Source organism: Halovenus carboxidivorans, from assembly GCF_009831575.1.
GTDB classification, from domain to species: Archaea; Halobacteriota; Halobacteria; order Halobacteriales; family Haloarculaceae; genus Halovenus; species Halovenus carboxidivorans.
Window position 1 is genome coordinate 563,695 of sequence record NZ_WUUT01000001.1, and the last position, 445,740, is coordinate 1,009,434.

At 64.4% G+C, this 445,740-nt stretch carries 459 protein-coding genes, 7 tRNA genes and 3 pseudogenes (2 of these 469 cut by a window edge); 235 read left to right on the forward strand and 234 right to left on the reverse strand.

Going from position 1 to position 445,740, the window contains the following annotated elements; translation table 11 throughout:
• From GRX03_RS02760 to GRX03_RS02775, 4 genes are all read right to left on the reverse strand, one after another.
• A protein-coding gene (locus GRX03_RS02760; protein WP_159762653.1) for a complex I subunit 1/NuoH family protein crosses the window boundary here: on the reverse strand, window positions 1–952 show its 5' portion. 101 nt of this gene lie to the left of the window's left edge; 952 of the gene's 1,053 nt are visible here — the first part of the coding sequence; its start codon is at window positions 950–952; its stop codon lies off the left edge, out of view.
• The gene (locus GRX03_RS02765; RefSeq protein WP_159762654.1) at window positions 949–2,628 is read right to left on the reverse strand and encodes an NADH-quinone oxidoreductase subunit D; all 1,680 of its coding nucleotides are present in this window, start codon (window positions 2,626–2,628) and stop codon (window positions 949–951) included. Before GRX03_RS02765 ends, GRX03_RS02760 begins: the two co-directional genes overlap by 4 nt.
• Complete coding sequence (locus GRX03_RS02770; protein WP_368278058.1) at window positions 2,625–3,260, reverse strand: NADH-quinone oxidoreductase subunit B; 636 nt, start codon at window positions 3,258–3,260, stop codon at window positions 2,625–2,627. The genes GRX03_RS02765 and GRX03_RS02770 overlap by 4 nt, the downstream gene beginning before the upstream one ends.
• Window positions 3,261–3,337: 77 nt before the next feature.
• On the reverse strand, window positions 3,338–3,742 hold the full coding sequence (locus GRX03_RS02775) for an NADH-quinone oxidoreductase subunit A (RefSeq protein ID WP_159762656.1): 405 nt from the start codon (window positions 3,740–3,742) through the stop codon (window positions 3,338–3,340).
• 246 nt (window positions 3,743–3,988) lie between these two features.
• Here GRX03_RS02775 and GRX03_RS02780 point away from each other — a divergent pair, with 246 nt between their 5' ends.
• Together GRX03_RS02780 and GRX03_RS02785 are read left to right on the forward strand one after the other, a co-directional pair.
• Window positions 3,989–4,336 (forward strand): hypothetical protein, encoded by a 348-nt coding sequence (locus GRX03_RS02780; protein ID WP_368277907.1) that lies wholly within the window; start codon window positions 3,989–3,991, stop codon window positions 4,334–4,336.
• Between the two features lie 108 nt (window positions 4,337–4,444).
• Entirely contained in the window at window positions 4,445–4,774 is a 330-nt protein-coding gene (locus tag GRX03_RS02785) for a hypothetical protein (protein WP_159762657.1), read from the forward strand.
• Here the strand turns inward: GRX03_RS02785 and GRX03_RS02790 are convergent.
• Window positions 4,771–5,184 carry a CBS domain-containing protein gene (locus GRX03_RS02790; protein ID WP_159762658.1) on the reverse strand — a complete coding sequence of 138 codons (414 nt, stop codon included), beginning with the start codon at window positions 5,182–5,184 and terminating at the stop codon, window positions 4,771–4,773. The two genes, GRX03_RS02785 and GRX03_RS02790, sit on opposite strands and share 4 nt — an antisense overlap.
• 274 nt (window positions 5,185–5,458) lie before the next feature.
• Between GRX03_RS02790 and GRX03_RS02795 the strand changes: the two genes are divergently transcribed.
• The 3 genes from GRX03_RS02795 to GRX03_RS02805 are packed head-to-tail and all read left to right on the forward strand — an operon-like array spanning window position 5,459 to window position 7,970.
• Window positions 5,459–5,650, forward strand: coding sequence for a hypothetical protein (locus GRX03_RS02795; protein ID WP_159762659.1), 192 nt, complete (start codon window positions 5,459–5,461; stop codon window positions 5,648–5,650).
• A 49-nt stretch (window positions 5,651–5,699) separates the two neighbouring features.
• Window positions 5,700–6,959, forward strand: coding sequence for a Glu-tRNA(Gln) amidotransferase subunit GatD (gene gatD / locus GRX03_RS02800; RefSeq protein ID WP_159762660.1), 1,260 nt, complete (start codon window positions 5,700–5,702; stop codon window positions 6,957–6,959).
• A 45-nt stretch (window positions 6,960–7,004) separates the two neighbouring features.
• Entirely contained in the window at window positions 7,005–7,970 is a 966-nt protein-coding gene (locus GRX03_RS02805) for an mRNA 3'-end processing factor (RefSeq protein WP_201289161.1), read from the forward strand.
• 3 nt (window positions 7,971–7,973) lie between these two features.
• On the opposite strand, the gene GRX03_RS02810 is transcribed toward GRX03_RS02805, so the two are convergent.
• Entirely contained in the window at window positions 7,974–8,666 is a 693-nt protein-coding gene (locus tag GRX03_RS02810) for an HAD family hydrolase (RefSeq protein ID WP_159762661.1), read from the reverse strand.
• Window positions 8,667–8,839: 173 nt separating this feature from the next.
• Between GRX03_RS02810 and GRX03_RS02815 the strand changes: the two genes are divergently transcribed.
• Window positions 8,840–9,517: an MBL fold metallo-hydrolase gene (locus GRX03_RS02815; protein WP_159762662.1), complete on the forward strand. Its 678-nt coding sequence runs from the start codon at window positions 8,840–8,842 to the stop codon at window positions 9,515–9,517.
• 116 nt (window positions 9,518–9,633) lie between these two features.
• A complete protein-coding gene (locus GRX03_RS02820; RefSeq protein WP_159762663.1) occupies window positions 9,634–10,854 on the forward strand; it encodes an acyl-CoA dehydrogenase family protein in 1,221 nt (406 codons plus the stop codon).
• Here the strand turns inward: GRX03_RS02820 and GRX03_RS02825 are convergent, their stop codons facing one another.
• Window positions 10,855–11,958 (reverse strand): carbon-nitrogen hydrolase family protein, encoded by a 1,104-nt coding sequence (locus tag GRX03_RS02825; protein WP_159762664.1) that lies wholly within the window; start codon window positions 11,956–11,958, stop codon window positions 10,855–10,857.
• Window positions 11,959–12,220: 262 nt separating this feature from the next.
• Here GRX03_RS02825 and GRX03_RS02830 point away from each other — a divergent pair, with 262 nt between their 5' ends.
• Window positions 12,221–12,655 (forward strand): hypothetical protein, encoded by a 435-nt coding sequence (locus tag GRX03_RS02830; protein WP_159762665.1) that lies wholly within the window; start codon window positions 12,221–12,223, stop codon window positions 12,653–12,655.
• A 126-nt stretch (window positions 12,656–12,781) separates the two neighbouring features.
• Here GRX03_RS02830 and GRX03_RS02835 read toward each other — a convergent pair whose 3' ends face one another.
• On the reverse strand, window positions 12,782–13,453 hold the full coding sequence (locus GRX03_RS02835) for a hypothetical protein (protein WP_159762666.1): 672 nt from the start codon (window positions 13,451–13,453) through the stop codon (window positions 12,782–12,784).
• 320 nt (window positions 13,454–13,773) lie between these two features.
• Here GRX03_RS02835 and GRX03_RS16695 point away from each other — a divergent pair, with 320 nt between their 5' ends.
• From GRX03_RS16695 to GRX03_RS02850, 3 genes are all read left to right on the forward strand, one after another.
• The gene (locus GRX03_RS16695; protein ID WP_159762667.1) at window positions 13,774–14,622 is read left to right on the forward strand and encodes a phosphatase PAP2 family protein; all 849 of its coding nucleotides are present in this window, start codon (window positions 13,774–13,776) and stop codon (window positions 14,620–14,622) included.
• A 113-nt stretch (window positions 14,623–14,735) separates the two neighbouring features.
• Window positions 14,736–15,128 (forward strand): DUF7475 family protein, encoded by a 393-nt coding sequence (locus GRX03_RS02845; protein ID WP_159762668.1) that lies wholly within the window; start codon window positions 14,736–14,738, stop codon window positions 15,126–15,128.
• A 153-nt stretch (window positions 15,129–15,281) separates the two neighbouring features.
• Window positions 15,282–15,836, forward strand: a complete 555-nt coding sequence (locus GRX03_RS02850; RefSeq protein ID WP_159762669.1) for a phosphatase PAP2 family protein — start codon at window positions 15,282–15,284, stop codon at window positions 15,834–15,836.
• 355 nt (window positions 15,837–16,191) lie between these two features.
• On the opposite strand, the gene GRX03_RS02855 is transcribed toward GRX03_RS02850, so the two are convergent.
• The 3 genes from GRX03_RS02855 to GRX03_RS02865 all read right to left on the reverse strand — a co-directional run bounded on the left by GRX03_RS02855 (window position 16,192) and on the right by GRX03_RS02865 (window position 18,851).
• Window positions 16,192–16,617, reverse strand: coding sequence for an ion transporter (locus GRX03_RS02855; protein ID WP_159762670.1), 426 nt, complete (start codon window positions 16,615–16,617; stop codon window positions 16,192–16,194).
• A gap of 415 nt (window positions 16,618–17,032) precedes the next feature.
• Window positions 17,033–17,896 carry a CheF family chemotaxis protein gene (locus tag GRX03_RS02860; RefSeq protein ID WP_159762671.1) on the reverse strand — a complete coding sequence of 288 codons (864 nt, stop codon included), beginning with the start codon at window positions 17,894–17,896 and terminating at the stop codon, window positions 17,033–17,035.
• Window positions 17,897–17,981: 85 nt separating this feature from the next.
• Window positions 17,982–18,851, reverse strand: a complete 870-nt coding sequence (locus tag GRX03_RS02865) for a CheF family chemotaxis protein (protein ID WP_159762672.1) — start codon at window positions 18,849–18,851, stop codon at window positions 17,982–17,984.
• Window positions 18,852–19,029: 178 nt separating this feature from the next.
• On the opposite strand from GRX03_RS02865, the gene GRX03_RS02870 reads away from it, so the two are divergent.
• From GRX03_RS02870 to GRX03_RS17005, 3 genes are read left to right on the forward strand one after another with little or no spacing between them, the layout of a single operon-like run.
• Entirely contained in the window at window positions 19,030–19,317 is a 288-nt protein-coding gene (locus GRX03_RS02870; protein ID WP_159762673.1) for a zinc ribbon domain-containing protein, read from the forward strand.
• Between the two features lie 55 nt (window positions 19,318–19,372).
• Window positions 19,373–20,653: a tRNA pseudouridine(54/55) synthase Pus10 gene (locus GRX03_RS02875; protein WP_159762674.1), complete on the forward strand. Its 1,281-nt coding sequence runs from the start codon at window positions 19,373–19,375 to the stop codon at window positions 20,651–20,653.
• Between the two features lie 48 nt (window positions 20,654–20,701).
• A complete protein-coding gene (locus GRX03_RS17005) occupies window positions 20,702–22,774 on the forward strand; it encodes a PKD domain-containing protein (RefSeq protein ID WP_159762675.1) in 2,073 nt (690 codons plus the stop codon).
• On the opposite strand, the gene GRX03_RS02885 is transcribed toward GRX03_RS17005, so the two are convergent.
• The 7 genes from GRX03_RS02885 to GRX03_RS02915 all read right to left on the reverse strand — a co-directional run bounded on the left by GRX03_RS02885 (window position 22,768) and on the right by GRX03_RS02915 (window position 28,069).
• The gene (locus GRX03_RS02885) at window positions 22,768–23,208 is read right to left on the reverse strand and encodes a GIY-YIG nuclease family protein (protein WP_159762676.1); all 441 of its coding nucleotides are present in this window, start codon (window positions 23,206–23,208) and stop codon (window positions 22,768–22,770) included. The genes GRX03_RS17005 and GRX03_RS02885 overlap by 7 nt on opposite strands.
• Window positions 23,209–23,256: 48 nt before the next feature.
• On the reverse strand, window positions 23,257–24,099 hold the full coding sequence (gene pstB / locus GRX03_RS02890) for a phosphate ABC transporter ATP-binding protein PstB (RefSeq protein ID WP_159762677.1): 843 nt from the start codon (window positions 24,097–24,099) through the stop codon (window positions 23,257–23,259).
• A gap of 275 nt (window positions 24,100–24,374) precedes the next feature.
• Window positions 24,375–25,034, reverse strand: coding sequence for a phosphate ABC transporter permease (locus tag GRX03_RS02895; RefSeq protein ID WP_159762678.1), 660 nt, complete (start codon window positions 25,032–25,034; stop codon window positions 24,375–24,377).
• Between the two features lie 50 nt (window positions 25,035–25,084).
• Complete coding sequence (locus GRX03_RS02900) at window positions 25,085–25,993, reverse strand: DNA replication complex subunit Gins51 (protein WP_159762679.1); 909 nt, start codon at window positions 25,991–25,993, stop codon at window positions 25,085–25,087.
• Between the two features lie 13 nt (window positions 25,994–26,006).
• Window positions 26,007–27,179 carry a DNA primase small subunit PriS gene (gene priS / locus GRX03_RS02905; protein WP_368277908.1) on the reverse strand — a complete coding sequence of 391 codons (1,173 nt, stop codon included), beginning with the start codon at window positions 27,177–27,179 and terminating at the stop codon, window positions 26,007–26,009.
• Between the two features lie 47 nt (window positions 27,180–27,226).
• Window positions 27,227–27,709, reverse strand: coding sequence for a GNAT family N-acetyltransferase (locus GRX03_RS02910; protein WP_368277909.1), 483 nt, complete (start codon window positions 27,707–27,709; stop codon window positions 27,227–27,229).
• A 168-nt stretch (window positions 27,710–27,877) separates the two neighbouring features.
• Window positions 27,878–28,069 carry a hypothetical protein gene (locus GRX03_RS02915; RefSeq protein ID WP_159762680.1) on the reverse strand — a complete coding sequence of 64 codons (192 nt, stop codon included), beginning with the start codon at window positions 28,067–28,069 and terminating at the stop codon, window positions 27,878–27,880.
• A 96-nt stretch (window positions 28,070–28,165) separates the two neighbouring features.
• Here GRX03_RS02915 and GRX03_RS02920 point away from each other — a divergent pair, with 96 nt between their 5' ends.
• From GRX03_RS02920 to GRX03_RS02935, 4 genes are all read left to right on the forward strand, one after another.
• Window positions 28,166–28,576: an archease gene (locus tag GRX03_RS02920; RefSeq protein ID WP_159762681.1), complete on the forward strand. Its 411-nt coding sequence runs from the start codon at window positions 28,166–28,168 to the stop codon at window positions 28,574–28,576.
• A 104-nt stretch (window positions 28,577–28,680) separates the two neighbouring features.
• A complete protein-coding gene (locus tag GRX03_RS02925; protein WP_159762682.1) occupies window positions 28,681–28,920 on the forward strand; it encodes a DUF7533 family protein in 240 nt (79 codons plus the stop codon).
• A gap of 179 nt (window positions 28,921–29,099) precedes the next feature.
• Window positions 29,100–29,327: a hypothetical protein gene (locus tag GRX03_RS02930; RefSeq protein WP_159762683.1), complete on the forward strand. Its 228-nt coding sequence runs from the start codon at window positions 29,100–29,102 to the stop codon at window positions 29,325–29,327.
• A 108-nt stretch (window positions 29,328–29,435) separates the two neighbouring features.
• Window positions 29,436–29,888, forward strand: coding sequence for a DUF5788 family protein (locus tag GRX03_RS02935; protein WP_368278060.1), 453 nt, complete (start codon window positions 29,436–29,438; stop codon window positions 29,886–29,888).
• Between the two features lies 1 nt (window position 29,889).
• Here GRX03_RS02935 and GRX03_RS02940 read toward each other — a convergent pair whose 3' ends face one another.
• The gene (locus tag GRX03_RS02940; protein WP_159762684.1) at window positions 29,890–30,549 is read right to left on the reverse strand and encodes an alpha/beta hydrolase; all 660 of its coding nucleotides are present in this window, start codon (window positions 30,547–30,549) and stop codon (window positions 29,890–29,892) included.
• An 84-nt stretch (window positions 30,550–30,633) separates the two neighbouring features.
• On the reverse strand, window positions 30,634–31,053 hold the full coding sequence (locus GRX03_RS02945; RefSeq protein ID WP_159762685.1) for a hypothetical protein: 420 nt from the start codon (window positions 31,051–31,053) through the stop codon (window positions 30,634–30,636).
• An 88-nt stretch (window positions 31,054–31,141) separates the two neighbouring features.
• Here GRX03_RS02945 and GRX03_RS02950 point away from each other — a divergent pair, with 88 nt between their 5' ends.
• From GRX03_RS02950 to GRX03_RS02960, 3 genes are read left to right on the forward strand one after another with little or no spacing between them, the layout of a single operon-like run.
• Window positions 31,142–31,696, forward strand: a complete 555-nt coding sequence (locus GRX03_RS02950; protein WP_159762686.1) for a DUF1684 domain-containing protein — start codon at window positions 31,142–31,144, stop codon at window positions 31,694–31,696.
• 55 nt (window positions 31,697–31,751) lie between these two features.
• Window positions 31,752–32,237, forward strand: a complete 486-nt coding sequence (locus GRX03_RS02955) for a GNAT family N-acetyltransferase (RefSeq protein WP_159762687.1) — start codon at window positions 31,752–31,754, stop codon at window positions 32,235–32,237.
• A 60-nt stretch (window positions 32,238–32,297) separates the two neighbouring features.
• Entirely contained in the window at window positions 32,298–34,190 is a 1,893-nt protein-coding gene (locus GRX03_RS02960) for a hybrid sensor histidine kinase/response regulator (RefSeq protein WP_159762688.1), read from the forward strand.
• Window positions 34,191–34,193: 3 nt separating this feature from the next.
• Here GRX03_RS02960 and tgtA read toward each other — a convergent pair whose 3' ends face one another.
• Genes tgtA through polX form a run of 4 tightly spaced genes read right to left on the reverse strand, consistent with a single transcriptional unit; the run spans window position 34,194 to window position 38,398 of the window.
• The gene (tgtA, locus tag GRX03_RS02965; RefSeq protein ID WP_159762689.1) at window positions 34,194–35,654 is read right to left on the reverse strand and encodes a tRNA guanosine(15) transglycosylase TgtA; all 1,461 of its coding nucleotides are present in this window, start codon (window positions 35,652–35,654) and stop codon (window positions 34,194–34,196) included.
• A gap of 31 nt (window positions 35,655–35,685) precedes the next feature.
• Window positions 35,686–36,168: a DUF5797 family protein gene (locus tag GRX03_RS02970; RefSeq protein ID WP_159762690.1), complete on the reverse strand. Its 483-nt coding sequence runs from the start codon at window positions 36,166–36,168 to the stop codon at window positions 35,686–35,688.
• A gap of 32 nt (window positions 36,169–36,200) precedes the next feature.
• Window positions 36,201–36,659, reverse strand: coding sequence for a Mut7-C RNAse domain-containing protein (locus tag GRX03_RS02975; RefSeq protein WP_159762691.1), 459 nt, complete (start codon window positions 36,657–36,659; stop codon window positions 36,201–36,203).
• Window positions 36,659–38,398 carry a DNA polymerase/3'-5' exonuclease PolX gene (gene polX, locus GRX03_RS02980; protein WP_159762692.1) on the reverse strand — a complete coding sequence of 580 codons (1,740 nt, stop codon included), beginning with the start codon at window positions 38,396–38,398 and terminating at the stop codon, window positions 36,659–36,661. The genes GRX03_RS02975 and polX overlap by 1 nt, the downstream gene beginning before the upstream one ends.
• 83 nt (window positions 38,399–38,481) lie before the next feature.
• Here polX and GRX03_RS02985 point away from each other — a divergent pair, with 83 nt between their 5' ends.
• Window positions 38,482–38,670 carry a heavy-metal-associated domain-containing protein gene (locus GRX03_RS02985; protein ID WP_159762693.1) on the forward strand — a complete coding sequence of 63 codons (189 nt, stop codon included), beginning with the start codon at window positions 38,482–38,484 and terminating at the stop codon, window positions 38,668–38,670.
• Between the two features lie 98 nt (window positions 38,671–38,768).
• Complete coding sequence (locus GRX03_RS02990; protein WP_201289162.1) at window positions 38,769–39,572, forward strand: enoyl-CoA hydratase/isomerase family protein; 804 nt, start codon at window positions 38,769–38,771, stop codon at window positions 39,570–39,572.
• A gap of 1 nt (window position 39,573) precedes the next feature.
• On the opposite strand, the gene GRX03_RS02995 is transcribed toward GRX03_RS02990, so the two are convergent.
• Complete coding sequence (locus GRX03_RS02995; RefSeq protein WP_159762694.1) at window positions 39,574–39,795, reverse strand: hypothetical protein; 222 nt, start codon at window positions 39,793–39,795, stop codon at window positions 39,574–39,576.
• A gap of 177 nt (window positions 39,796–39,972) precedes the next feature.
• On the reverse strand, window positions 39,973–40,434 hold the full coding sequence (locus GRX03_RS03000; RefSeq protein ID WP_159762695.1) for a DUF7523 family protein: 462 nt from the start codon (window positions 40,432–40,434) through the stop codon (window positions 39,973–39,975).
• 72 nt (window positions 40,435–40,506) lie between these two features.
• On the opposite strand from GRX03_RS03000, the gene GRX03_RS03005 reads away from it, so the two are divergent.
• The 5 genes from GRX03_RS03005 (at window position 40,507) to GRX03_RS03025 (ending at window position 47,241) form a co-directional block, all read left to right on the forward strand.
• The gene (locus tag GRX03_RS03005; protein WP_159762696.1) at window positions 40,507–41,400 is read left to right on the forward strand and encodes a CbiX/SirB N-terminal domain-containing protein; all 894 of its coding nucleotides are present in this window, start codon (window positions 40,507–40,509) and stop codon (window positions 41,398–41,400) included.
• 66 nt (window positions 41,401–41,466) lie between these two features.
• Window positions 41,467–42,528, forward strand: a complete 1,062-nt coding sequence (locus GRX03_RS03010; protein WP_159762697.1) for a DR2241 family protein — start codon at window positions 41,467–41,469, stop codon at window positions 42,526–42,528.
• 37 nt (window positions 42,529–42,565) lie between these two features.
• A complete protein-coding gene (locus GRX03_RS03015; protein WP_159762698.1) occupies window positions 42,566–44,068 on the forward strand; it encodes an amidohydrolase in 1,503 nt (500 codons plus the stop codon).
• A gap of 86 nt (window positions 44,069–44,154) precedes the next feature.
• Window positions 44,155–46,311, forward strand: coding sequence for a sensor histidine kinase (locus GRX03_RS03020; protein ID WP_159762699.1), 2,157 nt, complete (start codon window positions 44,155–44,157; stop codon window positions 46,309–46,311).
• A 447-nt stretch (window positions 46,312–46,758) separates the two neighbouring features.
• Window positions 46,759–47,241: a hypothetical protein gene (locus GRX03_RS03025; RefSeq protein WP_159762700.1), complete on the forward strand. Its 483-nt coding sequence runs from the start codon at window positions 46,759–46,761 to the stop codon at window positions 47,239–47,241.
• 100 nt (window positions 47,242–47,341) lie between these two features.
• On the opposite strand, the gene GRX03_RS03030 is transcribed toward GRX03_RS03025, so the two are convergent.
• Together GRX03_RS03030 and GRX03_RS03035 are read right to left on the reverse strand one after the other, a co-directional pair.
• Window positions 47,342–48,097, reverse strand: a complete 756-nt coding sequence (locus GRX03_RS03030) for an MBL fold metallo-hydrolase (protein WP_159762701.1) — start codon at window positions 48,095–48,097, stop codon at window positions 47,342–47,344.
• A 49-nt stretch (window positions 48,098–48,146) separates the two neighbouring features.
• Window positions 48,147–48,974: a hypothetical protein gene (locus tag GRX03_RS03035; protein ID WP_159762702.1), complete on the reverse strand. Its 828-nt coding sequence runs from the start codon at window positions 48,972–48,974 to the stop codon at window positions 48,147–48,149.
• A 135-nt stretch (window positions 48,975–49,109) separates the two neighbouring features.
• On the opposite strand from GRX03_RS03035, the gene GRX03_RS03040 reads away from it, so the two are divergent.
• The 4 genes from GRX03_RS03040 (at window position 49,110) to GRX03_RS03055 (ending at window position 52,115) form a co-directional block, all read left to right on the forward strand.
• Window positions 49,110–49,499 carry a CopG family ribbon-helix-helix protein gene (locus GRX03_RS03040; protein WP_159762703.1) on the forward strand — a complete coding sequence of 130 codons (390 nt, stop codon included), beginning with the start codon at window positions 49,110–49,112 and terminating at the stop codon, window positions 49,497–49,499.
• A gap of 588 nt (window positions 49,500–50,087) precedes the next feature.
• A complete protein-coding gene (locus GRX03_RS03045) occupies window positions 50,088–50,483 on the forward strand; it encodes an ArsR/SmtB family transcription factor (RefSeq protein WP_159762704.1) in 396 nt (131 codons plus the stop codon).
• Window positions 50,476–51,666, forward strand: a complete 1,191-nt coding sequence (locus GRX03_RS03050) for an arsenic resistance protein (RefSeq protein WP_159762705.1) — start codon at window positions 50,476–50,478, stop codon at window positions 51,664–51,666. Before GRX03_RS03045 ends, GRX03_RS03050 begins: the two co-directional genes overlap by 8 nt.
• Before the next feature lie 2 nt (window positions 51,667–51,668).
• Complete coding sequence (locus GRX03_RS03055; RefSeq protein WP_159762706.1) at window positions 51,669–52,115, forward strand: low molecular weight phosphatase family protein; 447 nt, start codon at window positions 51,669–51,671, stop codon at window positions 52,113–52,115.
• A gap of 6 nt (window positions 52,116–52,121) precedes the next feature.
• Here GRX03_RS03055 and GRX03_RS03060 read toward each other — a convergent pair whose 3' ends face one another.
• On the reverse strand, window positions 52,122–53,894 hold the full coding sequence (locus GRX03_RS03060) for an excinuclease ABC subunit C (RefSeq protein WP_159762707.1): 1,773 nt from the start codon (window positions 53,892–53,894) through the stop codon (window positions 52,122–52,124).
• Window positions 53,895–53,932: 38 nt separating this feature from the next.
• A complete protein-coding gene (locus tag GRX03_RS03065) occupies window positions 53,933–54,559 on the reverse strand; it encodes a hypothetical protein (RefSeq protein WP_159762708.1) in 627 nt (208 codons plus the stop codon).
• A gap of 132 nt (window positions 54,560–54,691) precedes the next feature.
• Here GRX03_RS03065 and GRX03_RS03070 point away from each other — a divergent pair, with 132 nt between their 5' ends.
• Window positions 54,692–54,964: a hypothetical protein gene (locus tag GRX03_RS03070; RefSeq protein ID WP_159762709.1), complete on the forward strand. Its 273-nt coding sequence runs from the start codon at window positions 54,692–54,694 to the stop codon at window positions 54,962–54,964.
• 1 nt (window position 54,965) lies between these two features.
• Here GRX03_RS03070 and ligA read toward each other — a convergent pair whose 3' ends face one another.
• The 5 genes from ligA to rimI all read right to left on the reverse strand — a co-directional run bounded on the left by ligA (window position 54,966) and on the right by rimI (window position 60,377).
• On the reverse strand, window positions 54,966–57,038 hold the full coding sequence (ligA, locus tag GRX03_RS03075; protein ID WP_159762710.1) for an NAD-dependent DNA ligase LigA: 2,073 nt from the start codon (window positions 57,036–57,038) through the stop codon (window positions 54,966–54,968).
• A 206-nt stretch (window positions 57,039–57,244) separates the two neighbouring features.
• The gene (locus tag GRX03_RS16850; protein ID WP_267902754.1) at window positions 57,245–57,379 is read right to left on the reverse strand and encodes a hypothetical protein; all 135 of its coding nucleotides are present in this window, start codon (window positions 57,377–57,379) and stop codon (window positions 57,245–57,247) included.
• Window positions 57,380–57,459: 80 nt separating this feature from the next.
• Entirely contained in the window at window positions 57,460–58,563 is a 1,104-nt protein-coding gene (locus GRX03_RS03080; RefSeq protein WP_368277910.1) for an alanine--glyoxylate aminotransferase family protein, read from the reverse strand.
• 67 nt (window positions 58,564–58,630) lie between these two features.
• Window positions 58,631–59,854, reverse strand: coding sequence for an MFS transporter (locus tag GRX03_RS03085; protein ID WP_368277912.1), 1,224 nt, complete (start codon window positions 59,852–59,854; stop codon window positions 58,631–58,633).
• Between the two features lie 52 nt (window positions 59,855–59,906).
• Entirely contained in the window at window positions 59,907–60,377 is a 471-nt protein-coding gene (gene rimI, locus GRX03_RS03090; RefSeq protein WP_368277914.1) for a ribosomal protein S18-alanine N-acetyltransferase, read from the reverse strand.
• 92 nt (window positions 60,378–60,469) lie between these two features.
• On the opposite strand from rimI, the gene GRX03_RS03095 reads away from it, so the two are divergent.
• From GRX03_RS03095 to GRX03_RS03110, 4 genes are all read left to right on the forward strand, one after another.
• Window positions 60,470–60,889 carry a hypothetical protein gene (locus GRX03_RS03095; RefSeq protein ID WP_159762711.1) on the forward strand — a complete coding sequence of 140 codons (420 nt, stop codon included), beginning with the start codon at window positions 60,470–60,472 and terminating at the stop codon, window positions 60,887–60,889.
• A gap of 52 nt (window positions 60,890–60,941) precedes the next feature.
• Window positions 60,942–63,917, forward strand: coding sequence for a PAS domain S-box protein (locus tag GRX03_RS03100; RefSeq protein WP_159762712.1), 2,976 nt, complete (start codon window positions 60,942–60,944; stop codon window positions 63,915–63,917).
• A 45-nt stretch (window positions 63,918–63,962) separates the two neighbouring features.
• Window positions 63,963–65,729, forward strand: coding sequence for an arginine--tRNA ligase (gene argS, locus GRX03_RS03105; RefSeq protein WP_159762713.1), 1,767 nt, complete (start codon window positions 63,963–63,965; stop codon window positions 65,727–65,729).
• Window positions 65,730–65,988: 259 nt separating this feature from the next.
• Window positions 65,989–66,483: a hypothetical protein gene (locus tag GRX03_RS03110; RefSeq protein ID WP_201289163.1), complete on the forward strand. Its 495-nt coding sequence runs from the start codon at window positions 65,989–65,991 to the stop codon at window positions 66,481–66,483.
• Between the two features lie 251 nt (window positions 66,484–66,734).
• On the opposite strand, the gene GRX03_RS03115 is transcribed toward GRX03_RS03110, so the two are convergent.
• Window positions 66,735–67,541: a MinD/ParA family ATP-binding protein gene (locus tag GRX03_RS03115; protein ID WP_159762714.1), complete on the reverse strand. Its 807-nt coding sequence runs from the start codon at window positions 67,539–67,541 to the stop codon at window positions 66,735–66,737.
• Between the two features lie 142 nt (window positions 67,542–67,683).
• Here GRX03_RS03115 and prf1 point away from each other — a divergent pair, with 142 nt between their 5' ends.
• Both prf1 and GRX03_RS03125 read left to right on the forward strand, forming a co-directional pair.
• Complete coding sequence (gene prf1 / locus GRX03_RS03120; protein WP_159762715.1) at window positions 67,684–68,931, forward strand: peptide chain release factor aRF-1; 1,248 nt, start codon at window positions 67,684–67,686, stop codon at window positions 68,929–68,931.
• Between the two features lie 67 nt (window positions 68,932–68,998).
• Window positions 68,999–69,670 carry an SdpI family protein gene (locus GRX03_RS03125; RefSeq protein ID WP_159762716.1) on the forward strand — a complete coding sequence of 224 codons (672 nt, stop codon included), beginning with the start codon at window positions 68,999–69,001 and terminating at the stop codon, window positions 69,668–69,670.
• Here the strand turns inward: GRX03_RS03125 and GRX03_RS03130 are convergent, their stop codons facing one another.
• Complete coding sequence (locus GRX03_RS03130) at window positions 69,671–70,060, reverse strand: DUF6276 family protein (protein ID WP_159762717.1); 390 nt, start codon at window positions 70,058–70,060, stop codon at window positions 69,671–69,673. It abuts the gene before it with no gap.
• Between the two features lie 104 nt (window positions 70,061–70,164).
• Here GRX03_RS03130 and GRX03_RS03135 point away from each other — a divergent pair, with 104 nt between their 5' ends.
• Window positions 70,165–71,085 carry a hypothetical protein gene (locus tag GRX03_RS03135; RefSeq protein WP_159762718.1) on the forward strand — a complete coding sequence of 307 codons (921 nt, stop codon included), beginning with the start codon at window positions 70,165–70,167 and terminating at the stop codon, window positions 71,083–71,085.
• Window positions 71,086–71,098: 13 nt separating this feature from the next.
• Here the strand turns inward: GRX03_RS03135 and deoC are convergent, their stop codons facing one another.
• Complete coding sequence (gene deoC / locus GRX03_RS03140; protein ID WP_159762719.1) at window positions 71,099–71,731, reverse strand: deoxyribose-phosphate aldolase; 633 nt, start codon at window positions 71,729–71,731, stop codon at window positions 71,099–71,101.
• Between the two features lie 82 nt (window positions 71,732–71,813).
• Between deoC and GRX03_RS03145 the strand changes: the two genes are divergently transcribed.
• Window positions 71,814–72,668: a DUF63 family protein gene (locus GRX03_RS03145; RefSeq protein WP_159762720.1), complete on the forward strand. Its 855-nt coding sequence runs from the start codon at window positions 71,814–71,816 to the stop codon at window positions 72,666–72,668.
• A 20-nt stretch (window positions 72,669–72,688) separates the two neighbouring features.
• On the opposite strand, the gene GRX03_RS03150 is transcribed toward GRX03_RS03145, so the two are convergent.
• Window positions 72,689–73,903 carry a PQQ-dependent sugar dehydrogenase gene (locus tag GRX03_RS03150; protein WP_201289164.1) on the reverse strand — a complete coding sequence of 405 codons (1,215 nt, stop codon included), beginning with the start codon at window positions 73,901–73,903 and terminating at the stop codon, window positions 72,689–72,691.
• A 76-nt stretch (window positions 73,904–73,979) separates the two neighbouring features.
• Between GRX03_RS03150 and GRX03_RS03155 the strand changes: the two genes are divergently transcribed.
• Window positions 73,980–74,714, forward strand: a complete 735-nt coding sequence (locus tag GRX03_RS03155; protein WP_159762722.1) for a hypothetical protein — start codon at window positions 73,980–73,982, stop codon at window positions 74,712–74,714.
• On the opposite strand, the gene GRX03_RS03160 is transcribed toward GRX03_RS03155, so the two are convergent.
• Genes GRX03_RS03160 through GRX03_RS17010 form a run of 3 tightly spaced genes read right to left on the reverse strand, consistent with a single transcriptional unit; the run spans window position 74,711 to window position 77,948 of the window.
• Window positions 74,711–75,823 (reverse strand): OBG GTPase family GTP-binding protein, encoded by a 1,113-nt coding sequence (locus GRX03_RS03160; RefSeq protein ID WP_159762723.1) that lies wholly within the window; start codon window positions 75,821–75,823, stop codon window positions 74,711–74,713. The two genes, GRX03_RS03155 and GRX03_RS03160, sit on opposite strands and share 4 nt — an antisense overlap.
• Before the next feature lie 50 nt (window positions 75,824–75,873).
• The gene (locus GRX03_RS03165; protein WP_159762724.1) at window positions 75,874–76,482 is read right to left on the reverse strand and encodes a peptide-methionine (S)-S-oxide reductase MsrA; all 609 of its coding nucleotides are present in this window, start codon (window positions 76,480–76,482) and stop codon (window positions 75,874–75,876) included.
• Window positions 76,479–77,948, reverse strand: a complete 1,470-nt coding sequence (locus tag GRX03_RS17010) for an ATP-binding protein (protein ID WP_159762725.1) — start codon at window positions 77,946–77,948, stop codon at window positions 76,479–76,481. Before GRX03_RS17010 ends, GRX03_RS03165 begins: the two co-directional genes overlap by 4 nt.
• A 209-nt stretch (window positions 77,949–78,157) precedes the next feature.
• On the opposite strand from GRX03_RS17010, the gene GRX03_RS03175 reads away from it, so the two are divergent.
• A complete protein-coding gene (locus GRX03_RS03175; RefSeq protein ID WP_159762726.1) occupies window positions 78,158–79,150 on the forward strand; it encodes a ComEC/Rec2 family competence protein in 993 nt (330 codons plus the stop codon).
• A gap of 138 nt (window positions 79,151–79,288) precedes the next feature.
• Here the strand turns inward: GRX03_RS03175 and GRX03_RS03180 are convergent, their stop codons facing one another.
• Window positions 79,289–79,549: a hypothetical protein gene (locus GRX03_RS03180; RefSeq protein WP_159762727.1), complete on the reverse strand. Its 261-nt coding sequence runs from the start codon at window positions 79,547–79,549 to the stop codon at window positions 79,289–79,291.
• A 138-nt stretch (window positions 79,550–79,687) separates the two neighbouring features.
• Here GRX03_RS03180 and GRX03_RS03185 point away from each other — a divergent pair, with 138 nt between their 5' ends.
• From GRX03_RS03185 to GRX03_RS03205, 5 genes are all read left to right on the forward strand, one after another.
• Window positions 79,688–80,626: a winged helix-turn-helix domain-containing protein gene (locus GRX03_RS03185; RefSeq protein WP_159762728.1), complete on the forward strand. Its 939-nt coding sequence runs from the start codon at window positions 79,688–79,690 to the stop codon at window positions 80,624–80,626.
• 80 nt (window positions 80,627–80,706) lie between these two features.
• Window positions 80,707–81,492 (forward strand): 23S rRNA (uridine(2552)-2'-O)-methyltransferase, encoded by a 786-nt coding sequence (locus GRX03_RS03190; RefSeq protein ID WP_159762729.1) that lies wholly within the window; start codon window positions 80,707–80,709, stop codon window positions 81,490–81,492.
• A gap of 130 nt (window positions 81,493–81,622) precedes the next feature.
• Window positions 81,623–82,546 (forward strand): DMT family transporter, encoded by a 924-nt coding sequence (locus GRX03_RS03195; protein ID WP_368277920.1) that lies wholly within the window; start codon window positions 81,623–81,625, stop codon window positions 82,544–82,546.
• A gap of 123 nt (window positions 82,547–82,669) precedes the next feature.
• Window positions 82,670–83,362: a metal-dependent transcriptional regulator gene (locus tag GRX03_RS03200; protein WP_159762730.1), complete on the forward strand. Its 693-nt coding sequence runs from the start codon at window positions 82,670–82,672 to the stop codon at window positions 83,360–83,362.
• Between the two features lie 3 nt (window positions 83,363–83,365).
• On the forward strand, window positions 83,366–83,953 hold the full coding sequence (locus GRX03_RS03205; protein ID WP_159762731.1) for an AsnC family transcriptional regulator: 588 nt from the start codon (window positions 83,366–83,368) through the stop codon (window positions 83,951–83,953).
• On the opposite strand, the gene GRX03_RS03210 is transcribed toward GRX03_RS03205, so the two are convergent.
• Entirely contained in the window at window positions 83,950–85,056 is a 1,107-nt protein-coding gene (locus tag GRX03_RS03210) for an AI-2E family transporter (RefSeq protein WP_233739773.1), read from the reverse strand. The two genes, GRX03_RS03205 and GRX03_RS03210, sit on opposite strands and share 4 nt — an antisense overlap.
• Window positions 85,057–85,232: 176 nt before the next feature.
• Here GRX03_RS03210 and GRX03_RS03215 point away from each other — a divergent pair, with 176 nt between their 5' ends.
• Window positions 85,233–85,427 carry a 30S ribosomal protein S17e gene (locus tag GRX03_RS03215; protein ID WP_159762732.1) on the forward strand — a complete coding sequence of 65 codons (195 nt, stop codon included), beginning with the start codon at window positions 85,233–85,235 and terminating at the stop codon, window positions 85,425–85,427.
• Window positions 85,428–85,536: 109 nt separating this feature from the next.
• Here the strand turns inward: GRX03_RS03215 and purD are convergent, their stop codons facing one another.
• Window positions 85,537–86,856: a phosphoribosylamine--glycine ligase gene (gene purD, locus GRX03_RS03220; protein WP_159762733.1), complete on the reverse strand. Its 1,320-nt coding sequence runs from the start codon at window positions 86,854–86,856 to the stop codon at window positions 85,537–85,539.
• An 84-nt stretch (window positions 86,857–86,940) separates the two neighbouring features.
• The gene (locus GRX03_RS03225) at window positions 86,941–87,666 is read right to left on the reverse strand and encodes a nucleoside phosphorylase (RefSeq protein ID WP_159762734.1); all 726 of its coding nucleotides are present in this window, start codon (window positions 87,664–87,666) and stop codon (window positions 86,941–86,943) included.
• Window positions 87,667–87,780: 114 nt separating this feature from the next.
• On the opposite strand from GRX03_RS03225, the gene GRX03_RS03230 reads away from it, so the two are divergent.
• On the forward strand, window positions 87,781–88,563 hold the full coding sequence (locus GRX03_RS03230) for a VOC family protein (RefSeq protein WP_159762735.1): 783 nt from the start codon (window positions 87,781–87,783) through the stop codon (window positions 88,561–88,563).
• Here GRX03_RS03230 and GRX03_RS03235 read toward each other — a convergent pair.
• From GRX03_RS03235 to GRX03_RS03250, 4 genes are all read right to left on the reverse strand, one after another.
• Window positions 88,560–89,570 (reverse strand): histone deacetylase family protein, encoded by a 1,011-nt coding sequence (locus GRX03_RS03235; protein ID WP_159762736.1) that lies wholly within the window; start codon window positions 89,568–89,570, stop codon window positions 88,560–88,562. The genes GRX03_RS03230 and GRX03_RS03235 overlap by 4 nt on opposite strands.
• Window positions 89,567–90,007 (reverse strand): histone, encoded by a 441-nt coding sequence (locus tag GRX03_RS16955; RefSeq protein WP_159762737.1) that lies wholly within the window; start codon window positions 90,005–90,007, stop codon window positions 89,567–89,569. Before GRX03_RS16955 ends, GRX03_RS03235 begins: the two co-directional genes overlap by 4 nt.
• Window positions 90,008–90,069: 62 nt before the next feature.
• Entirely contained in the window at window positions 90,070–91,503 is a 1,434-nt protein-coding gene (locus tag GRX03_RS03245) for a single-stranded DNA binding protein (protein WP_159762738.1), read from the reverse strand.
• A 145-nt stretch (window positions 91,504–91,648) separates the two neighbouring features.
• Window positions 91,649–92,269 carry a DUF7504 family protein gene (locus GRX03_RS03250; RefSeq protein ID WP_159762739.1) on the reverse strand — a complete coding sequence of 207 codons (621 nt, stop codon included), beginning with the start codon at window positions 92,267–92,269 and terminating at the stop codon, window positions 91,649–91,651.
• A 175-nt stretch (window positions 92,270–92,444) separates the two neighbouring features.
• On the opposite strand from GRX03_RS03250, the gene GRX03_RS03255 reads away from it, so the two are divergent.
• A tRNA-Arg gene (locus GRX03_RS03255) sits at window positions 92,445–92,517 on the forward strand.
• Window positions 92,518–92,932: 415 nt separating this feature from the next.
• Window positions 92,933–93,292 (forward strand): hypothetical protein, encoded by a 360-nt coding sequence (locus tag GRX03_RS03260; RefSeq protein WP_201289165.1) that lies wholly within the window; start codon window positions 92,933–92,935, stop codon window positions 93,290–93,292.
• Between the two features lie 44 nt (window positions 93,293–93,336).
• Here the strand turns inward: GRX03_RS03260 and kdgK1 are convergent, their stop codons facing one another.
• On the reverse strand, window positions 93,337–94,278 hold the full coding sequence (kdgK1, locus tag GRX03_RS03265) for a bifunctional 2-dehydro-3-deoxygluconokinase/2-dehydro-3-deoxygalactonokinase (protein ID WP_159762740.1): 942 nt from the start codon (window positions 94,276–94,278) through the stop codon (window positions 93,337–93,339).
• A gap of 256 nt (window positions 94,279–94,534) precedes the next feature.
• Here kdgK1 and GRX03_RS03270 point away from each other — a divergent pair, with 256 nt between their 5' ends.
• Both GRX03_RS03270 and GRX03_RS03275 read left to right on the forward strand, forming a co-directional pair.
• Window positions 94,535–95,704, forward strand: a complete 1,170-nt coding sequence (locus GRX03_RS03270; protein WP_159762741.1) for a tubulin/FtsZ family protein — start codon at window positions 94,535–94,537, stop codon at window positions 95,702–95,704.
• 3 nt (window positions 95,705–95,707) lie between these two features.
• On the forward strand, window positions 95,708–97,114 hold the full coding sequence (locus GRX03_RS03275) for a cell division protein FtsZ (RefSeq protein WP_159762742.1): 1,407 nt from the start codon (window positions 95,708–95,710) through the stop codon (window positions 97,112–97,114).
• A 22-nt stretch (window positions 97,115–97,136) separates the two neighbouring features.
• Here the strand turns inward: GRX03_RS03275 and GRX03_RS03280 are convergent, their stop codons facing one another.
• A complete protein-coding gene (locus tag GRX03_RS03280) occupies window positions 97,137–98,249 on the reverse strand; it encodes a hypothetical protein (RefSeq protein WP_159762743.1) in 1,113 nt (370 codons plus the stop codon).
• Between the two features lie 2 nt (window positions 98,250–98,251).
• Window positions 98,252–99,787 (reverse strand): glycerol kinase GlpK, encoded by a 1,536-nt coding sequence (gene glpK, locus GRX03_RS03285; protein ID WP_159762744.1) that lies wholly within the window; start codon window positions 99,785–99,787, stop codon window positions 98,252–98,254.
• Window positions 99,788–100,194: 407 nt separating this feature from the next.
• Between glpK (GRX03_RS03285) and glpA the strand changes: the two genes are divergently transcribed.
• The 3 genes from glpA to GRX03_RS03300 are packed head-to-tail and all read left to right on the forward strand — an operon-like array spanning window position 100,195 to window position 104,574.
• Window positions 100,195–101,925: an anaerobic glycerol-3-phosphate dehydrogenase subunit GlpA gene (gene glpA, locus GRX03_RS03290; protein WP_159762745.1), complete on the forward strand. Its 1,731-nt coding sequence runs from the start codon at window positions 100,195–100,197 to the stop codon at window positions 101,923–101,925.
• On the forward strand, window positions 101,915–103,186 hold the full coding sequence (gene glpB, locus GRX03_RS03295; RefSeq protein WP_159762746.1) for a glycerol-3-phosphate dehydrogenase subunit GlpB: 1,272 nt from the start codon (window positions 101,915–101,917) through the stop codon (window positions 103,184–103,186). The genes glpA and glpB overlap by 11 nt, the downstream gene beginning before the upstream one ends.
• Window positions 103,183–104,574 (forward strand): anaerobic glycerol-3-phosphate dehydrogenase subunit C, encoded by a 1,392-nt coding sequence (locus GRX03_RS03300; RefSeq protein WP_159762747.1) that lies wholly within the window; start codon window positions 103,183–103,185, stop codon window positions 104,572–104,574. The genes glpB and GRX03_RS03300 overlap by 4 nt, the downstream gene beginning before the upstream one ends.
• On the opposite strand, the gene glpK (GRX03_RS03305) is transcribed toward GRX03_RS03300, so the two are convergent.
• From glpK (GRX03_RS03305) to GRX03_RS03315, 3 genes are read right to left on the reverse strand one after another with little or no spacing between them, the layout of a single operon-like run.
• The gene (glpK, locus tag GRX03_RS03305) at window positions 104,571–106,088 is read right to left on the reverse strand and encodes a glycerol kinase GlpK (RefSeq protein ID WP_159762748.1); all 1,518 of its coding nucleotides are present in this window, start codon (window positions 106,086–106,088) and stop codon (window positions 104,571–104,573) included. The genes GRX03_RS03300 and glpK (GRX03_RS03305) overlap by 4 nt on opposite strands.
• A gap of 45 nt (window positions 106,089–106,133) precedes the next feature.
• The gene (locus GRX03_RS03310) at window positions 106,134–106,595 is read right to left on the reverse strand and encodes a peptidylprolyl isomerase (protein ID WP_368277926.1); all 462 of its coding nucleotides are present in this window, start codon (window positions 106,593–106,595) and stop codon (window positions 106,134–106,136) included.
• A gap of 52 nt (window positions 106,596–106,647) precedes the next feature.
• A complete protein-coding gene (locus tag GRX03_RS03315) occupies window positions 106,648–107,820 on the reverse strand; it encodes a Cdc6/Cdc18 family protein (RefSeq protein WP_159762749.1) in 1,173 nt (390 codons plus the stop codon).
• A 235-nt stretch (window positions 107,821–108,055) separates the two neighbouring features.
• On the opposite strand from GRX03_RS03315, the gene GRX03_RS03320 reads away from it, so the two are divergent.
• Window positions 108,056–108,319 (forward strand): hypothetical protein, encoded by a 264-nt coding sequence (locus GRX03_RS03320; protein ID WP_159762750.1) that lies wholly within the window; start codon window positions 108,056–108,058, stop codon window positions 108,317–108,319.
• Here GRX03_RS03320 and GRX03_RS03325 read toward each other — a convergent pair whose 3' ends face one another.
• Window positions 108,320–109,396, reverse strand: a complete 1,077-nt coding sequence (locus GRX03_RS03325) for a hybrid sensor histidine kinase/response regulator (RefSeq protein WP_159762751.1) — start codon at window positions 109,394–109,396, stop codon at window positions 108,320–108,322. It lies immediately after the preceding gene.
• A gap of 34 nt (window positions 109,397–109,430) precedes the next feature.
• Window positions 109,431–109,874 (reverse strand): response regulator, encoded by a 444-nt coding sequence (locus GRX03_RS03330; protein ID WP_368277927.1) that lies wholly within the window; start codon window positions 109,872–109,874, stop codon window positions 109,431–109,433.
• A gap of 101 nt (window positions 109,875–109,975) precedes the next feature.
• Between GRX03_RS03330 and GRX03_RS03335 the strand changes: the two genes are divergently transcribed.
• Window positions 109,976–111,442, forward strand: coding sequence for a sensor histidine kinase (locus GRX03_RS03335; protein WP_159762752.1), 1,467 nt, complete (start codon window positions 109,976–109,978; stop codon window positions 111,440–111,442).
• 15 nt (window positions 111,443–111,457) lie between these two features.
• Here GRX03_RS03335 and GRX03_RS03340 read toward each other — a convergent pair whose 3' ends face one another.
• From GRX03_RS03340 to GRX03_RS03355, 4 genes are all read right to left on the reverse strand, one after another.
• The gene (locus tag GRX03_RS03340) at window positions 111,458–112,969 is read right to left on the reverse strand and encodes an MATE family efflux transporter (protein WP_368277930.1); all 1,512 of its coding nucleotides are present in this window, start codon (window positions 112,967–112,969) and stop codon (window positions 111,458–111,460) included.
• Window positions 112,966–113,598 (reverse strand): TetR/AcrR family transcriptional regulator, encoded by a 633-nt coding sequence (locus tag GRX03_RS03345; protein WP_159762753.1) that lies wholly within the window; start codon window positions 113,596–113,598, stop codon window positions 112,966–112,968. Before GRX03_RS03345 ends, GRX03_RS03340 begins: the two co-directional genes overlap by 4 nt.
• A gap of 46 nt (window positions 113,599–113,644) precedes the next feature.
• The gene (locus GRX03_RS03350) at window positions 113,645–114,919 is read right to left on the reverse strand and encodes an MFS transporter (RefSeq protein WP_159762754.1); all 1,275 of its coding nucleotides are present in this window, start codon (window positions 114,917–114,919) and stop codon (window positions 113,645–113,647) included.
• A gap of 74 nt (window positions 114,920–114,993) precedes the next feature.
• A complete protein-coding gene (locus tag GRX03_RS03355; RefSeq protein ID WP_233739774.1) occupies window positions 114,994–116,523 on the reverse strand; it encodes an MATE family efflux transporter in 1,530 nt (509 codons plus the stop codon).
• 82 nt (window positions 116,524–116,605) lie between these two features.
• Here GRX03_RS03355 and GRX03_RS03360 point away from each other — a divergent pair, with 82 nt between their 5' ends.
• Complete coding sequence (locus GRX03_RS03360; protein WP_159762755.1) at window positions 116,606–116,995, forward strand: hypothetical protein; 390 nt, start codon at window positions 116,606–116,608, stop codon at window positions 116,993–116,995.
• Between the two features lie 37 nt (window positions 116,996–117,032).
• On the opposite strand, the gene GRX03_RS03365 is transcribed toward GRX03_RS03360, so the two are convergent.
• Entirely contained in the window at window positions 117,033–117,248 is a 216-nt protein-coding gene (locus GRX03_RS03365) for a glycine zipper 2TM domain-containing protein (RefSeq protein WP_159762756.1), read from the reverse strand.
• A gap of 85 nt (window positions 117,249–117,333) precedes the next feature.
• Between GRX03_RS03365 and GRX03_RS03370 the strand changes: the two genes are divergently transcribed.
• Window positions 117,334–118,350, forward strand: a complete 1,017-nt coding sequence (locus tag GRX03_RS03370; protein ID WP_159762757.1) for a hypothetical protein — start codon at window positions 117,334–117,336, stop codon at window positions 118,348–118,350.
• 1 nt (window position 118,351) lies between these two features.
• On the opposite strand, the gene GRX03_RS03375 is transcribed toward GRX03_RS03370, so the two are convergent.
• From GRX03_RS03375 to GRX03_RS03385, 3 genes are all read right to left on the reverse strand, one after another.
• Complete coding sequence (locus tag GRX03_RS03375; RefSeq protein ID WP_159762758.1) at window positions 118,352–118,597, reverse strand: hypothetical protein; 246 nt, start codon at window positions 118,595–118,597, stop codon at window positions 118,352–118,354.
• Window positions 118,598–118,643: 46 nt separating this feature from the next.
• Window positions 118,644–120,239: an HVO_2922 family protein gene (locus GRX03_RS03380; protein ID WP_159762759.1), complete on the reverse strand. Its 1,596-nt coding sequence runs from the start codon at window positions 120,237–120,239 to the stop codon at window positions 118,644–118,646.
• Between the two features lie 87 nt (window positions 120,240–120,326).
• Window positions 120,327–121,478, reverse strand: coding sequence for an NAD-binding protein (locus tag GRX03_RS03385; protein WP_159762760.1), 1,152 nt, complete (start codon window positions 121,476–121,478; stop codon window positions 120,327–120,329).
• 100 nt (window positions 121,479–121,578) lie between these two features.
• On the opposite strand from GRX03_RS03385, the pseudogene GRX03_RS17120 reads away from it, so the two are divergent.
• Window positions 121,579–121,725 (forward strand): annotated as a pseudogene (locus GRX03_RS17120) (tripartite tricarboxylate transporter permease); the annotation flags it as partial.
• Between the two features lie 846 nt (window positions 121,726–122,571).
• On the opposite strand, the gene GRX03_RS17015 reads toward GRX03_RS17120, so the two are convergent.
• A complete protein-coding gene (locus GRX03_RS17015) occupies window positions 122,572–123,093 on the reverse strand; it encodes an SWIM zinc finger family protein (protein WP_159762762.1) in 522 nt (173 codons plus the stop codon).
• 181 nt (window positions 123,094–123,274) lie between these two features.
• Window positions 123,275–123,619, reverse strand: a complete 345-nt coding sequence (locus GRX03_RS03400) for a hypothetical protein (RefSeq protein WP_159762763.1) — start codon at window positions 123,617–123,619, stop codon at window positions 123,275–123,277.
• 572 nt (window positions 123,620–124,191) lie between these two features.
• Here GRX03_RS03400 and GRX03_RS03405 point away from each other — a divergent pair.
• Window positions 124,192–125,625 carry a hypothetical protein gene (locus GRX03_RS03405; RefSeq protein WP_159762764.1) on the forward strand — a complete coding sequence of 478 codons (1,434 nt, stop codon included), beginning with the start codon at window positions 124,192–124,194 and terminating at the stop codon, window positions 125,623–125,625.
• A gap of 84 nt (window positions 125,626–125,709) precedes the next feature.
• Here the strand turns inward: GRX03_RS03405 and GRX03_RS03410 are convergent, their stop codons facing one another.
• Entirely contained in the window at window positions 125,710–126,297 is a 588-nt protein-coding gene (locus GRX03_RS03410; protein WP_159763185.1) for a PH domain-containing protein, read from the reverse strand.
• 100 nt (window positions 126,298–126,397) lie between these two features.
• Between GRX03_RS03410 and GRX03_RS03415 the strand changes: the two genes are divergently transcribed.
• Window positions 126,398–127,069: a hypothetical protein gene (locus GRX03_RS03415; protein ID WP_159762765.1), complete on the forward strand. Its 672-nt coding sequence runs from the start codon at window positions 126,398–126,400 to the stop codon at window positions 127,067–127,069.
• A 428-nt stretch (window positions 127,070–127,497) separates the two neighbouring features.
• On the opposite strand, the gene GRX03_RS03420 is transcribed toward GRX03_RS03415, so the two are convergent.
• The 3 genes from GRX03_RS03420 to GRX03_RS03430 all read right to left on the reverse strand — a co-directional run bounded on the left by GRX03_RS03420 (window position 127,498) and on the right by GRX03_RS03430 (window position 131,201).
• A complete protein-coding gene (locus GRX03_RS03420) occupies window positions 127,498–128,694 on the reverse strand; it encodes a hypothetical protein (RefSeq protein ID WP_159762766.1) in 1,197 nt (398 codons plus the stop codon).
• 1 nt (window position 128,695) lies between these two features.
• Window positions 128,696–129,355, reverse strand: a complete 660-nt coding sequence (locus tag GRX03_RS03425; RefSeq protein ID WP_159762767.1) for a hypothetical protein — start codon at window positions 129,353–129,355, stop codon at window positions 128,696–128,698.
• An 814-nt stretch (window positions 129,356–130,169) separates the two neighbouring features.
• On the reverse strand, window positions 130,170–131,201 hold the full coding sequence (locus GRX03_RS03430) for a tyrosine-type recombinase/integrase (protein WP_159762768.1): 1,032 nt from the start codon (window positions 131,199–131,201) through the stop codon (window positions 130,170–130,172).
• A 56-nt stretch (window positions 131,202–131,257) separates the two neighbouring features.
• Between GRX03_RS03430 and GRX03_RS03435 the strand changes: the two are divergent.
• A pseudogene (locus GRX03_RS03435) lies at window positions 131,258–132,379 on the forward strand (tripartite tricarboxylate transporter permease); the annotation flags it as partial.
• On the opposite strand, the gene GRX03_RS03440 reads toward GRX03_RS03435, so the two are convergent.
• Complete coding sequence (locus GRX03_RS03440) at window positions 132,376–132,837, reverse strand: hypothetical protein (RefSeq protein ID WP_159762769.1); 462 nt, start codon at window positions 132,835–132,837, stop codon at window positions 132,376–132,378. The pseudogene GRX03_RS03435 and the gene GRX03_RS03440 overlap by 4 nt on opposite strands.
• 169 nt (window positions 132,838–133,006) lie before the next feature.
• On the opposite strand from GRX03_RS03440, the gene GRX03_RS03445 reads away from it, so the two are divergent.
• Both GRX03_RS03445 and hisH read left to right on the forward strand, forming a co-directional pair.
• Entirely contained in the window at window positions 133,007–133,609 is a 603-nt protein-coding gene (locus tag GRX03_RS03445) for a uracil-DNA glycosylase (protein WP_159762770.1), read from the forward strand.
• Window positions 133,610–133,672: 63 nt separating this feature from the next.
• Window positions 133,673–134,368, forward strand: coding sequence for an imidazole glycerol phosphate synthase subunit HisH (gene hisH, locus GRX03_RS03450; RefSeq protein WP_159762771.1), 696 nt, complete (start codon window positions 133,673–133,675; stop codon window positions 134,366–134,368).
• On the opposite strand, the gene GRX03_RS03455 is transcribed toward hisH, so the two are convergent.
• Complete coding sequence (locus GRX03_RS03455) at window positions 134,369–135,577, reverse strand: TrkA C-terminal domain-containing protein (RefSeq protein WP_159762772.1); 1,209 nt, start codon at window positions 135,575–135,577, stop codon at window positions 134,369–134,371. It abuts the gene before it with no gap.
• Window positions 135,574–136,803 carry a TrkA C-terminal domain-containing protein gene (locus tag GRX03_RS03460; protein WP_159762773.1) on the reverse strand — a complete coding sequence of 410 codons (1,230 nt, stop codon included), beginning with the start codon at window positions 136,801–136,803 and terminating at the stop codon, window positions 135,574–135,576. The genes GRX03_RS03455 and GRX03_RS03460 overlap by 4 nt, the downstream gene beginning before the upstream one ends.
• Before the next feature lie 126 nt (window positions 136,804–136,929).
• Between GRX03_RS03460 and GRX03_RS03465 the strand changes: the two genes are divergently transcribed.
• From GRX03_RS03465 to artA, 3 genes are all read left to right on the forward strand, one after another.
• Window positions 136,930–138,168 carry a carboxypeptidase-like regulatory domain-containing protein gene (locus tag GRX03_RS03465; RefSeq protein ID WP_159762774.1) on the forward strand — a complete coding sequence of 413 codons (1,239 nt, stop codon included), beginning with the start codon at window positions 136,930–136,932 and terminating at the stop codon, window positions 138,166–138,168.
• Between the two features lie 347 nt (window positions 138,169–138,515).
• Complete coding sequence (locus GRX03_RS03470) at window positions 138,516–141,830, forward strand: DUF7827 domain-containing protein (RefSeq protein WP_159762775.1); 3,315 nt, start codon at window positions 138,516–138,518, stop codon at window positions 141,828–141,830.
• A 148-nt stretch (window positions 141,831–141,978) separates the two neighbouring features.
• A complete protein-coding gene (gene artA, locus GRX03_RS03475; protein WP_159762776.1) occupies window positions 141,979–142,992 on the forward strand; it encodes an archaeosortase A in 1,014 nt (337 codons plus the stop codon).
• Here the strand turns inward: artA and dph5 are convergent.
• Window positions 142,989–143,738 (reverse strand): diphthine synthase, encoded by a 750-nt coding sequence (gene dph5, locus GRX03_RS03480; RefSeq protein WP_159762777.1) that lies wholly within the window; start codon window positions 143,736–143,738, stop codon window positions 142,989–142,991. The two genes, artA and dph5, sit on opposite strands and share 4 nt — an antisense overlap.
• 188 nt (window positions 143,739–143,926) lie before the next feature.
• Between dph5 and gcvT the strand changes: the two genes are divergently transcribed.
• From gcvT to GRX03_RS17105, 3 genes are all read left to right on the forward strand, one after another.
• Window positions 143,927–145,000 carry a glycine cleavage system aminomethyltransferase GcvT gene (gcvT, locus tag GRX03_RS03485; protein ID WP_159762778.1) on the forward strand — a complete coding sequence of 358 codons (1,074 nt, stop codon included), beginning with the start codon at window positions 143,927–143,929 and terminating at the stop codon, window positions 144,998–145,000.
• A complete protein-coding gene (gcvH, locus tag GRX03_RS03490) occupies window positions 144,997–145,380 on the forward strand; it encodes a glycine cleavage system protein GcvH (RefSeq protein ID WP_159762779.1) in 384 nt (127 codons plus the stop codon). Before gcvT ends, gcvH begins: the two co-directional genes overlap by 4 nt.
• Before the next feature lie 433 nt (window positions 145,381–145,813).
• Window positions 145,814–145,942: a hypothetical protein gene (locus GRX03_RS17105; protein ID WP_394351722.1), complete on the forward strand. Its 129-nt coding sequence runs from the start codon at window positions 145,814–145,816 to the stop codon at window positions 145,940–145,942.
• A 4-nt stretch (window positions 145,943–145,946) separates the two neighbouring features.
• On the opposite strand, the gene GRX03_RS03500 is transcribed toward GRX03_RS17105, so the two are convergent.
• The 3 genes from GRX03_RS03500 to GRX03_RS03505 form a co-directional block, all read right to left on the reverse strand.
• Window positions 145,947–147,620 carry an aldehyde ferredoxin oxidoreductase family protein gene (locus GRX03_RS03500; protein WP_159762780.1) on the reverse strand — a complete coding sequence of 558 codons (1,674 nt, stop codon included), beginning with the start codon at window positions 147,618–147,620 and terminating at the stop codon, window positions 145,947–145,949.
• 52 nt (window positions 147,621–147,672) lie between these two features.
• Window positions 147,673–147,798, reverse strand: coding sequence for a hypothetical protein (locus GRX03_RS16870; RefSeq protein ID WP_267902755.1), 126 nt, complete (start codon window positions 147,796–147,798; stop codon window positions 147,673–147,675).
• A gap of 92 nt (window positions 147,799–147,890) precedes the next feature.
• Window positions 147,891–148,463, reverse strand: coding sequence for a hypothetical protein (locus tag GRX03_RS03505; protein WP_159762781.1), 573 nt, complete (start codon window positions 148,461–148,463; stop codon window positions 147,891–147,893).
• 181 nt (window positions 148,464–148,644) lie between these two features.
• Between GRX03_RS03505 and GRX03_RS03510 the strand changes: the two genes are divergently transcribed.
• Entirely contained in the window at window positions 148,645–149,235 is a 591-nt protein-coding gene (locus GRX03_RS03510) for a 50S ribosomal protein L15e (protein ID WP_159762782.1), read from the forward strand.
• A 9-nt stretch (window positions 149,236–149,244) separates the two neighbouring features.
• Here the strand turns inward: GRX03_RS03510 and GRX03_RS03515 are convergent, their stop codons facing one another.
• Window positions 149,245–149,475: an Rdx family protein gene (locus tag GRX03_RS03515; RefSeq protein WP_159762783.1), complete on the reverse strand. Its 231-nt coding sequence runs from the start codon at window positions 149,473–149,475 to the stop codon at window positions 149,245–149,247.
• Between the two features lie 66 nt (window positions 149,476–149,541).
• Window positions 149,542–150,228, reverse strand: a complete 687-nt coding sequence (locus GRX03_RS03520; protein WP_159762784.1) for a type 1 glutamine amidotransferase domain-containing protein — start codon at window positions 150,226–150,228, stop codon at window positions 149,542–149,544.
• Between the two features lie 175 nt (window positions 150,229–150,403).
• On the opposite strand from GRX03_RS03520, the pseudogene GRX03_RS16720 reads away from it, so the two are divergent.
• Window positions 150,404–150,777, forward strand: a pseudogene (locus GRX03_RS16720) (ATP-binding cassette domain-containing protein); the annotation flags it as partial.
• Between the two features lie 38 nt (window positions 150,778–150,815).
• Complete coding sequence (locus GRX03_RS03530) at window positions 150,816–152,291, forward strand: HTTM domain-containing protein (RefSeq protein ID WP_159762785.1); 1,476 nt, start codon at window positions 150,816–150,818, stop codon at window positions 152,289–152,291.
• Here the strand turns inward: GRX03_RS03530 and GRX03_RS03535 are convergent.
• The 6 genes from GRX03_RS03535 to GRX03_RS03560 form a co-directional block, all read right to left on the reverse strand.
• A complete protein-coding gene (locus GRX03_RS03535; RefSeq protein ID WP_159762786.1) occupies window positions 152,288–153,595 on the reverse strand; it encodes an RNB domain-containing ribonuclease in 1,308 nt (435 codons plus the stop codon). The two genes, GRX03_RS03530 and GRX03_RS03535, sit on opposite strands and share 4 nt — an antisense overlap.
• Window positions 153,596–153,650: 55 nt before the next feature.
• Entirely contained in the window at window positions 153,651–153,983 is a 333-nt protein-coding gene (locus tag GRX03_RS03540) for a hypothetical protein (protein ID WP_159762787.1), read from the reverse strand.
• Between the two features lie 90 nt (window positions 153,984–154,073).
• The gene (locus GRX03_RS03545; RefSeq protein ID WP_159762788.1) at window positions 154,074–155,309 is read right to left on the reverse strand and encodes a Coenzyme F420 hydrogenase/dehydrogenase, beta subunit C-terminal domain; all 1,236 of its coding nucleotides are present in this window, start codon (window positions 155,307–155,309) and stop codon (window positions 154,074–154,076) included.
• On the reverse strand, window positions 155,309–157,696 hold the full coding sequence (locus GRX03_RS03550; protein WP_159762789.1) for a rhodanese-like domain-containing protein: 2,388 nt from the start codon (window positions 157,694–157,696) through the stop codon (window positions 155,309–155,311). Before GRX03_RS03550 ends, GRX03_RS03545 begins: the two co-directional genes overlap by 1 nt.
• A gap of 347 nt (window positions 157,697–158,043) precedes the next feature.
• Window positions 158,044–159,579, reverse strand: coding sequence for a (R)-citramalate synthase (locus tag GRX03_RS03555; RefSeq protein WP_368277936.1), 1,536 nt, complete (start codon window positions 159,577–159,579; stop codon window positions 158,044–158,046).
• A gap of 161 nt (window positions 159,580–159,740) precedes the next feature.
• The gene (locus GRX03_RS03560; protein ID WP_159762790.1) at window positions 159,741–160,151 is read right to left on the reverse strand and encodes a DUF192 domain-containing protein; all 411 of its coding nucleotides are present in this window, start codon (window positions 160,149–160,151) and stop codon (window positions 159,741–159,743) included.
• Between the two features lie 106 nt (window positions 160,152–160,257).
• Here GRX03_RS03560 and GRX03_RS03565 point away from each other — a divergent pair, with 106 nt between their 5' ends.
• Entirely contained in the window at window positions 160,258–161,580 is a 1,323-nt protein-coding gene (locus GRX03_RS03565; protein WP_159762791.1) for a sodium:calcium antiporter, read from the forward strand.
• Between the two features lie 45 nt (window positions 161,581–161,625).
• On the opposite strand, the gene GRX03_RS03570 is transcribed toward GRX03_RS03565, so the two are convergent.
• Entirely contained in the window at window positions 161,626–162,423 is a 798-nt protein-coding gene (locus GRX03_RS03570) for an enoyl-CoA hydratase/isomerase family protein (RefSeq protein WP_159762792.1), read from the reverse strand.
• A gap of 207 nt (window positions 162,424–162,630) precedes the next feature.
• On the opposite strand from GRX03_RS03570, the gene GRX03_RS03575 reads away from it, so the two are divergent.
• From GRX03_RS03575 to GRX03_RS03585, 3 genes are all read left to right on the forward strand, one after another.
• Window positions 162,631–163,152: a hypothetical protein gene (locus GRX03_RS03575; protein ID WP_159762793.1), complete on the forward strand. Its 522-nt coding sequence runs from the start codon at window positions 162,631–162,633 to the stop codon at window positions 163,150–163,152.
• 255 nt (window positions 163,153–163,407) lie between these two features.
• Window positions 163,408–164,271 (forward strand): GAF domain-containing protein, encoded by an 864-nt coding sequence (locus GRX03_RS03580; RefSeq protein ID WP_159762794.1) that lies wholly within the window; start codon window positions 163,408–163,410, stop codon window positions 164,269–164,271.
• A 76-nt stretch (window positions 164,272–164,347) separates the two neighbouring features.
• Window positions 164,348–164,902: a DUF7097 family protein gene (locus tag GRX03_RS03585; protein ID WP_159762795.1), complete on the forward strand. Its 555-nt coding sequence runs from the start codon at window positions 164,348–164,350 to the stop codon at window positions 164,900–164,902.
• A 1-nt stretch (window position 164,903) separates the two neighbouring features.
• Here GRX03_RS03585 and GRX03_RS03590 read toward each other — a convergent pair whose 3' ends face one another.
• Window positions 164,904–165,680, reverse strand: a complete 777-nt coding sequence (locus GRX03_RS03590) for a plastocyanin/azurin family copper-binding protein (RefSeq protein WP_201289166.1) — start codon at window positions 165,678–165,680, stop codon at window positions 164,904–164,906.
• Between the two features lie 258 nt (window positions 165,681–165,938).
• Between GRX03_RS03590 and GRX03_RS03595 the strand changes: the two genes are divergently transcribed.
• Together GRX03_RS03595 and GRX03_RS03600 are read left to right on the forward strand one after the other, a co-directional pair.
• Window positions 165,939–166,352 carry an SRPBCC family protein gene (locus tag GRX03_RS03595; protein WP_159762796.1) on the forward strand — a complete coding sequence of 138 codons (414 nt, stop codon included), beginning with the start codon at window positions 165,939–165,941 and terminating at the stop codon, window positions 166,350–166,352.
• Between the two features lie 70 nt (window positions 166,353–166,422).
• Window positions 166,423–166,632, forward strand: coding sequence for a zinc-ribbon domain-containing protein (locus GRX03_RS03600; RefSeq protein WP_159762797.1), 210 nt, complete (start codon window positions 166,423–166,425; stop codon window positions 166,630–166,632).
• A gap of 2 nt (window positions 166,633–166,634) precedes the next feature.
• Here the strand turns inward: GRX03_RS03600 and GRX03_RS03605 are convergent, their stop codons facing one another.
• On the reverse strand, window positions 166,635–166,817 hold the full coding sequence (locus GRX03_RS03605; protein WP_159762798.1) for a hypothetical protein: 183 nt from the start codon (window positions 166,815–166,817) through the stop codon (window positions 166,635–166,637).
• 101 nt (window positions 166,818–166,918) lie between these two features.
• On the opposite strand from GRX03_RS03605, the gene GRX03_RS03610 reads away from it, so the two are divergent.
• Complete coding sequence (locus tag GRX03_RS03610) at window positions 166,919–167,236, forward strand: hypothetical protein (RefSeq protein WP_159762799.1); 318 nt, start codon at window positions 166,919–166,921, stop codon at window positions 167,234–167,236.
• 4 nt (window positions 167,237–167,240) lie between these two features.
• Here the strand turns inward: GRX03_RS03610 and GRX03_RS03615 are convergent, their stop codons facing one another.
• Entirely contained in the window at window positions 167,241–168,437 is a 1,197-nt protein-coding gene (locus GRX03_RS03615; protein ID WP_159762800.1) for a GTP-binding protein, read from the reverse strand.
• Between the two features lie 87 nt (window positions 168,438–168,524).
• Here GRX03_RS03615 and GRX03_RS03620 point away from each other — a divergent pair, with 87 nt between their 5' ends.
• The 3 genes from GRX03_RS03620 (at window position 168,525) to GRX03_RS03630 (ending at window position 171,917) form a co-directional block, all read left to right on the forward strand.
• Window positions 168,525–168,821 (forward strand): hypothetical protein, encoded by a 297-nt coding sequence (locus GRX03_RS03620; protein WP_159762801.1) that lies wholly within the window; start codon window positions 168,525–168,527, stop codon window positions 168,819–168,821.
• Window positions 168,821–169,771 carry an ArsA family ATPase gene (locus tag GRX03_RS03625; RefSeq protein ID WP_159762802.1) on the forward strand — a complete coding sequence of 317 codons (951 nt, stop codon included), beginning with the start codon at window positions 168,821–168,823 and terminating at the stop codon, window positions 169,769–169,771. The genes GRX03_RS03620 and GRX03_RS03625 overlap by 1 nt, the downstream gene beginning before the upstream one ends.
• Window positions 169,772–170,036: 265 nt before the next feature.
• The gene (locus GRX03_RS03630; RefSeq protein WP_159762803.1) at window positions 170,037–171,917 is read left to right on the forward strand and encodes a carbon starvation CstA family protein; all 1,881 of its coding nucleotides are present in this window, start codon (window positions 170,037–170,039) and stop codon (window positions 171,915–171,917) included.
• Between the two features lie 26 nt (window positions 171,918–171,943).
• Here GRX03_RS03630 and GRX03_RS03635 read toward each other — a convergent pair whose 3' ends face one another.
• Window positions 171,944–172,549: a hypothetical protein gene (locus GRX03_RS03635; RefSeq protein ID WP_159762804.1), complete on the reverse strand. Its 606-nt coding sequence runs from the start codon at window positions 172,547–172,549 to the stop codon at window positions 171,944–171,946.
• A gap of 160 nt (window positions 172,550–172,709) precedes the next feature.
• On the opposite strand from GRX03_RS03635, the gene GRX03_RS03640 reads away from it, so the two are divergent.
• From GRX03_RS03640 to GRX03_RS03665, 6 genes are all read left to right on the forward strand, one after another.
• Window positions 172,710–172,901 (forward strand): hypothetical protein, encoded by a 192-nt coding sequence (locus GRX03_RS03640; protein WP_368277941.1) that lies wholly within the window; start codon window positions 172,710–172,712, stop codon window positions 172,899–172,901.
• A gap of 49 nt (window positions 172,902–172,950) precedes the next feature.
• Window positions 172,951–173,463: an inosine/xanthosine triphosphatase gene (gene yjjX, locus GRX03_RS03645; protein WP_159762806.1), complete on the forward strand. Its 513-nt coding sequence runs from the start codon at window positions 172,951–172,953 to the stop codon at window positions 173,461–173,463.
• 76 nt (window positions 173,464–173,539) lie between these two features.
• Complete coding sequence (ggt, locus tag GRX03_RS03650) at window positions 173,540–175,180, forward strand: gamma-glutamyltransferase (protein ID WP_159762807.1); 1,641 nt, start codon at window positions 173,540–173,542, stop codon at window positions 175,178–175,180.
• Between the two features lie 77 nt (window positions 175,181–175,257).
• Window positions 175,258–175,416 (forward strand): hypothetical protein, encoded by a 159-nt coding sequence (locus tag GRX03_RS03655; protein ID WP_159762808.1) that lies wholly within the window; start codon window positions 175,258–175,260, stop codon window positions 175,414–175,416.
• 81 nt (window positions 175,417–175,497) lie between these two features.
• Entirely contained in the window at window positions 175,498–176,046 is a 549-nt protein-coding gene (locus tag GRX03_RS03660; protein WP_159762809.1) for a GMP synthase subunit A, read from the forward strand.
• A gap of 44 nt (window positions 176,047–176,090) precedes the next feature.
• A complete protein-coding gene (locus tag GRX03_RS03665; RefSeq protein WP_159762810.1) occupies window positions 176,091–176,789 on the forward strand; it encodes a hypothetical protein in 699 nt (232 codons plus the stop codon).
• Window positions 176,790–176,794: 5 nt separating this feature from the next.
• On the opposite strand, the gene GRX03_RS03670 is transcribed toward GRX03_RS03665, so the two are convergent.
• The 3 genes from GRX03_RS03670 to GRX03_RS03680 form a co-directional block, all read right to left on the reverse strand.
• Complete coding sequence (locus tag GRX03_RS03670; protein ID WP_201289167.1) at window positions 176,795–177,229, reverse strand: universal stress protein; 435 nt, start codon at window positions 177,227–177,229, stop codon at window positions 176,795–176,797.
• Between the two features lie 272 nt (window positions 177,230–177,501).
• A tRNA-Ser gene (locus GRX03_RS03675) sits at window positions 177,502–177,586 on the reverse strand.
• 47 nt (window positions 177,587–177,633) lie between these two features.
• Entirely contained in the window at window positions 177,634–178,317 is a 684-nt protein-coding gene (locus GRX03_RS03680; RefSeq protein ID WP_159762811.1) for a hypothetical protein, read from the reverse strand.
• 259 nt (window positions 178,318–178,576) lie between these two features.
• On the opposite strand from GRX03_RS03680, the gene GRX03_RS03685 reads away from it, so the two are divergent.
• The 8 genes from GRX03_RS03685 (at window position 178,577) to GRX03_RS03720 (ending at window position 185,842) form a co-directional block, all read left to right on the forward strand.
• Window positions 178,577–180,862 (forward strand): type II/IV secretion system ATPase subunit, encoded by a 2,286-nt coding sequence (locus GRX03_RS03685; RefSeq protein WP_159762812.1) that lies wholly within the window; start codon window positions 178,577–178,579, stop codon window positions 180,860–180,862.
• On the forward strand, window positions 180,862–182,757 hold the full coding sequence (locus GRX03_RS03690; RefSeq protein ID WP_159762813.1) for a type II secretion system F family protein: 1,896 nt from the start codon (window positions 180,862–180,864) through the stop codon (window positions 182,755–182,757). The genes GRX03_RS03685 and GRX03_RS03690 overlap by 1 nt, the downstream gene beginning before the upstream one ends.
• Window positions 182,757–183,470, forward strand: a complete 714-nt coding sequence (locus GRX03_RS03695) for a DUF7289 family protein (protein WP_233739776.1) — start codon at window positions 182,757–182,759, stop codon at window positions 183,468–183,470. Before GRX03_RS03690 ends, GRX03_RS03695 begins: the two co-directional genes overlap by 1 nt.
• A complete protein-coding gene (locus GRX03_RS03700) occupies window positions 183,463–183,924 on the forward strand; it encodes a DUF7266 family protein (protein ID WP_159762815.1) in 462 nt (153 codons plus the stop codon). Before GRX03_RS03695 ends, GRX03_RS03700 begins: the two co-directional genes overlap by 8 nt.
• Complete coding sequence (locus GRX03_RS03705; protein WP_159762816.1) at window positions 183,921–184,592, forward strand: DUF7263 family protein; 672 nt, start codon at window positions 183,921–183,923, stop codon at window positions 184,590–184,592. The genes GRX03_RS03700 and GRX03_RS03705 overlap by 4 nt, the downstream gene beginning before the upstream one ends.
• The gene (locus GRX03_RS03710) at window positions 184,585–184,995 is read left to right on the forward strand and encodes a DUF7262 family protein (protein ID WP_159762817.1); all 411 of its coding nucleotides are present in this window, start codon (window positions 184,585–184,587) and stop codon (window positions 184,993–184,995) included. Before GRX03_RS03705 ends, GRX03_RS03710 begins: the two co-directional genes overlap by 8 nt.
• The gene (locus tag GRX03_RS03715) at window positions 184,992–185,522 is read left to right on the forward strand and encodes a DUF7261 family protein (RefSeq protein WP_233739777.1); all 531 of its coding nucleotides are present in this window, start codon (window positions 184,992–184,994) and stop codon (window positions 185,520–185,522) included. The genes GRX03_RS03710 and GRX03_RS03715 overlap by 4 nt, the downstream gene beginning before the upstream one ends.
• A gap of 89 nt (window positions 185,523–185,611) precedes the next feature.
• Window positions 185,612–185,842 (forward strand): helix-turn-helix domain-containing protein, encoded by a 231-nt coding sequence (locus GRX03_RS03720; RefSeq protein WP_159762818.1) that lies wholly within the window; start codon window positions 185,612–185,614, stop codon window positions 185,840–185,842.
• A gap of 1 nt (window position 185,843) precedes the next feature.
• Here the strand turns inward: GRX03_RS03720 and GRX03_RS03725 are convergent, their stop codons facing one another.
• Together GRX03_RS03725 and GRX03_RS03730 are read right to left on the reverse strand one after the other, a co-directional pair.
• A complete protein-coding gene (locus GRX03_RS03725) occupies window positions 185,844–186,386 on the reverse strand; it encodes a hypothetical protein (protein WP_159762819.1) in 543 nt (180 codons plus the stop codon).
• Complete coding sequence (locus GRX03_RS03730) at window positions 186,383–187,147, reverse strand: nucleotide-binding protein (protein ID WP_159762820.1); 765 nt, start codon at window positions 187,145–187,147, stop codon at window positions 186,383–186,385. Before GRX03_RS03730 ends, GRX03_RS03725 begins: the two co-directional genes overlap by 4 nt.
• Window positions 187,148–188,260: 1,113 nt before the next feature.
• Here GRX03_RS03730 and GRX03_RS03735 point away from each other — a divergent pair.
• The 4 genes from GRX03_RS03735 to ftsZ all read left to right on the forward strand — a co-directional run bounded on the left by GRX03_RS03735 (window position 188,261) and on the right by ftsZ (window position 190,720).
• Window positions 188,261–188,334, forward strand: a tRNA-Tyr gene (locus GRX03_RS03735).
• 128 nt (window positions 188,335–188,462) lie between these two features.
• Window positions 188,463–189,086, forward strand: coding sequence for a double zinc ribbon domain-containing protein (locus GRX03_RS03740; protein WP_159762821.1), 624 nt, complete (start codon window positions 188,463–188,465; stop codon window positions 189,084–189,086).
• A gap of 231 nt (window positions 189,087–189,317) precedes the next feature.
• Complete coding sequence (locus GRX03_RS03745) at window positions 189,318–189,530, forward strand: ribbon-helix-helix domain-containing protein (protein WP_159762822.1); 213 nt, start codon at window positions 189,318–189,320, stop codon at window positions 189,528–189,530.
• 2 nt (window positions 189,531–189,532) lie between these two features.
• The gene (ftsZ, locus tag GRX03_RS03750) at window positions 189,533–190,720 is read left to right on the forward strand and encodes a cell division protein FtsZ (RefSeq protein ID WP_159762823.1); all 1,188 of its coding nucleotides are present in this window, start codon (window positions 189,533–189,535) and stop codon (window positions 190,718–190,720) included.
• 159 nt (window positions 190,721–190,879) lie between these two features.
• On the opposite strand, the gene ncsA is transcribed toward ftsZ, so the two are convergent.
• Complete coding sequence (ncsA, locus tag GRX03_RS03755; protein ID WP_159762824.1) at window positions 190,880–191,860, reverse strand: tRNA 2-thiolation protein NcsA; 981 nt, start codon at window positions 191,858–191,860, stop codon at window positions 190,880–190,882.
• Between the two features lie 88 nt (window positions 191,861–191,948).
• Here ncsA and GRX03_RS03760 point away from each other — a divergent pair, with 88 nt between their 5' ends.
• Window positions 191,949–192,602, forward strand: a complete 654-nt coding sequence (locus GRX03_RS03760; RefSeq protein WP_159762825.1) for a DUF7095 family protein — start codon at window positions 191,949–191,951, stop codon at window positions 192,600–192,602.
• Here the strand turns inward: GRX03_RS03760 and GRX03_RS03765 are convergent.
• Together GRX03_RS03765 and GRX03_RS03770 are read right to left on the reverse strand one after the other, a co-directional pair.
• Entirely contained in the window at window positions 192,599–193,387 is a 789-nt protein-coding gene (locus GRX03_RS03765; RefSeq protein ID WP_368277944.1) for a class I SAM-dependent methyltransferase, read from the reverse strand. The two genes, GRX03_RS03760 and GRX03_RS03765, sit on opposite strands and share 4 nt — an antisense overlap.
• 33 nt (window positions 193,388–193,420) lie before the next feature.
• The gene (locus GRX03_RS03770) at window positions 193,421–193,939 is read right to left on the reverse strand and encodes a winged helix-turn-helix domain-containing protein (RefSeq protein ID WP_201289168.1); all 519 of its coding nucleotides are present in this window, start codon (window positions 193,937–193,939) and stop codon (window positions 193,421–193,423) included.
• 168 nt (window positions 193,940–194,107) lie between these two features.
• Between GRX03_RS03770 and GRX03_RS03775 the strand changes: the two genes are divergently transcribed.
• Complete coding sequence (locus GRX03_RS03775; RefSeq protein WP_159762826.1) at window positions 194,108–196,003, forward strand: S9 family peptidase; 1,896 nt, start codon at window positions 194,108–194,110, stop codon at window positions 196,001–196,003.
• Window positions 196,004–196,036: 33 nt separating this feature from the next.
• On the opposite strand, the gene GRX03_RS03780 is transcribed toward GRX03_RS03775, so the two are convergent.
• The 3 genes from GRX03_RS03780 to GRX03_RS03790 form a co-directional block, all read right to left on the reverse strand.
• Window positions 196,037–196,546, reverse strand: coding sequence for a phosphate-starvation-inducible PsiE family protein (locus GRX03_RS03780; protein WP_159762827.1), 510 nt, complete (start codon window positions 196,544–196,546; stop codon window positions 196,037–196,039).
• Between the two features lie 132 nt (window positions 196,547–196,678).
• Window positions 196,679–197,506, reverse strand: coding sequence for a deoxyribonuclease IV (locus tag GRX03_RS03785; protein ID WP_159762828.1), 828 nt, complete (start codon window positions 197,504–197,506; stop codon window positions 196,679–196,681).
• 47 nt (window positions 197,507–197,553) lie between these two features.
• The gene (locus GRX03_RS03790) at window positions 197,554–198,369 is read right to left on the reverse strand and encodes a lipoate--protein ligase family protein (RefSeq protein ID WP_159762829.1); all 816 of its coding nucleotides are present in this window, start codon (window positions 198,367–198,369) and stop codon (window positions 197,554–197,556) included.
• Window positions 198,370–198,458: 89 nt separating this feature from the next.
• Between GRX03_RS03790 and GRX03_RS03795 the strand changes: the two genes are divergently transcribed.
• The 3 genes from GRX03_RS03795 (at window position 198,459) to GRX03_RS03805 (ending at window position 200,141) form a co-directional block, all read left to right on the forward strand.
• A complete protein-coding gene (locus GRX03_RS03795; protein ID WP_159762830.1) occupies window positions 198,459–198,857 on the forward strand; it encodes an acyl-CoA thioesterase in 399 nt (132 codons plus the stop codon).
• Window positions 198,858–198,921: 64 nt separating this feature from the next.
• Window positions 198,922–199,104 (forward strand): hypothetical protein, encoded by a 183-nt coding sequence (locus tag GRX03_RS03800; protein ID WP_159762831.1) that lies wholly within the window; start codon window positions 198,922–198,924, stop codon window positions 199,102–199,104.
• Between the two features lie 65 nt (window positions 199,105–199,169).
• Complete coding sequence (locus GRX03_RS03805; protein ID WP_159762832.1) at window positions 199,170–200,141, forward strand: LLM class flavin-dependent oxidoreductase; 972 nt, start codon at window positions 199,170–199,172, stop codon at window positions 200,139–200,141.
• 127 nt (window positions 200,142–200,268) lie between these two features.
• Here the strand turns inward: GRX03_RS03805 and GRX03_RS03810 are convergent, their stop codons facing one another.
• The gene (locus tag GRX03_RS03810; protein ID WP_159762833.1) at window positions 200,269–200,673 is read right to left on the reverse strand and encodes a hypothetical protein; all 405 of its coding nucleotides are present in this window, start codon (window positions 200,671–200,673) and stop codon (window positions 200,269–200,271) included.
• A 77-nt stretch (window positions 200,674–200,750) separates the two neighbouring features.
• Window positions 200,751–201,107, reverse strand: coding sequence for an RNA polymerase Rpb4 family protein (locus GRX03_RS03815; protein WP_159762834.1), 357 nt, complete (start codon window positions 201,105–201,107; stop codon window positions 200,751–200,753).
• Window positions 201,108–201,292: 185 nt separating this feature from the next.
• Here GRX03_RS03815 and GRX03_RS03820 point away from each other — a divergent pair, with 185 nt between their 5' ends.
• The gene (locus GRX03_RS03820; RefSeq protein WP_159762835.1) at window positions 201,293–201,763 is read left to right on the forward strand and encodes a cupin domain-containing protein; all 471 of its coding nucleotides are present in this window, start codon (window positions 201,293–201,295) and stop codon (window positions 201,761–201,763) included.
• A gap of 1 nt (window position 201,764) precedes the next feature.
• On the opposite strand, the gene GRX03_RS03825 is transcribed toward GRX03_RS03820, so the two are convergent.
• A complete protein-coding gene (locus GRX03_RS03825) occupies window positions 201,765–202,247 on the reverse strand; it encodes an acyl-CoA thioesterase (RefSeq protein WP_159762836.1) in 483 nt (160 codons plus the stop codon).
• 31 nt (window positions 202,248–202,278) lie between these two features.
• Entirely contained in the window at window positions 202,279–202,668 is a 390-nt protein-coding gene (locus GRX03_RS03830; RefSeq protein ID WP_159762837.1) for a DUF7522 family protein, read from the reverse strand.
• Between the two features lie 85 nt (window positions 202,669–202,753).
• Here GRX03_RS03830 and GRX03_RS03835 point away from each other — a divergent pair, with 85 nt between their 5' ends.
• On the forward strand, window positions 202,754–203,539 hold the full coding sequence (locus GRX03_RS03835) for an alpha/beta fold hydrolase (protein WP_368277946.1): 786 nt from the start codon (window positions 202,754–202,756) through the stop codon (window positions 203,537–203,539).
• A 64-nt stretch (window positions 203,540–203,603) separates the two neighbouring features.
• The gene (locus GRX03_RS03840; protein ID WP_159762838.1) at window positions 203,604–204,317 is read left to right on the forward strand and encodes a type 1 glutamine amidotransferase; all 714 of its coding nucleotides are present in this window, start codon (window positions 203,604–203,606) and stop codon (window positions 204,315–204,317) included.
• 9 nt (window positions 204,318–204,326) lie between these two features.
• On the opposite strand, the gene GRX03_RS03845 is transcribed toward GRX03_RS03840, so the two are convergent.
• The 3 genes from GRX03_RS03845 to GRX03_RS03855 all read right to left on the reverse strand — a co-directional run bounded on the left by GRX03_RS03845 (window position 204,327) and on the right by GRX03_RS03855 (window position 208,482).
• Complete coding sequence (locus GRX03_RS03845) at window positions 204,327–205,337, reverse strand: TIGR04024 family LLM class F420-dependent oxidoreductase (protein WP_159762839.1); 1,011 nt, start codon at window positions 205,335–205,337, stop codon at window positions 204,327–204,329.
• 75 nt (window positions 205,338–205,412) lie between these two features.
• Window positions 205,413–207,632 carry an IGHMBP2 family helicase gene (locus tag GRX03_RS03850; RefSeq protein WP_159762840.1) on the reverse strand — a complete coding sequence of 740 codons (2,220 nt, stop codon included), beginning with the start codon at window positions 207,630–207,632 and terminating at the stop codon, window positions 205,413–205,415.
• Between the two features lie 52 nt (window positions 207,633–207,684).
• Entirely contained in the window at window positions 207,685–208,482 is a 798-nt protein-coding gene (locus GRX03_RS03855; protein ID WP_159762841.1) for an RIO1 family regulatory kinase/ATPase domain-containing protein, read from the reverse strand.
• A gap of 370 nt (window positions 208,483–208,852) precedes the next feature.
• On the opposite strand from GRX03_RS03855, the gene GRX03_RS03860 reads away from it, so the two are divergent.
• From GRX03_RS03860 to GRX03_RS03870, 3 genes are all read left to right on the forward strand, one after another.
• Window positions 208,853–209,425 (forward strand): response regulator, encoded by a 573-nt coding sequence (locus tag GRX03_RS03860; RefSeq protein WP_159762842.1) that lies wholly within the window; start codon window positions 208,853–208,855, stop codon window positions 209,423–209,425.
• Between the two features lie 85 nt (window positions 209,426–209,510).
• On the forward strand, window positions 209,511–210,497 hold the full coding sequence (locus GRX03_RS03865) for a hypothetical protein (RefSeq protein ID WP_159762843.1): 987 nt from the start codon (window positions 209,511–209,513) through the stop codon (window positions 210,495–210,497).
• A 15-nt stretch (window positions 210,498–210,512) separates the two neighbouring features.
• On the forward strand, window positions 210,513–211,349 hold the full coding sequence (locus tag GRX03_RS03870; protein ID WP_159762844.1) for a hypothetical protein: 837 nt from the start codon (window positions 210,513–210,515) through the stop codon (window positions 211,347–211,349).
• A gap of 1 nt (window position 211,350) precedes the next feature.
• On the opposite strand, the gene GRX03_RS03875 is transcribed toward GRX03_RS03870, so the two are convergent.
• The 3 genes from GRX03_RS03875 to GRX03_RS03885 all read right to left on the reverse strand — a co-directional run bounded on the left by GRX03_RS03875 (window position 211,351) and on the right by GRX03_RS03885 (window position 213,854).
• On the reverse strand, window positions 211,351–211,953 hold the full coding sequence (locus GRX03_RS03875) for a DUF7344 domain-containing protein (RefSeq protein WP_159762845.1): 603 nt from the start codon (window positions 211,951–211,953) through the stop codon (window positions 211,351–211,353).
• A gap of 600 nt (window positions 211,954–212,553) precedes the next feature.
• Entirely contained in the window at window positions 212,554–213,096 is a 543-nt protein-coding gene (locus GRX03_RS03880; protein WP_159762846.1) for a hypothetical protein, read from the reverse strand.
• A 71-nt stretch (window positions 213,097–213,167) separates the two neighbouring features.
• Complete coding sequence (locus GRX03_RS03885) at window positions 213,168–213,854, reverse strand: hypothetical protein (RefSeq protein ID WP_159762847.1); 687 nt, start codon at window positions 213,852–213,854, stop codon at window positions 213,168–213,170.
• A 691-nt stretch (window positions 213,855–214,545) separates the two neighbouring features.
• On the opposite strand from GRX03_RS03885, the gene GRX03_RS03890 reads away from it, so the two are divergent.
• The 3 genes from GRX03_RS03890 (at window position 214,546) to GRX03_RS03900 (ending at window position 217,659) form a co-directional block, all read left to right on the forward strand.
• Window positions 214,546–215,268 (forward strand): hypothetical protein, encoded by a 723-nt coding sequence (locus GRX03_RS03890; RefSeq protein WP_159762848.1) that lies wholly within the window; start codon window positions 214,546–214,548, stop codon window positions 215,266–215,268.
• A 66-nt stretch (window positions 215,269–215,334) separates the two neighbouring features.
• Entirely contained in the window at window positions 215,335–216,456 is a 1,122-nt protein-coding gene (locus tag GRX03_RS03895; protein ID WP_159762849.1) for a signal peptidase I, read from the forward strand.
• A gap of 42 nt (window positions 216,457–216,498) precedes the next feature.
• A complete protein-coding gene (locus GRX03_RS03900) occupies window positions 216,499–217,659 on the forward strand; it encodes a DUF5305 domain-containing protein (protein WP_159762850.1) in 1,161 nt (386 codons plus the stop codon).
• Window positions 217,660–217,662: 3 nt separating this feature from the next.
• On the opposite strand, the gene GRX03_RS03905 is transcribed toward GRX03_RS03900, so the two are convergent.
• Window positions 217,663–218,349 (reverse strand): protein sorting system archaetidylserine synthase, encoded by a 687-nt coding sequence (locus tag GRX03_RS03905; RefSeq protein ID WP_159762851.1) that lies wholly within the window; start codon window positions 218,347–218,349, stop codon window positions 217,663–217,665.
• An 88-nt stretch (window positions 218,350–218,437) separates the two neighbouring features.
• On the opposite strand from GRX03_RS03905, the gene GRX03_RS03910 reads away from it, so the two are divergent.
• From GRX03_RS03910 to GRX03_RS03930, 5 genes are read left to right on the forward strand one after another with little or no spacing between them, the layout of a single operon-like run.
• The gene (locus tag GRX03_RS03910; protein WP_159762852.1) at window positions 218,438–219,760 is read left to right on the forward strand and encodes a glycerate kinase type-2 family protein; all 1,323 of its coding nucleotides are present in this window, start codon (window positions 218,438–218,440) and stop codon (window positions 219,758–219,760) included.
• 52 nt (window positions 219,761–219,812) lie between these two features.
• Entirely contained in the window at window positions 219,813–219,992 is a 180-nt protein-coding gene (locus GRX03_RS03915; protein ID WP_159762853.1) for a DUF1918 domain-containing protein, read from the forward strand.
• Between the two features lie 6 nt (window positions 219,993–219,998).
• Entirely contained in the window at window positions 219,999–220,430 is a 432-nt protein-coding gene (locus GRX03_RS03920) for an RNA-binding protein (protein WP_159762854.1), read from the forward strand.
• Window positions 220,430–221,125: an RNase P subunit p30 family protein gene (locus GRX03_RS03925; RefSeq protein ID WP_159762855.1), complete on the forward strand. Its 696-nt coding sequence runs from the start codon at window positions 220,430–220,432 to the stop codon at window positions 221,123–221,125. The genes GRX03_RS03920 and GRX03_RS03925 overlap by 1 nt, the downstream gene beginning before the upstream one ends.
• 58 nt (window positions 221,126–221,183) lie before the next feature.
• Complete coding sequence (locus GRX03_RS03930; RefSeq protein ID WP_159762856.1) at window positions 221,184–222,269, forward strand: glutamate--cysteine ligase; 1,086 nt, start codon at window positions 221,184–221,186, stop codon at window positions 222,267–222,269.
• On the opposite strand, the gene GRX03_RS03935 is transcribed toward GRX03_RS03930, so the two are convergent.
• The 3 genes from GRX03_RS03935 to GRX03_RS03945 all read right to left on the reverse strand — a co-directional run bounded on the left by GRX03_RS03935 (window position 222,261) and on the right by GRX03_RS03945 (window position 226,006).
• Window positions 222,261–223,163, reverse strand: coding sequence for a GAF domain-containing protein (locus tag GRX03_RS03935; protein ID WP_159762857.1), 903 nt, complete (start codon window positions 223,161–223,163; stop codon window positions 222,261–222,263). The genes GRX03_RS03930 and GRX03_RS03935 overlap by 9 nt on opposite strands.
• A 55-nt stretch (window positions 223,164–223,218) precedes the next feature.
• The gene (gene uvrB, locus GRX03_RS03940; RefSeq protein ID WP_159762858.1) at window positions 223,219–225,270 is read right to left on the reverse strand and encodes an excinuclease ABC subunit UvrB; all 2,052 of its coding nucleotides are present in this window, start codon (window positions 225,268–225,270) and stop codon (window positions 223,219–223,221) included.
• Window positions 225,271–225,340: 70 nt separating this feature from the next.
• Window positions 225,341–226,006 (reverse strand): hypothetical protein, encoded by a 666-nt coding sequence (locus GRX03_RS03945; protein ID WP_159762859.1) that lies wholly within the window; start codon window positions 226,004–226,006, stop codon window positions 225,341–225,343.
• Between the two features lie 117 nt (window positions 226,007–226,123).
• Between GRX03_RS03945 and GRX03_RS03950 the strand changes: the two genes are divergently transcribed.
• Both GRX03_RS03950 and GRX03_RS03955 read left to right on the forward strand, forming a co-directional pair.
• Window positions 226,124–226,936, forward strand: a complete 813-nt coding sequence (locus GRX03_RS03950; protein WP_201289169.1) for an alpha/beta fold hydrolase — start codon at window positions 226,124–226,126, stop codon at window positions 226,934–226,936.
• 54 nt (window positions 226,937–226,990) lie between these two features.
• Complete coding sequence (locus tag GRX03_RS03955) at window positions 226,991–227,377, forward strand: hypothetical protein (protein ID WP_159762860.1); 387 nt, start codon at window positions 226,991–226,993, stop codon at window positions 227,375–227,377.
• Here GRX03_RS03955 and GRX03_RS03960 read toward each other — a convergent pair.
• Window positions 227,374–228,351 carry a transcription initiation factor IIB gene (locus GRX03_RS03960; protein ID WP_159762861.1) on the reverse strand — a complete coding sequence of 326 codons (978 nt, stop codon included), beginning with the start codon at window positions 228,349–228,351 and terminating at the stop codon, window positions 227,374–227,376. The two genes, GRX03_RS03955 and GRX03_RS03960, sit on opposite strands and share 4 nt — an antisense overlap.
• Before the next feature lie 344 nt (window positions 228,352–228,695).
• Here GRX03_RS03960 and phnD point away from each other — a divergent pair, with 344 nt between their 5' ends.
• From phnD to GRX03_RS03980, 4 genes are all read left to right on the forward strand, one after another.
• The gene (gene phnD / locus GRX03_RS03965) at window positions 228,696–229,664 is read left to right on the forward strand and encodes a phosphate/phosphite/phosphonate ABC transporter substrate-binding protein (protein WP_159762862.1); all 969 of its coding nucleotides are present in this window, start codon (window positions 228,696–228,698) and stop codon (window positions 229,662–229,664) included.
• A gap of 6 nt (window positions 229,665–229,670) precedes the next feature.
• Window positions 229,671–230,522 carry a phosphonate ABC transporter ATP-binding protein gene (locus tag GRX03_RS03970; protein WP_159762863.1) on the forward strand — a complete coding sequence of 284 codons (852 nt, stop codon included), beginning with the start codon at window positions 229,671–229,673 and terminating at the stop codon, window positions 230,520–230,522.
• Window positions 230,519–231,541 (forward strand): phosphonate ABC transporter, permease protein PhnE, encoded by a 1,023-nt coding sequence (gene phnE / locus GRX03_RS03975; RefSeq protein WP_159762864.1) that lies wholly within the window; start codon window positions 230,519–230,521, stop codon window positions 231,539–231,541. The genes GRX03_RS03970 and phnE overlap by 4 nt, the downstream gene beginning before the upstream one ends.
• Before the next feature lie 105 nt (window positions 231,542–231,646).
• Window positions 231,647–231,823 (forward strand): hypothetical protein, encoded by a 177-nt coding sequence (locus GRX03_RS03980; protein ID WP_159762865.1) that lies wholly within the window; start codon window positions 231,647–231,649, stop codon window positions 231,821–231,823.
• Here the strand turns inward: GRX03_RS03980 and GRX03_RS03985 are convergent.
• A complete protein-coding gene (locus tag GRX03_RS03985; RefSeq protein ID WP_159762866.1) occupies window positions 231,820–232,629 on the reverse strand; it encodes an inositol monophosphatase family protein in 810 nt (269 codons plus the stop codon). The genes GRX03_RS03980 and GRX03_RS03985 overlap by 4 nt on opposite strands.
• An 88-nt stretch (window positions 232,630–232,717) precedes the next feature.
• On the opposite strand from GRX03_RS03985, the gene gatC reads away from it, so the two are divergent.
• The 3 genes from gatC to GRX03_RS04000 all read left to right on the forward strand — a co-directional run bounded on the left by gatC (window position 232,718) and on the right by GRX03_RS04000 (window position 234,737).
• Window positions 232,718–232,996, forward strand: a complete 279-nt coding sequence (gatC, locus tag GRX03_RS03990) for an Asp-tRNA(Asn)/Glu-tRNA(Gln) amidotransferase subunit GatC (protein ID WP_159762867.1) — start codon at window positions 232,718–232,720, stop codon at window positions 232,994–232,996.
• A 2-nt stretch (window positions 232,997–232,998) separates the two neighbouring features.
• Window positions 232,999–234,276, forward strand: a complete 1,278-nt coding sequence (gene gatA, locus GRX03_RS03995) for an Asp-tRNA(Asn)/Glu-tRNA(Gln) amidotransferase subunit GatA (protein ID WP_159762868.1) — start codon at window positions 232,999–233,001, stop codon at window positions 234,274–234,276.
• An 86-nt stretch (window positions 234,277–234,362) separates the two neighbouring features.
• Window positions 234,363–234,737, forward strand: a complete 375-nt coding sequence (locus tag GRX03_RS04000; protein WP_159762869.1) for a hypothetical protein — start codon at window positions 234,363–234,365, stop codon at window positions 234,735–234,737.
• A gap of 11 nt (window positions 234,738–234,748) precedes the next feature.
• On the opposite strand, the gene GRX03_RS04005 is transcribed toward GRX03_RS04000, so the two are convergent.
• Complete coding sequence (locus tag GRX03_RS04005) at window positions 234,749–235,576, reverse strand: hypothetical protein (RefSeq protein WP_159762870.1); 828 nt, start codon at window positions 235,574–235,576, stop codon at window positions 234,749–234,751.
• A gap of 161 nt (window positions 235,577–235,737) precedes the next feature.
• Between GRX03_RS04005 and GRX03_RS04010 the strand changes: the two genes are divergently transcribed.
• Together GRX03_RS04010 and thrC are read left to right on the forward strand one after the other, a co-directional pair.
• Window positions 235,738–238,197: a heavy metal translocating P-type ATPase gene (locus GRX03_RS04010; RefSeq protein ID WP_368277950.1), complete on the forward strand. Its 2,460-nt coding sequence runs from the start codon at window positions 235,738–235,740 to the stop codon at window positions 238,195–238,197.
• A gap of 49 nt (window positions 238,198–238,246) precedes the next feature.
• Entirely contained in the window at window positions 238,247–239,398 is a 1,152-nt protein-coding gene (thrC, locus tag GRX03_RS04015) for a threonine synthase (protein WP_159762871.1), read from the forward strand.
• Here the strand turns inward: thrC and GRX03_RS04020 are convergent, their stop codons facing one another.
• Entirely contained in the window at window positions 239,399–240,043 is a 645-nt protein-coding gene (locus GRX03_RS04020; RefSeq protein ID WP_159762872.1) for a metal-dependent hydrolase, read from the reverse strand. It lies immediately after the preceding gene.
• Window positions 240,044–240,146: 103 nt separating this feature from the next.
• Here GRX03_RS04020 and GRX03_RS04025 point away from each other — a divergent pair, with 103 nt between their 5' ends.
• Complete coding sequence (locus GRX03_RS04025; protein ID WP_159762873.1) at window positions 240,147–240,452, forward strand: PRC-barrel domain-containing protein; 306 nt, start codon at window positions 240,147–240,149, stop codon at window positions 240,450–240,452.
• Here the strand turns inward: GRX03_RS04025 and GRX03_RS04030 are convergent, their stop codons facing one another.
• Complete coding sequence (locus GRX03_RS04030) at window positions 240,453–241,904, reverse strand: DHH family phosphoesterase (protein ID WP_159762874.1); 1,452 nt, start codon at window positions 241,902–241,904, stop codon at window positions 240,453–240,455.
• Between the two features lie 296 nt (window positions 241,905–242,200).
• On the opposite strand from GRX03_RS04030, the gene GRX03_RS04035 reads away from it, so the two are divergent.
• Entirely contained in the window at window positions 242,201–242,983 is a 783-nt protein-coding gene (locus GRX03_RS04035) for a hypothetical protein (RefSeq protein WP_159762875.1), read from the forward strand.
• Window positions 242,984–243,031: 48 nt separating this feature from the next.
• Window positions 243,032–243,105, forward strand: a tRNA-Lys gene (locus GRX03_RS04040).
• A gap of 234 nt (window positions 243,106–243,339) precedes the next feature.
• Here the strand turns inward: GRX03_RS04040 and GRX03_RS04045 are convergent.
• Both GRX03_RS04045 and GRX03_RS04050 read right to left on the reverse strand, forming a co-directional pair.
• Window positions 243,340–243,567 (reverse strand): hypothetical protein, encoded by a 228-nt coding sequence (locus GRX03_RS04045; RefSeq protein ID WP_159762876.1) that lies wholly within the window; start codon window positions 243,565–243,567, stop codon window positions 243,340–243,342.
• 135 nt (window positions 243,568–243,702) lie between these two features.
• A complete protein-coding gene (locus GRX03_RS04050) occupies window positions 243,703–244,410 on the reverse strand; it encodes a hypothetical protein (protein ID WP_159762877.1) in 708 nt (235 codons plus the stop codon).
• A gap of 141 nt (window positions 244,411–244,551) precedes the next feature.
• On the opposite strand from GRX03_RS04050, the gene GRX03_RS04055 reads away from it, so the two are divergent.
• Window positions 244,552–245,412, forward strand: a complete 861-nt coding sequence (locus tag GRX03_RS04055) for a UbiA family prenyltransferase (protein ID WP_159762878.1) — start codon at window positions 244,552–244,554, stop codon at window positions 245,410–245,412.
• Window positions 245,413–245,459: 47 nt separating this feature from the next.
• A complete protein-coding gene (locus GRX03_RS04060; protein ID WP_159762879.1) occupies window positions 245,460–246,620 on the forward strand; it encodes a PrsW family intramembrane metalloprotease in 1,161 nt (386 codons plus the stop codon).
• A gap of 21 nt (window positions 246,621–246,641) precedes the next feature.
• Here GRX03_RS04060 and GRX03_RS04065 read toward each other — a convergent pair whose 3' ends face one another.
• From GRX03_RS04065 to GRX03_RS04075, 3 genes are all read right to left on the reverse strand, one after another.
• On the reverse strand, window positions 246,642–247,142 hold the full coding sequence (locus GRX03_RS04065; RefSeq protein WP_159762880.1) for a hypothetical protein: 501 nt from the start codon (window positions 247,140–247,142) through the stop codon (window positions 246,642–246,644).
• 42 nt (window positions 247,143–247,184) lie between these two features.
• Window positions 247,185–247,946 (reverse strand): hypothetical protein, encoded by a 762-nt coding sequence (locus tag GRX03_RS04070; RefSeq protein ID WP_159762881.1) that lies wholly within the window; start codon window positions 247,944–247,946, stop codon window positions 247,185–247,187.
• A 73-nt stretch (window positions 247,947–248,019) separates the two neighbouring features.
• A complete protein-coding gene (locus tag GRX03_RS04075; protein ID WP_159762882.1) occupies window positions 248,020–248,397 on the reverse strand; it encodes a DUF5820 family protein in 378 nt (125 codons plus the stop codon).
• Window positions 248,398–248,810: 413 nt separating this feature from the next.
• On the opposite strand from GRX03_RS04075, the gene GRX03_RS04080 reads away from it, so the two are divergent.
• The 7 genes from GRX03_RS04080 to GRX03_RS04110 are packed head-to-tail and all read left to right on the forward strand — an operon-like array spanning window position 248,811 to window position 257,432.
• Window positions 248,811–250,880: a PrkA family serine protein kinase gene (locus tag GRX03_RS04080; RefSeq protein ID WP_159762883.1), complete on the forward strand. Its 2,070-nt coding sequence runs from the start codon at window positions 248,811–248,813 to the stop codon at window positions 250,878–250,880.
• Window positions 250,880–253,159, forward strand: coding sequence for a PrkA family serine protein kinase (locus tag GRX03_RS04085; protein ID WP_159762884.1), 2,280 nt, complete (start codon window positions 250,880–250,882; stop codon window positions 253,157–253,159). The genes GRX03_RS04080 and GRX03_RS04085 overlap by 1 nt, the downstream gene beginning before the upstream one ends.
• A gap of 13 nt (window positions 253,160–253,172) precedes the next feature.
• Window positions 253,173–254,495 carry a YeaH/YhbH family protein gene (locus tag GRX03_RS04090; RefSeq protein WP_159762885.1) on the forward strand — a complete coding sequence of 441 codons (1,323 nt, stop codon included), beginning with the start codon at window positions 253,173–253,175 and terminating at the stop codon, window positions 254,493–254,495.
• Complete coding sequence (locus GRX03_RS04095) at window positions 254,488–256,509, forward strand: SpoVR family protein (protein WP_394351724.1); 2,022 nt, start codon at window positions 254,488–254,490, stop codon at window positions 256,507–256,509. Before GRX03_RS04090 ends, GRX03_RS04095 begins: the two co-directional genes overlap by 8 nt.
• 39 nt (window positions 256,510–256,548) lie before the next feature.
• On the forward strand, window positions 256,549–256,929 hold the full coding sequence (locus GRX03_RS04100) for a secondary thiamine-phosphate synthase enzyme YjbQ (protein ID WP_159762886.1): 381 nt from the start codon (window positions 256,549–256,551) through the stop codon (window positions 256,927–256,929).
• Between the two features lie 47 nt (window positions 256,930–256,976).
• Entirely contained in the window at window positions 256,977–257,177 is a 201-nt protein-coding gene (locus GRX03_RS04105) for a hypothetical protein (protein ID WP_159762887.1), read from the forward strand.
• 57 nt (window positions 257,178–257,234) lie between these two features.
• On the forward strand, window positions 257,235–257,432 hold the full coding sequence (locus GRX03_RS04110) for a hypothetical protein (protein WP_159762888.1): 198 nt from the start codon (window positions 257,235–257,237) through the stop codon (window positions 257,430–257,432).
• Here the strand turns inward: GRX03_RS04110 and GRX03_RS04115 are convergent, their stop codons facing one another.
• Together GRX03_RS04115 and GRX03_RS04120 are read right to left on the reverse strand one after the other, a co-directional pair.
• The gene (locus tag GRX03_RS04115; RefSeq protein WP_159762889.1) at window positions 257,433–258,494 is read right to left on the reverse strand and encodes a phosphotransacetylase family protein; all 1,062 of its coding nucleotides are present in this window, start codon (window positions 258,492–258,494) and stop codon (window positions 257,433–257,435) included.
• Window positions 258,491–260,587: an acetate--CoA ligase family protein gene (locus GRX03_RS04120; protein ID WP_159762890.1), complete on the reverse strand. Its 2,097-nt coding sequence runs from the start codon at window positions 260,585–260,587 to the stop codon at window positions 258,491–258,493. The genes GRX03_RS04115 and GRX03_RS04120 overlap by 4 nt, the downstream gene beginning before the upstream one ends.
• Before the next feature lie 143 nt (window positions 260,588–260,730).
• Between GRX03_RS04120 and GRX03_RS04125 the strand changes: the two genes are divergently transcribed.
• Window positions 260,731–261,669, forward strand: a complete 939-nt coding sequence (locus tag GRX03_RS04125; protein ID WP_159762891.1) for an SDR family NAD(P)-dependent oxidoreductase — start codon at window positions 260,731–260,733, stop codon at window positions 261,667–261,669.
• Window positions 261,670–261,723: 54 nt separating this feature from the next.
• Here the strand turns inward: GRX03_RS04125 and GRX03_RS04130 are convergent, their stop codons facing one another.
• Window positions 261,724–264,339: an MMPL family transporter gene (locus tag GRX03_RS04130; RefSeq protein ID WP_159763193.1), complete on the reverse strand. Its 2,616-nt coding sequence runs from the start codon at window positions 264,337–264,339 to the stop codon at window positions 261,724–261,726.
• Window positions 264,340–264,613: 274 nt separating this feature from the next.
• Between GRX03_RS04130 and GRX03_RS04135 the strand changes: the two genes are divergently transcribed.
• The gene (locus GRX03_RS04135; protein ID WP_368277955.1) at window positions 264,614–265,495 is read left to right on the forward strand and encodes an alpha/beta fold hydrolase; all 882 of its coding nucleotides are present in this window, start codon (window positions 264,614–264,616) and stop codon (window positions 265,493–265,495) included.
• A 10-nt stretch (window positions 265,496–265,505) separates the two neighbouring features.
• Here GRX03_RS04135 and GRX03_RS04140 read toward each other — a convergent pair whose 3' ends face one another.
• Window positions 265,506–265,679, reverse strand: coding sequence for a hypothetical protein (locus GRX03_RS04140; RefSeq protein ID WP_159762893.1), 174 nt, complete (start codon window positions 265,677–265,679; stop codon window positions 265,506–265,508).
• A gap of 160 nt (window positions 265,680–265,839) precedes the next feature.
• Window positions 265,840–266,211 (reverse strand): thioredoxin family protein, encoded by a 372-nt coding sequence (locus tag GRX03_RS04145; RefSeq protein ID WP_159762894.1) that lies wholly within the window; start codon window positions 266,209–266,211, stop codon window positions 265,840–265,842.
• Between the two features lie 79 nt (window positions 266,212–266,290).
• On the opposite strand from GRX03_RS04145, the gene GRX03_RS04150 reads away from it, so the two are divergent.
• The gene (locus GRX03_RS04150) at window positions 266,291–266,767 is read left to right on the forward strand and encodes a hypothetical protein (RefSeq protein WP_159762895.1); all 477 of its coding nucleotides are present in this window, start codon (window positions 266,291–266,293) and stop codon (window positions 266,765–266,767) included.
• A gap of 19 nt (window positions 266,768–266,786) precedes the next feature.
• Here the strand turns inward: GRX03_RS04150 and GRX03_RS04155 are convergent, their stop codons facing one another.
• Window positions 266,787–266,987, reverse strand: coding sequence for a hypothetical protein (locus tag GRX03_RS04155; protein WP_159762896.1), 201 nt, complete (start codon window positions 266,985–266,987; stop codon window positions 266,787–266,789).
• A gap of 120 nt (window positions 266,988–267,107) precedes the next feature.
• Window positions 267,108–267,344: an amphi-Trp domain-containing protein gene (locus tag GRX03_RS04160; protein WP_159762897.1), complete on the reverse strand. Its 237-nt coding sequence runs from the start codon at window positions 267,342–267,344 to the stop codon at window positions 267,108–267,110.
• A gap of 135 nt (window positions 267,345–267,479) precedes the next feature.
• Here GRX03_RS04160 and GRX03_RS04165 point away from each other — a divergent pair, with 135 nt between their 5' ends.
• The gene (locus GRX03_RS04165) at window positions 267,480–267,866 is read left to right on the forward strand and encodes an ACT domain-containing protein (RefSeq protein ID WP_159762898.1); all 387 of its coding nucleotides are present in this window, start codon (window positions 267,480–267,482) and stop codon (window positions 267,864–267,866) included.
• A 143-nt stretch (window positions 267,867–268,009) separates the two neighbouring features.
• On the opposite strand, the gene GRX03_RS04170 is transcribed toward GRX03_RS04165, so the two are convergent.
• Genes GRX03_RS04170 through GRX03_RS04180 form a run of 3 tightly spaced genes read right to left on the reverse strand, consistent with a single transcriptional unit; the run spans window position 268,010 to window position 271,056 of the window.
• Window positions 268,010–270,100, reverse strand: a complete 2,091-nt coding sequence (locus tag GRX03_RS04170; protein WP_159762899.1) for a type B DNA-directed DNA polymerase — start codon at window positions 270,098–270,100, stop codon at window positions 268,010–268,012.
• Window positions 270,084–270,359: a hypothetical protein gene (locus tag GRX03_RS04175; protein ID WP_201289170.1), complete on the reverse strand. Its 276-nt coding sequence runs from the start codon at window positions 270,357–270,359 to the stop codon at window positions 270,084–270,086. The genes GRX03_RS04170 and GRX03_RS04175 overlap by 17 nt, the downstream gene beginning before the upstream one ends.
• Window positions 270,346–271,056 (reverse strand): hypothetical protein, encoded by a 711-nt coding sequence (locus GRX03_RS04180; protein WP_159762900.1) that lies wholly within the window; start codon window positions 271,054–271,056, stop codon window positions 270,346–270,348. Before GRX03_RS04180 ends, GRX03_RS04175 begins: the two co-directional genes overlap by 14 nt.
• 204 nt (window positions 271,057–271,260) lie before the next feature.
• On the opposite strand from GRX03_RS04180, the gene GRX03_RS04185 reads away from it, so the two are divergent.
• Complete coding sequence (locus tag GRX03_RS04185) at window positions 271,261–272,262, forward strand: Cdc6/Cdc18 family protein (protein WP_159762901.1); 1,002 nt, start codon at window positions 271,261–271,263, stop codon at window positions 272,260–272,262.
• 69 nt (window positions 272,263–272,331) lie between these two features.
• Here the strand turns inward: GRX03_RS04185 and GRX03_RS04190 are convergent, their stop codons facing one another.
• From GRX03_RS04190 to GRX03_RS04200, 3 genes are all read right to left on the reverse strand, one after another.
• A complete protein-coding gene (locus GRX03_RS04190; protein WP_159762902.1) occupies window positions 272,332–273,174 on the reverse strand; it encodes a CPBP family intramembrane glutamic endopeptidase in 843 nt (280 codons plus the stop codon).
• Between the two features lie 213 nt (window positions 273,175–273,387).
• Window positions 273,388–273,460, reverse strand: a tRNA-Gln gene (locus GRX03_RS04195).
• Between the two features lie 97 nt (window positions 273,461–273,557).
• The gene (locus GRX03_RS04200; RefSeq protein WP_159762903.1) at window positions 273,558–273,809 is read right to left on the reverse strand and encodes an MTH865 family protein; all 252 of its coding nucleotides are present in this window, start codon (window positions 273,807–273,809) and stop codon (window positions 273,558–273,560) included.
• A gap of 185 nt (window positions 273,810–273,994) precedes the next feature.
• Between GRX03_RS04200 and GRX03_RS04205 the strand changes: the two genes are divergently transcribed.
• Window positions 273,995–276,556, forward strand: coding sequence for a DUF7282 domain-containing protein (locus tag GRX03_RS04205; protein ID WP_159762904.1), 2,562 nt, complete (start codon window positions 273,995–273,997; stop codon window positions 276,554–276,556).
• 5 nt (window positions 276,557–276,561) lie between these two features.
• On the opposite strand, the gene GRX03_RS04210 is transcribed toward GRX03_RS04205, so the two are convergent.
• The 4 genes from GRX03_RS04210 to GRX03_RS04225 all read right to left on the reverse strand — a co-directional run bounded on the left by GRX03_RS04210 (window position 276,562) and on the right by GRX03_RS04225 (window position 280,037).
• Window positions 276,562–277,254, reverse strand: a complete 693-nt coding sequence (locus GRX03_RS04210) for an SDR family NAD(P)-dependent oxidoreductase (RefSeq protein WP_159762905.1) — start codon at window positions 277,252–277,254, stop codon at window positions 276,562–276,564.
• Window positions 277,255–277,350: 96 nt separating this feature from the next.
• Window positions 277,351–278,001 (reverse strand): class I SAM-dependent methyltransferase, encoded by a 651-nt coding sequence (locus tag GRX03_RS04215; RefSeq protein WP_394351725.1) that lies wholly within the window; start codon window positions 277,999–278,001, stop codon window positions 277,351–277,353.
• Window positions 278,002–278,043: 42 nt separating this feature from the next.
• Window positions 278,044–279,318 (reverse strand): ABC transporter permease, encoded by a 1,275-nt coding sequence (locus GRX03_RS04220; protein WP_159762906.1) that lies wholly within the window; start codon window positions 279,316–279,318, stop codon window positions 278,044–278,046.
• The gene (locus tag GRX03_RS04225; protein WP_159762907.1) at window positions 279,315–280,037 is read right to left on the reverse strand and encodes an ABC transporter ATP-binding protein; all 723 of its coding nucleotides are present in this window, start codon (window positions 280,035–280,037) and stop codon (window positions 279,315–279,317) included. The genes GRX03_RS04220 and GRX03_RS04225 overlap by 4 nt, the downstream gene beginning before the upstream one ends.
• Before the next feature lie 80 nt (window positions 280,038–280,117).
• Between GRX03_RS04225 and GRX03_RS04230 the strand changes: the two genes are divergently transcribed.
• Entirely contained in the window at window positions 280,118–281,779 is a 1,662-nt protein-coding gene (locus GRX03_RS04230) for a LolA family protein (RefSeq protein WP_159762908.1), read from the forward strand.
• Between the two features lie 79 nt (window positions 281,780–281,858).
• On the opposite strand, the gene thiD is transcribed toward GRX03_RS04230, so the two are convergent.
• The 6 genes from thiD to phoU all read right to left on the reverse strand — a co-directional run bounded on the left by thiD (window position 281,859) and on the right by phoU (window position 289,651).
• A complete protein-coding gene (gene thiD, locus GRX03_RS04235) occupies window positions 281,859–283,205 on the reverse strand; it encodes a bifunctional hydroxymethylpyrimidine kinase/phosphomethylpyrimidine kinase (protein ID WP_159762909.1) in 1,347 nt (448 codons plus the stop codon).
• 42 nt (window positions 283,206–283,247) lie between these two features.
• Entirely contained in the window at window positions 283,248–285,728 is a 2,481-nt protein-coding gene (locus tag GRX03_RS04240; protein WP_159762910.1) for a type II secretion system F family protein, read from the reverse strand.
• The gene (locus GRX03_RS04245) at window positions 285,725–287,368 is read right to left on the reverse strand and encodes a type II/IV secretion system ATPase subunit (protein WP_159762911.1); all 1,644 of its coding nucleotides are present in this window, start codon (window positions 287,366–287,368) and stop codon (window positions 285,725–285,727) included. Before GRX03_RS04245 ends, GRX03_RS04240 begins: the two co-directional genes overlap by 4 nt.
• A gap of 84 nt (window positions 287,369–287,452) precedes the next feature.
• A complete protein-coding gene (locus GRX03_RS04250) occupies window positions 287,453–287,977 on the reverse strand; it encodes a DUF7549 family protein (protein ID WP_159762912.1) in 525 nt (174 codons plus the stop codon).
• Window positions 287,978–288,015: 38 nt separating this feature from the next.
• Complete coding sequence (locus GRX03_RS04255) at window positions 288,016–288,777, reverse strand: histidine kinase (protein ID WP_159762913.1); 762 nt, start codon at window positions 288,775–288,777, stop codon at window positions 288,016–288,018.
• Window positions 288,778–288,976: 199 nt separating this feature from the next.
• The gene (gene phoU / locus GRX03_RS04260; protein WP_159762914.1) at window positions 288,977–289,651 is read right to left on the reverse strand and encodes a phosphate signaling complex protein PhoU; all 675 of its coding nucleotides are present in this window, start codon (window positions 289,649–289,651) and stop codon (window positions 288,977–288,979) included.
• 139 nt (window positions 289,652–289,790) lie between these two features.
• Here phoU and GRX03_RS04265 point away from each other — a divergent pair, with 139 nt between their 5' ends.
• Complete coding sequence (locus tag GRX03_RS04265; RefSeq protein WP_159762915.1) at window positions 289,791–290,282, forward strand: hypothetical protein; 492 nt, start codon at window positions 289,791–289,793, stop codon at window positions 290,280–290,282.
• On the opposite strand, the gene GRX03_RS04270 is transcribed toward GRX03_RS04265, so the two are convergent.
• From GRX03_RS04270 to GRX03_RS04280, 3 genes are all read right to left on the reverse strand, one after another.
• Window positions 290,283–290,765, reverse strand: a complete 483-nt coding sequence (locus GRX03_RS04270) for an SRPBCC family protein (protein ID WP_159762916.1) — start codon at window positions 290,763–290,765, stop codon at window positions 290,283–290,285.
• Between the two features lie 39 nt (window positions 290,766–290,804).
• Window positions 290,805–292,061, reverse strand: coding sequence for a Glu/Leu/Phe/Val family dehydrogenase (locus GRX03_RS04275; RefSeq protein WP_159762917.1), 1,257 nt, complete (start codon window positions 292,059–292,061; stop codon window positions 290,805–290,807).
• Window positions 292,062–292,141: 80 nt separating this feature from the next.
• Window positions 292,142–292,996, reverse strand: coding sequence for an HpcH/HpaI aldolase/citrate lyase family protein (locus GRX03_RS04280; protein ID WP_159762918.1), 855 nt, complete (start codon window positions 292,994–292,996; stop codon window positions 292,142–292,144).
• Between the two features lie 78 nt (window positions 292,997–293,074).
• On the opposite strand from GRX03_RS04280, the gene GRX03_RS04285 reads away from it, so the two are divergent.
• The 3 genes from GRX03_RS04285 to GRX03_RS04295 all read left to right on the forward strand — a co-directional run bounded on the left by GRX03_RS04285 (window position 293,075) and on the right by GRX03_RS04295 (window position 295,762).
• On the forward strand, window positions 293,075–294,244 hold the full coding sequence (locus tag GRX03_RS04285; RefSeq protein WP_159762919.1) for a hypothetical protein: 1,170 nt from the start codon (window positions 293,075–293,077) through the stop codon (window positions 294,242–294,244).
• 42 nt (window positions 294,245–294,286) lie between these two features.
• Window positions 294,287–294,733 (forward strand): MaoC family dehydratase, encoded by a 447-nt coding sequence (locus tag GRX03_RS04290; protein ID WP_159762920.1) that lies wholly within the window; start codon window positions 294,287–294,289, stop codon window positions 294,731–294,733.
• A 66-nt stretch (window positions 294,734–294,799) separates the two neighbouring features.
• On the forward strand, window positions 294,800–295,762 hold the full coding sequence (locus GRX03_RS04295) for a hypothetical protein (RefSeq protein WP_159762921.1): 963 nt from the start codon (window positions 294,800–294,802) through the stop codon (window positions 295,760–295,762).
• Here the strand turns inward: GRX03_RS04295 and GRX03_RS04300 are convergent.
• Window positions 295,756–296,598, reverse strand: coding sequence for a class 1 fructose-bisphosphatase (locus GRX03_RS04300; protein ID WP_159762922.1), 843 nt, complete (start codon window positions 296,596–296,598; stop codon window positions 295,756–295,758). The genes GRX03_RS04295 and GRX03_RS04300 overlap by 7 nt on opposite strands.
• A gap of 2 nt (window positions 296,599–296,600) precedes the next feature.
• Window positions 296,601–297,398 carry a class I fructose-bisphosphate aldolase gene (locus GRX03_RS04305; RefSeq protein ID WP_159762923.1) on the reverse strand — a complete coding sequence of 266 codons (798 nt, stop codon included), beginning with the start codon at window positions 297,396–297,398 and terminating at the stop codon, window positions 296,601–296,603.
• A gap of 102 nt (window positions 297,399–297,500) precedes the next feature.
• Here GRX03_RS04305 and GRX03_RS04310 point away from each other — a divergent pair, with 102 nt between their 5' ends.
• Window positions 297,501–298,361: a 3-hydroxyacyl-CoA dehydrogenase family protein gene (locus tag GRX03_RS04310; protein ID WP_159762924.1), complete on the forward strand. Its 861-nt coding sequence runs from the start codon at window positions 297,501–297,503 to the stop codon at window positions 298,359–298,361.
• Window positions 298,362–298,366: 5 nt separating this feature from the next.
• Here the strand turns inward: GRX03_RS04310 and ppsA are convergent, their stop codons facing one another.
• Together ppsA and GRX03_RS04320 are read right to left on the reverse strand one after the other, a co-directional pair.
• Complete coding sequence (gene ppsA / locus GRX03_RS04315) at window positions 298,367–300,637, reverse strand: phosphoenolpyruvate synthase (protein ID WP_159762925.1); 2,271 nt, start codon at window positions 300,635–300,637, stop codon at window positions 298,367–298,369.
• Window positions 300,638–300,745: 108 nt separating this feature from the next.
• Window positions 300,746–301,639 (reverse strand): PhzF family phenazine biosynthesis protein, encoded by an 894-nt coding sequence (locus GRX03_RS04320; RefSeq protein WP_159762926.1) that lies wholly within the window; start codon window positions 301,637–301,639, stop codon window positions 300,746–300,748.
• A gap of 117 nt (window positions 301,640–301,756) precedes the next feature.
• Between GRX03_RS04320 and GRX03_RS04325 the strand changes: the two genes are divergently transcribed.
• Window positions 301,757–302,563: a GIDE domain-containing protein gene (locus GRX03_RS04325; protein WP_159762927.1), complete on the forward strand. Its 807-nt coding sequence runs from the start codon at window positions 301,757–301,759 to the stop codon at window positions 302,561–302,563.
• Window positions 302,564–302,701: 138 nt separating this feature from the next.
• Here GRX03_RS04325 and alaS read toward each other — a convergent pair whose 3' ends face one another.
• The 6 genes from alaS to GRX03_RS04355 all read right to left on the reverse strand — a co-directional run bounded on the left by alaS (window position 302,702) and on the right by GRX03_RS04355 (window position 309,408).
• Complete coding sequence (gene alaS, locus GRX03_RS04330) at window positions 302,702–305,479, reverse strand: alanine--tRNA ligase (RefSeq protein WP_159762928.1); 2,778 nt, start codon at window positions 305,477–305,479, stop codon at window positions 302,702–302,704.
• 90 nt (window positions 305,480–305,569) lie between these two features.
• A complete protein-coding gene (locus GRX03_RS04335; RefSeq protein ID WP_159762929.1) occupies window positions 305,570–306,016 on the reverse strand; it encodes a nucleoside deaminase in 447 nt (148 codons plus the stop codon).
• Window position 306,017: 1 nt separating this feature from the next.
• The gene (locus GRX03_RS04340) at window positions 306,018–306,992 is read right to left on the reverse strand and encodes a replication factor C small subunit (protein ID WP_159762930.1); all 975 of its coding nucleotides are present in this window, start codon (window positions 306,990–306,992) and stop codon (window positions 306,018–306,020) included.
• A gap of 82 nt (window positions 306,993–307,074) precedes the next feature.
• Window positions 307,075–307,764: a DUF7530 family protein gene (locus GRX03_RS04345; protein ID WP_159762931.1), complete on the reverse strand. Its 690-nt coding sequence runs from the start codon at window positions 307,762–307,764 to the stop codon at window positions 307,075–307,077.
• The gene (locus GRX03_RS04350; protein ID WP_159762932.1) at window positions 307,761–308,651 is read right to left on the reverse strand and encodes an NAD(P)H-binding protein; all 891 of its coding nucleotides are present in this window, start codon (window positions 308,649–308,651) and stop codon (window positions 307,761–307,763) included. Before GRX03_RS04350 ends, GRX03_RS04345 begins: the two co-directional genes overlap by 4 nt.
• Window positions 308,652–308,706: 55 nt before the next feature.
• A complete protein-coding gene (locus GRX03_RS04355; RefSeq protein ID WP_159762933.1) occupies window positions 308,707–309,408 on the reverse strand; it encodes an endonuclease III domain-containing protein in 702 nt (233 codons plus the stop codon).
• Between the two features lie 142 nt (window positions 309,409–309,550).
• On the opposite strand from GRX03_RS04355, the gene GRX03_RS04360 reads away from it, so the two are divergent.
• Window positions 309,551–310,204 carry a hypothetical protein gene (locus GRX03_RS04360; RefSeq protein ID WP_159762934.1) on the forward strand — a complete coding sequence of 218 codons (654 nt, stop codon included), beginning with the start codon at window positions 309,551–309,553 and terminating at the stop codon, window positions 310,202–310,204.
• Here the strand turns inward: GRX03_RS04360 and GRX03_RS04365 are convergent, their stop codons facing one another.
• Window positions 310,205–311,308 carry an aminotransferase class V-fold PLP-dependent enzyme gene (locus GRX03_RS04365; RefSeq protein WP_159762935.1) on the reverse strand — a complete coding sequence of 368 codons (1,104 nt, stop codon included), beginning with the start codon at window positions 311,306–311,308 and terminating at the stop codon, window positions 310,205–310,207.
• A gap of 155 nt (window positions 311,309–311,463) precedes the next feature.
• On the opposite strand from GRX03_RS04365, the gene GRX03_RS04370 reads away from it, so the two are divergent.
• A complete protein-coding gene (locus GRX03_RS04370) occupies window positions 311,464–312,537 on the forward strand; it encodes a tubulin/FtsZ family protein (protein WP_159762936.1) in 1,074 nt (357 codons plus the stop codon).
• A 10-nt stretch (window positions 312,538–312,547) separates the two neighbouring features.
• Here the strand turns inward: GRX03_RS04370 and GRX03_RS04375 are convergent, their stop codons facing one another.
• Together GRX03_RS04375 and GRX03_RS04380 are read right to left on the reverse strand one after the other, a co-directional pair.
• Entirely contained in the window at window positions 312,548–313,894 is a 1,347-nt protein-coding gene (locus GRX03_RS04375; protein WP_159762937.1) for an alkaline phosphatase family protein, read from the reverse strand.
• Between the two features lie 80 nt (window positions 313,895–313,974).
• The gene (locus GRX03_RS04380; RefSeq protein WP_159762938.1) at window positions 313,975–314,127 is read right to left on the reverse strand and encodes a hypothetical protein; all 153 of its coding nucleotides are present in this window, start codon (window positions 314,125–314,127) and stop codon (window positions 313,975–313,977) included.
• A gap of 180 nt (window positions 314,128–314,307) precedes the next feature.
• Between GRX03_RS04380 and GRX03_RS04385 the strand changes: the two genes are divergently transcribed.
• A complete protein-coding gene (locus GRX03_RS04385; RefSeq protein ID WP_159762939.1) occupies window positions 314,308–314,505 on the forward strand; it encodes a hypothetical protein in 198 nt (65 codons plus the stop codon).
• Window positions 314,506–314,538: 33 nt separating this feature from the next.
• On the opposite strand, the gene GRX03_RS04390 is transcribed toward GRX03_RS04385, so the two are convergent.
• Window positions 314,539–315,255 (reverse strand): SDR family NAD(P)-dependent oxidoreductase, encoded by a 717-nt coding sequence (locus tag GRX03_RS04390; RefSeq protein WP_159762940.1) that lies wholly within the window; start codon window positions 315,253–315,255, stop codon window positions 314,539–314,541.
• A 58-nt stretch (window positions 315,256–315,313) separates the two neighbouring features.
• The gene (locus GRX03_RS04395; protein ID WP_159762941.1) at window positions 315,314–316,351 is read right to left on the reverse strand and encodes a PAS domain-containing sensor histidine kinase; all 1,038 of its coding nucleotides are present in this window, start codon (window positions 316,349–316,351) and stop codon (window positions 315,314–315,316) included.
• A 229-nt stretch (window positions 316,352–316,580) separates the two neighbouring features.
• On the opposite strand from GRX03_RS04395, the gene GRX03_RS04400 reads away from it, so the two are divergent.
• Window positions 316,581–317,489: a haloalkane dehalogenase gene (locus GRX03_RS04400; protein WP_159762942.1), complete on the forward strand. Its 909-nt coding sequence runs from the start codon at window positions 316,581–316,583 to the stop codon at window positions 317,487–317,489.
• A 62-nt stretch (window positions 317,490–317,551) separates the two neighbouring features.
• Window positions 317,552–318,604: a M42 family metallopeptidase gene (locus tag GRX03_RS04405; RefSeq protein WP_159762943.1), complete on the forward strand. Its 1,053-nt coding sequence runs from the start codon at window positions 317,552–317,554 to the stop codon at window positions 318,602–318,604.
• Window positions 318,605–318,618: 14 nt separating this feature from the next.
• Here the strand turns inward: GRX03_RS04405 and GRX03_RS04410 are convergent, their stop codons facing one another.
• From GRX03_RS04410 to GRX03_RS04420, 3 genes are all read right to left on the reverse strand, one after another.
• On the reverse strand, window positions 318,619–319,776 hold the full coding sequence (locus tag GRX03_RS04410; protein WP_159762944.1) for a multicopper oxidase domain-containing protein: 1,158 nt from the start codon (window positions 319,774–319,776) through the stop codon (window positions 318,619–318,621).
• A gap of 186 nt (window positions 319,777–319,962) precedes the next feature.
• Window positions 319,963–320,451, reverse strand: coding sequence for a cupin domain-containing protein (locus GRX03_RS04415; protein WP_159762945.1), 489 nt, complete (start codon window positions 320,449–320,451; stop codon window positions 319,963–319,965).
• A gap of 115 nt (window positions 320,452–320,566) precedes the next feature.
• Window positions 320,567–321,100, reverse strand: a complete 534-nt coding sequence (locus GRX03_RS04420) for an inorganic diphosphatase (RefSeq protein ID WP_159762946.1) — start codon at window positions 321,098–321,100, stop codon at window positions 320,567–320,569.
• Window positions 321,101–321,319: 219 nt separating this feature from the next.
• Here GRX03_RS04420 and GRX03_RS04425 point away from each other — a divergent pair, with 219 nt between their 5' ends.
• Window positions 321,320–321,679, forward strand: a complete 360-nt coding sequence (locus GRX03_RS04425; protein WP_159762947.1) for a PadR family transcriptional regulator — start codon at window positions 321,320–321,322, stop codon at window positions 321,677–321,679.
• Here the strand turns inward: GRX03_RS04425 and GRX03_RS04430 are convergent.
• Both GRX03_RS04430 and rnhA read right to left on the reverse strand, forming a co-directional pair.
• A complete protein-coding gene (locus GRX03_RS04430) occupies window positions 321,663–322,268 on the reverse strand; it encodes a DUF7108 family protein (RefSeq protein WP_233739778.1) in 606 nt (201 codons plus the stop codon). The two genes, GRX03_RS04425 and GRX03_RS04430, sit on opposite strands and share 17 nt — an antisense overlap.
• Window positions 322,261–322,854, reverse strand: a complete 594-nt coding sequence (gene rnhA / locus GRX03_RS04435; RefSeq protein WP_159762948.1) for a ribonuclease HI — start codon at window positions 322,852–322,854, stop codon at window positions 322,261–322,263. The genes GRX03_RS04430 and rnhA overlap by 8 nt, the downstream gene beginning before the upstream one ends.
• A 159-nt stretch (window positions 322,855–323,013) precedes the next feature.
• On the opposite strand from rnhA, the gene GRX03_RS04440 reads away from it, so the two are divergent.
• A complete protein-coding gene (locus GRX03_RS04440; protein ID WP_159762949.1) occupies window positions 323,014–323,979 on the forward strand; it encodes a transcription initiation factor IIB in 966 nt (321 codons plus the stop codon).
• A gap of 154 nt (window positions 323,980–324,133) precedes the next feature.
• Complete coding sequence (gene nreA, locus GRX03_RS04445) at window positions 324,134–325,390, forward strand: DNA repair protein NreA (RefSeq protein ID WP_159762950.1); 1,257 nt, start codon at window positions 324,134–324,136, stop codon at window positions 325,388–325,390.
• Between the two features lie 69 nt (window positions 325,391–325,459).
• On the opposite strand, the gene GRX03_RS04450 is transcribed toward nreA, so the two are convergent.
• Window positions 325,460–326,719, reverse strand: a complete 1,260-nt coding sequence (locus GRX03_RS04450; protein WP_159762951.1) for a DNA double-strand break repair nuclease NurA — start codon at window positions 326,717–326,719, stop codon at window positions 325,460–325,462.
• A 33-nt stretch (window positions 326,720–326,752) separates the two neighbouring features.
• Complete coding sequence (locus tag GRX03_RS04455) at window positions 326,753–327,352, reverse strand: DUF7547 family protein (protein WP_159762952.1); 600 nt, start codon at window positions 327,350–327,352, stop codon at window positions 326,753–326,755.
• Window positions 327,353–327,479: 127 nt separating this feature from the next.
• Between GRX03_RS04455 and GRX03_RS04460 the strand changes: the two genes are divergently transcribed.
• Window positions 327,480–327,644, forward strand: a complete 165-nt coding sequence (locus GRX03_RS04460; protein WP_159762953.1) for a hypothetical protein — start codon at window positions 327,480–327,482, stop codon at window positions 327,642–327,644.
• A gap of 161 nt (window positions 327,645–327,805) precedes the next feature.
• Here GRX03_RS04460 and dpsA read toward each other — a convergent pair whose 3' ends face one another.
• Window positions 327,806–328,351 (reverse strand): DNA starvation/stationary phase protection protein DpsA, encoded by a 546-nt coding sequence (gene dpsA / locus GRX03_RS04465; protein WP_159762954.1) that lies wholly within the window; start codon window positions 328,349–328,351, stop codon window positions 327,806–327,808.
• A 220-nt stretch (window positions 328,352–328,571) separates the two neighbouring features.
• Here dpsA and GRX03_RS04470 point away from each other — a divergent pair, with 220 nt between their 5' ends.
• From GRX03_RS04470 to GRX03_RS04480, 3 genes are all read left to right on the forward strand, one after another.
• Window positions 328,572–328,892 carry a thiamine-binding protein gene (locus GRX03_RS04470; protein ID WP_159762955.1) on the forward strand — a complete coding sequence of 107 codons (321 nt, stop codon included), beginning with the start codon at window positions 328,572–328,574 and terminating at the stop codon, window positions 328,890–328,892.
• Window positions 328,893–328,938: 46 nt separating this feature from the next.
• Window positions 328,939–329,886 (forward strand): DMT family transporter, encoded by a 948-nt coding sequence (locus tag GRX03_RS04475; protein WP_159763196.1) that lies wholly within the window; start codon window positions 328,939–328,941, stop codon window positions 329,884–329,886.
• 65 nt (window positions 329,887–329,951) lie between these two features.
• Window positions 329,952–331,202: a methyl-accepting chemotaxis protein gene (locus tag GRX03_RS04480; protein WP_159762956.1), complete on the forward strand. Its 1,251-nt coding sequence runs from the start codon at window positions 329,952–329,954 to the stop codon at window positions 331,200–331,202.
• 4 nt (window positions 331,203–331,206) lie between these two features.
• Here GRX03_RS04480 and GRX03_RS04485 read toward each other — a convergent pair whose 3' ends face one another.
• The gene (locus GRX03_RS04485) at window positions 331,207–331,452 is read right to left on the reverse strand and encodes a glutathione S-transferase N-terminal domain-containing protein (protein ID WP_368277967.1); all 246 of its coding nucleotides are present in this window, start codon (window positions 331,450–331,452) and stop codon (window positions 331,207–331,209) included.
• Between the two features lie 116 nt (window positions 331,453–331,568).
• Between GRX03_RS04485 and GRX03_RS16495 the strand changes: the two genes are divergently transcribed.
• Together GRX03_RS16495 and GRX03_RS04490 are read left to right on the forward strand one after the other, a co-directional pair.
• Window positions 331,569–331,706, forward strand: coding sequence for a hypothetical protein (locus GRX03_RS16495; RefSeq protein WP_201289171.1), 138 nt, complete (start codon window positions 331,569–331,571; stop codon window positions 331,704–331,706).
• A 41-nt stretch (window positions 331,707–331,747) separates the two neighbouring features.
• Window positions 331,748–331,918, forward strand: a complete 171-nt coding sequence (locus tag GRX03_RS04490; RefSeq protein WP_159762957.1) for a hypothetical protein — start codon at window positions 331,748–331,750, stop codon at window positions 331,916–331,918.
• 6 nt (window positions 331,919–331,924) lie between these two features.
• Here GRX03_RS04490 and GRX03_RS04495 read toward each other — a convergent pair whose 3' ends face one another.
• Window positions 331,925–332,206, reverse strand: a complete 282-nt coding sequence (locus tag GRX03_RS04495) for a DUF7111 family protein (protein WP_159762958.1) — start codon at window positions 332,204–332,206, stop codon at window positions 331,925–331,927.
• 90 nt (window positions 332,207–332,296) lie between these two features.
• Between GRX03_RS04495 and GRX03_RS04500 the strand changes: the two genes are divergently transcribed.
• From GRX03_RS04500 to GRX03_RS04520, 5 genes are all read left to right on the forward strand, one after another.
• The gene (locus tag GRX03_RS04500) at window positions 332,297–332,992 is read left to right on the forward strand and encodes a hypothetical protein (protein ID WP_159762959.1); all 696 of its coding nucleotides are present in this window, start codon (window positions 332,297–332,299) and stop codon (window positions 332,990–332,992) included.
• Entirely contained in the window at window positions 332,989–333,267 is a 279-nt protein-coding gene (locus tag GRX03_RS04505; RefSeq protein ID WP_159762960.1) for a PadR family transcriptional regulator, read from the forward strand. Before GRX03_RS04500 ends, GRX03_RS04505 begins: the two co-directional genes overlap by 4 nt.
• A 92-nt stretch (window positions 333,268–333,359) precedes the next feature.
• Complete coding sequence (locus GRX03_RS04510) at window positions 333,360–333,803, forward strand: DUF5793 family protein (RefSeq protein ID WP_159762961.1); 444 nt, start codon at window positions 333,360–333,362, stop codon at window positions 333,801–333,803.
• 51 nt (window positions 333,804–333,854) lie between these two features.
• On the forward strand, window positions 333,855–334,463 hold the full coding sequence (locus GRX03_RS04515; RefSeq protein WP_368277970.1) for an undecaprenyl diphosphate synthase family protein: 609 nt from the start codon (window positions 333,855–333,857) through the stop codon (window positions 334,461–334,463).
• A gap of 43 nt (window positions 334,464–334,506) precedes the next feature.
• Window positions 334,507–335,007 (forward strand): pyridoxamine 5'-phosphate oxidase family protein, encoded by a 501-nt coding sequence (locus GRX03_RS04520; protein WP_159762962.1) that lies wholly within the window; start codon window positions 334,507–334,509, stop codon window positions 335,005–335,007.
• A gap of 20 nt (window positions 335,008–335,027) precedes the next feature.
• Here the strand turns inward: GRX03_RS04520 and uppS are convergent, their stop codons facing one another.
• Window positions 335,028–335,924 carry a polyprenyl diphosphate synthase gene (uppS, locus tag GRX03_RS04525; RefSeq protein WP_159762963.1) on the reverse strand — a complete coding sequence of 299 codons (897 nt, stop codon included), beginning with the start codon at window positions 335,922–335,924 and terminating at the stop codon, window positions 335,028–335,030.
• A 93-nt stretch (window positions 335,925–336,017) separates the two neighbouring features.
• On the opposite strand from uppS, the gene GRX03_RS04530 reads away from it, so the two are divergent.
• The 8 genes from GRX03_RS04530 to GRX03_RS04565 all read left to right on the forward strand — a co-directional run bounded on the left by GRX03_RS04530 (window position 336,018) and on the right by GRX03_RS04565 (window position 343,177).
• Window positions 336,018–336,212: a cold-shock protein gene (locus GRX03_RS04530; protein WP_159762964.1), complete on the forward strand. Its 195-nt coding sequence runs from the start codon at window positions 336,018–336,020 to the stop codon at window positions 336,210–336,212.
• Window positions 336,213–336,346: 134 nt separating this feature from the next.
• On the forward strand, window positions 336,347–336,784 hold the full coding sequence (locus GRX03_RS04535) for a DUF5778 family protein (RefSeq protein ID WP_159762965.1): 438 nt from the start codon (window positions 336,347–336,349) through the stop codon (window positions 336,782–336,784).
• A 51-nt stretch (window positions 336,785–336,835) separates the two neighbouring features.
• Window positions 336,836–337,477, forward strand: a complete 642-nt coding sequence (locus GRX03_RS04540; RefSeq protein WP_159762966.1) for a precorrin-2 dehydrogenase/sirohydrochlorin ferrochelatase family protein — start codon at window positions 336,836–336,838, stop codon at window positions 337,475–337,477.
• Window positions 337,474–338,847, forward strand: a complete 1,374-nt coding sequence (hemA, locus tag GRX03_RS04545) for a glutamyl-tRNA reductase (protein ID WP_159762967.1) — start codon at window positions 337,474–337,476, stop codon at window positions 338,845–338,847. Before GRX03_RS04540 ends, hemA begins: the two co-directional genes overlap by 4 nt.
• A 38-nt stretch (window positions 338,848–338,885) precedes the next feature.
• Complete coding sequence (locus GRX03_RS04550; protein ID WP_159762968.1) at window positions 338,886–339,164, forward strand: 4a-hydroxytetrahydrobiopterin dehydratase; 279 nt, start codon at window positions 338,886–338,888, stop codon at window positions 339,162–339,164.
• A gap of 117 nt (window positions 339,165–339,281) precedes the next feature.
• A complete protein-coding gene (locus GRX03_RS04555; RefSeq protein ID WP_159762969.1) occupies window positions 339,282–340,034 on the forward strand; it encodes an ABC transporter ATP-binding protein in 753 nt (250 codons plus the stop codon).
• Complete coding sequence (locus GRX03_RS04560) at window positions 340,035–342,407, forward strand: CPBP family intramembrane glutamic endopeptidase (protein ID WP_159762970.1); 2,373 nt, start codon at window positions 340,035–340,037, stop codon at window positions 342,405–342,407.
• A gap of 41 nt (window positions 342,408–342,448) precedes the next feature.
• Window positions 342,449–343,177: a hypothetical protein gene (locus tag GRX03_RS04565; protein WP_368277974.1), complete on the forward strand. Its 729-nt coding sequence runs from the start codon at window positions 342,449–342,451 to the stop codon at window positions 343,175–343,177.
• Between the two features lie 11 nt (window positions 343,178–343,188).
• Here GRX03_RS04565 and larC read toward each other — a convergent pair whose 3' ends face one another.
• Window positions 343,189–344,496, reverse strand: a complete 1,308-nt coding sequence (gene larC, locus GRX03_RS04570) for a nickel pincer cofactor biosynthesis protein LarC (RefSeq protein ID WP_159762971.1) — start codon at window positions 344,494–344,496, stop codon at window positions 343,189–343,191.
• 50 nt (window positions 344,497–344,546) lie between these two features.
• Window positions 344,547–344,972 (reverse strand): universal stress protein, encoded by a 426-nt coding sequence (locus tag GRX03_RS04575; RefSeq protein WP_159762972.1) that lies wholly within the window; start codon window positions 344,970–344,972, stop codon window positions 344,547–344,549.
• A gap of 142 nt (window positions 344,973–345,114) precedes the next feature.
• On the opposite strand from GRX03_RS04575, the gene GRX03_RS04580 reads away from it, so the two are divergent.
• The 3 genes from GRX03_RS04580 (at window position 345,115) to GRX03_RS04590 (ending at window position 350,676) form a co-directional block, all read left to right on the forward strand.
• The gene (locus tag GRX03_RS04580) at window positions 345,115–347,337 is read left to right on the forward strand and encodes a CDC48 family AAA ATPase (RefSeq protein ID WP_159762973.1); all 2,223 of its coding nucleotides are present in this window, start codon (window positions 345,115–345,117) and stop codon (window positions 347,335–347,337) included.
• An 828-nt stretch (window positions 347,338–348,165) separates the two neighbouring features.
• Entirely contained in the window at window positions 348,166–349,779 is a 1,614-nt protein-coding gene (gene purH / locus GRX03_RS04585) for a bifunctional phosphoribosylaminoimidazolecarboxamide formyltransferase/IMP cyclohydrolase (protein WP_159762974.1), read from the forward strand.
• Window positions 349,780–349,827: 48 nt separating this feature from the next.
• Window positions 349,828–350,676, forward strand: a complete 849-nt coding sequence (locus GRX03_RS04590) for a phosphatase PAP2 family protein (protein ID WP_159762975.1) — start codon at window positions 349,828–349,830, stop codon at window positions 350,674–350,676.
• 5 nt (window positions 350,677–350,681) lie between these two features.
• On the opposite strand, the gene GRX03_RS04595 is transcribed toward GRX03_RS04590, so the two are convergent.
• The 3 genes from GRX03_RS04595 to thiC form a co-directional block, all read right to left on the reverse strand.
• Complete coding sequence (locus tag GRX03_RS04595) at window positions 350,682–351,608, reverse strand: ribonucleotide-diphosphate reductase subunit beta (protein ID WP_159762976.1); 927 nt, start codon at window positions 351,606–351,608, stop codon at window positions 350,682–350,684.
• Between the two features lie 65 nt (window positions 351,609–351,673).
• Window positions 351,674–352,714 (reverse strand): NAD(P)/FAD-dependent oxidoreductase, encoded by a 1,041-nt coding sequence (locus GRX03_RS04600; RefSeq protein WP_159762977.1) that lies wholly within the window; start codon window positions 352,712–352,714, stop codon window positions 351,674–351,676.
• A gap of 100 nt (window positions 352,715–352,814) precedes the next feature.
• Complete coding sequence (thiC, locus tag GRX03_RS04605; RefSeq protein ID WP_159762978.1) at window positions 352,815–354,251, reverse strand: phosphomethylpyrimidine synthase ThiC; 1,437 nt, start codon at window positions 354,249–354,251, stop codon at window positions 352,815–352,817.
• Window positions 354,252–354,337: 86 nt separating this feature from the next.
• On the opposite strand from thiC, the gene GRX03_RS04610 reads away from it, so the two are divergent.
• Window positions 354,338–355,273 (forward strand): alpha/beta hydrolase, encoded by a 936-nt coding sequence (locus GRX03_RS04610; RefSeq protein ID WP_159762979.1) that lies wholly within the window; start codon window positions 354,338–354,340, stop codon window positions 355,271–355,273.
• On the opposite strand, the gene GRX03_RS04615 is transcribed toward GRX03_RS04610, so the two are convergent.
• The 7 genes from GRX03_RS04615 to GRX03_RS04645 form a co-directional block, all read right to left on the reverse strand.
• The gene (locus GRX03_RS04615) at window positions 355,274–356,002 is read right to left on the reverse strand and encodes an SDR family NAD(P)-dependent oxidoreductase (RefSeq protein WP_159762980.1); all 729 of its coding nucleotides are present in this window, start codon (window positions 356,000–356,002) and stop codon (window positions 355,274–355,276) included. It abuts the gene before it with no gap.
• A 70-nt stretch (window positions 356,003–356,072) separates the two neighbouring features.
• Window positions 356,073–356,900, reverse strand: coding sequence for a hydroxyethylthiazole kinase (thiM, locus tag GRX03_RS04620; protein WP_159762981.1), 828 nt, complete (start codon window positions 356,898–356,900; stop codon window positions 356,073–356,075).
• Window positions 356,897–357,562, reverse strand: coding sequence for a thiamine phosphate synthase (gene thiE, locus GRX03_RS04625; protein ID WP_159762982.1), 666 nt, complete (start codon window positions 357,560–357,562; stop codon window positions 356,897–356,899). The genes thiM and thiE overlap by 4 nt, the downstream gene beginning before the upstream one ends.
• Window positions 357,563–357,614: 52 nt before the next feature.
• A complete protein-coding gene (locus GRX03_RS04630) occupies window positions 357,615–358,205 on the reverse strand; it encodes a riboflavin synthase (RefSeq protein WP_159762983.1) in 591 nt (196 codons plus the stop codon).
• Between the two features lie 45 nt (window positions 358,206–358,250).
• Window positions 358,251–360,095, reverse strand: coding sequence for a UvrD-helicase domain-containing protein (locus GRX03_RS04635; protein WP_159762984.1), 1,845 nt, complete (start codon window positions 360,093–360,095; stop codon window positions 358,251–358,253).
• Between the two features lie 50 nt (window positions 360,096–360,145).
• The gene (locus GRX03_RS04640; protein ID WP_159762985.1) at window positions 360,146–360,442 is read right to left on the reverse strand and encodes a DUF7521 family protein; all 297 of its coding nucleotides are present in this window, start codon (window positions 360,440–360,442) and stop codon (window positions 360,146–360,148) included.
• A gap of 47 nt (window positions 360,443–360,489) precedes the next feature.
• Window positions 360,490–360,837 (reverse strand): winged helix-turn-helix domain-containing protein, encoded by a 348-nt coding sequence (locus GRX03_RS04645; protein ID WP_368277977.1) that lies wholly within the window; start codon window positions 360,835–360,837, stop codon window positions 360,490–360,492.
• Between the two features lie 103 nt (window positions 360,838–360,940).
• Here GRX03_RS04645 and GRX03_RS04650 point away from each other — a divergent pair, with 103 nt between their 5' ends.
• Window positions 360,941–361,384, forward strand: a complete 444-nt coding sequence (locus tag GRX03_RS04650) for a hypothetical protein (protein ID WP_159762986.1) — start codon at window positions 360,941–360,943, stop codon at window positions 361,382–361,384.
• 63 nt (window positions 361,385–361,447) lie between these two features.
• Here the strand turns inward: GRX03_RS04650 and GRX03_RS16500 are convergent, their stop codons facing one another.
• The 6 genes from GRX03_RS16500 to GRX03_RS04675 form a co-directional block, all read right to left on the reverse strand.
• Window positions 361,448–361,624, reverse strand: a complete 177-nt coding sequence (locus GRX03_RS16500) for an HVO_0416 family zinc finger protein (RefSeq protein WP_201289172.1) — start codon at window positions 361,622–361,624, stop codon at window positions 361,448–361,450.
• A gap of 111 nt (window positions 361,625–361,735) precedes the next feature.
• Complete coding sequence (locus tag GRX03_RS04655) at window positions 361,736–362,254, reverse strand: hypothetical protein (RefSeq protein WP_368277980.1); 519 nt, start codon at window positions 362,252–362,254, stop codon at window positions 361,736–361,738.
• Between the two features lie 48 nt (window positions 362,255–362,302).
• Window positions 362,303–362,623 carry a transcription factor S gene (locus GRX03_RS04660; protein ID WP_159762987.1) on the reverse strand — a complete coding sequence of 107 codons (321 nt, stop codon included), beginning with the start codon at window positions 362,621–362,623 and terminating at the stop codon, window positions 362,303–362,305.
• 45 nt (window positions 362,624–362,668) lie between these two features.
• Complete coding sequence (locus GRX03_RS04665) at window positions 362,669–363,373, reverse strand: hypothetical protein (RefSeq protein WP_368277981.1); 705 nt, start codon at window positions 363,371–363,373, stop codon at window positions 362,669–362,671.
• Window positions 363,370–364,260, reverse strand: coding sequence for a hypothetical protein (locus tag GRX03_RS04670; protein WP_159762988.1), 891 nt, complete (start codon window positions 364,258–364,260; stop codon window positions 363,370–363,372). The genes GRX03_RS04665 and GRX03_RS04670 overlap by 4 nt, the downstream gene beginning before the upstream one ends.
• A gap of 66 nt (window positions 364,261–364,326) precedes the next feature.
• A complete protein-coding gene (locus GRX03_RS04675; protein ID WP_159762989.1) occupies window positions 364,327–365,172 on the reverse strand; it encodes an RAD55 family ATPase in 846 nt (281 codons plus the stop codon).
• A gap of 95 nt (window positions 365,173–365,267) precedes the next feature.
• On the opposite strand from GRX03_RS04675, the gene GRX03_RS04680 reads away from it, so the two are divergent.
• The gene (locus GRX03_RS04680) at window positions 365,268–366,926 is read left to right on the forward strand and encodes a uracil-xanthine permease family protein (RefSeq protein WP_159762990.1); all 1,659 of its coding nucleotides are present in this window, start codon (window positions 365,268–365,270) and stop codon (window positions 366,924–366,926) included.
• On the opposite strand, the gene GRX03_RS04685 is transcribed toward GRX03_RS04680, so the two are convergent.
• Window positions 366,927–367,895 carry a beta-ribofuranosylaminobenzene 5'-phosphate synthase family protein gene (locus tag GRX03_RS04685; RefSeq protein WP_159762991.1) on the reverse strand — a complete coding sequence of 323 codons (969 nt, stop codon included), beginning with the start codon at window positions 367,893–367,895 and terminating at the stop codon, window positions 366,927–366,929.
• 129 nt (window positions 367,896–368,024) lie between these two features.
• On the opposite strand from GRX03_RS04685, the gene GRX03_RS04690 reads away from it, so the two are divergent.
• Genes GRX03_RS04690 through GRX03_RS04700 form a run of 3 tightly spaced genes read left to right on the forward strand, consistent with a single transcriptional unit; the run spans window position 368,025 to window position 370,830 of the window.
• Window positions 368,025–369,269 (forward strand): aminotransferase class V-fold PLP-dependent enzyme, encoded by a 1,245-nt coding sequence (locus tag GRX03_RS04690; protein ID WP_159762992.1) that lies wholly within the window; start codon window positions 368,025–368,027, stop codon window positions 369,267–369,269.
• Between the two features lie 41 nt (window positions 369,270–369,310).
• Window positions 369,311–369,826, forward strand: a complete 516-nt coding sequence (locus GRX03_RS04695) for a hypothetical protein (protein WP_159762993.1) — start codon at window positions 369,311–369,313, stop codon at window positions 369,824–369,826.
• A 56-nt stretch (window positions 369,827–369,882) separates the two neighbouring features.
• The gene (locus tag GRX03_RS04700) at window positions 369,883–370,830 is read left to right on the forward strand and encodes an AEC family transporter (protein ID WP_368277983.1); all 948 of its coding nucleotides are present in this window, start codon (window positions 369,883–369,885) and stop codon (window positions 370,828–370,830) included.
• Here GRX03_RS04700 and GRX03_RS04705 read toward each other — a convergent pair whose 3' ends face one another.
• Complete coding sequence (locus GRX03_RS04705) at window positions 370,831–371,604, reverse strand: enoyl-CoA hydratase/isomerase family protein (RefSeq protein WP_159762994.1); 774 nt, start codon at window positions 371,602–371,604, stop codon at window positions 370,831–370,833. It abuts the gene before it with no gap.
• A gap of 107 nt (window positions 371,605–371,711) precedes the next feature.
• Here GRX03_RS04705 and GRX03_RS04710 point away from each other — a divergent pair, with 107 nt between their 5' ends.
• Both GRX03_RS04710 and GRX03_RS04715 read left to right on the forward strand, forming a co-directional pair.
• Window positions 371,712–372,713 (forward strand): aldo/keto reductase, encoded by a 1,002-nt coding sequence (locus tag GRX03_RS04710; RefSeq protein ID WP_159762995.1) that lies wholly within the window; start codon window positions 371,712–371,714, stop codon window positions 372,711–372,713.
• Window positions 372,714–372,718: 5 nt separating this feature from the next.
• Complete coding sequence (locus tag GRX03_RS04715; RefSeq protein WP_368278065.1) at window positions 372,719–373,762, forward strand: dipeptide epimerase; 1,044 nt, start codon at window positions 372,719–372,721, stop codon at window positions 373,760–373,762.
• 36 nt (window positions 373,763–373,798) lie between these two features.
• Here GRX03_RS04715 and GRX03_RS04720 read toward each other — a convergent pair whose 3' ends face one another.
• The 4 genes from GRX03_RS04720 to trmB all read right to left on the reverse strand — a co-directional run bounded on the left by GRX03_RS04720 (window position 373,799) and on the right by trmB (window position 377,695).
• Complete coding sequence (locus GRX03_RS04720; protein ID WP_159762997.1) at window positions 373,799–374,722, reverse strand: aldo/keto reductase; 924 nt, start codon at window positions 374,720–374,722, stop codon at window positions 373,799–373,801.
• A gap of 261 nt (window positions 374,723–374,983) precedes the next feature.
• Window positions 374,984–375,661, reverse strand: coding sequence for a DUF7504 family protein (locus GRX03_RS04725; RefSeq protein WP_159762998.1), 678 nt, complete (start codon window positions 375,659–375,661; stop codon window positions 374,984–374,986).
• Window positions 375,658–376,566, reverse strand: a complete 909-nt coding sequence (locus GRX03_RS04730) for a GAF domain-containing protein (protein ID WP_159762999.1) — start codon at window positions 376,564–376,566, stop codon at window positions 375,658–375,660. The genes GRX03_RS04725 and GRX03_RS04730 overlap by 4 nt, the downstream gene beginning before the upstream one ends.
• A gap of 76 nt (window positions 376,567–376,642) precedes the next feature.
• The gene (gene trmB / locus GRX03_RS04735) at window positions 376,643–377,695 is read right to left on the reverse strand and encodes an HTH-type sugar sensing transcriptional regulator TrmB (protein ID WP_159763000.1); all 1,053 of its coding nucleotides are present in this window, start codon (window positions 377,693–377,695) and stop codon (window positions 376,643–376,645) included.
• A gap of 92 nt (window positions 377,696–377,787) precedes the next feature.
• Here trmB and GRX03_RS04740 point away from each other — a divergent pair, with 92 nt between their 5' ends.
• Both GRX03_RS04740 and infB read left to right on the forward strand, forming a co-directional pair.
• Window positions 377,788–378,243, forward strand: coding sequence for a hypothetical protein (locus tag GRX03_RS04740; protein WP_159763001.1), 456 nt, complete (start codon window positions 377,788–377,790; stop codon window positions 378,241–378,243).
• Window positions 378,244–378,336: 93 nt separating this feature from the next.
• Window positions 378,337–380,145, forward strand: a complete 1,809-nt coding sequence (infB, locus tag GRX03_RS04745) for a translation initiation factor IF-2 (protein ID WP_159763002.1) — start codon at window positions 378,337–378,339, stop codon at window positions 380,143–380,145.
• Between the two features lie 28 nt (window positions 380,146–380,173).
• Here infB and GRX03_RS04750 read toward each other — a convergent pair whose 3' ends face one another.
• On the reverse strand, window positions 380,174–380,902 hold the full coding sequence (locus GRX03_RS04750; protein ID WP_159763003.1) for a hypothetical protein: 729 nt from the start codon (window positions 380,900–380,902) through the stop codon (window positions 380,174–380,176).
• A gap of 123 nt (window positions 380,903–381,025) precedes the next feature.
• On the opposite strand from GRX03_RS04750, the gene GRX03_RS04755 reads away from it, so the two are divergent.
• Complete coding sequence (locus tag GRX03_RS04755; protein WP_159763004.1) at window positions 381,026–381,703, forward strand: HAD family hydrolase; 678 nt, start codon at window positions 381,026–381,028, stop codon at window positions 381,701–381,703.
• Between the two features lie 229 nt (window positions 381,704–381,932).
• On the opposite strand, the gene GRX03_RS04760 is transcribed toward GRX03_RS04755, so the two are convergent.
• Window positions 381,933–382,169 (reverse strand): HVO_2901 family zinc finger protein, encoded by a 237-nt coding sequence (locus tag GRX03_RS04760; protein ID WP_159763005.1) that lies wholly within the window; start codon window positions 382,167–382,169, stop codon window positions 381,933–381,935.
• A gap of 559 nt (window positions 382,170–382,728) precedes the next feature.
• Between GRX03_RS04760 and GRX03_RS04765 the strand changes: the two genes are divergently transcribed.
• The 3 genes from GRX03_RS04765 to GRX03_RS04775 all read left to right on the forward strand — a co-directional run bounded on the left by GRX03_RS04765 (window position 382,729) and on the right by GRX03_RS04775 (window position 386,610).
• Window positions 382,729–384,435 (forward strand): nitrite/sulfite reductase, encoded by a 1,707-nt coding sequence (locus GRX03_RS04765; protein WP_159763006.1) that lies wholly within the window; start codon window positions 382,729–382,731, stop codon window positions 384,433–384,435.
• A complete protein-coding gene (locus GRX03_RS04770) occupies window positions 384,425–386,110 on the forward strand; it encodes a Coenzyme F420 hydrogenase/dehydrogenase, beta subunit C-terminal domain (protein ID WP_159763007.1) in 1,686 nt (561 codons plus the stop codon). The genes GRX03_RS04765 and GRX03_RS04770 overlap by 11 nt, the downstream gene beginning before the upstream one ends.
• 71 nt (window positions 386,111–386,181) lie before the next feature.
• On the forward strand, window positions 386,182–386,610 hold the full coding sequence (locus GRX03_RS04775; protein ID WP_368277986.1) for a hypothetical protein: 429 nt from the start codon (window positions 386,182–386,184) through the stop codon (window positions 386,608–386,610).
• On the opposite strand, the gene GRX03_RS04780 is transcribed toward GRX03_RS04775, so the two are convergent.
• Window positions 386,598–386,807 carry a ribbon-helix-helix domain-containing protein gene (locus tag GRX03_RS04780; RefSeq protein ID WP_159763008.1) on the reverse strand — a complete coding sequence of 70 codons (210 nt, stop codon included), beginning with the start codon at window positions 386,805–386,807 and terminating at the stop codon, window positions 386,598–386,600. The two genes, GRX03_RS04775 and GRX03_RS04780, sit on opposite strands and share 13 nt — an antisense overlap.
• A gap of 88 nt (window positions 386,808–386,895) precedes the next feature.
• On the opposite strand from GRX03_RS04780, the gene GRX03_RS04785 reads away from it, so the two are divergent.
• The gene (locus tag GRX03_RS04785) at window positions 386,896–388,074 is read left to right on the forward strand and encodes an anion permease (RefSeq protein ID WP_368277988.1); all 1,179 of its coding nucleotides are present in this window, start codon (window positions 386,896–386,898) and stop codon (window positions 388,072–388,074) included.
• Here the strand turns inward: GRX03_RS04785 and cheB are convergent.
• The 7 genes from cheB to GRX03_RS04820 are packed head-to-tail and all read right to left on the reverse strand — an operon-like array spanning window position 388,069 to window position 395,775.
• Window positions 388,069–389,160, reverse strand: a complete 1,092-nt coding sequence (gene cheB, locus GRX03_RS04790; RefSeq protein WP_159763009.1) for a chemotaxis-specific protein-glutamate methyltransferase CheB — start codon at window positions 389,158–389,160, stop codon at window positions 388,069–388,071. The genes GRX03_RS04785 and cheB overlap by 6 nt on opposite strands.
• 47 nt (window positions 389,161–389,207) lie before the next feature.
• Window positions 389,208–390,338: a sensor histidine kinase gene (locus GRX03_RS04795; protein WP_159763010.1), complete on the reverse strand. Its 1,131-nt coding sequence runs from the start codon at window positions 390,336–390,338 to the stop codon at window positions 389,208–389,210.
• Window positions 390,339–390,382: 44 nt separating this feature from the next.
• Window positions 390,383–390,952, reverse strand: a complete 570-nt coding sequence (locus GRX03_RS04800) for a response regulator (RefSeq protein WP_159763011.1) — start codon at window positions 390,950–390,952, stop codon at window positions 390,383–390,385.
• Window positions 390,949–392,019 (reverse strand): PAS domain S-box protein, encoded by a 1,071-nt coding sequence (locus tag GRX03_RS04805; RefSeq protein ID WP_159763012.1) that lies wholly within the window; start codon window positions 392,017–392,019, stop codon window positions 390,949–390,951. Before GRX03_RS04805 ends, GRX03_RS04800 begins: the two co-directional genes overlap by 4 nt.
• A gap of 43 nt (window positions 392,020–392,062) precedes the next feature.
• The gene (locus tag GRX03_RS04810) at window positions 392,063–392,809 is read right to left on the reverse strand and encodes a metallophosphoesterase (RefSeq protein ID WP_159763013.1); all 747 of its coding nucleotides are present in this window, start codon (window positions 392,807–392,809) and stop codon (window positions 392,063–392,065) included.
• Window positions 392,810–394,504, reverse strand: coding sequence for a hypothetical protein (locus tag GRX03_RS04815; protein WP_159763014.1), 1,695 nt, complete (start codon window positions 394,502–394,504; stop codon window positions 392,810–392,812). It lies immediately after the preceding gene.
• Window positions 394,501–395,775 carry a Single-stranded DNA binding protein gene (locus GRX03_RS04820; RefSeq protein ID WP_159763015.1) on the reverse strand — a complete coding sequence of 425 codons (1,275 nt, stop codon included), beginning with the start codon at window positions 395,773–395,775 and terminating at the stop codon, window positions 394,501–394,503. The genes GRX03_RS04815 and GRX03_RS04820 overlap by 4 nt, the downstream gene beginning before the upstream one ends.
• Before the next feature lie 100 nt (window positions 395,776–395,875).
• Between GRX03_RS04820 and GRX03_RS04825 the strand changes: the two genes are divergently transcribed.
• The 8 genes from GRX03_RS04825 (at window position 395,876) to glmS (ending at window position 404,799) form a co-directional block, all read left to right on the forward strand.
• Window positions 395,876–396,883 carry a DUF2249 domain-containing protein gene (locus GRX03_RS04825; protein ID WP_159763016.1) on the forward strand — a complete coding sequence of 336 codons (1,008 nt, stop codon included), beginning with the start codon at window positions 395,876–395,878 and terminating at the stop codon, window positions 396,881–396,883.
• 145 nt (window positions 396,884–397,028) lie between these two features.
• Window positions 397,029–397,961: an ABC transporter ATP-binding protein gene (locus GRX03_RS04830; protein ID WP_368277993.1), complete on the forward strand. Its 933-nt coding sequence runs from the start codon at window positions 397,029–397,031 to the stop codon at window positions 397,959–397,961.
• Window positions 397,958–398,794: an ABC transporter permease subunit gene (locus GRX03_RS04835; RefSeq protein WP_159763017.1), complete on the forward strand. Its 837-nt coding sequence runs from the start codon at window positions 397,958–397,960 to the stop codon at window positions 398,792–398,794. The genes GRX03_RS04830 and GRX03_RS04835 overlap by 4 nt, the downstream gene beginning before the upstream one ends.
• Before the next feature lie 53 nt (window positions 398,795–398,847).
• Window positions 398,848–399,699 (forward strand): hypothetical protein, encoded by an 852-nt coding sequence (locus tag GRX03_RS04840; RefSeq protein ID WP_159763018.1) that lies wholly within the window; start codon window positions 398,848–398,850, stop codon window positions 399,697–399,699.
• 45 nt (window positions 399,700–399,744) lie between these two features.
• Entirely contained in the window at window positions 399,745–400,524 is a 780-nt protein-coding gene (locus GRX03_RS04845) for an MOSC domain-containing protein (RefSeq protein ID WP_159763019.1), read from the forward strand.
• A 61-nt stretch (window positions 400,525–400,585) separates the two neighbouring features.
• Window positions 400,586–401,653 carry a phosphotransferase family protein gene (locus GRX03_RS04850; protein WP_159763020.1) on the forward strand — a complete coding sequence of 356 codons (1,068 nt, stop codon included), beginning with the start codon at window positions 400,586–400,588 and terminating at the stop codon, window positions 401,651–401,653.
• Window positions 401,654–401,779: 126 nt separating this feature from the next.
• Window positions 401,780–402,973 (forward strand): bifunctional sugar-1-phosphate nucleotidylyltransferase/acetyltransferase, encoded by a 1,194-nt coding sequence (glmU, locus tag GRX03_RS04855; RefSeq protein ID WP_159763021.1) that lies wholly within the window; start codon window positions 401,780–401,782, stop codon window positions 402,971–402,973.
• Complete coding sequence (gene glmS, locus GRX03_RS04860; protein ID WP_159763022.1) at window positions 402,973–404,799, forward strand: glutamine--fructose-6-phosphate transaminase (isomerizing); 1,827 nt, start codon at window positions 402,973–402,975, stop codon at window positions 404,797–404,799. The genes glmU and glmS overlap by 1 nt, the downstream gene beginning before the upstream one ends.
• Before the next feature lie 7 nt (window positions 404,800–404,806).
• Here the strand turns inward: glmS and GRX03_RS04865 are convergent, their stop codons facing one another.
• The gene (locus tag GRX03_RS04865) at window positions 404,807–405,097 is read right to left on the reverse strand and encodes a 50S ribosomal protein L21e (RefSeq protein WP_159763023.1); all 291 of its coding nucleotides are present in this window, start codon (window positions 405,095–405,097) and stop codon (window positions 404,807–404,809) included.
• Window positions 405,098–405,200: 103 nt separating this feature from the next.
• Between GRX03_RS04865 and GRX03_RS04870 the strand changes: the two genes are divergently transcribed.
• From GRX03_RS04870 to GRX03_RS04905, 8 genes are all read left to right on the forward strand, one after another.
• Window positions 405,201–405,272 (forward strand) — tRNA-Ala (locus tag GRX03_RS04870).
• A gap of 290 nt (window positions 405,273–405,562) precedes the next feature.
• Complete coding sequence (locus GRX03_RS04875; protein WP_159763024.1) at window positions 405,563–405,868, forward strand: hypothetical protein; 306 nt, start codon at window positions 405,563–405,565, stop codon at window positions 405,866–405,868.
• Between the two features lie 85 nt (window positions 405,869–405,953).
• Window positions 405,954–406,325, forward strand: a complete 372-nt coding sequence (locus GRX03_RS04880) for a hypothetical protein (protein ID WP_159763025.1) — start codon at window positions 405,954–405,956, stop codon at window positions 406,323–406,325.
• 301 nt (window positions 406,326–406,626) lie between these two features.
• Window positions 406,627–407,094, forward strand: coding sequence for a hypothetical protein (locus GRX03_RS04885; RefSeq protein WP_159763026.1), 468 nt, complete (start codon window positions 406,627–406,629; stop codon window positions 407,092–407,094).
• Between the two features lie 163 nt (window positions 407,095–407,257).
• The gene (locus tag GRX03_RS04890) at window positions 407,258–407,776 is read left to right on the forward strand and encodes a hypothetical protein (RefSeq protein WP_159763027.1); all 519 of its coding nucleotides are present in this window, start codon (window positions 407,258–407,260) and stop codon (window positions 407,774–407,776) included.
• Window positions 407,777–408,120: 344 nt separating this feature from the next.
• On the forward strand, window positions 408,121–409,569 hold the full coding sequence (locus GRX03_RS04895) for a PAS domain-containing protein (RefSeq protein WP_159763028.1): 1,449 nt from the start codon (window positions 408,121–408,123) through the stop codon (window positions 409,567–409,569).
• Between the two features lie 105 nt (window positions 409,570–409,674).
• Window positions 409,675–410,949 carry an adenosylhomocysteinase gene (locus tag GRX03_RS04900; RefSeq protein WP_159763029.1) on the forward strand — a complete coding sequence of 425 codons (1,275 nt, stop codon included), beginning with the start codon at window positions 409,675–409,677 and terminating at the stop codon, window positions 410,947–410,949.
• 56 nt (window positions 410,950–411,005) lie between these two features.
• The gene (locus tag GRX03_RS04905; protein WP_159763030.1) at window positions 411,006–411,245 is read left to right on the forward strand and encodes a glutaredoxin family protein; all 240 of its coding nucleotides are present in this window, start codon (window positions 411,006–411,008) and stop codon (window positions 411,243–411,245) included.
• Here GRX03_RS04905 and GRX03_RS04910 read toward each other — a convergent pair.
• Window positions 411,236–411,670 (reverse strand): cupin domain-containing protein, encoded by a 435-nt coding sequence (locus tag GRX03_RS04910; RefSeq protein WP_159763031.1) that lies wholly within the window; start codon window positions 411,668–411,670, stop codon window positions 411,236–411,238. The genes GRX03_RS04905 and GRX03_RS04910 overlap by 10 nt on opposite strands.
• Window positions 411,671–411,759: 89 nt before the next feature.
• On the opposite strand from GRX03_RS04910, the gene GRX03_RS04915 reads away from it, so the two are divergent.
• Entirely contained in the window at window positions 411,760–412,638 is an 879-nt protein-coding gene (locus GRX03_RS04915; RefSeq protein ID WP_159763032.1) for a hypothetical protein, read from the forward strand.
• Window positions 412,639–412,641: 3 nt separating this feature from the next.
• On the opposite strand, the gene GRX03_RS04920 is transcribed toward GRX03_RS04915, so the two are convergent.
• The gene (locus tag GRX03_RS04920) at window positions 412,642–414,774 is read right to left on the reverse strand and encodes a CDC48 family AAA ATPase (RefSeq protein WP_159763033.1); all 2,133 of its coding nucleotides are present in this window, start codon (window positions 414,772–414,774) and stop codon (window positions 412,642–412,644) included.
• A gap of 86 nt (window positions 414,775–414,860) precedes the next feature.
• Here GRX03_RS04920 and GRX03_RS16875 point away from each other — a divergent pair, with 86 nt between their 5' ends.
• Complete coding sequence (locus GRX03_RS16875; RefSeq protein WP_267902756.1) at window positions 414,861–414,995, forward strand: DUF7128 family protein; 135 nt, start codon at window positions 414,861–414,863, stop codon at window positions 414,993–414,995.
• Here the strand turns inward: GRX03_RS16875 and GRX03_RS04925 are convergent, their stop codons facing one another.
• A complete protein-coding gene (locus GRX03_RS04925; RefSeq protein WP_159763034.1) occupies window positions 414,996–415,421 on the reverse strand; it encodes a DUF5796 family protein in 426 nt (141 codons plus the stop codon). It abuts the gene before it with no gap.
• Window positions 415,422–415,548: 127 nt separating this feature from the next.
• Between GRX03_RS04925 and GRX03_RS04930 the strand changes: the two genes are divergently transcribed.
• The 3 genes from GRX03_RS04930 to GRX03_RS04940 all read left to right on the forward strand — a co-directional run bounded on the left by GRX03_RS04930 (window position 415,549) and on the right by GRX03_RS04940 (window position 416,954).
• Window positions 415,549–416,400 (forward strand): shikimate kinase, encoded by an 852-nt coding sequence (locus tag GRX03_RS04930; protein WP_159763035.1) that lies wholly within the window; start codon window positions 415,549–415,551, stop codon window positions 416,398–416,400.
• On the forward strand, window positions 416,393–416,707 hold the full coding sequence (locus tag GRX03_RS04935) for a chorismate mutase (RefSeq protein ID WP_159763036.1): 315 nt from the start codon (window positions 416,393–416,395) through the stop codon (window positions 416,705–416,707). Before GRX03_RS04930 ends, GRX03_RS04935 begins: the two co-directional genes overlap by 8 nt.
• A gap of 106 nt (window positions 416,708–416,813) precedes the next feature.
• Window positions 416,814–416,954, forward strand: a complete 141-nt coding sequence (locus tag GRX03_RS04940) for a rubrerythrin-like domain-containing protein (RefSeq protein WP_159763037.1) — start codon at window positions 416,814–416,816, stop codon at window positions 416,952–416,954.
• Window positions 416,955–417,085: 131 nt separating this feature from the next.
• On the opposite strand, the gene GRX03_RS04945 is transcribed toward GRX03_RS04940, so the two are convergent.
• From GRX03_RS04945 to GRX03_RS04955, 3 genes are all read right to left on the reverse strand, one after another.
• Window positions 417,086–419,125 carry a DEAD/DEAH box helicase gene (locus tag GRX03_RS04945; protein ID WP_368278000.1) on the reverse strand — a complete coding sequence of 680 codons (2,040 nt, stop codon included), beginning with the start codon at window positions 419,123–419,125 and terminating at the stop codon, window positions 417,086–417,088.
• 58 nt (window positions 419,126–419,183) lie between these two features.
• Window positions 419,184–419,561: a cupin domain-containing protein gene (locus GRX03_RS04950; protein ID WP_159763038.1), complete on the reverse strand. Its 378-nt coding sequence runs from the start codon at window positions 419,559–419,561 to the stop codon at window positions 419,184–419,186.
• A gap of 81 nt (window positions 419,562–419,642) precedes the next feature.
• Window positions 419,643–420,911 (reverse strand): MFS transporter, encoded by a 1,269-nt coding sequence (locus tag GRX03_RS04955; RefSeq protein WP_159763039.1) that lies wholly within the window; start codon window positions 420,909–420,911, stop codon window positions 419,643–419,645.
• A gap of 151 nt (window positions 420,912–421,062) precedes the next feature.
• Between GRX03_RS04955 and GRX03_RS04960 the strand changes: the two genes are divergently transcribed.
• Window positions 421,063–422,397, forward strand: a complete 1,335-nt coding sequence (locus GRX03_RS04960) for an outer membrane protein assembly factor BamB family protein (protein ID WP_159763040.1) — start codon at window positions 421,063–421,065, stop codon at window positions 422,395–422,397.
• Here the strand turns inward: GRX03_RS04960 and GRX03_RS04965 are convergent.
• Window positions 422,394–424,238, reverse strand: coding sequence for a S9 family peptidase (locus tag GRX03_RS04965; protein WP_368278003.1), 1,845 nt, complete (start codon window positions 424,236–424,238; stop codon window positions 422,394–422,396). The genes GRX03_RS04960 and GRX03_RS04965 overlap by 4 nt on opposite strands.
• A 95-nt stretch (window positions 424,239–424,333) precedes the next feature.
• Between GRX03_RS04965 and GRX03_RS16505 the strand changes: the two genes are divergently transcribed.
• Complete coding sequence (locus GRX03_RS16505) at window positions 424,334–424,474, forward strand: DUF7557 family protein (protein WP_201289173.1); 141 nt, start codon at window positions 424,334–424,336, stop codon at window positions 424,472–424,474.
• A gap of 21 nt (window positions 424,475–424,495) precedes the next feature.
• Here the strand turns inward: GRX03_RS16505 and GRX03_RS04970 are convergent, their stop codons facing one another.
• The 4 genes from GRX03_RS04970 to cyaB form a co-directional block, all read right to left on the reverse strand.
• Entirely contained in the window at window positions 424,496–425,680 is a 1,185-nt protein-coding gene (locus GRX03_RS04970; protein WP_159763042.1) for a tRNA sulfurtransferase, read from the reverse strand.
• Window positions 425,681–425,730: 50 nt separating this feature from the next.
• Window positions 425,731–426,108 (reverse strand): CBS domain-containing protein, encoded by a 378-nt coding sequence (locus GRX03_RS04975; RefSeq protein WP_159763043.1) that lies wholly within the window; start codon window positions 426,106–426,108, stop codon window positions 425,731–425,733.
• Window positions 426,109–426,177: 69 nt separating this feature from the next.
• Window positions 426,178–427,380 carry a methionine adenosyltransferase gene (locus tag GRX03_RS04980; RefSeq protein WP_159763044.1) on the reverse strand — a complete coding sequence of 401 codons (1,203 nt, stop codon included), beginning with the start codon at window positions 427,378–427,380 and terminating at the stop codon, window positions 426,178–426,180.
• A 75-nt stretch (window positions 427,381–427,455) separates the two neighbouring features.
• Window positions 427,456–428,019, reverse strand: coding sequence for a class IV adenylate cyclase (gene cyaB, locus GRX03_RS04985; RefSeq protein WP_159763045.1), 564 nt, complete (start codon window positions 428,017–428,019; stop codon window positions 427,456–427,458).
• A 344-nt stretch (window positions 428,020–428,363) separates the two neighbouring features.
• On the opposite strand from cyaB, the gene GRX03_RS04990 reads away from it, so the two are divergent.
• Window positions 428,364–429,302, forward strand: a complete 939-nt coding sequence (locus GRX03_RS04990; protein WP_159763046.1) for an FKBP-type peptidyl-prolyl cis-trans isomerase — start codon at window positions 428,364–428,366, stop codon at window positions 429,300–429,302.
• A 41-nt stretch (window positions 429,303–429,343) separates the two neighbouring features.
• On the opposite strand, the gene GRX03_RS04995 is transcribed toward GRX03_RS04990, so the two are convergent.
• Together GRX03_RS04995 and GRX03_RS05000 are read right to left on the reverse strand one after the other, a co-directional pair.
• The gene (locus tag GRX03_RS04995) at window positions 429,344–429,967 is read right to left on the reverse strand and encodes a fibrillarin-like rRNA/tRNA 2'-O-methyltransferase (protein WP_159763047.1); all 624 of its coding nucleotides are present in this window, start codon (window positions 429,965–429,967) and stop codon (window positions 429,344–429,346) included.
• Window positions 429,964–430,809 carry an NOP5/NOP56 family protein gene (locus GRX03_RS05000; RefSeq protein WP_159763048.1) on the reverse strand — a complete coding sequence of 282 codons (846 nt, stop codon included), beginning with the start codon at window positions 430,807–430,809 and terminating at the stop codon, window positions 429,964–429,966. The genes GRX03_RS04995 and GRX03_RS05000 overlap by 4 nt, the downstream gene beginning before the upstream one ends.
• Window positions 430,810–430,974: 165 nt before the next feature.
• On the opposite strand from GRX03_RS05000, the gene GRX03_RS05005 reads away from it, so the two are divergent.
• From GRX03_RS05005 to GRX03_RS05020, 4 genes are read left to right on the forward strand one after another with little or no spacing between them, the layout of a single operon-like run.
• Window positions 430,975–433,020 carry an AMP-dependent synthetase/ligase gene (locus tag GRX03_RS05005; protein WP_159763049.1) on the forward strand — a complete coding sequence of 682 codons (2,046 nt, stop codon included), beginning with the start codon at window positions 430,975–430,977 and terminating at the stop codon, window positions 433,018–433,020.
• Between the two features lie 42 nt (window positions 433,021–433,062).
• A complete protein-coding gene (locus GRX03_RS05010) occupies window positions 433,063–433,611 on the forward strand; it encodes a hypothetical protein (protein ID WP_159763050.1) in 549 nt (182 codons plus the stop codon).
• Window positions 433,612–433,648: 37 nt separating this feature from the next.
• On the forward strand, window positions 433,649–434,125 hold the full coding sequence (gene moaC, locus GRX03_RS05015; protein ID WP_159763051.1) for a cyclic pyranopterin monophosphate synthase MoaC: 477 nt from the start codon (window positions 433,649–433,651) through the stop codon (window positions 434,123–434,125).
• Window positions 434,126–434,174: 49 nt separating this feature from the next.
• The gene (locus tag GRX03_RS05020) at window positions 434,175–435,008 is read left to right on the forward strand and encodes a molybdopterin synthase (protein WP_159763052.1); all 834 of its coding nucleotides are present in this window, start codon (window positions 434,175–434,177) and stop codon (window positions 435,006–435,008) included.
• 185 nt (window positions 435,009–435,193) lie between these two features.
• Here GRX03_RS05020 and GRX03_RS05025 read toward each other — a convergent pair whose 3' ends face one another.
• The 4 genes from GRX03_RS05025 to GRX03_RS05040 all read right to left on the reverse strand — a co-directional run bounded on the left by GRX03_RS05025 (window position 435,194) and on the right by GRX03_RS05040 (window position 441,629).
• On the reverse strand, window positions 435,194–436,126 hold the full coding sequence (locus tag GRX03_RS05025; RefSeq protein ID WP_159763053.1) for a TorD/DmsD family molecular chaperone: 933 nt from the start codon (window positions 436,124–436,126) through the stop codon (window positions 435,194–435,196).
• Between the two features lie 10 nt (window positions 436,127–436,136).
• Entirely contained in the window at window positions 436,137–437,345 is a 1,209-nt protein-coding gene (locus GRX03_RS05030) for a 4Fe-4S dicluster domain-containing protein (protein ID WP_159763054.1), read from the reverse strand.
• 2 nt (window positions 437,346–437,347) lie between these two features.
• Entirely contained in the window at window positions 437,348–440,920 is a 3,573-nt protein-coding gene (locus tag GRX03_RS05035; protein ID WP_159763055.1) for a molybdopterin-dependent oxidoreductase, read from the reverse strand.
• 277 nt (window positions 440,921–441,197) lie between these two features.
• Window positions 441,198–441,629, reverse strand: coding sequence for a universal stress protein (locus GRX03_RS05040; RefSeq protein WP_159763056.1), 432 nt, complete (start codon window positions 441,627–441,629; stop codon window positions 441,198–441,200).
• Window positions 441,630–441,748: 119 nt separating this feature from the next.
• Between GRX03_RS05040 and GRX03_RS05045 the strand changes: the two genes are divergently transcribed.
• Entirely contained in the window at window positions 441,749–442,366 is a 618-nt protein-coding gene (locus tag GRX03_RS05045) for a universal stress protein (protein ID WP_159763057.1), read from the forward strand.
• A 77-nt stretch (window positions 442,367–442,443) separates the two neighbouring features.
• Complete coding sequence (locus tag GRX03_RS16725; protein ID WP_159763058.1) at window positions 442,444–443,301, forward strand: universal stress protein; 858 nt, start codon at window positions 442,444–442,446, stop codon at window positions 443,299–443,301.
• A gap of 57 nt (window positions 443,302–443,358) precedes the next feature.
• Here GRX03_RS16725 and GRX03_RS05055 read toward each other — a convergent pair whose 3' ends face one another.
• Together GRX03_RS05055 and GRX03_RS05060 are read right to left on the reverse strand one after the other, a co-directional pair.
• The gene (locus GRX03_RS05055) at window positions 443,359–443,505 is read right to left on the reverse strand and encodes a hypothetical protein (RefSeq protein ID WP_159763059.1); all 147 of its coding nucleotides are present in this window, start codon (window positions 443,503–443,505) and stop codon (window positions 443,359–443,361) included.
• Window positions 443,506–443,582: 77 nt separating this feature from the next.
• Window positions 443,583–443,657 (reverse strand) — tRNA-Glu (locus GRX03_RS05060).
• Between the two features lie 134 nt (window positions 443,658–443,791).
• On the opposite strand from GRX03_RS05060, the gene GRX03_RS05065 reads away from it, so the two are divergent.
• Window positions 443,792–444,562, forward strand: a complete 771-nt coding sequence (locus tag GRX03_RS05065) for an SIMPL domain-containing protein (protein WP_159763060.1) — start codon at window positions 443,792–443,794, stop codon at window positions 444,560–444,562.
• 40 nt (window positions 444,563–444,602) lie between these two features.
• Here the strand turns inward: GRX03_RS05065 and GRX03_RS05070 are convergent, their stop codons facing one another.
• Window positions 444,603–445,740: the 3' portion of a 3-hydroxyacyl-CoA dehydrogenase/enoyl-CoA hydratase family protein gene (locus GRX03_RS05070; protein ID WP_159763061.1), read on the reverse strand. 833 nt of this gene lie beyond the right edge of the window; only the last 1,138 of its 1,971 coding nucleotides appear in the window; the start codon falls outside the window, past its right edge — the gene reads right to left on this strand; it ends in the stop codon at window positions 444,603–444,605.

Here is a 445,740-nt window from a genome sequence, read left to right on the forward strand (position 1 = left end):
GGACCCGCGGCAGCGCCGACCGCAGCCACTGCGTGAACAGGAACACGCCCCAGATCTTGATCAAAAACCAGATGAATCCGGGGACGACGCTCAGCGCAGCGATCGGTGCGGCCGGGCCGCCGAGGAAGATGGTCGCGATCAGCGCGCCGCCGAGGAAGATGTGGACGAACTCGCCGAGATACAGCAACACGAAGTACACCGACGAGTACTCGGTCTGGAAGCCGGCGACGATCTCGGTCGGCGCTTCGGGAATGTCGAACGGGTTCCGCCCCACCTCTGCAACGTTCGCGACCAGAAAGAGCACGAACGCGAAGGGGTTCACGAGGCCGAACCACGCCGGAATTCCGATCGGCCCCAGCGCGAGGGTCTCCTGCTGGGCGGCGACGATCTCGCTCATCTGCAGCGACCCGGCGAACAGCACGACCGACAGCCCCGTCAGGATCAGCGGGATCTCGTAGGCGAGATTCTGCGCGACGGCGCGCAGCCCGCCCAGAAACGAGTACTTGTTGTTCGAGGAGTAGCCGGCCATCACCAGGCTGACCGAAGCGATCGACGCGACCGCGAACGCGAAGATCAGCCCGACCGACGGGTCCGCGAGATGGATGCCGCTCCCCATCGGGATGACCGCGAAGCCCAAAAGCGCCGAGAAGACCATGATGATCGGCGCGATGTCCCACGCCGGACGGTCGACGCCTTCGGGAACGATCAGTTCCTTCGAGAGGAGCCGAACCGCGTCGGGCAGGATGTGGCCCAGCCCGAGCGGCCCGAGCTTGTTGATCGCGATCCGGTCGGTGAACGCCGCCGTGATCTTTCGCTTGGCCCACGGCCCTGCGAGCGCCGCGTTCGCGAGCATGATCGTTCCGATCAGCGCGGCACCGAGAAACGCGCCGATGACCGTCCCGACCACCCCGTCGATTCCGAGCAGGCCGCTGATGGTGTCGGGCAGCGTCATCGGTCCACCTCCCCGAGGACGATATCCAGGCTGCCGAGCGCGGCGACCATATCGGGCACGTACTCGCCTTCGGCCATGACCTCCAACGACTGGAGGTTGCAGAACGCCGGGCTGCGGATCTTGAACCGCGCCGGCTTGTCCGTCCCGTCGGAGCGGATGTAGATGCCGAGTTCGCCTTTCGCGGCCTCGACGGCCCTGTAGATCTCCGTGTCGGGCTCGGGTTTGAGCGTCCGGGGGACGTTGGCCTGGATCTCGCGTTCGTCCTCCGGCCAGTCTTCGAGCACGTCGACACACTGCTCGATGATCCGGGCGGACTCGCGCATCTCCTCGAGACGGACCAGCGCCCGCGAGAAGTTGTCGCAGCCGTCGTCGGTGATGACGTTCCAGTCCAGTTCGTCGTAGTAGCCGTACGGGTCGTCCCGGCGCAGGTCGTAGTCGATGCCGGAGGCCCGCGCGACCGGCCCCGTACAGCCGTAGCTTTTGGCCTCCTCCGGCGGGAGAATCCCCGTATCCATCACGCGCATCTGGAACAGTTCGTTCGAGGACAGGAGATTGTGATACTCTTCCAGCCGTTCGGGGATGTACTCACAGAAGTCCCGGACCTTCTCGAAGTACTCGTCTCGCGGCTCCGGCAGGTCCCACGCCGTCCCGCCGAGACGGAGGTAGTTGAACATGAGCCGCTGGCCGGTCAGATCTTCGAGCAGGTTCTGGACCTTCTCGCGGTCGGTGACGGCGTACATGAAAATCGCCGTGAAGTCGCCGTAGATGTCGAGCGCGAAGGTCCCGACAGCGAGCAGGTGCGCGGCGATCCGGCACATCTCCGCGGACATCGTCCGCAGCACCTGCGCGTACTCGGGCACCTCGATGTCGGCCATCTCCTCGGCCGTGCGAGCGTACGCCCACTCGTTGAGGATCCCCGCCGAGATGTAGTCCCACCGGTCGGGGTAGGGCATGATCTGGTGACGGTAGGTCGACTGCTGGCACATCTGCTCCTCACACCGGTGCAGATAGCCGATATCGGGGTCGACATCGACGACCTGCTCGCCGTCGAGCACCGTCTTCAGGTGGAGGACGCCGTGGGTCGCCGGGTGGTGCGGACCGATGTTGACGAACATCGTATCGGAGTCGCCCGGCACCTGTGTCCGCTCCTCGACGGGATTGGCGTGTTCACGCAGCGGGACGATCTGTGGCTTCTTCTGGTTGTAATCCAGCCCGAGCGGGTGGCCCTGCCAGGTCTCGGGCAGTAAAATCCGGCGCAGGTCCGGGTGGTCGTCGTACTCGATGCCGACCAGATCGTAGGCCTCTCGCTCGTGCCAGTTCGCGGTGTCGTAGACGCCCGTTGCGCTCTGGCTCAGCGGCGCGTCCGACGGGGTCGGCACGACGACCGACAGTTCCTGTGTCGGGTCTTTGTACTTCTTGAGGTGGTAGATCGACTCGTATCGGTCCTGGTACTGCTGTGCAGTGACACAGGAACAGTGATCGAACCCGGCCTCTCGTTTCAGCGTCGCCAGCACCGTCTCGACCTCGTCCGGTCGGACGACGAACGCCGTGGCGTTTTCGTGTTGCTCGCGGTCGATGACGTGCTCGCCGAGCAGACCGGCGAGTTCGTCGTAATCGAGGGTTCCGTCCGGGTTCTCGCCGGGATCGAGATCTGGAGTGGGTTCCTGCAGGCTCATGGTGACTCGGCCCAGTTGTACCGCATCACGAGATCCTCCTCGTCGATCTCGCTCGCGAGTTCGTCGACGAGTTCGTCGCGGTCGAGATCGCCGAACTGTTCGAGTTCGTAGGGCTTGACCGTCACGGGGGCGCTCTCGCCGTGGCGGATCTGTTCCTGGAGTTTGAGGACGCCGTAGACCAGCGCCTCCGGCCGGGGCGGACAGCCCGGCACGTGGATGTCGACCGGGATGATCTCCTCGACGCCCTTGATGACGTTGTACCCCTCCTGGAACGGGCCACCGGAGATGGTACACGATCCCATCGAGACGACGAACTTCGGCTCGGGCATCTGGTCGTAGACGCGTTTCATCCGCGGGCCGAACTTCGAGACGATCGTTCCCGGGACGATGATCACGTCGGCCTGTCGGGGCGAGGCTCGGGGGACGCCGGCCCCGAACCGGTCGAGGTCGTGTTTCGTCGCGTAGGTGTGCATCATCTCGATGCTACAGCAGGCGATTCCGAACAGGAGCATGAACATCGAGTTCCCCCGAACCCAGTTCATGAACTGGTCGAACTTGGTGAGAATAAAGGGCGTGCTCCCGAAGGCCTGCCGGAGCTTCGAGTTGAACCGCTCGTCTGCGCCCGATCCCATCCGGTCCGCCTGCGTCGATTGTCCGTTCGACTGTGCCTGCTCCAGCGTGTCGTGAAGTTGTTGTTCCTTGCTCATAGTTACTCTACCCGCTGGCGTTCGGCTCGCGCGCTGCGAACCCATTCGACTGCGCCGTTGCGCCACGCCCACGCGAGTCCGACGACGAGCAGCCCGATAAACACCGCCATCGGCGCGAAGGCCTGCGCGAATCCGACCTCCTCGACCGCGCCATCGAAGATGACCGTCCACGGGACGATGAACGCGGTTTCGATGTCGAAGATGACGAACAGCAGCGCGACCATGTAGTACTGGATGTTGAACTTGACCTGGCGGCTGCTCCCCGTCGGCACCTCGCCGCTCTCGTAGGTGGCGCGTTTCCCCTGTTCGGGCACGCTCGGCCGAATCAGCCACGAGATGAACATCATCGACAACGGAATCACCACTGCGACGACGGCGAGCGCCCCGATCGCGATCCAATCACTCATTCGAGTCTCTGTTGGGGGTTTGCAGCGGGCGCACATAAGGGTTCAGTGTTTCTCTTTTCTGCCCGCCAGCTGTCGCCTATTTCCCGGTGAATAACCATGATTATTCACTCTGAACGGGAATTCTGGCAGAACCTGTCGGTTCGCAGATTCCGGCCCGGCGGTGAACGTCGGCTCGGTCTCGACGGGCGGCTCTGTCGGTTCGCTGGGACCGACGCCATTTTCACAGCCCCACCCCTACTGTTCGGCGTGACCGCGGTCGACGACTGGGAACGACGCCTGGCCGAAGCCGGGACGCTCACCCCCGACACAGTCGATCGTATTATGCAGTTACACGGCGACCGCGGCGACAAGGCAATCGAGGCGGTCTCCGAGAAGCGCGTCAAGGAGTACCGGGATTTCACCGTCGTCGTCGGCCGCGCCGACGAGTACGTAGTCGAAGACGACGGCTGCACCTGCAAGGACGCCGAGTACAACCTCGACCCGGACGACCCCGAACAGCTCTGCTGGCACGCCATCGCCGTCAGAATCGCCCGCGCCATCGACGAGACCGACGAACACGATATGTGGTACTCCGACGTTCGGGAGTTTCTCTGAGAGACACCGCGTATCGGCCCCCGACGCGTCGGTACCACTCCCAACGACGCGCCCCCGTAACCGCCCGAAACGGGGCCGCTTATACACATCCGGCCCATAGCTTCCGATATGGCTGTCGAACAGGCCGACGGGGACCACGACGGACCGGTCTGCCCGGAGTGCGGCGAGCGGACGGTCCGCGGGAGTGACAAGTGCTTCAACTGCGGCGCTGCCGTGGACTCCGACGAGGCCATCTCGCTGGCGATGTGGGAGTACGGCGGCGGCCTCGTCGCGGCGTTCGGCTTCTTCCTGACGCCACTCCTGACCGCGCTGCCGGCCATGTACTGCGCCTACCGCATCTACGACCGGAAACCGATGTCCTCCTACGGCATCCTCGCCGTCATCGTCGGGACGATCGTCTTCTGGATCGTTCTGCCGACGGTGATCCTCCCCGGCTAATCGGTCGCGAACACGCTGATGATCTCCCCCAGTTCGGGGGTGACCTGCTCGACCAGATCCGTCGTCGTCACGACCCCGACGTACTCCCCGCCGTCGGTGACGACCAACTTCTTGACACCGTGTTCGCTCATCAGCTCCGCCCCCTCCTGTAGCTGTGCTTCGACTGGAACGGTAATGACGGGACTGCTTTTGAGTTCCGCGATTGCCGTCGTCTCGGGATCGCGGCCGTTCTTCACCGCGCGCACGATGTCCGTGTCGGTGATGATTCCGTCCGGCGTCCCGCGAACGAGGACCGACCCGATGCGTTCCTCACAGAGAATCCTCGCGGCTTCGGTCACTGCGGTCGTCCCCTCGGCCTCCCGAACCGGCGTCGACATCGCCGCTCGCACGTCGATATCTTCCCACTCCATGAACGTTCAATTTGACTGACGATATATAGCCGTTTCCACGATTTCCACCCGAGGCGGGAAATCCGCTACGACCGTTCGCTGGCTTGCGGCAGAGTTCGAAATACCAGAGCAAATATTAGGAATTAGGATACGTATATCCAAAACTATTTTGTATCCTTGGTGACTTCGAACAGATATGGCGCGAAATACTGACCAAAGTTGGCTCGCCCCGCACACCGAGTACGTCCGTAGTCGTCGCGAACCCGACGAAGAAGACGAGGAGACGACCTGACCGATGTATACGCACGAACAGCAGGCCACCGACAGATCGCTCGACGAACAGCCGGAGTTCGAACTCGAATGTCTGTTCGACGATATGCAGGAGCCGACGGAACTCACGATCTTCACGCCGGAGGGCGAGGCGACGGCCTCGGAGTGGATCACCGTCGACCGACACAGCGCGGTCCCGGTGACGGAGATTCGCTGAGCGGTCCGGAACGGATGGTTTCAAGTCCGGCCGGCGGATACTCCGGGGTATGAACGAAGGCGACAGGGTTCACGTCGAACGCGGCGGTCAGGAGTTCGAGGGCGTGTTGCTCCCCTCCTCGACGCCCGAGCAGTTGGTCGTGAAACTGGAAAGCGGGTACAACGTCGGTATCGACCGCGAGGACGCTACCGTCGACGTGCTCGAATCTGACGTGTACGACATCGAGAGCGCTCAGGACGAGGACGGCCAGTCGAGCATCGAGTTCGAGGAGGGACTGCCGACGATTTCGCTCATCTCGACCGGCGGGACCATCGCCTCGACGGTCGATTACCGGACTGGAGCGGTCACCGCGCAGTTCGACGCCGAGGACGTGCTCCGGGCCGTTCCGGATCTGGCCGGGCGAGCGAACTACCGCGGCCGCGTCGTCGCGAACATCCTCTCGGAGAACATGACGCCGGAGGTCTGGCAGGATCTCGCCCACGCGATCTACGAGGAGATCGAAGCCGGTGCCGACGGTGTCGTCGTGATGCACGGGACGGACACGATGCAGTTCTCCGCCAGCGCCGTGGCGTTCATGCTGGACACGCCGGTCCCGATCGTCTTCACCGGGAGCCAGCGCTCGGCGGACCGACCCTCCTCCGATAACGTGATGAACGCCGTCTGTGCCGTCGAGGCCGCGAAAAGCGACTGTGCCGAGGTGCTCGTCTGCATGCACGCCAGCCAGTCCGACGACCGCTGTGCCCTCCACCGGGGGACGCGCGCCCGCAAGAACCACACGTCCCGCCGCGACGCCTTCGAGACGGTCGGCCGCCGCCCGCTCGGAACCGTCGAGTACGCGACTGGCGACGGCGACACCGACGTGTCGTTCCGCCGGGAGTACCAGCGCCGCGGCGAGGCCGACCTCGATATCGCGGCCGACCTCGAAACCGACGTGGAACTGGTCAAGTTCACCCCCGGAACCGGTCCGGCGATGCTCGACGCCGTCGCCGACAGCGAGGGGATCATTATCGAGGGGACCGGCCTCGGTCACGTCAACACCGACTGGATCGGCCACATCGAGGAGTTGATCGACGCCGGCACCGATGTCGTCATGACCAGCCAGTGTCTCGACGGCCGCGTCTGTGACCGCGTCTACGACACCGGCCGGGATCTGCTCGACGCCGGCGTGATCGAAGGAGAGGACATGCTGCCCGGTACCGCGAAGGTCAAACTGATGTGGGCGCTGGCCAACACCGAGTCCACCGCCGAGACGATGCGGACACCGATCGCCGGCGAGATCACCGACCGCTCGGTCTCCGAGGCCGAGTGACCGCCCTGCGAACGATCTTTTAGGCCGAGTCGCTTACGCCGTGCTGTGACAGTCCGGTACCGCGACGGCATCGAGATCGAACTCTCCGACGGGACTCGCGTCGTCTGCGATGCGGATCAGCCGGACGGCGACGTGGCCGTCGTCTCTCACGCCCACGGTGACCACCTCCCCGAGGGCGAGACGACGGCGGTCTGCTCGGAACTCACCGCGGCCCTCGGCACCGCCCGCAGGGACGAACCGCTGCACAGAACGACCGACGACCGCGTCGATCTGGTCCCGGCGGGCCACGTCGCGGGATCGCGTGCGGCGATCATCACCGACCCCGACGGCACGCGGTACTGTTACACCGGGGACGTCTGCACGCGCTCGCGGTTCTACCTCGACGGGTTCGAGGTGCCGGACGTGGACGTGTTGATCACCGAAGCGACCTACGGCGAACCCGAGTACGTCTTTCCCGACCACGACGAACTGGTCGCCGAGATTCACGGGTGGCTCACCGACACCGACCGGCCGGTCATTCTGCTGGGATACGCTCTCGGCCGCGCACAGAAACTCCAGTTACTCGCAGAGCGCGCCGGTCGCACCGTCTACACGACCGACGCGGTAAAACGGGTCAACGGACCCATCGAGGACGCCCTCGGGGTTGAGTTCCCCGCACAGTCGTTCACCGACGACGTCGAGTTGACCGCCGAGGACGCCCTCGTCCTCCCGATGACCAGCGGCCGCCTCGACTGGATCCAGGACCTCGCCGCCGATCTGGACGCGCCGGTGGCGGGCTTCTCGGGCTGGGCGGTCGACTCGTCGTTCAAGTTCCGCGGCGACTACGACGTGACCTTCGCGCTGTCGGATCACTGTGACTTCGCGGAACTCTGTGGACTGGTCGAGGCTGCCGATCCCGACCAGATCTACACACAGCACGGCTCCGGTGACACCCTCGCTGACTATCTCACCAGCGAAGGGTACGACGCGCAGACGATCAAGCAGAATCAGACCTCTCTCGGGGAGTTTTGAGGCTCACTCCGCCATCCCGACCAGCGTCAGGATCTCCCGCAGTTCGTCGACGTGGTAATCGACCGCCGGGCCGTCCTCGGCACCGAAGGCAACCGTCGTCATCCCGAGCGCGTCCGCGCCTTTCATATCGTTCTCGTACCGATCGCCGATCATCACCGCCTGCTCGCCCTCGACGCCGGCCTTTTCGAGGGCGGTCTCGAACATCCGCCGATCGGGCTTTTTGTAGCCGACCGCCTCGGAACTCGTGTATGAGTCGAAATACTCCCGGACGCCGAAGGTTTCGAGCAACCGCTCGCCCTCCTCGTCGTCCACGTCGCTGATCACGCCGAGGTGGAACTCCCCCTCGGAGAGTCGTCGGATCGTCTCGACCGCCCCGTCGTGCGGTTCGGCGTGTTCGTCGTGGATCTGCTGAAAGAGCGGCTCCCAGTCGGCGTCCTCGACGCTTCCCGAGAGAATCTCGTCGATTGCGACCCGATATCCCTCCCGCGCGGTCCGGTACTCGGTGCCCTCGCCGCCCCGGAAGTACTCCCCGAGCGTCTCTCGCCACGTCTCCAGCGCCTCCGCCGGCGGTAACGGCGACTGATACTCCGCCAGCAGCGAATTCACGAAGTCTCTGTGCCCCGACTGGATGCTCTCCAGTCTGACGATCACGCCGCCGATATCCCAGAAAATCGCGTCCGGATCGATTGCTGCCATGCGCGTGGATTCTCGATGGCCGGATATGAAGCTACCGCCCTCCGTGACGGTCTCCGTTCCCCCCCGCGCGGGGCGCGAACGCGACGACACACCCGGCGGCCGCAGTCCCGGCCCCGACCCGGACTGCAACCCGGCTGACGTGCTTTTAATTACCGAGTGTACGTATCGCTGTCATGGAGATCACCACCGGCGTCCACGCCGTTGCCCAGACGATCGAACGAGAGAACCGGACGACGACGGTCCATCCGGCCGCCGTCGAGACCCCGAAAGGAGTTCTCCTGATCGACACCGGTTTCGCGGGACTTTCCGATCAGATCGAGGCGAACCTCGACGACGCGGGCTTCGACTGGGACGACGTTCGCGGCGTCGTCCTGACACACCAGGACGGCGACCACGCCGGATCGCTCTCGACGGTCGTCGACCGAACCGACGCCGTCGTGTACGCCCACGAGCGCTGCGCACCGTACGTCGACGGACGCGAAGAGCCGATCAAATCTCCTGACGGCGAGCGATACCCGCCGGAACCGGTCGACGTCGAACTCGTCGACGGGGTCCGGTACCGGACTGCGGCCGGGCCGATGGATGTCGTATTTACGCCCGGACACGCCCCCGGACACATCTCTCTGCACTTCCCCGAGCAGGGACTGTTGCTGGCCGGCGACGCGCTGACCGCCGCAGACGGCCGCCTTCAGGGACCGAACGAGCAGTACACGCCGGACGTGGAGCGAGCGCTCGCCTCCGTGGACGCGCTCGCGACGCTGGATGTCGACCGCGTTCTGTGCTATCACGGCGGATTCGTGGAGGAGGGGACCGAGCGAATTGCCGAAATCGCGGCGGGTCGAGACTCCTGAAGAGACGCGTTGCTACTATCTGGGGCGGTCGGGTGCTCCATCTCCGTTAAATACCACCCTCTATTACGGGGCATTCTATTTTACATTGTACACGCTAAAGTCGAATAGACACACCGATGTTCGAGTTCAACGACTCCGAGAAGGCGGAAGAGCTGGCCGAGCGCGCCGAGGCGCTGATGGAGGAGGTTGTCATTCCCAAAGAGCGCGAGTTAGAGGGGGGAACGACCGTCTCCGCGGGGACGATTTCCGAACTGCAGGCCAAGGCCAAGGAGTACGGCGTCTACGCGCCACAGATCGACGAGGAGTACGGCGGGATGGGCTACGACTTCAACGACTGTCTCCCGACGTTCGAGCAGGCGGGTCGGAGCCTGCTCGGCCCGCCGGCGATGCGCGTCGACGCCCCCGACGAGGGGAACATGCACCTGCTCGAACTCCACGGCACCGAACTCCAGAAAGAGGAGTACCTCCGGCCGCTGGTCGAGGGGGAGATCCACTCCGGCTTCTCGATGACCGAACCGATGCAGGGTGCCGGCTCGGACCCGAAGATGATCCAGACCACCGCCGAGAAGGACGGCGACGAGTGGGTGATCAACGGCCACAAGTGGTGGACCTCCAACGGCATCCGCGCGGACGTGTTGCTCGTGCTCGCCCGGACGGACCCGGACGGCCACCCCTACGATAGCTGTACGGTCTTCGTCGTGCCCGCCGAGGCCGACGGCGTCGAAATCGTCCGCAACGTCCCCCACCTCGGCAGCGAGATGACCGGCACCGGCCACGCCGAGATCAAGTACGACGACGTGCGCGTCTCCGAGGAGAACGTCCTCGGCGAGGTCGGCGAAGGGTTCACCCACGTCCAGGAGCGCCTCGGTCCCGCCCGACTCACCCACTGTATGCGCTTCTCGGGGATGGCCGAGCGCGCGCTGACGATCACCCGGAGCTATCTCGAAGAGCGCGAGGCCTTCGGCAGCAAGATCGCCGACAAGCAGAACGCTCGTTTCGAGATTGCGCGCCGAGAGGCGGAGGTCAACGCCGCCCGGTCGCTGGTCCGACACACTGCCGACAAGATCGCCGCCGGCGAACAGGCCCGAATCGGCGTCTCGATGAGCAAAGTCTACGCCGCCCAGGCCACTCAGGACGCCATCGACACCGCTTTGCAGTATCTCGGCGGCAACGGTATCGGCAAGGATCTGCCCGTCTCGGACTTCTACGAGGCGATTCGGCCGTTCCGGATCGTCGACGGGGCAGACGAGGTCCACCTCCGGACCGTCGCCCGCGAGGCGTTCGACGAGCACACCGACCCCGACGAACTCGACCCGATCACGCGGTTCGGGGAGTGATCACTGCCGCCCCGCGACGGCCTCGGCGATCTCCTCGACGGCTTCGATAGCCACGTCGTGTTCCTCCGCGAGGCGCTGGGCTGTCGCGGCGGAGAGTCCCCCGTCCCCCCGACCCTGCGCCGTGTCGCCTCTCTGCTGTGCCGGTTCCAGCGTCTCGTCGCTGATCGACAGCGAGACGGCGTCCCACCGGGTGTAGTGGCCCATCGCGTCGAAATACGCCTTCGTCGCGCGGCGCTCGTCGCGCTCGAACTCCGCGGTGAGCAGTCCCTCCTCGTCGATCAGCGGCCCGGCCTCGACGATGCCGGCCGGGTTGATCAGCATGCTTCCGCCGGCGGCGACGTTGAACCCCAGTTCCTCCTCGCTGAACCCCTCGGGCACGTCCTCGCTCATGTACGCCGAGCAGGCCGCGACGAACGACTGGGTCTCGAAGGCGTACTCGCGCATCGCCGGGTAGATATCACACGTGTCGACGGCCTCGGCCGTCTCCGCGCGACTCTTGTCGCCGGGATGGCCGTGCTGTTCCCAGAAGCCCGGCCAGACGGCGGCGTGGATCTCCTCGCCCATCGCCGTCAGCGCCGCCTTCGACAGCGTCATGTGGTTCTCGAAGCAGATCAGCCCCCCCAGTTGTCCGATGTCGGTCTCGTAGGTCTCCAGACTCGACGGGTCACCGCGACCCCAGATGGCCCGCTCCTCGTGTGTCGGCATCAGTTTCCGGTGTCGACCCAGGAGGTCGCCGTCCCGACCGAAGTAAAATATCGAGTTGTAGATGGTCTCGCTGCCGCCACGGTCGCTCAGTTCGTTCGTCCCCAACGCGACGTGGAGGTCGGCCTCGGCGGCGGCCGCGCCCAGGATCTCGACGGCCTCGTCCTCGACGTGCAGGCTGTTTTTCTGCAGGTCGACCATCAGATCCGTCCAGCGGGGAATGGAGACGCTGCCCCGCCAGTAGGGGTATCCCGGGAAGTACGTCTCCGGAAAGACCAGCAGGTCGACCCCCTCCGCTCCCGCCTGTTCGATGTACCGGCAGGTCTTATCCAGCGTGGCCTCCTTGTCGTGGTAGACCGGTTCGATCTGTGCCGCCCCGAGCGTGAACGATTCGGCTGGCATGCCTGTCACATCGTGGCACCCTCACTTAACAGTGGACCCGGTTTCGACGTGCAGGTGGTATTCGATACGGGTGACCGAGGCGTGGCTCGCTTTCCAGCACACCGCCAGAACTGCTGTCCGAGATGGCCAGCGCGTACCCGGCCGCTTGCTTGGTTCGTTCACTACCTTCGTGTTTCCAATCAGTACGGCGGCGGGTCGCAGACAGTACTCTCCTGTGGAGTTGTTACATAAGTTTCATACTTTCGGGCGTGAAATATTGGCTATGTCAGGTATGCCGCCTGTCGTAACCCGCATTTTGACGGTCGTCTTCCCCCTCCTGTCGGTCTTTGCTTTTGCGGCCATGATCGGTATGGCGTGGGTGGTCTTCAGAGATGCCCAGGAGCGCGGTGTCTCCGAGGCTGTTGCGACAGTATGGGGATCCGGAGTCGCGCTTCTGACCCCACTCGTAGCGCCGCTGTATCTCGTACTCGTGGTTCGCTCCCACACCCGAGCGACGGCGGTCACGAACCGCGAGCGCTGGCTTCTCTGGTTCTCTTTCAGTTTCGCCTTCTCGTTTGCTTTCACAGTCACGATTACCCCTCCGGATCCGTTTACGCAGGCTCTCGCTCTCCTCGTCGTATTGCCGCTGGTGGCCGTCGGAACGTACGTCGGGTTGGTACAAACTGGCTCTCGGACCTCCTCCGAGAAACTGACCTAACGAGTAGTCGGCAGGTCCACAGGCGGAGCAGGCCGAGCGCCTCGGGGCTTGACCCCGAGGCAGTTCACCTCTCTGGACCTACCCGCTGAGCCCGATAGCAACATAATCGTGAACAGGCGTCTCAGTTTACCGCAGAAGGCTGAGGCCGTATCGGCTAATTTCCTCGACAGCTGACCTACGAGGACCAAGAAAGTCGATAACGATCGTCTCGTTCTGCTCGGTGCTCCGAGTGCTGGCTCTGAGGGGCCCAAATGTGACCAGTTCCTGCTCACTCGGACCGTAGAGGGTTGCCTCGACCGTGTGATTGCTCAATAGCGCTGCCGTTTCGCCTTCGACATCTCGAATGCGGGTCGACAGCGCGACCGGCCCAACTTGGTCCACAATCCCAATATGCTCAATCACCTCGTATCCGGAGAGCGCATTGGTATCGACCGCACCATTCAGTAGTCGCGAGCCGTCGATGTTGTCAGCAACAATCCCGAACGGTTCTATCTGGCTGGTTGCATCGCCGTCAGTTGAACTGTCGTCGGCTGAACCCTCTGACCGGGATGTCCACCAACCGACACCACCAGCACCAAGAGCGGCGACAGAGCCGACTCCGAGAGTGAGCAGTGTCCGTCGGGCGATGCCCCGGTCGTTCTCGCCCGGTGGATCGGCTGCTGTCAACCCCTCAGCATCGTCTTCGACACGTGAATCAGCAAGAGCATCGAGCGACTGACCGCAGTTTAGACACTTCCGGTCACTAACTGTGTCGCGGTGGCAATGTGGACACTGATCTGAGCTATCTTCACGCGTCATAGGCTAAGACAGCCTCCGAGCAACAGCGTGCAGCGCAATCGAGACCAACCTGTACGGCTGGATTGGAACGATTGGCTGCAAGTTGACCCTCGGTCGTGAGACCGCCTGCCGAGGTGTCCCGCTGCCGCATGGGTCCACATATGACCTTGGGAATATATACGTTCACCTCACGTTTCTCGTACTGAAAATCCGGGGTAAACGACCACCGCTAACTCTCAGCCGTCCGGGCCGACCCAGAGGGAGTTGTCGGCGTCCTGGCCGAACGTCGACGGGGAGTAACAAGGATTTTGATTCGTCGACACAATGAGTAACTGGTCATAGTGGTAGTACCGCCAGTAGTCGTCGTCGCCAGTGTTTTCGTCGTCGTCGTCGCTGCGCTTCTGGTCGCGACGCTGGTTCTCTGTGTGGGGTCCGCGCGACTTCGGGAGCTGAGTACCAGCCCGAAACTGTTGAGGAGTCGGGTTCGAGCAGTGTCACCGTACGCTGGTTTGCTCGCAGCGGTGTTCGGCGCGAGGATGGTCTTCAGAGAGCAGTTCTGGGCGCTTTCGGAGGCGATTGGGTACCAGATGACGGGGGTATTTTACGCAATCGAAGGCGACCTCGCCGCACAAGTACAGACGTTGATTCCGGATATCGCAGCCCCGTATTTCGCGTCTGTCTATATGTTCGGCTACGCGCTTGTTGTCATCGCCCCGCTCGTACTGTACCTGTTTGCCGACTCGCTTCGGCATCTCAAGACGGTACTTCTCGCGTACACGATCAACTACGCTGTTGCGACTGTCCTCTATACGCTCGTTATCGCACGCGGTCCTCGAATCGCCTCGTCGAGCACTCAGGGCATCATTCAGGAGTTCTTTCCGTATTTCACACTGCTAACAGGACAGGTCAACTCCCCGAGAAACGTCTTCCCCTCCCTGCACACGTCCTTGGCAGTGACAGTGCTCGTTGTTGCCGTCCTCACGCGGAACGAGTTCCCCCGATGGCTTTCGCTCACTACGGTCCTCACGACGAGTATCGTCGTGTCGACGGTGTATCTCGGCATTCACTGGTTCATCGATCTCGCCGCCGGCGTCTGCCTCGCTGTCGCGTCCGTGTGGCTTGCCCACCAGCTGAACGGCCGCGCAGGGAGTCAGCGACAGGACGAAACGATCAGCACCGCAACCGAGTAGCCGGTGCCCGCCGCTCAGAACTCGCGAACTGCGGGGTGAGAGGGCTCGTATCTCGGGCAACGCCCAACATAGTTTGGTGTGTGGTATATGAATACACGAGATGTATTGGTAGTATGTCAACAACGAAGCAGCAGGGGCTATCGCTACACGTCGGGTCATTGGGCGTACTACACTGGGTCGGCATCGTCGCGGCGTTGGCCAGCGCAGCCATCCACTTCTTACTCGGCGTCCGGTTTCTTCCGACCGGACTGGGAATCAGTTTCATCCTCGCAGGCTTCGGCTTCGTCGGGGCCGTTGCGCTCGTCCTCCTCGACATTCGTCGTCGTGTGGTGTACGCCCTCGGCCTGCCGTTTACCCTCGGACAAATCGTGTTGTGGTACTTGGTTAATTTCACCGGCGGTAGCAAATCCTTCCCGGGCGATATCGGAACGCTCGGAGCCATCGATAAGATTGCACAACTCGCCCTCGTCGTCGTGCTAATTGCACTGCTGTGGGACGAATCGTAGTGACTACCGGTCCTGATTGGTGCTGTACAGAGTTATCCGTTCGGAGAGCGCCGGGTTCTCGTTCGTGCGGGGTCCTGACGAGACGCACGCACGGACACTGAGTAGCCGGTGTAGTCAACGGGAATAAGTCCGCACACGCAGTATCAACGGGAGATGGATAGAACCTTCTCCGGCGCGTTGGAGTTCGTCACGTGGCTCGATCACCAAGTCGTCGAGTTTGTCCTATCGCTGCGACATCCACTGCTGACGAAACTGATGACCTCGGTGACAGGTCTCGGCTCTGCTACCGCTGCGCTCGCGTTCTTGGCTGTGTGTTACCTCGCGGATTGGGAAGAGGAGCTGTACACCAGTGCGCTCGCTTTTGCAATCACCGGTGTCGTCGTTGGGACGATGATGACAACCGTCCAACGACCGTTTCCGCCCGAACCGGTCTGCATGACGGGTGACGCGGGCACTGTCGCCACGTCGTTTCCATCGGGGCATGCAGCTGCGGTAACCGTCTACGCGATGACGGCTCGCGACTCGTCGGTGCTCCCGTTCGGTGCCGTGTCCGCTCTGGCTGGACTGATCGCCGTCTCACGAATCTACCTTGGAACTCACTACTTTTCGGACACAGTCGCTGGGATTGTGATCGGGATCGGAGCGTTCTACACGGCAGCACGATTGCGGCAGCGCATACCGGCAACTCAGTTGTCAGAAGACCAGTGAGCCTGCTACTGAACGACGGGTGCCCGGCGGCCTGATTCTCTAGGGCTCCGACACCAGCGAACAACCGAGGCGCTCTCCAACCCGAGGAAAACGACATCCCCGGCGTCGTTGGAACTCCCTGCCCGTGACGAGCGTCACCGGGGCTGTTACACACAGGACACACACTGGTTGATGCCACTGTGGCTGTTGAACTGACCGGTGAGCCGGTCTCCTGATCGCTATCGCAGCTTGACTGGTGTGCAAGAGAGACGCCGTGTGTCTCGCACGACAGTCCAGGTGAGTAAGTGGTAGAACGACTCACTCCACGTGGCGTACTCCTGTCGTCTAGCCGGAACGCGTACCGCCGACCGTCAACTCACTCGGTTTCCTCGTCCGTCTCCTGTTCTGACTTCTCCGAGCACAGCCGCGTTTTTTGCAGGCCTTTGGGTATCTTAATCGCCTTTTGTATATATTTGATATACTTGAGGCTCTTGACCGATTTGAGGGCTTTTCCGACAGCACCGAGCAGTCGTAGCGAACTGAAAAACGGGACGATGAGTACGATATCGAGCCAATAATCGCGAAGAAACTGCCTGTAATCGTCGGTTATGATGTATTTCACGACCAGCTCGAACACGTAGTACGTGATAATGGTAACTTCGACGTACCGGAGGGTCTGCTCCGATAGTACGGGTGAGACAAGTGACGAGTACAAATACACGACCAACAGCAACAGAAACACCGGTGCCAAGCGTTTCAGTTTGCTGTCTATTTTCACCCAGATACCGTTGGCACTACTCATAGTTTTTCCGGCAGTAGTCCGGATCCAATCCTCGGATCGAGTAATCCTGCAAATGTGGACGTCGTGTCGGGTGGCGCCTATGTGAGCACAAGGTGTATTCAAAGACGAATTGAACGGTGAGCGCAATGACATTTATGGGCCGTATGAGAGGATACCCCTCCCCGACACTCATTCGATCCCAAGCCAAGCTTTCGGGTGTTAGGCCATCGTTTAGGGGGTCAACCGAACAGTCCCGGGCAGTTTCACGTCTCGCTGGTCGCCGTGTTCCCTGAGTTGAGCGGTTAGATCAGCCCCAAGCAGCTACGCTCTCGTGGGAGACTCGCGCCGCCTCCCTGCGGAGTCCAGACAAAATTTGGGTTCTGCCGGGGACCGCAGTGGCCGGTTCACTCCTCGCCGGAACGCGGAGAACACGCGCTCACTGCTCGCCCATCGCCTCGCCCGCGACCTTCCGGCCCTGGGGGGTCAGCGAGACTTCCTTGCGCTCGCGGACGACCCGGATCACGTCGAGTTCGATCAGTTCGTCGTAGATCTCCTCGACCCGTTCGACGTCGATGCCGACGAAGTCGCTGATCGCGAACGGCGAAACGCCGGAGTACAGCGCCATCACGACCCGTTGTTCCGTCGCGGTGAGATCGAGATCCGCCCGGTTTCGCTCCGCGCCTTCCTCCAGCAGTTGCTTGAGCACGGAGATGTGGTACTGCCGGCCGGAGAGGTACGTCTCGACGCTGGTCCCTTCCTCGTCGGTGTGTTCGACCTCGATCACGCCGCGTTCCTCGCCGGCGACCTCGCGTTCGTCGACCTCCATCTCGCCGATGTCGTCGCGCTCGATGATGAACTTCTGGCCGTCTTCGAGCACCATCCGCACGGTGTCTTTGGTCACCTTCAGCCGGCCGCGCTGCCACTCGCTTGCCTTGACGACCCCGCCGACGATCGCCGGGTGTTTGACGTAGATGACGGCCTCGTCGAGAATCGCACGGAAGAAGTTCGTCCGAAAGCCCTCGAAATCCGCCGTCGTGATGAGCAACACGTCGTCGCCGATGTCCAACGCGGTGTAGTACGACTCCGAGGCCGCGTTCCGGTTGACATCGACCCGCTCGTCGAGCACGTCGATCTCCTCCAGGGGCACCGAGATCTTCGAGTCCGTGACGATCATCAACCGCTGGTTCGTCAGGACGATCCGGCAGTTTTCCCACTCGGCGTCGGTCAACTCCCGACCCCCCTTGATCGCGTGGAGATACTTGCCCTGCGTGTCCTCGATTTTCTTTTCCGTGTTACTCATGACGGCAGTGCTGTTGTCGTGGGTACGGCACAGGGGCAATTATAGGTTATGTCCGGTTATCAGGGATTTCGCGCACAGCGAGGCATTACTGTTCGTTCATCGCCTCGCTCGCCAGGTTGCGGCCCTTCGCGTTCAGCGTCACCTCGGTCCGCTCCCGGACCTTGTCGACCGCGCCGGCGTCGAGCAGTTTCTGGTAAATCTCCTCGACTTCCTCGACGTCGGTCCCGACGAAATCCGCCATCTCGAACGGCGAGACGCCGGAGTACAGCGCCATCAACACCTGATTCTCCAGGTCGTCGAGTTCGTATTCGTCCTGGCGGCGGTCGATCGTGTTCCGCAACAGCGTAGCGAGCGCCCGCGGGTGCCACTCGACGCCCGAAAAGTGTGTCTCGACGCTGCGGTCGTTCTCGTCGGTGTGTTCCACCTTGACGACTTCCCGTTGTTCCCCGGCGACCTGCTCGGTCGCGGTTTCGACCGTCCCGACGTCGTCAATCGAGAACGTGACGGTCTCGTTGTCCGGAAGCCCGAGGACGATGTCGTCGTCGTTCAGCCGGAACCGGGCTTTCGACCACGACGCCTCCTCCTGGACGACCCCGCCGACGATGGCGGGATACTTCACCAGGATCACCTCGTCGTGTAGCGCCGCTCGACAGTACTCGGACTCGAAGTCGTCCAGTTCCTGCGTGTCGACGAGAATGACGTTGTTGCCGATCCGGAGCGCGGTCGCACCGGGGGCGTCCATCCCGTCGGGGATCAGATCCTCGTCTTCCTTGGGGACGAGAATCTTCGCGTGGGGAATCGCCTGCTTGTTGGCGTTCGTCGACAGCACGAGCCGTTCGCTCGTGATGACGATCCGACAGGACCGCCACTGGGCGTCCGGTAACGGTTCGCCGTCCTTGACGGCGTAGAGATAATCGCCCTGCGTGTCGACGAGTTTCTGTTCCCCTTCGCTCATGCGGTGTCTTCTGACGATAGCTAACGCGTCCACCTACATAACTCTCAACATCTCACAAAGCCTGTCTCGGAGGATTCACTCCCCGCGGAGAGCTCCACCCTCTCTCGCTCTCTTACACGTGGTCCAAGCCAGTTGCATTTTTCTGAGTGCGTGACCTACGTTTACTTGAGGTGATACCATGGTCACCAGCCCGTGGATGCTCGCCACCACGGTCGGATTGATCGCGGTCCATGGAGTTCTCGCCTACTACGTGTATCGGCTTCAAACGAGGCTCTCGCCGGATCGATTCGAGGGCACTGATCCGGATGAGCTGGTCCAGCCGGACGAGGGAGTCGCCGTCTGCCCCGAGTGTGGGGCCGCCAACGAACTCGGATACCGCTTCTGCCGGTCCTGCGTGGGTCCCCTCCCGGGTGCAGTGACGTTCCAGCGCGACTCCAGCAACCCGCTCGGCCGCTTCACGCAGTGACGCCGCTCCGGAGTGCTCCGAAACTGAGTTACGGACCGGGGCCAACCCTCGGGTAATGGACGTTCTTTCGCTTGCACGCCGCGCGCTGGAGACGGGACCGCTCTGTGATCCCTGTCTCGGCCGGCTTGTCGCCGACCGGAGTTTCGGGCTGACGAACCGCCAGCGGGGCCGCGGGCTCCGCACCGCCGTCGCGCTGGCCGAGGACGACGATTTCGAGGCCGGCGAGGACTGCTGGGTCTGTGAAAACGAGTGCGAACGGTACGACTGGTGGGCCAGACAGGCCGCGAGCGCCGTCCGCGGCTACCGGTTCGAGAGCTACCAGATCGGCACCCGAGTGCCGCCGCTGCTCGAAGAGAACGACCGACTGCTCCGCGAGGACGTGGGTCTCGACCCCGAGGCCGGCGAACTGCTCAAAAGCGAGTTCAACCGCGAGGTCGGCAAACGCTTCGGCGACCAGACCGGGGCCGAGGTCGATTTCGGCCGGCCCGACGTGCTCGTCCTCTGTGATCTCGCCACCGAAGAGGTCGAGGTACAGGTCAACTCCGCGTTCGTCTACGGCCGGTACCGCAAGCTCGAACGCGATATTCCCCAGACAGAGTGGCCCTGCCGGGAGTGCAACGGCACCGGTATCAACCGCGACGAACAGTGCTCGGGCTGTGACGGGACCGGCTATCGCTACGACGAGAGCGTCGAACAGCTCACCGTCCCGCCCGTCGAGGACGCGATGAACGGCGAGGACGGCACCTTCCACGGCGCGGGCCGAGAAGACGTGGACGCGAAGATGCTCGGCACCGGCCGGCCGTTCGTGATCGAGATCGACGAACCCCGAAAGCGGGATGTCGACACCGACGCGCTGGAGGAACAGATCAACGAGTTCGCTGATGGCAAGGTCGAAGTCGAGGGGCTTCGGCTTGCGACCCACGGGATGGTCGAACGGGTCAAGGAACACGACGCGAGCAAGACCTACCGGATGAACGTGGAGTTTGCCGCTCCGGTCGAGCAGGCGGAGTTCGAGAGCGCGCTGGAGGCGCTCGACGGCGCGACAATCGAGCAGGACACGCCACAGCGCGTCTCCCACCGCCGCGCCGCGAAGACCCGCGTCCGCGAGGTTTACGATATCTCCGGCGAACTCGACAGCGAGACGACCGCCACCGTCGAGGTCCACGGCGAGGGCGGACTGTACGTGAAAGAACTCGTCAGCAGTGACGAGGGCCGTACCGAACCGAGCCTCGCGGGCGAACTCGGCGTCGACGCGGAGGTGACGGCGCTGGACGTGCTCCGGGTCGAGGGCGAGGAGGAATCGTTCGAACACCCCGAGTTCTTCCGCGAGGAGTAACTCCCCGGCGGCCATTACACCTATCTTACTCGGTGTGTGAGTGTGGCTGTGCGCAGTCGAGTTCTCCACGGCGCCGTCGTCGTTTTCGCACTCGCCGGATTGCTGACAGTCGGCGTCGGCGGCGCGGCCGCCTCACACGGGGACGATATCGAGGAGACAGAGATTGTCGAGGTACAGACGGTTTCTGACGACCCCGAGCAGGGGGTCGTCCGCGTCGAACTGCAGTATCACATCGGCTCGGAGGTGCTGGGTCTGCGGACCGGACTCCGGAACTCGGAGTACGAGGTCACCGGCGTGGACGGGTTCGAGGCCATCGACGAGGGGAGATACGAGTGGGACGGACAGACGACCGACCCCACGATCGACGTTCGGGTCCCGATCAACGAGACCTCGTCTGGCGCCTACGACTACGTCGACGCAGGCGAGTGGCTGATCACCGACCGTCCGGTGCTGACCAGACTGGGCTGGCGTCCATCGCTGGAAGCCGAGGGCGAGATCGAAGTCCGCCAACCCACGGCCGCGGGAGAGGAAGGAGTTGCGGCCGATGGGATGGTCTACCTCGGCGGGTACGAACGTTACAGTTTCAGCGCCGCCGGCGAACAGTTCGATCTCGTGATCTCCGAGGCGGCCGATCCGGCGTGGTCGCCCGCGGAGATCGGTGCTCGACTGGTCACCGCCTCCCGGCGGTTCGATGTCGGCGCCAGATCCGACCGACTGACGGTCTTCGCCGTGACCGATCCGCTCCGACGCGGCGGACTCGCAACCGGAACGAACGCCGCGGTCTGGGTCCACGAGGCGGGACTGACGGCCCCGCAGACGACGCTGTTTCACGAGTACGTCCACAGCAGACAGGCCTACAACCGCACCGACGCCGTCGAGTGGACAATCGAGGGTAGCGCCGACTACTTCGGTGCGCTGCTCGCCCTGAAGAACGGCAGTATCGAGTACCACCGCTTCTATCGCCTGCTCGACCGCGGCAACAGCTACGACGACGTGGTTCTCGCCGACGCCGACACCTGGGAGGGCACCGCCGCGCACTACGAACTCGGCTCGCTCGTTCTCGCCGCGATGGACGAGCGTCTCAGGGCGGCGGGCGCGAGTTACGCCGCCGTCCTCCGGGCGAAAAACGAGGCCGACGGCCAGATCACCGGCAACAGGTTCGCGTCGCTGGCCGCCGAGTTCGACAGCGGGATGGACGCCTTCTTCGACCGCTACGTCCGGTCGAGGCCCCCGGAGATCTCCGTCCCCGACCCGACGGTCTACGACGGGCCGAACGACGGGGCGGCACTCGACGTTCGCGTTCCGGAGTTCGATCTCGACCCGGGCGAGAGGGAACCCGTGACAGTCACACTCGCGAACACCGGCACGGAGACCAGCCTCGCCCCGCAGATTTCAGTCAATACCTCCGGGAACGTCACCGTCGAACTCATCGACTCCGACGGCTCCGTCGTCACCGACACCGACGAGGGCTGGGTGTTCGACCACCTCCCGGCGGGTGAGGCCTACGATCTCACGTTCACCGTCGAGGCCAACCGCACCGATGGCGAACAGATCGCCGTCTCCGCGGGCGACCTGAGCAATCAGCGGGCGGCGACCAGCGTGACGCTGGACTCCAGCGACCCCCTCGGCGTGACACTCTCCCTCCCGGCCGAGGCGACCGCGGGCGAGCAGATCAACGCCACGGCGACGACGACGCCCGAGGAGGCGTCGATCACCCGCTACTCGTTCAGCGTCACCGGTCCCGGTACGCAGGTGACCGCCGACAGTTCCGGACAGGCGGCGACGTTCACTCCCGAGGAGGCCGGCACGTACACCGTCTCCGTCACGGCGACTGCCGCCGACGGCCGAACCGCAACGACCGAGGAGACCGTCGACGTGTCGCCGGTCCCGTCGGACGATACCAGCGAGGAGACGGACGACACCGACGGGAGCGACGGCGATGGTACAGACGGAGACAGCACCGGGGAGGGCGAGACGACCGACGGCGACGATACCAGTTCGTCCGACGGAACCGACGCACCCGATCAGGGGGGGTCCGACGGCTTCGGTGACGGCTTCGGTCCGGCCGTCGGCGTCGGGGCTCTCCTCGCGTTGTCGCTTCTCGCTCGCCGCGCTCACTGACTGACCTGCGTCTCGCCGTCCAGCGGTCCGTGTGCGTTCTCGACCGCGTCGAGCAACTCCGCTCTCGACGGCGCGACGAACAGGTGGGTCTGACAGTCACAGTCCGAGCAACCGAATCCAGCCATCGCCGGTCTCTCAAGCGCCGCGGCGACGGCACACTCACCGTCGACACCGCTGGTTCGGACCACGCTGTCGAGACGGCTCCGTTCGTGGCCGAGCAGGTAGTCGATGTGCCAGTGTCGCGTCTCCCGGCGGCCGTCGGCGAGTTCGCGGTGGCGCTCGATCCGCGAGAAGCCGCCGCTACCGAGCGCGCTGCCGACGTAACCGTACCAGCCTGCCTCGAAGCCCTGGCGTCCGAGAGCACCGACCTCCACCTCGACCGGTTCGGTCAGTTCGATACAGAGCGTGTAGGTACCGCCAGCCTGGTCGCTCATCACCGGCAGTTCCGGACAGACTCACTTAGCGCTGACGAGGGCGGCGAATCAGCCGAACTTCCCGGTGATGTAATCCTCGACGCGCTGGTGTTCGGGGTTCTCGAAAATCTTCTGGGTGTGGTCGTACTCGACCAGTTCGCCGCCGGTCAGGAAGACGGCGGTCATGTCCGAGATTCGGGCGGCCTGCTGCATGTTGTGGGTGACGACGACGACGGTGTAATCCTTGGCGAGGTCTTCGATCAGATCCTCGATTTTCGAGGTGGCGACCGGATCGAGCGCCGAGGCCGGCTCGTCCATCAGGATCACCTCCGGGTCGGGGGCAATCGCGCGAGCGATACAGAGTCGCTGTTGCTGACCGCCCGACAGGTCAAGTCCGGAGGTGTGTAGCTGATCTTTGACCTCGTCCCACAGCGCCGCGCGCCGCAGGGCGTCTTCGACCTGCTCGTCGAGATTTTCGACCTTGTCCTGGACGCGCAGGCCGTACGCGACGTTGTCGTAGATGCTCTTCGGGAAGGGGTTGGGTTCCTGAAAGACCATCCCGACTGTCCGCCGAAGCGCGACCGGGTCGACGTCCTCGTCGTAGAGGTTCTTGCCCCGGAAGTACAGATTACCCTCGACTCGCGCGCTGGTGATCAGGTCGTTCATCCGGTTGACACACCGCAGAAACGTCGATTTCCCACAGCCCGAGGGCCCGATCAGCGCGGTCACCTGCTGCTCGGGAATCGGGAGGTTGATGTCGTTAAGCGCCTGCTCGTCGCCGTAGAACACGTCCAGATTCTCCGCCTCGATGATCGTCTCGCCGAGCGACTCCACCCCGGTATCTTCCGGCACCGTCGTCTGTGGCTGTCTGATCGATTCGCCTGTCTCCGTGGTTTCGTTCTGGAAGCTCATAGTTCAGGGTTGCCCGTGCTCGACCGTGGTTCCCGACCGCTGTGGCGCCGACGGTCTGGCCCCCGTGGCAGTCGTCGAACCACACAGCAGGTCGAAACGCCGGACCGGCCGCGAGCGGACGGTCGATGGCCGTGCAGAGCCACTGGCGTGGTATCTGCACGTGTTTCCATTATCACTCCCTACCAGTGAGTCACATAAATACCGTGCTATTAATCATATAGAGCACCCGGGAGGGGAATATAGACATATATAGGAACTGTCGACGACCCGACTGGTTAGCTTCCCGAGACCTCCTCGTCACCGCGGTTTCTGAGCTGTCGGGCCCCGGGGAGGCGAGCGACGATGCTGGTCACCCAGCCGAGTTTGAACAGGCCGAACTGCGAGAGCACGCCGAGAGCGAACAGGCCGAGAAAGACCGGTGCCATCGGCTCGAAGATCAGCGGGTCGACCGTCAGTTCGCTCTGTGCCGTCCGCAGCCCGCTGATCGTGAGTTGTCGCGAGACCAACGCTGCGCCCATCGCGGAGGTGATGAAGACCATCATCGTCTTCGTCAGGAACGAGCCGAGCACCGCGGCGGCCAGTCCGACGCCGAGTGCCGTGCCGACGGCCGCGATGGTCCCCGTGTTTCCGAGCGCCGGTGCGATAGCGATCATGCCGAAGTACGCACCGACGACGAAACTGATCGCGGCGACGGCCAGCGATAGGAGGAGATAGGTCACCAGCACCCCTCCGATTGCACCGACCGGAATCGCCACCAGCGACGCCAGCGCCCCTTCCAGACCGACGACACCGCCGATTGTCGGTGCGATCAGATAGCCGGCCCCCGCGCCGACTGCGGCGCCGAGCAGTCCGACACCGTACACCGAGAGTACGGCGCCGAAAAACAACAGTATGGCCCCGCCTACGACGAACGCGATGTCGAGTAGTTCTACCATACTCCCTGTTCCAAACGAGGCGGAAAAACCTTTGTGTCTCTCGGGGTCGCCTACAACTGTTCGGCGGCGTCGCGTTCGATCAACAGCGAGGCGTTGGTCTCGGGCAGTGTCACGATGTCGTCCCGTTCGAGGTCGTAATCCCGCTCGTCCACGCCGACGAAGGTTCCGACGTCGTCGGTGATTCTGACCGTCTGTCGCTCGACGCTCGGCTGTGACGTGTCGGCGGGGCCGGAAGCGGGTTCGCCGCTCTCCTCCACTGTCGGCTGTCCCCCGTCGTTTCTGAGCGCGTCTCCAGTCCGTGCGGGCGACGCCGGTTCGGGGCCGGAACTGTCCGGCTGACCGCCGCTCTGCGGGCCGCCGCTGTCGACCGTCCGTGGCTCCGTCGGTGGCTGGTCACCGCTGGTCGACGGGTGGTCTGGCTCCGGCCCGCTGCCGCTCGTCGACTGTGGCTCTGTCGGCCCCGAGACCCCCCCAGGACTCGGGTCGGCGTCCTCTCCGGCGCCCATCAGATCGGCGGCCGAGACGTCCGGCTCCGGCGCCGCTGTCTTCTCGGCTGTCTCGCTCGCCGGCTCCTCCCCGTCGAGCACCGCCAGCACGTGCTGCCGGTTCGATTTGATGTCTTCGACCAGCGTCTCGAACAGCCGCTGTTCTTCTTTGGTCATCCCGTCGGCCTCGGCCGGCAGGTCCGCCGCCGCGAAGGAGGCGGCTTTGACGATTTTCCCGACCCGTTTCTCGTAGATGGCCTCGACGGTCTGCTCCGCGGTCTTGATCTCGTCGGTGAGTTGGCTGACCTCGGGCGAGTCGAACGGGTCGTCGGCGCGCTCGGCCGCGCGGTCGCGCTCGGTCTGTAGCTGCTGGATGAACTCCCCGGCGTCCGCGTAGAAGCTCTCGCGTAGCTGTTGGAGCTTGTCGGTCTGGCGCTCGCGGTCGCGCGCGGCCTGTAGTTCCTCCAGGTTCATGCCTGCCCTCGGTTCATTCTTCACCCTTCTCGGCGCGTCCCCGTGTCATCAGGAACACGCCGACGTACTCCGGAACGGTATGCACTCCCTCCTCCAGTGTAAAACTATCGCCTCCCAACTCGACGGTCCCGCCGTCGGTCACCTCGACGGTGATCTCGTGGTTCGTGAACGTCTCCGGGACGGCGTCGACCAGGGGATCGAAGTCGTCGATCTCCTCGCGCGGGACGCGACGGACGGCGAGTCCGCTCCCGCCGTGGAGGCTGCCCGGCAGACGGATCAGCCGGTTCGTGTCCGTCGACACCGGCTCGTCGATCTGGGCGTTCTCCTCGGCGACGACTTCGGTGGCGAACTGTCTGGCGAGTTGTGCGAACACGGCGTGTGCCGAGAGGTTTCCGCGCTCGATCTCGACGAACCGCTCCTGTGTGAGATTGTACGCGGCCTGGGCACGCCCCTCCCCGATCCCGTCGTACTCCTGAAGCCGTTCGAGTGCCTCCTCCTCGGGGAGATCCCGGACCTCGGACAGCACCGAGACGAGTTTGTCGTGGATCCGTCCGCCCCAACCGCCCTCGGTGGGGAGATAGCGGTTCTCCGCCGGCGTCTTCCGGCCGAGTCCGGCGACGGTCTCCTCCTCGACGAGTTCGTCGAACTCCAGGCCGATCCCGCGGACGTAATCGACGATTTCCCGGCGCGCGTCGCTGTCGAGACGCTGGATCCCTTCGTCCCGGACGTGAACGTGATACCCACGGCTCCCGGAGAAGACGATCTGCATCTCCTCGAAGCCGAAATCCCGCTCTAGAAAGTCGAGCAGACGGAACAGGGCGTCCTTACAGTCCGCGAGCATCTCCGCGTAGCTGTCTTCCGGCGTCGTCGAGGGGAGATGATCGGCGTCGAGATCGAAGATCAGACCCGAGCGCCGCCAGCCCTTCTCGTTCATCGTCGTCGCGCCGGGGTTGTCGTAGCGGCCGGCCGAGAAGTAGACGTGTTTCGGACGTTCGCGGGCCAGGAAGTCCTCGAGCGCGCCGAGGTCGATCATGGCGTTGTGCCGGCTGTAGGTCTCTCCCGGCCCCTCGGTCCAGGGGACGTACCCCCACTCGCGCTCGTTTGCCCCCGGCGGCGGATCGATCGACTGGTTGCGGTAGTGGTCTCCGAACCGGCCGCGGAGGTACGCCTGTGTCCGCTCGTGCACGCACACCACTTGCCCGAGTACTCAAATAGGCGTTGCGCTTGGCGCAGTCACCGCGACAGCAGGTTCGCTAGCCGCTCGCGGATTCCGTCCTCGTCGCCGAGTTTCAGGTAGAAGGCGTCCCCGCCGTCCTCGTAGTAGTTGTCGATCCGGCGCTTGACGCGGAAGCCGAGCGAGCGGTAGAAATCCAGCGCGTCTCGGTTCGTCGTGCGCGCGTGACAGGTAACCGTTCCGTACTCGTCGGCGACGTTCGCGACGAGTCGTTTCCCAAAGCCCTGTCCGCGATACTCCTCGGCGACCGCGAGAAAGAGAATGTAGCCGTCCCGCCGCACCGCCGCGAACCCGACCAGTCGGTCGTTCGCCCGGTCAACGTACAGATAGACAGTCGAGCGCTGATAGGCGCTCTCGAAAAAATTTCGCCGCTGTCTCAGCACCCCTTCGTTTCTCCGAATCCGCTCTTTGAGTTGCCAGGCTGCGTCGACGTGATCGTCACTACCCGGCCCCACGACATGTCGCTGGACGTTGACGCTCACTACCGCGTACTATGTGGTGGGGGAATAATAATTCTGCTGAGTGGGAGGCCGACCGCAGGGAGGCCTCGACGACGCGAACGGGGAGGAACGACCCGCGAGTGGGTCAATCGAGCGAAAGACCTCTCCGAGTGCGTGAGCAGAGGACGACCCCACGCCGTAGTCAGCCTCTCACCCCGAGCGGAACAGCCAGAGCCGAGCGCCGAGATAGACGATCACCAGCCCCAGCGTCAACGCGGCAGCCGTCTGGCCGCTCCGTACCGCCACGGTCAGCGCGAGAAGGTTGAGTCCGATGCCGGCGACGTAGACCCACCGTAACAGCCCGTCCGACACCGGCAGCGATCCGCCCGTCTCCTCAGCCATAGATGGACCAGCTCATACCCTCCGTTCGACTCGGGTAGCAAAAGTCTCTCCGTTCAAACAGAACCCATTAGCCCGTCGGCGACCGAACTCCGGGCGATGGGATACGAGCTTCGCGCCCACACCGCCGATGTCGCCGTCGAGGCGACCGGCGAGAGCCTCGGCGCGGCCTTCGGCGCGACCGCCGACGGCATGGCCGCCGCGATGGCCGAGGAATGGCCCGACGGCGGAACCCGCTACGATCTGACCGTCCGCGCGGAGCGTCCCGAGGCGCTGCTGTTCGATTACCTCGACGAACTGATCTACGAGCGGGACGTGCGCTCCGTGTTGCCGGTCGACAACCAGGGCCGGGTCACCAGTGACGGCGACGGGTGGCGGTTCGAGGGGAGCTATCGCGGCATCGACCTCGCGGACGTGACCGCCCGCGATCTGAAAGCGATCACCTACTCGGAGATGCAAATCGAGGAGCGGGCCGACGACTGGCGGATCTACGTCGTCTTCGACGTTTGAACACCACGTGCGCCCTGTCCTCCCGTGCCGTGGTCAGCCACGGGCACCTATCCGACCAGACGCAACCACGCGGCTTTTGTCCGTACCGACGGTAGGAGAGACCGATGTCCCAGGGAATCCTGGACCTCCTCGGCTCGATGGCGACGCTCGTGTTCGCGATTCCGCTCGCACTCGCCGGCGCGGAACTACTCGTCCGCGGTGACCTTCCCGTCGGTGTCGGGCTGATTAGCGTCGCCGCCGCGATGTTAGTCGTCGACCGGTACGTCACGACGCCTGGCGACATCCCGGCCGCGGTCGCCTCCAAAGTCGCCGAAACGGTCGCAGAACCTCCCGAGGAAGAGTAACGCCGCCCTCGGAGCGCTCAGCCGGAGACCGGCGTGAGAACGCTTTGCCCCCCGTCTATCACTCACTCCGTTGGCCTACGTTGTGATACCTATGCCAACAGCCGCCACAACCACTCAATGGCACTCGTTGCCGACAAATGCCAACAACTCTTTATTCGTACGCCTGCAAGAGAGCGGTGATGTCACTCATCCAGACCTGCCTTCCTGTCGGATCCGGTCGCGGGAAGCGACCGCTCCGCCAGCGACGGAAGGCAGTGCTCACCTGTCCCCGCTGTGCCCACACGAGTCCCTCCGACGGTGACTGGATCAGGACCGACTGTCCGCGCGGAACCGAGATCCGCTGTCCGGACTGCGAGTGCGTGCTCACGGTTCGACCGGCGTTCGACGACAGCGATACACCGAAGTAGACCAGTCACGAACACTGTATCGTGAGCGAGGACCCACGACCCCGGGAACACGCTACCGACAGCGACGGCGTCGCTCTCACCGACGGCGGTGACCCCGACGGCGACCCGATCCGGGAGTTCGAGCGCAAACAACTGCTCGAACGGATCGAACGCGAGAGCGCCACCGTCGGCGCGTCGATTCCGGAGGAGATCACCGTTCAGGGCAACGAGATCGATCTCCAGGAGTTCGTCTTCGAGATCCGCCGTCGGGACACCATCCCGCAGGGCGAGCGCGAGCGGGTCGAACGAGCGAAGAAGAATCTGCGACGCGAGCGACTACAGCGCAAACAGCGCATCGAAGACGGCGAGATCACCTACGAGGAGGGCGACCGACTCGCCGAGGCGATTATCGGGATCGACCGCGCGCTGAACGAACTCGAATCGCTCGGCCCGGTCGACATCGAGGCCGAGGCCCAGGCCCAGGAGGCCGCCGACCGCAAGCGATGGATGAGTTTTCTCAGAAAGGCGCTCGGTCACGCCGACGACGACAGCGGTCACGGGGTCTCCGGCCGCGGACGCTGACTTACTCGACGAGAGACTCGACCATCCCGCCGACGTATTCGAGTTCGTCCCGGTTGACTCCGTGGCCCATCCCCTCGTAGATCCGGGTCTCGATGTCCCCGTTCAGGTTTTCGAGCACCGTCGCAGTCGTGTGGACGCGCTCCTCGGGGATGTGCGGGTCCACGTCGCTACAGCCGAGAAAGCCCGGTGTCCCGTCGAGGTCACCCTCGTACTCGTCGGTATCGATCGTCTCGCCGATCAGCCCGCCGCTGAACCCGACCACGCCGCCGTAGCGGGTCGGGTTCCGGGCGACGAACTCCGTCGCGAGACAGGCCCCCTGCGAGAACCCCAGGACGATGACCTGCTCCGTGTCGATCCCGGCCTCGTTGGCGCGGTCGATCGCCGCCTGGATGGCGTCGAGCCCGGAACTCCGTCCGGGTTCGTTGCGCTCGACCGGCGCCGTGAAGGGGTTCGGATACCAGGTGTTGCCGGCCGCCTGCGGGGCCAACAGCGCCAGCCCCTCCCGGTGAAACTCCAGTCCGGTCTGTGCGATGCTTCGGGCGGTCGCCCCCCGACCGTGCAGCAGAATCGCCGCCGCCGAGGCGTCGGCGAGATCCGTCCCCGCCGCGACGAGTTGCTGGTCGCCGTGTGGGTCGTCCTGATTGCGGTGTGGATTACGCATTCGTTGCTTCAATACGGTCGCCGGCCGGATAAGTGCCGCCGCGACGGTCCCCCAACCAGGTAACCCTCCCGCCACCACGGCAGGTCAGGCCTTCCCGACCGCGGTCAGAAGCGAGAGAAAGAGCAGCATCGGGATCTGACAGAACAGCACGGCGACGAGCAGGAGATCGAACGACAGCCCCATCTCGAACCGAAAGACGACCTCGGGAACGAGCCACCAGGCAGTCGCCGCGAGCAGAAACGACAGCGCGACGACCGCCGAGGGCACATCGGTCGGGGCGGTCAGAAACTGGTTGTACCGGTTGACGCCCTCCCGGGCGACGACCAACCCCGTGAGCACGACGAGGGCGACAGTACCCAGTACGGCGACGGCGACGACGTCGATCGGCGCGAGTCGCGCTCGGATCTCGGACAGCACACCCCGGTTGAACACCAGAAACGGCGGCAGCGAGAAGAACAGGTACAGTGTGGTGAACACCACGATATCTCCGTACTGTCGGTTCATGCCACTCTTTGATGCGAACTGATGATGTATGTTTTGGCTGCCAATCTCGATCCACTGCACTGATACCGCCGAGACCCCTACGGTCGGTATGACCGACACTCTGCCGACCGACGACTGGGCCGACCGTCTCCGGGAGAACCGCGAGGAGAAAGACCGGTTCTTCTCGGAGCACCCGCAGTCACCGATCCCCCCGGAGCGACGGGAGGGGTTCGACGGGCTGGCGTACTTCGATCCCGATCCCGAGTACCGCGTCGAGGCGACCGTCACCGTCTTCGAGGATCCCGACGAGATCGACTTCGAGACCTCCGACGGCCGGACGATCACCTACCGCCGACCGTTCCGCTTCAGTTTCGAGATCGACGGCGACAGCTACGAACTCAGCGGCTACCGCCAGGAACCCAGCGACCCGATCTTCGTCCCGTTCCGGGACAAGACGACCGGCCAGCAGAGCTACAAGGACGGCCGGTACATGGAACTCGAACCCGAGGAGGAGCTATCCGACGGGATGACTATCGAGATCGATTTCAACCTCGCGTACTCGCCGTTTTGCGCCTACAGCGAGACGTTCTCGTGTCCGCTCCCGCCCGAGGAAAACTGGCTCGACACCACCATCCCCGCGGGCGAGCGAACGCCCCCGCTGTGATCGCCCCGTGAGATGGGAACCGGTCGTGTCCAACGTGCTCGACGGGTGGACGTAGATGGACGGAGTCCGACTCCGCTCGGCAGAACCCGCCGACGCTTCGACCGTCCTCGCTATCAAGCAGGCGGCGATCGACGGCATCGACAGCCCCGCCTACACCGACGCACAGATCGCGGCGTGGCGGCCGGACGACGACGTGACCGCCGACTTTCGCCGGGCGATCCGGAGCGACCGCTTCGAGACGCTGCTCGCCGAGATCGACGGCGTCGCGGCCGGCTACGCCGTACTCAACGCCGAACGCGACCGGATCGATGCGGTGTTTGTCCGCCCCGAGTTCGCCGGAGGAGGGGTCGCCTCGTCGCTTGTCTCACAGCTCGAATCCCGAGCCCGCGTTCGGGGGGCCACGGCGCTCACACTCGTCTCCTCGCTCAATGCGGGGCCGTTCTACGAGTCGCTGCAGTACCGCGAGTCCGGCCGACAGACCCGATCCATCGACGGCACCGAGGTCGAGTTTGCGGTCATGCGGAAGAGCCTCGACGGCTGAGCCGTCCCGACGCTTCACCCAAAGATTCAGAAGCTCTCTCCCCGTTGTGCCTGTCATCCGATGACCGACCGCTCCTTCGATCCGCTGTCCGTCCTGTACGTCGGGGGAGACGAACGCGACGCCGAACGCCTGGCGAGGGGGCTCGAAGCGGCCGTCCCGGCGTTCGATGTCACGACCGTCCAATCCGGGGACGAGGCCGTCGAGTACGTCCGAACCACCCACGTCAACTGTGTCGTCTCGCGCCAGCAGTTGCCGGGATCGGACGACGGGATCGCACTACAGCAGACGCTCACCGATCAGGGGATCTGGCTGCCGTTCGTACTCGTCCCGGACGAATCGGTCGATGTCGCCGCCCGCGCTGTCGAAGCCGGTGTCGACCGCTACTGCGTGTGGACGACCGTCGAGGAGACGGTCGACTCGCTCGCTTCTGTCATCGAGGACGCCGTGGCGGAGTCGCCACCCCAGGTCGATCTCCTCGACCGGATGAACGACGCCTTCGTCGCCGTCGACGACCGCTGGCGGTTCACCTACCTCAACAGCCGGGGACACGAGATTCTCACCGAGGCACTGGAGGACGATCCGTCAATCTCGGAGATTCGGGGGCGCTCGCTCTGGGAGACCGCTCCCGGAATCGTCGGCACCTCCTTCGAGGAGCACTGCCGTGCAGCGATGGAGAGCCAGCGCCAGCGGTCGTTCGAGAGCTACTACGACCGGATCGACCGCTGGTTCGACGTGCGCCTGTTCCCCTCTCCGGCGGGTCTGTCGATCTACTTCTACGAGATCACCGACCGCCGCGAGTACGAACAGACCCTCGAACACCGCGAAGAGGTGTTGCGGCAGATCTACCGCATCATCGCGGATACAGACTGCACCTTCGAGGCGAAAGTCGAACGGCTTCTCGACCTCGGCCGCGCGGAACTGGGCATGGAATACGGCACCCTCTCGCGGGTCGAGGGGACGGAGTACACGCTGTCGGTTGTCGCCGGCCCGGACCACGACGTGATCGCCCCCGGCGGGACCGTCGACCTCGCGGAGACGAACTGCGAACGCGTCGTCGAGACCGAGTCACACCTCGCGCTACCCAGCGTCGCCGAGGACGCCCCGGAACTCACGGACAGACTCGTCTACGAACTCGGTGTCGAGAGCTATCTGGGCGCTCCGATCTTCGTGGACGAGGAGGTCGACGGCACCTTCTGTTTCTACGACTTCGAGCCGCGCTCGGAGCCGTTCTCGCAGTGGGAACTGACTCTCGTCGACCTCATGGGCAGTTGGGTCAGCTACGAGCGGGCGCGCGAACGACAGCGGGTCGCTCTCGAACGCGAGCGCGACCGCCTCGACGCCGTCGCCGGGACGCTCTCGCACGACCTCCGAAACCCGCTGACGACCGCGAACCTCCGGCTCGAACTCGTCGCCGAGGAGTGCAACAGCGAGCATCTGGCCGAACTCGAAACGGCGCTGGAACGGATCGACACCCTCGTCGACGACGTGCTCTCGATGGCGCGACTGGGGCCCGACGCACTCGATCTGACGACGGTCCAACTCGACGTACTCGCGAACCGGGCCTGGGAGACCGCGGGCGCGCCTGAGGGCACGCTCCGGACCGCGGACGGACTCGGGACGGTCGTCGCCGACGAGGGGGCACTCCAACAACTGCTCGAAAACCTGTTCGCGAACGCGGTCGAACACGGCGCTCCCGAGGACGGTGATCTCCTCGTCCGGGTCGGCCCGCTGGACGAAGGGGCGGGGTTCTACGTCGCGGACAACGGTCCCGGTATCCCGGCGGACGAACGGGAGGAGATCTTCGAGCGGGGCTACTCCACTCGGTCGGACGGAACCGGGTTCGGTCTCGCAATCGTCGGCCGGATCGTCGACGCCCACGACGCCGAAATATCCGTCACCGAGGCCGAAACCGGCGGCGCACGCTTCGAGATCAGCGGTCTCCCGAGCCGGTAGCGTTTACTCCCCACCGAGCAGGCGGATCGAAACGTCCCCCGGGAGGCTGGCTAACACGTCTTCGGGCCAGCCGTCGTGGACGACGGTGATCGCGGTATCGGGGTTGGCCGCCGCGAGTCGGTTGACGCCGCGAACGGCGGCCGCGTAGGCGGGCCGCTCCAGGCTGTCCGGCCGTGCTGCGGTGAGCGGATACACGTCCGACAGCGCCGGCGGCACCGGTCCGAACGGCGCGACGAGCCGCCAGCCGTCCTCGCCCGGCGACCCGACGCTCAGCCGCAGTCGGTCGGGCGCATCGAGGCGGCCGAGGCGTTCGTGGTGGCGTCGCACCTCCGGGCGGCGGGCGCTCTCGCCGGAGACGTAGAAGAACGCGTCTTTCGCGACCGGGTCGGTCCGACGGAGCTGGTCGGCGTAGTGTAACAGCGTCCGGTAGCCGTCGAGCATCGCGGGGTGGCCGCGCGCCCGCGCGTCGACGAGTTCGAGCAGGTTGCCGCCGCGGATCGCCTGTCTGACCCGCCGTATCTCTCCGAAACTCACGGCGAGGTTGTGCTCGGCCAGCAGCCGGTGACGCTCCGTCTCCCCGGCCTGTCGCAGTTCCTCGGGCGTGTGCGACAGACAGACCGAACACTCGCAGGGGAAGTGTTCGAGTTCGTCGAGATGCTCCGTCCCGCGGACGGTGAGATAGCGCCCGTCGCGGGCGTACAGCGCGTAAGCGGCGGAGTCGAACAGATCACAGCCCATCGCGGCCGCGAGCGCGAACATCATCGGGTGGCCCGCGCCGAACAGGTGGACCGGCGCGTCCTCGCCGAGGCCGCGCTTGGCCGCCGCGACGACGTGAACCAGGTCGTCGAAGCGGTACTCGTTCATCAGCGGCACCATCGCTCCGATGGGGAACAGATCGAGGTCGGTTCCGTACGCTTCCCGGGCGGCCCGCTGGCGGATATCGAGATGTGTCGACCCCTGGATCGGCGCGGTGACGAGCATCTCCCCGGTGTCGACGGTCTCGGCCAGTTCGATGCGTTCCTGTGTGGTTCGCTGCTCCTCGGCGGCCTGCTCGCGAGGGACATCCGGCGGCGTCGGAATGTCGATCGGCGTGCCGATATCCGAGCCGATCTCGCGCTGGAACTCCAGGATCTCCTCGGTCGTCACGTCGATTTCGCCGTACTCCGAGAGCTGAAAGGATCCGGAGTCGGTCATAATCGCCCCGGAGAAATCGAGCAGGTCGTGCAGTCCGCCCTCGAGGGCCGGTTCGCGGAGTTCGTCGCTGCCGTGCAGGACGTAGCTGTTCGTGATCAGGATCTCCGCGCCGAACTGCGATTCGAGTTCGGCCGGCGGCACCGTCTGCACGTGGGGGTTGACCACCGGCAACAGCGCCGGCGTCTGGATCGTCGTTCCCGCTCGCGGCACCTCCAGGCGGCCGAGCCGTCCCGCCGCGTCGTACTGCTCGACCTCGAATAGCTCGCTCATCGATGCTCCCCGTCGCGTGTTCGCTCGCTCATTAGTTCTCACCCGTTTCGATTACGATCCGTTCGCGTTCGATTGCCAGCCGGAACGTCGGGACCGTCTCGCGGACGCGCTCGACTAACCCCTTGTCCGTGAGTGTGTGCAGCGCAGATCGCACGTCGTCGACGCTCGGCTCTGCTCCGGTGGCTTCAACGTCGTGAAGCGTCGCGACGACACTCTGTGGCTCGTCGTCCGGTCCCGGGAGGACGCCGACGATACGGCGCTGTAGCTCCGTCCCGGCGACCGAGCGCTCCCCGGTCCCGCCGTCGCCGTCCCCGACCAGTTCCTCGGCCTCGGGCGTCGCACAGATCATCGAGTTCTCGTCGCGGTAGTAGTACTCCCCAAGTTCGGATTCGAGATACTGATGGACCTCGCTGCCGCCTGCGAGCCCCCACCGCTCCTGTAGCTCCGCGTTTTTGGTGGGCTGGAGTTCGACGATATCGGCGAGCCGCTCTCTTGCCTCCTCGGAGAGACTCATTACCCCCTATACTCGACAGTCTCTAAAGCCCGTTATGGATTCGAGTCGGCCGAGCCGACGACCTCGGTCACCCGATCCCAGTGGCTCCCCTTCCAGAAGTACTGCTCACAGTCCCGACACTGCCAGATCTCCTCGATTCCGTCCGGCGCGTGTCCGGGGCGGGACTCGTCCTCACCGAGCGCTCGTACTCGCCCGTTGCAGACACTACAGCGTTCCGGCTGGTCGGGCAGTTCGATTCGGAACCCCTGTTCGTGCAACTCCGCGAGTTGGTCCTCGATCTCGCGCGAACTGAGGAGGGCGGCACCGTCGGTCCGTTCGGCCAGTTCCTGGTCCCGGGTCACCAGCGTCCGGCCCTCCGATTCCGCGAGCGCGGCGAGCGCGTCGTCGGCCTCGATTCCCTCCTCCTGTGCGTACAGCGTGTCGTATCCACACATCCGCAGGTAGGTGGCGAGTTTGCCGAGCATCACGTCGAGCAGCAGTCGCCGGCTCATCACTGGACGAACGCCTGGATCTCCTCGGCTGGCCGGGTGTTGAGCACGTCCTCGGCTTCGGCCCAGCCGCGCCGGGCGGTGTGAGCGCCGTATCTGATGTACTCGAAGCTCGACGGCTCGTGTGCGTCGGTGTCGATGACGACCGTCGCGCCGGCGTCGAGCGCCTGCTTCACCGCCCGTCCGGGGAGATCCAGCCGACCGGGGGTCGAGTTGATCTCCAGTGCCGTGCCGTGTTCGGCCGCGACCGCCGCCAGTCGCTCGACGTCCAGATCCAGCCCCGCGCGCTGGTTGAGCCGCCGGCCGGAGGGATGGCCGAGAACGTCGACCTCGGGGTGTCTGGCGGCCTCGGCGAGTCGTTCGGTTCCCTCTCCGTCGAGACCGCTGTGCGGCGAGGCGACGACGAGATCCAGCGCTTCGAGCACGTCGTCTCCGACCGAGATGCCGCCGTCGGCCTCGATATTCGCCTCGACACCCGCGAAGACCTCGATCTCCGCCTCCGCGGCGACCGCCTCGATCCGCTCGATCTGCTCGTAGAGTTCGTCGTCGTCCAGCCCGACGCCGCTCAGGATGCCCGGTCCGCTCGCGTGGTCGGTCACGGCGATGTACTCGTGGCCGAACTCCGCTGCGGCGTCGACCAGTTCCGTGATCGAGTTCCCGCCGTCGGACCACTCGCTGTGCATGTGGAGGTCGCCGCGTAGCTGTGACTGCTCCAGCAGATCGGGGAGATCGCCGGCGGCCGCTCGCTCGACCTCCCCGCGGTCCTCCCGGAGTTCCGGCGGGACCCACTCCATCCCCAGTGCGTCGTACATCCCCTCCTCGTCGACTCCGGCGACTCGCTCGCCGACCCGCTGGCCGCTGTCCGGATCCGCTACCTCGGAGATGTCGAAGACCCCGTACTCGTTGACCTTCTGGTCGCGATCTAACGCCCGGTTGCGAACGGCGACGTTGTGCTGTTTGCTCCCGGTGAAGTACTGCAGCGCCGCGCCGAACTCCTCGTCGTCGACGACGCGCAGATCGACGCGTACGCCTTCCGTCCGCAGGCTCGCCTTCGAGGTTCCGGCCTCGATCACCGTGTCGGCGATGTCGAGGCTCTGAAACGCCTCGATGACCGCTTCCGGTTGGTCGCTGCCGACCAGCACGTCTACGTCGCCGACGGTCGGCTTCCACCGGCGGATCGAGCCCGCGAGTTCACAGCGCTCGACGGCCTCGGTTTCGAGCAGCGCATCACGCACGCGCTCGCCGCGCGGCCGCGCCCGATCGAGCAACTGCCGCTCGTGAGCGGTCCGCGCGAAATCGATGCCGTCGAGAATGTTCTGTTCGGTCTTCGGGCCGAATCCCGGCACCTCTTGGATCTCGCCCGCCCGGGCCGCCGACTCCAGATCGTCCAGCGTCTGAACCCCAAGTTCCTCGTAGAGCGTGCCGACGGTCTTCGGCCCGACGCCCTCGACGCGGGTCAGCGCGTCCATCTCGACCGGCATCTCCGCCTGTAGCTCCGTCAACTCCTCGATCTCTCCGGTCTCGACGTACTCGACGATCTTCGCCGAGATTGCGTCCCCGACGCCGTCGATCTCGGCCACCGCCTCCTTCCCGTCCGCGGCGAGATCCGCGATGTCCTCCGGGTAGTCGCGGACGTTCTCCGCCGCGCGACGGTACGTCCGAGGTTTGTAGGACACGTCCTGGGCTTCGAGCAGATCGGCGAAGGTTTCGAGGCGCCTGGCGACCTCGTCGTTACGGCTCATACCCTCCTTCGGGTCGGCAGGAAAATAAAACGTCTCGCCTCGCAATCACAACGGCCTTTTGCCCACCCGCGTTAGGTCCGAACATGGAACTGACAGTCACCGGTATGTCCTGTGACGGCTGTGAACAGAACGTCGAACAGGCTGTCTCCGAACTCGACGGCGTCACCGCCGTCGAGGCGGACCATGAGGGCGACCGCGTCGTGATCGACGGCGAGGTCTCGGACGCCGACGTTCGGGCGGCTATCGAAGACGCCGGTTACGAACCCGCCTGACGCCCAGATCCTCCGAACCCTTCTTTTCGAGACCGGACGGGCCGCGCCGACTCCCCCGTCCCCATAGCTCTAAGGGCGTGTCCGTCGCAGTCGAGAACATGGACACCTCGACAGAGATGGACAACGGACTCGCTCGTATCGACCGCGACGGCTACCGCGGCGAGGTCGTGATCCAGCGTCCCGAGAAGCGAAACGCGATGAACGAGGACCTGCTTCGTGATCTCCTGCAGGCGTTTCGCACCCTCGACGAGGACGACGAGATCCGCGCGGTGATCCTCCGCGGCGAGGGACCAGTGCTGAGCGCGGGGATGGACCTGGAGATGATGCGGGGACTCGCCGGGGAGTCGACCGACGAGTCGGTCACCGACTCGCTGTTCCCGGACGTGCTCGCGGCCATCGAGGACTGTTCGGTGCCGACCATCGCGGCGATTCACGGCGCGGCACCCGCCGGAGCCTTCGAGTTGACCCTGCCCTTCGACTTTCGGATCATCGACAGCGAGGCCAACTACGGCGTCGTCGAAGTGAAACTCGGCACGTTCCCCCACGGCGGCGCGACCCAGCGACTCCCCCGGCTGGTCGGCCTGGCGAAAGCCAAAGAGATCGTTCTCACCGGCGAGTACGTCGACCCGGCGGAGGCGGCGGAGGCCGGCCTAGTTCGGGAAGTCGTCGACCCCGGCGAGGTCGTCGACACGGCCCGGGAACTGGCCGAGGATCTCGCCGCGAACGGTCCGATCGGGATGCGGATGGCCAAGCGGGCGCTCAACGCCGCCGCCGAGATGCCTCTGGAGGAAGGGCTGGCATTCGAGCGCGCGCTGGCGAAGGAGACCTACCGGACGGACGACTACCGCGAGGGCGTCGAAGCACGCTTAGAGGGCCGCGAACCCGAGTTCCGAAACGAGTGATCTACGCTCTCGGAAGTCGATCATCGGCCGTGAGTGTCGGCTCCCGGGTACAGGCCTCATCGGTCGCTCGCAGGGCCGTCACGACCGCTTCGGCCCGCTCGTCTTCTGTTTCGAGATCCAGTTCCTCCAGGGCGGCCTCCAGCCGCGCGACCGCACACTGCAGTTGATACTCCGGTTCTGCCGGGGGCCGCTGTCGACTGTCCGGCGCTGGCTGCTCTGACATACCCTCACATTCGTACTTGATATCCGTTGTTATGTACTTGCTACTTGGTAGCGCGAGCCATCTCAGTTCCATCCAAACGGAGATGGACCCTTCTCGTTTGGTATCGCGATATGTGGTTTATTGCCCCACATAGCTCCAAACCGTTACACGAGGCTCGTACAGCTCTTCTACCGGAAATCAGGCCGAACAGACAGATTCGATGAACCGGAGCGCATCTGGGCCGTCGCGACGCTCGACGACGACGAGCATCGTCTCCGAACCGTAGCCGGCACCGAGCACTTCGATATCGGCCGTCTCGCACCGCCCGAGCACCCGCCGGAACAGCCCGATAGAGACCGATCCGGTGACGAGCACCGCCGTCAGCGATCCCTCGCCGGGGGCGAATCCCGTCTCCCCGACCGTCAGCAGTCCCTCATCGCCGCGGCCGAGGCCGGTCTCCATCGTGACCCGAACGTCGCCGTGTTCGTCGCCGCTGTCGAGTTCCTCCCCGTACCGCCGGAGCGCGGCCGCGACGGCCTCCTCCTCGCCCACGTCGAGAAATCGGGCCGCCGCCGAGTAGTTGAGCACGCCCGCCGCCAGCGCGTCGTGAACGAAGGGGTGGTCGCGTGCCGCTTCCCGGGCGCGTTCTGCGAGTGTCATGTCCGTGGCAACCGCCGCGAACGGCTTAACCCATTCGCAGGCCCTAAGCCGCTCTCGCCCCAACTGCTGTCTATGTCAACCGCCCTCGTCATCGCGGCTCACGGCTCACACAAAAATCCCGGCTCCAGCACGCCCGCCTTCGAGCACGCCGACCGCATCCGCGAAACGGGTGCCTTCGACGAAGTCCGAGAGACGTTCTGGAAGGAGGAACCCTCCTTTCGCGAGGTGTTGCGGACCGTCGACGCCGACGAGGTGTACGTCGTCCCGCTGTTCATCAGCGAGGGCTACTTCACCGAGGAGGTCATCCCACGAGAGCTTCGCCTGGAGGGCTGGAAACCGGAACTGTGGGACTCCGACGGAACGAGCGCCGATACTGCCGTGTTGACGGCAGCCGACACCGGCCAGACCGTCCATTACTGTGGTCCCGTCGGGACTCACGACGCGATGAGCGACGTGATCATCCAGCGCGCGAAATCCGTCACGGACGACCCGTCCGTCGGCGAGGGGTTCGGGCTGGCCGTGGTCGGCCACGGCACCCGCCGAAACGAAAACTCCGCGAAGGCAATCGAGTACCACGCCGACCGCATCCGGGCGACCGACCGCTTCGACGAGGTGCAGGCGCTGTTCATGGACGAAGACCCCGAAATCGACGACGTGACCGAGTACGTCGAGACAGAGAATATCGTCGTCGTCCCGCTGTTCATCTCCGACGGCTTTCACACGCAGGAAGACATTCCGGAGGACATGGGATTGACCGACGACTACCGGACCGGCTACGACGTTCCCGAGACGGTCGACGGCCACGACATCTGGTACTCCGGGGCCGTCGGCACCGAACCGCTGCTTGCCGACGTGGTCCTCGAACGCGCCGACGACGCCGGTGCCGAACTCGACGGAGCCCACGCGCAGATCCGCGAGCGCACCGAGACCACGGCGGACGAACCGCCGACTGCCGGTCTCCGCTGACCGGACAGCCCCGTACTGTTCACCGGAATCGGCCCCCTTTTCCGCGCTCACACCCTCGATTCCTGTATGACTGCATACGTCGACGCGCTCGTCGAGACCGCCCCAGACGGGGTCTCTTTCGACGGCCTCACCGTCGAGTTCGACGGCGCCTACACCTACCGTACCCCCGAGGTGGAGTTGACGGGGCTGTCCGAACCGGAACTCCGGGAACTCGCGACCGGATCGCCCCACGTCACGAACTGGTACTTCTGGCACGCCGTCGCCCCGCAGAAGGACGACCGGTGGGCGTTTCTCCGCTGGCTGGAAGGCGACGATCCGGTCCCCGAGCGGTACGACCGCCTCGAAGCCGGCCGCTCGACCGAGTGGGGACAGCTCCACATCACCGTTCGCCTCGACGGGGACGGAGACCGTCGCTACCGGCTCTCTCACGTCGACGACGCCGGAGCCGACGCACTGGAGCGGTACGACGACCCGCTCGACGCCCGCGAGCTAGCGACGTACGCCGACGACGGGGACTACCGGCCGCTGAAGACCGCGCCGACGCTCCGCACCGGCTGGGTGTTTCCGGATCTCGGCCCCGAGGAACTGATCGAGACGGTCGATTTCTTCTATCCGGCGACGATCACGAACTGGCACCAGGAGCGACGCGGCGAGTTGGACGTGAGCCACTGGCGGGAGACGATGGCGCGACAGACCGGCATGTACGGCGTCATCGAGACCTGGGACCGCGGCGAGGGACACGAACACGTCGAGTGGGTCGCAGAGAGCTGTTGTCGTGACTCGCAGTGTCTCAAACGCCGGGTCTGGCAGTACGACGACGAGACCGACCTGGGGACGCCCGGCGGCGACGGTCCGTTCCCCTGTCGCGAGCCCTGCTCGCTGGTCGTCACTGCGGCCCGGCGGTTCACCAAACTCGACGCCGAGCAGGCTCAGACCTACGAGTTCGAGTTGACGCCGAGCGAGAAAGAACAGCTAGAGGCGCTCGTCGACGCCGTCGCCGACGGCGAGGTCGACGGCGTCCGTGACGCGGATCTGAGCGACGGGGCCAACCGCTTTCGCGCCCGCTTTCTCCGCGCCCGGCGGTTCGACGACGAGGGCAACCTCTCGGGTCAACCGACCGAGAAGTAGGGCAAACGATTAACGGCCTCGGCGAGGCAGTAGAGGTATGACAGAGGCCGCAGATCTCGTCTTGCGAAACGGTCGCGTCCGGACGCTGGCCGGCGACGCCGCCGAGGCCGTCGCCGCCAGGGACGGACGGATCGTCAGCGTCGGCCGGACCAGCGAACTCGACTTTCTCGTCGGCGTCGAGACGACCGTCGTCGACCTCGACGGTCGGGTCGTGCTTCCCGGCTTCGTGGACGCTCACACGCACATGGACCTGCTCGGCAAACAGCAGGTCGAGGCCGACCTCTCCGGTGCCACCTCTCCCGACGAGTGCCTCGACAGGCTGGCCGACAGACGCGCGGAGACCGACGGCTGGGTCCTCGGATTCGGCTACGACGAGAGTCGCTGGGACGGCGGCTATCTGACCCGCGACCACCTCGACGACGTGAGCACCGACCGCCCCGTGGTCGCCTACCGGGAAGACCTTCATCTCGCCTCGGTCAACAGCGTCGTTCTCGACCGTCTCGGAGAGGAGTTCCCCGACGAGTACGTCGAGACGGAGTCAGGGACCGCGACTGGAGTGCTCCGCGAGGACGCCCTCTCGGTGCTGCGCGAGGCAATCGATCCCGGCCCCGAACGGATCCGCGAGTATCTCCTGACGGCCCAGGAGTACGCCCACCGGCACGGCGTCACGAGCGTCCACGATATCGTCCGCGACCCGGCGGTCGCACGCACGTACCGCGAACTCGACCGGACGGGCGAGCTTACGGTTCGTGTCCGTCTCAACTACCTGGCCGAAAACCTCGACGCCGTCCGGGAGGCCGGGCTGGTCACCAACCACGGCACCGAGCACCTCCGGACCGGTGCGATCAAGGCCTTCGCCGACGGGAGTTTCGGGAGCCGGACTGCCCGCCTCTCGGAGCCGTACGCCGACGGAGAGGGCCGCGGCGAGTGGACGACGCCGCCGGAGGAACTCGCGGCGCTGGTCGAGCGGGTCGACGACGCCGACATGCAGGCGATGATCCACGCCATCGGTGACGAGGCGGTCGATGCGGTCGTCGACGCCTACGCCGAGGCGGACAGGCGGCGCCACCGAATCGAACACGCCGAACTGCTCTCGGAGGAATCGATCCGGACCGCCGCCGAGGAGGGCGTCGTCGTCTCGGCACAGCCGAACTTCCTGAAGTGGGCCCGAGACGACGGCCTGTACGACAAGCGACTGGGCGAGCAGCGCCGACGCCGGAGCAACCCCTTCGGTCGACTCCGCGAGGCGGACGTGCCGCTGGCGTTCGGCAGCGACTGTATGCCGATGGACCCCCTGTTCGGCATCGCACAGGCCACGACCGCTCCCGAGAAGCGCCAGCGACTCGATACGACCGAGGCCGTCCGGGCGTACACGCTCGGCGGCGCATACGCCGGCTTCGCCGAGGATCGGCTCGGCAGTATCGAACCCGAAAAGTACGCCGACTTCGTCGTCCTCGACGGCTCGCCTTGGGAGTACACCGATCCTGCCGAAATCGCCGTCGAGATGACTGTCGTCGGCGGTACTATCGTCTCCGAATAGCGCGGCGACTGCCGACTACCGACGGAATCAATCCTGATATCGATTGTCCGTGGTTTCTTGTATCATGAGGCGTACATTGTCCGTGTATGCTCGAGCCGTTGGTCCTCGCGTACGTCGGTGACGGGAAACGCGGGCTCGACATCATCCGCGCCCTCGATCAGCGACTCCACCGTCCCGTCCACCTCCTGACGACGATGCCGGAGGCGACAGACAGCGTCGTCGATAGCTCCTTTCTGGACGCGGTCGTCTGCGGACTGATCGAGAGCAGCGACCTCCAGCAGGTCGTCGACGCCGTCGCCGACGAGAACCCCGACATCCCGGTGTTCGATCTGAGCGGCTCGATCGCCGCCGTCCCCGAATCGGTCGACCTCCACCAGATCTATCCGGGCGAGAGCCGCGCCGAAGCGGCCGACGAACTGGTCGGAGCGGTGCTGAGCGGTACCGGTCGGGACCGGAAGCGGGTCCCCCGAACGCTCGGCCAGTACGTCGCTCTCGACAACAGTTGGGTCGTGACCGACTGGGACCCGCGCCTCGAATCCTGGACCGGCCGTTCTCCCGACGACGCGGTCGGTGAGTCCCTCTGGGAGCTGTTTCCCGAGTGGGACGGCTCCGACCTCCACGAGGTCTGTCGGGCCGTCCGGGAGAACGGGGACCCGACGACCACGGAGATCTATCACGAACCGGCGGATGCGTGGCTCGATCTTCGGGTCGTCGCGCTCGAAAGCGGCGGCATCGAGTGTTTTCTCCGCGATATCTCCGATTACAAGCAGACCGAGCAGTTCGACGGCCCGACCGAGCGTTTCGAGGACACCCTCGAACGGATCACGGACGCGTTCTTCGCGCTGGACAACGAGGATCGCTTCGTGCTGTTGAACAGCCGTGCCGAGGAGGTGCTCGATGTCGAGGAGTCCGAGGTGACCGGCGTCCGGTTCTGGGACGCCTTCCCGGCGGCCATCTCCACGAGCTTTTACAGCAAGTTCAACGAGGCGATGCAGAGCCAGGAGCCGACCAGTTTCGAGGAGTACTACCGGCCCCGCGACCGCTGGTTCGAGGTCAACGCCTACCCTTCCGACGACGGGCTGTCGGTGTTTCTCCGCGATGTCACCGAACAGGTCCAACTCCAGCAGAAACTGGAGTCGCTTCACGACGTGACCCGCGAACTCATCGTCGCGGAGTCAGACACCGACATCGCGGAGGGAACCGTCGAGGCGACCGAGGAGATCCTGGACTTTCAGCTGGCGGCCGTCTGGCGGTACAACGACGCGACCGACAAGTTAGATCCGCTAGCGTGGTCCGAACAGATCGACGACCGCGTCGATGAGATGTCGCCGCTGGACCGCGACAGCGAGTTCATCTGGGAGGTCTACGAGACCGGCGAATCCCGACAGCTCGGGTTCGTCCCCGCGACGACCTCGACCTCACACCACCCCGGAAAGGTCACCTCCGAACTGCTCGTCCCCGTCGGCGAGTACGGCGTTATCGGCGCGTACTCCGACCAGCGCGACGCCTTCGACGAGACCGATGTCGAACTGTTTCGGCTCCTTTCGAGCACGGTCGAGTCCGCGTTCGCACGGACGCTGCGCGAACGCCAACTCGCACAGCGCAACGAGCGACTCAACGACTTCGCGAGCGTCGTCAGCCACGACCTGCGCAACCCGCTGAACATCGCCTCGGCACACGCGGAACTCGCGCGCGATGCCGAGGACCCCCAGCCACACATCGAGAAGATCGACACCTCACTCGGTCGGATGGAGGATCTGATCGAGGATCTGCTCGCTCGCGCCCGCGGAGATCAGGATCTCGACCGCGAACCGGTCTCGCTGTCGACCATCGCCGGGGAAGCCTGGGAGAGCGTCGACACGGCCGAGGCGACACTCGACATCCGCGGGGACGGACAGTTCGACGCCGACCCGGATCGGCTCCGACAACTGTTCGAGAACCTGATCCGCAACAGCATCGATCACGGACGCGAAGACGTGACCGTCAGGATCGGCGTTACCGAGGACGGCTTTTTCGTCGCCGACGACGGGCCGGGCGTGCCACCCGACGACCGCGAGGAAATCTTCGAGCAGGGCGTGACTCGCTCCGAGGAGGGGACGGGCTACGGGCTCGCAATCGTCACGGATATTGTCGACGGCCACGGCTGGTCGATTTCCGTCGCGGATAGCTGGGCCAACGGCGCTCGGTTCGAGATCAGCGGGGTTCGCTCGCTGTCGGATGTCGCGGAAGCCCAGACGGGCTGACCTGCCTTGCGCCGCTTGTCCCCTGCCCCCGGCTCGCTCTCGTTTAAGTAATAAACAGCTGAGCGATATATCGAATCGCCGCGTCCGGTCGCTACGGTACCCCACGGGGCTGACAGTCGCCGCCCGTCTCGACTGACAACCGCTACCGTAGAACCCGGAGACAGCGTCGGGGACTCTTCGCGTACACACCTCGAACCATTCGATTTCTCACACCGTTCGACAACCGCGCGCGACCACCCAGCAGAATGTATCCGCCTCCGTCGATTCTCGTGCAACCGACTCGCCAGCCCTGCAACTCCAGCGTGCCCGGAGCGTCAACAGACAGGCCGCCCGTTTCGATGTGGACTCACTCGCCCCTTCACCAGGCGTGCGTTCGAGCCGCGGGTGAATATTTTGATGGTGAGATCCACAAAAATCATGATCTTCAGGCGAGAACTGTAGTCAGATGTGCAATCAGGCATCACAGTCGGCACCTTCACGAAAACCCTCCTCATCTTGACAGTGCTCACTGGGTCGGTGACCATCGTCGGCATCGAGGTCCTCCAGTGGAACGCGGATACGGTCGAGTACAGCATAGAGACGTTATCTCAGTCGTGTGACCCGCAGTCCGACTCCCGCTACGTACTGGAGTACAGCAATCTCTCCGCAACAGACCAGGAGATATTCCGGTCGGCACTCCGGGCAGACGACGTGTACACGACACGAACCCCTCCCGACGATTTCCTCGTTCAGACCGACACCACGGAGGACAATTACGTCCGGTACGACTCCGAGTGCTACCGATTGACAGCCCAATCTAGGCGTGAAAATCCCCTGTTCGAGGCGTTCCTTCTTCGAACGGTTGGAGGGGTCCTCACTGGCGTATTTACAGTCGCCGCTGTGATCGGTCTCGCCTGGACGACGATACGACGACGTGGCGATGATCCGTAATAGCTCCCCGATCTCTCGTGATTGTGAACATCGTGCCGGCTTTGGTTGAGTCCCTTCGTCAGCGTGCCACAGCACAGTCCGTGACCTCACGTCTGCCGCGTCACTCGATAGTGATCTCCTCGCCGTCTTCGGGGACCTGAACGTCCGGGACCGTCGACCGGAGTTCCTCGCGGGTGAGCAGACAGTGGTTGATCGCCTCCATGTGATCGACGATGACGGTCGCGTCGGTGGCCTCCCGGACGGCAGCGATATCTTCGGTCCCCATCGTGATCGGTTCGTGGCCGACGAACTGCGCCGCGCCGCCGTTGAGAACGACCGTCTCCGGATCGAACTCGTCGAGAGTCTGTTCGACCGGGTCGTACCAGACTGTGTCGCCGGCGAGATACAGCGACTGCTCGCCCTCGAAGACGAATCCGGAGACCGGTCCCATCATCTCACCCAACTCGCCGTGACCGTGCCGGCCCGGAGTCCGGTGGATGGTAATCCCCCCGAAGCTACGCTCGTCGTCGACGGGCCGGACATCCGTAAAGCCCTCTTCGACGAACGCCTCCTCGTCGGCAGGCTGGCAAAACAGCGGTACGTCAGCGTCGAGTTGCTCTCTCGCCGGTTCGTCGAAGTGATCGTCGTGACGGTGTGTGACGAGTACCGCGTCGTGTGAGAGGTCGACGTCGGGCATCGGTACCATCGGATTCCGGCGGTCGTTTTCGACTTCGAGGGCGTCCGGAACGCCGGGTTTGTCGCCTATCGACGGCGCACTCCCCTCCGCTGCGAACATCGGGTCGACGAGAAACGTCGTGTCGTCGATGGTGAGAACGAGGGTGGCGTTACGAACGAGTTGCAGGCTGTCGCGTGACATACCACATGATCGTGGGGGGCCATTGTGGAACTTACGCTCGCCGCCTGTCTCAGAGCAGTCCGGTAACGAATCCGACGCCCATGAGACAGAGCACCGCCGCGGAGAAGGCCGGCAGATAGGGGGTGTATCGCTCGATCCGTCGCTCGTACCGGCGGTAGCCAGCGATCAGGGCGACGGTCAGCCCGACGATTCCGACGATCACCGCGCCGGCGTAGGCGAGCATCAGACCGAGACAGTGTTCGGAGCCGGCACACAGCGCGATGATCTCGAACTCCTCCTCGTGGGCGAACCCGAGTACGAAAGCGGCCCAGGTGAGTCCGAGTAGCCCCCGGTCGGCACCCTCGCTGAGCCGTCCGTGCGAGTGCTCGTCGTCTCGGTGAGGGTGGCTGTCCGCTCCGTTCGAGTGGTCTCCATGTCGACGTGAGCGACCGTCCGTTTCGTGTGAGTGCCCGTCGTCTCCGTGTGAACGTCCGCTCTCGCCGTGATCGTGGGTGTCGTTCTCGTGGGGGTGGTCGTGTCCTCCACCGTGGCTGTGTCCGTGGCGGTACTCCCGGACGCCGAGGGCGACGAGGAAGAGGCCTGCCACGATACTGACCGGCCCGCCGATCCTGACCGTGCCAGCCAGCGTGATCGGTTCGTTGATCGCCGTCAGTCCGGCGAACTCCTTCGCATAGAAGAACACGCCCACCATCGCGATGCTACTGATCAGATGGCCGATACCGATGATGAGACCCGCCGTGATCCCGTACAGCCACTTGCGCTGCCGGTCGAGAGCGTAGGAGGCGGCAATCGGCCAGCCGTGTCCGGGTTCGATCCCGTGCACGCCGCCCAGGAGGACCGCACCGATTACCACCCCTCCGGCGTCTGCGTGGAACATCTCTGTTTTCCAATCCTCGTTCGAGTGAATAACCGTTGTTAATACAGGTACGGGGGAGTCGTCATACGAGGTCGTCGGGTCGCCCGGTTTATTTCGACACGCAGAGCTTTGTATCTCTGTACTCAAAGGCTGGTTATGCGTACGAGCTTCAACATTCCGGACGAACTCGTCGCGGAGTTCGATCAGGTCTGGCAGGAGGAAGACCTCGCCAACCGATCCCGGGCCGTCCGTGAGGCGATGCAGGAGTACATCGAGACGCACTCCGAACTCGAATCGCTGACGGAGGACGTCACCGCCATCATCGCGTTCGATTACCGTCACCACGAGGTGATCGCCGACCTCCACGCCGTCCAGCACGAGTACCAGGACGTCATTCTCAGCACGAGCCACGCACACCAGGGCGAGTGGTGTCTCGAATCGGTGTTCTGCCAGGGCTCGGGCGAACGGGTCCGTGATCTGAGCTATCAGCTCCGGGATTTCGACGGCGTCCACCGCGTCAAGAGCATGGTTATCCGCGACCAGTGACCAGCTGGCTGCCCCCTCTCTGTCTTGGATCGGTTAATTGAATTCTGATTAAATTCTAATTCTGTGGTACTCTCGTATGCAGGGACACGTGGGTTTACCCGGGGCCAGTGTGGGCGAAAATGCAAAACTATTAGTTGAACAATCTCTCAACTTATTGTACGGACTATGATTCGACCGCTTCAGGCCATCAGGGCTCTGTTCGAGGCTCTCGACGAGCACAGTTCGGACCGAACTGCCCGGACGGACATCTACGCGGACACTCGGACGGACGGCGGCGTCTATTCGATTACCAGTACGCAGTCTAGCGAGACCACATATGGCGTGGGCGCAACGCCTGAGGGATCGACGCGACCGGGAACCACGACTGTCGAGACGACAAACCCGAATGCGCCGCCTTACGATTCAACCCCGACAGACGACTGATCCCTTGGATCCAAGCGCCACAACCTGCGTGTACTTTTGATTTTTCTCAACTAACTGTAGTTGGCGCCACGCTGAATAGCTGTCTTAGCTGTTCAGAACGAGTTAGTCACGAATAGGGTAGCGCAGTCGAAGATTTTAATTGAAGTAGAATTCAATTATTGTCTGATGGCACAAACAACGGAACGACTTCGACGCTATCTCGACGACGAACTCGATGACTGCCGCAGCGAGGATGTCAAACGCCGTCTCGACGAACTCGCAACGCTCGCAACGCTCACTGACGAACAGATCGAAACCGAACTCGGTGTGCTCTCCGCGCTGGCGAACGAGACCCGATACACGCTGGTCCGCGTGCTCGTCGCCGCCGGTGAGGAACTCTGTGTCTGCGAACTCAACGCCGTCGTCGACGTGACTGAGAGCGGCCTCAGCCACGCGCTCTCGGAGTTGGTCGACGCCGGACTGGTCGACGGGCGCAAGGACGGCCGCTGGAAGAAGTACCGCGCGACCAACCGTGCCGTGGCACTTCTCACCGTCCTCGACGGGAGCGTGACCGATGAGTAACGCACACGACCACGGCCCGAACTGCGAGTGTGAGAGCTGTGGCGATCCGCGGTCGATGGACGTTCTGGACAAGTATCTCACCGTCTGGATCTTCGCCGCGATGGCCCTCGGCGTCGGTCTCGGCTTCGCCGCCCCGTCGGTCACCGAACCGATTCAGGACTTCCATCTGGTCGAAATCGGGCTCGTGGCGATGATGTACCCGCCGCTGGCGAAGGCCGACTACTCGCGGCTGCCCACCGTCTTCAGCAACTGGCGGGTCCTCGGGCTGAGCCTCGTCCAGAACTGGCTGATCGGTCCGACGCTGATGTTCGGTCTCGCCGTCTTCTTCTTCAGCGGCCTCGTTCCCGGCCTCCCCGCCCGTCCCGAGTACTTCCTGGGGCTGGTGTTCATCGGGATGGCTCGGTGTATCGCGATGGTGCTGGTCTGGAACGAACTCGCGGAGGGATCGACGGAGTACGTCACCGGACTCGTCGCCTTCAACAGCCTCTTCCAGATTCTCACCTACGGCGTCTACGTCTGGTTTTTCGCCCTGTTCCTCCCGCCGCTTCTGGGCATGGAGACGCTGGTCGCCGGCATCGAGACCTTCGACGTGGCGCCGGGACAGGTCCTCGAAGCGATCGCTATCTTCCTCGGGATCCCGTTCGCGGCGGGCGTCCTCTCGCGGTACGTCCTCCCGTTCGTCGTGGGAATCTACTCGCAGTACGTGGGGACCGACAGGGACGGCGGCGAGTGGTACGAGGAGACGTTCCTGCCGGCGATCGATCCCCTGACGCTGGTCGCGCTGCTGTTCACGGTCGTCGTGATGTTCGCCACTCAGGGCGAGAACATCGTCGCCGCACCCGCCGACGTGCTGCTCATTGCCGTCCCGCTGACCGTCTACTTCGTCGTGATGTTCCTCGTCTCCTTCGGTATGGGCCGGAGCATCGGGGCGGACTACTCGACGACCACCGCGATCGGCTTCACCGCCGCCTCGAACAACTTCGAACTCGCAATCGCCGTCTCGGTGGCGGTCTTCGGCGTCGGCTCCGGCGTCGCGTTCGCGACCGTCGTCGGCCCGCTCATCGAGGTCCCCGTGTTGCTCGCGCTAGTCAACGTCGCGCTGTACTTCCAGCGCCGCTTCGACTGGGGCGGGTTCGACACCGGCAGCCTCACCTCCTCGGCCTCCGAACCTACCGACGATTAACCATGTCATCCACAACAGACTCGACAGACACGATTCGCATCGCCTTCATGTGCGTCCAGAACGCCGGTCGCTCGCAGATGTCGACCGCCTTCGCGGAGCGCGAACGCGACCGACGCGGCCTCGGTGACAGCGTCGAAATTCTCACCGGCGGCACCGACCCGGCCGACAGCGTCCACGACGAGGTAGTGGCCGTGATGGACGAGATCGGAATCGACATCTCCGAACGCCAGCCCCGAGAGATCACGCTCGACGAACTGCGCTCCTGTGAGTACGTCGCGACCATGGGCTGTTCGACCCTCGATGTCGGGGACGTCGGTGACGACGTCGACGTTCGCGACTGGGCGCTGGACGATCCGGACGGACAGGACCTCGACCGGGTCCGCGAGATCCGCGACGAGATCGAGGCGCGTGTCACCGCACTGTTCGACGAACTCGCCGAGTCAGACTGACGCCGACTACAGCTGTCGGCTGATTCGCTCTGCGGTCTGCTCGCCGATGCCGTCGATCTCCTGTAGTTCTGCGGCGGTCGCCGCTCGAACGCCGTCGACACTGCCGAACCGGCCGAGGAGCCGTTTCCGGGTCTCGGGGCCGACGCCGTCGATTTCGTCCAGGGCCGTCGATACCTCGTCCCGCAGCGTCTCGTGGTACTGCACGGCGAAGCGGTGGGCCTCGTCGCGCACCCGCTGGAGCAGTTTGAGTTTTTCGTCGCCGCTGTCCCAGTCGTACTCTCCCTCCGGAGTGACGACGATCTCTTCGGCTTTCGCGAGCGCGACCGCGGGCACGTCCCACCCGACGGCATCGAGCGCCTCGCGGGCCGCGTCGAGTTGTCCCTCACCGCCGTCGATCAACAGCAGGTCCGGATCCGGTCGGTCGTCTCGACCTTCGACCGCCCGCCTCGCGCGCCACTCGACCAGACGGCGGGTGTTCGCGTAGTCGTCGTTGGTCTCGGTCAGTTTCTTCCGGCGGTAGTCGCTCTTCTCGGCGGCGCCGTCGACGAAACAGACGTTGCTCCCGACGACGTCCCGGCCCCGGGCGTGGCTGACGTCGAACCCCTCGATTCGGTCGGCGCGGTCGAGACCGAGCGCCGCGGCCAGCCCCGTCGTCCCGTCGCGTTCGCGCTCGTCGCGGCGGGCGTTTTTCATCGCCAGATCGATCAGCGTCGCTTCCCGGCCCGCGCCCGGAACGGACAACTCGACTCCGGCGTCGGCCAGCCAGGCGTCCAACCCGTCGCCGACGGGCTGTTCGGGACAGAGCAGTCGGTCCGGTAGCTCGGTACCGGCGTAGTACTGCGGGATGAAGGCACCGAGCACCGCTCCCGGATCGGAGGCGTCGGGTAACTCCACGGCGGACTCGGTGGGTTCGTCGCTATCGGGGACCGCCAGCGTGTGCTGTTCGCGGTCGACCAACTGCCCGTCTTCGGCCCGCAGCAGCGCGACGGTCGGCTCCCGGCCCGCCAGCGAGACGCCCAGCACGTCGGTCCGTCGGCGCTGGCTGTCGGCCTGTGTGACCGCTTCACCCCCGGTCTCCCGAAACTGCTCGACGGCATCGAGCATGTCTCGGAGATTCGCCGCCCGCTCGAAGCGCTCGTCCTGTGCCGCCCGTTCCATCTCCCGTCTGAGCGGCTCCGTCAACACCCCCGTCTCGCCGTTGAAAAACCGCTCGACCGACGCCACGTCGTCGAGATATCCCTCCCGGCTGATCTCGCCGGTACAGGGGGCCGAGCAGAGGCCGATGTCGTAATCCAGACAGGGCCGATCACGGTTCGCGAACTTGTGATCCGAGCAGCCCCGAAGCCCGTAGATGTCCCGGAGCGCCTTGCAGACGGTCTCGACGGTTCCCTTGTCGGTGAACGGGCCGAAGACAGTCGATCCGCCCTCCGGATCCCGGGTGATCCGCAGTCGGGGGTAGTCGTGGTCGGTCAGCGCGACCAGCGGGTAGGACTTGTCGTCTTTCAGCCGCACGTTGTACCGCGGCCGGTGACGCTTGATCAGGTTCGCCTCAAGCAGCAGCGCTTGGGATTCGGTGTCGGTGACGGCGATATCGATCTCCCCCGCCCGGGCGACCATCTGGCGGATCCGCTCGCTTCTCGGGTCGGCGTACGACCGGACGCGGTCCCGGAGTTCGACGGCCTTGCCGACGTACAGCACGCGGTCGCCGTCGAGAAACTGGTAGACGCCGGGCTCCGCCGGCAGCGCACTGGCGCGCTCGCGGAGGGTCGCTTCGTCCATCACCCGACGCTTGGGGCTCGGTGGCTTTTGATCCGTCGTTAGAAGATGTCCTCGGGTAGCATCGACGCGAGTCTGCCGGAGTCGCCCGCCTGCTCGTCGATGAGAATCGCCTCTTCGAGCGCCGTCACCGCGAGATCGGGGTCGTCCGGACGGGGGACGTGCAGATCCTCGCCGTCGCCCGCGACGGAGATCACCAGCGTCGGCGTCCGCAGCAGCCAGTAGACCGCGAAGATGGCGACGGCGACGAGCAGTCCGAGCGCGCCGAAGGTCCGCATCAGTTCGTCGAGCTGTGAGAAGAGGTTCAACATCCCCTGTGCAGTGCCGGCGAGTCCGCTGGCACCCGTCCCCTGGAGCGACTGCGCGTCGAATCTGATGCCGCCGATGAAGCTCCCGAAGTCGACGAACACGCCAGCCAGTACGAGGAGCGCGCTGTAGACCCCGTAGCGGATACTCTTCGCGGCGAGGCCCGTCGGCCCGATTGCGCTGGTCGTGACGCCGGTCACGTTCGGGCGCTCGACCTGCTCGAAGTTCTCGCCGTCCATCTCCGGCGTGAACGTCAGCACGCGGTGGCTCGTGACGACAACTCGCGCGTTGTCGATGTCGACGATCTCCTCGACCGACTCGCTCTCGTAGAGGAGATCCTCGACCTTCGATTGCCACCCCATACTGACTCGTACACGCCCCCCTGATATGAGTCCGACGGCCGATTATCGCTGCTGAGAAAGCCCCTCGGACACGTCAGTCATCGAGCCGACCGATCCCGGAGCATACAACACCGCCCGCGGCCAAGCGAGGGTATGACCGACGACGAAGCGGTCCGCGTCTGGCTGGTCGAGCGCAGCTACGGCAGCGACGAGGATCTCGTCACGCTCGTCTTCGCGACGACCGACGGCCGGTACCAGCTCAAAAAACAGCTCTCTCACAACATGCTGTACGGCAAGACCATCACCGCGGCGCGGGAGGAACCGCCGGAGAACCTCGACGAGGTGAAAGACGCCGAGACTCGCGAGCGGTACGCGAGCGAGGCCTCCCGCATGGCCGAGGAACACGACCCGGACGAGGCGGTCTGAGTCAGCGTTCGACGCCGCGGTCGTCGAGCAGGTCGTACAACTCCGTTTCCGTGAGCGTCGGCACCCCTTCGGCGTCGGCGTCGTCGCGTTTGGTCTGTCCCGGATTCTCCCCGACGACGAGATAATCCGTGTTTCCGGAGACGCTCCCGGTCGCGTTTCCGCCGTGGCTCTCGACGAGATCCTGTGCCTCGCTTCTGGTCATCTCGTCGAGCGAGCCGGTGAACACGAAGGTCTCGCCGTCGAGAGCGTCGCCCCGTTCGATCTCCGTCTCCTGGGGTTCGACGTGTTCGAGCAGGCGGTCGAGCGCCGCCGCGGTCTCCTCGTTCTCGAAGAAGGCGCGGATCGACGCGGCGACCTTTGGCCCGACATCCGGGACTGTCTGTAGCTGCTCGGCGCTGGCCTCCCGGACCGCCTCGAACCGCTCGAACTCGGCGGCGAGCGCGCGGGCGGTCGTCTGACCCACGTCGGGGATGCCCAGCGCCGTCAGGAACTCGGCCAGCGGCGGCTCGCGGGTGTCGTCGATCTCGGCCAGCAGGTTCTCTGCGCTCCGCTCGCCCCAGCCTTCCAGCTCGGCCAGCTCCTCGACGGTGAGTTCGTACAGATCCGCCGGCTCCTCGACCAGTCCCGCCGAGATCAACTGCTCGACGCGCTGGCCGCCCAGTCCCTCGATGTCGAGGGCGTCTCGCGTCGCGTAGTGCTCGATTGCCTGCTCGCGTTGAGCCGGACAGCCGAATCCGGCCGGACAGAACGCGAGCGGGCCGTCACGCTGGACCTCGGAGCCGCATTCGGGACAGCGATCGGGGAACTCGAAGTGGCCGTCGTCGCCGTCGAGTACCTCGCTCACGTCCGGGATCACGTCGCCTGCGCGCTCGACGCGGACCGTGTCACCGATCCCGACGCCGAGTCGAGCGATCTCCTCGGGGTTGTGCAGACTCGCTCGCGAGACGGTCACGCCGCCGACATCGACGGGATCGAGCAGTGCGACGGGGGTGAGCCGACCGGTCCGGCCGACCTGGACGATGATGTCCCGAACGGTAGTCTCGCCGCTTCTCGCCGGGAACTTGTAGGCGAAGGCCCACCGCGGTGCACGGGCGGTCGCCCCCAGGCGCTCGCAGGCGTCGCGGTCGTCGACCGAGATGACCGTGCCGTCGATATCGAAGTCGAGGTCGTCGCGCTCGGCGAGCATCTCGTCGCGGTAGCTGATCGCCCCCTCGATGTCGTCGACGAGTTCGACCCGGTCGGTGACGCGCAACCCCCACTCGGGCAGTCGGTCGTAGATCTCGCTCGTCCGGTCGAACGTGGCCGTCGAGTCGATCACGTCGAAGAAATACACCGTCAACGGCCGCTCGGCCACCACGCGTGGATCGAGCTGTCGGAGCGTGCCCGCCGCGGCGTTTCTGGGGTTGGCGAACGGCTCTTTGCCCGCCTCGACGCGCTCGCGGTTGTGCTGTTGGAACGCCTCCCGGGGCATGAGCGCCTCTCCGCGGACCGCCAGGAAGTCGGGATACTCCCCGCGGAGCCGTTCGGGCACGGCGGGAATCGTCCGTACCTGTTCGGTCACGTCGTCGCCGCGCTCGCCGTCGCCGCGGGTCGCCGCGCGCTGGTAGATCCCGTCCTCGTAGACGATTTCGACGGAGAGCCCGTCGAATTTCGGCTCGCAGAAGTACTCGATCTCTCCGTTCCAGTCGGCGAGATCCGACCGGACCCGCTCGTCGAACTCCCGGACGTCCTCGGCGTCGCCGCTCTGATCGAGCGAGCGCATCACGTCGACGTGTTCGACCGTTTCGAGTTCGTCCAGCGGCTCGGCCCCGACCCGCTGGGTCGGACTTCCCTCCGTGTCGAGATCGAACTCCGTTTCGAGCGCGAGCAAACGCTCGAACAGCGCGTCGTAGCGTCGGTCCCCGATCACCGGATCAGCCTCGACGTAGTAGCGGTAATCGTGGTACCGGATCGCCTCGCGGAGGGTCTGGGCCTGCTCGCGGGCCGCGCTCTCATCGAGTTGTTCGACTGGCTCGAACTCCGTGTCCGGATCGCGGACGTACTGGTTGTCCGTCGGGTCCTGCTCGCGCTCCATCGACAGGGACGTGGGACGGGCCGGTAAAATGTCCGGCGGGATCGCGCGGCCGCGGCGACTGCACAGTCGGGGCCGACTGGACTCACGACTGTGCGACCGAACGTTTCTGTGCCGCACACCCGCCCCCTCGAAAGCCGGGGCGAAGAAAGGATACATTCGGACGACCGGCCAGGAACTGGCCGAACTCTCCCCCAGCCCGTGTGGTCTTACTCCGACTCTTCGTCGTCACCTCCGTCGGTAACGAGTTCCGTCTCCGCGCTACTCTCCTCGTTCAGGAACTCCGGCTCCGCGTCGGACTGTTCCTCCGTGTGCTCGTCTCGGTATGAGAACCCATGACACATGGTTCAAGATAACATTGGTCTGTCTCTTCTTGAAAGTTTCGTTGGAAGGATAGATGTACTGGACGGCGTCAGTTGCGTGTTCAGAGGCCAGCGACGTCTTCGATGGCGTCGGTCAGTTCCTCGATGCTCTCGACGGTGTGCTCGCCCATGTGGCCGATCCGGAAGCTCTCCTCGCTAATCGACCCGTACCCGCTGGAGAAGACCATGTCGTACTCCTCGGAGACCTGCTCGACGGTTTCCGCGACGTCGATCTCTCGGGTGTTCTCGACACAGGTGACCGTCTGTGACTCGTAGCCCTCCTCGGGGAACAGCCCGAAGTGCTCGCGTGCCCACTCACGGGTGTACTCGGCCATCTCCTGGTGGCGCTCGTGGCGGGCCTGATGGCCCTCTTCGAGCATGTGCTTCATCTGTTTGCGGTAGGCGAGCATGATCGGAATCGCGGGCGTCGAGTGGGTCTGGCCCTTGCGGTCGTAGTAGTCCAGACACCGCTGGAATCCGCCGTACCACGACGCCGAGTCCTTCTGTAGTTCCCGCTCGTAGGCATCGTCGCTGACGGTACAGACCGCGAGTCCCGGGGGCATCGCGAAGGCCTTCTGCGTCGAGGTGAAGATGGCGTCGATGTTGTGGCCTTCGATGTCGATGAAGTCGCCGCCGAGACAGGAGATGGCGTCGACGATGAAGTAGGTGTCCGGGTAATCGCCGAGCAGATCCCCGATCTCCTCGATCGGGTTGCGGACCCCGGTCGATGTCTCGTTCATCACCGCGCCGACGGCGTCGTAGTCGTTTTCTTCGAGCGCGTCGCGGATGTCCTCGGGTTTGACCGCCTCGCCCCAGTCGTACTCGATCCGGTCGACGGCCTTGCCGAGTCGCTCGGCGACGTTGGCCTGTCGCTCGCTGAACGCGCCGCTGGTCGGGACGAGCATCTTCTCTTCGACGAGGTTCAGCGTCGTCGCCTCCCAGAACTCCGTCCCGGACGCCGTGAGGATGATGACCTCCTGGTCGGTGTCCAGAAACTCCTTGGTGTCCTCGACGATGGTCGTGTAGAGGTCGGTCATCCGGTCCATCCGGTGGCCGAACATCGGTTCGGCCATCGCGTCGATCACGTCCTCGCGGACCTCGGTCGGCCCCGGCAGATACAGCGTCTTGTTCGGGTACTCGCCCGTATATTCCTGTTTTTTTGTCACGGAAACCACCTGCTCGTGTGGGCTATGCTGGGAGGGCGGGGGGTATGGGAGTTTTGGTCCGCCAGCGTCACCGCGTCAGGTCCTGCCCGCGCAGGCCGGACGCCGGCAGATCGAGACCTAACAGGAACGGGACGGCGACGACGGCGATCACCACCTCCGCGAGTCCGACCGCGAGGAAGGCGGCCTCGAAACTCACCCGTCCCGCGACCGTCGCGCCGCCGACGATACCGGTCAGAAAGCCGAGGCTACCGAAGACGTTGAATCCCCCCATCGCGACGCCGCGCTCGTCTCCGCTCGCGAGGTCGGTGACGAGTGCCATCGTCGCCGGCGCGACCAGCGCGCCCGTCACGCCGACCAGCACCATCGCGACCCCGGCGGTCGGCACCGTCGGCGCGTAGAAGACGCCCACGATCGTGAGCCCGTAGGCGAGCGATCCCGCCGCGACGGGCAGGACGCGCCCGATTCGGTCGGAGAGTCGCCCGAAGGGGTACTGAAGCAGTGCGAACGGGACGAAAAACGCCCCGAGAAGGAGTCCGGTCCCCCCGGGGTCGAGACCGAGTTCGGACTGGAAGTAGACCGTCCCCACGAGCGCGAAAAAGCCGGCGGTGAGCCGGTCGACGAAGCCGAAGGCGAAGGGGACCGCGAGCGACCGGCGACGCCACAGCGTCTCGACGGCCGCGCGTAGCCGGCGACTCCGGCCGGACGTGCGGTCGGAGGCGACCGTCGCGAGTCCGCCCACAGCGAACAGGACCGCCGCGGCGACGTACAGCGGCACGAACGGCCCGAGTCCGTACAGTTGGCCGCCGACTGGCGACCCGACCGCGGTCCCGAGGCCGATTGCCAGTCCCGCGGCCCCCATATTCCGGCCGTGGCCGCCGTCGAGATCCATCAGCGTCGTGATCGCCAGCGAGAACGCCCCGATGGTCGCCACGCCCTGGAGAAACCGGACGACGAGAACGACCTCGTACGGGACGGTGACGACCCGGGGAGCGACGGCGAGACTGAGGTAGCCGACGCCGCCGAGTATCGCTCCGGCAGCGACCAGCGGCGTCCGCCGTCCCGTCGCGTCGCTGAGTGCGCCCCACAGTCCGGCACAGAGGACGAACCCGGCGAACTCGGCGGTCAGAAACCACTTCCCGGCGCTCAGGATCGCCCCGACATCGCCGTTCCAGCCCGCGGGACTGGCGTCCAGCGCGACGACCAGATCCGGAATGCCGGGGTAGAGTAACACCTGTGCGAACAGGACCGCGAAAACGACTGCCCCGAGGACTGCCCGGTCAGTGTCGGACACGGTCGCGGCTACGGCCCACAGTATCAAGCACCTAACGGTCGATTCCCGTCGCTCAGCCGCAGGGCCGGACGAACAGCAGTCCGTCCTCGCCGTCGTTGTAGTAGCCCTCGATGGTACGGCGGTACTCGAAGCCGTGGGCGCGGTATAGCTCGATTGCCCGGTCGTTGCTCGCCCTGACTTCGAGTTTGATCGCGTGGACCTGCTCGGTTTCGAGGAGGTTGATCGCCCGCCTGAGGAGCGCCGTCCCGACCCCCTCCCCGCGGGCCTCCTGACGGACGGCGATATCCTTGACGTGTCCCAGCGGGATCCCCTGGTTCGAGACGGTGTCGGCGACGACGTAGCCGAGCACCGACTCTCCCGCCGCGACGAAAAAGCCGGGATTTCCCAGATACTGCTCGAAGGCGCTGAACGGCCACGGCTGGGCGAACGAGTCGGTCTCGATCCGGTACACTTCGAGGAGGTCGGCACGCGCGGCTGGTCGGACGTTGACTCCCGCTCGTCCCGGCGGTGATGCCGTCGTCACACCGCTGTCTACGCTTTCCCACCGTATATGTGTGATGGCGGCCTCGCTTCTCGAACAGAAACTGTTTCGCACGCGGAGCCGTATCGTCACACATGGCCGAGTTCAACCTTCACGCTCGTCTGGACAGCGAAGCCGTCTCCGACCCGATGGAGGTCTACGGGCGATACACCGACACCGACGGCGTCGAGGTCGCCGAGACGGACGACATCGACGACGACTCCGACCCGGATGTGCTGACGCCGACGCAGTTTCTCGAAATCGAGGGCGTCGAGACCTTCGCCGACATCTACACCGACCTCGCAGACGACCCCGCGGTCGTCAACCTCTCGCTGCGCGGCCCGACCGCGGAGAGATTTCCGATTCCCGTCCAACACCACGCGCTCCAGCAGATCGGCGATCCGACGCTGTACGAGTTTCATGCCCTCGACGGCCAGATCACGCTCGTGATCGCCGAGAGCGAACTCGAACTGAACCAGGTTCACAACCAGGTGCCGCCCGGTTCGCTCGGGTGATCCCCGCCCGATCCGGCCAAAGGTAATTGTGTCGTCTCCTGTAACTGCCTGTATGTCCGCGGAGTCAGGGGGAATCTCCGTTCTCTGCGTCGAGTCCGAACCGGACCGAGCGGACCGGACCGTTCGACTGCTCGAAGCCGCCGACGACCGACTGACAGTTACCGCCGTCTGCTCGGCCCAGAGCGCGCTCGAATATCTCGACGCCGACGGGATCGACTGCGTTCTGAGCGCGTACGCCCTCCCTGAGATCGACGGTCTGCAGTTTCTTCAGACCGTCCGTGCGGAGTATCCGAACCTGCCTTTCATTCTGTACACGACCGCCGCCTCGGAGGACATCGTCAGCGCCGCCGTGTCCGCAGATGTCTCCGATCACCTCGACCGACCGCAGCAACCCGACGGCTACCAGAACCTCGCGGCCCGGATCAGGGCGGTCGTCGAGCGCGAACGTGTCCGGCGCGGCGCGGCCTCCGATCACGAACAGGCAAAGCGCGTCCTCGAAGCCTCTCCCGACGGCATTCTGGTCAGCGTCGAGCGCGAACTCGTCTACGCCAACCCGGCCGCCGCCGACCTGTTCGGCGCCGCCGAGTCCGACCTGCTCGGCGCCGACCCCGTCTCGCTGACCGACACCGACCCCGTGATCTGGGAGCCGAAACGGGCCCAGGCCGACGACGAGTTGCTGACCCGTCACCGGAGTTCGTTCCCGACGCTCGACGGCGGTCGCGTCGACACCGAACTGACGACGAACACCATCGAGTGGCAGTCCGGGACGGGGATCGTTGCCGTCCTGCGTGACGTAACCGAATCGGCCGATACCGAGCGAAACGTCGACCAAACTCGCACCTACCTGGAGGGGATCGTCAACAGCGTCTCCGCGCTCATCTCGCTGAAAGATACCGAGGGGCGGTACCTCCTGATGAACCGCCGCTGTCGCGAACTGCTCGGTATCGACGAGTCGACGAACGTCGTGGGCATGACCGACGACCAACTGTTCGACGAGCAACTCGCCGACAAACTCTCCGTCGACGAGAGCGATCTGTTCGAGACCGGCGAAACGAGCGAGTCCGAAGTGACGGTCCCGACGACGGAGGGCGAGCGGACGTTGCTGATCCGCAAGACCCCGCTGTTCGACGACGGCGATCCGTACGCCATCTGTGCCGTCGCGACGGATATCACGACCCAGAAGAACCGACAGCACGCGCTCACCGAGCGGGTCAAGGAACTGTCGGCGGTCCACCGCGTCGTCGACATGTTCAACGCCGAACGCGAGAGGAACGAGGATCTGCTGTCGGAGTTCATCACCGGTCTCCCCGAGTCCTTCCAGTACCCGTCCCGGACCGACGCCCGGATCACGTACGGCGACCGGACTGTAACGACCGGAGAGTTCGACCCCGACTGCCCGGTGATCGACGCCGTCGGCCGAACCCAGAAGGGCCCGGATCTTTACCTCGAAGTTGCCTGTCGGCCGCCGGACGGCGAATCCGACCCGTTCCTCGCCGAGGAGCGCAGCCTCCTCGATACGCTGGCGAGCGTCATCGCCGGCTATCTCGAACGGCGGTCGTACATCGAAGAACTCCAGCGGTACGAGACGACGCTTCGCGCACTCGGTGATCCGGTCTACGCGCTCGACGCGGACGGCCGATTTACCTTCGTCAACGACGCCCTGCTCGACCGGACCGGCTACGACAAGTCGGAGATCCTCGGTGAGCACGCGTCGCTTTTGCTCACGGAGGAGGGCGTCGAGCGGGGCAGCGCGGTAATCCGGGACCTGCTGGACTCCCCGGAGGAGACACAGACCGCGAAGTGGGAGATGGAGCTGAAAACGGCCGACGGAGAACGGATCCCAGCAGAGAACCACGTCGCTTTGCTCCCGTTCGGTGAGGACGGCTTCCGCGGGACTGCCGGCGTCATCCGCGATATCACCGACCGGACCGAACGCGAGCGAGAGCTCCGGCGTCGAAAGGATCTGCTCGTCCGCACCGAACGGATGGCCGACGTCGGCGGGTGGGAGCTCGATCTCGAAGCCGGACAGATCTACTGGACGGAGGGCGCGCGGCTGATCCACGACGTCTCCGAGGAGTTCGAGCCGACGCCCGACAAGGCAATCGAGTTCTTCCACCCCGAGGACCGAGAGCGCATCAACCGGGCGGTCGCCCGGTGTCGGGAGACCGGTGAACCGTTCGACGCCGAGGTCCGCCTGATCACCGCCGAGGGCCGAGAACGGCTGATTCACATCCGCGGCGAGGCCGTCAGCGAGAACGGAACCGAGACCGTCCGGGGGACGCTGCAGGACATCACCGAACTCCGGGAGAACGAACAGCAACTCACCGTCCTCAACCGCGTTCTCCGGCACAACCTGCGCAACAGCCTCAACGTCGTGACCGCGAACGCCGAACTGCTCGTCGACCAGCTCCAGCAGTTCCGCTCCGCCGTCGACGAGCCGAACGAACCGACCGAGGCGGCGCTACGAGAGGCGGTCTCTGCGTTCCCATTCGCGGAAGCGCTCGACAACCTCGAACAGATCGAGACGAAGGCGTGGGAACTGCTCGCAATCGCCGACAAGTCCCGCGAACTCGGCGAGGTCATCGGACAGATCGACCACACGGGGCGGCTCGACATCGGGGACCTGCTGTCCTCGCTCGTCCAGGAGTACCGCCAGCAGTACCCGGAGGCGACGATCAACCTCGACGCCGCCTCGGTGTCGGTCGAGGCCAGCGCGGAGTCGGTCTCGCTGGCGCTGGAAGAACTGCTCGAAAACGCCCTGAAACACGCCGGCTCGGCTCCGGTCGTCGACATCGCCGTCCGCCAACCCTCCGAGAGTCGCGTCGAGATCACGATCAAAGACGACGGGCCGGGTATCCCCGACATCGAACGGCAGGCCCTCGAAGAGGGTGAGGAGACGGCGCTGAAACACTCCAGCGGATTCGGCCTGTGGACGGTCAACTGGCTGCTCGGTCGCCTCGGTGGGGCCGTCGCACTCGACGAGACCGAGCCGGGGACGCTCGTCCGGGTCGAACTCCCGGCCGCCTGAGACCGAACCCGACATTCATAAACCGCGCGGCGGAGTAGCGGAGGTATGTTCCTTGCGATGCGTGCAGAGGTCGAGGAGGCGCTCACTGCGGCCCTCGACCGACTCGGATACCCCACCGACGATCTCGGTATCGAGGAGCCGCCGGAGGATCTCGACGCCGTTCTCGCTTCGAGCGTCGCCTTCCGGCTGGCGAGCGAGGCCGCCACTCCACCCCCGGCGGTCGCCGACGAACTGGCCGACGCGATCGACGCAGGCCCACAGGAGTACATCGGCCGGGTCGAAACCCGCGGCCCCTATCTCAACTTCTGGCCCAGCGAGCGGTACTTCGCGGAGACGCTCGCGGAGGCACAGAGCGGGGAGTTCGGTACGCTCCCGGACCGCGAGACGAGCGTCGTCGTCGAGCACACGAGTGCGAACCCGACGGGGCCGGTCCACGTCGGCCGCGCCCGCAACCCGATCATCGGTGACGCGCTCGCCCGGGTGCTCGAGTACGCCGGCTACGACGTGGAACGCCACTACTACGTCAACGACGCCGGCCGACAGATCGCCGTCTTCACGTGGGCGTACGACTTCTTCGACGAGGCAGATCTGCCCGAGCCCGAACGCGAGTCTCCGGAGTACGAGATGGTGCGGTACTACCGCGCGGCCAACACCTACCTCGAAGAGGAAGCCGACGAGGAGTCGGTCGAGGCCGCCGAAGCCGAGATCCAGTCGATCATGCAGGGGCTGGAGGAAGGCGACGAGTCGGCATACGACCGCGTCGGCGAGGTGGTCGATACTGTCCTCGGCGGGATGCGGGACACGCTCGAACGCCTCCCCGCCGAGTTCGACGAGTTCGTCAAGGAGACGCGGTTCATGCGCGACGGCTCGACCGACGAGATCATCGACCGCCTGAAGAACACGGAGTACGCCGTCTACGAGGACGACGCCTGGCAACTCGATCTGCCGGAGATCGACAAGAACCTCGTCTTCGTCCGGGAAGACGGTACCTCGCTCTACACGACGCGGGACCTGGCCCACCACGAGTGGAAGTTCGACAACTTCGACGAGGCCGTGACGGTGCTCGGCGAGGACCACGAACTGCAGGCCCGACAGCTCCGCTCTGCGCTGGAGATTCTCGGTAACGACACCGACCGCCTGGGGACTGTCCACTACTCGTGGGTCACGCTGCCCGAGGGCGGGATGAGCACCCGCGAGGGAACCGGGATCGATCTGGACGACCTGCTGGACGAGGCCATCGACCGCGCCCGCCAGGAGGTCGAGGACCGCCTCGAAGACCGCATCCGCGACGACGACCTCTCCGAGGAGGACATCGACCGTATCGCACACCAGGTCGGCATCGGCGCGGTCCGCTACGACATCGTCTCGAAACAGCCGACGAAAGGCATCACCTTCGAGTGGGAGCGGGCCCTCGATTTCGAGGCCCAGAGCGCCCCCTACGTCCAGTACGTCCACGCTCGTGCGTCGGGAATCATCGCCGAGGCTCATGACGAAAACGCGGTCGATCCCGACGGACTCGACATCGACGTCGACGCGAGCGACCTCGACACCGACGCCGAACGGACGCTCCTCCGAGAGATCGCCCGTTTCCCCGCGGTGATCGAGGAGGCGGCGGAGGATCTCCAACCACACGTCGTCGCCACCTACACGCGGGATCTGGCCGAAGCGTTCAACACCTTCTACCGGGAGTGTCCGGTGCTCGATGCCGACGACGAAACGCGAGACGCTCGCCTCGCGCTGGTCGTCGCCGCCCGTCACGCCGTCGGGAACGCGTTGGACGCCGTCGGCGTACAGGCACCCGATTCCATGTAACCCATCTTTTTCCCGCTCGGGTCGCCGAAGGCGACCGCTCGCGGCAAAAACATGGGTGAAAAAGGCTCGACCTCGACCTGCGGTCTCGGTCGAGGGAACCGCGCTCGCTGCGCTCGCGCGGAGAGGAAAGATAAGGCGAGTCAGTCACTAACAAAGACCACGGACGATAGGTACCTCACTGCACCCGTTCATTGAGTGTCGAGGCGAAGACGGCTGGGAGTATATTGAGTCAGATATCACGCATCCCGGTGGCTATGCAATGATGGCCTGCCTCTTCGGCTGGCGGAACTACTGCAATTACGAACCAATCGCTGGGGAACGGGGGCTACCGAAGGATATTAGCGACGAACTCAGCCAGCTACTGGGAGATCCGCCCACCTGCAGTTGGATCGGACTCTGGGAGATCGAGCGAATCGACTGGGGTGAAACGGCAAACGAAATAGACTCCCGAACGAGTTTTTACGATTCCGACGGTAACTACGTGAAGAAAGCCGCCGGATTTTCGCTACCCGTGAGCAACGAAGACGAGGGTTATATGAACCGTGTCCGCGGTGGCGACGAAGTGACGGTGACATTAACTGATGACTACTTTGGATTCGAAGCCGGTGATGAGGTAACGTTAGTGAGAGAACTGCGGGACCGCGAATATGCGAGGTCTGATGGATGGAGACGGATTTTCAACGAGATGAGAGAATTGGCTGACGAGTACGGTGGAGAGGGGAATGTTCGGTTGGTTGCAGTGGCTATGGGGTAACCAGTTGTCACTGGCTGTCTGTCTGTTGAATGCACGATCCAACTCTTGCGTCGCGGCTGGTGACAAGCGGTGTACCGACGGTTATTTCACCAAGTCGGGCAGGACCAATGAGGTCAGAAACTCGCTCTAGTCGGCATTCGCCGAGCGAAGCGAGGCGATTCTCCGGACGCGCCGACGGCGCGTCCGGCCTTTTTCACCCATGTTTTTGCGTCGAGCGGTGCGCTTTGCGCACCCGAGACGGAAAAAGATGGTTAGCCGAAGATCCCGCCGAAGACGCCGCCGTCCTCCTCCTCTTCGTCCTCGTCCTCGTCGTCGAGAAACCACTGGCTGTCGAAGACGCGTTCGAGGTCCGCCGCGGTCGCGCCCTCGAAAAAGACCTGTTCGAGCGAGCCCGCGAGTTGGCGGTAGGCGTCTGCCGGATCGCTGTCGGGGGCGTTTTCAAGAAGGGGTTCCTCCTTCGTGGCGTCGATGTCGTCGGGGATCACGCCGAGCAGCGGCACGTCGAACTCGTCTGCGATCTCCTGGACGTAGGTGTCGCGGTTGACCCGGGTGATGATCGCGCCGATCACTTCGCCGTCGACGCGTTCGGTGAGGTCCGCGGTCTTGATGGTGTCGTTGACCGCGACGTCGTCCGGCGTCGTCACCAGCAACACCCCGTCGGCGAGGCCGAGCGGGACGGTCGTCTCGTGGCTCAGCCCCGCACCCGTATCGACCAGCACCACGTCGAAGGTGTTTTTCAGCGTGTTGATCACTTTCCGGAGTTTCGCCGGGTCGGCCTCAGCGAAGGCTTCGAGGCTCTGCTCGCCCGGCACGACAGTCATCCCCATCTGCGCGTCGGTCAGCGCCGCGCTGACGGTCTCTTCGCTCGCGAGCACCTCGTGGATACTCGTCTCGTACTCGAGGCCGAGCATGTTGCCGAGGTTCGCCATCCCCAGATCAGCGTCGACGACGACGGTGTCGTAGCCGTTCTCCTCGAGTGCTGCCGCGATGTTGATCGCTGTGGTGGTCTTCCCGACGCCTCCCTTCCCACCGGCGACCGTGCAGACGTACCCCGCCATTCTTGATATGTAGCATCTGTACTCGCCACGATATAAAGCCATTCGTCTCTCCTGAGAGGTTCGACGGGCGGCGCGAGCGTCCGGTCCGGAGCCGACGTGGCAGGTCAACAGGTACTTACAGCAGACCGGCCAAATACAGCCAATGAGCGAGTCCGAGCACGAGCAGACGGACAAACAAAAATACGAGTTCCAGAAGGTAATCGAGGAACTCAAGGATTATCGCGGCTCCGGGACGCAACTCGTCACGATTTACGTTCCGGAGGAACGGCAGATCAGCGACGTCGTCGCCCACGTTACCCAGGAACACTCCGAGGCGAGCAACATCAAGTCCAAGGAGACCCGAACGAACGTCCAGGACGCTCTCAAAAGCATCAAAGACCGGCTGAAATACTACGGCAACACCCCGCCGGAAAACGGGATGGTGCTGTTCTCCGGGGCCGTCGACTCCGGCGGCGGACAGACCGAGATGATCACCCGCGTACTGGAGAGTCCGCCCCAGCCAATCGAATCCTTCCGGTATCACTGCGACGCGGAGTTTCTGACCGAACCGTTAGAGGAGATGATGGGCGACAAGGGCCTGTTCGGACTGATCGTCCTGGACCGCCGCGAGGCGAACGTCGGCTGGCTCCGCGGTAAACGCGTCGAACCGGTCAAATCCGCCACCTCACTCGTCCCGGGCAAGCAGCGCAAAGGTGGTCAGTCCGCCCAGCGATTCGCCCGCCTCCGTCTCGAAGCCATCGACAACTTCTATCAGGAAGTCGCCGGCATGGCGAACGACCTGTTCGTCGACCAGCGCCACGAGATGGACGGCGTCCTCGTCGGCGGTCCCTCACCGACCAAAGACGAGTTCCTCGACGGCGACTATCTCCACCACGAACTCCAGGATATGGTCCTCGGGAAGTTCGACGTGGCCTACACCGACGAGTCGGGGCTGTACGACCTCGTCGACGCCGCAGACGAGGTGCTCGCAGAACACGAGGTCCTGGAGGACAAGCAGACGATGGAGGAGTTCTTCGAGCAACTCCACGACGGCAACAAGGCGACCTACGGGTTCGGGCCGACCCGTGAGAACCTGATGATGGGTGCCGTCGAGACGCTGCTGATCAGCGAGGACCTCCGGAAGGATGTCGTCGCATACGAGTGTCCCAACGGTCACGACGAGTACGAGTTCATCGACCGGACCGAGGAGACGCCGACCCACGAGTGTTCCCGCTGTGGCGAGACCGTCGAGGAGGGCGAACGCGAGGACGCCATCGACCACCTGATGGAGTTGGCCGACCAGCGCGGCAGCGAGACGATGTTCATCTCGACGGACTTCGAGAAGGGCGAACAGCTACTGACCGCCTTCGGCGGCGTCGCGGGACTGCTGCGGTACTCGACGGGCGTCTGATCGGCGCGACTTCTCTCGTAGAAACGCGGGACGTATTTTCAAGCCGGATGCTCGTGTAGTCTCTCCTATGAGGCTAACAACCCGCTCCAGGTTCGGGCTGGCAGCCGGATTCCTCGCCCTCGGCGCACTCGCAGGCCTGGCCGCCGCGCCGGAGCTCCCCGCGGAGATGGTCACACACTGGGACGGAGCCGGCAATCCGAACGGTACGATGTCGAAACCCGCGGCGCTGGCGTTCGTCCCCGCACTCGGTTCGGGCCTGCTGGCGCTGTTCGCCGTCCTTCCGCGAATCGACCCGCTCGGCGAGAATATCGAGTCGTTCCGTCGGCACTACGACTGGTTCGTCGTCGTGCTCTCGGCGTATCTGTCCGCTCTCCACGCCGGTATCGTCGCCTTCAATCTCGGCTACGAGTTCGATTTCGTCCTGCTCGTCCTCGCCGGAATCGCCGCGCTGTACTATTACATCGGCATTTTGCTCGGCCGCGCCGAGCGCAACTGGTTCGTCGGCATCCGGACGCCGTGGACGCTGAGCAGCGACGAGGTCTGGGAACGGACACACGACCTCGGCGGGACGCTGTTCAAACTCACCGCCCTCGCCACCCTCGCGGGGTTGGCTCTCGGTGACGTGGCGATCTACGTCATGATCGGAGCGACGGTGCTCACGAGCGCGACGACGCTCGTCTACTCGTATTACTGTTACCGACGGCTCGACGCCAACGGGGACGTCGCCGCCGGGACGTAGCTACAGCAACTGCTCGAGTTGTCGTCGCCGCCCCGACAGGTCGAGATCGGTGTCGATGTCTGGATCGCGTGCCAGCCGATCCAGCGCGAGCAGCGGATCGGTTCCCGCCCGCTCGACCGCATCGAGGAGTTCTGTAATCTCCGTTCGGTACAGCGCCAGGTTCTCCAGCAGACCGAGCAACAGCGCCAGCGGAACGGCCGCCTCGGGGCTGGAGGGGAAGGCGTCGCTCACGCGCCCGAAATCGGGCTCGCCCGTCGCCGTCGTCGCCGGCTGAATCGCCAGACAGCGCGTACACAGCGCCACGACCGATTCCTCGCCGGGCAGATAGGCGTCGTACTCCGTGGGGACCGCAAACTGAACAGTGCCCGCCGAACACTCCTGACACTCCATACCGCAGGTTCGGCGGGCGTGTACAAAGTCCCGGTGGTCCCCCGGCTCAAACACGTATTTGACTCTCCGGCGGCTGTTTATATACAGGCGAAGAATTCCGAAATATGCGACAACTCACACGACGACGGGCGATCCTCGGTGCCGTCGGCACCGGGGCCGTCGCGCTCGCGGGCTGTGTCAGCGGCGACGGCGACGGTCCCGAGAACAACTCGACCGACCAGAACGGCGATCGAGCCTCCCCCGCGGCGGATCTGGAGGCGTCGATCACGCGTGTCGACAGCAACTGCGCCGGCATGGGTCCCGGCGAGACGACGGTCTTTCTGGACGGCCAGACGTACGTCGTGCAGGGAACGATTCCCTCTCCGGACCCGTGCCACGAGCCAGTGCTCGATGCGCACAGTTTCGAGGCGGGGACGCTCTCGCTGACGGTCGATGTCGAACCGACAGACGACGGTCCCTGCGCGGACTGTGCTGGGGAGGTCGTCTACGAGGCGACTGCTTCCGGCGTCGATCCGGAGCAGGTCGAGACCGTCTCCGTCACGCACTCGGGCGGCAAGACACACGATACCTCGGCGGCGGAGATTCCCGAGGGCCCGCCCGAACTGATCGAGGCGAAGATCACCGAGACGGACGCCCGGACGCGCGGGGGCGAGGAGGACGGTTCCGCCGAGATCAGCGAGTTCGACGACAGCGGCGAGACGGGTACCCTCACGATCACCGGTACGATTCCGACGGAGCATCCCCACCACGAGGCGGTGCTCAAGACGGCCAGCGTTCAGGCTGGAACGCTCAACGTGGCCGTCGGCGTCAAATCGACCCTCGGTGACGACCGGATGGGAACCATGCCGCTCGGTGTCGTCGAGTACACCGCCGTCGCCGAGATCGCCAGCCCTGACGGCATCGACAGCGTCCAGATCAGCCACCCGAACGCGAGCTACGGTGTCGGCTGGGCGAGCGACAGCGGTTCAGCGAGTTCGGGACGTGGCGGCGGAGCGAGCGACGGCGGATCGGACGACTCTCAGTAGCGTCGCCGACTGCTCAGCGCTGATCGAGATACTCTCTGACGATCACGTCCCCGCTCGACGCGCCGATGCGCTCGGCTCCGGCGTCGAACAACTCCGAGGCGAACGCCCACGATCCGACGCCGCCGCTGGCTTTGACCGGTGCGAACTCGGCCAGCAGTTCCACGTCAGCGACCGTCGCCCCACCGTCCGCGAACCCGGTTGCGGTCTTGAGAAAATCGACATCGGCCGCTGCGGCCTCCCTGGCCAGTGTTTCGAGCGTTTCCTCGTCGAACAGCGACGTTTCGAGGATGACCTTCACCGGAATCGGAACCGCGGCGACGATTTCGGCGACCTCGTCGTGAAATCTCTCTGTGTCCCCGCTGGCGTGGCCGAGGTTCGGAACGATGTCGATCTCACCCGCCCCGGCCTGCCAGGCCTCTGTCGCCTCGGTACACTTCGTCGAGACCGTGTGCTGGCCGTGTGGAAAGCCGATCACGGTTGCGACCTCGGTCTCGGGGGCGTACTCCGTCGCCTCCTCGACGTAACACGGCGGCACGCAGGCGCGCATTCCGTACTCCTCGGCCGTATCGAGAACGTTTCGGACGTCCTCCCACGTCGTTTCCGGGCCGAGTACGGTGTGTTCGATCCGCGATGGGATATCGTCCATACGCCAGTTCGACGGGCTCAGCGGTTAAAAATACCGCACGTTACCGGAACTGTTTTGAGTGCAGGGGTATCACTGCTCCGACATGGCAGCGCCATTCAGCGAGTTCGTCGTCCCCGGACCGATCCAGTCGGCGGCGCTGGTGATCGGTGCGGGTACGATCGTCGTGCTGTTGTACGCGCTTCGGCCACCGCTCACGCAGCGAACCGTCCTCTCGTTTATCCCCTGGATGATCAGCGGGAGTATCCTGCACGTCTTCTGGCAACTGGGCTACATGCTCCAGCGCCAACTGTATCCCGAACCGGTCGCACCGCTGTTCTCCGCGCCCGCGGTCTACCTGACCACCTTCATCGCCCTCGGTGCGGTCTGGGTGGTCTCGGCGACTATCGTCCCCAGTTACGACCGAAGCGACAGGATCGCGACCTACATCTTCACTATCGGAGTCGGCGTGTTGCTCCCGCTTCTCGGCCTCGTCCTCTGGCAGGGGCTGGACGAACGGCTCGCACCGATGGACCCGATCTGGCCGGTGCTCGGGTTGGTCCTCTCTCTCGTCTTGACCGTCCTCATCTACATCGCAATCGGCGCGTGGCGAACCTACGTCATCGCACAGACGAAGTACGTCGGCGCGTTCGTGCTGTTCGCACACGTCTTCGACGGCGTGACGACGGCAATCGGTGTCGACGTGCTCGGGGCGGGCGAGCGTTCGGCCGTTCCGGCCGCTATTCTCGAGTTCGCGGCGGGACTGCCGGTCGCCGATACGCTCGGAACCGGGTGGCTGTTCGTGCTGGTGAAGATCACGCTGGCGTCGGCCATCGTCGTCACATTCGCGGACTACGTCGAGGACGAGCCCTCACAGGCGAATCTCCTGCTCACGATCATCGCCATCGTCGGGATGGGGCCGGCGGTCAACAACTTCTTCCTGTTTCTGCTCTCGCCGTAACCGGCGGGTTCGAGCCTGTCTCACGCCGGGTGTACCCGAACGAGCGGCGCGTCCTGGCTGTCGACGACCACGTACAGATGACCGGTGTCCGGCGCGACGGCCACGTCGCGAATCCGCCAGCCGTTGCCATCGAGCATCGGTTCGCGCTCTCTGAGTGTCGGGCTGTCAGCGGCGGGATTCTCGATAGTGAGGTGGCCGAGATACTGCCCGGCGAGGTTGCCGACGAACAGGTCACCCTGCCATTCGGGGAAGGCATCGCCGTCGTAGATGGCCATTCCGGCCGGCGGAAACCGGGCCACGCCGCAGGCCCAGGTGTACGCCGGCGGTGTCGTCCCGTCGCCCGGCTGGGGGTCGGGTGCGACGGGCTCTTCGGTGCCGTATTTACAGCCCGCGTCGACGATCGGCCAGCCGTAGTTGTTGCCCCCCCGGAGGCGGTTGATCTCGTCGCCGGCGTTCTCGCCGTGTTCGCTCAGCCACAGCTCCCCGGTTTCAGGGTGGCGATCCAGTCCCTGCGGGTTGCGGTGGCCGTAGGTGAAAATCGAGTCCACCGCGTCGTCTCGTTCGACGAAGGGGTTGTCCGCGGGGACGGAGCCGTCCGGTTCGAGCCGCAACGTCGCCCCGAGTTCGTTCGTCAGATCCTGTGCGACGTGGTCCGGGCCGAAGTTTTTGAACTGCCGGTCGCCGACGGTCACGTAGACCTTCCCGTCGGAGCCGAACGTGACTCGGGACCCGTAGTGTGCCTGCGAGTCGACGTACGGCCTGGCCACGTGGATCTGCTCGAACTCCCCGAACGACGGCCCGTCGAGGTCGAGTCGGCCCCTGCCCAGGTGGGTGGCAGTGTCGCCCTCGTCGTTCGTGTCAGCGTAGGTCAGATAGACCCACGGCTCCGCCGGGAACTCGGGGTGGACGGCCACGTCGAGCAGTCCGCCCTGGCCGGCCGCCAGCACGTCCGGGGTGCCTCCCAGTTCCGTCGTCGTTCCTGCTCCGCGGTCGACGAGTAACAGTCGCCCGGGGAGTTCGGTGACCAGCAGCTGCTCGGTATCGGGGACGAACGCGAGCCCCCAGGGGGCGTCGAGCCCGGAAACGACCGCGGAGACCTCGAACGCCCCGTCGGGGTCGACCTCGTCGACTGGTGCCGGCCCGTCGTCGCCGCTACAGCCGGCCACCGCGAGCGCGCCCGCGGCCGCGACCGTCTGCAACAGCGAGCGTCGGTCGAGCGTCGGCGTCGGTGTCACGCCTCCCGATAGGGACTGGCGGCGCAAGACCGTTGCGGGGCTGTCTTTATTCCGTTCGGACCGATAGGTCCAGGCGATGCCCTCAGTTCGGCGCCTCGGCGGGCTGGTCGTGGTCGCGTTCTTCGTCGCGATGACGGCGCTGCGCCCCGTGTTCCGCAACCCCGCTATCGCCAACACGAGCCTCGGCGAACTGTTCCAGTGGCCGCAGGTTCTTCTGTATCTCCCGCTGCTCGCGCTGGGGGCGGTTCTGTTCGTGCTCGCCGCGCTGTCGGTTCTCCGCGGCGACGGGCTTCCCACCGGCTCCCGCGAGACGTTCGATCCGGATTCCGCGGGCGACCCCGCCGATCAGCCGGACGACGAACAGGGGTTCTGGGCGGCCGAACGCGAGAAAGAGAGCGTCTGGGAGGAGACGACCACAGAGTCGGCGGCCCGACAGGAAGGGCCGTCCGAGCGGTATCGGGACCACCCGGCGGTCCCGAACGACCGATCCGGAGCGGACGAGCAACCCCTTCGGGGGATCGAAGCGGAGGAACCCGACGCGCGACTGAGCGAGCACCTCGACCACCTCAAAACCGAACTGGCCGACGACGATACCGTGCGCGAGGCCCTCGATACGCTCGAAACCGTCGTCGAGGAGACCGAGGCCGGCCACGAGATCCCGCCGCGGTGCCCCCGGGAGGGCTGTGGTGCCGTCTGGTCGGGACGGACGGTACTCGGCTTCGGGACAGACCGCTACGAGGTGCTCGACGACGGCGAGGAGATCGTCTGTCTCGACTGCGAGTCCGTCTACAGGCCGCAGTCGGAGGACTAGTTCGTCGTCAGAATCCGGAGTACGTCCTCGTCGGCGAGTTCGTGATCCAGGCCGACCTGCTGTTCGTCGTGTTTGGCGCTGGGACCGCTGACGCGGGCGAAGCGGAACCGGTTCTCGAACTCCCCGCCCAGTTTCTCACAGGCGTCCTCGACGGTCGCGCCCTCGAACAGGATGAGCGGCTCCTCGTAGTCGACGCCGCGGCCCGGCTTGTCCATGTAGATTCGGATCAACCCGAGCTCTGACCAGAGCCGTTCGCGCAGCGCGTCGAGGCCTTTCTCCTTCTCGGCGCTGATGAAGACGGCGTCGTCGGGGTCGATATCGCGCTCGCGGAGTTCTTCGTTGACCGTCTCGGCGTAGGAGGGCTCGATCAGATCGACCTTGTTGACGGTCACCAGCGAGGGGAGATAGACGCGGTTGTCACGGATGCCGTCGATCAGCCGATCCAGATCGACCTGCTCGCCGATGGTCACGTCGGCGTTGGTGTAGCCGTGCTCGCGGAGGATGTCCGAAATCGTGCGCTCGTCGAGGTCGAGATCCACGCTCGCGTTGATCGAGATGCCGTCTTTGGCCTTCTTGCGGACGGTCACGCGGGGTGGCTCCTCATCGAGCCGAATCCCGTTTTTGTACAGTTCCTCGCTGAGGCGGTCGTACTGCTGGATCTCGAACGCCGAGAGCACGAAGACGACCAGATCCGCGGTCCGAACGACAGAGAGCACCTCTTGCCCGTCGCCGCGGCCGCTGGCGGCCCCCTCGATCAGCCCCGGCACGTCGAGCATCTGGATATTAGCCCCGCGGTACTGCAACATCCCGGGGTTGACATCGAGCGTGGTGAACTCGTAGGAGCCGGTTTCGCTGTCGGCGTTAGTCAGGGCGTTGAGGAGGGTCGATTTGCCGACGCTGGGAAACCCGACCAGCGCGACGGTCGCGTCGCCGTGTTTCTCGACCGCGTAGCCGGGGCCGCCGCCGGAGGAGGACTGCTGGCGCTCGAGCTTTTCCTTTTTCTCCGCGAGTTTGGCCTTCAGTCGCCCGATGTGTGCCTCGGTCGACTTGTTGTACGGCGTCTCGCGGATCTCCTGCTCGATCTCCTCGATCTCCTCTTCGAGCCCCATTATCCCTGTGTCTGCCGTCGATACGCAAAAGCGCTTTCGTCCGCACCGACCTACCGGTTGCGGGCGTTCAGAAACGGCACCGAGACCTCCTTGCCCGTCACGTGGGCGTTGAGTTTCGCCGCCGCCGGGGACTCCCGAATCCCCGTCTCGTCGTAGACCGTCTCGAACTGTTCGAGCAGCGCCGCGTGGCTCCGGAGGGTGTACTTCTGGTGGTACCCCTCCGCGGGGTAGAACTGATCGAGCGGTTCAATCCGCGTCTCGACGCGCTCGCGAGGGTGGTCGCTCCCCTCGATGTGCTCGATCACGGCCCCGCGCTGGTCGTCGCCCTCGGTGAGCACGAGGTTCTGGTACTGGCGTTTCGCGGTCTGACGGCGCGGATCGTGTTCCCGGAAGGCGACTTCGAGCAGGTCCCGATAGCTCGTCTGCTCGGGGTCGAACTCGATCTGCACGACCTCGGTGTGGTCGCCGAGGGCGCGGTAGGTCGGGTCGGCTCTGCTCCCGCCCGCGTATCCGACCCGGGTTCGGACGACGCCGTCGCGCGCACCGAAGGTCGCGTCGGGACCCCAGAAACAGCCCAGTCCGAACGTCGCCGTCTCCGTCTCGTTCGGGTCGGGCGCCGAGCGGTCGTACTCCCGGAGGACAGTCGGTGTCACCGTCATTGTACCACCAGCAGATGTTGTCCCGACCCGACGCCCGTCCGCAGAACGTATTCGAGAGCTGTCCCGTCCCGTTCGATCCGGCCGTTGCCGTCGGAGAGTTGCCGGCGGCCGAGCGGGCCGGTCGCCGACCCGACGACGGCGGTGATCGGCCGACCGGCGAACTCCTCGACCGGACAGTCCAACAGCGTCTCGGCGCGGTCGTTCGCTTCGAGGATCTGTCCGTCCGCCGCGAGCATGACCAAGCCGACCGGCGCGGCGTCGAAGATGGTCTCGTAGCGGTCCCCCGCCCGCGGGACCTGCGGTTCGTCGGGGTCGTCGTCGCTCGACTCCCCCTGCGGGAGCGTCAGCGTCACCCGCGTTCCGCCGTCCGTCTCGATATCCAGGTCGCCGCGGTGGCTCATCGCGACCCAGTAGACCGACCACAGTCCCAGACCGCTGCCGTGGACGAGTTGCGTCTCAGTCCCGGTCTGGAGCACGTCGCGCTCGGCGTCCGGAAGCCCCGGACCGTCGTCGGCTATCGTTATCACGGCGGATTCACCTCGCTCCCGCAGTGTGATCTCCGCGGTCGGGCTCTCACCGGCGTACTCCCCGACGTTCTCGACGAGTTCCCAGAGTGCGGTCTCGACGCTCGGATACGCCGGGACGACGAGTCGATCCGGCGCGTCGACCGTAACCGAGAGGTCGGGGTAGTTCTCCCCGGCCTGCTCGACGATATCACCGACGACGGCGACCAGATCCGTCGGCCGGCGGTCGTACTCGGTGTTGATGCTCTTGCCCAGTTGGCGGGCCGTTTCGCTCATCCCGATCAGTTCGTCGGCGGACTCGACGATCCGCTCACACTCGGTGCAGTCGTCGTGTTGCTCGGCGTGCAGCCGGGCGTTCGCCCGGATCACCGTCAGTTCGTTTCGGATGTTGTGCCGCAGGACTCTGTCGAGGACGTTGACCAGGCTGGTCTGTCGGGCGAGTTGTTCGCGCTGGTGTTCGTGTTCGAGTTCGTGTTCGAGCAGTCGACTGACCAGTTCGGCAAACATCGTCTCGGCGTCCGAGAACGGATCGTTCCGGGCGTCGGCCGCGACGAAACAGACCGTCCCGTACGCCTCGTCGTTGACCGTCAGCGTCGTCCCGTGATAGCAGTCGAACTTGTCGGCCTCGACGCCGGTTTGCTGGTTTGGAATATCGTGCAGCGCCAGCGGTGACCCCCGCTCTAGGGTGTGCCGGCAGTAGGTGCCGCTGAGATTCGCCTTCATGCCGGCGGGGGCGAGCCCGTCGGCGTCGTCCGTGCTGACGACTGTCTCCCAGTGATCTGTCTCGGCGTCGATCCGCGTGAGAAACCCGCTGTCGACATCGAGATAGGACTTCCCCAGTTCCAGGGCGTCTTTCGCCTTGTCCTCGAACGGCGCGTCGCGCTTCATGATCTCGTAGAGGCGGTGGCGCGCTTCGTCCGCGCTCCGGATGGCCTGACTCACCGTCGATCACCTCCGGTAGTAGCAGAGTACCGCTCCGACGTAGCAGGGTTTCTCTTACCGACCCGCACTCGCGGGTGAACCCGAGGTACGTAATCCATCGGTCCCAGTTGGACGGCCCCGCCATTGGCTCTTTTGATCGGTGTGAGTCCGCCGACAGCTCTGGGTGGGACGGCCGTAACGGTCATACTCGCTCGAAATCACGTCACCGTATGCGCCGCCGCATTCTCGTCGTCTCGCTGGCAGGAGCGCTCGTTATCGCGGGCTGTGCCGCGCCGGCGACGACCGCACCCGACCCGCCACCCGGCGACCTCGAAATCCACCATATCGACGTCGGCCAGGGCGACGCGACCCTGCTAATCGGGCCAGAGGGCGAGACGATGCTGATCGACACCGGTCGGTACGGCGACAACGGTACCACCGTCCTCGACTATCTCGACGAGCAGAACGTCGACCCGATCGATCATCTCGTCACGACACACCCTCACGCCGATCACATCGGGGGTCACGAGGCGGTCATCGGGACGTACGAATCCCGCCGGGAGGGCATCGGTGTCGCATACGGTCCCGGTACGACACACACGACAAACACCTACAAAGAGTATCGCACCGCAATCGAGCGCCACGACGTGCAACACCGTACAGTCCGCGACGGCGATTCGATCCCGTTCGGTTCGGGCGTCACCGTCACGGTGTTGCACCCTCCCGACGAAGGGGTCTCCGCGAGCCTGAACGACGCCAGCCTCACGCTTCTGATCGAGTTCGGCGAGACGGAGTATCTGACGACCGGAGACGGGGAGGAAGCCGCAGAATCCCGGCTCGTCCGGAGCCACGGCGACACGCTGGAGGCCGATGTCTACCAGGCCGGTCACCACGGCTCCTACACCTCGTCGAGCGAGGCGCTCGTCGACCAGATCGACCCCGAGGTTGCGGTCGTTTCGAGCGCCGGAGCCAGCCCGCACGGTCACCCCCACGACAGCACGCTCAGGCGGTTCGATGAGTACGGGATCGAAACCTACTGGACGGGCGCACACGGCGATACCGTCATCACGACCGACGGTCGCGAGGCGAGCGTGACCGTCGAGCGCGACGGACCGACCGATCCGGTCGAACTGCTCGCGCGGAAACCCATCGGCGGCAGCGCGAAACAGATCGGTCCGACGGTCGGAGGTGCCGCCCCCAATCCGGACTCCGTCGTTCCGTGACGGTCACTCCGTCAGTTCGCCGCTCCGAACACGTCTGGTGGATTCCGGCAGACATCGGCGGATGTCCAGTCGTCGGCTCCAAAAACACGGTCGTCCGCTCGAAAGCGACCACGAGACTCGCCGTCTACTGCTGTCCAGCTATCGGGACTGCGGGCGGCGGTCTGTGCCCGAATCGACTCGTGGGGTCTGGCGTCGCTCAGCTACGAGTGCCCGGCCGACGAAATAGGCCTTCCTGAGTACGACCGCAGATACGCCGCCGAGGACGTACACGGCGACCAGCCGAGAGGCGAGAACTGACAGCGTGATCAGCAGAAAGATCCCGACGAACGCGATCGACCCCCCGACCGTCCGTCTCGTGGTGTGTGAATGCTTCGTGAGTTCCGGCGTTGGCTGTCTCATTGTATCTGTACAGAGGAGTCGGACCCACTAAAGGGTAATCTGAATGATATTTCTGTAAGATTTCTTTCCGAAGCGATCTTCTGTATCTGTATTGAGAGATTCGGAGCTTTAGGTGCCCCCAGGCGCATAGGTAGGTGTATGTCAGACGACGCTGACGGAGACGAGATTCTGACGCCCGACGAGGCGTTCGCTCGACTCGGCAACGAGACGCGGGTCGAGATACTCCGGTGTCTCGGGGAGGCGGGGCGACCGCTGCAGTTCTCGGAACTGCACGCCAGGACGGACGTACAGGATTCGGGACAGTTCAACTACCACCTCAGGAAACTCGTCGGACAGTTCGTGCACAAGACCGAGGAGGGGTACATGCTCAGTCGGATGGGCCGGCGGGTCGTCGAGGCGGTGCTGTCGGGCGCGGTGACCGACACGCCGTCGCTCGAACGAACTCAGGTGGACGAGCCCTGCGAGTACTGCGGCGCGCCGATCGAGGTGACGTGGACCGAAGGGAGCGTGCGGATGTTCTGCACGGAGTGTCCGGGTCAGTTCGGCCGCGCCTTCGACGGGGGGACGGGGACCGACGCCGAGGTGGGCTATCTGGGTCGGCTTCCGCTCCCGGCGGCGGGCGTCCAGGATCGAACCCCGGCCGAACTTCTCCACGCGGCCCGAATCGCCGGCACTCTCGAAGTCTACGCCCTCTCGGCGGGGGTCTGTCCGCGCTGCTCCGGCACCGTCGAGCGGGATATCTCGGTCTGTAAGGATCACGATGTCGACGGTGGCCTCTGTGAGAACTGTCAGAGCCGTCACGCCGTCGGGGTCAGTTTCCAGTGCACGAACTGTATCTACAAGGCCGGCGGCGGCCCCGGACTCGGCGTGATCACCGACACGGCGCTGCTGGCCTTCCTGATCGATCACGGCTACAACCCGATCGCCGGCGAGTCGATGACCGAGGTCAACCGGGTCCACCAGAAATACGACGAGGAGATCATCTCACTCGATCCGCTCCGGGTCGAACTCACGTTCCACCTCGACGACGACTCGCTTTCGCTCACACTCGACGAGCAGTTGCGCGTACTCGAGTGACCGCGCACCGTGAGGAAGCACTGTCCGGTGGCGGTGGACGCTTCGCTACGCTTACCAGTCTCGGCCGTCTGTTCGTAGCTATGAGCGACAAGGACATGTACTACAACAAGGCCAAACAGCAGGGCTATCGCGCCCGCTCGGCCTACAAACTCCAGCAACTCGACGAGACGGCCGGCCTGCTCGGTGACGGTGACACCGTCGTCGACCTCGGGGCCGCACCCGGCGGCTGGATGCAGGTCGCCGCCGAGCGCGTCGGCCCGACCGGAACCGTCGTCGGTGTCGACCGCCAGAATATCTCCGATCTCGACGACCCGGAGGCGACCGTCGAGTACGTCCGCGGGGACATCACCGAAGACTGGACGCGCGAGGAGATCCGCTCCGTCGTCGGCGCGGACGACGACCGACCGGTCGATGTCGTCGTCTCCGACATGGCGCCGAACATGAGCGGGGAGTACGATCTGGACCACGCGCGGTCGGTCCACCTCGCCCGGCAGGCGTTCGACGTGGCTACCGAACTGCTCGGTCCCGGCGGCGACCTCGCCGTGAAGGTCTTCGACGGCCGCGATCTGGCCGACCTCGAAGCCGACATCGACGAGGAGTTCGAGTACGTCCGCCAGATCCGCCCCGACGCGTCCCGGGACTCCTCCTCCGAGCTGTATCTCGTCGCGAAGAACTTCCTCACCGCCCCGGTTCGGCCGGGTGACACGCTGGAGGTCGAGATCACCGATACCGGCGAGGAAGGCGACGGAATCGCCCGCGTCGACGGCTTTACGCTGTTCGTCCCCGACGCCGAGGAAGGGCAGTCCTACCGTGTTACGGTCGACGACGTGAAACCGCGCTTCGGCTTCGCCGAAATTGTCGAGTGACGCGGGCCCCGCGGACGCCGAGCGTTCTGTTCTCCGTATCTCGCCGCCCGAATGGGGAGGGGGTCCTCCGTCCTGAGACGAGACGGAATCGCCTCATTGATTGGCGGCGACGAGAATGTCCAGTTAGCACGTGAAATACAGAAACGCAGTCCTGTTCGTCGTTCTCGCGGCGGCCTGGGGGAGCGCCTTCACCGCGATTCGCGCGGGCCTCGAGTTCTTCCCGCCGGTGTTGTTCGCCGCGCTCCGCTACGACCTGGCCGGTGTGATTATGCTCGGATACGCCGTCTACGCGACCGACCGCTGGCGGCCCCGAGACCGCTCGGAATGGCTCGTCGTCGCGGTCGGTGGGGTCTTCCTGATCGCCGCCTACCACGCCTTCCTGTTCGTCGGTGAGCAGGGGACGACCAGCGCGGCGGCGGCGGTCGTGGTCAGCCTCTCGCCGGTGTTGACGACCGGGTTCGCTCGTGCGCTGTTGCCCGACGAGCGACTCACGACGCTCGGTCTGCTCGGCCTGGCAATCGGCTTCGTCGGCGTCGTCGTCCTGACCGATCCGGATCCCGACAACCTGGCGACGACTCGGACGGTCTCGCTCGGACTGGTCTTTCTCGCCACGCTCTCGTTTGCCTTCGGCAGCGTGCTGACCCGGCGGATCGAGGACGACCTCCCCATCGAGACCATGGAGGCGTGGTCGATGTGTCTCGGCGCGCTGTTGATGCACGGACTCAGCCTCAGGCTGGGTGAGCGACTCGCCAGCGCGGAGTGGACCGCCGAGGGGATGATCGCGCTCGGCTATCTGAGTCTCGTCGCCAGCGCCGCGGGCTTTCTGATCTACTTCGACCTGCTGGATCGGCTGGGCCCCATCGAGATCAATCTCGTCTCGTACGCGGCCCCCTTTGCGGCGGCGGTCACCGGCGTCGTCTTTCTCGCGGAGACGCCCACCGCGGCCACCGCGGCGGGATTCGCGCTGATCTGCTGTGGCTTCGCATTGATCAAACGCGAGGCGATACAGGAGGAACTGCAATCCGTTCGGGGCCGCGGCGTCTCCGGCGACTGACCGGGCAGTTCTGGTCCCGATTTTCCGCTTTCGGCCCTGCTGGGCCTTCGTTTCCCGCTCTGAGCGGGGTGGCTCTCCCGGACAGTCGGCATACTTATACGCGGTTCCCTGCTAGATCCGGATATGTTGAGCGCGAAGATGGAGGACTATCTGAAGGCGATCTACGAGATCAAACAGCGGGAGGGGGAGCCGGTCTCGACATCCAGCATCGCCGACCTGCTCGACGTGACGCCGCCGACGGCGACCAGCATGATGGAGAAACTCGAACAGCGCGAACTGGTCGAACGCGAGAAGTACAAGGGCGTCGAACTCACCCGAGAGGGCGAAACTGTCGCGCTGGAAGTCCTCCGTCACCACCGCCTGCTCGAAACCTACCTGGCCGAACAGTTGGGCTACGACTGGGCGACCGTCCACGAGGAGGCAGACACGCTCGAACACCACATCAGCGAGGAGTTCGAGGAACGGGTCGCGGACGTGCTGGACGACCCGGAGGTCGACCCCCACGGCGATCCGATCCCGAACGACGCGCTCGAACCGGTCGCAGAGGACGACGACCGCCGACTCAGCAACCACGGGGAAGGCGAACGCCTCGTCGTCACCCGCGTCCGTGACCGTGACCCGGAAGAACTCGATTACCTCCAGGAGGCGGGGCTCACCCCCGGCACCGTCGTGCTGATCGAGGAAGTCGCTCCCATCGGGCTGATGAAGCTCCGACTCGACGACGACGGCACTGTCTCGCTGCCGGACTCGATCACCGAGGCGATCCGAGTGCGGCCGCCGGGTGAGACCGTCGAACCGGCCTCGGCCACGGAGTAATCCATGCGAGATATCGACGAGACCGACGAGGAGATACTCACGCTCCTGCTCGAAGACAGCCGCAGACCCTACAGCGAAATCGCGGATGCCGTCGGGCTGTCCGCCCCGGCGGTCTCGGACCGCGTCGACCGCCTCCGCGAGGTCGGTCTGATCGAGAAGTTCACGGTCGAACTCGACCGCAGTCTGCTCCGTAGCGGCCACTCGTTACTTCTAACCCTCGAAGGCACTCCGGGGAGCGGCCCGTCTCTCGCCGAGACGCTCGAAGCCGACGACCGGACCGAGCACGTCTTCAGGACCGTCGACGACACCGTCGTCTGCACGCTCGTCGGCGACGAGAGCGACGTCGAGGCGCTGGTCGATGCCCTCGACGAGGAGCGGATCCGCGAGTACGACATCCAACTGCTCGGCGGGAGTTCGTGGCAGCCGACCGTCCGGGACTCGACGCTCGCGCCGGAGTGTGTCGAGTGTGGCAACACCGTCACCAGCGAGGGCGAGCGCGAACGGATCGACGGCGAGTTGTATCACTTCTGCTGTTCGTCGTGTGCGGCGAGTTTCCGGGAGCGCTACGAGGAGTTACAGGACGGCGTCTAGTCGTTCGGGCTCTCCGAGGCGGGTTCTGAGGGTGGCTCGGAGCGACCGGCCTCCGGCATCTCGGGTTCGTCGTCGACGCTGGTCTGCGGGGTCGAACCCTCGACGGTCTCGGTTTTCTTCTCTTTGAGCGTCTCCAGCGTCGCGACCAGTACGCCGATGACGATCGGGCCGACGAACAGGCCGACGAAGCCGAGCGTGTAGATCCCGCCGAAGACGCTGACGAGAATGATACCCGGGTTGAGCCGTGCGGACTTGTCGATGACGAGCGGGCGGGCGTAGTAATCGATCAGGCTAACGACAGTCAGGCCGTAGACGAACAGAAACACTGCCGGAATCGTCTCGCCCAGAACGAACAGATACACCGCCGCGGGCGCCCAGACGAGAAAGGCCCCGATCAGCGGGAGGAAGGCGAGAATCGCCATCACGACGGTCCAGAAGAGCGGATTGGAGATACCGGCCAGCCAGAGACCGACGCCGGCGACGATCGACTGGACCAGCGCCGCGAAGGAGTGGCCCATCACCGCCCCCCACATCGTCTTGTTCACCTTCTCGAACAGGCGTTCGGTGTCGGCGTCGGGGAGCGGGCTGAGTTCTCTCAGCCAGGCGACGAACTCCTCGCCGTCCCGGAGCAGATAAAAGACCAGAAAGAGGACCATCGCGATCCCGAACGTGAACTCCAGTGTCGTCGAGAGGACGCCGGTGATCCCGCCGAAAAACACGTCGACGAGCCGTTCGGACAGCCCCGAAATCGAGGAGACCAGATCGACGTTCTGGCCGGTCAGTTCCTGGATTCGCCGTTCCAGTCTGGGTAGCTCGATGAACGAGTCCCCGCTGGCCGCCTGCCGGAGGTCATCGGTGAAGGCGTAGGCGACGTAGGCAATCGGAACGATGATCGCGACGAGCGCCGCGGCGATGAGCGTGATTGCCGACGCGAACGACCCGATGACGGGTTCGAGTCGCCGATGTGCGGGGTACAGGACGTACGCGAGGACAATCGACAACAGCACGTACTGGAGCACCGGTCGCACGATGACGAGCGCGAGCGCTGCGATAACTGCGAGCAACACGAACAACGCCCGCTCGTTGTCTCGCATCGCCTCCATACGCTAGCCAACTCGTGAGTGTCCGGCGTCCGTTCGTCGGTCTGGACAGCACGTCATAACTCTATTTTTCTCTTCGAAGTCGAGCCCAATATAACGGTCGGACTGTTGCAGACCGAGCAATGCTCCCGAGAGAAGTCGAATGATATTAAAGGGAGACCACGTTAGCAACGACAACGATGGCGATCAAACCTGCATACGTCAAAAAGACGGGTCGGACGCTGATGGAGCAGTATCCCGACGCGTTCGGACCGGACTTCGAGCACAACAAAGAGGTCGTGATGGAACTCACGAACATCGAATCCAAGGGGGTCCGAAACCGGATCGCGGGCTACGTGACCCGCAAGATGGCTGCGCCGCAGGAAGCGAACTGAGTCTTTTGATCTGCGGTCGCTGACTGTGACCGACGAGTCGCTTCTGTTTTCTGGATGCTCGGTATTCTGTCTCAGCACCGCGTACCGCTCAAAATAGCGCGACGGGCGATTACTCCCCGCGGAGGTCGGCCATGTGATCGATCCGCTGCTGAACGAGGTCGGGTTTGCCGATGTCGTGGCGCACTCGGAGGCCGTCCTCGCCCGCCTCCCGGATCGCCGCGTCGGCGATCTCCTCGGCATCGGTGATCGACTCTGCGACGCCGACGACGGCGAACGACCGCGAGGTGGTCGTGTAGATGCCGTCGTCCCGCTCGTCGACGCTGGCGTAGTACAGCAGCGCGTCGCCGTCGCCGTGTTCCGCCGCGATCCGTGCCACGTCGTCGTCGTCGATGGCGACCTTCGTACCGGCTTCGGGGTCGGTCGGGTAGCCGTCGGGGACGGCGTACTTACAGACCGTCGCTCGCGGCGAGAAGGACAACTGCGGCAGCGACTCCTCCTCCCGAGCGGCCACCAGCACGTCGAGGAAGTTCGTGTTCAGCACCGGCAGCGTGTTCATCGCCTCCGGATCCCCGAAGCGGGCGTTGAACTCGACGACCTTGATCCCCTCGGTCGTGAGCATGAACTGGCCGTAGAGCACGCCCTTGTACCCATCCAGCGCGTCGACGGTCGCTCGGAGCACGTCGACGGCCTCGTTGTACTCGGCCTCGGACATGAACGGCAGTTCCAGCGAGGCGTCGCTGTAGGCCCCCATTCCACCGGTGTTTGGCCCCTCGTCGCCCTCGTAGGCACGCTTGTGGTCCTGCACCGCCGGCGTGACCCGCAGTTGGCCGTTGGCGACGAAGGCCTGGATCGTAAACTCCTCGCCGACCAGCCGTTCTTCGAGGACGATCCGGTCGTACTCGGAGTCGCGAATGTACTCCTTGGCTTCTTCGGCTGTCACCTGATCGCCGATGACGCGGACACCCTTCCCGCCGGTCAGCCCCGCCGGCTTCACTGCCAGGTCGCCGTCGTACTCGTCGATGTACTCGCAGGCGGCCTCCGTGTCCTCGAAGGTCTCGAAGTCGGGGCAGCCCGGGATGTCGTGTTTCCGCATGAACCGCCGCTGGAAGGCCTTGTCCGTCTCGATGCGGGCTTCGCTCTCCTGGGGTCCGAACGCGTAGACGCCCGCCTCGTCGAGCGCGTCGGCGACGCCGGCCTGGAGCGGGGCCTCCGGCCCGATCACCGCGAGTGTCGCTCCAACCTCCTCGGCGTAACTCCGAACGGCCGTCGGGTTCGTCGTCTCCAGCGTCTCGAATCCCGCAGCGAGCCGAGCGATTCCTGGGTTTCGGTTCCCCGCGCAGGCGTAGAGTGCGGCGTCGGTGTCGGCGAGCGCACGCGCAATCGCGTGCTCGCGGCCACCGCCCCCGACCAACAGCACTGTCTCGTCCATACACGTAGGCCCGACCGAACCGAGTGTAAAGCTTCCGCTTGCCGTCATCGTTCGGCCGCGAGAACCCTGCTCGGTGGCTGTCCGTTACAGCCGCCGCGTCGCCTCCAGTGAGATCTCGATCGCCCGCTCGACGTTGTTTTTCGCCTTCGCGGGCAGTTCGTCGTCCTCCGTCTCACCTTTCTGTGTCCCCTCGACGAGATTCCCGTCGACGGTACAGATCGCCCCAGCGCGCATCCCCTTCCGGCGGGCGATGGTGAACAGCGCCGCGGCCTCCATCTCGACGGCCAGCAGCCCCGCGTCCTCCCACTCGGAGACGTACTCCTCGGTCTCGGCGTAGAAGGCGTCGTCCGTCGCAATCGGGCCGACGTGGACCGGTGCATCCCGATCCTCGGACACCTCGACCAGCGCGGTGAGTACGTCGTAGTCGGGGACGGCCGGGACTGTCGCGTCCTCGTAGCGTTTCGTCGTCCCCTCGTCTTTGGCCGCGCCCGTGGCGACGATCATATCTCCGATCTCGATTCCGGACTGCAGCGCGCCCGTCGTCCCGACGCGGAGGACCGTCTCGACGCCGACGGCCTCCAGTTCCTCGGCCGCAATCGCCGCCGAGGGCGAGCCGATCCCGGTCGAACAGATCGTCAGCTCTCGGCCCTCGTAGGTCGCGTTGACGAGTTTGTACTCGCGGTTGCTCGCGACGACCGTGTGATCGTCGCAGTGGTTCGCGATCCGGTCGACCCGGCCGGGATCGCCGGGGACCAGCGCGATATCCGTGAGGTCTCCCTCCTCGACGAGCAGGTGTGGCTGTTTTGCCATGCCTGTTCGTTTCGGGCCACGGTACTAAAAGAAACGAAGGCTCTCCGGCGACGACCGTGGCGGGCCACTCCGAGTGAATAGGTCTTTTTCCCTGGCGTTCGAAGACCAGCCTGTATGAACGGGATACTCGATCACACGATGATGCGCGTCGCGGACCTGGAGGAATCGATCGACTGGTACCAGACGAACCTCGAATACGAGGAGAAAGACCGCTACGAGGGCGACGGTTTCACCATCGTGTATCTCGGCCCCGAAGAGATGCACGAGGACGGCGCACTGCTCGAACTCACCCACAACGAGGGCGAAGACGACCTCGAACTCGGTGACGCCTGGGGGCACATCGCGGTCCGCGTCGAGGATGTCGAGGAGGCGTACTACGAACTGATGGACAACGGCGTCGAGGACTACCGCCCGCCCGAGGAGAACCCGGGCTACGCCTTCGTCAAAGACCCCGACGGCCACGAGATCGAAATCGTCGAGCGCGACCACGGTGCCCGATGGAGCATCGATCACACGATGATCCGCGTCGAGGACGCCGACGAGGCGCTCGGCTACTGGACGCGCAAGTTCGAGTACGACGAGGTCGGCCGCTGGGAGGCCGATACGTTCGCCAACTACTTCGTCGAACCGTCGGACGCGCCACAGGAGGCGATGAGCCTCGAACTGACCTACAACTACGACGGTCGTAGCTACACGATGGGCGACGCCTGGGGCCACGTCTGCGTCCGGATCGACGATCTGCAGGAGGACTGGGAGCAACTGATGACCCGCGAGTCGGCCGACTATCGAGATCCCGAGTCGTGTGACAACCTCTACGCGTTCACGAAAGACCAGGACGGCCACGAGATCGAACTGATCGAACGCGACCTCTCCGCCGACTCGCTGTTCCCGTTCTAGAGGCCCGGGAACTCCTCTGTTTTCACCGCGTCGATCACGTCGCGAGCGCCCTCGCTGACCGGTTCGTCGGGTTCGATCGGCTGGTAGCCGTCGAACACCTCGTGGACCTTCCGGACGCTGTCCGAGAGCGTATCGAGTCCGTACCCGCCCTCGAGGACGAATCCGAGCGCGGCGTCGGCGTCGTCCGCGATCTCCCGGACGGCCGCCGCGAGACAGCCAAAGCCCTCGGTGGAGACACGCATCCGCGAGATCGGATCGTGCTCGTGTGGATCGAAGCCGGCGCTTATGAGGAACAGATCGGGATCGAACGCTTCGACGGCGGGGCCGATGACCTCAGAGAGCGCGGCGAGATACGCCGCGGTGGTCGTCCCTGGCGCGAACGGCAGGTTCATGGTCGTTCCCTCCCCTGCCCCGGTTCCGGTCTCCTCGACGTCCCCAGTTCCCGGATAGAGCCCGTCTTCGTGGATCGAGGCGTAGAAGACGTTTCCCTGGTCGTAGAAGATATCCTGCGTGCCGTTCCCGTGGTGGACGTCCCAGTCGAAGATTGCGACACGGTCCGCCTCGCCGCTGTCGATCACCGACTGCGCTGCGATGGCGACGTTGTTGAAAAAACAAAACCCCATGGCGTCGTCTTCCTCTGCGTGGTGTCCGGGCGGGCGGCCGATTGAAAACGGCGTCTGCCGGCCGTCCGACCCCGACAGTGCCGCCTCGGCGGCCCACTCCGCGAGGCCGGCGCTCGCCAGCGCGGCCTCCCAGGTCCCCTCGCTCACGACGGTATCGGCGTCCCAGTTCCCGCCGCCGGAGTCACAGAACGTTTCGATGGAGTCGATGTACTCGCCGTCGTGGGCTGCGCGGATCCGTTCGCGCTCGCTGGGGTCGGCCTCGACGTATTCGACGCTGTGGGCGTCGGCGAGCCCCCGGCGGATCGCCCGCAGTCGGTCGGGGCTTTCGGGATGGCGCACGCCGGTTTCGTGGTCGAGACAGGTGTCGCTGTAGCCAAATTTCATTCAAAGTACTGCTTGAGTTCGAAGTAAGCTTCGACATCCTCCGACTTGATAGTTCGCCTCCCGGCGTGTCTGGCGAGAAACGCCGCGGCGGCGGCGATATCCTCCGCGTACGCCTCCAGTTGTGCCGCCAGGACGATCCGAGCGTCCATCGACACCCGGTACCGGTCGTCGATGTCCAACCGCGCGACCCGGTCGACCGGCGCAATCGGCAGGTCTAACTCCGCCTTGTCCGGCACCGACTCCGCGCCGAAATCGCTGACCATCAGCGTCTTCCGGCCGTCTTCGTCGGCCAGACGGGCGGCGTCTGCCGCCCGGTCTGCCCCCTCCCGCTGGATCTCCCGTGCCAGCGTCTCACCGGCTTCGGCACTCACACGAAGTCCGTCTGCGTGACGGCGAATTACGTCGTCGACTGGTGCGACCGGTAACTCGACGCTCATACGCCACAACGGGGCTGTCCGCATCTTAAACGTTCCGAACGGCCTGCTCGTCGCGTCAGGGCCTATAGAATCTCGTCGGCGTCTAAGGTCTCACCGTCGAGCGTCCCTCGCGCGGTCACTTCTTCCCCCAACTGGAGGTGGCTGTTCGTCTCGACTTTCATCGTCTCCGTCCCGTCGTCGAGTACGACGGGATTGCCCGTCTGCACGACGGTTCCGGTGAACTCCGTGGTGCCGCCACCGCCGGAACTCGTCTGTTCGTCCGAACTGCTCGGGCGTTCACCGTCGGCGAACTCGTCCAGCCCCGCGCTGTCACCGCCGTCGGAGACCGCCCCCGACCGATTACCGGAACCGCTCTCCTCTCCTGCAGACGGACCGCCGGCGTCGATCGTCGCGCCTTCGAGCACGACGACGGTCGACCCCCAGCCAGCGGAGGCTTCGAGGTCGTCCTGCCAGCCGTCTTGAATCTCTACGTCGGCGAGAAACAGTTCGTCACCCGGGCCGATGTCCAGGTCCGCCTTCTCTCCCCACAGGGCAACCCGGATATCGCCCGTGTCGTCCTGCACGCGAACGTTGCGGACCTGGCCCTCCGATCCGTCGTCGCGGTCGAACGTCCGTTTCGGATCCGTCGAGCGAACGACTCCCGCGATGTCGATCGTCGCGTCGAGTTCCGCCGACTCGATTGGCGTCGCGTCCGGCTCGAAGGCGACCTCCTCGTCGATCTCGTCGATCTCTCCGCGATCCCCGACGTGGAGTTCGAGCGACCCCTCCCGCTCGCGGACGTAGCCGTCGATGATCTCGACGGCGGTGCCGGACTCCAGTTGCTCGGCGCGGTCGGCGCGGTCGTCCCACAGCGTCACCCGGATTCGCCCGGTCTCGTCGCCGAGGGTGAGATTCGAGACTCTCCCCTCCGAGCCGTCGTCGCGGCTGAACGTCCGGACCTCCTCGGTCCCGAGCACCAGCCCCCGCACGGTCACGTCGGACTGTCCGAGCGTCAGCGAGTCGATGGTGGAGTCCTCGCCCGGCGAGACGTCGATCTCGACCTCGTCGTCGGGTTCGGCCTCGTCGACGCTGACCTCGAGGCCGTTGTAGCCGTCTTTCGGTCGGCCCTTGATCCGGAGCACGTCGCCGACATCGAGTTCGCCGTCGGAGATAGCCGCGGCTTTCTCGTCCCAGAAGGCCAGTCGGACCGTCCCGGTCTCGTCCGCCGCTTCGACGTTGATGACGCGGCCGTCCTCGTCCTCCTCGTCGCGCTCGAAGGTCCGCAGTTCACCGATCGAGAGCACCTTTGCGAGGAACTTCACCTCGTCCATCGCGGGTTCGATATCCGAGATCGTCTCGACCTCGTTGTCGGCGATCTCGTGCGCGATGATCATCGCGGCGGTCTCCTCGTCGGCCAACCCCTCCATCTGCTCGACTTTCTGCTCGACGGCCTCCCGGAACCGTTCCTCCGAGACGTCGGCATCCAGATCCGCGTAGATCTCCTCGATCGCTCCCATTACTGTCAGAACAACACGGCTGGTCGCCGCTTAAGCGTTGTCGTTGATCGATTCCGCCGCCCGATACACCTGCCTGTGGTCCCGTCCTGTCGGCTCATCGTGACTGTGGGTGGTCCCCCTTCGGTATATAAATCTGCGGGCGGGGCTACTGCTGGACGGTGACCGAGCCGTCGTCGTCGACTTCGATCACGGCGTCGAACAACCCTTTCAGCGTGGCGAGCGTCTGCGGGTCGTGTGCGTCCGGATCGAGGTGGAAATGTCCGATCCCGCCGACGGTCTTGACCCGTCCGGTGACGACGTGCAGAAACCGGAAGGCCCGCTGGAGGTCGGCGTACTGCAGCAGCGAGGTGATCCCGTCGAAACAGACTGCAATCTGCTCGTCGTCGTCGGCGGCGGTCGCCATCCCCGAGAGCAACTCGCTCAGTTCGATCCCGATCCCGGTGAGATCGGAGGGGTTCTCGACGGTCTTGACGGCCCAGGAGGGGTCGTCGATGTCTGTGTCGGCTTGGCCGATAGAGACGATGCCGCCCCGGACCGGCGAGACGCTGGCGTGAGCGAGCCAGTTTTCGACCCACTCCTCTGGGGTGTCGGTGTAGGTGACGGCCAGAATGTTGGTTTCGCTGGGCGCAGACTGGGTGAGCAGGTCGAGACAGACGTCACTTCCCTGCCCGCCGAGAGACGGAGCCAACAGCAACACGTTCGAAACTCCGGACAGCTCCGAGAGATCCGGCCGATCTTCCTCCGCTGTCCCTGCCCGCTCAGACATACCATACCATCTGTGTCGGTCGCCTAAAAGAATGCTGATTGTTTCCCTTCCATTTACCGGCCGAACGAACGGCCGAGGAGTATCTTGTGGCCGCTGCGGTCGTCGCCTTCTGACCCCGCCACTTCCCACCCCGAACCGTAACCCCTATCAGTACCTCCCCGCTACGTGGAGATGAGTCCTGATAGGGTAGTGGACTATCCTCTTGGCTTGCGGAGCCAGGGACCGGAGTTCAAATCTCCGTCAGGACGCTTTTCCAAACACTACGACGACGAGCGCAGCGAGTCGTCTGTGTTTGGTAAACGCCCGCCACGGAGATTTGAGCAGGGAACGGGAGATGAACGAGCACCGCGAGTGAATGGGAGTGACCGAGTTCAAATCTCCGTCAGGACGTGAACGCCGCAGCGACCGCTACGCAGTAGCGGTCGCAAGAAGTGAACGTCCTGACTTGCCCTGCGCTCACCCCGTTCGCGCAGGACTCCGTCAGGACGCTTTTCCAAACACCACGACGACGAGCGTAGCAGATACCATCTGGGATCAATCAACACAACCCCCGAGTACCGGGCGCAGACGGCCGGAAAACCCATCGTGGCCGTCCGGATCTCTCCAGTTGGCGAGCGATCATGTGGGGGTGGCTTTTTACAGTTCGCGGTCTAGCAAGCGAGTATGGAAGGGGAACTCGATTCGCGGTCGCTTTCGGGTCGGATCGTACTGCTCTGTCTCGTCGATCTCGAACAGGAGCAGTCGACGCCTGCACACACCGGCGAGGTCGTCCGCGAGTCCCGTGATCTGCTCGATTCGGTCGAGCGTGATCTCGTGGATTCGCTCTCCGAGGCGGCGGTCAACCGGGCGCTCAACCGCCTGGAGGCCGACGGTCTCGTCGAGATGTCCTCGCCCGCCGGAACGAGTCCGACCGGCAAGGGACGACCGAAGTACACGCTGGCGGTCGATCCGGCGGAGGTCGTCGAACCGCTGGCAGACGACAGTGAGGTCGCACCGTTAGCGGAGCAGGTCCAGACCGTCTGAACCACTCGCGGCGGGGACGGTGCGTCTGTCACTGGCGTCGATTCTCAGCGCTGTATCTCCGCTGTTTTCTCCTCGAGCACAGCCTCGACATCCGACTGCGTCACGACGGCGGCGTCACCAGCGATTGTTCGCTTCAGCGCCGCCGTCGCGGCTCCGTACGCGAGGCTCCGCGCCACGGACGCGCCGCTGAGAGCCCGGGAGAGATAGCCACCGACGAACGCGTCCCCGGTCCCGACTGGATCGACGGTCTCGGCTGACACGGCCGACTGCTCGACGGTCTCCTCCCGAGTGCGGGCGAGTGCGCCGTCCGGACCTCGGGTCAACACGACAGTCTCGCAGTCGAACCGCTCGCGAAGCCGCATCGCGAGCGCCTCTGGTTCCCCCTCGTACCCGAGCACCGACCGGACGTCGCGTTCGGGCGCGAAAAGCAGGTCCACCGCGGGCAGTAGCTCCTCGTACGCTCGTTTCGCTTCCGCGGCCGTCCAGAGTTTCTCCCTGTAGTTGAGATCGAACGCCGTCAGCGTCTCCGTTCCGAGCAGCGACTCCGTCGTCTCGAACAGCCGTTCGGACAGTGCGGGAGTGATTCCCGTGGTCAAAAAACACTCCGCTCGCTCGATAGCGTCGGTGTCCAGTTCCTCCGGTCGCGCGGTCTGGATCGGAGTGTTCTCGCGGTCGTACACGACCCTGCTCGCGCGTGGGCGCGCGCCCCGTTCGAGGTAATACGTCCCCTGTCTCCCCTCCTCGGCCCAGACGATCCGCGGGTCGGTTCCGTGTTTCCGCAGTGCCGTCTGGACGCGGCGGCCGAGCGGCGAGTCCGGGAGTTTCGACAGCCAGGCCGTCTCCAACCCCAGTCGCGCGCCCGCGACGGCGACGTTGCTCTCCGCGCCCCCGACGCGACAGCGTAGCTCACCCGCCGTTTCGAGGCGTTCGCCCGCCGGCGGCGACAGCCTGAGCATCGCCTCGCCGAACGTGACCAGCTCAACCATCTCCATCCCCCCGCTCCGCACCGTCGTGGTGTCGACTCTGGTACATATCCAGAGTACCACGGAAGCACAGATAAATGCCGAGGGCCCGTTCAGGTTCGTCCGTGGGATTCTCTCAGTATCAGTAACCATAGCGCCAGACGCACATTCAAATACGTGGACAACGTGTCCTCACCCAGATGGGGCCGCGAGGGATGGCCGAAAGATACACACGCTGTCCCCGATTACCAGCAGTAGACCATCTGAACCTCCAAAAGCTATGAAACTCGCAACAATCGGTGTCGGCAATGCCGGGACCAAAATACTCGATCGGATGCTCGAATTCGAAGAAGAGACTGGCCGCAATCTCTGTCGGCACGCGCTCGCGATCAACACGGCGCGGACGGACCTCGCGAAACCTGATTATATCCCCGAGAACCGCCGTGTTCTGATCGGTGACACCCACCAGGAGTCGAAAGGCCACGGTGTCGGTGGCGACGTAGACGTCGGCGCAGATGTCGCACAGACGGATATCGAGGAGATCAGACGTGCGTTCGACGACGTCGAAATTCACGATGTCGACGCCTTGCTCGTCTCTGCCGGCCTCGGTGGGGGCACCGGCAGCGGGGCCGGGCCGGTCGTCATCGACGAACTCCAGAAGATGTACGACGAACCGGTGTACGGCCTCGGTGTCCTGCCGGGGGAGTACGAGGGCGGCCGACCGGCGCTGAACGCCGCCCGGTCGCTGCAGTCGTTCGTCACGAAGGTGGACAACTTCATCGCGTTCGACAACGACGCCTGGCGCGCTCGCGATCAGACCATCGAGGAGGGCTACGACGAGATGAACCAGGAGCTTGCGACCCGCATCGTCACGCTGCTCGCGGCGGGTGAGCAGGACGAGACCGACATCGCCGAGAACGCGATGGACTCCAGTGACATCATGCGCACGCTGGATACCGGCGGTGTCTCCTCGATCGGTTACGCAGCCAGCGCGCTCGACGGGCAGGAAGGGCTGCTCAACAAGTTCCGTAACGGCGAGAACGTAGAGGGCGACGCCAGCGACGCCGCGAAGATCAAGGGACTGGTCCGTCGGGCGGTCAACTCCCGACTGACACTCCCTTGTGAGGTGTCGAGCGCCGACCGCGCGCTGATCGTCCTCTCCGGGCCGCCGGAGCACTTCGCCCGGAAGGGCGTCGAGAGCGCCCGACAGTGGCTCGAACAGGAAGCCGATACCGTCGAGGTGCTCGCGGGCGACGACCCGCGCCAGAACGCGACGCAGTTGGCCGCCGTCGTCCTGCTGTCGAACGTCACCGACACGCCGCGGATCGACGAGATCCAGGATCAGGCGGTCGACGCCCAGAACAAGATCCAGGCACAGGAGGAGGTTCGAGACGAGGAGATTGCCGAGTTGATCACCGACGACGACGACGAACTCGACCCCGTTGTCTAACACATGAAATTCGCACTCGTCGGTGTCGGTGGTGCCGGTGGCCGGATCGTCGACGCCCTCCGGAAGGTCGAGCAAAACAGCGACCGCGCCTTCTCCAACGAGCAGACGCTTCTGTTCGACACGACACAGTCGGCCTTCGAGGCCTACGATCACGTCCCTGCCGACCGTCACGTCCTCATCGGCGACACCCACCCCGACATCAGGGGAACGGGCCTCGACGGCGATATCGAACTCGGTGCCGAGGTCGCCGAGGAGGACACCGACGAGATCTACCGCGAGTTCGACAAACTCGCGACCCACTCCGTCCACGCGACGCTTCTGGTCGCGGGTCTCGGCGGCGGCACCGGCGGCGGCGTCGGTCCCGTGATCCTCGAAGGCCTGCAGTCGATCACCGACAACCCGGTCTACGTGCTCGGTATCCTCCCCGCCGATATCGAGGGCGACCAGCAGGCGTACAACGCCGCTCGGTCGCTGCAGTCCTACGTCGATCTCGCTGACAACGTGATCCTGTTCGACAACGAGGAGTGGGCCGACGACGGTGGCGACCTCGACGCACAGTACCCCCAACTCAACATCGAACTCGTCACGCGGATCATCGCCGTCCTCGGCGTCGGCGAACTCGAAGACGCCCCGATTGCCGAGACGATGCTCGACCCCAGCGATACGATGAAAGCGCTCGACTCCGGCGGCGTCTCCTCGCTGGGATACGCGACGACCGAACTCGACCGTCCCGACTCCCTGCTCGGCAAACTGCTCGCAATGTTGCGGTCGAATGACACGGAGCAGGAGATCACCGACGCGGCGAAGATCAAAGACCTGATTCAGGCGACCGTCGACTCGAAGCTCACGCTGCCGTGTTCGGTCGACAGCGCCGAACGAGCGATGCTCTCGCTTTCGGGTCCGCCAGATGTCTGTTCGCGGAAAGGGTTCGAGACGGGCCGGTACTGGCTCGAAAAGGAGACTGACACCGTCCAGATCTGGGCGGGCGACGAGCCACACGACGCCTCGCTGATCGCCGCCTCCGTGCTGCTGTCGAACGTCACCGATGTCCCGCGGATCGACGAGATCCAAAGGCGTGCGGTCGCGTACAAGCGCGAGCACGTCGAGGACTCCGACGCGAGCGACGAACTGTCCGCGGAGACTGTCGACCCCTCCGAAACGGCCGAGCAACAGACTGACAGCCCGGACGACGCCGCAACGCGGGCCGGTGAACCCGCGGACGACGACGGCGAGGAGACACCGTCGCCGACGCCCGACGGCGACTCTGCGGAGGCCTCGGGTGGCGGCGATACGGCGAAGACCACGGCTGACGGCGACTCTGCGGAGCCATCGGCTGACGGCGAGCGAGCCGTCGGCTCGGACACGGAGTCCAGAGTCGGCACGGAGGAGCGCATTCAGGATTCCGAGTAAAATACGACGGCGGAGAATCGAGTTAGATGTAGCCCGCATTCGGGAGCACTCCGAACACGGAGAGGACCGCGATGATCAGCATCGCGATCGCAATCGCCATCGCCGGTGGATCGACGTGGGTGCCCGAGTGCGAGTAGAAGATCCGCTGGGTTAACTCACCGAGCAGACCGCTGATGGCACCGAAGAGGCCGGCCGCGAGCAGCGGAATCAGATCGCTCCCGACCTCGGGCGCGACGACGGCCGCCCCGACGGCACCGATCAGGGTGATGTGATGCGTCACCGGGATCTTCTCGACGCCGAGATTCAAAAAGAGCAGGCTGATCGCCGAGATGCCGTACCCGAGGAAGAAACTCCCCGTCTGGAGGTAGATGTACCCGGCGAGAATCCCGGCGACGACGCCGATCGTCGCGACCCCCGACCACTTGTACTGGTGGGGGAGCCACGGCTCCGTCGCGAGTCGCCCCTCGTGTTCCGGCGGCACCGCACCACCGTCGGTGACGGCCTCCGGATGCGGGTCCTCGTTCTCGAACGGCGACATGTCGAGCGGGCTCGATCCGTTCGGCCTGCCCACGAGCGGGTAGCCGAAGACGGGTCGGGCGATCAGCGCCGTGGCGACGACAGACAGCGCGATGAAGTCCGTGGGCGTCCGGATTCCGATGACGTTGACGAACAGTCCGCTTCCGAATCGTCTGATCAACATCCCGAGGAGACCGAACACCGCGCCCACAGCGAGAATGTCAGGTTTGGTCCCGAACGCGTACAGGATGTTCTTGCCGAAGTGATAGTCCCAGTCTTCGGGTTCCATCTCGGGGTATTTCTTGCCGGCGTACGCCGAGGCCGCGACACCACCGGCGAAGGCGATGTGTGGCCCGACTACCGGGCCGAACCCGATTGTGCCGGTGACTCCCGCCGCGAAATCCCCCTGCGGGACCGCCGTTACCTGGTTCGTCAGCACCGACTGGAGGATGTTGAGTCCCTCCCCGAGGAACACGACGAAGCCGGTGAAGATAAACGCCGGCAGCGCACCGATCGCCGCGCCGAACGCCCCCCCGGCGAGCGCGGTGAGCACGAGGATCCCGAACCGCTCCCACGGCATCTCAACGACCGGAACGGTGAGTATAACCCCCCCGAACATCGTCACTCACCCTCGTCTTCCGCCCAGTTGAGCGAGCGTTCGACGGCGTCTTTCCAGCGGTCGTACTTCTCGTCGACCTCTTGGCGGTTGCGCTCCGCCTGGAAGTCCTCGTCGACGTGCCAGTTCTGTCTGAGGCTGTCGAGATCCTCCCAGTAACCGACCGCGAGTCCGGCGGCGTACGCCGATCCGAGTGCGGTCGTCTCGTCGACCTCCGGGCGAACGATCTCGGTCTGGAGAATGTCCGCCTGCAACTGACAGAGGAAGTTGTTCTTGACCGCGCCGCCGTCGACGCGGAGACTGGTGGTCTCGACGCCCGAGTCCGCCTCCATCGCCTCCGCGACGTCTCGGGTCTGGTACGCGATCGCTTCGAGGGTGGCCCGAACGAGGTGCTCCTTCCGGGTGCCCCGAGTCATCCCGACAATCGTCCCGCGGGCGCGGCCGTCCCAGTGCGGCGCGCCAAGCCCGGTGAAGGCGGGGACGAAGTAGACGCCGTCGGTCGAATCGACCGAACGAGCGAGACCGGCGGTCTCGGCGGCGTCGCTGATCAGTTCCAGGTCTTCGAGCCACTCGATGGCCGCGCCGGTGATGAAGATCGACCCCTCCAGCGCGTACTGGACGGGTTCGCCGGACAGTTGGAATCCGATCGTCGTCAACAGCCCGTGATCCGAGGCGACGGCCTCGTTGCCGGTGTTCATCAGGTAGAACGACCCCGTCCCGTAGGTGTTTTTCGCGTCGCCGGCGTCGAAACAGGTCTGGCCGAACAGGGCGGCCTGTTGGTCGCCGAGCGCACCGGCGACCGGGATCTCGGCGCCGAGAAAGCCCCCCGCGTCGGTGTAGCCGTAGGTGTTCTCGTCCGAAGAAGGCCGTACCTCGGGGAGCATCGCCCGCGGAATCTCGAACTCCTCGAGCAGTTCGTCGTCCCACTCCAGATCACGGACGTTGTACAGCATCGTCCGCGAGGCGTTCGAGACGTCCGTGATGTGGTTGCCGGTCAGGTTGTAGATGAGCCACGTGTCGATAGTTCCCATGAGCAACTCGCCGTTGCGGGCGCGGTCTTCGAGCGCGTCTCCGCCCCGGTCGGTGCCGACGGGGTCGGCGTTTTCGAGCAGCCACTCGGCTTTCGTCGCCGAGAAGTACGCGTCCGCCTCCAGCCCGGTCTTCTCGCGGATCCACTCGACTTTATCCGCCTCCTGTAGCTCCTCGACGCGGTCGGTCGTCCGGCGGTCCTGCCAGACGATGGCGTTGTGGATCGGCTCACCGGTCTCCGCGTCCCAGACGACCGTCGTCTCGCGCTGGTTCGTGATCCCGAGCGCTTCCAACTGCTCCGCGTCGAGTCCCGCCTCGTTGAGTCCTTCCAGTACGACCTCTTTCGTGTTCTGCCAGATCTCCCCCGCGTCGTGTTCGACCCAGCCTGGCTCCGGGTATATCTGTTCGTGTTTCGTGTAGGCGTTTGCCACGACCTGGCCACCGTGGTCGAATACCATGAACCTGGTACCGGTGGTCCCCTGGTCGATTGCGCCAACGTATGTGTCTGACATCGTGTTCCCTCCAAGAGGTGGACGCTGAACGCTTTCCACCCTATTGACACTCATCAGAAGGAACCGTAATAAATGCTATTGATGGTTCGGTACAGCCAGTAAAGTATAACCGTCCGGCAGTCTCCGCTCGATGTCTACCGAGCGTTCCGCCAAAGCCGGCTACGGGACGACAGGTGGCGCGTCGCGGGCCGCCGCCGGAGTGAGTCGCCCCCTCGGACGTATCGTGTCACATGTCCACAAGTCTTATTATTTTGACGAACATATTCGCAGTAGGCACACCGGCAGCACCCCTGCCCGTCGTGTGCTCGCCCGCGAGCGCCGGGCGCTCGGTACCGGGTGAGATTATTTTATCGATGCTGTATACCTGTCGATAAGATAAAGTGGGTCGCCTCCCAACACGGTTGCAGATGCCATCTACACCACACGTTGTCGTCATCGGCGGCGGGTCGACCGGGGCGGGGATCGCTCGTGACCTGTCGATGCGGGGGGTGGAGGTGACACTGCTCGAGCAGGGGAACCTCACACACGGGACGACCGGCCGGATGCACGGCCTGTTACACAGCGGGGGGCGATACGCGGTCGCGGACCAGGCCAGCGCCGAGGAGTGTATCGAGGAGAACCGTGTCCTCCGGGACATCGCCAGCCACTGCGTCGAGATGACCGGCGGGCTGTTCGTCAAGCGGCCCGAGGACTCGGAGGAGTACTTCCAGGAGAAACTGGCGGGCTGTCGGGAGTGTGGGATTCCGGCCGAGGTCATCTCCGCCGAGGAGGCCCGGTCGATGGAACCACACCTCGCCGCGGACATCGAGAAGGCGATCACAGTTCCGGACGGCGCGGTCGATCCGTTCCGGCTGGTCGTCGCGAACGCCGCCAGCGCGCAGGAACATGGTGCACGGATCGAGACCCACTCGACCGTGACGGATCTTCTCGTCGAGGACGAGGAGGTCGTCGGCGTCGAAGTCGAGCACGCCTCCGGGCCGGGCAAGCGCGTCCACGGCACCGAGGGCGGACGCGAGGAGATCCGGGCGGATTACGTCGTCAACGCGACGGGCGCGTGGGCGGGTCGCATCGGCGAGATGGCCGGCGTCGACATCGAGGTCAGACCATCCAAGGGCGTCATGACGATTATGAACGTCCGCCAAGTCGATACCGTCATCAACCGGTGCAAACCGAAAGGCGACGCCGACATCGTCGTCCCACACGAGACGACGGCGATTCTCGGCACGACCGACGAGGAGGTCGACGACCCCGAGGACTACCCCGAGGAGCAGTGGGAGGTCGACATGATGATCGACACGCTGAAAGAGTTGGTTCCGATGCTCGAAAAAGCCCGCACAATCCGTTCGTTCTGGGGCGTCCGCCCGCTGTACGAACCGCCGGATGTCGGCAGCGAGGATCCGACCGACATCACCCGGGATTACTTCCTGCTCGATCACGCCGAGCGGGACGGACTCGACGGGATGACCAGCATCGTCGGCGGAAAGTTCACGACCTACCGGATGATGGGCGAGGAGATCAGCGATCACGTCTGCGAGAAGTTCGGCATCGACGCCGACTGCCGGACCGACGAGGTGCCGCTTCCGGGCAGCGAGGAGTTCTCGGTGCTCCGGGATTACATGGACGAGTTCGGTCTTCGCTCGCCGATCGGCCGCCGCAGCGTCGAACGACTCGGCTCGCGGGCCGAGGAGGTGCTGGATACGGACGAACCCAATCCCGTCGTCTGTGGCTGTGAGGGCGTCACCCGCGCGGAGGTCCAGGACGCTATCGAGGGGGCTGGCTCGGACCTCAACGCCGTCCGAATCCGAACCCGCGCCTCGATGGGGAACTGCCAGGGCGGTTTCTGCTGTCACCGACTGGCGAACGAACTCTCCCGAGAGTACGACGAGGTGACTACCCGGGCAGCCTGGGACGAACTCCTCCAGGAGCGCTGGAAGGGTCAGCGTCACGCGCTGTGGGGCGAACAGCTCTCACAGGCCATGCTGAACTACGCCATGCAGGCGGCCACCCAGAACCGCGACAGCGACCCCGCCGACGGCGACGACATCGAGTTCGCCGCCTTCGACGGCGGGAGGGAAGCGCCCGACCCGAGCGCCGACGAGGCCGGCGTCGCGACCGACGGAGGAGAAGATGGCCATTGAGTCGGACGTACTGGTGATCGGCGGCGGCCTGGCCGGACTCACGAGCGCGCTCGCCGCCGCTCGGGCGGGAGCCGACACCCGGCTGGTCTCCTACAAACAGAGCACGCTCCGGAACGCTTCGGGCCTCATCGACGTTCTCGGCTACACCTCCGACGGTGAGGGACCGCTTGCCGACCCCTACGCGGCGATCCCTGATCTCCCCGAGGAACACCCGTACCGCACCGTCGGCGTCGATACCGTCCGGACGGCGATGTCTGCCTTCGACGACGCAGTGCCGAGCTATCGGGGCGGCCACACCGACCGGAACGCCCTCGTCCCGACTCACGGGGGGACGGTCAAGCCGACGGCCCGGTATCCCGACAGCGCCGCCGATGGGCTGGCAAGCGACGACCGCGACGTGGCGCTGGTCGGTCTCGAATCCATGACGGACTTCGACGCACGGCGGGCGGCGGCCCACCTCGAAGCCGCCGGCGTGCCCTTCGACGTGCGCGGAATCACGGTTCGATTCCCCGGCGACCTCCGGCCCGACGCCAAGGTGACCCGGTACGCGAAACTCCTCGATGCCGACGAGGAGGTCTCCGTCAGGGGGCGACGGCGGCCGGCGCGGGCGGCCCTGGCCGAGCGCGTCAACCCCGAACTGCGCGGCGAACCGCGGGTCGGCTTTCCGGCGATTCTCGGGGACGACGAGGCGACGGCCGTCCGCGAAGAACTGAGCGAGCGCCTCGGTGCGGCGGTGTTCGAGGTGCCGATGGGACCCCCCTCGCTGCCCGGCTTGCGACTCGAAGACCGCCTGTTCGCGGCCCTCTCCGAGGCCGGCGCGAGCATCGAGACGGGCAACCCGGTCACGGAGTTCGACGGCGAGGACCGGATCGAACAGGTATATATCGAGAAAAACGGCGCGAAGATTCCCAACAGCGCCGAGCAGTACGTCCTCGCGACGGGCGGGCTGGTCGGGAAAGGCGTCGAATCCGACCGCGAGGGCGTCTACGAACCGATCTTCGACTGTCACGTCGCCCACCCCGAAGACCGGTACGACTGGTTCGATACCGACGTCTTCGGTGACCACGAGTTCGCCGGCTTCGGGGTTCGGACCGACGAGCAGTTGCGACCGCTCGACGCCGGCGGTACCGTCGAGTTCGAGAACCTCCGGGCGGCCGGCTCAGTACTGGGCGGCTACGACTTCGCCGCCGAGAAATCCGGCAGCGGCGTCTCGATTGCAACGGGCTACGACGCGGGCACCAACGCGGCATCAGAATCATGAGCGACGCAGACTCTCCACCGACAGACGCACCGAGCGACGACAGTTTCGAACCCGTCGAGCCGAACACCGGCGAGGAGTTCGAACCCGTCGATGTCTTCCCCGACTCCGAGGACTTCGACCTGCGACCCGGCGCGGACTCCTGTTATAAGTGCTCGACATGTGATACGAACTGCCCGGTGGCGGAGGTCGACGACGAGTTCCCCGGGCCGAAGTTCCAGGGGCCCGAACAGTGGCGGCTGAAACAGACCGACGACGACCACACCGTCGACGACTCGATCATGGACTGCTCGAACTGTATGCGGTGTGATAACGCCTGTCCGTCGGGAGTCCCGCTCTCGCAGATGCACAACACCGCACGCGGGGAGTACGTCAGCCAGGAGATGTCGAAAACCTCAGTCGAGTACTGGCGCAACCGCATCCTCTCGAACTACCGCACGTCGGCGTGGCTGGCGAGCAAACTCCCCCGGGTCGCGAACTTCGCGATGAACTTCGGGCCGGCCCGCTGGCTCATGGAGAAGACGATGGGCGTCACCAAGGAGCGGGAGTTTCCGGAGTTCGCCCGGCAGACCTTCCGGGAGTGGTGGGCCAGCGAGGGCGGTGCCGCCGGGTCGAGAGAGCGCGCCCGCGAGCGCCGCGAGCGCCGCGGCGACCCGGTCGACGCCGACAAGAAAATCGCGTACTTCCACGGCTGTTACTCCAACTACAACACGCCCGAGGTCGCGAAGGCGCTGGTCCGCGTCTACGAACACTTCGGCTACGAGATCGTCGTCCCCGACCAGAAGTGCTCGGGCACGCCGATGTTCGCCAACGGGATGCTCGCGGACGCGCGGCGTCACGCCGAGGTCAACATCTCCTCGATGGCCGATCTGATCGAGGAGGGCTACGACGCCATCGCCTCCTGTACCTCCTGCTCGATGGCTCTGCGCCAGGAGTACCCCGAACTGTTCGACATCGAGGGCGTCGACGACGTTGCCGCACACACCTTCGAGTCCGTCGAGTACCTGCGGATTCACGAGGACCTGAAGGGGGCGGTGCAGGCGGCGGAGATCGACGACGACCTGGCCGAGGAGTTCGCCTACCACGCGCCGTGTCACGCCCGCAACCAGGGGCTGGACCGCCAGGCGGTCGAGCTATTCGGTGATCTCGACGGCGTCGGGATCGAAGATGTCGGTGACTCCTGCTCGGGCATCTCCGGCACGTACGGCTGGAAGGCGGAGAAATACGAGAAGTCCATGCAGATCGGCGAGGAGATGTTCGAGCACATGGAGGCGGCCGACGGCGAGGTCGGCATGACCGAGTGTCCGACCTGTGCGATGCAGATGGAACACGGGACGGGCTACGAGATCCGTCACCCGATGGAACTGCTCGAAGCGGCCCTGGTCGATTAGCGGTCCGCCCACTCCCGGCACTGCTCGACGGCGTCGAGCCACCGCTCGTACTCTCGGTCGATCACGTCGGTTTCGCCGTCGGGGTCGAACTGCGCGCCCAGTTCCCACTCCGGAAGGTCTTCGGGCGAGTCCCAGTAGCCGACACAGAGCCCGGCAGCGTAGGCCGCCCCGAGCGCCGTCGTCGCGTCGACGGCCGGGCGTCGAAGCTCTCTCTGCAACAGATCGGCCTGCAACTGACAGAAGAAATCGTTCTTGACGACGCCGCCGTCGACGTGAATCGGCTCGGTCTCCCAGTCCGTCTCCGCGGCCATCGCCTCGATCAGCTGTCGGGTCTGGTAGCCGACCGCTTCGAGGGTCGCCCGGACGAGTTCTCCGCGGTCGGTCCCTCTGGTCAGCCCGTGGATGGTGCCCCGCGCTCGCGGCTCCCAGTACGGCGTTCCCAGTCCGTCGAACGCGGGGACGAGTGAGACGCCCCCGCTCGATTCCGCCGCGCTGGCGAGAGATTCGATCTCGACGGGGCTGTCGACCAGCCCGACGGAATCGAGCCAGTCGATCGCGCCGCCGGTCGTCGGTGCCGCCCCTTCGAGGGCGTACTGTACGGGCCCGTCGCCCAACTGGAACCCGACCGTCGTCAACAGCCCTCGCTCGGAGCCGATCGGCTCCGGGCCGGTGTTCATCAGCGCGAACGTCCCGGTGCCGTACGTGGCCTTGAGATCACCGGGGTCGAAACAGGCCTGACCGAGCAGGGCGGCCTGCTGATCGGCGATCACGCCCGCGACCGGGAGCTCGGTCTCGAAGACGCCGGCCTCGTCGGTCCGGCCGTACACCGCGGAAGAGGGGTTCACTTCCGGCAGCATCGGTCGCGGGACGCCGAACTCGGCGAGCAGTTCGTCGTCCCAGGCCAACTCGTGGATGTCGAACAGCATCGTCCGCGAGGCGTTCGAGACGTCAGTGGCGTGGACGCCCGTGAGCTTGTAGACGAGCCAGGAGTCGACCGTCCCGAAGCACAGCTCTCCGTTCCGCGCACGAGCCCGAAGATCTCCCCTCCCGGAGGTGCTGACGCCGTCGAGCAGCCACTCGAGTTTCGGTGCCGAAAAAAAGGCGTCCGCCGCCAGTCCGGTCCGCTCTCGGATCCACTCCACGTCCTCCGACCGGAGGTCGTCGAATCGGTCGCTGTTTCGCCGATCCGACCACACGACGGCGTTGTGTACCGGTTCGCCGCTCGCCCGCTCCCACAGTACCGTCGTTTCGCGCTGGTTTGTCACCCCGAGACCGGCGAGCTGTGACGGCTCGATCCCGCCGCGGTCCAGCCCGTTTGCGATCACACTCTGGGTGTTCTCCCAGACCTCTCGGGGGTCGTGTTCCAGTCGCCCCGGGGCCGGAACGATCTGCTCGTGGCGCTCGTAGGCGCTCGCTTGGACCTCCCCGCTCTCGCCGAAGACGAGAAACCGTGTCCCCATCGTCCCCTGATCGATCGCCCCGACGTACGTCTGTTCCTGTCGATCAGAGGCCATTTCGCTCTAGAGTACAGTTGCCTCGCTGATAAGCATACCTCCGGCTCACTCGGCTTCGAGCACGGAGAACTCGAACACCAGGCTCCGTCCGGCCAACTCGTGGTTGAAATCGACCTCCACGGCCGTCTCGGAGACCGCTGTCACGTCGCCGTGCAGCCCGTTTTCCGCCTCGACGTGCAGTCCGACCGCCGGGGCCTGACCGACCATCCGCTCGAAGCTCTCCGGGTCGTACTCTCGGACGCGCTCGGGGTCGTACTCGCCGTAGGCCTCCTCCGGCGGTACCGTGACCGTCGCCTCGTCGCCCGCGGTCAGTCCCCTGACAGCCGAATCCAGTCCCTCGATCACCTCCTGGTTGCCGACGACGAACGAGAGGGGTCCGAACTCCCGGCCCTCGGTTTCCAGCCCGTGTTCGACGGCCACGGATCTCTGGGAGGTCGCAAACACGGCTCCGCTCTCGAAACGGCCGACGTATTCGAGGCGGACGCGGTCCCCGGGTCGGATACTCACGGCTGTGTTTCGACTTCCGAGCAGGTATGCGCTTCGGGTCGGTGGGCGCGGCTCAGTCCCGCAGGTCGTAGAGCCGTCTGAACGCCGTCGGCGGAAACCGCAGTTCGATCCGGCTGGGCGGACGCCCCTTCCCTCTGGAATCCCCCTGGACGCGTTCGACGATACCGATCTCGGCCATCTCGTAGAGGAACCGCTTGACCGTGCCGGAGGTGAGGTCGACGTTCGGGGAGTCGCTGATCGCGTCGGTCGTGACGGTGACCGACCGCCGCTGGCGGTCGTCGAGTTCGACCAGTTCCCGGAGCACGAGCTGTTTGTTCTCCGGCAGCGAGAGGATCCGGCCGAGCGAGACTGACGGCTGGGGAATCTCCTCGTAGGCGGTTTCGAGGTCGGCCTCGGTCACCTGGGTCCGACCCGCCCGGCTCGCCCGATCCGCGGCGATAAACAGCGCGGTGAGCGCGTCGTAGGCGTTGCCGTCGGCCCAGTCGGCGATCTGGCGGGCGAGGTCGTGACGAAGCGCCTGCTGGCTCAGACCCGCCGACGCCCGGGTCATCACCACGTCGACCAGAATCTGTGGCTGGTAGGCGTCGATCCGGATCGACCGCGCGGTGTACTCGGACAGCGGGACCGTCTCTGGCTCTCCACGGCCGACGGCCAGCCAACTCGTGTTGTTCGGCAGGCCGGCGAAGAGGTCGATCAACTCGGACAGATCGACCGTGTTCGGCTCGTCGACGTGATCGACCGCGACGACGACGCCCGTCTCCGTCTGGTCGAGTTCGGTCTGAAGCCGCTCGCGGATCCGTTCGGTGCTGATCCCGTGAGCCGGGACGGGATCGTCGGTCAGCGCGTCGAGCACGGCGTGATAGAACTCGAATCCGGTCTGTGTCTCCCGCAGGTCGACGTAGACGAACCCCGGCGAAGAGGGGGATCTGACGCGCGTGCTCGTGTGGATCACCGACCGCTGTTCCGCCGAGAAGCGATCGAGCCGCGAGAACAGCGCTGTCACGACGGCGGATTTGCCGGCACCGGCTGGCCCGTACGCGTAGGCGTTCGGCGGTAACCTGCCGTCGAAGACCGGATCGAGATGATCGAGCAATCGCTCGAAGACGGGCCCTCGATTCGACGGCTCGTCGACGTGAGCAACCGGTGATAGCGTCTCGTAATCCCGGATCAGCACCGGGCCGTCGTCACGCCGCTGGCGGCGTCGGATTCGCGCGTCGATATCCATGTGCGATCTACGGACGTAATCTATGTTGCTTTCGGCCTCATAAAAAGCGTCGGATTGGCCATATCTGGCCGTCTGCTTGCGGTTTCGTACCAGTTCCTACCGGAGAATCGCCGTCGGGGGTGTCGTCTCTGTCCGACAGATCACGGTCCGCCGCCGTTCCACGACCGGCGAACTGGGTTCGCGGCACAGAAACGCTGCGGGTCGAGTTAACTGGTTCCGAATTCGAACGGTACGCATGACTCGGGAGCACTCGACCGACCCGCAGCCGTTCACTCGCCGCCTGCTCAGAGTCGTCGTCTCGATTGTCGTCCTCGCGCCGGTCTCCGTGTTCGTCGGCTACGGGGGCGGGCTCCTGTTGACCGCCAGCGCAGCGCTCGGCGGGCCGGACCCGACGACCGACGACGGCGACCCGCTCCGCGAGCGGCTGTTGGCCTGGCCGGACCGGAATCGGGAGGTCATGCGGACCAACGGCCGGGCGGACCTCCCGCTGTCCCCGTAGCTACGCCGCCGGGAGTCTGATCGTGAACTCCGTCCCGCGGGGCTCGTTCGCCGCGGCCGTGATCGAGCCGCCGTAACTCTCGATCATCGTCTGGACGAAATACAGGCCGAACCCGCCGCTGTCGCCCGTTCCGCCGCCCTGCCAGGAGAACAGTTCGCCCCGCTCGTCGTCCGGGATTCCGGGGCCGTTGTCCGCGATAGACACTGTCACCGTCTCCCCGGACTGTTCGGCGTCGACCGTGATCCGGGGCTGATCGGTGTCGTTGTGCTCGACGGCGTTGGTGAGCAGGTTGTGAAACACCTCGGGGAGCATCTCGTTGGCACGGACCGAGAGACCGAACGGGATCGACGTCTCGATGCGCACGTCTTCGCCCATCTGCTCGACGGTCTCCACCTGACCCTCGACGACCGTCGAGAGGTCGACCGCCTCCAGATCCTGCTGCTCGCCGTGGGTGATCCCCTCGATCATCACCTGGATCTTCTCGGTCAGATCCGTGATGTTTTCGCTCCAGTCGATGATCGTCTCCGCGCGCTCGCGCTGCTCGCCGTCTAACTCCGGTTCGAGCAGGTGGGCGTTTCGCTTGATCACCTCGATCCCGTTGTTCACGTCGTGACGGAGGATGCTGCTGAAGAACCCGAGCTGTTCGGTCCGCCGGCGTAGCTCCTGTTCCTGACGCTCGCGCTCGACGGCGTACCGCAACGAACGCCACAGCGTCTCCGCGTCGAGGTCACCTTTCGGGAGGTAATCCTGCGCGCCCTGCTGGATCGCTTCGATTGCCGTCTCGCTGTCGTCGAGCCCCGTCAGGACGATGATCGCGGTCGTCTCGACGGTTTCGTCGACCCGTTCGAGCGTCTCGATACCCGTCGTCTCCGGGAGTCCCAGATCCAGGAAGACGAGTTCGTAGCTGCCCGATTCCAGCGCCGTCTCCGCCTCGGTGAGACTCTCGACGTGGGTCACCGCCACCTCCTCGCCGAGCGGGTGCGTCGACCCGTCCCGGAGGTGGTGCTCGACGAGTTTGGCGTCGCCCGGATTGTCCTCGACGAGTAACACCGCGAGCGGTTCGTCTCCCGCCGTCATCGTTCCCCCTCCGTTCGTGTGTGCAGTGTCGCCCTCATTTCGGTGGCATCTTGACGACCTCGAACCAGAAGTTCTCGAGGTGTCCGATGATCTCGACGAAGCCGTCGAAATCCACCGGCTTCGTCAGGTACGCGTTCGCACTCAGTTCGTACGAGCGGACGACGTCCTCTTCGGCTTCCGAACTGGTCAGGACCACGACGGGAATCCGGCTGAGTTCCGGATCGGCCTCCATATCTTCCATCACCTGCCTGCCGTCCTTTTTCGGCATGTTCAGGTCCAGCAAGAGGAGATCCGGCATCGGCGTGTCGGCGTACTCACCCTCGCTTTTGAGAAACTTCATCGCCTCTACCCCGTCGTTGACGACGTGGAGATTGTTGAGCAAGTCGCCCTGATCGAGGGCCTTCCTCGTCAACTTCACGTCGCCCGGATTGTCCTCCGCGAGCAGGATTTCGATCGGTTCGCGTTCTTGTGAGCCCACTGTGATTCCCTGAATCTGGTAGGTAGTACTGGAATTTAAGTGTTCCCGCCGGATCCCACCGCCCGCCACCGTTTTATGCGTGCAACGGCACCTCTCTGTGGATGTCACTCGACAAGCGACGGTACGCCGTTCTGTTGGCCGGACTCGGTGCTTTGCTGGCGGTGTTTCCGCTGCTCGATGTCTACGCCGACTGGGCGGAGCAAGGTGAACCGCTGTGGCTCACGCTCGCGGAGAACAGTCTCCCGCTTCTCCTGACGGCGGTGCTCGTCGCCGGGAGCGTCTGGCTGTACTACAACCGTGAAGAGATCTACCTCGCGATGATTCTCCGGTGGGGAGTCGTCGGCCTGATCGGAATTCTCCTCATCTTCGCGTGGGTGCTCGGTCTCCAGTCGTTTCAGGAGCAGTTCAAACCGGTGGTCCTCGGGACCCACACCGCCATCGGCGGGGCAATCGCCGGCGGTACCATCGGCTACGCGATGGCGCGCAACCGCGAGTCCCGCGAGCAAATCGAGGCCGAACGCGACCGCTGGTCGGCGCTGTTCGAGAACGATCCCAACGGCGTCGTCGACCTGGCGTTCGAGAGCGGCGAACCGGTGATCGCGGCCGCGAACGAGCGGTTCGTCGACCTCTTCGACGCCGCGGATCCGTCCGGGCGTTCGCTTCTCTCGGTCGTCGATCACGGTTCTTCGGAGGCCGACCGGATCACCGACTCGATTCGCCGCGGCGAGCGATACAGCACCGAACTGACGGTGACGACCGGAGAGCAACGCCTGTATCTCACGACGCAGATCGTCCCCTACGGCGAGGACAGCGAACCGACGGCGTTTGCCATCTACAGCGATATCACGGACCTGCGGGAGACACAGGAGCAACTCCAGCGCCAGATGGACCAACTCGAAGCCTCGAACGAGCGACTCCAGCAGTTCGCTTACATCGCCTCACACGACCTGCAGGAACCGCTCCGGATGGTGTCGAGTTACATGAGCCTGCTCGAAAGCGAGTACCGCGACGAACTCGACGAGGAGGCCAAGGAGTACATCGACTTCGCGGCCAACGGCGCCACCCGGATGCAGGACATGATCGACGCGCTGCTCGAGTACTCTCGGGTTCGAACCGAGGGCGAGGAGTTCACCGAGACGGACGCGACGGCGGTGCTCGAAGAGACGATCCAGAGTCTCGAACTCCAGATCGACGAGGCGGGCGCGACGGTCGCCTACGACGACCTCCCGACGGTCGAGGCCGACCGGAGCCAACTCGGCCAGCTGTTCCAGAACCTGATCGCCAACGCAATCGACCACGGCGACGGGCCGACGATCACCGTCGAAAGCGAGCGCCGCGACGGCAGCGTGGTCTTCTCCGTCGCCGACGACGGTCCGGGCATCCCCGAGTCCCAGCAGGAGACGATCTTCGAGCTGTTCAAACAGGGCGACCGCGAGAGCGACGGCACCGGGATGGGGCTGGCTATCTGTGACCGCATCGTCTCCAGACACGGCGGCGAGATCTGGGTCGAATCCGAAGACGGCGAGGGCGCGACGTTTTACTTCTCGATTCCACAGGACCGGGCGTGAGCCGTCTCGCCCGGATCAGTCGTCCGCAGGCGCGGCCTCGGGGCGGTACGCCTGGCTGATCGACTTCCACTTGTCGGTGCGAAAGCGCCAGTAGTTGATCGCCGCCGGCACCGCCGTCTCCGCGAGGAAGGCGAGATACAGCCCCCACAGCCCGAGCGCGGGGATCGAGATTGCCGGCGTACTCGCCCCGACCAGCGGCAGCGTCTTCGCGCCGACGGAGAGGCCGGCCGCGCCGAGGTACGCGAGTGGGATGGAGACGCAGAACATCCCGAGGAACTGGCTGACGAAGGTCACGCGCGTGTCGCCGCTCGCGTCCAGCGGTCCCGCGGCGGCACCCGCGACCCCCTGGAAGACGATCGAGAAACTCGCGGCGTAGACGAGATTGATCGCGATCGGAATCTCCGGGCTCGTGGGATCGCTCGCGAACAGCACGACGATCTGCTCGGCAAACAGCGCCACGAGAATCGCCGAGACGGCGTAGGTCGCCGCCGAGAAGCGGATGATATCGCGACCGTACGACTCGGCTTCGGCCTCGTCGTTCTGGCCCAGCGCCTGCCCGACGAGACTGGAGGAGGCGAGGCCGAACCCCCAGCCGGGGGTGTTCATGACGCCCCAGATCCGACGGGCGATCACCCACCCCGCGACGGTGTTCTCCCCGAAGATGTCGAGGATTCCGAGCATCGGGAACTGGAAGGTCGTCCAGACGAGGTTCCGCAGGCCGACGGGGGTCCCGATCGTGACCAGATCACGGACCATTTCGGGCTCGGCCCACCGCCCGACGGGCGAGATCCGGACGGGGAAGGCACCGATGACCGGCAGTCTGCCGAAGACGAGCCCGACCGCGAAGGCCGCCGTGATGACGACGTTCGAGAGGACGGTACCGAGCGCGGCGCCGGCGACGCCCCAGCCCAGCCCGAAGATGAACACGGCGTTGAGCAGGATGTTCGCGACCGCGCCGCTGCCTCGTAGTTGCATCGCCGTGTAGGCGTCGTCGGCACCGACCAGCGTTCGACTCCCGACCAGGTTCAGCGCGGCGAACGGGATTCCCAGGCCGACGATCCGGAGATAGGTCGTCCCCGCCGCAATCGCGCCCTCGTTTCCGCTGAGTACCGAGATGAACGGCTCCGGGAAGAGATAGAAGACCGTGGCCAGCGGCACTGTCAGCACGACTGCAAGCAGGGCGCTGGATCGCACCGCCCGCCCGAGTTCGGTCCAGGACTCCGCGCCGTAGCGCTGTGAGACCATGGCGATGGTTCCGCCGGCGACGCCGCCGCCGACGGCGAACGCGAGCCCCCAGAACGGACTCGCGAAGCCGACGCCCGCCACTGCGGTGGTGCCGACGGCGACGCCGACCATCGCCACGTCGACGGCGTTTTTCGACATCCGGGCGATGCCGGTGACGACGCGCGGCCACGCCAGTTCGGTCGTCTTGATCGCCCGGTCGCGGTCGATCAGTCCCAGTCTGGCCAGTCCCAGCCCTATCCACAGGATCGTCCGCTGGACCGGATTGGGGATTCGCGAACTCACTCGTCTCTGTCCAGATCCGCGAGCACTGCATCGAGGTCGGGGAGTTCGACCCCCTCTTCGAGAATCGGTCCGACGATCTGTGTCAGCGCCTGTTCGACGACCGTCCGCGTGTAGGTCTCGTTGGCCTCGCCGAGGGTGATCTGGCGGGTCCGGGCACCGTCGAGCGTCGCCACGAGCAACGCGGCCGTCCGCTCGGGATCGACCTCCTCGAAGACGCCGCTGTCGATCCCCTCGGTGATGATCTCCGCGGCCGTGGACCTGAGAATCTCGTCGCTTCGCTCCAGTTGCTCGCGGATCCGGTCGTTGAACGGCCCCTGCGAGCGCATCTCCAGAAGCGCCAGGTGAAACTGCTCGCGGCCGCTGTCCTCGGGGGTGAACACGAACCGCGCGACGAACTCGACGAGCCGTTCGGTCGGCGGCCGACCGTCCCGACAGGCCATCCGCTGCTCGTAATCCGAGAGGAGATCGTCCAGAAACGCGACCAGCAGGTCCTCCTTGGTGTCGTAGTGATAGTGCAGCAGCGACTTGCTCTTCTCGCTCTCGTCGGCGATGTCCTGCATCGTCAACTCGGCGTAGCCGTGCTCGCGCAGGGCCTGATCGACCGCCTCCATGATCTCGTCGTCGCTCATTGACTGACTAGTCAGTCAGCCACGGCAAAATGCGTTTCGAGACCGCTCAGTCGCTCGCCTCCGCCACGCTGTTCGGCGTCCTGACCTCCTCGACCTGTGTCGCGACGAGCACCGTCCCGACGGCGGCCAGCGTCGCCGCGATCGTGAAGGGGACGTGAAAGCCGAACCTGACCAGAAAGCCGGACATCAGCGGGCCCGCCGCGACGCCGAAACCGAACGCCATCGTCAGCACGGACAGCGTCGTCCCCGAACTCCGGTTGCCGGCGATGTCTCCGGCCAGCGCCAGCGCCGGCGCGAAGACCATCGCCCCGGCGACGCCCTGCATGAAGCGAGCGCCGAACATGAGCCAGGAGTTGAAGATCACGCCCTGTGCGGCGGTCGTCGGCACGAGCAGCGCCATCCCGACCACGATGAACCGTCGTCGGCCGTAGAAATCGGTCGCTCGGCCGATGGGCGCTTGCAGCAGAATCTGCGCCAGCACGAACGCCGCGAACTGCAGGCCGAACATCGTCGCTCCCTGGTCGAGGCGCTGGTTGACGATATCGCCCAGCGTGGCGAAGACGGCGATGCCGGCCGCCATGAAAAACGAGATCACACCGAGCGTGAACACTGGATCGAGGACGTGTTTTCCCGTCGGATCGAGCACCGCGATGCCGCCCGACTGCTCCTCCTCCTCGGCGGAATCGATCTCCGGGTCGCTGATGAGCACGGCGACGAGGGCAAACGCCACTGTCGCGGTGAACGCCGCGAAGTAGAAGGCGGCGTCGAAGCCGCTGAGCCGCAGCGTCCGGCCGGCGAGAGTCAGGCTGTACGGCCCGGAGTCGATGACTCCGCCGGCCGCGATTGGCCCGACGCCGAACCCGACCAGTCGGAACGTGTTGTACGTCCCCATGTTGCCGCCGCGGTTGGTCTCCGTCGCGAGGTCGTTGACGAGCGCGACGGTCGTGGGGATGATCAGCGCGCCTGCGATCCCCTGTAGCGTGCGCAGGCCGATCAGCTGCCAGTAGGCCGTGACGAAGGAGTACGCCAAACTGGCGGCGATCAGGATCGTCAGCCCGAGCAGCACGAAGACCTTCCGGCGGCCGGTCCGGTCGGAGAGCCGTCCGGTCACCGGCTGGAGCGGGCTGTTGACGAGACCGAACAGCGCGAGGACGACACCGGTCAGCGCGACCTCTGTCAGGCCGAACGTCGTGCCGCCGACGAAATCGCTGGCGATAAACAGCGGTAACACGACGATCAGAAAGGAGTTTCCGACGGATTCGGACATCCGCGCCAGCGCGAGCGCGATCACCTGCGGGTTGACACCGAACAGCGTCTTCATCGGCTCTGCGACACCTCTCTCCGTCTCATTGCCGGACAGTACGGCATCGACCCCTTAGATAGTTCTGATTGTGCTCAGTCGTCGTCCTCCCGTTCGGCGGCTGAGCCGGCGTCGACGCCGATTTCGTCGCCGGTCCCGACGGGTTCCTCGGGCAGTTCCCGCTCGGGTCCGCTCTGGTCGATGACGCTTTCGGTCCACCGGCCCAGCCGGAACCAGCCGACGGCGACCAGAAAGGTCAGCGAGGCACCGACCGCGAAGGCCAGCCAGATGCCGTCGACCCCGACTCCGAGTCCCTGGAACGCGAGCGCCGTTCCCGGGACGGTGATCGTCGAGAACGCGAGCGCGATTGCAATCGGGACCCGAAAGATCCAGCGGGCCAGGAAGGACAGCGCCATCGCGACTTTCGTCTGCCCCGCTCCGCGGAAGCCGCCCTGGATCACCATCGTCCCACCGAAAAACGCCCAGAAGGGTGCGACGATGTACAGGAACCGCCTCCCCTCGGCGATCACCGCCGGGTCATCGACGAAGACCCCCATCATCGCCTCCGGAAACAGCACGCAGAGTCCACCCGCGGCGAACAGCAGCCCCATCGTCCCACCGACCCCGACCCAGGTCACCCGGGCGGCCCGGTCGGGCGTCTCCGCGCCGAGGTTCTGGCCGACGCCGGTCGCCGTCGCCTGTCCGACCGCGCCGGCGACCGACCACGAGACGGACATCAGACGGATCCCGATCCCATACGCGGCGACGGCGGCGGTCCCGAACGGCGTGACGAACGCGGCCATCGTCACGGCGGCGAAACTCCGCGCCCAGCCGTCGACCGTCGCTGGATACCCCACGTCGACCAGTTTTTTCAGCAGTGTGGGATCGGGAGCGAGGTCCCGAACCCGCAGGCGGACCCCGAACCCGCCCCGCAGGAGAATCGCGACGCCCGTCCCCGCGGCCAGCGCCCGCGAGAGAAACGTCGCCCACGCCGCGCCGCGGGTCCCCATCGCCGGCATCGGCCCCCAACCGAGGATGAACACCGGATCGATGACGACGTTCAGCCCCGCCGAGATAACCACCAGCCACATCGCAGTCTTCGTGTCGCCGGCCCCCTGCAGGGCGGCCCGGAACGCGAAAAACAGGAAGGTCAGTGGAAGCGCGAAGAAGATCACCTCGATGTACGCCAGCGACTCGGTGAAGACCGCGCCCTCCGCGCCGATCAGGGTCAGCAGTTCACGCCTGAAGGCCCACCCGAGCGCGGCGAGTGTGAGCGAGACGCCGAGTGTCAGAAGGATCGTCTGGGCGACGACACGGTCGGCCTGGCGGTCGTCGCCCGCACCGACGTACTGTGAGACAAGCGCAATCGTCGCCGCGGTGACGCCCATCGCCGTCGAGACGAACAGCCAGGTGAGCGGAAACATCAGCGATACCGCGGCGACGGCGTCGGAACTCACGCGCCCGACCCAGAACATATCCGCCAGGTTGTACACTGTCTGGAGGAGGTTCCCCAGCACGAGCGGCCAGGCGAGTGTGAGCAGTTTCGGGGCGATGGCCCCGCTCGTCATGTCGACCCCCTTGCGCTCGGTCCCTACCACTCCCTGTACTTGGCGGTCGGTTTTCATCAAAGCGACGCTCCTCGTGACGAGTATGCTGTCAACGCAGGGGAAACACAACGTATTTTGTACGAACAGACGAGGAGTCGGTATGCGCGCATCCCTTCGCTACGCCGTCGCACTGGTCGTCGGTACCGCGGTCACGCTCGGCGTCGCGGCCGTGCATACCGACCTCACGATTCTGGCTGGAACCGTCGTCATCTACGCGCTCACCGCTGCGGTGTGGCTCCGATACCCGTCGCTGTTGCGGCTGGACCTGAACAGATCCGGCAGTCCCAACATCGCGCTGGGCGGTATATCCGGCGGCGCGTCGTTCGGCGCGCTCACGCTCGGTCAGGCCTTCGGCGATCCGTTCCACCTCGGCGCGGCGGTGCTGGGCTTCGGGCTGATCCAGTTCGGGGTCGTCACCGGCGTCTGGGCGGTCGACGCAGGCGAAATCGACCTCCCCGAGTCGGGAGGCGAGGAGCGCACTCGGCAGTAACTCGGGTCGGCGTCGACCGCTCCGGCAAGTCCCGTTTCTACGCCTCGTCCTCGTCGCCGCGCACCTCCTCGAACCAGCCGCCGGCCGAGAACCGCTTCTCGGCGACGACGGCACCGAGCAACGCGCCGGTCGCGCCGCCCGTGCTCGCCGGACTCCGGCCGAACAGCCCGCCGAGTGCCGCTCCGACTGCCGCGCCGACCGCGGCGTACCGTGCTCGTAACAGCGCTCGCTTGAGTCGTGATTTCGTGTCCATCGTCCCGCATACTTCTCGGAGACTCTATAAAACGGTTTGCCACGGCGGCCGCAATACTCTCAGTAGTCGGGTTCGAAGGGGGCGTATGCGACGCCGGCAGGTGTTGGGCGCGAGTGCAGCAGGTATCGGTGCGGCAATCACGGGCTGTCTGGGGCTGGCTCCGGGCGACGAGCATCCGCTCGCCGGTCGGACGCAGACGGTCCGGGTCGACGCGCGAAGCGAGAGCCCACACGACCTGACTGCGATTGCCGAAGCGGCACTCTCCTTCTGGGAGGACAACAGCGAACAGTACGCCGGGTTTCCGGTCGATTTCGAGGTTATCGACGACGGAGAGCCCGACGTACTCGTCGCCTACCGGGACGATCCGACCGGTTGTGAGGGTGTTCCGAACTACAGCGATCAGGTGCTCGGCTGTGCGCCGGTGCTCCAGGCTGGCTACGCTCCCGGGCGCCCGATCACTGGGCGGGTCGTCGCCGGTGGCCGTCCGCCCGGCGCGATCCGGATCACGACGGAGCACGAACTCGGGCACATGCTCGGACTGGAACACGACGACGAGCCAGCGCGTATCATGTCGAACCGTCCCGAGGACCGCATCCCCGAGTACGCCCGCCGGATCGACATTCTCGATGCAGTCCGGACGGTCAACGACGAAACCGAGCGGATCATGCCTGTGCTTAGCCACGGCATCTCGCTGTACAACGACGGCGAAGACGAGGCCGCCGCGCTCGCGTTAGACAGTGCCGGAGCAGATCTATCGACGCTCGTCGAGCGCGTCGATACCGCCATTGCCGATGTCGACACACTGGAAGCCAACGTCGACGTAGAGACGGTCGCGTTCGGTGACCTTCGGGAGTTACTCGACCAGTTGCGCCGTCGACTCGCGGCCGCCGAGGGGCTGTCGACGGCGCTGGCCGCGAGCGCTCGCGCCGACGGCACCGCACGGGAGTCCCAGCGCGAGCGGGCAATCGAATACGCAGACGAGTTCAACAGTATCCCGCGGATTCAACTCCGCGAGGTCGCTGTCGCTCTCGGGTTGGTCCAGGCGACGACGACCGACGAACCGGTCGTCGAGTTCGACGGCGAGACGCCGACCGAGCCGTAAGCTACCCGCGGTAGCGGAAGGAGACGACCGTGTTGATCTCGCCGCTGGCGGTCGATTCGGTCGTCACGTTGAACCCGAGCACGTCTTCCTCAGCGAGGGTCTCGTAGGTGAGTTCTCGAAGCACCTCGCCGCTGGCCTCCGGATCGCGGATGGAAATCCGGAGTTTGTCCCTGTTCGTGGTCACGTCGTCGACCTCGTACCCCTCGCTCTCGATTGCATCACGCATCTCCGTTGTGATCTCGTCCATACGTGCTGTTGGCCTGTGGGGTATAAAAAACACGACGACAGCGGCGTTACTCGGCGTCGGTCACGTCGGCGTTCGGGGCGTTTCGCTTGACGCTGTTGATCCCGTCCTCTGCGCCGCCGCGGTCCGAATACCCCTGGCCGCTGTCGGCGAGGATCCGGCCGTTGCGGTGGCGGAGCCGCCAGCGCCACTTCCCGTCGGCGTCCTCGTAGATCTCGAAGGCCGCGCTCCCGACATCGAGCACGTGCGCCTCGGGAGCGTACTCGATCATCCGGTCGACGGCGTCCTCTGCCCCGCTCTTCGATGCGTACCCCTCCCCGCCGTCGGCGATGATGTTGCCGTTCTGGTGGGTCAACCGCCAGCGGTACTCCCCGGCGTTGTCCTCGTAGACCTCGAACTCTGCGTCGTCGCCGTCGACGTTGCGCTGGACGCTGTCGATCCCCTGGCGGGCCTTCTGTCGGGAGGCGTAGCCCTGCCCGCTGTCGGCGAGGATGTTGCCGTTCCTGTGCAGGAGCCGCCAGCGGTACTTGCCCCCCTTGTCCTGAAATAGCTCGAAAGCGGCGGGATCGATCCGCAGGTAATCCGCCGACTGGACGTAGCCGCGGACCCGCTCGATTCCGTCGTCACGGCTGTTCGGACTGCTGTACCCCTCGCCGCAGTCGGCGAGAATGTTGCCGTTGTCGTGGCGGAGTCGCCAGCGGTGCTCGCCACCCTCGTCCTCGTAGGTCTCGAACTCCGCCTCGCTGGGTGCCTCCTCGACGAACTCGGGGGCGTCTTCGCCCTCGACGGCGTCGTCGACCTCCTCGACCTCGACGTCCGCGTCGAGTTTGTCGAGATCGACGACAGAGGCCCCGAAGGCATCCCGCCGAACGGAACTGATTCCCCGCTGTGCGCCCTGTCGTGACGAGTAGCCCTGTGCGCTGTCAGCGATGATGTTGCGGTTCTGGTGGCGGAGCCGCCAGCGGTGTTTCCCGCCGCGGTCGGTGTACAGCTCGAACTGCGACTGGCTGGCCTCGATCTGTTCGAGTTCGGCCGCCAGTCGTGCCCGCTCGCTGGCCTCGTTGGCCGCGCGCTCGGCCTCCTCCCGTGCGCGTTCGGCTTCGGCCTCGGCCTCCCGTGCACGCTGTTCGGCCTGCTCGATGGCGGCGTCTCGCTCGGCCTCGGCCGTCGCCGCGCGGTCTTCGGCGGCCATCTGCTCCTCCCGCGGGCTGGTCACCAGCGGGACGAAGACACTGCCGAGTACGATTCCGAAGATGCCCAGCCCGTAGACACCGATGATCAACACCTCGTTGTTCGCGAAACTGGCGCTCCAGTTCCCCGCCTGAAAGGCGAGGAAGAACCAGCCGACGCCGACGACTGCAATCGCGCCGCCGAGATAGGAGAGGATCGTCGCCCCCCGCTTCAGCGGCAGCCTGATGATCGGGCCGATCAACAGCAGGATGAGACCCAGCGCGGCGACCGCGATTCCGACGCCGCGAATCGGCTCGCCCGGTGAGTTGCTCAGCATCACGAGCGCGATGCCGACGAACCCGGCGAGTACCCCCAGCACGAACACCCAGTAGCCGTACGCTTCGTCGCCCGTCGACGGAACACCGATTCTGTTCTGGTACGCGTCGACCAATGGGTTGCTATCGTTCGTTCCCATACCCCATCCCTCTCGGGGAGTTGTTATTAGTGTTCTTGCAAAATTATATAAAGTCCCTACAAATTCGCCCGAGGCCGCTCGGTCGTCTCACTCGAACTGCTCGATCAGTTCGGCTCCGCCGTCGTCTCTGAGCGCGGACTGGCCGAGCAGTTGGCCGCCGATCATCGCGGGACTGAGCACGGTGTCCGCGCCGGCCCGACGGAGTTTCTGGATGTTCTCCCGGGCGGTCGCGGCGGCGATAATTCTGGTATTCGGACTGAGCTCCCGTGCGGTCAGGATTGCGAACGCGTCCTCGGCGTCGTTTTCCGTCGCGACAATCACCGCGCGTGCTTGCTCGATGTTCGCGTCGTGTAACGGCTGTTCGTCGCTGGGATTGCCGCTGATGACGTTGATATCGCGGTTGCGATACCGCGCCACCCTGTCCGTATCGTCGGTGACGATGACGAACTCCTCGGTGCCGAGTTCTTCGATGAGCGGTTCCGTCAGATCGCCGTAGCCGAGAATCACGATGTGGTTCTCGAGCAAGTCGTACTCTGTCTCTGTCATGGTTCCGAGTGCGTGTGCAAACCGCGCCTCGATTGCCGGTCCGAGCACGGATCCGAGCGCCACTGCGAAACTCGCCGTCCCCAGGACCACCACCGACAGCGAGAACACCCGGGCCTGCTGGCTGGCCGGCGTCACGTCGCCGTAACCGACCGTGCTCGCGGTGACGACCGTGTAGTAGAAGGCGTCGAGAACTGTCTCGACCTGTCCGAACTCCTCGCGGAGCGCGTAGGTGCCGACGGTGCCGTAGCCGAGCGTCCCGGACAGCGCGATCAGGGCCGCGATCTGCGTGTTCGACAGCGCCGCCCGTTGGTCGAACTGCCGGTAGTTGGCGCCGAGCACAGGCATCGAAAGTATCGAGAGAACGACGAGCGGTAGGGAGTACGACGTGGCCTGAATCAGCCCCTGCACGGCCGTAATCGGCAACAGCAGCATCGTCGCGTACCAGCCGACCCGGTGGCGGTGTCGCAGTGACCACGTACTCAGCAGCATCAAAAACCCGGTCAGCGCACCGGTAAACCCGGCGGCCGCCTGAGCGACCTCGGGGATGTACGGTGCGAGCGGACCGCCGAAGGTCACTCCCACCGCGATGTTCGTCAGTCCGGTCGCAAGCGAGAGCACCGCCACCAGAAGCGGGGCGATAATGGCCGCCCGAAGCCCGTAAATCTGGCTTACCGACCGTTCGGACCCTCCCATACTGATCCAGAGACGAGGCGCGCAGTAAACCTTACCGTCTCGCGGTGCCCCTCGATCCCGTCCGCGGATTTAAACCCGAAGCGGGGACCATCCCTCCGCGATGGTCGAGTTCGTGTTCGAGCCGTCGACGACGATTCCGGTGCTCTGCTGGCTGTTCGCCGGCGCCGCACTCGGCACGCTCAGCGGTCTCACACCCGGGTTGCACGCGAATAACTTCGCGCTGCTGCTCGCGGGCTTTGCGTTGTCTGGTGATTTTGCTATCAGCCGAGTGCTGTTACTTCGACCACCACCTCGGGGCCGTCACGTCTCCCGATTTACCCCAACAAGTTCACTTGGCAAAAAAGTGGGTGATGGTTCACCGTGTAGACTGGTAGTTCACCGTGATACAGTGGTTCAACAGTAAGGGAATATGTGGCGAGTCGTCGGGTTCGGACCCTCCGCTGCCGTCAGTCGCGTGGCGACGTGACGGCAGCGGTCGGGCCACGAACACCGACAGACTCGTTGTGATATACCGTAATCGGTAGAGATTCAAGGTAATGATTGCACTTTTGTAGAAGTGGGTGGATCTTTCAGCTACACAGACCTATTCAACTATCACTGCTCGACCCACGTTGTGATTCTTGACCTCGTCCCCTCTGTCTTTCTCGTATCTCGTGTCCGTTCGGGCACGACCCGTCTTTTAATTCAACACCACACTCGTGACAATATTGGAACCCTCTGCTTGGTTGAGGCGGTTGTTGACTGCGGTCTCTCGGTTTCTTTTGCAACTCGTGGCCGTTAGGACACCAGCCATCTTCTAACTTGGCCCCACATGTGTCACAATACTGAATATCCCTTTGTGGTTGGGAAATGCGTCTCTCTAACTCACGCTGTTTATCTGTGATAACGAGGTACCAGATAACACCTAATGAAAATATCCCAAATATTAGGGTAACAGAAAACCAAAATACACCACTTCTTCCGTTATCTGATGCAAGACTTCCAGCCGCTGTCGCTGTAAATAGCCATATTAGTAATACTACAATTGTGAACCACAGTATCATATCTTCACGTATCTCGGAGATCAATTAAATTTTATGTCGATTTACAGGACTCAACTATCAATTTCTGCTGGCCTCTGGAATCCCTCCCTCGCACACGGCCAACACGGTGGATCATCAGGACCCATTGATTCGAGACAACTACAGTCGTCAGGTCGTTGATTGCTGTCTTCCCCGTCTTCTCCGTCGCTACCCTTGGGGTTGACCACCGAAGACCCACCATCACTGGCGATCCTTCGAGGGCCTTCGACGTGTTCGCCAAGCAACGGGTCGACAGCGTCGTCGTTCACCCAGTTCGGGATCGCTCGCTCGCCAGTGGCGAAGGCAACACGTCGAACGTGCTTACAGACTTCGTCGTCGTCCAGATTGTGTTGGGAGTCAGGACAAGTACAGCGGCCTTTCTCGGCGTCCACACGATACTCTGATCCGCTTTCAGTGGTGACTGAGTAGATCCCACCGTCAAGCGAGAGAACGGTCATGCACTCCGTCAGTGCCCGCACATCTCGTTTCTCAAGTTCGGTACTGCTGTCGTTCGTGACGGAAGATTCACTTTCCGCCGACTCGAAAGCACTCATGGGTTGCCTCAACCCGTTGCGTCCCTGTTGGCGCAGGGGCGCTTTTCCGCAGCGCAATACGCAACGAGTTACTACATTCTACGACAGCCACCCACTTATAGATTGGTGGTTCGTATCAAACTACGTAAGTACAACTATCTGGTTGTCGGATAGCAGTACGAGAGTTGAATTACCAGAAAATTTATGACTTTAGTTGCGCGTCGACAGTGAGGGATTTCACGGTGTGAGTCTCGGCGTCTGCGCGGATTTTGAAGTGGATGAATCCCTCTCCGTCACCCTCGAAGGTGATCGGTTCCCGTTCGAGCATGACGGTACTCGTCTCTCCGTCACTCAGCACCTCGAACACCTCCGCCTGAAACAACAGCGACGACAGCGGGAGTGATCCGACTTCGAGCAGATCCCCACTATGATCGGTGACAGTGTCGCTATCAGTCTCTACTGCGCGGGCGTTGTTGATGATGTGCTGTACTCCGTTGTCAGTTGGCCGCTCAAGTCGTGCCATTCCTTCGGTGGTTGCGTTCGACATTGCGATTAGACAAACGAGTAGGAGGCACTTAATACCTATCAGAATACAGGTATTATATACCCCAAACTCAAACAATACAGTCGTAAGAGGGCGTCTACCCCCGATCCGTCTCGATTAGCGACAGGGGACCGACTATGTCAGAAATGGGAGGGGATCGGCGTATCGAGATTTACCGCAACTTTTCCAGGCGAAAAAGGGGGCACAGAGCACTCGGTGTCTGTCGACAGGGTAGGACGCAGGCCCCACGGTCAAAGATGCGAGAGTTGTCACGGCTGGACCCGCACACTCTCATTCTGAGAATTTTCTCAGTCAGCATCCAACGGAATCATTTCTTTCATATAATAAATATAATATATCCGACACTTTAAGAGGCTGGAGATACAATGTATAGATAGGCGGAGATTCGCCTGATTGCATGCAATCTGATGATACTGATCTTCAAGATTTAGAGCCGATAGACCCCGAAAACCTGCCGACACACGCTACTGTGCTACAATGCGGTAGAGTGCTGACTGACGAGGGTATTATTGGACGACTGGACAGCGACGAGGTCCCCGAGGTGAAATCAACCGATGAGCAGCCTTAGCCCCCACAGCCCGAACACAGAGACAGACTGTACCGTCGAGATCAACGGCACCCGCATCCCTGTCGCTGATGTCGACATCCACATTCGCAACGAAGGCCCGATGGATATGGGGTATTACGCCGAGGGACAGTTTGCTTCACCATACGAGGGTGAAGACTACCTGCAAGCGTTCAACATTGAGGACGAAAATTCCCCGATGGATGTCTGTTACATCCGTATCTATCGTGATGATCTCGATGGGTACGTCCCTGCCTTCCGTGGCCTCGTAACAGGTGTCGGGAACGCTGGTGGTGACACCCCCGAATCCATCTGGAAGTTCCGTGCTCGTGGCCCTGCCTTTTTCCTCGACAAGATTCCTGTTGCAGAGAACTTCTCGGGTCCTGGCGTTCGAGCAATCGCGGAGCTAATCGTAGAACAATTGAACGAGGATGTACCTCTCTCAGTCAGTCTCAACGACTCCTTTACCCGACCAACCGAGGAGGCTGTCTCGGAGGTTCAAGACACCGACGACAGTGACGGTTCATTCGAGGTTTCAAACCTCAGCCCTGGTACTGGCCTCCTCGAACGACAGGCCGAACTACTCGACGGGGCACGATCCTTCCTCAGCGACGACGATGACGAAGACTCAACACTCGTCGCGGACAACAACGACGGCGGTGGTGGCATCCTCGTACAGCCAGTTATTCAAGGCTCAAAGCTGTTCCAGTTCATCGAGGACGAACAGAACAACGTCTCCCGAAAAACCTTCACACGGAACCGTCACACGCTCGCTGATGTCGTCTCGTGGATTACCGAGACGAAAGATCTGTTTCTGTACTTCGCACCGCGTCACGACCGTGTGAAGTTACAGGTGTTCCCCCAACAGGAGTTGGGCACCCACGACGCACACTACCTCGGTGGGGAGGTAAACGTCGTCGACAACAACGCACTGTCAGAGGTGAATCCGATCAACACGCTGACCCTGAACGCGAAAGCCGCGAACACACTGGGGTCCGTCGGTGGCTTCGAGGTGCAGGCCCCAGACGACGAGTTCGTCCAAGTTACCGCCCGTCACGGGCCACTGTACAGGCGTGCTGGTGAGACGGCATTACACGACACTGTCTTTACCGAATCAAGTGCAAACACCAAAGACGAAGCCGAGAAAGAAGTGCGAAAACGGCTGTACAATCGGATCACCAACGCCACCGAAGGCGATATGACGACGCTACTCTATCACCCGATTACGCCACACGACTCGATCACTGCACTCCCAACGTGTCGGAGTACGCCTGCCACCGATACAGAACCAATCACATACAACGTGACCCGTGTCCACCATCAGATCCGTGCCAGCGGTATATCAAAAACACGGCTGAACGTCGGTGTTGGCGTCGAAAACGGAGACATCGAGATCGTCAACAGCACGTACAAGGAAAAGTGAGACTGGGAAGTACCGTGAGGCGAGGTAGGGCAACGGACCCGTCGGTCGGGTCAGGGAGGACAACAGCCTCAGTTGATGAATAACTTATATCTGATCCAGCAACTCCGATTTCTTTTGTTCAAGCTCCTCTTCAGTTATGACACCGTCTTCATGTAGATCTCGCAGGCGTTCAAGTTTGGAGAGCGGGTCCTGCTCGGGGTTGTTTTCTGCGGCGTCACTACTCGGGTGGGCCATCTCTCGGATGAACTGTGCCATCTTTTGACGTTCCTCCTCGTTGATCTTTTCTGCGCCGAATTTGTAGGTATTCGGTGTTGCACGAAGCGTTATCGTTTTCTTCACAACACCACCGCGATACTCAACACCAGAAATGTTGTTGTACGGAACTGTGATCTCATTATCTCGACTCAGGGCCTTCCAAACCCTGAACACGACCCGTCTGTCGGTCGCAGCGGTTAGCACGTTCTTCGCTGTCCCCTTCTCAACATCGTCATCAGGAGCACGGATGTCCAAACCTGTTCCATTCGCGAGGAAGTGGACCTTTTCGTCTTGATCAAGTACATGATCTATTTTCGCTACGTTTGCCTCGGTAACGTATTCGTTTTGTGGTGAACAATTGAGGTCTGCATTTTCGATCATCGGGTCATCGTCTCCACTACTGCCGAACAGTCCCATGAGGGAGTATCTCAATCTCTTTGATAAAAAATGCACCTGACCTTTGACGGATTCAATGCATCGTGGACGGCTATTTCTCACCCGCTGTTAGCCAAGATGAATGGCGAGACTTGATAAACTTCGGTTAGTTACTAAACCTATGCTCGGAGGAACGGCTCTCAAATTTCTTGTCTCTGTCTCTGCTGGATTTTTTGGTGGCTTGTTTTCTGCTATTGGTATTTACGTAATCCGACAGAAAAGACGTGCTGATAGACTTCGACAAGCCATCTGTACAGAGATCAAAAGATCGACACCAGTTGGTGCGTTTGCTGTGGCAATAATGGGTGCAGAGTCATTGCAAACCCCGATTATTGAGGCTAATCTTGATAAACTGTACTTGCTGAATAGCGATGAGATTGCGATGGTAACACGGTATCACACACAGATGGCAAAAGTACGTGCGTACAACAGGCGTGAAAGCGAAGACGGTAGAGTGAGTATCTCTAAACAATTAGCTGAGAATACCAGCGAGATTGCGGGTAACACGACAGAGTTGTTGGAATCCAATATTTGGAAACGGCCAAAGCCGATAGCCAAGCTAAGAGGAGAGATAACCAGATTGCGTGGAGAATCCGAAAGTAAGGGAGGTTCGATAACTGACGAGGAAAAAGATCAAAAACTCGAAAAACTACGAGAGAAAGTAGATAGGATGGAAGCGTCAGGGAAGTTGCGCCGTATGCGATTAGAAGATATGGATGTCAAGGATATGTTGGATGATCGTTACGAGGAATAAATAAGTCAACGCGTTTGTCGCCCCCAGAGCGGTTATGATTCGTTTCCTGTGTGCCCGTCCTCTGGATCGAACCGACTGCCCCTCACGTCCAGTCGAAAGGAGATGCGGCCACCCTCACGGCCTACACGTGGACGTATGACATTCGCTCTCGTAGGGCTACGGATTCTTCCATACACCTCCCCTGCATGGCGTATCTCGACAACCGTTTGATCGTGTGTCAGAAACTCCAGTAATTCTTCGTCCTGAAGTTGGTGAATTGTCTGGATAGCCGCAAACTCTGTGCTGTCTCGGTCTTCAACTTCGTACTCACGTTTCATTGCTGGATGTTTCGCATGGACGGGTGTGGTCGGTCGCTCTGTGCAGATACGTTGGTTCCTTCGTAGGAATGGGCCTTGAGTACGTTGGGCAACTCCTGACGGTCAGAATAGTTAGCTTGGGAAGTCCTGACTGCTTGCGATCCCGTCAGTTACCGATGCCCACCGAACCGCCGCAGCCTGTAAGTCGATCTGGGTCTGTTCGTCCCCGAGGCTCTGCTGACCCTCACGAATCCGTCTAAACACCCAGTATGGGCGTTGATGAAGCAGGTAGGCCAGCGCCCTCGTGTTTAACTCAAACCCCTCTTTGTCGTTGTAATGCAAGTTTTCAATCAATTGCTCGTCATCCACATCGTCGTACTTCGGTGGCTCAGTGTGGACAACGACGGCGTCACTGTCTGTGTCGTCGCCAACGGAGTGGTCCTCGTGGCGAGCAAACTGACAGTGCTCTACGAACGCATCGACTGCTGGCTCGAAGTACCCAGCAGTCAGTTCGTCGTCGGGGTCGTCCACATAGATCAGCCAATGTAGATGTGGCGTTGCGGCTGAATCCGTCCCCGACACAACCCACACGTAGGACCAACTGAAATCCCGCAACTGCTGATACAGCTTTTCGTACACCTTGCGAATTGGCTGATGCAATTGATAATCCACAGTCGTCGGGTATCGCCACCGTCGTTTGCCGTCGCTGTGCTGGACTGACTGAGACTCAACAGTTGGGCCATAGTTATCACCGCTGTCCCTGTGCTCGGGGTCGGGGGCGTCTCCAATTGGCCGTGGTCGGAACGATAGCAGCGCAGTGCTCGGGTCGTCGTAGTGCTCGGTCAGTAACTCTCGTTCACCATCAAGATACCTGCCGTGCTGCTTCGCGGTCTTCTCGACCTTGCTGGTTCTGTCATCTCTGTCGTGGGTAGCTACTTCGTAGACGTAATAGGCTGTAGCGGCCCGCTCAACAGTCATTGGGCGGGGGTTGGGGCACTCGTCGGCTGCCATCGTGGAACGGTCCATCAGGTCGCTAAATGCGTCTGTGACGGTGTCTGTGTCGGCTAACGGATCGTATCGCTCTGGGCAGTCACCGCAGCCACACTCTACTAACGGCCTTGGCAGGGTGTCGATCTTTCGCCACGGTGGTGCAATTCGCTGCTGACCCCGTTGTTCGTGGTCGATGTTCTCAGGATCGGCTGGCTCACTGGCCAGCAGGTCATCGAAGGCATCTGTCTGCGGCTCGTAGTCAGATTGAGACTCAACAGTTACGCCATAGTCAGCACCGTCGGAACCAGCACCCCCTTCGTCGTCAGTCGCTTCGACCATGTTAGTCGCCGCTCACCCCGTTCATGTCGGCACTGTCGACCTGCTTGCCTCTGCTCGGCATCTCGACGTTACCCGTGTCACCGACCTCCTCGGGGTCAGGTTCACCGCTGTATTCCTCGAAGACTTCGGATAGCACAGCCTCAGCCTCATCAGTGTGCGAGAAACTGGCGTGTAACTGGTGGTGCTCGTGGACTGCCAGCACTTCCAAGTTATCGGGAATGTCGACAGGGACAGGTGCGTTCATCCGATGGTGGACGTGGGTGTTGTCTCCGAACACATCGCTGATTGAGTACAACCAGTCACCGTCGTCGTCGTTGGCAAGAAGTGCAACTAACTGATACCGATAGAACGAGGTTCTGATCGGTTCGCCTGCACGGTCGAAATTGGGGACTTTGAACTGCGTCCTACCGTCTTCTCGGGTCGGAACCGAAATGGTGCGATCCCGTTCGTGCATCGGGGGACGAGTTTCAATCTCGTGTTCGGCCATCCAGTACCCAATTGTCTGCTGGCTGACACCGAATCGGTCCCCAATCTGTTCTTGTGAAAGGTCTTCATCGTGGTACAGACGGCGCAGTGTCTCCTCCTGCTGGAACGGACGAACGTTCGGCTGGGGTTGAGGTTCTGTACTACAGTTTTCTGAGTTTAGATTTGTGTCGCTCATGTTGTTGGGGCGCGAGCGACTGCCGACAGGTGCCACTTGTCGGGCGGCTTGACAAGAAAGCCGCACCTTTATGTTCTCGAAACCCAAAGAATAGGGTGTAAGTCCAATTACCTCCTATTCTCCAGGTTCTTTTCAATCTCCAATTAGCATTAGCTATGTGATATATATCGGAGAGGCGTAGATCAGTCTCTATTTACCCTTACGCCTGCTCACGGAAAAATGTTTTGCAACAAATACAAATGCTCTATTATCCATTTTCAATCACTCTGAACATCTGTTCGTAGGGCACTGTCGTTAGCCGTGTATTTGGCCGATAATGCTGTCAGAACTGGCTTTTTGGGTTACTTCGATGGATACCACTCGCTTGTTTGAAATAGCTTAGAATCGCTATCAGTCACTAAGTCTGATAATATGTAGTATCTGAAATAGTCGAGTCAAATCCCGCAACAGATTTATAAGGTGTAGAACTCCTATCTGTACACAGACTCGCACTCACCGTGCCCGAAGATCATTCGGTAAGGAATCACCTGCTGTCGAGTGGGCTGCAACGCTCACATGGAAGCACTGAAGCTGGTGGCTGGTGTCACGGTTCCGCCAACATACGGGATCGTGGCTATCCTTCATATCTATCTTCCCTGAAGGAGGCAGTCATTCCCCGACGACTAACTGGGAACCAGAATAGGTGTGGACTGGACTGAACTGAGGGAAACAACAGTGTTACAGTGTTTCTTTCCTTCGTTTCAGGGGAAGACTCTATCTTTTTACAGCACAGTATATACGGAATAATGCAGTGCACAGGGAGTACTCTTGTAGTTTATTCGTCCCCGAAGTGCTGGCGTCTCACTTCAGCCTTCTCGGTGGGACTACGAGCATCATAGTGTTCCGACAGCACATCCTGTGTCATATCAGCCCGATCCCCGACAGCCGTTTCGGGGATTCCGTCCGAGAGAAATTTTGTCACACCACCTCGACGGATTGAATGAGGTTTTACAGTCGACGGACAGTTGTGCCGTTGCTTGTCAGTGTTGTAGTCGCACTCAACGATCCCCTGTCCGTGAGGACAATCGTTCGAGTGGAAACAGGGGAGTTGCGCTCGATACAGTGTCCCTCGGAGTGTCGTCTTCGCTGGCCGCCCGTTCTCCGTCGTGAACAGTGGCTCCCGTCCATATTCGTCAGTGACGGGCTGACGGTGGTATTCGATGTACTCGGTTAGTACATCTACCGTATCATCAGTGAGTGCAATTACTCGCTCCCCTCGCTGTTTGTTCTTCAACGGCGTGTCTGTCTCGGGCCGATGCTGGACAGTGAGGCGGTTCTCATCGCCGTCAAGATCGCCAACATCTAACCCTCGGAGTGTTCCGATCCGAGCGGCTGTACGCCATGCAAGGCGGAATAGGGCGTGCTCACGGCTCCCGTAATACCGCTTGCGAAGTTGTTTGAGGATGTGGTCTGCGTCATCGGAGTGCAGGTAGGCGTTCCGTCTCCGATCCTCTGGGTCAATGTCGGGCAACGATACTTTATCTGACATTCCCTCAGGAACCGCGTCAATGTCTTCACAGAACCGAAGGAACACACGGACAGTCGATAACCGCGTCTGTACTGTCATCGGTGACGGATCGGCGTCACCCTCGGTAAAGTACCGTTGCAGGTGGATGACGTACTGGTGTAGAAGTCGACCAGTGAGGTTATTCAGGTTCTCGATACCCTCCCGATCACACCAGTTGGCGAACTTGGTGAGTCGTGTCTTCTGTGAGTAGTACGTGCTCTCGGCCACCTCTGGTTCTCGTTTCTCCAAGTACATTTCCACAGCGTTGCGTGGTTCGATTGGTTCGAGGCGTCCTGACATGGGTGTGTAGTGCTCTCGGGTAGACAGGACGGCCCACGTCGACGGTGGCGTGATACCTGCACGCGAACAACTTCGCGCTGCTGCTCGCGGGCTTTGCGCCGGCTATTCCCGCCCCGCCGCTGTACGTCGGCGTCGCCATGCTCGCCGCGGGCGTCGTCCACACGTTTCTCGACATCGTGCCGGCGCTGGCCCTCGGCGTTCCGGACCCGTCGATGGCGCCGACCGCCCTCCCGGGTCACCGACTCGTCCTCCGTGGCCGCGGCCGCGAGGCGCTCCGTCTCTCCGCGCTCGGGAGCCTTCTTGCGGTCGGATTCGCCGTACCTCTCGCCGTTCCAGTGACCGTCGGGATGGGACGGCTCTATCCCCACGTCGTCGCCAATCTCACGCTCGTTCTCGGCGCCATCTGCATCCTTCTGGTCGTGACCGAACGCTCGATGCAGGGCCGGGTCGGGGCGGCGGTGACGGTGGCTACCAGTGGACTGCTCGGCGTCCTCACGCTGGACGTTCCCGCGGACGGTCTGCTCCCGACCGGGAGTATGCTCGCACCGCTTTTTGCCGGACTGTTCGGTGCGCCGGTGTTGATCGAGGCCCTCGACGGCTCGGGGGTTCCCGAGCAGGACGATCCACAGATCACGACCTCCCGTCGATTTCTGCCGGTCGTGGCCGTCGTCGGCACGCTGTCGGGCGCGGTCGTCGGGTTTCTACCCGGAATCTCCAGCGCCATCGCCGCCGCTGGCGCGCTCGTCTTGCTCCCGTACTACGGCCCCCGTGCGTTCGTCGTCGCGTCGAGCGGCGTCAACACCGCAAACACCGTCTTCGCCCTGTTCGCGCTCGTCTCACTGGGCCGCCCCCGAACGGGCGTACTCGTCGCTCTCGACCGAACGGAGGTCCCGCTCGATCTCCCGATTCTTCTCGCTACGGTCGGCATCGCCGCAGTTCTCGGATTTCTCGGCGTCCTCGCTGTCGGTGACTGGTATCTGACCGCGGTCGGAGCCGTCGACAACGCCGTCCTCTCCGTGACGGTTCTCGCCTTCCTGTGTCTGCTCGTATTCGCGTTCACCGGGGCGGTCGGTCTCGTCGCCTTCGCAGTGAGTACGGTCGTCGGTCTCCTTCCGGCCCGGTTCGGGGCCCGACGGATGACCTGTATGGGGGTGTTGCTCGTCCCACTCGCAGTTTAGCCCTCGACGACATCGGTAAAGCTCGTTCCGACCCGGAACACGATCGGCTGCTCGGCTTCCTGCAGTCCGAGACCGACCAGCAACATCTCCTCGTCGGGGTTGTCGATGGTGATGGTCTTCGAGCCGCTCGCCTCCCCGTCGATCGGTTCCTGCAGTGTCACCTCCGCCTCGTAGGAGCCGCCGTCCGTCCAGACATCCGCGTACGTTCCGACGTTGGCGTTCTCGTCGTTGCCACTGGCGGAATTGAGGGTGAACTCTCGGTCCAGCAGCGTCTCGCCGTCGGCAGCCACCCGCACGGTCCCCGATTGCTGCTGGTCGGTGTCGTTGAGGACGTTCACGTCCTCGAGTAGCTGATCGGCGATCCGGTTGACGACGCCGGCACAGCCGGTGACTGCTGCGGTGATAGCGCCACCGCAGAGACCGAGTAGCTGACGTCGCGAGACGGGCTGGCGTCTCATAGCCGACTGTTCGCCCCTGTCCGGGTAAACTCTCGGTTCGATTCTCTACGGGAGAAACGACCCCGTTTCGCCCCGTCCGACCTCGGATCCGAGACACGCCCGAGTGTTCGCACAGGTCCGACCCACCCCGTATGGGAGCTTCTTTTAGCGGCCGGGCCGTGGCTCCGGTATGACCGAAGCCCCCCGCCGCTGGGACGAGACCGCTTGCGGTGTCGCGAACTGCGAGCGCTGTCCCGCACTCGTCGACTCGCGCAGCCAGATCGTCAACGGCGTCGGCCCGACCGATGCCGACCTCCTGTTCGTCGGCGAGGCCCCCGGAGCTAACGAGGACGAACAGGGCGCACCCTTCGTCGGTCGCAGCGGCGACGTGCTCGACGAGGGGCTGCGCGAGGTCGGCCTCGCCCGTCGGGACGTCCGAATCACGAACTGCGTCCGCTGTCGGCCGCCGGAGAACCGGGATCCGACGACCGACGAACGGACGAACTGCCGGGGCTATCTCGACCGCGAGATTGCCGCCGTCGACCCCGAACTCGTCATCACGCTGGGGAAGGTGCCGGCCGAACTCCTCCTGGATCGCTCCGTCGCCGTGACTAGCGAGGCCGGCGATATCGACGAACTGACCGTCGACGGCAAACACTGGCGGCTTCTCGTCTCCGTCCACCCGGCCGCGACGCTGTACGACCCCAGCCAGCGGGCTGTCTTCGAGTCAGCGCTTCAGGCCGCCGCCGAGTACACCGGCGACGGCGGCCAGTCGACGCTGGGAGAGTTCTGACCGGGTAGACCCGCCGACCGTCGAAAGCGAACGCACTTACTGGGGGGACGCGTACGGAGCCGTATGCGTGGTCAACGACAGACCGTGGCGGAGGTAGCCGTCGTCGATTACGGGCTCGGAAATCTCCGGAGCGTCACGCGCGGGCTCGAACGCGCGGGCGCGGCAGTCGATGTAACAGACGATCCCGACACAATCGTCGACGCGGACGGAATCGTCCTTCCCGGCGTCGGCGCTTTCAGCGAGGGGATGGACAACGCCGGCCCGTTCCGCGAGTTACTCGTCGAGCAGGCCGAGGCCGGAACCCCGTTGTTCGGTATCTGTCTCGGGATGCAGATGCTTCTAACTTCGAGCGAGGAGGCCGACCACGAGGGCGAAGGCGAGGTCGAGGGGCTGGATCTCATCCCCGGGACGAACGTCCGGTTTCCGGACAGCGTGAAGGTCCCGCAGATGGGCTGGAACACCCTCTCGGTCCAGCGGACCCATCCGCTCGTCAGCGGTCCCGGCGCCGCCGACCCCGACGGCACCGCCGACTCGGATCGCAGCGTCGACGGCGAGTACGCGTACTTCGTCCACTCCTACTACGCACGACCGGACGACCCGGACGCGGTCGTCGCAACCACGGAGTACGGCCCCGAGTTCGCGAGCATCGTCGCGAACGAGGCAGGCAACGTCTTCGGGACGCAGTTCCACCCGGAGAAGTCGGGCGAAACCGGGCTACAGATCCTCAGAAACTTCGTCGATTTCTGTGCCGACCGGTAGTTAGCGGCGTCGTCGCCAGAACCGAAGGGTCCGCCGCGGTTCCGGCTCCGGGTCGTCTGCGGCCGGCGGCTCGTAGGTCCCCGTTCCGGTCGCCGCGGCCTCGACGCGGCGCAGTTGCCCCGGATTTCCGATTACGAACAGTTTCTCGCCGGCCTCGATCTCACGTCCGCGCTGCGGAATCGTCTCCGTCGTTCCGTCCGTCTGCTCGACCGCGACGACGGTCAGTCCGAGCCGTCCGATCTGTTCCCCGTCGAGCGTCGCGCCCTCGGTCACGGTGAACGAACTCATCGTCTCGTCGGCCTGTCGGAGCATACTCGCGAACAGTCGGTCGGCGCGCTCGTCGACTGGAAGAGTCATGAGCCGGTACCGCGTGTCGGGATCGAGGCTGTCGATGACACTCCGCCGCGCGCTGACGGTTGCGGTGGACCCGGCTGCGGCGCGGAGTTCCGCCGTTCCGATCCGTCTTTCCCCCTGCCAGATCTGGACGGTATCTCCGGGGCTCGCGGTCAGTGCGGGGTCTGCCGTGATCGCCGTTGCAGTCGCGCTCGGCGGCAGCGTCGGTCCGATCCCCGCCTCACGATCACCGACAGCTAGAAACGTCACTTCGCCCTCGACGGTCACTTCCGCATCCACCTGCCCGATTGCGTGTTCCTTCTGCAGTTTCGTCGACAGTGCCGCCTGGAGTTCTTCGATGGTCAGCCCCCGCGAGAAGGTGTAGCTCTTCCCCGCGAGGTCGGCTTTCACCGCGGGTGCGACGGGATCATAGCCGTCGATATCTGCGATGTCTTCCGGGAGTTCCACCACGATGAACCGCCCGGTTGCACGGACGAGCGGGCTGATTCGCGGGTTCAGGCTGTACTGTAGCCGCTTCGAGGACCCGTAACTGTCCCCGAGTTGCCAGCCGGCGATGGCCGTGATTGCGCTCACGACGAGCGTCACGAGGTTGACCCCGACGACGACCGGGTCGAGAATCCGCTCGCTCCCACCGAGAAACTGTACCAGCGCGATCCGACCGTTGAGATAGACCGCGACGGAGCCGAGTCCGAGCAGGAGTGCAGCGCCGTCGGGTAACTGGTTCCCCGTTCGCCACCGGAACAGAAATGCCGACAGCGCGGCGATGCCACCGGACAGCAGCGCAAGCCCGACGAGTCGGTAGCCGACCTGGACGACCGCGAACTCCCCGAGCGTCCCCGGGAGCGCCCCGATCATACGACCGCCTCCCGGAAGGACGCGATTGCGTCCGCCGACCCGGCGATGAGCAGTTCGTCACCGGCGACGAGTTCCGTCGACCGCGGCGGTGCCACGATCCGGTCGGTGCTGCGGCGGACGGCGAGCACTGCGATCCCGAACGTCTCGCGGAACCTCGCGTCCTCGAGCGTGACGCCGTCGAAGGGGCTACCGGTGGCGAGCGGGACGAGCTGGAACTGGTTGTCGCCGCGCTCGATGACATCGATCGTCTCGTACTCGCGGTTCTTCCCGCGCGATTGGACAGTCAACTTCGTCGTCTCCTCGCGGACGACACGGCGGGCCTCCTCCGGCGGCAGCGCGACCGTCACCGAACCCCGCCCACCCGTGGTCGTCGGGGCCTGCAACGGCCGCTCCGCGGTCGCCTCTTCAGTCCCGCCATCGGTTTTCACCCCCGAATCAGCCGGTTTGGGGGCGCTCTCCGTGCCAGCACCGTCCGTTTTCGCGCTGACGACGGGGCCGCTGACGGATCCATCCGGCAGTGTGAGCGTCACCTCGTCACCGATCGCCAGCCCGGTCGGCAGTAGCGTCCTGATCGACACCGCCCGCCGGCCGGTCGGGATTCGCCGCGAAAGCCCCGCGCTCTCCGGTGCGGCAGTGATCTCCGCTAACCCCTCGGAGTCGATTGTCACCGTGACATCGGCGAGAGAGTACGCCTCGGTGAGTTTCTCGGCCACCTTCCGTTCCAGTTCAGCGACCGACAACCCGACCGGGAACTTCCAGGTGGTCGACTGGATCGCCTGCCGGGTGTCCTCGGCCAGCGGCGGGTACCCCTCGATGTCCTCGACGCTCACGGGCTTGATCTTGATCTGGCCGTAGCTGTCGACCCGTTCGAGAAAGTCCGTAGAGAAGTCCGTCCCCCGGAGCCGCGAGAGCGTGAGTTGGCGGGGGACCGTCGCACCGAGTTTGTCCCCCTGCGCGTGTGCCCACAGCGAGAGCATCAGCACGACCAGAATCGCGGTGACACCGGTCGTGCTCTGTGCGACGTTCTCGTCGAGCAACCCGAGCAGCCCGCCCGAGACCCCGGCCAGTCCGCCGGCCAGGACGACGACACCGAGACCCGGGATGCTCACCCCGGTCAGATACTTGAATCCGAATCCGAGTGCGAACGCAACGAGCGCCGGGAAAATTCCGGCAAGCGATCCGAGATAGACGCCGAGCCCAACCTCGACGACGAGTTCCGAAGCCATAGTTCCCGTGGCTCCCGACGGGACTTGAATCGTTCGACCGTGGATATTATAGATGATTTTTTCTCCTCATCTAACCCAAGTGATTATATCTATACGGACTATAGGCTTATAAAGACATAAACTAATATGACACAGAGGGTTACCCGTGTTCAGGTCGTAATCACAGTCGCTCTTCTTTTAGGAGCCACAACTGTTACTGGTACAGGCATAGTCAGCGACCGTGGTAAACTAGGACAGACAACAATAGAACATCAGAACGGAACCACAAACCAGCTAACTCCACAAGATACAACGCAGCTCCGGGCTGAGGAGATCCACATCAGGAAAGATGTTTCCGATTCAGCTGCTGTCACCGCCCAGATCATACATTCTGAGTATGAGAAAAATTATATAAGATTAGGTGGAGTAGTGAATGATAGTATAAATGAATCTCGTGTGGTGCAGAAAATAAAACATATAGCAAATAGATACGAAAAAATAGATACAAAAACACAAAAATTACTATCAGAATATTATACCGGTAGGTTATCTGGCCGAAAATTACTCACACATCTTTTATTAGTCCAAAAACAAGCAGAATCACTGTCCAATGTGAAAAATTCTATAGAAAACAGAGATAACGTGGCAGATGAGATAAAAGAACGTGCTGATTCTCTTGAGGAATCAGTTATTGTTGAACAACCCGCCCTTAGATTGGTAGATGGCGTAATCACCGGAAATCTGAGTAGCATTGATTTATACATGGTATCTGGGAATTCCAGCCTTATTCTTAGCTCTGTGAATAATAATTCATATTTCCGTCAAGCAACTCTCTATTCTGGACGTAATCTGACTGCACCGGATCAGTTCCGCAATACCACATTTTGGGGCGCGGGGAATGCATATGACTATCTAATAGGTCAAGATTTCTATCCGTGGGCGCTTGCTGAAGGTAATCTTGAATCAATCACTGTTGGCCGCGATGAGACCTCAGTATATAGTCAGATCTATAAGTTCGAGATCCTCCATTCTCAAGGTAAGATTACCACTTACTTCGATGGTGGAACAAAAAACATATTCCATGAAGCGCAAAGAAAACCAATCAATGAACAGCCTGTCACCGCAAGGAGAGTGAATGGAACTTCTGATATCATTGCCGCAGTGAACAAAACTGTCCCGTCTGGGCCAATGCAAATATCTGTGACGGACACCAGCGGAAAACCTATACCCGGGGCAACTGTAAGGATTAGTGGCGCTCTTATTAATGGAACAATTACGTCAATGACTGACCCTCACGGCAGCGTCCACACCATCCAACCCTATGGCAGATTTACTGTCAAAATCATCACTCCTGAAGGTCATAAGGCGAGTCTTTCATCTTTGTAGGTGGTGAATTATCAATCGAAGCTGGGACAAAAGCTAATTCAACAGCTATTGGGTTACCTCAAGTGTTTTTGTATTGCCAGCCTGTACATCAGAATGAGACAACCTACAGGTGATTACTTATATATTTTGATCCGTCCGATTAGTTTGCTCGTCTACTCACAAATTATGTCAGATGATATTAATGATGCTGCCCAATTAACAGAAAACATTTAACGGTGGCGTTGCGACGTTCCTATAGCCCCTGCCACATGAGCATCGGAAGTAGTGGTAGTTAATGATGATGTGTTGGTGATGACGGGGGCCACGAACCCAAACGCTCAGATTGAAAGACTACAAATCATAAAACTATGACAAGAAACGACATACGCGAAAAGACACGAGCGGTATTCCTTGCTGCGCTCATGGTGCTGTCCGTTTTTGCTGTGGGCGCATCCCTTGCTGGGACTGCAACCGCAGTTAACCAGGGAACCGCTACTGCCGGTAACGACGCACCGACCGAGACAACCACTCACACGCTGAGTGCAGTGACGGACTCGGCAGAAGAAGACAGTAGCATACAAGGCATTGCAATCGAGTACGGTAGTGAAGTTGATCTCTCCAATGTCGCCGATGGAGATATTACTGTCTCTATTGGTGGACAAGAAAGAGATCTTAGCGCCACGTTCGTCAGCGACAGTGAAAATCGGGTACACGCTGAACTCTCCGACTCAGTAGATGGCCCAGACGCCGGAACCTCCATTGAGGTTCAGATTGACAACGTCGTTAATCCTGGCAGCGACGTTAGCGTGACGCTTTCCACTCACGACTCGTCGTTCACTGTCGATCAGGCATCGCCGGGTGGCGAGATTGGCAGCACCACCGCAACATTGGCTATTGGCGCTGAACAGGTTGCTAGCGGTGATATTGATGGCCGGATCTTCTGGGAAGGCCAAACCGTCACCGTTGATCTTAGCAACACGGGTCTCAGCCCTAATGCTCAGGTGGATATTCGAGAGGTGACATCTCGGGCGAACAACGGTGAACCAACCTCTTCACGGCTGGCCCGATCGGTTACTGTCGCACAAGATGGTACCATCTCGTTCGACACGAATCGTCTTCGTGGTGAGGGCTTCTACGTCCTCCGCAGCGGTGGTCAATTCCTCAGCGGCAACTCCTTCAACCAGTCAATTACTGGCGCAGACGAGTTTGAGTTGCTCCAGCAAGACCTGAACACGGAGTTCGCCGATGATTCCGTCGCCTTCGATGGATCCTCATCCGTCAGCATTGCATCGCTCCGTGGTGAGTTTGACGTTGAAATTAGCGGTACACTCAATGGTGACCCTCTCGATAGCGAAACCCTTAATTCCATCTTCGGTGGCTCTGAGGGCGATCAGATCGTTACTGTCCGTGACGTACAGGACGGCGACGATCTCACCGCGGATTTCAGTAGTGTTGACGAAGCTGGTGATTATGAGTTTACCTTTGAGGCTACCGATACAACTGCCTCTGATACCGCCAGCATAACCGTAGAAGAACAAGTTGATACCGATGCGACGATCGTTGGCGGCCCCTACACTGAACAGCGCGGTGACATTGTTGAGGTGACCGTTGACCTTTCGGGCACTGACAACGCACAGATCTCGATCGGTAGCGATAATGCTGGTTACTCCGCAGTTGTCAATGTTACAACTGAAAACCGTGGTGATGAGTTCACCTTCAGTTGGAACTCCTACGCCGCCGGTGCTGGGCACCCTGAAGCCTTCCAGCCAGTCAGTGATAATATCGAAAACCTCGAAGTTGAACTCAGCGAAGATATCCAAGTCGGTGGCGGTGACGATGATCAAATTCTCGCTGCCGGAACATATGACGTTGAAGTGACGCCTAACTACCAGCGTTCCGGTGCAGAATCCACCGATGCTAGTACGATCAGCCTTAACCAGCGTTCAACTAATAGTGTGAATACGTGGGTCACCACAACTGATGCACTCGATGCCGTTGATAGTGCGGATGATCCACTTGCTACCCTTAATAATGAGATCGGCTCGAGCGTTACAGAGTCCGGCTATGTCGCCGAGGGTGATGTTCTTATCAGCGAAATTGATGCCAGCGGCATTGAGGGCGCGCTGGAGGCCGTTTCCGCTGATGGTGCATCTGATACCGCGGCCTTCCGAGCCGCAGTTGGCGACGTCATCAATCTTAACTTCACACAAGAAAACCCAACACGGAACCGTCAGCCGATACAAATTAACTACGGGCAAGTCACTCCTGCCCAAACTACGGTTGTTGCTGACGAGAATAACGATACATACTACGTCGCACTTGAACTTAGCGACTTCACCGATCAAACTGCACTTGATATCCGTCGGAACATTCGCGACGGAATGACCTTCGAAAGCGAATTCAAGGTCAACCCAGGTAACGAAGAGAATCTTGAAAGCTATCGGTTTGGGCTTGTTCCGCCAAACTCAGACGGTGAGTTTGTTGCACAGACTGTGACGGATAGCTGGGAAGCAGTTAACAGAGAAGCTGAAGTTAACCGTGAAGGAGACGAAATTGTTGTTGAAGCGGCAGAAGGTCAGACGATCAGTGGGACAACAACGGTCGCACCCGGAACTGAACTGACCTTCCGTGTCTCTAGCACAAACGCAGCCGAACCCTTCGTCATTCCTGGCCTCACCGCAACCGTTCAGGAAACCGGTGAGAATGAGCTCAACGAATGGTCTGTCAATGCAGACTTCTCGGAGACCACCCCAGGTGACGAATTCAACTTTGTGCTGCGTGACTTCCGGAACCAGCTCGGTGAACGCATCACTGTCTCTGGTAGTGTCGCCGAGCCTGGTGAGCCGCGCTTCCAGGTCAGTAACCTCAATCCCGAGGAAGCAACGATTGCACCTGGCGATACGCTCACCGTTTCTGCAAGCGTGACGAACAATGGCGGGGCAGCAGGGACACAGACCGTTGCGCTTGAACTTGATGGTGATGTCCTCGCAGAACAGGAGATCACTCTCGAAGCTGGCGCAAGCCAGACTGTCTCCTTCGATGTCTCTGGTAGTACCACTGAAGGTCTTGAAGAAGGCGACTATACGCACAGCATCACAACAAACGACACGTCAGCCAGCGGCACGCTGACCGTTGACTCGCCTGATCCAGCCTTCTTCGAGATTACCAACTTCAGTCCCGAAGAAGCAACTGTTTCCCCGGGTGACGAAGTCGAAGCGACCGTTACCGTCGAGAACACTGGCGAAGTTGAGGGCACCCAGACGGTGACTCTCGAAGCCGACAGTGGTCTCGGCGAGCTCGGTTCGCAGGAAGTCACGCTCGGTGCAGGTGACTCCGCGAACGAGACCTTCACCTTCCAGGTCCCATCCGACATCAGTGAGACCACTGAGGTCACGCACACTATCAGCACTGCAAATGACAGTGTCAGTGGCACGCTGACTGTTGAAGTCGACAGCCAGGACGGTCAGGATGGCCAAGACGGTCAGGATGGCCAAGACGGCCAGGATGGCCAAGACGGCCAGGATGGCCAAGACGGCCAGGATGGCCAAGACGGCCAGGATGGCCAAGACGGCCAGGACGGCGGTAGCGGCTCCGACGACAGCGGACCTGGCTTCGGCATTGCCGCAGCCCTGATCGCCTTCGTCGGCGCTGCACTGCTGGCGTTCCGTCGACGCGAGAACTAACGACCGAATCGGCTCGGTCGTCCTTGCGGTATTTTCCTTTTTTTTTGCGCCGACCAGCGGCGGCGCTGCCTTGCCTCTTCGTCGAGAGTCGCTGCGTTGACTGCCTAACAATAAGACATATACTCCCGATAGCCCAACCAGCGTGTAGATGCTCGGCCAGATCAACGACGCGTTGGCGTCTCTCGCCGGATTCGCTGAGCCGGTCGGGTGGATCACGCTCGGACTGTTCGCGCTGGCAATTACGCTCGAGGCGGTCGACCGCGAGTACGCCCGAACGGTCTACGTCGGTGCGTGGCTGGTCTTTTCGGTCTTCTGGCTGTTGTTGATCCAGCCGTTTTTCGTCGTCGATCAGAGCGTGATTCGCGGTGTCGGTGCGGTCATCGCCGTGCCGCTGTCCGTCCTCGCCGCGAAGGTGTTCTACGAGGGGCGAGACTCACTCTTTACGCTCTCGCGAGCGGTGGCGCTGATGGGATTCATCTACGTACCGGTGTTGATGATCCCGCCGCTCCGTGAACAGTTCATCCTGCTCGTCACGAATCACACGCGGGCGATCATCGAACTGTTGGGATACAACCCGCCCGTCGTGACGGAGCTGTCGGATCTGACAGCGGAGCAGATCCCGGCCGGCTCGAACCCCGATACCACCCGTGAGATCAGCGGCAAAACCGACATGTACGAGAACACGTTCGTCTTCTTCCAGGGTGACGCGACGATCACCTACACGATCATCACCGACTGTACCGGAATCGGCAGCATGGCTGTCGTGCTCGGACTCGTCAACGCCGTCAGCGCCGACTGGCGTCGCAAACTCAAAGCCAGCGCGCTCGCTGTCGGAATCATCTACGCCGCAAATCTCGTCCGAAACGTGTTCATCTCGCTTTCGTACGGCCACCAGTACGCTCACTTCTTCCCGGATCTCACGATGGCGGTCTGGGGACTCGACAACCCGTTTCGCGTGTCGTACATCTGGGCAGACCGAATCATCGCACAGAGTGCGTCCGTCGTCGCGATGATCCTCATCATCTGGCTGATGATCCGGATCGTTCCGGAAGTGATGGAACCGATCGAGGATCTGCTCTACCTGCTGACCGGAGAGGAGTACGACCTCGCAGGAGCGCTCGATATCGACACCGAGGAGACACAGCCCGACCCCGCGGACTAATCCGGCAGTCCAGCCAGCGCCGAGAGCGAGTCTTCCTCGATTGGGTGTAGATCACCGGGGACGACGAGCAGATGCAGCGGCGGGCCGAACGACTCCGTTGCAAGCGCCGACAGTCGGTCGGCCCTGACGGTCGGGTCGTCGCTGCCGGCCTGGCCGACGACGACGCCGACCGGGTCGTCCAGTTCGCTCGCGAGCAGAGCCGCTGCCGTGTCGCCGCTCATGAACCGCTCGTTTTCCCCGTCGATGTCGAGATAGACCAGCGTGTGCAGGCCCCGCTGTCGATTTGCTCGGATCGTCTCGATCACGCTGTCGGGAACGCCGCCGTGTGTCTCCTCGAACGGTAGCGTCGTCGCTTTCCCGAAGCGGTAGTTCTGTAACCCGGTGAGCGAACTCGCTGCGGTCTGCGCCGTCGTTCCGTGGACGACCTGTGTGTCGATGTGTCGGTCGTGCGCACGGAGTCGGAGGTCGACGTGCGTTGTCGAAATCATCGTGTCCCCCGCGGTAAGGAAGACGGTGTGGCCGTCTTCGGCCGCGTCGAGGATCGGCTCCGGATGCTGCTCGACGCCTGCTCTGTCCCGTACCGCTATCTCGATGTCGTGCGTCGCTTCGAGCGTCCCGACATCCGTCCCCGCGAGCCGACTCGTGTACCACTCAGCGAACGCCTGATCCGCCGTTGCGAGGACATCCCGCCCGCGGACCGTAATCGACCGTTCGTCGTACAGTCCGAGTCCAACAAACGAAAGCATACCGGACGTTGGCGGGGCGAGGGGATAACTGCTGTACTTTCAGTCCGGTTCAGCCACAGATTGCACCGACTCTGTGGCCTGCTGTGCTGTAGATCTGGAGATTTGCTATCGCAATATACGATTTATCGGTGTGGCCTCGAACGGGTGGTGACACAACCATTAGGTCACTCCGTCTCCTCTCAGTGGGTATGTCGTTACGACAGCCGCCCATCGAGCACTCGACGAAACAGACCGATTTCGGTGGCTGGGAGATGCCCGTCGAGTTCGACTCGATTCGGACGGAACACACCGCCGTCCGCGAGGCCGTCGGCAAGTTCGATGTATCACACATGGGTGAGATAACCGTCTCGGGGCCGGACGCGACGCGGTTGCTCCAGCGGCTCACGACCAACGATGTCGCGGATCTCGAGCCCGGGGAAGGCCAGTACGCCGCGATCACCGACGAATCGGGCATCATGCTCGACGATACCGTCGTCTACCGACTTCCCGAAGCGGAGTCCGAGACCTTCCTGTTCATCCCTAACGCCGGCCACGACGAGGAGATCACCGAGTGGGCAACGTCACACCGTGACCAGTGGGGGTTCGAGGCGACGGTCACGAACAGGACCGAAGAGTACGCGATGATCGCCGTTCAGGGGCCGGACTCCCCGGACGTGCTGGGTGAGAACACCGACGTTGATCTCTCCGAACTCTCACGGTTCGAGATAACGGACGGAACGGTCGCGGGCGCGCAGGCGCTCGTCGCCCGGACGGGCTACACCGGAGAGCAGGGCTTCGAGTTGCTCTGTCCGTGGTCGGCCGGCCAGGAGGTCTGGACGGCGCTGGAGTGTCAACCCTGTGGACTGGGGGCGCGAGACACGCTTCGCCTGGAGATGGGTTTTCTGCTCTCCGGGCAGGACTTCGACCCCGAGGAGAACCCTCGCAACCCCTACGAGGCGGGAATCGGGTTCACGGTCAAACTCGACACCGAGTTTCTCGGCCGTGACGCCTTAGAGGGCGTCGACGTCGAGGGTCCGGAAGAGAAGCTAATCGGCCTCGTCATGCGCGAACGCGGCGTCCCGCGAGCGGGCTACGCCGTCGAGACTCCCAGCGGCGAGCAGATCGGTGAAGTCACCAGCGGAACGATGAGTCCCACGCTCGGCGACCCCATCGCGCTCGCCTACCTCCCGGCGGAATACGCCGGCGAGGACCGAACCGTCCGGATCGTCGTTCGCGGCGAACCGAAGAAAGCACGTACGACCACGACACCATTCCTATCATGAGCTTCACTGTCCCAGACGACTGCCGGTATCTCGACTCGCACGAGTGGGCACGCCAGCAGAACGGAACCGTCCGTATCGGAATCACAGACTTCGCACAGGACGAACTCGGTGACGTCGTGTTCGTCGAACTCCCCCGAGAGGGCGACGAACTCGAACAGGGCGCGGAGTTCGGCGTCATCGAGTCGATCAAGGCCGTCTCGGATCTGTACGCCCCCGTCTCGGGGACGGTCACCGCGACGAACGAAACGCTGATCGACGACCCGGAACTGGTCAACGACGACCCCTTCGGTGACGGCTGGATGCTCGAAGTCGACCTCGACGACGAGAGCGAACTCGACGAACTGCTCTCGCCCGAGGAGTACCGCGAACAGATCGAATAACAACGGACCAGACGTTCTCTCGGCACATTCTGTGTGGAGTCGCATCGCCGTGCGCGCTTTCGATGTATCCTATGTCGCTATACAGAATGCCCCGCTCGTGCGCCGGCTCGTAAGCTCTTTATATCTTTTAGGCAAGCCTAAAATATGCGCAGACACGAGACAGAGCACCGCCGGGCAGTTCCCCGGCTATGAGCGGGGGGTCACAGTACCTGCTGGCGTTGTACATCGCCGAGCACCGGTTGACACCGCCCATTCCGCCCGGCGACCTCGCGGAGATGCTCGACCGCTCGCCGGGGTCGGTGACGGAGATGTTGGAGCGACTCGACGGACGGTCTCGTCGAGTACGAGAGCTACGAGGGTGCGACACTGACCGAATCCGGCCGCGAAGGCCGTACACGAAACGTGCGTCGCGCTATCGTGGTTCTTCCGGGAGGTGCTCGATCTCGCTGACCACGAACAGGTGGCGGTAGAGATCGCCAGCACGGTCAGCCCAGAGGTAGCGGAACGGATCGTCTCGGTCCTCTCCGCGGAGTTCGAGTCCGACGCTCCCTCACCGAACTGAGCCGTCAGCCGGCGTACTCGACGGCTTCGTCCGGAACCGTCCCGTCGGGATTCCAGCCGCGGGCCTCGTAGTACTCCTGGCGGGCGTCCTCGAAGCCGTCGAGATCGTACGGCAAGGTATCGTCTCCGCGGTCGAAGCCGCGCTGGTTGTTGAAGTGCCGCTCGAGTTCGACGACCTTCGCCCCGATTGCCCGCAGGTCGTCTATCTCCGCGCCGAACAGCGTCTCCATGCGTTCGGGCTGGCTGGCGAGCATCCCCCGGGAGAACCGACAGACGACGCCGCAGTCTTCGAGCGCACGCGTGTTCTCCTGAATCGCCACTGCCGCGGCCTTGCCGCTCAGCCCCTTCGGGTCGAAGGCCTGGTCGCCGCTGACCAGCGGGTACTCCCAGGCGTAAAACGTCGAGTACATGTGGTCAGCGCCGCGGTTCGCGACCGCGTAGGCCAGCCCCTGGCCGTTGAGCGAGCGTCCCTCGTGAGCGGCGAAATCCAGGCCCTTGACCGTCCAGTTTTCGACGCCGAGATCGGTGTGAATCCGGTCGATCCCCTCCGCGAGCTTGTCGCCCACCCCCTCACGGTGAGCGATCTTCTCGACCAGATCGCGGATCAACTCGGCGTTGCCGAACTCGTCGTTGGCCGCCAGATAGGCTGCGATGGTGTTGCCACAGGAGATCGTATCCATCCCCAGATCGTCACACAGCTCGTTCGCCTGCATCACGTCGACGATGTCGTCGACGGCGCAGTTCGAGCCAAACGCCGCCAGCGTCTCGAACTCCGGTCCCTCCGTCTCGACCCCGCGTTCCTCGTCCCGGGTCGGGAGCTTACAGGCGAAGGCACACTGCGAGCAGGTGCCTTTCTTGTACTTTTTCGCCTCGACCGCCGCCCCGTTGATGCCTTCGACGCCCTCGAACTGCCGGTCGCGCCAGTACCGCGTCGGCAGGCCGTCGACCTCGTTGGCCAGGTCCGTCACCGAGGTCGTCCCCTGCCGTTTCATGATGTGGTCGCTCGTCGCGGCGTCGCGGTGGATCTCGGTCTGGATCTCCGGCACGTCGATCTCGGGCGCGGAGTCACCCGCGAAGGTGATCGCTTTCACGTTTTTCGCGCCGAGGACGGCACCGAGGCCGCCGCGGCCGAACGCCCGGCTCTCGGTGGTCATGATCGACGCGAAGCGCACCTGGTTCTCGCCGGCGGGTCCGATCGCCGCGATGTGTTCGGCGTCGAGGCCGCGCTCCTCCTCGACGTGGTCGGTCACCTCGGAGACGGTCGCTCCGGCCAACTCCGGAGCGGCCTCGAACTCGACTCCCTCGTCGGTGACGTGCACGACTGTCAGTTCGTCCGCCGAACCGGTGAGTTCGACGACGCTGTAGCCTGTTGCGGCGAAGTTCCGGGACATGAACCCCCCGGCGTTCGAGGAACACAGCCCGTCCGTCAGCGGCGAGACTGCCGTCGCGTTCATCCGGCCGGTGAAGCTCATCTGGGACTGCTGCATCGGGCCGGTCGAGAAGTACAACCGGTTCTCGGCACCGAGCGGATCGACGTCGAACGGGATCCGGTCGTGGGCGAGTCGGGTCGCGATCCCGCGGCCGCCGACGAACGACTCGCGGATCTCTGGAATCGATTCGGTCGCTGTCTCCCCCGCTGTGAGGTCGATCGACAGGAGTGGGCCGACTGCGTGAAGCATACCGATGCATCTCGATAGTCGAAGATAAATCTGCTGGCGCGTCACCCGCCGGCTACGTGAGGACCAGCAGCGCGAACCCGCCCACGCCGAGGAGATTGACTACGACCATGACGATGATGAACTGCTTGATTCGCCGGAACCTGTCCTCGTCCAGCCCCGCATCCGTTGCGCTGTTCATTGTTATGTGCTACCGGTTGCCACTTTGATTGATGTTACTTAAGACTTACTCTGATTATCAAAACATGTCCGTCCGGGTCGGGAGCGTCGCGTTCAGTCCGCGGACTGCTCGGTTTCGTCGCGGTCCGCCGACAGCCACCGGTACGGGCCGGTCGCACCCAGTAGCCGTCCGGACTCGGCGACCGCCTTCCCGAACCGGGCCGCCAGTCCGATTCCGCTGGCCGCTGCCGCCGTCGGGCCGTGTCTGAGAAGGTGTCTCGCGGGGTCGGTGAGCGCGCTCACGTCGTCGTGGTGGAGTTCGTACCGTTTCGGGTACGAGCGAACGTGTATATCACCCTCTCCGAGCGAGCGCCGGTAATCCATCCACTGCCCCTGAAAGCTCCCGACGTGGACCTGATAGCCCGCTTCGGTCGGCCGCGGAACGGCGTCTTTCCAGACCGTGATATGCTCGTCGCGGTCGAGTGCCTCGGCTTCCAGCAGGCGCCAGACAGACAGCGCCGTCCCACACTCCGGACACGCGTCTTCGGTGTAGGAGACGACGGCCTGACAGTCGTGACAGGGGCCACGGTAGGTCCACTCGTGGCTCGTCTCGCAGTGCTCACAGACCGGCTGAAACACCGCGAGCGACTCGCCACAGTTGACACACGTCCGCGCAGAGGCTGTCATACGGTACTAACTACCCGTCGTACGAATATACCGCTGTCGTCGCGGTTCGATATCCTTTTATTCGCAACTCCGGTACGACCAGTAACTCGCTGGCGGTCACGGGCACCAGCGGGCACCTGTCACACAGGTCGGGATGTGAGCCTCACGGCTTGAACCACACAACGCCCGTGGGTGAATACCCATGGCAAAGAGCTTCTACGCACACATCCGGGACGCCTGGAAGGACCCGGACGACGGCAAACTCGCGGAACTGCAGTGGCAACGACAACAGGAGTGGCGCGACCAGGGCGCTATCGAGCGCGTCGACAACCCGACGCGACTCGACCGTGCCCGCTCGCTCGGCTACAAGGCCAAGCAGGGCATCACGGTCGTTCGCGTCAGCGTCCGTAAGGGCGGGGCGCGCAAACAGCGCTTCAAGGCCGGTCGCCGCTCGAAACGACAGGGTGTCACGCGGATCACCCGACGGAAGGACATCCAGCGCGTCGCCGAGGAACGCGCCGCGCGCAAGCACCCGAACATGCGCGTGCTCAACTCCTACTGGGTCGGGGAAGACGGCAGCCAGAAGTGGCACGAAGTCATCCTCGTCGACCCCGAACACCCCGCAATCGAGAACGACGACGACCTCAACTGGATCTGCGACGACACCCACAAGAACCGCGCGCTGCGCGGTCTCACCAGCGCCGGCAAGCAGAACCGCGGACTCGGACAGCGCGGCAAGGGCGCGGAGAAGACCCGCCCGAGCCTCAACGCCGGCAACGGTCGCGGCAAGTAATCCCCCTCGCTATTTTGCGGCCTGACAGACTGTCTGCGTGACGCTGGCGAGGTCGTACTCCTCGGCGTCTGTGGTGAACACCTCGGCTCCGTCGACGAACACCCGGAACGATCCGTCGTCGACCGGGGTGAGATCGACGTCTTCGACGACCTCTCCACAGTCCTGAATCACCGCGTCGCGCACTTCGATTGCCATCCCCAGGCCGCCACAGGCCTCGCAGTAATCGATCTCGACGCGCATCGTGTGACAGGATACGAACTACCCACGAAAAAACACATCGGCGGGCCGATACCGCAGACAGACGCGTCAGTCCTCTACTCCGAGTTCGTCGAGCAGCGTCTCCGCCGCGGCCGCCGAGGACGGCGGTCCGCGCGCGGTGATCAGATCGCCGTCGACGGTGACGCTCGTGTCGGCGTCGAGTTCGGCGTCCCAGTTCGCGCCGGCCGCACGGACCTCCTCTTCGACCCAGTACGGCAGTTTCCGGCCGTCGGGCATCAGGTCGTGGTCGTCGACGATGCCGTCCTCCCAGGCGTCGGGGAAGCCGGTCACGTCCCGGTCCGCGACCAGGATCTCCCCGTCGGAGTCGCGCGTCCACGCGAGGATGCCGACGGCGTGACAGACGACCAGGGCGATGCCGTCCTCGCCCTCGACGGCGGTCCGCAGCGCCGCCCGAGCCTGCTTGTCCTGGTTCACGTCCCAGCAGGTGCCGTGCCCGCCGGGGAAGACGACGGCGTCGTACTCGCTCGCGTCGACGGTCGCGATCGGTTCGGGGTCGGCCAGTCGCTCGTCGGTCTCGTGGACCTCGCTGACGTGTTCGGCCGTCTCTTCGCCGACCTCCTCGGGGTCGATCGACCGCTCGTCGATCTCGGGCTTCTCGCCGGTCGGTGTCGCGACGGTGATGTCGATCCCGGCCTCGGTGAGGCGTTCGAGCGGCGTGATACACTCCTCGCCCCAGTAGCCGTGCTCACTGACGATGAATAGTGCAGAACTCATGTGCAACGACGGGTAGGAGACGAACACTTGTCCGGCTTGTGGACTGGCCGACCCTTGCCGCTGGCAGAAGGAATATCAGTCGCTCCGCGCCCTCTCGCGCTCGGATCGACCCCCGGAACAGTGGCCTGTAAGAGGATCGGACCGGTATCGAGGGGTAGTGAGTTCTGACGACGACGAGACCCGGGTGGGCGAACGCGGCGTGAAACTCCCCGGCGGCCAGCGCCGGCGCATCGCCGTCGCTCGGGTCGTGCTCGCCGACCCCCCGATCCTGATCCTCGACGAGGCGACCAGCGCCGTCGACACCGAGACCGAACTCGCGATCCGGGAGTCCGGCGAACGGCTCGCGGCCGACCGGGCGACACTCCCTGTCGCTCACCGGCTGTCGACGATCAAAGACGCCGACGAGACTCTCGTCCTCGAAGACCGGAGGTCGTCGAGCGCGGCGACCACGAAGCACTGCTCGACCAGGACGGCCGGTACGCCGCGTGGTCCGTGCGGGCCGGCGCGGTCGACTTCGAGCGTCGGGCGGAGGCGCTGGCCGAGGACTGACGGAAGACTTACCCCGACCCTGCTGTTACCCACCGCCGATGTCGACGGCTCGCTCCGGCGCGGTCCCCGACTGGCTCGGCGCCCGTCTCGGCGTCGATAGCCGGGCACTCGCGGCCTTTCGGGTCGCCCTGGGGCTGGTTCTGCTGGTCGACGTGTTCACCAGACTCCGTTCGTTCCGTGCGCTGTACACCGATGCGGGGGCGGTCCCGCGCTCTGTCGTCCTCACCGAGTACGGCGGGGCCTACGAACTCCTGCTCGCCGCTCCCGACCCCTGGCTCCCCCTGGCGGCTCTGTTCGTCACCACGTGCTGTGCGCTCGCGCTGATCGCCGGCCGTCGCGCGCGACTCGCCGCCGTCGGCGCGTTGCTCGGGCTGGTCGTCATCCAGATGCGCAACCCCTACGTCCTCAACGGCGGCGACGTGATCCTCCGGACGTTCGTCCTCTGGGCGGTGTTCCTGCCACTCGGGGAGCACTCCCTCCGGGGGCCGGGCGAGCGCGTCGTCTCTATCGCGACCGCCGGGATCATCACACAGGTCGTCATCGTCTACGCGGTCAACGCCACGCACAAACTCGACAGCGAAGCCTGGCGCTCCGGCGAGGCCGTCGCCGACGTGTTCGGGACCGCCCAGTTCACCTATCTGCTAGCGGACTGGCTGGCCGACCCGCTCATCGGATCGGGAGTGCTGACGGCCGCCACCTACGCGTGGTTCGTCCTCCTTCTCGGTTCCCCGCTGCTCGTCCTCTCGACGGGGCGGGCGCGGACGGTGCTGGTCTCGCTGTTCGTCGCCTTCCACGTTGGCATGTTGCTCACGCTGTCGGTCGGTCACTTCCCGCTGATTTCGATCACCGGGCTGCTCGTGTTGTACCCCGCCGGCGCGTACGCGTGGGCGGCCCGAACTGCGGGGAAGATCCGGCGGCGCCTCGGTATCGATCCGCCGTCTCTCCCCGACGCGCTGTCGGCTGGAGCCGTTCCGGTCGATCTACCCGGCGGCCGCCTTCGCGCGGCCCTCCCCGCCCCGGTTCGCCGCCGCGGCCGACAGCTGTTTTTCGTCGGAGTGCCCGCACTGATTATCTTCGTCAGCCTCCTCTCGGCCGTGAGCGCGGCCGGGCTGGTCGACACTCCGGAGACGGCCGACAGCGCCATCGAAACGTCCGATCTCGGACAGGACTGGCGGATGTTCGCCCCCGATCCGCCGGAGCGGTCCTGGTGGCTCGCCACGCCGGCCACACGGCCTGACGGACGCTCTGTCGACGCCTTCCACGACGAACCGCTCGCTCGCGACTCCCCGAAGCAGGCCGAACGGATGCCCGGATTCCGCTGGCGGAAGCTCTACCAGAAACTCATCTTCCAGAATGTCACCGCTCACCGCACCGAGTACGCACGGTATCTCTGTGAAACTCGGAACGTAGAGCAGGTCACACTCTACTACGGCTACCACTCCAGCGAGCCGGGCCGTATCGAGGCCGGCGGTGAGATCCTTCTCAGCCACACCTGCTCCCGCACGGACGGTTAGTCCTCGACGACTTCGAGTCCGCGGTTGTTGACGGCGCTGGGGTCCAGTCCGACCTCTTCGAGGAAGTCCTTGTACTCCCGTTCGCACTGTTCGGCGTCCTGCTGGCGCTCGGAGGCGTGATCGCAGAGTTGGACCAGATCCTCGGGCACGTCGTTGGTGTGGACGATCCAGTGGTTGACGAGATCGGAGAGCCGCCGGATCGGGGAGGTGAAGTGGCCGTAGATCTCGAAGTTCAGCGCGTGGTGGCCGCCGAAGGGGTCGTTCATGTACTTCGCGCGGGGCATCACCTTCATCACCGCCCACTGGATCTTGTCCAGTTGGCGCTGTGGGGCCTCCTCCAGGGTCGCGTTGACGGCCTTCCGCGGGTCGTCCCAGGCCTCGCCCGGCACGCTCACGCCGTCGAGTTCCTGGATCTCCCGGAGGGCGTCGTTCCACTCGTCGGGGCTCGGTTGCGGGTGGACGCGGTACATCGCCTCGACGCCGCGGTCCCACATCAGTTCGTGGGTGACCGCCTTGTTCGCCTTCAGCATGCACTCCTCGATGATAGTGTGTGCACGGTCGCGGCGGGGGTTGAGCACGAGCGAGCCGTCCTCCTTGCGGAGTTCGTGCATCCGGTCGGCGAGTTCCCAGACCAGTTCGGTCTTCTCGGCCAGGTCGATGTCCGCGTCTTCGAGGAACTCGTCGGCCGCGTCGGGGTCGTCGAGAATGTCCTCACACTGCGTGTAGGTCAGGCGGGCGTCGCTGCGGATGACCGACTTGTAGATCTCGATGGTCTCGTAGCCCAGCGTCTCCTTGTCGAGGTGCATCTCGACGGTGTGCGCGAGGCGGTCCTCGTGGGGGACCAGCGAACAGACGGTCTCGGCCAGCACCGGCGGGAGCATGTGGACGGTGTGGGCGGGCAGATAGACGGTGTTCGCGCGGCGCCGGGCCTCGTCCCACATCTCGGTGTCCGGGGTCACGTAGTGGGTCACGTCGGCGATGTGGACCCACAGGACGTACTCGTCGTCGCGCTCCTCGACGGAGATCGCGTCGTCGAAGTCCTGCGCGTCGATGGGGTCGGTCGTCCACGTCGTCAACTCGCGCAGATCCTCCCGGTCACCGATCTCTTCCCGAATCTCCGCCTGCACGTCTTCCGTCCGGGCCTCGGCTTCTTCGATCACCTCGGGCGGAAACTCGTAGGGCATCTCGAACTTCTCGAACAACTCCTCGCGCTTGTTCTCCAGGTGGCGGGCCATCTCCTCGTCGATTTCGACGGGGCCTTGGCCCTCGGCGGTCCCGGCTTCGGCCTGCTCTGAGTCACTCATACCCCCGGCTACGGCCGACCGGTAATTAGAGGTGTCGCCGCCGCGACGACCGCCCTCAGTTCTCGTCGGAGCGGCCGAACAGGAGGCTGCCAAGCCGAAAGCGGTCCTCTGCGGTCTCCGCTCGATCGGCTTCGGAGTCGGCGGCTCTGCGTGCGAGGATCCGCTCGTAGTTCTCGACGATCTGCTGGCGGTTGCGCTCTTTCTGTTCGAGTCGGCGTTCGAGGGCGGCGATCTCCAGTTTGAGCATTCGGTTTTCGGCTTCGAGGGCGTTGACGGTCGCCGACAGACGGTCGCGGTCGGCCCGGAGGCGCTCGAGTTCGCCGTCGGGGACCAGATGGACCGGCTCGGTCTCTGACTCGTCCCGGCTCCGGTCGGAAGGGTCGGACATACGCGTCTGCTCGAATACGTGATCCCGACTGAAAAGTAACCGTCAGTCGACTGTCAGACGTGCCGCGGGCCGGCGGTTCAGCGACTCCAGTCAGCACCACCGTTCGTACTGGTACGCGCGGGCCGGGTTGTGCGACTGCGGCGCCCGGTCGGTGTCGTCGTAGCGCTCGCGGTGTTGCTCGTAGCCGATGCTCAGGTCCCCCTCGGGGTCGAACTCGCGGGGGAGCGTCTCCTCGGCCTTGCGCCTGTTCCAGCCCGCGAGTTTCCGGAGCGCGGTGTCGTCGCCCAGATCCTCGATTTCGAGTTCGGACGCGGCGGCATCGAGCGCGTCGGCCCCTCGCTCGCCGCGGACGACGAAGGTCGTCGCGTCGTCCGGGCTGGCGACGTTGCCAGCGGCAATATCGGCCGCTCGGCCGGTGAAATCCGCACACTCCTCACAGCCGGGCAGTCCGGCCGCGTCGAACGCCTCGACGTCCGTTTCGAGCAGCGTCTCCGACTCGCCGTAGGCGAACAGTTTTCCGTCGGCCACGTCGAGGTGATCGACCGCCTCGGGTTCGACCCCGTGTTCGACCAGAAGCGAGGTCAGCCGGTCGTACTCGAAACTGCGGGTGCAGAACAGCGCGACCGTCAGCGCGATCTCGCTGCCCTCGCCCGGTCGCCCGAACGACTCCAACGCTTTCGCGCCCTGGATCACACACGGCGTGCCGACCAGCGCCAGATCCGGATCGTCGAGGTCGGATTCACCGACCACGCGGTCGATCTCGCCGAGTTGCATCGTCTGGTTGAAGATCGACCCGCCGCTTTCGAGCAACTCCTCGCGGCTGGTCGCGAGCATCGCCTCGCCGCGCAGCGGTTCGTCCTCGCGCTCGCGAGCGACGACGGCACCGTCGATCTCGCCGGCCTCGAGCAGGCCCGCGAGCAGCGCCGTCACCGCGCCGCCGTCCTGTCCGGCCTCCCGTGCGGAGTCGTCGTCGGCCCGGACGGCGTAGGCGCTGGTCGATCCCTCGCGGTTCGCTTCGGTCTCCTCGATGACCCGCTCGTACCGGAGGCCGCTGCGGGGGCAGAAATCCCAACAGCGCGAACAGCCGGTACACATCTTCACGAGCGTCGGTTTACCGTCAATCTCGTCGATCCCGATGGAGTCGGAGGGACAGGCCGCCGCACAACTCCCACACTGGATACAGCGGTCGGCCTCGATGACGGCCTCGTCGAGGTCACGGAACCGGATCTTTCCCGGCGGGGTGTTCGTGTCTTTGTGCTCTCGGGGATCGTCTCCCACCCCGGGCGAGCGGGGCAGGTGGTCAGTTCGGTTCTCTCCTTTCGACATCAGTCATCGGCCTCCGTTGGTGTCGCAGTCGATTCGGCCCGGTCGGTCACGAGATCGAACAGCCGTTCCCGGGGTGTCTGTTCGACCCAGACGCTGAACGGTTCGTCCTCGGTGTCCGCCGCGTAGGCGTCGAGTACCCGCCGGACCGCGTCCGGCAGGTCGGCGGTCGGGTGGCTACCGACGATCCAGTCGATGAACCGTTCCCGGCCCAGATCACCGCCGAGTCCGACATCGACCGCCGGTTCGCTGCCCTCGATGGTGCGGCGATCCTCGCCGCGCAGGCCGATGTCGGCGATCTGCGGCTGCGCACAGGAGGCCGAACAGCCGGAGAGATGCATCCGGATCGCGTCCGGGTCGGCGGGACCGTCGTACTCCTGTTCGTACCACTCGTCGAGTTCGCGGGCCCACCGCACCGCCCGGTTTTTCGTGTTGATGATGCCGTAGGTGCAGTACTCCTTGCCGGTGCAGGCCAGCACGCCGCGCGTGAACGGACCGGGGTCGGGGCTGTACCGCTTGACGACGGGATCCTCGCGCAACTGCTCGACCTCGTCGGGAGCGACGCCCGGCAGCACGGCGTTCTGGTTGAGCGTGACCCGCACCTCGCCGTTGCCGTACTGCTCCGCGAGGTCAGCGAGACGCGCGAACTCCGCGCCGCCCATCCGGCCGACCGGGACGTTCAGCCCCACGTAGCGGTTGCCGTCGGCCTGCTCGTGGACGCCGACGTGGTCGCCGCGGTAGCGCTCGGTGAGTCCCTCGCCGGCCGACTCGAACTCGAAGGACGCCCGGGCCTCGATCTCCTCGCGGACGGTCTCGACGCCCATCTCCGCGACCAGGAACCGCAGGCGGTTGACCGCCGTGTCGAGGTAGCTCCCGTGATCGATGAAGAAGTCCGCGGCGGCCTCGACCAGATCGACGACCTGGTCGGGTTCGACGAACAGATCGAGGTCCCGAGCGATCCGCGGTCCGTCCGAGAGCCCGCCACCGATCTTGGCGTTGAACCCGACCCGACCGTCCTTCCGGGCGGGGAGCAGACCGAGGTCGTTGATCTCCGCCCGGGCACAGTTCTCGTGACAGCCGGTGACGGAGACTTTGAACTTCCGCGGGAGGTTCGCGTAGTGCTCGTCCCCGAGGAACCGTTCGGTCACCCTGTCGGCGACCGACTGCGCGTCGAGTTCCTCCTCGGGATCAAGTCCCGAGACGGGACAGGCGACGACGTTGCGGACGGAGTTGCCACAGGCCTGCATCGTCGTCAGTCCGACCTCGTCGTACCTGTCCCAGATCTCCGGCACGTCCTCCAGTTCGATCCAGTGCATCTGGATGTCCTGGCGGTCGGTGATGTCGAGATACGCGTCGCCGAACTCGGCGTTCTGCTCTGCTCCGCCGTACTCCTCGGGGGCGGTCGCGAACTCGTCGGCGACTTCCCCGATCACGCGGGCCTGCTCGGCGGTCAGGTTCCCGCCGGGCACCTTCGTCCGGAGCATGAAGTAGCCGCGCTGTTTCTGGTGGTAGAGCCCGATGAGTTTCAGGCGGTCGAGCACGCCGTCGCCGTGGGCGTCGACCAGCGCCTCGAACCCCTCGTCGGCGTACTCCCGGACCTGCTGTTCGAGCCCCTCGGGACTCCAGTCGTCGGACTCCTCGCGGATCCAGTCGGTGAGACTTCCCTCGTAGGCATAGACCGATTCGTACCCCAACTCGGAGAGGACGGCGTAGGTGTGGCTCAGCCGACGGGCCGTGTTACAGTACAGCACGATTTCGCGGTCCGCGTCCAGGCCGCGGTCGGCGAGCATCCGTCGGATCTCCTCGCGGTCTTTGAGCGAGCCGTCGGCGACCAGATCCTCCCAGCCGAGCTGGACCGCGCCGGGAATGTGGGCGGAGTCGTACTCCGCGGCCGAGCGGGTGTCCACGAGCACCGTCTCGTCCTCGTCCACCGCGGTCTCGACGCGCTCGCGGCCGACGACGGGCGATCCGGGCTCGTCGGCGTCGTAGCTCGCGGCTTCGTCTCCCTCGACCGGTCCGGTCTCGGTCTCGTAGCTGTCGCTCCAGTCGTCGTAGCCGCCGTCGAGCAGGTACAACTCGCCCTCGTGGCCGAGGGCCGCGGCGGTCAGCAACAGACGGGCGGCGTAGACGCCCGGCCCGTCGTCGTAGGCGACTATCGGCGTCTCCTCGTCGATACCCGCCTCGGCGCACAGTCCGGCGAATTCCGCCGGAGTCGGGAGGTGACCCGCCGTCCCGCTCGTCGGGTCCCTGATCGCCTCGTACGGGACGTTCACCGCGCCCGGAACGTGTCCGACGGACTCGTAGCTGTTCTCGTCGCGAACGTCGACGACCGCTACCTCGTCGCGGTGGTCGTCGAGCCACGCCGGACCGACGACCGACACGTCACTCATCCGTGCTCACCGGCCGGCCCGCTGTTGGCTCGACCTGTCTCTCGGTATCCGTACATTAACAGAGGCTATGCGATCACACTACTTTCGCCCTCGCTATCGGGTAAATTCGGCCCCGGATCCGAAACAAAGGCAGGTACTGACCGCCGTTATTGACAGAATTTGTACCCGTTATATGACCGCCGTTCTTCACCGTCGCTCGGAAAACCGCACGCCGTCTCGGTATCAGATCCCCGATGTATTCCTGATCGTCGCTCCTCGAAAAAGGATAATTTTGCCGGATAACTGCGGCCGGTGAGGGCCGTCGGATCGCCTCGATAACAACGGTTACTCGAAAACCCGGTCCCGGATCAGTCGTCGGCGATGACTCGGTCGCTGCGTTCGATGAGCCGATCCATCGCCTCGACCATCGCGGTCACCGAAGCGCCGGTGATGTCCGAGTCGCTTTTCGAGACTGCAACCGTGTCGTCGCCGCGAGACATCTCCACCTCGACGGTGACGATGGCGTCGGTGCCGCCGGTGATCGCATCGACGTGATACGACTCCAGGGCGGCGTCGATCTCGTGAGAGAGCGCCTCGACGGCCGCGTTCATCGCGGCGTCGACCGGTCCGGATCCGGTCGCGGCGTTCTCTCGCGTCTCGCCGTCGACGTCGAGTCGGATGCTCGCGGTCGGCGGGCTGACCCCGCTGACGGCCGTGAGATCGAGTAGTTCGACGCGCTGTTCGCGGTCGCTGCCGCTGACCTCCTCGGCGATTCGCAGCAGGTCGGCGTCGGTGACGCGCTTGCCCCGGTCGCCGATCTTCTTGACCCGGGAGACGATCTCACCGAGTTGGTCGTCGGTGACCTCCATGTCGTGCTCGTCCAGCGCCGCCTCCACGCCAGCCCGGCCGGCGTGTTTGCCGAGTGCGAGCCGCCGTTTCCGACCCACCTTCTCGGGCGGGTACGGCTCGTACATGGCGTCGTCTTTGAGCGTGCCGTCGGTGTGAATGCCCGACTCGTGGGTGAAGGCGTTCTGTCCGACGACAGCCTTGTTCGGCGCCAGCGGAATGCCCGTCTTGTTTGCCACCAACTGGGCGAGTTCGTACACCGCTTCGAGGTTCATCGTCTCGACGCCGTAGCCGTGGTCGAGCGCGATGGCGACCTCTTCGAGGGCGACGTTGCCCGCCCGTTCACCGATGCCGTTGACGGTGCCGTGGACGAGGTCCGCACCCGCCGCAATCGAGACCAGGGCGTTCGTCACCGCGAGTCCCAGGTCGTCGTGGGTGTGGGTGCTCGTCGGCCCCAGGTCGGACAGCGTCGAGACGACTTCGAGCGTCCGGTCCGGGGTCGCGTGGCCGACGGTGTCGGCGTAGCAGACCCGGTCCGCACCGGCCGCAAGCGCCGCGGCCATCAGCTCTTCGAGGTACTCGAGGTCGGCCCGGGAGCCGTCCTCGCCGATGACCTCGACCCAGAGGCCGTGGTCTTTCGCGTACTCGACGAGGTCGGCAGTCGTCGCCACGTTCTCCTCGGGCGTGGTCCCGACTTTCTCCGTGACGTGTTTGTCACTCGCCGGTACGACGAGGTTGATCCCGTCGACGTCACAGTCCATCGCCAGATCGATATCGTTCTGGATGCCGCGACAGAAACTCGTCACCGTCGCGTCCAGATCCAGATCGGTGACGCGCTGGATCGTCTCGCGTTCGCCCGCCCCTGTGCAGGCGCTACCAGCCTCTATTACATCGATTGCCGCATCGTCGAGCTTGCGAGCGATACGTGCTTTCTCGTCCGGGGTGAGCGAGATACCAGGGGCTTGTTCGCCATCCCGGAGCGTCGTATCGAGGAACTGTACGTCGGAAGCGTCGGAGAGTGAGTTAGTTTCGGGGTGGCCCCCGAATAAATCGATCACGGGTCATGTTACCCTACTCGTGTCTCCTGACGTCCTCACCTATAACGCTTACTTTTGCGACCGCTACCTGTATATAGCGGATATTTACGACGTGTCGTATATATTGGTTGAACTGACCGCTGTAGTCCCAAATTTTCTGCTTGTTTGTCCGCGAATGTCCGTCACTCGTTTACGTCCGTTTCGTCGACGACCCGGACGGTATCACCGACTTCGACGCCCTCGGCCGCCCCCGCCGGGAGTTCGATGATCCGGTCCGCCTTGGCCATTCCGACGCTGCGCCACGGACGCATCCGCGCGACCTTCTGCACGTCGTCGTCGGCCAGCCAGATCACGTCGAGCGGGTGTCTGACAAAGAGCATGTGGACGAACTGCCGGGGCGGCCCGCCTGTCAGCGAGAACCCGCCCCCGACCTCCATAACGAGCGCCTCGGGGAGTTCCGAGCGGAACATCAGCCCTCGCATCTGTGAGAGCGTCGAGTCGGCAATCTCGACGTTTCGCGCCAGTATCCGCGGCTCTGACTCGCCCTCACCCAGCGTATCCTCCTGCTCGTGGACGACGTACTCCTCGGCCATACTGGCTTCTCACACCCTCGGAAAAAAAGTCTATCTCCGCGTTCGATTGTGCGGAGTCTGCTGGACAAGCAAAAGACGTAGGTGCCAGCCTCGTATTATCTGGACCATGATAGGGCGGCTCCGGCACCCGTTGGTCGCTGTCGCATTGACGCTGGCACTGACAGTCCCGTGGATCGGGACAGTTCTCTCCTACGGTGGGTACGGAGCGATCCATCCAGGTGAGAACATCGCACCCGGCTTGGCGGTTCTCATCGGTGGGGTCGCAATCCTCGGTGCGGCGTTTCTGCTCGCCTGGGCCGCTGAAACGGCCGAAAAAGACGTCCCGACGGCATTCGCAATTGCGGTGCTCGCGGTGCTTGCGGTCGCACCGGAGTACGCGGTGGACGCGTTGTACGCCTGGCGGGCGGGCGCCGGCTCCGCGGAGGCCGGTAACCTCGCCGTCGCGAACATGACCGGCGCGAACCGGATTCTGATCGGTCTGGGGTGGTCCGGCATCGCGATATTCACCATCTATCGCGCCCGGAAGAGCGCGGACATCGCTGTCGAGAGGCGGTCGGGCTTTCTCACCGACGTTGTCAAACTCGACCCCAAAATCGCGACCGAAATCGCCTTTCTGCTGATCGCCACGATCTACGCGTTTTTCATCCCGCTTCGCGGCGGTATCGGACCGGTCGATTCGGTGGTTCTCGTCGGTCTGTTCCTCCTGTACATCGCCATCATCATCCGCGGTGACGTTACCGAGCCCGATGTCCACGTGGGCATTCCGGCGTACTTCCAGCAACTCTCGAAGCCGAGACGGATCGCCTCCACGCTGTTCGGATTCGTCTTCTCGGGTGCGATCATCTTCACCGCAGTGCACCCGTTCGCCGAAGGGCTCGAAGAACTCGGGCTCCAGTTCGGCATCCCCGAGTTCTTCATGATCCAGTGGATCGCGCCGCTGGCCTCCGAAAGCCCCGAACTCATCGTCGTCGCCTACCTCGTGAACAAGGCGCGTACGACTGCTGGATTCAACGCCTTGATCTCCTCGAAACTCAACCAGTGGACACTGCTGATCGGCACGCTGGCAGTCGTCTACTCCATCTCTGCCGGTGAAATCGGAACGCTGTCGTTCGATCCGAAACAGTCCGCCGAGATCTGGATCACCGCCGCCCAGAGCTTCTTCGCCATCGCCATCCTGCTGAATTTCGAGATCAGCCTCCGCGAGGCACTCACACTGCTGATCCTGTTCAGTTCGCAGGTGCTCGCGGAGTTTTACATCATTCAGACCTACAGCGAGCCCGCGCTCACCTCGAACAGTAAGCTAGTGCTGTACGCGTACACCGGTGTCTACGCGGCTATCGCACTCTTGCTGTTCGTCAAACGCAGACGGAGTCTCAAGACGATTATCACGCGTACGGTCGGCACCGCTCGGTCAGCATTCCAGACGTGAACCGGTTCGGTCTCGCTTTCGGGAGTTGGCTACCCCGACAGCCGGTCAGTTCCCCTCGAACTCCGGCTCTCGGTTCTCGTTGAACGCCTGGACGGCCTCCTGGTGGTCCTCCGTCTGTGAGCAGATCCGCTGTGCGCGCATCGCGTCCTGCATCGCCTGGTCGAGGTCCACGTCGAAGCTCTCGTTGACCAGCCGTTTGCTCTCTCCGAGCGCGATGGGTGGCTGTTCGGCCAGCGTCGAGGCGAACTGAACGGCCTCCTCCCGCAGTCGGTCGTCGGCCACTACGTCCCGAGCGAGGTCCCACTCGACCAACTCCTCGCCTTCGAGTTTCCGGCCGGTGAAGATCAACTCCTTGGCCCGCTGCTCGCCGACGAGTCGCGGCAGGAGGTACGCGCCGCCGTCTCCCGGAACGAAGCCGACGTCGATGAACGTCTCGCCCATCACAGCGGATTCCGACGCGATCCGGAAGTCACAGGCGAGCGCGGTGTCACAACCCGCGCCGAGCGCGTAGCCGTTGACCGCGGCGACGACGGGCGTCTTGATCGTTCTGAGCGTTCGGACGACGGTCTGGAACAGGCCCAGGCCGCGCTCGTAGTCCGCGAAGTCCATCTCCGGCGACAGCGGCAACTCCTCCAGGTCGCCGCCGCTACAGAAGGCCTCGCCGTCGCCCGTCAACACGAGCGCGCGGATCTCGTCGCGCCCGTCGAGTCGTTCGAGCGCGTCGACGAGGTCGGTGAGCAACGCCTCGTTGTACGCGTTCATCGCCTCCGGGCGGGACAGTTCCACGACAGCGACGTGTTCTTCCGGTTCTGTCACCTCGATAGTCGTCGAATCAGCGGTCATAACAGTGCGTGGTTACCGCTGTGCAGTCTAAACAGTACCCTTTGTGAACCCGCGGATCCGGTCTCGGTATTTATTCGGCGTATGGATTCTGTTCCTGTAAGACGGAGAGTACCGGGACTGTCCGTGAACGAGGTATCTAGCTGGAAACTCCCTATTCTATACTACCAACAGATTATTATTTCTTAGATACTCATTGAGAAAATAAGGATGGGGGATCCGTCACGTCTAGCACTGCTATGTGGGTCCGCTCTTATACTGGTTCTAATCGCAGTCGTCTCACTGAGTTTCGTTGCGAACGACGGAGACCTTCTAAACGAGTCCGCAGAAATCGAAGTTGACAATCAGGACGACACTGGGTACACTATTTCAGTCTATTACAGCCACGGCGGGAGTGTGGCAGATGTTAGCTACACAGGTATCGTCGATAATCGGACACAGCAGTACGAGTCGACGCCCGACGTTCCCGTGGGGGGAAACGTTACTCACATCGAACCAACGAATGCAGACTTACTCGAAACGGTTCGTGTCGGAGCGAAACAGAGTACAGTTACAAAATTTGGTGACTGGGAGAAAAGCGGGACGTTCGTATATGTGATCGAGTCCTCGAACAGTAGCGTCGTCCACGTCGATGCTACGCACTGCGGCAGTGGAACTCCAGAATATTACTTCGAGGCCGACGCGAGCGGATACTCCCTGTCGTCCTGGACCTGCAACGACGGTCTATTCTAAATGGGCATAATGAAACTTAGAGGAGGGTGATTCCACAGATCCACGCGACTCTGCACGTGTGCTTCAGACAGCCCTCATTTCGTAGCGCCAACAACCCTCCACGCTATTTCTCACGGTGTGGCTACCGACCAGTACAGGGGAGTGACAGATCATTCAGTAGCTATTGCTGTAGTTTCCTGTCCCCAACTTTATGGAAACTTTAACTTAGTTTCTGTATGGCATATACTAACATGCCGGAGCTAGGGTGGGGGATGAATGCCACATAGGATCTGTACCTCAGAACAGGGCAATGAGTTGTCCTACTTTCAGCGGCTATTCGGTACCTTACTGAGCCCCGATACCGATCTGGCGAGCAAACTCGAACGGCTGTTTGCAGAGGAGACGATCGAGTTCGACCTGAGCCATGCGTTTCTGTCTCGGATCGACCTCGACACCGAGACGCAGTATTTCGAGGTCGTTCACGAACCCCAGCGGAGCGTCGAGGCCGGAAACACGGTTCCGCTCTCGAATACCTACTGTCGGGAAACTATCGAAGATCCAGACGGGATGATGGTCATCGACGACGCGTTCGCTGAAGGCTGGAAAGACTATCCTGCGTACGAAACGCTCGGGTTCAGGAGCTACATCGGAACGACCGTTACCAGTGAAAACAAACTGTACGGGACGCTCTGTTTCGGGAATGCGACTCCGCGCGAGACACCGATCGCCGAGGACGAGAAGATCCTCGTCGATATATTCAGCCAGTGGGTGACTTACGAACTGAACCAGTGGCAGGGGCCGCAGATCCACGATCCCGTCCACGGTGATTTTGCCGAGTATGACGTTCCGTCCTCAGAGATAGACTCACTACTGGAGACCGTCAAGAGCCGAGAACGGCGACTCATTCTCCGCTCTCTCGTAGACGATCCTACCGAACGTAGACTGGAACAGATCGTTGAGCCGATCGACGCCGACCCTTCGGAGATCGATCTCTTTCACACCCACTTGCCAAAATTAGAGCAAGCCGGCTACATCAGGTGGGACCGGGACTCGAACACGATTTCTCGGGGCACGAACTTCTTCGAGATCGAACCGCTCGTTGGACTGCTGGACGATTTTACCGCGGAATTTCGCGGGTAGAGTGTGCCCGTTGATCGTGAACCCCTCGTCGGTCAGTCCGCGCAAACACTAAGCGCGACGCTCGCCAAGCGACGGTATGGAACAGACCGAGTCGGGAACCTCGGTCGGCGTCGACGATCCGTACCGATTCGTCGAGCGCTGTGACCATCTTACCGACGAAGGCAAGTGCCGATTCGCGGTCGAACACGGGGATCGCGACCCGCAGTTTTCGAGCGAGCTCCGGGCCGAGGAGTTCCAGTGTCCGGTCGCCGGCGAGACCGACGAGGAGGGGTTGACCGGCCCGTGGGACTGGCAGGACTGTCCGCACTTCCGGGCGCGGAACACCAGCGACGAGTGCATCCGCTGTGGACTGACCGAACAGCGGATGGCCCACGACGACGACCGACCGCTGTTGGAGGAACATCACCTCTCGTATGCCGATACTTCCGTCGAGGGTAGCGGCGACCCCTCACACGAGATCACGGTCTCGCTGTGTCGGTGGTGTCACGCGAAAGTCCACGACTCGTGGGCGCGTATCGACGACGACGCCAGCCCGGATCCGGAGGCGATCGCACAGCAGGAGACGCGGAGAGCCCGTCAGCAGGAGGAACTCTCCTTCGAGACGGCCGCCGACCGATACGACGACACGTAGCTCACTCCTCGCCGATCGGCGCGAGCCGCAGCGCCTTGCTCTCGGGGGCGAGGTCGTCCCACGAGACGCTGCCCGCCTCGACGATGTTCTCCGGCGCTAACGCCGGATCGCTGAGGACGAGCCCCGCGGTGAACTCCGGCGGCCGGGCCTCCGACGGGCCCGGGGCCTCGCCGACCGCCGACGCCGCCGGTCCGGTCGGGGACCCGACGACGATCGAACCGACCATACCGAACAGTTCGTGGGGGGCGCACATGATGTTGTGGACGCCTTCCGTCTCGAAGGTGTACAGCCAGTACTCCCCGGCTCCGAGAACCGGCGAGGAGTACGCCGGCGCCGACTCGGGGACGCGCTGGGTGTAGCCAAAGGCCGGGTGGTACGCGTTGACGTTGTGGTGAGGCGTCGTCATCTGGAACCGGACCGTATCGCCGGGTTCGATCGCGAGGCCGGTCGGTTCGAAGTAAAACTGTGGGATCGGCGCCTCCTCGCGCTCCCGAATCAGCAACTGTACGGTGTGATCCGGCTCGACCGGTGGTTCCTCGCCCGTCCCGACGTAGCCGAACCGCGGTTCGATCGCCTGCCCGTTCGTCTGCTCCTGTTGGGTTGTCCCGTTCATATCTGGTTCAGTGTCCGCGCTTGTCGTGTTCTCGTCCGGTTCGTTCGACTCGCTGGAGCAGCCTGCGACGGCCGGCATCGCCGCGGCTCCGAGAGCGGTCAGCACCTGCCGCCGCCCCAGCGTGGTCGTCCTGTGCTCCGCCCGTTCTCGCCCATCTGCACCCATCGTGTGCAAATGCGTTCCCGAGAATCACATTTAATTAGCCCAACTGGAACATCTTGCGGGATTGGAAATGATTTTTATACTTCTGTACTAATTTATTTGTCCGATTTTACTCGGTTCAGCCGGACTCGCATCGGGGCCGGTCGACCGAACTACTAGCTCCTGTACAGGGTAGTCGGGGGTACGAACCCGGTCGCGGGAGCAGCGACAGCGCAGGCTTTCGGGAGGACTGTTTTTACTGGCTCCCTCGTATACCGCCGTATGCGAACGGTCGAACTCACGAGACAGATCGACGCCTCGCCGCCGGTCGTCGACCGGGCGCTCGATCCCGCGTCAATCGTCGAGTACGAGGGAAGCTTCGAGGTGTTCGAGGTCGAACGACGGGAAGACGACTGGCTGGTCGTCGCCGGCGGGTCGGGACTCCGGTTGACCCTGCGGTTCGAGGAGCGCGAAAACGGTTTCTTTTACGAACAGGAGGCGGCGGAGGGCCAGCCACTCGACGCGATGGAGACCACGATCACGTACCGCCAAGAGGGAAACGGCACCCGAGTGACGGCCGTCTCCGAAGTCAGCATGGGCGTTCGACCGACGGCCATCACCGACCGCCTCGCCGCCTGGAAACGGAACGGCGAACTCGAACGCGCGCTCGACGCGCTGGCCGCGGAAGTCGAGTGACGACGGATGGCCGTGTGTCACTCGTACACAGCCGAGGACGATTTATGTGAGTCGGCCGGCATCGCCTCATATGAGCATCATACAGACCGTACGGGAGATGTTCGAGGCGTCGTCGTCGGCGACGACAACGGACGGCTCGGAGGGGGCGTACTGGTGTCACGACTGCAACGAGCGGATCCGCGATGTCGATGTCGACGGCCCGGACGCGCCCTCGTGTCCGGCCTGCGGCGAGGAGATGGAGTTCGAGCGCTCGACTGGAACGGCCGGCTGTGCCTGCTGAGTTCACTCGGAGAGGACGAGTATCTGCGTCGCGGCCATAATCACGACGGTCAGCACGGCAAGCCTGACGTACGTGAACTCCAGGGTTCTGAGCAGATCCAGGCCCCGGAGGACGATGTACGAGAACAGCGTCGACAACGCGAGATTCATGACGAAGAGTACACGCGGGTCGCCGTCACTGGCCATGTGGTGGGCCACGACGCCGCCCGTCTAAAATCTCCCGCCCGCCGCTTCCGCGTCTCGACGCCGACTGAATATTTTTGAGGCTACCGCCGCAAACCGTGGTAATGGATATCACGAACCGCGAGGGGACTCCTATCGACCCGGTGCCGTTTCTCGTCGTCGCGCTGTTGGCGGCGATGCTTCTCGTCGCGTGGGGGCCGCTGTACCTGCGGGCTCACGGTTTCGGGCTCACGGTTTCGGTCGCCGTCTCCGTCGCGCTGACTCTCCTCGTCTGGGTCGTGCTCTACTACCGGTTCGTCTGGACCGCGAACCCGCTGATCAGACAGGAGGTGCCGGCGGCGACGCGGTATCTCCGCCTGCTCTACGGTATCGTCGCCGGCGTGATCGTCCTGCTCGGGTTGACTGCGCTGCTTTACATCTGATCTGTCACCGCGTCTCGACGGACAGCGCCTCCTCGTCGGCGCTCGGGAAAACGCCCGTCTCGACACCCTCCCCCCACTCCTCGTCGGTGACGAGACAGTCGTCGAGGCGGCCGATCAGCGAGTCGTCGATCTCCTGGCCGATGAACACGAGTTCGGTGCGACGGTCGCCGTGTTCGTCGTCCCACTCCACGTCCGGCCGATTGCTCCGGTACATCTCCCGCTCGATTTCGGGAAGGCTCGCTAGCCACGGCCCGAGGACCTCGACTGTCGCGTGCGCGCCGGCCTGGCTCATCAGCAGCGCGGACTCGTCCCGACCGGCGATCCAGAGCAGTCCCTTCGAGCGGACGACCGACGAGGGGAGATCACCGAGCAACGCTCGAATCCGCTCCGGGTGGAACGGTCGACGCCGCCGGTAGACGAACGAACTGACGTTGTACACCTCGTCGGGATGAGCGTGGTCGTGGTCCCCGTGTGCTGGCGCGTCGTCTCCATCCAGTCCGTGCTGCCAGCCCGCTCCGGAGCCAGTCTCGGCCGGATCGAACCGGCCGGTCCCGAGGACCGCTCCGGGATCGATCTGACTGTGTGTCGTCCGGTGAATCTCCGCCCGCGGCACGAGCGCCCGGACTAACTCCTCCGCGCGGTCGAGTTCGGCCGCGTCGAGCAGGTCGGCCTTGTTGAGCAGAATCACGTCGGCGAACTCGATCTGTTCGACCAGCAGATCCGAGAGCGGCCGGTCCGTCGACCCCGGCGCAGTCTCGCGCTCGATGCCCTCTGCGTCTCCGAAGGCGTCGAGGAACCGAGCCGTATCGACGACGGTGACCATCGTGTCGAGTTCGTAGGCGGCCGCGGCGCGCGAACCGGTGGTGAACAGCCGCGCGACCGGTTCCGGTTCGCTGATCCCCGAGGCCTCGACGACCAGGTACTCGAACTCACGCTCGCTGGCGAGCCGTGCGACCTCCGTCTCCAGGTCGTCCTGGAGTTCACAGCAGATACAGCCGTTCGAGAGTTCCGCCACACCCCCGTCGGCGGCGACCTCGGTGCCTGCGGAGAGCAGTTCCGCGTCGACGTTGATCTCCCCCATGTCGTTGACCAGCACCGCGATGGAGCGGTCGCCGCTGTTCGACAGCAGGTGGTTGACCAGTGTCGTCTTCCCCGCTCCGAGCGGTCCGCTGAGCACCGTTACCGGAATCTCCTCACCCATGTGTCCGGGTTGGCCGTCGCGGTTCTTAGTTCGTTCCCCGGCCTGCCGTCAGTATCTTTTTGTGGCAAAAACCCGGTACCGTGGCACATGGAGCTATCGGACAGGATCTCTGCGACTATCGAACGACTCAAGCTCTGGGCGCGGGGGCTCTATCACGGGATGATTACCCACCCGGCCTACGAGAAAATCGAGAAGGAGGCGGAGGATCTGGAGGACGCGTTCATGCTCGCCTGCTTCCCCGACGCGTTCGGCATCCCGAGTCCAGTCTCCTATTACACCGCGGAGTTGCTCCCGTATCTCGCAGACGAGTTCGAGAGCTGGCAGCGACGGATGTGGGACCGCGGATCGCTGGTCGAACGGAAGGGACAGCAGTACCACTTCTGATGACGACTTTCAGTTTCTTCGGGGGGAAGGGTGGGGTCGGCAAGACGACGGTCTCCTCGGCGTTCGGGCTGAACTGTGCCCGGGCGGGGCTGGAGACGCTTGTCGTCTCGACCGATCCGGCCCACAGCACCTCCGACGTGTTCGACCAGCAGTTCGGGGACGAACCGACCCCCGTGTCGGGATACGACAACCTCCACGCCATGGAGATCGATCCGGAGGAGGTCGTCGACGAACACCTGTCGGATCTCCGGCGACAGTTGGGCCAACAGCTCAGCCCCGCGATGGTCAACGAGGTGTCGATGCAACTCGAGATGGCCCACCAGACGCCGGGCGCGTACGAGGCGGCGCTGTTCGACCGCTTCGTCGAGGTGATGCGCACCGCCGAGGAATACGACCGCGTCGTCTTCGACACCTCGCCAACCGGCGGGACGCTTCGACTGCTCGCGCTGCCGGAGTATCTCCAGCAGTGGATCGAACGCCTGTTGCACAAGCGCGAGAAGAGCATCGAGTACTACGAACGCGCGGCAATCGGCGAGCAACAGGCCCGAAAGATGATGGAGGGGGACCCGATCATCGCCCGGTTACAGGAGCGCAAGGAAACTTTCGAGTTCGCCGGCGAGACCCTGCGCGACGACGCCCGCTTCACCTTCGTCCTCAACCCCGACGACCTCTCGATCCGGGAGACGCGGCGGGCGCTTGCCGACATCCAGGAGGCCGATCTGTCCGTCGCCGGTCTCGTCGTCAACAGGCTCACTCCGGAACCCGATCCGGACGAGCAGGGCCGCGGCGCTACCTACCTCCGTGACCGGGTCGAGACCGAACAGGAGCGACTCGCCGAGATCCGTGAAACGCTCGATCCGCCGGTCGTCGCCGAAATCGAAACCCGGGTGCGGGAGGTCAAAGGCTCGCTGCTCGAGGACGTGGCCGAGGAGATCGAACTCGACCCCTGATACCGATCCGAGGCGGCCTCCCCCGCGTTTCCGCTCGCATCTATCGAAGTTTTTATGTCTGATTCGTGTACACATACCAGTACAGTAGAGTACGTCGGGCAGTCACGGTACGAGAGACGTCGCGTCGGTCACGATGGTGTCCTGGGGGGGCATCAGATATTCATGGGACAAACTGACGGTGAGCATCCATGATACGGAACGGCCAACTCACGGACGGAGGCATCGCCAGACAGACCAGTGATCGTCGGACACCGGAGGGGGTACGATGGTAAGTGTCCTCTGGGTCGTCGCGTTCATCGCCGCCACGTTTACCGTCGGCTACTTCGCCTACGGGAAGTACCTGGCGCGCTTCGTCGAACTCGACGAGGAGGCGGAGACGCCGGCACACAAGTACAACGACGGACAGGAGTACGTCCCCTCGAAGAAGCCGGTGTTGCTGGGCCATCACTACTCCAGCATCGCAGGGGGCGCTCCGATTGTCGGTCCCATCACGGCGGCGTTCGTGTGGGGCTGGGTCCCGGCGGTGCTGTGGGTCGCGATCGGCAACCCGCTGATGGGTGCCGTCCACGACTTCACGTCGCTGTCCAGTAGCGTCCGCCACGACGGCAAATCGATCGGGTACATCGTCGGCGAGTACGTCGGCGAGCGGGGGAAGAACATGCTGCTGTGGTTCGCCTTCCTCCTGATCATCCTCGTCGTGGCGGTGTTCGCGCTGGTGATCGGGCTGGTGTTCGACGCATATCCCGAGACCGCGACCGCCGGCATCGTGTACATCGGGCTGGCGGTGCTGTTCGGGATCTGGCTCTACCAGCTCGATCTCTCCTTCGTCGCCGGGACGATCATCTTCGTCGGGGGCGTGTTCGCCTCCGTCTGGGTCGGTCTGGAGTACCCAATCGCCATCTTCGGTGACCACCCGGACAACGTGATCGTCCTCGCGGGATCGGCACCCAGTTTCTTCCCGAAGATTCTCGGGAGCGCGAACATCGGCGCGTGGCTGATGATCGTCCTCGTGTACGGGGGCGCGGCGAGTGTCCTCCCGGTCTGGGTGCTGCTCCAGCCCCGGGATTATCTCTCGTCGTATCTCCTGTACACCGGCGTCGGCGGGGCGCTTCTGGCGATCATCGTCGGCTCGCTGGTTACCGGCATGGACGTGACCGCCGCACAGACGCCCGAGAACGTCGGCGCGCCCAGTTTCGACATCGCACAGGACGCCTGGTACGGCTTCTTCGGTGGGGGCAGTCCGTTCGCGGACGCCCTGCCGTTGATGCCGCTGTTCCCGCTTTTGTTCGTCACCATCGCCTGCGGGACGATCAGCGGCTTCCACTCGCTGGTCTCCTCGGGCACGACCGCCAAGCAACTCGACAAGGAGACCGACGCTCGACTCATCGGCTACGGCGGCATGCTCGGTGAGGGCCTGCTCGCCGCGGTCGCGATCTCGGCGGTCGCGGTCATCGCGATTCCGGCTGACACCGGCGGTATCGGGCTGGCGCTGCCGAACTTCGCGCTCGGCGGCGGTGCGATCCTCACCGCGCTCGGGATTCCCTTCGAGGTCGGTGAGGTGTTCATGGCGCTGGTGCTGTCGGCCTTCCTGCTGACCAGTATGGACACGGCCTGTCGGCTCGGCCGCTACATGGTCGAGGAGGTGGTCGGCACGCCCGAAACCAGCGCACAGGAACTGGCGGCGAACCGCTACGCCAACACCGGCGTGATCGTCGTTGCGGCGTTCGTACTCGTCGGCTCCGGTCGCTGGGAAGACCTCTGGACGCTGTTCGGGGGTGCCAACCAGCTGCTCGCCGCGATGGCGCTGTTGACGGTGACTATCTGGATCGCCAACTGGGACGAGAGCAAACAGCTCGTCTCGACCGGCGTCCCGATGCTGATCATGTCCGCGGTGACGATCACGGCACTGCTGTGGGTATCGATGTACCAGGTCCTCGGGGGACGGTTACTCGGAATCACCGCAGAAGCGGAGACCTCGGTGATCGCAATCGGCTCCGCGATCGCACAGATCATCATCGCGCTGTTGATGGTCTTCATCGCCATCTCGTTGCTGTGGTTCGGCTACGGCAACATGCGCGAGATCGGCCGCCTCGGCGACGAACCTGCGGTTGCCGACGGGGGCGAACCGCAGTCTGACGACGACTGATCCCGGTCGTCCGCCCGCACCGATTTTTATAGCTGAAACCGCCTGGCGATCAGCCGCAGGAGGCCGGGCTCGTCGCGCTCGATATCGTCCCACGTCGTGAACGCTTCTTTGACATCCGCGGCGTCGTTGGCGACCAGTTCCCGCTGCTCCGGGGCGACGACGACGAGGTTGACCTCGTAGTGGCCGTTGTAGCCGTACTTCAGAAGCGTCCGCTCGTCGAGCCCGCTCACCCGCGACCGGACCGCGTCCGGAATCTCCGAGGTGACCGTCACGAAGGTGAACTCGCTGCTGTAGTGCTCCTCGTCGGGATCGATACGCTCGTCGGCGAGGTCGTGGCCGAGTTCGACGAGTCTGTCGAGGTCGTCTTCGGTCACTCGCTCGCGGCGGCGCGCGAACAGGTACTCGTAGGACCAGTGATTCCCGATCTCGATCGACGGGTGCAGGAAGTGTTTCTTGTTCTCGATCACCATCTCCCCGTAGAGGGTGAACCGCTCGCCGTCGACCCGGTAATCCCGTTCGAGGTCGTAGTGGTAGGCGAGCCGTCCGCCGACCTGCTCGAAGTACTCGTCGTCCCAGGTCGGGATCGATTCCTCCCCGTCTTCCGGCGTCGTGCCTGATTCGACGTTACTCATAGATCCCCGCTGTTATCTCGTTGCACGGTAGCTGTCACATAAACTCTTCCGGCGATGGCGTCTCGGGTCGTCTCCCACCGGACAAGCTTTAATTGTGCGCCTCACGAACTGTACGGACACAATGGGGGGCAAAAAGTCCGAAGCGTGCGGCCGATGCAGTGTGTCCACGGCCGTCGACGTGACACAGTCCGACGACGAGGAAGGGGCGGAACATCCCTTCGCGGGTGACCGGATCGAAATCGAGGAGTCCAAGATGCGATCAGTCGTGCGACACGAAGTGTTCATGGGACGGATCAAAGACCGACTCGACCGGTTCGCGGCCCGCGTGATCTTCGGCAAATCCGGCGAGTGATCACCACGTACATCGCGGGATACAATACTCTTCGTCGACTCGCTCCGGTATGCGCGTCGCAGTCGGTAGTCTGAACCCAGTCAAGGAGGCAGCAACAGCACGGGCGCTCGGTGACCGACCGGCCGACGTTCTCCCGGTCGATGTCGATTCCGGTGTTTCCGAGCAGCCACGGGGTCGCAGCGAGACGATCACCGGCGCGGAGAACCGGGCGTCGGCGGCGCTCGCCGAGACCGATTGTACCTACGGCGTCGGCATCGAGGGCGGCGTTGCCGACGTCGACGGTGCGGAGGGGCTCTGGCTGATTATGTGGGCGGCGGTCACCGACGGCCGGGGGTGGGGTCGCGGCGGCGGCCCGACGCTCAGGCTCCCGGCAGACATCGCAGAGCGGGTGCGGGCGGGCGAGGAACTCGGCCCCGTCATGGACGATCATCTCGACGCCGAGGGTATCGCGACCGACCAGGGCGCGGCCGGCGTGCTCACGGACGGATCGATCGACCGAACGTCCGCGCTCGCACACGGCGTCAGTGCCGCCTTCGGTCCGTTTCTCGCGGACGTGTACTGACCGGGAACAGTCCGAGCGAGCGACCTGTAAGCGGAGTCGGACAAAACGGTTTGAACGACGACGCCGAACGGGGGGTATGGAACCCGATCTTGATCGGTACGGATCGCGCCGGTCGACAGTGTACGCACCGAACGGTGTCGTCGCAACGAGCCAACCGCTCGCCGCGGAGGCGGGCGTCGAGATTCTCCGCGAGGGCGGCAACGCTTTCGACGCTGCCGTCGCGACCGCGGCGGCGCTGAACGTCGTCGAACCGACGAGTACCGGCCTCGGCGGCGATGTCTTCGCCTGCTACCGGACCGCCGACGGCGAGGTCGGCGGGATGCGCGCCTGCGGCCACGCACCCGAGGGGGCGACCCGTGAGAAGGTACGGGAGGCGGTCGACGAGGGCGAGGAGACGATCTACGGGGCCGACCGGACGCGCGAGGGGGTCACGATGCCCGACCAGGGGCCACACACCGTGACCGTCCCCGGCACTGCCCGCGGGTGGGAGGCGACCGTCCAGAAACACGGTCGCTTCGGGCTGAGTGACGTGCTCCAGCCAGCCATCGAGTACGCTATCGAGGGCTATCCGGTGACGGAAGTGGTCTCCGCGCAGTGGCAGCACGGCGAGGAACTGTTCACCGACGAGCACGCCCGCGAGGCGTATCTCTTCGACGGCGAAGCGCCGGATCCCGGCCAGTACGTCAGTCTGCCGCGCCTGGGTGAGTCGATGCAGCGTATCGCCGAGGAGGGCGCGGATGTCGTCTACGAGGGCGAGATTGGCGAGGCTATCGCCGAGGAGATCCAGTCCAAGGGCGGCTTCATGACGACCGACGACCTCGCGGACTTCGAGGTCGAGTGGCTCGATCCCGTCTCGACGACCTACAACGGCGTCGAGGTGTTCGAGTTGGGCGCGAACAACCAGGGTCAGATCGCGCTGGAGGCGCTGAACATCGCCGAGGAGATCGGCGCTGGCGAGCATCCGTACGAGTCGCCCGAACGAGTCCACGCATTCGTCGAAGCGATGAAATTGGCCTTCACCGACGGCCACCACTACATCACCGACCCCGAGTTCGAGGACGTGCCGAAACTCCACTCGAAGGCGTACGCACGCCAGCGTGCGACGGAGTACTCCCCCGACGACGTGCTGACGGATGTCGAGGTCGGCCCACCGGATTCCAGTGGCGAGGACGCTGATACGGTGCTGTTGACCGTCGCTGACGACGAGGGCAACGTCGTCTCGTACATCAACTCCCGATTCGCCGGCTTCGGCAGCGGCGTCGTCGCTGGTGAGACGGGTATCGCGCTCCAGAACCGGGGGGCTTCCTTCTCCCTGTCGGGGGACGTGCCGAACAGCCTCGAACCCGGAAAGCGCCCGTTCCACACCCTGATTCCGGGACTCGCCCGCTTCGGTGAGGACGACTGGATGTCCTTCGGCGTGATGGGCGGGTACATGCAGCCACAGGGCCACGTCCAGACGCTCGCGAACATGATCGACTACGAGATGCCGCTGCAGGCCGCGCTCGACGCCCCGCGCTGGCGGTACCGGGCCGACGGATCGGTCGCTCTCGAAGAGCGGATGGCCGACGGCATCGCCTCGAAACTCGCTCGGAAGGGCCACGACGTGCGGATTCTGCCCCCGCTACAGTTCGGTGGGGCCGAGGCGACCCGCAAGGACGGCGACGTGCTCTCGGGCGCGACCGAGCCACGGAAAGACGGCCAGGTCGCGGGATTCTAAACATCTAGAGCCGGCCCGATTTCAGATTTTGGATATCAGCCCTGCCGCTCATATAGCTACGTATCCTACGCCTATTCATGTCATTCAGCCCCCAGTCGGAGTCGCGATCTATCTACGAGTGGCTGTGCTGTCCCGAGTGCGGTTCCCGCGACGTGGTTCGCGGTCCCCGATTCGACGACGGCTCTGTCGAACTCCGGTGTGACGAGTGTGAACTGACCGCCCGCGTCGGCCTCTGAAGACGTGACTCTCCTCTCTCATCACGTCCGCGCGACCACAGAGCGCGGGACATATATGAGCCACCCTGCTACAGTGGGTCAATGACGCGTATCGACGTGATCGACAATCACGGCCAGTTCACCCATCTCGAACAGCGTGCGCTCCGGGACATGGGCGTCGACGTCGAGATGATCGACAACGAGACCCCGCCCGAGGAGATCGACGCCGACGGAATCGTCCTCTCCGGTGGCCCCGACATCGACCGGATCGGCAACTGCCCGGAGTATCTGGGCCTCGACATTCCGGTCTTCGGGATCTGTCTCGGGATGCAGATCATGGCCGACGAACTCGGTGGGACCGTTGGCTCCGGCGAGTACGGCGGCTACGCCGACGTGACCGTCGACATTACCGACGACGACGACCCGCTCGTCGGGTCGCTCGCTCCCGACACCCGCGTGTGGGCCAGCCACGCCGACGAGGTGAAGACCGTCCCCGACGGGTTCGAGCGGACCGCGCGGAGTGACATCTGCGGCGTCGAGGCGATGAGCGACACCGACCGCGACCTCTACGGCGTCCAGTGGCACCCCGAAGTCGCCCACACCGAAGAGGGCGAAGCCGTCTTCGAGAACTTCCTCGAGATCTGCGAGTAACGCCTTCCCGTAGTTCTATTTTCCCCGAGTCGTTCGGTATCCCTATGTCCGTATTCGAGCGCGGAGACTCGGACGGCGCGCGCGTCACAGTCGAGTACGACGGCGGACTCAGTTGGATCGCCCACCCGGAGGAGACGGGCCAACGGAGCAGTCACGCGATCAGCACGGCCGACGGTGTCTGGCTGCTCGACCCGCTCGATGCGCCCAACGTCGAGGAGCGGATCGCGCCGCTCGGTGACGTGGCGGGCGTGGCGGTGCTGTCGTGCTGGCACGCCCGCGACGCCGGCCTGTTCGCTCGCCGTCACGACGTGCCCGTCTACCTCCCCGAGTGGATGGGCCGCGTCGAATCGCTGGTCGACGTACCGGTCCGGCGGTACACGTTTTCGCCGGCGTCGGAGTTCCGGGTGCTTCCGTGCCGTCCGTTCCCGAACTGGGAGGAGGTCTTCTGGTATCACACCCCCAGCGGGACGCTGGTCGTCCCCGAGTCGCTCGGAACTGTCGACGCGTTCCGTGTCGGTGACGAACGCCTCGGTCTGGAACTGCTCCGACGGCTCCAGCCACCCACCGAGCTTGCAGGTCTGGATCCTGAACGGATCCTCGTCGGCCACGGTCCCGGGATCACCACACATCCCGGCAGCGCACTCCGGGAGGCGCTCGACGGGGCGCGGTGGTCGTTTCCGGCCGCCCTCGTCGAGAACGGCACCGAGAGCGTCCGCTCGATTCTCGCCGCGATGCGCTCCTGATCGGGTTACTCGGACTGCCGGACGATCAACACGTCGTACGCCGAATCCGCGGTCACCGTCGAGGCGACACTGGAGACGTTCGAGACGATGCGTCCGGCGTTCTCGCTTCCGAGGACGACCAGTCGGGCGTCACGATCCTTGGCGAACTCCCGGATCTTGCTGGCGATCTGGCCGGGTTGGGCGTACCGGCCCGTGACCACGTACTCGAAGGTCGCGTCCGGATCGATCTCCCGTATCTCTTCGCGTAGCCGACGTACGACCTCTTCCGGGTCGAAAGACTCGCCCTCGCCCAACCACCCGCGCTCGCGTGCGTAGCGGTCGTTTCCGTTCGGGATCACCGTGACGGCGATGACCGTCTCCGTACGGTCTGTAAACTCGTCGGCGCGGCGCAGCGCGGCCCGTGACCGTGGGCTGCTGTCGTAGGGAACGACGACTGTCACACGACAGCGTAGCGTGTGCTGTCATGTAGCTCGTTCGGTGAGACGCGCCGAGGGGGAGATCTGAACTACGCCGAGACGGTTTTCTCGCGGCGCTCGAAACTGCGACTTCCCTCGTTCAAATTCCTTGGCTGTCGCTCACACCTCACTGCGTTCGAGGAAAAGCGCCGAGGAGGAGATTTGAACTACGCCGAGACGTGCTCGTTCCTGTGCGCGTCTCGTCTCATTCAAATCTCCGCGTTTGTCGTTTACCTCTCACTGCGTTCGAGGAAAAGCGCCGAGGAGGAGATTTGAACTCCTGAGTCCTTACGGAGACCTGCTCTCGAAGCAGGCGCCTTGGCCAGGCTAGGCTACCTCGGCTCGTTCGTGATTATCCGGTGGCTGTTGTTATCCGTTTCGATTCGAGATCACGACTCGAACCGCTCGCGGACCTCCGCCTTCGCGTCTTCGATGACCGCCCGCTCCGCCCGAGACATCGCCCGCATCGCCTCGTCCGTGTACTCCACGTCGAAGGTCGACCCACCGAACATCCCGCCGATGCCGCCGAGAATCTCCTCGGGGTCGATGGTCGCGACCATCTCGAACGCGTCGCGGTGGGCTTCGAGCGGGCCGGTAAAGGCGAAGTGTTCCTCGACGAGTTCGGTAGCCGTCGCTCGATCCAGTTCGGCCCGCGCGGCCGCCCAGAAGTCGTCCTCCTCGGCGGCGACGAGTCCACGAACGGCCTCCCCGAGCCGTCGGTGTCGTTCGAGCAGTTCGTTTTCGACCTCCTCGTGCCGCCGTGTGGACAGGTCCTCCCGGATGTTGCCCGCGAACGGCCCGGCCGCGAGAATCTCTTCCCTGTAGGCGTCGATGTCGTCGCCGGACTCGACCCAGTCGAGGATCACCTCGAACTGGTCGAGCGTCTCCTGTCTGTACTCCCGTAGTTCCGGTTCGACTATCTTCTCCTGTAACACGTCAGATTCGCCGAGAAACTGATCGAGCGCCCCGCTGTTCCCGCCGATCACGGCGGAGATGCTGAACTCCGCGGCCGTCTGTTCGATGGCGTCGCTGACGAACCGAGTGAACCCCTCCTCGACTGCCGCTCTGGTCATACCCGTTGGTCCGGCCGCGTTCCTGTTGTACCTGACGACCGACCAGACGACCTGATCCGACGCCGGTACCGCTCCGGGGGAGACGCGACCGCGGCCGCTGGTGCTCTCGCGCCCGCCGGCCGACCTCTCTGTGTACGCAGTGTACCCCCGGAGTCTCCACGGTCATCTGCCGTCTCGTTCTTTTCCGAGAGCGAGGCGAATTATATACGATTTCCAATGGTGATATTTATATACGAAGGAGCGGCCAACTCCCCCGAAGATGAGTTCCGGTGACGTTTCGATTCCGTGCGATACCGACGGACGGCACACGGTGCCGCCGCCGCTCGCCCCGGACGATCCGGAGGCGTGGTACGCAGAGGATGTCCAGAGCCAGTACGAGGTCCACCCGGGCGTCGTCGTTACGATCGCTCGCGACGGAACCGAGTTCCGGTACGACGTTCGAGAACCGGCGCTCCCGCCCGGTGACCGCGACCAACTGGAGCGCATGCTCGAACACTTCAGCGAGGCCCGTCTCCAGCGCCCGCTAACACGGGAGGGTGCCGTCGAGGCGATGGACGACGGCTTCGCACAGAAACACGAGACCGTTCTCGACCGACTGCTCGACTGTTCGGCGAAGGCCCGCCAGCGGATCGGCTACCACGCGCTCGCGGAGTTGGCCTGTCTCTCCGATCTGACGCCGTACGCCTTAGACGACCGGATCGAGGTCGCTGACACCGACGAGGACGGAATCGTCGTTCACACGACCGACTACGCCCCCGCGGTGACCGACCTCCCGAACGATCCCGACTACCTCGACCGCTTCGCCAGCGAGCGCATCGAGCGGTACACTGTCGACTTCCACGACTTCGAGATTCCGGTCATCCGGTACCGGACGAACCTGCTCGGCGACGATCCGTTCAGCATCAAGTACGCGGTCCGCGAACCCGACCTCCTCCCCGGAGACGAACAACTCATCGCGGAGTGCAAAGAGCGGATCTGGGAGACTGCCGTCGACGGCATTATCGACGACGAGCGCGCGTTCGTCCGCGACCGGGCGGCGGAGTTGCTCGCACGCAGGCTCCGGCGGCGTGACACGCGGGCGTGGCTCGACGCCCTCGACCATCGGCTCAGGTCCGCACTCGCGGAGTACGGACTCACCGTTCCGCCGGTCGACCGCGAGTACGACGAGAACCGCCTCGAAGATCTGGTCTACTACGTGCTGCGGGATTACGTCGCCTACGGGAAACTGACGATACCGATTCGGGACCCCCGGCTGGAGGATATCGAGGCCAACCGCGTCGGCGAACGGATCAAGGTCGTCCCGCGGGACCGGGCGGCCGAACGCGTCCCGACGAATCTCGCCTTCGAGGACGAACAGGAGTTCGTCAACGTCGTTACCCAACTCGCGGCCGCCGACGGCATGGAACTCAACGCCACGAGGCCGAGCGCGAAGGTCAACCTCAGCCCCGACGGCATCGAGGAGACGATCCGCTGTGCGGTCGCGCTGCCGACGATCAGCGAGGACGGCCCGCACATCTCGATCCGCAAACAGGCGAGCGACGCGCTCACGCCCGTCGATCTCGTCGAGCGCAACAGCATCCCCACGGAACTAGTCGCTCTGCTGTGGCTCTGTTACGAACACCACCGGATCGTCCTCTTCTCGGGACCGACCGGCGTCGGCAAGACGACGCTTCTGAACGCCCACATGCCCTTTATTCCGTTCGAGGATCGCCCGATCAGCATCGACGAGGGCTCCCGGGAGGTTCGCCTGCCACACGAGACCGGCGTCTCGCTGACGACCCGCGACCACGAGAGCGAGCACAAGCGGGTCACGATGGCGGATCTGATGACCGAGTGCAACTACCTCAACCCGGATGTGGAGGTCATCGCGGAGATCAACACGAGCGCGAGTTTTCAGACCTTCGCGGAGTCGATCAACACGGGCCACGGGATTCTCGGGACGACACACGCGACCGACATCGAATCGCTGGTCAACCGGGCCGTCGAGCAGGGCCTGCCCCCGTACCTTCTCCGCGAGGTGGATCTCGTCGTCTTCCCGCGGAAGGTCGACGGTGAGCGCTACGTCGGGGAGGTCGTCGAACTCCTCGACGAGGAGTCGTTCCGCGCGCTCGACCGTGATGAGGGCTGTGGCGTCGTCAGGAAAGACGGCGGCTCGGTCTACTGGAACCGAGTCGCTCAGCGCACTCCCGACGGGACGTTCACGGTCGCCTACGACCACCCCGACCTCGGCGACGACCAGACGAACTGCCAGATCCAGACGCTGGCTCGGATCGCGGACCTGACCGACCGGGAACGTTCGGCGGTCGAGGCCGAGTTCCACCGCAAGCACCGGTACGTCGAGCATATGGTCCAGGAGGGAATCGACGAATTCGAGGGGCTCTTCGAGTTACTTGCCGACCTCCAGACGAACGAGGCGGCCACGGTCGAACGGCTGCGCCGCCAGGCCGACGGCGACCAGCGACGGCCCGGCTCGGATGGTATCTCTGCCGGGCGGACGGGCGGTGATCGATACAGCGGCTCCCCGGCCTCCCGGGAGGTGGACTGATGTCGGTCGATCACTCGTCGCGACGCCTCGGGACGGTCGACAAGGGGCTGTACGCACTGTTTTCCCGGCACGCGGACAGCCCAAGCCACGACCGTGACCGACAGCGCTACCGCTCGACCGGGCTGACGACGAGCTTCGAGGTCTTTATCGCCCGTCTCTACGGCCTCGGATGGCTCGCCGGTATCGCCGTCTCGGTCCTCGCCTTCGCCGGAACGAGCGTCCTTCCGCCGTCGCTGATCGAGGGGATCTTCGGTTTTTTCGGTCGCGGGTTACCGATCATCAACCAGTTGTCGCTCCCGTCGTTCGGGCAGGCGTCACTCGCCGCCGTCGTCTCACTGGCAGCCGGCGGGCTCGCTCGGTGGCTCGTGATCCGGGCGGGCGGCTGGTATCTGAGCCGACTCGCTGCCGCCCGCCGCGACGGCATCGAGCGAACGCTCCCCGGCGCAGTCCGGTACATGCGGGTGCTGGCCTCGGGGAACAGCGACACCCGGGAACTGCTCGCTCGGGTCGCGGAACAGGAGGCATACGGCGCGACCGCAGACTCACTCCAGGATGCTCTCAATCGCGCCGCCCTCGCCGGCAGCCTCGACGAGGGGCTGTCGCTGGTCGCGCGCGACACTCCGTCCCGAGACGGTCTCGCTCCGTTCCTGCTGAAACTCAGCGAGCACGCCTCGCAGGGAAGCGACTCCCTCGAAAGCTACCTGCGGATGGAGAGCCGTCTGCTCTCGCACAAGCAGGAACGAGCCCACCAGCGGGCCACCGGCTACCTCGAACTCCTCGCGGAACTGTTCGTCGTCGTGCTCATCTTTCCGGCGCTGATGGTGCTCATTTTGACCGTCGCCGGTGTCCTCTCTCCCGGACTGAGCGAACCGGTCGCGACTCCGTTCGGCCGGACGACCGTTCGGGGGGTGATCTTTGCCGCCAGCCTCCTATTCGTGCTAGTCGCCGGTCTCGGCGGGGCGTGGGCTGTGAGTGCGCTCCGGCCGACCGATCACGCGACTCCGAGCTACGAACGCCCCGAGGGAGTAGTCGCTGTCGTCAGGACGGCGGGTCAGAACCCGGCGAGCGCGGCGCTTGTCTGTCTCCTCCCCGCGGCTGCTGTTGTATCTGTCCTCACCGTCCTCGGATACGGGATCGCGAACACGCTGCTGCTTGGCTACGTCGCCTACAGCATCCCGGTCGGAGTCGTCTCGGTCCGCCGCGCTCGGATTGACGACGCCAAAGACCGCGAGATCCGGGACTTCGTCCACGCGATCAGCGGCCACGTCAGCCTCGGCCGACCGTTCCCCGATGCCGTCCAGCGCGTCGCCCGAGAGGTCGACCTCGGACCCCTGCAGTCCGACGTGGAGGCGCTGGCGTTCAACCTCAGCCTGACGACGGGGACTGCGGACGGCGACGACGTGCGCGCGGCGGCGCTGGATCGGTTCGTCGCCCGGATCGGGACACCGCTGGCCTCACAGACTGTCGGACTGGTCGTCGGAGCGCTCGAAGCCGGCAGCGACACGGAGAACGTCTTCGAGACGCTGGAGACGGAGATCGGCCGGCTGTACCACGAACGCAAGACCCTGCGTTCGCGGATGCTCGTCTACGCGGCCGTCGGCTGGACGACTGCCCTGCTGGTCGTCGGAATCATCGTCGCGGTCAACCTGACGGTCCTCGACAGTTTCTCACAGCTCTCTGGGGTCGCCGGCTCCTCCTCGGAGATGGCACTCGACCCGTCGGCCGTCCAGCCTGCTCGCGATCGGTTTCGGTTCTATCTGATCGCACAGGCGACCGTCATGGCCTGTGGCTGGTTCGCCGGGGTCGCGAGCCGCGGCAAGTACGAGGCGCTGTTGCACTCCGGCGGATTAGTCGCGATCACCTACCTCGTCTTCACCGGGCTGGGGGTGGCATGATGCGGGCGCAGTCACACGTCGTCGGCGTCGCGTTGATGCTCGGCATCGCCGTGCTGGCGCTCGGCACGCTCACCGCTGGGGTGGGCACGCTCATCGACTCCCAGACCGCCGATGCGGACGCGCAACGCGTCGCCGAGGGGTTCGACCGCGCGATTCAGGGCGTCGAACGCACCGGCACGCACAGCCACGACCTGTCTTTCACGGGCGGACAGCTGCACACCGTCGACCGGACGATGCGAGTCCTGAACAACGGCACAGTCGTCGCCAGTGTCGAGGCCGACGCGCTCGTCTACGAACGCGGTGACAGACGAGTACTCTCACTGGCGGGGGCTGTCGTCCGCGACCAGGACGGCAACACGTTTCTCACTGGTACTCCCCCCATCACACACTCCGAGCGGACCGACGTCCTGCTCGTGGGCGCGCCGAAACTGAACGCCAGCCGCTTCTCTCTCAGCGGCGGTGACGGCGTGACGGCGACACTCCGAACGAACGTCTCTCACGAGCGTCGGGACCTCGGGACCGGCGAGTTCAGTGTCGCGATCGAGACGGACTCGCCCGATCCGTTCCGGCGCTTTTTCGCCGAGCAGGGGGCGACCGTCGAGAGTCGGACGTTCGCCGGCGACGAGGTCGCAAGCGTCGTCGCGACCTACCCCGGTGTCCGACAGGGGTATCTCGTCGTCCACGATCTTCGACTGGAGGTGACCCATGGATAGCAGCAGAATCGCTGCCGACGAACGCGGGATGACATCCGTGGTCGGCAAGACACTCGTCATCGGCATCGTCCTCCTGTACGTCGGCGGCATGACGACGCTGCTGCTCGGTGGTGTCGTGCCGGAGTACCGGAGCACCGCGGGAGCCGAACTTGGTGACCGCGTCCTCGCAACGGCGGGTGGTGCTATCGAACAATCCGTTTCGGAGGTGAACGGGACAGTCCGCACGAACCGGAGTGTCGACCTTCCGTCGACGATCCGCGGTCGACACTACGAACTCGAACTAGCCGGTACCCGACTCCGTCTCCGCCATCCGGATCCGGCCATCGAGGGCGAACTCTCACTCGCGCTCCCACCGACGATGTCGACCACGAACGCGACGTGGCGTAGCGGAACCGACCTCCAGATACGGGTCAGCGGTCCCCGACAGAACCGCACCCTCACGATCGATTCATGAGAGCACAAACGGAGCTACCAGCGGTCGCGATTGCACTGGTCCTGCTGACGAGCGTGTTCGTCCTCAGTCTCGGTGCGGCCGACTCGGCGCTGTCGAGTGCCGACCGGCCGGCTCTCGAACGGCAGGCGGCTGTCAGCCTCTCCGAGGCACTGACTGCACCCGGTGCTCACGTGACACGGAGAGCGAGCGTTCTCGACAACCGGACCGTTGCGAACCTCAGCGTCGAGGATCTCGAAACGAGATACGGGGCCAGTCCCGACACCGATGTCCGGATCCGGCTCGGGGGCGAGACGCTAATCGAGTCCGGCGATCCGACCGGGGGGACATCGATCACGCGGCTGGTCGTCGTCGAACGTCGAACACGGAACAGACTCGTCCCGACCTTCGCGGATAACCGAACGGTGACGCTTCCGCAGCGGGCAACCGCCCCGGTGGTCGACATCGACCCGCCACGGCAGACGACCGTCCGTCGCGTGTACGCAGACGAACAGATACTACTGGAAAACAGAAGCGGGATCGAGGGGGTCAACAAGCTCTCGCTGTCCCGGTTCGAGACCGAACAGCTCCGGTTCGAGGCGATTGGACCGCTTCCGAAGGGATCGGTCGAAATCACTCACGACCGGATCGAGACCGAAAAGACGACTCTCGAGGTGACTGTCGATGCGTAGAGGACAGGCCACGATCACCGCAATCGAGGCCGGGATCGGAGTCTTGCTGCTCCTCGCACTCACGCTCCTGTTCGCGCTCGGCTCCCCGGGCGGCTCCGATTCCGCGACCCAGGCACAACTGGACGCGTACGCCGAGGACACAGCCACCATTCTCGCACAGGAACAGCCCCGCCACGCCGACCAGACGCGGCTGGCGGAGGTGACGGCTTCCGGTGCCGCGTTCGAGCGGGAAGCGCCGGCACTCGAACGCCGTATCGAGGCCATTCTCCCCGAGAACGTCTTCTTTCGCCTCGACACGCCGTACGGACGTATCGGCCACCCGCTTCCCGCAAACGTCCAGACCGGGACGACGACTGTCACGACGGTGAACGGCCCCGTTACCCTCGAGGTGTGGTACGCATGAAACCAACTTGGTCAAGCCAAGCTAACGAACGTGGGCAGACCGTCGTGCTTGCGGCTGTCGTGCTGGCGGTCGCACTGGTTCCGATCATCGCCGCCTATCTCCAACTCGGCTACGGCGGCGAGACCCCCGCCGGTATCGACGACCCGCAACGAGACGCGCATCGACTGCTCGAACGTACTGTCCAGGAGGAGACACACGATATTCCCGCGACGTACTCCTGGAGTGAGCGCCGAGACGCGGCTGAACGGGTTCGTGTGCGGCTTGCACCGACTGTCGAACAGATCAGGCGGGGATCACTCCCCGACGGTGTCACACACCGGTTGCGGTACAACGAGAGCCGCGGAGTTCGCTGGGCGGCCGAGCGCTGTCCGCGCGGGCCGAACCGACAGTTCGGTCCCTGCGAGTCTATCGATGGAATCGTGGTTCAGGAGCGCGGCGACCGGACACACGTGCTCGCCGTTGCCGTCGACCTCTCGACGACGACGCCTGATGGCGACTACAACCTCACGACTGTGGTCAGACCGTAACCGATGTCCTTCTGCTCTCCGAGAACCGGCTGTTTCCGGCTTGCCGACATGTGGGAAAAGCTAAGTAAATTCGGTGTCTCGTGGCAACTATGAGCAAGCAAGGGAGAGACACCGAGTTCGAGTTGGAGGATGTCACTGCCGTCTTCGAGGAGCGCGACGACTACGCCGAACCGCTCACCGCGACAGAGATCGCCGACCGGCTCGGCTGTTCACGACGAACAGCCCTGAACAAACTTCACCGACTGGAAGAGAACACCGACCTCACGAGCAAGAAAGTCGGCGGTCGAAGTCGCGTCTGGTGGATTCCCGTCCACGTCTGAGTCACTCGACGGGGAGGTTCCACTCGTCGGCCCGAGACTCGGCTTCGGACTGTGCGCGGTCCCGGATCGCCTCGATCTGTTGTTCGTTTTCGAGAAACGCTTCGACTGCCGCTAGACTGTCCCGACCGTTCGACTCCGATTCGAGTCGGTCGTTCGGTGCCCGCTGTCGTGTCCGTTCGATTAGCTGTTGATCGCCGCCGAGCACCCGGGCTGGCATCTCGGGTGGCACGCGCGCTGACTCGCTCTCGTGAATCCGGTCGAGTGCCGACTCCTCGAGTTCGTACAGACCGAGGCGGTACGGTCCGCTGCTGGCGATTTCCGTCAACGCGTCTGTCCCGCTGGCGTCGGGCGCCGTGTGGTAGGCGGCGACGGGGACCCCGTCGACGAAGGTGACGACCCCGACACGATCCGCGCTCAACAGCAGCGTCTCCTGCGGTTCGAGACGTGCGTACCCCGTCAGCCTCCGGTCGAGGGCACCGGTTAGCACAGTTTCGGGCGAACTGAGCACCCGCTGGCGCAGGAGTCGTCCCTGTGGCAGATTCATAACTCCGGGATGACGGCGTTACGAAACCGATCAGCGACGGTCCCTTCCTCGCCGTCTCGGACGGTCAGCGAGTCCGTCGCGTTCCGATAGGACCGGGCTGCCTCCGATTCGGGAGCGTATGCGAGAAGCGGCTGACTCGCCCGCCTCGCCTCTCTGACCTCCTCACTTTCCGGGATACTCGCCAAGATTTCACCCTCGAAGTACTGCTGTGCCTTGTCGCTGACGCGGTCGATCCCCTCGTCCTGCGTGACCCGGTTGAACAGCACGCCGGCGATTCCGGTTCCGTACGTCGTCGCGTACTCCTGCACCTTGAGTCCGTCCGAGATTGCCGGAATTGTCGGCTGCACGACGATCACGACCCGATCAGCGAGGACGATTGGCAACACCGCGCTCCGACTGCCGAGCGTCGCTGCCGAGTCGAGTAAGATCACGTCGGTCTGTTCTGCGACCGTCGCGACGACCTCACGAAGCCGCGCGGGATCTGCCTCCCGGAAACCCGACAGCGACGTCCCGCAGGGAATCACGTCCATCCCGAACCGCTCGTAGATCGCCGCCTCGACCGGTTCGTCCCCGCCCAGAACCTCGTGAAGGGTCGTCTCTCGGTCGGACAGGCCGGTGTGAAAGAGTAGGTTCGCCATGCCGGTATCCGCGTCGATCACCGTCACGTCGTAGTCGTCGGCCAGAGCCATCCCGAGTGCCAGCGTGCTCGTCGTCTTCCCGGTTCCGCCCTTGCCGCTGGCCACAGCGAACACCTCTACCATACACCCAGAGGTGTGCCTGTATCCACATATAAACACTCGGATTCACTCGGTAGTTAGTCAACTGGCCTTCCCGATAAAATGAAAATCGCACCCGCAACCGTGGCCGACCCGTGCGGGTACGGTGGTCGGGTGGTCCGTCACTCCTGGACCCATCTGGAGCAACGGATGTCGAAACTCCCACAGACAGGGCAACTGTGATGCTGGACCTCGAATCCTGTCTCGCAGGCGAGACAGACGTAGGGCTGAGGCTTCTCCGCCTGTCTCGACAGCCCTGACATCTCTTTTGCCCTATCGATGACGCCCATCACGACCACACCAGCACCGTGGGGTTGAACGGGCATAAAAAGGTGAGATAGTTTACGTCATTTTTTGGCCCTGCCGTCTGGCGATCTTCCGGATTCAGGACAGGCGTTCACACTGTCTACTGCGCCTCGAACACGACTCCGGGAACGGTCCAGCCTCGATCTATTCTCTCGCGGACCGATTTATATGAGAATATACGACCATTGATCGGTTTCAGCCGCGGCTCGGACGTAGAGTAATAAAATATATTATGTGTCTGGTGCTTGACTAACACGTTGACTATCCGAGACATCTATGACATATATGAAAACGTATGTGTTTAGCAGTATCTTGTTTTCCGTGGTCGGATAGTGACTCCGGTGACGGGCCGACGCGAACCGCCACCATCGACGCGCCCAGGACCTGCCGACCAGCGGTGGATTCGCGAACCCGAGTAGAGTCTGCACACGCGCCAGCGGCCCGGCGGTGGCCCATGGACCAGTAGTTCCCCCTTCGAGGGTAGTGAGTCACTCGTGGAGGTAGGTGTCACCCGTGACCAGTGTACCGACACCGCTCGCGCGCGGGTGCTCCGATAGGACACCTTCTGGTGCAGCAGCCGAACTCGTTCCCCTCGAAACCGGGGTAATCTCACCTGCGGTTATCTCGCTCCGCTCCCATTTCATTCTGTAACATCACTCGCGAGCACACGACTCGTCTGCTCGAACCTGTGTGGACTTGTCAGTTGTCACGTTCGTCCGACAGAACACATCTGTCCTCCCCGGTCGAATGCATAATGGTTAAGTCGCATAGCCATCCTACACTCTGATGCGACCGCCCTTAGCTCAGACTGGTAGAGCAGTCGACTGTAGATCGACTTGTCCCCCGTTCAAATCGGGGAGGGCGGACTGCTTCTCCACGGACCATCACGGTGAGCGGCAAGCAGGTCGAATCGGGGAGTTCACACCGGAGTCTGACGCCTGTCAGACATCCAGGGAAGATTGAAATAGGTAGGGTGAATACCTCCGACAACTCGATGAGCAAGATCACGTTCCGGGCTGACGACGAGCTCATCACACAACTCGAGGAGTTCGACGCCTCGAAAAGTGAAGTCATGCGTCGAGCGCTTCGGGAGTATCTCGAAACCCACGGCGACGACGAGACTGTCGTGACCGAGCCCACCGACGACTCCGACGGCTCCGAGGACTCTCCCGAGGGGAGCCTCGACGACTTGGTCGCTGACCGCGTCGATGCGATCATCGCAGACCGGCTCGATAACGTGTTTACGCCCGCGCAGCCACAGGACGTGAACGTAAACATCTCCGTAGAGGGCCAAGCTGCGCCGCGTAGCCCTGATCCCGACGCGGAGGTAAACACATCCGTGGAGTCGTCACACGCCTCGTCAAACGATGTGTCACACGAGGCCGCCGAGAGTAAGACGGGTGTAGACGACACCGAAAACGCGCGTGTACAACACAGTACGACGTGCGCCAAATGCGGCGAAAATGTAGAGCCCTCCCACGTTTACTGCCCGAACTGCGGTGAGAAAACATCCCACCGAGTGTTCTGCGAATGCGGTGACGAGATCAGATCTGACTGGTCGCACTGCCCCAGTTGTGGCAGGCGAACCCCCGCAGCAGACGTTCTTGATCAATCATGAACGCCTGTAAACGCACGGTAGAGGCTGTTTACTCGGGTAAACGCTCGAATGTCTTACGCTGACCGGTACTTTTATTACCTTCTGGTCTGTGGTTAGGTTTGCGTAAGACGGTCGTCTTACACAGTATGGGTCGTCGTGTGCGGCCCGCCGCATTCAGGCGGTTTCGCTGTGTAAGACGGGTGGGCGGGCCGTAAACTCCGCCCCGTCTTACCACAGGGGAAACTAACAACCATGGAGCGTGTGACACTGCGGATTCCGAAACAGCAGATCGAAGAGGTAGAGCAGATGGTCGAAACCGGCGAGTATCCGAACCGGAGCGAGGCGATTCGCTCGGCGGTGCGAGAGATGCTCGCAGAGCAGGAGACCGGCAAGGAACGACCGTCGGAAAAACGCAAACGGCGCAACAGCCAGCGGAAGAAAGACCGCTCGTGGGCGAAGGTGTAACGATGCAGGATATCGTTAACGAGGCCCTCGAACGCGACGAGCAGGAACAACAGCAGATGGACGACGTCGACGGCTTCGGCGATCCGCGGATCGTCATCGTCGGCGCGGGTGGCGCTGGCAACAACACCGTCAACCGACTGTACAACATCGGTGTCGACGGCGCCGAAACCATCGCGATCAACACCGACAAACAGCACCTGAAGATGATCGAAGCCGACACGAAGATCCTCGTCGGCAAATCCCTGACCAACGGCCTCGGTGCTGGTGGCGACCCGTCGATGGGCGAGCGTGCCACCGAGATGGCTCAGGGGACGATCAAGGAAGTCCTCGGTGACGCCGATCTGGTCTTCGTCACCGCGGGCATGGGCGGCGGAACCGGGACCGGTGCCGCGCCGGTCGTCTCGAAGATCGCAAAGGAACAGGGTGCCATCGTCGTCGGGATGGTTTCGACGCCGTTCAACGTCGAACGCGCCCGGACGGTCAAAGCCGAGGAAGGACTCGAACGGCTCCGGGACGAAGCCGATTCGATCATCGTGCTCGACAACAATCGGCTGCTCGATTACGTCCCGAACCTGCCGATTGGCAAGGCCTTCTCGGTGATGGACCAGATCATCGCCGAGACGGTCAAGGGGATCTCCGAGACGATCACCCAGCCGTCGCTGATCAACCTCGACTACGCGGATATGACCTCGATCATGAACCAGGGCGGTGTCGCGGTGATGCTGGTCGGGGAGACACAGGACAAGAACAAGACCGAGGAGGTCGTCAAGGATGCGATGAACCACCCGTTGCTGGATGTCGACTACCGCGGCGCGAGCGGCGGACTGGTCCACATCACCGGCGGTCCCGATCTCACGCTGCAGGAGGCCGAGGGGATCGCCCAGAACATCACCGACCGCCTCGAAGCGAGCGCGAACGTCATCTGGGGCGCCCGAATCCAGGAGGAGTACAAGGGCAAGGTGCGGGTCATGGCGATCATGACCGGCGTCAAAAGCGCCCAGGTGCTCGGTCCGACGACCCAGAAACAGGCGGACAAGTCCCGCCAGGCGATCCAGGGCGTCGACGAGAACGACGACGCTTTCGACGCGGCCAACAACTTCCAGCAGTCCAACCAGGAGTTCGGTGAGACTGACGGCGGCCGCGAAGAAGTGGAGACGAAAAACGGACTCGACGTCGTCCGGACCGAGTAACGGTCCCGTCGTCTTCGGTCGGTATTTTCCGTTTTTTCACTGCCCGACAGTGTGGCAACTCTTCGTCGCGGCGTCTCTGACGACGGACACACAGCTGTCTGACGATGTCGACACACCGTGAGACAAGCGCCAGAGAGTCAGTCGGGGTTCGAGCGTCGATCAGACCGCTTCGAGCGTTTCAAGCAGATCGCACTTTCGACAGAACTCCCCGGTCGTCGGACTGCCGCAGTTGTCGCACTCGTCGAGATCGGGCGTCCCGTCTCGGTACTCCGCCGACGCCAGTCCGGCGAGTTCCTCGTAGCCGGACATGATCGAGTGCCGCGTGCCGGGATGTCTCTCTTCGAGTTCGTACAGTAGTTCCTGTACCTCCCCACGGAAGGCTTCGTCCGCGTGGGGACACTCCGTCATGTGCGCGGGAAGATCCTGCAGGTGTGCGTACAGCGCGACCTCTTTCTCGGGAATATCTCGCAGCGGTTTTGCACGTGGAATAAAGTCGTCCGACTCCCCCCGCGTTCGGCTCGCGTCGGCCCCCTCGAACGGGCCGATACTGGAGTCGAACTGTTGTGACATCTTTCTGATATCGCCCTCGAAGAAATTCATCAGCGCCGTCTCGGCTTCGTCATCGAGATTGTGACCAGTCAGCAGTTTGTCAGCGCCGAACTCCTCGGCGTAGGTGGAGAGGATATCCCGTCGGAAGACCCCGCAGTACGCACAGGCCGCCATATTGTTCGGATCCTCCTCGACGACGTCGTCCATCTCGACGCCGAACTCCTCGGCGTAGGAGACCGTCTCGTGACGGACGTCCAGGTCGTCGGTCAGTTCCTCGCAGGCCTCGAGGCTCTTGTCGCGGTACTCGTCGATGCCCTCGTGAATCGACAGCGCGATCAGTTCCACGCGGGGGTCCTTCGCGAAGGTGTCGTGGAGAATCTGCGTGAGCACTACGCTGTCTTTGCCACCTGAGAGGCCGATCACCCACGTCTCGGGGTCTTCGACGGTCGCGTCGTCGGGAAGCAAGTTGTCCTCGCGAACACGACTGCGAACTCGCTTTTCCACCGAGGCACAGAAGTGTTCCTCACACATGTGCAGCCCGGAGTATGCCGCGTGCATGACCGCCTCGCTCGGACACTTATCGCACTCCATTACCGCGGGGTAATCGACCGCGCCCGTTGACCCTTTCGACTCCCCGCTTTCCATCACCGTTTTGACTCCGTATCCGCTACTGCGCACAATGGAACAGTGGGACCGAGAGGCGGCCGTCGACCGGGTGGAACGACTCGTTGAGACGGTCGAAGACGAGCAGATGCCGGTGCCAGTCCGGGAAATCTGGGTCTACGGCGACGTGGCGCTCGGGCTGGATCCGGTCGAACGCCTCGATATCTATCTGACCAAAGACATCCTGCTGCACGACGACGCGGACCGAGAAGCCCACTTCCGCGAGGAGTACGGCATCGAGAGCGTCGGCAAGACCGTCCGGGCGGAGTGGGCCGAAACCCACCCCGAGTATCTCCGCGCGACCGCCGGCGGTCACGCCGCCCCCGAGAAGTGTCTGGCGGCGCATCTGCTCGAAGACGACGAGCCGATCCATCTGGAGGTCTGCAACGCCAGTTTCGAGGACAACGTCAGGCAGCGACTCCAGGGTGCGCTGGCACGGGAGAACTACGGGGAGATTATCGATCCCCGCGGCGTCTGTCTGTGGATGGAGGGGACTCGTTCGTCCGAAGCCGTCGAGAAACTCCGCGCCGGCGAGTTCGTCTTTCCGACGCTTCCGGAGGCACTGGAGATGCTCGGTGCGGACGCAGACACCGCCGAGGAGGCCGCCGATGTTCTCGCGGGCTCTCGTAAGCAACAGGTCGGCAGTTCCGTCCGGGGCGACGTGATCTAATCGACGCGCCCGACAGTGACGTAGAAGGGTACGGTCTCGGTCCGCCGGTACGTCGCGTCCTGTAGCTGGTCGACCGCTTCGCGGCCGATTGCCCGCCACTGTTCGCGCAGCGCGTCGAACTCCTCGGGTGTGGTATCGCCCGCGAGAATCGTTTCCCGGTCGGTGTCGATTCCCGCGCCGCTGGCTTTCCGCCGGATCGATTCCAGCGCCTGTTCGGAGTACGGCGGTTCGGTGACCCGTCTGTGGTCGTATCGCTCGACGGCGACCACGTCCAGCCCCGCCGCCGCGAACAACTCGCTGGCTTCACCCATCGTCACGTCCGTGTCCACGCCCTCGAAGTACAGCGTCCGCGCGCGCTCGGCCAGTTCGGATTCCCCGTCGACGGTCGACTCGACCGTGACGGCGCTGTTGTCGGGTTCGATGACCGCGACCAGATCTTCCGAGACACGGGCGAACTCCTCGAGTGCCTCGACCGGGTCGGGGAGATTCACCAGCAGCGCCTGACAGACCACGAGATCGAACGCACCCGTCCGGAACGGCAACCGCGTGGCGTCTCCGAGCGCCCGCGGCGGATCGACGTGCCCGAGCAACTCCCTGTCGGCGTCGACCGCGACTACCTCGCCGCTCGTCTCCGCTCTGAGCACGCGTGTCAGCTCTCCGGTTCCGGCCCCGACGTCGAGCACTCGCCGGCGCGTATCGAGTCCCAGGTCGGCCAGCGCACTCCGGGAGTCCTCCCACATTCCCGCTCGGGTCGTCTTCAGATACTCGGCAGTGAACCGGCGCACAGCCGTCGTTGGCGGCTGCTCGGTAAAAAAGATTCAGAACAGATCGCGCAGTGAATCCGTCTCCGCCGCCAGCGCCCTGCTCAGTTCCGCCCCCGGCGCGGCGTCGTCCTCCGCTTCGAGTCCGGCCGCGACCGGTTCGGGGAGATCCGGGCGTGGTGCGTCCTCGTGGCGTCGGATCCGCTCGGTCTTGGCCGTCTGCTCGTGAACGGCCTGCAACATCGGAATCCCCCGGAGGTACTCGAACCGATCCAGCAGGAGGACGCCGCGCTCGGTGAATCCGTAGAACGTCCCCGGCAGGTCCCGCCTGTGTCTCCCCTCGTCGAGGTCGTACGTCTCGACCAGCCCGAACTCCTCCAGTTGGCCTAGCTGATCGAGCACCGCCGACTCGCTTTTCTGCGTGTAGTACGCCAGTTCGGCCAGCGACGGGAGGTGAGCGGGGTGGCCGAGAATCGTCTGGATGATCCTGTGACGGGTCTCCTGTGCGAACACCGCGTGTAGCTGTCGCTGGCTCTCGAACGGCGAGAGATGCTCTCCGGGCGGGATCTCTTCCATACGTCTCCTCTCCCGGCCAGCGGTTTATACTTTGTCTGTCCAACTTGGACAAACCAAGTTAACCGGCGAGCATCCTCTGACCGGTCGCCGTGTCGACTCCACGGGGCGTTCCGTGCCGAGAAACGCGCACGTGGGTTTTTAGATCCTCCTGCCCGTTAGTGTGGGAGGATGTCCGATCAGGAAGATCTTGACGTACTCGAAGAGTTGGCCAGTCTGCCGACGCTCGTCCACCCGACAGCGTCGCCGGACGGCGACGAAGTCGCGGCCTACTACGATATCACCGGCCGGAACGAACTCCACGTGATCGACGCCGACACCGGCGAGCGCGAACAGTGGAGCGACGGGGAGGTTCCGCGCAACGCCCGCTGGTACGTCGAGTGGGGGGCCGACGGGGAGCGCGTGTACTTCCACCTCGACGACGGCGGCAACGAACAGAACGACCTCTACGCGCTGGACAGAGAGGGCAACGCCGAACCGGTCGTCGAGATGGACGGCCAGGTCGCCCTCCAGTCGGTCGGTGACGACGGTGAGACGCTGATCGTCGGGTCGAGCCGCGACGGCCAGATGAACCTCTACCGGCACGACCTCCCGACGGGCGAGACGACGAAGATCACCGATTACGAACGCGCCGCCGGCAGCGCACAGCTCTCCCCGGACTGTGAACGCGTCGCCTACGCCACCAACGAGAGTGACGACTTCGACAACCGCGACGTCTACATCGCCGACGTGGACGGCTCGAACCCGCGAAACCTCGAAATCGGCGACGACGGCGCCGAGAGCGAGCCGGTCGACTGGAGCCCCGACGGCGACCGCTTGCTCGTCGGGGACAACACCGCAGACCTCGGCCGGATCGGCGTCTACGACCTCGAGGCCGACGACGTTCGCTGGCTCGGCGACGGCGAATACGAGGAGGCCCCCGAGGCCTTCCTCCCCGGCGGCGACCGCGTGATCGGGACGCGCCAGCGCACCGCCGAGAGCATCCCGGTCGTCTACGACCTCGACACCGGCGAAGCGACCGAGTTCGACCTGCCGGAAGGAGTTGCGGACTTCGGAATGGCCGGCGACGCGGTCCTCGACGAGAACCGTGTCGTCCTGACGCACACCACTCCCACGACACGGCCGGAACTGCTCGCGTACAACGTCGACACCCACGAGACGGAGACGCTCGTCGAACCGGAGTACGGCCCGTTCTCCCCGGAGGACTTCGCCGACGCGGAATATTTCCGGATCGAGTCCGACGGCGTGCCGGAGTCCCCGCAGGCGGCGATCGAGCACGACCCCTACGAGACTCTGGAGATCGAAGCCATGCTGTACGACTCCGGCGTCCGACCGTCCGGGCTGATCGTCAACCCCCACGGCGGTCCGCGCGCCCGGGACACGAAGTCGTTCGACCTCTACACGCAGGTGCTGGTCTCGCTGGGCTTCTCCGTCCTGCAGGTGAACTACCGCGGCTCCACGGGCCGCGGCCGCGAGTTCGTCGAGGAGTTGATCGACGACTGGGGCGGCGCGGAGCAGGGTGACGTGGCGATCGCCGCCGAACACGTCCTCGAAGAGTACGACTGGCTCGACGAGGACCGGGTCATCGTCTTCGGCGGCTCCTACGGCGGCTACTCGGCGTACTGGCAGCTACTGCAGTACCCGGATCTCTACGACGCCGGCGTGGCCTGGATCGGCGTGACCGACCTGCACGACATGTTCGAGAACACGATGCCGCACTTCCGGACGGAACTCCTGGAGAAGTACCTCAGCACGCCCGAGGAGAATCCGGAGTTGTACGAGCAGCGGTCGCCGGTGACACACGTCGACAACCTGGACGCGCCGCTTTTCATCGTCCACGGGGTCAACGACCGTCGGGTTCCGGTCTCCCAGGCCCGGATCTTCCGGGACGCCCTCGAAGACGCGGGCTACGAGGAGGGCGACGAGACGGGAACAGACGGCGACTACGAGTACCGCGAACTCGGCGAGGAGGGCCACGCCTCCTCGGATCAACAGCAGAAACTCCGGATGTTCGAGTTGCTCGCTGACTTCCTCGACAGACGAGTCGGCACCGACCGGGGACTCTAGATCTCGCCGGGCGCTGTAACTGCGCTCTCTTGCTCAGGATCCACTCGTCGTGTCGGTCCCGTAGACGCGCTCTGCGAACAACAGCGCGACCAGCGCGAAGATGATAACCGCGTAGGAACTGGCGGCGAACATGGCATCCTGTAGGGTATCGTACTCGCCGGTGCGGAAGATAATCGCTTTCCGGACCATCGCGATTACCCCGGTGTAGATGACCAGCCGAACGATCCGCCGGGTATCGCTCTCCTCGACGTAGGCCAGGACCGTCTGGTAGACTTCGACGATGATCAAAAGCAGCAGGCCGGTGTCGATGAACCCGATGACGACGAGCGGGTCGGTGATCTGTCCGCTCCGGGTAGCCTCCAGGATCTGCAGGGTCAGATCGGCGACGCCGATAGCGAACAGCACGGCGAAGACCGTCGCGGCGGCCAACTCGATTGCGCGGACGAAGCCGTTGACGGCCAGAGTGTATCGCTCCGAGAGTGCGTGCATGAACGCCGGTTCGGCCATTCCCGGCTCCTCCGCGGTCTGCTCGTCACTCGCCATTGCTCCAACCGTGAACTCTCCGCGGGCGCGCTTGGTAACTCATCTATCCATTGATTGGGCTTCTCCCCCATAATCTGTGGGGTGGCTATCACGTCGAGCAGCGACTGCCAGGTGACCGGTCCGTGGTACGCGTCACTCGCGCAGTTCGTGTACCCGGTCGATGTTCCACTCGTAGCTCTTGCCGTCCTCCGTCGGCGTCTCCAACACGAGCGGCACGTCACGGATCGCTTCGTGGTTGATGAACGCGCGCATCCCGGACTCGCCGATCTTCCCTTCGCCGATGTGTGCGTGTTCGTCTTTGTTGGTCCCGCAGTCGTGTTTCGAGTCGTTCAGGTGGACGTACGCGAGGTTTTCGAGCCCGACCACGTCGTCGAACTCGGCGAGAGACTCCTCGACCCCCTCTGGCGTCGAGAGGTCGTAGCCGGCGGCGAAGGCGTGTGCCGTGTCCAGACAGACCTCGATGTCGGCGTCCGTGCGCTCGATCACGCCCGCGAGGTGCTCGAACTCGCCGCCGAGTTTGGTGCCGCTGCCGGCGTCGGACTCGATCAACAGCGTCACGTCGTCGGGAATCGACAGCGAGTCGATGACGGTCGCGGCGTTGTCGAGACCGCCCTCGACGCCGGCGCCGGTGTGCGCCCCCAGGTGGACGTTGACGTACTCGATGCCCAACCGGTCGGCGGCGTCGAGTTCGGCCTGCATGCTGGAGCGGGACTTCTCTCTGAGGTCCTCTTTCGGCGTCGCGAGATTGACGAGATACGCCGAGTGGATGACCCAGGGACCGACCCCCGCGTCGGTCGATTCGTCGACGAACCGGTCGGCCTCGTCGTCCTCGATCGACGGTTCCTGCCAGACCTGCGGCGAGGTGGTGAAAATCTGTCCGCAGTTGCCGCCGACGTCGATCTGTCGCTGTACTGCGTTGTCGACTCCGCCCGCCACCGAGACGTGTGCGCCTACCTGCATACCACAGCAGACGTGGCTCGCGGCCATAGTGGCTTCGGCTTCGGCCGCTACTCCGCCAGCGGATCCGTCCGCTCCCGGTTCCACGCCTCCGAACCGTACTTCTCGTCCGCGATCTCCCGTGCTCGGTCCAGTTCTTCGTCGGTCCACGTCCCCTCCGTGGCGTCTGCCCACTCCTGAAGCGCGGCTTCGAGACGCGTCACCGCCGCTTCCCGCTCGATGCCCGACTGCTCGCGGATCGACGTGACTCGCTGCTCGAACTGGTCGGTCGTGATCTCCTCGGTCGCGAAGACACCGAGATGGCGCTCGGTCGCCCGGTCGTACGACAGCGACCCGTGCTGGATCACGGCGTCGCGCTGGCGGTACTGCGCGTTCCCGCTGATCTTCCGCCCGTCGACGAGGATGTCGTGGGCCGGATGGATCGCCCGCAGGTAACAGGCGGGCTGGTAGATCGCCTCCTGTTCCTCCTCGGCGAACGCGGCGTCGACGCCCATCCGCTCGAAGGCGTCGAGGATCGGATCGCAGAGCAGTTCGTACGACTCCATCAGATCTCCGGGCAGTTCCTCGGCCGGCGCGATGATCGAGTACGAGATGTCTGCGTCGACGTCGTGATAGATCCCGCCGCCGCCGGTCTGCCGTCGCGTGACGGTGATCCCCTCGCGGTCGCAGTACGCCCAGTCGATGCTGTCCGGGGACTGTCGGTAGCCGGCGCTGAGCGTGCTCGGCTCCCACCGGTAGATCCGCAGCGTCCGGGGGCCGCCCGCCGCCGCGGTCTCGGCGGCGACCTCGTCGAGCGCCATCTGCATCGGGCCGGGGTTGCGTTCCTCGCGGACGAGCCGCCACTCCCGGTCGGCCAGGTCGGTCATACCCGTCGTACGGTCGGCTCCGTCAAATGCGTGACCCCCCGGCCGCCGGGAATCGACAGATCGAATTACCCGCTCGACGGTTATCCGGTATGACCGAGTTCAACTACGAAGTCGAGGTCGACGTTCGGTTCCGAGATCTGGATTCGATGGGTCACGTGAACAACGCCGTCTACGCGACGTACTTCGAACACGCCCGGACGCTGTACATGGACGACGTGTTCGGCGACCGGCCGGAGGAGATCAACGTCGCCCTTGTCAACCTCAATATCGATTTCAAACGCCAGGTCAGGTTCGGCGAGAGCGTGACCGTCGGCGTCGGCGTCACGGAACTCGGCGATTCGAGCGTCACGATGGAGTACGAGGTCCGGACGGGCGACGAACTCGCGGCGACGGGGAGTACGATTCTCGTCGCCATCGACGACGAGGGCAACTCCCGCTCGATGCCGGAGTCGGTCCGCGAGGGCATCCGAGAGTACGAGGGCCTGTAGCCGACGCTTTCTGGCCGCGCAACGCGGCACGCGAACTATCCGTCTCTCGCCCGTAGGCCCTACAGTGACGAACTCGACGACCCGGTCAGCAACGAGAGCCCTGGCCGGGGCCGCCGTCTCGGCGGTGACGTACCGCCTCCTCGGAGCCGCCGGCGTCTCGAAACCGCTCGCGGGCGCAGTCAGCGGCGGAGCCGGTATCCTCGTCGTCTCCGTGTGCTGTGGTCCGCGAGACAATCCCGGACCGTGACTTGCGGCCGCGTACCGCCGACCCGGGCGGCCGGATTTTTATCCTTCGGCCGTGTCGGCTGGCGTATGCCGACCGGAATCCTGTTTCCGAACGACGAGCCGGATCTCGCATCGTTCGCCGAGCGCGTCGAATCACTTGGCTATCGGTCGCTGTGGACGGGGGAACTCTGGACGCGGGACGCCTTCGTCGCTCTGACCCGGGCTGCCGAGGTGACGAGTGACATCGACCTCGGGACGGCAATCGCGAACGTCTACGGCCGCACGCCCGCGACGCTCGCGCAGGCGGCGGCCACACTGGATCGCGTCTCCGACGGTCGCGCCCGTCTCGGCCTCGGCACCTCGACCCGCAAGGCCGTCGAGGATCTTCACGGGATGGAGTTCGACAACCCGGCCAGACGGCTCCACGAGACCGCCGAACTGGCGGGGGAGTTTCTCAACGGCTCGGGTCGGGTCTCCTACGACGGCGACGTCTTCGAGGTCGCTGACTTCCCGGCGCTCGGCGCGGACGTGCCGGTGTACACGGCGGCGCTGGGCCCGGCGACGCGGCGGGCGACCGGCCGCGTTGCCGACGGCTGGCTCCCGCACAATATCCCGTTCAGCCGACTCTCAGTGGCCTTCGAGACGGTCGCGGAGACGGCCCGCCAGCGGGACCGGGATCCCGACGAGATCACCGTCGCGCCGTACATCCCCGCCGCGGTCAGCGACGACCCCGAGCGCGCCCGGGAAGCGATCCGCGGGCACGTCGCCTACTACGTCGGCAGCGGCGAGGGCTACCGGCGGGCGGTCGCCCGGCAGTTCCCCGACGCGGCCGAGGCGGTCGCGGACGCGTGGGCGGCGGGCGAGCGCGAGCGGGCCCGCGCGGAGGTGACCGACGAGATGGTCGCGGACCTCGGCGTCGCGGGCACTCCCTCGGAGGCGAACGAGCAGTTCGACCGCCTCGCGTCGATGGACGTGATCGACGACCCGCTCGTCGTCATCCCGAACGGGACGGCACAGGAGATCAAAACACAGACCATCGAAGCACTGAGCCCGTCCTAACCGCCTTCGTTGCGAGAGACGCCGTCTCGGTTCGACCTCGGACAGATTCGACCGAGCCGTCTCGCCAGGCGGTAGGATCCTGCCACTGCTGGTCTAGCTTCGACGGTACCGAAAAAACGACAGGAGGTTATCGATGACTGTACATCCCGGCTTCGGGCTCGGAGTCGGTGTAGGTGTGTGCCCCGCCACCGAGGATGAGCAGGCCAGCGAGCAGGCTCACGTACAGGCCGAGGCTCGGAGCGAGAGTGCCCGAACCGATCACGCCGACCGTCTCGGCGAGCGTATAGCCCGCGAGTCCGGTCGCGACCAGCCCGAGTACCACCGCGATCAGTTGCGCCGACGCCGTCCAGTCCGCGACGTACAGCAGTCCGACGGCGACGATTCCGACCAGCAGTGCGATGATCTCTCGCCCGCCGAGTCCGACGCCGCCGACCAGTCCGGAGCCCGTCCAGGGCAGTACGGACCCGACGACTGCGAGTACTCCGCCGAGGAGAACGAGTTTCTCACCGATCGAAAGCTCAGCAACGCCCATGGGCGAGATTCAGAATCGGCACACAAAACGCTTACTACACGGCCGCCACGACCAGAGACGGCACACGCTCGTCGGGTTCAGGCGTACTTCTTGACGACGTCGAGGATGTCGTCGAGTTCGTCACCGGACAGGGAGTACCGCTCCTGTGCGTACAGCGCGCGGAGTTCGTCGCGGTCGAGCGGCTTCGAGTCGACAATCTTGTGTGCGGTCTTCTCGTCGACCTTCTCGAGTTCGAGCAGGTCGTCGACGAACTGCCGAGCCTCCTCCGGGTCGAGCACCGCGAACCGGTTGACGTGGTCGATGGCCCGCGAGAGTTCGTAGCGCATCTCGCGGTCCTCGTCCTCCGCTCGTTCCATCTCGATCCCTTCGAGAAGCTCTTTGGTCTCCGCGATGGTGAGATACTCCTCGTCGACTTTCTCCTTGAAGATGCTCATCTGTAGCTAATTGTGCGGTGTAGACAACCGAGGGCAAAATACCTTCGGAAACGACACCGCGGCTCCGAGAGCGAGCGGCGACGCCGCGGCTCGATTCCCGACTGACTCGTCTCACACGAATCACGTCGTCGGGGCTGTCCACCGTCGGCGGAATTACTTTGTGATTCTCACTCGATCAGTAGCGCATGCAGGTCGACGAATCAGAGCTCGACTGGACGGAGTACGACGAAGACGAGACCACCTTCCGTCGCAAGGAGTTAGGCGACGCTGCCGGGACCGACCAACTGGGCTGTAGCCTCTACGAACTGCCCCCCGGAGAGAAATCGTGGCCGTATCACTACCACACGGCCAACGAGGAAGCCATCTACGTCCTCGCGGGAGCGGGGCAGGTTCGCACGCCCGACGGCACGCGGTCGGTGAGCGAGGGCGTGTTCGTCTCCTTTCCGGCCGACGAGTCGGGCGGCCATCGCGTCATCAACGACACCGACGAACCGCTCCGATATCTGGCCGTCTCGACGATGAACGAACCGGACGTGACGCTGTATCCCGACAAGGAGATGTTCGGCGTCTACGTCGGATCGCCGCCCGGCGGTCGCGACGAACGGACGTTCGAGGGGTATTTCCCGACGGACGCCGAGACCGAGTACTGGGACTGACTCACTCCAACCGCTCGACGAGCGCTTCGAGTTCCTCCTTGCGTCTGCTCTTGGCCCGCTCTCTGAGCGCCTGTTCGTTTTCGGTCTCACAGACCAACTCGGGCACCTCCGTCGGTGTCCCGTCCTCGTCGATTGCGACGAAGGTGAGAAACGACGAGGTCGTCTCCCGGGTCTCGTTCTCCTGCGGGTTCTCGGCCCGAACGTCGACTTTGACGTTGATGCTCGTCCGGCCGGTGTCGTAGACGTACGCCTCGATGACGGCGATCTCGCCGAGGTCGATCGGCCCCTTGAAATCGACGTGATCCATCGAGGCGGTCACGACCGACTGGTTGCTGAACCGCAGCGAGGCGATGGCACCGCAGATGTCCATCCAGTGCAACACCGCCCCGCCGAGGGCCCGTCCCAGGGCGTTCGTGTCGTTCGGCAGCAACATCTCCGTCATCTCCGTGTACGACGACGTGAGCGTCGCAGTGTCTTCGCTCATGTACGCCAGCACAACGCCGCAGCGACACATGTCAGTTGTGGCTCCCGTCCTCTCGACGGTGGAGCCGCCGCTGGCACTGCTCGACGAACTCGGTGAGGTTCTGCGCCACGTCCGACCCCATCGAAATCACGAACCCCTCGGAGTCCGCGAGCCAGAAGTGGATCAACACGCCCTCGCTGTGCACCTCGACGGTCGCTTTCGTCTCGCCCAGTCTCTCGTACTCGTCGGTCGGCATCACCGGATCGTGTTCGCGAACGTTTTCGATGTAGGTCGCGAGCCACCGCCGGAGTTCGGGCGTGTCGACGTCCTCTCTGACGTACAGCGCCGTCCACTCGTCGTCGGTGTAGCTGAACGCCGTCCGGAGGGAATCTCCACCGCGGGCACGCAGGAATCGGAGCACGTTCTCGTACCGCTCGTTCATCGTGTCTGCTTTGGTGTGCCCACAGTTGTAACTCTGTGGTCAGGTGTGCCAACATACATTTGGCCACGCTCCCCAACGCCCTCCTGTGTACACGACCACAGAGGACGGCGTCGACCTCTACTCCGAGACAGCGGGCGAGGGCGAGACGGTCGCCTTCGTGGGCGACTGTGGCTTCGGCGCCTGGCAGTGGGCCTGGCAGTACGACGCCCTCGCCGGTCCGTACGAGACGCTGGCGTGGGATCTGCGCGGGACGGGTCGCTCTGACAGTCCCGCCGGACCGTACGACGTCGACCGACTCGCCGCCGACTTCGAGGCTGTTCTTGCCGACAACTCGGCCCGGCGCGTCCACGTCGTCGGTGCGGGGCTGGGCGGGATGATCGCTCTGCGGTACGCCCGGGAGTACGGCCGTGCGGCGTCGCTCGCGCTTTTCGGCACCGCGCCGCGGGGCGCGGCCGTCGACCTCGACGCACTCCGGGCGCTGTACCCGGATCCGGACGACCGCGAGCGGTCCGGGGCGGTCCGCGACTCGCTGTCGGGTGCGTTCTCCCCCGCGTTCCGGGAGTCAGACGCGTTCGAGCAGGTCGTCGACTGGCGCCGCGAGGAGGACGCCCTCGGCGACGGACTGGCCGCACAGATCGCCGCAGTCGAGGGGTTCGAGACCGGCCCGCTGTACGAACTGACGGTCCCGACGCTCGTGTTCCACGGGCTTGCCGATCCGGTCGTCGACTCGGCTGTCGGCCGCGAACTCGCGGCGGATCTCCCCCGCGGGGAGTTCGTTCCCGTCGAGGGCCGCCGCCTCGCTCACGTCGAGCACGCTCGCGCGGTGACCGACCGCCTCGACGGGTTCGTCGACGACCACCGCTCCGGGTAAACGAGCGCGGCAGAACTCGCCAGCGGTGCGGTACTTATCAGTCCGCACCGACTACGGTCACACGATGAACCGACTGCGCATCGCGTTGCTGAACGCGGCCCACGACGGCGACCACACCCGCCGGAACTTCCGGCGGGAGATCGACGCCGACCTCGTGGAGTACAACGTCACCGAGGGGGACTTCCCCGAGGGGTTCGGGTTCGACGCCTGCGTGGTGACTGGCTCGCGAGCCTCGGTCTACTGGGACGAGCCGTGGATCGGCGACCTCGAACGGTGGGTCGGCGAGGCGATCGAGACGGGAATGCCCGCTCTCGGGGTCTGTTTCGGCCACCAACTTCTGGCTGACGTTCTCGGCGGCAGCGTCGCCGACATGGGCGAGTACGAGATCGGCTACCGCGAGATCGAACACAGCGGCGACTCCCTGCTCTTCGAGGGGATCGACGAGCGGTTTACCGCCTTCACGACTCACTCCGATTACGTCGAACGGCTGCCGCCGGGCGCGGAGTTGCTGGCGGAAAACGACTACGGCGTGCACGCCTTCCGAGACGGCCAAGTCTTCGCCGTCCAGTTCCACCCCGAGTACGACATGCGGACTGCCCGGAAGATCACGGAGGGCAAAGAGCAACTCTCCGAGCAACGCCGCGAGCGCATCCTCGACGGGATCACCGAGGAGAACTACGCCGCCGCCTGCCGAACGAAGGCGCTGTTCGAGAACTTCACACAGTTCGTCCGCCGGCACCGCGAGACCGCCGACGCGGCGGGTGCCGCCGGCGACTGACAGCGGCAGTTACTCGGTGCGGTCCGGTGCGAGCGCTTCCATCGTCTGTTTGATCTCGTCGACGTCCGCGCTGCGGGGGTAAGAGGTGTAGACGGCGTCGACGCCGTCGATGGATTCGTACTCCGCGAGCTGTTCGCGCGCCTCCTCGGGCGTCCCCGCGACGCTCATATGCGGCAGGAGGTTCTCCTCGACGAGTTGCTGTGCGTGCTCCCGGTCGCCGTCCTGCCAGGCGTCGTGAATCGTGTGCGCGAGCTCTTCGTAGCCCTGTCGGGCGAGGCTGTCCCGGTAGTAGGTTCCCATCCCACCGATGTAGAAGGCGACGTGCTGGGTGACCATGTCGCGGGCGTGCTCGCTGTCCTCCAGGGCACAGCAGGTCACCGAGACGGTCGTCCGGAACTCCTCGGGGTCGCGGTCGCCGAGTTCGAGACCGCGTTCGAGGTCCTCCATCCGGTCGGCCAGGCCGTCGTGGGTGAACGTCGTCGCGTGCCAGCCGTCGGCGAAGCGACCGCACATCTCGACGGCCTTCGGCCCCAGTCCCGCGGCGTCGACTTTCGGCAGCGTCTCGGGCAGGTCACAGCGGAGCCGGAACCCGTCGAGATCGAAGTACTCGCCGTCGTAGGAGACCTCCTCGCCCGACAGCACCTGCTTGATGATCTCGACGGTCTCGCGGGTCCGCCGGAGCGGGTTCCCGAAGTCGACGCCGTGCCAGTTCTCGATCACGATGGGGCCGCTGGGGCCGACGCCCAGGCGGAACCGACCGTCGCTGGCCTCCTGCAGTGTCACGGCGGTCTGACCCAGCAGCGAGGGCGACCGGGAGTAGGCGTTGAGGATGCTCGTCCCGAGACCGATCTCGTCGGTCCGGTGGGCGGCCGTCGCGAGCAGCGTCACGGCGTCGCGGCCCCACGTCTCGGGTGCCCAGGCCGTATCGTAGCCGAGCTCCTCGGCGAACTCGATCTGCTCGACCATCGCGTCTAAGGACGGCTGTGCGCCGACGGAGAGAAACACATCTCGCTCTGTCATACCACCTCCTTACGAGGCCCGATATATAGTAGTAGTCACACTGTCCCGGGGCAATCTCCCCGTCCGCTCCCGGCACTACTGCGTCGGGACGACTCGTCCCCGGTCGCGGACGTATTCGGGGAAGTCCTCGTAGACCGGCGCCGCGGTGACCGTCTCGGAGTCACCGACGACGATTGCCTTGCGCCGCGCCCGGGTCAGCGCGACGTTGAACCGCCGCGGTTCGTCGAGGAACCCGACCGACCCGCGGTCGTTCGAGCGCACCAGTGACACGAGGACGACCTCCTTTTCGCGGCCCTGAAAGCCGTCTACGGTGTCGACTTCGAGATCCGCGGTTGCCGACAGCCGCGCGTCGAGTTCGTCCTCGATCAGGTCGGTCTGGTCGTCGTACGGCGAGATGACCGCGATCTCCGCCGGGTCGATTCCGGTCTCGACGTACGCGGCGACGAGGTCGGCGACCAGGCTCGCCTCGCCCGGGTTCTCCCGGGATGTCGAGTCGGCCCGCTGGCGTTCGGGGGCGTCTCCCTGGGTGTCGACGTAGACCAGCGGCGCCGCGGGATCGACGATCGGTTCGTACTCGGGGGACACCTCGGTGTCGAGATCGGGGAGCGTGTGTTCGGCCACCGATTCGTCTGCCCGAATCTGTCCGTCGTAGAACCGCTCGCTGGAGAAGCCCATGATCCGCTCGTGCATCCGGTACTGCGTCCGCAGCACCGACCGGCAGTCGTACTGGTCGGCCAGCCGCTCGAACAGCGTCTCCGACAACCCCTCTCTCGCGGCTCGCTCGCTCTGGACCGTCGGCGGGAGCTGTCTGTGATCTCCCGCCATGATGACCCGCCGCGACCGAACGATGGGGATGAGACAGGACGGCTCGGTCGCCTGCGTCGCCTCGTCGATAACGAGCGTGTCGAATCGCCGGTCGGCGAGCACGTCGGAGCCGGCCGTCGAGTTGGTCGCACAGACCACCTCGGCCGCGTCGAGGATCTCTTCGATCGCCTGATTCTCGAGTTCGTCGGCCCGCTCGAACAACTCGTCGGCCTCGGCCTGCAGATCGAGCCACGACGCCATCTCCTCGATCCTCTCCGGCGGGACGCCCCGCGAACCGCGGCCCTGGTCGGCCAGTTCTCTGATTCGCTCGTCGGAGAGGCCGCGCCGCCACCGGCCCGAAGGCGCCGTGAGATACTCCTGCTGGTCGAGCAACTCGAACGCCTCCTCGCGACAGTCCCGCGAGCGCTGGTAGGTCTCGGAGTCTTCGAGCAGGCTGTCGAGCGTCCGGTCCCGCAGCGCCGGCGTCACCCGTGCGGGGTTGCCCACGCGAACGACGTCGACGCCTTTCTCGTGCAGGCGCTCGACGAGGTTGTCGACGGCCGTGTTCGACGGTGCCGTCGCCAGCACCGAGTCGCCGCGCTCGACCGACTGCCGGATCGCCTCGATCGCCGTCGTCGTCTTGCCGGTTCCCGGCGGGCCGTGGATGAGATGGAGGTCGTCCGTTGCGAGCGCCCGCCTGACGGCCATCTGCTGGGACTGGTTCAGGCTGTCGTCGACCTCCCTGTCGACCGGCGCGAGATCGTCCGGCTCTTCGAGGCCGACGATCACGTCCCGCAGGTCGGCGAGTGCCCCCTCCGCGGTCGGGAGCGACTCGAGTGCGTCGAGCATCCGCTGGAAGGTGATGTCGTTGGCGTACAGGTCCATCCGGAGGCCGGTCCCCGAGAGAAACCCGGGGGGGCGCTGGTCGAACGCGACCGTGACCGAGTAGTTGGTAACCTGCGTGACCGTCCCCGTCGGGTTGTCGTCGCGAGTCGGGTCCTGCTTCGAGAGCATGACCAGATCGCCGACGCTGATCGACGTCTCCGGGAGGGGTTCGCCGGAGTGACTTCTGGTGAATTTCATCTCGTAACCGGCGAGACTCTCGCCTTCTTCCCGGCCGGAGAGTCGCGTAATCGCCCGGCCGGCCTCTTCGCGCTCGCGCGCCGACAGGGTCCGGATCTCGCGCTCGTGGCGTTCGATCTCGGCCTGTCGCTCGCGTTCGACCAGCCCGGAGTACTCCTCGACGTACTCCCGGACGGCGCGGGTTCGCTCGTCGAGCACCGCGAGTTCGACCTCGGAGCGACCGATCCGGCCGCCGTCCAGGTGGTCGATCACCCGTTCCGCGCCGTCCCCGACCTCGACGACCGCCTCCGACCCGTCGACCTCGATCTCACCGATCGCGTCGGGGTCGACGCCGCCTTCGTTGACGAACGCACCGACGATGTCGCCCGGTCCTTCCGAGCCGAGTCCGCGGATCACCAACTCGGTCATATGCGGGGCTATTCCGTTTACTCACTTCAGCACTACGGGTGCGCTCGGGGAGTCACTCTACCCGTTTGTGCAGTTCCCCCTTGATCGCGAGGGTGTCGAAACTGTGATCGGGGCGGATGTTGACGAAATCCAGGAATCCTTCCGCGGAGACGAGCACGTCGCTGTCGTAGTACTCCGCCGCCACGCTGACGGTCGGCCCGGCCCCGATGATCGGTTCCAGCGCGGCGAGCGCGCAGGCGATATCGTAGGCTCGGGCGTCCGCGATGCCGTCGGCGTCGACCTTCGTCGCGTCGATAAAATACAGCTCTCCGTCGGCGACGAGCACGTTTTCGGCACGGAGGTCGCCGTGGACGAGTTCCGCCTCGTGCATACGCGCAAGCGCACCGAACAGTTCCGGGGCGAACGATTCGACGGTTTCGGGGGCCAGTTCGTCAAGCGTCTGGAAGTCGGGCAGATATTCGAGCACCACGATCCCGTAGCCCTCGTGCTCGAACGCTTCCAGCGGCTCGGGGACGTTGACGCCCAGCTCGCGCATCTTTCGGGTCGATTCGAGTTCGTGTTCCGCCATCGCGGACGGCGTCCCGAACCGCTGGAAGAACCCCTCCGAACCGCTGGCGAACACCCCGACGTTTCGACCGGTGGTCAACAGCCCGTGAACGAGGGTATTTTGCCCGCTGATAATCTTGATGAAGAACTGCTCGTTGACGACCGCCGGGGTCGAAAGCCAGTTGTCGGCGTCGAGTAGACGAACACACTCGAAGGACTCGCCGTGGCGGTCGGCGGTTTCCTCGCCGACGGATTCGAGTTGCTCGTCGGGCACGTTCCCCCTGAGCAGGTCGCGGATTGCCATCTACTGGTGAATTCACTCTCACCGTGTATATAGCTGCGGGGCCACCCCGTCGCCGATCAGCAACTCCGGACGGATCCGGCCGGGCGGCTCACCGCTCCGCGAACCACCTCGATCTCGGCCCGCGTCGGCTCGCCTAATCCGGCGAAAATCAGATCTGATACCCGTCCAGCATACTTATTTCCCTTGGTGCCGTACGTACCGACGGAGCCAGTTGGCTCCGTAGTGTCACACGCTGGGGGTCCTACCCCCACTTTTCCCCTGTGCAGTCTGGTAGTGACATCTCAGTTCTTATTGTTCAAGCATACAGTACTATTGGAAATTTCGTACGAGTATAATAAGTAATAATAGATTAGCAACCTACTGCTTGATGATGACCGATTCTGGTATCCTGATCGTCGACGACGAACCAGAGGTGGTGGACACGTACAGGCAACATCTGGCCGACACCTACACTGTTCGCACCGCCCAGTCAGGCGAGGAAGCACTGGCGCTTCTGGATGACACAATTGATATTGTATTACTTGATCGGCGGATGCCGGGAATGAGCGGCGACGAGGTTCTCGAACGAGTTCGCGAACGATCGATCGACTGTCGGGTCGTGATGGTGACAGCCGTCGATCCGGATATCGATATTGTCACGATGGAGTTTGACGAGTACCTCGTTAAACCGGTGTCAGGAGACGACCTACGGGAAACAGTCGAACGGTTACGAAGACGAACCCAGTTGGACGCTCAAATCCAGCGGATCGTCGAACTTGGCTCGAAACTGGCGACGCTTGAGGCTAAACTGGAGTACGAACAACTCGAACAGAGCGAGCGGTACGACGAATTGCGCGAGGAATTCAACCGCCTCAGAGAGGACACGAAGCTCGACGATATCGACGATCCCTATCTCGAAGCGACCGTCGAAAACATCGAAGCTCTCCTGCCGGACCGGCTGTAGTGGGGGTCTGGGGCTCCCAGAGACGGATCAGGGAACCTAATACTAACTCGATCGGCGGTGACTCTTCGCGAAGGGCCGTCTGAGTATGAGGCGATCCGCACTCGTGATCTGCGTCTCTTTCAGCCTTTGTTTACTGCTGTTTCCGACGGCGGGCACCCCGGCGGCACAACGGGCGACGACGGATGACGTTCGTCTCTCTCAGACTGGAGTCCACGACGGGGTTTATACCAGCTACACCACTGATGGACAGCTTCGCGTCGACATTGGGTCGGAGGGACACGGCCTCAATGATGACGCGATTGTTACGTTCGACCGTCTCATAGAGTTAACATACACTGGATCGGGCTCCGCGACGGTCTGGTTGGAGACTCCCGTTTCTGATGGGTACTTCTATCGTAGCTCGGATCCCGAAGACCGGGTCGACAGTAGGGCTGCTGGCGTGACCCTCACGAGCGGTGAAAGCGTGCTACTCGGACTCCGTCTCGATACGACCGAAATCGACTCTGAACTTGAACAGATCGGTGGGTTCCAGGTCGTGATCAGCATCTCTGAGGCTCGGACAGATAACCCGGGGGAGGTTCCTGCTGATACAGGAGGCTCCGCTGACGACCCTGAGACCGGTTCGGGTGATACCAGCGGGACAGATTCCAACGAAACAGACTCCGACAATACCGAGTCCGACAAGAGAGATTCTGGCGAAACAGACTCCGGGGACTCGGGTTCCGGGAGCGCCAATAACGCAAATGAGACTCCGCCGGAACCTGTTGAGGACGATCGGAATGCGACTGTTGGGATAATAACACAAGTTCCATTTGCGGGCGTTTCAAACGCTATCGCTTTAGACCTCGGTGATAGCGCGGACGACCACAGCCCGGGCGACAACGGTTCCGAATCGGTCGTGACCGGAGCGGAAACTGGATCTGTAACCGCACCCGGGACAACTCCGGAGACCGTTCAGACCACGCTTGGCAGTATTAGGTGGGTTCTGCTTCTAGTCTCGGGACTGGTCTGCGGCGCGGTGGGAGCGGCACTGGTGCGACTTTTCTTCAATATGGAATTTAAAAAATACTGATAATATATGGCTAAAGTGAGTTCAGCCATCGACGACGGTGGATTTTGGCACGCGGTGGCAGCGGCGAGTCACCTGGCCGATATTGCGGCAATCATCTCGATCCCACTGTTTCTTGTCGGAATCTTCTTCCTTCCGCCCTCGATTCGGGAATCGTTCGTCTTCGAAACAGCTAACCCGACTGTTCAGGCAGCATATGGCTCACACTTCGTCCACCGACAGCAGTTCCACCTTCTTGGAAACCTCTCAGTGTATCTTCTCGTCGTACCGATTACTTATCTGCTCTGTCTCCTCGGCGGTCGTCGACAACTGTTCTGGATTACTTTCACGGTGTTACTCACGCTCTTCCCGATTGTCCTTTCGGTGATGCAACTTCTTTTTCCGCGTCATCGCAGTATCTTGGGATTTTCGGGGATCAACGCGGGATTTTTCGGGTTCCTCTGTGTCGCGTGGGTTTTATACGCCGGACAACGGTTCATTGGGTCCACCAGTATCCGGTATGCCCCAGCGATCCCACTCCTGTTGACCGGTGTCATCGCACTGATCACCCTTCCGGACAGGGCGTGGCGCTTGGAGATTGCTGCCGCGTCGATCATGCTCGGCTCACTGTATGTCTTACTTTGGATAACAAACACCGAGAACCTGTCAAACAACCGAATACGCGCGGGGCTTACCCGGTTCGGATTCGCTGAACTCGCCGGAGCCGGGTTCGGGCTGCTCGTCTCGTATCCGTTCGTCGGGTTCCGATCAGTTGTTACTGCCCGTTCGGGGGTGCTTGACGTGTATATTCACTTACTCGGCTACTCGCTGGCGTTCATTGTGGTCTTCGTGTACGTCACGGTTGTTGAGCAGTAACTCAGCCACTCGCGCCGGGGGGTTCGTCGTTCGCACCCAACCGCATCTCAGTTCTGCTGATATATAGATGCGCCAGCGACGTGGCCAGAAATGTCGTCGCGACGAACACTGCTATCTCGACCCCAGACAGTACGCTAACTACCGGGAGTTCGAGCGCGACAAATCCGACTACGGCGATGTTCACGAGTGCGAGTGCAGTGTAAAAAAGACTCCACGGGACCTCTCGTCCGCTGACGACTTCCATATACACCTCAACCTCTTCGGCTGCAGGCCCGATGGCCACCGTCCCTTCCCGGTCGTCGAAATCCACGACACCCATCTCATCCATCCGGGGCAGGTGGACCTGCTGGAGGGACGTATAAACTCGTTTACGTTGGTCGTAGGATATCTCTTCTCGTGGAATCTCGTTCTCCCACGCCGCGACCTGTTCGGCCAACTCTCCCAGTTCGATCCCGTCTTCGGCCTGTTGGAGGCGATGAAGCGTAAATCGACGCCGGTGATTGCTCAGTAGCTCGAAACACTCGTCGTGTGTCATCGTCTCGTCTTCGCCGGAGCGGGTGGCAGGATCTTGGGTGATACTCATCCTCCTGTACATGTCTGACATCGGTCGTCTGTAGCATAAATCAATCTAGTAATATCAAAATCATAAATGAAAATCACACGAATTAGTGTACGTGTAGTTATTATACAAACAAACAACCGCAACACGAAATATATTGTAATAAAAATATAAATATAATGCAACAGAGCGTTACCGAATTATATCTGTTAGCTGTTGCTAACATTCGTGTAAACTCACCCGAAAATCTCTTGCGTTCGTCAGGGGTACACAGGTGCCAACACGTCCGCGAGCTTCCCCCCGTTCGCGGTCGCGTTGATCGTCACTGTCTGACCGTGAGTACAGAACTGCCGGACCTACCGAGCGGGTTGACGACGGGTTCGACGTCGACGCGTGCGACAACGCCGAGTTCGACTGCGGCGGTATCGATCCCACCGTCAACCTGTGGCTGGCGCTGTCCCTCTCGAGGGGTTGGCTTCCCTACGTTGCTATTGAACTCTGCGAGACTGATCGCACGCGCATCGTCGCCGCTACCCAGTCACGATCCGAGCACCGATGCACCGCTTGCCGCCGCCGCCCCGAGGCCGATGATGTAACGTCGTCGTTTCGTAGGCTCGAGTCCCACGTGAGGCCGACCCGGTCAACTCAATCCCGATTCCCGCCAACACGCTCGGCGACGATCGTCAGTTCTTCCTCGAACTCGCCGGGATCAGAACCGTGCGTATCGATCTGCAGTCCGACCGCGATGCTGTCGCCGACCCCGAGTGCGGGTGGATCCTCGCGGAGAACGCCGCTGTCGGTAACAAGTGCGAGGTCGGCGAAGGCGTCGCCGTCGTAGGTGCTCGACAGCGTGACCGGTTGCGTGCCTTGATTGTGGACTTCCAGGAGGTCGTGGAACTCGTAGACGGAGTCGAGTCCGACGCCACCGGCCGCGGAGTTTTCGCCGTTGTCGTCGCCCGGAATCTCGAATTCGACTTGACGACCGTTGGTGGACGACCGTCCGGTGGCCTCTCCGTCGATGCCCTCTTTGACGAGTGGCTCCATCCGGAGAAACGCCCGGTCGTCGTCCGCGACGGAGATAGAGATCTTTCGCTCGGCGCTGACGCTGGTGAACGCGCCGGACCCGAGTATCGATACGGCACCGACTGTCGCTGCCCCAGCGCCGATGATGAGTTGTCGTCGGTTCATGGATGTCTCCGTATTTGTCGATCAGTCCCTCCGTGTGTAGGACAGGAGCTGATTGTGTCGATTACTGGGAGTCACTCTCCCTGTCCATCGTAACTACTGGGGACGACGGTCGCATCAGCGACGAGTTGGATCGTCTCGGACACGCTCACATCCGAGTCGGCAGTGTTGACGTATATGCCGAAATCGAAGGACTCGCCAGCTTCCAGCACGAACTCCTCTGTGGCGTCAGCAGTTCCCTGTTCCGCATCGGAGACATACGCACTGTACTCGTACGGAGGGTTGCTAAACACCCCAGTCAGGGAGATCTGATCGTCTTCGACACCGCCACTGATTCCGGAAGTGTTCACATAGTCGCCGTTCGGTCGGTTGGACGCCTGTGGGTCAATTCCGAAGCCATCGGAGGTCGTCGGATTCTCAATGGAGGAGGGGTCGACGTACACGACCACAGGCTGAGTTCCCTGGTTTCGAACCTTGAAAATGTCGTTGATTTGGGTTGTCGAGTTCCTGTTCACGCCGGTACCCTCGACGCCCGCATCACTGTCGAGATTGATTGTAACTGCACCGCTACCAGCATTGCTAGCGTACGCTTGATTCGTCGAATTTGACGGATCCAGTGCCAGGAATGCATCGTTGTCTGCCGCCGTGGAGACGGACACCGTGCGATCCGCTTGCACGCTGGTGAATGCGCCGCTTCCCAATGCAGCCGCCCCGCCGGCGGCGAGCGATCCTGCGCCGATCAAGAACTTGCGTCGTTCCATAGTTGTCGTCACCGTTGTTTGTTCGCCGCGTGCCAGCCCGCGTCACCAGCACCGGCGAACCCAACTCCACCTATACCCTCTACCCCAATTGTATCAATCCACCTGAACAAATCCGGAGCGATATCCGTACCTGCCTGAACGCGCACAGTCTCCCACTGAGACGTCACAGGCACCCATAGAGTATGTCCGAACGGTTCTGCCGTCAAGTTCAGGCCACCTATGAACATCCGCTCGGAAGGACGGCGATAGAGTAGTACAAGTATAAACTCTCCGTGAGCGTGTCAAGGGGGGACTGAATCCGGACAGGCACTCAGGTGGTCTCCAGTGGCTTGTCCCCACGACAGAAGTACTGCGGGACGTTCTTGAATATCTGACCTCCCCTGAACGACGATCTCCGAACTCAATCCCTCAATATATATAAGAAATTTTGAAATTCGCCTGAATGAATTGGATATGCCAATAAACCAAGACAGCTACTGTATGGCCAGAATATAGGAACATAAAAAACACTTTCAATCAGCCCTGGTAAGATATTCGAAATTTTATGTATGTGGCTGCGAAGAGTCGTGCAAATTTATGTACGGTCGTGCTATCAGACTCAGACGTGGTAGCCCGACTGCACTGGGTCCACATCCGAAATCACACGGCGAGTCACTCAACACAGTAATCTGATCGCATGAATCCCCTTCGCATGTCGAGTGTCGTGCTCGTGGTCATCGCGGGAGTGCTGTTACTCTCCGGTACGTTCGGGTTCACCGCGACGACAGCCGACCGCGGTATCTCGGTCGCCGTCGCCAACGACAGCAAAGCGTTCATCGGATACGAAGCGCACGAACCGGAAGGTGTGAGGGCAGGTCAGGGGGTCGACATTATTGAAATAAAAAACCGATTCGCTCAGAATATCAGCGTGACGCATGTAAGACTGTCCGTGTCCGAGGAGGGCATCAACCTCACAGATCCGTCGACTCCGGAGAGGGTTGAGCCGGGTCACTCCGCAACAATTGAGGCGGAAGTTGCCTCCTGTGACCGCGGAGCCAGCGGAACTGTGACCGCGGAAGTCACAGTAAAGGGTGAGGATGTGAGTGCGACACTGGCCGACGGCGACAGCGAGGGTGTCGAACGGTCGTTCACTGTGACGTGTGCCGAACGCGACTCCCAGAGTGGCGGCGAACTGATTAAGTATTCCGGAAACGGTGGTGCTCAGCTAAAGACGGACGTGAGTCGAAATGCGACGGTCACATTCGTGGATAGAGACGGGAACCAAAGGAGTCAGTCCGGGAGCTTCCGACCCAACATGAATCTTAAAAACCAACTCGATGAACATGCAAGCAGCCAGAACACGATTGTCTGTGTCGAAATCGACAGCGATCAGTATCCGAATCCGAACCTCAATAACCCCTGCCCAGACAAATAGACTGCCTCACGTTATGATCGCTGACTCAGGTGACACTGTTGGCTCGAGGAACTCACCTCTGACTTGATGAAAATTCGACACGCTCTCTGGGTTGCCGCTCAGATCATACTCGTTGTCGTTGTTCTCGCGCTGTTAGTCGGTCAGTTTCTCGGCCAACCGGTCCTGCTGAGTTACGTCACGACCGACAGCATGGAGCCAACAATTGACGTGGGTGACGGCTTTATCGCAGTCCCGCCGGAACTGGCCGGCGACGTGAGCGAGGGCGATGTCATCGTCTTCGAGGCCGAGGAGATCCAGGGCGGCGGGCTGACGACCCACCGGGTCGTTGACGAGACCGAGGAGGGGTACATCACGCGGGGCGACAACAACCCCTTCACCGATCAGGACGCCGACGAACCCCCCGTTTCTGAGACACAGATCCGTGCCGTCGCGTGGCAACCCGGCGGTTCTGTGCTGACGATCCCGTTTCTCGGGACGGCGGTGATGTGGCTCCAGTCGACGATTAACTCGGTTCAACTCCGACTCGCCCAGGCGCTCGGGACGCGCGCCCTGCTCGGGACACAGGGTATTGCCTACCTCATGCTCGGGGTTTCTGTCGTGCTGTACGTGGCTGCAGGTCGGTTCGAGTCCGACAAGAACCGGGAGCGAGATCTGAGTCGGGAAACGGGAACCAGTTCGCACAAATTTGTGGCCCTCCTGACGCTAATCGTCGTCGCCGGCGTCACGGCGGCGATGGTCGTTCCTGCGGAGTCACAGGAGTTCGGTATCGTCAGCGCGGAGTTCGAGAGCGATTCGCCGACGGTCATCGAGCAGGGAACAAATGAGTCGTTCAATTACTCCGTGCGGAATACTGGCGTCCTCCCTACCGTTGTCTTTCTCGAACCGGCCGGCACACGAATCGATACAGAACCGCGACAGATCAATCTCGACGGCCGATCGGCCGCGAACGCGACAGTGACGATTTCTGCACCGGAGGAAACCGGTTCGTATCGCGCATTCGTCCAGCAGTACCGCTATCTTGGCGTTCTCCCCTCGCCAGTTCTCGAGCAACTGTACCGAATCCATCCGTGGGTTCCGATTGTCGTCATCGATGCCGTTGTCGCAGTCCCGTTCTACTTGATCGGCATCCGGTTGCTCGGCGGAAGTAGATTTAGAGATCGATCCCGGTCACGAGGGTCGTGGTGGTGATAAACATGAACTCAAATTGTGCTACACAGGATCGTAGAGGTGATGGGACCGATGAATAAGTGGCTCGGACAGCTACGTCTTCGCCTTCACGACAATACGACAGCGTTCGTCGTTGCTCTTACAGTTCTCGTCCTTGCCGGCGGTGCCGTAACGTACAGCACGCACATCAGTCCCGGGACTGAAATCGAACAGCGAGAGACGGCGACGTGGAGTTCGACTGCGATGTATACGCACGAGGCTACGGTCCAAACTGAGACGCCGGTCTTCACCGAGAATCAGACCTTGTCGGACCGCAGTGTCTATCTGCGGTCGGTTGCTCCCGAACTCGACGGGCGCTTTGTATACGGCTATCAGGCATCCGAAAGCGGAACACTCTCGGCAAATGCCACGGTCACACTCGTGACCCGCTCGGTCAACGAAGAGGTAGAACTCTGGCGCGAGGAGCGCCAGTTGGCGACGGGGGTCGAGCAGTCACTCGGCCCCGGTGAGGAGTTTGTCGTCCCGTTCACAATCAACATGACCGAACAGCAGCAGCGGGTGGCCAGCATCGAGAATCAACTTGGCGGCACGCCGGGCGAGACGGAGTTCACTGTTCGGACACGTCTTACCCTCACAGGTGAACGGAACGGTGCCCCAGTCGAACAGACGAGCACGTATACGTTTTCTATCGACACCAATGGCCAAACCTACAGTGTCACGGGTGCCACGCCCGAACGAGCGGACGGCGAACAGACCGAACAGTACCGCGTGACTGCGAGTTACGGTCCGATCCGCTCGGTCGGTGGACCGGTCCTACTCGCGGGTTCACTGCTCTGTCTCGTCGGCTTTGCCGTGCTGCACCTAACTGGGTCGCTGGCACTCTCTGACGTTGAGCGGGAGTGGCTTGCGTTCCGCTCCGACGCTCAGACCTTCGATGAGTGGATCACACGCGGAACGCTCTCTGTGGACGAGACCGTTACGAGACGGATCGACGTTGATTCACTGGAGGGATTAGTCGACGTAGCAATCGATAGCAACCGTCGAGTCATTCTCGACGAGTCCCGCGGTCTCTTTGTCGTTCTGCTCGAGGAAACTGTTTATCAGTACGATCCGCCGAGCTTTCCGGGTGACGGTCAACTCGCCGCGCCAGGGACTCCGACGAGTACGGCACCTGATGACAGGGCAGACGGCCCCGACGAAGACAATGACAACGAGGCGACGTAACGATCACTCCTCCCAGTAGAACCTCGGCGCGAGCGTGAGATAGGCCAGCGCCGCGATCAACAGCACCCGGGGGAAGACCCGCCGGAGGGCCGTCGGTGCGACGATTGCGCCCATCTGGACGACGCCCATCGCGAGGGCGTCCCGGGCGGCGAGTTTCGGATACGGGACCGGAGCGACCATCAGCACCGAGAGGACGACAGTCGCCGCCAGAAGTCCCGGAACCAGCGTCAGTCCGGCGAGATACGCCGCAGCGAGAATGGAGGAGGCGAGCGTGTTCTGGATTCCGGGCCTGTTCTCGTCCTCACCGACGTAGACGGTGTACAGCGCCGTCCGGACCAGCGAGAAGACGACGAACAGCGCGGCGACGCCCGCGGCGGCGGCGAAAAGCGGTGGCTCGGAGCCGAGCGGCCCCCACACGTCGTTCGCGGCGACGAACACGAACAGCCCGGGGGCGGTGCCGAACGAAACGATGTCGGCCATCGAGTCGAGATACGGGCCGACCGCAGTGCCGCCGCGCGTGCGGGCGATGATGCCGTCCAGTCCGTCGGCGACAGCCGCGAGCAGGATGAGTTGTGCGACGAGTCGTACCTCGCCCAGCGCCGCCGCGGCCATCGCCACCATCCCGACCGCCGCGTTCGCCAGCGTCATCACGTCGGCCAACCCGAGTCGGTCGGCCACCCGAAGGGACATATCCACACCGTCGAACAGGGGGTACAAGAAGGACGCGATTCCCCTGTCCGAACGCGACACTGATGTGTCCCCGCTGCGACGGTCCTGTATGATCTCGAACCGAGCCACACTCGTTCGCTCCCCCCGCCACGACGACGCCTGCCGAGCCATCGTCGCCGGGATCGATGCGGCCCACCCCCGTCGGGTTATCGAGGAGTCGCTGTCCGTCGACGACGGCGTGCTCGGGATCGACGGGACCGAGCACCCGCTCGCGGAGTACAGCGAGGTGCTCGTCCTCGGGGGCGGAAACGCCGCCGGAACGGCCGCCGCCGCGCTCGAATCCCGTCTCGGTGATCGACTCGACGGCGGCGTCGTCGTCACGGACGACCCCGCCGAGACCGACACAGTCGAGACCGTCGAGGGGACGCATCCCCTCCCTTCCGAGGCGAACGTCGCGGGAACCGAGCGCCTCCTCGACCGCGCCGAGGCCGCGGGACCGGAGACGCTCGCGCTCGTCGTCGTCACCGGCGGCGGGAGCGCGCTCCTCGCGAACCCCGCCGAGGGTATCGACCTGGAAGCCTACCGAGACCTCACGGACGACCTCATCGCCTCCGGAGCGACGATCGACGAGATCAACGCCGTCCGCAAGCATCTCTCGGCGATCAAGGGCGGTCGACTCGCGCGAACGCTCGATCCCGCGACGACGGTCGGACTGCTGTTCAGCGACGTGGTCGGCAACCGGACGGACGTGATCGCGAGCGGTCCCATCAGCCCGGACGAGACGACGTACGCGGACGCCCTCGACGTCATCGACCGGTACGACATAACGATCCCCGAGGAGATCGAAGGGGCTCTCGCCGCGGGCGAACGGGGCGAACGCGCGGAGACGCCTGGCCCGGACGATCCGGTCTTCGAGGGCACCGAGACACACATTCTCGCGGACAACCGGACTGCGCTCGACGCGGCGGCCGACTCGCTTCGCGAGGACGGGTACCGGCCGGTGATTCTCGCCGCCGGGATCGAAGGGGAAGCCCAGGAGGTGGGCGGCGTTCACGGCGCTATCGGGACGCAGTGTCTCGCGAGCGGCGAGCCGTTCGAACCGCCGGTCGCGATGCTCTCGGGCGGCGAGACGACCGTCACCGTCTCCGGGGACGGCACCGGCGGTCCCAACCAGGAGTTCACGCTCGCCGCGGCGCGCGCTCTCGACTCGGGTGTGGTCGCCGCCGTCGACACCGACGGGATCGACGGGCCGACCGACGCCGCGGGTGCGATCCTCGATTCGGAGGCACTCGACGGGGACGGCACCGCACAGGCCGCACTCGACGCGAACGACGTGTCCCCGTATCTCGACGACCGCGATGCCCTCGTCGAAACCGGCCCGACCGGAACGAACGTCAACGACCTCCGGATCGTCCTCGTCGGTGAGCCCTGAGCTTCGAGGGGAATGCAGTCGATTTTTACCTGCCGGTCGTGAATCTCTCAGTATGAGTTTCGAGAAAGGAGACGAGGTCATCCTCCACGACGAGCACAGCGAGTACGACGGCGAGACCGGCGAGATCACCCGCGTCTCGGAGACGATGTTCGGCGACGAGAACTACACGATCAGTTTCGAGGACGGCCAGGAGGCGGGCATCCCCGAGGACAACCTCGAACCGGCCGAGTGAGACGCGATGTCTTCGATCCCGCTTCACTACATCGATCTCCGTGCGTTCTGTTACGTGACCGAGGAGGAGGAGCGGGTCGAAGACGCCCTGCGGCTGTTTCTCCCCGAGGAGTTCGAGATCGAACGCGCCGGCTCCGAGGGCCACTACGGGGATCCGATCCTGGTTCTCTCCGCGCGGGTCGAGAGCACGGACGGGATGCGGACCGTCCTGGACGCGCTGGGGGAGTTAGCCGACGAGCAGTTCGCCCGGGTCGTCGACGAACTCGACGAGCGCGTCAACGAGAACTGCGCGTTTTTCCTCACGCTGGATAAACAGGCGGCGTTCAACGGCGCGGTCGAACTCGGCGACGGGATCACCTTCCGCGGCAAGGTCGAGGCCTACCCGGCCAAGAAGGAATCGGCGGTCGAAAACGTCGAGGGACTGCTGGCGGAGCTGTGATGTACGAGGCCGTCCACGCCCGTCCGGACGGGCAGAGCACGGTCGCCCGCCTGGCGCTGACCGCGAGCGAGTACGGCTTCGACGGTCTGGTCGTCCGCAATCACGGCGACGAACCCGCCTCGTACAGCCCCGGCGAGGTCGCTGACACCTACGATATCGACATCGTTGCCGGCGTGGAGATTCGCGTCGACGACCCGTCCCGGGCGAGCGGTTTCGTCAGTTCACACCGCGAACACCAGCGCATCGTCGCGGTCCACGGCGGCAACCCGGAGATCAACCGCTTCGCGGTCGAGCAGCCACAGGTCGACGTGCTCGCTCACCCGATGATCGACGACGGGGATTTCAACCACGTCCTCGCGAAAGAGGCCGCCAGAAACGCCGTCCGGATCGAGTTCAACCTGGCGGGGGTGCTTCGCGCGTCCGGCGGGACGCGCGTCAGGCGGCTCCGGAACCTGCGGAAACTCCGCGAAATCGTCACCGAGTACGACGCGCCGTACGTGGTCAGCGCCGACCCGTTCTCACACCTCCAGCTCCGGGCCCCCCGCGAACTGTCTGCCGTCGGCGAGGTAATCGGCTTCGACGCCAAGCAGATCGAACGCGGACTCGCGGAGTGGGGTCGACTCGCAGAGCGCAACCGCCAGCGACAGTCCGAGGCGTTCGTCGAACCGGGCGTCCGCCGTCTCGACGACGAGTGAGCAGGCGTCGGGAGCAGAATACTTTAGCCCGGCGGCGCACAACCGAGTGACAGAACAGATGGACCGCGGTGACGCCGAGCATTTCAATCGGATGGGGACACTCGGGATCGAGGAGGAGTTTTTCGTCGTCGACGACGCGGGTCGGCCGACCGCCGGCACCGACGAACTCGTCTACGAGTCGACGCCGCCGGAGATTCTCGACGGCCGACTCGATCACGAACTGTTCAAGTTCGTCATCGAGACACAGACGCCGTTGATCGAGGACATCGACGACGCGGCGGAGAACCTGCTGGCCGTCCGGGACGCGCTGATCGAGCACGCCGACAGCGAGGGCTTTCAGATCGCCGCGGCGGGACTGCACCCGCTCGCGCGCTGGCGCGAACTCGAACACGCCGAGAAGCCGCGTTACAAGTCACAGCTCGACCGAATCCAGTATCCACAGCACCGGAACACGACCGCCGGACTGCACGTCCACGTCGGCGTCGACGACGCGGACAAGGCTGTCTGGGTGGCCAACGAGATCCGCTGGTATCTGCCGCCGCTGCTCGCGCTGTCGGCCAACTCGCCGTACTGGAACGGCTTCGACACCGGGCTACACTCCGCCCGTGCGAAGATCTTCGAGGGGCTTCCCAACACGGGGATGCCGACTACCTTCGACTCCTACGACGACTTCGACCGCTTCGAGCGCCGGATGCTCGAATCCGGATCGATCGAGGACCGGGGCGAACTCTGGTACGACGTGCGGCCACACTCCGCACACGGGACCGTCGAGGTACGGACCCCCGACGGCCAACACGACCCCGAGACGGTGCTCGCCTTCGTCGAGTACATCCACGCGCTCGTCGTCGACCTCTGTGAGCGCTACGAGGACGGCGAGACGGGCTACCGCCACCGACGTGAGATCCTCGACGAGAACAAGTGGCGCGCGATCCGTCACGGTCACGACGCCTCCTTCATCGACCGCGACGGCGAGGCGACTCTCTCTCTCGGGGAGTTCGTCGAGACCGAATCCGACCGTCTCGGCGTGAACGGCCTCGGAGACATCTACGAGGCCGAAAGCGGCGCGGACCGACAGCGTCGACTCCGAGAGGAGGAAGGCGCCGACGCGCTCTGTACCGCGCTGTTGCTCGAAGGCTCAGGCTGAGGCTTCCCGCCTCTGTGGATCGTGGATCCGGTCGAGCGCCGTCCCGGCGTGGGAGACGAGCAGTTCCAGCAGTTGCTGGTCCTCCTCGTCGAATCCGCCGGTCCCGGCGGGCGCGAGCAGGACGACGCCGCTGCCGTCGTGGGCAGTGACGAGCATCGAGAGCAGAGGTCCGTCCATCGGGGAGTCCTCGCGGACCACGGCGCTGGCCTGCTCCTGCTCGGTCGCCTCCCGCGCCAGGTCGATCAACGTCTCGTCGTCGGCGCCGATGATCGTGCTGTCGATCACGGACCCCTCCTCGTCGACGGCGACCAGCGCCGTCTCGGTGAGGCCGAGCAGCGTCTGGATCGCCTCGATACAGAGCGCACTGACCTCGTCGACCGAGCGGGCGCGGTTCAGTTCGCGGCCGTAGTTGTTGATGTCGGCGGCCTTCCCCGCGAAGGCCTCGATCCGGTCGCGTTCGCGTTCGAGTTCGCGCTGTCGCAGTCGGCTCTGTGCGTCGTAGATGCCGACCAGCACCCCGACCACCGCGCCGACGGTGACGAGATTCATGGTGATGTACTGTCCCTGTGCGAGCGTATCCAGCGTGACCTGCTGGCTAAAGAGGATCAGCGCCGCAATCGAGGCGAAAATGACCGTCCCCCCCGCCCCCCAGGAGAGGATCCGGAACAGATCCGGCTCGAACCCCTCCTGGTCGGTCAGCCAGTAGCCGACGTAGACCAGGCTCAGCCCGATCAGCGCGAACGGCATCGTCTCGAACGCGAAGACGATCACCAGCTCTGACTGCGAGAGCCCGGTCAACTCCGAGAGCTGCTGGCCGCCCTGGACGAGTTGGATCGCCCCGAGAACCAACCCGACGACTGTGATACCCCACCCGCAGGCGTCACGGCGTTGCATTGGTAGTGTAAGGCTACTGCCCGGTCTTCAAACTATTTGACGCCAGCTGGTACGTTCACTCGATGTCGGGGGCCGGGACGCCCTCGTCGTCGCCCCCGTCGAGGTCGTACTCCTCGCGGAGCTGTCGGATGCGGTCACGGATGTCGGCCGCGAGCTCGAATTCGAGGTTGTCGGCGGCCTCCTCCATCCGCTGTTCGAGTTCCTCGATCGCTCGGGCGGCCTCGTCGGCGTCTGACGGCTCCATCGACGCCGCGTCTCCGGTGTCGGTCTCGGTGCCGGGGAGGTTGGTCTCGCCGATCTCCTTGTCGATGGTCGTCGGCTCGTGGCCGTGTTTCTCGTTGAACTCACGCTGGATGCGCCGGCGACGTCTGGTCTCCTCGATTGCGGACTCCATCGCCGCGCTCGGCTCGTCGGCGTACAGCACCACCTTGCCGTTGACGTTTCGGGCCGCCCGCCCCATCGTCTGGACGAGCATCGTCTCCGACCGCAGGAATCCCTCCTGGTCGGCGTCGAGAATACCCACGAGAGACACTTCCGGAATGTCCAACCCCTCGCGGAGCAGGTTGATCCCGACGATGGCGTCGATTTCGCCCAGCCGGAGGCTCCGGATCAGCTCGTGGCGTTCGAGCGTGTCGGTCTCGTCGTGCATGTACTCCACGTCGATGCCGGCCTCGGTGAGATACTCCGTCAGATCCTCGGCCATGCGTTTGGTGAGCGTCGTGACGAGCGCGCGCTCGTCCTCGGGCAGGTTCTCCAGCCGCTCGATGATATCGGAGACCTGTCCCTCGACGTCGGCGACCTCGATTTCGGGATCGACGAGGTAGGTCGGCCGGACGATCTGTTCGACGATCTGGTCGGACTCCTCGCGTTCGTATTCGCCCGGCGTCGCGGAGACGTACAGCGTCTGGTCGGTCTTCGCCTCGAACTCCTCGAAGGTGAGCGGGCGGTTGTCGAAGGCGGTCGGGAGCCGAAAGCCGTTCTCGACGAGTGACTCCTTGCGGGATTTGTCCCCCTCGAACTGCCCGCGGATCTGTGGGATCGTCTGGTGGGATTCGTCGACGACGGTGAGGAAATCGTCGGGGAAGTAATCCAGCAGTGTGAACGGCGCTTCCCCAGTCTCGCGGTCGGAGAGATGCACCGAGTAGTTCTCGATGCCCGAGCAGTAGCCGGTCTCTTTGAGCATTTCGAGGTCGAAGGTGGTCCGCTCCTCGATGCGCTGGGCGGCGACCAGATCGCCCTTGCGCTCGAAGTAGCTGATCCGCTCTTCGAGCAGATCCTCGATTTCCTCGATGGCCTGTTCGAGTCGCTGTTCCGGGATCGAGTAGTGCTCCGCCGGGTGGATGAGCGTCGCTGGCTCCTCGCTTACGATCTCCCCCTCCAGCGGGTCGACCTTCCGGAGGCGGTCGATCTCGTCACCCCAGAGTTCGACCCGAACGGCGTAGCGTCCGTACATCGGGTAGATCTCGACCGTATCGCCGCGGACGCGGAAGGTGCCCTGGGTGAAGTCCACGTCGTTGCGCTCGTAGTTCAGATCGACCAGTCGGCCGAGTAGCTCCTCGCGGTCGATCCGCTGACCCTGTTCGAGGCGCAGGGCCATGTCGACGTAGTTCTGCGGATCACCGAGCCCGTAGATCGCGGAGACGGAGGCGACGACGATCACGTCGTCGCGGGTCAGAAGCGACCGAGTCGCGGAGTGACGCAGGCGGTCGATTTCCTCGTTGATCGAGGCGTCTTTCTCGATGTACTTGTCGGTCTGCTCGACGTAGGCCTCGGGCTGGTAGTAGTCGTAGTAGGAGACGAAATATTCTACTGCATTATCCGGGAACAGCTCCCGGAACTCCTCGTACAACTGCGCGGCCAGCGTCTTGTTGTGGGCGATCACCAGCGTCGGTTTCTGTATCTCCTCCAAGACCCAGGAGACGGTGTTGGTCTTTCCCGACCCCGTGACGCCGAGCAGGGTCTGTTTGTCCATGCCCTGCTCGAAGCCGTCGACGAGCGCCTCGATGGCCTCGGGCTGGTCGCCCGCCGGCTCGAACGGCGCGTCGACCCGAAAACTGCTTTCGGCGTCTGGTCGATCCGGCGACAGCGGACCCCCTGTGTCGGACATTACCTGCTAGTACGTCCCGACGCACTTCACGGATGCGCTTTTTCGGCGGTGCCGAGGCCGCTCGAAAGGCCTACTCGTTCGATTGCTCAGAGCCCCGCGTGTCGCCACCATCACGAGACCAGCCACACCGCTGGCACTCCTCGACGCCTACGACCAAGGTCAGCCCGCAGTTCGGACAGGACTCCGAGTCGGCCCCGCCCTCGTCCGCCCGAGCGGAGTCCCGCCGACGGGCCCGTTCGTACCCGAACAGACTCCCGAGTGCGAGCAGCACCGCGAGACCGCCTCCGGCAGCCGATACCAGGACACTCAGAACCCCGAACCGATCTCTCTCTCGCGCCGTCAGTTCGTAACACTGTGACTCGTACTGGATCTCGTTCGTGCGGCTGACATCACTCTGCAGTTCGAACTCGGCGGGGTGGCTCCGTGTCGTGTACGCCCCATCGGCCTGGAGCGCCGACCGGAAGACCTCCCGGCCCTCCGGTGATAGTTCGCTGAACGGGGTCCCGGTCTGGTTTCCCGCACACGCATCGACGCTGTACTCGATCTGTTCGCCCTCCAGATGGAGTGCTCCGGCACCGAGGACGGTCGTCAGCCCGACGAGCAGACTCACAACGAGCAGTAGGTGCGGACCAGTCGGCGTGTCCTCAGACGAGACGTAGACCACGACGGCCCCGCTGACGAGCACGAACAGACCGGTGACGACCAGCAGTAGCTCGAACGACGACAGCGAGACCATACCGAGACGATTTCTCGATTCTGGAATAAGTTTTCTGCCACCGCCGTACCGTTTGCCACCGCGGTCGGAACCCAGGTCGACACGCACTTTTTTGTCGGTCTCGCTCGCAGACGTGGTATGTCACTCGATGACGCACCGGCGACCGCGATGTACCGACGGCGGGCGGAGACGCTCACTCGCGAGGCCGGCAGCGGCCCCGAACTGCTCTGTGCCCACGGCACGCTGATGGATCGGACGATGTTCGACCCGCAGATCGACGGCCTCTCCGACGAGTATCGCGTCGCCGCCTACAACCTCCGGGCGCGGACCGAACGCGCCTACGAACCCTACGACCTCTTCGACCTCGTCGAGGACTGCCGAGCGACAATCGACGCTCTCGACATGGACGAGCCAGTCGTCGCCGGCATGTCGATGGGCGGGTTCATGGCGATCCGGCTGGCGATGGAGTATCCCGAGGAAATCTCCGGTATCGTCCTGATCGACTCCACCTCCCGACCGCACCCCGAGGAGGACATCGAACTCTACCAGGGGATGATCGACCGGGGACGCGAGGACGACCACATGGCGACGAGCATGGCCGAGACGGTGACTCACTTCCTGTTCGGCGAGACGACCCGTGAGGAGAACCCGGAACTCGTCCAGTCCTGGATGGAACGGTGGGAGACCTACTCCGGCGAGGCGGTCTACCAAGAGGTCAGTTCGTGGCTCGAACGGCCCGACGTGACCGACCAACTCGCTGGCGTCGACGTGCCGGCGCTGGTCGTCCACGGCGAGGAGGACGAATCGATCCCGTTCGAGCGGGCGGAGCCGACAGTCGACGCCCTCGACGCCGAGCAGGCACTCATCCCCGAAGCGGGTCACTCCTCGAACGTCGAACGACCGGCGGCAGTCAACGACGCGATCCGCGAGTTCCTGGCCGACGTGTACTGACCGCCGAACGCAAGCGGGCCACTCATACTCGTCGACGCCGTAGCACCGATACCTATGCCAATCGACCTGACCCGACGACGGCTGTTACAGTCTCTCGGAACGGGAGCGCTCGTCGGGGTCGCGGGTTGTACCGGCGAAGCGATCGAGGGTGAAGTTCGGGCCGAGGCGGTCTACATCGAGCCGGACAAACTCGATTCGCCGGTCGAGGGGACAGTCACGGCGACCGTTCTCGTCGCAAACCACGGCATTCCCGCCGATCTCAAAATCACCGTCGAAGCGGTGAATCTGGATGCCGATCCGGACAACCCGGAAGCAGCGATCACCCAAACCGCCTCGATCGTCCGGTCGTTCGACCGACAGGAACAGCGGGAGGTGACGGTCGATATCGAGCCCGGACCACTGGCCGACGGGCTGCTCGCGGATGCTGGTGCCGCCAACTAGAGCCCGGGGACGTTCTCCTCGGCCTCGAGCAGTTCGTGATAGCGGTTCCGGATCGTCACTTCGGAGATGTTCGCGACCTCGCTGACCTCGCTTTGGGTGACCTTCTCGTTGGTCAACAGCGAGGCGGCGTAGACCGCAGCGGCGGCCAGTCCGACCGGGGACTTGCCGGAGTGGACGCCCTGTTCTTTGGCGTTTTGCAGGAGCTGTCGGGCGCGGCGCTCGACCTCTTCCGAGAGTTCGAGGTCCGAGACGAACCGGGGGACGTAGCTCTCGGGGTCGGCGGGTTTGATCTCCAGGCTCAACTCCCGGACGACGTAGCGGTAGGTTCGGGCGATCTCGTCTTTGTCGACCCGTGACACCGTCGTCAGTTCGTCCAGCGAGCGGGGAGTTCCCGCCTTCCGGGCGGCGGCGTACAGCGAGGCGGTCGCGACGCCTTCGATGGAGCGGCCGGGCAGTAGATCCTCTTCGAGCGCTCGTCGGTAGATGACGCTCGCGGTCTCGCGGACGTTCTCCGGGAGCCCCAGCGCGGAGGCCATCCGGTCGATCTCGCCCAGCGCCTGCTTGAGATTCCGTTCCTTGGAGTCACGGGTCCGGAACCGCTCGTTCCAGGTCCGGAGCCGCTGCATCTTCTCGCGCTGGCGACTCGACAGCGCGTTGCCGTAGGCGTCTTTGTCCTGCCAGCCGATGTTCGTCGACAGTCCCTTGTCGTGCATCATATTCGTCGTCGGAGCACCGACGCGGGACTTCTCGTCTTTCTCCTTGGCGTCGAACGCCCGCCACTCCGGGCCGGGGTCGATCTCGTCTTCCTCGACGACAAGTCCGCAGTCCTCACAGACGGTCTCGCCGTGTTCGGCGTCCGACGCGAGGTTGCCACCACACTCCGGGCAGACGAGCGTCTCGTCGTCTGTTTCCTGTTCTTCAGTCTCCTCGCGCTCGCTCTCGCGCGCGTATCGTCTTGTTGTCGTGTCAGTCATGTTGGTCTCTGCTGGTGAAGGGATTACACGGAAAACGTCCAGCGGTATCCAGCGGTACATTTATGTTGGTCGCCAAGCAACTTAAACCCTTCCCTGAAAACTGCGCCCGTGTGATGGGGTGTGTTCACACTCGCTGTTGTCCTGTGGAGGCGTCCCGGCTCACCGGGGACGTGTTCCTGTTCTATCACACCGGCCCTATCACCGTTCGTTTCTCGGTGACGGCTGTAGGTTCCGCGGTAATTATATAGAAATATATACCGGAGTATAGGCCAATATAGTACACACCGAAAAGCCGGACATATATTACCAAAGATATTAACGGAGAGGGGAATATTTGTGGATGAATGTCCGAACAAAACCTGCAGTCTAGCCAGTCGAGACGCAAATTCCTTGTAACGGCGGGCGCAGTCGGTGCCACGTTCGCGGCCGGTTGTACCGGCGGCGGCAGTGACCAGGCGTTCGGAGATGGGACAGTGGACTTCAACGTCTCCCCGAGCGTTGCACAGGAGAACCTCGAAGCGCAGTACACGCCGGTTCAGGAGTATCTCTCGAACGAACTGGACGCCGACGCGGAGATGCAGTTGGCGAACAACTACAGCGCCGTCATCCAGGCGCTGGGCTCGGGTACGTCGGACGTTGCCGAGACGGGGCCGTTCGCGGCCGCGCTCGGCGCGGAATCCGACAGAGCTGAAATCGTCCTCCAGCGCCAGGGCTACGGCTCCTGGACGTACATGAGCGGGATCGCGGTCCGACGGGACAGCGACATCGATGAGCTGTCCGATCTGGAAGGCGAGACGATCGCCTTCGCGGACCCGCTGTCGACCAGCGGTGCGCTGTTCCCGCTGTACGGCCTCTCGAACGACGGCGGTCTCGATATCGGCAACCTTCCGACCGGCGACGGAAGCGGCGCGGACTTCACGCCGAACTTCGCCGGGTCGCACCCGGCCTCCTACGAGACGATGGCCAACGGTCAGGCTGCCGCGGCCGGTATCGGCGGTTTCGTCCAGGGGCTGAAAGAGGGCGCGGACACCAACCCCTGGGGCGAGACCGCCGAGTGGCTCTGGACCCGGGAAGGGCTGCCGCGAGCGCCGATCGTCGTCAGTCCGGAACTGTCCGAGGAGAACAAAAACGCCGTCGTCGACGCGTTCCTCAACGCCCCGGACGACATCTACTGGGGTGTCGACGGCGAGGAGGGAACCGACGACGACCTCTGGTTCAACGCCGTTCGTGAAGCAGGTGTCGAGAAGTACCAGCCTGTGATCGATGCGGCGAACGAACTCGGCGTCGGCACGGATATCTTCCAGCAGAACTGACTCCCCATGTCGAAGGTCTCATTCGACGGCGTCCGGAAAGTGTACAACGAGGAGACAGTCGCTCTCGACGGGATCGACTGTACGATCGAGGACGGCGAGTTCGTCGTCCTGCTCGGCCCCTCCGGCGCCGGCAAGTCGACGCTGCTCCGTGTCCTCAACGGGCTGACGATGCCGACGGAGGGCGAGGTGACAATCGACGGCGAACCGGTCCAGGGGGAGCGCGAGGACGTGGCGATGGTCTTCCAGATGCACTATCTCGTCGAGAGCATGAGCGCGTTCAAGAACGCGCTGACCGGTGGCCTCTCACGGGAAGGTCTCGGCCGCAGCCTCCTGACCCTGTACGACCGCGAGGAGAAGATGGCGGCGCTCGACGCACTCGATACCGTCGGACTCCTCGACGAGGCCGAGCAGCGCGCGGGGTCGATGTCCGGCGGACAGAAACAGCGAGTCGGGATCGCTCGCGCACTGGTCCAGGAGCCGGAACTCCTTCTCGCCGACGAACCGGTGTCGAGTCTCGACCCCAAGGCCGCCCGCGACGTGATGCGGTACATGAAAACCGCCAGCGAGGAGCGCGGGCTGACCACAGTCGCCAGCCTGCATCAGGTCGACATCGCCCGCAAGTTCGGCGATCGGTTCCTCGGCGTCCGCGACGGTGAACTCATCTTCGACGGGACGCGTGACGAACTGACGATGGACGTGTTCGACCGGATCTACTACGGCGAGGAGGGCGCCAGCGACCGGTCCGAGCGTGACTCCGAGCGGCTGGCGGCTCCGACCCGCACGTCGAGCGACTCCGAGGAGGCTACGGAGAATCCTGAGACGCCAACACAACCGACATCGTCGGGTGGGAATCCATGAGCAACGTCGAACCGGATGAGTCCTCTTACGAGGAGAAGTACAATCTCCTGCGCCGACGGCGGCTGTTCAGACAGATCTCGAGTCTGTTGCTTCTGTTCGGCATCGTCGCACTGACTGTCCTCGGGCTCCGGTACATCGAGTTCAACCCCGGTGATCTCTGGCGCCAGCGGGGCGCGTTCACGCAGTTCCTCGGGAACTTCTTCCCGCCGAACTTCCGTGAGTTCACGCTGTACACCAAGCAAAACGACATCAACGGGCCGAAGGCGATCACCCGGAGCTTCCGGAACTTCGGTGCGCCAATCGTCGAGACGCTGACCAGCGACCAGCCAGCAGCGCAGACGACGCTGGTCCGGATGAGTCTCGTGACGCTGATCCTCGGCTTTACTGGGACGGTCATCGGATTCCCGCTCGCCCTGCTCTTCGGGGTGCTGGGCTCCGAGCGCGTGACGCCGTTCCCGTTCAACTTCATCTTCCGAGGGACGATGAGCGCCATCCGCTCCATCCCGGCGCTCGTCTGGATTTTCATCTACATCCCGCTGGCGGGGATCAACCCGGTGGGTGCCGTCCTCGCAATCTCGACCGACACGGTCGGCAACATGGGACGGCTGTTCACAGACGAACTCGAAGAGATCGAAGAGGGGCCGATCGAGGCGATCAAATCGACCGGCGCGTCCAGAACCCAGGTCGTGACCTTCGGCATGCTCAGCCAGGTCTCGACGTCGTTCATCGCTTGGGCGCTGTACGTCCTCGAGATCAACGTCCGGATCGCAATCGGACTCGGCGTCGTCGGTGCGGGCGGAATCGGGCGCTACATCACTCTCCGGAAGGACCTGTTCGCCTACCAGGAGATGGCCGCCGGGATCGTGATGGTGTTTTTCATCGTCATCTCCGTCGAGATCATCTCCTCGCGGATCCGGGCGCGACTCCGCCCGAGCGAACACGACTCCCGGGGCCTGCTCGAAGTCATCAAAGGGCTCGGCGACGTGAACCGCTGGCTGGGTCGCGAGCCGAAAAACTGAGGGCCCGTCGTTTATATAGCCGTACGTTCGGTTCCCTCGGCTGTCGAGGAACATGTTGCTCTCCTAGAAGGTTCTTTGTGTCTCCGATCCGTAGCCGCGATACCGATGGATCAGTCACCAGTCGTCTGTCCCGGCTGTGCTGGCGAACTCTCGGAGACGGAGATCCGCCGGACGCCCCAGTTCATCGCGGACACGTACTTCTGTGGCCGTTGTGGACAACAGTTCGCTGATCCGGACGCCGACGGCGAAGTCCGACCGAGACGGCGGGCCCTCCGGCTCTAATTGCCGGGTTCGGCCGCCGCGTCGATTTCTCTGGCAGCGGCGAGAACGTCCTCGTGGATCCGCCCGTTCGAGGCGACCAGCCCTCGGGCTTCGGGTTGCCACGCGTTCCCGTCGATGTCCGTCACGGTTCCGCCGGCCCACTCGACCATCGCGGCACCGGCGACGCTGTCCCACGGCTCGGCGACGCGGTTCGTAATCACGCCGTCGAGCGCGCCCGTCGCGACCATCGAGAGCGCGGCCTGTGCACAGCCAATACGTCGGAGATCACCGAACCGGTGGACGATCCCGCTCGTCGCCGCCGCGAACTCCTCACGGCGGTCGAAATCCCACCAGATCGTCGGCGCGACCGTACACCGTTCGGGGTCAGTTCGGTCGCTGACGGTCACTCGATCCCCGTTTCTGTCTACCCCGGCCGCTGTTCCGACGTACCGATCCCCGACGGCCGGACAGAAATTCGCCGCGGCGACCGCCTCGCCGTCGCGGAGACAGGCGACGCTGGTCGCCCACCGGCGGTTTCCTCGCACGTAGTTGTTCGTTCCGTCGATCGGATCGATCACCCAGACGATCCCCTCCTCGGAGAGGTGTCCGTAGCTGTCTCCCTCTTCTCCGCAGACCGTCGCGTTCGGGGTCGCCTCCCGGATCCGGTCGACGACCGCCGCCTGTGCGTCCCGGTCCGCCTGCGTGACGACATCGGTCTTGCCGTCTTTGTACTGTACGTCGAGCTCTGTCCGAAATCGGTCGGCCGCGACCGCGGCGCCCGCCGCCGCACTCGCCTCCGCGACGCGGGCCAGTTCAGGGCTGTCCATCGTATCGTCGCTCGGAGCGGCCGGGGCTTAACCGTGGTGCTCGACCGGCTTCGAAACGCTTACTGACCGGAGTACCGTCTGCTCGCTCATGAGCGACTCTCCCGTCGATCCGGACGAGGTCGAACACATCGCCGGCCTCGCCCGCGTCGAGTTGAGTGCCGAGGAGCGCGAGCGCTTCGCCGACCAGTTCGGCGAGATCCTCTCGGCGTTCGAGGCGCTGGACGAGGTCCCCGAAACCGACAGCGAGCCCGAGTTGACCAACGTCATGCGCCCCGACGAGGTCAGGGACAGTCTCGATCAGGCCGAGGCGCTGCGTAACGCCGAGGAAACTGAAGACGGCAAGTTCAAAGGCCCGCGAGTCTCCTGAGCATGTCCGAGAACATCTACATCACAGAGACGACAATCGAGGGCGACGAGGACGGCCCGCTCGCCGGCAGGACCGTCGCGGTCAAGGACAACATCTCGACGGAGGGAGTCCGAACTACCTGCGGGTCCGCCATGCTCGAGGAGTACGTCCCGCCGTACGACGGGACGGTCATCGAGCGCCTGAAGGCGGCCGGCGCGACCATCCCCGGCAAGACGAACATGGACGAGTTCGGGATGGGGACGACCACCGAGACCTCCGCCTTCGGGTCGACGGACAACCCCGCCGCTCCGGGCCACGTCCCGGGCGGCTCCTCCGGCGGTTCCGCGGCCGCCGTCGCCGCCGGCGAGGCAGATCTGGCGCTGGGGACCGACACCGGCGGCTCGGTCCGCTGTCCCGCCGCCTTCTGTGGGGTCGTCGGCATCAAACCCACCTACGGACTCGTCTCCCGGTACGGCCTGATCGCGTACGCGAACTCGCTGGAACAGATCGGTCCGCTCGCGCCGTCAGTCGAGGAAGCCGCCGAGTTGCTCGAAGTGATCGCCGGCCCCGACGAACGCGACGGGACGACCCGGGACGCGACCGACCACGGAAGCGACTACGAGTACGCCGAGGCCGCCGACGGCGACGTCGACGGACTCGAAATCGGCGTCCCCACGGAACTGCTCGACGGGGCCGACGACCGCGTCGTCGACCAGTTCTGGAACGCCATCGACGACCTCGAAGCACGGGGGGCGAGCTACCACGAGGTCAGCCTCCCGAGCCTCGAACACGCAGTCGAGGCGTACTACGTCATCGCGATGAGCGAGGCCTCGTCGAACCTGGCGCGGTTCGACGGCGTTCGGTACGGCACCTCCGGCGGCTACGACGGCAACTGGAACGAGGCCTTCGCCGCGGCCCGCGAGGAGGGCTTCGGTGAGGAGGTCAAACGCCGCATCCTGCTCGGGACCTACGCGCTCTCGGCGGGCTATCACGACAAATACTACAAGAAGGCTCAGGACGCTCGTGCGTGGATCCAGCAGGACTTCGACGAGGCGCTGTCCGAGGCCGACGTACTCGCCTCGCCGACGATGCCGGTGACACCCTTCGAACTCGGCGAGAGTCTAGACGACCCGATGAAGATGTATCTCGCCGACGCGAACACGACGCCGGTCAACCTCGCCAACCTCCCCGCTATCTCCGTCCCGGTCGGTGACGACCCGGGGCTACCGGTCGGCCTCCAACTGGTCGGACCGGCCTTCGGCGAGAAGCGACTCATCCGCGCCGGCAGCGCCCTCGCCTGACACCTACACTGTTAGTGTCGATCCGCTGTTTTCGCCCAACGCTGTTAGGTAGAAGGTCGAAGCGACTGGCCGACGAATCTATTGGTATGTCACGATCACAGCAGACGCCCTTCGAGTACAGTTTCGAGACGCGCGGCGATGTTCTCGTGTTGGATCTCACCGACTGGTCGGGCGGGACCGAGGCGATGGACGAGGCCGAAGCCGACTGGCTCTCGAAGGCCGGTCGGGCACACATCACTGCCACGGTCACGGAGTTCAGCCCGGAGACGACCCTCGGCCGGGAGACTCAGGACCACCTCGCCAGGGCGTGGAGCGAGAACGCCCGCGAGGCGAACGTCGAGAAACTGGCGTTCGTCTCCGAGGGGATCAAGGCCCGTGCGGTCAGCGCCAACCTCGACGTTCCCCAGGAGATCAAGACGTTCAAATCCGTCGAGGAAGCCGTCGAGTGGGCGCGTGAGTGAACCCGAGACAGCTACTCCGTCTCGTTAGCAGTCTCGTTCCCGGATTCTGTCGTCGTTTTTTGCTGTCCTCGTCTGCCGTGTTCCGCCGCTGACCCCTGACTCGCTTCCTCCGGGGCGGCCGTCGACTGATCCTCGGGTGAGTGCCGCTCCCGGTGCTGTGGACCGTCCGGCTGCTGTCCGCTCTGCTCTCTCTCGCGGGGACGCCGTCGCCCCGCGTCCTGCCGTGGCCGCTCGTCCCGTCGCTGGCGTTGGCGTCTGTCGGGCTGGTTCTGGGGTCGGCCGGCCGACGGCCGCGTGGGTTCGCCTCCCGCCGAACCGGTCGACTGCGGCCCGTCGAGTTGCTGTGCGCCGCCCGAACGCCCCGTCTCGGTGTGGCCGAGATAACAGCCGAGACACTGGAGTAGCCCGCTGCCGACCGCCAGGTACACCCCCGGTCCCGTGCTGGCGACGGCCGCCACGTCCGGCTTGATCCAGTCGCTGTACATCCAGACCGGATCGGTGACGTAGGCCACTCCGAGACCGAGCGCAGCGACGCCGCTGGCCCCGGCGAACGCGAGGACGAGGGGGTCCCACGGTTCGGTCACGATCAGCCCCGTCGCGACGAGTCCGACGCCCGCGAGGACGACCCAGTCGACGCGGTCGATCCCCAGTATCTCCTCGCTGGTCGTCTCCTCGCCGAAGGCGGTGAGTCCCGCGGCCTCCTCCGCGGGATCGCTGACCGGAATCGGCTCCGAGGCGACGATCCACGGCAGTAGCCCGCTCACGAGCAACAGGGCCACGCCGACCCCGAAGGCGAGTTCCGCCCGGCCGGGGGACGCCGCAGCGAGCACGCCACTCATGTCAGCTATGTTTCTCCCGTCCGCACTAAAACGTCCGGTTCGGGCCGGTCGTCGGCCGAGAGAGTCGACCCCAGCGACCGACAGTGTATTTGCCTTCGCTCCGTTAGACTGTCTCCAACGGGCCATGTACGGGAATCCGAGGCGGTCCCGGGGTGGTTTCGGTGACAGGTGAACAGGTGTGTACGCTCTGTGACCTGCCGCTCTCGGAGACCGCCGTCGAGAACGACGCCGGCGAACAGTTCTGCTGTCGGGGCTGTCGCGAGATCAAGGCGACCCTCGAAGACCGGGACGATCTCTCGGCGGACGCCGACCCGGCCGATATCGAGGCCGAACTCGACAGTGAAGACCGCGACGTGCCAGACGACTACGAGACGACGTTTCTGAGTGTCGGCGGGATGCACTGTGCGACCTGTGAGACGTTCATCGAGTCCCAGGCGGTCGCTCACGACGACGTTGCCGACGCGGACGCGAGCTACATCACCGACGCCGTGCGCGTCGACCACGACCCCGACGCGATCGACGAGTCGGGGCTGCGCGAACTGCTGAGCGGGCTGGGGTATCAGGCCTACAGCCGTGACGACCCGCTGGCGGAACGTCGCGCCGAAGAGGAGAGTCTCACGCGGCTGGTCGTCGGCGTCACCTTCGGCATGGCGATTATGATGACTTACGTGGCGTTGATCTACCCGCTGTACTTCGGCGGGCTGTGGTATCCCGACCAGCAGGCGGCGTTTCTCCGGGAGATGCTCGCCGGCACCTCGGCCAGCTACCCCTTCCTCGTGATGGGACTGCTGACCGGCATCGTGTTGGTCTACACCGGCGGGCCGATACTGAAAGGGGCGTACGTCAGCCTCCGGACCCGCCAGCCGAACATGGACCTGCTCATCGCCGTCGCGGCGACGAGCGCCTGGCTGTACAGCACTATCGCCATCTTCGTCGAGAGCGGCATTCCGAGCCTGTACTACGACGTGACGCTGACGGTGATTCTGGTCGTCACCGCCGGCGGCTACTACGAGAACCAGATCAAACAGACAGCCAACGAGCGCCTCGCCGGTCTCACCGAAGCGCAGGTCGACGAGGCACACCGCTACGAGGGCGACGGCTCGACGACGACTGTCCCGGTCGACGACCTCGACGCCGGCGAGGAGATTCTCGTCAGGGAGGGCGAACGGGTTCCCGTCGACGGCGACGTAGTCGACGGCGAGGGAACGGTCGACGAGGCGGTCGTCACCGGCGAGTCGCTTCCAGTCGGCAAGACCCCCGGCGACGAAGTCGTCGGTGGCTCGCTGTTGCAGGACGGCTCGCTGGTCGTCGAGGTCGGCGAGGGCGCCGACAGCAGTATCGACCGACTTACCGACATGGTCTGGGACCTCCAGAGCGCCAACCACGGGATCCAGCAACTCGCCGACCGACTGGCGACGATTTTCGTCCCGCTCGTGTTGACGCTCGCCGTGGTCGTCGGTGTCGTCCACTTCCTCCTCGGGGCCAGCCTCTCGACGACCGTGTTGACGGCGCTGACGGTGATGATCGTCTCCTGTCCCTGCGCGCTCGGGCTGGCGACGCCGCTCGCCATCGCATCGAGCGTTCGGGAGGCGCTCGAACGGAGCATCGTCGTCTTCGACGAGACGATCTTCGAGCGACTGCAGGACGTCGAGGTGGTTATCTTCGACAAGACCGGCACGCTGACCACCGGCGATATGGAGGTGCTCGACGCCGACGGACCGACGGACCTGTTCGAGCAGGCCGCGCTGCTGGAAACCCACTCCTCGCACCCCGTCGCGGCGGCAATCGCCGACCGGTTCGGACCGGACGCGGCAACCGACGGCGGTGTCACCGAATCCGCAGAGGCCGACGGTGAGCCGACGCTGGACACACCGGATCCGATGGAGAGCCGCGTCACGGAGTTTCAGAGCTACGCGACGGGCGTCGGGGGGACCGTCGACGGCGCAGCACTGCTCGTCGGGACGGTCGATCTGTTCACGGAACAGGGGTGGACGGTTCCCGACGAGATCGAATCCCGTGCGGAGGAGGCCACGGCCGCCGGAAACGCGCCGGTCGTCGTCGGTCGTGACGGCACTGCCGAGGGCGTCGCTGTCGTCGGTGACCAGCCCCGCGAGGACTGGGAAGCAGTCGTCGAGATGCTCGACGACCGCGGTATCGAAGTCGCCGTCCTGACCGGCGACAGCGAGCAGGCCAGTGCGACGTTTGCGGCTCATCCGGCCGTCGACGAGGTGTTCGCTGGCGTGCCGCCGGAGGCGAAAGCCGAGACAGTCCGGCGTTACGGGGCCGGCAGACAGACCGTGATGGTCGGCGACGGCACCAACGACGCGCCCGCGCTGGCGACGGCCGACCTCGGTATCGCGCTCGGTAGCGGGACGGCCCTCGCCGCGGACGCCGCAGACGTCGCTATCGTCGACGACTCGCTGTCCTCGCTGGAGACTGTCTTCGATCTCGCCGCGGCGGCGAACTCGCGGGTCAAACAGAACATCGGGTGGGCGTTCTGTTACAACGCGGTGGCGATTCCGCTGGCCATCACGACCGTGCTCAACCCGCTGTTCGCCGCGCTCGCGATGGCGGCGTCGAGCCTGCTCGTCGTCACGAACTCCTCGCGGTCGCTGCTGTAGCGTGCCGGAAGACAGATACTTCCCCCGGTGGTAGACACGACCGACTCGAATGACCGACGGGATCGCCCTGTGTTGTCCGCGCTGTGACTGGCAGACCGAACCCGGCCGCAGGTCCCGCTGTCCCTCCCACCCCGACCGACAACTCGAACTCGACTACGATATCGGAGCCGTCCGTGAGCGATTCGATCCGGCGACGCAATCGCGGTCGGACCTCTGGCGGTACGACCCCCTGCTTCCCGTCGAGGCCGACCCGGTCACCCTCGGGGAGGGCTGGACCGAGTTGGCCGAGGCCCCGACGACCGGGAACGCGCTCGGGGTCGATCTCGGGCTGAAACTCGAAGGCGCGAACCCGACCGGAGCCGCGAAAGACCGCGGCAGCGCGGTGGTCGCGACACACGCCCGCGAACGCGACGCCGGCCGGATCGTCTGTGCGTCGACGGGCAACGCCGCCGCGTCGGTCGCTGCGTACGCCGCGCGGGCCAGCCTCGATTGCTCGCTGTTCGTTCCCGAACGACTCCCGGACGCGAAGGCGGTCCAGCCGCTGGTCTACGACGCGGACCTCGTCACCGTCTCGGGCGGGTACGCCGACGCGTACCAGCGGTGCCGGGCGTCGGCCAGCGAACCCGCTACCGTGGACCGAAGTGCCGGCGCGAGTCCGTACACCCCGGCCGGCGCACAGACGCTCGGATTCGAACTCGCCGAACAGGCGCCCCGAGCCGACTGGATCGCCGTCTCGATGGGCAACGGCGGCACGCTCGCGGACATCTGGCGCGGTCTCGATCTGTTCTCCCGGGCCGGCTATCTCGCCGATCCGCCCCGTCTGCTCGGTGTGCAGGCCGCGGGCTGTCCGACGATTCACGACCGCCTCCATGGCTCGGAGTCGGGAGCCGAGCAGCCGCCGGGGACCTGTGCCGACAGCATCGACGTCGACGACCCGCACCGGGCCGAGGACGCTCGGACGGCGCTCGAGGAGAGCAACGGAGCGACGATCACGGTCAGTGACCCGTCGATTCGAGACGCACTCGGCGACCTGGGTGCCGGCGAAGGCGTCTTCGTCGAACCCGCCGGAGCGGCCGCGGTCGCGGGCATCGAAACGGCGCTCGAACGCGGACTCGTCGACTCGGGCGAGCGCGTCGTCGCTGTCCTGACCGGGGACGGACTGAAGGATACCGCGACCGCACTGGACGCCGTCGGCACCTGACTACCCCTCGATTTCTCGTGCCACCCGGAACCGGGCAACCGTGACGACGACCCCGATGACCGTCACGAGCAGTTCCAGCCCCGATCCGAACAGGGGAAACACCCGTTCCGGTGGTCCGCCGTCGGCGGGTTCGGCCGGGTCGACACCCGTGGTGACCTCCGTCTCCGTACTCGTCCCGACCGGCTCGAAGAGCAGAAATCCCTCTCCGGAGTCACGGAACGTCTGGACGAGTCCCCGCTGGTTCGATAGCTCCATCTCGCCGCGGAGCGTGTAGAACTGGTCGTGAAACGGCCAGAAGAGATTCGCCACGCCGTCGGTGAGATCGAGCGCGACGTGGCCGAGGCCGTAACAGAGGATAGCGACCCACGCGACCCGAACACCCCACCCGCCCCAGCGGGACCGGAGCAGTGACTCCTCGCGGACGTGTACGTCGACGTACCACAGCAGTCCGGCCGCCACCGGGATGGTCAGGTTGTGCAGGGAGGTCCGGTGCCCGGCCGTCGAGACGAGTGCGATGAACGAATCGAGATCCGGAATCGCCACGGCGACGACGAGAACGAGCAGCGCCCGTTCGTCGAAGGCCGAACCGAGCAGGGCGGCGCCGATCAGTCCCGCGACGGCGGCGTGGACAATCGTCGATGGCATCTGTCACAGTTCGGTGCCCGATCACCGTAATCTCTCGGGTCTCCGAGAACCTGTCGGCAGGATGACGCCACAAATTTAAGGTGTCGCCACGCCACTCCGACATATGGACCACAACAGCCAGCCACAGGAGATTACGACCCTCGTGGGCCGGGAAGTGTACACGAACAACGGCGTCTATCTCGGCGAAGTCGAGGATCTGCGTCTGGATCTCGACGCCGAGAGCGTCACCGGCCTCGCGCTGCACGAACTCAACCGGGAGCTGTTTCGAGAGGAATCGGCGAGCGCCCGCGGGGTCATCGTCCCGTATCGCTGGGTGCAGGCGGTCGGGGACGTCGTCATCGTCAACGACATCGCCGAGCGTATCCAGCGCTCGAAAACCGACGAGGACGAAGAGGAAGTGACCGCCTGATTAGTTGCCGTTCGAGCTATCGCTCGAATCGACGCCCATCGACTCGAACAGTTTCTTTTTCACCGCTTCCTCGGTCAGTTCCAGCAGCGTCTCGCGGTTGTCCTCGCTCACCTCGATCCCGGTGAAGATACCCAGCGGGATCTCGACGCTCGCCTCCGTCGAGTGGCCCTTGCTCTCGCCGATGGAGTCGAAGGCATCCTCCAGAATGCGTCCGATATCCATCCGAATATCCTTCGAGCGGGCGGCGAGATAGATGCTGTCGTCTGCGATTGCGAACACGGCCGTCGTCGTGATGCCTTCGAGGTTGAGGAGGTGTTGTGCCGCCTGCGAGAGGGCGTCTCTGTCGCGGACGAAACCGGCGTTCGAGACCAGATGTGACCCCTCGACCTCGCGGTTGCGGATCGCCTCGGCCAACACGTCGAGCGTCTCCGCCGACATCGAGGGCGACTCCACCTGTTCGAGCGTGTCGTGGTCGGCGAAGGGGTAGAGGTAGGCGGCAGCGGTCAGATCTGCGGGCGTGGTGTCCCGCTTGAAATCGAGCGTCTCGGCCCGAATCCCGTACAGCAGCGCCGTCGCGACCTCCTGCTCCAGGGTGAGGTCGAGTTCCTGGATGTACTTCGTCATGATCGTCGAGGTCGAGGAGACGTTCGGCCGGACATCGCTGAAGGCGGCGTCGTGCTCGTGCTCCTGTTCGTAGTGGTCGACGATGATGTCGATCTGCTGGTCCTCGTCGGGTTCGCCGCCTTTGGCGTGGTCGACGATCGCGATCGTGTCGTAGGCCGCCTCGTCGATCGTCTCTCCGGAGACGAGTTCGATCCCGAGCAGGTTGACGAACGCGCGGTTCTCCTGGTGGCCGATCTCGCCCTCGTAGATGATGTCGGCCTCGACGTCCCGGCTCTCAGCGAGGGCTTTCAGCGCCGCGGCGCTGGCGATGGAGTCGGGATCGGGGCTGCGGTGAATTCGGATCGCGAGTTTACCGTCGGTCTCGTCGATCACCTCCGCCAACTTTCGGGTCTTGTACTCCAGTTCGCCGGTCTCCAGCGCCCGGAGTGCGGAGTTTGCGATGACGGCGGAGGGATTGATGACGACATCCGCCCCGGCCTCGGTGAGCGCGTCGCTCGAAACCGGATCCGACGCCCGTGCGACGATGAAGTGGTCGTTCTCCCGCGCACGGATGTTCTCGATCGCCGCCGTGTTCGCCTCGACATCTGAGGAGAGAATCAAGATCACGTCACGGTCGGAGACGGCGTCAGCGACCTCGACTTCCCGGATATCGCCCTGCCGTGCGTCGAGGTCCTGATCGCGAAGCGCCTCGACACGCCCGTCGTCAGAATCGATGATGAGGACGTCCTTCCCCTCATCGACCAGTTCCTCGGCGACGGCGTGTCCGACGCTCCCGCAGCCTAAGATCGCGTACGTCGACATCGACGTCATCGTGATACCGGTGCCCATCAGTATGGGCGTTTCGAGCGGCAAGCTATATAATATCCGGGTTCCGCGTGCGGGATACGCCGTGGTTCTCGTGTCCTACCGGGGCAGCGTTGGGGTTCTCTGTCGCCGCTTACCGTGATCTCGAACGTCTCACACCCGACGAAACATGAAAACCACAGCGCAGATTCTATCACGGAATCTTCTCCCACTGTCCCCCGATTTGCGGACATCGTATCCGCGTATTTTACTTTGCACTGCCGTAATCTCTTCTTAAAAAATAACAAATTTTTTACCATCTGCTACAGCACGTACTGTTGATGTCAGGGAACTCCGGCGACAACGGCAACGGCGAGGACGGACAACCACAGGGCGGTCAGCCGTCCGGCGGCCAGCCGAACGGTACCCAGCCGCCACAGGACGGACACCAGCCCCAGGACGGCCGGCCTCCACAGGGGGGACAGCAGCCGGGTGGACAACCACCACAGGGGGGCCAACCGCCGCAGGGACAGCAACCACAGGGGCAGCCACCGCAAGGACAGCCACCGCAAGGACAGCCGCCACAGGGCCAACCACGGCAGCGGGGACGGTCCGCCGGACGGTCGGCTCTCGATGACGTGACCGAGACTCTCCAGCAACCGTCGGTCAAGAAGCATCTCGAGTTCATCGTGGGCATTTTCGTCACCGTCGGCGTCGGGTTCGGACTCAGTTTTTTCCTGCTGGCGTCGCTGCTGCCGACAGGCAGCCAGGCGGCCGCGGGCGGCAGTGGATCCGGATTTATCACCGCCTTCGGTCTGTTCTTCGGCCTCTTTCTCACTCCGCTCGTCGCGACGCTCACCGGGATCATCACCGGACTCGAAATCGAGGAGGAGCCCCGCTCGGCCGCGCTCACCGGGGCCGTCGGGGGATTCGTCGGCTACATCGTGTTCCTGTTTATCGTCTTCGTCTTCTCGTCGCTCGTCTCGTCTGGCGGCGGCGGGACCGGCAACCTCGGCGAGATTCTCGGCCCGGCAATCGGTTGGGGTATCGGTGTCGCCGTCGCGGGTGCGGCATCGGCGTTTCTCGCTCGCAAGCTCCGACTCGGTGGTCTCAACGTCGTCTGAGCGAGCAAACGTAACGTATTTGCCTCCACACCCGAATCGGGAAACGTAGGGCCGGTAGCTCAGTTTGGCAGAGCGACGGACTCTTAATCCGTCGGTCGCGTGTTCAAATCGCGCCCGGCCCGTGTACCGAACCGCCGAGCGACGCGTGGCGTGAACGGAGTGAACGCTACGGTGGCGAGCGACGAAGTCGCGAGCAGCGAGGTGGTGAGGGAACTGGCAGGCACGATTTGAACGCAGGGAGGTCGCGCGCAGCGAAGCGAGCACGTCCGACCGTGTGTTACAAATCGCGCCCGGCCCGTACCCACATTTCTCCGGAGACGACCCAGCGTGAACCGCAGTACTGGAACACTTCCCTGCTACTCCCGCTCGTACTCCGATGCGATTCGCTGGAGCGCGTCTGCAATCGCCTCGACGGCGACGAGAAACCGCCAGGTCACATAGACGGCTCCGAACAGCACCGCCGGGAGAATCCCCAACAGCGCCTGTCCGGCAATGAGAAGCGAGTACAGAAAGAGACCGACACAGATCAGCGCGACCACGAGTATCCACTCCCGGGACATCGATGCGGGTGACCACTCCGACATAAAAATTCATTCGAGAAACATCCAAAAGAAACTTGCGGATCTTCGGGTCGACCTCTCAGTTCCCTCGATTCTCGGCTTTTCGACCCATCCCGGACGGGCCGGCAGGAGCGGACTCGATCTGCTCGAAACACGGAGTCACTCCGTCTCGGAGTCGACACTTTGTGCGCCGAGATAGAGCCCGACGATGCCAAACAGCGTCGAGATGACCGCCATGGTGACCGGGGCGACCAGGCTCGGACTCGCAGTGACGCTGACCTCGACGCCCTCGCGTTGGGCCGTCGAGACGGCCCTGAACAGGAACGTCCCGAACAGCGCGAGCGGGACGTACCCCGTCGGAACGCCGAGCCCGATCCGGACGATATCCCGGCTCACCGACAACTGTGCCGTCCGCGCGAGCGCGTACCCGCCAGCGGTCAGCAGCGCGACGGGGACGAGTTGGTAGACGATGCTCGGAATCTGTGTCGCCGCCGCCGTGAGGAGATTGACGGCCTCCGGAGCAGTCTGGGTCTGGGCCTGGCCCGCGGCGGCGCCGCCCGACACCCGTGGCGTGATCACCGTCTCGGCGAAATGAGCGTTGTAGAAGACCCAGCCGACGAATTCGAGTGTCGTCGGCTCCGGCCGTGGGAAGCCGACGAGCTGGGTCCGCTGGAAGATCCCTGACCCACCGATCAGGCTCTCACTCGTCGACTGCGGATCGAGTCCACCGTCGAGGAGGACGAACAGATAGGTGAGCGCGAACCCGAGCAGATAGCTGCCTCCACCGACGACGACAGCACCGACGACCGGTGCATCCTGTACGTACCGGCGGACACCTCCGAGGCGACTCCCGGCGTGCTCAGACATACGTGTTCACTCACCGGATCAGCCTCATAAGCGTACTGTATCGACTCCCGTAATGTTGATCCCCGAGCCGTGCAAACGCCGAGACGGCTTGTCGAGCACAGCCCGAATCCGGGACGAGCCGACGAGTGAGCTGATCGGCGTATGAGTTCCGAAACCGCCTCTCGACCCGGAACGCTCGCCAAGACGGCGCTTTTGACACTCGTCCACTCGAATCTCCTCATTTCGCTGTCGGCGACCTCCGTCGCCGTGAGCACAATCGTCCTGGCCGACCTCCGTCTCGAACCGATTCCGCTGTTTATCGTCTTCGCCGTCACGCTCTTCGTCTATTCGTTCAATCGTCTGACAGACCGCGCCGAGGACGAACGCAACGTTCCGGGTCGGGCGTCGTTCGTCGAACGCTACGGGAGAGTCCTCCTCGCGGCGGGTATTCTCCTCTATGCGGCCGCCACCGTGACCGCAATCGTCACCGGTATCCCGGGAGCGCCGGCGATGATCGTTCCCCTCGCCGTGGCGGTGTTGTACTCCGTGTTCGGCGTCAAACGAATTCTATTGGTCAAGAACCTCCTCGTCGGCCTCTCCTGGGGTATGATCCCCCTCGGAGTCGGCGTCTACTACGAGGCGCTGTTCACCGTCGATATCCTCTTTCTGTTCGCGTTCGTGACGACAGCGCTGACAATCGCGGCCGTCGTTTTCGACATCAAGGATATCGAGGGCGACCGCGAGGAGGGAATCCGAACCGTCCCTCTCGTCGTCGGCGTCGCGCGGACGCGGCACCTGGCCGCCGCCGCGAGCGCCCTCTTGGGAGTGGTCGTCGTCAGCGCCGTCGCTGTCGGTCTCGTCCACCCGCAGTATCTCCTGCTGGTCGGCTACACCACCTACATGACCGGCTACAGTCTCACCGCCCGGGTCGACCGGACGCCCCTGTTTTACGGCCTCGTGATCGACAGCGAACAGATCCTCCTCGCGGCCGGAGTGCTCTGCACCGAACTGCTGCTCTCGTAGCGGATCGGGAGGAACTTTCTACAGGGAGCGGGTCGTAGCCGTAGGCGATGACGCCGCCGGGCACCGACGAGGGTGACGAACAGCGAGGCGAGACACCGGGGCCGCAGCGAGAGCGTGCGGACGGACGCTCCGGCCTCCACGAGGGCGAGCGGGTGCCGCCGGAGGGCGAACCGCACCGATCCGGCCTGAACGAGCGCCCGCCACGGCACCGCGGCCCGTCCGAGAACGTCGGCCGGAGTTCGGAGCCGCGAGATCCCGTACAGGAGTCGTTTGCGGGACAGGTCGACCTCTACGAGATTGCGACCTGGGAGGTCCGCTCGCCGCTCGACCGATTCGCCGTTCGGCTCACGAACGCTCTGGAGACGAGCAAACGCGCTCTCCTGTTGAGCGTCGCTATCGGACTGTTCGTCGTACAGGTCGCCGCAGCCGGTGCCCTCGTCGTCCAGGCCCCGATTCTCGGCTGGCTAGCTGGAATTTCGGCCGCTCCCGCTCTCGTCCTCGCAGGGTACTTCTGGTACGGAGATCCGACGACGCGGGAGCCGTTCGTCGGCCTGGCCGTGACGTTTCTGCTGGCTGTCGCCTTCGCGAGCATCGCGGGCGTCGTCAACAGCATCGCACAGCCGTTTTTCCAACTGTTCGGTGTCGTCGGCGTCACGCTGTTTTACTTTCTCATCGTCGGACCGATCGAGGAGACGGTCAAGTGGCTGGCGGTTCGGATCTACGCCTACCGGACGGACGTGTTCCGGACCGTCGTCGACGGGGTCGTCTACGGCGCGATGGCCGGGGTCGGCTTCGCCGCCATCGAGAATCTGCTGTACATCCTGATGTTCTCCGTCGAGACGACGACGGCCGGACTCGCCGTCCAGCAGGAGCGGGCGATCGCAATCGCGACACAGCGGGCGTTCGTCGGTCCGGGTCACGTGATCTTCTCGGCGTGGGCCGGCTTCTACCTCGGACTGGCGAAGTTCAACCGGGGCAAACGGGGACCGATCGTGGTCAAGGGGCTCCTGATCGCGGCGTTTATTCACGCCCTGTACAACACCCTCGTCACCAACCTCCCGCTCTCGCTGCTGACTTTCATCGCCTTCCTGGTCGTCTACCACGGGTTCTGGTTCGCGCTCCTGTACCGAAAGATCCGCCTGTATCGCTCGCTGTACAGACAGCGCCCGAACCGCTCCCCGGGGCCACCCGACCGACAATCGCGGTAGCGACCGGCCTCTCCGGCCGTCTCACCGAACGACCCGCCGCAACTGCGTCTCGAACAGGCTCGCGAACCGGCAAGCGGCGTCGTCGTCGAGGCAGTCTCGCATGTGCCGCAACACGAGGGACATCTCGTCTCCGACGGTCACGACACCGATGCTCACCGGCGTCGGCTTCCAGGAGGGCGGGGAGAACCAGAGTGTCGCGGCCGCTCCGGTCCCCTCGAACTCCGGGACACGGCCGAGATTCGAGAGCATCACCGTGTCCACCAATCCCTCCCCCGGCCCGCGCAAGAGTTCGGGTGAGCGCCGTTTCACCCCGACCGGCGTCAGGGCGGGAACGAGATTGAGCGACTCCAGAAAGCCGGCGGCGCTGCCCTCTCGTCTGACCGACGCCGTCTGCTCGGCGACGTGTTCGACCGCGGTCTCCGGGTTCTCACGGTGTCGAGAGCGCGTCGTGATACTCTCGAACAGCGTGTACATGCCGAAGCGCTCGTAGAACCACTCCGGGGGTCGGAGGTTGACCGGCATCAGGAGGCTGATCTTTCCCGAGGCGCTGTCGTGGTCGGCGTTTCAGGCGGCCACAGTCAGGTGCGCTGCGGCGACGAGCAGGTCGTTGACCGAGACATCTTCCGGTCGGTTCGCGAGCAGGGACTCGAATAGCCCCTCCTCGACGGTTCGGTGGACGAACCCCCATCCCGACTTGCCGGGGGTCGTGTCGGCCGCCACCCGGGCGGGCCGGTCGAACAACTTCCCGAGATGGCTCGTCGCGGCGCTGAGCAACGACACTCGCTCCGCGGGTCCGCTGGCTCGGCTCTCCTCGATCAGCGCCCTCGACTCCCCGAACGACACGGATCGCTCCGTCTGCACCTGCCCGCGGTAGGCCTGACAGACGGTCCGAAGAAACCGAACCGCTCCCACTCCATCCGCCGGGACGTGGCTCGTTGCGAGACAGAGTCGGTCGCCGCCGTCCGCTCCTCCCCCGCGTACCACGAGCACGCGAAACGGCGGTGCCTCGCTCAGATCGAACGGTTCACCGTAGAACGTCCGCCGTGCGTCGGTGATCCCGGTATCACCCTCACACTCGGTGATCGGCACCGCATCAACTTCTCCTGGGAGTTCCCAGATGTAGTCGGTATCGAGCGCGCTCGCGGGTCGTTTGCGCGCCCGTGCGAGCGGGTGACGGTCACAGGCAGTGCGGACGGACGATTCGAGTCGCTCGGTGTCTATCACCTCGCTCGTTTCGAGTTCGAGTTGGATGTTCCACGGCGTGAACGTCTGTTCGAGGTTGTAGACGGCCTCTTCGAGGACCGTGAAGGGGACGGTTCGGGGCATGGTCAGTGTGCTCTACGCCGTTGGTTAGTCTCCGGACTGACGCATAGCCTCTGTGGCGGACATACCCGGTGTTTCATCCGATTAGTTCGTCGAGTTTGTCGAGGTACTCCGGTCGCGGCACCTGGTACAGCTCCCGGTACTCGATGTCTCCGGCCACGAATCGCTCTGCGAGCCGTCGCGCCCCGGTTGCGGCGGCTTCTCGGCCCTCGTAGCGCTGTTCGTCGGCCGTTACGTCCGGTTCGAGATACAGTTGCACGTACCACGGCGCATCGGGAGCCGGCGTGTTCCACCCCGGCTTCCGACTCGGTTTGCCCTGTCGGATGTGAATCGTCGGCAGACAGGGTGCCGGGTACGCGTCGCTGTTGAACACGTCCGGTCGGTAGGTCAAAATCACCTTCCGGGGCTCCTCGTTCCAGACCGTCCACCCCTCGGGAAACTCCTCGAACTCCATACTCCCGGTTCGGCCCCGACCGCTATGTCACTTGCTTCAGCCGCCGAACTTAAAAACCGCGCTGCGGGGCGCTCGCGCCCTCCGTTCGGACACGGGTCTCGTCCCGAGGTTTTCGGATCCGACACTCCCGGACCCGTCCCCCGACATCTCCCGGACGGCATACAGATTTATATACATAGAGCACTCGTATAATAAATAGTATCGGTAGTCATCCACACACACAATCACCGACACCTGCTGATTGTTGGCTGGCTTCCGTATGGTATGGATATGCATGTCGAAACCGCCACTGAACATCGGCCGCGCGCCGCAGTCGCCCGACGGGTGGCTCCGGTCTGGGGACGGGATCGATCCCGCTCGACCCGCTCGCGCACCGTGCCGACTCGCCAGCACGCCAACGCTGAGGACCCATCATGAGTAAACAGAACACCCTCGAATCACTGAGCCAGGAGTACCGCGACACCATCCCAAGCGACCTACGACGAACCCACTCCTTCGACTGGTACCTTGAGGAGTTACAGTCGGACCCGAAAATCGCCCGTAGCGCTCACCAGCGCATCGCGGACATGTTCGACTTCTACGGGACCGAGTACGACGAGGACAAGGGGGTCGTCGAGTACAAACTCGCCTCCGAGGATCCGCTGGACGACGGGGAGAACACCTTCTACGGCCGCGTGATCCACGAGGCGATCCACGAGTTCGTCAACAAGGTCAAATCCGGCGCCCGGGGACTCGGTCCCGAGCGGCGAATCCTCCTGCTTCTCGGCCCGGTCGGATCGGGGAAATCCGACTTCGACTCGCAGGTCCGGAAGTACTTCGAGGATTACACGACCCGCGACGAGGGGCGGATGTACACCTTCCGCTGGACGAACCTCTGTGACATCATCGAGGACCAGGACCCGGCCGACGACGTGGTTCGATCGCCGATGAACCAGGATCCCATCGTCCTGCTGCCGGAGAAACAGCGCAAATCTGTCATCAAGCAGATGAACGAGAACCTCGACGCTCCCTACACCATCCGCAACGAGCAGGCGCTGGACCCCGCCAGCGAGTTCTACATGGACGAACTGCTCGCGTACTACGACGACGACCTCCAGGCTGTCCTGGAGAACCACGTCGAGGTCGTCCGCCTGCTCGCCGACGAGAACAAACGCCAGGCGATCGAGACCTTCGAGCCCAAAGACAAGAAAAACCAGGACGAGACCGAACTGACCGGCGACGTCAACTACTCGAAGATCGCGGTCTACGGGGAATCGGACCCGCGTGCGTTCGACTACTCGGGCGCGTTCTGTAACGCGAACCGCGGCGTCTTCTCCGGGGAGGAGCTACTCAAGCTCCAGCGGGAGTTCCTCTATGACTTCCTGCACGCCACCCAGGAGCAGACGATCAAGCCGAAGAACAACCCCCGGATCGACATCGATCAGGTGATCGTCGGCCGGACGAACATGCCGGAGTACCGCGACAAGAAAGGCGACGAGAAGATGGAGGCCTTTAACGACCGGACCAAGCGGATCGACTTCCCGTACGTCCTCTCCTACGAGAACGAGGCCGAGATCTACCGCAAGATGCTCCGCAACGCCGACCTCCCGGACATCCAGGTCGAACCGCACACCCTGGAGATGGCGGGGCTGTTCGGCGTGCTCACCCGGATCGAGGAGCCCGACGCCAGCAGTATCGACCTCGTCCAGAAGGCCAAAGCCTACAACGGCGAGATCGACGAGACCGACGATATCGACGTGAAGAAACTGCAGGAGGAGGCCGCCGAGAAGGTCGAGATCGGCGAGGGGATGACCGGCGTCTCCCCGCGTTTCGTCGGCGACGAGATTGCCGAGGCGATCATGGACTCGATGCACCGCAGCCGCAACTTCCTCTCGCCGCTGACGACGTTCAACCACCTCGAGGACAACCTCGAAAACCACGGCTCGATCTCCGACGAGATGTTCGAGACCTACTACCGCTATCTCGAACTGGTCCGCGAGGAGTACAAGGAGCGGGCCATCGAGGACGTCCGGCACGCGCTGGCGTACGACCTCGACGAGATCCAGCGCCAGGGCGAGAAGTACATGGACCACGTCATGGCCTACATCGACGACGACACCGTCGAGGACGAGATCACCGGCCGCGAACAGGAGCCGGACGAGCAGTTCCTGCGCAGCGTCGAGGAGAAGCTCAATCTGCCGGAGGACCGGAAAGACGACTTCCGCCAGGAGGTCGCCAACTGGGTCTCCCGGCGCGCACGCGAGGGCGAGACGTTCGATCCGCAGGACAACGACCGTCTCCGCCGCGCGCTGGAGCGGAAACTGTGGGAGGACAAGAAACACAACATCAACTTCTCGGCGCTGGTTTCCAGCGGCGAGATGGACGACGACGAGCGCAACGAGTGGATCGACGCGCTCATGGAGCAGGGCTACTCCGAGGAGGGCGCGAAGGAAGTCCTCGAGTTCGCCGGCGCCGAGGTCGCAAAGAGCGAAATGGAGGACTGATGAGTTCCGACGAGTACATCGAGGCGGCCAACCGCGAACTCGACGAGGCCTACCAGCACCCGATGAGCCTCGGCGAGTACGTCGCACACCTGCTCGACCACCCGCAGCAGGCGGCCCACGCCTCGAAGTATCTGCTCAACGCCATCGAACACGCCGGCACACGGACGGTCATCGAAGAGGGCGAGGAGAAGGAGCGGTATCGCTTCTTCGACGATCCGTGGAACGACGGCGAACACGCGATTCTCGGCAACACGGAGGTACTCAACCGCTTCGTCGACGATCTGCGATCGATCGCCGCCGGCCGGGGCAAAGACGAGAAGATCCTCTGGCTGGACGGGCCGACCGCCACGGGCAAGTCCGAACTGAAACGGTGTCTAATCAACGGCCTCCGCGAGTACTCGAAAACCGAGGCCGGTCGGCGGTATACCATGGAGTGGAACATCGCCGGCGTGAGCGACCAGCCGGGGCTGACCTACGGCGACGAGGTCTCCGCCGACGAGGACGACTGGTACGAGAGCCCGGTGCAGTCACACCCGCTGTCGGTGTTTCCCGAGGAGGTCCGTGCGGAGTTGCTCGAGGAACTCAACGAGCGACTGGACGACCACATCCCGATCCGGATGGAGGCGGAGATGGACCCGTTCTGTCGGGAAGCGTACGACTACCTCGAAGAGCAGTACCGCCGAGATGGCGTTGCCGATCTGTTCTCGGCGGTCACGTCGCCGAGCCACCTCCGAATCAAAAACTTCGTCGTCGATGTCGGCCACGGCATCGGCGTCCTCCACAGCGAGGACGACGGCTCGCCCAAAGAGCGGCTGGTCGGATCGTGGATGGCCGGGATGTTGCGGGAGCTGGACTCGCGAGGACGCAAGAACCCCCAGGCGTTTTCCTACGACGGCGTGCTCTCGCAGGGCAACGGCCTCGTGACCATCGTCGAGGACGCCGCCCAGCACGCGGATCTGCTCCAGAAACTGCTGAACGTGCCCGACGAGAGCCGCGTCAAACTCGACAAGGGGATCGGGATGGATGTCGACACGCAGTTGATCGTCATCTCGAATCCCGATCTGGAGGACCAACTGAACCAACACGCCGACAGGAACGGGACCGACCCGCTGAAGGCGCTGAAACGCCGGCTTGACAAACACCAGTTCACCTACCTGACGAACCTCTCGCTGGAAGCGGAGCTGTTGCGCCGCGAACTGACCGACGAGACGACCGTCTGGGACGCCAACAGCTGGGATCAGCTCGAGGAGTGGATCCGCGAACCGATCACCATCAGCGTCCGGGACAGCTCCGGAACCGTCACCGAGCGCGAACTCGCACCCCACGCCATCGAGGGAGCGGCGCTGTACGCCGTGGTTTCGCGGCTCGACGCCTCGGATCTCCCCGAGGACCTCCAGCTGACCGACAAGGCGCTGCTGTTCGACCGTGGGTACCTGCGCGACGGCGACGAACGGATCGACATCGAGGAGTTCGAGTTCGACGACGAGGCCAGCGACGGCGAACACGGCATCCCGGTCACGTACACCCGAGACATCATCGCTGACCTGCTCCACGAGGAGTCAGACCGGTTCGACGAGGAGCTACCGGTCGAGCGGGTGATTATGCCCCGGGATCTGATCAACGCGATGGCCGAACGGCTCACGGACGCCCCCGTGTTCTCGAACACCGAGGCCGCGGAGTTCGAGGAGCGGGTCGCGTCGGTGAAAAACTACATCTTCAGCCAGCAGGAGGAGGACGTGCTCGATGCGATGATGCGCGACAAGCGCGTCGACGAGCAGACTGTCGAGGAGTACGTCGAACACGTCTACGCGTGGGCGGAAGGCGAACGGATCGAGAACGACCGCGGCGAACTGGTCGAGCCGGATCTGCTGAAGATGAAAGTCTTCGAGATCGAACATCTCGGCCGGTTCAACGAGGACAACTACACCGGAAACAACCCACACGAGGAGGTCCAGACCTTCCGCGAGGAGAAGATCATCACGGCGCTGAACCGCCACGCGTGGCGCCACCGCGACGAGGAGTTCCGGGTCTCGGACGTCAATCCCAAGGAGATCCCGGTCATCAAGTCGGTGCTCGGTACCCACGACTGGGAGGACATCAAACGCACCTTCGAGGACTTCGACCCGCGGCAGTGGGACAACCCGCCGAGCGGCACCGAAACCGCGGACATCAAACGAGAGACGATCCAGAACATGCAAGAACTCTTCGAGTACAGCGAGGCCTCGGCCGAACTGACCAGCCGGTACGTCATGAGCCAGGTGAGCTACAGATGGGACTGACCGGAGGTGAACGATGGGGCTGAGAGACGACATCGAACGGTACAAGGAGGTCGGCGAGAACCGCCGTCAGGACCTCTCGGAGTTCATCCAGTACGGCGACCTCGGACAGAGCCGCCGCGACGAGGTCCGGATCCCGATCAAGATCATCGACCTCCCGGAGTTCGAGTACGACCGGCGCGACATGGGCGGCGTCGGGCAGGGCGAGGACGGGACGCCACAGCCGGGCGATCCGGTCGGTGACCCCGAACCCGGCGACGAGGACGGCGAGGACGGCGACCCCGGCGAGGAGGGCGGCGAGCACGAGTACTACGAGATGGATCCGGAGGAGTTCGCCCAGGAACTCGACGAGCAACTCGGACTCGACCTCGATCCGAAGGGCAAGAAGGTCGTCGAGGAGAAGGAGGGCGATTACACCGACCTCACGCGCACCGGGCCGACCGGGACCCTCGATTTCGAGCGGCTGTTCAAGAAGGGGCTGAAGCGAAAGCTCGCGATGGATTTCGACGAGGAGTACGTCCGGGCGGCGCTGCGGATCGACGGCTGGGGTCCCGCCAGGGTCTTCGAGTGGGCCCGCAGCCAGGAGAATCTGCCCGTCTCGCGGGCGTGGATCGAGAACGCCTACGAGGAACTGCCGCGGGACGAACGCGGCATCTACGCCGACTTGGAGGAGATGGAGGAGGAGGTCGAGCGGTCGAGCACAGCACAGCGGATCCGCCGGGACGGCGTCGACGAGGTGCCCTTCCGCCGGGAGGACGAGCGATATCGCTATCCCGAGATCATCGAGGAACGCGAGAAGAACGTCGTCGTCGTCAACATCCGAGACGTGTCGGGCAGTATGCGCCAGAAGAAACGCGAACTCGTCGAGCGGACGTTCACGCCGCTGGACTGGTACCTCCAGGGGAAATACGACAACGCGGAGTTCGTCTACATCGCCCACGACGCAGACGCGTGGGAGGTCGACCGCGAGGAGTTCTTCGGGATCCGGTCCGGCGGTGGCACCCGGATCTCGAGCGCGTACGAACTGGCCGCGGAGATCCTCGACGAGGAGTTCCCGTTCAGCGACTGGAACCGGTACGTCTTCGCGGCGGGCGACTCGGAGAACTCCAGCAACGACACCGAGGAGAAGGTCATCCCGCTGATGGAGGAGATCGACGCCAACCTCCACGCCTACGTCGAGACACAGCCCTCGGGCAACGCGATCAACGCGACCCACGCCGAGGAGGTTCAGCAACACTTCGGGGACAGCGACGACGTCGCGGTCGCCTACGTCTCCAGCCCCGAGGACGTGACCGACGCGATTTACGAGATTCTCAGCACGGAGGAGAACAATGAGTGACTCAGAGGACACCACCCCGATCACCGCACCGGACGACATCGAGATGCAGCGCGAGGCCGAACGGCTCGAAGGTCCGGTCCGGGAGGCCGCGGCGCTGGCGAAGAAACTCGGCCTCGACCCGTATCCGGTCAACTACTGGATCGTCGATTACGACGAGATGAACGAACTGATCGCCTACGGGGGGTTCCAGCAGCGGTACCCTCACTGGCGGTGGGGGATGACCTACGACCGCCAGCAGAAACAGGGCCAGTTCCTCGGCGGCAAGGCCTTCGAGATCGTCAACAACGACAACCCGGCGCATGCCTTCCTGCAGATCTCGAACTCCCTGGCCGACCAGAAGGCGGTGATTACCCACGTCGAAGCCCACTCCGATTTCTTCGCGAACAACGAGTGGTTCGGGATGTTCACCGACGACCCCGACGCCGCCGCCCGACTCGCCCGCCACGGTGAGACCATCGAGGAGTACATGCAGGACACCGACATCGAGCGCGCGGAGGTCGAGAAGTGGATCGATCACATCCTCTGTCTGGAGGACAACATCGACCAACACCAGCCGTACACGCCGCTCAGCCCCGACGACGAGAGTTCCGACCTCGACACCGAGGAGGTGGCCGACGAGCTTGGCGACCTGGAACTCTCCGAGGAGGTCCGCCAGGAGGTCTTCGACGACGAGTGGCTCGAAGCCCGCCGCGAGGACGACGACGCGAGCACGTTCCCGGAGGAGCCGGAACGGGATATCCTCGCCTTCCTGCGCAAACACGGCAGACAGTACGACCCCGACGCCGAGAAGGCCGTCGAGATGGAGGAGTGGCAGAAAGAGATCCTCGAAATCCTCCGCACGGAGGCGTACTACTTCGCCCCCCAGAAGATGACGAAGGTGATGAACGAGGGGTGGGCGAGCTACTGGGAGTCGCTGATGATGGCCGACGAGAACTTCGCGGACGGCAACGAGTTCATCACCTACGCGGATCACATGTCCAAAGTGCTGGGCTCGGGCGGGCTGAACCCCTACAGTCTGGGGCTGCAGCTCTGGAAGTTCGTCGAGAACACCGCGAATCGCCGCCACGTCGTCGAGGAACTGCTCTGCATCGAGGGGATCACCTGGCGGAACTTCCACGATACCGTCGACTTCGAGGCCGTGCTCTCGGTGCTCGAACCGGACGACCTCGTCGCCTCCGTCGACCCCGACGAGCTCGACGCCATCGACCCGTCGGACCCGCGCATCGACGCCGAGGCCCTCGAGGCCGCCCGCGACGGTGAGATCGACCTCGACGCCTACCCCTGGAAGATATTCACCTACGAGGGCATGTGCGAGCGACACTACTCGCTGACCAAACCCGAGAACCGCGGGTTCATCTCCCGGATCTCGATGGAGGAGTTGGAACAGATCTCGCGGTACATGTTCGACGACTCCAAGTACGAGAGCATCGAGGAGGCGCTGTCCGAGGTCGATTACTCGGTCGGCTGGGACCGTATGCGGGAGATCCGCGAGAGCCACAACGACGTCACCTTCCTCGACGAGTTCCTCACCCAGGAGTTCGTCGATGAACACAACTACTTCACCTACGAGTACATGCAGTCCTCTGGGGATTACCGGGCGACCTCGACGGACTACCAGGACGTGAAAAAGAAGTTGATGTTGCAGTTCACCAACTTCGGGAAGCCGACCATCGTCGTCTCCGACGGCAACTACCGCAACCGGAACGAACTGCTGCTCGAACACCGATACAACGGGGTGTCGCTGGACCTCGAACAGGCCAAAGACACCCTCGAACGCGTCTTCGAGCTATGGGGTCGGCCGGTCGCGCTGCGGACCATCGTCAAGGAGTACGACGACCACGACCTCGAAGTCGCTCGCCGCCGGGACCGCGAACCCGAACCGACCGAACAGGGGCTGGAGATCCGGTACAACGGCAAGGAGTTCAGGCGGGAAGACCTGGAGTGGGCCGAGGTCGAACACTTGGCCGCCACCGACATCGACTACGACACCAAGCCCGAAGAGTGGCTGGCCTGAGCCGACGGACCTTTTCCGGTCTCGGTCCTCGGAGTCGGTATGGAGCGTTTCGAGGTCGACACCGAGCAACGCCTCTCGGTCATCGACATCACCGACAGGGTCGCCGAACGGATCCCGCCGGACGCGACCGGAACCGCGACCGTCTTCGTCGAACACACGACGGCGGGAGTCACGGTCAACGAGGCCGAATCGCGGCTCCTCGAGGATTTCGAGGCCGCGCTGTCGGAACTGGTCGGGGACTCGGGCTGGAAGCACGACCAGATCGACGACAACGCCGACTCGCACGTCCGGTCGCTGCTCGTCGGTCCCGACGTGACCGTCCCGGTCGTCGACGGGTCGCTGCGGTTGGGGCGCTGGCAGTCTGTGTTGTTCGTCGAGTGTGACGGGCCGCGGACCCGGAGCGTTCGCGTCGTGGCCTGAACCAGGAACCGAACCGCTCATTTATTCGGGGGGTGTATGAGTCGGCAATGGTAGAGCCACCGTCGCCAGGGCTGTTGGATTACGCCGCAGTCGGATCTGCCGTCGCGGCGCTCGTCTTCGCGTACGTTATCTACCCGAACACCATCGTCCAATACAGCGCGTGGTTGGTGGTGTTCACGATCTGGATGGCGTGGTTCGTCTACTACGGCACCAAGTGGATGTACGGCGTCGAGGGCGACCCGTCCTGATCCGGTGAGGACAGGCCGAGTCGCTACGCATAAACCGCCCCCAGCCGTAGCCTTGGTATGCCCGGATGGTTCGAGCCGAACCGCTACGACCTCGCCGTCGTTCTCACCTCGGTTGCGCTCGTGATCTTCGCGTACTTCATCTACCCGACCGAACTGGCCCGCGTCTCCGCCTGGGCGACGATTTTCTTCATGCAGGTCTGCTGGGTTGGGTACCTCGCCTACCGGTGGACCTGGGACGAGGAGCCACAGGTGTGATCAGCCGTCCAGCAGCGACTCGGCGGTGACGCTCTCTTCGAGTAACTCGACCATCCGTTCGACAGCCTCGGGAGTCCGCGTTCGACCCGACCCGAGCACCGACTCCGTCCGGTCGATCGTCGTCCGCGTGTCCGACTGGACGAGAATGATCGGGACGTCCTCGCTTGTCGCCTTTCCGATGACCGCCTCGGAGGGCCGGTAGCCCCCGGTCAGGATCACACAGCGGACTCCGCTGGCCTGTACCGCCGCAGTCTGGATGTCCGACCGATCACCGCCGGTGATAACCGCGGCGTTGCGGGTGCGACGGAGTTGTCCGAGCGCGCCCGACCCGCTCATCGCGCCGACGAGAAACCGCTCGATCCGTCCGTCCATCGACGCCTCCGGGGTCAGTAGCTCCCCGCCGATCCCGTCCGCGAGCTCTCGGACAGTGATGCTCCCCAACTGCTCGTCGTGCGGGATCGCGCCGTAACTGTCGACTCCTCTCCCGTCGAGGAAGGCCATCGCGTCCTCGACGAGTTCGTCGTACCGATCCGGAGAGACGTCGTTGAAGAGGACGCCGGCGAACCGGTCCTCGTACTCCTCGCTCGCGGCGAGTACCTCGTCGACATCGCCGGCCTCGCTGTACCCGCTGAGTAGCAGGACGTCGGCGTCGAGTAGCTCGGCAATCTCCGCGTCCGTCAGATCGACGGTGCCGCCCGTCCAGCGGAACGTCGACCCTTCGAGCAGCATGAGGTCCGTCCCTTCGGCCAACCCCTCGAAGTTCTCCTCGATGTCCGACCGGAGCTGATCGGGGTCGGCCCGCCCGCGGATCGCCTCCTGGACGAACGTCGGCGAGTAGACGACGGGTTCGAGCTGGTGCATTCCCGCGTCGAGACCCAGCACCTCGCGGGCGAGCATCGGGTCCTCGTCGCGTGTCTTCCCGACGACGCTCTCCAGATTCGTCCCTTTCGGCTTCATGTAGCCGACTGTCTGGCCCCGCCGTTGGGCCAACCGACCGAGCGCGACGGTGATTGCTGTCTTCCCTGTCCCTCCGGTTGTCGACGTGACGAGTAATCGTGTCATAGTTTCTCCTGGTCCAGTGTGAGCCGCAGGTCGACCGCTGTCGCTCCCTCGGGCTGTGCGACGACGGGGTTGATATCGAGTTCGGTGATCGCCGGGAAGTCGGTCACGAGCTGTGAGACCCGCTGAATCGTCTCGACCAGCGCCGCCCTGTCCGCCGGTGTCCGGCCCCGAGCGCCCGACAGCAGCGGCGCCGATTTGATCTCACCGAGCATCGCACGCGCCTCTGACCCGGCGACCGGGGCGACCCGGAAGGCGGTGTCCTCCATCACCTCGACGAAGATGCCGCCGAGTCCGAACATGACCAGCGGGCCGAACTGCGGGTCCCGAGAGACGCCGATGATCGTCTCCGTTCCCTCGTCGAGATCCACCATCTCCTGGATCTGGACGCCGACGATGGAGCCGTCCGGCTGGTAGTTCCGCGCCCGGACGACGATGTCCTCGTAGGTGTCGCGGACGGCCTCCTGTGGGACGCCGACCTCGACGCCGCCGATGTCTGATTTGTGGCTGATGTCCGGGCTGACGATCTTCATGACGACCTCACCCCCGATCTCTCGGGCGACGCGCTCCGCGTCTCCCGGGCTGTCGACGACCTCGCCCTGTGGCGTCGAGATGCCGTACGCGTCGAGCAGATCCATCGACTCGACGCCGAGGTGCGTGCGCCCGCGCTCGACCGCCGAGGTGAGAATCTCCCGCGCCCGGTCGTACTCCACGTCGAACGTCGTCGGCTCGACGGGGTCGTGGTCCCGAATCGCCGCGTACTCCCGGAGCGCGTCCAGACTCCGGACCGCTCTGGCTGGATCGAAGTAGGTGGGAATCCCGGCCTCCCGCAGCGTCGCCGCGGCCGCGTCGGTCCCGGACCCGCCCATCAGCGTCGCGGCGACCGGCGTGGCGTACTCCGCCTGCAGGCGAACCGTTTCATCGGCGAGCGCCTCGAAGGATAGCGTTGCCGTGGGGCAGGCGAGCACGACCGCCATCCCGACTCCCGGATCAGACAGGGCGATCTCGATGGCCGTCGCGAACCGCTCGACATCGGCGTCACCGATCACGTCCACCGGGTTGAAGATGTTCGCCTCGCTCGGCAGCGCCTCGGAGAGGCGGTCTAACGTCTCGTCCTCGAACTCCGCGAGCCGTAGCGCCGCGTCGCCGACGGCGTCGGTCGTCATCACGCCAGGGCCGCCCGCGTTGGTGACGATAGCGACGCCGTCGCCGTCCGGGAGTGGCTGTCCGTCGAGAATCGAGGCGAAATCGAACAACTCCTGAACGGTATCGACGCGGAGGACGCCCGCCTGCTTGAATCCGGCTTCGTAGGCCTCGTCGCTGCCGGCGATGGCCCCGGTGTGCGAGGCCGCGGCCGAGGCTCCGGCCTCCGTTCGGCCGGACTTCACGGTGACAATCGGCGTCTCCCGTGTCACCTCCCGCGCGGCTTCGATGAACTCCCGGCCGTCGGCCACGTCTTCGAGATAGCCGAGGATCACGTCTGTCTCCGGGTCGTCGCCCCACTCGCGGACGAAATCCGACTCGTCGAGGACGGCCTTGTTCCCCAGCGAGACGATGTCGCGGAAGCCGATCTCGCGGTCGCCGGCCCAGTCCAGCACGGCCGTGATGAAAGCGCCGGACTGGCTCATGAAGGAGATTGTCCCCGGCGTCGCCGTCCGCGGGCCGAAGGTGGCGTTCATCCCGACGCCGGTGCTCATCACCCCCAGCGAGTTCGGCCCGACGACGTTGAGGTCGTGCTCTGTCGCAATCTCGACGAGTTCTGCCTCCCGCGCGGAGCCGTCGCTTCCCGCTTCGCTGAACCCGGCCGTGACGACGACGACGTTCTCGATGCCCGCCCGGGCGGCGTCGCGCACGACATCGACCGCGACGGTAGCGGGGACGACGACGATTGCCACGTCGACGTTTTCGAGGTCAGTCAACGAGTCGTGACAGTCCAGGCCGAGTACCTCCTCCTGGTTCGGGTTGACGGCGACGGTCTCTCCCTCGAACTCCGCGAGCAGGTTGCTGGTTATCGCGTATCCGACGGTCCCGGTCTCCTCGGAGGCGCCGACGACCGCGACCCGTTGCGGAGCGAACAGCGTGGATAGCTCACCCATCACCCGGGGCTTCGACCGGCCGCCGATTATATGTTCGGCTCGTTTTCATTTCCGCCGCGTTCCCTCGGCTCCTCTGCGAGACGGCCCGACCGTTTCCTTTCTCTCGACCGACAAATAAATCTCCGTTCGGGCCAAGTACAGCTATGTTCGGGTTCGACCGCCCTCCGGAGGAACAGGCGAAGGTGGCAGACGCAGACTGTTCCGATCTGACTGTTCTCGTGACCGGATCGACCAGCGGCATCGGGCGCGTTGGGGCCCGTTCGCTGGGCCGACTCGGCGCGCACGTGATCGTTCACGGCCGCGACACCGAGGCCGGCAGGGAGGCCGTCGACGAAATCGACGCCACCGACGGCACCGCGGAGTTCATTCGCGCGGACTTCACAGACCCCGACGAGATTTCTGCACTCGCTGACGGCGTTCGCGAGTCCGTGGACCGCCTCGACGTTCTCTGTAACAACGCCGGCGGGCTCTTCCAGACGACCGAGCCGACCGAACTGGGCGTCGACCCGGCCTTTCAGGTCAACCACCTCGCACCGTACCAGTTGACGGCCGAGCTTCTGGACACGCTCGGTCCGGGGAGCCGCGTCGTCACCACCTCTTCGCTCGCCCACCGCGGGACGACGTTGAATCTCGACGAACTGCTGGCGGTGACGGGGCTGTCGACGGTGGCCGCCTACTGTCGCTCGAAACTGGCGAACGTCCAGTTCGCGGCCGAACTGGCCCGCCGCCTCGCGGCCGCGGACAGAGCGGTCACCTCCAACTCCTTCCATCCGGGCGTGATCCCCGGCAGCGAGTTCGGCCGGGCGTTTCCCGGCGTCAGCACGGAGCTGTGGCAGTTGTTCGATCAGTCGCCGTTCACCGAGTCCGTCGAGGAGGGCGCCGCGACGATGGTCTATCTCGCCGTCTCCGAGGACGTGGCCGAGACGACGGGTGCGTACTTCGCGCGCCGCCGCGAACACAGACCCTCCGCCGCCGCCCGCGACCGCGAGACACAGCGCAGACTCTGGGAACGCAGCGCACAGATTCTCGGGATCGAAGAGCCGCTCGCGGCGTACGCCGACGCTGCCGGGCCCTCACGGTAGCTCGGCATATCACCGGCGTCGTGGCCGTTCGAAAAAAGCGCTATCGAGTAGCCGTCACTCGGTCGTCCCGCCGTCGGCCGCAGCGGTCTCGCCGGCGGGGGCGGACTCCTCCTCGGCGTCTTCCGGGAAGTATCCCGACGGACCGAAGTACCGCGTCCAGAGGACCAAAAGCGAGGGCAGGATCAGAACGCTCGCGAGGAACGCGTAGATGATCGTCAGCCCGGTGATGATCCCGAACTGCTGGAGCACCGGCAGGATCGCGAAGACGAGGGTTCCGAATCCGCCGACGGTCGTCGCCGCGCTCCCGAGCAGCGCCCCGCCGGTCCCGGTGACGGTCGTCTCCATGGCGTCCCAGACGTTGCCCTGTCTCCGGAGTTCGAGTTCGTACCGCGAGCTCACGTGGATGCTGTAGGCGATTCCCAGTCCGATCGTCAGCGAGGTGATCGTCCCGGTCAGCGCGTTGAACGGGATGTCGAGCAGCCACATCGACCCGAGGATCCAACTCACCGAGAACACCACGGGCAACAGCGTGACGACGCCCAGCGACGCCTGGCTTCCGGTCAGCCGATACGCGAGTGCCAGGAAGATGAACACCGCCACGAGGGTGATGATCAGCCCCTGGATCACCGTATCGAGCAGGGCCTGCTCGGTCTCGTACTGGATGATCCGCTGTCCGGTCGCGGACACGTCGAGTTCACCGTTGCTGTTGTCTTCGATGGTCTCCGCCGTCTCGCGGAGATCACTGGTGATCTCCGACCCCGACGCGCTGCTTTTCAGCGCGACGGTCAGCCGGACGGCCTCGTACTCGCCGGCGTCGTTGCGGTAGATGACCTCCGAGGCGCTCGGGTTCAACTCCAGTAGCTGTCCGTACAGCGCGGAGACGTTCTCCTTCGGCACCAGTGTCGCTATCTCCTGAGGCGAGGGGTTCTGTGCGCCCGAGGACGCGACGAAGTTCGCCGTGAAGTTGCTCCGCGGATTCTCGGCGGCGGTCCGCTGCATGACCGTCAGCGGCGACTGGATGTCGGGTTCGCCGTTCGCGAGTTTGAACGTCGTCTCCCGCTGTTCGAGGTCGGTCGCCGCCTCGTTGAGTCTCACGAGCGTCTGCTCGTTCGTGACGTTGCCGCGTATCAGCAGTTCCCCGTTGTTGGTCTCCTGCTGGAAGTTCGACGAGATGAACTCCAGATCCTCCTTGGCCTGGTACTCGCCGGGTGCGAACGGCTCAGGCAGGCTCTGTGTCCACTCCGGCGGACTGTCGGCGAGGAAATCCTCCTGCTGGAAACTGGTATCGATCTGTGTCGCCCCAGCAGCGCCGCCGATTGTCAGAAGCAGCGTTACCGCGACGACGCCGACCGGGAACCGTCGGGCGGCGGTGGCACCGCTCGCGAGCAGTCGCGAGAAGACCGAGCCGCCGGTCCCGAAGGCCCGTTTCTGCCGGTCGAGTCCGTACGATTCGAGCACGGTATCGATCTCGATTTTCAGCGCCGGAATCAACGCCCCGAAGATGAGCAGCGCCGCGACGACACCGAAGGCGCTGACGATACCGAAATCACGGAGCGGGCCGATGGGGCTGGTCAGATTTGCCAGGAAGCCGATTGCCGCCGTCGCGGTCACCCAGACCAGCGCCGCCCCGACGCCGCCGAGGGCGACCGCCATCGACCGCCTGATGCTCTCGTCGTCGCTGTTGGTGCGCTGCTCGCGGTGGCGCATGAAGACGTGAATCGCGTAGTCGATAGACAGCCCGATCAACAGCACCGGCACTGACAGGAGCAGTTGGTTGAACGCGACGCCGGTCCAGCCCATGAAGCCGAAGGTCCAGATCAACACGGCGAAGATGCCAACCACGCCGAGGATGATATCCAGCAGATCACGATAGGCGACCGCCAGTGCGAGCACGACGAACAACAGCGCCATCGGACCGACGATAGCACCGCTGTCCTCTAGCGACTGGTCGATCTCCTGGAAGATGACCCCGGCACCGAAGACCGTGTACTCCTGGTCGCGGTCCTCGGCCAGATCCCGTATCTCTAGCTGGGCGTCCGTGACGTTGCTCGCGAACCCGTTCGGTGAGTTGACGGCGCCGCCGAAGGTCTGCTGGCGAACGATTGTCACGCGGGCCGAGGCCGTCGTCGACCCCGGTTCGTAGCTGTTCGCCATCAGCGATAGCGCCTGGGAGTTGCTCCCCTCCCGGAGCACCCCTCTCTCGCCGGTCAGCAGGTCCTCGAGCGTCCACGGACTGTCGTCGATGCGCTCGATTGCGGCAATCTGCTCCTCGATGGCCGGCGGTTGCCGCTGTGCCTGCCGGCGCTGCTGGTCGCCTCCAGACTGCCCGCCGGCCTGCTGGCGGGCGCGCGCCTCGCGCTGGAGCTGTGCCTGTGCGACGACGTTCTCGACGCCGAAGATCGGATTCTCGGCGACCAGCGTCTCGTTTATCGACTCCCTCCGGAGAATCTCCTGCTGGAGTTGCAGCGAGTCGATCAGCGCCTCCTGCGTGAGCACGTTCTCGCCGCGCTGGACGATCTGTACGGTCGTCGTGTTACTGCCGCTCTGGAAGTTCGTCTCGATGTAGCTGCTCGCCTCCTGAGCGTCGGATTCGGTCTCGAACTGGCCCGTGCTGGAGTCCTGCTCGACCATCCCTGCCCCGACGCCGATCCCGGCCGTCAGGAGCAGCATCACGACGATAATTGTCTTGCTGTACGTCGTCAGTACGTCGGCAACGCGCTGGGGAAGATCGCTCACGGTTGCCCTCCGTAGACACTGCCGGCACTCTCTCTCATTCTGTCATTCGATGACTCGTGTTGTCCGCCTAAATATCTGTTGTTAATGTCCTACTTACAGCGTTTCAGACTCCGAGAGGCCGTTTCGGTTCCGGTAAATATCGGCGGATTCAGGCAGTGAGGCGGCGGTTGACGGGACACTTTTGCCGGCGGCCCGCGTGTGGTGGGGTGTGACCGAGACAGTTCGCGCGAACGGCATCGAGTTCGGGTATCACCGCCGCGGCGATGGAGACCGACTGGCGCTTTGCCTCCACGGGTTTCCAGACGACGCGCGCTCGCTGGCCCCGATCACCGAGCGACTCGCAGCCGAGGGATTCACGACCGTCTCGCCGTATCTCCGTGGCTACGGGCCGACAGATCCGGCTCCCGACGGTGACTACTCCGCCGGCGCGCTCGGACGGGACGCGCTCGCACTCGCCGAGGCGATGCTCGAACGGGAGGGCTGTTCGGAAGCGGTCCTGATCGGCCACGACTGGGGGGCCGTCGCCGGCTACGCGGCGGCCCGGCAGGACCCGGAGCGGTTCTCTCACCTCGTGACCATGGCGGTCCCGCCGGGGTTTTCCGCCGAGTTGCTGCGCTCGCCGCGGCAACTGCTTCGGAGCTGGTACGTCTGGCTGTTCCAGTTCCCCGGCGTTGCCGAGCGCGTCCTCGCGGCCGAGGAGTTCGCCCTGATCGAGCAGTTGTGGCGGCTCTGGAGTCCCGGCTGGCAGTACGACGAGGACCATCTCGCCGGAGTGATCGAGACGTTCCAGACCGACGGCACCCCCGAGGCCGCCTTGCAGTACTACCGGCAGTTCGTCAATCCGACGGTCAAAGATCTCGCCCGCAACGGCCCGCCCAGTCGCGATTCGCTCCCGTCTATCGACGTTCCGGGGCTGGTGATCGCCGGCGAGCGCGACGGCTGTGTCGGCGCTGAACTCTTCGAGGACGCCGACACGCTGTTCACTGCGGACTGCCGGGTGCTCAAGATCCGGGAGGCGGGCCATTTCATGCACCGAGAACGACCCGCCGTCGTCGGCGAGGAGATCATCTCGTTTCTCGGAGCGGACTGACCGCCCCACATCACCGCTTCGCTTCGGTGTCGACGACCAACTCCGCGGGCACCGTGAGCCACGCGGTCGGGGGGACGGTCCCCGCCGGATCGCGGTCCTCGACCAGCGTCACTGTCCCGGAATCCTCGTCGGCCATCAGTTCGAGACTCCGTTCGGTCCGGTTCGGGGAGGGCGCTGTGGACATTGTATCTGTGTCTTCGCCCACCAACATCGTATAACGACGTGCTAGGAGTGCAGACGGAGGCCACTACGATATCTAGCTACCACGACCTGCCACTCGGTACGACACCAAATACCACATGACCGACCGACGAGACAGATCTACGACCCGGCGGGTCGCGGAGCTATTCGCAATTCTCGCTTTCTTCGCGTATCCACGCGGCCAACTCCTCGCCCGGGACGAAGCCGTCGTCTCTCCGCGCCACCGGTTCTCCGTCGACGAACAGCACCAGAAGCGGGACGCGCCGAACGTCGAATCGCTCGATCAACGGCGGATCGTCCCTGGGGTTGACGAAGCCGATGTCGATTCCGAGTTCCCGTCCGACGTTGCCGACCACCGGCTCCATGCTCTGACAGAGGCCACAACCGTTCGTGTAGAACTCGACGAGTGCGGTCTCCGCGCCTGCAACGAACTCGTCTAACTCACTCTCGTCCGCGAGTTGTGCTGGCCGGTGCTGATCCGTCGCAGGGGTCGTATCGGCGTCTGCGGTTGTCATACCCGTTTTTGTCGCTGCGGGCGTCTAAACGCTTCGTCGGGGGACAACTGTCTTGCTGACCGAGCACGAAGCAACCACAATGAGCGACGACAGCGGCGACCTCTCGCCGGCGGAACTGGCCGAGTACTGCAGGACGCAGGCGGGGCTGCTCGCGGGCCGTACGGAGACTATCGCCGCCGAGACCGACGAGCTACTGGACGAGATCGACGAGGACATCGCGGTCATGCGCGACCGACTGGAGGGTGAGCCAGGCGATTCCGACGCGTCCGCTGACTCCTCGCGGACGGACGAAACAGCCGACGCCGCCGCCGAACTGGAGCAACTGGAAGCCGATATCGAGCAGCGACAGGCTGTCGCCGAGGCGAACCGGGCACGGATGGCGGCCATCCGGGACCTCTCCGAGAACTACGCCGAGCTCGCGGCCGACCTCGACACTGTCGACGGCGAACAGGAGGCACTCGAACGGATCGTCGCGTTCGAGCAAGAGCACGACGCGTCCGCCTACTTCGACGACCGCCAGACGCTACTCGAAGCCGTCGCGGAATCGAACAGCTAGCTGTCGGGGTGTTCAACCGTCAGTGGTCGTGTTCGTGCCATCCGACCTGCGGTGCGAAGTGCAACCTGTGGTCCGTCCCGTCTGTCGTGACGATTATCGTGTCGATTCCCTCGGTGGGGCTCTCTTCTGTCTCTACCTGTTCGAAGGTATCGCTCCCGCGCAGTTCGTCGACTTCACTCGACGTGAGTGGTCGGTTCGGAAGGACATCACTCAGTGCCATGCCCACGGGTACGCCCCGCCGGATATATCCGTGGTCCGGTTCGCTCTCCGTTTTCCGGCTACCGACGCTGCAAACCGGTGTCGACCCCGGCACCGAGTACGTCGCAGTGTCCGATCGCCGCTACGGTTTCCAGTCGATTTCGATCCTGACGGTCTCACGACTCCCGCGGAATCGGGATTGCTTCTCGACGACATCGATCCGGTAACTCACCGTCTCTGACGGCGTGAGTACAACGTTCTTGTTGCCGACGCGGACTTTCATCTCTTCGCCGGACCGCAGTTCCTCCGCCAGGTCGGTCAGTCGCTCGGCGACGGCAGCCCTGTCCATCCGCTCGGCGTTTGTCGTTTGATCCGCCATACACGTTCAATGGGATAACCAGTGGTTGTTATGATGGGCTTACGTCACCCCGCTCCACCGTTCCCGCCGATTGTCGCCATCAGCGGCGCCCATCGGGAGTGATGCCTTTTTATCCGCTATCGAGTTAGCCTCGGCATGGATCCGATCCAGGTGCTTCAGGACGGCGCAGTTCGTGTCTCGGAGGCGACGTACGCGGTCTGCCGAACCGACCACAGCCATCCAGCGGCGTTCGCGACGATCCGGGACGAGACCGAGACCACGCTCATCATCGAAGAGAGCGAGGTCGGGAGCCTCGACGCCGAGACCGTCGAGACCGGCTGGAAACGCCTCACCTTCGAGATGGAACTCCCGTTCGAACTCGTCGGGTTCCTCGCGACGGTTGCCACGGAACTTGCCGAAGCGGATGTCTCGGTGTTCGTCGTCTCCTCGTACTCGACTGACCACGTGCTCGTCAAGCAAGAGAACCTCGACGATGCCCTCTCCCGACTCGAGGAGCTGGGCTGTCGTATCCTGATGCAGTGAGCAAAAGCCCGCGCCACCAGCTCACCGCTCGCCGAACGGCGACCCGGAGTTTATTTTTCGGTACGACTGTCGTCTGGCGGTTTCAGCCGTGTCCGTCGGCCACCTGTGGATCGATCTGTGTCTGCTCCTGGCGATTCCGGTGCTCAGCCGAAGTGTTCGAGCGGCGGTGTCAGCTGTCCGGAAAGCGCCTGCTCGATGTCTTCGGCTCGCCACCCGACCGGGGATAGCACGCTTTCGGCAGCTCTGACGAGCTGTTTCCGGTAGAACGAGATATCGTACGTGTCACACCCCTCGGCGGAGAGGCGAACCCGCTCGCGGTCGGTTCTGTCGTCGTCGACGACGACGTAGGAGACGTCCGTGCCGGCGGCCGACTCCCAACCCCCGTCCGCGAGCCGCTGCATGGCCGCTGTCGTCTGTGTCGACTGCGTGTACTCGCCAAGTCCCTTCGACGTTCGCCTCGTCACCGTCAACTTCTCCGGGTCGACCGTTTCCGTTTCGAGCCGACTCGTCCAGTCGGCCAACTCCGTACAGACGGCCTCCGGATCGCGGGTCTGATCGAACGCCTCGATCAGCGCGCGCTGGCACTCCGCGACGAACGGCGGCGTGCTGCGCTGTCGACACTCGACCCCGCGATACTTGTATCCGCCGCCGGCTCGCTTGCCGAAGTACTTCGTCAGTGCGCCGCTCTCACTGTTGCGAAGCGGGACGAACGCAATCCAGTCGTACTCTCCCTCGTATTCGAGCCGGATGCCCGTCTGCTCCGTGACCGCAGTCGCGACCTCCGGCAGCGGTGTTCGGTCCCGACCGGGCCGCGGTGTGACCCAGAGGCTGTCGACGATGCCGTGGACGACCCGCCAGCCGGCCGCCTCCAACTGTGCCTTCGCATCGAGTAGCAGTTCGCGGGCGTAGGCGTTGATGGCCTCGTGGCACTCGATCCGGCCGAACTTCGCGTTAGAGAACCCCTGATACCCGAAACAGGAGACGAGAATCCACTTCAGCGCGTCCGCCCGTCCCTGCAGTGTCGCTCTCCTCGCAGGATCGTCGATATCAGCGAGTTCTGCCTTGATCGCATCTCGATCGTCGATGAGCGGCCCGAGCACGTCCGGCAGATACCCCGGTTCGTCACAGATGCTGTACCCGAGTCCCGGCACGTCCGCTCGGTCGTGACAGTCGCATCTGATCGTCTCGGGGCTGACGTTTCGCGTACAGATGATATTCGGGTACAGCGACGAGAAATCGAGTTCGTGGACGGTCTCGCGGACGCCGACCGCCGGAGCGAAGGTGAATCCACCGCGGTCGGCGTCGTGCAACTGCCGCATCTGTTTCGGAAACTCGTGGCGTCGACTCTTCCACGGAACGAGGACGTTCCGCGCGACTGCCTCGCGGATCTGGATCGCCGTCAACACGTTCCCAATCGAGGCCCACGAGAGCTCCTGTAACGGTTTCTGCGACCGCTCGACGAGGTCGAGGCAGCCGTCGAGGGTCGTCTCGTCGTAGAAGAAGGTGTTCGCCCGGTCGATCAGCACGCGACCCGGAACGTCGTATCGGGCCGGCGAGTGACCGACCTGCCCGTAGCTCTCGTAGGTCGACGCGCTCGCCAGTTGCTCGTATCCCGACCGCCGGCCCAACTGAACCGGAGCGTCGAGGCGCTGTCCGGTCTCGGTTACCGCCGGGACCAATTCGGCCGTAGACAGCACGAGTACGTCCGGATCGACCGCGTGCAGCCGTTCTCGCAGCGTCGCGACGACCTCAGTCGGCGTCTCACACAGATCGTCACCGATCCGCAACGCTGTCACCGGGACCTCGGGCGTACCGGGCTGTGGGTACTCGATATCGAGTGTCCGGAGCGACCGCTGTGGTGTCGCATCCCGCCCCGTCTCGAGGCAGTAGCGGAACGCTCGCGAGAGGTCGACGTTGAACAGACGGTAAGTCCCGGGCCGGCCCTGGCGGCGGATCCAGGCTGCAACCGGCTGAACGCGCCCGATCGAAGCTACATCGATCCGGAGAACTCGTTCCTCGTCGCGCCGGAACGCGGGTCGCCAGCCCTCCTGCTCAACCGCTGCCACGTCTCCCCGCTGTTCGAGTCGGTCCGCGAGTCGGTCAAGACCGTCGCCCGCCGTCGTCGCGGCGTAGATTGTCGGCGTGTACGACGTGTTCCGGCGGGTCCGGACGCCGTTGGCCGTCGCGTGCCACTCCCGGACGCCGTCGTCGGTGTACTCAACCGTCAGCACCATCGTCGACCTCCTCCAGTTGAGCGACTCGCTCGGTTAGCGCCGCCAGTTCCCGCTCGTGTGCCAGTAACACCGATACCAGAAACGGTATCTCGGGGTTCGGGTGGTTGAGGTAGCCGGCAGCGTGGGCGTACGTTCGCCCGTGCTCGAACAGTCGCTCGACGTGTGGCTGCTCGCTCGCCCGCAGCGCCCGGCGATAGGGCTCGAACTCCGCCTCGATCTCTTCGAGACGGTCACGGTAGGTCGGGTTAGTTCGACCCACGAATACTCACCCCCAACCTGTCCTCAGGTGTGTCTCCCGGCGTTTCGTAGAGCGGCTCCCGACTCGCGAGCACGTCGGCCCAGAACGCGAGCGTCGTCTGCACCACCTCGCCGCCCTCGACGGGATACACGAGGGTCTCCTCCTCCGGCGTCTGGAACCGCGGCCCGAACGGGGTCTGCTCGCAGCGCACTCGCTGATCCGCCGCCCGTTCGACCGGCGCGCTGAACTCGTCGGCACGGCTCCGCGTGACCAGCGCGGCCACGTCCGCTCTGCGAGCGATCCGGGCGAGCGACACGACCCCGGTGAGCAGCATCTCCTCGCCCTCGTCGGCGAGCAGGCTGTCGTCGCGGTAGTACCGGTCGATCTCCGGGACCACGACGAGGCTCGTCTCGGCGGTGAGCCAATCCGGAAGCTTCTGCAGGAGCGCGAGGTGCTGGAACGGGGTGAACCCCCGCGCGACCCGGATCTGGTCGAGAATCCGCGCCGAAGGGGCGAGGTCGGTCAGCGGGTCTGTCCGTGCGCGCGTCCCTGGATCGATCCAGATTCCGGTTCCCCCGGAGAGCAGGACGTGATCGACAGCCAGCGCGTGGACGACGTTGTCTATCGAGTCGGTGTCGTTGCAGAGTGTAATCCCGGGGTCGAGGTCGGGCACCGCGGCGATCTGATCCGGCGTCGAGCGTCGGGTGGATCCTGACATACACGGGGACTGTGCCGAGAGGGGGTTAAGCGAGTGGGCGGCGCTTCCGGGTTTCCGGGTTCTGCGGTGACTCTCGCTCCCGACCCGGGTTCCAAGTTGTGCGTCGGTCCGCCGCGGTCGGAGGTTCGCTGCCGGTGCGTCGCTACCCGGAAACTCGGAAGCACGGCCCTTCCGCTTATGTGGCTGGCAGTTGATCGCTCGGGTATGATTCAGGACGCCCGCGTACTGCAGGACGACCATCTGCCTCGCGAGATTGTCCACCGCCACGAGGAGATGGCACAGCTCGCGACGGCGCTCGAACCCGTCGTCGAGGGTGACCGCCCGCAGCACGCGGTGTTGACGGGTCCGTCGGGGGCGGGGAAGACCTGCATCGCTCGGGCGACGCTCGACCGCCTCCAGGAGCAGGTACTCGACGTGCATACCGCCCACGTCGACTGCTGGCTCCACCACAGCGACTTCCGGATCCTTTACAAACTGCTCGAAACGCTCGGGACGACCTACGACATCCACCGGTCGACGCCGCACGACGAACTGCTCGACCGACTCGCTGATCTGGAGAAACCCTTCCTGATCGTGCTCGACGAGGCCGACCAGATCGACGACCCCGATCTGCTGCGCCGGCTGTACAGCGTTCCCCGGATTACGATGATTCTGGTCACCAACCACCAGCGAGACCTCTTCTCGCCGCTGGACGAGCGGCTGCAATCGCGGCTCCGGAGCAGCGACACCATCGAGTTCGACAGCTACACGCACGACGAACTCGTCGCGATCCTCTCCGACCGAGCCGACTGGGGGCTGACTGACGGCTCGATCACCGACGACCAGCTCGCTCGGCTGGCGACCGCCGCCCGTGGAAACGCCCGCGACGCCATCAGTATGCTGCGCTCGGCGGCTCGGAACGCGGAACAGGCCGGCCGCGAGCGGATCGACGAACTCGACATCGACGAGGCGATTCCCGCTGCCAGGGCAGAACTCCGCCAGAAGAGCCTCGACCGACTGACGGCCGACCAGTTGGCCGTCTACGACGTTCTCCGCGAAGGCGGGGAACTCATGCCGAAAGAGATCACTGCGGCGTACCAACAGCGCGTCGACGACCCGAAATCGAAACGGACGGTCCGAAAGTATCTGCGAAAACTCGAACAGTACAACCTGATCGAGGGCTCGGGAAACGGACCCAGTAAGGTCTACACGACGACGAGCTCCTGAAAGGAGGCGAGTCCATCGCTGATTGCGGGTTCGAGACTCACCGGTCGGCTCGCCACGGTGTTGGGCAAATCAGGAGGCGCTCTCGTTACCCTTCTCGATTCGAACGTACGGTGTCACCCGCGTGTCTGCTGTCAGCCGCCTGTACGCGACGGTGACGCCGAGGTAGAGGATGGCGATACTCACGAGGAATCCGGTCTGGGCGGGGCCGTCCCACGCGAACCCATCTACCAGTAGCGGCCAGCTATTACCGAGTCCGTGCAGCAGTCCCACGAAGTAGAGGTTCTCCGTGAGTTCGTACACGATCCCGAACCCGGCCCCGCTGAGTGTGAGTACGACCAGTGTCCCGACGACGGAGACCCCGCTCACGTATCCACCTTCGACCAGAATCCTCGGCACGTGCGCGAGGGCAAACAGGACACCTGCTGTGACGACGGCTCCCGCCCGCGAGAGCCAGCTATTCCCTCCGAGTACGCTCCGCACCTTCCCCTGCAGGTACCCGCGGAATACGAGCTCTTCGATAAATGCGTAGCTCATCGTCGCAGCGAGGGCTCCGACCGAGACCGATGTGAGCAAATCAGCCCCCCACGGGTTACCACTCGCGAGTGCCAGCCCCACACCGACGACGTTCAGCCCGACCCAGACGGCGATGAAGGCACCGAAGCCGGGCGCGACGAACGGACGCGAGAGCCCGATATCCGCCGCGTCGGCGTCGTCCAGATAGAGAAAGCCGAGCCCAATCGCGGCGAGCCCGAGGAACCACACTGTCTCGACGGCGTGCTGTGTCACTGCTGTCTCGCTCGTCACGGCTGCGTCGACCAACTGATTGAGCACGATATACGCTGCTACCACGGCGAGAAACACGATCAGCCACGTCGGATCGCTGTCTATCGACACTTCTCTCTCCGTTTTCATCTGTTCGCTCGCGGTCTATTCGTTGGGGAGTGTTGGGTTGTATTAACGATTGCTCCGCTGCTATTCATACCAACTGGCCCCGAACTCGCGGCCTGCCGGTCAACTCGCCACAGAAGTGATCACAGGCGGACTCGAACCCCGAGGACTCGCTTCGCTCGCCCTCTGAAACGAATCCGCGTCGCGACGCTCCACGCTCACTTCGGTCGCGCAGAATAGTCCCGGGCGGATTCGAACCGCCGTCAGAGGCTCCAAAGGCCTCTATGATTGGCCGCTACACCACGGGACTGCATGTGCTCCTTACTGGCTGGCCTACAAGTGTCTTACTGTCGCTTCCGACCGCCGCTGAAGAAAAGCTCCTGGGTGGTTAGCAGCCCACTGTGGCCTTAAATCTCGCCGTCCTCTTCGAGCGCTTCCATGATGTCGTCGACGAACGACTCGACGTCGTCGTAGGGGAAGTCGCCGCCGCTGACGGTCTGGTTGAGCTCCATCGCCGTCATCGAGAAATCACCGGACTCGAAGGAGGTGGACGGACCGTTCGGCAGTGCCGGAACGAGATCCATCGGGCTGTTGATCGGGTAGTCTGCACCTTCGAACGCGTTGATGAACTGCTCGCGCAGGTCGTCTTTATCGACCATACCCGTTATTCGTGAACACCGCTGAAAAAGATTGGTGGTTTCCGACCGACAACGCTTCGCACACACCGCTGCCACCTCCCGAATCGGTCTCTCACCACGGCGCAGTAGGTACTGTGGGCTACTGTTACACACCATACATGTTAGCATGTTCTTTATCATATACTCCCTACGCACAGTGATACTGTATGCCAGACGATTCACTCGACAGTCCCCGGCGGCGGAAACTACTCGCAAGCATGGGTGCCGGAGTCGTTGCCTACGGGGCTGCTGTCGGCGGGACAGCGGCACAGACACAGCAAGAGGTCCAGGCGACGCTGAACAACATTAGCGCCAGCGCGTGGGAGGTGACGAGCGTCGAGGGCGACGACGAGTTCGCGGAGATGGGCGTGGAGAACCCGGAACTGACGCTCCGGGTCGGCACGCGGTACACGATTCAAAACGACGGGTGGAGTTCGCATCCGCTCGAATTCCGTGACGCCGACGGTGATGCCCTGTTGAGTCAGAGTACCGACGGTTCGTTCGAGGGCGACTCCGAGACCGACTGGGTCGACGACGGCACCTCCGTCTCGTTCACCGTCACGAGCGAGTTAGCGGACGAACTCGACAGCTACATCTGCACAGTCCACGGTCAGATGAACGGTTCGATCCGGACGGTACAGCAGAGCGACAGCGACGCGCCGGCCGACGTGACGATGAGCGACCAGTCCTCCGACGGTGTGACGGTCACCGTCGACTCCGCCCGTCTGGACGACGGCGGGTTCGTGACGATCCACGACTCGACGCTGCTCGACGGCGATGCAATCGGCAGTGTCCGCGGCACCAGCGAGTACATCGAACCCGGGAGCGTCGAGAACCTCGACGTCGAACTCGACGACCCGCTCGTCGAGGGTGATACGCTGATCGCGATGCCCCACCGGGACTCGAACGACAACGAGACGTACGACTTCGTCTCCTCCGGAGCGAACGCCGATCCGCCGTACACCGCCGAGGGTGACGCTGTCACCGACGACGCGGACGTACAGGTCGACACCGCCGCCGCGACGCTGATTACCGATCAGCGCTCGGACGGCGAGAGCGTGACGGTCGATTTCACCCGGGTCGACGACGGCGGATTCGTGACGATCCACGACTCGACGCTACTCGACGGCGACGCGCTGGGTAGCGTCCGCGGCACGAGCGAGTACCTCGAATCCGGAACGTACGAGGATCTCGAAGTCACGCTCGACGACCCGCTCGCCGAGGGTGACACGCTGATCGCGATGCCACACCGCGATACTAACGGCAACGAAACCTACGACTTCGTCTCTTCGGAGGCGAACGCCGACGCGCCGTACACCGACGACAGCGGTGCGATCACCAACGCGGCCGATGTGCAGGTGACTGCGGCCGACGTGCGCATCAGCGATCAGGCCACCAACGGAGAGACGGTCACGGTGGATTTCGCTCGGGTCGACGACGGTGGATTCGTGACCATCCACGACTCGACGCTGCTCGACGGCGACGCAGTCGGCAGCGTCCGCGGCACGAGCGAGTATCTCGAGCCCGGAAGCGTCGAGAATCTGGAGATCGGACTCGACGATCCGCTCACTGAGAACGACACTCTCATCGCGATGCCCCACCGGGACACCAACGGCAACCAGACCTATGATTTCGTCTCCTCCGGGGCGAACGCCGACGCTCCGTACACCGACAGCGACGGCGCGATTACCGACAGCGCCGCGGTCCAAGTCGTCGACGCGTCGGTCAGTTTCTCGCGGCAGGCGACCGCCTCTCCGACATCGACCCAGGAGGGTGCGACCGCGCCCGGCGTCTTCGCACAGGTGAGTGCCAACACCGAAACCGCGGTCGTCGTCACGTACGAGGACGGCGGAGACCTCGTCATCGCAGGTCTCGGCGTCTTCGGTGCGGACGCACTCAACGGCGAAGGCGTCACCGTCGCCGTCGAGGATGCAGGCGGCTTCCCGGGCCAGCACACCGTCCACGCGATCCCGGCGAGCGAACTCAGCGGCGACTACGCGCCCGGAGACACGGTTTCCGCGGCGACCGCCGGGGCGGTCGTCGACAACAGCACCGCGACGGTCCATCAGGCCGGACTGACCTTCGAGAACCAGACTACCCAGGGGCCGGTCGAAAGCGGCGATACGATGGCGACGGTCGACGCGTCGCTGTCCGGCGACGTGACCTACACCGTCGACGTGCACGTCACGAACAGCGAGGGCAGTCTCGTCGCGGCCGAGTGGATCGGCTCGACGAACGTCCTGACCGGCGAGAACGAGGGGGCGGAGATCATCGCCGAGCGCGTTCCGAGCGACGGCGAGTTCAACGAACTGCCGTTCTCCGGTACGGACGCGTTCGTCGCGATGATCCACCTCGCACCAGACGCCAGTGCCGGCGAGTCAGCGTCACCCGGTTCGGGGCCGGTGGTTCCGAACGTCGACGCCGAAGCGGGTCCCGTCCCCGGCGGCGTGACCGCCCGTGCCGAAATTACCGCCGAGGAATCGATGGACGGCGAAGACGGCACGGACGGAGAGGACGGCATGGACGGCAACGACAGCAGCAATATGGACGGTGGGGACAGCGAAGGTGGGGACGGCGGAGACAGTTCAGACGGCTCCGGGCCGGGCTTCGGTCCGTTCGCCGGCGCGGCCGGACTGGGCAGTCTCGCCGCCTACGCCTACCGGAAACTCGACCTCGACGCCGATCCGGCGACTCCCGAGGACGACGACCTCGACGAGGACTCCGAGTAGGAAAGTTACCGCGTCTCCTTTCGCCACTGTTTTCGGTCGACAACCTCGCCGTCGAGCAACTCCGCCGGTGCCTCGGTCGCCGCCCAGATGAACTGCGCGGCAACGTCCTCCGGGTCGTGGCCTCGCTCGCCGGAGAGTTCGGTCGCGACCTGTCCCGGGTCGACGACGCCGACGACGCGTTCGGTGTCCGCTCCGAAGCCGCGGGCGATGGCCTCTGCGGCGGCCTTCGAGACGGCGTAGGAGCCGTAGCCGGGGTACGGTTCCCGCGCGACCGATCCGGAGGCGACGAGAACCCGCGCATCCTCGGCAAGATGTGGGAACGACTCGCGGACGGTCGCGAACGTCCCGCGGGCGTTCGTCCGCATGTGATCGTCGAAGGCGGCGTAGCTCTCCTCGGTCAGCGGCGTCGATCCGGTCTCGCCGTGATAGACCGCCGCGTTCGCGACGACGCAGTCGATCTCGCCGCCGATCTCGGCGGCGGTCTCCATCAGTCGCTCGACATCGAACTCGTCGCGCACGTCCGCTCGCGTCGCTGTCGCCCGCCCGCCAGCGTCTTCGATTTCCTCGGCGACGGCCTCGATCGCATCGCTGTCCCGGGCACAGATGACGACGTGTGCGCCCGCTTCCGCGAACGCGTGCGCGACGGCCTCCCCGATCCCACGACTCGCTCCTGTGACGACGGCTGTCTGTCCGTCCATACGCCGGTCTTCGGCCGGGCGCTCCTTAATTCCGACTCCGGGAGCCACGACGGGATCGATCCAATCACCTCCGGCGAGCAGACACCCGTTCCATCCTCACAGCCCCGGCAGCCCGTCGAGCGCCCGTCGCAGTCGCCCTCGCTCGTCGAGCCGTCGCATCCGACCGCGAATCATCGGGACGGCGCCGTCAGTGATCGTCTCGTATTCGAGTAACTCGAAGCGGTCGTCGCGGCGGAACAACTCGCCGGTGTCGCGGTTGAGATGACAGCCGCCGGCGACGGTGTGCCAGGCGGGTGCGAGCAGGTCGTGTGCGCGGCCGACGGCTCCGTCCCCGCGGACGTGTTCGAGAAATCGGAACTCGCCGCCCGGCCGCAGAACGCGAGCGACCTCGTCGAGGGCGGCCTCGTGGTCCGGGATCGTACAGAACACCAGCGAGGCGACGACGGCGTCGACGGACCCGTCGTCGTACGGGAGTGATTCGGCGTCGGCGTCGACGAGTTCGACGGCCAGATCCAGATCGGCCGCGCGCTCGCTCGCCCGGACGCGCATGTGCGGATCGGGTTCGACCGCGTGGAGTTCGACCCGTTCGTCGTAGTAGGGAAACATCGCCCCGGTCCCGGCCCCGAGTTCGAGGACGCGCCCCGAGAGGCCCGCCGCCAGCGCCTCGCGATGTTCGGGGAGTACCGTTCGCTCGGGGACGGCCATCACCGCGTCGTACAACCTCGCGACGATTGGATGTCCGGTCACAGGCGGGGTTCGGTCAGCGGGGCAAAAACAGTGTGGGAACCGTCACTCGTATCGCAGCGCGTCGATCGGATCGACGCGGGCGGCCCGCCAGGCGGGGTACAGTCCGGCGACGATCCCCGTCGTGATCCCCATCGCGGTCGCGACGGCGATCCAGCCGAACGGGACCGTGAACCCGACCTCGGCGTAGGCGGCCGCCCCGAACCCGACGATCAAGCCGACGGGGATTCCGACGACTGCACCGGCCAACCCGAGCAGTGTGGACTCTGCGAGAAAGAGTCCCATCACCTCGCGGTTGTGCGCGCCGTTTGCCTTCATGATCCCGATCTCCTTGGTCCGCTCGGTGACGCTGACCAGCATGATGTTCGCGATTCCGAAGGCACCGACGAGTAGCGCCAGGATCCCGATACCGGAGACGAGTTGGATCACGTCGTTGAGCACCGACTCGATTCCGTCGACGATTGCGGCCGTCGACTGGACGGTCACTCCTTCCTCGACGACCTGTCCCGCGTCGGACTCCTCCTCGAAGTACCGCTCGATGCGGTCGCGGGTCTCGCTGACCTGGTTCGGCTCCGCGACGACGGTTACCTGCCGATACGCGGCCTGTTCGACACCCTGGGACGGTGACTCGACGGTATTGCCGTACTCCCGGTAGTACGGGTCCGTCGGGACGTAGACCTCGGCGCTGAAACTCCCGAAGACGTTCAGCCCGCCCCGGGCCTGTGAGATGATACCGACGACCGTGAAGTTCTCCTTGCTGTTGCCGTAATCGATCACGACGGTGTCGTTCACGCCGACATCCCCCTCAAACTCGTTGGCGGCAGTCTCCGACAGGACAATCTCCCCGGAGTCCCCCTGCTCGAAGGGGCCACCGCTCACGAAGTTCTCCTCCGGCAAGGCCGCCGGCGTGGTCGCGATGACGCTCTGTGGCCGAGTCTCGTTCTGGTAGCTGACCGAACTGGCGTCGATACTCCCGCGTGGGATCACCGACCTGACGCCGTCGATCTGTGAGAGCTGATCTAAGTCGTGGACGGTGATTCCCGGCAGCGCGATGTTCCCGAGTTCGTCGGCCGAAGGGGGCGGTCCGCCGTCGCCGCCCGAACTGGGATCGAGTCCCACGTCGCCGGTGACGATGATGATCTCGCTGGCGGCCGTGTCCTCGAACTCCCCGACGATGTCGGTCTGGACGCTCGTCCCGAAACTCGCGAAGATAATCACCGTCGCGATGCCGATAACGATACCGACCGTCGTCAGTGCTGATCGGAGTCGGTGACCGGTCAGCGACCGCCACGCGATCCCGATTCCGTCTCGAAACTTCATTGCAGTGGCTCCGGTGTGGTCTGCTCGATTGACTCGATGCCTTCGACGACCCCATCCGTGATGTGGATGATCCTGTCGGCGTGTTCTGCGATCCGGCGCTCGTGAGTGACGAGGATGATCGCGTTCCCGCGGTCGTTCGCGTCTTCGAGCAGTCGCATGATCCCCTCCCCGGTCTCCGTGTCGACGTTGCCCGTCGGCTCGTCTGCGAGGATCAGGTCGGGATCGGAAGCGAGCGCCCTGGCGATGGCGACACGCTGGCGCTGGCCGCCGCTCAACTCCTGTGGCAGATGGTCGATCCGGTCGCCGAGACCGACGTCGTCGAGCAGCGACCGCGCACGCTCACGACGGCGCGACCGCTCCCACTCCGCGAACAACAGCGGCAACGCGACGTTCTCCTCGGCAGTCAACCGCGGCATGAGGTTGAACGTCTGGAAGATGAACCCGATCCGCGTCCCTCGGAGCGCAACCCGCTCCGACTCCGATAGCGTCGGGATGTTCCGGCCGGCGACGACCACGTCACCGTCCGTCGGGGTGTCCAGCGCGCCGACGAGATTCAACAGCGTACTCTTGCCGGACCCGCTCGGCCCCATCACCGCGGAGTAACTCCCCGGCTCGAAATCGAGCGTGACGCCGTCGAGAGCGGTCACCGTTCCACCGAGATCGTACTCCTTTCGGACGCCGTCGAGGGAGACGACTGTCTCCGCGTCGGAAGTACCCATTCAGTACGTATAGGGGCATCTGAGCAGTGAATGTTTCGACTGGCGAGGTTATATGATTCTCCCGCACGTATGGGAAATTAATGAGCGCAACCGACCGTCGACGGGGACAGACTGCCGTCCTCGCTGTCTCGCTCGTCGCGGCCGTCGCGGTGGTCACTGTCGCCGGCCTCATCTTCGCCGGCAGTAGCTCACAGACAGCAGAGCCGACGGCCGACGCAATCCTCGACGACGTCGAGGAGAAGTACAACGGCGCGGACTCGGTCGTCACGGACGCCGTGGTGACCGTCGAACGCGGCAATCGGACCGCACAGTTCGAGCTATCGGTGGCGACCGCCGGCGAACGCCAGGCACGGCTGAACATCTCCAGGGAGGACCGGTACGTCCTCCTCGGAACGGACGGCGAGACGATGTGGATTCACGACCCCGAGACGACACTCACGGGCGTGCTCCGGACGACCGGCGACGGGGTCGCTGGCTCGCTCCGCGCGGGCACCGAACAGCAGCAGAGCGCCCTCCCCGGACTCCCCATCTCGGCCGGAGAGATCGAACCCGACGATCAGGTGTCCGAACTGCTCGCGGAGTTCGACGGAGAGATTCCGCCGCAGTACGAGGCGGCACTCGAAGACCTGCCGGAGAACGCCACGGTCGCTGATCTCGTCGGTGACAACGGGACTGAGGCCGATCTGCCGGGCGAGTTCGACCGAGATACCGTCGACCTCGGGCAGTTCTCGACCAACGACAGCGAGCGACTTGGCGAGTTTTCGATCAACGACAGCGCGCGATTTGGCGAGTTCCTGAACAACGATAGCTCGCGGTTCGGCACGTTCTCGCTCAACGATACCGCGCAGTTCGGGAATCTCTCGGCGGCGTTCGGTGAGACCCCCTGGACCGGCAACCGGTCCGCCGACGGCTACGAGTTCGGCGGCTCCGACGGCTGGTCGCACAGTGGGGATGTCCTGTGGAACTCGACGGCTCTCGGCGGGTGGCGCGACGCCAACGGAACCCTCTCGGCTGGGAAACTCGACGGCTCTGCGTTCCGCGAGATGGCGTGGGTCGGTCAGCACTCCGGCGATTTCGAACCGGCCAACGCGACGGTCGACGCCGAACTCGTCGGCACGACGACGGTCGACGGAACAGACGCCTACGAACTCCGCCTGACGGGACTCCCTGAGGGGGTCGACGCCCGCCTCTGGGTCGGGGTGGACACCGACACGATCCTCAAACAGCAGTTCACGGCCGACGAGACGACGGTGACCGTCGACGTGACCGACACCCGGTTCGACGTCGCCGCCGCGGACAGCACCTTCGAGCCGCCGGGTGCGATGACGGTAGTCGAAGGGAACCTCTCCGTCGTCGGGACGGCCGCCGAACTCGACGGACAGACGCCCTTCGATGCCGTCGCCCCCTCTGCGGAGTGGACGTTCGAGCGCGGCTACGTTAGCACCATCGAGGCCGGTGGCTTCCCCGGGTTCTCCGGGATGGAACTCCCGGACCGCGCCGTCTCCGTCTACGCCGACGGCAACGCCACGCTCGTGGTCAGTCAGAGCGACGCGCAGCGTCCGCTCCCGGACGCGGTGGTGAATCGCAGCGAAACCGTGACTGTGGGTGACAAGACCGTCCAACTGTACGCGACCGGCGACCGGACCGCTGCCGTCTGGCAGACCCGGGGGACGCGAGTCTCGGTGGCCGGCGACATCTCCCGGAGTCGGCTCGAATCCGTGATCGGCGGAATCGACAGCTAAGAACTGTTCCCCCTCGTCACGGCGCCTGCGACCGGCCTGCAACACGGCTGTCCGCAGAAGGCGTCGTCACCCTCTCAGCTCAGTCCTGTTCGACAGCACCGAGCAACGAGGTCGCCCGCTCCGCGAGCGTCGGCGCGTCGGTGGCCAGCAGTGTCACCAGCGGCTCCCGACCGCCGCGGTCGATCACTCCGACCGGGGGGGTCGTCTCCTCGGCGAACGCCTGCCGGACGCCCCACGCCAGAGCCGGTTCCCCGTCGGGGCTGTTCGCCCGGTCGAACGCGCCGACGGGCCAGCCGAGCGTCTCCAGCGCGGCCTCGATATCGCTCCCGAACCGACAGTCGAGCGCGAACCGGTACTCGGGGTGGGACTCCCGGGCGGCAAGCAGCGTCTGTGCGACGTGGTCCGACGCGCCGTAGCGGACGTCCCCGCGGACCGCGATGCCGTCGGCCGCCCGGCCGATACGCCCCTCGACGGCCGCGCACTCGCCGGGCACCTCGGCGTACGGCGTCGCGCCGGCGACGTTCATCCCCACTTCGGGAACGAGCGCCCCGGCGTCTGCCTCCATTAGCGTCTCGAGCACGTTACGGACTGCCTCGGCCGTCGGTTCGCGCTCGGCCCGGTCGCGGGCGGCGACCATGTGATGCACCGCGCCCGGCCCCTCCCCCACGTCGAGGCTGTATCTGACCGCGCGGGCGAGCAGGTCGGTCCCGGTTCTGATCGCCGTTTCGAGGTCGTCGCCGTAGGCGAGTCGGGTCGCGATGGCCGAGGAGAGCGTACAGCCCGAGCCGTGTGTCGCGGCGGTCTCGACGCGCGGGTGGCTGATCCGCTCGACCCTCTCGTCGGTGACGAACACGTCGACGACCTCCTCGCCGTCGACGTGGCCGCCCTTGACGAGCGCGGCGTCGACGCCGTCCTCAATTAGCTGTTCGCCCGCCCGAACCGCCGCCTCGGTCGACTCCACCTCGATTCCGGTGAGCACCTCCGCCTCGTCGGCGTTCGGGGTGAGCAGTGCGGCTTCGCGGGCGAGATCCTCGTACGCCGACTCCGCTCCCTCGTCGAGCAGGCGGTCCCCGGAGGCGGCGACCATCACCGGATCGACCACCGCGGGAACGGATAGCTCGGTGAGCTTCTCCGTCACCAGTTCGATCACCTCCTCGGTCGCGAGCATCCCCGTCTTGACGGCTTCGACGGCGAAATCCTCCGCGACGGCCTCGTACTGGGCTTCGATCTCCTCGAGCGGGAGCAGATGCGTGCTCCGGACGCCGCGGGTGTGCTGGGCTGTGACGCTCGTGATCACGCTGGTCCCGAAGGCACCGCCGGCTTCGATCGTCTTCAGATCCGCCTGAATGCCCGCGCCGCCGCCGGAGTCACTCCCTGCAACGGTCAACACGACCGGCGGCTCGACGGGTGCGCGCTGTCGAGTCATACACGGGAGTATCACCGGCGCATACAAATCGGTGATGGATGCTCACTCGCCGTTCTCCTGCAGGTCGATCCGCTGGATCTGTACTTCGACACCCGGTTGCTCGCTGCTCCCGATCGACTCGTACGGCGCGTCGACTGTCTCTCCGCTGGACGGCCCGACGTAATCGAACCGCTGGTTGTCGTTCGTGTCCCGGTGGGCGACGATCCGGACGGTCTGTTCGTCCGCCAACTCCCGGTCGACCGGAACGACGACGTCGGTGTGCGTGCCGGGTTCGAGATACTCGGTCCTGCCCAGTAGCTCCCCTTCGACGCCGTCTTCGTCGTAGACCGCGACGTACCCGCCCTCGGAGAGCGACACCTCCTGGACACCGTAGACGTTGTTCTCGTCGGCGGTCACCCCCGTCGCGGAGATCGAGGCGACCGGCGAGGTGAGCAGGATCATGAAGATGTACCCGATCGTCACCATCACGGCGGCGTGTTTCGCGCCGTCGCGGAGCGATCCCTCGCCGAGTTGGCCGGCGATAAAGCCCGCGAACGCCGCCTGGATCATCGCGCCGTGGAAGAAGACGAGCGAGTACGCCGCCTTGTCGACGCTGCCGAGTTGGTCGAACTGGTTCGACCCGCTCGGGAGTCGGCTCACGCTATCGCCCGACGGCGCCGGCACGACATCCGGTAGGCTGGGGATGAGCACCTGATTGATCGCGGCGACGATCACCAGGAACACGAAAAAGGAGACGTAGATGACGACCAGATAGGTCATCATCTTCTGGCTGCGCTGGCGGCGCAGTTTCACCTCGGCGCGGGCCTGTTCGGCGGCGACCCGGAGCACCGGCCCCATGTCGCCGCTGGCCCGCATCGCGTTGGTCAACAGCGTGACGACCCGCGCCACGGCGGTCGTCCGGACCCGACGCCCGAGTCTGACGAGTGCGTCGCTGATGTTCGAGCCGTACTGCACGTCCCGCCAGATCCGCTCGACCTCCGGAGTGAGCACCCCGAGGTCGCTCCCACGGAGCCGCTCGAACCCCTCGACGACGGACATTCCGGCCTCGTTCAGGCTCGCGAGCCGTTCCAGTAGCTCCGGCATCGCCGCCTCGATGTGGTTCAGCCGTCGCTTGTAATACTCCCGGAATATCGCGTAGCTGACGAGGACGAACAGCGACGACTGGATCACGATGTCGTCCAGGACCCGGGTCGCGACGCCCTCCGCCTGAAACGCCGTCGGCAACCGCAGTGCCAAGACGACCGTCGCTATCGGGACCGTGATCCAGAGGATCTTCGTCGGGTTCCAGAGAAACGTCCGCAGGGGATTCCGGAGCCACCGCTTGACTCGACCCAGCCGGTCGTACAGCGCGATCATCCGCCAGTTGTCCACCTCGCGGCCGTCGGCGACGCCACCGTCTGGACGAGTGGCCCGACTCGCCGGCAACACGTTCGTCGGCGTCGACGCGCTGAGGTCGTCCAGAAAACCGGTCCCGCTCCCCCTTGCGATGCCGAGTTCGTCCAGTTTCTGCTGGAGGATCAGCGCGAAGGCGGCGTTACCGAGGGGGATCATCAGGTAGATCATCAGTTTCAACAGCATCAGCGTATCGGCGATCAACAGCCCGAACACGAGCAGAATCGTGATCAGAAACAGCGTCCCCGCGACGAGGACGGTCACGTACATCTCCGCAATCGTCGCGAGCAGTTCGAGCACTTCCTCCTGTCGTTCCTCCTGCTCGTCGCGGAACCGCTCGTACTGCTCGCGGAAAAACGTCGGCAGGTCGCTGCCGCTCTGGAGGATGCTGGTCATGTTCTCCGCGAAGGTCTTGAACTGCTCGCTGGGGGTCCGCCGTGCCATCCGCCGCAGTGCGCTGATCATGTCCCGTCCGAACAGGTCCATCTCCCGGACGGCGACGTTCATCTCGTTGGCCGCCTCGCCGTAGACCGCCCGGTTGCGGGCCAGCGTTCGGAGAATCTGCGGGAACTCCATGCCGCCCCGAGAGAGCGCGTACATGAAGGCGGTCGTCCGCGGTAGCCCCTCCTCGATACCTTGGGATCTGACCGACGCGGTGCTCGCCGGCAGTTGCCACCTGAAGACGTACGACAGCGCTGCGGTGACGACTCCGAGTCCGAACCCGCCGACGACCAACACGAGCCAGCGGGTCTGCGAACTGATGACGAACACGTAGTCCTCGGTCACGCCGAGCGGTTGTGTGATCGTGTCTGGCAGACCGGCAAGCGTCCGCACCAGCGGCTGGAAGACGGCGAGCACGAACGCGAGCAGGTAGCCGCCGAGAATCGTTCCGGCCAGAAACGCCATACAGACGAACAACAGCGTCTTGGCGGCGTAGGTCCGGTAGGTGTTCGTCGTGTAGGCGGCTTCGAGCCGTCGCTTCCGGCGCTGGCTCTCCGAGACGAACCGGCCGAACACCACCCGGCTGATCCGGTTGAGCGTCTTCTCCACGCGCGGGCTGAACTTCCCGAGCGCCCAGAGCACGACCAAGGCGACTCCGAGCACACTCGGGAGCGGCCAGAGCGGAATCATGCCTCGTCGAGTTCGACGCCCCGGTTCTCGATTCGGCGCATCACTTCCTCGGCGTCGGCGTAGTACTTGTTGACCATCGCGGTGAACCGCCGGTAGTCGCTGACGCCGTTGTCCTGCAGATACTTCAGGAACCGCCGTCGGTTCCGTAGTTCTTCGAGCAGTTCGGACTGGCTCCAGCCCCGTTCCTCCCGGATCTCGCTCAACAGTTCGGAGTTGTTCTCCGAGAACGCATCGGCCGTCGAGTCCCACGAGTAGGTGTTCGAGTAGTCCAGTTCGCCGGTCCGCTGGTCGATCCCTTCGATTTCGGCGATGGTCTTGGCGCGTCGAACGCGCTCGTCGCCGGTCCGACCGAGCACCTGCACCCAGAGGATATCCAGCGAGGTGACCATCGGCCGCGGCACGTTGATCGGCTCGTTTTCGAGTCGGTTGATTACCGTCTGCACCGAGTCGGCGTGCATCGTCGAGAAGGTCGTGTGGCCGGTGTTCATCGCCTGGAACAGCGTGATCGCCTCCTCGCCCCGGACCTCGCCGACGATGATGTACTCCGGCCGGTGCCGCAGCGCCGACCGCAGCAGGTCGTACATCGTGATGTCGGCATCACCCATCCGCTCGCGGGTCACCGAGGACAGCCAGTTGTCGTGATACAGCGACAGCTCCCGGGTGTCCTCGATTGTCAACACCTTCGACCGCGGCGGGATGAACATCGAGACGGCGTTCATCGAGGTGGTCTTGCCCGCCGCGGTCCCGCCCGCGAAGATCATCGAGCGGTTGTTCTCGATTGCCAGCCAGATGTACGCGAGCATCTCCCGGCTGACAGTGCCGAACTCCAGCAGATCGATCGGGGTGAACGGCTCCTCGGCGTACTTCCGGATCGTAAACGCCGATCCCTTCGGCGTCACCTCCTCGCCGAGCGCGAGTTCGATACGGGAGCCGTCCGGCAGCGTCGTCGAGACGACGGGATCGGAGACCGAGACGTGCCGTCCCGACCGCTGTGCGAGCTGGATGACGAAATCGGAGAGTTCGTCGTCCCGGTAGACGATGTTCGTCTCGATGTCGGTGTACTCGTCGTGATAGACGAACACCGGGAGGGCCGGCCCGTCACAGGAGATGTCCTCGATGTGGGGGTCGTGCATCAGCGGATCGAGCCGACCGTACCCCTGGAAGGCCCGGTAGAGGTAGTAAAACAGCCGGTAAAACGTCTCGTCGGGCACGTCGACGCCGTACTCTTCGAGGCGGTCGATCAACTCCTCGCGGAGGGCGTGTTCGGGCGTGTCCGCGACCTCCTCGCGGTACAGCAGCGGGCCGCGGATGTCCTCGAACAGGCGGTCGAGCAGTTCCTGCTCGAACTCCGTCAGTTCCGGTTCGACGACGTAGTAACGGTGTTCCGTCTCTTCGGGGTAGTAGTTGATCGAGACGAACGCGAAGGGGGCGTTGACCCAGTACCGCTCGACCTCCTCGTGGCCGTCGAGGCCGTCGAAGGTGACGAGTCTACCGTGACGCTCGGGATCGTAATCCGTCGGCGACACCGTCGACCCGGCCAGCGCCCGGGCGGTCCGCGTGAGCCATCCCGTGATCCCTCCGGCGCTCTCGGCCCTGCCTTCGAGCGCCTGCTCCCGTTCGGCTGACTCATCCTTTGCCATTGTTTGTTCCCCCGAACCGGCCGACGACCCAGTTGATATGATCGCTTACTGGGCCAGCTACTTAAATGGCACCCGGTGTGACGGTCAGGCCGACTGCGCGGTGGCGTCGTCGCTTCGCTCGATGCGTTCGGTCCGCAGCAGGATGACCCCCAGCACGACCTGCAGGACGACCCCGACCGGGACCGTCGTCCCGAGGTGGTTCCGGACGAGCAGGACGCATGCCCCGCCAAGCAGGACCGCGCTGGCGACCAGCAGACCGCCGAGGATCTTGACGGGGTCGACCGTCAGTGACTGGATCCGTTCTTCGGCGACGTAGTACGCGACGCTGAGTCCGAGGGCGACTCCGAACACTCCCGTTCCGGCGAGCCACAGGTAGGTGGCGTACGTTTCGCCGGTGTAAACGGAGAACTCGAGAAACCCCCAGACCCACAGGGGCCGCTCGCCGGGGATATTCAGCCCCGGCGTGAACAGCAGGTTGATCGCGTGAAACCAGAAGAAATAGCCCGTGGCTTCCCCGCGGGCGATCCAGGTCACCGCCCACGGAGCCAGCCCGCAGAGCCACGTCGAAAGCACCGCGAGTTCACCCGCGTACTCGGAACGAACCCACATACTCCCTGGGGGGAGCGCTCGTGGGTAAAAACTGTCGGCTACAGGTTGCTCCTGATGTACTCGGCGATGTCGTCGACGACCGACCGATCGTACGTCCAAAAGCCCTCCCACTTCGCGTCTCCGCTTTCGATGGCGAGCAAAGCGGCGCTTCGCTCGCCCGGTCGGTCCGGCGGCGGCCGGTAGACGACGAACCACGAGTGCTCGAAGTCTCTCGTCCGCCCGTAGTGGGCGGTCACGTCGAGTTCGTCTGTCGGTCGCCAGTCCGGCTTCCCGTAGACGTGTACGTCGACGTCGGTGTCCGACACCTTCCGGTAGGTGCGCCGCGTCCCGCGTTCGTCTTTGATCCGCGAGAGGCTCTGGAACGACGACCGCAGGACGCCGTCTCCGACCTCGTACGCCCGGCGCTCGATGTGCCGCGAGATGAGAATCAACAGCAGTTTCTCCGTGTTCGACTCGGGGTAGCCGCGCAGCGAAAACCGGATGTCGGTCAGCGCGTCGATTACGTCCGGGACGTTCGTTTCGTCGAGGCTCCGCGTCCCGGTCGTGTACAGATCCGAGTTAACCATCAAAATCGCGTCGTGCAGGGCGTCGAGCGACGACTCCGCGATAACGTCTCCGTCCTTCAGCAGGAGTACCGTATTCTCCGGGTACGTCCCGTCGACTGTCTCTCTGACATCGACGGTCTGCTCGGCGAACAGGTTCTCGACCATCCGCTGGAACGGCTCCGGCTGTGTCCGATTCGTGACGACGAGTTTGTAACCGCCATCGTCCGGAACCGACAGAAACCTGTCCAGGCCCATGTGATGGCTGGCCGTACACCACCGAGGAATTTGAATCTGGTGTTGGTTATCATCGCTAATGTTTGCGGTTCACCCTAATTTACATGAAATTCTCGGCCACGTCGTGAAGTTACACGTGTTAACTAGAAATGCCGTTTCAATTGCAGAAAATTCGGTACCGCTCTGTTGTTTCTGACACGTGGTCCTTCGCCGCCCGGGATCAGTACAGGAGTTCGTCGTCGGATTCGACCATGTACAGCGTCCGTGCGGCGATGTTGACCGCGTGGTCGCCCACTCGTTCGAGGTCCCGGATCGTCAACAGCAGCCGATACACGTCCTGCATCGTCTCTTGAATCTGCTCTTCGGCGGTGATATCCTGCCGTTCGATCAGGTCGCGCACGACCAGTTCGGAGGCCTCCTCACAGAGCTCGTCGATTTCGTCGTCCCGGTCGGCAATTTCGATGCAGGCCTCGGCGTCTTCTGTGTCGTACGCCTCCATCGCGTCTTCGACCATCTCGATGGTCTTCGAGCCGATGGCCTGGATGTCGACCTCGGGGAAGGTGTCTTTCTGCGCGTCCAGGGAGTAATCGCCGAGATTCGTCGCCAGGTCCGCGATCCGCTCCAGATCGGTGATGATCTTGAACGACGCCGCGATGAATCGGAGGTCGCCGGCGACGGGCTGCTGGAGCGCGATCAGGTCGATACACTCCTGTTCGAGTTCGAGATACATCTCGTTGATCTCGTGGTCGCCCTCGATCACCTCCCACGCGAGGTCCTCGTCTTTGTCCTGCAACGCATCGAGGCCCATCTGCAGGCGCTCGATGACGAGTTCGCTCATATAGAGGATATCGTCGGATAGTTTCTCCAGGCGTTGTTGGTAACCGTCTCTGGGCATACTCCCACCATGACACTCCCTGGGTTAGTAGCTTGTGTGTGCCCTGACGGCGCTGCGCTCGTCGCCGGATCCATCGCCGAGTTTCTCGGTTATCGCCGTCCTCGACAAATTTATACTGTTCCCGTCTGAAATAATCTCTGTGGCGGACGACGACGTCTCAGTTCTGACCGCTGCTGCGGTGTTTCTCGGTGCGGCGGTACTCGTCGGAGCCCCGGTGACGGCTCTCGCGCTCGGACTCGTCGGGGCCGTTCTGGACGCGGTCGGCGTGTCGATCACGCTGGGAACCGGGATCGTCGATACTCTCGCCGCACTCACCATCGCTGTCGCCGTGCTGTGGCTCTGGCTGCAGATCTCCTACGAGGCCGCCCAGCTACAGGTGTACGGTACCGCGGCCCTCTCCCGCGGGCCGCGCTGGGCTGTTCTCGTCCGTCATCTCCTGCTGTCCGGGGCGGTCCTGGCTGTGCTCGTCTCCGTCGCGATTCTGGGCGTGTCGGGTGCGCTGGTGTTGGTCTCCGGGCCGTCAGTTGCGGCGCTGCCCGGCCTCGCGCTCGCAGCCGCCACGGTCGCCGTGCTCGTTCGCGCTGGCCGAGCCTTTCGTGACAGACTGGGAGACGGCAGTCACTCCGGGTAATTACCCCTCCAGTAGCTCCTTCGTCCGCCGGTGACGGTATCGGAAGAACGGCTCGAAGCCGACGACGCCGAAGGGGCCGGCCGCCTGCCCGAGCGGTCCGAACGGAAACTCGTAGCGAACGCGGTCGCGGACGACCGTCTCCCCGTCGTCAGCGTAGAACATGTGCGTGTGTTCCCACTCCGGAAACGGTCCCTCCGCCATCTCGTCGACGAAGTAGGCGGTCCCGCCCGAGTGTTCGCGTTCGGTAATCTTCGAGACCCAGTCCTGTCGGGGGCCGACGTTCAGCGGCCGGACCGACGAGCGAATCTCCGATCCGGCGTCGAGCACGTCCGGATTCGGCCTGCCGTCGGGACCGGTCACCGACTCGATTTCGAGGTTCATCCAGCCGGGTGTCAGCGCGACCAGTCCGGACTCCGTCGAGTGAAACTCCCAGACTTCCTCGAAGGGTGCGGCGACCCGAACGGACCGTTCGTACGTAGCCATACAGACCCCTGGGCATCCGGGGAGAAAACGGTGTGGTTGTCAGGGCCAGATGCCGCCTTCCTCGGCCGCCCGGACGACGCGCTCGAGCGCGACCGTGTACATGGCCACGCGCAGCGTCGGCACGTCCAGACGCTCGTAGGCGTCGACCATCGAGTCGAACGCGTCGGTGATGTACCGTTCGAGTTCGTCGTTGACGCGCTGTTCGGTCCAGGGGAACCGCTGGCGGTTCTGTACCCACTCGAAGTACGAGACGGTGACGCCGCCGGCGTTCGCGAGGATATCGGGAATCACGTAGACGTCCCGTTCGGCCAGCACGTCGTCGGCGTCGGGAGTTAGCGGCCCGTTAGCGGCCTCGGCGATCAGGTCCGCGCTGACGGCCTCGGCCAGTTCGGCGTCGATGGCGTTTTCGAGCGCGGCGGGGACCAGCACGTCCACGTCGGCGGTCAACAACTCCTCGTTCGTCCATTCCTCGGTCGCACCGTCGAACCCGCTCAGCGATCCGGTCTCGGCCTTGTATTCCTTTGCCGCCTCGACATCGAGGCCGTCGCCGTCGTATATCGCACCGCTGGAGTCCGAGGCCGCGACGATATCCGCGCCGAGGTCGTCGAGCAGGCGCGCCGCAATCGACCCGGCGTTTCCGAAGCCCTGCACGGCGACGGTCGCGTCGGTCACGTCCCAGCCGAAGTGGTCGAAGGCCTCGCGCACGACGAGCATCACGGACCGGCCGGTCGCCTCGACGCGGCCCTGACTCCCCCCGCTCTCGATTCCTTTTCCGGTGACAACGCCTGGCTCGGTCGTCCCCTCGAGCGTTTCGTAGGTGTCCTTGAACCAGTTCATCTCCCGCTGGCCGGTGTTGACATCCGGGGCGGGGATATCGCGGTCCTCCCCGACAAGCGGCCGCAGTTCCTCGGCGTACGCACGGGTGAGCCGTTCCAGTTCGGCCTCGGAGTACTCGGCCGGGTCGACCCTGATCCCCCCTTTTCCACCGCCGTACGGGACGTTCACGGCCGCGCACTTGTAGACCATCCAGCCCGACAGCGCCTTCACCTCGGCCCGGTTCACCCCCGGGTGGTACCGGATTCCCCCCTTGTACGGCCCGCGGTCGCCGTTGAACTGCGACCGATACGCCTCGAACAGTTCGATCGATCCGTCGTCCATCTCGACTGAGAGGTTCAACTCGAGAACCCGCTCGGGGTTGCTCAGTCGTTCGAGCACGTCCTCCCCGAGGTCGATGGCCGCGCCCGCTTCCCGCACCTGCTCCTGTAAACTCTCGAATGGGTCCGCTTCGCCGGTCATGCTTACCCAGTCGCTCACGACGTGCAAAAGGTTGACGACCAACGAATAGTCGGAAAGTGCGCTTCTGGATCGACGACTGGTCAGTCCTCGACCGATACGCCGGCCGCAGTTGCCCGTTCGATCACCTGCTCCGCCTGCGCGATCAGTGGAGCGTCGATCATCTCTCCGTCGACGGCAAATACGCCTTTCCCTTCCTGATCGGCCTGTTCTTTCGCGGCCAGCACGCGCTCGGCCCACTCGATGCGCTCTCGGTCGGGCGTGAACGCCTCGTTGATCACCGACACCTGGGCTGGGTGGATCGCCATCTTTCCGTCGAAGCCGAACTGGACGGCGCGCTCGCTTTCGGTTTCGAGGTACTCGGTCCGCTCGAAGTCAGTCACGAGGGTGTCGATGCAGTCGACTCCGGCACTGCTCGCCGCGAGGACGACCCGCTGGCGCGCGTAACCGATCTCCTCGCCGTCGTCGGTGCGGGTCGCACCGATGTCGGCGGCGAGGTCTTCCGCGCCGAACAGCAGCGCCTCGACATCGCGCTGTCCGCCGATTCGCTCCGCCGAGAGAACTCCAGCGGCAGTTTCGAGCAACGCCAGGATCGGTCGCCGCCACCCGACCGCGTCGAATCGCTCGTGGAGCCTCTCTATCTGGTCCGGACCCGAGACTTTCGGGAGTACCACGCTGTCGACCGACGCTACGGCGTCTGCAAGCGCGGCGAGATCCGCCGACCCTTCCCCGTCGATGGGATTGATCCGGACGCACAGTTCACACTCGGGATCGATACCGTCGAGCACCGACACGACCGCGTCCCGCGCCGCCGACTTCTCGCTCGGCGCGACGGCGTCCTCCAGATCGAAGACGACGACATCTGCCCCGCTCTCGGGTGCCTTCCGGAGGAGCTCCGGCTGGTCGCCCGGGGAGAACAGGACGCTTCTGCGAGCCATGTCCCGGGATTCACGCGGGCCGACAAAAACACTGGTGTTGACCCGGAGAATAAGAGGCTCCGCGCCCAACACGGGGCAATGGAAGCGTCTCCCGAGACGTTCGTCACGCGGGCAAGCGACCTCTCCGCGGGCCGGCCAGCACCCGAGTGGCCGGTTCACGGCGGCGCAGTCGACGGCTTCTCGGCGCGCGCGGGGGACGGCGGGCGCGTACAGATCCTTGCCCTTTCGGAGAGCGCCACGGCGAGACAGCGCCGGGCGTTCGTGCGCGCCCGCTCGGAGTGGCTGGAACGTGCGGACACGGAGCGACTCGTCTCCGTCGTCGCCACCGGCGACGAGCCCCGACCGTGGCTCGCCGTCGACCCCCCATCTGATCCGGCAAAACCCCTCTCAGCGGCCGCTGTCCGCTCGATCATGATCGATCTCGCGGAGGCGTTCTGGCTGATCGAGAGCGCCGACCGCCCGGTTCCGACCCGGGAAGCGGTCCGTATCGATCCGACGGCCGAGCGCGCTCGGGTCTGCTGGCCGCTGGAAGCCGAGTCCACACCTGCCGATGGGGTCGACCGAATCGCCAGGCTCGGTGCCGAGTTGCTCACCGGAGAGACGCCGCCGCCCGAGCGTCCGTTCGACTGGCCGCAGAACGGCCCGCCGCCGCGTCTCTGGCAGACGATCGAGTCCGTTCTCGCCGGTTCGTCGTCGATTCGGTCGTGTTACGAACTGAAACGTGCCCTGTTGTTCGGGCCGACCACGCCGCCGGTCGAGCGGTCGCCACCGGAGCCGTCGGAGCCGGATCAATCGGGCGAGAGCGCAACACAGAGTCTCCCCGAACAGGTGAGTCGCCGGACGCTCGTCGGCGTGCTCGGGGTCGGCGCGCTCGGCGCGACGGGCCTGTTCGCGCGCGGGACCGGCCGAGAGGGCGGTGAGACGGAGGCTGATTCGGGACCGCCGCAGGCATCCTTCTCGTTCGAGCAGGGACAGACGACACTGACGGTGACACACACCGGCGGCGATCCGATCGAGGCCGGCAACCTCGTCGTCCGGAACACGCGGGTCAGCGGAATCGGTGCCTACCGGTGGTCGGACTACGAGGGCTACGACGAGGAGACGATGGTCACCGAGGGCGACTCCATCGTGATCGACCGCGGGGTGCTCAGCATGTGGTACGCCTACGTCGGCTGGGAAGATCCGACCGGGGACCGCGAAGTCGTCCTCGAACGCCGCCAGATCAGCGAGGAGGATCTGTACTCCTGATCCGGCGGTAGCTATTTCTTCCCGGCTTGCGAGCCGACTCGTATGACTGGCCTGTACTACGAGGAGTTCGAGGTCGGCGACCGGATCGAACACGAGAAACGACGGACGATCAGCGAGGCGGACAACCAACAGTTCTGCGATATGACGATGAACCAGCAGCCGTTGCATCTCGACAGCGAGTTCGCCGCCGACACGGAGTTCGGCGAGCGCGTGGTCAACGGTCTGTACACGATGAGTCTGGCCGTCGGCCTGACGATTCCGGACACGACCGACGGCACTATCGTCGCTAACCTCAGCTACGACGACGTCGAACACCCCAACCCGGTTTTCCACGGCGACACGATCCGGGCCGAAACGGAAGTGCTCGACAAACGCGAGACCAGCGACGGCGACCGTGGCATCGTCACGATGCGCGTCGAAGCGTTCAATCAGGAGGACGAACTGGTCTGCTCGCTCGAACGCACCGCGCTCTCGCTGAAACGGGACTGACCGTTCGGCCTGCGGCCGGGGACGGCGAATGGATTTATATCGCCATCCCCCGTACCCACCGGGGTGATGGCCGCCCGATTGCGTCGGCGTCGTGCCGTGTTGCTCGTCACTGCGATCTGTCTCGCTGCCGGCCTGGCGGCGCCCGCCGTCGCCGGACCCGGCGAGCAACCACAGACCTCGACCCCGACCGGTCCCCCATCGACATCCCTGCTCGCCCAGGAGTCCCAGAGTTCGATCTCTTCGATCACGATCAACCGGACCACGGTCCGGGCCGGGGAGACGGTGGCGATCACCGCAATCGTCGAGAACACCGCTACCGAACGGCAGACGATACCCACGACCCTGACAGTCGGCGGCGAGACGAGAGCGACACAGCGCCCGTCCGTCGATCCCGAGTTCCCCGTCGTCGTCCGCTTCGAGGTCACGCTCGACGACCCCGGGGAGTACGCGGTCGCCGTCAACGGCGTCGAAGCCGAGCAGACGGTGACGGTTCGATCACCCGGCGGCGACGGATCTGAGGACGCCAACGAACAGTCCAGCGAGAACTCGGCTTCGGCGGACGGCCCCCCGACCCTCTCGGTCTCCTCCGAGAACATCACCGTCGAGAGCGTCGAGGTAGAGCCGTCGTCTGTCGATCCCGGACAGACGGTCGAGGTGACCGCGCTGCTCGTCAACACCCGACCGGAGATCGTGAACGTCTCGGTCGCGCTCGAAATCGACGGGACTGTGGTCACGACCAGCGTCGCGGAGAACGTTCTCTCACAGACCAACAACCCCGGGCTGACGATTCCCTACACGTTCGAGTACACGCCCGAGGAGTCGGGGACGTACACGGTGAGCGTCAACGGGACGCAGGCGGGCAGTGACCTGGAGGTCTCCGGTGGCGGTGGGTTGTTCGGATTCCTCGGAGGACTCCCGCTCGGATTCCTCCCGCTCGGTCTGCTCAGGCCGCTCTTCCTGTTCGTCGTGCTCCCGCTCGCGCTCGTTTACGGCGTGTTGAAGGCGCTCGCGATCTACCTCGGTTACTGAACTGCTGATTCGAGGTCGTCGATCAGCGACTCGTTGCCGACGAAAAGCGGCGTCCGTTCGTGTAGCTCCTGCGGTGTCTTGTCCAACAGTGACTCCGATCCGTCGCTCGACGCACCGCCGGCCATCGAGACGATGGCCGCAATCGGGTGGCCCTCGAACTGCAGTCGGAGTTTCCCCTCCGGCCGGTCCGCGAGCATCGGGTAGCCGAACAGGCCGCCGTAGGTCAGCACCTGATTCACGTCCGCGACCATCGCGCCGCCGTAGCGGAGTTTGAGCCGTCTGTTCTCGATCTCTTCGACGAACGAGGCGAACGCCTCGGGCCAGTCGGGTGCCCGACCGCCGAAGCCGTAGACGACGGGATCGTCCGGAACCGTCACGTCCTCGTCGAGTACGGCTCGGTCCCCGTCCTCGACCAGGTACTCGGTGACGGTCCCGTCGACGGCGGTGACCATCGTCGTCGTCGGGCCGTAGAGGACGTACGCCGCGGCGACGAGCGCGTCCCCGCCCGCGGGCAGTGGCTCGTCGTACACCCCGACGATTGTCCCCATCCCGTTGTTGGGCTTGAGATTCGAGGAGCCGTCGAGAGGATCGCAGGCGACGTGGTACTCCCCGCTGTCTTCGACGACCTCGTCGCGCTCCTCGCTGGCGTACGATCCCACCGCCGGGATGTCGAGCAGCCGCTGTTCCAGCCGCTCGTCGGCGTAGATGTCGGCCGCGAGTTGCTGCTCGCCGCTGGGATTTTGGCCCTCCTCGTAGGAGCGGCGCTCGCCGAGAATCGAGCGCACGTCCCCGGCTGTCTCTGCGACGGTCTCGAAGACCGCGTCGATCTCGTCCATCGCTACTGTTCCGTCGCGGCCAGTGCCGTCTCGACGGAACTCTCCTCGAAGATGATCTCTTCGAGGCCGTCGAGGATCGCTTCGGGGTTCTCTCGCTGGAAGACGTTGCGACCCACCGCCAGCCCGGACGCGCCGGCGTCCATCGCGGCCTTGACGGTCTCGAGGAACTCCCGGTCGCTGGTCTTCGAGCCACCGGACATGATGACCTTCGTCCGCCCCGCCATCTCGACGACCTCCTCCATCGCTTCGGGACTCCCGGGGTATTTCACCTTGGCAACGTCGGCACCGAGTTCCAGCGCCTGTCGGGCGGCGTAGGCGATAGTGCCGGGTTTCTTGTCGTTTTTCAGCCCCTGGCCGCGCGGATAGGACCACATGACGACCGGCATGTCGCGCTCGCGAGCGGCCTCGTGGGCGTCGCGGAACTCCTCGGCCATCTCGATCTCGTGATTGGAGCCGCCGTACAGCGTGAACCCGATGGAGTCCGCACCGATCTCGTCGGCGTACTCGACCGACCAGTTCACGGCCGAATCGGGTTCGCCCATCCAGAGGTTCGACGTGCCGTTCAGTTTCGCCAGCAGGGTCACGTCCTCGGCGTAGTCCGGATAGTACGCCTCGGCGACGCCCTTCTGGACCGCGAGGCTGGTGACCGCCGGGTGTGTCGCGACCTCGAAGACGTGTTCCGGATCCGCGCTCTCCGGCACTGCCTCGAAGTCGACCGGCCCGTGTTCGAGTCCGTGATCGTACGCCAGAATGAGCACCTTGCCATCCCGTGTGAGCGGTGAATCGTCGATAGGTCGCATCTGTACTCGTTGGTGCGGACAGTTGGCGTAAATGCTTTACTCACCACAGCCACCGTGGGTCGGCCCCCCAGACTTACACTGCTCGCAACCACATCTCGGCACATGCGCGAACTGGACGCAATCGACACCGTCGGCGTCGTCGGAGCCGGCAACATGGGGAGCGGAATCGCACAGGTCGCGGCGATGTCCGGCTACGACGTGGTGATTCGGGACATCGAACAGGAGTACGTCGAGAACGGTCTCGAAACTATCGAGTTCAGTCTCGACGACCTCGTCTCCCGCGGCGAAATCGACGAGACGGCCGCGGAGGACACCCTCGACCGCATCACCGGCACGACCGACCTGCCGGACATCGCACGGGCAGATCTGGTCGTCGAGGCCGTGCTTGAGGAGATGGGCGTCAAACAGGAGGTCTTCGAGGAACTGGATACGATCCTCGACGACGACGTGGTGCTGGCGACGAACACGAGCACGCTCTCGATCACCAGCATCGCCGCCGCCACCGACCGTCCCGAACTGGTCGTCGGCCTGCACTTCATGAATCCCGTTCCGATCATGGAGGGTGTCGAAGTCGTCGTCGGCGAACAGACCGACGAGGCGGTCGTCCAGTTGGCCCACGACTTCGCCGAGGATCTGGACAAGACCACCTGGGAGGCCGAGGACAAGCCGGGGTTCGTCGTCAACCGGGTGCTGATGCCCTGGATCAACGAGGGGATCCGCGCCTACGACGAGGGCGTCGCCAGCAAAGGCGACCTGGACACGGGACTGAAACTCGGGACGAACGTCCCGATGGGGCCGCTCGAACTCGCGGACCACATCGGTTTGGATATCGTCCTGAACGCGAGCGAGACGCTGTACGAGGAACTCGGTGATCGATACAAGCCGGCCTACCTGCTCAAGCGGAAAGTCGAAGCGGGCGACCTCGGCAAGAAGACGGGCAAGGGCTTCTACGAGTACGAGTAGCTTCTCTACCGCACCGAATCGAGCAGGAGTCGCTGCTCGACGCGCTTGACCTCGTGTTGCACGTCCCGGACGGCGTCGATGTTGGCGCTGATCGAGGTGACGCCCTCGTTGACGAGGAACCGAACCATCTCGGTATCAGAGCCGGCCTGTCCGCAGATGCTCGTCTCGATGTCGTGCTCGCGGCAGGTCTCGATCGTCTGGCTGATCAGTTCGAGGATCGAGGGGTGCATCGCGTCGTAGCGGTCGGCGACGTTCTCGTTGTTCCGGTCGACTGCGAGGGTGTACTGCGTGAGATCGTTCGTCCCGAAACTGGCGAAGTCGATGCCCGTCTCGGCCATCTCCTCGATGCCGAGCGCGGCGGCGGGCGTCTCGACCATCACACCCCAGGAGCGCTTTTCGGTGTCGATGCCGACCTCCTCCATCAGTCGCTTCGCCCGGAGCACGTCCTCGCTGTCGTTGACCAGCGGCAGCATGATCTCGACGTTGTCGTAGCCCATCGCGTACAGTTTCCGGAAGGCTTCGAGTTCGTATTTGAACACCTCCGGCCGGTCGAGGCTACGCCGGATCCCGCGGTAGCCGAGCATGGGGTTGTGCTCTTCCGGTTCGTCCTCGCCGCCGTCGAGTTGGCGGAACTCGTCGGTCGGCGCGTCCAGTGTGCGGGCGCGTACCGGACGGGGGTAGAACTCCTCGGCGACCGTCCGGACGCCCTCGACGATCTGGTCGATGTACGCCTCCGTGCCGTTGTCCTCGATGTACCGCTCGGGTGTCTTGCCCAGCGAGAGGATCATGTGCTCGATGCGCAGCAACCCGACGCCGTCCGCGCCGGTCGCCGCGGCCCGCTCGGCGGCGTTCGGGATGGAGACGTTGACCTTCACCCGCGTCGCGGTCATCGGCTTGACCGGGGTGTCCGGTCTGACCTCCTCGACGGCGTCGTGGTCTGCCGTCTCGTCGGCACCGGGTTCGACGCTGCCTTTCTCGCCGTCGATCGTGATATACTGGCCGTCTTCGAGCTGTCGGGTGGCTGTTTCCGCCCCGACGACCGCCGGCACGCCGAGTTCTCGGGAGACGATAGCGGCGTGGGAGGTGGTCCCACCTTCGTCCGTGACGATGCCGGCGGCGCGTTTCATCGCCGGCACCATGTCGGGCGTGGTCATCTCCGCGACGATGATATCGCCTTCCCCGATCTTGTCCAGCTGGTCGAGATTCTCGATGATCTTCGCCTCGCCGGAGGCGCGTCCGGGCGTCGCGCCGAGACCGGAGACGACGCCGCCGCCGTCGTCAGTCGTCTGTGCCGCGGCCGCCCCGCCGTCGGCGACGCCGCCCTCGGTGGCACCCTCGCTGATGGTCGTGATCGGGCGGGACTGCAACAGGTAGAGTTCGCCGTCGTAGATCGCCCACTCCACGTCCTGCGGTTCGCCGTAGTACTCCTCGATCATCTCGCCGGTCTCGCGGAGCTGTTCGAGCTCGGCCGCCGAGAGCACCTGCTCGGTCTGCTTCTCGGCGGGCACCTCCCGTTCGACCGTCTCGCCGGTCTCGCCGTCACGGACGTGCATCACCTTCTTCTCCGCGACGGTCTTGTCCTGGATCTCGCCGGTGTTGCGGTCGACGACGTAGTTGTCCGGCGTCACGGCACCGGAGACGACCGCCTCGCCCAGTCCCCACGCGGCCTCGATGGTGACGACCGGCGCACCTGTCGAGGGGTGGCTCGTGAACATGACGCCGCTTTTGTCGGCGTCGACCATCTGCTGGACCACGACCGCGATGTCGACGACTTCCTCGGCGAAGCCCTGTTCCTGGCGGTAGTAGAGCGCGCGCTGGGTGAACAGCGACGCCCAGCACTCCCGGACCTTGTCGACCAGATCCTCGCCGGTGACGTTGAGAAACGTCTCCTGCTGGCCGGCGAAGGAGGCGTCTGGCAGGTCTTCCGCGGTCGCGGAGGAACGGACCGCGACGGGCACCTCGTCGCCGAGCTCGTCGTAAGCGCCCAGGATCTCCTCGTGAAGTTCCTCGGGCATCGGCGTCTCGCGGATCAGTTCCTGTGCGGCGTCGGCTGCCTCCGCCAGCGCCGCCGAGTCCTCGGTCTCGATGTCGACGAGTTCGAACAGCTCGTCGTCGATGCCGGTTGCCTCGATAAATGAGCGGTACGTATCCGCCGTCACGACGAACGCGGGCGGGACGGGCAGCCCCGCGGAGGTCATCTCCCCGAGCGATGCCGCTTTCCCGCCGACGGTTTCCAGGTCATCTCCCCGGATGTCGTCCAGCCAGAGTACAGCCATGTACGTGCTCGTAGCATCAGCGACAAAGGTAATGAAGCTTCTGAACCACTGCCGAATACTGACCGGTTTGTGACACGCAGGCCCGTCTAACCGGGGGTTGAGCGGGGATCACACCTCGATGATCCCGTCGTCGTCGTCTTCCGGGACCGCGAGGCTCCCGTCGAGACTCGTCAACGCGGTTCCGCCGACGCTTGGCTCCCGCTCGACGGTCGCCCGCACCGTCGAGGGGCGGTCGAGAAACAGCCCGGACTCGACGGCGATCTCGTCGCGTTCGCCGTCGAAGACGGCGTGATCCGCGAGGTGTGCCGTGCAGGCGGCCACGCCGACGCCGCTGGCCCCTCGCTCGCAGCCCCGCGCCTCCGGGTCGAACACCCGTGCGTGTACGTCCGTCTCCGCCGCGAGCGTGTCGAACGTGAAGGCGACGAGCCGGCTCGCGTCGGCGTCGTCGAGCAGATGCGCGACCGTCCCCGTGTCGGGCGTCGCCCCCGAGAGGTGTTCGAGGAAGTTGACCGCCACCAGCAGCGTCCCGCCGAAGGAGCCCACCCGCGCGATCGGGAGGTCCGCCCCGACATCTTCCAGCGCCGCGACGTCGACTCCGATCGCGTCCGCGATCCAGTCGGTATCGACGGCCGGAAACTCCGGCGTCGCCGTCGGGACGTCGACCGTCACCGTCCCGTGTTTGTCGAGTTCGACCCCGAACGGGCCGGCGGGATCGGTCTCGCCTGCGACGGCGAGTTCGTACGCACCGGGTTCGAGCGCGCCGCGGTTGTAGAGGCCGGCGGCCCCGGCGGTCGCCGCGGCGACGACGGCCTGCGCGCCGTCCCAGTCGGCGTACTCGATTGTCTCGCCGTCGAGCGAGACGACACCGCTCGTTCCGAACTCGCCCGCCGCCCGGCCCCGCTGGCTCGCGGACATCGACCCGGTGGGATCGACAGCGACCGGTCGGCCGCCGGTTGGCTCGTCGGCGAACGCGTCGACTAACAGGACTTCGCGCCGTTGCATACCCGCACTCTCTCCCGCCGCGTGAATGAACCTGTTGCTCGGGGGACCTCCATCCGGTCGTCTCTCGCAGAGAGAACGACAGTATGACTTACACTGCTTCGTCCGGTGGTTTCTCTCATGAGCGAGTTCGTCTTCTCCGGGTCGGGGCTCGCGCTCGGCGGGGGTCTGGTGTCGATGCTGATTGCCGTCGGGGCGCTGGTCAAGTCAAAACAGGAGTTCGGTCCCGCGATCGCAATCTTCCGGAACGACCCGCTCGCGGTTCAGGATCTCGTCTATCACGACGGCCCGGCCGAGGTGGAGGGGACTGCACGAGGCGACGAGAAGGGCGTCGAGGCGCCGTTCACCGGCACCGTCTGTCTCGCCTACGAGTACGAGGTCCAGGAGTACAAAAGCAGCGGGCAGCACAGCCACTGGAGCACGCTCGACGAGGGGCGCGCCTCCGTCCGGTTTCTCGTCGAGGACGAGACGGGGGCGGTCCAGATCGACGACGCCGACGCCGAACTGCACCTCACCTCCGAGACGCTGGAACTCTCCCCCGGCGACGAACCGCCGGCACGGATCGCCCGGTACATAAGCGAGTCCGAAGACGTGGAGCATCAGGACAGCACGCTGGATCTCGGCATCACCGAACTCAACTTCGGCAACAAACAGCGGTTCATCGAGCGGCGTCTCGACATCGACGAGCAGGTACACGTCTACGGCACGGTCGAGCGCGCGCCGGCCGGCGAGTGGGGGTCGAACCTGGTGGACGCGATGCTCACCAGTGGTCGGAACACGCCGCTGGTCATCTCCGACGGCTCCGAGCGGGACACGGCCTGGCGCATCGTCAAGAGCCACCTCGGCTGGCCGCTTCTGGCCGTCATCTGTCTTCTCGTCGGTCTCTACGGGCTCGCGCTCGGTCTCGAACCGCTTCTCGTCGGGTAGCTACTCGGCGCTTCGCTCCTCGGGGGTGTCGATCCGCGGCCGTTCGAACGCGCCCTGCGTTTCTCACTCTCTCGCCGTGCGCTCGAACAACACGCCCACGAGTCTCAGCGCTAGAAATCCGGTGGTTAGCCCGACAGATCAGGCGTTCAGAACCTGTTTGAGGATCTCCGGCGCGTCGTCGAGCGCGGCCTCCAGATCCTCGCCGTTGGGGCCGCCACCCTGTGCGAAATCCGGCGGCCCGCCGCCGCCGCCACCGACGCGACTCGCGAGCTCTCCGACCACGTCGCCGGCGTCGACCGCGACGCCGTCCGGCACCGCGACGACGAACTGTGCGCCGTCTGCGGCCGACCCCACCACGGCGACATTTCCGTCCTCGACTAGGGCGTTCGCGGTCGCTCGGAGTTCGTCCATGTCGGCGTCGAGTCGCTGGACCACCGCCGTCGTCCCGTCGAGGTCGACCTCTTCGCCGCCGCCGGACCCGCCCGCGCGGGCCGACGCCAGTTCCTCTTTGAGTTCGTCGATGCGTTTGCCTCGCTCTTTCCACTCCCGGAAGAAGCGTTCGGCCGTCTCCGGGACGTCCTGTGGCGTCACGTCGAGAATCTCGGCGGCGTCGAGCAGCGCGTCCTCGGTCTGTTGGGTCGCCTCGACCGCCGCGTCACCGGCGGCGTATGTGAACCGGATCACGCCGTCCTGAATCCGCTCCGTCCCGAGAATCTTGATCGATCCGACGTCCCCGGTCCGGGAGACGTGGGTCCCGCCGCAGGCCTGGGTGTCCGACTCGGCGTGGATCAGCCGGATCTGCTCCCCTTCGGGAATTCCGCCCTGGTAGATGTCGAAGCCGTACTCGGCCTCGGCCTCGTTGCGGTCGATCCACTCCTGCTCGACGGGGACGTTCTCCATCACGAACTCGTTTGCGAGGCGCTCGATCTCTTTGACCTGCTCGCGGGTGACCGACTCGTAGTGTTTCAGGTCGATCCGGGCGCTGTCGGTGCTCTTCTGGGCACCCGCCTGGCGGATGTGATCGCCGAGAATCTGCCGGGCAGCGTGCCCGACGAGATGTGTCGCCGTGTGATGCCGCATGTGCTGTCGGCGCCGCCGGGAGTCCACCTGCCCCCGGACGAACTCGCCTTTGCCCGGGTCCGCGTCCGCGCGATGGACGATCACGTCGCCGACCCGCTGAACGTCGCTGACGTCCGCGGTCACGTCGTCGGCCGACAGCGTCCCGTGATCGGCCGGTTGGCCACCGCCCTCCGGGTAGAACATCGTCTGGTCGAGCACGATGTCGTAGCCGTCCTCGCGCTCGAAGACGTCCAGCACGACCGCCTCGAACTCCATGCGGTTCTGGTCCTCGTAGTACAGCCGTTCGGTCGCCGGTAGGTCGGTAAAATCGGCGGGATCGAACTCCCCGTCGTCGGCCTCCTCGTCGTCCTCCTGGCCGTGGCGTTCGGCCACCAGCGAGTAGAAGTCATCAGGTACGTCCACGTCGGCCTCGTGCTCGCTGGCAATCTCCTCGACGGTATCGGGCTGGATGCCGTGTGAGTCGTACAGCTCGATCAGTTCCTCGGTCGGGATCGGCTCGCCCTCGCGGGCGTACTCCTCGGCGAGTTGCTCGACGCGGCGGGTGCCGCGGTCGAGGGTCTCGCGGTACTTCTCGACTTCCGTCCGGACCACGTCGCGAATCGTGTCGCGGTTCTCGTACCCGAGTCGGTCGGCCTGCATGTCGACCAGTTCGTCAAGCGGCGCGTCCACGCCGACGGTGTCGACCAGCCGCTTCGTGCGGCGGAGCACCATCCGCACGAGATAGCCGGTGCCGACGTTCGAGGGGACGATCCCGTCGCCGAGCATGTACGCGAGCGTCCGGCAGTGGTCGGCGATGGCGTAGATCTGTTCCAGCGGTTCGACCAGCTCCCGGAGTCGGTCGACATCGACGCCCAGTTCGTCCGCGATGTCGCCGCGGGCGGCCTCAACGTCGTCCACGTCGTCGATATCCAGGTTCCCGGAGAGCCGGGCGGCGTCCTGGACGATCCGTTCTTCCTCGTCGGTGTACTCGATGCCGGCGTTGCCCCGCAGGAAGTCGATCATCTCGGGGTAGATGGCCTCGTAGACCGTCGGCGTCCCCTGGCTCATCCAGGTCCACCGCTCGAGGCCGTAGCCGGTGTCGACGACGTAGGTGTCCATCTTCGAGTACCGATTTCCGTCCTTGAGCAGGTACTCGCCGTCGTCGTCCCGCTCCATCGACATGAACACGAGCGTCGCCAGTTCGAGCCCCTTGTAGATGACCTCGATGGCGGGGCCGGCGTTGCCCCCGCCGACCCACGGGTCCTCGATGTAGGTGACCTCGTCCAGATCCGCTCCCAGTTCTTCGAGCAGCGTATCGCAGTACTCGACGGTCTGGTCCTTCCAGTACACCTCCCCCTCGTAGGCGTACTCGCCTTCGACATCCTCGCGGGCGTTGAAGGCGTGGTGGGCCATCATCTCGAAGGCCATCGTGTGCCGTCCGGTCTTGCCGACGTTGTCGATGTCCTGCATCCGGATGCAGGGCTGGCTGATCGTCAGCGGATTCGCCGGCGGCGGCGTCTCCCCGCTGGTCACCAGCGGCTGGAAGTCGTAGATCGACGCCTGCGTCAACAGCACGTCGTCGCGCCAGCGGTTCGCCGCGACCGGGTACGGGTCGATACGGGTGTGGCCGTGCTCCTCGAAAAAGGACAGATACGCCTCCCGCATCTCCGCGAGGGTGTACTCTTCGGCGAAGCCGGGATCGTCGATGAAGCCGTAGGTATCACACGGCGGCTCACCGCAGGTGTCCCGCGTCTCGTCGCGGGTCCAGAACCGTGCCCCGCACTCCGAGCACTCCAGGCGGTGAAACCCGTTGTCCTCGAAATACGCGAGTTCGTATTCCTCCTCAAGATCGCTCATTCGTTGGAACGTAATTGGCGAGCGTTCGGGTAAAACAGTTCCGAACGTCCGCGTCCGACTGACAACGCGCTCGTAGCCCGCGACCGACGGTCAGGAACTGTCGTCGTGAACCGCCAGCCCCTCGGCCTCGAGGATCGGTCCCTCGACGGCCGTCGATCCGCCTTTCGCCTCGATCAGTTCCCGACAGGTGTAGCCGGGCGGGGTCCCGTGTCGCTCCGAGAGCGCGGTCGTCGAGACGCTGAAGACGACCCGTCCCAAGCCGGCGTAGTGGATCGCTGTGGCGCACATCTCACACGGCTCCGTGCTCGTATACATCGTACACGCCTCGCGCTCCTCGGTGTCGAGTTCGCGTGCGGCCCACCGCGCGAGTTTGAGTTCCGGATGTGCCGTGATGTCCGACTCCGTCACGGTCGTATTCCGCGACCGCTGAACCACCTCGCCGTCGACCACGAGCAGCGAGCCAAACGGCGTGTTGCCGTTGTCTGCGGCCTCGCGGGCGAGGTCGATCGCCTCCCGGATGAACGGTTCGTCGTCCATGTCAGTCCTCCAGGGCGAGCGACGCCAGAAGCGCCTCCAGTTGGATCCGCTCGTTCGCGCCCTCCGTGATCCGGTAGTCGGCCTCGCCGATCCGGTCGAGCACCCGCACCGCCGCCTCGTCGTCGAGTCCGAACTCCCAGACCGAGCGGTGCAGTTGGTCGATGATGTCCCCGCCAGCGATTCCCTCCTCGGTCAACAGCCGGTCGAGTTGGGTCCGGGAGGCGGTGAAATCGCCGTCCAGCGCCAGCGTCACCATCTCCTCGATGTCCTCGGGACGGGCGGTGCTGGTGATCTCGAAGACGGCTTCCTCGTCGACGACGCCGCCGGTGACCGCCGCGGCCTGAAGCCCGTTGATCGCCGCACGCATGTCTCCGCCAGCGACGTAGATCAGCGCCTCCATCCCGTCGTCGGTCAGTTCGATCTCCTGGTCGTCGGCAATCCGACGCACCTGCCGTTCGATGGCTTCGTCCGACAGCGGCGAAAACCGGAAGACGGTACAGCGGGACTGTATCGGATCGATGATCTGCGAGGAGTAGTTACAGGAGAGGATGAACCGGACGTTGTTCGAGAACTGCTCCATCGTCCGCCGCAGCGCCGACTGGGCGTCGCTGGTCAGCGCGTCGGCCTCGTCGAGAAAGATGATCCGGTAGTTGACGCCGCCGAAGGAGGTCCGCGCGAAACTCTTGATGCGGTCTCGGACCACGTCGATCCCGCGCTCGTCCGAGGCGTTCAACTCCAGGAAATGCTCCTCCCAGTCAGCGCCGTAGAGTTCCTTCGCGATCGCCACGGCAGAGGTGGTTTTGCCGACCCCCGCCGGCCCCGCAAAGAGCATATTCGGGATGTCGTCTCTCGTGACGTAACTCTCCAGCCGTTCGACGATCGACTCCTGCCCGACGATATCCGAGAAGCTCTCCGGCCGGTACTGTTCGAGCCAGATCTCCTCGCGGCCGGCCCCCGCGTTGTCAGCCTCGCTCATGGGTGAGTGGATGGACGGGCGGCCAATAAACCCCCCGAGACAGCTCCCCGGCCGCGGTCTCTGGGCGCGCCGGACTGCCGGTTCACCGGGAGAGCAACACAATCGAGGCGCCGGTGACGACGACGACCGCGCCGATGTGCCCGGCGACGACGACGAACAGCACCGGCTGGCCGACCAGAAACGGGAGAAACGCCGCCTGTGCGAGCCCGAACAGCGCGGTCTCGCCGTCGATCCGTCGCAGCGTCCGCCGGGTCTCGGCGTCGAAATCGTAGCGGACCGTCCGCCACAGCGCCGCCACGCTCGCCCACCATCCGGCCCCGATCCGGTAACAGACATCCCAGAGGATCAACAGCATCAGATAGACCGCGAGCACCGGCGGATCTGGACCGAGCAACGCGTCCAGCAGCGGCGTCTCCGCCTGCCCCGGATCGAAGACGAACAGATGGGTAATCAGCGCGATGTACGCGAGCACCGAGAGGACGACCTCGATGTTCGAGCCAAAGAGCAGCCGACGGTAGGCCTCGGGAACGGGGACGTCCCGGACCTGATCGCCGAGGCGGATCAACTCCGCGCTTCCGATCGTCGCGACGACGACCGCGACCGTCCCCGCAATCGCCGCTTCCGGAAGGTCGTACACCACCGCGAGCACGAGCACTGCGGCCTCGAAGAGGACGAACTGCAACAACAGCGCGACCCGGGGGTTGACGACGATCCCCGGCAGCGCGCCGACGATGCCCTCGTAGACCCAGGAATCGCTGTACGGCGAGCTCATTGTTCCTCCGCGAGCGCTCGTTTGACGGCATCCCTGAACGGCGTCAGCTCCGGGCTGACGTGGTCGCGGATGCTGTCGTCGGTGACGATAGTCGGATTCTTCAGGCCGTCGATCAGCGGCCGGGCGACCCGCCAGTCCACGTCGCTCACCAGCCCGACCCAGTACGACGAGAGCTTCGGGGTGAGCACCGGCACCGGCACAATCGGCGGCGGTCGCCGGTCCATCGCCAGCGCGGTCTGACGGAGCATCTCCCCGTAGGTGAGCACGTTCGGCCCCCCGATTTCGTAGGTCTGTCCCGCCGTCTCCGGCACGTCGAGCACGCCGACGAGATACGCCAGCGCATCGGAGACGGCGATCGGCTGACACTCCGTGCGGACCCACTGCGGCGCGACCATCACCGGGAGCCGCTTGACCAGTTGCGTGACGATCTGAAAGCTCACGCTGCCCGCGCCGACGATGATCGAGGCCCGGAGCGTGGTCAACTCCGGCGTTCCGTCCCCGAGGATGAACTCGACTTCTCGACGCGAGCGCAGGTGTTTCGAGAGTTGATCGCCGGTCTGGCCCAGCCCTCCGAGATAGACGATGCGGCCGACCCCCGCCTCGCTCGCCGCTCGCGTGAAATTGCGGGCCGCGAGTCGGTCCCGCTCCTCGAAGTCCTCGCCGGCGTACATCGAGTGAATCAGATAGTAAGCGGCCTCGACACCGGCCAGCGAGTCCTCGAAACTCCCTCGGTCGAGTACGTCTCCCTGATATACCTCGACCTCCTCGGGAGCGTCGTAGCGGCCCGGGTCGCGGACCAGCGCGCGGACCTCGTGGCCGGCGTCGAGCAGTTCCCCCACGAGTCGCCCGCCGACGAACCCCGTCGCGCCGGTAACGAGAACGCGCATACACGACCATTGGAGCCGTTCGTCTTAACAGTCGGGCTACGGATACGTCCCCGCCTCAACAGCCCTCGCAGTCGCAGTAGGTCTCACAGACCGGGTTCGCACAGTCCGGGTTGCGAGCGGAACAGTAGCTGCGGCCGTGACGGATCAACAGGACGTGCAGCGGATAGGTCAGTTCGTCGGGAACGACCGCGCCCAGAATCTCGTGGGCGCGCTGGTTGCTCGCCGACTCGGGGACCAGCCCGAACCGCTTCGACACCCGTTCGACGTGGGTGTCGACGGCCATCGTCGGCTTGCCGAAGGTGAAGTTCAGCACGACGCTTGCGGTCTTCGGGCCGATTCCCTTGATGTCCGTCAGCCACGCCTTCGCGTTGTCGGCGTCCATGGCGTCCAGAAACGCCAGCGAGTAGGCGCCGCCGGTCTCCTCGCGGACCGCCGCGAGCGCGCGCTGGATGCGCTCTGCCTTCTGGTTCGGGAGGCCGGCGACGCGAATCGTCTCGGCCAGTTCGTCCTGATCGGCGGCCTCGATGGCGGCGAAGTCCTCGTAGCGCTCGAACAGCGACTCGGAGGCGCGACGGGTGTTCTCGTCTGCGACGTTCTGCGAGAGAATCGTCGTGACGAGTTGCCGGACGCCCTCGCCCGGGTCCGGATCGCCCTCGGCGCCGTGTGCGCTGGTCGACTCGACGGCCTCGTGGAGGTCGGTGAGGTCGTCGTGTAACTGTCGAACGCGGCTCTCGTCCCACTCCGCTGGTGTCGACATGCCAGCCCGTTGGACTCTCACAACTTCAACCCGACGAGAGCGGCCAGCCTGACTGCCTCCGTCCCTCGACCGCCGAGTGTGCGCGACCGCGAGCCAGCGGTGGCCGGGAAACATATGAGAGGCCGGAGCCTGAAAGGGAGGTATGGACGACGTGGACAGCCAGGACATGCCCGGCGCGCTGGTCGAGGAGTATCTGAAGCGCGAGCGCGGAACGCTGGCACTGCTGGACGAACTCGAACAGCTGTCCATCGAGGGGGAGCACGAACAGCTCCGCGAGCGGATCCGCCGGTTCGCCGAGCACAACCAGCAGGTTTTTTACACCGTCGCGCTCTCGCTGACCGGCTCCGAGAAGTTCTTCGGCGATGTCGAGTCACAGCTCGGCGGCGAGGCGGCCGACAAGCTCAGAGAGCTCTCAGACACCTATCCCACGCTGGCCGAACCGTTCAGCCTCGTCCGGATGGAGGTCGCCAGCGACCGGTACAACCCGCTGACCGGGCTGGACGTGACGACGACCTACCACTCTCAGGAGGAGGTTCCGATGGTCTCCTACACCGCCTACTCCGGCGGCGTCGACCTCTACGAGTACCGCGGCTCGCCCGAGGAGGTGTTGCAGTCGGCGAGCTATCTCGTCCAGGCGACGAACGACTCCCTGGAGGCGGCGCTCCAGCAGGACCACTCGGTGAACACCGACGAACTGAGCGAACTGATCGACCGCCGCGAGAAACTCGAGTCCGAACTCAACTACCTCCACGACCTCATCGACGAACTGCGGCGCAGTCCCGTCGGTGACGAGTGATCAGAGCGCGTCGAGCAGTTCGTCGATGTCCTCGTCGGTGTTGACCGCGTGTACCGAGACACGACAGGCGTACGGGTCGGGGAGATACCGGATCTGGATGTCCCGTGCTGCGAGTCGTTCGACGGTCGCTTCGGCGTCTTCGGCCGAGAACGTGACCAGCCCGCTTTTCGCATCGCGCGGCGAGAGCAACCGCTCTCCCAACCCGTCTTTGAGCCGGTCCGCGAGCCTGCTGATCCGCTGGTCGACGGTGTCGACGCCGACCGATTCGAGCCGCTCGATCGCCGTCTCCAGGGCGACAAACGGCGCCACCGAGCGCGTCCCGAGGTCGAACTTCCGGGCGTCGTCGTAAAAGTCGGGATCTTCGGCGTCGTACTCCTCGACGGAGTAGTAGCCGATCCGCGTCGGTGTGAGCGCGTCTAAGGCGTCGTCGCTGACGTACAGAAAGCCCGCGCCCCAGACGCCGAGCAGCCACTTGTGGCCCGATCCGGCCACGAAATCCGCGCCCCACTGCTCGACGGGAACCGGTTGCTGGCCCGGGGCCTGTACGGCATCGACCAGCACGCGCGCGCCGGCATCGTGCGCGATGTCGACGATTTCCTCGACCGGCTGGCGGGTGCCGTAGTTCCAGGTCGGGGAGTTGAAACAGAGCAGCCGAGCGTCCGAGACGGCCGTTTTGAGCTCGTCGAAATCGAGCCGACCCGCCGTCGTTTCGAGGACGCGGATCTCGATGTCGTGCAGTTCGGCCATCCGTTCCCAGGGGAGCCGAGCGGCGCTGTGTTCCGTGTCCGTCCGGACGACGACATCCCCGGGCTGCCAGTCGATGCTCGTCGCGACGTGGTTGATCCCGTCCGCGGTACTCTGTGTGAGCGCGACGTTTCGGCTCCGTGTCCCGAGCAGTCCCGCGACGGCCTCGCGGGCGCTCTCGGTGGCCTCGTCCGCGGCCTCGTACATCCCCTCGTCGGCGGGGCTGTCGTACTGGTGGTACCGCTCGAACTCCGCGGCGGCGTCGACGACGGTCCGCGGACTCGGACCGCTCGCACCCCAGTTGAGATACGTACACTCCTCGAAGGCGGGAATCTCGCTGCGTAGGCTCTCGGGATCCATGCTACTGGCTGTGGCCGCGGCACGTATCAATCCATCTCCACCGGCGCGGTTCCCCCTGATTCGCCGCCCTCGCGAAAGTGTTGGTCAAGCGAATACTGTCTGGAATCGAATCAATGACCCAATGATTATTAGATGCCCTACCAACAGTATCAAGCATGAAAGTCGTCCTGATTGGTGTCGGGCAGGCCGGCGGGAAGGTCACGCAGGTGCTCGCCGAATTCGATCACGAGATGGGATTCGACGCCATCCGCGGCGCCTTCGCGGTCAACACTGCGAAGGCCGACTTGCAGTCGCTCGATATCGACACGATGCTGATCGGACAGGACAGAGTGAAAGGGCACGGCGTCGGCGGCGACAACGAACTCGGCGCGGAGATCATGCAGGACGAGGCGACGGAAGTGATGGATCAACTCGACGCGCGAATCGCGACCGACGCCGAGGCGGTCATGATCGTCGCCGGTCTCGGCGGCGGCACCGGCAGCGGCGGCGCGCCCGCACTCGCAAAGGAACTCAACCGGGTCTACGACGTGCCGATCTACGTCCTCGGGATTCTGCCGGGCCGCAACGAGGGCTCGCTGTACCAGGCCAACGCCGGACGCTCGCTCAAGACCGTCATCCGGGAGGCCGACTCCGCGCTGTTGATCGATAACGACGCCTGGCGGACCAGCAACGAGACGGTCCAGGAGGGCTTCGAGAACATCAACAAACAGATCGCCCAGCGGGTCGGACTCCTGCTGGCCGCCGGCGAAATCGTCGAGGGAGTCGGGGAGAGCGTCGTCGACTCCTCGGAGATCATCAACACGCTCAGAGACGGCGGTATCGCGAGTCTGGGCTACGCCAGCGCGGAGGCCGCACCCGACGCCAGCGAGAACGTCAACACCATTACCAGCCTGGCCCGGAAGTCCCTGCTCACCGGCATGAGCCTCCCCAACGCCGTCGACGCCGAAGCCGCCCTGCTGGTCATCGCGGGCCAACCGGACCGCATCTCCCGGAAGGGCGTCGAACGCGCTCGGAAGTGGATCGAAGAGGAGACCGGGTCGCTGCAGGTCCGCGGCGGCGACTTCCCGCTGGACAGCGACCGACTCGCGGCGCTCGTGCTGCTCGGCGGCGTCGAGCGCTCACAGCGCGTCCAGGAGTTCATGGACCGCGCCCGCGAAGCCAATCAGGAGACCGAATCCCGCGACGCGACCGAAGAGTTCGACAACGAACAGCTAGACGACCTCTTCTAATCTCGCGCCGTTACTTCAGCAGCGTCGCACCGTCGAGGGAACTACGGTCGTACTCCATGTCCAGCAGCGTGAGGATACTGGGGGCGATGTCGTACAGATCGGCGTCCGAGACGCGCGCGTCCGGATCGTCGATGTACAGGCAGGCGTTGTCGAAACTGTGCATCCCGTTTCGCGGGCCGGTGCCGAACACCTCACCGTCGCCGCCGAAGCCGGCTTTCAGATCGAAGCCGTGGTTCGGAATCGCCACCAGATCCGGCGCGATGTCGTCGTGGTCGCCCCGGAAGGCGTCCTCTTTCGTCTCGACGCGGTCGACGACCTCCTCGCCGTCGGGTCCGGTCAGCGATTCGAGGGCCTCCTTGAGTTCGGCGCGGGTCTCCTGGTACTCCGACTCCGGAACGCTCCCGCGTGGCTCGCGGCCTTCGAGGTTGATGTAGAACCGGCCCGGGATGAGCGAGTACGCCCGCGTCTCGTCCGCGATGTCTCCGAGTTCGTCCGGATCGTCGCCCTCGTATTCGAGCCAGCCCTCCTGTTCGAGCCACTCGTTGAAGTGAACCTCGTACTCGAGCGTCGTGAAACCGTGATCCGAGGCGACGACCAGGGTCACGTCGTCGGGGAGCATCTCCCTGATCTGGCCGATGTAGTCGTCGACTTTCCGGTAAAAGTCCATGAACTCCTCGTAGTACTCCCCGTCCTGTTCGTAGTCTCTGAACAGGAAGTGGTTCACCCGGTCGGTGGTCATGAACACGCCGAAGAACAGATCCCAGTCGTCCTCCGCGAGGTAGTGCTCGAACGCCTCGAACCGCTTGTCGATGGTCTCGTGGGCGTCCTCGATGAAGTCGGTCTTGTCCTCGTCGTGACCGAGTTTCGCGTTGACGTCGATCCGGTAGCCCATCCCTTCGAGATACTCGCGGAGTTCGTCGGGGTAGGCGGCCTTGTCGACGCCGGGTGAGAGAAAGCCCGAGACCTGTCGCTGAATCTCCCGGTCCGGCGGGAACGTCACGGGGACGTTCATCACCGTCGCCTCGCGGCCCGCGTCGTCGACGCGGGTCCAGAGCCGTTTCGCCTGCACGTCCCGACCCATCGGAACGTACGTCTCGTAGGAGCCGACCTCCCGGTCCTGGAACCCGTACACGCCCGTCTCTCCGGGGTTCATCCCCGTCGTCAGGGCCGGCCAGCAGGCGCTCGACTCCGGCGGGACGATACTGTCGATGGCTCCGCCGCTGCCCTCGCGTTCGATGGCCGCGAAGTTCGGGAACTCCTCGGGGTGGTCGGCGAGCAGGCTATACGGTACGCCGTCGATACCGATGAACGCGACTCGTGGCCCGTCGTCGCCACGAATCCGGTCGAACAATCCCATATGACCGCTACTGGTGTATCCCACAAGAAGCTTCTTCTCTCTGCACGCTGGTTCCGCCTGTCACCAGACGCCAGCGGATCTCAACGGTCGGCCGACTGGTCGTCGCCTTCTCCGGAACTGCCCTCCGGATCGAAGTTCTCCGGGACGACGGTCACGTGGTCGACTCCGACGGTCTGGTTGCTCGCTGCCATCACGATTCGAACGTGGTCGCGCTCCCCCAAGTAATTACCCATGCTCATAACTAATCGGCAACCGTTGCCGATATTCCCGACGGACATATCCGCCGTTCGAGTGTCTTCGTGCACCGATCTCCCGTGGGGTTGCGTGCCACTGTCTGGTGGTGGACGCGTTCGATGCCCCCGGAGTGGTCTCACACGAACACGTTTTTGTGCGTACGACTGAAAGTATCGGATATGTCAGAGCGGGTGTTCGTCTGTCTGGACTGCGGGACGCGCGTCGAGACGTTTCTCGAACCGTGTCCAGACTGCGACTCCGAGCAGTTCAAGAGCACGACCGCGGACTCCGGGGACGAGCGCGAGGAACCGCTCACGGAGGAACTCGCCAAACTGACCCGTCCGGTGAACCCGATTGCGCCGGCCGCTGGCGATTGACCGCCCACGTTTCGGTAGCTTCGGCGGCCGTGGTTAGAACAGCCTGCGTTTGAGCACGTCGGGCATCACCGTCAGTGCCGTCGCGACCAGTCGCCACCGTCTGGTGACGAACTGCTGTCGCTTCTTCTCCTCGATGGCTTCCCGGATCAACTCCGCTGCCGTCTCCGGCGAACACATCCAGAACTCCCCGCCAGCGAGGTCGGTGTCGACGAATCCGGGCTCCACCGTCGTGACCGTGATATCGGCGTCGAGATGCCGGGACCTGTAGCGGAGCCCGTCGAGGTAGTTCGAGACGTAGGCTTTCGAGGCGTAGTAGGCGGGGACCCGGCTACTGCCGACGTAGGACGCGACCGAGGAGACGCCGACCAACTGACCGTGGCCCTGCTGTTCGAAGTAGTTCATCGCCGCGACGGCCATCGCCGTAAACCCCCGGACGTTGGTGTCGATGGTGTCCCGCTCGGGTTCCCAGTCTAACTCCGGGTTCCCCGGTCCGATTCCGGCGTTGACGACGACCACGTCGACGCCGTCCATCTCTCCGGCGAGACTCCTGAAGGCGTCTCTGGCGGTCTCCGTCTCGGTCACGTCCATTCGTTTCACGTACGCACGCGTGGGCAGCCCCTCGGCAATCTCCCGCAGCGTCTCGACCGACCGGGCGGTCAGTCCGACCTCGTAGCCCTCTGTCGCCAGTTCGTGTGCCAGCGCTTCTCCGATCCCCGACGACGCCCCGATCACCATCGCTCGGTCTGTCATGGCTCGCGGTTCGCCCGGCCGCCGTTTGACTCTTTTCGTCGGCCCCGACCGAACCCGCTTACGCCGACGACGGCTCCGGTTCCGGCGGCAGGTAGATGTGGACGACGTTCCCGTCGTCCCGGCGCTCGAACTCGATTTCGCCGCCGAGTGATTCGATGCACCACTTCATCACGAACAGCCCCACGCCGGTACCGTGTGTGGTGCTCGTCACCTCGGCGAACTCCCCGAGCGCCTCGATTTCCATCTCGGGAATCTGCGGGTTCCGATCCGCGATCCGAATTTCGACGCGGCCGGTGTTGGGCGAGGGGCCGATCGAGATCTCGACGCGGGGGGAGTCGTCCCCGTGGACGACTGCATTCTCGACTGCGTGTCCGAGCGCGTGCTCGAACGCCTCGTCGACCCGAATCCACATCTGCCGGCGACGCTCGACGGTGATCTCGGCCTCTGGATACGCTTCCGACAGATCTGTGACTACGGCCTCGACGGCGGCGCTCGCTTCGACTGTCGACCGGTCCGACTCCGAACGCGTCGTCGCGCGCTGGATCTGCTTGACCTCCGAGGCGATGTCACCGAGTTCGACCGCGGTCGACTCGATCACCGCCGCGGACCGACGGATCTCCGCACACTCGGTCGTCGACCGGATAGTCCCCGCGTGTCCGGCGATGACCGACGTTTCGTTGCGGAGGTTGTGTCGCAGGATGCGCCAGAACAGCGTCTCCCGCCGACTGGCGGTGTAGTAGTCCGTGATGTCGCGCATCTCCGCGAGCACCGTCTCCCCGTCCGTCCGCTGTGAGAGATTCACGCGAACCCAGATCAGCGTCCCGTCGGCGCGTTTGATCCGCCACTTGAACTGCTGTGGCTCTCCGGCCGCCGCCGCTCGTAGCCGCTCCTCGAAATCCGGTTCGGCGAACGCGCCCGTGTTGGCCGTGTACCGGTCGACAGAAAGTGTTCTGAGGCGATCCACGGAGTACCCGAGGATCGACTCGAACCGCTCGTTCGCGTCCATCACCGTCGCCTCGGACGGATCGTACAGCGCGATTCCGGTCTGCAACGCGTCGTACTCCGCTGACAACCCGGACCCCTCTTCGAGAGACATATGAGCATACGCGTCTATCGAAACTGTGCGTAATTGCTTTGCTAAGACCAGTACGTAACGCTCTCTGTCGCCCTGACGGCTCAATAGCCGTCCCGAGACCTCACGAGCCGCAGTCCCCCCGTGTCGAAGCCGTTGGCCAGTGTTTTACAGTAGCCCGCGTTTACTTTCCCGCGGTAAGATATCGTTCAGTATCCCAAACAATTTAAAGATTGCCCGTGACGTAGCCGCTATGGGCCTGGTAACCACACCCGAAGAGCGGTTCGAGGACGTGCCGGACTACGACTATCCCTACGAGCGCGTGCCGGTGACGGACGACGGCGCGAAGATGGCCTACGTCGATGTCGAACCGACGGGAGAGGACGCCGACGAGACGTTTCTGCTGTTGCACGGGGAGCCGTCGTGGGGGTTTCTCTACCGGAAGATGATCCCCACGCTGGCCGAGCGCGGGCGGGTGGTCGTTCCGGATCTGCTCGGTCTCGGCCGGTCGGATAAGTACACCGACACCGACGAGTACAGTTTCCACCTGCACTACGACTCGCTGGAGACGCTGTTGTTCGACGAACTGGATCTCGAGGAGATCACGCTGGTCTGTCAGGACTGGGGCGGCATTCTCGGCCTGGCGCTTGCGGGACACAACCCCGACCGGTTCGCCCGACTCGTGCCGATGAACACCGGCGTCCCGGACGGGACACAGCGGATGAGCGAGGACTGGCACGAGTTCGCGGACTTCGTCGAGCGCGTCGACGAACTCCCGATCGGGATGCTCATCCAGAACGCGACCGCGACGGAACTCTCCGAGGAGGTCATCGCGGCCTACGAAGCGCCCTTCCACACCGAGGAGTCCAAGGCCGGTGCCCGCATCTTCCCGCGGTTGATTCCGACCTCTCCCGACGACCCCGGAGCGGATCACATGGCCGCCGCGAAGGAGCGACTCTCCGAGTGGGAGAAACCCGCATTCGTCCTCTTTTCGGACTCCGATCCGATCACCGGCAACGCTCGTGATCCGATCCGTGATCTGATTCCGACAGCCAGCGACCAGCCCGATATCTGGATCGAAGACGCCATGCACTTCCTGCAGGAGGACGCGGGCGAGGAGATTGCCGAGGAGGTCGTCGACTTCGTCGACCGCACGTCCTGAGACCGCTCTGTTCTCCGAGACGTTCGGACACGCTCTTGGGACTGGCGTGAGTACCGACAGCTATGTCACCGTCGTTCGACACCGAGTTGTTGAAAGAACTGACAGAAACCAGCGGCGTTCCCGGCTACGAGGACCGGATTCGCGAGGTCGTCCGCCGGGAACTCGAACCCGAAGTCGACCGAATCCGGACCGACAGCATGGGCAACGTCGTCGGCACTATCGAGGGCGACTCCGACACCGAGGTCGTCGTCGCCGCACACATGGACGAGATCGGGTTCATGGTCCGTCACGTCACCGAAGACGGCTTCGTCCAGGTCGACGCCCTCGGCGGGTGGGACGCGCGCGTCCTCAAGGCCCAGCGGGTCACCGTCCACACGGACGAGGGCGACCTCACCGGCCTGATCGGGTCGCCGCCGCCGCACACTCTCGACGAGGACCAACTCGACGCCGACCCGGAGGTCGAGGACGTGTACATCGATCTGGGGCTGGACGGCGAGACCGCACGGGAACGGGTCTCTCGCGGTGATCTCGTTACGCTCGAACAGTCGACGGAGTTGGTCGGGGAGACGGTCACCGGGAAAGCACTCGACGACCGCGTCTGTCTGTTCGCGATCCTCGAAGCCGCCCGACGGATCGACGACCCCGAGGTGACGATCCACTTCGCCGCGACCGTCCAGGAGGAGGTCGGCATCCGCGGCGCGCAGGCGCTGGGCTTCGATCTGGACGTGGACCTCGCCATCGCGCTGGACGTGACCGTCGCCAACGACGTGCCCGGGTTCGAGCCCGGCGACCACGTCACCGAACTCGGGGACGGCACGGCGATCAAACTCAAGGATTCGAGTGTCATCACGAACCCCAAGGTCAACGACCGGCTCCGGGAAGTGGCCGAGGAGGAGGGGATCGACTACCAGATCGAAGTGCTCCCCGCGGGCGGGACCGACACCGCAGGGTTCCAGCGGTTCGGCGGTGCCGCTCCGGTCGGCGCGCTCTCGATTCCGACGCGGTATCTCCACACCGTCACCGAGAGCGCCCACGTCGACGATATCGAGGCGACGATCGATCTGCTCGCGGCCGTGCTCGAAACCGAACGTGCGGAGCAATCCTATCGGCTGTAAGCACCTCGCCGGAATTAGACTTCGTAACCGGCGTACTCCATCAGATTGGCGAAGATATCCGTGTCCATCGCGCTCTCGTAGACGATTCCGCCGAGCATACCGCCGGGGTAGGTCTGGCCGTTCATCACGTGGTTGACCTTGTGGCAGTGCATCAGGTAGATTCCGGGGTCGACCGTCGCGTCGAACTCGATAGTCTTCCGACCGCCGGGCACGATGTTCGCCACGTCCTGCTCGTGGACGGCGGCGTCGGGGATCTGTGCGCCGTCCTTTTCGATGACCCGGAAGCGGTGGTTGTGGATGTGCATCGGGTGGCTCATGTAGCCCGCGTTGACCAGGTGGACCCGGACGGTCTCGCCCTGTTTGACGATGATCGGCGAACCCTGTTCGGGGTGAAGCGTCCGCGGGGCGGATTTGCCGTTTATCGTGAACACGTCGGGCCGGCGGTTCCGCGGGTCGTAACTGACGTCCTCGCCGGCGAACTGACGGGGGAGCCGCGAGTCCCAGTCCCGAAGCGTCATGAAGTACTCCTTGTCGGCCGGCTCGTACCCCTTGGGATCGACCCGCAGGATCCCGTACATTCCCATCTCCATGTGTCGGTGCGTCTGGTAGTGACAGTGGTAGAGATGGGTGCCGGGCACGTTCGCCGGAATCTCGTAGGTGTGTTTCTCGCCGGGCTGGACCGTGATGCCGGTGGTGGTCGGGACGCCGTCGTTCTCCCAGGTCTTCGTGACTCCGTGGAAGTGCAGCGTATGCGGCATCTGTCCGTCGGTGAGATCCAGCGTCACCTCCATGTCCTCGCCTTCGGTCGTTCGCAGGATCGGACCGGGCACGCTCGGCTTTCCGCCGTCGGCACTGAACGCCCAGACCTGCGGGAGTTCGACGGGTCCACCCATCGAGTCCAGCGGATGGACGTCGTGTCTGGCTGGCTGTGACTGGATCGTCACCTGGTTGCCCTGCTCGTCGACGTTGACGACCTCCGGCGGAGCCGTCGTCGGGAGATCTGTCTGGCTCGCCGACTCCGTGGTCGGAGTCTGCGACTGGGGAGTCCCCTGGCCGTCGTTGCTTTCGAGAGACGTGCAGCCTGCGATTCCGAGGATACCTGCGGTACCGGTTGCCTTGACGAAATCACGTCGCGACAACCCATCTCCGGGGGCGCCAATTGGGTTCGACATTACAGTCGGTCGTATGTATCCCCATGATAAAACGGGCTCCCGCGTTCCCAACACCCGAGAACGATTCCAACCCGTTTGGGAACCGCCCGACCGGGCCGCCATCCCAGCCCGTCCGACTGCTGGCTCATCCGGTCAGGTCGGTGGCGGGCAAGCGTGTGCTGATCCCAGCGCGGCCGCCGAGTCGGTTCACATCGAGAAGGTGTTGCCACACTCCGTGCAGGTGAACTCGAACCGGCCCTCGGCGTTGATCGTCGTGCCGTGCGGGAGTTCCTCCTCGCATTCCTGGCAGTGGATCATCGATTCGAGTTCCTCCCAGTCGTGCTGTGGAGCGGGCGCGCCGAGCGCCCAGCCGACGACCTCGTTGCCGTCCTCCTCGACGGCGTAGCCGGTCTGGAACTCGCCGGGTGCGAACCGGATCACCTCGCCCGCCTCGACGGTGACGTTCTCGCGCTCTTTGCCGACCTCGAACTCCGCGGTCCCGGACTCGATGTAGAAGACCTCCTCCTGGTCGTGGTGGGTGTGGAGTCCGCCGGAGAAGGAGTCCCCCGGACTCAACTCGAAGTAGTTCATCGCGAAGTGTTCGGTCCCGAGTTCGTCCGACACCGGCCGGCGAACGTCGTGGACCTGCAACGGGTTTACCTCGTTCCGAACGTCATCGATCGTGACTTTCTCCATACCGGACCCCTCTGAGCGAACCGTGTTAACGCTACCGACTCCCCGGCACCGAGTAACGGTACACCCGTGCTCCCGCTCGGTCCGCTCGAAAAAATCGGCGGTGCCCCCCGTCCGATCAGCCGAAGTGTTCCTCGTAGAGGTCCTGTGCGTGTTCGATCGCGTCCATCGCGGCCTGCTTGTCCTCCCAGCCGAGCGTCTCGACTTCCTTGCCCTCTTCGAGGTTCTTGTAGGTCGCGAAGAACTCGTCGATCTCGTCGAGGGTCTGCTGTGGGATGTCTCCGAGATCCTCGATGTGGTCGTATCGCGGGTCTTCGGTCGGGACCGCGATGACCTTGTCGTCCTGCTCGCCGTCGTCGTCCATCTTCATCAGCGCGACCGGGCGGGCCTCGATGACACAGCCCGGGAACGTCTGGTCCTCGACGAGAACGAGCACGTCGAAGGGATCCTCGTCGTCGTAATAGGACTGCGGAATGAAGCCGTAGTCCGACGGGTAGTGGACGTTCGAGTGCAACACGCGGTCCAGCATCACGCCGGGGATGTCCTTGTCGTATTCGTACTTGTTGCGCTCGCCTTTGAGACACTCGACGACTGCGTAGATCTCTTCTGGCGGGTTCGGTCCGGTCTCTAGATCTTCCCAGAGGTTTGCCATCATTATCGTATCTGATTTTTTGGCCAAAAACTACTTTCGGTCTATCTTCCTAGCGGCGAACCAGGCACGCAGTCCGGAACGGTACGCTCTCCCCCAGGGAGAAATATGTATGCATTGCGGTAGTTACACCGGCGTAACTACCCCCGTGTCCCGGTTATTTCGTGACAACGATAGGATGGATTGGCAAGCGTTAAGTAGATAGATGACATTCGACCAAGTATGTCAGAGGCACAAGCAGTTCCTGACACACCAGGCATCGCACGAGAACTTACAGCGTTCCAGCAGAATATCCTTACTATTTTGGCCGAGGAGCCTCGGTACGGACTCGCCATCAAACGGGAGCTGGAGACCTACTACGACTCCGAGGTAAACCACGGACGACTCTACCCCAACCTCGACGAACTCGTAGAGATGGGCCTCGTCGAGAAGAGCGAACTCGACAAACGAACGAACCAGTACGCGCTGACCGACGACGGCTACCAGGCCGTTCTCGATCAGCTCGACTGGACGTTCGGGAAGATCATCACCAACGAGGACCGCAAAGCCGACGTCGAATCGCTCATCAACGACGCTGAGTAAGCTCGACGACGAGTTCGACCGACTCCTCGACGACCGCTTTCTGGTCGTCGGTCGGCCACACGTTTCGCGGATAGTACTCCTCGACGAACTCCTCCAGTTCCGACTCCGTCGCCTGATCGATCCGTTTCGCGTAGTGGTTGCTCATAAACTCCGCGAGCGCCTCGGCATTTCCGCCGTGTGCGCTCCCGTGTTCGCGTTCGACCTCCTCGGCGATGGCCATGTTGTGTTCCCAGACCTCCTCCCAGTCGTCGGGGTCGCCCGGCCCGGAGAGCGGACGCTCGATTCCGCGCTCGATGTCGTCGATCCGCTCCGGGTAGACGGTCCCGTCTTCGACCCACTCCTCCGGGTGGACCACGAGCACGTCGTGCTCCTCCTCTCGAACGCGGGCCGTGTAGTCGTGCTCGGCGAGCAGTTCCGCGCGGGCCTCACGGTAGGCCTCGGCCTCGTTGTCGTCGACGGTCTCCCGCGCCAGCCGCGTCAGCCGCTCGGCCTCGTCGACGACCTCCGGCGGGAGGGGTGTCTCTTCGTCGTCTGTGTCGGTCTCGTCGGCCCGTGCCGGCTGATCGACGCCGTCGTGTTCGTTAGCCATCCTCGAACGCCTCGTTTGCCAGTTTGTCCGCTCGTTCGTTTATGTCCCGCGGTACGTGCGAGAGCGACCAGTCCTCGAATTCGCTCAACAGCTCTCGCACCCGAACCCGATACTCCCGCAGATCGGGATCGTTGGTGTCGTACTCTCCGCGGACCTGCTTGACGATCAGTTCCGAATCCCCCCGGACCTCGACCTCCTCGAAGCCGTACTCTGCGGCCAGCGTCAGCGCCTTGAGCAACGCCTCGTACTCGGCGGCGTTGTTCGTCATCCGGCCGACCCGCTCGCCGCCCTCGGTGACGATTCCGCCGTCGGTGACGATCACCCAGCCGATGGCCGCCTCGCCGGGGTTGCCCCGGCAGGCCCCATCGAAGTAGACGTGTGCCCGGCCGCCCTCGCCCTCGAGTAGCGCCTGCAGTCGGGCGGGGTCGCTGCCCTGGATGACGACCTTGTCGTCGTAGGCGACGGCCGTTGCTCCCTCGTAACTCGCGCGCCAGCGCTCGTGATCGGTGTTGCCCGGCGATATCTCGACACCTGCCGATTCGAGTCGCTCGCGGGCCTGCTCGACGTCGCAGTTCAGTACCGGCATCTACTCTCATGGAGAGGTCCCGAGGGGATTATCCGTTTCGGCTCCGTCGTTTCGGCACTACCGAGCGAATCGATATCGAAACGTAATTGTGACCGTGTGATGGCCACAAAATTCTTACCAAGGGTTTAAGTTTGACTATCTTACTACTATAAAAATGCGATGACACGGTCTAGCCGCCAGCGGGAGCGCGAGCGCGAGTCTACAACTAACAAGGAAACAGAAGAGGGGGTGCGCGAATGTTCGGAGTGTGGGTCAGAGAACCTGATCAAAAGCTCCGACCGGGGTGAACTCATCTGTGACGACTGCGGTCTGGTCGTCGAAGAGGGGAACATCGACCCCGGTCCGGAGTGGCGCGCGTTCAACCACCAGGAACGCCAGGAGAAGTCGCGCGTCGGCGCGCCGACGACCCAGACGATGCACGACAAGGGGCTGACCACCACCATCGACTGGAAGGACAAAGACGCCTACGGGCGATCGATCTCCTCGAAGAAGCGAAGCCAGATGCACCGCCTTCGCAAGTGGCAGGAGCGCATCCGGACCAAGGACGCGGGCGAACGCAACCTGCAGTTCGCCCTCTCCGAAATCGACCGAATGGCGAGCGCACTGGGCGTCCCGCGTTCGGTACGGGAGGTCGCATCCGTGATCTACCGCCGGGCGCTGAAGGAGGATCTCATCCGCGGTCGCTCCATCGAGGGCGTCGCCACGAGTGCGCTGTATGCCGCCTGCCGAAAGGAGGGGATCCCCCGAAGTCTCGAAGAGATTTCGGAGGTCTCCCGCGTCGAGCGCAAAGAGATCGGCCGAACCTACCGGTACATCTCCCAAGAACTCGGCTTGGAGATGGAGCCGGTCGATCCAAAGAAGTACGTTCCTCGCTTCTGCTCGGAGCTCGAGCTCTCAGAAGAGGTACAGACGAAAGCAAACGAGATCATCGAGACGACCGCCGAGAAAGGGCTGCTCTCCGGCAAGTCCCCGACCGGCTACGCCGCAGCGGCCATCTACGCCGCATCACTGCTCTGCAACGAGAAGAAGACACAGCGCGAGGTCGCAGACGTCGCGCAGGTAACCGAAGTGACGATCCGCAACCGGTACCAGGAGCAGATCGAAGCGATGGGGATCCACAGCTAACGTTTTTATCCGATGGCCGGGCCAGCGCGCGGTATGCGCTGAAACCTGCCCCGGCGCGGTTCGCGGCCGTGTGACCGGCCGCGTCGGGGACCGTTCGGTCACCTGCTCTCCCGAGAGTCACATTGATACCCGGCTGTCTCCAACAGACACGTAGATGCGCCTCGAGGAGTTCATCGAGGATTTCGAGCGTGACGAAGCGGCCGACCGCCGCCGTCTCGCCCGGGAGAAATCCTACGAGATCACCGACCATCTCGACGATGTCGAACAGCAGTTCGAGCGCGTCGTCCAGGGGGACTCGCTGTTCGGCTCGACGGCCCCGGAGATATTCGTCGGCCGCTCGAACTACCCGGACGTCTCGACCGGTCTGCTCTCGCCGATGGACCGAGAGGCCGACGCCGCCCAGTTCGCCACCAGCGGCGAGTGGTACCAGCAGGGATTGGGTGTCGAGGAGGTTCTCCAGCGCCGGACCGGCCTGCTCAACTCGACGCGCTCGGCGCAGGTCAACGTCCGCGACGTCTGGGACGGCTTCGTCGGCGTCCAGCGCGAGGTCGCGATCGCCGACCAACCGGTCGACGTGGAACTCGGCCTGGACGGCTCGCCGGAGATCGACCTCTCTCTGGACGACATCTCGACGCCGACTGGACCGCGGGCGCGCGCCACGGACGCGACCCTCGCGGAGAACCCGTCCGTCCCCCGCGCCGTCGAGAAGACGCTGGAGGACGACGACTGGCAGGCCGAGGGCGCGATGACCTACCTCTACCGCCGCGGGTTCGACGTGTACGAGATCAACACGATTCTCTCCGCCGGCGCGCTCGGCCGGGGACGGAATCGACGGCTCGTGCCGACGCGGTGGTCGATCACCGCCGTCGACGATACGGTCGGTCAGTATCTCCGCGGGTCGATCCGCAACGCCCCGAGTATCGACGAGGTACAGGTCTGGTACAACGAGTACATGGCAAACGACTACTGGATCATCCTCGCGCCGGGCAACTGGGAGTTCGAGCTGGTCGAGTTGAAAGCGCCGGGGAGTATCTGGAACCCCGACGGGGGCGGCGAGTACTACATGGCCGCCGACAGCGAGGGCTACACGGGGCGAGACAGCTACGTCGACGAGACCTCCGGCGCGTACTACGCCTCCCGTCTCGCGGTGCTCGAACGTCTCGCCGATATCGACCGCCAGGCGACGTGTCTCGTGATCCGTCACGCAAGCGACGGTTACTGGGCGCCGGTCGGGGTCTGGCAGATCCGCGAGGGGATTCGCCACGCGTTCGAGGAAGGCCAGCCTGCGGTGGCGGAGACCTTCCACGACGCCGTCCGCGGCCTCGCGGGTGAACTGCCCGTCTCCCTCGGTGCGCTTCGCCGCAAGTCCGAACTCGTCACCGGAGTCCAGTCACAGTTGGCGGATTTCTGAGCGGCCCGTCGATAGTCGCGAACTCGACGGCACATGACCGCTACGCGCCACGATAGTCCCCACCGAGACTTATAGGTCCAGTCGCTCGGCCGGCCCCCACCGCTTGTCGTTGTAATCGGTCTGCTGGCCGGTCTCGAACGTGTGCTCGATACGCCGCCGGATCGTCTCCTTTCCCTGCCGGTCGATGCGGGCCAGTTCGTCGGCCTTCCCGACCGAAAGCGGCGGCCCTCGCTCCCGTGCGACCGCGCCGAGAAACTGCGTCGTGAGCTCTGCTCGGAGCTGTTCGTCCCGGGTGAACGCGTACGGCGCCTCGGCCCGGTAGATCAGATCGTCACGGGGGTCGTAGATGACGAAAAACGTGACCTCGTAGTCGTCATCGTCGAGCGTCCGTTCCTTGTCGAGTTCGATTCGTCCGTCTGCGAGCACGCCGTCGGTGCCGACGCGGGACCGGAACCAGCCGGTGAACGTCAGCGCGTCCGTCTGCGGATCGCCGTTCTCGTCGGGCCGTTCGAGCACCCGGCGGAAAAGCGCCTGGTCGTTGACCCACGGTGCTCCTGTCTTCCGGCGGAGTTCACGCGTGATCGCCTTCGACGCGCTGTTTTTGACGAACCCGACGAGCGGGGTCTCTCGCTGGACGAAGGTCTCGACCAGTTCGAGGTAGTTCGCGATCACGTCGGTGAACTCTTCCCGTTCGATGATGAGCCGTTCGAGTTCCGGGTCGCGTTCGACCCACTTCAGCAGACCCGTCGGATAGATCGGTCCGTCGAGAACGAGCAGGTCGTCGACCACTTCGCTCTGTTCGAGCGCGTGTTCACTCTCGGCGAGGTACAGCGCCAGCGCGTGCACGACGACCTGCTCGTGACGGTCGACACGCGGCGCGCGGAGGATCCGCCGCCGCGCGTACCCCTCGTCGACCATTCGCCAGTCCGTCTCCTCGAAGGCCGCTGCCGTGTCGTTGGTGTGGACCGTCATCACGATAGTTCGGGCGCGGTGTAGGTCCACGTCCGAAGGGACCGCGGCCATCGCGGCCTGAGAAACGTCGATCACCAGTCCGTTCTTGAACGTCGTCGGGTTGATCGTCCCCGCGTCGAGGCCGTGTTGGGTGGGAAACGGCGGTTCTTCGAGCGCCACGTCGGCAATCGGCACCTTCCGTTTGCCGTGCTCGTCGAGCGGTTCGAGCACGACGGACCCGTCGGCGTCGTACAGCGGATCGAGAAACTCCGAGAAGGCGCGCTCGGCGAGTTCGGTCTGGTCGGTGTCGTCGACGGCCGTCTTCACCCGGCTTGCGAGGTCGGCGATGCCGTCCACGTGGACCGGATCGAGTGTCATGGCTGCCGTTGTGCGGCCGCGAATAAAAAGCTATCAGGGCGGTTCCCCGGAGTCGTCCCCGGGCGGCGTATCGTCCGCGTTCTCGTCGGCCCCATCGTCGAGGTTGTCTTTCAGCGTCTGTAGCTCGGTGTCTACGTCGATGGCCACGGGATCGGACGGCGCCTCGCGGTCGGTCGGCTGTTGTGCCTCGTCCACCGTCCGCTCGGTATCGAGTTGCTGGCTGATCTGGCTCTGTAGCTGGCGGGCCTCGTCGATCAGTTGGCCTACCTCCTCGTCGGCGCTACCCTCTTCCAGGGAGGACTGGACCGTCGCCAGCGTCTGGTCCAACCGCGACAGCGCCTCGCTCCCCAGTTGCTCCGCACGGTCCTGAATGTCCTCGCGAGTGCCCCGTCGTTCCCGTGGCTCTCGGCCCTCGGCGAGTCTGATCGCCCGTCGGAGCAGTTTCAGCGCGCGGATGTTCGTCTCCAAAACGAGGATGACGCTCGGAATTGCGACCTCGCTGGTGAACCGCGAGAGCTGTCGTCGCCTCGACCCCCGGCGGCGGTCGCTGTCGAGTTCGCGACGCAACACCTGCAACTCCCGCGTCAGGTCCCGCAGCAGCCGTGTCACGTCCGGATCCTGAGAATCGCTCATACGACGTGCTACGGCTGGCCCGTACAAAAGGCCTCCCCGCAGTTGCTCGTATATATACGTTCCCCCGAATCCAACGCTTTAGGCAAGCCAAAACCCTTATAGTTTTAGGGTCACCTAACTCCTGTTGATGAAAGCCACCGACTACGAGCTGGAGGACGAGCGGTCCCCAGAACTCTGTGTCGACTGCGACGTGACCGCCCACACGAGCTGTCCCGACCGGGTCGTCTTCACCGAACAAGGCAACACCGACGGCTGGATCTCGACCGACTACACCGTCGAGTTACCCCGATAGTTTTGTCCGTAGCCTCGTTCGACCGACCCGCCCAGCTCTGGTTCTCCTCGCAGTAGCGCGGCAGACGCTGCATACTCGTCTCTCTCCGATCAGCGCCGAGAGGAAGAGAATTTTCGCAGTGATCCGTCAGCTACGAATCCGTGGGTCGAGGCTGCACCCAGTTAGTTCATCGTCTCCTCGGTGACCAGCGTGTCGTCGCCGAGGTAGTGCTCGAGGTGGTGAGCGTCCTCCTCGACGTCGACGAGGATCTGTCGGAGAATCTCCGCAGTTGCGTGGTCACCGAGGTTCGTCGCGAGTTCGACGTGGTCTCGCAGCGACTCGATGATGTCGCCGTAGATTTCGAGGTCGTGCGCGAGAGAGGTGCGGATGTCGTAGATGTCGTCGTCCTCCGGCTCGACCGGCGAGTGCTCCTGAAGTTGACCGAGGCCGGCGACCGGCGTTCCGCCCAGGGCCTGCGCGCGCTCGGCGATCTCGTCGGCGGCCTCCTCGGCGCGCTCGGCGGCCTCACCGAGGAAGATGTGGAGGTCGCGGAACTCCGCGCCCTCGACGTTCCAGTGGTGTTTCCGGAGCTGGTGGTACAGCGTGAACGTCGCCGCGAGGTCCGTGTTCAGTGCGTCGATGATCTGCTCGGATTTCTCCGTGTCGAGTCGCAGGTCGTTTTCTTCGACAGTACCGAATTCTCGCATCGCTTCCTTCTGGGTGCTCATACAGGACGTACTTCGACCGCCAAGGGTATAAATCTACCTGTTTAGAAAATATATTTTGGTGTACCAAAACCTATTATTCTAATCCACAGATTTCCTTTTCGATATCCGGTATTCCTTTGGGAGCTAACAGCTGTTCAGAGCGACGCTCTCCCCCCGGAAACTGGCCTCCCTTCCGGGATCGAGCGGGGCAGTTTAGTGGGTGTCGATCGTACCCGCGTGTATGACCGCAACCGCGTTTCTGAGCGTCTCGCCGAAAGTCGACGGGAGCATGGCGCCCGAAATCGCGAAGGCCGTCGACGCCCTGGAGGAGTTCGACGTCGAGTACGAGACGACGCCGATGGGGACGATTCTGGAAGCACCGGAGGTGGACGACCTGTTCGCGGCCGCAGCGGCCGCACACGACGCCGTCGACGCCGACCGCGTGGGAACGTTCCTCAAAATCGACGACAAGCGGACCGTCGAAGAGGCCGCCGAGCGGAAAGTCCAGAAGGTCGAGGAGCATCTCGGCCGAGACGCCACGAGCGAGGGTCGAAACCGCTAAGAGCCGCTGTCCCCACTGCTCAGCCGTGTCGACGCCGTCGAAGCGGATGCGCCGTCTCTGCGCCGCCGTGGCCGCCGTGCGGGCGGGCAACGGCCTCGCCCCAGTCGCGGGGCTGGCGGTCTCGATCTGTGCGATCAGCACCGGCGCGATTCTCGTTCGGCTGAGTTCGGCCCCCTCCTCGGTCGCCGCGATGTACCGCGTCCTGTTCACCACCCTTCCGCTGTTGCCGGTCGCAGCACTCCGGTACCGCGAGCAGTTTCGCGCCATGGACCGCCGCGATCTGCTGTTCGCCTGTGCCTCCGGTCTCGCGCTCGCGGTTCACTTCGCGTCGTGGTTCGAGAGTCTGGCGTGGACCAGCGTCGCGGCGAGTGTGACACTCGTCCAGTCACAACCGCTGTTCGTCGCCGTCGGTGCCTGGGCACTGCTCTCCGAGCGGGTCAGTAGACGCGTCGCCGCCGGGATTCTCGTTGCCGTCGCCGGCATCGTCACGATGTCGCTGAGTGATCTCGTCGGCGGCGTCGTCGGCGCGAACCCGTTGCTCGGAAACGCGCTCGCGTTGCTCGGGGCTGTCATGGCGGCCGGATACGTCCTCGCCGGTCGCTCGCTGCGCCAGCGGATGGCCCTGATCCCGTACGTCGTGGTCGTCTACTCGGTCTGCACCGTCGGCCTGTTCGCGCTCGTCGTCTCTCAGGGCCACGCGCTCGGCGGGTATCCCCGCGGGGAGTGGCTCGTGTTCGCCGGCCTCGCACTCGGCCCCGGACTGTTCGGCCACACGGTGATCAACTGGGCGCTGGGTCATCTCGAATCCAGCGTCGTCTCCGTCTCCCTGCTCGGCGAACCGATCGGCGCGACCCTACTCGCGGCACTGCTGCTCGGGGAGACCCCGTCGATGTTGACCGTTCTCGGTGGCGCGGTCGTCCTCGCGGGCATCGTCACGACCGCGACCGCGCGGGACCGCCAATCGGCCGACGGTCCGAGCGACGCCGCCTCCTGACGGTCGGTAATCCCGGCCTACAGAGAGCCGAATCGTTATGCCTGCCGCGCGCGAACACGGAGACAATGAGTACCCCCGGAAACGAGATCGGAGCCGACGAACTGTCGACGTTCGAGACGGATCCCGACACGCTCAGGATCGCCGCGGAGACGCTTCTCCCGGCCTCGCGGACAGAGACGGAAGCGTTCGTCACGGAGCAACTGGCCGACCAGTCCGAGGCGCTGCGCACCTGTACGACGGAGTATTTCACGAACACGCTCCCGAACGGCGACCCGGCCTACGAGAAACTCACGGATCTCGTCGCGGACAGAGATGTCGACCCCGGCGATCTGTTCAACGCGATTTCGACCGTCCAGGCGGCGCTCCTGTCGGGGGCGTACGACCTCACAGAAGAACCCACGGACGGGGCCGAGGCCGCGCTGGGTCGGGTCGTCACGACTGATACGGCCGCGCTGTCGACCCGTCTGGACGGCGGGGCCCGACAGCTCAGCACCGCCAAGGCCCGCGAGTCCGTCGAGGAACTCATCGACCGTGCGACCGAGATCGAGGAGAGCTCCTTCGAGATCGAGACACTCGTCGAGCAACAGGCGGACAACACCGACAACATCGCGGGCGAGGTCAACGATATCAACGCCGCCACCGAGGAGATCGCGGCGACGGCTCAGGAGGTCAACGAGCAGTCAAACAGCGCGCAGGATCTCACACAGGAGGGCTACGAGCGCGCCGAGGAGATGACCGAGCGGATGGAGCGGATCAACGACAACGCCGCACAGGTCCGCGAACAGGTCGACTCCCTGCAGGACCGGACTGACGAGATCGACGAGATCGTCGACGTGATCAACGATATTGCAGACCAGACGAACATGCTCGCGCTGAACGCCTCCATCGAGGCGGCCCGAGCGGGCGGGGACAGCGAAGGCTTCGCCGTCGTCGCCGACGAGGTGAAAAACCTCGCGGAGGAGAGCAAGACACAGGCCGGCGAGATCGAGGAGCTAGTCGACAGCATCCAGGCCGGGACCGAGCAGGCGGCGGCGGAACTGGACGAACTCGAAGGCGAAACCAGCGAGGGCTACGAGGCGAGCAAACGCGCCTTGGAGACGTTTAGCGACATCGAGGAACTGGTGACGAACGTCTCGACGGCGCTCGAAGAGGTCAAGACGGCGACCGAAGAGCAGTCCGAGAGCGCGGAGGAGTTGGCGATGATGATCGACGAGGCCTCTCGGAAGGCCTCCCGGATCTCCGAGGAACTCTCACAGATCGCACAGGCCAACGAGACCCAGCGCTCGGATCTCAAAACCTTCGCCCAGTCGCTGTAGCTTTTCAGCTGTACTGCCGGTCGAGGTAGGCGACGATGTCGCTGCTGTCCGCGAGAAACTCCTCGTCCATGTTCTCGTCGAACAGCACCGGGACCCCCGTCTGACCGGTCCGCTGTTCGACCTCGGTGCGGTCCCCGTGTGCGTCGGGGACGACCGTCTCCTCGTACTCCAGGTCGAGTTCGTGGAGTTTGTCTCTGACTTTCTGTGAGTACGGACACTGTTCTCTGTCGTAGAGCTCGATTGTCGGCACGTCCGGGGATTGTCCGCGGGCCGGGATAACCGTTCGCCGGATTGTATCAGCAGCGCAAGACCGCCAACGCGGCCACGGTTCCACAGAGTTAAGTGATGACCTTTCTGAGAACAGGTATGGAACTCCCGAACGAATTCACCCATCCCGCGTTCTTCACCGGCGTCGGCGCGATCATCGGATACGGACTGATCCTCGCCGTCCTGACGGCGGTCGTCTTCGGCCTCCCGTATCTCGTCTTCTCGCTGTTCCTGTAAGCGGTCGCTGGCTTTTTGCTGACGGCTGGCCTCGATACGGTATGGCCGAGCAGCGCTACGTCTACACGACGCACGCGACGGAAGCCCGCGGACGGAAGATGGGCAACATCGAGTCGGTGATCAACGAGTACGCAAGCGAGGGCTGGCGGCTCAGCGAGACCCTCGAACGCGACGGGACGACCATCGGGATGGTCTTCGAGCGCGAGGTCTGACCCTGTTTACATTCCCATATCGTCCGCGGCCTCGGGTACCGGCAGGTCGTGCGGTGAGACGCCGAGTAACTCGCCGGCGTGATCCAGCGCCATGTCGAAGCCGTAGTACCGTTCGAGTTCGTCCCCGTCGGGGCCGTCGCGCACCTTGAGCATCGCGTAGCCCTCGATATTCTGTGCGACGACGGCCTCCGATCCGTCTCGCCGGAACACGAGCAGTCGCTCGGTCTCGGTCTCGCGGTACTCTGCAGTCACGCTCCCTGCCTCTGCCGTGGTCGCGTCCTCACTCATACCCCACTGTTGGCTTGCCGATACCTTTGTGTGTCGGTTCCGGCCGTCGCTCCGACACGTTTTTTGCGGGGTCACGCGGTACTGTTCGGCATGCGCGCACTCCGGAGCTGTGATTTCTGCGGTGACCAGGCCGCCGGGACCTTCGAGATCGTCCCCGACGAACTCGACCCGACCGAAGCCGAGCGACGCCGGACCGTCCTCTGTGAGTCCTGCAAGGACCGCCTCCAGACGCTGATCGAACCCCTCATCGAGCACGCGACGGCCGGTCGAGCGGACCGGACCGCCCGCGCCGGGACCGGGGACGTGAGCGACCCTGTCGAAGCCGACGAGCCAGTAGCCCCAGCCGACGAATCCACCGAGACCGACACGTCGCCCCCGAGTGACGGCGACGAGGACGGACTCATCGGTGCGGACTCCGAGGGCACCCTCTTGGGTGACTCCGGGACGACGGAGGGTGACTCCGCCGGGTCCCGGCCGTCAGCGTCCGACTCCAGCGGCCCTCAGTCGCCGGACGCCGAGCAACCAGACGGCCCCGCCGACGGCGAGGACTCCGACGACGGTTCGTCGGTCGACGCACAGTCCGGGGACGACCAGAGTCCGCCCGACAACTACGGGAAGGTGCTCCGACTGCTGCGCAACCGCGAGTTCCCGATGAGCCGCGAGGAGGTCGTCACCATCGCGACCAGCGCCTATCAACTCGACGCCCGAAACGTCCAGGAGATCATCGACGAGTCGATCGAACGCGGGGAGTTCGTCGAGGCGAACGGGCAACTCGAACAGCGATGACGCAGTTTCTCCAGAGCGGGCGACGGCGGGACATCTGCGCACTGCTGGCCGGCGAGTCGATGCAGGCTCAGGCGCTGAAATCCAGGCTCGAATCGACCTACGATACCCGCATCGACCCGCAGTCGTTCTACGGGGCGCTCGATGCCCTCGAAGACCAGGGGTTCGTCGAGACGCGAACCGAGGGGATCCACGACGTGTACGAACTGACCGACGCGGGCGCTGCACGGCTGAACGAGCACGTCGACTGGCTGCTGTCGGAGACCGGACGGGCGTAGCCGCCGGTATGTGAGATAGTCGCACGTATGTCTTTCGGCACCGGTACGGTCGTTACGTTCATTGTAGAGGGTATCGTAGTGTCGGCTACCGGATGAGGCGAGACCACTTCACAGTCGCGGCCGAGAGCCTGGACCCAGCAGACGCCGACAGCCCGACGCTCGACATCGAATACGACGGACCCGAGGAGACACTGACAGCCCAACTCACCGAGGACGACGAGCAGATTCCGGCGACGGACATCGACGTAGCGTTCCGCTTTCAGGACGATCACGAATCTCCGGACGCGACGGGCGTCTGTAGCCTGACCCACCGCGTAACCGGGGAGTATCTCCTCGAGTTCAACGCGGCCAGCGAGGAGATTCTCGACCTCGTGGCGGCCGCCAAGGAGGAACCCGACGACGGGAGCTATCGCATCTGCATCAACCGACGCGACGGCGAGCCGTTCGTCTACGACCTCGATGCCCTCCTGGTATACGACGCCGACGGCAACCTCCTGCGCCAGCACAGCCTGATTCCCAGCGGCGTCGAACTGTGAGGCTCGGTCCGATCCCTTCACGTTTACTATCCTCCGGCCGAAGGGGTCGCCGTGGGTCTGTACGACAGGTATCTGGCGCTTCGTATCCGCCTCGCTGAGGAGTCACTCCCCGAGACGGTCGCGCTCGTCATCACCGAGCGGGACCTCTTAGAGGACGGGGCGTACGCGACGCTGGAATCGTTCTTCGAGTGGGCGCTCGGTTTCGGGGCCGAGCGCGTCGTCGTCTACGTCAGCGTCGGCAACGAAGAGGTGATTCCGACGCTCAGACGCGAGTTCGAGCGAATCGAGTCCCCGCGTTCGATCTCGGTCCGCTCGCCCGACGACGAGAGCCGGGCGACGTCACCGATTCAGGTGAGTATCGGCCTCGGCGGCAAACACGAGTTCGCGACGGCCGTTCGCGGTATCGCGACAGCCGTCGCAAACGGAGAACTCGACCCGGCGGAGATCACCGGCGAGGATATCGAACGGCGACTCGTCTTCCCCTCGGATCCGGATCTCATCATCAAGACCGGCGCCGAACGGCTCTCGGATTTCATGATCTGGCAGTCGGTGTACTCCGAACTGTACTTCACCGACGTGAACTGGCGGAACTTCCGCCGACGTGACTACCTGCGCGCACTGCGGGACTTCCAGCGCCGCCAGCGACGGTTCGGACGGTAACAGCACCCAAACCGATTTATCGGGGCCGGGAGAACGGCCACCAATGCCACCAGTCAAGGGCCCGTGGTCCCGCGAGCAACTGCGGCAGTTTCTCGAGGAGGCGCTGATGCCGCTCCGGATCGGCTGTCGACGGCCGAGCGGCGGGCTGTGGATGCTCTCGCTGTGGTACACCGTCGAGGACGATCAGTTTCTCTGCGCGACGAGCAGCGACTCCGACATCGCGGAGTTCCTCCGGGCCGACGACGCGGTCTGTTTCGAGCTGTCGACGAACCGGCCGCCCTATATGGGCGTGCGCGGCAACGGGACCGCCTCTCTCGAACCGGACGAGGACAAGGCGCTTCTCCGGGACTTGCTCGACCGGTATCTCGGGGGCACGGAGTCGGAGCTGGCAGATATGCTGCTCGACGACGACCGCGAGGAACTGGTCATCCGGGTCCGGCCCGACCGGCTGTACACCTGGGATTTCACCGACCGGATGCGGGCGGCCCGAACCGAGACGCCCGCCGGCCGGCGACCGGAGCCGGAGTCACCGAGATACGATTGAGGGGCCGACCGGCGATTCGGTCAGCCCGGTGATTCGACGGTCTGCTCCGCCGATTCGCCGTCTTCGTCACCCGAGACCACTCCCTTCCACCCGCCGGTAATCGTCTCCCGGAGGACGCCGGCGAACGCTCGGGCACGCCGAACTCTGGTCTGCCGCCAGCTCGCCTCTCGGTAGTTGTAGGTTCTGAGCGCCCGCAGGAAGTCGATCCGCCGGAACTCCGGCCAGTACGGCGCCGTGAAGTAGACGGCGGCCTCGTTGCCGTTTGCCTGCCAGGGGAGGAAATTCGAGGTCCGTTCGTCCCCGCCCGAGCGGATGATCAGGTCCACGCTCCGGCTCGGCCCGTCCGGAAGCGCCTGCTCTACCGTCTCGGGGGTGATCTCCGCCGGATCGATCTCGCCGCGCTGGACCGCGCGGGCGATATCGCGGGTCGCACCGAGCAGTTCCGCGCGCCCGCCGTAGGCCAGCGCGATGTTCAGGTAGAGTCTGTCGTAGCTCTCCGTCCGGGACTCGGCGTACTCGATTGCGTCCCGGACTCGCTCGGGGAGTTCGTCCGTCTCGCCGATTGCCCGGATCCGTACCTCCCGTTCGTGCACGTCGTCGGCGTCGGCAAAATCCCGGAGTTTCTCGGTGATGAGATCGAACAGCGCCTCTCGCTCGTCGGGCGGTCGCTCGAAGTTCTCCGTCGAGAAGGCGTACAGCGTCACCTCCTGAATGTCGAGATCCCCGCACCACTTGAGCAGTTTCTCCGTCGTCTGCGCGCCCTGCTTGTGACCGGTCGTCTTGTCGACACCGCGCTCGGCGGCGTACCGGCGATTGCCGTCCTGGATGACCGCGATGTGCGAGGGAGTCATCTCGAGTTCAGATTCGAGAACACGCGCGTACAACCGCTCGACCGGGCCGCGGAACCGACGGGACATATCTGTAGTTCACCCCAGCGCGGTGTTGAATCTTGTGTTGTGGGTGGGGTGACCACAGATTATTAATACGGTGGCGACGTTTTTCCATATGCAATGGCGAAAGGTACGGTCGATTTCTTCAACGACACAGGCGGTTACGGTTTCATCGATACTGAGGACGCGGACGAGGACGTTTTCTTCCACATGGAAGACGTCGGCGGGCCGGATCTCGAAGAAGGGCAGGAAGTCGAGTTCGAAATCGTCGAGGCCGACAAAGGGCCACGAGCCAAGAACCTCGAGCGGCTGTAAGCAGGCTCGAAGTGACTGGCTGTGGGGAGTCCGTTAGCTACTGGACTCGTCTCAACATTCTCAGTTTTTCGCGGTCGATCAGCGTCACCGCCGCGAACCGTGAGTGGTAAACACGCGCCGCAAGAATCTCCTGTATGGCTGATATACTCGATGCGGAACTGCGGCGACGGACCTGGGAACTGCTCCAGCCGGGTGAGATCGAACTCGACGGGCTGGTCGTCCAGACCGAGTTCGACGGGAGCCAGGAACCGGAGATGCACCAGGCCACCGTCGAGATTGGCGAACTGATCGCCGAGCACGCGGGGTACGAGCCGACCGAGACGTTCGTCTACTCGGGGACCGACGACCCCGAGTTCGCCTCGAACCAGCATCAGGGACTGACCCTCGACGACGAGTCGTTCGTCTGGGAGTGTCAGCAACTGCTCCGGGACGGCAGTTTTGATATCGTCTTCTACTTCGAGGCCGACGCGGACTCCGCGGCCCTGCTCGATGCCGTCCGCGAGGCGGGCCACGACGCGACGGTCATCCGCGGTGACGCGGACGACCCCGACGGCGCCGTCCTCGAAGCCTAAGAACGGCCGAGTCATTTAACCGGGTTAGCTCCCGAGATGGACCCGACCCTGATGATCCCACTGGTACACGATTTCACGGGCGAACGCGTGCTCGTCTTCGGTGGCGGTCCGGTCGGCGCGCGGAAGGCGCGGCGGTTCGCCCGCGAGGCCGATGTCGTCGTCGTGAGTCCGACCTTCGAGGGGGATTCGTACGGCGACAGCCAGCGGGTCCGGGCGGCGCCGGACCCGGCGGACGTTTCGGACTGGCTCGACCGGTTCGATCCGGCGCTGGCGGTCGCCGCGACGGACTCGACCGAGGTGAACGAGGCCATCGAGCGAGCGGCCGACCAGCGCGGCATCCTCTCGAACCGCGCCGACCGCTCCGGGGCGCGCGATCCCGGCCATGTCGTCGTCCCCGCGACGGTGCGGGACGATCCGGTCGTCGCCGCCGTCTCGACGGGTGCGAACAGCCCCGTGTTGAGCCGGCATCTCCGACAGGAACTCGAATCGACGATCAGCGGTGCCGGTGGGATGGCCGAACTGACCGGCTCGTTGCGGGAGGAACTCGACGAGTTCGACTCCCAGACCCGCCGAACTGCGCTCCGGGCCGTCGTCGATAGCGACGCCGTATGGAAGGCTTTAGATACCGAGAGTGCAAACGCCCACCAGGTAGCTATAGACGTGATCGCAGACGCAACCGGTGATTCACTATGACATCTAACTCCGGTCTCATCTCCGGTCTTAGTGTCTCCCATCAGCGCGCATCTCTCGACCAACTCGAAGCGGCTGCCGCCGACAGCCAGCAGTCGCTCGTGGCCGACCTCTGTGCGGAGTCGGCGGTTCGGGAAGCGTACGCCCTCCAGACCTGCAACCGGGTCGAGGCCTACGTCGTCACCGACGGGGCCGAAACCGGCCGGGAACTGCTCGCCGAGCGGTTCGCGGAGACGCCCGAGGAGTGTATCCGGGAGCTGGGCCACGAGGAGAGCCTCGAACATCTCCTCCGGGTCAGCGCCGGGCTCGAATCGCTCGTCCTCGGCGAAGACCAGATCCTCGGACAGGTCCGGGACGCGTACGAAGATGCACGCACGGTGGACGGTATCGGTCCCATCCTCGAAGATGGTGTAACGAAGGCAATCCACGTCGGCGAGCGCGCACGGACGGAGACGGCGATCAACGAGGGCGTCGTCTCGCTGGCCAGCGCCGCCGTCAGGCTCGCCGCCGAGAAACACGGTCTCGACGGCGCCAGCGCCGCCGTCATCGGTGCGGGCGAGATGGGCCAACTCGCCGCGAAACGGCTCGCTCCTCGCGTCGGCAAACTCGTCCTCGCGAACCGGACTATCGCCCGGGCCAACTCCGTCGCGAAGAGCATCGAGGAGCCGGTCGCGCTCGAAACGACGGGGCTCGACGACCTCGGCGACACCATCGACGGCGCCGATATCCTGATCGCCGCGACGGCCAGCACCGAGTGGATCGTCGAGGCAGACACGCTCGCGGACGTCAGCGAGACGTTCGTGATCGACATCACCCGTCCCCGAGATATCCCGCCGGCCGCCGACGAGTTCGAGCACCTGACGGTCTACGATCTCGACCGGCTCGAAAGCGTGACCGAGAAGACCCGCCAGATGCGCCGCGAAGCCGCCGAGGAGGTCGAAGAGATCGTCGACGAGGAGTTCGAGTTGCTGCTCGATCAGTACAAGCGCAAGCGGGCCGACCAGGTCATCTCGGCGATGTACGAGAGCGCCGAGCGCGTCAAGGCCCGCGAACTGGAGAAGACGTTCGCGAAACTCGACCTCGACGAGGAGAGCGAGGCGGTCGTCGAGTCGATGGCGGACACGCTCGTCTCCCAGTTGCTCGCGCCGCCGACCAACAGCCTCCGCGACGCCGCCGCCGACGACGACTGGACGACGATCCACACGGCGCTGCGGCTGTTCAACCCGAACATCGAGAGCGCCGAGGAGGCGGCGCTGGCGGGAATGGCTCCCGACGGGATGCCGGAGTCGGTCGACGCCTCCGATCCCGAGGCGATCCCGGATCACGTCCGCGAACAGCTCCCCGCCGGCCTGCTCGAGGAACTCGACGACTAGGCCAACTGTTTTGTCCGTCGCTGCCGATTGCCGCATGTATGACAGACGTACTCTCTGACGAGGAGATCAGCGAACAGCTCCCCGACGGCTGGGACCGGGACGGGGACGAAATCGTCCGGACCTACGAGTTCGACTCCTATCTCGACGGGATCGGTTTCGCCTCCGGGGCGGCCGGCCTCGCTGAAGAGGCTTGGCATCACCCCGAGATGACGATCACGTGGGGTGAAGTCGAGGTCCGGCTCACGACCCACGACGCCGGGGGCCTGACAGCGAAGGACATGGATCTCGCGGCGCGGTTCAACGAGATCTACGACTGACCGCGCGACCCGGAGACTCGCGCCAACGTCCCCGGCCCGGAACAGGTGGCGGCGACCGTTTCTGAGCCGGCAACCGAACCGAACTGATTTTGCGGGCCGTTCGGAAACAGCCACACGATGGAAACGTCTGGATCGGCGGCCATCACGGCCACAGGGTTGACAAAGCGTTTCGGCGAGACAGTCGCGGTCGACGGGGTCGACCTCGACATTCCTCGGGAGACGGTCTACGGCTTTCTCGGCCCCAACGGGGCGGGCAAGACGACGACAATCGAGATGCTCACGACGCTCACTCCACCGACGTCGGGGACGGCTCGGGTCGCGGGCGTCTCCATCGAGAACCGGGACCAACTGAAACAGCACATCGGCTATCTCCCTCACGACCCGCCAGTCTACGAATCGTTCACTGCCCGCGAGCAGCTGGCGTACGCGGCAGATATACGGCAGGTCGACCCCGACCGCGCCGACGAGCGCATCGACGCGATGCTCGAACGGGTCGACCTCCTCGGTGACGCGAACGACCGCATCGGCACGTACTCACAGGGGATGCGCCGAAAGGTCGGACTAGTCCAGGCCCTGCTTCACGACCCCGACGTGGTCTTTCTCGACGAACCCACCAGCGGTCTCGACCCCCGGTCGTCGCGGACCGTCATCGAACTGATAAACGAGCAGGTCGAAACCGGCACGACCGCGTTTCTCTCCTCGCACATCCTCCCCGTGGTCGAGGAGTTAGCCGACACCGTCGGCGTGCTCTACCGCGGGCGACTCGTCGCCGAGGACAGCCCCGAGCGGCTGGTCGAACGGACCGAGGAGGGAACCGGCACGCTCGAAGAGGCCTTTCTCGATATCACGACCGAGGGGGGACCGGCCTGAATGTCGTCGCTGTGGAACGACCTCCGGGTCGGCCTTCGCATCGGGCGAGCGAGCGTCCGTGACCGGTTCCGCCGACAGACCGATTCCCGCCGGGAGAAAGCGGCGTTCGTCCTGCTCGGACTGTTCATCCTCCCGGGGTTCGTCCTCTTCGTCCGTCAGGCCTACAGCCTGGGGGTGCTCAGCAGAGGTGGCATCGAGGCACCAGCGGTGCTCGCCGTCGCCCGAAACGCGCTGCTTCCGATGATGGGGGTTCTCACCGTCGTCGCGGGACTGGAGGCGGTCCAGCAACTCGGCGACGACTCCGTCCGGTCGTTGCTTCTCACCAGCGCGTCGACCCGCGCGATTGTCGTCGGGAAAATCGTCTCGCTTCTGGTCACGTGGTTCGTCCTGCTCGGGCTGGGGTTTTCGGTGCTGGTCGCGTACGCCGCCGGCGCCCGCACGCCGCTGTTTCCGGTCGCCGTGCTGGTCGCGCTGGTCCCCGTCTTCGTTCTCGTGTTGCTGGCTGGGCTGGCGCTGGGCTATCTGCTCTGGCTCGGCGTCGACCTGCTCGGCCTCTCGGAGGGCAGCCGACAGTTGGTCACGGCCGTGTTGTATCTCGGGGTCGTCATCGCGATGTTCGCCGGCGGGTCGCTCGTCGGCGGTGCCTCCGCCCGGGGCGGCATCACGGGACTCATCCCGACCGGCGAGCCGCTGACGCCGATCGGCTGGTACGCCGACCTGTTTTTCGTCGGTTCCCCGATGACGCCGACGCTCGGCGCTCGGACTCTCCTCGCCGCGGCGCTCATCCTGGGTGCAGTCCCGCTTGCGCTCGGACTGGTCGTGCGGCTCGCCCCCCTGTACTGGTACGCGAGTCCGGCCGACGAGGGCTCCGAGCAGGAGACCGCGACGGCGTTCGAGAAGGCTCCGAGCGAACTCATCGGGCGGACGCCGGGGACGCTGACAGGCAGATATCCGACCCTCCGCGTGTTGCTCGCAATCGTCCGAAACGCACGGAGACAGCCCAATCAGTACGTCTATCTCTTCTATTATCTGTTTCCGATCCTCCCGATTCTCGTCCAGCAGCTGATCTCTACCCCGGAAGCGGTCCCGCTCTCCGTCGGCGCGAGCTTCGTCCTCCTCGGGGTCTGGCTGGCCGGCGGCGTCTTCTGTCTGAACCCGCTGGGGACCGAGGGATCGATGCTCTCACAGCTCGTTCTCGCGGAGCGGCGGGCAGAGTCGTTCGTCCACGCCCGGCTGCTCGCCGGCTCTCTCCTCGGCGTCACGTTGACGACCGCGGGCGTCGTGCTCTTCGCTGCCGCGAACGGTTCAATCGGCGTCCGGGTGGCGGTGCCGGCTGTGATCTTCGCCGCTGGGGCCGCCGTCACGAGCGCCGCCCTCGCCCTCGGTCTCGGCTCGGTCCTCCCGAAGTTCGAGGCCGTCGAAGTGTTCCAGAGCATCGAGACCGTCGCCCCGTCGATTATCGCCGCCATCGTCCACGCCGTCCTCTCGGCACTGCTGCTCGTCGCCGGGATTGCAACCGCCTTGGGCGTCGGCTCGCCGGAGACGCCGCTGTCGGCGCTCCAGCAGGTCGGCGCTGTCGGCGGGTACGTCGTCACGCTCGGCTTTCTCGGGGACGCCTCGCGGCGCTACGCGGTTGCTCGCTTCCGAGACCACGGCTACGATGTCGTCCGGACGGACCGCCCGTTCGCCGTCTACGCCGCCGTCGGGTTGATGGTGCTGTCCTTCCTGATCGGGCAGGCGGTCTCGATCGCGGCGGTGCCGGTTCTCGGCCTCGACCAGGCACCGCTTGTCGTCTACCCGACGCTGTTCGTCGTCCAGTACGCCGGGTTCGCGCTGGTCGCGGTCGGATTCCTGTACGCCACACACCGCGGACTCGCGTACGTCGACCTCTCCCTGCCGTCGCCTCGACAGGTCGGGATCATCGTCGGCGGTGTCGTCGCCTCGTTCGTGATCTGGGCCGTCGCCTCGCTGATCGTCGCTAACCTGGGGCTGCCGGCGACCGACCACGCGTTGTTCGATCCCAGCGACGACGCCACGCCGACCCTCCTGTTGGTTCTCGTCCCGCTCGTACTGTTCGTCAACGGTCCCGTCGAGGAACTCCTCTACCGCAACGTCATCCAGAAGTACCTCACCGAGCGGTTCTCGGTCCCGGTCGCAATCGTCATCGCGAGCGCGGTGTTCGCACTCGCTCACGTCCCCGCCTACTACTCGGCCGGGCTGACGGCGCTGTCGTTTACACTCACGCTGCTGTTCGTCATCTCCTGTCTGTGGGGGTGGATCTACGACTACACCGGGAGTCTCCTGGTCGTCTCGGCCATCCACGGCCTCTACAACGCGGTGTTGATCGCCGGACTGTACGTCCAACTCACCTGAGCCGCGAAATTCGTAAGTATCGCGCTCGCAAACCCGATGGTGTGATCGTCGTCGCAACGGGGGATTTCGAGCTCTACCACGACGCCGTCGGTGAGTTACAGGACCGCGGCGTCGCCTTCACGACGGCCGAACCCGCCGAGGAGTTTCCCGAGGAGACCGAAGTCGTACTCACCGGCACGGACGACGACCTCTCGGTCGCACCTGATGTCGATGTCGTCCGTGCGGAGGGTGGGAACGCCAGGAGCGCGGTCGAAGACGTGATCGCGTTGCTCCGGGGCGACGACGGGCGGACCGTCATCGGGATCGATCCCGGCGAACAGCCCGGAATCGCCGTGCTCGCGGGCGATATGATCGTCGCGACGTTCCAGGTGCCGCCCGAGAAGGTCGCTGACGTGGTTCACGACGAGGCCGAGGGGGCGACCGACCCGCTCGTCCGGATCGGTGACGGCGCCCGCCTGATCGGCGCCCGCATCATCGACGACATCGAGGGGTTGCCGGTCGAACTCGTCGACGAGACGGGGACGACGCCGTATCTCGGCGCCGGGACCCGGGGCGTCTCGGACGTGCTCGCGGCGGCGAACATCGCGCGGATGGACGGCGAGCGGATCGACGAACGCGACGTCGAACCGACCGGGGGCGAACTCAAGCGGATCCAAGAGCGCTCCCGCGAACTGAGCGAGGAGAACCGGAGTATCGACGCCGACCTGGCCCGGGCGGTGGCAGTCGGTGAGATGACGATTCGGGAGGCTCTGGACACTCACCGCGACTGAGGGGAGGGCGGTCAGAGTTGCTCGCGGGCGGCGGCTTCGGCCCGGCGCATTAGCTCCCGGATCGGCTGTGTAGTGTCCGCGGCCGCGGACTGCGCGTCGTCGAACTCCGCGCTCACGTCGAACACCTCCTCGCCGATCCGGGCGACCTTCACGCCGATGTCCACCGATCCCGCGTCCGTCTCGACGCTGACAGTCCGCGTTTCCCGGTCAGCGATCAGACGGTGGCCCCGACCGTGTTCCCGAACGCCGAGTGTCCCCGTCTCGACGGCGAGACGACGCGCCACTCGGTCGGCGTCTTCTGGCTTGACGATCACCTTCACCAGGTGTCCCGGCCGGGATTTTTTCATCGTCGCCGGGAGGACCGACACGTCGAGGGCCCCGGCCTCGGACAGCGTCTCCTGCAGACCGCCGAGTTCCTCCGGCGTCGCGTCGTCGAGATTCGTCTCCAGCACCGTCACGGGGTCGCGGCTGAGGCCCTCCGTGCCCGTCCCCCGGATAACTCGCAACACGTTCGGGTGGTCCTCGAAGGTGTATCCGCCGGCCCCGTAGCCCGACCCGTCGATATCGAGTGTCGGGAGTCGCTCGATACCGTCGGCGTAGGTGGCGAGAATCGCTGCGCCGGTCGGTGTCAGTAGTTCGGCGTCGACGGGACCGCTCCGGAGCGACCAGTCGGCCCCCTCCGCGAGTTCGAGCACCGCGGGAACTGGCACTGGGTAGGTGCCGTGGCTCATCGACACGTCACCCCCTCCAGTCGCGACCGGCGTCGTCACGATCCGATCGGGGTCGAGGTCGTCGAACAGCAGCGCCGCCCCGACGATGTCGGCGATCGCGTCGTCAGCGCCGACCTCGTGGAAGTGCGTCTCCGCCAGATCGGTGCCGTGGACGCCCGCCTCCGCCTCCCCGAGTCGTCTGACGATGTCGAGGGCATCAGCCTCGACTGACGCGGGAAGGTCCATCTCCTCGATGATCGCGACGACCTCGCCGTACGTTCGGGTCGGCCCGGCACCTTCCGCGTGGGTGTGGTCGTGGTCGTCGTGATCGTGGCTGTGTCCGTCGTGGTCGCCGTGGCTCTTGTTCTCGTGACCGCCATGATCGTGCTCGTGGTCGTGACTGTCGTGGTCGCCACCCCCCTCGTCGAGGAGGACGGTCACGTCTGTCGCGGCGATGCCGTTGCGAGTGGTGTTGCTGATCTCGTACGTGAGATCGAGCGACGCCTCGACGGGAGCGAGCGCGTCGGGGTCGGCCCCCACGTCGATCAGGGCCGCGAGGAGCATGTCCCCGCTCGCACCCAGTCGAGGGTCGAACGCGAGTGTCTGCATACGAGCATCTGGGCACGCTCACCCCAATAGCCTGACGAACCGCCGAGGGATCAGTACGACCGGACGAGGTGTACGTCGTACTTTCCGTCCGGCGAAATCGGGCCGAACGGCGTCGCGATGTCGTCGTCCTCGCTGTCCTCCGTGCCGACGAAAAGCACCGTGGCACCGACATCGTCCGCGACCTGCCGGATGCGTTCGGCCAGTCCCTCGTGGACGCCCGACGCGCCGGTCTCGTCGAAGGTCCGCTCGGCGCTGTCGGTCGTCTCCTCGATTTTCTCCTGCAGTCGTTCGCGCGCGCTGTCGGCGGCGAACTCCTCGCTCGGTTCGATCCACTTGCGCCGCTGTGCGTACTCCGAGCCCGTCGGGACGAAACTGACCGCGACGACCTCTTCGTCGAGCGCTTCCCCGTGTTCGACTGCGCGGTCCAGGGCCGCCTGCGCGACCCGCGAACCGTCGTACGGGACGAGAAACACCATGCGGACCAATACCAAGGACAGGTATATGAATCCTCTGGGGCGTTTCAGCCGCTGGGTATCAGGTTACGGTCCCCCGGATCACCGCCGGTAGCAAAAAACATATCTCCGGTGGTACCTGAATGTGTGCAAGGCACAGTCTACTATGAATGAAGTGCAACTCGAGGTTGCAAAAGCGTACCCGAACGACTCGGGCCGAGGTATCGCCCGATTAGACCCGGATACGCTGTTGCATCTCAAGCTCTCGCCGGGGGACATCATCGAAATCGAAGGTGCGGACACGACGGCCGCGAAGGTCTGGCGTGCCGACCGTCAGGACTGGAACACCGATACAGTCCGAATCGACGGATTCACACGCCAGAACGCCGACGTCGGCATCGGCGAACGCGTCGAGATCCGCAAGGCCGAGGCCGAAAAGGCCGAGAAGCTCGTGTTGGCCCCGCCCGAGGAGGCGAGCGTCCAGTTCGGGAGCGACGCGGCCGGGATGGTCAAACGTCAGATCCTGAAACGACCCGTCGTCGAACGCGACATCGTCCCGGTAATGAGTTCGACGAACCACCCGTTCATGCGCTCGCCGGGACAGGCGATCCCGCTGATCGCCGTCGAAACCGAACCGGACGGGGTCTGTCTCATCACCGAGGACACGGAGGTCGAACTCCGCGAGGAGCCGATCAGTGGCTTCGAGAAGACCGGCGGCGGCATCACCTACGAGGACATCGGCGGCCTCCAGAAGGAGATCCAGCGGGTCCGGGAGATGGTCGAACTGCCGATGAAACACCCCCAGATCTTCAAGAAACTCGGCATCGAGCCGCCACAGGGGGTGTTGTTGCACGGTCCGCCCGGCACCGGCAAGACCCTGCTGGCGAAGGCGGTCGCCAACGAGACATCTGCGAGTTTCTTCTCTATCGCCGGTCCGGAGATCATCTCGAAGTACTACGGCGAGTCCGAACAGCAGTTACGCGAGATCTTCGAGGACGCCAGCGAGGAGGCCCCCAGCATCATCTTCATCGACGAACTCGACTCCATCGCACCCAAGCGCGAGGACGTGACCGGTGAGGTCGAGCGCCGTGTCGTCGCCCAGTTGCTGACGATGATGGACGGCCTCGAATCCCGGGGCCAGGTCATCGTCATCGCGGCGACCAACCGCGTCGACAGCGTCGACCCCGCCCTCCGACGGCCCGGCCGGTTCGACCGCGAGATCGAGATCGGCGTCCCCGACGAGAGCGGTCGCCAGGAGGTGCTGCAGATCCACACTCGCGGTATGCCGCTGTCCGACGACGTGGATCTGGGCAAACTCGCCGAGGAGACCCACGGCTTCGTCGGCGCGGACATCGAGAGTCTCACCAAGGAGGCCGCGATGAAGGCGTTGCGGCGGTATCTCCCGGAGATCGATCTCGACGAGGAGGACATCCCGCCGAGTCTCATCGACCGGATGATAATCAAACGCGAGGACTTCCGCGGCGCGTTGAACGAGGTGAGTCCATCGGCGATGCGGGAAGTCCTCGTCGAGTTACCGAAGATCACCTGGGACGACGTGGGCGGCCTCCCCGGGCCGAAAAAGGAGGTCAAAGAGAGCGTCGAGTGGCCGATCAACTCCCCAGAGAAGTTCGACCGGATGGGGATCAACGCGCCCTCGGGCGTACTGCTGTACGGCCCGCCCGGAACGGGCAAGACGCTGATGGCGAAAGCCGTCGCAAACGAGACCGACGCGAACTTCATCAGCGTCCGCGGCCCGCAACTGCTCAGCAAGTGGGTCGGGGAGTCCGAGAAGGCGATCCGCCAGACCTTCCGCAAGGCCAAACAGGTCGCCCCGACGGTGATCTTCTTCGACGAACTCGACTCGCTCGCGCCGGGTCGCGGCGGCGAGGTCGGCTCGAACGTCTCCGAGCGGGTCGTCAACCAGCTACTGACCGAACTCGACGGCCTCGAAGAGATGGAGGAAGTGATGGTCATCGGTGCCACGAACCGGCCGGACATGATCGATCCGGCGCTGATCCGCTCCGGCCGGTTCGACCGACTGGTGATGATCGGTGAACCGGACGTCGAGGGGCGCGAGCAGATCCTCAAAATCCACACCGAGGACATGCCGCTGAGTCCCGACGTGAGCCTGCGGGAACTCGCCGAGACGTCCTCGGGCTACGTCGGCTCCGATCTGGAATCGATCGCCCGCGAGGCCGCAATCGAGGCGCTCCGACAGGACGAGGACGCGGAGGAAGTCGAGATGCGACACTTCCGGCAGGCGATGGACAACGTCCGTCCGACGATTACCGACGACCTGCGGGAGTACTACGAGGAGATGGAAGAGGAGTTCCGCGGCAGCGGTCCGGACCGAGACCAGCGCCGCGGCGGCCGGATCGGCTTCCAATAGCCTACCACCTTTTTCTGCGTCGGGTGCGCTTCGCGCACCGCTCCTCGAAAAACGTGGGCGAAAAAGTCCTGAACGCTCGCTTTCGAGGTCTCACTCCGTTCGACCTCGCACCGCTCGCGTTCAGTGAACCGCGGCGCGAGCGCCGCGGACAGTAGTTGCCCTTCTCCAGGGGTCGGGAGACGATGTCAACTGTAACTCTGTGACTGTCCGGCAGGCGATCAGTGTAGACAATGGACAAAATCCCAGTCGGGTGAACAGTTTTGACCTAACAGGCTAAAACGAAGTGACATGGTAGACTAGGACCCCCGCGAAGAGATGGCCCTCGTTGGATATCTGAAGCTCAAAACTGGCCAATAGGTCGAGGTTGATACAGTCCCAGACTGGGTATTAGATGCACACGATGGGCACTGAGAGGGATACGTCAACGACTATGGGCACAAACCGTACAACGAAGAAAAAATCTATACCGGCAATAATCTGCAGTACCGAGTTTTCCACAAGGCGATATCAGGACAGAATTCTACGTACGGGTCAAACCGGACTAACTGCCTATTCTGCAGTAGAACAAGCGAGCTGTCCAGTTCAAAAGGCTCGGGTAAGTGGTCCTAAAATATACTTGATTTTCAGGGGGACTGTCGCTTCGATCAACGACTACGTTTACAAAGCCTACGGTGGCGGTGCGGGCTAGCCTGACTCTACCGCGAGCGGGCCACTGCACGCTCGCGGCCTTTTTCGCCCACGTTTTTCGAGGAGCGGTGCGCGAAGCGCACCCGACGCGGAAAAAGGTGGATCGCAAGCATTTAGCGACCGCCGGCCCCCCAATCGCATATGAAACTCGCCGGGATGGCAAGCAACCGCGGGCGAAACCTGATGAACATCGCCGACCGCGCGCCGGGCGGCGCGGAGTTCGCAGTCGTGCTCACGAACTCAGAGGACGCGCCGGTCGTCGAGAAGGCCGACAAACGCGGCATTCCGACCGAGACGGTCGTCCGGGAGGAGGGAGAATCGCGCACGGAACACGAACAGCGCGTCGTCGAGGCGCTGGCCGACTACGACTTCGATCTGGTCTGTCTGGACGGCTACATGCGTATCCTCTCGGATACCTTCCTCGACGAGATGCCCACGACGCTGAACGTCCACCCCGCCCTGCTCCCGTCGTTCCCCGGGATGGACGCCTGGGGCGACGCGCTGGATGAGGGCGTCTCGGTCACGGGCTGTACCGTCCACGTCGTCACCGACGCGACCGACGACGAGGGCAACGTCATCGAGTCCGAGGTCGACGGGGGTCCGATCGTCACTCAGGAGCCGGTTCCGGTCTACGAGGGCGACGACAGCGACGACCTCGCGGACCGAGTGCTCTACCAAGGTGAGTTCGCGGCCTATCCCCGGGCGATCAAGTTCTTCGCAGAGGACCGCGTCGAGATCGATTACGACGCGAACGCCGTCGAAATCGACGGCGACGAAGGTGGGGACTTCCCGGAGCGGCGACTCATCAGCCACGACCGCGCCGCCGATCTGCGGTACGGTGAGAACCCACACCAGGACGCCGCGCTGTACATCGACAACACCGTCGACGAAGCGAGCGTCGTCCACGCGGACCAACTCAACGAGGGCGCGAAGGCCCTGTCCTACAACAACTACAACGACGCCGACGGCGCGCTCAACCTCATCAAGGAGTTCGAAGAGCCCGCGGCGGCGGTAATCAAGCACACGAACCCGGCGGGCTGTGCGACCGCGGACACGCTCGCGGAGGCGTACGACCGGGCGCTCAGCACCGATCCGATGAGCGCCTTCGGCGGTATCGTCGCCCTGAACCGTGTCTGTGACGAGGAGACCGCAACCCAGATCATCGACTCGTTCAAGGAGGTCGTCGTCGCGCCCGGCTACACCGACGACGCACTGGACGTGCTGTTCGAGAAGGACAACCTCCGGGTACTGGACGTCGGCGACCTCGGCCAGATCACGGAGCGGTTGACGGAGAAGCCGCTGGTCGGGGGTCGACTCGTTCAGGAACGCGATTTGCAGAGCCTCGAGGAGTCCGATCTGGAGGTCGTCACGGACCGTGAGCCGACCGACGAACAGATCGAGTCGATGCTGTTCGGCTGGCAGACGCTGAAACACGTCAAGTCCAACGGCATCCTCTTCGCCAAGGGGACGGAGACGGTCGGCATCGGCATGGGGCAGGTCTCCCGCGTCGACGCCGTCCGACTCGCGGCGATGAAAGCCGACGAGCACGCGGAGGGGAAAGACGCCGAGGGCGCGGTGATGGCCTCGGACGCCTTTTTCCCGTTCCCGGACGGGATCGAACACGCCGCCGACGCCGGCATCGAGGCGGTCATCCAGCCCGGCGGCTCGCAGAACGACGATCAGGTGATCGAAGCCGCGAACGAACACGACATGGCGATGGTCTTCACCGGCTCTCGGTCCTTCCGGCACGACTGACCGGTCACCGCATTTTTGTCCCCCGTGGGACAACCTCCGGAGTAGGTGATGCGTCTCGAAGAGCAAAGCCGCTGGCTCTGGGAGCAGTTCCCCGAGCGGTATCTGGACGTGGCCGTCTTCGTCACCGATCTCGGAGACGTGACCGCCGTGATGGTGCTCCTGTCGGTGTTGTACTGGGTCGTCGACCGCGAGCGAAGCGCGCTGGTGGTGAGCTACATCGTCGCGGGGGCTTCTGTCGTCCTGCTGTTGAAAATCGGGTTCGGACTGCCGCGGCCGGAGGTGGAGTTGATCGCCCGCGAGTACGACCGGTACGGCTTCCCGAGCGGCCACGCCTTCACTGCGACGGTCGTCTACGGGGGGCTGCTCCGGACGTTCGAGCGCCACCGCGACCCGGCGCTTGCGGCCGGGACTGCCGCGTTGATCGCCGCCATCGCGCTCTCGCGGGTCGTCATCGGCGTCCACTATCTCGCGGACGTGATCGCCGGGGTCGCGGTCGGTCTCGGCTTTCTGGTCGCGATGGACCGACTGACGGACCGGCGTCCTCGACGGGGGTTCGCCGTCGGACTGGTGCTCGCGGGCCCCGCCGTCGCCGTCGCGTTCGCGGCCGGTGCGGAGACCTCTCTCGCCGTCGTCGGTCTCGGGGCGGCGCTCGGTGGACTCGCTGGCACTGCCCGCCTGGAGCGAATTCCGGCGCTGCGCTCGCGGCGTGAAGGGGTCCTGCTGACCGTCCTCGGGCTCGGCTATCTCCTCGGCGTGAGTTCACTCGAATCGACGCTCGGCCTGATCCACCCCGCTGTCGCCGTTGGACTGTTCGCCGTACTCACTGCCGGAATCCTGCTCGCGCCGCTCGTCCTCAACCGTGCCGTGCCGGACCGGCTGGTCGCGCCGGACGCGTGAGGCGATCAGTCCGCGTCGACACCGTCTAACTGCGTGAGCGTCTCCACGTCGGGAATCTCCTCGCTGGCGTCCGTGATCTGTTCCATCCGGTCGACGTGTTTCTCGCTGGCGAAGGCGCGCATCTCGTCCGGCGACGGCCCGAGGTTCTCGTTCTGTTCGCTCTCCTCGGCGGTGATCCCGTTGACAAGCGGCATCAACTCCATTACCGTCTGGCTGAGCAGTTGCGGGTCGACACCTTCCTCGGTGATGAGTTCTTTGAGTTTGGTCATCCCGAACCCGACGTGTCGGCCCTCGTCCTGTCTGATCTTCGTGAACCCCTGGTGTAACCCCGGCAGTGCGGGCAGTTCCGGGTGCGTGTCCTCTGCAAACGACTGTTGCATCCCGTAGTAGCCGGTCTGGGCCAGGATCCCCTCGATGGTCAGGTGGTAGTGGCAGTACGCCTCTGCGAAGGTCTCCGGCGTGGGGTCGTCGAGTAACGCTTCCATCGCGCGCTCGTTGCGCTCGAACAGTTCGTCGTAATCCTCGTTGTACCAGACCGGGTCGGTCGGTGAGGACCGCTCCGTGCCGAGTTCGTCCTCGGCGGCGTGGATCACTTCCCGCCAGTAGCGGTCGAAAAAGTCCGTGTGCTTGGCCTCCTCGTAGATCTGTGTCGTGACGAACATCTGGTCGTCGATGTCGTCTAACGCCGTCGCGAGCGGCGCGAGGTCCTCCGTGACGGCCTGCTCGCCGGCCCCGAAGCGGGCGACGTTCTGCCGGAGCACGTCGAACACCTGCTCTCGATCCGAACTCTCCAGATACTCGATCAGCCGCTGGCGGTCCTCGGAGAGGTCGATCGCTCCCGGATCCCAGTGGCGTTCGACCGCGTTTCGGTAGTACCGCATCCCCTTGCTCCCCCTGTCGAGCTGTAGTTCTCGACTGCTATCGAGCGACATACCACCCAATACGGCGACGGCCACTACAATCTTTTTGCTCACTTCTCTCGAAGGAAGAAAGTCGGTCAGTCCGCGCCGCCGACGGCGTACGCGATCCGTTCGCCGGTATCGAGCCCGTTTCGCAGGGCCGCGTGTAGCCGCGCCTCCCCGACGACCCAGTCACCGAGACAGTACAGCCCCTCCGACTCTGCGGAGTCGACCGGACCGTTCGCGACGCTCTCCTCAGGGAGTGCGTACCGCCAGCCCTGGTGGTCGGTCCACGCCGGGTCTCGGAGGCGGTCCTCACCGATGATGTCGGCCGTCATCTCCGCCAGCGCGGCGACGTTCTCCTCGGCGGGATCGTCGTAGTGCTCGACCGACCACTCCTGGTTGGCCTGGACGATCAGCACCGATTCGCCGTCCGGGACGTGTCCGCCTTTGCACTCCTCGCGGGAGATCCAGCCGATTTCGTGGTCCTTGTCGGTGTTGACGAGCGCGTAGTACGGCACGTCCAACTCGGACTCGTAGCCGAGGACGGCCGTCCAGATAGTGCGGTACTCCACATCCCCGGCGGCCTCCGCGAGGGCGTCGCGGACCTCCGAGTCCCACTCGGCCTCCCGGAGTAGCGTCTCGGTCTGCGGGGCGGGCGGATTGCAGAGCAACACGTCGAAGGGGCCGTACCGCTCGCCGTCGGCGTCGGTCAACCGCCACTGCTCGCCGTCGCGGTGGATCGTCTCGACGCGCGTCCGGCGGTGGATCGTGGCGTCTGTGCCGCCGAACAGCCGTTTGGCGATCTGTGTCAACCCGTCCTCGTAGCTCCACTTCCGTTCGGTCTCGCGGCCCTCCGAGACGGTCCCCTCCTCGTCGAAGACGTAGATCGGTTCGTCGATAGCGACCATTCCCTCGTCGTCCAGCGTCTCGGTCAACAGTTCGACGACGCGCTCGTCGTCGTCTTTGACGTAGTTCGCGCCGTAGTCGTAGTATCGGCCGTCGCGGCGCCGGGTCGCGGCCCGGCCGCAGAGCCCGCCGGACTTTTCGAGGACGGTGATCTCCGCGTCGACGGTCTGATCGAGAACGTGTGTCGCTGCTGCGCTCGCCGCGCCGGCACCGATAACTCCGATTTGCATATCTTCCTGTTGGACTCCGTGCGTAAAAAGCCACAACGGGCGGCAATCACTGCGGGCGTTCACGACCGCTGGAGGGCCGAAAGTGGCGGGGCCGGCGGCGTCAGTCGTCGGCTTCGGAGGGTTCGCTGTCGGTGTCGTGATCGACGCCCGGCACCCCGCTCGTGTCGTGGTCGCCGACCGGCGGGAGATTCGCCTCCGCGGCCGGCGACTCGGAGAGGTCGGTCGCGCCGTCGAGATCATCCATCTCGCCGTCCCCGTCGCGGGCGTCCTGATCGATCCGCATCGAACAGAACTCGACGCCGCACATCGAACAGAAACGGGCTTCCTTGTAGTTGTCACCGGGCAGCGTCTGATCGTGATACGACCGGGCGCGTTCGGGGTCCAGCGCCAACTCGAACTGTCTGCGCCAGTCGAACTCGTATCGGGCCTCGGAGATGGCGTCGTCCCAGTCCCGAGCGCCCTCGCGACCGTTGGCCACGTCGGCGGCGTGGGCGGCGATCCGGTAGGCGGCGAGTCCGTCCCGCACGTCCTCCTCCTCGGGGAGCCCGAGGTGTTCTTTCGGCGTGACATAACAGAGCATCGCCGCGCCGGCGCGGGCGGCCTCGGTCGCGCCGATTGCGCTGGTGATGTGGTCGTAGCCGGGTGCGATATCGGTGACGAGCGGCCCGAGCACGTAGAAGGGCGCGCCCTCGCAGACCTCCTGCTGGCGCTCGACGTTGCGCTGGATCTCGTCCATCGGGACGTGGCCCGGCCCCTCGACCATCACCTGTACGCCGTGGTCCTGCGCGGTGGCGGTGAGTTCACCCAGCGTATCCAACTCCGCGAACTGCGCCTCGTCGCCGGCGTCGGCGATCGATCCCGGACGGAGCCCGTCACCCAGCGAGAACGTCACGTCGTGTTCGGCGAAGATCTCGCAGATCTCCCCGAATTTCGCGTACAACGGGTTCTGCATTCCGTTTTCCTCGATCCACTGCGCGAGGATCGACCCGCCGCGGGAGACGATACCCGTCGTGCGGCCGTCGGTCAGCGGCAGATGTTCCATCAACACGCCCGCGTGGATCGTCATGTAGTCGACGCCCTGTTCGGCCTGTTTCTCGATCACGTCCAACAGGAGTTCGTGGGTGATCTCCGCCGGATCGTCGACGTGTTTGACCGCCTCGTAGATCGGAACCGTTCCGATTGGAACCGGCGAGTGCTCGATGATCGCGGTGCGAATCTCGTCGAGGTTGCCCCCCGTCGAGAGATCCATCACCGTGTCCGCGCCGTAGTGCACCGCCGTGTGTAGCTTCTCCAGTTCCCCGTCCAGATCGCTCGACTCCTCGGAGTTGCCGATGTTGGCGTTGACCTTCGTCGAGAACTCCCGGCCGATAATCATCGGATCGAGCGCGCCGTGAGCGTGGTTGTTCGGAATCACTGCCTGTCCCGTTGCGACCTGCTCGCGAACGAACTCGGGATCGCAGTTCTCTCTCTCTGCGACTCGCTTCATCGCCGCTGTCGTCTCCCCGTTTCGGGCGGCTTCGAGCTGTGTCCGCGCCATGATTAGCTAGTTATACTACCAGATAATATAGCTTCGGGTCACGGGGAAAAGAGAGGGGTTTAGTACTCCCCTACAAACAGAATCGTATGGAAGCCGACGAAATCGATCCGCAAGCGAAGGCGGCGATGGAAGCCCAGGAGCGGATTCCGATGCCACACAGCCGCTGGGGGGTCAAACTCCTCCGCGGGTTCAGCAGCGTGACCGCGCGCATCCAGAACCGGACGGTCCCGGAGGTCGGGGCGGTGAGTGATCTGACCGTTCCCGGGCCGGACGGGGAATTAGACGCACGGCTGTACCTCCCGGACAGGGCGGGTACAGTCCCGACCGTCGTGTTCTTCCACGGCGGCGGCTACGTGCTGGGCAGTATCGCGACCCACGAACGGCTCTGTCGCCGTCTCGTCCAGGAGAGTGGCTGTGCCGTCCTCTCGGTCGAGTACCGACTCGCACCGGAACACCCGTTCCCGGCCGCCGTCGAGGACGCCTACGCCGCCGTCGAGTGGGTTGGCGACAATCCCGGCGAACTCCCCGGGGACGGTCGCCTGGCGGTCGCCGGCGACTCCGCGGGCGGAAACCTCGCGGCCGTCTCGGCGCTGATGGCCGCCGAACGCGGCGGTCCCGAGGTCGACTACCAACTGCTGCTCTACCCCAGCGTCGGTGTCGACCCGGACCACCCGTCGGTCCGCGATCACACCGGACTCGTCCTCTCGGAGGAGGACATGCGGTTTTTCCGGCAGTGCTACTTCCAGAACGAGATCCACCAGCGCAATCCCTACGCCGATCCGATCCACGCCCGCGACCTCTCCGACGTTCCGCCGGCGACCGTCCTGACGGCCGGGTTCGACCCGCTGCGGGACGGCGGGAAGGCCTACGCGGAACGCCTCGTCGACGAGGGGGTCGACACGCGCTACGAGAACTACGAAGACATGGTTCACGGGTTCCTGACGTTCCGCGACGTCGACCGGACCGAGGAGGCTATCGAGGACGTGGCGGGTGACCTCGCCGCGGCCCTCGACACCCGGTAGTCAGAACTGCATACCGCCGTTGACGTCGACAATTTCGCCCTGCACGTAGTCGTTTTCGAGCAGGTACTCGATGGTGTGAGCGACCGCTTCCGGCTCACAGGCGTACTCCGGGAGGTGCGTGTCGACGTTCTCGTGGCCGCGGAAGTCCACGGATTCGAGATAGGCGAGGATGTCGTCGTTCATGTCCGTCTCGGCGGGACCGGGCGCGACGGCGTTGACCTGGACGCCGTCTTCGCCGTACTCGCGGGCCAGCGCGCGCGTGAGTCCGTGAAGGCCCGCCTTGCTCGCGGCGTAACTCGTGTCGACTGTCCCGGCCGTGCCGCCAATCGAGGAGACGAACACCACGTCTCCCCCGGGCTGGAGGTGCTCCATCGCGGCCCGGGTCACGTAGAAAGCACCCGAGAGGTTCGTCTCGATCACCCGCTGCCAGTGGTCGTCGTCGAGTTCCGTGAGTCTGGCCGGATCTGCGATTCCGGCGTTGTTCACGACGGCGTCGAGTCCACCCAGCGTCTCGACGGTCGTCTCGACCATCTCCTCGACAGCCGCGGAGTCACTCACGTCCGCCTGGACGGCCATCGCCGTCCCCCCGGCCTCCTGGATCTCGTCGACGACGGTTTCGGCCGCGGACTCGCTTTCGTTGTAGCCGACCGCGACCTCGTGTTCGGGGGCGAGCGCCTGTGCTGTTGCGCGTCCGATACCGCGACTCGCGCCAGTGATCAGAACCTGCATATTCGTAGTTGTTACAACCGACTGATTACAGTTCTGCCTCCGGCATTCGCTGCAAAACGAGTCCGCGTGGTTACTCGTCGACCTCGAGCACTCGCTCGATGCGGTCCTCGGCGGCGTCGTACTCGGTGTCCCGGAGCCCAGCGACGGCGTCTTTGAACGCGACGTTGTAGCTGCCCGGGCCGTGGACCTCACCGAACTCCTCTGCCGCTGCGGCCTCGCCGGCGAGTCCGAACCCGACCGTCCCCGCGAGCGCGGCCGTCTCCGTGTCCTCGATCGCGCCGGCGAAGGTCGCGACGGTGGCGCCGAGCATGCACCCGGTGCCGACGACCGTCCCCATCCGCTCGTGTCCCGCCGTAATCTCGTAGGCGGCCTCGGCAGTCGCGACGACGTCGGTCTCGCCGGAGGCGACGACGACGGTGTCGAACTTCTGTGCGCAGGCGACGGCCGTGGTCGCGATATCGCTGTACTCGCCGACGGACTCGACGCCTCGGATCTCGGCGTCGTCCCCCGCGAGCATGGTTATCTCGCCGTAGTTCCCCTTGATCGCGGCCACGTCCAGTTCGCTCGCGAGTCGCTCGGCGACGCGGTCTCGCGTCGGTGTCGAACCGACGCCGACGGGATCGACGACCACCGGCACGCCGGCTTCGTTGGCCGACTCCCCCGCGGCCATCATCGTCGCCTCGCCGGCCTCGCTGACGGTCCCCATGTTGAGCAGACAGGCCTCAGAGGCCGCGACCATATCTCCGACCTCCCGCTCGTCGTCGGACATCACCGGCAGTCCGCCCCAGTGCAGGATCACCTGGGCGACGTCGTTGACGGTGACGTTGTTCGTGACGGCGTTGACGAGCGGCGATTCGTCTGCGACAGCATCGAGGCTCTCTTCGAGATCTACAGTCATGCTTCGCCCTCCAGTTCGTCCCGCCGACGTTTCCCTTGTTCGACTGCCTCCCCGAGTTCGCGGGTCGCCCGTTCGGGGTCGTCCGCCTGGGTGATCGCCGTGATGACCGCGACCCCGTCCGCACCGGCCTCGACGACATCCGGTGCCCGCTCGGGAGTGACACCGCCGATTCCCACGAAGGGAATGTCGACGGCGTTGGCAATCTCCCCGACGACATCGAGTCCGATCCCGTTCTCCTCGTCGTCGACGTCCTTGGAGGCGGTGGTGTAGACCGCACCGACGCCGAGGTAGTCGGCACCGGCTTCCTCGGCCTCACGGGCGGCCTCGACGGTCGAGACCGAGCGACCGATGATCGCGTCCTCGCCGAGCTGTTCGCGGGCGACCGAAATCGGCAGGTCGTCGTCACCGAGGTGGACGCCGTCGGCGTCGGCGGCGAGCGCGATGTCGACGCGGTCGTTGATGATTAGCGGAACTCCGGCCTCGGCGGTGGGCTCACGGAGCGCCTCGGCGGTCTCCAGTTGCGTGCGGGCGGTCCGGTCTTTCTCCCTGACCTGGACGACATCGACCCCCCCGGCGATGGCGTCCGCGACGATCGATTCCGTACTCCGTCCGGCCGACAGATCCTGCTGTGTGACCAGGTACGTATCCAGTGTGAGCGTCATACCCGTCGGTACGTATCACGCCGATATACCAGTGGCGAATTGTCCGGCTCTGCTACCCCGTGTAGCCGTCGACGAGGCTCTCGACGTACTTCGCGATCACGTCGACTTCGAGGTGGACCGGGTCGCCGACCGACTTCTCCGACAGCGTCGTGATGTCGTAGGTCTCCGGGATGATCGCGACTGCGAACTCCTCGCCGTCCTGTGCGGCGACGGTGAGGCTGATCCCGTCGACGGTGATCGACCCCTTGTCGACGACGTAGGGCGCGAGGTCGGCGGGCAACTCGAAACTGAACTCCCAGTCGTCACCGAGTCGCTCGATACCCGTCACCGTCGCCGTCGCGTCGACGTGACCCTGTACGAAGTGGCCGTCGAAGCGGCCCTCGGCCGGCAGCGCCCGTTCGAGGTTGACCACGTCTCCGACCTCCAGTTCGCCCAGGTAGGTCTTCTCCAGGGTCTCCGTCGCGGTGAACACCTCGAAGTAATCGTCGCCGAACTCCTCGACGGTGAGACAGGCGCCGCTGACGCTGATACTCTGACCGACCGAGAGGTCCTCGAACGTCGTCGACAGGCGGAGTCGCTTGCCCTCCGGACTCTCCTCGACCCGACGGACTTTGCCGGTCTCCTCGACGATCCCAGTAAACATACGAGACAGTTGGGTCGGGCGGGCGAAAAGGTGACGATCCGACCCCTACTGCGTCGGCGTCGGGGCTTCCTGGATCTCCGCGATCAGATCTTCCAGGCTCTTTTCGGTCAGTTCGTTGTGCAACAGCACGTCGACCGGGAGCGTCGGCGCGCCGTCGACGAGATTTTCGAGGAGGACGAGCCGTTCGCGGGCGCGGGACATTCCCACGTAGAACACGCGGCGTTCGTTGTCCGTCAGCACCGGAACGGGACTCGTGTGTTTGGTGAACTCCTCCGAGCCGGGAATCTCCGTCTCGCCTTGCTCGATGGAGGCGGCCATCTGCTCGACCACTTTCTCGGTGAGATCCGTCCCGACGAAGACGTGATCGGCCTCACGACCTTTCGCGGAGTGGATCGTTCCCAGCCGAACGCGGTCGTGCTCCATCCCCTGGTACGGGCCGTTGAAGTAGGCGTCGACGCTGCGCTCCTGGAAGCTCGTCACCTTCCGGAGCATATCTGCCGCGGCCGGCGGGTCCGGCGCGAACGGCGCGTGTTCCCGGACGACCTCGGGGTCGACGTCGAGGTTCGTCAGGTCGTCGACGTCGGCTTCTTCTTCCATCGCATCGAGTTCGTCGAAGAAGTCGTCGCGTTCGCCGGTCCCGAACGCCGAGTCAGCGAGCATGTCGGCGAGCCGACGGGCCTGCAGCCCGGTCAGCGGTTCGTCGGCGGCGAGGGCTTCGATCCCCTCGACGTACTGCGTGAGCCGGTCGGTCCACATCCGCTGGTCGGTCAGGCAACTGAACGGGATCCCCTCGTCGATGAACTCGTCGATGAACTGGAACATCTGGTACCGCGCCCGGAACAGCACCATCACCGTCTCGTCGGTCTCCTCGACGGTGCCACGGACCTCCCGAGAGAGATCCAGCATCGAGCGGTTCCGAAGCGCCTCGACGGTCCCGCCTTCCTTTCGCGGTTCGAGGTCTTTCTCCTGGCGTTTCTCGATGTGACTCACCTCCTGGTTGACGGCGTTGAGAATCCGGGAGGGCAGGCGATACGAGTTCGGTAGTACGATGTCGTCGTCGACGTCCTCTTCGAGCAGCAGGTCGGGGTCGGCGCCCTGCCAGGCGTAGACGACCTGATCGTCATCGCCGGCGATCAGCACCCGGTCCATGTGGGGACGCCACTCGGCGTAGACCTCGTACTGCAGCGTCGTGATGTCCTGGAACTCGTCGATGATGAGATAGTCGACGCTCGGCAGCAGCGACCGCTGGTGGACGCGCTCGAGCATGTCCGCGAAGCCGACGATGTCGTTGCTCCCCTTCCAGTTGCGCCAGGCGCGGATCGCCTCGGGGATGTCGAGGCGGTCGTCGTCGCTGGGCCAGGTCGGGGTGTACTTGTTGCCGGTCTGTGCGTTGTCGTCGATTTCCGGCGGGAGACGGACCTCCTCTTCGTCCCACTGGAAGGGCACGTCGTACCAGTCCTCGACGTCGCGGCAGGTCCGCTGGAGCCACTGGCTCGTCGCGATGACCTTGTTTCCGAGAGTCGTCGAGCGGGCCGACCGCCGACGTGACCCCTCGTACTCGTCCTCGAACTCGAGGCCGTACTCCTCGCAGAACTCCTCCTTGTCAGATTCGCCGACGACGTCGCTCCGAGAGAGATTCAACAGATCGTACGCCTTCGCGTGCATCGTGCTGACGTTCCCGCGGAGTGCGCGGGGCGTCGTGTCGAGTCGCTCCGCCAGTCGCTCGCGGATCTCTGCCGCGGCCGCTCGGGTGTAGGAGACGACCAGAATATCACGAACATCGAGGTCGTCGTTCGATTCGATCAGCTCCTCGACCCTATCGAGCAAGGCTGTCGTCTTCCCGCTTCCGGGACCGCCAAACAGACGGACAACCTCCGTTTCGTTGGTCATTAGACACTAAATGACGCCGGGGGTTCATAAACGACGCGACTCGATTTTCACTACCGATAGAGGGAGAGATACAGCATACTGAAGCCGATAATGAACGGCACCGTCTCGACCATCTGGAAGAACAGGAGGATCAGATCGTCGGCGTCAGCCCCGAGTTGGGTGATTACGCTGCTGATCGCGACCCCCATGCTGATGAACGCGAAGCCGACGAACGCGTACTGCAACCGCTCGGTCCGTTTCTGCTGGTAGGCCTGAAAACTGATGAGCGTGATCCCGAGCGTCAACCCAAACACCGTAAACCGCATCAGCGTGAGCAGGATCCTCGCCAGTGGCTCGACATCGACCATCGATTCAGCGGTACTACAGCAACGGCTGTAATAAGCGTGACTACACGTCACTCCGCGCCCAGATCGTCCCAGAGTTGGCTGAACCGATCCGGGAGATTCTCCTCGCGGTAGATGCGCACCTTGTACTCGTCGTCTTCGAGGGTGATAACGGTGCTCTCGAAGTTCGACTCGTACACCTTGTAGTGGTTGCCGTCCTCGGCGACGAGTGTCTCGTCGGTCACGAGGTCGTACTCGTCGAGCATCTCGATGCGCCGATAGACGGTCGGCAGCGAGAGATCACACTCCTCCGCGAGCGCCTTCGCGGCTTTCGGCTCCCGGCTGATCGCGGCCAGCACCTCCCGAGCGTGCTGGTCACCGATGGTATCCAGGATGTCTTCGATACTGCGGTCGTCCACGTCCGACCAATCTGACTGCGGGGCTATAAACGTTATTGCAGGGGGCGAGCCCGAGCGGGCGGACACGCAAGCTATATTCACGCCTGGCGGCTAGGTCGAGCCAATGGTTGGCGTCGACGATCTCGACACTTACAGACGGCACAACGACATCGGCCCGGACGACCCGGCACCGCGAGAGCCGAAAGGCGAGCCACACCGTCAGACCGAGGAACTCGACATCTGGCTGTTCGACGCGGAGGCCTCGGAGACGATTCCGGACACCTACGTCGTCGCGCGAGATCCCGAACCGCTCGATTTCCGGATGTGGGTCTTCGCCGGTCAGGGCACCGACTGCTATTTCATCATGCGGGCCTCCCACAAGTACAGCGAGGAGGAAGTCGCTGAACACGGCTACGACGACTGCTGTGAGGTGCTCATGGACGGCCAGTCACTCAAGGGTCGACACTGCCCGAGAGAAGTCGAGGAGGTCGTCTCCGAGTTAGTCGGCACGGACATCATCATGCCGCGGACCACCTCCGACGACCAGGGCGGTCCGATCAACTACTGATTCCGACGGCGGAGCTGTCGCTATCGCGCGACTGACCGAGTGAGAAAGAAGCGTGATGCGGCGTTATACCGGTGACCAGCCACAGACTGTGCAGTGTGTCGCGTCGGCGTCGTGAAGCCCCCCGCAGTCGGGACACTGTTTCTTGTTGTAGTTGTCTTCCCATCCCGCGTCACTAGTCTCGTAGCCACGCTGCGACAGGAATTCGTCGAACACATCGTCTTCAGCCTGAGACTGGGCCATACATGCTATGGTATGACACACCAGTATATATGCTTGGTGGTACTGGATCGTGTTGCCAGCTACCACGGGGGAGCGGAACATACTCCTCTATAGATCAGACGCGGGGGCAACTCACAGCTCCCGGCGGGTCTCCGGGTCGTCGAGGTCCCAGAGCACGGCGGGAAGGAACGCGTCGAGGTGGTCGACGACGCGGCGCTCGCTGACGTTCAGCCCCTCGCAGTGCTCGTGGGCCGAGTCTCGCACCGAAACGTGAATGTCGCCGTCCTCGACGGAGACGGAAAGCGGGAAGACCGAACAGCGCGCCGGCTTCCAGTCCTCCTCCGCGTGGAGCGAACAGAGCCCGTCATCCCGGAGAAAAAAGCAGGCTTCGCCGTCCTCGCCGACGTGGTCCTCGCGGTCTTTCTCCTCCTTCCGGATGAAATCCTCGCCGCGGACCTGCGTCGTGGCCTCCGACAGCGACGCGCAGTTCGCGAGTTCGAGAAAGTCCGGTTCGTACAGCAGGACGCCGTGGTGACAACACCACGTACACTCCTCGACGCACTCGAAGGTCAACTCGGGGTCGAACTCCACGACGGCCTCCTTGCCCGGGTGGACCTCGACGCGACGGGACGTGTCGCCTGACTGGCTCACATCCGACCTCCGGGGCTGAGCGCAAAGAATCCAGTGATCTCCGGAAGCTCAGTTGTAGTCTCGCCAGCGGTTGCCGCACTCCTTGCATTTGAAAAAGCGCGTCGGGGGTTCGTCGGCGGAGCCGGTCTGTTTGATCGTGTACCACGCTTCGCCGTGGCCGCAGTCCTCGCAGGTCACGTCGTCGTCGGTCGGCTTCCCCTCGAAGTTCGCGTCCTCCTCGGTCTCGATCAGTTCCTCTCCGGACTGTTCGGTCGTCGAGACGAACTCCTCGGAGTCGACCGTCTGCTCGGCGCTCGCACCACAGCTAGTACAGACCATGACGCCGTCCTGTTTTTTCATCATCGAACCGCAGTCGTCGCAGAATTGCATGTTCTGCTAGTTCGGGCTATCGGCCAAATCAATCTTTCCTGTCTCTCACCCGGTCCCGAACCCGTCGTCGTCTTCGAGATTCTCCCGCTCGGTCACGACCGGGCAGTCGACGACTCTGACCGTCTCCATATCCAGGAACTCGACGATTTCCGTCCCCTCGTGGGTACAGGTGACATCCGGCGGCGGCGAGAAGTGGGGACACTGCTCGCAGTAGCTGTGCTTCGAGACTTCGGCGTAGGTCCGGCTCTGCGCGTCCCCCACCGACCCCCGCGATTCCGCGCTCGCCAACTCCTGCCAGACGACATCCGGATCGAGTTTGTCGACGTCCATCTCGTCGAAGGCGTCCCGAAACGAGTCGAACGGATCGCCGTCGCGCTGTCCCACGTCAGACAGCAGTTCGTCCTCCGGCAGGCTCTCCCCGTCACGCCGACCCACGTCGAATTCCATCTCCTCGAACGGTTCCCTCGGCTCGGGGCCGGCCCCGGAGTCGCTGCCGCTGGGGTCCTGCTCGGCCCGTCCGAACCCAGTCGTGGGTTCGTCAGATCCGTCGCCTTCCGCCGCTCGTGACGGCTCCGAGGAGTCCCGGCTGTCGAACGGTTCGCCAAACTCCTCCGGTGGCTCCTCCCGGCCGGACTGCTCCGCCGCGGACTGCTCGCGGCCCTCATCCAGTGCCTCGAAGGGGTCGCCGTCGCGGTCGGCAACCGCGTCGTCCAGCCGCTCGAACGGGTCGTCGGGGTCGTCGTCGCTCACTGTCGCTCACCGGATTCGAGTTGCGCGGCGGTCAGAAGCGTCGGACTGCCGAACCACCCGTTCGCAGGTTCGACGTTGGTCACCGTCGCCGAGCAGTGCGGGCACTCGGGGTCGGTCAACAGCGACAGGGTCACTCCCTCGCCGCAGTTCTCGCAGTTCGCGCGTTCGATGTCCGCCTTCGCGGCCGCGCGTTTGATCCGCTCGACGGCTTCCAACCCGCCGCTCGACTCCCGGGCCTCGCGGAGATCACTGACCACCCAGGCGACGGTCTGCAAGCGGTCTTCCATCCGGTCGAGTCGCTCGTCGATCTCACCGATCTGCTCCTCGTGTTCCGGCACGTGATCGCTGACCTCCTCGCGTAGCTCCGTGAGTTCCGCCTCCAGGTCGGCGAGGCGCTGTTCGAGTTTCGGAATCGCGTCCAGTTGCGGGTGCGTGTGATCGGCCGGGGCCTTGCCGTCGGTCTCCTGTTTGATCTGGATCACCCGGTCACGCACGTCGTCGATCTTCTCGTCGAACTCCGACTCGACCGAGTCGATCCGGTTCGAGAGCTGTCGCTGGACCGAGTTCGTCGCCTCCGAGAGCCGGTCTGTCACCACCTCCTCCGCGACCGTCTCGATGCGCGATTCGAGTTCGCCGTCGAGCCGTGCCGCCAACTGCTCGTCGACCTGTGCGCGGACGGCGTCGCTGATTTCCGACTGCGTGAGTCCGAGCGAGTCGGCCTCCGGACCCCCCTCCTCCTCGGCGGTCATCCGGTAGGCGCTGAGCAGTTGGACCAGCAGTTCGTCGCGGTCCACCTCCGCGGCCGAGGCTTGCTGATCGAGCCACTCGTCGAGATCGGCCGGCAGCGTGATCGAAATCGTCTGCTCACCGCTCGACTCGCTCGCCATACCCGGTACTTTTCGGACCGGATAGTTAAGCGTTTGCCGCCGATTTCACCTCTCGTTACCGAGGGCCTACCGGATCTTCCGCACGTCGCTGATGTCGAAACCGGCGTCCCCGAAGTCGGTCTCGAACTTGACGATGTTCTCGGCCTCGATCTGTGAGAGCACGCCCCGGAAGTTCTTGACGACGAGCGTCCGCGCCCGGTTCGAGCCGCCGGTCTCCCACTCGAACTGTAAGGTTCCGCTGCAGGCGTCGATCAACTGGCCGTGTTGCGTGTCGGTCAGCGTCTCGTGGTTGACGTGGACGAGAATGAGTCCGCCCCAGTTGTAGCTCGCCTTCTCCAGCCCTTTGACGATGTAGCTCACGTCGGACCACTGCATCCCCTCGTCGTCGCCGACCGTACTGACCAGATCCGACAGCGAGTCGATGACGACCAGGTTGCCCGGCGCGCGGTCGTTGAGCGTGCCCCCGAGCGCGCTCAACAGCCCTTCTCTGTCCTCGTGGCGCTTCCGGAGGCTGGTGATGTCGGTCGTCTCCTCGGCGTACCAGTCCCGCGGCACCGGACTGACGTGAAAGAAGTTCTTCGACAGCGACTCGAACTCGACGGATTCCAGCCCCGAGTCGGCAATCTCCTCGTCCATCGTCATCGCAATCTCGTTGCGCAACTGGTCCTCCTCGGCGGTGAAGGAGACGTAGTGGATCTCTTCCGGGAGCGTCGCGTTGTCCGACAGATCGCCGTAGTGGAGATCGAACGTGTCGTGTCCGACGCTGGCGAGTCCGTTCATGACCGCGGTCGTGAACATGAACTCCCGGGCACCGGCCCCGGCCTCCCCCGAGAGGAGCACCACGCTCCCACGGGGTGCGCCCCCGCCGATCGTGTTGTCGAGCCGATTGATCCCGAATGGTAGCCGCTCCATACTCCCCTCTCAGCATCCCGCGTCGTAAAAATCGCCCGGCGAGCGAGCCGAGAGCCAACGTTTATCCGCGTCTGATCGGATACTGGAAAGCAGCAATGGACGACTCACGCGCTGGCTCCACCGAAGACGCGACCGTCAGGACAGACGGCGGGTCGGAGGCGACGACCGAGGGCGGTCCCGCGGTCCCGGACCCGGGATCGGGCTCGGTCGAGTACGGCATGGACGACAAACCACCGATCGAGCAGTCGATCCTGCTCGGCTTCCAGCACTACCTGACGATGATCGGCTCGAACATCGCGGTCCCGCTGGTCCTGGCGGGAGCGATGGGGATGCCCGCCGACGCGACGGCCCGACTCGTCGGCACCTTCTTCGTCGTCTCCGGCGTCGCGACGCTCGCCCAGACGACTATCGGGAACCGCTACCCGCTCGTTCAGGGCGCGAGTTTCGCGATCCTCGCACCGGCGCTGGCGATCATCGGCGTTCTCCGGGCCAGCGGCGCGGGCTGGGAGACGATGATCGTCGAACTCCAGGGGGCGATGATCGTCGCCGGCTTCGCACAGGTGGTGATCGGCTACCTCGGTCTGTTCGGCCGCCTGAAACGATACCTGAGTCCGGTCGTCATCGCGCCGGTCATCGCGCTCGTCGGACTCGCGCTGTTCGACGTGCCACAGATCACGAATCCCGAGACACAGAGCCTCTGGCTGTTCCTGTTGACGCTCGGACTCATCATCGGCTGTTCGCAGTATCTCAGCGAGTACAGCAGCACACTCAGGCTCTACCCCGTGTTGATCGGGCTCGCGGGGGCGTGGCTGTTCGCTGCGGTGCTGTCGGTCGGCGGCGTGATCGAACCGACCTCGAACGCGTACGTCGACCTCTCCGGTATTTCGGATGTCGCGCTCGTCCAGCCGATCGTCCCCTTCCAGTGGGGCATGCCACAGTTCACCTCCTCGTTCGTGATCGGCATCTTTGCCGGGGTGCTCGCCTCGATGGTCGAGAGCTTCGGCGACTACTACGCGGTGGCTCGGATCTCCGAGGAGCGGGCACCGAGCGGCAAGCGGATCAACCACGGGCTCGCGATGGAAGGGTTCGGCAACGTCTTCGCCGGCATCATGGGCACCGGCAACGGCTCGACCTCCTACTCCGAGAACATCGGCGCAATCGGGATCACCGGCGTCGCCTCCCGGTTCGTCGTCCAGGTCGGGGCCGTCGTGATGCTGATCGCCGGCTTCGTCGGCGTCGTCGGGGCCGTCGTCACGACGATCCCGGACCCGATCGTCGGCGGCCTGTTCGTCGTGATGTTCGCCCAGATCATCGGTATCGGCCTCTCACAGCTCCAGTACGTCGATCTCAACGAGAACCGGAACGTCTTCATCGTCGGGACGACGCTGCTCAGCGGCCTCTCGATCCCGACGCTGATCGAGAACTTCGCCGGCGGGGAGGGGGCGGCGGCCATCGAATCCGCCCTCGCCGGTGTCGCCGTGGTCGGCCCGGCGCTCGAAGCGATCGGCGCCGTCCCCTATCTCGGCACGGTCGTCGGCCTCGAACCGGTCGCACAGATCGTGTTCGTCATCGGGACGACCGGCATCGCCGTCGGCGGTATCGTCGGATTCGTCCTGGATATCACGATCCCGGGCTCCAGAGAGAGCCGCGGCCTCACAGAGTGGGACGACCTCACGGAGGCCGACAGCGAGTTCACGGCCGCCCACGAGCGGTTCCGGGCGGACGACTCCGGCCCCGAACCGAGCGACGACTGATCACTCCTGTATCTGTGCGCCCGACGTGCTGGGCGCGACGATCCGAACCTCGCCGTCCAGCCCGCCCTCCGCGAGTGCCCGCTCGCCCGCGGCCGCCGCGCGCTCGGCGTGGTCGGCGTCGGTGACGCCGTAAACCGTCGGCCCCCACGAGGACTGACCCGTTCCGAACACGGCCTGACTGGAGCCGAGCCGGTCGATGAGTTGGCCCGCTGGCGGCCGGTAAACACCGCCCTGCTCGTCGGCGAACCACGCGCCGTTGAGCCGGCCCAGCCGCGAGACCGCCGCACCGAACGCCGGGAGATCACCCTCGACGACCGCGGGCAGGAGCCGCCGGGTGAGCAGCGTCGCGATGTCGTCGGCAATCGAGCCGTCGGCGCGTTCGACGATAGTCCGGATGCTCTCGTCTTCCTCCTCGCCGCTGCGGCCGGGGGACTCGTCCGGAGTCACCAGCAGAAACCGCCAGGAGTCGGGCAGCGTCCACCGGCCGAGCGGTTCGGGGACGGTCCACGACCCGGGGCCGGGCGGGGCGGTCGTGAACCGCTCGGTCGGGTGGCCGACGTCGACGACGAAGCCGCCGGACTCGAAGACTGCGACGCCGACGCCGCTCCGTCCCCCGCGACCCAACTGCGGGGCCAGCGCCCGGGGGTCGACCCGCTCCCCGTGCGCCCGGGCGATGGCGACCAGCGCGCCGAGCGCGATCTGTGTGCCGCTGCCGAGACCGACGTGGCGGTCGTACCCCTCCGTCAGTTCGACGGCCGCGCCCTCGACACCGAGGGCATCGACGGCCTGCTCGACGTACGGACGGAGCGTCTCCGAACACTCGACCGCGGCGGCCGGTTCGGCCTGGACGGTCAGTCCCGGCTCTGCGAGTCCGACGCCGACGCCCCCGTAGAGCCGTTCGTGCGCCAGCGAGAGGTTCTGAAAGCCGAAGTGCAGACGTGCCCCGGTCTCGACCGAAACGGTCGTCATGCCCGTCCGTTACGAGTCCCCGGGTATGAAACCACCGAGAGCCTCTCCGACCCCCGATATGAAGGGTGCGGACAACTTTGTTTTCGGCAAACCGAAATAATGTTGTCCGTTCGTCCCCTGGTACTGGTAATGGCAACGACTGAGCCCGACATCCTCGACATCGAGGCGATCCGCGCCGATTTTCCGATTCTCGAACGCGAGTTCGGGGACCAGCAACTCGTCTATCTCGATAACGCCGCGACGACGCAGACGCCCGACCAGGTGATCGACACCATCGCGGACTACTACCGGGAAATGAACGCCAACGTCCACCGGGGACTACACCAACTCTCTCAGGAGGCCTCCATCGCCTACGAGGAGGCCCACGACCGCGTCGCCGAGTTCATCGGTGCCGGCGGCCGCGAGGAGGTCATCTTCACGAAAAACACCACCGAGAGCATGAACACCGTCGCCTACGCCTGGGGGCTGAACGAACTCGGTCCCGGCGACGAGGTGGTGCTGACGGAGATGGAACACCACGCCTCCCTCGTGACGTGGCAACAGATCGCCAAGCGGACCGGTGCCGAGGTCAAGTACATCCGCATCGACGAGGACGGACGCCTCGACATGGATCACGCCCGCGAACTCATCACCGACGACACCGAGATGGTCTCCGTCGTCCACGTCTCGAACGTCCTCGGGACGATCAACCCGGTCGAGGAACTGGCCGATATCGCCCACGACCACGACTCGTACATCTTCGTCGACGGCGCTCAGGCCGTCCCGAACCGACCCGTGGATGTCGAGGCGATCGACGCCGACTTCTACGCCTTCTCGGGCCACAAGATGTGCGGCCCGACGGGAATCGGTGTCCTCTACGGCAAACAGCACATCCTCGAAGAGATGGAGCCGTACCTCTACGGCGGTGACATGATCACGAAAGTCACCTTCGAGGACGCGACGTGGAACGAACTCCCCTGGAAGTACGAGGCGGGCACGCCGATCATCGCCGGCGGCATCGCGCTCGCGGAAGCCGCCGACTACCTCGACGACATCGGCATGGAGAACGTCGAGCGCCACGAGAACGAACTCGCACAGTACGCCTTAGACCGGTTCGCGGAGTTCGACGACATCGAGGTCTTCGGCCCGCCGGCGGGCGAGCACCGCGGCGGACTCGTCTCGTTCAACGTCGAGGGCGTCCACGCCCACGACCTCTCGGAGATTCTCAACGACTACGCGGTGGCCGTCCGTGCCGGCGACCACTGCACGCAGCCGCTGCACGACAAACTCGGGGTCGCGGCGACGGCCCGTGCCTCCTTCTACATCTACAACACGAAATCCGAAATCGACACGCTGGTCGAGGCACTCGACGACGCCCGCCAGCTATTCGCCTGAGAGAGGCAAGCGTTATTTCTCGGCGGCCGGTGGCTCCCCACATGTCGAAGTCGCTGGTCGGTGTCGACCCGAACGAACTCGATCCGTTCAGGGCCGGGACGCTGTTGTGCTGTCTCGCGATGGCCGCGAGCTATCTCCTCCCGTGGGCGACCGTCGACGGGATCGGACAGCGTATCGGCGAGGGCGGCGTCGTCAACGTCAGTACGACGGTCCAGGGATCGATCTCGGCCGGACAGCTCGGGTTCTTTCCGGAACTCGTCGTCGCCGTCGCCGTCGGTGCGGCGCTGGTCGCCGCCCTCCGGTGGACGGCCTTCTGGCAGTTCGCCGTTGGCGTGCTCGGGCTCGGCTCGGGCTTCGCGGCGCTGATCGCGTGGGCGGTCATCGACGCCGACGGGCGGAGCGAACTCGTCGAAATCGGCCCGTTCGCGGCGACCCCCGCCGCCTTCGACCCGGCGGCGGGGCTGTGGGTCGCCATTTTCGGCTCGCTCGGTCTCATCGCCTGTGGTTTCGCCGCCGCGACGCGCACCTACGTCCGGATCAAAGAGCTCGCAGAGTGAGCGGTCGCCCGACGGGATCGAAACTGTTGACTACAGCCGTCTGCTGAGGCCCAACCGTGTCGCTGCTCTCGGTGCTCACGTCGGCCATTCTGCCGGTCGTCTCCGTCGCCGGTGTCGGCTACGTCCTCGGCTCGGTGCAGGATGTCGAGGCGGACACCCTCTCGACGGTCACCATCTACGTGCTGGCCCCGGCGCTGATCTTCTACAGCCTCGTGACCACCCCGATTGCGGGGCCGACGGTGGCGCGGCTGGTCGTCGGTATCGTCGGCTTCATCGCCGTCATCGTCGGCCTCGCGGAGGGGGCCGGCCGACTGCTCGGCGAGGAGGAACCGATTCTCGGCGCGTTCGTCCTGACGAGTACGTTCTCGAACGCGGGCAACTACGGTATCCCGCTGTCGGCGTTCGCCTTCGGCGCGCTCGGGCGGAGCACGGCCGTCCTCTACATCGCCGTCCAGTCGGTTCTGATGTACACGGTCGGCGTCTACGTCGCCTCCCGCGGCCAGGCGGGGTCGATGCGGGGTGCGCTCGGCAAGGTCTTTCGTCTGCCGCTGGTGTACGCCGTCACCGCCGCGATGGTGGTCCGGGCGTTCGATCTCGCACCCGCGACTGACACGGCCGTCATGCAGACGATCCGCCTCACCGGCGACGCGGCCATTCCGGTAATGTTGCTGTTGCTCGGCATCCAACTCACCAACTCCGGCGGCAGCGGAACCGTCGGGCGCGTCCTCCCGGCCGCCGGATTACGGCTACTCGTCGCGCCGGTCGTCGCCGCCGGTATCGCGCTGGCGCTCGGCCTGACCGGGACCGTCGGCCGCGTGTTCGTCCTCGAGTGCGCGATGCCGGCCGCGATCACGCCGCTGATGCTCACCATCGAGTTCGGCACCGACCGGACGGGGCTGTCGGCGGCCGATTACGTCAGTACGACGATCCTGGTCAGCACGCTCGCCAGTCTGGTCACCCTGACCGGCCTGATCGTGCTGTTGCAGTCCGGGGCCGTCGTCTGATCACTCGAACTCCGGCTCCCTGTCCTCGACGAAGGCGGCCATCCCCTCGCGCTGATCCGGCGTCCCGAACAGGCTCGCGAACGCGCGTTGCTCGTACTCGAGGCCGGCGGTCTGGCTGGCCTGTGCCTGCTGTCCGATCGCCTGTTTCGCGGCCTGCAGCGCGAACGCGGGCTTTTCGGCCAGTTCCGTCGCGAGTTCGTCGACTCGCTCGGCCAGTTCGTCGTCGGGAACGACCTCCCCGACGAGCCCCTCCTCGCGGGCCGTCTCGGCGTCCAGCCGCTGGCCGAGATAGATCATGCGCCGGGCGGTCTCGTCGCCGACCAACTGCGGGAGTCGCTGTGTCCCGCCCCAGCCGGGGATGATGCCCAGATCGATCTCTGTGTTGCCGATGACGGCGGACTCGCTGGCGACACGGAGATCACAGGCGATAGCCATCTCACAGCCGCCACCGAAGGCGAAGCCGTTGACCGCGGCAATCGTCGCCCCGGGGAACGTCGCCAGGGCATCCGCGACCTCGTGGCCCAGCGCTCCCCACGCCTGGGCCTCCTCCGTCGAGAGGTCTCTCATGTACGCGATGTCAGCACCGGCGATGAAGGCGTCATCTCCCGCGCCGGTGACGACGAGCACGCGGGCCTCGCCCTCCCGGGCCTCCTCGATCGCCTCGCCCATCTCCTCCAGCGTCTCGACGTTCAGCGCGTTGAGCGCCTCCGGTCGGTCGACAGTCAGTGTTGCGACGTCTCCATCCCACTCCAGTTCGACGAACTGTGAAGCCATGTGCCAGTCCACACTCGGGAGTGCGATAAAGCTACTGTCAGGAATACGACCACTCGTTCGAAACTCGAATCCGTACGTTTCTACATCGTGGGGGTGCATCTCCGAGTATGGACGAGATCATCGACAGCGTACCGATGGGTCGCACGGGACTGGAAGTGAGCGAGATTGCCTTCGGAACCTGGCGGTTCGGCCGCGAGACCGCAGAGGGGAACCTGGAGACCGACCGCGAGCGGGCGCACGAACTGCTCGACACCTACGAGTCCGCCGGTGGTCGCTTCATCGATACCGCCGACGTGTACGGCGGCGGCGACAGCGAGCAGTGGATCGGCGAGTGGCTCGAAGACCGCGACCGCGAGGACTTCGTCATCGCCTCGAAGATCTACTGGCCGACCCGAGAGGACGACCCCAACGGCAACGGCCTCAGCCGGAAACATCTCCGGCGGCAGATCGACCTGATGCTCGACCGCCTCGGCACCGACTACCTCGACGTGCTCTACATCCACCGCTGGGACGAGGCGACGCCGGCCCGCGAACTGATGCGGACGCTCGACGGCTTCGTGCAGGACGGCAAGGTCAACTACCTCGGCGCGTCGACGTTCGTCCCGAACACCTGGCGGATCGCCGAGGCGAACGAACTCGCTCGCCAGTACGGCTGGGAACCGTTCACGGTGACACAGCCGCGGTACAACCTCGTCGACCGCGAGATCGAGGGCGAGTACATGGACTTTTGCAGCGAACACGACCTCGCGGTGTTCCCGTGGAGCCCGCTCGCGCAGGGCTTTCTCACCGGCAAGTACGAACGCGGCGAGGGAACCCCCGAGGACTCCACGGCCTCCGACACCGACGGCTGGGAGGATCGGTACCTGACCGAGGAGAACTTCGACACGCTGGATGTCGTCCGCGAGGTGGCCGAGGAGGTCGACGCCTCCGAGGCACAGGTCGCACTCGCCTACCAGCGCGCCCATCCGGATCTGACCGCGCCCATCGTCGGCGCTCGCACCGTCGAGCAACTGGAGGAGAATCTCCGGGCGGCGACGGTCGATCTCTCCGACGAGCAGTTCGAGCGCCTCGAAGCGGCCGGTGACGGGCCGTTCGCTGACCTGGCATGAGCGGGATCGTCGCGACCGACACCGAGCGCCTGACGCTTCCCGTCGACGGCTCTTTCACCATCTCCCGGGGCAGCAGCGAGACGACGACGGTCGTCGTCGTCCGACTCACCGACGAGGACGGCCGGCGCGGGATCGGCGCGGCCGCACCCGCGGCATACTACGGCGAGAGCGCCGACAGCGCCGAATCTGTGCTGCCGGAGTTGCTCGACATCGCGGCCGAGGTCGGTGATCCGAGCCGACAACAGACGGTCGAGCGAGCGATGCGCGAGCACGCTCCGGGGGAGGCCGCCGCGCGGGCAGCGGTGTCGGTCGCGATACACGACCTGGCGGCGACACAGGCGGGGGAGCCACTGTACCGGCGTCTCGGTCTCGACCCCGCCGCCGCGCCGGCCACCTCCTACACCGTCGGAATCGACTCGCCGGCCGGGATGGCGAGCGCGGCACAGAAAGCCGCCGGAGCGGGCTACCCGATCCTGAAGGTGAAACTCGGCACCGACGACGACCGCGCCCGGATCGACGCGATCAGGAAGACAGCCCCACAGGCTCGGATCCGCGTCGACGCGAACGGTGCGTGGACGCCCGAGGAGGCAATCGAGAAGATGGAGTGGCTCGCCAACGCGGGCGTGGAGTTCGTCGAACAGCCCGTGGCGGCCGAGGATCACGCGGGCCTCGCTCGGGTCGGAGACGCGGGTTTTCTCCCGGTCGCCGCCGACGAGTCCTGCGTGACAGCCGAGGACGTTCCAGCCGTCGCGGATGCGGTCGATATCGTCGTCGTGAAACTGATGAAATGCGGCGGTATCCGGCCCGCGATCCGTCAGATCGAGACCGCACGGGCCCACGGACTGGAGGTCATGCTCGGCTGTATGGTCGAGAGTATGGCCTCGCTGGCGGGCGCGTGCCATCTCGCACCGCTGGTCGAGTACGCCGACTTGGACGGCTCACTTCTGCTCGCTGATGATCCCTACGAGGGGGTTTCGCTGCCGAGCGGACAGATCGACCTCTCTGCCGTCGAAGCGGGGACCGGCGTCGAGCGGGTTGACGAGGAGTAGGCTCTCGCCCTTCACGCCCGACCGCACTCCCCGGGTTCAGGCGAACGAGACCAACCGGTCCGGAGTCACTCGGTCGACCACCGGGCCGACGAGTCCGCGCACCTTGTGAATCTCGCCGCCCTGTCGGTTCTGCCGGTACCAGAACGGTCCCTCTAACTCCGTGATCCGTCGCATCTCCGCGTCAGTAAGCTCGAAATCGAAGACCCGGATATTCTCCCGGATGTACTCGGGCGTGACGGACTTCGGGATCGTCACGACGTTCTCCTGCTGGATCAGCCACCTGATACTGACCTGCGCAGGTGTCTTCCCGTAGCGGCTACCGATCTCTCCGAGGGTCCCGTCGTCGACGGTCCGTCCCTCGGCCAGCGGGCTGTACGCGGTCAGTACGATATCGTTCTCCTGGCAGAAACTGAGCAGTTCGGGCTGGCTCCAGTACGGGTGGTACTCGATCTGGTTCGTGAAAATCGGCGCGTCGGTGAACTCCATCGCCTGCTTGAGTTGGTCGACGGAGAAGTTGCTGACGCCGATGTGGTCGACCTTCCCCGCGTCGACGAGTTCGTCCATCGCGGCGAAGGTCTCCTCCATGTCGACGTCGGGATTCCACCAGTGTATCAACAGCAGGTCGATGTAATCGGTGTCCAGCCGTTCCAGACAGCCGTCTGCGGCTTCGAGTAACCGGTCGTGTTCCAGAAGCTCCGTGTACCCCTTGATCTTCGTGGTCAGGAACACGTCTTCCCGGGAAACCGACGACTGATCGATGGCCCGACCGACTGCGGCCTCGTTGTCGTAGGCCATCGCGGTATCGATATGCCGGTATCCCGCTTCGAGTGCCTTCGCGACGGCGTTGTAGCACTTGTAGCCGCCAGTCTGATACGTCCCGAACCCGACGGGCGGAATCTCTGCGCTAGTTGTTGCCTCGATACGCTGCTGATTCTGTGAAACGAGCCGATGATCCGACATCCACTCGGTACACGGTATAATACATATTTAGTAATTCGCCCAGTAAAATAGACATTGTTCGGTAATATTGCCGGTTTTGATGAAAATTGAATAATGGAGGCCCCTCGACTGGTGATTTCGGAGTGGTCTGCCCACGGCGTCTTCTGTTCGTCAGATAGATTGGCGCCGACGTTTTCCCACTCGGTCCGTCCCGACGCAGGCGATAGCTCTCAGTAACGCCGTCGTCTTGCTCACCGGTCCGTCCGCCGGCGGGCGTCCGGTTCAGGCGAGTGTGAACGATTGCCAACCGTTCGGCTGGTTCGGGAGTCCCCGGACCCGGAGTTCTCCCTCGTCGTCGCCCTCCTCGGGTTCGCGGACCTCGATGCGGCCGTCGGCGGCCTGGCTGAGCGTGTTGACCGTCTTCGTGTCGTGTGTCGTCGGATCGATTGCGAAGACTCCGAGACCGTCCGCGCTGTCGATACGCCCGGAGAGCGTCTGCACGAACTGGAAGAGCGCCCGCATGTCGACGTACATCGACAGCGAGGAGAGACTGATCAGGCCCGTTCGGACTCGCCCATCTCTGACGGCCGGATACAGCGACTCGTACAGCGCGGAGAACTTCATCCCGATGCCCGTCAGGTCGCTCTGTGTCGAGACGTACTTGACCTCCGCGTCGAGTTGTGCGTTCCCGATGTCCTGGCCGCTGCAGTCGATGATCCCCATCCGGGTGGCGTCGACGCCGGGGTCGCTGCGTTCGCAGGACTGCAACAGCGTCTTGCAGGTCATATTCGTCGAGATGAACAGCGCACCCTCCCCGGAACTCGTCCCGTGGGCGACCATCGACCGTGCGAGGTCTTCCGCCGGGCTGAGCGCCGGCCCGGCCACGAAGACGCTCGTCCCCGGTTCGATGGGATCGATCGGCAACTCCCCGAACTCGTAACCGGTCTGCTCGTGGCTCATCCTTTCCCCTCCGTCGTCGCGTCGAGTCGGCCGTGTAGGTCGATCAGATCCATCGCGGTCGCCGCGAGTTTCTGGAGGTACGCCTCGTCGGCCGCCGAGAACGACCGCGGCTCCGTGTCGTACACACACAGCGGTCCGATCACCAGCCCGGACGGCGCGACGAGGTTCGCACCCATGTACGACCGAATCCCCATCTCGATCAGCGTCTCGCTCCGGGACTCGAAACGCGGATCCTCGGTCACGTCCGGGACGGTCATCACGTTGTCCTCTTCGAGGATCGTGAACGTACAGATCGAATCCTCCCGGTCCATCGACTCCCACTGTTCGGCCCGTCCGTAACAGGCCAGGAAGTCCTGGCTGTGTTCGCTGATGATGTTGATCGAGGCCTGCTCGACGTCGAAGTGCTCCGCGGCCAGGTCGGTGATCCTGTCGAGTGAGTCGAGCAGCGCCGGCTCGTCGAGGTCGTACGAGTGGAGCGCGGCCAGCCGCTCGTCTTCGGTCTGCGGCAGCGGGTAGGAGCTTTGGGTCCGCTCCTCGACGGTCGTTCGGACCAGTTCCGCGAGCCGCTCGGTCCCGAACACGGAGTCCTTGCCGACGTACTCGGTCACGGCCCCGCGTAGCTCCGCGGTGTCGATCAGATCCGGGTCGGTGTCCGTATAGAGGATCACGCCCGCGTCCGGGCAGCGTTCGTTCGCCTGTTCGATCACCTGGAACCCGTTTCCGTCGGGCAGGTCGTACTCCGTAACGACCACGGCGGTGTGCTGTGTCAGCGCCTCGGTCGCCGATGCGAGGTCGTCGGCCGTCTGGAAGACGGGATCGAGATCAGCTAGCTCCTCGCGCAACCGTTCGACTGCCTCCGTCCGGTCCCCCTCGTCCGGATCCACGCAGAGAATCCGATATGTCATACAAGCTACGTCGCGTCTCGGGAGTATGTAGCTACCGTTCCCGCTATCACTGCCGAGAATGACTCTGTGGCGGCGGTCACAGTTCGGGCGGCTGTTCGAGCCCGACGGCGAGTTCGTAGGCCTCGATATCTTCGAGCGCGGCCAGTCGTCCGCCGACGTCGACGACGGTCTCGCCCGTGTCGACGGTGATCGCGGCGGTCTCCCGGTTCGAGCCGACCGACACGTCGACGATTTCGCCGGCGACGGTCCGGTGGTCTCCCGATTCGACCGCACGGCCGCGGACCGTCGCGTAGAACCGCTCGTCACGGTCGAGGAGGTCACCGACACAGCGCCGCATCGTCGCGTACCGGCGGGGGAAGGGTCGGTCGTCCCGGCTGTCTGCCAGCGTCGTCCCGGAACTCCAGACCACGGTGTTGAGAAACCCCGACACCAGAAACCCGAGTTCGGACCGGTTGAAAATAACTCCGTAGCGGTCCTCGCCGTTGCCGGCGTCGTCCTGTGGCTTGTACACCGAGTACTCCCCGTCGGCAACCGCGACGACGGGGGTGGTCACCCCGCGGCGAGAGCGGGCCGTCGTGGCGACGCGGCTGTAATCGTACTCCTCGGGGTCGGGAATCTCCGCGGCCGGCGCGACGAGCAGTTCGATGGTGACTCCGGCCTCGCGGCGCCGTTCGAGCAACTCCTCGTACCGGCCGAGAAGCGTCGGCGTCAGCGCCAGAACGAGTTCGTACTCGGCCTCGGAGATGACCTCCTCGATGTACCGGAGGATCGTCTGGCGGGACTTGACCAGCGAGACGACCTCCTCCTCCCGGGCGGGGGTGACGTACCGCTCGGAGAGTCCGGAGACGAGGTCATCGAGCGTAGAGCGAACGTCGCGAAACGAGTCCTCCGGGTCGATCGCGATGACGCGCATCGGCCGGGATTCGTGGAGTTCGACCAACCCGCTGTCTGCCAGACTGCGGACCGTATCGTAGACGCGGGGCTGGGGGATGTCCGTCCGCTCGGCGAGTTCCGCGGCGGTGAGGTCGCCGTGTTCTAAAATCGTGAGATACGCCTCGGTCTCGTACTCACCGAAGTTGAACCGCTCCCCGACGGCGGCTAACTCGCGCTCGAGCGCGTCCCTGCTCATATCCCCGCTTCGTGGCAGACTCGTATTAGCTTGTTCATGCGCTCGATTCGGAGAGTCCGGAGTTTATAACCGCGCCAGCCCAACTGTCGGGTATGAGTCTGGACGTGGCCGTCCCCGATCCTCCGGAACTGGAGGGCATCGACCCCAACGAGTACGACGACGCCGAGGTAGTCGGCGACACCGACTACAAGCGCGACGAACTGGAGCAGTTTCTCGAAGACGGCGCCTGGGAGGAGGCGTTTCGGCAGTGGGCCGAGGAGACCGACATGGACGAGTCCGACTTCGAGATCATGCTCGATTTGGAGATGATCCAGCAGTTCGACTTCTTCTGGGACTCCTTCGCCGAGCGGGTCGGCTACCACGCGCCCGGCATCCCGGAGAACTGGAAGGAACGAAACTACCATCCCGACATCGAATCCTGGGGGACGGTATCGAGCATCAACGCTTCGCTGACTGAACTGGGACAGATCGTCTGTGACGTGCTGAAAGACGAGTACATCGACTGGGAGACGGAGTACGACGCCCCGGACGATCTGCCGGACTTCTGAGCCGACCCGGCTGACGCCGGCTCCGACGAGGGGCGAGCCGATGTACTTAAATGGCAACGACGGCTGGTATCTACCAATTCTAGGTGAGACGGGATGTCTGAACACCACCAGACCGAGCAGGGCGAGGCGTCCTCGCTGCGGACGCCCATCGTCGCAGTGCTCGGCCACGTCGACCACGGGAAGACGAGCCTCTTAGACCAGATCCGCGGCTCCGCAGTGAGCGAGGGTGAGGCCGGCGCGATCACCCAGCACATCGGCTCGACGGCGGTGCCGCTCGATGTCATCTCGGGCATCGCCGGCGACCTCGTCGACCCGGACGACTTCGATCTGCCTGGCCTGCTTTTCATCGACACGCCGGGCCATCACTCCTTCTCGACGCTGCGCTCTCGGGGGGGCGCGCTCGCTGACATCGCGATTCTCGTCGTCGACGTCAACGACGGCTTCCAGCCACAGACCCACGAGGCGGTCGATATCCTCAAGCGCACGTCGACGCCGTTCGTCGTCGCGGCGAACAAGATCGACACGGTTCCGGGTTGGAACCCCGAGGAGGGCCGTCCCTCGAAACTCGCGATCGAGGCCCAGAGCGACCGCGTGCAGAGCGACCTCAACGAGAACCTCTACGAGATTATCGGGCAACTCTCCGACGAGGACTTCTCGGCGGATATGTACTGGCGCGTCCAGAACTTCCAGTCGAACATCGGCGTCGTCCCGGTCTCTGCGGAGACCGGCGAGGGCATCCCCGACCTCCTCACCGTCCTGATGGGGCTCTCCCAGCGGTACATGAAAGAGGAGATGGCGATCGACGTCGACGGTCCCGCGGCGGGGACGGTGCTGGAAGTCACCGATACGCAGGGGTTCGGCGCGACGATCGACGCCGTCATCTACGACGGCACGATCCGCGAGGACGACCAGATCGTCGTCGGCGGACAGGCCGGTCCGATCGTCACCGACGTACGCGCGCTGTTGCAACCCCGACCGCTCTCGGAGATCCGCTCCGACGACGAGTTCGAGAAGGTCGACGAGGTCGTCGCCGCACAGGGCGTGAAAGTCGCCGCGCCGGATCTCGACGACGCGATGGCCGGCGCGCCGGTCCGTGTCGTGCGTGACCGTCCGATCGAGGAGGTCGTCGCCGAAGTGAAGGCGGAACTCGAAGACATCCAGGTCTCCACCGAGGAGGAAGGCGTCACGGTGAAAGCCGACACGCTCGGCAGTCTCGAAGCGCTCGCGAGCACGCTCGAAGAGGCGGAGATTCCGATCATGTCCGCCGAGGTCGGCGATGTCGCCCCGCGAGACGTACGGATGGCCGAGACGGCCGACACCGAGAAACACCAGGCGATCCTCGGCTTCAACGTCGACGTGCTCGACGATGCACGCGAACTGGCCGAACAGGAGTCGGTCCGCCTGTTCGAGCACGACGTGATCTACCGGCTGATCGAGCAGTACGAGGAGCACGTCGAGGAGATCGAGCGGGCCCAGCAGGAGCAGGTTCTGGAGAACATCACCCGGCCGGCGCGGTTCAAGATCCTCGACGATCACACCTTCCGACAGTCCGACCCCGCGGTCGTCGGCGTCGAGATCCGCGGCGGTCTCCTGCGGCGAAACACCCGAATCGTCAACTTCGACGGCGACGAACCCGAACGGGTCGGCCAACTCAAATCCATCCAGGACGAGGGCGAGGACGTCGACGAGGCTCGGACCGGCGAGCGCGTCGCCGTCTCCATCGACGGCCCGACGGTCGGCCGCCAGATCAAAGAGGGCGACGAACTGTGGGTCGAGATTCCGGAGAAACACGCCAAGATCCTCGAACAGGAACTCGGTGACGACATCTCCGCCGACGAACGCGAAGTGCTCTCGATGTATCTCGACAAGCATCGGAACCGCGACCCCTTCTGGGGAAAATAATCGACTGCCTCTCCGGGTTCACCCAGTCTCAGGGCGGCGTGGTCCGCTTCACGGCGTCCGCAAAGACATCGAGAAAGGCGGGATCGTACTCATCCTCGACGTGGTTCACGTTCCAGAGACCCGATTCTCGAATCTCCCGGCTCCGGCTGTACTTCCCCAACCAACCGTCGGCTCGCGGGTCGACTGTCTCCTCCGCGACGTTGCTGAGCAGGGCAATGGCGTTCTGTTCGATGTACGCTCGGTCACTGTCCGCGCTCGGTTCGTCGTCGACGTCGACCCACAGAAACGGTTGCTCGCGGATGTACGTGCTCACGCGCCGTTCCAGGATGTACTCCTCGTCGCGTACCGCCGAGCGGTCGCGGTCGATGCTCGACCAGCGGTCGTCCCACGCTGGATACTCCTCGTGCAGATCGTACTTTGCGATGATCGCCTCGCCCACGCGTTTCCGGTAGACCGAGCCGCGGTGATTACCGCCGTGGGGATGGTCGCTGCTCCCGCTCCCGGTCCCGTAGTGTTGTTTGAGTCTGTCCCACAGCGACGTACCGCTCCCCGTCGAGACGGCGTGTGTTCCGACGCGGGTGACGCGTGACTGATCGCTCTCAGATCGGCTCTCGCCCGGTTCGAGAAAGAAGTAGACGCCACGGTCGGGCCAGTCCATATACCCGGTGCAGCGCTTCAACCGCCGGGGACCGCCGACCCGGGCGGCAACTTTCCCGAGTAGATCGTAGAACCGATCGAGATCATCTCGTCGAGACATAGCCGGGACATCTGTTCGCAGGTACAAATACGTGGTACGTATCGATTCGTCGGCGGGCCGTACCAGGGGCCCGTCCACAGCAATATCTATGTCCCCGCACTCGGTAAGCAGGGACGGAAGCCGATGATCGCAGACGACATCTCCGCTGTCACGTTCGACCTCGACAACACGCTCCTGGAGTACGAGCGTTCGCCCGGCGAGGTGCTCCAGCGGGCCTACGAGAACCTCGGTGTCGACCCGCTGTTTCCCGTCAGTGAGTACTACGACCGCTACGACGAGTTCGCAGCAAAATACGACTCGATGACGACACTCCGCGAGGAGTGTTTCGCGACGCTCGCGAGTGAGCGCGGCCACGAACCCGAACGCGGGCGGGCCGTCGCGAGGGAGTTCGAGGCCGAGCGCGACCAGTCCCGGGTCGCGTTTGTAGCCGGCGCGGAGCGGGTTCTGTCCGTCGCCTCCGATCGGTACCGGACGGCGATCATCACCAACGGCGCGGCCGACGCACAGCGGAAGAAACTCGCGGCGCTCGGTCTGGGCGAGCGAGTGGATGCCGTCGTCGTCGCCGGTGCCGAGTGCCCGCCGAAACCGTCTCCGAAACCGTTCGAGCGGGCGCTTGCCACCCTCGGAGTCGAGCCGTCGACGGCCGTCCACGTGGGCGACTCGCTGGAAACCGACGTTGCGGGAGCGAACGCTGTCGGAGCCGCTTCCGTCTGGATCGGTGAAGGGGACCCGGACCGGTTCGATCCGATCGCGACAGTCGGGTCCACCCAGGAACTGCTCGACCTTCCGTGGCTGTCGTGATGAGTCTCAGCGATTCGCCCACCAGTGCATCGGCGTTGCTCGGAGACTCTGTCTGTCGCTACCAACTGGACGTGCTCCGGTAATCCGGAGTTACCGGCGCTCGTCAGAGACAGTCCGAACAATCACGCCGAAAAATACTCGTGCCCGGTGGTCCCCCCTGACTACGGGATATGCACACGACTTACGCGTGCCGTTCTGTCGTCGTCGATTCCGCAGAGTCGCTCCAGAATTACGGCGTCTGTAGTCGTACGTCCGTTACCTGATGGATGTCGTCGCCGATTCCCTCTCCGTCACACTCCGGTTCGGGGCAGCGATAGTGCCAGCCGTCCTCCGTCGCAGTTCGCTCCGCGAACCGGCTCCCACACCGGTCACAGAACAGATCCCCGTCCTCGCAGTTGTCCCGGTGGAGGTCGAGTTCGAGTTCGGAGCTGAATGTCCGCTTGCAGTTACGGCAAGTATGTGGCATATTAGATATCTACCGCATTCTCTCTTAAAATTGTACCGGAACGTTTACTGCTGTCGATTTTCGCTGAGTACGTCGAAAATCGCGGGACTGCGACGGGATAGTCCGTCGCCTGTGAATCGGTCACAGCCGACATAAATCCCTCCGGACTGTTTCACAGAACATCCGCGGTTCTTCGACAATTGTCAGGCTCGGGTAGCACCCCCTCCAGCGGTACTCGGCGGGAGTTGACTCCCTCGGGGTCGAATAGTCTGGTAGGTCAGCGTACGTGCGCGCGTATAGTTGATCCCGGCAACAATTTCTGGTAAGGCCTCTCTCGGATCCGTGCGTATCCCGGAAAATCGACCAGAATTGGCAGAATCAGGGGCTATCCTGTCGGTTTGATAGAGTTCGGACGGGATGTACCGGCAACATAATCCGCCATAACTGAAGCGTGGCGGTATTCTCCGTGAGTGAGCGGATAAAGTATCCCGAAGTATTGGGGGTATACAAAGCGGCAGTTGCAAAAACTGTCGACGAGTTAACTTATGAATGCGCACAACTGCCGACGAGGTGTTCAGTCATGAATACAGTCGAAGAGTGGAAAGAGCAGAAACACCCGCTCGACGTGATCGAGGACGTCAAGCGGTACGCCGAGGAAGGAATGTCCTTCGAGGAAATCGCCGAGTCCGAGGGCGACGGCGAGTTCGAGCGCCTGAAGTGGGCTGGCATGTACACCCACGGCGTTCACGACGACTACTACATGATGCGGACGAAAGTCCCCGGCGGCTACCTGACTCCCGAGCAGGCCGAGGTCATCGGCGAGATGGCGACGGAGTACGCCACCGCCCCCGAGGAGTTCGGCGGTGAGGAACAGAACGACATCTGGGGCGACGCCTTCCTCGACATCACGACCCGCCAGGACATCCAGAAACACTGGATCGAAATCGAGGACGTGCCGGAGATCTGGGCCAAGTACGACGAGGTCGGGCTGACGACGATCCAGGGCTGCGGTGACTCCGCCCGGAACGTGCTCGGTTGTCCGGTCGCCGGCGTCTCCGATCACGAGGTTTTCAACGCACAGCCGGTCATCGACGCCGTCTCCGACTTCTTCACCGGCAACCGGGAGTTCGCCAACCTCCCCCGGAAGTTCAAGATGACGATCACGGGCTGCAAACACGATTGCGCCCAGTCGCAGATCAACGACGTGGGCATGACCCCCGCCAAGAAGGAGATCGACGGCGAGTGGAAGTACGGTTTCCACGTCAAGGTCGGCGGCGGCCTCTCGGACGGTCCCCGTATGGCCTCGCCGCTGGACGTGTTCGTGCTGCCGGAGGACGCCGTCGAGTTCGCCCGCGCCACCGCACAGACGTTCAAGGAACTGGGCGACCGGAACAACCGCGGCGTCTGCCGAATGCGGTATCTCGTCCAGCAGATGGGCCCGGAGAACTTCGAGCAGGCTATCCGCGACCGCAGCGAGGTGGACTTCCACGAGCGCGGCATCGACCTCACTGAGGGATACACCGGCGACCACGTCGGCGTCCACGACCAGAAACAGGACGGCCTGAAGTACGTCGGCTTCAACGTCATCGCCGGCCGGATGGGTGGCGACGAGTTCGCGGAAGCCGCCCGCGCGGCCGAGAAGTACGGCACCGACGAGGCCTCGGTCCGACTCGCGACCGACCAGAACTTCGTGCTGACACACATCAAAGAGGAGAACATCGGAGAGCTGATGAACGAGCCCTTTGCCCGCAAGTACAGGCCCGACCCGGGTCCGTTCTCCCGGGGCGCGGTCGGCTGTACGGGTTCGGAGTTCTGTAACTACGGCATCATCGAGACGAAAAACCGCGTCCGTCGGTGGGCGAAAGCCCTGGACAAGCGTATCGACACGCCCGACGACCTCGACGTCGTCCGGATGCACATGTCCGGTTGCTCGGCGTCCTGTGCACAGCCGCAGGTTGCCGACATCGGGTTCCGCGGCGAGACGGTCCAACTCGACGACCCCGAAGGCACCACCAACGAGGAGGGCGACAACATCGTCGAAGGGATGGACTTCGGGCTCGGCGGCGCGCTCGGCACCGACAACGAGTTCATCGACTGGGTCGAACACGCCGTCCCGGCGGACTCGGTGATCCCGGCACTCGAACAGCTGTTCGACGCCTACACCGACGAGCGCCACGAGGGCGAGCGGTTCTACGAGTGGTGCCGTCGGACCGACAACGACCGGCTCCGCACCATCATGCAGGGAGCAGACGCCAACGTCGCCGGGGGTGTCGCACATGGCGACTGAGGACGATCCGGAACTGGTCGAGGACGCCCCCGCCGTCGACGGCCGGGATCCGACCGTTGCCGAGACTGAAGCCGACTCCGAGCGGACCCTGCCCGGCGTTCCCGCCACCGACTCCGAGGGGACGAGCGTCCCGCCGATGTCCGGCGACGACGACCGGACGCGCGGACAGACGGAGACGATCTCCGCGGACGGCCCGGACGCAGACGACGGCTGCGGGCCGAGTTGTGGCTGTTCGAGCGGTACGGAGGCCGAACGGCCGGCGACCGACGGCGGCCGCGCGATTGCCGACGGTGCCGGCGCGGACGCCGCCGGCGGCACGCCGACGAACGTCGACGAAAACGGCGAACTCGGCGACATCGAGTTCACCGAGCCCGCGAGCGGCAAGAGCCAGCCCCTCCCCGGCGAGGGCCGCGGCGATCCGGAGCGACCGGACGAACGGGTCAACCTCCCCGGCGACGCGAAGCTTGAAACGCCGGGCTACGGCATCCGCGCCGAGATGAACGACATCGAGGAGCCGGACGACAAGACCTGGTTCATGGAACTGGACGAGGGCGTCATCGACGCCGGCCGCTGTATCCAGTGCGGCACCTGTGTCGCCGCCTGTCCGTCGGACTCCATCGGCATCGGTGACGACGGCCTGCCGGAACTCGTGAAGATGTGTACCGGCTGTTCGCTCTGTTGGGACTTCTGTCCCCGGGGCGGTCTGCGCTACGAGCGCCAGTGGAAGATCACCGGCGGCGAAGACAACGTCAAGGGCGCAGGCGACCCGATCACGGAGTTCTCCGCCCGCGTCGAGGAGGACTGGCGACACAACTCCCAGGACGGCGGTGTCGTCACGGGCGTCCTCATCCGGCTCATGGAGGAGGGCGAAATCGACGGTGCGCTCATCGCCAGCGAAAGCGACGAGGAACCCTGGAAAGCCGAAGGGTTCATGGCCACCTCTCCGGCGGAACTCAAGGAGAACACGGGCACCATCTACAACCAGACGATGGCGCTCGGTCACCTGGACTTCTCGAAGTGGGAAGACAAGTTCGAGAAAGACTGGGAGGACCTCTCGCTGGCGCTAGTCGGCACGCCCTGTGAGATCGAGGGCATCAGCGCGCTACAGGACTTCCAGTGGGAGTACGGCTCCCAGGAGGAGGGCGTCCGCGCCATCGACTACAAGATTGCGCTGATGTGCACGAAGAATTTCAACTACCAGCAGCTCATCGGCGAGAAGATCCAGGAAGAGCGCGACATCGACATCGACGACGTGGGCAAGATGGACGTGCTCCACGGCAAACTGATGATCGACGACCTGGAAGGCAACCGGATTCTCGAAGAGGACATCGAGAACTTCCACGACGCCGCACTCAAAGGCTGTGACGAGTGTGCCGATTTCACCGGCTTCTGTGCCGACCTCACCGTCGGCTCCGTCGGCTCCAGCGACGAGTACTCCTCGATCATCATCCGCTCCGAACAGGGCCTCGACGCCTGGAACCTGACGAAAGAACACCTCGACTACCACGACCTCGAAGACAAGTCCGCAATCGGGAAACTGCAGGGCTGGGACAAGAAGAAGGCCTTCGAGGCGCTCGAACGACCGTTCGATCCGGACGCGCCCCGGTTCATCGAGTACAGCGAGCACGTCGAGAACTACGGCGGCGAGCTGAACCCCCACGAAGCCGACCACTGAGCGCCGACCCGGCGGCTTCTGTCTTCACCTGTAACACCCGACGCTAAGTGGCTCGGCCACGTACATCGACTGTGATCTATCTCACCGACGGGCTGGTCCAGACGCTGTTGCGGTTCGCCAGCGAGCGTGACCCCGATTCGACGACGATTCCGCTCGCGGTGACCGACGCCGCGGATCTCCCCGACCTCGACTTGGACGACGAGACGCCGGTGTTCACACACTTTTATATGCCGAACGAGGGCTCGATCAACGCCGTCTTCGGCGTCGACCTCGGGACGCCCGCGGGCCAAACCCCCGGCGTGTTCGTCTCACACCCGCGCGGTGATCTCCGCGTCTCTAAACGGGACGACCTCAGAGAAATCGTCTTCGTCGCGGTTCCGCCGTGGGACGTCGACTCATTTCGGGCGTTCGACCGGAAAGGCAACCGCATCGAGTACGAAATCCTCGATGTCGAACCGCCGGAAGAAACAGCAGCGATGAACGGCGATCACTCGAGGTAGCCGAGATCCTGTAGCTGATCGGTGATCTCCTCGAAGTCCGCCTCTGTCAGTTCGTCGTGTTGCTGGTGCTGGATGACGATACTCCTGAGTAGAAACCGGACCAGATCGCTCGTGCTCTGAAAACTCGTCCCCTCGATAGTCTCCTCGACGCGATCGGCGAGATCTTTCGGGATCGAGACGGTGGTGTATTCGGTCATACCTCCCGTGAAGTGAGACGGCCTCAAAGGCGTTGTGCTCCCGCCGAAACAGCACAGTTATCCTCCCGCGAGTAGTGGTGTCTACACAGTGACCGAACTCCTCTTCGTAATCGGTATTCTCGTCGCAATGTTCGTCGGATACAATATCGGGGGTTCGACGACCGGTCCGGCCTTTGGGCCTGCTGTCGGCGCTGAAGTGATCTCGAAGGTCGCCGCCGCGGCGCTGTTTTCTCTTTCGTTCGCCATCGGTGCCGTGACGATCGGACCCGAAGTGATCGACACGCTCTCGGACGGCATCATCGACGGCGGGGGCGTCTTTACGCTCCGGACCGGCGTCGCGGTGTTGTTCTTTATCGGACTGGCACTGTTTATCGGAAACATCTTCGGCGTCCCCGCCTCGACGTCGATGACGACCGTCGGCGCGATTGCCGCGCTGGCGCAGGCGGCGGGGGCCTTGGAGTGGGCCGTTCTCGGCGAAATCGTCGTCTGGTGGATCGTCGCCCCGATCATCGGCTTCTGGGTCTCGGGGGTGATCGGCCGGTATCTCTACCCCAAACTCAACCGGATGGTCGCTATCGACGCCAGCGAGGGGCCAATCGTCGAACTCGACCGGTCGGGGGCGGTTCCCCGGGTGGTTCGAGGACCGGGAACGACCCGCCGTGAACTCACCGGCGTGGTGGTCGTCGTCGCTATCGGTTGTCTGATGGCTTTCGCCTCGGGCACCTCCAACGTCGCGAACGCGGTCGCGCCGCTGGTGGGTAGCGGTGATCTGGAGGTCGGCGTCGCGGTCGTGATCGGATCGGTCGCGGTCGCGCTCGGGTCGTTCACCATCGCTCGCCGAACGCTGGACACCATGGGGAGTGACATCACGGCGCTTCCGCTGACGGCGGCGATCATCGTCGCGTCGGTCTCCTCGGTGCTGACCGTCGGTCTCTCCGCAATCGGCATCCCGGCGAGTTTCGTCATCATCGCGACCATGAGTATCGTCGGACTGGGATGGGGGCGAGCGACCCGGACGACGACCGCCGTCGAGGGCGTCCGCGGCGAGGAGTCGACCACGGTCTCGGTCGGGTCGCTCGCCGGCGACGAGGAGGGCGAACAACTGCCGGAGATCGGCGAGGAGGAACCGGAGGACATCCCCGGCGCGAGCGAACTGTTCAACCCGTCGACGACCGCGCGGGTCGTCATCATGCAGAATGTCGTCCCGCTGATCTCGACTGTCGGAGCGTACGTGACCTTCGAGTTCATCCCGATTTTCGGCCTATAGGCGAGCGGAGTCGAGCGCGTCGAGGATCGCCTCGGGGAGTTTCTCCGGCGGATGGACCCCGTCGACGGCCCCCGTCTCAATGGCGTGTTCCGGCATCGATCCGATACTCGCGGTCTCCGGTTTCTGTGCCAGGACGGTCCCGCCAGCGTCGGCAATCCGTTCCGCACCGGCGGCACCGTCCCGCCCCATCCCGGAGAGCACGACGCCGACGAGCCGTCCGTCGACGGCGTTCGCACCCGATTCGAGGGTCACGTCCGCGGCCGGGCGGACGCTGTGGACTGGCGGGTCGTCCGTCAGCGAGACGAGCAGGCGATCGCCCAGATCCCGGTCGAGTTCGAGGTGGTGGCCTCCCCGGGCGACGACCGCCTCGTTCGGCCCGACCCGGTCCCCGTCGGTGGCTTCCCGGACGTCTAGGGCGGCGATCTTGTCCAACCGAGCGGCGAAGCGGTCGGTGAACTGCTCGGGCATGTGCTGGACGATGATCGTCCGCAGTCCGACGGTCCCGGGTAAGGCTCCGAGGACCGTCTGGATCTCCGAGGGGCCGCCGGTCGACGCCGCGACGAACAGCGTCGGCGGCGTCTTCCACTCGGCCGCGGCGAGATCCGGCGCGGAGAGCCGTTCGGGTGTCGTCACCGGTGCGGCGGCCTCGGCCGGCACCGACGCGCCACCCGACTCGGCCTGTGTCGGCCCGACGTCCGCCCGGGCGACGACGCTCACCAACTCGACGAGGTCGTCCGCGTACTCGACGAGGCTGGCGGTCACCTCGCCGTCCGGCTTTCGCATGAAATCGACGGCTCCCGCGTCCAGCGCGTCCAGCGTCGTGTCCGCCCCCTCTTCGGTGTATCGACTCAGCATCAACACCGGCGTCGGGTCGGTCGACATCAACTCACTCACCGCTTCGATGCCGTCCATCCCCGGCATCTTCACGTCCATCGTCACCACGTCGGGCCGGTGTTCGCGGACGGCCGCGACGCCTGTTTTCCCGTTTTCGGCCTCCGCGACGACTGTGTGGCCTCCTTCCTCCAGAATCTCGCGGATCTGCACCCGCATGAACTGCGAGTCGTCCACGACGGCGACCTCAGCCATCGGTCACCTCTCGGGTCGGCGTGTGTCCCATCATCTTTGCCCCCCAGTCACCACGTCTCGGTTCTGATTTCGACCCGCGTGCCGGCAGACTCACCGAGGCTCACCTCCCAGTCGAGCGCTCCCGCGGCTTCCTCGACGAGGGCGAGGCCGTTGCCTTCGCGCTCGGAGACAGTTGTGTAGCCGCGGCCGAAGACGTACTCCCGTTCGTCTTCGGGGATACCCGCCCCGTCGTCCTCGACGTAGAATCCCTCTCCGTCGGGTAACGGGCCGACTGTGACCGTCCTCTCTCCCTCCGTGTGCACGACGGCGTTCTCGAGCAGCTGGTTGAGCAACATCCGGAGTCGTTCCGGTTCGGCGTACACCGTCATCGGTTCGACCTCCAGCGAGGCCGCCGGATCGTCGAGCAGGTCCCAGCACTCCCGGGCGAGCACCTCCAGATCGAGTTCCGAGCGCTCGTCGAGTTCCCGACCGGCTTTGACGAAGAGCACCCCCTCGTCGGCCAGCCCCTCGATCTGTTCCAGCGCCGATTCGACGTGTTCGATATGCTCGCTCTCACAGTCCATCCGAACGAGATCGAGCCGTCCGGCGGCGACGTTGATCGGATTGCCGAGGTCGTGCGAGACCAGCGAGCGCAGATCTTCGAGTCGCTCGCGCTCCCTGTCGAGTTCTCGTTCGGCCGTCCGACACTCGAACCCGGTCGCGAGGAGGTCGCTGATTCGCTCGAACGTCTCGGCCGTCTCCCCGTGTGAGATGTCGCCGTCCGTGTACAGGTGCAAGACGGCAGTACCGTCGAACGCGGGCAGCGGAATCGCGACCACCGACGCGGCCCCGGCTATCTCGCCGGCACCGCGGAGTCGGTTGTACTCGGGACTGTCCTCGGCCGGGAGGATCTGCACTGCTCCCGACGCCAGGGCGCTCTCGGTCGTCGAGTCGGTCAGCCCCGTAATCGTCTCGGGGACCGCCGGTGAACCCGCGTGAATCCTGACTGTCCCGTCGGTACGTCCGGTCCGCCCGATCCAGGCAGCCCTGTTTTCGGGTGGGTCGGTGAGTGCGTCCGGAACCGTGTGGCCGAGCGACGCCCTGTCGTCCGCCTCCGTCACGGCTCGGGAGACGGCGGTGAGCGTATCGAGGAGCCACGCTTCTGGCCGTCGGCCGCCCGATTCGTCGGCTGTTCCCATGCTACAACTACCCGTCCCGAACGACAAAATACCCTTCCCTTGCGCTACTGCTCGGAACCGATCATCTCGAAGACATCGTCTAGCTCCGACCGTTCCATCTCCCCGACGAGGTCGTGTGTCTCCGCCCGGAGTCGGTCGCGCCTCTCGACGAGTGAGCTGTACTCCTCGTGGTGTTCGAGCCGGGAGTCGGTCATCTCCGCTTCCAGCGTGGCGATCTTCTGGGTGACGCGGTAGAGTTCGTTCAGCCGCTGGTCGTACGCCCCCATCTCCGCGAGTCGACCGACGACCTCCCGGAGTTCGGACTCGTCGACCGGCTTCGAGATGTAGTGGTCGAATGGCATCTCGACGATCTCGAACTCCGGCGCGACGGCGGTGACCATGGCCACACGGCAGTCGTACCCCTCGGCGCGGATCCGCTCTAACACCTCGTCGCCGGACATCTCGGGCATGTGCCGGTCCAGCAACACCACGTCGACCTCGTCGCTGATCTGTTCGAGGGCCTCGGCGCCGCCGGTCGCCGTCAGCACCTCGAACTCGTCTCCCAGCCAGATATCGAACGCCTGGACGACGCGTTCCTCGTCGTCGACCGCGAGGACGAGCGGGCGCTCGCTCATGTTCGCACCTCGAATCGCGCCCCGCCGGACGCGCTTTCGGTCGCGCTGATCTCCCAGCCGTGGGCCTCTGCGATCTCTGCGACGATGCTCAGCCCGAATCCGGTCCCGTCCTCGTTGGTCGTGTAGCCGTACTCGAACAGCTGGTCGGCGTCGGTGTCACCGAACCCCGTGCCGTCGTCGGCGACGTAGAATCCTTCCCCGTCCGCGAGCGGGCCTATCTCGACGGTGAGCGTCGCCGGGTCGTCCGCCGCGGACGAGCGACCGTGCTCGACGGCGTTCCGGAACAGGTTTCCGAACAGCGCCTCCAACCGCTCCGGATCCGCCGAGACGGTCGGCAGTGACTCCCCGAACGTGAGCGTCGCGCCGTCGGTGTCGGCCGTCGACCACGCCCGTTCACTGACCTCGCGCAGATCGACTGGCTCCGTCTCGCCGACCGCCTGACCCTGCTTGGCCAGTGAGAGCACGTCTTCGATCAGCCGCTCCATCCGGTCGTGGATCTCGTCGAGTTCCTCCAGCGCCTCCTCGTCGCCCGCTTTCGCGACGGCCGTCGTCGCTTTGGCTGCCTGCAGGGGGTCTCGGAGGTCGTGTGAGACAAGACTCGCGAACTGCTCTAGGCGCTCGTTCTGGCGTTCGAGTTCGCGCTGCTGCTCGACGCGCTCGGAGATGTCCCGCATGATCCCCGAGAAGATCCGTTTCCCCTCGTAGGAGTGTTCCTCGAAGGTGATCGACAGCGTCACCTCGTGGCCGTCCTTGTGCAGGGCCGGCAGCCGGATGTTGTTCCAGTCCAGTTGGCGCTCGCCCGTCTCGAGATACCGCTGGACCGACTCGAAGTGGTCCGCCTGGAACCGCTCGGGCATGATAACCGTCAGTTTCTCACCGACGAGTTCCTCCGGTTCGTAGCCGAACACCCGCTCGACCGCCTGGTTCGCGTACAGGATCGTACTGTTCTCGTCGATCGAGACGATCGCGTCGGAGCCGTTCTCGACCAGCGAGCGAAAGAAGTCGGTGTCCCGGACGAGTGACTCGAGTTCCGCCGCCGACCCACCCATCTCCTCTGACGATGCCATCTTCCCTGTACGTTTCCGTGCCATCTGCATCAGTGTTGTGGGCTCACACCGACCGATACGGCCCGAGTCGTGTCCCGTCCAACAGGTACGCCTCCCCGTCGTCGATCCCCTCCGGGAGAAACGGCGAGAGAAACTCCTGACCTTCGACGTTGATCCACGTCCCGCCGGACCGGTCGTTGAAGACGGGAAAGACGACGAGTTCGCCGTCGACGGCCGCGTCCGGGACGGCATCCGCGAAGGCCTCGGGGGCGAGTTGTCCCCGGAGCCAGACGTGTTCCATCCGGCCCCCGCCGACGCTGTCCTCCAGCCTGACGACCGGATGTTCGTGGCCCTGACAGACGATATCGGCTTCGAGTACCTCCCGGCTCGGCCAGGTGTGGCCGTGGACGAACCCCAGCGAGCCGATTCGCGTCCCCTGTGGCTCGGTGACCGTGATGGGATGGGCAATCTCGTCGACGAAGCCTTCGATCTCGCCGTCGTGGTTGCCCTTGACGAGCGTCACCGGGACGGCGAGGGCGTCGAACAGCGCGCGCAGTTCGTCCCGTTCGCTGTCCCACGGATCCCCGACGGCGTGGATCAGGTCGCCGAGGATGACCAGCCGGTCGGCGTCCGTTTCGGCGAGCAATCCGAGGACGCGCTCCCGGCGCCGCTGTGCCTGTGAGTCGAGTTCGACGCCCTCGACGCGCAGGACACTCTCGATGCCGGCGTGGTAATCCGCGATCACGAGCAGGCGCTCGCTCCCGGTTCGGGCCACGGCCGCCCGCTCGTCGGGGATCGGTTCGACGGACATTCAGATCGGTTTCAGCGTGTCGTCGTCGGGCTCGTAACACTGCCCGTCCATCAGCGCCGACTGAATCGCCTCCTCGACGGCCTCGCTGTCGAGCCCGTAGCGTTCGCCCATCTCCGCGATCAGACGCTCCCGGTCGGCTCCGTCGCCGTCGTCCAGTTCGCCCATGAGATCGACGACGGCCCCCTGCGGATCCTCGACTGACCGCTCGCCGCCGTCCTCACTCGTCGATTCAGCCGGATCGGAGCCGTCGTCGGACTCTGCTTCCACATCCTCTGGCTCGCTCGTAGCAGTCGATTCTCCGGGGTCGGCCTCCGGCTCCGCGTCCACGTCGCCGGCCGCCCCGCTTTCGAGTTCGCTGTCGGTCGAGTCGGTCGTCGTCGCGCCCTCTTCGCCTGCGCTCGGCTCCCCGCCAGCAGAACCGGGCTCCGCCGCCTCCCGGTCGACCACGTCGGGATCGGGCGTCTCGATGCCGGCACTTCCGGGTTCGTCGACCTCGGTGCCGGACTGGAACTCGGTGCCGAACTCCTCTTCGATCTCCTCGCGGGTCTCCTCTTCGAGTTCGAACTCCCCGGGCTCGAACTCTCCGAGGTCGTCGACCTCGCCCGAGTCGCCGGTCCCGCCGACGGGGTCCGACTCGGCTTCCGAACCGTCGGCGCTCAGCGGCTCCGAGTCGACGGGGTCCGACGACGGCTCCGCCGGTGCGGAGTCCGCAGGTGACCCCTCGGTCGGCTCCGTCGACTCCGGAGTGGAATCAGAGGGTCCAACGTCGTCCGAACCCGACGCCTCTGTCGGCTCCGTGGTCGAAGTCGACGAGTCTGGCTCCTCCTGTGCGGTGAGTTCGGTCTCTGTTCGCCCGCCAGCGGAGTCGGCTCCGCTCGAAGCGGGTTCGTCTGCCGTCGCTGTCGCGCCATCCTGGCTCGTTCCGGAGGCGTCCGAGCCGCCAGTCTCGCCGCCTTCGTCGGGCAGCGAGAGGGTCGCGGCCAGGTCCGCCACGGTCACGCGCCCGTCGGCATCCGGGGCGGTCCCGAACTCTCCGACCTCGTCGAGGTCACCGGAGACGGTCCGGGCCGCGTCGAGGGCCATATCACGGACCGCATCGAGATACGTCGGGGTGGTCCCGTAGTGGTCGAGCGCGAGTTCGATCCCGTGAGCCAGGCCGTCGTCCGCGCCGCGTTCACCGAGTGCCGCCCGCAGGTCGGCGGCGTCGAGCCGTAGCGCCGTGGTCATCCAGCGGACCCGGTCGACGGTCTGTTCGGCCGTCTGGACGGTCCAGCGGTCCCGCGTCTCGCCGTCGACCTCGCTGATCGACTCCGGGCGGATCGACGTGAACACCTGATCGGAGTCCTCCGGCTGGAAGGTCCGGGCCTTCCCGGTGACGGCGACGAACGTCGGCGGGTCGAGTTCTTCGAGGACGGCCTGTTCGTCGGGCTGGTACTGGCCGGCGTACAGGACGAAGGCGCCGGTCGGATCGACGACTCGCGCCCGGAGCACGTCGTCGCTGACCTGTTCGACCTCGGTCAACACGCCGACGACGAACAGCCGGTTCGCTCGCGCGCCGGTCGGCGTGATCACGTAGTTCGGCGCGCGCTCCTCGTCGCTCTCGGAGTAGTCGTAGTCGGCGGCCTCGAACTCCGCGGCGAAGATCCGGTAGGCGACCTCCCGCTGGCCGGCGCCGCTTCCCTCCGACTCGCTCATGACTGCACCTCCGAGAGCAACCGATTCGCACGCTCCGCGGGGTCCTCCGCGTGCTCGACGAACTCCGTCGCTTCGAGGTTCGCGCCGAAATCGTCGACGGTCAGCGAGCCCCGGACGCGGTACTCACGACCGACGACGGTGTCTGCGATGGACTCCGCGACGACTTCGCGGTCCATCGCGTCGCGGGCGTGCTCCATCGCCTCCTGCAGTCCGCCGCCGTAGACCTCCGCCGTGAGTTCCTCGTCGAGAACGACCGTGACGGTGCCGGTCCCGTCGTCGAGGATCGCCTTCGTCCGCAGATCGTCCTCGCCGTCGACTGCGCCGTGGCTCCGACACTCGCCGTTCTGGGTGACGCGGCCGCACTCGGGACAGCGCTCGATCAGCCCGGATCCGTCGCGGATCGCGACCACGTTCCCGACCAGTTCCACGTCGTAGAGGCCGCCGTGATCGATGGCTTCCCGGATCGAGTACCGCGGGGCCGTCTCCGACACCTCGACCGTCCGGTCCAGCGGGGTCACCGTCGAGAACTCGGAGACGTTGACCGAGGGGACGCCCCGGAACTCCCGGATGAACGAGTCCTCGATGCGGACGCTCGCGCCGGTCTCGACCTCGGGGCGAGGCTCCCAGTCGGTGAAGGGGAGCTTTCCGGTTTCGTCCGCGAGTTCGCCGCTCAGAATCTCCGTCTCGCCGTCGCGGCCGTCGATCGTTTTCGACTCGCAGTCGAGGATCCGGACCTCGACGTTGACCCCTCTATCTCCCGGCGCGAGGTCGGCGAGTGCGGCGTCACCGCCGACATCGTAGGGAACCTCCAGTGTCGATTCCTCGCGCTCGACGGTCGTCGACTCTCCGAGGTTGAGTTCCGGCTGGTCGTCCCACTCCCGGACGCCCGCGTTCCCGACGGTCAGCGTGTCGCCGGCTTCGAGGCCGAAATCCTCCCAGGAGGTGTAGGAAATCTTGCCGGTCTCGTCGGCAACCTCTCCCTCGAAGATGACGTGTTCCTCGCCGTTGTACTGGATCGAGCGTTTGCCGACCGAGAGCACGCGGACCGTCACCGACACGTTGCTGTCGGTGGTGTCGATCTCCTCGATGTGCTTCGTCGGCACCGAGTCGCTCGAACTCTCCGCCCCGTCGCCGTACTTGCGACGGAGGCTCTGTTTCGCTTCGTCGACTGGCACGCTGTACGACAGCAGGTTGTCGAGATCCTCTTTGACCTCCTCCTTGTCGACGCCGAGGTCGGAGGCGAGTTCCTCGGCATGCTCTTCAAGCTCCATGTCCCCCGGTTCGGCTCCCACTCCTAAAATCGTTCGTGCTCGCCGACCGTCGAATATATTCGGGAGAGTCGTTTCCACGCCGGACCGACTGGATCGAGATATGAGCCGACAACTGGACCTCAGCGACGAGGCCGTCGAGGACTACTACGATCAACTGACCGCCGCGCTCGCCGAGTCGTCGGAGATAGAGGTAGTCGCGGACGCCGATCCGACGATCACGCTCAGACGCTACGAGATCGAACACCGCCAGCGGCTGCAGTGGACGGTCGACCGGGCCGGCGAGGACTGGGCGGTCACCGTCGAGGCGTCCGAGGAGATGGACGAGACCGCGCTACCGGCGTTCGATGTCAGATCGATCCCGCCGCAGCGACGCCACTCGGTGCTGACGGGCACCTTCGACGGACTCGACGCCGGCGACGGCTTCGTGCTGGTCAACGACCACGACCCCAAACCGCTGTATCACGAACTCCGCTCGCTGTACGGCGACATCGTCGACTGGGAGTACGAGAGTCGCGGCGGCGAGGACGGCTGGCGCGTCGAAATCACGAAAACCGACTCGGCCGACGGCGACGACAGCGACGTACACACGAAATTCGACGTTCGCGAAATTCCCAAGCACGAACGACACTCGACGATTCACCACCGCTACGGCATGATTCCCGAGGGCGAGGTCATGGAGATTGTCGCGCCACACGAACCCCGTCCCCTGAAAAACGAGTTCGACCAGCAGTACGGCGACTCCTTCAGTTGGGAGGTCGTCGAAAAGGAGCCGAACAAGTGCCGCGTCCAGATCACCAAAGGCGGCGATAGAACCGACGAAAGCGCCGATCTCGAGGTTGTCCGGGAACTCGACGTCCGAGATCTCCCGCCCGCACAGCGCCACGAACAAATCTTCGAGGCCTACGGCGAACTCGAACCCGACACCGGGTTCGTACTGGTCAACGACCACGACCCCAAGCCGCTGTACCACCAGTTCGAGGCCGAAGCCGGGCCGGAGTTCTACTGGGAGTACCAGAAACAGGAACCCGGCGAGTTCAGAGTCCTGATCGGCAGATCCGAGGCCGACCCCGACAGCGTCCCCGAAGACGGCCAGCGGGCGCCATTTTAGCCGGTATCGTCGCCTCGGCACGCTCGTTAGTGGCATACTCTTAAGTCAGAATCCGGTGTAGAGACAGCAGTATGAGTGCCCAGCCACGGTCGAATTTACCGATACTGAGTGTGGAAGAAACGCCAACGAACGCCGGTGAGCGGCCGTGACGGCAATCGAACTCTCCAGCGTCACCAAGCGGTTCGGTCCGGTAACGGCGGTCGACGACCTCACGCTGGCTATCGAGGACGGCGAAATCTTCGGCTTCCTCGGGCCGAACGGCGCGGGCAAGTCGACGGTAATCAGCCTGCTGTTGGATTTCATCCGGCCGACTGCGGGGACCGTCCGAGTGCTCGGCCGCGACGCACAGGCGGAGAGTCTCGCCGTGCGCGAGCGGACCGGTGTCCTTCCCGACGCCTACCACGTCTACGACCGGCTGACCGGGCGCCAGCACGTGGACTTTGCGATCCGCTCGAAGGGGACAGACGACGACCCGGACGCCCTGCTGGAACGCGTCGGGATCGAAGACGCCGGCGACCGGAAGGCCGGGACCTACTCGAAAGGGATGGCCCAGCGGCTCATGCTCGCGACGGCGCTGGTCGGAACGCCGGAGTTGCTCGTCTTCGACGAGCCGACGACCGGGCTGGACCCGACGGGTGCCCGGGAGATGCGCGATATCATTCGCGCCGAGCGAGACCGCGGCGCGACGGTGTTCTTTTCGAGTCACAGCCTCCACCAGGTCGAGGCGGTCTGTGATCGGGTCGGAATTCTCAACCGCGGGCGACTGGTCGCGCTGGACAGCGTAGCGGGTCTCCGCGAGCGAACCGGTGGTGGGGCCCGTCTGCGCATCACCGCCGATCAGATGTCGGACGCCGTCCTGAACACGCTCCGGTCACAGGATGGCGTCACGGCGGCAGAGGCCGACGGGCAGACGCTGCTGGTCACCTGTGACCCCGGTGCGAAGGCGGATGTCATCGCGACGCTCAGGGGATCGGGTGTCGATGTTGTCGACTTCGCGACCGAGACGACCTCACTGGAGGATCTGTTCATCGACTACACGACAGACGAACGGGCCGCCGCGCCGGGTGAGCAGCGATGACCTGGCAGGCCGTCGCCTACAAGGATTTCCAGGACGCGATTCGCTCGCGGATGCTGCTGGTGCTCACGGCGCTGTTTGCCCTGTTCGTCGGGTTGGCCGCGTTCGCCTACTCGGAGCTATCCGGCGGCGACCCCTCCGGCGGCGGGTTGCTGTGGGCGCTGTGGGGACCGTCCGCGCTGCTGGTCCCGATCATCGCGATTCTCGTGAGCTATCGCTCCGTCGCCGGCGAGCGCGAACTCGGCAGCATGCGGTTCCTGCTCGCCTTACCGCACACGCGACGCGCCGTCGTCTTTGGGAAGGTCCTCGGTCGGACGGCTGTCGTCGCCGTTGCCGTTCTCGCCGGGTTCGCTATCGGCGGTGCGATCATCTACGTCTCCTACGAACTCTCACCGTTCGCGTATCTCGGGTTCGTAGCAGGGACGATCCTGCTCGGGCTGGTGTACGTCAGCGTCGGCGTCGGTGTGTCGGCGGTGACGGGCTCTGTCTCCCGGGCGGCGGCGCTCGTCGTCGGCCTCTTCGTCTTCGTCCAGTATCTCTGGAGTTACTTCTGGCTGCTCGTCGTCTACGTCACAAACGGATTCGAGGTCCCCGGCTTCGAGGAGTTTCCCGCGTGGTTCGACGTTGCCGCCGCCCTGGGTCCGGGCGTCGCGTACAACGAACTGATGGTCTCGATTGCCAACCGCGATCCGAACAGCGACATCATCTTCGCCGGCCAGCTCGACGACGCGGCGATCCAGCTCCCGGACTGGTACCCGCTTTTCGTCTTCGCCGGCTGGACCGTGGTAACGCTCGGGATCGGCTACTGGCGGTTCGAGCGCGCGGATCTGACCTGACTCCCGCCCGTTCCAGTACGTTTATTTTTCGCAATCAGGTATCAGGAAACAGGATGGACCAGTGTCCCCACTGTGGTTCCCGTATCGACGACGGCGTCAAATGCCCGAACTGCGGGCAGTCCCTCGACTCCCTCCCCGAATACTCCGAAGCGACGACCGACCGTCCGGCAGTCCAGCAGAGCCGCCCTCCGACCGAAGTAGACAGCACCGTCGCTCCAATTGGCGGGGTCGAGCCGACTGACGGCCCCGGATCGCGCGAGGACGCCGACCGCGACGCGGCGGATCAACAGGCCGACAGAGACGCCGAGAGCGCCGGGCTGGGCACTTCGATCAGCCGCCGTGCCCTGCTCGGCGGCGCGGGTGCGTCGGTCGCGCTACTGGGCGTCGGCGGAGCGAGTTGGCTGTATCTGCGGGGCGGCGGTGCCGGCGACGATATCGTCCGGTCGTACGTGGATGCGATGGCTACCAACAACTGGTCACAGATCGAGCGACTGTATCACGAGGACTCTCCGGTCATCACGCAGATCGAAGAGAGCCAGGAGTTCGACGACTACGAGGGGTTTCTGGAATCGCGGGAGGTGCTCGAAACCTGGGAGCGACTCGAGCCGGAACTCGACGGTATCCAGGAGTTTTACCACGCGACGGAGGTCACCGAACAGTCTGCGAAGGAGATCAACGTCCAGATCAAAGCCGACGCCGTAGAGATGATCGACGAGGTTCGGTCCGTCATCGCTTTCGTTTCGGTCGAAGTCGGAGCTATCGACGAGGGGCGGGAGGACGCCGCCCAGTACTACCAGGACGGTCGGCTGAACCGGCCGTTGACCCACAATCTCGTCTCCATCGACGGTCAGTGGCACCTGTGGACGGTCCGCGGTATCGGACGGTTCAGACGACGGGGTTCGTGACGGCGAGACGACGATTTTTTCACAACTGTGGACCGACGTTCGCTGATGCCTGAAATCGAAAAGATCCGTGTCTATCCGGTGAAGGGTCTCGACGGGATCGAACTCGAACAGGCGGAGATCACCGACGGCGGAACGCTCGCCTACGACCGCGAATTCGCCCTCTTCGAGGACGACGAGATCGTCAACGCCAAAGACAGCGAGAAGTTCCACGACCTCTCGACGACGTTCGACCCCGAGCACCGAGAACTCGAAGTCACCGCCCCGGACGGCGAACGGCTCTCCTTCGCGCTCGCGACCGACGCTGATCGGGAACGCGCACAGGAGTGGTTCAGCGAGTACTTCGGAACGGAACTTCGGCTCCGACGGAACACCGAACTCGGCTACGTCGACAGACGGACGATGGGGCCCTCTGTCATCAGCACTGCGACCCTCGAAACGGTCGCTTCGTGGTTCGACGACCTGACCGTCGAGAGCGCGCGCCGCCGCCTGCGCGCGAACATCGAAATCTCCGGCGTCGAGCCGTTCTGGGAGGACCGATTCGTCGGCGACGACGCCCCCGTATTCGAGGCCGACGGCGTTCGGTTCGAGGGCGTGACGCCGTGTGGCCGGTGTGTCGTCCCCCAGCGGGATCCGGACACCGGCGAGCCACTCGAACAGTTCCGTCGACAGTTTATCGAGCAGCGCCGCGAGAGCTTCCCGGAGTTCGCAGACGAGGCGGCGTTCGATCACTTCTACACGCTGATGATAATCACGCGGATTCCAGAATCCGACCGGACGGAGCGCCTCGCCGTCGGTGATCCTGTCGAGGATATCGAGGCGGAATGAGGCGGATCGGTCGACTGGTCACCCGCAGTTTTTCGTATGGGGGCCTCGATAGGGGTAGACGATGACAGCAGACGACGATTATTTCGACCGATTGGTCGATGTCGACGCGCTGGCCGAGTTCCTCACAGAGGAACTCGGTCCCGTCGAGGAGTACGACGTATATCGCCACGAAGAGGGGCACTCGAACGAGACGCTGTTTGTCGACTGGGGGGACAGGGAACTCGTTATTCGGCGGCCGCCGCCGGGCGAAACCGCCGATACGGCTCACGACGTCCTCCGGGAGTACAAGGTCATCGACGCCTTGCAGGAGACGGACGTTCCCGTTCCGCCGACAGTCGCCGCCACGGACGACCACAGCATCATCGGCAGCGACTTCTACGTCATGGATCGACTGCGCGGTGCGGTGTTACGGGACTCCGAGCCCGAGACCTTCGCGAACGAACAGGCACGCCGTCGGATCGGTACCGAACTCGTCGACACGCTCGCGTCGATTCACGAACTCGACTACGAGTCCGTCGGACTCGGCGAGTTCGGTCGCCCGGCGGGGTACACACAGCGACAGGTCGACCGCTGGGGCAAACAGCTCTCGTGGGCCTTCGAGGTGACCGCCGAGGAGCGAGAGGTGCCGACGCTTGAGACGGTCGGGGAGTGGCTGCAGGAGAACTGTCCCGACGAGCACCCGCACACGCTCGTCCACGGGGATTTCAAACTCGACAACGTGATGTTCGATCCGGAGCCACCCGCGGAACTGCTCGCCGTCTTCGACTGGGAGATGGCGACGCTCGGCGACCCACGGGCCGATCTGGGCTGGATGCTCTCCTACTGGCGCGAGGAGAAAGACGAGACGACCAGCCGCGAGGAGTTCGTCAGCACGTTCATGACCCATCCCGACTACCCCACGCGGGAGGAACTGGTCGAGCGCTGGGAGGACCAGACCGGCTACGAGTTCGAACACGAGCGGTTCTACCGGGCGCTGGCGGTGTACAAACTCGCCGCGCTCGGCGAGATGTTCTTCAGGCGGTACCTGGAGGGCAACTCCGACGATCCGATGTACCCGCGGATGGAACAGCAGGTGCCGGACCTCGCGGACCGCGCACTTCGAATCATCGAAGGCGATGAGCCGTTGTAACACCAGATACTGACAGTATCTCCCCAATTCTCACCGTCGTTTTCGAGAAATTCCGAGGAGTTTCCAGCATCTGTGTCGATTGACGGAGCCCAAAGGTACAAACGGGAAGCCGGCTCACAATGACATATGGAACCCCGGACAGCAGTGGTCCTCGCCGCCGGAGAGGGGACGCGGCTACGGCCGCTGACCCAGAACCGCCCGAAGCCGATGCTTCCAGCGGCGAACCGGCCAATTCTCGAACACGTTCTCGACGCCCTCGTCGAGGCAGGTATCGAACGGATCGTTCTCGTCGTCGGCTACCGGCGCGAGCGCGTCCAGAGCTACGTCGGCCCGACCTACCGAGATGTCCCCGTCGAGTACGCCGTCCAGGGCAAACAACTAGGCAGCGGACACGCCCTCTCACAGGCGGCCGACGTCGTCTCCGAGCCGCTGTTGGTCGTCAACGGCGACCGACTCATCGAGTCCTCCGCCGTCGAGGCCGTCGCCACGGCGTTCAGCGAGTCCGGCCGCCCGGCCGCGATGGCGGTCATCGAGCGCGATCAGGCGAGCCGATATGGCGTCGTCTCGCTGGACGGCGACGAGGTGACGGAGTTGGTCGAGAAACCGGACTCGGAGGGACACGGCCTCATCAACGCGGGTGTCTACGCCTTCGAGGAGACGATTTTCGAGGAGATCGAAGCGACCTCCAGACAGTCGGGTGAACTCGCGTTGACGGACACGATCAGCCGACTCATCGATCGCCAGGCGGTCACCGGCGTTCCGATCGACGGTCTCTGGGTCGACGCGACATACCCGTGGGATCTGCTCTCGGTCGCGCAGGAGGTCTTCGAGCGGGGGCAGACGAGCGAGCCCGAATCAGCGCCCGGTGTCTGGGTCGACAACGAGGTCGGCGTCCACGAGGACGCGACTCTCCAGCCGCCGGTCGTCGTCGGCCCGGACTGTGAGATTGCCGCCGGGGCGGTGGTCGGACCGAACGTCGCGCTCTCGCGCAACGTCACCGTCGGCCCGAACGCGACGGTCGAGCGCGCCGTCGTCGACGAGGACAGCCGCATCGGCCACGGATCGACCGTCATCGACGCGGTCATCGGACAGGACACGGACCTGGGCGTGGGAACGACCATCCCCGGCGGACCGAGCGACGTTCGCGTCGGCAACCAGATCCACGAGGAACAGCAACTGGGCGCGGTTCTCGCGGACCGGGTCGAGGTCGCGGGGGGCGTCTCCTTCGAGCCCGGGACGCTCGTCGGGACGAAGGCCACGCTCGGGACCGGTGCACACGTCCGCGGCCACGTTCCCATCGGTGCGGAGGTGGTCCGCTGATGTGTGGCATCATCGGCTGTATCGGTCGCGGCGGTGAGACACTCGATACCCTCGTTCACGGGCTGGAAAATCTGGAGTACCGCGGGTACGACTCCGCCGGCGTCGCCGTCGGCGGCGACGACCTCGGCGTCCGGAAGACCAGCGGCAAGATCGAACAGCTACGGGAGATGCTCGACAGCGACCCCGTCTCCGGCACCGTCGGCATCGGACACACCCGCTGGAGCACCCACGGCCCGCCGACCGACGAGAACGCCCACCCCCACCAGGACTGTACTGGTGGCGTCGCGGTCGTCCACAACGGTATCATCGAGAACTACCAGAGCCTGCGCGACGATCTGACCGCCGCAGGACACACGTTCACGAGTGACACGGATACCGAGGTCGTCCCCCACCTGATCGAGGAAGAACTCGACCGGGGTGCGACGCCCGAAGAGGCCTTCCGGACTGCAGTCGGCCAACTGGAGGGGAGTTACGCCATCGCCGCGATCATCGACGGCACCGACGCGCTGTTCGCTGCTCGAAACGATTCCCCGCTCGTGATCGGTGTCGGTCTAGACGCGGAGGGCACCGGTACGATCGACGTGACCGAGGGGCCGTACTTCATCGCGAGCGACGTCCCCGCCTTCCGCGAGTTCACCGCACGGGTGATCTACCTCGAAGACGGCGAGTTCGCGCGGTTCGACGACGGCATCACCGTGACCGACGCCGAGGGTACCCAGGTCGAGAAAGCCGTCGAGACCATCGAGTGGGACGCCGAGGAGACCGGCAAGAGCGGCTACGACCACTACATGCTCAAGGAGATCAACGAACAGCCACGGGCGCTCAGACAGTGTCTCCGCGCCCGCGTCGACGAACTCGGGAGCTCCGTCGACATCGACACTGTCGGTGATCTCTCGCCGTCCGGCCTCCAGTTCGTCGCCTGCGGCACCTCCTATCACGCCGCGCTGTACGGCGCTCGCCTGTTCGAGCAGGCCGGGATCCCCGCGCGGGCCTACCTCGCCAGCGAGTACGCCACCTCACCGCCGCCGATCGGAGACGACCTGGTCGTCGGCATCACACAGAGCGGGGAGACCGCCGATACGCTCTCGGCGCTTCGCGAAGCGAAACGCCGCGGCGCGGAAACGCTCGCGGTGACGAACACCGTCGGTTCGACCGCAACCCGGGAATGCGATCACGCGCTGTACATCCGATCCGGGCCGGAGATCGGCGTCGCGGCAACGAAGACCTTCGCCGGCCAACTCGCCGCCCTCAATCTCTTCGCGCTCGCGACCGCCGAGGACAGCCAGACCCGTCGGTCGGTGATCCCGGCGTTGCGCGACCTTCCCGGCGACATCCAGAGCGTACTGGACAACTCGACTGCCGCGGAGATTGCCGAGCAGTACGCCGACGCCGAGTCGTTCTTTTTCATCGGGCGCCGGTACCAGTACCCCGTCGCTCTCGAAGGCGCACTGAAACTCAAAGAGATCAGCTACGAACACGCCGAAGGCTTCGCCGCCGGCGAACTCAAACACGGGCCGCTGGCGCTGGTGACCGACCAGACGCCGGTCTTCGCGCTGGTGGTCGGTGACGGCGAAATCGCCCGCAAGACCGTCGGCAACATCAAGGAGGTCGAGGCCCGCGACGCACCGGTCGTCGCGGTGACGGACGGACAGAGCGACGCGGAGTTGTACGCCGATCACGTCCTCGAAATCCCGGAGACACACCCGCGGGCGGCGGCGCTGTTGACGAACGTCCAGCTACAGTTGGTCGCGTATCACGTCGCGAACAATCTCGGGCGACCGATCGACAAACCCCGAAACCTCGCGAAAAGCGTCACTGTCGAGTAGAACAGACTTAGTTCGGAGTCGTCAGGTGGGCCGGTTTCGCGATGACGGTCTTCTCGACGTCGCCGTCGGTAATCTCGACCTTGTAGGCCTGGCCCTGCTCACCGATGACGGTCCCGACTTCGCCGTTGAAGCGCGGGTGGAACCGGCCTTCCTGCACGCTCGGGTCCAGCGAGAGGTGGACGGTGTCGCCCGCCTCGAACTCCTCGACGGCCTGCTGTGGCGGAGAGGTTCCCTGATCCCGTGGATCGTTCTGGAGTTTGTGCCGCGTGCCCTGCTGTGGTCCATTCGAGTTTGGCATTCGTAGGGCCTTCTAAACCAGTCGGCGTTATAAAACGTGCGTTCCGTCCCCGGCGACCCGTTCCGATGGGTTTAAGCAAGGCCACCGGAAATTCAGGGGTGGAGGGCTCGTAGATCAGTGGTAGATCATCCCCCTGGCACGGGGAAGGCCCCGGGTTCAAATCCCGGCGAGTCCACTTCCTTCGCTCACTGCGTTCGCTCAGTCGTTCCCTCGCCGACCTCCGGCTTCGCTCAGTCCCGGCGAGTCCATTTCTGAACGAAGTGAGGAAACGACGAGCCGAGCGTCGCAAACTATTCTGTTTCGCTCAGTCCCGACGAGTCCACTTCCTTCGCTCACTGCGTTCGCTCAGTCGTTCCCTCGCCGACCTTCGCGAAACCTCCGGTTTCGCTCAGTCCCGACGAGTTCCGACTCACGACAGATGTCCAACACACGAACTACGTTCGATACCAGTCCGACTGCTATCTGTTGACAGGCGAGTCCAGAGGTGGCTTCGGGACCGGACTGATCGCAACCTTCGTCTCGGCCTTCGGCGTTCTCCTCGGAGTGGTCCTCGCCTTCATCAGTGCCGTCTGTTGGGCAGCCGACCCGTTCAAACCCCCGGCGGCACTGTGCTCCGGGTTCGGTTCAGCCCTCGCCTTGGCTCTCAGCGGCGGCGCGGGACTGAGCCAACTACTGGGGATCCCGGCGTCGGTTCTCGTCCTCGTCTGGGCCGGCTTGACCGTTCGCGAGCGTTCGATGGCGGAGAGTTTCCACGAACGGATGACTTCGTAGCTACCGTCGGACAGCCCTGCCGTCTCTCACCTGGCGGAATATGCGTACCGAACCGGTGTCGTGAGATCCCTCCTCCTCCACGGCTTTGAAAACACTGAGCCTCGGACGGGTATGCAGCGTATTCTTGTGTATACTCTCGCGCGAGAATCCCGCTGACCAGTTCGCTCGGTGCAAAGTCGAGTCCGTCGACGATCTCGAACAGCCCGTCGAGGACGCACTGGAGAACATTGTTACCCCGAACGTCGAATCGACGCTCGACGAGCCTACTGAGTTCGGTGTTCTGATCAACTACCTTGGTGCGTATCCCGTCTGGAGCCTCCCGACTGACGAGCTATCGGCTCCCAAACTCGACGATTCAACTACTGAGTTTGGACAGGCACACCAGCTATTGGAATCGAGAGGTGACCGACCACCGCCGATCAAAGAATACTGGGATTCACAGGCTGTCGATGATTGATCTGAGAGAGACATCTACGATGCTATTACGCAAGTCGTGACCAGTCAGTACGGGACACTCACGTACCGGATGACAAACTCGAAGAGAGCGCGGATGGGCTAGCACTCTTAGTCATGAGGGAAGCCCACAGTGCTGAACTTATCGAGGAGAACAACGATGAAGAGTGCCATTCAAGGCTGAGGAAACTGCTCGGGCTCGACTTATCCTCTCAGACCACACCGGACGGTTGTTTCACGGTGGTACGTTTTAACCCGGAAATGGACATCAATTGATATATGTCCATTAGAAAGACGTTTTAAGTATGAAGCGGCGAAAGTATCTTTCAGCAGTAAGCGTTGTATCAGCAGCCTCATTGAGTGGGTGTTTATTCAATCTCAATCAGTCAACAGTCCAGTTAGGCGGCGTTGTCGCTGCAAACTATCGTGACGAGACACAGAGTCTAGAGATTACTATACGCGAAGATGACACAGAACACCAGCATGTGGAGTTAGATCTACCACCCGCCTCGGAGACCGAAGATGGATTTGCTATTCAGGCTCTAGAGTGTACGTGGCCTGCCGAGGAGGGTGCTTTTATTATCGAGAGCAGAGCCAACGATGAAGAATTCACCTTGGACTTAGCAGCTGAGACTGCGGATCGAGAGTCGAATTGTTTTGTTGTTTCGGTCACCATCGATAGAATCTTTTCTGGATTAGGTTGGTCTATTACGCCGTGCGAAGACGTTTCTAACCCTGACACCAACGTATTGTGTGGATTTGTCGACGAGTGAATCTCCGGCGAGTCCACTCGGGTTTTCTCGCTGTGTCGGAGAAGCAACTGACACGTTATAATTATCTCGTATAATCTCTCCGAGTGTAACTACCGCGAGCGATAATATTTATGCGGTACGTAGACGCACAAAATATTCACCACATAAAATTGATTGGACAACTATGGACATCGAAACCACGCGCCGGTCAATGTTGGTGCTGTCTGCTGCGGTCACCTGTGGCTTCTCGGGGTGTTCGACCAGCGAGGGGAACAAGTCATCAAACTCAGATAATAGCCACGCTGAAGAAACAAATAACACGGAAGATACTGGTTCATCAGGTGGATGTGATATTGAACTCCGGAGAAAACAGGGAGAGGCACCCCCGATTGAGACAGTTGTTTCAGATGAAGAGTACGAGTCACCCTGCATAACTGGTGCGACAGAGGCGGCATACAACGAAATTCAACCGAAACTGCCGGAGGAAGGGACTGTGACGGGGACATCCTCCTTCACGGCCTCTGGCGGGGAGTCAATTATACGGATAATTATCTTTGGCGAGTGTAGGAGATCAAACATCTTTGCGGATGTCGTTTCGATCACTCCAGAATCTGTGCTCGTGACTGTACTGGGAGAAAGTGGCGAAAATAGAGACTGTAGAACCGAAATATATGTCGAAGAGAACATAGAGGGCAGTGATTGAGCACGATTTTAATTCTCAGGCAACAGTCAGGAACCGAGAGAGTTCCGTTCGAAGAGAATTCGTGACACTCGCGTTTCCCGCCGAACTTCGGTTTTTTTATTCCGTACGTTGTTCCTGATTTTGGTCAGAAGCCCGAGTGAGTGCGCTCTGTTGAGCCACTTGGTTTTCCGACTCGTCTCTCACAGACTCCGCCCGTTCGTCAACCACTCGACGGCGGTAGGTTACAGCGAGTGGTGTTAGAACCCGCTATCTCCTCTGCCGACCTGCTTTAACTCTCTCATCAGAATTTGTGTTTTATTTATATATGCCCATCCTTTTACTCCTCGCTAGTGTGATACTAACACATGAGGCTCCGAGAGAGTTCGCTATCAGTCGTCCTCTTCGGCGCTGTGTTGTTCTCTTTCGCCACAGCGTACCATCTATTCGAGATTTTCACTATCAACTCGGTGCTGCCACCGATTGTTGCGTGGCTTATGGACGGGGGACTGGCGGTCGGGGTGATCGTTCTGGGGTGGCGGCTCACCGAGGCGGAGTTCTCTGCCGCGGAATCCGAGACGACAGTCCGCTGGATGCTCGTTGGGGCCGTCGCGGGCGGCGCGTTGATTGGGATGACGTTTGTCGTCCGACTCGTCGAGGGGCGAACGCTGTCTGAGCCGGTCTTTCCCCTTCTCGTCGGTATCAACGGCGGGGCACTGTTGGCGACGTTTGCTGGCTACTACGCTGCTCGCTCGGAGGCGGCAGCGCGACGGTTCGAGGGAATATTCAACAACACCTACCAGCTCACCGGCTTGCTGGCGAACGATGGCACAATCGTCGAGGCGAACGAGACGGCCCTCTCGTTCGGAGGGTTGGCCCGTGAAGATGTCGTCGGCAAGAAGCTCTGGGAGACTTACTGGGTCGAGCCATACACGGAGTCACAGCAGATCATCGAGGCGGCGGTAACTGACGCGTGCGAGGGGGAACTGTTCAGAGATCAGATCAAGATCCGCGGCGAAACCGGGAGCGCGATCATCGATTTCTCGGTCCGACCGATGTACGACGACTCGGGAGAGGTCGTCCAGCTCATCGTGGAAGGACGAGACATTACGAAGATTCAGCGCCAGAAGGAGTATCTCAGTGTCCTGCACAGGTACCTCCGGCACAATCTCCGGAACGACCTCAACACGATCCAGGGGTACGCGGTGCTACTGCTCGAGAAGTTAGAGGCCGAACCACACACCGAGCGTGCCAGGACGATCCACCAGACCGCGACGGAACTCAGCCACTCCTCGGAACTCGTCAAGCAGGTCTCCGAGGTAACGGGTGAGGAGAGTACCGACGTATACCCTCAGGAGTTAGCCCGTCTCGTGAACAGAGGATGCGACCAGGCATCGATTGCGACCTCACGCTTCAGCGTCGACGTCCCGTCCGGACAGACTGTCTACGTCGACGACCGGATTCATCTGATGTTCGAGGAGTTTCTCAACGCACTCGGTGACCATCTCGAAGACGACGGCGAGATCAGAATCACGCACGGTCAAGGGGACGAGCAGGTTCACCTGGAGATTAGCTGTCGTGGATTCACCATCCCGCCCGCGGAGCTTTCGGCGTTCGATTCGGTGAACGAACGCACCAGCACGCACCACCCGGACGGGATCCGGTTCTGGCTGCTCAAGTCCGTCGTCACGGAGTGTGGTGGACGTATTACGTACGACACGCGGTCCGGTGAGGGAACGAACATCACGCTCACGTTCGTCGACGGTTCCAAGGAGATGGAAGTGACTGTCCCGCCAGTCCAGCAGACGGCCGGCTAAGTGGGCCCGTCCGCTCTCGACTTCTGTTGCAGGCGGCCCCACATAGATCGTCCTCTCTCCGACTGCTTCGGTACAGTTATCCCATCTCTAGCCCACGTGTGGAGTATGACTGCACCCATCAGCGAACAGCTCCCGGCCGACGAACTCCGGGAGGAGGGACAGCGGAAGATGGAGTGGGCTCGCCAGCACATGCCGATTCTCGACTCGCTGCGCGAGGAGTTCGAGGAGAACCAGCCGTTCGCGGGCGAGCGCATCGGGATGGCGATGCACGTCGAGGCGAAGACGGCGGTTCTCGCGGAGACGCTCGCCGCGGGCGGCGCGGAGGTCGCTATCACCGGTTGTAACCCGCTCTCGACGCACGACGACGTGAGCGTCGCGCTCGATGCCGTCGACGGGGTCACCTCCTACGCGAAACGCGGTGTCGACGACGATGAGTACTACGAGGCGATGGAGGCGGTCATCGACCACGAACCGACGATCACCGTCGACGACGGTGGCGATCTGGTCTTCGCGATCCACGAGGAGTACCCCGAACTGATCGATACGATTCTGGGCGGTTGTGAGGAGACGACCACCGGCGTCCACCGACTGCGCGCGATGGACGACGACGGTGCCCTGGAGTATCCGATGTTCGCGGTCAACGACACGCCGATGAAACGGCTGTTCGACAACGTCCACGGCACCGGCGAGTCCTCGCTCGCGTCGATTGCGATGACGACGAACCTCTCGTGGGCCGGCAAAGACGTTGTCGTCGCCGGCTTCGGCTACTGCGGGAAAGGCGTCGCGCGCAAGGCCGCCGGGCAGAACGCGAACGTCATCGTCACCGAGATCGACCCGCGACGGGCCCTCGAAGCCCACATGGAAGGGTACGACGTGATGCCGATGGACGAGGCCGCCGCCGAAGGCGACGTGTTCATCACGACCACCGGCAACCGCGACATCATCGTCGACGAGCACTTCGACGCGATGGACGACGGTGTCGTTCTCGCCAACGCCGGCCACTTCGACGTCGAAATCGATCTGGAGGCCCTCGAATCCAAGGCCGTCGACAGCTACGAGGCCCGCGAGGGGATGCAGGCCTACGAGATGGCCGACGGTCGTCGCCTCCACGTCCTCGCGGAAGGACGGCTCGTCAACCTCGCGACGCCGGTCTCGCTCGGCCACCCCGTCGAGGTGATGGACCAGAGTTTCGGTATCCAGGCCGTCTGTGTCCGGGAGATCATCGAGAACGGCGACGAGTACGACGCCGGCGTCCACGAGGTTCCGGACGCCCTCGACCGCGAGGTGGCGGAGATCAAACTCGACGCCGAAGGCGTCGGTATCGACGACCTCTCGGACGAGCAGGAAGAGTACATGAACAGCTGGCAGCACGGCACCTGATCCCCGGAGCCACGGTCTGCCGTGTCTTTTAGTGAGTCCGGCACGGAGTAGTCGGTATGACACTCACGCTGTACCGACTGGAGGGCTGTCCGTTCTGCGAGATGGTCGTCGACAAACTGGACGAACTCGACCTAGAGTTCGAGAGCGTCTGGGTCGAGGGGCTGCACTCCCGGCGAGACGAAGTCAAACGGGTCTCCGGCCAGCGAGCCGTTCCGGTGCTGATCGACGAAGACCACGGCGTCACGATGGCCGAATCGGAACGCATCAACGAGTATCTCGAAACGACCTACGCCTGATCGTCCAGCGCGTCGTCGATTTCCTCGTCGTCGAGGCTGTGCGGGTCCAGCCCCGGGTCTTCGACGCTCGGCGCGCCAATCGCGAGTACGGTTCCGCCGCCCTCGCTGATACAGCGGTGGCCGTGGCCGATCATCGGCTCCGCGACCCACGCCGTCCCCGGCCCGGCCTCGACGAACTCCTCCTCGTCCGACCGGCCGAGTTTCAGCGAGAACTCCCCCTCCATGATGTAGTAGACCTCCTCCTGTTCGGAGTGCGCGTGAAACTGGATCTCCTCGCCCTCCTCGAAGTACCACAGTTTCAGCGACACGTTCTGGAGGCCGAGTGCCTCGTCCAGCGCCCGAATATCCAGATCCGGCGGAATCTCTTCGATCTCCGAGAGATCTGTGATCGGTACATCCTCCGTGTCGGCGACGTTGTACTCCATACGCGTTGGGTCCACGACGCCCGGGGACAAATAGCTACGGCCGGGCCGAACAACGAGACTTATACCGCCTGACCGTTCGGAGTTCTAGTATGAGCGAGAGCAGTCCAGATTGGTCCCGACGACAGATTCTTCAGTACGGGGGAGTCGGTGCCGCTCTGGCAGTGGCCGGCTGTAACAGCCCAGGTAGCTCGACCGGGGACGGCTCGGAGCAGCAACCGGGTAGCCTGGCGGCACAGTTCGAACTCGCCGGTAACGGGGCGGAGGGGTTCCGACCGTGGCTCGACCCGGCGTTCACGATAGATCCACAGACCGAGGGACGGCGCCGACAGCTGTACCAGTTCATCGACTACGACCTGATCCCCAGGCAGGGGATGGAAGAGCAGAAACAGCGTCGCGCCGCCTACGCCGAGCGGATCGGGATCGCTCCCGAGAGCGTCAACCGGGAGCTTCTGCTCGGCCCGGTCGAAGGTGCCCTTCCGTATCGCGCCCTGTTCGGTTCGTTCGACAGCACGACACTAGTCCAGAGCTTCGAGAACAGTGATTTCCAGCGGACGGCCGAACCCGGTGAGTTCGTCGTTTTCGACGACACGTTCGCGATCAGCGACGAGGCGATCATCGAACACCCGAGCGTCGTCGACCTTATCCAGGGACGACAGGAGGAGAAGCCGCCGTTCGAGGGAATCGACGAGGAGATGGAGATTCTGTTAGATCTCGTCCCCGCCGGCCCGCAGGTTACGATCAACAGCCGAGACGACCTGGACGACGTCGTCGTCGACGGCCTGACGATCATCCGGCTGAACGGCTCGGTCGCCACCTACTCGATGCGGACGCTGGTCTTCGAGGACGAGTCGGCGGCCACGAGCGAACGCGTCCGAGAGCTCGATATCGAGAACAGCGCCCGAAACGAGGTGCTGACCGAGGAGATCCACGGTCGGGTCGCGATGATCGAATCACAGCGGAGCGGATAACCGCTACTGCTGGTCGTCGAGTTGCTGTCGCGCCTGCTCGAAGTGATCGGCTTCGACGGTGATCGCCTCTGCGCGCTCCTGTGCCTCTGCGGGCTCGATTTCCGTCGCGACTTCCCGGACGGCGCGCATCGACGCCTCACGGACGAGTGATTCGAGTTCTGCGCCCGAGTAGCCGGCCGTCTGTTCGGCCAGCGTATCGATGTCGATCTCCTCACCGAGCGGGGTGTCTGCGGTGTGGACGGCGAGAATTTCCCGCCTGGCGGCCTCGTCGGGGTTCGGCACTTCGATGTGCTGTTCGAGGCGGCCGGGCCGCAACAGCGCCGGATCGAGCTGGTCGTAGCGGTTCGTCGCCGCGACGACGACCAGTTTCGGGTGTTCGGCCGCCCGGTCCATCTCCGTCAGTAGCTGGGAGACGACCCGCTCGGTGACCTCGTGGCCCTCGCCTCGACGGTTCGCGACGGCGTCGATCTCGTCGAGAAAGATGATCGCGGGGGCGGTCTGTCTGGCCCGGTCGAACAGCTCTCTGATCGTCTTCTCCGTCTCGCCGACGTACCGATCCAGAAGCTCCGGCCCGGCGACGCGGATGAAGTTCACGCCGCTCTCGCCGGCAATCGCCTCCGCGAGCAGGGTCTTCCCGGTTCCGGGCGGACCGTACAACAGCACGCCGGACGGCGGATCTGTCGACGCGGCCTCGAACAGCGGGCCGTACGCCAGCGGCCACTCGACGGCCTCGCGCAGCCGGTCTTTCGTCTCGGCCAGTCCCCCGACATCCGCGAAGGTCGTCTCGGGTGATTCGGCGACGTACTCCCCCATCGCTGAGGGGTCGACGCCGGTGAGAGCCGTCTCGAAGTCATCGGCCGTGACGGTGAGCGTCTCGATCCCCGGACCGTCGGAGTCGTCTGTCTCCCGCTCGGTTCGACGGAGCGCGACCATCCCGGCCTCGCGGGCCAGCGAGGCGATGTCCGCGCCGACGAACCCGTGGGTCCGGTCGGCGAGCGCATCCAGATCGACGTCCTCGGCCAGCGGCATGTTCCTGGTGTGTACGTCCAGAATCTCCCGTCGCCCCTCGATTCCGGGCACGCCGATCTCGATCTCGCGGTCGAACCGCCCGCCCCGACGCAGCGCCGGATCGATCGCATCGACGCGGTTCGTCGCCCCGATGACGACGACTTCCTCGTTCTGTTCGAGCCCGTCGAGCAGCGTGAGTAGCTGCGCGACGACCCGGTTTTCCATGTCCGCTTCTTCGTCGCGAGACCCGGCGATCGAATCCACCTCGTCGAGAAAGACGATTGCCGGGGCGTTTTCGCGGGCGCGCTCGAAGGCACCTCGGAGCTGTTCCTCGGATTCACCCTTGTACTTCGAGACAATCTCCGGGCCGTCGATGGTCTGGAAGTGGGCGTCGACCTCGTTGGCGACTGCGCGGGCGATGAGCGTCTTTCCCGTTCCGGGCGGCCCGTGCAGCAACACGCCTTTCGGTGGATCGATCCCCAGCCGCGTGAACAGCTCCGGCTCGGACAGCGGCAGTTCGATCATCTCCCGCACTAACTCCAGTTCCTCGTCCAGCCCGCCGATGTCCTCGTAGGTCGTTCCGGTCTCCGGCTGGTCGTCCGACTCCCTGCCGTCGTCGGGCGCGGGCTCCCCTGGCGAGGCAGTCTCGGGGTCGACCCGCACGCTCGTCGATTCGGTCACCCTGACCGATCCCGACGGCGTCGTCTCGGTCACGACGTAGGGGCCGTAGCCGTCGATCCGGACCTGTTTGCCGACCCTGACGAGTCGGTCGACCAGCCCCTGTCTGACTCCCTCGTCAGCGGGGGCGTCGTCGGCGTGTTCCGTCGCGGGTTGGAGGGTTACTCGGCGGGCGTCCTCAACGGAGGCTTTCTGGACGCGGACGGTATCGCCGATGTTGACGTCGATACTAGCTCGCGTGTCGCCGTCGATCCGAACGATTCCTTCCTCGTCGTCGCTCGGCCAGACCTTCGCGACGGTCATCTGGTCGGCCTCGATGATGATCGGATCGCCGCTCAACACCCCGAGTTCGCGCTGGATGTCCGGGGACAGGCGGGCGATTCCCCGCCCGGCGTCGCGCTTGCGGGCACCCTCGACGCGGACCTCGACGGCTCCGTCACCGGTTGTCATTACCCGCCGTACGGCCGGCAGTTAATTAAGCCATGCTCACCGTTTCCGGAGAAACGACTATATCGGATTGTCACAGAGCTTCGAATATGGTCACGACAACCACGCGGGACGAGATGACGTGGTACGAGTGTGAGTACTGTGGCCTGCTGTTCGACATGGAGGAAGACGCACGGGAACACGAACAGAACTGCGACGCCGAGGAGCCCTCCTACATCCAGTGATCACTCCGCCGGCAGGAGTTCGTAGGAGTGTTCGCTGAACTGGTCTTCTTCGAAGACGAACACCCGACCGGACAGGTCCGGTTCGACGACGATCTCGCTCCGAAGGTTGCCGCCGCGGACGATCACCCCCGGGAACAGTGTCGTCTCCTCGCCGGCCTCCAGTAGCACCCGGCCGACGCCGGTCCCCTCCAGGATCTCGGCGTCCGTCCGGCGTTCGTTGACGTACAGCAACACGCCGCTGGTCTCCGACTCGTCGACGACGAGCACGTGGGTGTCCTTCCCGGGGGCGGTCTCGTGAGGCGACTCGACCCGCTCGGGCACCCCGCGGTAGAGCACCTCCCTCCCGTCGGTGTACTCGACGACGACTCCCTCCTCGACGAGGTCGACCGACAGCGTATCCGGCGGTACTTCCCTGAAATCGCTCATACGAGGACTTCGCCGTCCGTGAGTAAAAACGACGGTATTCTCACTGCTGGGGACCGCTCTCGAACGCAGTTCGGGCCGGAGCGCAATCACCACAAGTAAGTACTGTCGTGTGGGAGAGTGAGACAGGATGGAAGGGCAGGCAGCCGCGCCGGCCGCGGGAACGGTGCTGAACGCGCTCGCGACCGGGACCGGGTCGGCCTTCGCGATCGACGAGTACACGACCGCGACAGTCGAACTCACCGACGAGGACGATGTCACCGGTGAGATCGACGGTGCCGAGGACGCCGATACCCGACTGATCGAGCGCTGTGTCGAACTCGTCACCGACCGCTTCGGCAACGGGCAGGGCGGCCACGTCGAGACCGAGAGCGAGGTGCCGATGGCCTCGGGGTTGAAGTCCTCGAGCGCCGCGGCGAACGCGACCGTGATGGCGACCCTCGACGCTCTCGGCGCGACGGACCGGATCGACAGGGAGGACGCCGCGCGGATCGGCGTCAGCGCGGCCCGTGATGTCGGCGTGACTGTCACGGGTGCGTTCGACGATGCAAGTGCGAGCATGCTCGGCGGCCTGACCGTCACGAACAACGACGAGGACGAACTGCTCGCGCGGGACACCCCCGACTGGGACGTGCTCGTCTGGACGCCGCCGGAACGGGCGTTCAGCGCCGACGCGGACGTCGAGCGCTGCCGACAGATCGCTCCGATCGCGGAGGTTGTCGCCGGTCTCGCCTTAGACGAGCGGTACGGGCAGGCGATGACGATCAACGGCCTGGCTTTCTGTGCGGCGCTTGGCTTCCCCACCGATCCGATGATGGAAGCGATGAGGACGGAGGGGGTCTCGCTGTCCGGAACTGGTCCGAGTTTCGTCGCCGTCGGCACCACCGACCAGCTCGAACCCGTCCGCGAGCGCTGGAACGACCGCGAGGGAACAGTCTGGCTGACACACACGCAAACCGAGGGGACACTGACAGATGTCTGAACACGACGACGACCGCGACCGAGGAATCGACCCGCAAACGATGTCACTCGACGAACTCCGCACGGAGATCCGCGGGATCGACCGCGAAATCGTCGAGTTGATCGCCCGCCGAACGTACGTCGCCGACACCATCGCCCAGGTCAAAGACGAACGGGGGCTCCCGACGACCGACGAGGAACAGGAACAGCGCGTGATGGACCGGGCGGGCGAGAACGCCGAGCAGTTCGACGTCGACGCGAACCTCGTCAAGGCCATCTTCCGACTGCTGATCGAACTGAACAAGGTCGAGCAACGAGAGAACAGATAACGGCCGGACGAATCAAACGTTCGTCCACCGAGTCGCGGAAAAGTGTTTATTTTCTACTAGGAATATTAGGAGTAGGGCAATCAGTGTCCGGCTCTAACAGTGACATATGAGACCAGCAGACACGGCACCGGAGGGAGAACTGTACGAATGTTTCGACTGTGGGCGTCGCGTCGAAGACCCGGAGACGGCCCGATGCGAGGGCTGCGGTGGACGGCTCAGAAACCTCGGCAAGCCGCGGGATCTGTAGCCCCCACGGCGTGATCCTCACGGCGGGGTTCGATCCCGGCGGCGAGAACTGGTCGTGACAACCTCCGTCGACGGCCAGGAACGAGTCGTCTACCGCGACCAGTATCGCCCAGAAAACTGCCCGTCGGCCCGTCACTCCTCGCGGTCGCGTTTCTCCATCCGCGCGACCAGATCGTAGGGACTCTCGCCGTGCCGGATGCCGTCGAGGAGCGCGAACGCGTCTCCCGGCGAGAGGAAGTGACTCGTCACCGCTCGGCCGAGCGGCGTCGGTTCGAGGCCATCGATGAAGTCGTATTCGAGCAGTTTCCCGAGCGCGTGTTTCGTCGGCACGTCACCGACCATCATCTCGTTGAGCCGTTTGGCCTGGTTGCCACCGACCGTGACGTTCGCGAGCGTCTCCTCGACGGCCGCCGCCTCGTCGTAGCGGGTCTGTACGGGCTCCATCTCCCCTTTGAGCAGTTTGAACGCTACTTCGTCTTCGGTCATCTCCTGGCTGCCGTGGTAGCTGCCGTCCGGTTCGACGAGGAGGTAGACGGTCCCCTTGTCGTGGTAGTCCGGTCGCCCGGCCCGGCCGAGCATCTGGTGGAACTCCTGGACCGAGAGCCACTCGATTCCCATCGCCAGCGAATCGAAGATGACCTGCGACGCCGGGAAATCCACCCCGGCGGCCAGCGCGGCGGTCGTCACGACCGCCGACAGTTCCTGGTCTGCGAACTGCTCCTCGACGCGGGTTCGGCGTCGGTTGTCCAGTCCCGCGTGGTAGGGTGCAGAGGAGTAGGTCAACTTCCGGGAAATCTCGTGACAGCGCCGCCGGGAGTTGGTGAAGATGATCGTCTGGCCGCGATACCCTTTACTGGATTTCTGGTCGAACGCCCGCTGTGTGAGTTTGTCCTCTACGTCGATCTTCTCGCGGCCGTCGAGGAAGGTCACGTGACGCTCGATGGGGACGGGCCGTTCCTCGAACTCGATCAGCGTGGCTTCGAGCGCCTCGGCGAGCGTGCCGGGGTTGCCGACGGTCGCGGAGAGGTAGATCCACTGGGTATCGCCGCTGCTCTTTTCCCGGCAGTAGTACTTCAGCCGGGAGATCAGCCCGTCGAGACGGTGGCCACGCTCGCCCTCGCCGAGGGTGTGTACCTCGTCGATGACGACCGTCCCGATGTCACCGAGTTGCTTGTTGGTCCGCAGCGCGTGATCGACTCCCTCGTAGGTACCGACGATGATGTCGGCGCTCGGATCGAACTGCTCGCCGTCGTCGTTGATCCGGCTCGCACCGACGCGCAACGTCACGTCCGCAATATCGCCGTAGCGGTCCTGGAACTCGCCGTACTTCTGGTTGGCGAGCGCGACCAGCGGCACCAGAAAGAGCATCTTGCCCTCGCCGTTGAGCACGCGGTCCAGCCCGGCCATCTCCCCGACCAGCGTCTTCCCCGTCGCCGTCGCGCTGACGACCAACTGATCTTCGCCCTCTGTCGCGCCGTTCTCGACGGCGAGGCTCTGGACGGGCAACAGCGTGTCGAAGCGGTCTTCGAGTTTCTGCTGGATACCCGGATGCAGCGACAGCGAATCGACGGGCACGGGATCGACGTCCTCGACCGTCGGGCTGATCTCGTCGAACTTCGTCAGCTCCGGGTCGAGGTCGCCCTTGAGGAGGTTGACGATCCGTTCGAGATCCTGCACCTCGAACAGAAGCGACTCCAGGCGCTCCTGTGCGGTTCCGGTGATGTCGCCGTGGTAGGCGAGCTGTCGGTCCAACTGCTCGCGGGCGCAGTCCGGACAGACCGTCTCGTTTTCGGTCTCGATGGCCGTCTCCGAGGTGATCGGCGAGTAGGTGCCGCTCTGGGCACAGAGCCGACAGGTTCGGACGACCTTCGCGTCAAGTTGGTAGCCGTCGAGCAGTTCCCGAAGCTCCTCGCGCCCCCGCGAAGAGGTCTGCTGTGAGACGCGGATGCGGTCGGCGCGGCGGGCGAGTTCGACGAACTCGTCGGGACTGCGAAGCTCCTCGTTCGAGCCGTCGACGACCCTGAGCCGGGCGGGTCGTGGCCCGGCGCTCGTCTCTTTCACTTCCAGGAAGCCGGTGAAGACGCGACTCCCTTCTCGCTGGACGACCACCCGATACTGGTCGTCGTCTTCGTGGAGGAACAACGTATCGACCCGCGCGACCTGCTGTGACACGACGCCTAGTACGGGCAGGGAGTATTTGAGTGGTACGAACTGCTCCGCGCTGGCCCGCTCACTCCACCAACTGAATCTCGTCGTCGCCGGTCGGCACCGCACACAGGAACACGCCCGGTTGCTCGCCCTCGTTGCGATACCAGTGGACCGCGCCGGCGGGGATGTGGACCGTATCTCCGGCGGTAACGGTGTACTCCTCGTCTTCGATGCCGACGACGTACTGCCCCGAGAGGACGTGCTGTTCGTGTTCGACCTCGTTCGTGTGTTCCGGCACCGTCGCGTCCGGATCGAGAACGAACCGTCGCAGTGCAACGTTCGGTGCACCGTGGTCTTCGTTGACCAGCACGCCTTTAGACATCCCCTCGGCGGCGTCGACGGACTCGTATTCGATCTCTCGTGCCCGACGGACCAGCGGTGTGGATGCTGACTCAGCCATACCCGACGCTACGGCGGCGGTCTGCATATGCGTTCGGCCGGTTGCGGAGTCGGGGTCGCGCCGACGATTCCCTCGCGGTGCTCAGTCAGCGGGTTCGGTCTCGTACCGCTGGATGAAGTCGATCCGCCCCTCACCGACGAGCAGGACGACGGCCAGCCCGGAGCCGACCAGCGCGAAACTCGCGAGCACGGCGAAGAAGGCCCCCAGTACGAACTGATCGAGGACGAACCCGCCGACGGCGATGCTCGCCGCCCCGAACCCGAACTCCGCGAGGTAGGTGTAGCCGTAGGAGAGACCGCGGCTGTCCGGCGGCGTGTACTGTGCGACCGCGACCTGATAGAACGGCTGGATGACGAAGAGGAAAAATCCGAGCACCCCACAGAGCACGACCACCGCCGCGATGCCGAGATTGGAGACGGGCACGAACGCGAGCGCCAGCACGGCGAGGACCACGAAGATGCCCGCGAGCCCTCGTTCGACCGGCAGTCGGTCGGTCAGTTTTCCGCCGGCGTACTGGCCGGCGATGCCGACGACGAGCAGTCCCACGTAGATGTAGTCACCTGGTTCGATTCCGGTCAACCCCGCCGTGAGTTCGATGCCCTCCATCGCGGGCAGGCCCTGCAGAATCTCCGGGAGGAACGTGAGCACGCCGCGGTAGAACAGCCCCTCGAAGGCGACGAGGACGAACACGACCAGAAACGCGCTGGCAAGCAGGCGGCGACTGTTCGAGAGGAACCCGGACAGCGTCAACGCCTCCTCGTCCTCGGTATCGACGTCGGAGTCGACGGCCGCGGTGGTGTCGAACTCCGCGCGGAGGCCGTACAGGAAGCCGACGACGGCCGGCAGGGCGAGCAACGCGGCGACCAGCGGCCAGTCCAGAAAGTACAGAAGCGTCGCGGCGGCGAAGGGGCCGAGCGCGATCCCGGCGTTGCCGGCCATGCCGTGGTACGCGAACACCGTTCCCTGCTGGCTGGCCCCCGTACTAATCAGTGCCATCCCTGCCGGGTGGTAGACGCTCGCTGCGATCCCCCACCCGATCAGCGCCGCGCCGACCAGATAGACGGAGTTCGCAACCGCGAGGGCCATAAACGACAGCGACATGCCAGCGAGGCAGGCGAGGACGAGCCGCTTCGGGCCGAATCGGTCGGCTAACACGCCCGCCGGGAGCGCACCGATTCCGAACGGTGCGTAGCCCAACGATATAATGAAGCCCAGTGTCGCAAGACTGACATCGAACGAACTGTGCCACGTGACGAGAAAGATCGGAATCGACAGCTCGAACCAGTGGACGAGGCCGTGGCCGAGCATGGTGAACCGCGCAATCGCCCGGTCGTTAGGGTTCAGTGCCATCGGAGTTGACTGAGTAAACACGGTGGAGTCACTTAGCCACACTGACTCGGGTCCGCCGTAGGCGGTACGTACCCCGACGTAGGTTCCTGATGTGGCCGTCGTAATCCATACCAAAATATACATTACGACCAGTGATAATCATTTATGCAACATGTCGCCGCGGAACTCGCGCCCCCGGACCCGCCGGCAGTTCCTTCGGCTAGCCGGCTGTGCAGTCGGTTCCGGGGCGGTTCTGCGGGCGTCCGACGGGGCCCGCGCCGCCGCGACGGCGGACTGGCGGTTCGACACCGGCGGCCCCGTGTTTTCCTCTCCGACCGTCGTCGACGGGACGGTGTATATCGGCTCGCAGGCCGGCGGCGTCTACGCCCTCGACGCCGAGACGGGCGTGCGGATCTGGGAGTTCGAGACCAGCGAACCGGTCGATAGCTCACCGTTCGTCGTCGACCGGGGCAACGAGACGGAGCGTCTCGTCCTCGTCGGCTGTGAGGATACGAACCTCTACGCGCTCGATGCCATCTCCGGGGAGGAGCGGTGGCGCGTCGAGACCGAGGGCCGAGTGCAGGCCTCGCCGGTCGTCGGCGCCGAAACGCTGTTTTTCACGAGCGACAGCGACGGCCTCTACGCGGTCGACACCGCGGACGGCCAGCAGCGCTGGTTCTCGGAGTACCAGATGATGAGCGGCGCCTCGCCAACAGTCGTCGAAGACGCCGTCTTCGTCCGCGGGCAGTCTCTCCGCGCGCTCGATCCGAAATCCGGCTGGCAGCGCTGGCGCTTCGACCTCGGCAGCGGCACCTACTCCTCGCCGACCGTTGCCGACGGGTCGGTGTACGTCGGTGACCGCGAGCGCACCGGCGGCCCGAACTCGGCCGGTAACGTCTACGCGTTCGATGCGGAGACCGGCGACCGGGAGTGGGTCTTCGACACCGACGAGTTCGTCGACTCCTCACCGACGGTCCACGGCGACACGGTCTACGTGGGCGGGTGGAAGACCCGGCTCAGGTCCGACGACGGCGGCAGTGCGACGGGGTCGGTCTTCGCGCTCGATACCGACGACGGCAGCAAACGCTGGCAGTTCGAGACCGGCGGCCGGGTCCTCTCCTCACCGACGGTCGCCGGGGGCGTCGTCTTCGTCGGTAGCTGGGACGGGACGGTCTACGGGCTGGACGAGTCGACCGGCGAGCAACTGCTCGCGCTCGACACCGGGGGCAAGGTCAGTTCGTCACCGACGGTGGCCGACGGACGCCTCTACGTCGGCAGTAACGACGGATACGTCTACGCCCTGTCGGCGGGTGTCAGCGGGACGAGTTCCGACTCCCGGGTCCAACTCGGGACCCTCGGCCACACCGGGAGCAAGCGTCTGCCCAACAGTTTCAAACCGAGCAGCCGCCTGGACGGTTTCACCGCACGGGCGCTCGGGGCCGGGGGGGCGCTCGGGTTTCTCGCGGGGAGCGGTCTCCTCTACTGGGGGGAGGACCGCCTCGATTAGACGTGTTCGTCGAGGAAGTCGACGACTTCGGTGTACGCCTCGATCCGGTTGTCGAGCTTCGAGATGCCGTGGCCCTCGTCCTCGAAGATCAGTTTGCGGACCGGGACGCCCTGCTCGCGCGCTCGCTCGACGATCTGTTCTGCCTCTCCGACCGGCACTCGCGGGTCGTTCGCCCCGTGGAGTACGAACAGCGGCGCTTCGATGGCCTCGATGTTGTTCGTCGGGCTGATCGATTCGAGGAACTCGCGGTCGTCTTCGAGCGAGCCGTACTCGGCCTCTCGTAGCTCTCGCCGCCACGAGCCGGTGTTTTCGAGGAAGGTGACGAAGTTCGCGATGCCGACGACATCGACGCCCGCCGCCCACAGCTGTGGGTACTCCGTCAGCGCGGCGAGCACCATGAACCCGCCGTAGGAGCCGCCCTTCGCGACGACCCGGTCGGGGTCGACCGCGTCGGACTCTGCGAGCCACTCGACGCCGTATTTGATATCCGTGACCGAGTCCATCCGCTTTTCGACGTCGTCGAGGTGGGTGTACTCGCGACCGTAGCCAGAGGACCCGCGGACGTTCGGCTCGAACAGCGCGTATCCCTCCGCGAGGAAGTACTGCCGCAGGCCGGAGAAGGAGGGCCGACGCTGGCTCTCGGGGCCGCCGTGGATATCGACGATTACCGGCGCACCGCCCTCGGGGACGGTGTCGGGCAGCGAGAAGAAGGCGGGAATCTCCCGCCCGTCGAAGCTCTCGTACCGGACGAGTTCCGGTTCGACGAACTGCTCGCTCGGGATTCCGGCCGTCGACGCCCGAGTCCAGCGTGTCGCCGCGCCGTCCGGATCGCCCGCGAGCGCGGCGTCGTCGTCGGCCACCTGCCGCAGCGCGGTCAGATCCACGACAGAGACGTTGGTGTTGTGTCGGCGGCCGGACGAGGACAGCGCGAACCGGTCGCCGTCGGGTCCGAAACTGACGCCGCCGGCGACGTTCCCCGGGAGTTCCGGCATCGGCAACTCGCTGATTCCGTCCTCGGTCAACTCCCCGAGCGTGAGATCCGTGTAACCGTCGACGTTGCGGGAGTAGACGACCGTTCCCGTCTCGTCGTCGACCGCCACGCCGTCGACGTTCCACTCGCCGCCGGACCGGAGTCGCTCGACCTCGCCGCTCTCGGGGTCCATCCGGGCGAGATACAGCGTCTCGGTCCCGTCGTCGGTGACGAGATACAGCCACTCGCCGTCCGGCCCCCACTGGACGCTCGAATAGCGGATATCGCCGTCGTGTGGGGTCAGGTGACGACGCTCGCCCGTCTCCAGATCCAGCACGTACACGTCCTGATCGAAGTTCGAGTAGGCCTCCCGGAGGAGCAGTGACTCGTCGCCGGGGTGCCAGCCGTTGACGCTCAGCCAGCCGTCGCCCTCGAAGACGAGTTCCGCCTCCTCGCCCACCGCGTCGCGGTCCTGGACGTAGATGTCGAAGACGGACTCGTCGCGACGGTTCGAGGCGAAGGCGAACCGTTCGCCGTCGCTGCTCCAGCCGCCCCAGCGGTGTTTCGCCTCCGGCATCCCGGTCAGTTCGGTGATCGTTCCGTCCGCGTCGAGTCGGAACAACTGCATCCGCTCGTTGCCCCCGTCGTCCATCCCGAACACCATCTCGGGCCGTTCCGGGGCGTAGCTCACGAACGAGACGGGTTCGTCGTAGAACGTTCGCTGGACGGGCCAGGCACCCGGCTCGTCGAGTGTGTACACCTGCGCGACGCCGGTCGCGTCGAGCAGGAATGCGAGCCGACCGTCGGGACCGAGCGAGGCCCCGTACGCGGCGCGGACCGTCAGGTATCGTTCGAGATCGTAATCGCTCACGCCCGTGTCCAGTGGCGGCGCGCACATAGCGTTTGCGTGCCGCCGGGGTGAGCACAACAGCTACGCTTATCAAAATCGCCACCGAAGGTGTAGATATGCCCGCGATCGACCTCGACGAAGACACGGTCGAACGGCTGGATAACCTCCGAATCGACGACGAGTCGTACGACGAGATCATCAACGAACTCATCAACATCTACGAGGCCGAGGAGCTGACGCTGTTCACCTCCGAGTGAGCGGTCGGCCCCGACAGCCGATCACTCCAGACGTGTCCGGTCCGCGGCTACCCGGGCCGCCCGGTCCGCGAGGTCGTCGGGTTCGGCCTCCCGGACCCGCTCCAGCGGCGGCCGTGTCGCCGGCCGATCGGGTGCCAGCCGGTGACAGCCGGTATCGATCGTCGAGTCCGGGTACGTACCGATCTCCTGTGCGCGCTGGCTGATTGTCGACTTGTCACGAGCTAGCAGCGGGCGGTGGACCGGTAGCTCCGTCGCGGCGCTCGTCACCCGCAGATTCGCCGTCGTCTGGCTCGACTTCTGGCCGACCGACTCCCCGGTGACGATTCCGACCGCGTCGAGATCCGCGGCGACTTCCTCGGCGACCCGCAGCATGAACCGCCGAACAACGGGCATCCGGTAGAGATCCAACTCGGCGGCCAGCGACTCGATTACGTCGCCGCCGGGAGCGATCCGGAGCCGGGTGTCGTAGTTAGGGGCGTACTCTGACAGCGTCGCCGCCGTCTCCTCGGCACGGAGGCGGTGGTCGACACCGCCGTACGCGCCGAGGTCGACGTACAGCGGGTAGACTGGTGCGCCGCGTTTCATCGCCAGCCAGGCCGCGACCGGCGAGTCGATGCCGCCGCTGACCAACGCGACGAGCGGCTGTTGTGTCCCCAGCGGCAACCCGCCCGGACCGCTCTGTCTGTCGAGAAAGACGTAGGCGTCGTCCTCGCGGACTTCGACGGAGACGGTCAGTTCGGGGTCGTCGAGGTCGACCGTCGGCTCCAGCCCCTTCTCCAGGGCGACCGCCCCGACCGCATCCCCGCCCTCGCGTTTGAGTTCCGCGCTGGTGAACGGGTGGGCGGACTTCGGACCGGCGCGGTGGGCCCGGACGGCGTAGGGTTGGCCCTCGTAGTGGGTGCGGGCCGTCTCCGCGAACGCCTCCGTGATTGCCTCCTTCGTCGCATCGACCCGTCTCACGGGACTCGCCGAGACGACACCGAAGGTGTCTGTCACCGCTTCGATCACATCGTCGACACGCTCCGTACCGGTGTGGACGTACAGACGCGTGTTCTCGCGGGTGACATCGGCGTCGATGGTTCGGTCCTCGAGCACCGCGAGCAGATTCTCCTGTAGCCGCTGTTCCATCCGGCCGCGGAGCTGTGAGCTTTTGACTCCGATCTCTCCGTACCGGACGAGCACCGTCTCGGCCCCGGGTGGGTGCATGTCAACCCGTAACCCGCGGGCGGATAAACCGGCTACGATCGCGCGAACGCTCAGGTGCTACTCTCTGTGATGTCCGTTTTCGACAAAATACCGACAATCTCGCCGTCTTCGGTCACCGGTACGTAGCTGATCCCCTCCTGCAGCATCGTCGAGGCGGCGTCTTTGATGTGTTGTGTCGGGTTGATGGTCGCCGTCACCTCCGTCGCCGCGTCGTCGACGTGTAACTCGGAGGTGTCTCTGCCTTCCGCGACCTGTTGTACGATGTCCGTACTCGTGACGATACCCGTCGGTTCCCCCCTGACGATCACTGCGCCACTGTTCGCTTCCCCCATCCGCTCGGCGGCCGTCACCAACGACGAGTCCCGACTGACCGTCTCGAAGGACTCCGACATGTACCGCCGGACCGTCTGATCTTGTTGCTTGCTCACACGGTACACTAGGCGCGGCCGATAATGATAGTTCCGCCGGATCCGACCGTGTCCGACGGCTCCGCGGGGTCAGAACGTCGAGAGTTCGTTTTCGATCACGCGCTCTGTGATGTCGGTGACGTTCGCGAGTTCGTCGTCGACGGTGTCGACGATCTCCTCGCGGATATCTTCGATCTCGACGCCGTCCTCCGTGAGCACCTGCGCGTCCGCCACGTGGGGGTGGTCGATGGGTTGGCCGATCTGGCTCAGCAGCCGCATCTGTAGCTGTCTGATCCCGTCGACGTCCTCGACGACGGACTCGGCGATTTCGGTCGAGAGGAGGTTGTAAATCTTCCCGATGTGGTTGACCGGGTTCTTCCCGCTCGTCGCCTCCATGCTCATCGGACGGTTCGGCGTGATGAGCCCGTTCGCGCGGTTCCCACGACCGACCGACCCGTCGTCGCCCTGCTCGGCGCTGGTTCCGGTGGTCGTCAGGTAGATCGATCCCTCCTCGTAGTCGTCGGCGGTGTTCACGTAGACGGTCACGTCCCGGTCGGTGTACTCGCTGGCGAGATCCTCGACGTACGCCTCGACATCGCGGACAGCCTGTTTGTACTCCTCCATGTCGGCAATGTACCGATCGACCATCGCCACGGCGACGGTCACGTCGATCTGATCGCCCTCGCGTTTGCCCATCACCTTGATGTCCTGTCCGATCTCGGGGTTGTCCTCGGCGTAGGTCGTGTTGAGTTGGCGCTCGGTGTTGTAGACGATCTGTTCGGTCTCGGTCAGCGGCGCGTGGCCGACGCCGTAGCTGGTGTCGTTGGCCATCGGAACCGCGCCCTCCTCGCCGAAGACGTCCTGCAGGTCTCCGCTCCCTTCCCCGAGTTTGATGTCGACGATGATGTCCGTCCCCACGTCGAGATGCGGGAACGTCTCGTCGAGATACTCCCGCGCGGCCTTCAGCGCAATCGTCTCGGCGGGTATCTTCTCGCCTTCGTAGGTCTTGGTCGCACGGCCGACGATCAGCAGATAGATCGGTTCCAGCATCTCGCCGCCGCCGAAGGCCGGCGCGGCCGTCCCCGCGACGAGTTGTGTCTCGTCGGTGTTGAAATGCAGCAGTCGCCCGAACCGGTCGAGATACGTCCGGGCGAGCGCCCGGGCGACCTCCTCGGCGACCCCGTCACAGATCGAATCGGGGTGGCCGATCCCCTTTCGCTCGACAATCTCGATATGCTGGTCTTCGACGGCCCGAGCCGCCGCCGGTTCGACGTGGATATTCCGTTCGGTCATTACCACCGGCTTCGGCAGCGCCCGGTCTATAACTTTCGGAAACAATGACTCGCCAGACAATTTCTCGGAGTAATACTACTCCTCGGAGAGCAACAGGCCGAGATAGGACGTTCGGATCTGCTCGTCGGTGTCGAGGCCGAGATCGGTGAGCAGGGTCAGGACGCGGTCGCGCGCGCTGTCGATGTCGCGTTCGGTTTCGAGTTCGGCCTCGACGAACTCCCCGAGACCGTCGACGGTATCGAGGGTCACGGTGACGCCTTCGACGGTGTACCGCTCGCGCTCCTTGCGGACCGTCGCGGCGGGTTCGTAGCCGAGGCCGTTGAGGATGGCGCGGAGTTCCTCCGGGTCGACGACGGCGGTTTCGGCTTCCTGGCGTGTCTTCGAGTCGCTGTCGACGAGCGGCCCCTTGTAGGTGAGTCGGGTGTCTATCGTCTCCTCCTCGTCGTTCTCACAGCGACTCGTCGCTGACCGTTCCTCCCGCACTCGGAGGGCTTCGTCGGTCTGGGCGAAATCTCGATCAGGGGCGTCGTAGTAGATGTCCTCCTGTTCGACGGACTCGACGTGAACTGCGCCGACTGATTCGAGTGAATCGCGGACGGCATCGTGATCCGCGCGGACTTTGACCTCGACTTCGTACATACGGGTTCGTGTATCCGAAGGCACATAAACGGTGCCGCAAGAGCCGTTAACAGTCTTTAACGCCCGCACAACGAGTGTTAACCGCACGCGACATCCGGGAAAACAGCCGAAGCCGAAATCTGAGGACGGTCGGTAGACCCACTCAGACGACGGTTTGGCTGGTCGCCACGAAACGACCTGATGCTCCCGGCGTCGACTGGTCCGGTTCCGGCCCCGGATACCCCCGCGCGACTCACTTCGTCTGCCCGTCAGGACGCCCAATATCACGCTAACGTGGCACACGATTCCCGCGCTGAGCGTTGCGAAACGGTGTTCTTAAGAGTATTACGACTGACCCACAGGGTATGAGCAACGATTCCGAGGAGGAGTCGACAGAGAGCGAAGAAGCACAGGAGGAAGAGGCAACGGGCCTTCAGGAAGGCGATTTCATCAGACTCGACTACACCGCCCGCACGGTCGAGGACGACCGCCTGGTCGACACGACAGACCCTGAGGTCGCCGAAGAGGAGGGAATCGACGACGACGAGCAGGAGTTCGCCCCGCGAACCATCGTGCTCGGTGAGGGTCACATCTTCCCCTCGGTCGAGGACGACATCGTCGGCAAGGAAGTCGGTGACACGGGCACCGCGAGCGTCGAAGCCAGCGAGGCCTTCGGCGAGTACGACGACGAGCAGGTCCGAACCGTCAGCAAGGACAAGATCCCGGAAGACGACCGCTACCCCGGCGCGCAGGTCCGTATCGACGGCGAGGAAGGCTTCATCGAGACGATCATCGGCGGACGCGCCCGCGTCGACTTCAACCACCCGCTGGCCGGCGAGGACATCGAGTACGAGTACGAGATCATCGAGAAGGTCGAGGACCGCAAAGAGCAGGCCCAGGGCCTGATCGACATGTTCCTCGGCATGGATCTCAACATCTGGTTCCAGACCGACACTGTCGAGGAAGAGCAACTCGTCGAGGATGACGACGACGAGGACGACGAGGATGAGTCCGAACCCGAGTTCGAGACGGTCGAAGTCGAGAAGGAGTCGCTGTACATCGAGGCGACCCCGCAGCTGACGATGAACCAGCAGTGGATGATGCAGAAACAGCAGATCGGCCAGCAGCTCATGGAGATGGTCGGCGTCGACCGAATCGTCATCGAGGAGATCATCGACGGCGCCGGCGGCATGGGCATGCCCGGCATGATGGGCGGTATGGGCGGCATGGGCGGCGGCGACCTCGAAGAAGCCCTCGAAGACGCCGACATCGACGCGGACGAACTCGCGGACGAACTGGAGTAATTTCCTCTCCGTTCTCTCGATCTAACTACCAGCAGTATCTGCTACTCAGGCGTCGCGACGACCCCGAGATGGTCGTCGTGAAACGGTTCGAGTGACTCCGCGTACTCGATCTCGTATCCCTCCGCCAGCCGTTCTTCGACCTCCTCGAAGACGGCTTCGGGGTCGCGGGTCACGTCCTCGCTTCTGGCTTTGACCGAGAGCACCAGCCGACCGTCCTCCCTGAGAAACTGTCTGTTCGCCAGCGCCACGTCGGCCTGGCCTCGAATCGCGACGTCCTGGACGATCACGTCGACCGGTTCGACGACGTGAGCGTACGACTCCGGCTCGCGGGCGTCTTTCAGCAGCGGAAAGAGATTCTCCCGGTCGGCGGCTACGTCGAGCAGATCCCGCATCGGCCGCGGTGCGAACTCGACGGCGTAGGTCGGCCCGGCGAAGTCGGCGACGTGGCTGACGGTCGTGCCGCTCGCCGCGCCGAGATACAGCACCGTCGATCCGTCGTCGAGGCCGGTCTCGACCTCCCGGTCGAGCAGGACGGCGAGTTTCGACCGCGAGCGATCCCACAGCCGCCAGCCGTCGGCAGTCGGCTCACCGTACACCGGCTCACCCTCCGTGGCGAGCCCGGTCTCGCCGTCGATGCTCTTCCGAGCGACGCCGTCCGGACTCATTGGTTCTCACGAGCGCGGATACGCTCCATTCGGTCGTCTAACTCGGCCTCTAACTCCGGGCGGTACTCCCCGGCGTAGTTGTCGACTCGGGCGGCGATAGCGAGTTTGCCGGCGAGCGCGCGGGCGGCCGAACCGCGGTCCTCCGGTCGGGTCCCTCGCACGTACTCGTGGGTGTAGATGATGCCGTGTTTCGGAGAGGGGGCCCCGCCACGGAGGTGTGCGAACAGGGCGTCTTCGGCACCCAGCACCTGTACCGTGCCAGCGGGCTTTTTGGCTAGTTCGTCGAGGCCGCCGGCCAGCGCGATCAGCCGCGCCGCCAACTCCGGGCCGGCGAGGGCGGTGAGGTTGGGCGCGACGGAGGTCGCCGTCGATTCGACGACAGTCTGCAGCGACCGGCTCTCCTCCTGGAGACCGACGATCCGGTCCGCGAGCGAGACGAGTCGGTCTTCCATCGGACTGTCCGGCTCCCGCTCGGCGAGAGCGGCGATGTACTCGTCGTCGACGTCCGCGTCGGCGTCCTGACTCCCGGCCCACTCGCCGACGCGTTCGGTGAGTTCGTTCGCCACCCGCTGGCAGTCGTCGAGCGCGCGGATCGCGTGGATTAGCTGCTGGTCGTCGGCCTGCTCGCGTTCCCTGACTTCGGCCCGCGTGGCCGCCATCGTCGCCTCGTGGAGGAGTCTGTAGTACTCCTCGCGCTCGGCGAATCCGGACTCGGCGGCGAGGGTTGGCCAGTCACGGGGCGCCGTGGCCGACCCGTCCCGGACCGCCGCCTGCGCGGCGTCGGTGTCGCCGGGGTCGATCCCGGCGAACCAGCCGTCGGTGGCGGACTCGTCGTGTGTCATACCACGCAGTACAACTGCACCCGATTTAGATGTCGTGGTCGGGGTCGACCGGAGCTACGACGAACCGACGACTGCCGGACTTTCGCGATCCGTCGTCGAGGATCACCTGACGATGTACCGAAAGGACCGATCTTTTTATAAGAGTGTTTCGTATTTGGCTACAGTATGTCGACCAAGATTCAGGGGCCTGACTGGTTGGAAGCAGAGCGTAACTACGACGATCCGATGCGCGAACGGGGGACGATTCCGGAGCTGTTCGAGAAAAGCGCCGAGGCGAACCTCGACGGGGAGGCGCAACTGTTCAAGGGCGGGGTCTACGACAGATCGATCGACCACCTGCTCCCCGAAACGCCGACAGGCGAGTACGAATCGATCTCCTACCGACAGATGCGCCGGATCGTCAGGAATCTCGCGACCGGATTCCGGGAACTGGGGTTGGAACCGGACGACCGTGTGGGGTTGTTCTGTAGCACGCGCATGGAGTGGGCACAGACGGACTATGCCCTGCTCGCGGCCGAGTGCGTGGTGACGACGGTCTACACGGACTCCTCGCCGAAACAGGCGAAGTACCTGCTCAGCGACCCCGGTGCCAGCGCCGTCGTCGCCGAGAACGCCGAGTTGCTCGACCGGGTGATCGAGGTCGAAGACGACCTCGACCTCGAGTTCATGGTCGTCATCGACGAACCGGAGTCGGGCTACGAGCGGGAGGATATCTACACGCTGGGGGACGTGCACGATATCGGCGAGGAGAACTACGACGAAGACACCTACCAGGGCTGGCTCGACGACCGACAGCCGGAGGATCTCGCGAGCCTCGTCTACACCTCCGGAACGACCGGCCAGCCCAAGGGCGTCCGACTGACACACTGGAATTTCCGCTCGAACTTCCACATGATCCGGCGGCGCTCCGGCCCGCGGCCGGGCGAGCCGGACCGACCGTGTATCAGCAGCGACTCGACGACGATCTCGTTCCTGCCGCTGGCGCACGTCTTCGAGCGGACGGTCGGGAGCTTCGTAGCGTACGGCTCCGGCGCGACCGTCGGCTACGCGGAGAGCACCGACACCATCTCCGAGGATATCAAGAAGATCCAGCCGACGACCGCCGCGAGCGTCCCTCGCGTCTACGAGCGGATCTTCGACAGCATGCGCGAACAGGCCTCGGAGAGCCCGGTGAAAGAGCGGATCTTCAACTGGGGGCTGGACGTCGCAATCGACTACCAGAAAGCCGAGGATCCCGGCGCGCTCCTCCGGCTGAAACACTCCATCGCGGACAAACTCGTCTACTCGACGGTCCGCGAACAGCTCGGGGGTAACATCGAGATCATGGTCTCCGGCGGCGGCAGTCTCAGCACCGACCTCTGTCGGATGTTCAACGGGATGGGGATCGTCGTCACCGAGGGGTACGGCCTGACGGAGACCGCACCCGTCGTGGCGACGAACTCCGTCGACGACATCCGCCCCGGCACCCTCGGCGTCCCGGTCGTGGGCTGTGAGGTCGCAATCGACGAGTCCGCCATCGATCAGGAGGACGTCGACAGGGAAGTCGAGGGCAGTTCCGTCGGCGAACTGCTCGTCCGCGGTGACAACGTCACGGACGGCTACTGGAACAAGCCGGGCGCGACGGAGCGGGCGTTCACCGACGACCCCTTCGGAACCGACGACGATACGGAGCCGGAACGGGAAAGCGTCGCCGCCGACGGTGCGGGCAAGTGGTTCCGCACCGGCGATCTGGTCGAGCAGACCCCCGACGGCTTCCTGATCTTCAAGGAGCGGCTCAAGCAGATCATCGTGCCCGACACCGGGAAAAACGTCGCCCCCCAGCCCATCGAGGACCTCTTCTCGACGAACGACCGCGTCGAGCAGATCATGGTCGTCGGCGACAACCAGAAGTTCGTCGGCGCGATCATCGTGCCGAACTTCGAGTCGATGCGCAAGTGGGCCGACAAGGAGGGAATCGATCTCCCCGAGGACCCCCACGAGGCCATCGAGGACGACCGCGTGCGGGAGTGGATCGGTGAGGTCGTCGAGGAGACCAACCAGGAACTCGAAACGTACGAGCAGATCCGCGAGTTCGCGCTGGTCGCCGAGGAGTGGACGCCGGAGAACAACATGCTCACTCCGTCGATGAAGAAGGTGCGGAACACGATTCTCGACGTGCACGAGGAGAAGATGCGGGAGATCTACGGCGAGGAGTACCGCCCGAAGAACTGACGGACCCACAGCGGTTTGTTGCTCGCTCGTGTACGTGCGTCCATGGATAGCGACGAGGAAAGCTCACACGAACGCATGCAGCGGTACGAACAGCTCGCCGAGCGCGAGCGGGAGTACCGCGCACAGAAGCGGACGATGCTCGACGACGTCGGCGAGGAACTGACCGGCGTCGTCGAACGGGCAATCGCGATGGAAGGGGCGAACGTCGCCGTCGAATCGACGAGTTCGGACGGGCGAACGCAGCGGCTCAAAGCCACTCTCGACCGCGCCGCGCTCGTTGCGGCCGTCTCCGAACAGCTCCCCTCGGGATTCGCGATCAAGGACGTCAACGACGACGGGACGCTCTCTATCGAGTGGTCCCGCCGGGAGACCTCCGCCGAACAGCGCGCGATGGTCATTCTGCAGGCGATCGTCTCCGAAGAGATCGTCACCGACGCCGACGAACTGATCGTCGAAGCACCGACTCGCCAGCGGGTGATCGAGCGCGCGACCGAACTCGGCATCGACGAGGACCTCGCCGGCGAACGCCTCCAGCGGCTGGACGACCTCGGGAAGGTCGACATCGAGGAGGGGCAGGTCTTCCCCGGCTGACCGGTGAGCATTACTTCCGGGCCGCCCGAGTAGCGGTATGAGCGATCAAGACGACCTGACACACGTCGAGGACGGCAACGCACAGATGGTCGACGTCGGTGACAAGGCCGACTCCAAGCGCCGAGCGGTCGCGGAGGGGCGGATCGACCTCCAGCCCTCGACGATCGACGCGATCCGGGCCGACGGTATCGAGAAAGGCGACGTGCTCGCGACGGCCCGCATCGGAGCCGTTCAGGCCGTAAAACACACGTGGGAAACGATCCCGATGTGTCACCAGATCCCGATCACGAACGTCGAGACGGACTTCACCGTCGACGAGGAGTCGGTCACGCTGACCGTCGCCGTCGAGACAGTCGGCAAGACCGGGTGCGAGATGGAGGCTCTGGAGGGAGTGACGACGGGGTTGAACGTGGTCTGGGACATGGTCAAAGCCGCCGAGAAAGACGACGACGGCGAGTATCCGGCGACCAGGATCGGCGACGTGGAAGTGATCGAGAAAAGCGTCGAGCGGTGAGCGTGGGAACAGGCCGAACAATCAAGCCCACGGCCCGCGAAGGGGAGGTATGCACGTCCTCTCGATTGTCGGCCACTCTGATACGGGAAAGACGACACTGACCGAGCGACTGACCGACCGCTTCTCCGATCGGGGCCGGGTCGGCACGGTCAAACACATCGACTGCGAGCCGACCCTCGACACCGAAGGTAAGGACACCGCCCGCCACCGCGCGGCCGGCGCGGTCCAGACCTACGGCATCGGTGACGACGAGTGGTTCGCGACCGGTGACACCTCGGAACTCGACCTGCACGAGGCGCTCGAACGACTGGGCGAACGCTGTGACTACGCGCTGGTCGAGGGTTACTCCGACCTCGCGCTGCCGACCGTCGTCCTCGGGGAGTACGATGTCGACCGCGGCGAGGTACTGGCGCGGCCCTCTCACGGCGAGGAGGCGGACATCGAGGCAATCGTCGACGCGCTCGAAGCGACCGAACCGTACGAGACGCTCTCCTCGCTGGTCGCGAAGGTCAAACGATCACCCGACGAGGTGTACAGCGGCGCAATCGCCACCTTCACCGGACGCGTGCGAGCCAAGGAAGGTCCCGACGACGAACGAACGGAGAAACTGGAGTTCGAGAAGTACGACGAGGTGGCCGAACAGAAGATGGCCGAGATCCGCGAGGAGTTGGAGAAGCGCGACGGCGTCTACGAGGTGCGGATGCATCACAAAACAGGCGTCGTCGAGGCAGGCGAGGACATCGTCTTCGTCGTCGTCTTGGCGGGCCACCGCGGGGAGGCCTTCGAGACGGTCGAAGACGGAATCAACCGCCTCAAAGAGATCGTGCCGCTGTTCAAAAAAGAGGTGACCGTCGACGAGGAGTTCTGGGCCCACGAGCAGTAAGCGTCCATCTCGGCGGAGACGATTGCTCCGGTTTCGTTTCCACTCTCCGCCACCCGTCTCGTACTGCCGACGAACACCTCTCTGAAACGTATCCGTACTCTCCTCCCGGCAGTTCTTCAGGTAGTAACGAAACCAGCGACTCGATGCGTTGTGGAAAACGAGGAGATGACTACCGAACGCGGGGATTACTCCGGCCCGGAGCGCTCGAACTCGTCGGGACCGAGACCGAACTCCTCGGGACCGGCCGGGACCTCTCCCCGCATCCCGTTGATGTGCTGGTCCATCTCGCCGTCGCCGCTGCCGCCACAGCCGCCGCAGCCACGGCCGGAGTCACCGAACAGGTCCTCGTTCCACTCGATGACCTCGGGGTCGTCCGGCACCCAGTCCGGATCGACATCCAGCCGGTCGATCTCCGTTTCGACCACTACGGCGAGCAGGTTCGCGACGGCGGCGTAGAAGCCGCCGTCCTGCTTGTTGACCTCTTCGGCGAACCGCCAGTACCACCGGCCGAGGTGCTCCTCGACGAAGGCCCGGCGTGCGCCGACGACGATTTCGATTCCCTCGTCGTCGCCGCGCCGCTTGAGTTCGGCCTCCCGGAGCGCGAGATCACTCAGGAACTCCGTCTGGAAGATGACGTGATCTTTCCTGTCGTTCTCGCCGTCCGCGATGGTGAGATCGAAGGCCTTGTAGAAGCCCGCGATGTCGGCCAGTTCGCGCGTCGCGGTCATCAGCGGTCCGGGCAGGTAGGTGAGTTCGTACGGCGAGACGGTGACGCCTTCCTCGATACCGAACAACGACCCCCACTGGCCGTATAGCTCGTCGCCCTCGGAGTCGGCGGCGACGTCTGCGACCTGCTCGGCGGCCCGCGTGAGGTCCGGATCGTCGAGCCCTCCGGCGGCGTCGAGCAGTTCGGGACCGAACTCGTCGGCGCTGAGCATCGCCGTGAGCTGATCGCCGGGTCGGTCCAGCGCCAGCGAACACAGCGAGTACAGCCGCGCTCGGTCGACGGCGTTCTCGGGGGCGGCCTCGTAGGTCGGCACCCCGGTAAGCTCCGACTCCTCGCTCGCCTCTGGACCGGGCCGCTGCGTCGGCGTGCCGGATCCTAAGATGTTTCCCATATCTCTCACCTCACGTGATGTCGAGTCGGTAGACGTCCTCTTGTTCGTCGTAGCGCTTGCGGTCGGTCTGTGGCTCCTCGATCGGCACGCGGCCGACCTCGTCGCCCTCGTAGTAGCCGACGGCCTCGTCGCCCTCGATCTTGAAGCCGGTCAGCGACCACTCGGTGCTGCCCTGCAGGTGCAGCAGCGCCTGGATCTCCGGCTCCTCGCCGTTGCGGGCGGCCTGGTAGGTCTCGATGGCCTCCTCGACGCCCGGGCCGAACATCTGGGTCAGGTAATCGACCGGCGCCGTGATCGGCGGGATGTAGTAGATGTTCGGCTCGGTGCCGAACTGCGGGTACAGCGGCTTGGCCAGCCCTTTCTCGTGGACGAGGAAGTCGATGGGGTTGACAATCTCCTCGTTGGGGTCGCCCACGTCGGCGTCGTCCGGGTGGTTGATGTAGCCGTGCATCCGGATCTTGCCCAGGCAGTTCTCGAAGCACTGCGGGACCTTCCCCTCCTCGATCTTGGGGTAACAGCCGACACACTTCTGGGAGACGCCCTCCTTGGGGTTGAGGATCGCCTTCTTGTACGGACAGGCTTCGTTACACTGCGTCGAGGCCTGACAGTTCTCCTGGTCGATGAGGACGATGCCGTCCTCCTGGCGCTTGTAGATGGCCTGGACCGGACACGACCCCGCACACGCCGCGTACGTGCAGTGGTTGCAGATCCGCGGCAGGTAGAAGAACCAGATCGGATGGGTGTCGTCGTCGAAGTGCATATCGCCGGTCATCTCCTCACCTGCGGGCTCGTCCTCTCCGAGGTTCGGGTACCGCCAGTCGTTATCACCCGGCATGAACCCCGCGAGGTTGTCCGCGGAGCTGCTGAAGTTGTTGGTCGGATGGTTCTCCGGGTTCTCCCAGTCGGTCCCTTTGGCCTCGAAGATCGTATCGCCCTGGTAGGTGCCGTCCTCGTCCCACTCGGCTTCGCCGAGTTCGTTCAGCAGACGGCCGTCCCAGCCGACGGGGTGGGAGCCGTAGGGTTTGGTCTCGACGTTGTTCCAGAACATGTGCTCCTGGCCCTCCCCGTGGGTCCAGGTGGTCTTACAGGCCAGGGTACAGGTCTGGCATTCGATACACTTGTTCAGGTCGAAGACGCCAGCCCACTGGTTGTCCGGCCGGGCGTCCTCGTAAGGATATTCCATCTCGCGGTTCAGGTGCCAGTTTTCGACTTTGGGCATTGTTAGTCACCTCGGGTGTTGATGTAGCCGCCGTCAATGTAGCGCAGCATGGCGTCGTTCTCGTAGCCCGGTCGCATGCTGAGGACGTCCGAGAAGTGGTCGTCGGGCCGCCAGCGGCCCTCGCCGTCCGCTGCGCCGTCTTCCGCCTTCTCGATTTTGACGAACGATTCCTTCGGCGCCCCGTTTGCGGCGTGAACGTCGGCCTCGAAGCCTTCGTCCAGGTTCTGTCCGAACTGATCTTTCCGGGGCATCGTGTCGGTCAGCCACGTACGGCGCAGCCACGTCGTCGTCATCGACTGGTGGCCGCCCTGGCGGTACAGCGAGACGTAGCCGGTCCGGTCGTTTTTGGCCCACTCGCTGTCGTCGTCCTGCTGGGCCTCGTAGGTGGTGTGGCTGGTCTGGTTGAGGTTCATCCAGCTACGCGTGACGCCGCGCGGAATTGAGGGCTGATGGCGCACCCGCATCATCGCGCGAGTGTAATGGTCCTCGTCGTCTTTCTCCGCGCCGGGGTACGGCCGGTCGCTCGGGTCCGCGTCGACCCACACGTAGTCGCCATCTTCGAAGCCTTCGTCACGGGCGTCCTGTGGGTTCATCTCGATGTAGCCCTCGCCGATGTACGGCTTGCGGTCATCCTCTGGATCCATGTCGCCGTAGTTACCCCACCAGACCGCGATGTTCGGCAGGGCGTTGGCGAAGGTGTGGGCGCCGTGGCGGTACTTCGGCGTCATGTAGATGTAATCGTAGCCGTCCTCGACGTCCATCAGCGGGTGGGTAGTATCCGTGAGTTCACTGGGTGAGTAGACGACGTTGCGGACCTGTCGGTCGCTGGTGTCCCGCGCCACTGCGTCGCTGTCCCAGCCGCGGTCCTCCGGTGTGTCGGGATCGATCACCGGGCTATCGCTGTTGTCGACGAGGACGTTCGGTTCATACGGGGTCGCGTCCATCGGCTCCCGGTGCAGCGGAAGATTCTCGCCCGCCTCGGCGAACTCCTGCTCTTCGCGGAAGAACTCCAGGCGCCCGGTTTTGGTGTACCACGGTCGGTCGTCCTGAGTCTGCTCGTTGCCGATGTGTTTCGGATACGTCTGTGTCATCGTCATGCCGGGCGTGCCCTCGCGGGCTTTCTCCAGCAGATCCTCAATATCGTACCCTTTGACGCTGTTCGAGTTGTCGATGATCCGCTGGATGTACGGTTTGGCCCGGTACTCGTCTTCGTCGATGAACGCCCAGTAGTCCTCGAAGCGGCTGTCGCCGGTGATTTCGGCGAGCTTCTGGGCGACACCCTTGTAGTGTTGGGTGTCGTTGCGGGTGTTGTAGATCCGGCTATCCAGTTCCGTCTCCGGCATCACGTTGACGAAGGGGTTCGTCGGTGAGGCCGTGATGTCGTGGACGTGGTTCTCAGCCCAGGAGTCGACGGGGAAGACGATGTCGGAGTACTCACACGTCATCGTCCACCACCACTCGTTGCAGAAGAACGCTTCTATTTTACCTTCACGGAGCGCCTTCTCGATGATCTTGTAGGCACCTTTCGCGTTCCCGAGAATCGAGTTCGACCCTGACACCCAGATCGACTTCGTCGGCGTGTGCATGTGACTGTCGCCCTGGAAGTACTCGCCGTCGACTTTCAGCGGCTTGTCCAGGTTGGTATAGAAGTGTGCCGACTGCATGTCGTAGCGCCGGTCGACGTCGACGTGGGATTCTGGATCGAGTTCGATGTTGAAGGGATTCTCCTGGATGTACTGCGGGAGGCCGTTGAACAGCGCTGCCCGGTAATTGCCGGAGTAGCTGCCAACGTTGCCGGACTGGTAACCGACGTTTCTGGTCAGACTGGCGAGTAGGAAGATCGCCCGGTCCTTGTTGTCGGAGTTGGCGTGGTGGTTCGGCCCCATCCCGGTGAGGATCAGCGTCTCCTGCTTGTTGGCCGCGATGTCCTCGGCGAGGTTGACGACCGACTGCGGATCGGAGCCGGTGACCTCCGCCGTCGACTCGGGATCCCAGGTCTCGTCGAGGTGTTCTTTGATGAGGTCGAAGACGGGCCGGACCTCGACGGTCTCGCCGCTGGCGAGTTCGACCTCGAAACTGCCTTCGAGGGTGGCAGTCACGTCGAAGTCGTCGCCGACGTCGTCGCGGCTGATCGCCTCGAACTCGCCGGTCTCGTCGTTGCGGACGACAAAGTCACCCCACTCGCGACGGTGCTCTTCGGTGATGATCTGCGTGTCAAGATCCGTCACGTCCGCGCCGGGGCGCTGTTCGTCGCTTTCGACAGTGTCGGTCTTCGCAAGATCTTCGTGTTCGTAGTTCTCGAAGAGGTCGCTGGCCCGCAGGAACTTCTTGTCGTCGACCCGGACGAGCAGCGGGAGGTCCGTGTGTTTCTGGACGTACTCCTCGTCGTAGAGTTCGCGGTCGATGACCTCCCGAGCAGCCCCGAGAAAGAGCGCGCCGTCGGTCGCCGGCCGGACGTTGATGAACTCGTCACATTTCGTCGACGTGGCGTTGTAGTCAGTATAGATCCCGGTGATCTTCGAGCCTTTCAGACGGGCCTCGGTCAGCCAGTGCGAGTCCGCCATCTTCGTACAGATCCAGTTGAGACCCGCGAGCACGATGTGATCGGCGTAGTCGGCGTTGATCAGGTCGAAGTCGACGGTCTGCTGGCCGGTGACCATCGTGTGGCCCGGCGGCAGGTCGGTGTGGAACGAGTAGTTATCGAGGCCGACTGCGCCGAGGGCCTCATCCTCGCTCACGTCTCGGACGTGGTTATCCAAAAGCGCCATCGAGTTGGCGTTGCGGTACTGGCCGAACAGTTTCGTCACACCAAGCAGGGGCATGCCGCCGCGGAACTTCATCGTCCGGACGCCGGCGCCCTGGGTCTCCTCGACGACGCGTTCGTCGTAGTCCTGTTCGAGGAGACTCTGCATCCCCGACTCGCCGCTGTAGTGTTCGGCGAGTTCGGCGAAGGTCCGCGCGGCGAGGTCGTAGGCCGTATCGAAATCGACTTCGACCCAGTCGTCGTCGCCGCGGTTGGCGTACTCCTGGGGCATCGATCCGTCGTCGTCGCGGGGGAAGCCCTCTTCGACCCACTGTTTGAACCCTTTGCGGACCATGGGCTGTTTGACCCGCCGTTCGCCGTAGAACCGTTCGATCATGGCCAGCCCCTTCTGACAGACCCGTGGGTCCCAGCGGTCCGAGACCTGATTGCCGTAGAGGTCCTCGGCCTCGCCGTAGTTCATCGACGGGCCGAGACGGGTGACTTCCCCGTTTTTCACGTTGGCCTGCAGATAACAGTTGTGCGTGTCGTTGGGTGTGCAGGTCAACATGAACTTGTTGTCGACCTCGTAGTGGTTCCGATACAGCGACTCCCAGTCGCGGTTGGGGTGTTCTGCGAGCGGGTTCCGGACGTCCGCGAGGGGGTCGCCTTCGTCGCCGCCGTCGGAACTCGACCCGCCACCCTCGTCCTCACGGGAGAAGCGCCGATAGCCGAGGTAACCCAACCCGACGGAGGTCGCAGTACTCGCCGCACCGCCGAGGATCTCACGTCTGGAGAACGGAAGCACACCGTCGTCTCCCTCACTATCAGACATAGAGATACCACCTCCCATCGGCCGAACTGCTGTACTCGATCCGGGGTGCCTGTTCGGTAGTCATATCGGTTACAGCAGTTCGTTTGACCCCTCTATATGAAGACCTGTATTTGATTCCCGCCCCTTGAGAAGGGGGTCGGAATTTGCCCAAATATCGGGGTGGATTAAAATAGGGGAGTGTTTGCAACTGGTGGAGAACTGTTCCCAGCCGATGGAGAACCGTTTTCAGATGGATGAGAACGCCCTGAAATCGACAGAAGAGAGTGCTCGGGGCGTTCTACTCCCCGGAAACGTCGACAGTCAGCACCGGTACCGGCGATTGCGTGACGACCTTCTGGGACGTACTGCCGAGGATGTTCTCGGTGTAGTCGTCGCCCTGCGTGCCCATCGTGATCACATCTATGCCCGCCGTCTCGGCGTAGTCGACGATCTCCTCGGCCGGCCGCCCCCGCCGAATCGAGGTGACAGTCTCCAGTCCCGCGGTCTCGGTCTCCTCGGTGACGGCGTCCAGCGCCTGTTCGCCCTCCGCCTGCATCTCCGCCAGCACCTCGTCTTTCATCTCGTCGTCCAGTGTCAGAAAGGCCTGATCGTCGATGACGTACAGGACGTGTACCGTCGCGTCCCGTCTCGTCGCGATGTCCGTGGTGTGATCGAGGACCGACATCACCGAGTCGCTCCCGTCCGTCGGCACGAGAATATCGTCGTACATACGTGTCGGTACCTCCGGTGGCTACACACGCCTTTCGGTTTGCGACGGCCAGCGCGGTCGATCCCGGTGGAGTGGGAACGCGCGCAGCCGCTTTTGCCGTTGCCCGTCGACGATCCAGTATGTACGAGCGTATCCTCCACCCGACCGACGGGAGCACCGGAACGGCACACGTCACGCTCCAGGCGATCGATCTCGCGAAACAGTACGACGCCACGGTCTACGCGCTACACGTCGTCGATTCAGATGTCACCTCGCTGCTGACGGACGTCGGACGTGACCGTGCCGCCCTCGACGAACGAGGGCAGAAGGCGGTCCGGAGCGTCGAACGGATGTGTGATGCGCACGGCGTCGACGCCGAGACAGCGGTACTCGACGGCGACCCCGCGGAGACGATTCTGGAGTACGCCGACGAGATCGAGGCTGATCTCATCGTCTCCGGAACGCACGGCCGGTCGGGCGTCAGACGGCAGGTGCTCGGCAGTGTGGCCGAGCGACTCGTCCGCCACGCCACGGTCCCGGTCATGACCGTGCGACTCCCCGAGACCGACGTGACCGTCGAGGACGGCGAGCACGCGGAGTCCCTCGCCCGCGAGGCGCTCGCGGACGCCGGATACGACGCCGAGATCACCGACGTGACCCGCCAACTGACCGTGTGGGTGATCCACGCCCGGGCCGACGGCCGAGAGCTTCTCGTCTACCTCGATCCGGAGACCCAGCGGACCAGCGTCATCGACTGAGCCGTCCCGACGCCCGGACCTCGGTCTGCTGGGAATCACCCCACCCACTCTTGTCCGGTGCTCGCGTACCGAGCGGTATGAGCATTCTCGTCGCCTACGATGGCTCGGACCAGTCGGAGTACGCCCTACAGACGGCGGTCGACTCGTTTCCCGACCAGCCACTGTTGCTCGTGTACGTCGTCAAACCCGTCGGCAACTACACCGATGCGGCCGGCTACACTCGGGCACAGTACCGCCAGGAGTTCGACCGCGCGGAGTCGATGCTGGAGACGGCAAGCGAGTCGATCCCGGCGGATCGCCCGGTCGAACACGTCGTCCGCCACGGTCGGCCGGCCCACGAGATACTGCGCGTCGCTGCCGACCGCGGGGTCGACCACGTCGTCGTCGGCAGTCGCGGCCGGGACGGAGCGAAACGTCTCCTGCTCGGCAGCGTGGCGGAGGCGGTCGCCAGGCGGGCGTCAGTGCCGGTCACCGTCGTCCGTCACCCTCCCGCGGGTGGCAGTCCGGAGCGCGTGCTCGTGCCGTTCGACGGCTCGGACCCCGCGACGGCGGCGCTGGAGTACGCTCTCGGTCAGTATCCCGACGCCGAGATCACGGTCGTCTACGCGGTGTATCCGCCGCCGGAAGTGACCGGAGCCGACGACGACCCCGTCTCCGGGTCGCTCGAAAACTGGGTCGACCGGCTCGACGAACACACGACCGATCTGCTCGAACAGGCAGAGAGCCGGGCGGCCCGCCCGATCGATGTCGAAACGGTCAGCGGCGATCCCGCGCCCGCGATCGTCGACTACGCCGAGACGGCCGCGGTCGATCACATCGTGATCGGCAGTCACGGCCGCGACGGTCTCTCCCGGCTCATCATGGGTAGCGTGGCGGAGACCGTCGTCCGTCGAGCACCGACATCGGTGACCGTCGTGAGAGAGTCGGACGACTAACGAGGCTCTCGGTCCGGCAAAAACCCGACGTTGCGGGTCGGCCGGTGGCCCGTCAGGTCAGGCCTCGATCCAGATCGTCTCCATCCCGCAGTGCGGGCACTCCCGGAGCGTCTTGAGCGGGTCGTCACCGGCCGGAACGTCCTCCTTGTCCACCGTTGCGACCGCCGTGTCGCCGCAGACGACACACTCGAATTCGACGTTCACGTCCCGAAGTAAGCCAGTCGGACTCAATATATCTGACTCACGGCCGCGGCTGCCGGAGGTCAGTTTCCGTAGGAATGTGCTCGGTCGGGGATTTGAACCCCGGTCTTCGGCTCGAAAGGCCAAAATGATTGGCCGGACTACACCAACCGAGCGTACACTCTTCAGTCGGGGGTAGTGGATAATAAACCCTGCCTTTCTCCCCGGAAACGACAGCCGTTGCCACGGGTTAGATCTCTCTTTGAGTCACCAGATTGTATATCAGTGATACTTCCGACGGTATAGCTGTATGCAACGCAACACGACCGCAGTCGGAGTGGCCGTGACAGTAGCACTGCTCGTCGTCGGCGTCGGTGCCGTCGCCGCATTCAGCGGCACGACGGGCGTGGCCGCACAGGAGTCGCCCGACGAGGCGACGAACGCGACCGACGACACCGAGCGAACGATTCGCGTTACCGCGACGGGGGAGGCCGAAGCCGAACCCGACCAGGCCGTGGTCCGTGTCGCGGTGACGGCAGAAGGGGAGACTGTCGGAACGGTCCGTGACGCCCTCGCGAACGGCAGCGAGGAGTTGACGGCTGCACTCGACGAACTCGGCGTCGAGTACGAGACGACGGAGTACGACATCCGGCAGCCGCGCCGCCCCAGAGGCGAACAACAGCAGGTGCCCGCGTACGCGGGAACACACGCGTTCGAGATCACCGTGGACGACCCCGACGCCGCCGGTGAGGTGGTCGATGTCGCTGCCGGTGCCGGCGCGGAAATCCGCGGCATCTCGCTGACGCTGTCCGACCAGCGCCGCGAACAACTTCGGGAGACGGCTATCGAGAACGCGATTCAGGACGCCCGCAGTCAGGCCGAGACGATTGCCGGCGAGAGCGGGTTGAACGTCACCAGCCCGACGGCTATCGACGCCGCACAGCGTAGCTACCGTCCCATCGAACTCGACCGGGCGCAGGCCGAAGACGCCGGGGGTGGCGGCCCGCCGACGAGCATCGCTCCCGGGTCGGTGTCGGTCAGCTACACCGTCGACGTGACGTACGGTGCCGTGCGGGACTGATCGGGAACAGCTGAACCGGAAAAACCGTCCAGTGCGGCCGTTATTTGCCCTCGAACTCGGGCTCTTCGTCGCTCTGGATCTTCGTGACGCCTTCCATCACGTCGTCCGTGGCGATGAGATGGCCGAAGGCGAAGGCCTCGGTTTCGAGACCGGCCTCGGTGTCGTCACGGCCGGCGTGCATCGCCTTCTTCGTGTACTCCATCGCCAGCGGCGGGCCGGCGGCGAGGTCGGCGGCGAGTTCGACCGCGTCCTCCTCGAAACTGTCCTTGTCGGTGAGGCGGTTGACGAATCCCCACTCGTGCATCGTCTCGGCCTCGTAGCGCTCGGCCGTGAAGATGACCTCCTTCGCGCGGCTCTCGCCGATGTGGTTTTTGAGTCGCTGCGTACCGCCCCACCCCGGCAGGAGACCGAGGTTGAACTCCGGCTGGCCGAGTTCGGAGCGCTCGGTGGCGATTCGGAGATCCGCGCAGGCGGCCAGTTCCATCCCGCCGCCGAGCGCGAAGCCGTCGATTCCCGCGACCGTCGGCACCGAGGCGTCTTCGAGTTTGGCCCACGTCTCCTGGCCCTTCCGGGAGAGTTCGATGGCGTCGATGGGGTTGGCCGAGCCGGCCATACTCATCGCGTCCGCGCCCGCGCTGAACGCGCGGTCGCCCGCGCCCGTGACGAGAATCGCACGCACGTCCTCGTCGTCGTCGAGCATATCGACGGCCTCGCCGAACTCGTCGAGCATCTCGGGGTTGACCGTGTTGAGCTGGTGAGGGCGGTCGAGTACGATCTGGCCGACCATCTCCGTCGGGTACTCGACGCGGATGGTCTCGAACTCCACCGCGTCGTCTTCCTCGTCGGCTCCGTAGAAGCCGCCCTCCTCGGCGGCGTCGCGAAGTCCGTCACTGACCTCGTAGCGGGTCGCGTCACTGCTCTCCTGTAGCTCTTCGAGCGTCGCGATAGCGTCGTCCAGCCCTTCCTCGTCACAGAGTTTCGCGGGGCCTTTCGGGAAGCCAGCGCCGAGGGTCACCGCCTCGTCGATGTCTTCCGGCGGCGCGACGTCTTTCTGGATCAGTTTGCCGGTCTCGTTTGCGAGCACCGCGTACAGACGGTCGAGCACGTCCTCGCGGACCTGATCGGCCGGAACGTCCGCGCCCTCGCCGTCCTCGTAGTCGTAAAAGCCCTTCCCGGTC

Coding starts and splice junctions, on each gene's coding strand:
- GRX03_RS02765 (WP_159762654.1), bottom strand. CDS start 2,628: ATGAGCCTGCAGGAACCCACTCCAGATCTCGATCCCGGCGAGAACCCG.
- GRX03_RS02770 (WP_368278058.1), bottom strand. CDS start 3,260: ATGGGATCGGGCGCAGACGAGCGGTTCAACTCGAAGCTCCGGCAGGCC.
- GRX03_RS02775 (WP_159762656.1), bottom strand. CDS start 3,742: ATGAGTGATTGGATCGCGATCGGGGCGCTCGCCGTCGTCGCAGTGGTG.
- GRX03_RS02785 (WP_159762657.1), top strand. CDS start 4,445: ATGGCTGTCGAACAGGCCGACGGGGACCACGACGGACCGGTCTGCCCG.
- GRX03_RS02790 (WP_159762658.1), bottom strand. CDS start 5,184: ATGGAGTGGGAAGATATCGACGTGCGAGCGGCGATGTCGACGCCGGTT.
- GRX03_RS02795 (WP_159762659.1), top strand. CDS start 5,459: ATGTATACGCACGAACAGCAGGCCACCGACAGATCGCTCGACGAACAG.
- gatD (WP_159762660.1), top strand. CDS start 5,700: ATGAACGAAGGCGACAGGGTTCACGTCGAACGCGGCGGTCAGGAGTTC.
- GRX03_RS02810 (WP_159762661.1), bottom strand. CDS start 8,666: ATGGCAGCAATCGATCCGGACGCGATTTTCTGGGATATCGGCGGCGTG.
- GRX03_RS02815 (WP_159762662.1), top strand. CDS start 8,840: ATGGAGATCACCACCGGCGTCCACGCCGTTGCCCAGACGATCGAACGA.
- GRX03_RS02820 (WP_159762663.1), top strand. CDS start 9,634: ATGTTCGAGTTCAACGACTCCGAGAAGGCGGAAGAGCTGGCCGAGCGC.
- GRX03_RS02825 (WP_159762664.1), bottom strand. CDS start 11,958: ATGCCAGCCGAATCGTTCACGCTCGGGGCGGCACAGATCGAACCGGTC.
- GRX03_RS02830 (WP_159762665.1), top strand. CDS start 12,221: ATGTCAGGTATGCCGCCTGTCGTAACCCGCATTTTGACGGTCGTCTTC.
- GRX03_RS02835 (WP_159762666.1), bottom strand. CDS start 13,453: ATGACGCGTGAAGATAGCTCAGATCAGTGTCCACATTGCCACCGCGAC.
- GRX03_RS02845 (WP_159762668.1), top strand. CDS start 14,736: ATGTCAACAACGAAGCAGCAGGGGCTATCGCTACACGTCGGGTCATTG.
- GRX03_RS02850 (WP_159762669.1), top strand. CDS start 15,282: ATGGATAGAACCTTCTCCGGCGCGTTGGAGTTCGTCACGTGGCTCGAT.
- GRX03_RS02855 (WP_159762670.1), bottom strand. CDS start 16,617: ATGAGTAGTGCCAACGGTATCTGGGTGAAAATAGACAGCAAACTGAAA.
- GRX03_RS02860 (WP_159762671.1), bottom strand. CDS start 17,896: ATGAGTAACACGGAAAAGAAAATCGAGGACACGCAGGGCAAGTATCTC.
- GRX03_RS02865 (WP_159762672.1), bottom strand. CDS start 18,851: ATGAGCGAAGGGGAACAGAAACTCGTCGACACGCAGGGCGATTATCTC.
- GRX03_RS02870 (WP_159762673.1), top strand. CDS start 19,030: ATGGTCACCAGCCCGTGGATGCTCGCCACCACGGTCGGATTGATCGCG.
- GRX03_RS02875 (WP_159762674.1), top strand. CDS start 19,373: ATGGACGTTCTTTCGCTTGCACGCCGCGCGCTGGAGACGGGACCGCTC.
- GRX03_RS02885 (WP_159762676.1), bottom strand. CDS start 23,208: ATGAGCGACCAGGCTGGCGGTACCTACACGCTCTGTATCGAACTGACC.
- pstB (WP_159762677.1), bottom strand. CDS start 24,099: ATGAGCTTCCAGAACGAAACCACGGAGACAGGCGAATCGATCAGACAG.
- GRX03_RS02895 (WP_159762678.1), bottom strand. CDS start 25,034: ATGGTAGAACTACTCGACATCGCGTTCGTCGTAGGCGGGGCCATACTG.
- GRX03_RS02900 (WP_159762679.1), bottom strand. CDS start 25,993: ATGAACCTGGAGGAACTACAGGCCGCGCGCGACCGCGAGCGCCAGACC.
- GRX03_RS02915 (WP_159762680.1), bottom strand. CDS start 28,069: ATGGCTGAGGAGACGGGCGGATCGCTGCCGGTGTCGGACGGGCTGTTA.
- GRX03_RS02920 (WP_159762681.1), top strand. CDS start 28,166: ATGGGATACGAGCTTCGCGCCCACACCGCCGATGTCGCCGTCGAGGCG.
- GRX03_RS02925 (WP_159762682.1), top strand. CDS start 28,681: ATGTCCCAGGGAATCCTGGACCTCCTCGGCTCGATGGCGACGCTCGTG.
- GRX03_RS02930 (WP_159762683.1), top strand. CDS start 29,100: ATGTCACTCATCCAGACCTGCCTTCCTGTCGGATCCGGTCGCGGGAAG.
- GRX03_RS02940 (WP_159762684.1), bottom strand. CDS start 30,549: ATGCGTAATCCACACCGCAATCAGGACGACCCACACGGCGACCAGCAA.
- GRX03_RS02945 (WP_159762685.1), bottom strand. CDS start 31,053: ATGAACCGACAGTACGGAGATATCGTGGTGTTCACCACACTGTACCTG.
- GRX03_RS02950 (WP_159762686.1), top strand. CDS start 31,142: ATGACCGACACTCTGCCGACCGACGACTGGGCCGACCGTCTCCGGGAG.
- GRX03_RS02955 (WP_159762687.1), top strand. CDS start 31,752: ATGGACGGAGTCCGACTCCGCTCGGCAGAACCCGCCGACGCTTCGACC.
- GRX03_RS02960 (WP_159762688.1), top strand. CDS start 32,298: ATGACCGACCGCTCCTTCGATCCGCTGTCCGTCCTGTACGTCGGGGGA.
- tgtA (WP_159762689.1), bottom strand. CDS start 35,654: ATGAGCGAGCTATTCGAGGTCGAGCAGTACGACGCGGCGGGACGGCTC.
- GRX03_RS02970 (WP_159762690.1), bottom strand. CDS start 36,168: ATGAGTCTCTCCGAGGAGGCAAGAGAGCGGCTCGCCGATATCGTCGAA.
- GRX03_RS02975 (WP_159762691.1), bottom strand. CDS start 36,659: ATGAGCCGGCGACTGCTGCTCGACGTGATGCTCGGCAAACTCGCCACC.
- polX (WP_159762692.1), bottom strand. CDS start 38,398: ATGAGCCGTAACGACGAGGTCGCCAGGCGCCTCGAAACCTTCGCCGAT.
- GRX03_RS02985 (WP_159762693.1), top strand. CDS start 38,482: ATGGAACTGACAGTCACCGGTATGTCCTGTGACGGCTGTGAACAGAAC.
- GRX03_RS02990 (WP_201289162.1), top strand. CDS start 38,769: ATGGACACCTCGACAGAGATGGACAACGGACTCGCTCGTATCGACCGC.
- GRX03_RS02995 (WP_159762694.1), bottom strand. CDS start 39,795: ATGTCAGAGCAGCCAGCGCCGGACAGTCGACAGCGGCCCCCGGCAGAA.
- GRX03_RS03000 (WP_159762695.1), bottom strand. CDS start 40,434: ATGACACTCGCAGAACGCGCCCGGGAAGCGGCACGCGACCACCCCTTC.
- GRX03_RS03005 (WP_159762696.1), top strand. CDS start 40,507: ATGTCAACCGCCCTCGTCATCGCGGCTCACGGCTCACACAAAAATCCC.
- GRX03_RS03010 (WP_159762697.1), top strand. CDS start 41,467: ATGACTGCATACGTCGACGCGCTCGTCGAGACCGCCCCAGACGGGGTC.
- GRX03_RS03015 (WP_159762698.1), top strand. CDS start 42,566: ATGACAGAGGCCGCAGATCTCGTCTTGCGAAACGGTCGCGTCCGGACG.
- GRX03_RS03020 (WP_159762699.1), top strand. CDS start 44,155: ATGCTCGAGCCGTTGGTCCTCGCGTACGTCGGTGACGGGAAACGCGGG.
- GRX03_RS03030 (WP_159762701.1), bottom strand. CDS start 48,097: ATGTCACGCGACAGCCTGCAACTCGTTCGTAACGCCACCCTCGTTCTC.
- GRX03_RS03035 (WP_159762702.1), bottom strand. CDS start 48,974: ATGTTCCACGCAGACGCCGGAGGGGTGGTAATCGGTGCGGTCCTCCTG.
- GRX03_RS03040 (WP_159762703.1), top strand. CDS start 49,110: ATGCGTACGAGCTTCAACATTCCGGACGAACTCGTCGCGGAGTTCGAT.
- GRX03_RS03045 (WP_159762704.1), top strand. CDS start 50,088: ATGGCACAAACAACGGAACGACTTCGACGCTATCTCGACGACGAACTC.
- GRX03_RS03050 (WP_159762705.1), top strand. CDS start 50,476: ATGAGTAACGCACACGACCACGGCCCGAACTGCGAGTGTGAGAGCTGT.
- GRX03_RS03055 (WP_159762706.1), top strand. CDS start 51,669: ATGTCATCCACAACAGACTCGACAGACACGATTCGCATCGCCTTCATG.
- GRX03_RS03060 (WP_159762707.1), bottom strand. CDS start 53,894: ATGGACGAAGCGACCCTCCGCGAGCGCGCCAGTGCGCTGCCGGCGGAG.
- GRX03_RS03065 (WP_159762708.1), bottom strand. CDS start 54,559: ATGGGGTGGCAATCGAAGGTCGAGGATCTCCTCTACGAGAGCGAGTCG.
- GRX03_RS03070 (WP_159762709.1), top strand. CDS start 54,692: ATGACCGACGACGAAGCGGTCCGCGTCTGGCTGGTCGAGCGCAGCTAC.
- ligA (WP_159762710.1), bottom strand. CDS start 57,038: ATGGAGCGCGAGCAGGACCCGACGGACAACCAGTACGTCCGCGATCCG.
- GRX03_RS16850 (WP_267902754.1), bottom strand. CDS start 57,379: ATGTGTCATGGGTTCTCATACCGAGACGAGCACACGGAGGAACAGTCC.
- GRX03_RS03095 (WP_159762711.1), top strand. CDS start 60,470: ATGGCCGAGTTCAACCTTCACGCTCGTCTGGACAGCGAAGCCGTCTCC.
- GRX03_RS03100 (WP_159762712.1), top strand. CDS start 60,942: ATGTCCGCGGAGTCAGGGGGAATCTCCGTTCTCTGCGTCGAGTCCGAA.
- argS (WP_159762713.1), top strand. CDS start 63,963: ATGTTCCTTGCGATGCGTGCAGAGGTCGAGGAGGCGCTCACTGCGGCC.
- GRX03_RS03110 (WP_201289163.1), top strand. CDS start 65,989: ATGATGGCCTGCCTCTTCGGCTGGCGGAACTACTGCAATTACGAACCA.
- GRX03_RS03115 (WP_159762714.1), bottom strand. CDS start 67,541: ATGGCGGGGTACGTCTGCACGGTCGCCGGTGGGAAGGGAGGCGTCGGG.
- prf1 (WP_159762715.1), top strand. CDS start 67,684: ATGAGCGAGTCCGAGCACGAGCAGACGGACAAACAAAAATACGAGTTC.
- GRX03_RS03125 (WP_159762716.1), top strand. CDS start 68,999: ATGAGGCTAACAACCCGCTCCAGGTTCGGGCTGGCAGCCGGATTCCTC.
- GRX03_RS03130 (WP_159762717.1), bottom strand. CDS start 70,060: ATGGAGTGTCAGGAGTGTTCGGCGGGCACTGTTCAGTTTGCGGTCCCC.
- GRX03_RS03135 (WP_159762718.1), top strand. CDS start 70,165: ATGCGACAACTCACACGACGACGGGCGATCCTCGGTGCCGTCGGCACC.
- deoC (WP_159762719.1), bottom strand. CDS start 71,731: ATGGACGATATCCCATCGCGGATCGAACACACCGTACTCGGCCCGGAA.
- GRX03_RS03145 (WP_159762720.1), top strand. CDS start 71,814: ATGGCAGCGCCATTCAGCGAGTTCGTCGTCCCCGGACCGATCCAGTCG.
- GRX03_RS03155 (WP_159762722.1), top strand. CDS start 73,980: ATGCCCTCAGTTCGGCGCCTCGGCGGGCTGGTCGTGGTCGCGTTCTTC.
- GRX03_RS03160 (WP_159762723.1), bottom strand. CDS start 75,823: ATGGGGCTCGAAGAGGAGATCGAGGAGATCGAGCAGGAGATCCGCGAG.
- GRX03_RS03165 (WP_159762724.1), bottom strand. CDS start 76,482: ATGACGGTGACACCGACTGTCCTCCGGGAGTACGACCGCTCGGCGCCC.
- GRX03_RS03175 (WP_159762726.1), top strand. CDS start 78,158: ATGCGCCGCCGCATTCTCGTCGTCTCGCTGGCAGGAGCGCTCGTTATC.
- GRX03_RS03180 (WP_159762727.1), bottom strand. CDS start 79,549: ATGAGACAGCCAACGCCGGAACTCACGAAGCATTCACACACCACGAGA.
- GRX03_RS03185 (WP_159762728.1), top strand. CDS start 79,688: ATGTCAGACGACGCTGACGGAGACGAGATTCTGACGCCCGACGAGGCG.
- GRX03_RS03190 (WP_159762729.1), top strand. CDS start 80,707: ATGAGCGACAAGGACATGTACTACAACAAGGCCAAACAGCAGGGCTAT.
- GRX03_RS03200 (WP_159762730.1), top strand. CDS start 82,670: ATGTTGAGCGCGAAGATGGAGGACTATCTGAAGGCGATCTACGAGATC.
- GRX03_RS03205 (WP_159762731.1), top strand. CDS start 83,366: ATGCGAGATATCGACGAGACCGACGAGGAGATACTCACGCTCCTGCTC.
- GRX03_RS03210 (WP_233739773.1), bottom strand. CDS start 85,056: ATGGAGGCGATGCGAGACAACGAGCGGGCGTTGTTCGTGTTGCTCGCA.
- GRX03_RS03215 (WP_159762732.1), top strand. CDS start 85,233: ATGGCGATCAAACCTGCATACGTCAAAAAGACGGGTCGGACGCTGATG.
- purD (WP_159762733.1), bottom strand. CDS start 86,856: ATGGACGAGACAGTGCTGTTGGTCGGGGGCGGTGGCCGCGAGCACGCG.
- GRX03_RS03225 (WP_159762734.1), bottom strand. CDS start 87,666: ATGGCAAAACAGCCACACCTGCTCGTCGAGGAGGGAGACCTCACGGAT.
- GRX03_RS03230 (WP_159762735.1), top strand. CDS start 87,781: ATGAACGGGATACTCGATCACACGATGATGCGCGTCGCGGACCTGGAG.
- GRX03_RS03235 (WP_159762736.1), bottom strand. CDS start 89,570: ATGAAATTTGGCTACAGCGACACCTGTCTCGACCACGAAACCGGCGTG.
- GRX03_RS16955 (WP_159762737.1), bottom strand. CDS start 90,007: ATGAGCGTCGAGTTACCGGTCGCACCAGTCGACGACGTAATTCGCCGT.
- GRX03_RS03245 (WP_159762738.1), bottom strand. CDS start 91,503: ATGGGAGCGATCGAGGAGATCTACGCGGATCTGGATGCCGACGTCTCG.
- GRX03_RS03250 (WP_159762739.1), bottom strand. CDS start 92,269: ATGTCTGAGCGGGCAGGGACAGCGGAGGAAGATCGGCCGGATCTCTCG.
- GRX03_RS03260 (WP_201289165.1), top strand. CDS start 92,933: ATGGAAGGGGAACTCGATTCGCGGTCGCTTTCGGGTCGGATCGTACTG.
- kdgK1 (WP_159762740.1), bottom strand. CDS start 94,278: ATGGTTGAGCTGGTCACGTTCGGCGAGGCGATGCTCAGGCTGTCGCCG.
- GRX03_RS03270 (WP_159762741.1), top strand. CDS start 94,535: ATGAAACTCGCAACAATCGGTGTCGGCAATGCCGGGACCAAAATACTC.
- GRX03_RS03275 (WP_159762742.1), top strand. CDS start 95,708: ATGAAATTCGCACTCGTCGGTGTCGGTGGTGCCGGTGGCCGGATCGTC.
- GRX03_RS03280 (WP_159762743.1), bottom strand. CDS start 98,249: ATGTTCGGGGGGGTTATACTCACCGTTCCGGTCGTTGAGATGCCGTGG.
- glpK (WP_159762744.1), bottom strand. CDS start 99,787: ATGTCAGACACATACGTTGGCGCAATCGACCAGGGGACCACCGGTACC.
- glpA (WP_159762745.1), top strand. CDS start 100,195: ATGCCATCTACACCACACGTTGTCGTCATCGGCGGCGGGTCGACCGGG.
- glpB (WP_159762746.1), top strand. CDS start 101,915: ATGGCCATTGAGTCGGACGTACTGGTGATCGGCGGCGGCCTGGCCGGA.
- GRX03_RS03300 (WP_159762747.1), top strand. CDS start 103,183: ATGAGCGACGCAGACTCTCCACCGACAGACGCACCGAGCGACGACAGT.
- glpK (WP_159762748.1), bottom strand. CDS start 106,088: ATGGCCTCTGATCGACAGGAACAGACGTACGTCGGGGCGATCGATCAG.
- GRX03_RS03315 (WP_159762749.1), bottom strand. CDS start 107,820: ATGGATATCGACGCGCGAATCCGACGCCGCCAGCGGCGTGACGACGGC.
- GRX03_RS03320 (WP_159762750.1), top strand. CDS start 108,056: ATGACTCGGGAGCACTCGACCGACCCGCAGCCGTTCACTCGCCGCCTG.
- GRX03_RS03325 (WP_159762751.1), bottom strand. CDS start 109,396: ATGACGGCGGGAGACGAACCGCTCGCGGTGTTACTCGTCGAGGACAAT.
- GRX03_RS03335 (WP_159762752.1), top strand. CDS start 109,976: ATGTCACTCGACAAGCGACGGTACGCCGTTCTGTTGGCCGGACTCGGT.
- GRX03_RS03345 (WP_159762753.1), bottom strand. CDS start 113,598: ATGAGCGACGACGAGATCATGGAGGCGGTCGATCAGGCCCTGCGCGAG.
- GRX03_RS03350 (WP_159762754.1), bottom strand. CDS start 114,919: ATGAAGACGCTGTTCGGTGTCAACCCGCAGGTGATCGCGCTCGCGCTG.
- GRX03_RS03355 (WP_233739774.1), bottom strand. CDS start 116,523: ATGAAAACCGACCGCCAAGTACAGGGAGTGGTAGGGACCGAGCGCAAG.
- GRX03_RS03360 (WP_159762755.1), top strand. CDS start 116,606: ATGCGCGCATCCCTTCGCTACGCCGTCGCACTGGTCGTCGGTACCGCG.
- GRX03_RS03365 (WP_159762756.1), bottom strand. CDS start 117,248: ATGGACACGAAATCACGACTCAAGCGAGCGCTGTTACGAGCACGGTAC.
- GRX03_RS03370 (WP_159762757.1), top strand. CDS start 117,334: ATGCGACGCCGGCAGGTGTTGGGCGCGAGTGCAGCAGGTATCGGTGCG.
- GRX03_RS03375 (WP_159762758.1), bottom strand. CDS start 118,597: ATGGACGAGATCACAACGGAGATGCGTGATGCAATCGAGAGCGAGGGG.
- GRX03_RS03380 (WP_159762759.1), bottom strand. CDS start 120,239: ATGGGAACGAACGATAGCAACCCATTGGTCGACGCGTACCAGAACAGA.
- GRX03_RS03385 (WP_159762760.1), bottom strand. CDS start 121,478: ATGGGAGGGTCCGAACGGTCGGTAAGCCAGATTTACGGGCTTCGGGCG.
- GRX03_RS17015 (WP_159762762.1), bottom strand. CDS start 123,093: ATGAGTGCTTTCGAGTCGGCGGAAAGTGAATCTTCCGTCACGAACGAC.
- GRX03_RS03400 (WP_159762763.1), bottom strand. CDS start 123,619: ATGTCGAACGCAACCACCGAAGGAATGGCACGACTTGAGCGGCCAACT.
- GRX03_RS03405 (WP_159762764.1), top strand. CDS start 124,192: ATGAGCAGCCTTAGCCCCCACAGCCCGAACACAGAGACAGACTGTACC.
- GRX03_RS03410 (WP_159763185.1), bottom strand. CDS start 126,297: ATGGGACTGTTCGGCAGTAGTGGAGACGATGACCCGATGATCGAAAAT.
- GRX03_RS03415 (WP_159762765.1), top strand. CDS start 126,398: ATGGCGAGACTTGATAAACTTCGGTTAGTTACTAAACCTATGCTCGGA.
- GRX03_RS03420 (WP_159762766.1), bottom strand. CDS start 128,694: ATGGTCGAAGCGACTGACGACGAAGGGGGTGCTGGTTCCGACGGTGCT.
- GRX03_RS03425 (WP_159762767.1), bottom strand. CDS start 129,355: ATGAGCGACACAAATCTAAACTCAGAAAACTGTAGTACAGAACCTCAA.
- GRX03_RS03430 (WP_159762768.1), bottom strand. CDS start 131,201: ATGTCAGGACGCCTCGAACCAATCGAACCACGCAACGCTGTGGAAATG.
- GRX03_RS03440 (WP_159762769.1), bottom strand. CDS start 132,837: ATGAGACGCCAGCCCGTCTCGCGACGTCAGCTACTCGGTCTCTGCGGT.
- GRX03_RS03445 (WP_159762770.1), top strand. CDS start 133,007: ATGACCGAAGCCCCCCGCCGCTGGGACGAGACCGCTTGCGGTGTCGCG.
- hisH (WP_159762771.1), top strand. CDS start 133,673: ATGCGTGGTCAACGACAGACCGTGGCGGAGGTAGCCGTCGTCGATTAC.
- GRX03_RS03455 (WP_159762772.1), bottom strand. CDS start 135,577: ATGATCGGGGCGCTCCCGGGGACGCTCGGGGAGTTCGCGGTCGTCCAG.
- GRX03_RS03460 (WP_159762773.1), bottom strand. CDS start 136,803: ATGGCTTCGGAACTCGTCGTCGAGGTTGGGCTCGGCGTCTATCTCGGA.
- GRX03_RS03465 (WP_159762774.1), top strand. CDS start 136,930: ATGACACAGAGGGTTACCCGTGTTCAGGTCGTAATCACAGTCGCTCTT.
- GRX03_RS03470 (WP_159762775.1), top strand. CDS start 138,516: ATGACAAGAAACGACATACGCGAAAAGACACGAGCGGTATTCCTTGCT.
- artA (WP_159762776.1), top strand. CDS start 141,979: ATGCTCGGCCAGATCAACGACGCGTTGGCGTCTCTCGCCGGATTCGCT.
- dph5 (WP_159762777.1), bottom strand. CDS start 143,738: ATGCTTTCGTTTGTTGGACTCGGACTGTACGACGAACGGTCGATTACG.
- gcvT (WP_159762778.1), top strand. CDS start 143,927: ATGTCGTTACGACAGCCGCCCATCGAGCACTCGACGAAACAGACCGAT.
- gcvH (WP_159762779.1), top strand. CDS start 144,997: ATGAGCTTCACTGTCCCAGACGACTGCCGGTATCTCGACTCGCACGAG.
- GRX03_RS03500 (WP_159762780.1), bottom strand. CDS start 147,620: ATGCTTCACGCAGTCGGCCCACTCCTGTCGATCGACCTCACAGCGGGG.
- GRX03_RS16870 (WP_267902755.1), bottom strand. CDS start 147,798: ATGAACAGCGCAACGGATGCGGGGCTGGACGAGGACAGGTTCCGGCGA.
- GRX03_RS03505 (WP_159762781.1), bottom strand. CDS start 148,463: ATGACAGCCTCTGCGCGGACGTGTGTCAACTGTGGCGAGTCGCTCGCG.
- GRX03_RS03510 (WP_159762782.1), top strand. CDS start 148,645: ATGGCAAAGAGCTTCTACGCACACATCCGGGACGCCTGGAAGGACCCG.
- GRX03_RS03515 (WP_159762783.1), bottom strand. CDS start 149,475: ATGCGCGTCGAGATCGATTACTGCGAGGCCTGTGGCGGCCTGGGGATG.
- GRX03_RS03520 (WP_159762784.1), bottom strand. CDS start 150,228: ATGAGTTCTGCACTATTCATCGTCAGTGAGCACGGCTACTGGGGCGAG.
- GRX03_RS03530 (WP_159762785.1), top strand. CDS start 150,816: ATGTCGACGGCTCGCTCCGGCGCGGTCCCCGACTGGCTCGGCGCCCGT.
- GRX03_RS03535 (WP_159762786.1), bottom strand. CDS start 153,595: ATGAGTGACTCAGAGCAGGCCGAAGCCGGGACCGCCGAGGGCCAAGGC.
- GRX03_RS03540 (WP_159762787.1), bottom strand. CDS start 153,983: ATGTCCGACCCTTCCGACCGGAGCCGGGACGAGTCAGAGACCGAGCCG.
- GRX03_RS03545 (WP_159762788.1), bottom strand. CDS start 155,309: ATGTCGAAAGGAGAGAACCGAACTGACCACCTGCCCCGCTCGCCCGGG.
- GRX03_RS03550 (WP_159762789.1), bottom strand. CDS start 157,696: ATGAGTGACGTGTCGGTCGTCGGTCCGGCGTGGCTCGACGACCACCGC.
- GRX03_RS03560 (WP_159762790.1), bottom strand. CDS start 160,151: ATGGCCGAGGAGTACGTCGTCCACGAGCAGGAGGATACGCTGGGTGAG.
- GRX03_RS03565 (WP_159762791.1), top strand. CDS start 160,258: ATGATAGGGCGGCTCCGGCACCCGTTGGTCGCTGTCGCATTGACGCTG.
- GRX03_RS03570 (WP_159762792.1), bottom strand. CDS start 162,423: ATGACCGCTGATTCGACGACTATCGAGGTGACAGAACCGGAAGAACAC.
- GRX03_RS03575 (WP_159762793.1), top strand. CDS start 162,631: ATGGGGGATCCGTCACGTCTAGCACTGCTATGTGGGTCCGCTCTTATA.
- GRX03_RS03580 (WP_159762794.1), top strand. CDS start 163,408: ATGCCACATAGGATCTGTACCTCAGAACAGGGCAATGAGTTGTCCTAC.
- GRX03_RS03585 (WP_159762795.1), top strand. CDS start 164,348: ATGGAACAGACCGAGTCGGGAACCTCGGTCGGCGTCGACGATCCGTAC.
- GRX03_RS03590 (WP_201289166.1), bottom strand. CDS start 165,680: ATGGGTGCAGATGGGCGAGAACGGGCGGAGCACAGGACGACCACGCTG.
- GRX03_RS03595 (WP_159762796.1), top strand. CDS start 165,939: ATGCGAACGGTCGAACTCACGAGACAGATCGACGCCTCGCCGCCGGTC.
- GRX03_RS03600 (WP_159762797.1), top strand. CDS start 166,423: ATGAGCATCATACAGACCGTACGGGAGATGTTCGAGGCGTCGTCGTCG.
- GRX03_RS03605 (WP_159762798.1), bottom strand. CDS start 166,817: ATGGCCAGTGACGGCGACCCGCGTGTACTCTTCGTCATGAATCTCGCG.
- GRX03_RS03610 (WP_159762799.1), top strand. CDS start 166,919: ATGGATATCACGAACCGCGAGGGGACTCCTATCGACCCGGTGCCGTTT.
- GRX03_RS03615 (WP_159762800.1), bottom strand. CDS start 168,437: ATGGGTGAGGAGATTCCGGTAACGGTGCTCAGCGGACCGCTCGGAGCG.
- GRX03_RS03620 (WP_159762801.1), top strand. CDS start 168,525: ATGGAGCTATCGGACAGGATCTCTGCGACTATCGAACGACTCAAGCTC.
- GRX03_RS03625 (WP_159762802.1), top strand. CDS start 168,821: ATGACGACTTTCAGTTTCTTCGGGGGGAAGGGTGGGGTCGGCAAGACG.
- GRX03_RS03630 (WP_159762803.1), top strand. CDS start 170,037: ATGGTAAGTGTCCTCTGGGTCGTCGCGTTCATCGCCGCCACGTTTACC.
- GRX03_RS03635 (WP_159762804.1), bottom strand. CDS start 172,549: ATGAGTAACGTCGAATCAGGCACGACGCCGGAAGACGGGGAGGAATCG.
- yjjX (WP_159762806.1), top strand. CDS start 172,951: ATGCGCGTCGCAGTCGGTAGTCTGAACCCAGTCAAGGAGGCAGCAACA.
- ggt (WP_159762807.1), top strand. CDS start 173,540: ATGGAACCCGATCTTGATCGGTACGGATCGCGCCGGTCGACAGTGTAC.
- GRX03_RS03655 (WP_159762808.1), top strand. CDS start 175,258: ATGTCATTCAGCCCCCAGTCGGAGTCGCGATCTATCTACGAGTGGCTG.
- GRX03_RS03660 (WP_159762809.1), top strand. CDS start 175,498: ATGACGCGTATCGACGTGATCGACAATCACGGCCAGTTCACCCATCTC.
- GRX03_RS03665 (WP_159762810.1), top strand. CDS start 176,091: ATGTCCGTATTCGAGCGCGGAGACTCGGACGGCGCGCGCGTCACAGTC.
- GRX03_RS03680 (WP_159762811.1), bottom strand. CDS start 178,317: ATGACCAGAGCGGCAGTCGAGGAGGGGTTCACTCGGTTCGTCAGCGAC.
- GRX03_RS03685 (WP_159762812.1), top strand. CDS start 178,577: ATGAGTTCCGGTGACGTTTCGATTCCGTGCGATACCGACGGACGGCAC.
- GRX03_RS03690 (WP_159762813.1), top strand. CDS start 180,862: ATGTCGGTCGATCACTCGTCGCGACGCCTCGGGACGGTCGACAAGGGG.
- GRX03_RS03695 (WP_233739776.1), top strand. CDS start 182,757: ATGCGGGCGCAGTCACACGTCGTCGGCGTCGCGTTGATGCTCGGCATC.
- GRX03_RS03700 (WP_159762815.1), top strand. CDS start 183,463: ATGGATAGCAGCAGAATCGCTGCCGACGAACGCGGGATGACATCCGTG.
- GRX03_RS03705 (WP_159762816.1), top strand. CDS start 183,921: ATGAGAGCACAAACGGAGCTACCAGCGGTCGCGATTGCACTGGTCCTG.
- GRX03_RS03710 (WP_159762817.1), top strand. CDS start 184,585: ATGCGTAGAGGACAGGCCACGATCACCGCAATCGAGGCCGGGATCGGA.
- GRX03_RS03715 (WP_233739777.1), top strand. CDS start 184,992: ATGAAACCAACTTGGTCAAGCCAAGCTAACGAACGTGGGCAGACCGTC.
- GRX03_RS03720 (WP_159762818.1), top strand. CDS start 185,612: ATGAGCAAGCAAGGGAGAGACACCGAGTTCGAGTTGGAGGATGTCACT.
- GRX03_RS03725 (WP_159762819.1), bottom strand. CDS start 186,386: ATGAATCTGCCACAGGGACGACTCCTGCGCCAGCGGGTGCTCAGTTCG.
- GRX03_RS03730 (WP_159762820.1), bottom strand. CDS start 187,147: ATGGTAGAGGTGTTCGCTGTGGCCAGCGGCAAGGGCGGAACCGGGAAG.
- GRX03_RS03740 (WP_159762821.1), top strand. CDS start 188,463: ATGAGCAAGATCACGTTCCGGGCTGACGACGAGCTCATCACACAACTC.
- GRX03_RS03745 (WP_159762822.1), top strand. CDS start 189,318: ATGGAGCGTGTGACACTGCGGATTCCGAAACAGCAGATCGAAGAGGTA.
- ftsZ (WP_159762823.1), top strand. CDS start 189,533: ATGCAGGATATCGTTAACGAGGCCCTCGAACGCGACGAGCAGGAACAA.
- ncsA (WP_159762824.1), bottom strand. CDS start 191,860: ATGGAGTGCGATAAGTGTCCGAGCGAGGCGGTCATGCACGCGGCATAC.
- GRX03_RS03760 (WP_159762825.1), top strand. CDS start 191,949: ATGGAACAGTGGGACCGAGAGGCGGCCGTCGACCGGGTGGAACGACTC.
- GRX03_RS03770 (WP_201289168.1), bottom strand. CDS start 193,939: ATGGAAGAGATCCCGCCCGGAGAGCATCTCTCGCCGTTCGAGAGCCAG.
- GRX03_RS03775 (WP_159762826.1), top strand. CDS start 194,108: ATGTCCGATCAGGAAGATCTTGACGTACTCGAAGAGTTGGCCAGTCTG.
- GRX03_RS03780 (WP_159762827.1), bottom strand. CDS start 196,546: ATGGCGAGTGACGAGCAGACCGCGGAGGAGCCGGGAATGGCCGAACCG.
- GRX03_RS03785 (WP_159762828.1), bottom strand. CDS start 197,506: ATGCAGGTAGGCGCACACGTCTCGGTGGCGGGCGGAGTCGACAACGCA.
- GRX03_RS03790 (WP_159762829.1), bottom strand. CDS start 198,369: ATGACCGACCTGGCCGACCGGGAGTGGCGGCTCGTCCGCGAGGAACGC.
- GRX03_RS03795 (WP_159762830.1), top strand. CDS start 198,459: ATGACCGAGTTCAACTACGAAGTCGAGGTCGACGTTCGGTTCCGAGAT.
- GRX03_RS03805 (WP_159762832.1), top strand. CDS start 199,170: ATGCCGACCGGAATCCTGTTTCCGAACGACGAGCCGGATCTCGCATCG.
- GRX03_RS03810 (WP_159762833.1), bottom strand. CDS start 200,673: ATGGGCGTTGCTGAGCTTTCGATCGGTGAGAAACTCGTTCTCCTCGGC.
- GRX03_RS03815 (WP_159762834.1), bottom strand. CDS start 201,107: ATGAGCATCTTCAAGGAGAAAGTCGACGAGGAGTATCTCACCATCGCG.
- GRX03_RS03820 (WP_159762835.1), top strand. CDS start 201,293: ATGCAGGTCGACGAATCAGAGCTCGACTGGACGGAGTACGACGAAGAC.
- GRX03_RS03825 (WP_159762836.1), bottom strand. CDS start 202,247: ATGAGCGAAGACACTGCGACGCTCACGTCGTCGTACACGGAGATGACG.
- GRX03_RS03830 (WP_159762837.1), bottom strand. CDS start 202,668: ATGAACGAGCGGTACGAGAACGTGCTCCGATTCCTGCGTGCCCGCGGT.
- GRX03_RS03840 (WP_159762838.1), top strand. CDS start 203,604: ATGAACCGACTGCGCATCGCGTTGCTGAACGCGGCCCACGACGGCGAC.
- GRX03_RS03845 (WP_159762839.1), bottom strand. CDS start 205,337: ATGACAGAGCGAGATGTGTTTCTCTCCGTCGGCGCACAGCCGTCCTTA.
- GRX03_RS03850 (WP_159762840.1), bottom strand. CDS start 207,632: ATGACCGAGTTGGTGATCCGCGGACTCGGCTCGGAAGGACCGGGCGAC.
- GRX03_RS03855 (WP_159762841.1), bottom strand. CDS start 208,482: ATGGCAATCCGCGACCTGCTCAGGGGGAACGTGCCCGACGAGCAACTC.
- GRX03_RS03860 (WP_159762842.1), top strand. CDS start 208,853: ATGACCGATTCTGGTATCCTGATCGTCGACGACGAACCAGAGGTGGTG.
- GRX03_RS03865 (WP_159762843.1), top strand. CDS start 209,511: ATGAGGCGATCCGCACTCGTGATCTGCGTCTCTTTCAGCCTTTGTTTA.
- GRX03_RS03875 (WP_159762845.1), bottom strand. CDS start 211,953: ATGTCAGACATGTACAGGAGGATGAGTATCACCCAAGATCCTGCCACC.
- GRX03_RS03880 (WP_159762846.1), bottom strand. CDS start 213,096: ATGAACCGACGACAACTCATCATCGGCGCTGGGGCAGCGACAGTCGGT.
- GRX03_RS03885 (WP_159762847.1), bottom strand. CDS start 213,854: ATGGAACGACGCAAGTTCTTGATCGGCGCAGGATCGCTCGCCGCCGGC.
- GRX03_RS03890 (WP_159762848.1), top strand. CDS start 214,546: ATGTCGAGTGTCGTGCTCGTGGTCATCGCGGGAGTGCTGTTACTCTCC.
- GRX03_RS03895 (WP_159762849.1), top strand. CDS start 215,335: ATGAAAATTCGACACGCTCTCTGGGTTGCCGCTCAGATCATACTCGTT.
- GRX03_RS03900 (WP_159762850.1), top strand. CDS start 216,499: ATGGGACCGATGAATAAGTGGCTCGGACAGCTACGTCTTCGCCTTCAC.
- GRX03_RS03905 (WP_159762851.1), bottom strand. CDS start 218,349: ATGTCCCTTCGGGTGGCCGACCGACTCGGGTTGGCCGACGTGATGACG.
- GRX03_RS03910 (WP_159762852.1), top strand. CDS start 218,438: ATGATCTCGAACCGAGCCACACTCGTTCGCTCCCCCCGCCACGACGAC.
- GRX03_RS03915 (WP_159762853.1), top strand. CDS start 219,813: ATGAGTTTCGAGAAAGGAGACGAGGTCATCCTCCACGACGAGCACAGC.
- GRX03_RS03920 (WP_159762854.1), top strand. CDS start 219,999: ATGTCTTCGATCCCGCTTCACTACATCGATCTCCGTGCGTTCTGTTAC.
- GRX03_RS03925 (WP_159762855.1), top strand. CDS start 220,430: ATGTACGAGGCCGTCCACGCCCGTCCGGACGGGCAGAGCACGGTCGCC.
- GRX03_RS03930 (WP_159762856.1), top strand. CDS start 221,184: ATGGACCGCGGTGACGCCGAGCATTTCAATCGGATGGGGACACTCGGG.
- GRX03_RS03935 (WP_159762857.1), bottom strand. CDS start 223,163: ATGCAACGCCGTGACGCCTGCGGGTGGGGTATCACAGTCGTCGGGTTG.
- uvrB (WP_159762858.1), bottom strand. CDS start 225,270: ATGTCCGACACAGGGGGTCCGCTGTCGCCGGATCGACCAGACGCCGAA.
- GRX03_RS03945 (WP_159762859.1), bottom strand. CDS start 226,006: ATGGTCTCGCTGTCGTCGTTCGAGCTACTGCTGGTCGTCACCGGTCTG.
- GRX03_RS03950 (WP_201289169.1), top strand. CDS start 226,124: ATGTCACTCGATGACGCACCGGCGACCGCGATGTACCGACGGCGGGCG.
- GRX03_RS03955 (WP_159762860.1), top strand. CDS start 226,991: ATGCCAATCGACCTGACCCGACGACGGCTGTTACAGTCTCTCGGAACG.
- GRX03_RS03960 (WP_159762861.1), bottom strand. CDS start 228,351: ATGACTGACACGACAACAAGACGATACGCGCGCGAGAGCGAGCGCGAG.
- phnD (WP_159762862.1), top strand. CDS start 228,696: ATGTCCGAACAAAACCTGCAGTCTAGCCAGTCGAGACGCAAATTCCTT.
- GRX03_RS03970 (WP_159762863.1), top strand. CDS start 229,671: ATGTCGAAGGTCTCATTCGACGGCGTCCGGAAAGTGTACAACGAGGAG.
- phnE (WP_159762864.1), top strand. CDS start 230,519: ATGAGCAACGTCGAACCGGATGAGTCCTCTTACGAGGAGAAGTACAAT.
- GRX03_RS03980 (WP_159762865.1), top strand. CDS start 231,647: ATGGATCAGTCACCAGTCGTCTGTCCCGGCTGTGCTGGCGAACTCTCG.
- GRX03_RS03985 (WP_159762866.1), bottom strand. CDS start 232,629: ATGGACAGCCCTGAACTGGCCCGCGTCGCGGAGGCGAGTGCGGCGGCG.
- gatC (WP_159762867.1), top strand. CDS start 232,718: ATGAGCGACTCTCCCGTCGATCCGGACGAGGTCGAACACATCGCCGGC.
- gatA (WP_159762868.1), top strand. CDS start 232,999: ATGTCCGAGAACATCTACATCACAGAGACGACAATCGAGGGCGACGAG.
- GRX03_RS04000 (WP_159762869.1), top strand. CDS start 234,363: ATGTCACGATCACAGCAGACGCCCTTCGAGTACAGTTTCGAGACGCGC.
- GRX03_RS04005 (WP_159762870.1), bottom strand. CDS start 235,576: ATGAGTGGCGTGCTCGCTGCGGCGTCCCCCGGCCGGGCGGAACTCGCC.
- thrC (WP_159762871.1), top strand. CDS start 238,247: ATGACCGACGGGATCGCCCTGTGTTGTCCGCGCTGTGACTGGCAGACC.
- GRX03_RS04020 (WP_159762872.1), bottom strand. CDS start 240,043: ATGCCATCGACGATTGTCCACGCCGCCGTCGCGGGACTGATCGGCGCC.
- GRX03_RS04025 (WP_159762873.1), top strand. CDS start 240,147: ATGGACCACAACAGCCAGCCACAGGAGATTACGACCCTCGTGGGCCGG.
- GRX03_RS04030 (WP_159762874.1), bottom strand. CDS start 241,904: ATGGGCACCGGTATCACGATGACGTCGATGTCGACGTACGCGATCTTA.
- GRX03_RS04035 (WP_159762875.1), top strand. CDS start 242,201: ATGTCAGGGAACTCCGGCGACAACGGCAACGGCGAGGACGGACAACCA.
- GRX03_RS04045 (WP_159762876.1), bottom strand. CDS start 243,567: ATGTCGGAGTGGTCACCCGCATCGATGTCCCGGGAGTGGATACTCGTG.
- GRX03_RS04050 (WP_159762877.1), bottom strand. CDS start 244,410: ATGTCTGAGCACGCCGGGAGTCGCCTCGGAGGTGTCCGCCGGTACGTA.
- GRX03_RS04055 (WP_159762878.1), top strand. CDS start 244,552: ATGAGTTCCGAAACCGCCTCTCGACCCGGAACGCTCGCCAAGACGGCG.
- GRX03_RS04060 (WP_159762879.1), top strand. CDS start 245,460: ATGACGCCGCCGGGCACCGACGAGGGTGACGAACAGCGAGGCGAGACA.
- GRX03_RS04065 (WP_159762880.1), bottom strand. CDS start 247,142: ATGCCGGTCAACCTCCGACCCCCGGAGTGGTTCTACGAGCGCTTCGGC.
- GRX03_RS04070 (WP_159762881.1), bottom strand. CDS start 247,946: ATGCCCCGAACCGTCCCCTTCACGGTCCTCGAAGAGGCCGTCTACAAC.
- GRX03_RS04075 (WP_159762882.1), bottom strand. CDS start 248,397: ATGGAGTTCGAGGAGTTTCCCGAGGGGTGGACGGTCTGGAACGAGGAG.
- GRX03_RS04080 (WP_159762883.1), top strand. CDS start 248,811: ATGAGTAAACAGAACACCCTCGAATCACTGAGCCAGGAGTACCGCGAC.
- GRX03_RS04085 (WP_159762884.1), top strand. CDS start 250,880: ATGAGTTCCGACGAGTACATCGAGGCGGCCAACCGCGAACTCGACGAG.
- GRX03_RS04090 (WP_159762885.1), top strand. CDS start 253,173: ATGGGGCTGAGAGACGACATCGAACGGTACAAGGAGGTCGGCGAGAAC.
- GRX03_RS04095 (WP_394351724.1), top strand. CDS start 254,488: ATGAGTGACTCAGAGGACACCACCCCGATCACCGCACCGGACGACATC.
- GRX03_RS04100 (WP_159762886.1), top strand. CDS start 256,549: ATGGAGCGTTTCGAGGTCGACACCGAGCAACGCCTCTCGGTCATCGAC.
- GRX03_RS04105 (WP_159762887.1), top strand. CDS start 256,977: ATGGTAGAGCCACCGTCGCCAGGGCTGTTGGATTACGCCGCAGTCGGA.
- GRX03_RS04110 (WP_159762888.1), top strand. CDS start 257,235: ATGCCCGGATGGTTCGAGCCGAACCGCTACGACCTCGCCGTCGTTCTC.
- GRX03_RS04115 (WP_159762889.1), bottom strand. CDS start 258,494: ATGACACGATTACTCGTCACGTCGACAACCGGAGGGACAGGGAAGACA.
- GRX03_RS04120 (WP_159762890.1), bottom strand. CDS start 260,587: ATGGGTGAGCTATCCACGCTGTTCGCTCCGCAACGGGTCGCGGTCGTC.
- GRX03_RS04125 (WP_159762891.1), top strand. CDS start 260,731: ATGTTCGGGTTCGACCGCCCTCCGGAGGAACAGGCGAAGGTGGCAGAC.
- GRX03_RS04130 (WP_159763193.1), bottom strand. CDS start 264,339: ATGCTGCTCCTGACGGCCGGGATCGGCGTCGGGGCAGGGATGGTCGAG.
- GRX03_RS04140 (WP_159762893.1), bottom strand. CDS start 265,679: ATGTCCACAGCGCCCTCCCCGAACCGGACCGAACGGAGTCTCGAACTG.
- GRX03_RS04145 (WP_159762894.1), bottom strand. CDS start 266,211: ATGACAACCGCAGACGCCGATACGACCCCTGCGACGGATCAGCACCGG.
- GRX03_RS04150 (WP_159762895.1), top strand. CDS start 266,291: ATGAGCGACGACAGCGGCGACCTCTCGCCGGCGGAACTGGCCGAGTAC.
- GRX03_RS04155 (WP_159762896.1), bottom strand. CDS start 266,987: ATGGCACTGAGTGATGTCCTTCCGAACCGACCACTCACGTCGAGTGAA.
- GRX03_RS04160 (WP_159762897.1), bottom strand. CDS start 267,344: ATGGCGGATCAAACGACAAACGCCGAGCGGATGGACAGGGCTGCCGTC.
- GRX03_RS04165 (WP_159762898.1), top strand. CDS start 267,480: ATGGATCCGATCCAGGTGCTTCAGGACGGCGCAGTTCGTGTCTCGGAG.
- GRX03_RS04170 (WP_159762899.1), bottom strand. CDS start 270,100: ATGGTGCTGACGGTTGAGTACACCGACGACGGCGTCCGGGAGTGGCAC.
- GRX03_RS04180 (WP_159762900.1), bottom strand. CDS start 271,056: ATGTCAGGATCCACCCGACGCTCGACGCCGGATCAGATCGCCGCGGTG.
- GRX03_RS04185 (WP_159762901.1), top strand. CDS start 271,261: ATGATTCAGGACGCCCGCGTACTGCAGGACGACCATCTGCCTCGCGAG.
- GRX03_RS04190 (WP_159762902.1), bottom strand. CDS start 273,174: ATGAAAACGGAGAGAGAAGTGTCGATAGACAGCGATCCGACGTGGCTG.
- GRX03_RS04200 (WP_159762903.1), bottom strand. CDS start 273,809: ATGGTCGATAAAGACGACCTGCGCGAGCAGTTCATCAACGCGTTCGAA.
- GRX03_RS04205 (WP_159762904.1), top strand. CDS start 273,995: ATGCCAGACGATTCACTCGACAGTCCCCGGCGGCGGAAACTACTCGCA.
- GRX03_RS04210 (WP_159762905.1), bottom strand. CDS start 277,254: ATGGACGGACAGACAGCCGTCGTCACAGGAGCGAGTCGTGGGATCGGG.
- GRX03_RS04220 (WP_159762906.1), bottom strand. CDS start 279,318: ATGAAGTTTCGAGACGGAATCGGGATCGCGTGGCGGTCGCTGACCGGT.
- GRX03_RS04225 (WP_159762907.1), bottom strand. CDS start 280,037: ATGGGTACTTCCGACGCGGAGACAGTCGTCTCCCTCGACGGCGTCCGA.
- GRX03_RS04230 (WP_159762908.1), top strand. CDS start 280,118: ATGAGCGCAACCGACCGTCGACGGGGACAGACTGCCGTCCTCGCTGTC.
- thiD (WP_159762909.1), bottom strand. CDS start 283,205: ATGACTCGACAGCGCGCACCCGTCGAGCCGCCGGTCGTGTTGACCGTT.
- GRX03_RS04240 (WP_159762910.1), bottom strand. CDS start 285,728: ATGATTCCGCTCTGGCCGCTCCCGAGTGTGCTCGGAGTCGCCTTGGTC.
- GRX03_RS04245 (WP_159762911.1), bottom strand. CDS start 287,368: ATGGCAAAGGATGAGTCAGCCGAACGGGAGCAGGCGCTCGAAGGCAGG.
- GRX03_RS04250 (WP_159762912.1), bottom strand. CDS start 287,977: ATGTGGGTTCGTTCCGAGTACGCGGGTGAACTCGCGGTGCTTTCGACG.
- GRX03_RS04255 (WP_159762913.1), bottom strand. CDS start 288,777: ATGGGCCTGGACAGGTTTCTGTCGGTTCCGGACGATGGCGGTTACAAA.
- phoU (WP_159762914.1), bottom strand. CDS start 289,651: ATGCCCAGAGACGGTTACCAACAACGCCTGGAGAAACTATCCGACGAT.
- GRX03_RS04270 (WP_159762916.1), bottom strand. CDS start 290,765: ATGGCTACGTACGAACGGTCCGTTCGGGTCGCCGCACCCTTCGAGGAA.
- GRX03_RS04275 (WP_159762917.1), bottom strand. CDS start 292,061: ATGACCGGCGAAGCGGACCCATTCGAGAGTTTACAGGAGCAGGTGCGG.
- GRX03_RS04280 (WP_159762918.1), bottom strand. CDS start 292,996: ATGGCTCGCAGAAGCGTCCTGTTCTCCCCGGGCGACCAGCCGGAGCTC.
- GRX03_RS04285 (WP_159762919.1), top strand. CDS start 293,075: ATGGAAGCGTCTCCCGAGACGTTCGTCACGCGGGCAAGCGACCTCTCC.
- GRX03_RS04290 (WP_159762920.1), top strand. CDS start 294,287: ATGACTGGCCTGTACTACGAGGAGTTCGAGGTCGGCGACCGGATCGAA.
- GRX03_RS04295 (WP_159762921.1), top strand. CDS start 294,800: ATGGCCGCCCGATTGCGTCGGCGTCGTGCCGTGTTGCTCGTCACTGCG.
- GRX03_RS04300 (WP_159762922.1), bottom strand. CDS start 296,598: ATGGACGAGATCGACGCGGTCTTCGAGACCGTCGCAGAGACAGCCGGG.
- GRX03_RS04305 (WP_159762923.1), bottom strand. CDS start 297,398: ATGCGACCTATCGACGATTCACCGCTCACACGGGATGGCAAGGTGCTC.
- GRX03_RS04310 (WP_159762924.1), top strand. CDS start 297,501: ATGCGCGAACTGGACGCAATCGACACCGTCGGCGTCGTCGGAGCCGGC.
- ppsA (WP_159762925.1), bottom strand. CDS start 300,637: ATGGCTGTACTCTGGCTGGACGACATCCGGGGAGATGACCTGGAAACC.
- GRX03_RS04320 (WP_159762926.1), bottom strand. CDS start 301,639: ATGCAACGGCGCGAAGTCCTGTTAGTCGACGCGTTCGCCGACGAGCCA.
- GRX03_RS04325 (WP_159762927.1), top strand. CDS start 301,757: ATGAGCGAGTTCGTCTTCTCCGGGTCGGGGCTCGCGCTCGGCGGGGGT.
- alaS (WP_159762928.1), bottom strand. CDS start 305,479: ATGAGCGATCTTGAGGAGGAATACGAACTCGCGTATTTCGAGGACAAC.
- GRX03_RS04335 (WP_159762929.1), bottom strand. CDS start 306,016: ATGGACGACGAACCGTTCATCCGGGAGGCGATCGACCTCGCCCGCGAG.
- GRX03_RS04340 (WP_159762930.1), bottom strand. CDS start 306,992: ATGAGCGAGGCTGACAACGCGGGGGCCGGCCGCGAGGAGATCTGGCTC.
- GRX03_RS04345 (WP_159762931.1), bottom strand. CDS start 307,764: ATGAGCTCGCCGTACAGCGATTCCTGGGTCTACGAGGGCATCGTCGGC.
- GRX03_RS04350 (WP_159762932.1), bottom strand. CDS start 308,651: ATGCGCGTTCTCGTTACCGGCGCGACGGGGTTCGTCGGCGGGCGACTC.
- GRX03_RS04355 (WP_159762933.1), bottom strand. CDS start 309,408: ATGTCGACACCAGCGGAGTGGGACGAGAGCCGCGTTCGACAGTTACAC.
- GRX03_RS04360 (WP_159762934.1), top strand. CDS start 309,551: ATGGACGACGTGGACAGCCAGGACATGCCCGGCGCGCTGGTCGAGGAG.
- GRX03_RS04365 (WP_159762935.1), bottom strand. CDS start 311,308: ATGGATCCCGAGAGCCTACGCAGCGAGATTCCCGCCTTCGAGGAGTGT.
- GRX03_RS04370 (WP_159762936.1), top strand. CDS start 311,464: ATGAAAGTCGTCCTGATTGGTGTCGGGCAGGCCGGCGGGAAGGTCACG.
- GRX03_RS04375 (WP_159762937.1), bottom strand. CDS start 313,894: ATGGGATTGTTCGACCGGATTCGTGGCGACGACGGGCCACGAGTCGCG.
- GRX03_RS04380 (WP_159762938.1), bottom strand. CDS start 314,127: ATGGGTAATTACTTGGGGGAGCGCGACCACGTTCGAATCGTGATGGCA.
- GRX03_RS04385 (WP_159762939.1), top strand. CDS start 314,308: ATGTCAGAGCGGGTGTTCGTCTGTCTGGACTGCGGGACGCGCGTCGAG.
- GRX03_RS04390 (WP_159762940.1), bottom strand. CDS start 315,255: ATGACAGACCGAGCGATGGTGATCGGGGCGTCGTCGGGGATCGGAGAA.
- GRX03_RS04395 (WP_159762941.1), bottom strand. CDS start 316,351: ATGTCTCTCGAAGAGGGGTCCGGGTTGTCAGCGGAGTACGACGCGTTG.
- GRX03_RS04400 (WP_159762942.1), top strand. CDS start 316,581: ATGGGCCTGGTAACCACACCCGAAGAGCGGTTCGAGGACGTGCCGGAC.
- GRX03_RS04405 (WP_159762943.1), top strand. CDS start 317,552: ATGTCACCGTCGTTCGACACCGAGTTGTTGAAAGAACTGACAGAAACC.
- GRX03_RS04410 (WP_159762944.1), bottom strand. CDS start 319,776: ATGTCGAACCCAATTGGCGCCCCCGGAGATGGGTTGTCGCGACGTGAT.
- GRX03_RS04415 (WP_159762945.1), bottom strand. CDS start 320,451: ATGGAGAAAGTCACGATCGATGACGTTCGGAACGAGGTAAACCCGTTG.
- GRX03_RS04420 (WP_159762946.1), bottom strand. CDS start 321,100: ATGGCAAACCTCTGGGAAGATCTAGAGACCGGACCGAACCCGCCAGAA.
- GRX03_RS04425 (WP_159762947.1), top strand. CDS start 321,320: ATGTCAGAGGCACAAGCAGTTCCTGACACACCAGGCATCGCACGAGAA.
- GRX03_RS04430 (WP_233739778.1), bottom strand. CDS start 322,268: ATGGCTAACGAACACGACGGCGTCGATCAGCCGGCACGGGCCGACGAG.
- rnhA (WP_159762948.1), bottom strand. CDS start 322,854: ATGCCGGTACTGAACTGCGACGTCGAGCAGGCCCGCGAGCGACTCGAA.
- GRX03_RS04440 (WP_159762949.1), top strand. CDS start 323,014: ATGACACGGTCTAGCCGCCAGCGGGAGCGCGAGCGCGAGTCTACAACT.
- nreA (WP_159762950.1), top strand. CDS start 324,134: ATGCGCCTCGAGGAGTTCATCGAGGATTTCGAGCGTGACGAAGCGGCC.
- GRX03_RS04450 (WP_159762951.1), bottom strand. CDS start 326,719: ATGACACTCGATCCGGTCCACGTGGACGGCATCGCCGACCTCGCAAGC.
- GRX03_RS04455 (WP_159762952.1), bottom strand. CDS start 327,352: ATGAGCGATTCTCAGGATCCGGACGTGACACGGCTGCTGCGGGACCTG.
- GRX03_RS04460 (WP_159762953.1), top strand. CDS start 327,480: ATGAAAGCCACCGACTACGAGCTGGAGGACGAGCGGTCCCCAGAACTC.
- dpsA (WP_159762954.1), bottom strand. CDS start 328,351: ATGAGCACCCAGAAGGAAGCGATGCGAGAATTCGGTACTGTCGAAGAA.
- GRX03_RS04470 (WP_159762955.1), top strand. CDS start 328,572: ATGACCGCAACCGCGTTTCTGAGCGTCTCGCCGAAAGTCGACGGGAGC.
- GRX03_RS04475 (WP_159763196.1), top strand. CDS start 328,939: ATGCGCCGTCTCTGCGCCGCCGTGGCCGCCGTGCGGGCGGGCAACGGC.
- GRX03_RS04480 (WP_159762956.1), top strand. CDS start 329,952: ATGAGTACCCCCGGAAACGAGATCGGAGCCGACGAACTGTCGACGTTC.
- GRX03_RS16495 (WP_201289171.1), top strand. CDS start 331,569: ATGGAACTCCCGAACGAATTCACCCATCCCGCGTTCTTCACCGGCGTC.
- GRX03_RS04490 (WP_159762957.1), top strand. CDS start 331,748: ATGGCCGAGCAGCGCTACGTCTACACGACGCACGCGACGGAAGCCCGC.
- GRX03_RS04495 (WP_159762958.1), bottom strand. CDS start 332,206: ATGAGTGAGGACGCGACCACGGCAGAGGCAGGGAGCGTGACTGCAGAG.
- GRX03_RS04500 (WP_159762959.1), top strand. CDS start 332,297: ATGCGCGCACTCCGGAGCTGTGATTTCTGCGGTGACCAGGCCGCCGGG.
- GRX03_RS04505 (WP_159762960.1), top strand. CDS start 332,989: ATGACGCAGTTTCTCCAGAGCGGGCGACGGCGGGACATCTGCGCACTG.
- GRX03_RS04510 (WP_159762961.1), top strand. CDS start 333,360: ATGAGGCGAGACCACTTCACAGTCGCGGCCGAGAGCCTGGACCCAGCA.
- GRX03_RS04520 (WP_159762962.1), top strand. CDS start 334,507: ATGCCACCAGTCAAGGGCCCGTGGTCCCGCGAGCAACTGCGGCAGTTT.
- uppS (WP_159762963.1), bottom strand. CDS start 335,924: ATGTCCCGTCGGTTCCGCGGCCCGGTCGAGCGGTTGTACGCGCGTGTT.
- GRX03_RS04530 (WP_159762964.1), top strand. CDS start 336,018: ATGGCGAAAGGTACGGTCGATTTCTTCAACGACACAGGCGGTTACGGT.
- GRX03_RS04535 (WP_159762965.1), top strand. CDS start 336,347: ATGGCTGATATACTCGATGCGGAACTGCGGCGACGGACCTGGGAACTG.
- GRX03_RS04540 (WP_159762966.1), top strand. CDS start 336,836: ATGATCCCACTGGTACACGATTTCACGGGCGAACGCGTGCTCGTCTTC.
- hemA (WP_159762967.1), top strand. CDS start 337,474: ATGACATCTAACTCCGGTCTCATCTCCGGTCTTAGTGTCTCCCATCAG.
- GRX03_RS04550 (WP_159762968.1), top strand. CDS start 338,886: ATGACAGACGTACTCTCTGACGAGGAGATCAGCGAACAGCTCCCCGAC.
- GRX03_RS04555 (WP_159762969.1), top strand. CDS start 339,282: ATGGAAACGTCTGGATCGGCGGCCATCACGGCCACAGGGTTGACAAAG.
- GRX03_RS04560 (WP_159762970.1), top strand. CDS start 340,035: ATGTCGTCGCTGTGGAACGACCTCCGGGTCGGCCTTCGCATCGGGCGA.
- larC (WP_159762971.1), bottom strand. CDS start 344,496: ATGCAGACACTCGCGTTCGACCCTCGACTGGGTGCGAGCGGGGACATG.
- GRX03_RS04575 (WP_159762972.1), bottom strand. CDS start 344,972: ATGGTGTTTCTCGTCCCGTACGACGGTTCGCGGGTCGCGCAGGCGGCC.
- GRX03_RS04580 (WP_159762973.1), top strand. CDS start 345,115: ATGAATGAAGTGCAACTCGAGGTTGCAAAAGCGTACCCGAACGACTCG.
- purH (WP_159762974.1), top strand. CDS start 348,166: ATGAAACTCGCCGGGATGGCAAGCAACCGCGGGCGAAACCTGATGAAC.
- GRX03_RS04590 (WP_159762975.1), top strand. CDS start 349,828: ATGCGTCTCGAAGAGCAAAGCCGCTGGCTCTGGGAGCAGTTCCCCGAG.
- GRX03_RS04595 (WP_159762976.1), bottom strand. CDS start 351,608: ATGTCGCTCGATAGCAGTCGAGAACTACAGCTCGACAGGGGGAGCAAG.
- GRX03_RS04600 (WP_159762977.1), bottom strand. CDS start 352,714: ATGCAAATCGGAGTTATCGGTGCCGGCGCGGCGAGCGCAGCAGCGACA.
- thiC (WP_159762978.1), bottom strand. CDS start 354,251: ATGGCGCGGACACAGCTCGAAGCCGCCCGAAACGGGGAGACGACAGCG.
- GRX03_RS04610 (WP_159762979.1), top strand. CDS start 354,338: ATGGAAGCCGACGAAATCGATCCGCAAGCGAAGGCGGCGATGGAAGCC.
- GRX03_RS04615 (WP_159762980.1), bottom strand. CDS start 356,002: ATGCAGGTTCTGATCACTGGCGCGAGTCGCGGTATCGGACGCGCAACA.
- thiM (WP_159762981.1), bottom strand. CDS start 356,900: ATGACTGTAGATCTCGAAGAGAGCCTCGATGCTGTCGCAGACGAATCG.
- thiE (WP_159762982.1), bottom strand. CDS start 357,562: ATGACGCTCACACTGGATACGTACCTGGTCACACAGCAGGATCTGTCG.
- GRX03_RS04630 (WP_159762983.1), bottom strand. CDS start 358,205: ATGTTTACTGGGATCGTCGAGGAGACCGGCAAAGTCCGTCGGGTCGAG.
- GRX03_RS04635 (WP_159762984.1), bottom strand. CDS start 360,095: ATGACCAACGAAACGGAGGTTGTCCGTCTGTTTGGCGGTCCCGGAAGC.
- GRX03_RS04640 (WP_159762985.1), bottom strand. CDS start 360,442: ATGGTCGATGTCGAGCCACTGGCGAGGATCCTGCTCACGCTGATGCGG.
- GRX03_RS04650 (WP_159762986.1), top strand. CDS start 360,941: ATGGTTGGCGTCGACGATCTCGACACTTACAGACGGCACAACGACATC.
- GRX03_RS16500 (WP_201289172.1), bottom strand. CDS start 361,624: ATGGCCCAGTCTCAGGCTGAAGACGATGTGTTCGACGAATTCCTGTCG.
- GRX03_RS04660 (WP_159762987.1), bottom strand. CDS start 362,623: ATGCAATTCTGCGACGACTGCGGTTCGATGATGAAAAAACAGGACGGC.
- GRX03_RS04670 (WP_159762988.1), bottom strand. CDS start 364,260: ATGGCGAGCGAGTCGAGCGGTGAGCAGACGATTTCGATCACGCTGCCG.
- GRX03_RS04675 (WP_159762989.1), bottom strand. CDS start 365,172: ATGGAGCGGCTACCATTCGGGATCAATCGGCTCGACAACACGATCGGC.
- GRX03_RS04680 (WP_159762990.1), top strand. CDS start 365,268: ATGGACGACTCACGCGCTGGCTCCACCGAAGACGCGACCGTCAGGACA.
- GRX03_RS04685 (WP_159762991.1), bottom strand. CDS start 367,895: ATGACGACCGTTTCGGTCGAGACCGGGGCACGTCTGCACTTCGGCTTT.
- GRX03_RS04690 (WP_159762992.1), top strand. CDS start 368,025: ATGGCAACGACTGAGCCCGACATCCTCGACATCGAGGCGATCCGCGCC.
- GRX03_RS04695 (WP_159762993.1), top strand. CDS start 369,311: ATGTCGAAGTCGCTGGTCGGTGTCGACCCGAACGAACTCGATCCGTTC.
- GRX03_RS04705 (WP_159762994.1), bottom strand. CDS start 371,604: ATGGCTTCACAGTTCGTCGAACTGGAGTGGGATGGAGACGTCGCAACA.
- GRX03_RS04710 (WP_159762995.1), top strand. CDS start 371,712: ATGGACGAGATCATCGACAGCGTACCGATGGGTCGCACGGGACTGGAA.
- GRX03_RS04720 (WP_159762997.1), bottom strand. CDS start 374,722: ATGTCGGATCATCGGCTCGTTTCACAGAATCAGCAGCGTATCGAGGCA.
- GRX03_RS04725 (WP_159762998.1), bottom strand. CDS start 375,661: ATGAGCCACGAGCAGACCGGTTACGAGTTCGGGGAGTTGCCGATCGAT.
- GRX03_RS04730 (WP_159762999.1), bottom strand. CDS start 376,566: ATGACATATCGGATTCTCTGCGTGGATCCGGACGAGGGGGACCGGACG.
- trmB (WP_159763000.1), bottom strand. CDS start 377,695: ATGAGCAGGGACGCGCTCGAGCGCGAGTTAGCCGCCGTCGGGGAGCGG.
- GRX03_RS04740 (WP_159763001.1), top strand. CDS start 377,788: ATGAGTCTGGACGTGGCCGTCCCCGATCCTCCGGAACTGGAGGGCATC.
- infB (WP_159763002.1), top strand. CDS start 378,337: ATGTCTGAACACCACCAGACCGAGCAGGGCGAGGCGTCCTCGCTGCGG.
- GRX03_RS04750 (WP_159763003.1), bottom strand. CDS start 380,902: ATGTCTCGACGAGATGATCTCGATCGGTTCTACGATCTACTCGGGAAA.
- GRX03_RS04755 (WP_159763004.1), top strand. CDS start 381,026: ATGATCGCAGACGACATCTCCGCTGTCACGTTCGACCTCGACAACACG.
- GRX03_RS04760 (WP_159763005.1), bottom strand. CDS start 382,169: ATGCCACATACTTGCCGTAACTGCAAGCGGACATTCAGCTCCGAACTC.
- GRX03_RS04765 (WP_159763006.1), top strand. CDS start 382,729: ATGAATACAGTCGAAGAGTGGAAAGAGCAGAAACACCCGCTCGACGTG.
- GRX03_RS04770 (WP_159763007.1), top strand. CDS start 384,425: ATGGCGACTGAGGACGATCCGGAACTGGTCGAGGACGCCCCCGCCGTC.
- GRX03_RS04780 (WP_159763008.1), bottom strand. CDS start 386,807: ATGACCGAATACACCACCGTCTCGATCCCGAAAGATCTCGCCGATCGC.
- cheB (WP_159763009.1), bottom strand. CDS start 389,160: ATGGCTGAGGTCGCCGTCGTGGACGACTCGCAGTTCATGCGGGTGCAG.
- GRX03_RS04795 (WP_159763010.1), bottom strand. CDS start 390,338: ATGGGAACAGCCGACGAATCGGGCGGCCGACGGCCAGAAGCGTGGCTC.
- GRX03_RS04800 (WP_159763011.1), bottom strand. CDS start 390,952: ATGAGCGAGCGCCCGCTCGTCCTCGCGGTCGACGACGAGGAACGCGTC.
- GRX03_RS04805 (WP_159763012.1), bottom strand. CDS start 392,019: ATGGCATCGTCAGAGGAGATGGGTGGGTCGGCGGCGGAACTCGAGTCA.
- GRX03_RS04810 (WP_159763013.1), bottom strand. CDS start 392,809: ATGTCCGTCGAACCGATCCCCGACGAGCGGGCGGCCGTGGCCCGAACC.
- GRX03_RS04815 (WP_159763014.1), bottom strand. CDS start 394,504: ATGAGCGAGTCGGAGGGAAGCGGCGCCGGCCAGCGGGAGGTCGCCTAC.
- GRX03_RS04820 (WP_159763015.1), bottom strand. CDS start 395,775: ATGGAGCTTGAAGAGCATGCCGAGGAACTCGCCTCCGACCTCGGCGTC.
- GRX03_RS04825 (WP_159763016.1), top strand. CDS start 395,876: ATGAGCCGACAACTGGACCTCAGCGACGAGGCCGTCGAGGACTACTAC.
- GRX03_RS04835 (WP_159763017.1), top strand. CDS start 397,958: ATGACCTGGCAGGCCGTCGCCTACAAGGATTTCCAGGACGCGATTCGC.
- GRX03_RS04840 (WP_159763018.1), top strand. CDS start 398,848: ATGGACCAGTGTCCCCACTGTGGTTCCCGTATCGACGACGGCGTCAAA.
- GRX03_RS04845 (WP_159763019.1), top strand. CDS start 399,745: ATGCCTGAAATCGAAAAGATCCGTGTCTATCCGGTGAAGGGTCTCGAC.
- GRX03_RS04850 (WP_159763020.1), top strand. CDS start 400,586: ATGACAGCAGACGACGATTATTTCGACCGATTGGTCGATGTCGACGCG.
- glmU (WP_159763021.1), top strand. CDS start 401,780: ATGGAACCCCGGACAGCAGTGGTCCTCGCCGCCGGAGAGGGGACGCGG.
- glmS (WP_159763022.1), top strand. CDS start 402,973: ATGTGTGGCATCATCGGCTGTATCGGTCGCGGCGGTGAGACACTCGAT.
- GRX03_RS04865 (WP_159763023.1), bottom strand. CDS start 405,097: ATGCCAAACTCGAATGGACCACAGCAGGGCACGCGGCACAAACTCCAG.
- GRX03_RS04885 (WP_159763026.1), top strand. CDS start 406,627: ATGAAGCGGCGAAAGTATCTTTCAGCAGTAAGCGTTGTATCAGCAGCC.
- GRX03_RS04890 (WP_159763027.1), top strand. CDS start 407,258: ATGGACATCGAAACCACGCGCCGGTCAATGTTGGTGCTGTCTGCTGCG.
- GRX03_RS04895 (WP_159763028.1), top strand. CDS start 408,121: ATGAGGCTCCGAGAGAGTTCGCTATCAGTCGTCCTCTTCGGCGCTGTG.
- GRX03_RS04900 (WP_159763029.1), top strand. CDS start 409,675: ATGACTGCACCCATCAGCGAACAGCTCCCGGCCGACGAACTCCGGGAG.
- GRX03_RS04905 (WP_159763030.1), top strand. CDS start 411,006: ATGACACTCACGCTGTACCGACTGGAGGGCTGTCCGTTCTGCGAGATG.
- GRX03_RS04910 (WP_159763031.1), bottom strand. CDS start 411,670: ATGGAGTACAACGTCGCCGACACGGAGGATGTACCGATCACAGATCTC.
- GRX03_RS04915 (WP_159763032.1), top strand. CDS start 411,760: ATGAGCGAGAGCAGTCCAGATTGGTCCCGACGACAGATTCTTCAGTAC.
- GRX03_RS04920 (WP_159763033.1), bottom strand. CDS start 414,774: ATGACAACCGGTGACGGAGCCGTCGAGGTCCGCGTCGAGGGTGCCCGC.
- GRX03_RS16875 (WP_267902756.1), top strand. CDS start 414,861: ATGGTCACGACAACCACGCGGGACGAGATGACGTGGTACGAGTGTGAG.
- GRX03_RS04925 (WP_159763034.1), bottom strand. CDS start 415,421: ATGAGCGATTTCAGGGAAGTACCGCCGGATACGCTGTCGGTCGACCTC.
- GRX03_RS04930 (WP_159763035.1), top strand. CDS start 415,549: ATGGAAGGGCAGGCAGCCGCGCCGGCCGCGGGAACGGTGCTGAACGCG.
- GRX03_RS04935 (WP_159763036.1), top strand. CDS start 416,393: ATGTCTGAACACGACGACGACCGCGACCGAGGAATCGACCCGCAAACG.
- GRX03_RS04940 (WP_159763037.1), top strand. CDS start 416,814: ATGAGACCAGCAGACACGGCACCGGAGGGAGAACTGTACGAATGTTTC.
- GRX03_RS04950 (WP_159763038.1), bottom strand. CDS start 419,561: ATGGCTGAGTCAGCATCCACACCGCTGGTCCGTCGGGCACGAGAGATC.
- GRX03_RS04955 (WP_159763039.1), bottom strand. CDS start 420,911: ATGGCACTGAACCCTAACGACCGGGCGATTGCGCGGTTCACCATGCTC.
- GRX03_RS04960 (WP_159763040.1), top strand. CDS start 421,063: ATGTCGCCGCGGAACTCGCGCCCCCGGACCCGCCGGCAGTTCCTTCGG.
- GRX03_RS16505 (WP_201289173.1), top strand. CDS start 424,334: ATGCCCGCGATCGACCTCGACGAAGACACGGTCGAACGGCTGGATAAC.
- GRX03_RS04970 (WP_159763042.1), bottom strand. CDS start 425,680: ATGCACCCACCCGGGGCCGAGACGGTGCTCGTCCGGTACGGAGAGATC.
- GRX03_RS04980 (WP_159763044.1), bottom strand. CDS start 427,380: ATGACCGAACGGAATATCCACGTCGAACCGGCGGCGGCTCGGGCCGTC.
- cyaB (WP_159763045.1), bottom strand. CDS start 428,019: ATGTACGAAGTCGAGGTCAAAGTCCGCGCGGATCACGATGCCGTCCGC.
- GRX03_RS04990 (WP_159763046.1), top strand. CDS start 428,364: ATGAGCAACGATTCCGAGGAGGAGTCGACAGAGAGCGAAGAAGCACAG.
- GRX03_RS04995 (WP_159763047.1), bottom strand. CDS start 429,967: ATGAGTCCGGACGGCGTCGCTCGGAAGAGCATCGACGGCGAGACCGGG.
- GRX03_RS05000 (WP_159763048.1), bottom strand. CDS start 430,809: ATGACACACGACGAGTCCGCCACCGACGGCTGGTTCGCCGGGATCGAC.
- GRX03_RS05005 (WP_159763049.1), top strand. CDS start 430,975: ATGTCGACCAAGATTCAGGGGCCTGACTGGTTGGAAGCAGAGCGTAAC.
- GRX03_RS05010 (WP_159763050.1), top strand. CDS start 433,063: ATGGATAGCGACGAGGAAAGCTCACACGAACGCATGCAGCGGTACGAA.
- moaC (WP_159763051.1), top strand. CDS start 433,649: ATGAGCGATCAAGACGACCTGACACACGTCGAGGACGGCAACGCACAG.
- GRX03_RS05020 (WP_159763052.1), top strand. CDS start 434,175: ATGCACGTCCTCTCGATTGTCGGCCACTCTGATACGGGAAAGACGACA.
- GRX03_RS05025 (WP_159763053.1), bottom strand. CDS start 436,126: ATGGGAAACATCTTAGGATCCGGCACGCCGACGCAGCGGCCCGGTCCA.
- GRX03_RS05030 (WP_159763054.1), bottom strand. CDS start 437,345: ATGCCCAAAGTCGAAAACTGGCACCTGAACCGCGAGATGGAATATCCT.
- GRX03_RS05035 (WP_159763055.1), bottom strand. CDS start 440,920: ATGTCTGATAGTGAGGGAGACGACGGTGTGCTTCCGTTCTCCAGACGT.
- GRX03_RS05040 (WP_159763056.1), bottom strand. CDS start 441,629: ATGTACGACGATATTCTCGTGCCGACGGACGGGAGCGACTCGGTGATG.
- GRX03_RS05045 (WP_159763057.1), top strand. CDS start 441,749: ATGTACGAGCGTATCCTCCACCCGACCGACGGGAGCACCGGAACGGCA.
- GRX03_RS16725 (WP_159763058.1), top strand. CDS start 442,444: ATGAGCATTCTCGTCGCCTACGATGGCTCGGACCAGTCGGAGTACGCC.
- GRX03_RS05065 (WP_159763060.1), top strand. CDS start 443,792: ATGCAACGCAACACGACCGCAGTCGGAGTGGCCGTGACAGTAGCACTG.